Below are 461373 nucleotides of genomic sequence, written 5' to 3'. Positions count from 1 at the left end.
TTCAGACACTTTGGACATATGGTGTTAAGGGCGTTCATTGGGATGACAAGGCTGAGACAATTAAGTTAACAGAGGATAAAGAGCTTACATTTACAGAAGGTCAATTCCACTTCTTACCTTCTTTAGAGAAGCCAGATACTTTATTAACAAAGCATCACCTTGATCCTATGTTAAGCTTTGCAACATACGTTGACAATGCTGACCCTGGTATTTCTTCTGTAAATCCAGTTGCTAAGGACTCTTCTGAGAAATTCAATGAATGGGCAGTTCCAGCTAAAATGGTAGTAAGTAATGATACTATTAATGAGTACAATGCAGATCTTTGGGATCTTCGTACTCAGATTATAACTAAGGTTGTAACTGGCGATATGAGCGTTGAGGACGGTATGAATGAATACACTAGTCAGTCTGCTGATATGGTACAGGAGATTTTAGATTCTTTAAATAACTAATTGTATTAGTTTATAAAGAGGGGTTTGAACAAAAGATAGATAAGGTTCAGCCCCTCCTTATCACGAGAGATGCTCGTGAGAGGAAATTCTAATTTGTGAAAGGAAGTGCTTCGATGAGCATTAAACGAGGTCAAAAAGTACCAGGTAGCAAAAAACCGTTAGGCTTAAGAATTTACAACCATAGATGGTTTTATGTAATGTTTGCACCTGTATTAGTATTCATTACGTTATTTAATTACTTACCAATGTTTTTTATTAGGTATGCATTCTATGATTATAAGATGGCACAGGAACCTGTGTTTGTTGGATTAAAACATTTTGAAAAATTATTAAAAAAGCAAGATTTCATTCGTGCATTTGTCAATACCTTTGAGTTAAGTATAGTTAAGTTGTTATTAAATACATTTATGGCAGTTATTATCTCTCTGTTATTAAATGAAATTAAGAATTTGAAAGCAAAGAAGGCTGTTCAGACGCTTATCTACTTACCACACTTTATGTCATGGGTAGTTACGGCTTCTGTATTCCGCTTAATTCTATCTCCTACCAACGAAGGTCTTGTAAACTCATTTTTAGTTAATCTTGGTGTTATAAACAAAGACCAAATGATATACTTCCTGGCGGAAGAAAAATGGTGGCGGCCAGTTTATTATATTGTTAACATATGGAAAGATACCGGTTGGGGTACTATCATCTATCTTGCTACATTATCAGGTATTAGCCCAGAGCTATACGAAGCAGCTCAGATCGATGGTGCAAATCGTTGGAATCAGATGCGTTTCATTACATTACCAAGTTTAGCAAACACAATTATTACGGTATTAATTCTTAACTTAGCAAAGATTATGAATCTCTTTGAATCAGTTTTCGTTATGTATAACTCAGCAGTCTATGCGGTATCCGACGTTATACAGACCTATGTATATCGTCAGACATTCGGTGGAGGTATTCCAAACTACGGTTATACAACAGCGGTAGGTTTGATGAGTTCAATTGTAGGTTGTGTTCTTGTATTAATTTGTAATTACGCAAGTAAAAAAGTCCGCGGACGCGGTATCGTATAGGAGGGGTAGACGATGAATTCTAAGAAAAAAGCACGTAAAAAAATCAAACTCTTTCCTATTTTTAATGGTTTACTCTTTGTTTTAGTATCTTTATTTATTCTTGTACCACTATGGAAAGTGTTAGTAGACTCACTTGATATGCAAACGAGTTATGGTATGCGATTATGGCCAAAAGAGTTTGGTTTAGCAGGTTATAAAGTTATCTTTACTTATGAATCCTTATATAAACCATTCTTAATCTCTTGTATAACAACAATTGCAGGTACTTTCCTCGGATTAACACTTTCTACTTTAGGTGCTTATGTATTAATCCAGTATGAAATGCCAGGTAGAAACGTATTCGCTTTCCTTTTATTATTTACCATGATTTTTAATGGTGGTATGGTACCTTCTTTCTTAGTTATGTCTAAGTTAGGTTTAATTGATACTTTAGGGGCGGTTATCTTACCTTTAGGTATTAATGTTTATAACCTTGTATTAATGCGTAACTTCTTTGAGGGTATTCCAAGAGGATTGTTTGAAGCTGCATCCATTGACGGATGTTCACCAATTGGTACATTCTTTAAGATTGTACTTCCGCTTTCCAAAGCAGCGTTAGCATCCATCGGTTTGATGTTCTCCGTTACTTTTTGGAATGATTATACACACTTTAAAATTTACATTCAAAAGAGTAGTTTATATAACTTCCAGCAGAAATTACGTAACTTAATCATGGATGGTGATACTCCAAACACAACTGAGAACATATCTCAGAACACAATGTTTAGTGCTGCTGTTATCGTAGCGATTTTACCTTTCATGATTGTATATCCTTTCTGTCAGAAGTACTTTGTAAAGGGTGTTAATATTGGTGCGATTAAAGAGTAGTGAATTATATATTTAATAGGAAAAATGAAAGCTGTTGCTGAAAGAATCAGGCGACAAGGAACCTAATCATCTAGGTTAGAGTTCCTTCTCAGGGTTCTTTGGTAACGGCTTTTTCACTTTTTGATATTGTAAAATAATTTAGATGATGATATGATAAATTACATACATACTACATAGGAGGGCTGATAATGAATAAAGTATATACCTGTTTTCCTGGCGGAAAACATAAAGTAATAACTATGAGCTATGATGATGGAAAACAAGAGGATAGGAGATTAGTAGCTATCTTCAATAAATATGGAATTAAGGGTACTTTTCATCTTAATTACGGACTGATGGATCAGCCAGAGCGTATAAATAGAGAAGAGATTAAAGAATTATATAAAGGACATGAAGTTTCTGCCCATACATTTACTCATCCAACGATATCGAGATGTCCATCTTCTATGATTATTGAGCAAATTTATGAAGATCGTAAAGGGCTCGAAAGTTTGGTTGAATATCCAGTGAGAGGGTTATCTTATCCGAATGGCTCTTATGATAAACGCATTAAAGATTTGTTGCCTGGACTTGGAATTAGGTATTCAAGAATTGTTGGAAATAGTGATAATTTTAGTATGCCTTCCGATTTTTATGAATGGAAGGCGACCTGTCACCATAACCATAATCTCCTGACGCTAGGGGAAGAATTTGTTAGCCTAACGAAGAAGCAATACCTATATATGATGTATGTATGGGGGCATAGCTATGAATTTACCAATAACAATAACTGGGAGGTTATGGAGGAATTCTGTAAGCTAGTCTCGCATCGCGATGATATCTGGTATGCGACAAACATTGAGATAGTAGATTATTTAGAAGCAGCAGAAAGGCTCCACTTCACTGCTACAGGTAATCTAGTTTATAATCCATCAGCGAAATCTGTATGGGTATCTGTAAATGATGCCACGGCAATAGAGATAAAAGCCGGTGAAACGGTTAGATTATGGGATTAACAATACTATCATAATAAATAGGCGTTAAACTGCCAGAATAGAGGTTAATATGTTAAGACTTGGTGTACGAGGCCATGATATGGAAAAGGCTCCATTTGACAACTTAGTAGAAAATATAGCGAACAAAGGATTTTGCTGTACACAGCTAGCGCTAAAAAAGGCAATCGATACTTTTAACGTAAATAGAGAAGCAATGACTTCTGGTATGGCCTTATATATGAAAGAAGTTTTTGAAAAAAATCATGTACAAGTAGCTGTATTAGGATGCTACTTAAATCTTGGACATCCAGATGAGGTAGCGCTTCGTGAAATTCAAAAGAATTACGAAGCACATATCCGTTTTGCTTCCTTACTTGGTTGTGGTATGGTAGGAACTGAAACTGGTGCAGTAAATAAAGAGTATGCCTATGAGCCTGCAAACCACTCAGATGAAGCGTTAGAGATCTTTATTCATAATTTACGACCTGTAGTAGAATATGCAGAAAAGATGGGTGTAATCGTTGGAATAGAGCCTGTATATAAGCACATTATGAGTGATATAAAAAGAACGAGAAAGGTGTTAGATGCAATTAATTCACCAAATCTACGTGTCATCTTCGATGCTGTTAATGTTATGTCAATTGATAATTATAGGAATCAAGATGATATGATCAAGGAAGCTTTTGACTTGATTGGTGAAGAAATTGATGTACTCCATATCAAAGATTTTGTTGTGAAAGATGGAAATATTGTATCTAGACAAATCGCAGTTGGAGAAGGTCTATTAAATCTGCCACTACTTATGAAACTTGCGAAAGAAAAGAAACCGATGATTCATATGCTAATAGAGGATTCTGTACCAGAGAATGTACTTGTATCATCGGCTTATATTAAGAAATGTTATGAAGAGGCGTAATTTGTACTGTGGCTAAATAAATATAATTAATACGAAATGTTCAAATCAATTAAATATTCACATTGAATATATACCAAGGAATCAACAGAAAAGAATGGTGACTATAATTTTAAATATAGTCACCATTCTTTTCATACTTAGTATTGAGAACTATTCAATTATACAAATATTTTTCTATGAGTAATCCAATAGCATAAATAATCCATAGCATAAATAATTTAATAACATTAATAATCCAATAATAATATCACTTAGTATACAAATGAAAATTCATCTGTTTTTCATCTTCACTTAAGGTATAGGCAAATTGAAAACACTTATTCTTCTTAAAGCTTAATTCAAGTCAGTTAGTGCGCTAGGTAGTTTTATTTCGAAACAATACGGTTGATATTTTTTATTAAGACAGAAATGGTACCGTCAGGATTGGTAATAAACTCAACATTTTGCTTATTATTATACTCCTCCATCGGAATATTTATTTCTATTCCAGAATCTGTGGTTAAATACTGTTTTTCAAATTTTTTTACAGTTTGTACACTTTTTGGCTTTACTTCTTCGGTAGCCATATTATACTTTTCTAGTTTTTCTGTAAATTCTTCTCTGATTTCAGGAATATCACCATACAATTTTTCTCCAATGGTTTCTGGAGTAATTAAACCTTGCTCTATGATATCATTATGAATGATGCTCTTAGCTTCCATTTGCTTATTAAAGTCTTCTTCGTAGTACTTTTTGTTGATTTGTTCTACCGCTTTGGTAACGATATTAAGTTTTGCTTTTTGAGACATCCTAGTACTACAACATAAAAAAAGTTCAGAAAAGTAAAAAACTTTTTCACCATTGATGTCGTATTTTCTTTCTACAACCTGCATTGACATATCACTAAGATGAATTACACATGCTTCGGATAGCTTAGTACCTGTACCTGGTAGTGCAGCAGTCTGTTTGATAATATCATTACGATTTCCAAGGTCAGAGTTTTCTGTATAGTGAACATAATATTCTTTATAATTCATTTTTAGTAATGCGAGATGCATTTCACTTGCGTACTGATATGTGACTACAAACAAATCCGCAGCTGGTATATCGATATTTTGGTTCATAATCGTATATAAATGAGAAGCAATTGATTGACTCGCCTGTACTAATTTGTCTTCCTCAAATTTAGCCAAACATTGTGCTATGTGGGATTCTTCTGTGTGAAAAGTACACAGTTTACTATCATCACCAGAAACAATCTTAAAGATATGATCACGTAAGAAATCATTCATATCTGGACTTAATTCTAAGAGTTCTTCTGAAAGTACAGGCATACCTACAGCAGAATCAAGAATATGTAGGATTGCTTTCCTTATAATAATTTCATCTTTTTCCATGCTAGTGAAAGGGGAATTTCTCTCGTAAAAATAATACGTTTGAGAGAAGAAATACCCCTAAGTCCTTTCTTAATTTTTTCCTAATTTATGTTTACAGATGGTATCTTCTTTTAAAAAACTTGCTCTTTTAACAGAATCAATTCCATACTTATTACGAATAGAATCAATAGCAGAATCTAGCTTCTTAAACTTCTCTGATTGTTTGTTATCAAAAAGACTAATCTGTGAAAATTCAGTATCGTCTAACTTGGTTGTTCGAATTCCGAGTAAGCGGATGGGAGAGTTGTCCCAGAACTCGTCAAATAAACGACAGGCTGCCTCATAGATAGTTGCTGTCGTATTCGTTTGACATGGAAGTACTGCTTGATGTGTGCATGTTTGGAAATTAGCATACTTTATTTCAACCGTGATACAGCTGCATGAAACATTAGCTGATCGTAACCTTGCTCCTACCGTTTCGCTAAGTGCAAGTAAAACTTGCTTTGCCATAGACCTGTCAATAACATCCTGTCCTAAGGTTATACTGTTTCCACAACCTTTTGCTCTTGTATCAGTAACCTCAATTGGTTCTTCATCAATACCATTTGCATAATCATGAATTAGGGTACTATATTTACTTCCTAGATGCGTTTTTAGGATACTTACATCCGTATGTGCTAAATCATAAATAGTGTGAATCCCTAAGATGTTGAATTTGGATTTCGCAGACTTTCCTACAAAAAACAATTCCTCAACAGGTAGGGGCCACATCTTCTCTGGAATTTCAGATGGAAATAAGGAGTGACAAAGATTTGGTTTTTTAAAGTCGGAAGCCATCTTAGCAAGAAGTTTATTAGTTGAAATTCCAATGTTTACAGTAAAACCCAATTCTTTAGAAACTCGTTCTCTAATTTGATTAGCGATATCCATAGGAGCACCAAAAAGATGATAAGTATCCGTCATATCAAGAAAAGCCTCATCAATACTAAATTGGTTAAGGGTTGGTGTATACTCGGATAAGAGTTTCATTAATCGTTCGGAATAGCTTGTATAGACCTCAAAGTTTGGTGGGACTACCACCAAAGAAGGACATTTTTGAATTGCGTGTGTTAGAGGTTCCCCTGTTACAATTCCGTATGTTTTTGCTTTCGTGGATTTCGCTAAAACGATACCATGTCTACTTTGCTTGTCACCGCCTACCGCTGAAGGAATGGTACGTAAATCAATTGTCTCGGAATCAGTTGCTAAACGATGTACAGATTCCCAGCTTAAGAAGGCACTATTTACATCCACATGAAATACCAGTCGTTCTTTTTTAATCATATCTCTCATTTCCTTATTAATATATACAAATTAAATATCGTTGCAATGATACTAATTGTAAAAATTATTGTTACAGATATTCGTTTGTACGCTTAAATAAAAGGTGCTGTCTTATGCAATCAATCTGACTATAAGAATCTGCTTCGCATCTTCTTATAATTTATACTATAGGAACAAAAACCGTGTTCCTATAATCCATGAAGGTGCAAAAGGTGTATCTTTTTATAACTTATATTATAGGAAACATAAGTTCGAATGTAAAGAGGGGATTTTTGTTTCGTCTTCTATGCCCCGCACTTCTTAAAACATTCAGAGGTATCAATATCAACTAGAATGACGTCAGGGCCTACTTGACAAATGCAAGACCAAGGTATGATATACTCATGATCTCTTCCTAAAAGTCCCCATATCTTAGGAGGGCCTGGGACGATAAGAGCTTCAATACATCCAGTGATAGCATCAAAAATGATATCACAAACGAATCCTAGCCGCTGACAATCTCTACAATTAATGACTTCTTTATTACGCATTTCGAATAATCGCATAAGACAGAACCTCCCTTTTTATTATCATATGAAAAAAATATAAAAACATGAGTAACTATGTGCTTGACCTATGGGAATTTATTCAATATAATGAAAGTAGTGATAACGGATAGCGTGTGCGGGTTAATATTATAGTGGGAGGTACCGTATGAAGTGTCCATTTTGTGGAAAAGAAAATACAAGAGTAATTGACTCAAGGCCAGCAGATGACTGCAGTTCCATACGACGCAGAAGACAGTGTGATGAATGTTCTAAACGTTTTACTACTTACGAAAAAGTAGAGACGATACCTTTGGTAGTAATTAAGAAAGATAATAATCGTGAACCTTACGATCGTTCCAAAATTGAAGCAGGTGTATTTCGTTCCTGCCATAAACGCCCAATTTCCGTAGATCAGATTAATGCAGTTGTTGATGAAGTGGAAAACATCATTTTTAATTTGGAAGAAAAAGAAGTACCAAGTTATAAAATAGGCGAAATCGTCATGGATAAGTTAAAGAACTTAGATGCAGTCGCTTATGTACGTTTTGCTTCAGTATATCGTGAATTTAAGGATGTCAATACCTTTATGAACGAGTTAAAGAAAATACTCGATCATGAACATGTTTAGAAGGTAATAAAGATAAAAACCTCCAAAAGGGTAGAACCGTTTGGAGGTTTTTTCGTATGAGATAGGAAAAGAAAAGATAGAGGAGAACTAACTACGTATTGTTATAAAACTATGATTAAAGTATGTAGAAGATTTCCTAATTTGTGAATATGATGAAGCTATGGGTTATATACATTAAGAAATTCATTGTAACTATGTAGTTTGTCTGATATAATATCTTAAAGGTAATCGCTTTCCTTGGAGAGAGGAAAGGAATCTTTATGTTTAGTAAATCATTTAGTGCAGCAATTGATGGGATTGAAGCTTTTGTTGTGAATGTAGAAGCAGATGTAAGTGACGGTCTACCTAGTTTTGATCTGGTTGGATTTCTAGGTTCTGAAGTAAAGGAAGCGAAAGAGCGAGTAAAAACCGCTATTCGAAATTCGGGTTATACGTTGCCACCAAAGCATATTACCATCAATTTATCACCTGCAGATGTTAAAAAAGAAGGAACAGCCTTCGATCTGGCAATAGCCATTGCAATTCTAACCGCATCCGGTTATATTCCCACGGATTATTTGAAACAAACATTATTTATAGGAGAGCTTAGTTTAGATGGAAAGATTCAGCGCGTAAATGGTATCCTTCCGCTTATTTGTGCTGCACAAAAGCAAGGACTGAAACGCTGTATCATCCCGAAAGATAATGCAAAAGAAGGAGCAGTAGTCAGCGACGTAGATATTATAGGAGTAGAAAGTCTTAGTCAGACAGTGGAGTACTTATCAGACATGATTGTGTTGCAGCCTGAGTTTGTAGATGTTTCCGGTTTATTTTTACAGCAAGAGGAACGAAATACTTTGGATTTTTCTGATATTGTCGGACAGGTGTCAGCAAAAAGAGCAATTGAGGTTTCTGTTGCCGGTCAACATAATATTATGATGATTGGTACACCAGGGTCAGGAAAAACCATGCTTGCGAAAAGAATCCCCTCTATTATGCCGGAGTTAAGTTTTGAGGAAAGTCTTGAAATTTCTAAGATTTATAGTGTATCCGGCAGGCTTGATAATAATCGTGTTTTGATACTGGAGAGACCATTTCGATCCCCTCACCACACAATTACTCAATCAGCACTGGTTGGTGGGGGACGGTGCCCAAGGCCTGGGGAAATCAGTTTAGCAGCCCATGGTGTGTTATTTTTAGATGAATTAACCGAGTTTGATAATCGAACGTTAGAAGTACTAAGACAACCATTAGAGGAAAAGGTGGTTACGATATCAAGGCTTTATGCTACGTACACTTATCCAGCAAATTTTATGCTAGTTGCAGCTCTTAATCCTTGCAAATGTGGCTATTATCCAGACCGCAGTAAGTGTAATTGCTCCTTACAGCAAATCAAACAATATATAGGAAAGATTTCAAGACCTCTCCTAGATCGGATAGATATTTGCGTTGAAACAATTCCAATTGCGTATAAGGAATTAACTTATGGAAAGAGTCAGGAATCTTCCTCTGTTATTAGAGAGAGAATAAAAGAAGCTAGAAAACATCAATTAAACCGTTATCAAAAAAGCGGAAAGTATTTTAATTCTCAGTTATCACCATCGGAAGTGAAGAAATACTGTTCTCTTGGAGAGAAAGAGCAAAAGATATTAGAACAAGCATTTACTGCAATGAATCTTAGCGCAAGAGCTTATCATCGTATCTTAAAAGTTGCTCGTACCATTGCTGATTTAGAGGGGAAGGAATGCATTGAAAAGCATCATTTAATAGAAGCAATCGGTTATCGGGGAGTGGATAGAAAGTATTGGGGGGATGCATAGGTGGAAAGTGTAAAAAAGAATCGAATACAGTGGTATTGGATATCAAAAGAGGAAGGGATTGGACATAAGACGATTGCTTTGTTGCTTACGACTTTTCATTCCATAGAAGGAGTCTATAAAGCAAAAAAAGAGGTAGTATTAAATCTTAATTTAAAAGAAGAGGTAGTAGAATATCTCAGTAATAAAAAATCCTTAGAAGAATTGGAAAAAGAATATGATAAAATGATAGATCAGGGGATTTACTTTATCAGTATAGAGGATAAGGAATACCCAGAAAAGTTGAAAAAGCTCTTTGATGCGCCATGGTTTTTGTATTATCGCGGAGAACTACCCAAAGATGATCTTCCCTCGATTGCTGTCATTGGAGCCAGAAACTGTAGTGCCTATGGTAGCGATGTTGCTTATTATTTTTCCAAAGAGTTAAGTAAACTTGGGATTCAAATTATTAGCGGACTAGCAAGAGGTGTGGATGGAATGGCTCATAAGGGAGCACTAAGCAGTGGTGGCAAAACTTATGGTGTGGTTGGTAATGGGCTTGATTTATGCTATCCTAGGGAAAATTATGAGCTTTATCAGGAACTCAATTCTAAGGGAGGAATTCTTTCGGAATATCCGTTGGGTTCTAAAGCATTACCGTATCATTTTCCATTAAGAAATCGTATTATAGCTGCACTTTCTGATGGAATTTTAGTCGTAGAAGCTAGAGAAAAAAGTGGTACTTTAATTACGGTAGATAGTGGACTGGAGCAAGGGAAAGATATTTTTGCGGTACCTGGAAAACTTACCGATGAGTTGTCGAAAGGATGTAACAACTTAATTCAAAGTGGAGCAAAACTAATCCTAGATCCAGAGGATATTTTGATAGAACTTAGAAATCAATATTCCTCATTGCTTGGGAGGAAAACAAAAGTGATAGAGTCATCGAGAGAAGATTTAAGCGAGATAGAACAACAGCTTTACTCTTTGTTATCACATCAGGCAATTCATGTTGAAGAGTTATTGCTAAAATCAAATATGAATCAAGGGCAAGTACTTGAAACTTTGTTTGAACTTGAGTGCAAACGGTACGTGAAAAAGATTACTGGTCAGCAGTATGTCAAGGTGTTATAGTAAATGTTACATTTTACTTTTATGTATTCCTAAATAAAATACATACCAGATGCATACATCTTGGATAAAAAAGATTGACATTTGTCAGTCTTTTTTTATTTCATTTATCATATGTGTTGAAAACAGGAGTAAAATGCTATATGATAGCATCTACAGGCATGTGAACCATGCATACTTCATAGTTTCCTTTTATAATAGTAAGGAATAATTTAAACATATCGAGAGAATATATGAAAACCAATAATAAAAAGACAAGATAGTTCATATACTTGTAACGAAAAAATAGACAAGAATCTCTTAGAGAAATGTTGTTTTACTACGAGATATAGGATATATTATCGGAATGTGTAATACTATCATTTACAAATTTAATAAAATTTTACTTGAAAGCAAATTAGAAATAGTATATGATTATTTGAGTTTAGAGCCAAAGAATTGGAAATAAATGAAAAAGTTAAATAAAATAGAAAATTAGGTTAGACAATTAAGCTAAGTAACATGTTATGAGTTAATTGCCTAATGATATAGATGAGGGGAGTTAGACAATGCCAAAATATTTAGTAATTGTGGAGTCACCTGCTAAGGCAAAAACAATAAAAAAGTTTTTAGGAAATAATTATGAAGTTCTTGCTTCTAATGGTCATGTAAGAGATTTACCAAAAAGCCAAATGGGAATCGATGTAGAGAATGGATTTGAACCAAAGTACATTACGATTCGAGGAAAAGGAGATTTACTTGCAAAGCTTCGTAAAGAAGTAAAAAAAGCAGATAAAGTATATCTCGCGACTGACCCTGACCGTGAGGGAGAAGCAATATCCTGGCATTTATCACAAACGTTAAAGCTTGATGATAAAAGTACAAGCCGAATTACTTTCAATGAAATTACAAAAAACGCAATTAAGAACTCGATCAAAGAAGCCCGTGAGATTGATATGAATCTTGTAGATTCCCAGCAAGCAAGAAGAATGTTAGACCGAATGGTAGGTTATAAAATAAGTCCACTTCTTTGGGCTAAGGTAAAGAGGGGCCTAAGTGCAGGTAGAGTACAGTCTGTAGCACTTCGAATCATATGTGACCGTGAAGAAGAAATCAACGATTTTGTTCCAAAGGAATATTGGAACTTAGATGCTTCATTTAAAGTAAAAGGTGAAAAAAAGCCATTAATTGCTAAATTCTATGGAGATACGAAAAAGAAACTCACCATAGAATCCAAAGAAGAGATGGATAAAATATTAGAAGATTTAAAGGATGCTCAGTTTAAAATTACGGAAGTAAAACGTGGAGAACGCCAAAAAAAAGCTCCGTTGCCATTTACCACTAGTACATTACAACAAGAGGCAGCAAAGTTATTAAACTTTTCTACTCAAAAGACCATGAGAATCGCCCAACAATTATATGAAGGTGTGGATGTAAAAGGACATGGAACCATCGGTTTGATTTCCTATCTTCGTACAGACTCTATTCGAGTGTCGGAGGAAGCAGATACAGCAGCAAGAGAATTTATAAAAACTCAGTACAAACCAGAGTATGTGAATAGTCAAGACGTTAACAAAGCAACTGGAAAAAAAATCCAAGATGCTCATGAAGCAATAAGACCAACCTATGTAGAGTTAACACCGGTAATTATAAAAGAGTCTTTAAGCAGAGAGCAATTTCGCCTATATCAGTTAATTTGGAAGAGATTTATTGCAAGTCGTATGCAACCAGCGAAATATGAGACTGCAACAGCGAAAATTGATGCGAATGGTTATCGATTTACTGTGTCCTCTTCAAAGCTGATCTTTGATGGTTTTATGGCTGTTTATGTAAGTGAGGATGAGGAGGAAGAAAAAACAACCTCCAATATGATGTCCTTGTCTGAAGAAACACAATTGACATTTGAGGAATTTAACTCTAGCCAACATTTTACACAGGCACCACCACATTATACGGAAGCTGCATTAGTAAAGACGCTAGAAGAATTAGGAATTGGTAGACCAAGTACTTATGCACCTACGATAACCACCATTATAGCAAGACGTTATGTCATTAAAGAAAATAAGAATCTTTATGTAACAGAGCTTGGTGAAGCTGTGAATAAAATTATGAAACAGGCTTTTCCAACGATTGTTGATGTGAATTTTACAGTAAATCTTGAAGCATTATTAGACGGTGTCGAAGATGGTGTTGTTAACTGGAAGACAGTGGTAAGTAATTTCTATCCAGACTTAGAAAGTGCAGTACAAAATGCGCAAAAAGAATTGGAGCAGATTACAATTGAGGATGAAACGACAGATGTAATTTGTTCGGAATGTGGAAGAAATATGGTAATTAAATATGGGCCACATGGAAAATTCTTAGCATGTCCTGGATTTCCGGATTGTAGAAATACAAAACCTTACTTTGAAAAAATTGGAGTTGCTTGCCCGCTCTGTGGTAGCGATATTATAATTAAGAAAACAAAAAAAGGCCGTAGATTCTATGGTTGTGAGAATAATCCGGAATGTGATTTTATGTCATGGCAAAAACCATCTAGTAAACTATGTCCAAACTGCAATGGCATTATGGTAGAAAAGGGGCAAAAACTTGTTTGTGTAAATGAAAGCTGCGGACATGTAGAAAATGATGCGAAAGAAGAATGAAACAGTAAAAAGATTTGAAATAGTAGGTAAAAGAGAGATAACTCTGAACTTTTATTGAAACTTTCACTTGCCTAATAGTTTATAATGAGATTGTATGAGAACTAGATACAATCTCATTTTTTTTCAAAAAGTCTCAACTTTTTAAAAAAACAGAAACAAAGTTGTGAAATGTGTGTCAAAATAACAAATTTACTATTGTTTTTTAAAAAAGAATGTGATAGAATGTTATATAAACGAAAAGGTATATTATACCACATGTGTTATGTATGTTATGAATTAGGCCAAAATAAGGTCACGGGGGTTCTTACATGAGCGTACAGTTGTTGGATAAAACCAGAAAAATTAATAAGTTATTACACAATAATAACTCGCACAAGGTAGTATTTAATGATATTTGTTCCGTACTCAGTGATATACTTGAGTCCAATATTCTTGTGATAAGCAAGAAGGGAAAAGTATTAGGAATTAAAAACAGAGCAGATATTGCTCCGATTAATGAATTAATTAAAGATGCAGTAGGTGGTTACATCGACGGAATGTTGAATGAACGTCTACTAAACATTTTATCAACAAAAGAAAATGTGAATTTAGCAACCTTAGGTTTTGAATTTGACGGTGTAAATGATTATCAGGCAATTATTACTCCAATCGACATCGCCGGTGAGAGACTAGGTACCTTGTTCTTATATAAGAACAAAGACCAATATTCAATTGACGACATAATTTTAAGTGAGTATGGTACTACCGTAGTAGGACTTGAAATGATGCGTTCCGTGAATGAAGAAAATGCCGAAGAAAACAGAAAGGTACATATTGTACGTTCTGCAATCAGCACACTATCATTTTCTGAATTAGAAGCAATCACTCACATATTTGATGAACTGGAAGGAAACGAAGGAATCTTAGTTGCTAGCAAGATAGCAGACCGCGTAGGGATTACAAGATCTGTTATTGTAAATGCTCTTAGAAAATTTGAGAGTGCCGGTGTTATTGAGTCAAGATCTTCTGGTATGAAGGGGACTTACATTAAAGTTCTCAATGATGTGGTTTTTGAAGAATTAAAAAAGATGCAATAAATCATAACAGACTTATAAGTCAATCTTATGAGTCTGTTTTTTTATGTTTAATGTTTCCTAATTCTTATTTAGGTAATAAGATAGGAACAAAACAAGGGGGATTTATAGTAATGGTTTGTTTAAAATTTTAGGCAAATGATAAAAAAGCGCTTAATAAACAAATTGTATGGAATAGTTTATTCAATTTCATAGGAAAAAAGTAATCGTTGATATTTATGCAAAATTATGAAACAGTATCGTTTACTCACTTTTCATCGTAATAATATTGTAAGAAAATTTTAATAGTACATATTACTTATTTTTAAAAGTTGTCAGAAATTATATAATTCATTTATACGACAAGAAGATCCATTTATTTTCCAAAAAATACAAATTCTAGTATAATTCATCATTTTTTTTAAATATATCTTGTGTTTTATTTGGCATTTATTTATAATAGTAATCAAGATTATTGATTAAAAATGTCAGACAATCACAACAATGGAAAAATATCTATGAGATAGTTTATTTAAGTGTAAATAAATGCAAAAAGTTTACTAGGTAATTACTATCTAGTTAGAAAGAGGGAGAAGAAAAATGATTGGTTCGAACGCATTCAATTATGTTAACGTGTTGGATAAAGCTGCGGATGCTACTGTGATTCGCCAGGAATTGTTAGCAAATAACTTAGCCAACAATGATACGCCGAACTACAAACGTAAAGATTTAAACTTTGAATCATATTTACAAAAGGAATTAAAGGGAAATGAGGATTTGGATAAGCGAGTTGCGAAAGCCAATCTATCAAAGCTCAATGGATCGATTTACACCGACAGAGAAGAGCTTAGCTATCGTTACGATGAAAATAACGTGGATATCGATGTAGAAGAAGGATATTTAGCAGATAATCAAATTCGTTATTATACTTTATTACAAACTATGACTCAGGAATTCCAACGTCTAAGAACGGTATTATCAAGATAGATAGGGAGGTAATGAAATGTCTTATTTTAATGGCATGAATATAAGTGCAAGTGGTATGTCGGCTCAGCGGCTTAGAATGGATATTATCTCTCAGAATATTGCGAATGTTGAAACTACAAGAGATGAGAATGGTAACCCATATCGCAGAAAAACCGTTGTATTTTCGGAAAGAGAGGCAGATGGCTTTGGAACAGTGCTAGCACAAACAGCTGCAGGTAGAGCTTCTGACAAGCAGGGGAATGGGGTTAAGGTTACCGCAATAGTAGAAGATCACGTAACAGCAATGAAACGAGTATACAATCCATCCCACCCAGATGCAGATCAAGACGGATATGTAACAATGCCTAATGTAAACACGGTGACTGAAATGACAAACTTAATCAGTGCAACTCGTTCTTATGAAGCTAATGTTACAGCTTTTAACGCTACAAAAAATATGCTTTTAAAAGGTCTTGAAGTAGGCAAGTAAATTAGGGAAAGGGGATTTCAATGGATATCACTAGTATTTCATCTGTTCAAGGACTTGGTTCTCTTAAGAATGGTAGTATAAATGGTTCTGAGAGTACAACAAAAAATCGTAATCAAGCATTTGAGACCATGTTTCAGTCTGCACTTGATATGATAAAAGAAACGCAAACATATACAGATCAAGCAGAACAGGCAGCAATGGATTATGCGATGGGATTGACAAATAGCACTCATGACTTGCAGATAGCACAGACAAAAGCAAGTATTTCCTTGCAGTATACCGTAGCAGTGCGCAACGCGGTTTTGGACGCATACAAGGAGATTATGCAACTACAATTTTAGCATACGAGGGTTAAATAATGTAGGAACGAATAAAACAGATACCTGTTCGCTTATTAGAAATATGGAAGAAATATAGTAAAAAACAAAAAGTAATTATTATCAGTGCAGTAAGTTCCGTCATCTGCGCTTTATTACTTCTTATCTTTCTACTTGGTAGAACGGAATATGTAGAGCTCATAAAATTAGAGGATACCAAAACTGCGAAACAAGCAATTGATATTCTGAAAGAGAACGGCATCGCTTATCAGTTGAAAGACGATGGTGTAACAGTCTTAGTAGATGAAACAAAGAAGACAGAGGCTAAGCTATTAATTGCAGATAGTGAGATTGCTTCGAAAGCAAAGCTAAGCTTAGAACAGTTGCTAGACAATGATATGTCTACCACAAACTATGATAAGCAAACAAAGCTTCATTTATATTTTCAAGGTGATTTAGAAGAATTATTAAAGAATCAGGAAGGAATTGATGATGCGAGAATCAGTTATTTGCCTTCCGATAATAGAACAAGTATCCTAGAGACAGAAAAAGAAGTTAGTTGCAGTATTTTTCTTACAATCAATGATAAATTTAAGAAATCTTCTGCAGAGGCTATTGCAATTACAGTTGCAAATAGTTTGGGAAATGAAACTACGAATAAGGTTAAAGTAATCGATCAGTATGGTAATTTACTATACAATGGACCAGAAGATGAAGAAAGCGACTACACAAATAAGAGTTTAGAGTTTCGTCAAGCGGTATTGGATGATTATACCGAACGAGTAGTACGTTTTGGATTAATGAATGGATTCGACTATGTAGAACCAAGTTTCGCACTTGATATAAATTTTGATAAAACAACAGAAGAAATTCGTGAGTATTTTGCAGCGGAAGGATTAGAGCAAGGGTTATATCAAACATATCAAAAGATTTCATCGGAAAACAAAGGATCTAGTGGAGACATACCAGGAACTGACTCGAATACAGATACCGATTACTACATACAAACTGAGGAATCTGGTAAAAGCAGTTATGATGAATTAAATATTAGTTATCTTCCTAGTGAAAAACTTACAAAGACACTAAAAGGATGGGGAATTGTAAACAATGACACATCCAAGGTTGCTATTGCGTTAAAACGTGTGAAGGACATCAAAGAGGAAGATTTAGAACTCATGGGTCTTTTAGAAGACACATCGTTTGAAGAATATGTGCTAAATAATAGTGAACCAACACAATTAGAAGTAAACGAAGAATATTACACATTATTTGCTAATGCAACTGGTATTAATGAGAATAATATCTCTCTAATTATGTGGGAGGTTCCGAATTTTATACCTGCACCAAAGTCTGATGTAAACTGGCAGTTAATATTAGAAATTATTCTAGCTGCTTTAATTTTAGGTCTTTTAATCTTTGTAGTATTCCGTGGTATGGCACCAGTAGAGGTGACAGAAATCGAGCCAGAATTATCGGTAGAACAATTGTTGGCTACTACAAAAGAAAATCAATCCTTAGATGATATTGAATTTAGTGAAAAATCAGAGACCAGACGGATGATTGAAAAATTTGTAGATGAAAATCCAGAAGCGGTTGCAAATCTGCTTCGTAATTGGTTATCAGACGGTTGGGGTTGATTAAGGAGGCAAGATATGGCTTTAAAGCAAGTATCATCAGAACTAACTGGTGTTCAAAAATCTGCAATCCTTCTGATTGCATTAGGACCGGAACGTTCGGCAAATATATTTAAACATTTAAAGGAAGATGAAATAGAACAACTCACCTTAGAGATAGCAAATACAAGAAGCATCGCTCCTTCTACAAAGGAAGCAATTCTTGATGAATTCTATCAGGTATGTCTTGCTCAGCAGTATATTGCTGAGGGTGGCATTACTTATGCGAAAGACTTACTAGAAAAAGCGTTGGGACCAGAAAAAGCAAAAGAAGTGCTTGGAAAACTTACTGCTTCTTTACAAGTTCGTCCATTCGAGTTTGTTAGAAAAACAGATGCAAATCAGTTATTAAACTTTATTCAGGATGAGCATCCACAAACCATAGCACTTATATTATCTTATCTATCTGCAGGACAGGCTGCTACGATAATTTCTTCCTTAACGCCCGATAAGCAGGCAGATGTTGCGAAACGTATTGCACAGATGGATCGTACTTCACCTGACGTAATTAAAGAAGTGGAGCGAGTGTTAGAAAGAAAGTTATCTTCTTTAGTAAATCAGGATTACACAATCGCAGGTGGTGTTGATGCCATTGTCGATATCTTAAATACGGTAGACCGTGGAACTGAGCGACATATTCTGGAGAATCTGGAACTTGAAGAACCAGAACTTGCAGACGAAATTCGAAAGAAAATGTTTGTCTTCGAAGATATTATTACACTGGACGACAAATCCATACAGCGTGTGCTTCGTGAAGTGGATAACAACGAACTTGCAGTTGCTCTTAAGAGTACAACAGAAGAAGTACAGAGTATTATTTTCAATAACTTGAGTAAGCGTCTTTCTGCTATGATTAAGGAAGATATGGAATTTATGGGACCTGTACGTCTGAAGGATGTTGAAGAAGCTCAACAGAAGATTGTTAATATAATCAGAAAACTGGAAGACTCTGCTGAAATCATCATTTCCAGAGGTGGAGGTGACGAGATCGTTGTCTAATGTGATAAAGGCGTATTCGATCCGGTATGAAGAAGAAAAAAAGGTGATTGACACTAACACCTTATCGGAAGAACACATTCAGAGGTTTTTGGACAGTAGATATAAAAGTGCTGAAATCACAGGTGAGCATGCGTCTAGTGAGGAAGGCAATGATGGGTTTATTAAAGGAATATCGGCGATAAAAATCGAGGCATTATCGGAAGAAGAAAAGCCAAGTGAAGAGGAACTGATACGACAAACGGAAGAGCAAATGCTTGAAAATAATCGTAAGTTGATGGAACAATCACAGCAAATTATTGAGCAAGCAAAAGCTGAAGTTGTTCGTATGATAAATCAGGCAAAACTTGATGCAGAGAAGATAAAAATTGATATCATGCAGAAAGCAAAGCAAGAAGGATATGAAAAAGGCAAGCAAGAAGCGTTCATTGAACATCAAAATAAGCTTTCTGAGTTAAATGAGCAGAAGAATCGTTTAAAAGAAGAGTATGAGCAAAAGATACGAGAATTAGAGCCTTCTTTTGTAGAACTGTTTCTAGGTTTTATGGAGCATTTTACTGGTGTTTTATTAGAGGATAAGAAAGAAATCGTGTACCACTTAATCGAAAGGGAGTTTCTTACGATTGAAAATAGTAGCTCCTACCTTATCCGTGTTTCAAATGATGAGTTTGATATAGTTTGTTCCAAAAAGGAAGAAATCCTATGTAAACTAAGAGAAAATACGGAACTTGAAATTGTGGAGGATCGACTTCTTAAAAAGGGACAGTGTCTCATAGAGACAGATAGCCGTATCATAGATTGTAGCTTAGATGTCCAATTAAAGAATTTAGCGACTGATATGAAATTATTAGCAGGGAAATAGGAAAACAAAGAAAAGTAATAATGCAAAAGAATGTACGGGAATAGGGGTAGGAATGATAGATTTTAACAAGTATGAAGAACTTCTAATGAAATCATATGCAAACCGTTTGGGTAAGGTGACAAAGGTAGTTGGACTTACGGTGGAATCTATCGGCCCTGAAGCCAACGTGAATGACGTTTGTGAAATTATTTCACAAGACAGTAATATAGCAGTGAAAGCAGAAGTTATCGGATTTAAAGACGACAGACTTCTGCTTATGCCATACGATGATATCACAGGAATTGGGGTAGGAAGTATGGTATTAAACCGTAAAGAGCCATTGTTGGTTAAAGTTGGAGATGAACTGCTAGGTCAAGCGTTAGATGGCTTAGGTAATCCAATGGATATGAGCACTCTTTCGTTAAGTGATAGTTATCCTGTTGATGCAAAAGCTCCAGATCCAATGGATAGAGAATTGATTGGAGAAGTCTTATCACTTGGTGTACGAGCCGTCGATGGCTTGTTGACGATAGGAAAAGGGCAGCGTATCGGTATCTTTGCCGGTAGTGGTGTAGGAAAAAGTACTTTACTTGGTATGTTTGCAAGGAATACGAAAGCTGATATTAATGTAATTGCACTCATAGGAGAGCGTGGTAGGGAAGTAAAAGAATTTATTGAAAGAGATTTGGGACCAGAAGGTGTAAAGCGTTCTGTGTTAGTAATCGCTACTTCAGATAAACCAGCACTCATACGTAAAAAAGCAGCAAAGACTGCAACGGCGATTGCAGAGTATTTTAGAGATAAAGGAAAAGATGTTTTGTTAATGATGGACTCTTTAACAAGATTTTCTATGGCTCAAAGAGAAATCGGACTAGCTAGTGGAGAACCGCCGGTATCGAGAGGATATCCTCCAAGTGTTTACGCTGAGATGCCGAAACTTTTAGAAAGAGCTGGCAATAGCGACAAAGGATCTATAACGGGGCTTTATACTGTTTTAGTAGATGGTGATGATTTTAATGAGCCAATTACTGATACTGCAAGGGGTATCCTTGATGGCCATATTATGCTATCGAGAAAACTGGCCCAAAAGAATCATTATCCCGCAATCGATGTTTTAGCAAGTATATCTCGTGTAATGAGCGCTATTGCGACTTCGGAACACAAACAGCTTGCTGGTAAATTAAAGATGGTATTAGCAACGTATCAGGACGCTGAGGATTTAATTAATATTGGAGCTTACAAATCTGGTACAAATAAAAACATTGATTATGCTATAAAAAAGATTGAACAGGTAAATGATTTTCTATGTCAACAAGTGGAAGAGAAAGCAGACTTTGATGATACCATACACAGATTAGAAAGCATATTTGAAGATTAAAATAGTCGCAGCATGGAGGCTAAATATGAAGAAGTTCGTCTATCCAATGCAAAGTATATTAAATATAAAAAATAAGCTAGAAGAGCAAGAAAAAAATGATTATGGCATTGCAAAAGCAAAATTAATGGACGAAGAGCATAAGCTCATGGAACTAATAGAGAGAAAGGATTCCTATGAATTTCAGCTAACGGAAGCAATGTCTTCAACTCTAAACTTAGTGAAAATCCGAAGATTAGAAGATGCGATAGAGTCAATGAAACAGTTGATTAAGCAACAGAGAAAAGCTGTAGTAAAGGCAGAGCAAGCAGTAGAACTGGCGATGCAACGACTGAAAATTGCAATGATTGAACGAAAAACCCATGATAAACTTAGAGAAAGCGCTTTTGATGGGTATCTCAAAGAATATGCAGGGGAAGAAATGAAGGAGATTGACGAATTAGTCAGCTTCCAATATGGCAAGAAAGCAAAGGAGAACGTGTAATGGCAAGGAAGAAACGTGATGATATGGATAAGAAGAAAAAATCAGGTGGTACACTGGCAACAGTTCTTGTAGTTGGGGGTATTATGTTGATATGGCTTCTTCTCTTAGGAGTATTGTTACGCTTGGATGTAGGTGGCATCGGTACTTCATTACGTCCGTCATTAAAAAATGTTCCTATTATGAAATATTTATTGCCACCAGTTTCGGAAGACCAGTTGATATGGGAGGAAAACTATCCTTTTGAAAGTATTACAGATGCTGTTAACCGAATTAAAGAATTGGAGGTGGAGTTAGATGCTGCAACACAGTCTAACAAAACCTATACCGATAGGATAGCCCAATTAGAAGCTGAAGTTGCAAGGTTAAAAGTATTCGAAGATAATGTACTTGCATTTGAGGAACGAGTAAAAGCGTTTGATAAGAACGTTGTATTTAATGATAAAGCTCCAAGTATTGAAGAATATAAAAAATACTATGAAGAGATCAATCCAACAACAGCAGAAGAAATATATCGTTTGGTGTTAGAACAATTACAATATGATGAAAGCATTAAAGAGAAAGCAAAAATTATTAAGACAATGAAGCCATCTCAAGCTGCTCAAGTGATAGAGGAGATGACAGCTGATATCGAATGGACCGCAAAAGTATTACTCAGTATGAAAGCAGATGAAAGTGCAGCGATTTTTGATAGGATGGATCAGCTCTATGCAGCAAAAATATTTAAGAAAATGGCTGATATGGATGAAGATAAGTTAAATAGTATTAAGGCAAGTTTGACAAATTAAACATAAAAGCTAAACATAGATGCTACAAAGTCTTTTGCTGAATATTAAGGTATGCAAAGCTTTATAAGCTTTACATAAATTATGATGAAAGAAAGGAGGAACGCGTGTGCAGATGCAATCCGTTGGCAAAGGTGCAGTAGATACTGCAAATTTCCTAAGCTCAATTGCTTTTGAAAGTAAGACTACGAATAGTAATAAATCATTATCCTTTGAAAAGATGCTACAAGGAAACTCTGAAATTAAGTCAAAGCCTGAAAAAGAGAACGCCTCGTATCAAGATAAGAATAAGGATGCTACTACGAAAGTATCGAATGATAATATTACATCCTCGAATCAAGATTCTACAAAGAATCCTGTAACGAATGAGAATAAAACTCCCGATGCAAAGCCGGTATCTAGTGAAACAGAGAAACAAGACTTAAGTAGTCAAGCGGACAGTATTACGAAAGCTGTGGAGGAAATAAAAGAAACAATTTTAAAGACTCTTTCCATTACGGAGGAAGAGCTAACAGAATTTATGAGTATTCTCGGGCTTTCCATGCTTGATTTACTAAATCCAGAGAGTCTAAAGCAATTAACACTTGCGAGTGCTGGTACAGAAGATATCACGATGTTATTGACCGATGAAAGTTTAAATCAATCATTAAATCAGTTATTAGAATCTCTGAATCAAATCATGGATCAATCTGGTATTGGGCAAGAGGATGTTTTAGCATTACAAGACCTGGAGAAAGATTTTGCATCTCTTCTTAAGCAATCGGAAGATGAATTGAATACCGAGGAACCTATTGATAGTGTTAGTAATAACAACATCAAAGCCGGGGAAGTAAATAATGATACCGATACGGTGGAAGAAAGTGCCGTCGACTTTAAGTTTGAAGCTGTAAAACAGACAAAAGATGGTACTTCAAATCAATCTATGGATAGTCAAGAGAAGGATCAAACATCAGAGAAGCAATTAACGCCAGGAGAACAGTTTTTAAATCATTTAACTCAGACAGTAACGACAACAAGAACTGATTTTTCTGATGGGTTAACAACAATTCAAGAATTGCGTAATATTACGAATCAGATTGTTGAACAGATAAAAGTAGTGATAAAACCTTCACAAACTTCGATGGATATGATGTTAAATCCAGAACACCTTGGAAGAGTACAGCTGAACATAAGCTCCAAAGAAGGCGTTTTAACAGCTTCTTTTATTACCCAGACTCAAGTTGCGAAAGAAGCAATCGAAAGTCAGATTCAAGTACTAAAAGAAAACCTTGAGGCACAAGGATTAAAAGTAGAAGAAATTGAAGTTACTGTTGCTAACTTTTCTTTTAATCAAAGTAGTCAAATGGATGGACAAAATAGTAATAGCGAGCAAGGAAAGGCAAAAACGAATAAAATTCTTCAAGTAGATGGTTTAGAAGATATTACTATCGAAGAAGAGGAAAAAGAGAACTTAGATGTTTTAACTGGTTCAAATTTTGACACTTCGGCTTAACTTGTAAAATGGAGTAAGTTGAGAAAACAGAGTTTTTTCAACAGGAAGTTTCGTGCCTTTGAGATCCTCGGCACAAACTTCGGATGCGCAGAAAACATGCGCAGGAAAGGAGGGTAATATGGCAGAGATTATAGGTAGTGTCAAAGAAGGAATATTAGAACAAGCAAATAGTGCCATTACAACGACAAATAAAACGAAAGTTGGAACTTCAGAGCTTGGTAAAGACGCATTTTTACAATTACTGGTTTGTCAGATGCAGAATCAGGATCCGTTGAATCCAAGTACAGATACCGAGTTTGTATCTCAGTTAGCAACGTTTTCTCAGTTAGAAGAATTACAAAACTTAACTGCGGCAACGGATAAATCTCAAGCCTTTAACTTGGTAGGAAAAGATGTTATCTTAACCACAACAGATAGCAATGGAAAAACTACTTATGTCAGTGGAACAGTTGATTTTGTAAATATGTCAAAGTTAAAAGCTAAACTTTCTGTAAATGGCGATCTTTATGATTTGGATCAGCTATATACTGTGGTTGATAATAACTACATTATTGAACAAGGTAGACCTAAGGTTCCAAATAAAGTGAATTTCGAATTTGATGCAGACAAACCAAGTGACCTTACCTTTGAAGTAAATCTTGGGGAAGGCGAAACCGTAGCTAATCAAGTAGCTGTCATCATTAACAACCTCATATTAGATTCAAAGCATGTAACACTGGATGGTAATAAGGTGACGATTAGTAAAGATATCTTATCTTCTTTACCAAACGGAGAATATAAACCTGCTGTTGTATTTAATGATTCATTATATACCACAATATCAGATCAGGTTCATGTTAAAGTTGTTAATTCTGAAGCAACTAGTATGCCTTCTGGAGATGGGAACACAGAATCCGGAGGAGATAATGGCAGTGGCGATAATGATAATTCAAATCCCACAGAAGACGCATTAGTTTAAGAGAAACAAAGGTTTGTTTTCGTAATCGACAGGAGTAGTGATAAGTATGAATCAAATAAATAAAAACTTTACCTCCATCGAACAGGCAGCAAGTAGATATCTGCCGAATAGTAATAAGCAAACGACATCCTCCATAAACCTAAGTGGAAAGAGCTTTAGTGAAATCTTATTGGAGCAGCAATCGACTGCAAGGGTTACGGAGCTTAAATTCTCAAAACACGCAAATGAGCGCCTATTAAGTAGAAATATTGATTTGACTAGTTCTCAATTAGAACGGTTACAATCAGGAGCGAGAAGGGCAAGTGAGAAAGGAATCAAAGAGTCGTTAGTCATGGTGGACAATCTCGCATTTATAGTAAATATTAAAAATAATACCGTAGTTACTGCAGTGAATGATGGAGAGGATAAAGTATTTACAAACATTGACGGTGCAGTAATAATGTAAAGATGTGAATGAAACGCTGGACCTTCGGGAAGCGATATTAGTGGATTGACAGAAGCTAATCACATTCACCTAGTAGGAGGTTTTTTCTTATGATGAGATCATTATATTCTGGTGTTTCCGGACTTAGAGTTCACCAGACCAAGATGGACGTTATTGGTAATAACATATCTAACGTCAACACAGTAGGTTTTAAAGCAAGTTCAGCAACATTTTCTGATATTTTATATCAAACAACAAAAAGTGCTTCTGGTCCTAATGCAAAAACAGGAACTGCCGGTACTAACGCAATGCAGGTTGGTCTTGGTGCAAATCTTGCATCAATTACAACAAGCATTACAAAAACCGGTGGATCTCAAAGAACTGATAATCCTTTCGATTTGATGATTGAGGGAGATGGTTTCTTTGTTGTAAATAATGGCGTAGGCAACTTTTTTACCAAAGCAGGTTCTTTTAATGTAGATGCAGCAGGTACCTTATGTACCCCAACTGGTGCTACCGTAATGGGATGGGAGCCGAGTCAAGAAGATCCGACTAAGACCGTATCTGGCACAGTGAAACCACTTCGTGTTATGTCACCTGATAATCTTTATTCTGCTCCAGAAGCGACTACTGATATCTATCTTCATGGAAACATCGATAGTATGGATACGAACCTTACATCACAAGCAGGTCGTATCGTGAATATGTCTTTCTTTGATAATTTAGGTAACAGCTATACCGCTGAGATGAAAATTAAACAAAGTGAAGATTCCACGAGTGATTATAAGGTTACCATTCAAAACATCTATGATAAGAATGGGGATTCTATCTTCGTAAAGGAAATAGTTGATCCAGACACTGGTGATATTACATACGAAGCTTCCAATATTACGGATTTTAATTTTGGAAGTGGTAGTGGTTCTGTTACCGTAAATGAAGATGGTACTTTAGAAGTTGAGTGTGATGAAATCGATCTTAAATTTAATGGAGCAAATGGTAACTTTGTTAGTGTAGGGGATGATGCTGAGGATGCATCTAGCATTAAGTTCAAAATTAATGCGGATCCTGATCCATTTAAAGAAGTAAAAATTGATTTCTCTTCCATTACTATGTATAACAACAGTGGTACAACAACAGTGGAATCCACAAAGGGAACCAAAGATGATGGATCAGGTGCAGGTAAAGCAGCCGGTAATATGTCTGGTATATCCGTTGATCAGCAAGGTATGATTTTTGGTACTTACGACAATGGAGACCGTAAATTGCTTGGACAGGTTGTCGTTGCTACGTTCTCAAATCCAGCCGGATTAGAAGCGATTGGAAACAATATGTTTGCAGCAACACCTAACTCTGGGGAGTTTAACGGTGTTGGTGAGGACATCACATCATCTGGTGGAAAATTTATAACAGGTGTACTTGAAATGTCGAATGTTGATCTTTCACAGCAGTTTACTGAAATGATAACAACACAAAGAGGATTCCAGGCAAATTCAAGAATAATAACAACCTCAGATACCCTTCTTGAGGAGTTAATTAATCTGAAGAGATAAGAGTGAAGAGAATTTCTAAGGCGTCAATAAACGCCGCCTAACTTCCTGTGTCTGATGCAACGGCTTTGGATGCAGGAAGTTCTAACGAGGGAAGGGAGGATATCATGATTAATCTTACTAGGTTAAATGATATACCATTTACACTAAATTGTGATTTAATTGAAATCATAGAAGAGGTTCCAGATACAGTAATTACCTTAGTGAATGGAAAAAAAATATTCGTAAAAGAAAGTAGACAAAATGTAGTAAGTCTAGTAAAATTATATAAAAAAGAAGTTTTCTGTCAGACAATATCGCAAAATGATGAATAATATCGAAAATGGTAATTTTGAAAAAGAAGCACAAATAAGTGCTAAAGATATAAAAAATACAGAGACAATAGATAAGATACATAGTTTCTGTTGCTAAATTAGAAAGTGAATATTTGACGATAGGTGGGTGGTTTTTTTGGATTTGGCATCCGTGGTTGGTTTAGTGCTAACACTGGTTCTTGTTATCTTTGGTATCACGATACAGGATGGTTTTGGTGCGCTTATGGGTTTCATTGATCGAGACTCAGTCTTAATTACCTTTGGTGGTGCATTCTTTTCGGCTTTAGCAATGAGTCCTAGTTTTTCAACATATTTGAATAGTTTAAAGAGTTTTGCTTTGATATTAAAACCACTTCCTTCGAATGAGAAGGAAACAATTGATAGCATTATTACTTTATCTAACGTTGCTAGAAAAGAAGGATTATTAGCGCTTGAAGAGGCAGCAAATAGTATTGAAGATGAATTTATGAAAAAGGGAGTTCTTCTCATCGTTGATGGAACAGATCCTGAATTGGTAAGAAGCATCTTGGAAACAGAACTAGGGTGTATTGAAGAAAGGCATAAATCTATCATAGGTTTTTGGGATAACCTTGGTGCAGCGGGTCCTGCTTGGGGTATGATTGGTACATTGATCGGTTTGATTAACATGCTTAGTAAAATGCAGGATGTAAATTCTGTTGGACCTAATATGGCGGTAGCGTTAGTTACCACATTTTATGGTTCCATGTTAGCTAACTGGATTTGTATCCCTGTATCGAATAAATTAAAAGCAAACAATGCGAGTGAAATCATGATGAAGGAAGTTATGGTGGAAGGCTTACTGTCAATTCAGGCTGGTGAGAACCCTCGAGTAATTGAAGAAAAATTAAAGTCCTTCCTGTCCCCTACAAAACGTAATGAGTTAGTAGGACAAGAAGGTGGTGAAGCGATTGGCTAGAAGAAAATCGGTAGATGAAGCAAAGCCAGCAGCATTATGGATGAATACGTTCGCAGACCTGATGAACCTACTTCTCTGCTTTTTCGTATTACTCTTTGCAATGTCTAATGTAGATGAAGAGAAATTTAATCAGATTGCTGCTTCTTTATCCAGTAGCTTTAGTATTTTTAATGGGGGGCAATCCTCCATAGGAGATGGACAGTTAATTAACATGGGAGTTGCACAATTAAATGAGTTTGAACAGTATTTCTCTAATATGGGAAAAACAACAGAGGATACAGAAGGAGAAGAAATTGAGGAACTGAAGCAGTTTTTGACAGAAGCAAACAAAGTCGAGACTGATAAGATGTATGATAATATTTCTGAGATGAGCACTCAATATAATCTAGATAATTATCTAGATATTGAGACAGACCAAACAGGAGGTCAATATGTTCTGATCAATATAAGTGGTTCTTTACTTTATGATTCTGGTAAAGCTCAGCTTAAGAGTGAGGCTATTCCAATCTTCTCAAAAGTCGGTGATATCTTAAAAACCTATAAAGGATATCGAATCTCGGTCATTGGACACACCGATAATGTACCGGTTGTTTCTGGAGTCTATCGTAGTAATAAAGAATTATCTGCTGCGAGAGCAATCAATGCTGCAGAGTATTTAATCGATGTAAAAGGTATTAATCCAGCGAACATCGAATGGATTGGTCGAGGAGAATATGATCCAATCGCAGACAATAGTACGGAAGCAGGAAGGTCCAAAAACAGACGTATCGAGATTAGAATATATAATTCTCTTAATACAAACTAAGTAAGCCTTTGAATTAACTAGGCAGATGAAAGAAATTTGAAAGGCAAGGTATTTCCTATGAAAAAGAATATCTTAACGGTAATTATACTTGCTACTACATTAATTAATATGACATTAATGATAGTCATGCTGTTTGTATTTCTACCGAATGTAAAACAGACGAACAGATTAATCACGAAGGTGGCACAAACAGTTGATCTTGAACTTGAGAATGTGGTTGTGAAGGAAGAGAAACTTTCCATCTCTGATATCGACACTTATAAACCTACCGATATTACTGGTTTAACTGCTAACCTTAAAAAAGAACAGGGTGATTCTAAAACACATTATGCTGTAGTTAAGTGGTCACTTGTGATGAATAAGAATCATAAGGATTATAGTAAAATGGAACCTTTAGTGGAAGCCAATGAGGGCAGAATTAAAGAAGTGATTCGTACTGAAGTTGAGAAGTATACAATTAATAACGTGCAAGAGAACAAAGAGAATATCAAAGCCGATGTATTAAAAGTACTTCAAGATGATGTTTTTGGTTCTGATTTTATTATTAGTGTATCATTTAGTGACTTCGTTACTGAATAGAACAGATTTCTTGAGGTTGGGAGGCTAAACAATGGGAGATGTATTATCCCAAAGCGAAATAGACAATCTGTTGGCTGCACTTAGCAGTGGTGAACTTGATGCAGATGAATTCAAGGATACAGGTGAGAAACAAATAAAGAATTATGATTTCCACCGTCCTTCAAAGTTTTCGAAGGAACACCTTAGAACACTTGATATTATATTCGAACATTATGGCAGATTGTTGTCAACTCATCTGCCGGCATATCTTAGAAAGAATGTACAAGTCGAGGTTATTAACTCCGAAGCAGTTGTGTATCAGGAATTTACCAATGCGCTGTCCAACCCTGTTTTGCTTGGTATCATAGATTTCTCTCCGCTGGAGGGAAATATTATAATTGAATTAGCAGAAAATGTTGGCTATGCAATAGTCGACCGAATGCTTGGAGGTAGTGGTAATCCACTTGAAAAATCCAGAGATTTTTCTGAAATTGAGTTGGTTATTATCGAGAGAATTTTTACGGTTATGACAAATATTTTGTCAGAACCTTGGGCAAATGTTGTAAAACTAAATCCTAGATTGATTCGTATCGAGACAAACTCACAATTTGCGCAGATTATATCACCAAGTGACATGGCCTCAATCGTAACATTGAATATAAAGATTGGAAATATTGAGGGTATGATGAATGTTTGCCTTCCTTATGCCTGCTTGGAAGTAATTATTGACAAGTTAAATACGAAATATTGGTATTCAACAATGCAGGAAAAAGGGGATTCCAATTACCAAGAGTTCATTGAAACTGCAATTGCGAAAGCTAGAATACCAGTGAAAGCAGTACTTGGAAAAAGTAGTATTTCGTTAAATGAGTTAATTCAAATGCAAAAAGGTGATATTATTAAACTGGATCGAAAGATTGACGATGAACTCAGTGTTTATGTGGGTAATATTAAAAAATTCACAGCCATGCCTGGCGCGTCATCGGATTCTTATGCAGTAAAAATCTCAACTATAATAAGAGAGGAGTAGCAAATCGATGGATGGTATGTTATCTCAAGAAGAGATTAACGCTCTATTAAATGGCATGGGTACCGAAAATATAGAAACCGCTGCTGATCTCGAATCACTCACGGATTCTGAAATTGATGCTCTAGGAGAAATGTCAAATATCAGTATGGGAACTGCAGCAACAACGCTTTCTTCCTTGGTAAATCAAAAAGTTACTATTACAACTCCAATGGTATCCTATGCTAAGTGGGAAGATTTATTGTCAGCGTACGATCGCCCATGTGTTTTTATTCAAATTTACTATAAGGATGGCTTAGATGGAAATAACATCTTGGTCTTAAAAGAAAAAGATGTAAAAATCATCACTGACTTAATGATGGGTGGTGATGGTAAAAATAGTGAGGGAGAGTTATCGGAACTACATTTAAGTGCTATTGGTGAAGCAATGAATCAAATGATGGGTTCTGCCTCTACTTCTTTATCGTCTATGTTAGAAAAGAAAGTGGATATTTCTCCTCCAGTAGCTAGTCTTGTGGATATCCCAGAGGTCATTGATGGTGGAGATATCGCTGAATTTTTAAAAGGTCGTTTTGTGAAAGTATCCTTCCGTATGGTAATAGGTGATCTAGTGGATAGTGAGCTAATGCAATTATATCCATTTGATTTTGCTAGAGATCTATATGAACAGTTCATGAGATACACTGAAACGGAAACAAACGCAGCCACTGGATATTCTCAACAGCCAATAAAAGAAGAGCAAGTGACATCTGCTCCGGTACAAGCTACTAATAACACTTCATTTACACAAGACATGGGAAATGCTATGAATATGCAAGCACCACAAAATCAACCACAGATGAAACAAATGCAGGGGATGCCACTTCAGGGAATGGCTATGCAAGGGGTATCTTTACAAGGTATGGGAATGCAACAAGCACCTCAAGGGATGGTGCAAAATGTAAATATCGCACCCGCACAGTTTCAACCGTTTGTTAATACAGGAAGTCCTCTGTTACAGACAGAGAATATTGATTTGTTATTGGATGTGCCTTTGGAGGTTACAGTAGAACTTGGTAGAACTAGTAAATCTATCCGAGAAATACTTGATTTTGCACCAGGTACTATTGTAGAATTAAATCGACTCGCTGGTGAACCAATTGATGTTTTGGTAAATGGAAAGTACGTCGCCAAAGGTGAAGTAGTTGTAATCGAAGAAGCATTTGGTATTCGAGTTACAGATATTATTAAATAAGTAAAACAATTTTTTACCGCAGGAATAAAAAATTGCTTACAACTATTACAGATCAAAGAATAGGAGAAACAAAGTTATGGCAAAAAGTATTTTAATTTGTGATGATGCAGCTTTCATGAGAATGATGATCAAAGATATTCTTACAAAGAATGGTTATTCCATCGCGGGAGAAGCAGAGAATGGATTAAAAGCTGTAGATAAGTACAATGAGACAAAGCCTGATTTGGTAATGATGGATATCACTATGCCAGAGATGGATGGTATTCAAGCATTAAAGAAGATAAAGGCAGCGGATCCAACAGCTACAGTTATTATGTGTTCAGCGATGGGACAACAAGCAATGGTGATAGAATCCATTCAATCCGGAGCGAAAGATTTTATCGTAAAACCTTTCCAAGCGGACCGTGTACTTGAGGCGGTTAAGAAGGCGATAGGCTAATGTATTCCCTCGTTCAGATTTTTCTTGCAACAGAGGCAAATTCGCCTCTTCCAGGCTATGATCCTATCAAGAGTTGGTTTGAGTTGTTTGGATTGCTTCTGTTGTTTATTTTCATAGTTGTTGGTTGTTATTTTACAACGAAATTAGTTGCAAATAAGCAATTAAAACAATTAAAACATAGTAATTTTAAAGTGATTGATACTTACCGGATTACGCAGAATAAGTTTTTACAGATTATTCAGATAGGGACACGCTATGTCGTGATATCAATTACGAAAGATAATATTACCTTCATCACTGAACTTTCCGAAGAGGAACTCTTATACAAAGGAGAGGCCGAGGTGAAGAAAGAAATTAACTTTAAGCAGATCTTGTCAGAAATGACAGGAAAAAATAAAACAAATGGAAAAGGTTGATATATGCTATGACGTCTAAATGTAATCTTATCGATAAGAAGACTTTCCTTACTGGGCTTTTCGTCATTATGGTGTTTGTATTAACCTTTTTTTGTGCTGCTCCAAAAAAAGTATACGCTTCTGAGGTGAATGGAACAACAAACGAATCTACAACGAACACAGAGGATGATAAGGCAGTAAATAATAATGATTTAACCTTTTATTTTAACTCTGGAGAAGGGAGTGGTACGCTATCCGCTACACTTCAGATGCTCCTAATCCTAACTGTGATTACATTAGCACCTTCGATATTAATTATGTTAACCTCGTTTATTCGAATTATCGTAGTGCTTCACTTTGTTCGTTCTGCCTTAGGTACACAGACAACACCTCCAAATCAGGTTTTGATTGGATTGGCGTTGTTTTTGACGTTGTTTATTATGTCACCAATACTGACAAGCATTAATACCAATGCAATTCAGCCGCTGTCAAAAGGTGAAATCACACAAGAACAAGCCTTTACACAAGGTATGGAGCCACTGAGAGATTTTATGTTTGATCAGACTAATGAAAAGGATATGCAATTGTTTCTTGATATCGCAGGAGTTACAGAGGTAGAAAGCAGGGCAGATGTTCCATCTACTGCGTTAATTCCAGCGTTTATCATCAGTGAACTAAAAGCAGCATTCATTATTGGTTTCTTGATTTACATACCATTTCTAGTAATTGATATGGTTGTGGCATCTACTTTAATGTCTATGGGTATGATGATGCTCCCACCTACGACGATTTCGATGCCGTTTAAAATATTATTGTTTATTATGGCAGACGGATGGAATTTAGTCATCGGTTCAGTGATAAAAACCTTTTACTGAAAGGAGGGATAGTATATGGATGAAAACTTATTGGTGGAACTACTACGCCAAACATTATTCTTAATTATCAAAGTATCTTCTCCGATGTTGATTACTTCACTTGTCATTGGACTTGTGGTAAGCGTCTTACAGACAGTAACTTCAGTTCAAGAACAAACCCTCACTTTTGTTCCAAAGTTAATTGGAGTATTTCTAGTACTTATGCTTTGTGGTAATTGGATTATGAAAAATATAACGGAATATTTTTGGTACCTGGCAGATAACTTCCGTTACTTTATACAGTGACAGGTGATGCTATGGTAATACCTGTAGATCAGTTAGTTTTTTTCTTTGTGATACTGGTGAGGATATCCGCATTTATTTATACAGGTCCATTTTTTAGTTTAAAGAATGTTCCGCAGAAAGTGAAAGTAGGCATATCTATAGCGATAGCCGTTGTATTAAGCCAAACAATTCCTTATTCGGAATTAGCTTATGAAGGTGTGATTGGATTTGCAATACTTATCGTAGGAGAAGCTTTAGCTGGTGCCATCATGGGTTTCTTTTCTAATATCTGTTTTCATATACTTTCCCTCGCGGGACAGTTGATGGATATGGAAATTGGATTTTCGATGGTGAATGAGTTTGACCCAATTTCAAATGCTCAAGTTACGATTACTGCAAATTTCTATCACTATGCAGTAATGTTATTCTTATTAATAACAAATATGCATCACTATATCATAAAAGCACTTGTTGACTCCTATCAGGTAATCCCAGTAGGTGGGACTAAACTAAACCCTCTTATTTATACGGTGATGTTACAATTTGTGGTGGATTTTTTTGTAATAGCTTTTCGTATTATATTGCCAATCTTTGCAGCGATGTTAATCGTTAATGTGGTGTTAGCTATCTTAGCTAAAGTTGCACCACAGATGAATATGTTTGTCATTGGTTTGCAATTAAAAGTATTTGTTGGACTCATTGTTTTGCTATTTATGGTTATGATGATTCCGTCAGTTGCAGATTTTATCTTCACAGAAATGATGGACATGTTAAAGAGTGCAGTCTCCTTTTTAAAATGATGAAAGGTAAGGGAATGCGTTGGTGATTCCAGAGAACAACAAATTTTATGTTGCTTATCGTCTCCAGTTTTTCGCAAAAGAAGGGCCTGGAGGCGAAAAAACAGAAGAAGCGACGACGAAGAAACTTGATGATGCAAGAAAAGAAGGTCAGGTTGCCAGAAGCCAAGAATTAATCACAGCCGCAGGATTATTAGCACTATTTTTGGTTGTAAAAACCTTCGCTGGTTATATGGCAAGTGGGTTTCTTGATTCTTTTTCTGAATCTTATAAGGAGATTGAAACACTAGCGAAAGAAGAAATTACCTATCAAATAGGTTCAAAACTACTGAATCAGATGGGGATTACTATTCTACAAATCTGTTTTCCTGTTTTTATAGCAGGTGTTTTGGTAGCTTTCGTAGTCAATATATTTCAGGTGAAGTGGAAGATAACAGGAAAACCACTACAACCCAAGTTTAATAAAATAAACCCACTCAGTGGTTTCAAGAAGATGCTATCCATGGACAAAGTCATGGAATTAGTGAAGTCTATTATAAAAGTTGGTATCATCATTTATATTGTTTATGATGCATTAAAGGATCAATTAGGAAATCTATATCTATTGTATGAGATGGGAAACCTTGACGCAATCATTGTCTTTATTGGTGATATCGTACTTGATTTAGGAATTAAAATTAGTGTCTTATTTCTTATTGTAGGTTTCGCAGACTTTATTTATCAAAAGTTGAAATTTAAGAAAGATATGCGAATGACAAAACAAGAAATAAAGGATGAATATAAGCAACAGGAAGGGGACCCTCAGGTTAAGAGTAAGATTAAACAGAAAATGAGGCAAGCTTCCCAAAGGCGTATGATGCAAAGACTACCGGAAGCTGATGTTGTAATCACGAACCCTACACATTTTGCATGCGCACTTAAATATGATAAAGAAGTATCCGATGCTCCAATACTGATAGCAAAAGGTGCAGATTTACTTGCTGCTAAAATTAAAGAAGTTGCTAAGGAGAACAAGATACCAATTGTTGAGAATAAGCCTTTAGCAAGAATGCTCTATTATAATGTTGATATTGAATCCGAGGTTCCACAGGAACTTTACCAGATGGTAGCGGAAGTATTGGCTTATGTATATTCGTTAAAAACATAGAAAGGAAAGGGGGCAGTAAAGATGAAGAAAACAGACTTAGGTGTTGGCTTATTTATTATTTCATCCATCATCTTCTTAATCGTACCAATGCCTGCCACACTGCTCGATTTTCTTTTGGCATTGAATATTTCGATTTCGATGATTATTTTATTTAATGCACTTTTTTCACAAGAAGTGCTTAATATGTCAACCTTCCCAACGATTTTACTTTTTACAACGGTCTTCCGTATTTCATTAAATGTATCCTCCACTAAATTAATACTAACAGATGGAGATCCAGGTGCCGTTGTTACTCAATTTGGTAAATTCGTAGGACAGGGCGATGTTGTCATCGGTGTAATCGTTTTTATAATATTAATTATTGTACAGTTTATTGTTATCAATAAAGGTTCGGAACGTGTATCTGAAGTAACTGCTCGTTTTACTCTTGATGCGATGCCTGGTAAGCAGATGGCCATCGATGCGGACTTAAACACCGGAGCGATTACGGATGCACAAGCAAGAGAGAGAAGAGAAAAAATCCAAGAAGAATCCAATTTCTTTGGAGCCATGGATGGTGCAACTAAGTACGTTAAGGGAGATGCGGTTGCGGGTTTAATCATTACCATAATTAATATGGCGGGTGGTACTATCATGGGTATGATGAAGGCTGGATTACCTGCAGGGGAAGCTTTTAGTAAGTATGCAATCCTAACGATCGGTGACGGTTTAGTAAGCCAGATACCTTCCTTAATGATATCCTTAGCCACAGGTATCGTTGTTACTAAGGTAAGTAAAGAAGCTGATATTGGTGATCTTTTAATGAAACAGCTCTTTTCTATACCAAAAGTATTATATATGGTAGGCGGAGCATTAGCGTTTTTAGGTATCGTAACTCCATTACCATTCTTGGTATTTACAAGTTACGGTGCATTATTTATCTTCTGTGGTACCGTAATTGATAAGAAAATTAAAATTGCTAATATCGAAGAAGAGGCTTCCACGGAAGAACAATCAGGAGAAGAGATTAGAAGACCAGAAAATGTGGTTTCCTTACTTCAAGTAGACCAAATCGAATTAGAATTTGGTTACGGTATTATACCGCTTGCTGACGTAAATCAAGGTGGTGACCTTTTAGACCGAGTTGTTTTAATTAGAAGGCAGATTGCGCTGGAATTAGGTTGTGTTGTACCAACGATACGTCTAAGAGATAACATACAATTAAATCCAAACCAATACGTAATCAAGATTAAAGGAATTCCAGTTAGTGAAGGGGAAATATTATTTGATCATTATATGGCGATGAATCCAGGATATGTAGAAGAAGAAATTACTGGTATTCCTACTTTTGAACCATCCTTCCACTTGCCAGCATTATGGATTACGGAAAGCCAGAGAGAAAGAGCAGAATCCTTTGGTTATACTGTTGTCGATCCGCCTTCTATTATTGCAACTCATTTGACGGAAGTTATTCGTAGTCACTTAGATGAGCTTCTCACAAGGCAGGATGTACAAAATCTTATCAACAATATAACCGAAGCGAATCATACGTTAGTTTCGGAACTTGTTCCAAAATTACTTGGTGTTGGTGAGATTCAAAAGGTATTACAGAATTTATTAAAAGAAGGAATTTCAATTCGTGATTTGGTGACCATATTTGAAACTTTAGCGGATTATGCACCTACAACCAGAGATACGGATGTTTTAACAGAATATGTACGCCAGAGTTTAAAACGTGCGATATCCAATAAGTTCTTCCAATCGAATGAGATGACTTCTGTAGTAACTCTTGATCCAAAGATAGAGCAAGAAATTATGAATAGTGTGAAGCAGACAGAACAAGGAGCTTTTCTTGCGTTAGACCCTGAGAAAACAGGTAGTATTATGAAATCAGTAAAAGAAGAGGTGGAGAAGTTAGAAAATCTGGGGAAAAACCCGATTATTATTACTTCACCAATTGTTCGTATGTATTTTAAAAAGCTAACGAAAGAATATTTTAATGATTTAATTGTCATTTCTTATAATGAAATTGAATCCAATGTGGAATTACAATCAGTTGGGATGGTGACTGTATAATGAATATAAAAAAGTTCCAGGCAACTTCAGAAACAGAGGCTATTCTGTTAGCAAAGGAAGAATTAGGGAAAAATGCTATTGTAATGAATATTAAAACGATATCTCCTAAGGGAATATTTAAACTTTTTCGTAAACCTCTGGTGGAAGTAACCGCTGCTGTTGATGAAATGCAGGTACAAAATGAAGGAGTAAAGCATCCAAACGATATCAATAAGAATAAGCCACCGTTTGAAAGCACGTTTAATAAAGGATTTCGAGTATCTCAAATGAAAGAAGACTACTCCGTAGGGCTGGAATCTTCGGCAATAGAAGAGAAGTTAAATCACCTTCAGAGTATGTTAGCGGAGCAGTTGATAAAAACGAGCAAGCAAGAGGAAAAGATAGAGGTAAAAGAAAAGAAGAAGGATGAAGAAGCAAATCCCAATTATGCTTGTGTTCAGTTAGTGTACAATCAATTGATCTCTCATGATGTAGATGAAAAATATGCAAATCAGATTATTACTGAGATTGAAACAACGTTAAAGAAAGATACAACGATTGATACTATTTTGGGAAGCTTTTATCAAAAAATCATCTTAAAGCTTGGACAGCCTAAAACCATAGAATATTCGCAAGATAAAACGAAGTATATTTACTTTATCGGGCCAACTGGTGTAGGAAAAACAACTACGATTGCTAAAATAGCGTCTTCTTATAAGGTTGGTAAGCAAGCAAAAATTGCTTTAATTACTTCGGATACCTACCGTATTGCAGCAGTAGAGCAACTAAGAACCTATGCCAATATTTTAGATGTACCACTTCGCGTTATTTACTCTGAGACAGAGATGCAAGAGGCAATGGAAGATTTTAAAGATTATGATCTTGTGTTAATTGATACAGCAGGAAGATCTCATAAGAGTAGAGAGCAAAGAGATGATATTGATAAATTAGTTCATATTGTCCCTGAAGAGGATAGAGAAGTATATCTTGTGTTAAGTGCAACAACAAAGTACAAAGATTTAATCCGTATTGCCGAAACATATTCGGATATTGTTAACTATCGATTGATTTTTACTAAACTCGATGAGACAACAGGCATTGGTAATATTTTTAACATTCGTATGTATACCAATGCACCATTGTCTTATGCGGCATTTGGACAAAACGTTCCAGATGATATTGAAAAAATTGACGCTCAAAGTATTGCACGGCAGTTATTGGGAGGCAATGAATAGATGGATCAAGCAGAACAGTTAAGGAGATTAGTGAATAGGCAGCCGCGTCCGAAAGGTACAGCCAGAGTTATTACTGTTACAAGTGGTAAAGGTGGCGTCGGAAAATCAAGTACATCACTAAATCTGGCAATTGGACTTAGTCGATTAGGGAATCGTGTCTTAATTTTAGATGCTGACTTTGGACTTGCCAATATTGAAGTTATGTTGGGCATTCGTCCCAAATTCAATCTTTCTGATTTAATGTTTCGAGGGAAAGAATTGCAAGACATCATAACAGAAGGACCGCAAAATGTTGGTTTTATCTCTGGAGGTTCTGGAATTGCAGAACTAACCAGACTAAAGAAAGAACAGATAATGTATCTTATTCAGAAGATGGACTATCTGGATGAATTAGCTGATATCATCATTGTGGATACTGGTGCAGGGATATCTGACCTCGTTATGGAATTTGTTTCGGTAAGCTCAGAAGTATTATTAGTTACTACTCCGGAGCCAACGTCGATCACTGATGCATATGCTGTTTTAAAAGCACTTCATCGCAGAGATAATTTTAATAAAGAGGAAACTAAAATAAAGATGATATCCAATCGAATTTATTCCGAAGAGGAAGGAAATGAGATTTATAATAAGTTAAATACAGTGGTTAAGAAATTTCTTGATATTGAGATGGAGTATTTAGGAGGTATACCACAGGATAGAGCAGTTTCACAAGCAATTATGCAACAAAAACCTGTAATTATGGCATATCCAAATTCAACGGCAGCAAAGGCTATGCTTTCTTTAGCAGAACGTATTTGTCATGATAATATGGGGATACCGAATGAAACTAGGGGAATTAAACGAATCTTTGCTAATCTAATACGTAGAAGAATGACAACCAATCGATAAAGAGTACAGGGAGGGAGCTAATGTTTAAAGATATAGCCTCAGTTGGTGATAAGCTGGAAATGGTAAAAATCAACAATCAGGGGGATATAGTGAATGAATCAAAGAGGCATCTAAGTGTGGTATATGAGTTAGATGAGACTGACTATGTATCTATTGCCATCCCAATTGAAAATAGCAGGTTAGTCCCTTTGGAAATCGGAACATACTACATTATCTACGTCTATAGTAAGACTGGTTTATTCCAATGTAAGGCGAAAGTAATTAGTAAGTTCCGTATTCAGAGTGCGTATGCTGCACAGATTCAAATTATCTCTGATTTAGAAAAGCAACAAAGAAGACAGTTTTTTCGACTAGATATGGTGCAAGATATGTCTTTCCGTATTTTAATGGAAGATGAATGGGATGAAATTAAAAAGTTGTATGACAGCTTTATAGATAAAACAAGTATACAAGAAAGTATCGAGCAGCTTCAGACAAAGAATATGTATAGTTGGCAAGAAGGAGTTATGGTTGATATTAGTGGTGGTGGTATGAAATTTAACTCCAAAGAAATTTGCAAAGAGGACGATATACTTCAGGTCAAATTCCTATTGGAAACAGAAAGTGGTCCGAAGAAACTTCTTTTATATGCTAGGGTTATTAATTGTTCAGAAGCTAAGAATCTTCCAAAAGTATATTCAAAACGTGTCGCTTTCTTAAAAATGAAAAGTGACGAGAGAGAAGCAATTATACGTTATATCTTCGAGAAAGAACGAAAACGCCGAAATAAAGAAAATAGGTTAAGTTAGTGTATCGTCGTATAAATAAATATATAAATTAATTAATAGACGATACACTTGTATCGTCGTATAAATAAATATATAAATTAATTAATAGACGATACATTGATAGATACTTCCAAAGGTATAGGGAAATTAGATTGTTGACTGGCCTATCAATAGAATGGAGTACGATATGATGAAAAATATTTTAGTGATTGATGACTCTGCACTTATGAGAAGGCTCATATCTGATATAATTAGAAGTGACAAGAGATTCAGCATAAGTGATGTTGCAACAAATGGTTTGGAAGGCTTTGATCTTATTACATTAAATCCGACAAAATATGATGCAATTCTTCTTGACATTAATATGCCAAAGATGAATGGAATTCAACTGTTGGAACAACTAAATAAGACACGATTAAAGCTAAAGATCATTATGGTTAGTACACTTGCAAAAGAGGGAGCCAAAGAGACCATTCGTTGTCTTGAACTAGGAGCCTTTGATTTTGTAACAAAACCAGAAAGTTACATAGAAGCAAAGGATGGTGCGTTTAAAGAAAAGATATTAACTGCACTAGAATATGCAACAGAGTTAGTACCAACGACTCAAAGTATGGTGGTTGATAAGGCAAGACCGGTATTACCAACATCGAGTAACAAAATCAAGGTTGACATTACAAAACCTATCGGTTTGCTTGATCGAAAAGCGCATGTTAAGGTTTTAAACAATGCGAAGAAAATAGTAGCTTTGGCTTGTTCTACCGGTGGCCCGAAAGCACTCCATCAAGTAATCCCAAAACTTCCTGCAAATTTAGATGCACCGATGATTATAGTTCAACATATGCCAGAGGGATTTACCAATTCGCTTGCTTCTCGACTGAATGAATTAAGTGCTCTTACAGTAAAGGAAGCAGAGCATGGAGAACTAGTGCAAAAGGGATATGTTTATGTAGCTAAGGGTGGATCACAGCTAAGGATAGTAAAATCAAGAGATGGCTATACCTTATCTGTCACTATGGAACCAGCACGAAATGGATTAAAGCCATGTGCAGACATCATGTATGAATCCTTGAAGGATACAGATTATGAAGATATTACCTGTGTAGTCCTTACCGGAATGGGTGGAGATGGAACACAGGGGATTAAACAACTAAATGAAAAAAATAATATTTACGTTATAGCACAAGATGAAGCGACCAGTACTGTTTATGGAATGCCCAAAGTTGTTTACGAGGCAGGACTTGTTGATGAAGTAGTATCGATTGAAATGGTTGCCGAGGCTATAACGAAGAATGTGGGGGTGCAATGAGATGGATGTAAGTCAATATTTAGAGATTTTCATCGATGAAACAAAGGAACATCTTCAAAGTTTAAATGAGCAATTGTTGATACTGGAAAAAGAACCTGAGAATGAAGATACGATAAATGAGATATTTCGTTCTGCACATTCCTTAAAAGGAATGGCTGGAACCATGGGTTATAAGAGAATGCAACGACTTACCCATGATATGGAAAATGTATTATCTGAAATTCGTGCTGGAAAGATGAAAGTGAAAGCGGAATTGGTTGATGTATTATTCAAAGGTTTGGATGCGCTAGAATCTTATCTAAATTCTATTGTTACTTCCGCTGATGAAGGTACGGAAGACAATGAGGATATCATTAAAAACTTAAATCGTATTCTTGATGAAGGAGTAAAGGCATTTACACAAGATGCTTCTGAGGCGAAGGAAGAGACAAGTAAACCAGTAGTTAGTGCAGCTGCAATCGCAACAGCAACCGCGAAAGAATCAGCACAAGCTGATATTGCACTTGCGGATCATGAATTACGTGCTGTGGAAAAGATGACACAAGAGGGCGGTCATGCATATTCTTTAACGGTATACATACAAGAGTCCTGTATCTTAAAAGCAGCAAGAGCATTTTTAGTATTCAAAGCATTAGAAGAATTAGGTGACATCATAAAGAGTAAGCCAGAAGTACAAGATATTGAAGATGAAAGATTTGATTTAGATTTTTCAGTAGTATTATTAACGAAAGAATCAATTAGTAAAGTTCAAAAGGTTGTTACTGGAGTATCTGAAATCAAGGATGTTGACATCTCAGAAATCATTGTGCCACAGCGTGAGCATAAAGATGAAACTGCGAGCGAAACAGAGAAGCAAGAGCAAAAGTCCCTTTCAAAAGATTCTTATAATGCAAAGAGTGCTGCAGCTGCAGCAAAGCAAAAAGAAACAGCAAAACCAGTTGTTAACCGCTCTGTTCGTGTTGATATTGAAAAGCTAGATGATTTAATGAACCTTGTGAGTGAGCTTATTATCGCTAAAAACGGTTTGGTTTCTATGAATAGTACTGAAACGAAATCAGATTCTATGGGTGGCTTCAATGAGCAAATTGAGTACTTAGAAAGAATTACAACAAATCTTCATCAGTCTGTTATGAAGGTTCGAATGGTGCCAATTGAAAGCGTAGTAAATCGTTTCCCACGTATGATTCGTGACTTATCTAAAAAACTTGATAAAAAAATGGAATTGTATATGACTGGTGAAGATACAGAGTTAGATCGTACTGTAATTGATGAAATCGGCGATCCATTAATGCATCTTCTTCGTAATGCAGCAGATCATGGTCTAGAAAGTAACGAAGAGAGAATGAAGCTTGGGAAACCTGAGGTCGGTTCCATCTTCTTAGATGCTTACCAGGAAGGTAATAATGTAGTAATAGAAGTCAGGGATGATGGTTCTGGTATTAATGTAGAAAAGATTAAGAGAAAAGCAATCGATAAAGGTACGATAACGGAAGAGCAAGCAGCTGCGATGACAGATAAAGAAATTATTGATTTGTTATTCCGTCCAAGTTTCTCAACTGCTGAAGTTATCTCTGATGTATCTGGTCGAGGTGTAGGCCTTGATGTTGTAAAAACTAAAATAGAGACTCTAGGTGGAAGCATTGAAACTAAGACAGTTCTTTCGAAAGGAAGCAATTTTATCATTCGCTTACCTCTAACTCTTGCAATCATACAGGCATTGATGGTGGAACTTGGATCAGAAAAATATGCGATTCCACTTGGTAGCATTGAAACGATTGAAAATGTTGCAACTAAGGAAATTAAGTACGTACAGTCTAAAGAAGTAATTCACCTTCGTGGTAATGTTATTCCTTTAATTCGTCTAAATAAGATTCTAGATGTAACTGAAAACACAAAGGAAACTGATGATTTAACGATTGTTATCGTTAAGAAGGGCGACAAACTTGCTGGACTTGTTGTAGATAATTTAATTGGACAGCTTGAAATTGTAATCAAATCGATCGGTAAATATATCAATAACAGCAAGATGATAAGTGGTGCAACTATCTTAGGTGATGGTGAAATCGCATTAATTCTTGATGTAAATTCTTTGGTATAAGGGGGGACGCAGTATGGAAACGAATAAAGTGACAGGGAATGATTCAAAACAATACATTGTTGTTACCCTAGGAAATGAACAGTTTGGTATCAATATTCAATATGTAGATAATATTGTAAGAATGCAACGTATCACAAGAGTACCAAAAGCGCAATCATATTTTAAAGGTGTTATCAATATTCGAGGTGAAATTATCCCAGTGATGAGCCTACGATTAAAATTTGGTCTAGAGCCAGATGAAATCAACAATGCTACCCGTATTCTAATCATTAAGCTAGAACCTCAGGCAGCAATTGGTATTATTGTGGATGAGGTAAAAGAAGTAGTTACCATTAGTGATGACAACGTGGATAAGATTGCTAGCAGTGCGAACGATGAAAAAGCGTCTTATCTTGCGGGAGTTGGGAAACATGGAGATGGTTTAATCTCTTTATTAAATCTCTCAGCAGTTATCATTGAAAAAGAAGTAGATGGTAAGTAGGCGTTAAAGCGCCAGAATTGAGGTTACTATGTCTGATAAAGATTTTGACACTATGGATTCCATGCAGTTTGACGTATTAAAAGAGATTGGTAATATCGGTGCTGGTAATGCAACAACAGCATTATCCAAATTGCTAAATGCTAAGGTTGATATGAAAGTTCCAAAGATTGAGCTTCTAGAGTTTAAAGATCTATCGGATGTTATAGGAGGTGCCGAAAATGTTGTGGTTGGCATCCTCCTAACACTAGATGGGGATATTGATGGAATGATTATGTTTATACTCGAGCAAGAACCTGCGAGAGCAATTGTTCGTATGTTAATGCAGGGAATGTGTGAAGTAGGAGAAGAATTTACAGAGATTGAGTTATCAGCTTTACAAGAGATTGGAAATATCATAGCTGGAGCATACCTATCTTCTCTCTCAACATTAACGAACATGACCATAACTTCCAGTATACCTTACTTAGCGATTGACATGGCAGGAGCGATTCTTAGTGTACCAGCAATTGAGTTTGGCAAGATAAGTGATAAAGCACTATTAATTGAAACAGAATTTGGTGATAAGAATCTGGAAGTAAATGGATATTTTGTACTAATACCAACACTGGATTCCTATAACGCAATATTAACATCATTAGGAATGTAGGTGTAACTATGGGGGAAATGATAAAAGTTGGTATGGCAGACATGAATGTTTGTAAACCTCCAGATAGTATAACCACGTTAGGACTTGGGTCTTGTGTTGGAATTGTATTGTATGACCCTGGTAGAAAAGTATCTGGTATGGTACATATTATGCTACCTGATAGTACCAAAATAAAAAACAATGAGAATATCGCAAAATTTGCAGACACAGGTATCGATGAACTGATAAGACGTTTGTTAGCACTGGGAGCTAGTCGTACTGCTTTAATTGCTAAAATTGCTGGTGGAGCACAAATGTTTGCCTTTAGTAGTAACAATGATATGCTACGAGTTGGTGAGCGGAATGTGGAGGCAACAAAAGAAAAGTTAAATTCATTACGGATTCCGATTCTAGCTCAGGATACAGGCGCAAACTACGGTAGAACTATAGAATTTAATCCTGAGTCTGGAGAATTATTAATTAAGTCGGTAGGAAAGCCACTGAAAAAGATTTAATTTTAAAAAAGGCACTGACACGCCGGAATTGAGGTAATTATGAAGAATAAGAACATACCTGCGGTTGTTACGTTATGTGCAGGAGCCATCGCAAGCATCACCTGTATAGTAAATCGATATAATCTGGTTTCTACACTTTTTATCGTATTGTGTGTGCTCATTGTCTTTTATATCGTTGGAATAATTGTAGGTAAAATCATTATTAAAATAAACAAAGCTGCTAATGATGCATATATCGAGCAGGAACGAAAGAAGATGAAAGCTGCAAAAGTAGAAGAGGCAGCATCTGAGGATGAAATGATGGCAGAGTCGTTAGAAGAAGTGAAAGACGAAGCAGTGGTTACATTAGAAGAGAAGGTTGATTAAAACAGGGGAGAGATAGCCTATGAGTGCTGATATAAAGCAAAAATTATGGGATGAATACAGTAAGAAGAGAACTCCTGACCTCAGAGAAAAAATCATAATCGAGTATGCGAATCTTGTAAAGATTGTAGCAGGAAGACTCAGCATTTATTTAGGATATAATGTGGAATATGACGATTTGGTTGGTTATGGGACCTTCGGTTTAATCGATGCAATAGACAAATTTGACTGCGAAAAGGGAGCCAAATTTGAAACATATGCATCGCTTCGTATTCGTGGTGCAATCTTAGATCAAATTCGAAAGATGGATTGGATACCAAGAACATTAAGACAGAAGCAAAAAAGGTTAGATGCGGCATATCAAAAGTTAGAAACTGTGTATGGTAGGCAGGCAACCGATGAAGAAGTGGCGAACGAGCTTGAAATTACAACAGATGAACTAGAAACTTGGCAGAATCAAACGAAGATATCGAACCTAGTATCCTTGGATGAATATATGGAACAAGGAGAAGGAATGATAGAAAATGTTACCAGTGAGGATTATGTTCAGCCAGAAAAGGTAATGGAGAAGCAAGAACTAAAAGAGATGTTAGTAAAGGCATTGGAGTATCTAACAGAAAAGGAAAAGAAAGTGATAGTCCTGTATTATTATGAGGATTTGACTTTAAAAGAAATCAGTGCAGTATTAGAAGTGTCTGAATCCAGAATATCACAGCTGCATACAAAAGCGTTACAAAAGATGAGGCAGAAGTTAGGCAGTAACCTTAATATTTTTATGGGGCAGTAAGTGAATAAACTCTTGAGACAGCATAAATGACTGCAAGAAACTAATGGAACTTGTAGAGTATGAATGTATAGGGAGAGGGTATAAATGGCAAAAGATAATGCAATATTTCAATTGATAACGAATAACGATGGCACTTACCTTCAATTAATTCCAGCGAAAGGATTAGGGAAAATATTTTTATTTAGTGAACTGGATGAATATTTGACTAAACGAAGAATTGATTATGACAAAATAATAGTGAATGATGCTTTACTTAGATTAACAGAAACTAAGATTATAAAGCTTAATAACACTGTTCGCATGCCAGAAAGTGAAGGAATTAAAGTAACAATTTCAGATGATCGTATGGAGGCTATTGCAAGATTTTATCCGCCATCTCCAAATGGAAGTACAATGAATTCTACCGAAATAGTTAATGACCTTGTAAAAGCAGGAATTAAATATGGTGTCGTGGAAGAGAATGTAAAAGCATTCTTAAAGGAACGAAATTATTTAGAGGATATTGTATTAGCACGTGGAACCGCTCCGGTCAAGGGGAAAAATGCTGTCATAACATACTATTTTAATACAGATTTAACAAGAAAACCAAAAGAGAATGAAGATGGAACGGTTGATTTCCATCAATTAAATACGATTAGTAAAGTAAGTAAAGGGGAATTGCTAGCAAAATTAGAGCCTGCGATTCAGGGAAAACCGGGGATTAACGTGGTAGGTAATGCTATCCAACCGGATAGAGTAGAACATAAAATTTTAAGAGCCGGAACAAAAACCAAATTATCAGAAGATGGATGTTCTTTATATTCTTTAGTTGATGGGCATGTATTATTGATTGGTGAAAAGATTAATGTCTCTGATTCCTACGAAATTAAAGGAGATGTTGATGCTTCTACAGGTGATGTCGAATACGATGGTAATGTTACTATTAAAGGTAGTGTACGTACCGGCTATAAGGTTATTGCTAACGGGGATATCATTGTAGAAGGTGTTGTAGAAGGTGCACTGCTACAGGCAGGAGGCCAGATTATTTTAAAGCGCGGTATTCAGGGGATGAACAAGGGAACCCTTATCGCAGCGGGTAATGTAGTTAGTAAATTTATAGAGAATGCAGAGGTTCGAACAGGTGGCTATTTATCATCAGAAGCATTACTACACAGTCGTGTTTCATCAAGAGGTGATGTTATTGTTGGAGGTAAGAAGGGATTCATTACAGGAGGTGAAATCCGTTCTGGCACAATGATTAAAGCCAAAACAGCTGGTTCCACGATGGGAACGAATACTTTACTTGAGGTAGGAGTAGATCCAACCATTATTGAAGAGTATCGTCGTATTGAAAAAGAGCTACCAAACATGAATAAGGAGTTGGAACAACTTACTCAGAACCTTTTATTATATTTAAAGAAACTAAAAGGCGGAGAAAAATTACCGACGGATAAGATGTTAATGATCAAATCAATGTCGGTAAATAAAGATGCACTTGAGAAAAAGAAAGCAGAAGCCATTGCACGTATGGAAGAACTTCAGACATTTATGGATGATAATGAGAGTGGTTGTATTAAGATAAGCGATACGATATATCCAGGATGCAAGGTTGTAATCTCGAATGTGGTATATTATGTGCGTAAAGAAACTGTTCACTGCAGTCTGGTAAGAGATCGTGCTGATATCAAGGTAGGTCCTTACTAAGCCCATTTTCTTTGAAGGGGGAGTCATTATGCCAATAACACCGATTGAAATGATATCGATACCAACGAAGTCACAAGAAGCATCATTAATAAAAAGTGCTGAGAATCAAAGACCAACGAACGAACAAATGACGTTTGGGGCAAAGTTTCAAGAGCAAATTAAACACCAGAGTGAACAAACGGTAGCTACAAATAAAAGCGATAATCCGGAATATCGGTATGATGCAAAAGAAAAAGGAAATAATTCATTCTTTGGACAGCAAAAAAAGCAAAAGAAAAAGAAAAAGCAAGAGAATGATACTTCAGAGAAGAATGGAAATGAACCACATAGAGGATTTGATATCAGAATATAAAGGGGATCATAAGTTACTATGAGTACACCACAAATAATACTATTGATTTTCGCCTTAGTACTTATTTTACTCAGCTTTTTACTTGTTGATCGACAAAGAACAGGTAAATCTCAACCGATAGATAATATGAATTATGAATTGACCGAGGAAGAGAAGAAGAGAATAAGACTACAGGTGCAAAACGTTATTGAACAAGAAATGAGCAATCGATTAATTGATGCAGAGGATAAGTTAAATCAATTATCTAACGAAAAAATTATGGAGTTTAATGAGTTTTCAACTGGGGTTCTTGAAAAAATAGAAATAAACAACAGTGAAGTTGTCTTCTTGTTTCAGATGTTAAAGGAGAAAGAAGAAGAACTGAAAGCAACCTTCTCTAAGATGGAAACAGTGCGTAGAGATGTGAAGGATTTGCTTGATAAGCTCTCTAAACTCATGGCTGCAAGGAACAAGACAACATTGGTACCTACAAAATCTGAGGAGCACATTGAGAGTACAGAAGAAAAGCTAAAAGCTCTTGAAGAAGCAGAAGCAATGGAATTCATTCATAAGGAGAAGGGCGAGGAGAATCCAAATGCAGATTCTACTCAATTAGTAGCAAAGCATAAGGAAGAAATTATCAACCTCTATAAAAATCAGTATTCTATTCGTGATATATCAAAACAATTAGGACTAGGGCAAGGGGAAGTGAAACTTGTATTAGATTTGTATGCAGAGTAAAAATTAAAAGATATTGTTTCTATATAATAGATCCATAGTATATTAAATTATTTATCAATTAGTTTTTTTATGTTTCATGTTATTGCTTTTCTTAAATGTATATAATTTGATTCGTATATTTATGACTTATTATGAAGAGAATACATGCCTAGAAATGGAGACAAAATGAAGTTAAAATATTATATGAGGGGAATAGGAGTAGGCATCTTATTTTCAATAATGGTATTTTTAATAGTGGGTGAAGAAGATCCACAAATGACAGATGAACAAATCATTGCAGCAGCAAAAGAACTTGGTATGGAAGAAAAGAAAACGATAGATCTATCTGGATTAAATCCTACTCCGGTCGCTTCGATTGATGATAAAGGAGATAACTTAAAAGATCCTAATAATTTGTCTAATGAAGAAAAAGGGGATACAGATAAAAAGGAAAACAATCCATCGATCACTCCAGATTCTGATGCAAGCGAGGTAGATAGTTCCAATTCAATTGATGATCAAAAGAACGAAGATGATACATCTGTGAATTCTGATGATAAAAAGAACGGAGATGATACATCTGTGAATTCTGATGATAAAATGAATAAAGATGATGCAGCTTCGAATCCTGATGAATCAAAAAACGCAGATGAATTAGAGAAGGATAATAACACTTCTGTAGATAACAACAGCACTTCTGATAAGGGCGAAATAAATGAATCAGATGAAATCAAAACATTAGTTATTTCAAAAGGAATGTATTCTCATGATGTTGCAGATTTATGTGAATCGATTGGACTTGTTAAGAATGCAAAAGAGTTTGATAGTTATCTAATTCAGAATGGTTATGCAAGCAATATTCGTATCAATCGTTACGAGATACAGGTTGGAGCAAGTTATGAAGAGATTGCTCGCCTTATTACAAAAAGACCACAGTATTAATTAAAAAGTTCCTTTTAATAAGTTCCTTTCATGAAGTTCCTTTCAAGAGAGATGCAAAATCTTATTCTGAGGAACTTTTTTAATAAAAATGCGAGTACTTTTTGAAAAGCACTTGATTTATATATCTTCTCATGATATAATGTTAGAGGCAAAAATCACGTACAAGTTCGAGGCATGGTGCCTAATTTTATGATTAGGTCTGCTAAGAAAATAGCTTGTGCGGAAGCAAAAACCAAAATGGAGGAAAAAACATGAGCGTTATTTCAATGAAACAATTACTTGAAGCAGGTGTTCACTTTGGACATCAAACAAGAAGATGGAACCCTAAGATGGCAGAGTACATCTACACAGAAAGAAATGGTATCTACATCATCGACTTACAGAAATCTGTAGGTAAGGTTGACGAAGCTTACTATGCAATCAAAGACGTAGTAGCAAATGGTGGTAAGGTACTTTTCGTTGGTACTAAGAAGCAAGCACAGGATTCAGTGAAATCTGAAGCTGAGCGTTGTGGAATGTACTATGTAAACGAGAGATGGTTAGGTGGTATGCTTACTAACTTCAAAACTATCCAGTCCAGAATCAAGAGATTAAAAGAGATCGAGACAATGGCTAATGATGGTACATTCGAAGTTCTTCCTAAGAAGGAAGTTATCGAATTAAAGAAGGAATGGGAGAAGCTTGAGAAAAACCTTGGTGGTATCAAGGATATGAAGGAAATCCCAGAAGCAATCTTCGTTGTTGACCCTAAGAAGGAAAGAATCTGTATTCAGGAAGCACATACACTTGGTATCAAGTTAATCGGTATTGCTGATACTAACTGTGATCCAGAAGAACTTGATTATGTAATCCCAGGTAATGACGATGCAATCAGAGCTGTTAAATTAATCGTAGCTAAGATGGCAGACGCTGTTATTGAAGCAAACCAGGGCGTACAGTTAACAGATTCTACAGATGTAGCTGAAGAAGCAACTGAAACTGTAGAGGCATAAGAAAGCGCTGTTGCAAAGTAAATCACCTATGTTTGTATTTAATACAATGATGTGAATAAGTGCTTCAGCCTGACCGCAAATGTTAGGCTGGGGCATTTTTAAGTAAATCATAGATTATTGTGACTACTATTTGTCTACAATAATTATTAATACGTGATATAGTTTTACTAAAATAATGAATGAACATGGAGGACAACAAAATGGCTATTACAGCTGGAATGGTTAAAGATTTAAGAGAAATGACCGGTGCAGGTATGATGGACTGCAAAAAAGCATTATCTGCAACTGATGGCGATATGGACAAGGCAGTAGAGTTCTTAAGAGAAAAAGGACTTGCAGCTGCTGAGAAAAAGGCAGGAAGAATCGCTGCAGAAGGTATCTGTGCTACTAACGTAAGTGCTGATGGAAAGGTTGCTGCTATCGTAGAAGTTAACTCCGAAACAGACTTCGTTGCTAAAAACGATACATTCAGATCTTTCGTTGACGCTGTAGCTGCTCAGGCTGCTACAACTAATGTAACAGATATTGATGCATTCTTAGCTGAGCCTTGGAGTCTTGATGCTTCTAAGACTGTAAAAGAAGAGTTAGCATCTCAGATCGCTGTTATCGGTGAGAATATGAACATCAGAAGATTCGAGAAGATTGTTACTGAAAATGGTTTTGTAGAGTCCTACATCCACAGCGGCGGAAGAATTGGTATCTTAGTTGAGATGGAAGCTTCTGTAGTAAATGATGCTGCAAAAGAATGTGCTAAGAACGTAGCTATGCAGGTTGCAGCTATGAACCCTAAGTATGTAGATCAGTCTGAAGTTCCTGCTGAATACATTGAGCATGAGAGAGAAATCTTAAAAGTTCAGGCTATGAACGATCCTGCAAATGCAAGCAAGCCAGAGAATATTATCGATAAGATGTTAGTTGGTCGTTTAAATAAGCAATTAAAAGAAATCTGCTTAGTAGATCAGGCATACGTAAAAGACGGTGACTTAACTGTTGGTAAGTATGTTGAGAGCGTAGCAAAAGAATTAGGTGCTACACTTAAAGTTAAGAGATTCGTTCGTTTTGAGACTGGTGAAGGTATTGAGAAGAAGAGCGAAGACTTTGCTGCTGAAGTTGCAAAGCAGATGGGTCAGTAAGACTAATTTAGCATAATTTTATAATGACTTTATAAGAGGCTCTAAAATCCTGTAACGACGGCATATATGCGGTTTACGGGATTTTAGAGCCTCTATTATATTGATTTTGGAACCTCGTAAAACCTTGTGAATCGATATGGAAACTTAACTCGATTTGCGTAAAATTTGCATATACGCAAAACAGAATAACTAAATTAACGCCCGAAGAGAGCTTTCTCTCTATCGGGCGTTTTGTTTTCTATATTCAGATGGACTAATATTATACCATTTACGGAAAATTTCAGAAAAATAGTAGAATTGTTATAATATCAAATAAGATATCGATTGTTATTAGTATTTACGTGCAGTATAATTATACCATATTGGAGTCATAAGATCAAAGAAATCTTCGAGATATGAAAGGAAGAAATACAATGAAACAAACACAAGGATCGGAGCAGATGCTGAACCGGCCAATACCGTCTCTTCTGTGGTCCACTTGTAGCCAAACTGTTATGTCTGTGATGATGTACAGCCTTTATTCCTTGGCAGATACTTTTTTCGTAGCTCGGGGTGTAGGTGCTATTGCCGCCGGGGCTGTCTCTCTGGCAGGACCACTCCTAACTATCATTGGTGCTTTTGCAAGCATGGTAGGAGCTGGCGGTGCATCACTTATTTCCCGTACGTTAGGCAGGGGGGACAAAGAGGAGACTGCCAACGTCGCGGCAAATACTTTTTTGATTTTTTATATAGTGACTGTTCTTTTTACAATCCTAGGATTATGGCAACTGGATCGTATTGTTATTTTCCTCGGTGCCGATGAAGCACTCATGGATTACACCCGTTCTTATGCACGAATCATTATAGCCGGTACGGTTACCTCGACCGGTTTCTCATCATTGATGCGAGCCGAGGGGAACATCCGGCAATCCATTTACCAGTGGATGATTCCGTCTCTGGTGAATCTGTTACTGGACCCGGTTTTCATCTTTCTGTTTAACTGGGGGGTGGAAGGTGCCGCTTATTCCACCGTTTTCTCTCAGGTTGTCTCCATGTGCCTGAGCTGGTGGTATTTCCTTTTCTCCGGAAAGAATACCTATCTCATTCGGTGGAAAAACTTTCGTCCGCAGCCACGGATTATGGGCGAAGTCATAGCTATCGGATTGCCGTCTCTGCTATCCCAGATTTGCTACAGCGGATATATGACTTTTGTAAACCGTCAATTTACTGCACTGGGTGGTGCAGTGGCTATCAGTGCCTTTGGTATCATCGGACGCTTGAAATCTTTTCTATTCATGCCGATTGCCGGCATCGCTCAGGGATTACAGCCGATCTTCGGATTTAATCATGCTGCCGGAAAGAATGAACGTGTGCGTCAGGCTGTCCGGATTACTGCGGGATTTACTATTATTTACGGTCTGGTTCTTACACTCATTTGTCAGCTGTTACCGGCATGGCTGATGAAGATGTTTGTCTCAGAAAATGATGTGATAACCCAGGGTACATCCATGCTTCGTATCATATCTATTAGCCTGTCATTGACCGGAGTTGGCAGCATTGCTACTGTTTACTATCAGTCTACTGGCAAAAAGCTTACCGCTTATTTTCTGCCAATTGCCAGCAACCTGCTACTTGCACTGCCTGTTCTGTTTGTGATGTCGCATTTTTACGGATTTCATGGTGCCATGGCATCCTTCCCGGTGTCTGACACAGTAGCCTTTTTACTGAACGGAATCTTATTGTACTATAGTTTAAAAAAGAGAAAACAAAAGGAGAAATACCATTATGAACAGTACCACTAAGACGATTTTAAGCAAAGAAATTATTCAGAAAATCATGGAAAAGCACTTTGGCGATGTTCAGGTACAGAATGTGAGCGAGTTAACGGAAGGCTGGTTCAACGCCATCTACATAGTGGATTATACGAAAGACGGCGAGGCATTTTCCGTGGTTCTGAAAACCGGTGTGGAAGAGGGAAAATATGTCCTTTCCTATGAAAAAGATTTGGTTCGGGCAGAGCTTCAGGTGTACGATTTGTTAAAGGGCACTATTATTCCAACTGCAGAAATTTTAGCCAAAGACTTCAGTTGGGACCTAATTAACTGTGACTATTTTATCATGGAACGGATGATGGGTGACAACTGGGGCCGTCTGACAGACCAATTAACACCGGAAAATAAGGATATACTTGTAGCAGAGCTGGCACAGTATACCGCAGCCCTGCATCAGATTAAGGGCCCTTGGTACGGCTATTTAAAGAATGATACTTTCTATCAGCATCCAACTTGGAAGGACGCATTTCGAGGTATGATTCAAATGCTGATGGATGACGGCAAGGAACAGAAACTGGATTTGCCTTACGATGAACTGCTGGAAATTCTGGAGCCATACTGGTATCTGTTAGATGACATCAAAGAACCTTGCCTGGTTAATTTTGATATGTGGACAAAAAACATCATGCTGAAAAAAGAAGAGGATGGTTTCTATCATATTGATGCCATCATTGATTTGGAGCGTGCGTTTTATGGGGACCCATATGCAGACTTTCTCTCTAGCAATACTGTGGTTGGAGACGTCAGCACCTGCCAGATTTTCATGGATAATTACAGCAAGATTAACGGCAGGGAATTCACTTTCACCAACCGGGATCGTGTCCGTTTAATTATGTATTTTATCTACATCATAATGATGATGGGAGTAGAGGATTATCGTAAAACAGATGAACAGGCAAAGGCAGAGGCGCTGAAAGAATGCCGTGAGGGGCTAAAATTCTTTGCGAAGCGGTTGAAGGAGGCGGCGGAAGCTTTGTAGAGAGCTATTGAAATGTAAATGTCTTTCAAGTTTGCGAAAGAAAAACTTGATTAGAGTCATTCAAGTAGAAAATCTACGCAAAATACTTGCGTAAAAACGAGAACGATATATATTGTAGATGTTTGGAAAGCTAATATTTAAGGCACTTTAAGAAGGTTATATCCCAAAACTTAGCATAGCAGATGGGTCAGTAATCTGATTTAGCAATAGTTTTATATAACATTCAAAGGCTTTGAGATACCTTATGGTTATTGGTTTTTCCAGTAACGGCAGGGATGTCAAAGCCTTTTTAATTTAAGCATTATTAGATTCACAACACTTAGGTTCACTAAAGATTAGTGTCAGAGCATTCAATCTTACTTAGATTGTAATTCTGGGATAAAGTAATGTGATATTATAGAGATCTTACTATGGCAACATCTCCTCTAACGTATGCCACCCAAGAACCGCACATTTTACCCTAGCTGGCATATGTGCAATGTCTTTTAAAGCAGTAGCATCTTCTAGGAGTTCGATGTCATCCTCTTCGGTTAATTCATTTCGAATCATACGCATAAAGAGAGAGATTAACTTCCGAGCTTCATGAATGTCCTTGCCCTCAATGATATCAATCATCATATCTGCGGAAGCTTGAGAGATAGCGCAGCCATAACCTGTAAACGCAGCTTCCATGATAACATTATCTTTTATTTTAAGTTCCAGTGTGATTTGATCACCACAGCTTGGATTAACCCCTTCTTTTGAATCGGTTGGTGCCTTTAGATGATGTTTGTGATAACCATTTCCATTATGTTCCTTAATGATTTGTGTATATACTTGTCTGAGATCCATAGCCAAGCCACCTCCTAACTTGTTTGATACTATTTAAAAAGAAATCGATCTCCTCTTTGGTATTATAAAAGGAAATACTAACTCTGTTGGTTGCATGTAACCTTAAGAATTCCATGAGTGGCTGCGCACAATGATGGCCAGCACGGATGGCGATTCCATCTTCGTTTAATATGGTGGCAACATCGTGAGGATGCACGTCTTTTACTTGAAAGGAAAGCACGCCATGGTGCAATTTTGCATCCGCAGGACCATATATCGTTACTTCGGGAATCTGCTTTATTCCATCCATTAGATACTGCATTAAATCTACTTCCGTTTGAATGATTTGCTCATAACCGATTTCAGAAACGTAGGAGAGAGCGCTTGCTAATCCAATTGCACCAGCTGCATTTTGCGTGCCTGCCTCAAAACGTTGTGGAACTTCTGCAAATTCAACACTGTCTTCATGAACAGAAGAAATCATTTCACCACCAGTAAGAAATGGGGGCATTGTGTTTAATAATTCATATTTCCCATAAAGAACGCCAATTCCCATTGGTCCATAGATTTTATGACCTGAAAATACTGCAAAATCGACATTCCATTTTTTCACATCAATCGGAGTATGTGCAATACTTTGAGCGAGGTCAAGTAAAACAACAGCGCCTTTTTCATGCGCCCTTTCAATAATAGCTTCCACTGGTGTCATAACTCCTAAAACATTAGATACATGAGTAATGGCAACAAGTTTAGTTTTATCAGTTAATTTTTGATTGATTTCCTCTTCGGATAGGATACCTTCGGAATCTGTATATAAATAACGTAGTGTTGCCCCTGTATATTTTGCAGCTAATTGCCAGGGTATTAAATTGCTATGATGTTCTAAGATAGAAATTAGAATCTCATCTCCCGGTTTAAGTACCTGCAGGGCATAACTATACATCACTAAATTAATGGATTCTGTTGTGTTTCTTGTAAATATAATTTCATTGTCCTTTGCATGAAGAAAGGAAGCTACGGTATGGCGTGCCATTTCATAGCTTTCTGTGGCAGCAATTCCAAGGTTATAAAAACCGCGCAAAGGATTGGCGTTACTTGTTTTATAATAATCTTCTTCCGCTTTTAGTACTTGTAAAGGTTTTTGCGTTGTTGCCGCATTGTCAAGATAAACTAAAGGTTTCTCATTCACTGTATAAGATGCTAAAAGTGGGAAGTCGTTTCTGTCAATTGTTTTCATATAGGAACCTCCAGGTGGGAAGTTGGAAAAAATCGAATTAATTGTTGCTTTTATATATTTTCAGCCAATATATAGTTAGAAGACATATCGAAAGGTAAATAAAAGTCTATCTTATAACCTATCAGAACTTCTATCATCAATCATAGAGTCTATGAAAGGCTTTATCTAAGAGCATATAAAAACATATACTAATTTTTTATCCAACATCCCATAAATTTATAGTTAAAATTCTAGCTAAAACTTAGATTTCCGATTTATTGGAAATCATAGATGGAGTTAATTTATCTGATATATAACTCTCAATTTTTTCTTTTAATAATTCATTCGGGATATGCGAATAGATGCTCTCAAACCTAGAACGAATCAAAAGCTGTTTGGATTCTTCTTCGGTTAAACCACGACTCATCAGATAAAACATTTGACTTTCCTTCAGATTTCCGATATTAGCAGCATGAGCACCAGAAACATTATCTTCCTCGCATAAAATCAAAGGTACCGATTTGTTCTTTATATTGGGACTAAGCAAAAGTGTTTCTTCCAATTCTTCCCCAGTCGCATAACTGCATCCTCGTTTAAAATCAATCGTAGCACGAAAAATCTTCCTACTCTCATCATCAAGACTTCCCTTTGCAATCATTTTACTTTTGCTATGTTTACCTAGATGTTTCGCCAAGTAGTTCATATCAATTTCTTGTTTCCCTGTACCAAGATAAATCGTCTGATTTTCATAAGAGGAAGAATCACTGCCTAAGATGACTTCACTACCAACAAAATTCTTGTTCGCACCTAATTCAATCTGAGTCACATCAATGCTTGCACCCTCATCAACATACCCAACAATCTGATTAAAATGTAAACTTTGATCGTTAAGAAGTTGTACCTGAATCAAATGAATCCTCGAGTTCTTCTTTGCGTATATATTAGTAATACTTCCATGAACACCAGCCACATCACTTGTGGATTGATAGTCTAATAAGATAGTGATTTCACTGTCTTCTTCCGTTAAAATATTCGTCTCATCCAATAAATAAGGATTGGTTTCATCTATGTTATAACCCAGATGAATTGGAGATGATATGATCTCCCCTGGTTTTGTATGAACCGAGAGAGTAGCATTCGCAGTTTGATTCATGAAATCAATAAGTTCTTTCGCATTCTTTCCATAAAAAGAACTACTTTGCATTTTAAATTCATAAAGCTCTTCACCTTTTAGATACAATTGATCAGGAATCGGAGTCTGTGTAAATGGAGTTACTGGTAACAAGGTTTTTGGAAGTGTAAGTTCTAGTGTACTTTGATTTACATTTAAGTGATTCCAGGTATTCACTGGAAGTTGATTTTTATAATTCATAACAGTTTTCATAAGACTCCTTTCTAGCCGATGGTTCCTTCCATTTCAAGAGATATGAGGTGATTCATTTCAACAGCATATTCGAGTGGAAGCTCTTTTGCAATTGGGTTTGCAAAGCCATTTACAATTAGAGCTCTTGCATCAGCTTCTCTTAGACCACGGCTCATTAGATAAAAGATTGCCTGGTCGCTAATTCGACCAATCTTTGCCTCGTGTCCAATATCAACTTGGTCCGTTTGGACATCGATTACTGGAATTGTGTCCGAACGAGAGATATCATCAAGCATAAGCGATTCGCAAGAAACTGAGGATTTACAGCCAGTAGCTTTTGGAAGGACGCGAACGGAACTACGGAAAGTACTTGCACCTCCATTTTTGGAAATCGATTTGGAACTAATGTTTGAGTAGGTATTTGGTGCACTATGCACGATTTTTACACCAGTATCTAGGGATTGACCTTCCCCTGCAAACGTAATTCCAGTAAACTCAGCACTTGCCTTTTCACCAGCCAAGATACTCATCGGATATAAGCAGGAGACATGGGAGCCAAAAGAACCGGACACCCATTCAATGTGACCGCCACGTTTTACGTGAGCACGTTTGGTATTTAAATTGTACATATTTTTGGACCAGTTCTCGATGGTTGAATATCGTAGTTTGGCATCTTCTTCAACAAACAGTTCCACGACACCGGCATGTAGACTCGCTACATTATATTTTGGAGCAGAACAGCCTTCGATAAAATGAAGGTCAGCCCCTTTATCAACAATAATTAAAGTATGCTCAAACTGGCCAGCACCAGCGGCATTCAATCGAAAGTAAGATTGAAGTGGTATGTCAACCTTAACACCAGGTGGTACGTATACAAAGGATCCACCTGACCATACCGCACCATGAAGAGCAGCAAATTTATGATCACGAGGAGTAATTAATTTCATAAAATGTTGTTTTATCATTTCACTGTAAGGACCATGAAGAGCACTTTCAATATCGGTATAGATAACACCCAACGCAGCTACTTCTTCACGGACATTGTGATAAACTACTTCGGAATCGTATTGAGCACCTACACCAGCAAGAGAAGTTCTCTCCGCTTGTGGAATGCCAAGACGTTCAAAGGTATTTTTTATACCATCCGGTACTTCCTCCCAAGAATCGCTCATCTTCGTGTTTGGTCGAACATAAGTAACGATGTTTTCCATGGATAATCCATCTAGAGAAGGACCCCAATTCGGTACGTTTAGTTTATTATATAGTTCAAGGGACGCCAATCGATGTAAAAGCATCCAGTCTGGATCATTCTTTTCTTTCGAAATCTGTTCCACAATATCAGCAGTAAGACCAGCATTTACTGTAAAATCAGGTTCTAAATTACAGGTTTCATCATAGATACTTCGTTTCACGTCATCTACATATGTCTTTTTCTTTTCCTTCATGCTTACACCTCCTCAAATGGATGGAAGCCTTCGGTATTCACTTTCGTAATTAGCTCAGGGCCACCAGTTGCGACAATTCTACCTCCGACCATAATATGCACGAAATCTACTGGTAACTCTTCAAGAATTTTCGTGTTGTGTGTAATGATAAGTAGGGAATTATCCTTGTTTAAATAATTCTTCACACCACTTGACACAGTCTTTACAGCATCAACATCAAGTCCAGAATCTGTTTCATCTAAGATTGCTAGCTTAGGATTTAGCATTAGCATCTGAAGAATCTCGGACTTCTTTTTTTCACCACCAGAAAATCCAACATTTAATTCACGAGAAGTATAAGCTTGATCCATATTCAATAGATTCATGTTTTCTTTTAGACGTTTCTGGAAGGCGAGAAGACGTTCCGAACTTTCACTCACAGCACTTGTGCTGGTACGAACAAAGCTAGAAAGTTCAACGCCAGGTACTTCTTCGGGTGCTTGAAAGGATAAAAAGATCCCTTTTCTAGCGCGAGTGTCTGGACTTTGTGTTTGTATGTCCTCCTCTTCAAATAGAAGAGAGCCTTCGGTCACTTCATATCTAGGATTTCCCATGATGGTATAGCCAAGGGTTGATTTACCTGCACCATTTGGTCCTAGTAAAACATGTACTTCGCCTTTATTTATACTAAGAGTAATTTGATGTAATATCTGAGTTTCATCAATAGAAACGGAAATCTTATGCATCCTTAATAAATTTTTTGTCATATCTATTACCTCCAATTAAGTGATATCTGAAATTTTTATAGAAGTGATTTCTATGCGAAATAATTATTTTCTTCCTTGCATAGTTAAATTTCTATAGGTTGTTTAATTCCTACAAAACTACTATGAATATACATTATAGTCCTATTTATTTAAAAAAACAATAGCAAATGATAATAAGAATCATTTACAGAAGATATAAGATTCCCCTTCTTTCGAACATGATTTGAGTGTCAAATTATCTAGTGAATGAGAAAGAGCTTGAACGAAGGGGTTAGTGCGGGTAATGCGACGGTATCTATATCCTCGTAAAGGGTTAATCATGCGAAGCTACGCGTATAGATCAAAATGTGTGCATAAAAGTATTTGCCCGGAAGTATAAAAAGCAAACTTTTATTCTTCTTTGAATGCTTGAACAACGGAATGAACCATATATTTAAAAAGCGGTAAAAAGTATTATCATATATAAATAATAATAATTATCATTTTCAGTATTGCATTATTTGGAATATGGTGATATACTATAGAAAAGTTAGTTATAGCTAACCAATAGATAAAAAATGAAAACTATAACAAACGAATATAAAGCCCTTGTGATAAATGATTTTGAAATGTGAAAAAGATAGGTTTAGTTAACGAGAGTAATATCAAATATCAAATAAGAAAAGCGAATAGAACAAACATCATCAAAGGCTATTATATAATATTTTTAATTTCAATTAGACAAACATGAATAATAAATATTATTTTAACAGGAGGAATTTATTATGAAAAATCAAAATTACCCGTTTCAATTAGAAGCTTTACCATATGCGTACGATGCATTAGAACCTTACGTAGATGCACTTACTGTGCAAATTCACCATGATAAACATGTGCAAGCTTATACAGATAATTTAAATAAAGCATTAGAAGGAAGTAAAGAATATCATTCCTGGTCCCTACTAGACTTACTTAGCCGCTTGGATGAGCTACCAGAGAATATTAGAGGTGCTGTTCGAAATAATGGCGGTGGTGTCTACAATCACGGACTATACTTTGAAGGAATGAGTAGCAGTGGTGGCGGTGAACCAGTGGAGGAATTAAAGGCAGCAATAAATAAAAAATTTGGTTCCTACGAGGAATTTAAAAAGAATTTTAAGGCTGCTGGACTTGGCCGATTCGGATCTGGTTGGGCATGGTTAGCTGTTGATAAGAGCAACGAACTAGTGATTGTCTCTACTCCAAATCAAGACAGTATCTTACAGGAGGAACTAAAGCCAATCTTAGCAATGGATGTGTGGGAACATGCTTATTATCTAAAATATCAAAATAGAAGAGCAGATTACATTGACAATTGGTTCTCAGTTGTAGATTGGAATCTTGCGAATGGGTTATATAAAAAGGCTATAGCATAAATAATAGACATAAACTAAGGGATTTGGTTAAACCAAATCCCTTAGTTTTCTATTATAAGGAGAAAAAGGATAGTTTCTAAATTACCACGTATTTTTATTAAGATACTGTTGAGCTTGACAATCTAAAAAAATAGATTATAATATAAAATTAGAACAATCCAAAAGGAGTGCCTATGGAAATTACAAAATTAATTATGAATCCAGCCAGATTACGTATTATCCAGTTTATTTCAGCTCGTTCCAGAGTTCGAATATCAGAGGTTATTGATTATTTAGAAGATATTCCAAGAGCTACAGTATATCATCATATGAAAATACTGGAAGAGAACAATATGATTGAAGTGGTTGAGGAAAACCGTATTCGTGGTACTGTTGAGAAGGTTTATACATTAAAACAACCAGAACTGATGTTAGAAAACGAAAACCCAATTGCATTATCAACAGCGTTTCATTTAGGACTTATGCAGGAGATGAATCAATATTTTAGTAAAGAAGATCGAGATCATAAAAAGGACAATGTCTTTTTTACCACTTCTTACTTGAATGTAACAGAGGAAGAATACAGTTATATTACAGGTGAAATTTTTAAGCTGATTACACCGTATATTACCAAATCTAAAACGAAAGACTGCAAAGTACGAAAACTGTCCATCGTATCTTCTCCACCAGAAGAGCAGGAAGGATAAAGTGAAATATAGATAGAGCAGGAAATGCACTAGCTGAAAGCTAGAAAGGAGAGATATGAAATTTCATGAACTAGGAAAAAAAGAAAACCCTGCTATTATGATGATTCACGGAGGAGGAGTTGCATGGTGGACATATCTGCGTCAAGCTAGAGTGTTAGCTGATAGATATTATGTGCTTCTCCCTACGTTGGATGGTCATGGGGAAGAATTTGCGACGGAGTATATCTCTACAGAAGATACGGCTGATAAATTGATGGATTATATCAACAGGAACTGCAATGGGCATTTATATGCATTATGTGGGGTATCTCTAGGCGGGCAGATTGTTATGGAACTACTTTCTAGAAAAGCGGACTTAGCAGAGAGGGCAATAATTGATGGAAGTATATGCTATCCGAATCCAGGGATGGCGAGATTTTCTATATTAATAGTCAAGGTATTTGGCTGGTTCCTCTTTGGAGAGAAAGCCTGCCGCCGCCAAATGTTATGGATGCCAAAAATGGTACCAGAAAAAATGTGGTATCCAGAGGAAATAAAAACATATTATATGCAAGATATGCCTAAAGTGAGAAAAGTTACACTCTGTAATATGTATTGCACCTATATGATGAGATATACCTTGAAAGAGGATATCAAAAATAGTACAGCACAGATTATGTACTGGTATGGGGAGAAAGAAGTAAGAAGCGTGAAAAAATCTGCACGGTTATTAAAGACTAAGGTACCTTCTTGTAAGATTTATGAAGCAAAAGGATTTGGTCATGGATACCTAGCATTATATCTTCCGGAAGAATGGTTAGCCATTGCAGAGCCATTTTTGAAAGAAGAAATTTTTTTAAGCTAATAATCTAAAAAAATATAATAATACAAAAAAATAGAATAAAAATATAATTTAATAAGATTAAGGTGAGGATATGACAAAACGTAGTAAGTGTTGGCTAAATGATAGGCTTCCAGATAGTTCTTTTGCTTAAAGAGTAAAAGAAAATATGGAGGTTCCGTATGAAGAAGCAAAACGAAAAAAAGTTTAAGAAGTCAGGGAATGACTGGACAAATAAAGAATTATTGAAAAAGAAAAAAGATACCTTTATCAAAGGAAAAGTCAATACAAAGGGTTTTCAATCGGGGTATAAATAGAAAAGAGAACAAGGAGTAAAGTAATATGAGTAAGTTAAATAATAAGTTATTTCGGAGTGTAGCTGCATTGACATTAGCATTGATACTTTTGGTAGCACTAAGGTGGTGGAACTTTTTTTCAGTGTCAAAGTGGGCTTGGATCGGCTTCCATATTCTGATGATGATCTTAATAGGAACTTTTGCGTTTAAGACAGTGTATTATGCAGCTATTATGATAAATAACAAGAAAATGGGCAGTCAATAGAAACAGTCTAGTAAATAAAGCATGATAGATAAAAATATGGAAAGCAGTGAGGTATTGACAAATGTTTCATCTAATATTATAGTAAACATATCAACATAGTATGAATACTATGAATTAAAAGGATAAGGAGAAATGAGATGAAAATGTACCACACAAATAATGAAAATCAGAATATTGGGTGTTGCTGTTGCTGTATGTGCCAAACTACAGCTTATTTGTGTGCACGCAATGGTATCTGAATTTCTATTCTTAGGTAGATAAGAGAAAGAGGAAAGAAACAGGTAACGAGTGTACTTGTTTCTTTTTTTTATGAGTAAATTGTATTATTTGGGAATAAAAATATTAGTTATGATAGGAGCAAAGCGCAAAATGGAATGTTTTATTGAAATGGAGAATAAGTTGATAAAACAAAGTTTTTCAACTGACAATTTGTGCAGTTGCATCTACTTAGCGGATGTTATTTATCAGAAGTTAGAAGGGGATTTTAACTATGGATTTTGAGTTTATACAAAGTTATATACCGCTTTATGTTGAGGCGGCAAAAATGACGATGAAAATATCACTATTTGGGATTGCACTAGCAACTTTGATTGGACTTCTCTGTAGTCTCATTAAGACATTGAAGATACCTATTCTTAAGTCAATAGTGATTATCTATATTGAGCTATCGAGAAATACGCCATTACTAATTCAGCTGTTCTTTTTATATTTTGGACTCCCCAAAATCGGTATCGTGCTTAGTTCAGAAAGTTGTGCGATCATCGGTCTCGCATTTCAGGGAGGAAGTTATATGGCAGAAGCGTTTCGAACAGGAATCGACAATGTGGCACCAATTCAATCAGAATCTGGGTTAAGCCTTGGATTCACAAAAAAACAAGTTTTTTTACACATAGTCCTTCCACAAGCAATTGCAACCTCCATTCCAGTTTTCTGCGCAAATATCATTTTTTTAATAAAAGAAACCTCGGTATTTAGTGCAGTAGCATTAGCGGACTTAATGTTTGTTGCGAAGGATTTGATTGGAATATACTACAAAACAGATGAAGCTCTTTTTATGTTGGTAATCGCATATTTAATCATATTATTACCGATATCTCTCATCTGTACATGGATTGAAAGGAGGGTCCGTTATGCAGGATTCGGGAATACAAGTCCTGTTTCAGGGAACTAACTTTTTGAGGTTATTAGAGGGGTTATTGGTATCACTCCGGATTTCTATTATCGCGATGGGGTTGTCAGTTGTTCTTGGAATCCCATTTGGAGTAATAATGACGAGCAAGAATATGATCATCCGATTTATTTCTAGAATATATCTTGAAACTGTCCGGATCATGCCCCAGCTAGTGTTATTATTTCTAGTCTACTTTGGAGCGGCGAAGCATGTCGGTGTAAACTTTTCCGGTGGAATGGCAGCAGTAATAGTATTTACGTTTTGGGGAACAGCAGAGATGGGAGATCTGGTACGAAGTGCTTTAATCTCTATTCCGGTACATCAGTATGAAAGTGGTTTTGCACTCGGGATGACCAAAATCCAAGTGCATTGGTATCTTATTATACCGCAGACAGTGAGAAGACTACTTCCATCACTAATGAACTTGTTAACAAGAATGATTAAAACAACATCCCTGGTTGTACTAATTGGAGTTGTTGAAGTGGTGAAAGTCGGAAAGCAGATTATCGATGCATCTAGGTATACAACACCTACAGCAGCCCTATGGGTGTATGGTGCTATCTTTCTAATGTATTTTGCCATTTGTTATCCATTTTCCATGGCATCTGCCTTATTAGAAAAAAAGTTAAAGGATTGAGGATATGATGAAACAAGAACAGATATTAAAGGTAGAACAATTAGTAAAATCTTATGATAAAAACAAACCGGTTTTAAAGGATATTTCATTTTGTCTAAAGAAAGGAGAAGTGGTGGTCATTGTTGGACCTTCCGGATGTGGAAAGAGCACCTTCTTAAGATGTATAAATATGTTAGAACCAATTGACTCAGGTACGATTTATTTTAAGGATCAAGTCATACGTAGAGAAGAAAAAAATGTCCATGAAATTAGACAAAAAATCGGAATGGTCTTCCAAAGTTATGATCTCTTCCCGCATAAGAATATTATTGGAAACATCCTATTGGCACCCTTAAAGGTGCAAAAGCGAACAAAAAAAGAAGTAGAATTTGAGGCAGAAGTATTGCTTGATAGAGTCGGTTTGTTGGATAAAAAAGAAGCTTATCCAAGACAGCTATCTGGTGGTCAAAAGCAAAGAGTTGCAATTGTACGTTCACTTATGATGCACCCAGAAATTCTACTTTTAGATGAAATCACAGCTGCGCTTGATCCAGAGATGGTAAGAGAGGTATTACAGGTAGTTCTAGAGCTAGCGAAAGAGGGAAATACCATGGTGATTGTAACCCATGAGATGGAATTTGCCAAGGCAGTGGCAGACAGAGTTTTGTTTATGGATGAGGGAGTAATCGTAGAAGAAAGCACCCCACAGGAGTTTTTTCATAGTCCCAAAACAGAGCGTGCTAAGCAGTTTTTAAATACATTTCATTATGAAGCGATATAACTAAACTTCTTCAGATAGGAAGAGATAGATAGAATGCTATAAAATTTGAAGTGATAAGGGAAATAAATTTCAACTTTAAAAGTAGTCATAATTAGTGCAAGAGCGCATAGTTACTATCAATAAAAAAGACGCTAAAGCGTCAGAAAAGAGGATTTTATGAAAAAGAAGATTATGGGAGCGATTTTAACACTAACACTGGTAGCAGGTATCCTTACTGGTTGTGGTCAGGCAAAAGAAACAACGACTAGTGCAACTGCTAAAGCAAGAACATTAGAAGATATTAAAAAAGACGGAACCATAAAAATTGGTGTGTTCAGTGATAAAAATCCATTTGGGTATGTGGATTCTAATGGTAATATTCAAGGCTATGATGTTTATTTTGCAAAACGTATCGGAAAGGATTTATTAGGAAGTGAGGATAAAGTTGAGTTTGTTTATGTGGAAGCAGCAAACCGTGTAGAATATTTAAAGTCTGCAAAAGTAGATGTTATCCTAGCGAATTTTACTGTAACAAAGGATCGTAGTGAGCAGGTAGACTTTGCACTTCCGTATATGAAAGTCGCACTTGGTGTTGTTTCACCGGATAATGCTTTAATCACTGATGTAGAACAGCTTAAGGATAAGACTCTAATCGTAGTAAAAGGGACCACAGCAGAAACCTATTTCATGGAAAATCATGCTGATATTAAGCTATTAAAGTTTGATGAATACCAAGAAGCATACGATGCACTGTTAGATGGAAGAGGGGATGCTTTCTCAACCGATAACACGGAAGTTCTTGCATGGGCATTACAAAACAAAGGATTTTCTGTTGGGATAGAGTCCATTGGAAGTATAGATACCATTGCACCTGCGGTTCAAAAAAGGAACACAGAATTATTAGAGTGGATCAACAGTGAGATTAAGGCGTTGGCAGAGGAACAGTTCTTCCACAAGAATTTTGAAGAAACCTTAAAGCCTGTATATGGTGATAATATAGATCCTGAAAACCTTGTAGTAGAAGGTGGAGAATTATAGTTATGTGGGCGAAAGCGTTGAAAGCTTTCGCCCACTTGACTATGCTGGCAATAAAAATAAACTCAAACTGGTGGTCTTGATTGTATCTAGGTATAATAAAGCCACTAACAATAGCTCATGATTTTAGACAGGTTTTTTCGCAATCAAAAGGTATCTGTGTAGAGGCTTCAATAACACCCTTTTCAACTAAAATCTGTTGCGCTTTCCATAGATTTTGAAAGCAAGTTTCCACAGAAAAATAAGGAAACTCCCACTTAATAATTCGCGTAAACTACACTAGTGCGCCTACATTGCTACTTGTTTGCCTACTGCATTCTAGATAAACTTCTATCTTTTCATTAGAAATTTGCACAAATAACGTGAGTGAAGATTGCGATAAAATAAATAAAAATTGTTTATAAATAAAAAATAGCTTACATAATCATAAAATTTCTGATAAAATAAAGATAGAAAGATTCATATTGAAGAGCTTGACTAATGAAAACGATAGCGATGTAAAGGAGGATATCATATGTTTCAAATAGGTGACATTATTATATACGGTACAAGTGGTGTTTGCATCATTGATAATATTGGTCCTATCGATTCACCAAGTGCATCGAAAGGACGAACTTATTATACTCTTCATCCTTATTATTCTGAGAGAAATACGATTTTTACACCAACAGATAATAAGAAAGTCCAAATGCGTTCCATTCTATCCAAAGAGGAAGCAACTTCTCTTATTAATAATATACAGGAAATTAAATGTGTATGGGCAAACGATGAAAGAGGAAGAGAAGTGGAGTATAAAGAAGCAATCAAACAATGTGATTGTAAGCAATTATTAAAGATCGTGAAGTCAATTTACTTTAGTAGAAAAGAAAAAATTGCAGAAGGGAAGAAAGTTCCAGCAAGAGATGAGAAGTATTATCATATGGCAGAAGAATCGTTATATGGTGAACTAGCGTTATCTCTTGGACTAGAGATAGATCAGGTAGAGGAATTAGTACATTCAAAGTTGGAAGAGACTTAATATAACCTCATCAGGGAAGTCCTTACCCCTCGCTTTTGTAAGCCGAGGGATAAGGACTTCCCTGTTTTATAATGCCACGTAGTGGCAATGAGGTAGGGCTGGCAGCGTTATCGAATGCGAATATCTGCTTTTACTAGGAACTTAACTTAAACTACCCTTACGAAATTGTAGAGGAGTTTTACCATAAACTTTTTTAAAGCTCTTTGCAAAATTCCCACAATAATGATAACCGACTTGTTTTGCTATTTCCTCTACAGATAAATCAGTGGTAGATAATAAGTTTGCAGCCATAGTCATACGAAGAGAAGTCGCATATTCACCGATTGTCATATGATAAAGCAATAGAAAACCAGCTTTTAGTTTTTGTTCGTTCAATATTACCATCTTACTTAAAGCAGCTATAGTTGGAGGGTTGGTTGCTGCTTCTGTCAGTATATCATGGGCTTTTTGAATCGCTCGGATATCATAGGAGGTCAGTCGGATACGACGATGATTTCCTATGCATATCTCTCTAAATTGCAACTGATTTGTGAAAGCATTCTCGGTTTCCTTCGACACTTCATTACCAAGTACAGCGATGCACTCCAGTAACTTACTCTCTAGATAGATTGGAGTAAGCATATTTTTTTGTGAAAGACTTTGAAGTTGTTGAATGATGGTAACGATATCGAGAGGGAGATAGCGATATGTGTGATTCACTAAAATATCTTCTATATGGATGCAGTCCGGGTAATTTGGTTGTATGACCTCTTTAAAATACTTTTCATGAATTGTTATTTCAGCACCATGATAATGTTGCCCTCGCTTCCATTCCTGTTGTCCCCGTAAAGATTGTTCTACTACAAAAAAAGAGGATGGAGTAAAGGAAGAAACAGGATTGTCATCCAGATAAAATTTTGTTTCACCTGCATAAACTGTACCAAATCGCATCATTTTATTTGTATTATAAAAAGAAATTTTAAAATCTTTTGGTATGGTATAATCTGCAATACCAAATTCATAGTAGTCCTTATGGCTGTACTTTATAAAGAAACCATGCTCGGGATGTTTTGGGTTAGTGTACAAGATATAGTTTTTTTGTGGAAACGGTTGAAATTGTAGTTGCCTTAGGACTTCAGATTGAAATTCTTGCATTGTTTTAGCGAGCATAGTGAAGTAATCTCCTTTATATGAAAATCATTCTCATTTTAAGCTATGCTTATAGTATATGGGATAATCTATGAATTTACAAGCAAATTGCAGGTATAGGTAATAGAATATCATGAGAAATGGTGTATAAATTATGATTATAGGTGCATCTATTGAAATGAGAATGAATCTCATATACAATTACGGCATTGGTTAGTTAAAGCTAACGAACTCAAGATTAGAAGGAGATAATATACATGAAAAAATTAAGCTTAATAAAAAAGACAGCTGTTCTTGCTCTAGTTGCAGCAATGGTGTTAACTGGCTGTGGTAAAAAGACAGAGGGAGATAATAATAACACAAATAACAATCAAACTCAAAATCAAGATCAAAACCAGAACCAAGACCAGAACAGTGATCAAGACAAGAATAATACTCAGGGAGAAAAGGAATCTAATGATACTATTACAATTACGGATGCCAAAGGAGAAGTTGAGATTCCAGCGAATCCTCAAAGAATTGTCGATGTAAGCGGTAATAGTGATATCTTATCTATTCTAGGATATTCTGTGATTGGTACAGCGAATTCAGATGCTTATGACTATACCAAGTTTCCAACCTATTTAGAAGAAGTATTAGAGGGAGCAGAAATACTTGGATATAGTATGCAAGACACGATGGATATCGAATCTATTATTGCGTTAGAGCCTGATTTAATAATTATTTCAGCAGTACAAGAAAAGATGTATGAGCAGTTGTCAGAGATAGCTCCGACTGTTATGTTAAAGCTTGCGCAAACGGATTGGAAAGAGGACGTAAATTCAGTAGCTAAGGTTATGAATAAGACTGAAGAAGCTGATCAATGGATGGAACAATACCTAGAAAAGGCAAAAAGTGTAGGGGAAACAATGAAAGCAACCTACGGTGAAGATACCACTTATCTTACTTTCTTAGCCAGTGGTGGACAGATTTTTATTTTTGATAAAGCAGGAATTGGCAGTATCTTTTATGAAGATATGGGGCTAGCTCGTCCGGAGGGTTTACCAGAGCAGGATAACATTAGTTTGCCAGTGGTAACATATGAAGGATTAGCAGCTATTGATGCTGATTATATCTTTGCAATTGGAACTGAAGAGGATATGGCATTATTGAAAGATAGTCCAATTTATCAGAGTATGGAAGCTGTAAAGAATGGCAATGTAATAGAATTACCATCCAGTCCTTACTTCAATATAGGATATAGTTCGATTGGTCGTCTCTTATTCTTAGATGAAGTGATTGATCTTATGGAGAAATAATTACATGAAGAGAAAACTCATACTTATGATATGTATAGGTTTTACATTGGTGGCAACCGGTCTTATGGTTGCCACTTGTGTTGGCGCAAAAAATATATCACTGAAAACGGTATTTGATAGCATCTTCGCCTTTGAAGACGTGTTAGATATGCAGTTAGTGCGAAATGGACGTCTTCCAAGAGCTCTTAGTACTGCTCTTGTCGGAGGTATTCTTTCGATTGCTGGTGCAATGATGCAAGGGGTAACTAGGAACCCGATTGCAGAGCCTTCGATGATGGGAATGACACAAGGTGCAACTCTTGTGGTAGCAATTGCTACAGTAAGCAGTTCTGTCTTTGGGCTAACTGGTAATACATTTGCTGCATTAATAGGAGCGTTTGCCTCTGGAATTATGGTGCTTCTTTTTAGTATGCAAAAGGCAGCTAACATGAGTATCTCTCGATTATTATTAGCGGGAACTGCACTAAGTACCTTTTTTCTTTCCATGGCATCTGTTATTGCGCTCCTAGGAAATCGTTCGCAAGAACTGGCATTTTGGATTTCTGGCGGATTCCGAACTGCCACTTGGAAGAATGTAATGATGTTACTTATTGTAGGAGGCATCTGTACACTAATCGCACTTACCATGTCAAAGAAAATCAATATCGTTAGTCTTGGTGAGGAAGTTTCCATAGGGCTTGGAGTTCATCCAACCAAGGTACGAATCACTACGATTCTTTTATTAATACCGATGTGTGCTGTTTGTGTTGCAACTGCAGGGAATATTGGATTTGTGGGTCTTGTGATCCCTCATATCTTACGTAAGATTGTTGGTAATGATTATCGTAGGCTTATGCCATTATCCTTTCTTTTCGGAAGTGCATTACTTATCTGGGCAGATATCGCAGCACGTATGGTGAACCTTCCTTATGAGACACCAATTGGTTTATTTACCGCATTACTTGGTGTGCCAATGTTTCTATATTTGGTACGGAAGGAGAATAGCTAATGAAAAATCGAATAAAATATGTTTTCTTCTTTAGTTTTGCTGTACTTATCTTATCAGCGCTGATTGCACTAATGTCAGGTTCTTATGCAATGACAATTGGCGAGGTGGTAAATACTCTGTTTGGAAATGGCTCAAAAGCTCAAAATGTTGTAATTTTTGATCTTCGCTTACCTAGAATCTGTGTAGCCATCTTTGTTGGAATCGCTCTCTCTACCGCAGGCTGTATCCTACAAGGTGTTACAAAAAATCCTTTGGCAGAGCCTGGGATGATTGGTATTAATGCTGGTGCAGCACTTGCAGTTGTCATGTTAATTTCCTCAAGAAGTACAGCTTATTATAATGCGATATCGATGAGTACGATATACCTCATGCCACTGGTTTCATTTCTTGGAGCATTCCTTGTGAGTTTACTCATTTATTTTTTATCGTATAAAAAGGGGGTAAAACCTACGAGACTTATTTTAGTGGGAATCGGCGTGAATTCTGGTGTCAATGCAATCATAACCCTGTATCAGTTAAATATGTCAAAGGGCGATTATAATCAAGCAATGACATGGATAAGTGGCAGTTTGTGGGGGAGTAGCTGGGTTTACTTTAAGATTGTAGCACCAGTAGTAATTCTATTATTTGCTATCGTATATTATAAGTCAAAGACTCTTGATGTGTTAGCACTTGGCGATGAGCTCGCAACAGGACTAGGAATCTCGGTAGCTAAAGAGACCAGGGTATTTTTAGTATTAGCAGTTGCACTATCTGCAATCGCAACCTCGGTTGCTGGAAATATTGCATTTTTAGGTCTTTTAGGACCTCACATTGGAAAACGACTTGTTGGTCCCAAACATCGTAGATTAATTCCGATTGCAGCTTTGATCAGCAGCTGTCTTATTTTAATTGCTGACACTGCATCGAGAAATCTATTTACCCCTTTAGAAATACCTGTTGGAATCACATTATCCGTTATCGGTGTACCATACTTTATATATTTGATGATGAAAGAAAAATAGAGGTGAGAATCAATGAAACAACCGACTGAAAAACAAGATATCAAGATTAAAGACTTAAAGGTCTGTTATGACCATACGGTGGTGATACCTTCTATGAATCTTTCCATACCAAAAGATAAAATCACTATGATTATCGGTTCCAATGGTTGTGGCAAATCTACTCTTTTAAAATCCATAGCTCGGATATTAAAACCAAGTCAAGGAGAAATCCTCATCAATGGTACGGAGATTAAGAAGCAGGCACCGAAAGAACTTGCTAAAAAAATGGCAGTATTACCGCAAAGTCCGACGGTTCCTACTGGGCTTTTAGTGAAGGAATTAGTTGCATATGGAAGATTTCCATATCAAAGTCCACTGGGTGGATTGAAAGCTCATGACTTAGAAGTGATTGACTGGGCGATGGAGTCTACTGGCATTATGGATCTAAAGGACCGTTTTGTAGACTCTTTATCCGGTGGACAGCGTCAGCGTGCATGGATTGCGATGGCTTTGGCACAGGAGACGGAGATCCTTGTTTTAGATGAACCAACCACGTACCTTGATATGTCGCATCAATTAGAGATACTTCAGTTATTACAGAAATTAAATCAGGAAAATAAAACAACGATTGTAATCGTCCTTCATGAATTAAATAACGCCGCAAAATTTGCAGATCATATCATTGGAATGAAGGATGGAAAGTTAGTATTTGAAGGTGCACCAAAAGATGTTATTACAGCAGAAAACCTTCGTGTTTTATATGAGATAGAAGCAGTACTTCAGATAAGTGAGAATGGTGAGTATCCAATTTGTACGGATTTTGAGTTATTGAAGTAAAAGTGAGTATGAAAAAACAAAGGAATCATCATGAAAAATAAAAATTTTATCATCATAATTATAGGACAAATTATCTCTTTGTTCGGTAGTGCAATTCAGCGATTTAGTTTGTCCTTGTATTTATTAGAGGTAACAGGAAGCGCGGGGACATTTGCAAATATATTGGCGTTTTCCATGTTACCATACGTAATCTGTGCACCTATCGCAGGAGTACTCGCTGATCGCATCAATCGAAAAAAGATCATGGTTTACCTTGATTTTATAAGTAGTGGAATCATAGGAGGGTATGCGTTTTTACTTCTTACGAGAAAGGATTCAACAGCGTTAATCGCAGTCGTTATGTTCTTACTCTCTGTTACCTACACGCTATATGCACCTTCTGTATCTGCTGTATTACCACAAGTTGTATCTGAAGATAACTTAATGCGTGCCAATGCTGTGGTTTCTCAGGTTTCGTCATTGGCAAACTTTTTAGGTCCAATACTTGCAGGAATTTTATATGGAGTATTTGGAATCACTTTTATTGTAATTATCAATGGAATCAGTTTTTTTCTTTCTGGTATTTTAGAACTTTTCTTAGATGTTCCAGATATTGCGATGAAAAACAAATACCGTTTTTCCTATTGGAACTCAGTGAAGGAAATGGGACAAACGTTTCAATATCTTAAAAAGGAGAAAAAAGTGGTACTTGCTACGATAGGTTCTTATGGATTATCGAATATCAGTTTTTCGCCAGCGTTCACAATTGTGGCACCATTTGTAATCAATGTTTCATTAGCAATGCCCTCCAGTGTCTATGGAGCGATGGAAGGCTTCATTGTTCTTGGAATGATTCTAGGTGGACTTATGATAACTATGAAGCCAAAATACTTCTCTATGAAACGTCTACATCATACGTTAATACCGATGGTACCTTGCTTTCTTCTCATGGCTGTTATGACACTTTTTATAGAACATAAATGGCTGGTAGTAGTTATATTTGCTCTCTGTGGTATGATTACTTTCTTTTCCCTTGGGATTTCTAATGTCATTTCTTTATCTTACATTCAGCAAGTGATATCACAGGATAAGTTAGGTAAAGTTAGTGCATTTTCTACAGCAGTCGCTACAATTAGCGTAGCACCAGGGCAGTTACTATATGGACAATTGCTGGAACGAGGAATGTCATTAGGCGCAATTTTATTGTTAACTGCAATATTGAATTTTAGTGTTCTATTATTTGTTCGATGGAATGTAAAAAGAATCTAAGGTGTAAAAAAAGTCTTCTTAATAAGGTCTTAGTAATAAAGTTTTAATAAAAAAGCTATAGAAATAAAGCCTTTTGATACTATTAAGTCTTTTGCAATAATGCCTTAGTAATAAAGCTATCTGATAATGAAAAGTTTTCTTGACATATCTAAGCTGCATCATTATAATAACTTCAATAGCATAAGAAAAGCATTGACGGAAAGAGTAGTTTATCGGAAACATACAGAGAGAAAAACATTAGGTGGAAGTTTTTTATGAAGGAAGATAGACGAAAACCATTCCAGAGCTGTAGCGCTGAAACAGAGTAAGTGCTACCGTATGCCTGCGTTAAAGGATAGGATTTGTTAGAATCTGAAGTGAAAAGTTAAGGTGGAACCGTGCAGTAAGATTATTTGCACCCTTAAGAGTAGATGAAATATCATGCTCTTTTGGGTGCTTTTCTTATGCTTTTATTTCAAATTTGAAAGGAGAGCATTAAAAATGAAAGTAATTCGAAAGGATGGTTCCATTGTGGAACGAAAGTTTGAGGAGGTAGAAGGAAAAGAGGCATTCTGGCATACGAGTGCGCATGTATTAGCACAAGCGATAAAGCGGTTGTATCCTACAACGAAATGTGGTATAGGGCCATCGATTGAACACGGGTTTTACTATGATTTTGATTTTGACTTTAATTTCACAGAAGAACATCTTCAAAAAGTTGAGGATATGATGAAGTCTATCATCGAAGAATCACTTGTTCTTCAACAGTTTATCTTGACTCGTGATGAAGCAACTCACTACCTAAAGGAGAGGAAGGAGCCATATAAGTTAGAACTACTGAAGGAGTTACCTTGTAAGGTAGAAATTAGTTTTTTTGAGCAGGGTGAGTTTGCTGACCTTTGTTCGGGTCCTCATCTTAGGAATGTCAGTTATATTAAAGCGATTAAGCTAACACAAATTGCTGGTGCTTATTGGAGAGGTAAAGAAGATAATAAAATGCTTACAAGAATTTATGGAATTTCTTTTCCTAGGAGATGTGATCTTGAGAATTATCTAAATCAATTAGAGGAAGCGAGACTTAGAGATCATCGAAAACTCGGTAAAGAACTTGAATTATTTACATTTGTGGAGGAAGGGCCTGGATTCCCATTTTTCTTACCAAAAGGAATGGTGGTAAAGAATCTCTTACTGGATTATTGGAGGAAGCTTCATGAGAGAGAAGAACATGGCAATGCGGCAGTATCCAGTTAGATTTCCAATTGCCACTTCGATTTGGAGTGAAGTATATCGGTGCGGATGGAGAAGCACATCGTCCTATCATGATTCATCGTGTTATCTTTGGTTCTATCGAGCGTTTTCTTGGAATTTTAATTGAACACTATGCAGGTAAATTTCCAACATGGTTAGCACCAGTTCAGGTTAAGGTATTAACAGTGTCGGAACAGTTTGATGATTATGCTCATATGATCCTTGAGGAATTAAAACAACAAGGAATCCGCGTGAATCTAGATAACCGTAGTGAAAAGCTTGGATATAAAATAAGAGAAGCAAGACTTGATAAGGTACCATATGTTTTAATAATCGGGCAGAAGGAAATGGTAAGTGAGCAAGTATCTGTGTGGAGTCGAGAGGAAGGAGACTTGGGAGAATATTTGATTGAGGATTTTATGAACCTAATTAAGAATGAAATATTATTTTAGTATCAATTAATATATCTTAAATTGAAGTAAAGGGAATTCAAAGTAGAAATATCTATTTTGTGATTCCCTTTCATAATTTAGAAGCTTATATAAGGAAGGTTTGATTCAAGGTACATAAAATATGTAGAAGCTTGATAAAAAAATAAACAAAGTAGTACGTAAAGTATTTACATATATTAGATACACTAGAAAGGATAATAAATAAGTCAGTTCTGCAAAATGCATAAGCTGTACATAAATAAGCAACAATTTATTAAAAAGACGAAAGTAACAAATATGAAACCATATTGTGGTAACAAAAATAACTATTTGCCTAAATGAATTGTATAATATAAGATTAAATATGGTTAATAACACAGTACAGTTTACAGAAAATTACAACACATTGTGCTAATTGAATAACAAAACAGGACTATTGAACTATAGAAAATGGTCGTTTTATATTATATATTGTATTATGTTAACTAGATATGTAAGCGCTTACATAATTTAGATAATAAAAAAAAACGAAGGAGATTTTTATGAGGATTACTAAAAAAGGGGTATCAAAAGCAATTGCATGCCTGCTTGTAGCGTCTACGGTATTTTACACACAAGTAAGTAACAGTGCATTTGCAGCAGTAACAGAAAACAGTAGTCAAGTTGTTTTAAATGAAGCTGGTGGATGGATGGAATCCGCTTATGTTGAGTGGGCACCAATCGCATCAGCAAGTGGGTATAACGTTTATTACAAAGCTGCTGGTGAGTCAGATTCTATGTATCAGCAAGTTGACAATGAATTAATTCGTCAATATTCTACTTATTGTAGAGCAGAAGTATTAGGATTGAAAAAGGGAAACTATGAAATTAAAGTAGTACCTCTCTTTGACAATAAAGAAACATCTTCTAAGGCTGTAACACAGATATTAACTGTTTCAGAGCATGTCAGAGAAGGATTTGCGTTTGCAGATCAGTCACCAATGGGAACTGGTTCTGGTGGATATAATGATGATGGAACAGTCCCTAGTAATGCACAGATTATTTATGTGACAAAAGATACAGTGAATACACTTACCTTAGATGTGGTAACAAGTAGCAGTGGTAGCATTACAAAAGCAACCGGATTAACTAATGTTTTGTCATTAAGACAAAAGGGATATGATAAGAGACCATTAATCATCCGTTTTATTGGCAAAATTACTGCAAGTGATATCACAGGACTTAATAGCAGTGGTTATCTTCAGATTAAAGGTTGTTACAATGTTACATTTGAAGGTGTTGGAGAAGACGCAACCTGTTATGGTTGGGGAATGTTAGTCCGCGAAGCTCATAATGTAGAGATTAGAAATCTCGGATTTATGCTTTTCCCAGACGATGGAATTTCTCTTGACACGAACAATGAAAATATCTGGGTACATAATAATGACATACTCTATGGTTCTGCAGGAAGTGATGCAGATCAAGCAAAAGGAGATGGTTCCTGTGATGTGAAGGGATTCTCTAATTATATTACAGTAGCATACAATCACTTTTTTGATTCAGGAAAATCCTCTTTATGTGGTATGAGTGATACTAAAGAATTTTTCGTTACCTATCATCACAACTGGTACGATCACTCAGATTCTCGTCATCCTCGTATCCGAGTAGGAACAATACATATCTACAATAATTATTTCGATGGTAATTCAAAGTACGGTGTTGGTGTTACAAAAGGCTCCTCAGCATTCGTAGAAGCGAATTATTTTAGAAATTGCAAATATCCTATGTTAATCTCTCTTCAAGGTACTGATGTATTTGGAACGAATGAAGGTACATTCTCTGGCGAACCAGGTGGTATGATTAAGGCATACAACAATACTGTAATTGGAGCGTCTAGACTAGTTTATACAGGGGAAGATGCAACACAATTTGATGCATATCTCGCAACAAGTAGAGATGAAAAAGTTGCAAGTTCTTACAAGACCGTAAGTGGTGAAAACACTTACAATAATTTTGATACAAATTCTTCTATCATGTATCAATATACACCAGATGCTCCAGAAGATGTCGTAGCAGAAGTTACAACTTATGCTGGAAGAACGAATGGTGGAGATTTTAAGTTTACTTTTAATAATGAAGTTGACGATACTTTATATAATGTAAATACAGAGCTTATGAGTGCAATCAGAAATTATAGTTCTGATTTAGTAAAGGTTGGAGGCAATTCCATTGTTGTAGAAAATCCAACAGAGACACCAGCACCAACTGCAACACCAAAGCCTACAACAGCTCCAACCGTAACACCAAAGCCTACAACAGCTCCAACGGTGACTCCAGTTCCAACTACGACACCTACGGTGACTGTTGCACCAACTGCAACACCAATTCCAGGGGTTACAGAAACTCCAGAATTAACTGGTTCTGCTGGTATGAGTACCAACTTATATAATATAGAAGATTCTGTTTTTACTGATGCAATCTATGTATCACCAACAGGAACTAGTACAGCAGATGGAACTTATAGCAATCCAGTTAACCTTGAGACAGCTATAGAACGTGCTACTAGCAAAGAAGGTGCAGCCATTTTATTAAAAGGCGGTACTTATGCCTTTGATCACCAGATAACCATTGATGTTACGAACTCTGGTACCTCAAGTGCTTATAAAGTTCTAAAAGCATGCAAAGGAGAAAAGGTTACTTTAGATTTCTCTTCACAAAGTTATGCTACTGATACTGCATTAAATGCAAGAGGATTGCAGTTAAATGGTCATTATTGGTACGTTGGAGGAATCACAATTTATGGTGCTGCAGATAATGGAATGATGCTTTCTGGCAGCAATAATATCATAGAGAATTGTGTATTTGATTCCAATCGTGATACAGGCTTACAAATCAGCCGTTCGAGCTCATCAGTTACTAACTTTAGCGAATGGCCAAGTAATAATACAATAATTAATTGTACCTCTAAAAATAACTGTGATCCTGCAACCTATGAAAATGCAGACGGATTTGCGTCGAAGTTAACCTGTGGTGAAGGAAACGTATTTGATGGTTGTATTGCATACAACAACAGTGATGATGGTTGGGACTTATATGCGAAAACTGAAACTGGACCAATTGGTGTTGTAACCATTAGAAATTGTATCGCTATGAGAAATGGTGGTACTGAAAATGGAACAACAAATCCAAATTGTGATGGAAATGGTTTTAAGCTAGGTGGTTCTGGAGTTGGTACACCACACAAGGTAATCAATTGTATTGCAATTGAAAACTTACATCATGGTTTCACCGATAACAATAATCCTAGTGCTATCCAAGTTGTGAATTCTACCGCATTTAATAATAACCTTGGCGGTTCTAAAAACAACTTCAGTTTATATCGTTGTAATAATGCTTATGTAGCAAATACAATCTCTTATACAACGAATGGAACATCCGATAAGTACGTGAACTTAAGTGGTGAATATGTGGTATTAAGTAACAGCAGCAAATGGTATAAAGTTACTTCACTACAGGCAATTGATACAGGATCTTCTTCCTCGAGAGGAGAAGTATTATCAACAGGAACAACAGCAAGTGATTTCATAAGTATAACAGTTCCAACCATAGGAACGGATTTCCATAAGGCATGGAGAAACTCGGATGGAACAATCAATACCAGAGGTGTAGCTTTGATATCCTCTAATAGCCAATTTGGTACATTTTCTACTGATGGTGGTACAATAGGCGCTAGATTTTCTGATGATAACAATACCGTAGAGAAGATAGTTAATATCTTATCTAATGGAGGAACTGGCGGTGGAGAAACCGGTGGTGGAGAAACCGGTGGTGGAGAAACCGGTGGTGGAGAAACCGGTGGTGGAGAAACTGGCGGTGGAGAAACTGGTGAGAAAACAGTCATTTCACATAACTTTACGGTAGATGGACTGACTAGCAACTACTATACAGTTCAAGGTAATTTATCTACTACAAAGGGTACTGTACAATATGATAACCTTACTTTAACAACATGTTTAAAGATGGAATCCTCAACAAAAGTTTCCTTTATAACCGATGCTTCTTCTATATTAAAACTAGTATTCAATTCTGGATGCAATTTAGTGATTACAGTAGATGGAATCGATTATACAATTCAAAATGGCGTCCTTGAACTTAATTTATCCGAAGGTACACATACGATAACCAAAAAAGATACTAATGTAAATATTTTTTATATGAGTGTATCAAAATAAAATAAATAATGTCATAAATGATAAGAAAAAGCTGTCTTAATTAACAAGACAGCTTTTTCTTGTGGTTTTATATTTTATAGGTTTACAAGAAATACTAGAAATTCAAGAAATAATCATATTATTTAGTGCTTTTGCACTATGGAAAGTTGACATTTAGTGGTATATATTTGAAATAGTTGGTGATATATGTAAGCGCTTACATATATTTAGTCAACAAATATAAAAAAGGAGTTTTGTTATGTGGTTTGCAAAAAAAGGGGTTTCAAAAGCAATTGTATGTTTACTTGTAGCGTCTACGTTATTTTATACGCAAGTAGATCGGAATGCAACCAAAGCTGCAAGTGTGAGCAGTAGTCAGTTAGTTTTAACGGAGTCAGGGGGATGGCAGGAATCTGCTTATGTTGAATGGACACCAGTTTCCCAAGCAAGCGGTTATAATGTGTATTACAAAGCCTCGGGTGACTCTGACTCTGCGTATAAGCAAGTGGATAACGAGCTAATACGTCAATATTCTTCCTACTGTAGGGCAGAAGTATTAGGACTTAAAAAAGGTAATTATGTAATGAAAGTTGTTCCTCTCTTTGATAATAAGGAAACAACGACTATGGCAGTAACACAAACACTTTCTGTTTCAGAGCATATCCGTGAAGGATTTGCATTTTCATCACAATCACCAATGGGAACGGGATCCGGCGGTTATAACAATGATGGAACAGTACCTAGTAATGCACAAATCATCTATGTCACAAAGGATACGGTGAATACGCTTACATTAGATGTGATTTCAAGCAGTAATGGAAGCACAACAAAAGCAACAGGTTTAGTTAATGTTTTAACTTTAAGGCAGAAGGGATATGACAAGCGACCATTAATCATTCGTTTTATCGGTAAGATTACTTCAAGTGATATCACGGGACTAAACAGCAATGGTTATCTTCAAATTAAGGGATGTTACAATGTAACTCTAGAAGGTGTCGGTGAGGACGCAACCTGTTATGGTTGGGGACTCTTATTAAGGGAGGCACACAATGTTGAAGTTAGAAACTTAGGATTAATGTTGTTCCCAGACGATGGTATTTCACTTGATACGAACAACGAAAATATCTGGGTACATAATAATGATATCTTTTATGGTTCTGCAGGGAGCGATGCAGATCAGGTAAAAGGGGATGGCTCCTGTGATGTTAAGGGATTTTCTAATTACGTTACAATTGCATATAACCACTTTTTCGATTCTGGAAAAGCATCTTTATGTGGAATGAGTGATACAAAAGAATTTTTCGTTACTTATCACCACAATTGGTATGACCATTCGGATTCTCGCCATCCACGTATTCGTGTAGGAACAATACATATCTATAACAACTATTTTGATGGAAATTCTAAATATGGTGTCGGTGTTACGAAGGGTTCTTCCGCATTTGTAGAAGCAAACTATTTCAGAAATTGCAAATATCCGATGTTAATTTCACTTCAGGGGACAGATGTATACGGTACGAATGAGGGGACTTTCTCTGGTGAACCAGGTGGTATGATTAAAGCTTACAACAATACTGTGATAGGAGCCACTAGATTAGTGTATGCTCAGGAAAATACAACAGAATTTGATGCATACCTCGCATCGGGTAGAAATGAAACGGTAGCTAGTACTTACAAGACAGTAAGTGGTGGTAATACTTATAACAATTTTGATACCAATTCTTCTATCATGTATAGTTATACGCCAGATGCACCCGAGAATGTAGTAGCAAAAGTTACAAAATATGCAGGTAGAACCAATGGTGGTGATTTTAAGTTTACCTTTAATAATTCAGTAGATGATACCTTAGACAGTGTGAATACGGTATTGATGAATGCAATCAAAAGTTATAGATCTGATTTAGTAAAAGTTGGAGGTGACTCGATTGTGGTTACAAATCCATCGGTAACACCGGTGCCAACAGCAACGCCTACGGTAACACCGGTGCCAACAGCAACGCCTACGGTAACACCAAAGCCAACCGCAGTACCAACAGTAACACCAATGCCAACACAAACACCAACAGTAACACCAAAGCCAACTGCAGTACCAACAGTAACTCCTGTACCAACGACAACACCAGCACCGCAAACTTCCTATGTTCATAACTTTACTACAGATGCATTAGTAAGTAATTTCTACAACATTACAGGAAATCTGTCAACATCAAAAGGTTCTGTTGTTTATAATAATCTTTCGTTAACTACTTGTTTAAAGATGGAATCCTCAACAAAAATAACTTATACAACAGATTCTACTTCTGTCTTAAAACTTATTTTTAATACAGATTGTAACCTAATGATTACAGTAGATGGTAAAGACTATACGATAAGTAAAGGTATTCTTGAACTTAACTTGTCTTCTGGTACCCATACGATTACGAAGAAGGATACCAATGTGAACGTCTTTTATATGAGTGTTTCAAAATAAACTATATTAAATAGTAAAGAGCTGTCGTTTATTCGACAGCTCTTTATATAACAGGAAAATTAGTCTTACTGTCAAATGATTGGGCTAATGTTGCTGATACAATGTGGCAATTGACTAAAATTTGTAATCAGGAATTTTAAATGATCCACCTCGATGAGAAATCAGTCGCTGGAATTGCTCCAGTTGTCAGGTTGAAATAGATGTAAATCATCTGTTTTAATCTGACTTTTTATGTTATCATATGATTGAAAGTATTAGTATAATTTGGAAGAACGATAGTATGGAATTTATCTGAGTAATTAATTAAGTTTAAACGGAGGAAATATGGAAAACAAGGGGACGAAACTACTTGAGACAGAAAAGTTGTTATTAAGAAGATTTGTTATTGAAGATGGTGAAGCTATGTATAATAACTGGGCTTCGGATCCAGAGGTAACAAAATTTTTAACATGGCAGCCACATTCAAGCATTGATGTTACAAAAGCGTTGCTTATAGATTGGATTGCAAGGTATGAAGATTTAGCATATTATAATTGGGTTATTGAACTGAAAGCAACACATGAGATAGTAGGAAATATATCTATTGTCGATCTTAAGGAGAAAGCAGAGTCGGCATCCATTGGATACTGCATGAGCAAAGCCTGGTGGGGGAATGGAATTATGTCTGAAGCACTCAGAAGGGTTATTGTTTATCTGATTGAAGAAGTGGGCGTAAATCGTGTCTGCGCTTGTCATGATTCGAACAATCCAAAATCAGGGAGAGTTATGGATAAAGCCGGCATGAAATTAGAAGGAATTTTGAGGTCTGCAGGGTATAGTGATAATGTGGGTATCCAAGACATCGTATGGCATTCTATACTAAGAAGTGAATTGTAAAATATCATTTTGCGCAGGAAAAGAACGTTTTACATGAAGCTGATATATCTCGCAGAAGGAAGCTTTTGCAATATTATTACTCCCGACATTTTCGAATATACTGACTTTTATGTTAGTAAATAATTGAGATAATATAATACAGTTCTAAAAAAACTCTTGACAAGTAAAATTTAATTGTGTACAATCAAAACATAAAGATTGCATACAATATAATTATAAGCAATGTGAATGGAGGATATTGTTTGAGCATCTACGATTACAAAGTAATTGATGGAAAAGGAAATCAAGTTTCCTTAGAGGAATATCGAGGTAAAGTACTATTAATTGTGAATACAGCTACTGGGTGTGGTTTTACTCCACAATATGAAGGACTTCAAACTTTATATGAAAAGTATCAGTGGCAGGAATTTGAAATACTTGATTTTCCATGCAATCAGTTTGGAAATCAAGCTCCAGGAACTAATGAAGAAATAGCAAGTTTCTGTGAATTAAAATACAATACTACATTTCATCAATTTGCAAAGGTTGAGGTCAATGGGACAAATGAGGAACCAGTTTTCACTTATTTAAAATCACAATCAAGTGGAGTATTAGGAAAAAAAATAAAATGGAATTTTACAAAATTCCTAGTGGATAAGGATGGAAATGTAGTGGATCGATTTGCACCAACGACTACACCAGAAAAATTGGAAGAGAAAATTAAATTGTTATTGTAAATATTTAAGTACTATGCACACTTTAGTGCTTTAACAAGATTAAGACGAGACGGTTTCACAAAATATGAGAGAATCGATAATAATCGATAGATAGGAGAAAATTATGAGTATATATGATTTTGAAGTTCGTACAGTAGAAGGAAATAAAATATCGTTAGAGGAATTTAAGGGCAAGGTACTCCTGATTATTAATAGTGCCACACAATGTGGATTTACACCACAGTATGATAGTTTACAGGATATGTATGAAAAATATGCGAAAGAAGGTTTCGTTATTCTAGATTTCCCATGTAATCAGTTCGGAAATCAGGCTCCTGGAAGTGATGAAGAAATTGCAAGCTTCTGTGATGCTAAATTTGGCGTTACCTTTCCACAGTTTTCTAAAATTGATGTCAATGGAGAGAATGCTATACCACTATATCAATACCTAGTAAAGCAGAAGGGATTTCAAGGTTTTAATCCAGACAATGAAATGACTTCCATCCTTGATGGAGTTATAAAAAGAACCAATCCAAATTACAAGAATGAACCTGATATTAAGTGGAATTTTACAAAGTTTTTAATTGACCGAGACGGAACAGTAAGAGAGCGATTTGAACCGACGGAATTCATGGATGTTGTAGAAGATAAAGTGAGAGAGTTATTATAAATAATTTCATTTCGTAAGGAAAGAAACGGTGATTAGGAATTGAACAAGTGCTAAAAAAGTGGTAAATTAAATTGTGTATGATAAATTATAAGGGAGCTAAGCCATGTTAGAGGAATATAATGCATTAAAATTAGAAAATCAATTGTGCTTTCCACTTTATGCGTGTTCAAAAGAGGTGATTAAACTATATAAACCATTTTTAGATGACATTGATCTTACTTATACTCAGTATATCACTATGATGGTGATGTGGGAGAAAAAGGAGTTGAATGTGAAAGAACTAGGGGAATGCCTGTATCTTGATTCTGGTACTCTGACCCCTGTATTAAAGAAACTAGAGTCAAAAGGGTATATCTCGAGGATGAGATCCAAAGAGGATGAGAGAACCTTACTTGTTTCATTAACCCAACAAGGAGAAGAGTTAAAAAGACAAGCGGCAAAGATTCCAGTGCAAATGGGACAGTGCATTAAATTAGAACCGGAAGAAGCAAAAGAGCTGTATCGACTTCTATATAAGGTTCTAGATGGAATGACAAAATAATATAGTTTGATAAATTGGATTATGTTTTTTATAATTATATGGGGCTGCCACAATTTATATTGTGACAGCCCTATTTTTGATGATAAAGAAGCATTCAGAGCACGTTAAAGTTCTCTAGATATCTTTTGGTATTATAACCATCTTTATAGTTCCTTCTCTTTCCTCCTGTGGTTTTAAGCAGATTAGACTGGATTCTTCTTTGAACCCTTTTTGGTACATATTAATAGCATCAGTAGAACAAGTTTGATTCTCTAAGCAAAAGAATGGACTGTCTTGTGGAGTATAGACAACTAGTTTTTTAAATTCATCACTGGTTTGTAGTGTTACAGTTTTATCTGAATATTCGATAACTGCACATGGTTGCTTCTTAATATTAGTATAGACATGATCAAGTTGTAATGAATTTACCTGAGTTGGTTTCGTTAAATCATATTCACCGATTGCAGGAAGCAGTGTTCCAGTTGGTAAATGATTTGGGTCATTTTCCATATAGGAGTCAGCAAATACTTGAATTCTCACATCATCATCTTGCTTTTCAAAGAACGGATGAATTGCTAATCCATATGGAAGTGTTTTGTTATCAAGATTACATACGCTGTATTGATAAGTAATCGTAGTACTATCTAAGGTAATTTGCAATGTAAGGATACAGGCAAACGGAAATGCTTGATAATACTTATTGTCGTTCTCTGGTGATATTACTAGTTTTGCTTCAATAGTACCACCGTACTTAGTTTCGGATAGTTTTGTGACTTCGAAAGTGGCATGTTTTACAATACCATGATTTTTTCCTTGATATTTCTTTCCATCAAAGATAAATACACCATCACGGATACGATTCGGTGTTGGAAATAAAGTCATAACACTACAAGTTCTATCCTCAAATAAGCGGTCCTCATAGAACTTAACTAGTGATTTTCCTTGATATAGGATTTCATATAAATTCATTCCATCGGATGGATTTAACCAAATGGAAATATTGTCGTTTGATAAGTGGTAAGTTGTTTGATTATTCCATATTGTTTGTTTTATCATAAGAGATTCCTTTGCAACGTTGATATTATAAAATGCTGTAACCTGGTATTTCGATACAAATACTTACGTATGCTACCATTATAACCTGATATACAATTTCGAATTTAAGTATGAAATTTAATATAGCACAAAAAGGTTCGATATTATACCGTTTTTTTTCTTTTCTACATGAAAACCTTAAAGTTTTTGTGTTATTAGGTAGAGTTCAAGTATAAATCATACAAATCATTTCATAGAAAAGTTATCACTTTTAGCTTGATGCATACGGTAGGGAAATTTCGTGGGAGAAATTTTATTGCAGGAAATAAATTAATCTGTTACAATTTTACATGGTATTTTTCATTAGTGTTTATGGTCATACTAAAGTTAAATTGAAAAAATAAACCAGTCAGAGATTAGCAAAAGATAGGTAAGGTTACTTGCGTACTTTTGTCAAACAAGAAAAAGCACGCTTCGCGAACTTTTCCTTGTCATGCATTAAAAGATACGAAAGGAGAGAAAGATTTGTCAATAAGAGTAGGAATTATAGGATATGGAAATTTAGGACGTGGGGTAGAATGCGCAATCAAGCAAAATAACGATATGGAGTTGGTTGCCGTGTTCACTCGTCGTCCACCGCATGAAGTAAACATTCTAACAGAATCAGCCAAGGTTTATCATGTGGATGAGGTAGTTAAGATGAAGGATAGAATGGATGTTGTTATTCTATGTGGAGGTAGTGCGACTGATTTACCAAAACAAACACCGGAATATGCGAAGTATTTTAATGTAGTAGATAGCTTTGATACCCATGCAAATATTCCAGTACATTTTGATTCCGTAGATAAGGTCGCAGCGGAACACGGGAATGTAGCAATTATATCTGTTGGCTGGGATCCAGGAATGTTCTCCTTAAATCGTTTGTATGCAAATGCAATTTTACCAACTGGTTCTGATTATACCTTCTGGGGTAAGGGAGTTAGTCAAGGTCATTCCGATGCAATCCGTCGCGTTGCAGGTGTGAAGAATGGTAAGCAATATACCATACCAGTTGAGGCTGCACTAGAGTCAGTTAGAAAAGGTGATAATCCTAAGTTAAATACGAGAGAAAAACATATAAGAGAGTGCTTTGTAGTAGCGGAAGAAGGAGCAGACTTGGCTAAGATTGAGCAGGATATTAAAACGATGCCAAATTACTTTGCTGATTATGATACAACAGTTCACTTTATTAGTGAAGAGGAACTAAAGAAAGATCATAGTGGAATTCCTCATGGAGGCTTTGTTATTCGTAGTGGGAAGACTGGATGGGAGGAAGAACATTCTCATATCATAGAATATTCTCTTAAACTTGATTCCAATCCAGAGTTTACCTCCTGTGTATTAGTGGCATATGCCAGAGCGGCATATCGCTTAAATAAAGAGGGACAAAAGGGATGCAAGACAGTTTTTGATATTGCACCAGCTTATCTTAGTTCGAAGAGCTCCGAAGAATTAAGAAAAGAAATGCTTTAAAATAATATAATGTAAAGAGGCTATTGCAACATAGGACGTTGCAATAGCCTCTTTCGATTAAGGAATACAATTAAGATGATGCTTGCAATGGAATTAGGAAGGAGGAAGCTGGTAAGCCTTCTACGTTGTATAGATTTGCTCCCTCGGGATTATTTTCAAAAGCATAGCGAACAAAGTGTGGCAAGTTCGATGCAATCGGTATACGAAGTTTATTATTTAGCGTGGTAGCAGAGGCTTTTTCCCAAGTAGAACCATCCATACTAAGTTCGAGTGTTTGTATCTGATCTCCGATGATATGAAGGCCATTCTCTGCAAATGAAAAAAACAGGTCTAAATATGATTTGTTTTCCTGGAATACAAAATTATAATCAAAAATTAGTGGACCTTGATAGATGATATCCTCACCATAAACCAGTGCTCTTACAGCGAGAGCCAAACGCTTGCCAACTGCTTCTTTATTCTGAGGATGTAAGTCATTGTATTCTCCGACATCTAAGGTTACAGCCATTGCAGTATTCGGTACATTAAGTATGTGACGCTGAGCTTCTCTTAAATAAGCCCAATTCGTACCAGAATGATACCTCATATGGTTACCAAAATTGGATAACTGTACATAGAAAAATGGCAAAGTTTGATTATGAAAAAGAACCCGCCAGTCTTTAATCATCGCTTTAAAAAGTTCTTCATACCACTCAGGATGAGAGTCATTGGATTCTCCCTGATAAAAAAGAACTCCCTTTATTTCATAATTTTTAAGTGGGAAGATCATCCCTTGATATAAACTTGTTGGCATATTCGTAAAGAAGGTTTGATGAGGTAGTGTCTCGCACGTTGCGCCGATTCGATACTGCCAAGTTCCAGATAAATCAAAGAAATTTAAACCATATTTTATGCCATAAGGTTTATCTGGTACAAAGCCTCCAGGATTTGTGCTACTAATGACACGAATCGCAATGGTATTCCTTCCTTTTTTTAATAATCCAGTAGGAATAGGGTAGCAACGAGGAGGGTATTTGTATTCTGTCCGTCCTATTAATGTACCATTTAAATATACTTGATCAGAGTCTATAATACTTCCAAAGTATAGAATGGAATCCTCATCCTGATAGTCTTCTGGCATGGTAAAAGTTTTTCGAAACCAAAAGCTTCCGCGAATTGTTCCGAGTATATTATCACGAAAAAGTGCAGGAATAAGTTGCGGGGAAAAACCTTCTTCTATATAATCTGGCTGATACCATTCGGGCTGCTTTAATCCAAGATCCAAGTTATCAAGCGTTTGAAACCAGCGTTGCATACGATAATTTTCTTCCTCTATTACACCATCGACATAAGCTTCTTGTTTATTCTGTTTAATAATCGAATCGTAACGGCCAAATTGATGAAGTGTTTCTTCGCTTATAAATGCTTCAATTGGTGCACCACCAACTGCGGCTTCGATAAGACCGACCGGAACATGATAGCGATCATAGATCTCTTTTGCAAAGTAATATCCAACAGCACTCATTGGTAAAATAGATTCAGGAGTAACACTCTTCCAGCTTCCTTCTTCTAAATTGTTAGAAGGGGCATCAAATTGATAATGTTTGGGAACTGTAAAATACCTAATTTGTTTTTCATTTGCATGGCTGATTTCTTCAGCGTTATAATTTAATGTTCTACGAATTGGGAGTTCCATGTTGGATTGTCCACTTAGTAAATAGACATCTCCAAAATAAATGTCCTGTATTGTAATTGTTTCATCACCGATTAAAGTAATTTCGTAAGGTCCCCCAGCTGGCATCTTTGGTAAAGTTATGGTGAAATTACCTTTAGAATCAGAGAAGGTATGATAAGTATGTGATAGAAAGTTAAGGGTTACATCCCTATAGGGAGTTGTTTGACCGAGAAGATTTTGTTCTTGCCCCCTTAAAAGAACCATTCCGTCACAAAATAGTGGTGATAGTTTCATGGGAAGTTTCCTCCTTCTAGTATTAGAAACATGAAACAAAGGTTTTGTAGCTTTTAAACACTATAAAAATAATTAACTATTAGCTTAGGATAACTATAACATAGGGAGGTGTAAAGTGCATATCAAATAATGCCATAAATTCATCAAATTTGAAGTTAAGACTGTAAAAAGTGCTTGACTTTGAGTTAACTCTAAGGTTTAGACTATGGGTAAGAAATAAAAAGAAAGGGATGTAAATAGAATTACATTTCATACATAAGAATGGTTTTCTATTTTTTTTATTAGAAAGGAAGGTAAAAAATATGAGTTACATAGCAAATGAATACCGATATGACCGTATGGAGTACTTTCGTTGTGGAAAGAGTGGATTAAAGCTTCCAGCTGTTTCTCTTGGTTTATGGCATAATTTTGGAAGCAACGGAAATTTTGATAATATGAAGGAGATGTGTAAAACAGCTTTTGATTATGGAATTACACATTTTGATTTGGCTAATAATTATGGGCCAGTAGCAGGAAGTGCAGAAGAGAATTTTGGTCGAATTCTGGCAACTGATTTTAAGCCATATCGTGATGAGTTAGTGATATCCACAAAAGCAGGTTACTATATGTGGCCAGGACCATATGGTGAATGGGGATCAAGAAAATATTTAATTTCAAGCTTGGATCAGAGCTTAAAACGCATGGGACTAGAATATGTAGATATCTTTTATCATCATAGGCCAGATCCTGAGACTCCATTAGAAGAAACAATGCTTGCGTTAGATGCGATTGTAAAAAGTGGAAAAGCATTATATGTTGGAATTTCCAATTATAATAAAGAGCAAACAAAAGAAGCGGCAGCAATTCTTCGTGATCTTAAGTGTCCGTTTATCATTAATCAACGCAAATATTCTCTTTTTGATCGTACCATCGAGGAGGATGGATTAAAACCTTATGCAGCGAAAGATGGAATTGGAGTAATTGCATTTTGCCCATTAGCACAGGGATTATTAACGGATCGATACTTACATGGAATACCTAAGGACAGTAGGGTGATTACGGATGGCAGATTTCTTAAGGAAGGTGACATCACCGAAGAGAGACTATACCAAATCAAAGCATTACAAAATATAGCAAAAGAGCGAGGTCAAAGTCTTGCTCAGATGGCACTTTCCTGGATCTTACGTGATGGTGAAGTAACCAGTGTTTTAATTGGAGCATCAAGACCATCACAGATTGAAGAAAATGTGAAGATTGTCGGGAATATTAAGTTCTCGCAAGAGGAATTAAAGCAGATTGAGAGAATCTTAAAATCTGAATAAATATCAGGATGAGATAAAAAGTAATAAAAAATGATTTTAAGTACAAATAATTCAAAATATATTTTAGGAAAGCACTGGGTATTCCATTTTGGTCTACCTGGTGCTTTACTATTCATGACAGGAAAAGTTCGCGAAGTGTGTTTATCTTTTTAACTTTTAATATTGATAACGAAAATTTCGAAATAGACTAGCTTTTTCCTTATGCTAGATCAATTTTACCACCGCCAAGAGTTCCTTGAAAATCATTCAGTACTGCTATTTTTTTCATAATATTTCTACCGTTTAAAAGTCAACCCTAAATTACACATTATTTCATAAATATGATACAGTTCTCCAGTTACACTTCAACTTCACTTTGTTATCTATGCATTGGATATGAGACAAGTGCATCATTAAATCACACTTATTTGAGGTTATAAGACGTCTCTTACCTTTTCCGCCATAAAGAAACCATTATATAAAATGCACAAAAATAATAATAAAACATCTAGAAATATAGAAATATGGATAGATAATAAACAAATATTTCTAAATTAATTTAACATAATAACCAAAAATAAAGAAGTTTATTTTAAAAAATAGCAATATATGAATATTGAAAAGCAAAATATGGTAAGCATGTTTTAAAAAAAATACATATAATGGAATCATATACAAAGGATATTGAATTAACAATTGGGAGGAGAAATGTTTTATGAAAAAAGAGCAAACATTAAAGTCCAAAAAGGCAAAACAAGAACCGCTCTTAAGGCATATAAAGCGAAATTGGCATCTATATGCATTTCTAGTGATACCGATTGTGTACTATGTGATTTTTCGCTATATTCCAATGTTTGGTAACATCATAGCGTTTCGTAAGTACCGAGCAGGAAGTAGTATTTTCGGAGATGAGTGGAGTGGATTAAAGTATTTTAAACAGTTTATGGCGGACCAAAGCTTCTGGCGTGCATTTAAAAATACTTTATTCTTAAATGTTTCTTATTTACTAATACGTTTTCCTGCAACCTTAATCTTTGCGTTACTCCTTAATGAGATACGGTGCCTGCCATGGAAAAAATTTGTTCAGACAGTTTCTTACCTACCGCACTTTATCTCCATGGTAATCGTAGCTGGAATGGTAAAAGAATTACTTTCTACGAATGGACCAATCAATTCTCTCTTGGCGGCCATGGGGAAAGATACAATTCCGTTCATTTCCATACCAGAATGGTTTCCAACCATCTTTGTTGGATCAGGAATTTGGCAAGGACTGGGATGGGGAACCATATTGTACTTAGCTGCAATCGCAGGAATTAGCCCGAGTCTTTATGAAGCGGCTACGGTGGATGGGGCGAATCGATTTAAACGTGTGTGGCATATCACATTACCTTGTATCCTTCCAACAATAACAACCTTGTTGATATTAGATATCGGTGGATTAGTTGGTTCAGGTGGTGCTTTTGAAAAAGTATTTTTGCTATATAACCCAATGACATATGAAACTTCTGATATTGTCTCTACCTATGTTTATCGAATGGGTGTTGGTTCTGGTAACTATAGTTATGCTACAGCAGTTGGTTTGTTTGAGGGTATCATTAATTTGGCACTTCTTATGACAGCAAATATCATTTCAAGGAAAACCACTGAAAGCGGACTGTGGTAATAGGAGGTAGCGAGATGTCAGTAGCAGTTAGTTCAAAAAATAAAGGGAATTACGTTCCTTCTAAAATAAAAGAATCCACAAGCTATAAGGTATTTAAAGTTTTTAACGCTATCCTTTTAACTATCATATGTATAGCAACCTTATATCCTTTTCTATATTTGGTTGCGCAATCGTTTTCGTCAGAATCAGCGATTATAAAAGGGCAAGTTAGCATATTTCCAGTGGATTTTAATATTGTTACATATAAGTCAGTATTTGCGAAAGGAGATTTTCAGCGATACTACTTAAATACAGTAATCTATGCAGTGATAGGAACAATAGGATCACTCTTTACTTCCTCTATACTAGCATATCCTTTATCGAAACCTCATCTTAGATTAAACAAGTTTTTTGGTCCATTTATTATCTTTACCATGTATTTTGGTGGAGGTATGATCCCGAACTACGTGTTGATTAATAAGCTTGGGATACGAAATACGATGGCTGCATTTATCTTACCTGGATTAATTGGTACTTATTATGTTCTACTTATGCGATCTTTTTTTGCTAATGTACCAACAGAACTAGAAGAAGCTGGTGAAATCGATGGATTATCTAAATTTGGTGTGTTCTTTAAAATTGTTCTACCACTTTCAAAGCCAATAATGGCTACCATGACATTGTTCTATATGTCTGGCTATTGGAGTAATTGGTTTACTGCATTTTTATATTTAGATGATAGAGAGAAATGGCCAGTTGCATATTATTTAAGACAAATTATTATTGGTACTTCAACTTCAGCGAATCCTGGTGCAGCAAATGCAGAGACCATGCAAATTGCAGCCAATATTAAATCTTGCTGTATGGTATTGATGGCAGTACCTATCATTTGTGTATATCCGTTTATACAGAAGTACTTTGTACAAGGAATGATGCTCGGTGGCGTTAAGGAATAGACAATAAAATCGAGGCCTTTCACGAGATACTTTCTTTCGATGGAAAGTTAGTATAGAAATCAACAAATCTTTTATGGGAGGGAAAATATGAAGAAAAAGGTTCTAAGTTTAGTTTTATGTGTAGCCATGGTAGTATCATTAGCTGCGTGTGGTAACAAGGGTAAAGAGTCTAATAACAATAACAATATTACAAATGAACCGACTGCTACAAAAGTACCAGAGGCAACACAAGCACCGGTAGAAGAAAAATTAGGTTATGAGTTTGGCTTAAATACATTTCATTCGGATGAGCCAGTTACATATTCCATGTTCTTTAGTGATGCCAGCTGGTATCCAATGGTAGAGAGATGGGAAACAGAAGGTTTATTTGCTAAGATTAAAGAATTAACGAATGTTACATTGGAAGTAACAAAAATTGATAGTGGTGACTATGATAACAAAAAAGCTCTTATGATTAATGGTGGAGAATCGGCTTATATCATTCCAAAAACTTACGATGAATCAGCATTTGTGGATGGTGGTGCGGTAGTGGCAGTATCTGATTGGGTACAATATATGCCAAACTATCAAGATTTCTACACAAAATACAACATGGAAGCTGATGTTAAGACAATTGTTCGTGCAGATGGCAAGTACTATCGTCTTCCAGGTATGAAGGAAAGTGCATTACAAGATTATACCTTTTTAATTCGCGATGATATCTTTAAGGCAGCTGGATATGATGTTTCAACATTAGAAAATGATTGGACTTGGGATGAATTGTACGATGTCTTAGTTGGTGTTAAGGCATATATGGTAAGTAAAGGTATGTGTAAGGAAAGTGACTACATCTGGTCTGATTTATGGTGTGGTACGGAATCCGGTCAAGGGAATGGCGGTAACCTTCTTAAGTTAATAGCTGCATCCTATGATGTACCTTCTGGATGGGCAATTGGTAATGGTATGCAATATGATGCTGAAACTGATCAGTGGTATTTTGCATCAACATCAGATGATTACAAAGAGTTTGTAACGGTTGCAAATAAATATATCGCTGGAGGTATCTTAGATCCTGAAACATTTACCCAAGATGATGTAACAGCAAACAATAAATTCTATCGTGGTGAGACAGTAATTATCAGTGTTAATCGTTCTCAGTACACAGCATGGTTACAGGGATTGGATGAAGGTTTAGGAGCAGGAAACTACGCTACCTATTTAACGGTATATCCAAGAGGAAAAAATGAGTACACATCTGAGAACTCTCGTCTTGAGAATGGTGTCATGATTGCTAGTAAGGCTTTGAAGGAACTTGGAGAAGATGATTTTATTAAGATGCTTCGTTTTGTTGACTGGTTATGGTACTCCGATGCTGGTAAGACACTTGCTAAATGGGGGGTTGAGGGAGAACATTGGAATTATGTAACCGATGAAGCAACTGGACTCAAAGTAAAAGCATTAACAGAAAACTGGTTCTGTGGTGGTCTTGGTATCGCTGCAACCGATGAAACAAAGCAAAAAGATTTACGACTTGAACTTGGATATGCAGGTGGTAACTTCTGGTATGGTGGTAACAATGAGCAATTAACAGATAACTTTACACCTGTTATGCAGGATTACTATGCAAGAGTTGCAGAATACAGAGCAATTAGACCTTTAAATCCTTCCTTCTCATCGACAGAAGATGAAAATGAACAGATTAATCTTTGGAAGACTCCTTTGATTGACAATGTTAATGCTTGGACTCTTAAGTTTGTAACTGGTCAGATGAGTATCACGAATGATTGGGATGCTTATGTAGCAAGTTGTCAGAATTTGAACAGCCAGAATTTAGTAGACTTATATAATGAGATGTATAATCGTTCTAAATAAGTTCATAAGAATAACTAGTTAATCAGAAACTAAATGGTTAGTAGGAAATAAATGAATATTATTAAATCAGTTACTTTTATATTTTTGTAAAAAATAAGTAAATCATCATAAACATCTAAAAGATAGACCTTGTAACTAAATAAGTTCAAAGAGAAATTGCTCTTTAACTTATCTTAATTACAGGGTCTTTCTATTTTGTTTGATGGATGCATTCCATCACTACAAAAATCACGAGGTGTAGATTGAGAACAGTTTTTAACGAATAAAAGTACGATTGAAAGTACATAAAAATTAAAATACTCCAATAGCAACATTGCGATAAGAATGGTCTATCAAAGAGTAGGAAACTATAAGGTATAATAAAATACCTTAAAAAAATCAGATATTAAAGATAATAGATTAGCAGTATAATAAAATAGAGTATTGTAGTATTTGAGGTAAAGATACAGAGTAAATCAAATTGGATATTTAATTTTTATCTTTTAAGGAGGATGATAAATATGAAATTAGTATTGTTAAGACATGGAGAAAGTGAATGGAATAAAGAAAATTTATTTACTGGTTGGACAGATGTTGATTTGTCTGATACGGGGAAAAAGGAAGCAGCAATGGCGGGCATTACCCTAAAGGAAAATGGATATGATTTCGATGTTTGCTATACGTCTTACTTAAAGCGCGCAATACATACCTTGAATCTAGCACTGGATGAAATGGATAGAGCCTGGTTACCTGTGGTGAAAAGCTGGAAACTCAATGAGAGGCACTATGGAACGTTACAGGGATTAAATAAATCGGAAACAGCTGAAAAATATGGAGAAGAACAAGTAAAGATATGGAGACGCAGTTATGATATAGCTCCACCTTTACTTAAGGAGGATGATGAGCGTAATCCAAAATATCAAGAGCAGTATAGAAACGAAAGTAGTGAGGTACTTCCTTTCGGAGAGAGCTTAAAAGATACTATCGCGAGAGTAGTACCTTATTATAATGAGGTCATATTAAAAGATATGATGGCAGGTAAAAGAGTCTTAATAGCAGCACATGGTAATTCCTTACGTGCACTGGTAAAATATATTGAAGATATGTCACCAGAAGAGATATTAAATGTTAACATTCCCACTGGAATACCTTTGGTCTATGAATTGGATGAGAAGGGAAAATTCCTTTATAAAGCATATCTTGGTGATCCGGAGAGGGTAAAGGCTAAGATTGAAAAGGTGTCTGCTCAGGGAAAAGCTACAATTGAATAGTAGATTGTAAAACAAAAAGATACAAAATTCTGATTGGAATTTTGTATCTTTTTTGTTTTTCTTGTAGTTTATTCCTGCCTTAAAGTCTCTTTTATCAAAGACTTTTATATATGAAGTATAGTAATGTTAAAAATACATACTATATTTGGGTAACTGTGGAACTTAAAAAAGGTGATGACAAATGAACACATTCGAATTGAAGACGAAAGTCGTATTTGGACAGGAAGCTTTGCAATATTTGCAATCCCTGAGACAAAAGAAAATATTTATCGTAACCGACCCATTTATGGTGAAGTCCGGAATGATTGACTCCATCACCAAGTATTTGGCTGAAGGGTCTTATAAAGTTTTTAGTGACATTGTACCAGATCCACCGATGGAATTAGTGGTGAAAGGTGTAGGAGAAGTCACAGCTTTTAAACCTGACGCCGTAGTTGCGGTTGGTGGAGGTTCTGCAATTGATGCAGCGAAGGCAATTATGCATTTTTCAAAGGAGATTGGAAAACTAGAGGACATGCAATTTATTGCGATTCCAACGACAAGTGGGACGGGGTCTGAAGTAACCTCCTTTGCTGTAATTACAGATACAGAGAAAGGAATCAAGTATCCTTTGGTATCGGAGGCTTTGATACCAGATATCGCGATATTGGAGCCGAATCTTGTGAAATCTGTTCCACCTGCAATTGTTGCAGATACGGGGATGGATGTTTTAACACATGCGATAGAAGCTTATGTTTCTACAAAGGCAACTGATTTTTCAGATGCATTCGCTGAAAAAGCTATCTCTTTAGTATTTCAATATCTTTTACGGTCTTATGAAAGTTCAGAAGATATGGAAGCAAAGGAAAGAATGCATAATGCATCGTGTCTTGCTGGTATCTCTTTTAATCTGGCATCTCTTGGTTTAAATCATGCGATTGCACACAACATAGGTGGTAAGCTACATGTACCTCATGGAAGAACGAATGCTATTTTACTTGCGCATGTCATTGAATTTAACAGTAATATTACAGGATTCACACCAAAGGATTATTCAGAAGCGGCGATGAAATATGCAAAAATAGCAAAACTCATCGGTATCTCAGGTAGCACAGTTAGATTAAGTGTGAAAAACTTAATTAGCGAGATTTCTAAATTGATGCTTCGAATGAAAATGCCAACAAAACTAACGGAATGTCAGATTAATAAGGAAGATATTCTAAAAGAAAAGAAGGCAATTGCAGAAGGTGCGTTAAATGACGCTTGTATTATAACTAATCCGCGCGTAGCTAGCATTTCAGATATTACTGAAATCATTCATAAGATTTCATAAAGCAGGAAACGGTGGTGAGGACTTGTGATACAAATCGATGAAAAGCAAAGAATTATTCAGGAATTCGTACCTGGTAAACAGATTACACTCGCCCATATTATTGCGAACCCTACAGAGGAGATTTATCAAAAACTCGGACTGATCTCAGAGGAAATTAATGCAATTGGGATTATGACAATAACGCCTAGTGAAGGGGCTATCATTGCTGCAGATGTTGCTAACAAAGCTTCGGATGTTAGGCTTGGGTTTATTGACCGCTTTAGTGGAGCACTAGTAATTACAGGAGATGTCAGTTCTGTCGAATCAGCAATTCGAGATGTAGTGTCGGTACTATCTAATAATCTTTATTTTACTCCAGCTGCAATTACAAGGACGTAATGTCCAAACAAGAGAAGTAAGGATAACAGATTTTTTCAACTTATGAATATGGATTTTAATCGATTTTGGGTTAAGTTGAAAATCGATCTAACAGTTCAACTTCTTGATTTGTATATGTGCTTAAGCACGCAGATAGGAGTATAGATGGGTAGTGGAAAAATAATTTTTATGGGTAGGACCGGAAGTGGGAAAACAACACTGTGTCAGAAGCTAGATGCGCTGGAATTAAAGTATAAAAAGACACAATCAGTGGAGCTCTATGACAATGCGATTGATACCCCAGGGGAATATATGGAGAATCGAAATTTCTATCGAGCTCTTATTATGACTGCAGTGGACGCAAAACTAATCGCAATTTTAGGTGACCCTACGGTAAGGGATAACTATATACCTCCCGCATTCGCGGGTACTTTTGCAAAAGAAATCATTGGAATTGTAACGAAGGTTGCTATAGCAGATTCCGAAGAGGATATTAAGCGAGTGGAAATGGAGCTAAGGCAAGCTGGTGCGCGAAACATCTTTCGTGTAGATACTGTAGAAGAGATTGGTATTGAAGAATTGTTTCATTATATTCATGAGCGTATTGATAGTTAGAAAAATTAAAGTTAATGCAAGCAGATGGGAGAAAGCATGAGAGAAGAACTATTAAGTGTGGGTATCGATATCGGAACCAGTACAACGCAACTGGTTTTTTCAAAATTAATGATTGAAAATATAGCCTCCAACTTCTCTGTTCCCAAAGTGGTAATAGTAGACAAGGAAATTATTTATCGTAGTGAAATTTATTTTACGCCACTACGTTCTCCGACTGAAATCGATGGAACGAAGGTTAAGGAAATTATAGAAGGTGAATATAACAAAGCAGGCATCGAAAAAGCGAGTATTAATACGGGAGCAGTAATTATTACCGGTGAGACAGCCAGAAAGGAAAATGCGAAGGAAGTACTAGCAACTTTAAGCGGATTTGCAGGGGATTTTGTTGTGGCAACCGCTGGACCGGATTTAGAGAGTATTATTTCTGGAAAAGGTGCAGGTGCACATGTATTTTCCAAAGAACATCATACTGGTGTTGTAAATATTGATATTGGTGGAGGAACAAGCAATCTTGCTTTGTTTTTACATGGGGATGTCAAAGATACAGGGTGCCTTGATGTGGGTGGACGTCTGATTAAGATAGATAAGAACACGAGAGAAATTACCTATTTATCTGAGAAGGTGAAAGAGTTAATTAAGAGAAAAAATCTATCTTTATCCATTGGGATAAAAGCAACAAAAGAGAATTTACAACCAATCCTAGAAGCCATGGTTTACGCCTTAATGCAGAGTGTTGGGATTAGGCCAATGAACGATGATTTTTCATTATTTATTACACACAAAGAGGGAGAGGAGGTTACGAAGTTTACTTGCCATGAAACAATAGAGAGAGGATGCCCAATCACTAGTATTACTTTTTCTGGTGGTGTAGCAGATTATATTTATCGAAAAGAAGAAGTAACAGATGATTTTGCTTATGGCGATATCGGAATTTTATTAGGACAAGCCATTAAAGAATCCCCATTATGCAAAGAACTCACGGTGCTTAAAAGTGTTGAGACAATACGGGCAACCGTAGTCGGAGCTGGCACTCATACAATGGAAATCAGTGGTAGTACAATAACATATACTACAAACGCCTTTCCAATTAAAAATCTACCAATTCTTAAGTTATCAAAAGATGAAGAAGAGTCCGCAATTAGTATGGAACAGGCAATTTCAACGAAACTAAATTGGTTTAAGTTAGAAGGTAATCTCCAAAAAGTTGCGATTGCTTTTGAGGGAAGTAAAACCCCCTCCTTTTTGCAGGTGACTGACTATGCAAAAGGTCTTATAGGAGGAATGAAAGAATTAATGGAGAATGATCTTCCCTATATTATCTTAGTTGAAAGTGATATGGCAAAAGTTTTGGGGCAGTCAATGTATCGAATGCTTGAATATAAAAAAGATATTATATGTCTGGATAGCATCCATGTGGAGAATGGGGACTATGTTGATATTGGGAAACCGGTAGCAGAAGGTACCGTGTTACCTGTAGTTGTAAAAACTTTGGTATTTAATAAATAGAAAGTTGCATTTTGGTAATCCTAAATGCAGGTAAGTTGAAGAAAGAATTCTAATGGGAGATGAAATGCCTTTGTCCTTGGCATAAACTTCATTAGCGCGAAAGTGTTAAGATTCATTTATTTAAATTACGAAATGATACGCGTGTCTCGGAATAGTTTCGTTATTTTTAAACTATTAGCACGCAGATAGGAGTGGACTATGATTTTAAAAGCACAATTGTTCGGACATACCTATGAGTTTAAATCACTTATGGATGTCATGGCAAAGGCAAATGAGGAAAAATCGGGTGATACCCTTGCTGGAGTTGCTGCAGAGTCTGCAGAAGAACGTGTGGCAGCGAAGATTGTACTTGCGAACATAACCTTAGAGCAGCTTCGCAATAATCCTGCGGTTCCTTATGAAATCGATGAGGTAACCAGAATCATTCAGGATGATGTGAATGAAAAAATCTACAATGAAATCAAACATTGGACCGTTGCTGAGTTCCGGGAATGGATTTTAGATGAGAATACAACTGGTGCTGATATCAGAAGAATTAGTCGCGGTATTACTTCTGAAATGGTGGCTGCGGTTGCAAAGTTAATGTCAAATATGGACTTAGTATATGGTGCTAGAAAAATACGTGTTACAGCTCATTGTAATACAACGATTGGAGAACCAGGGACATTAAGCTGTCGTCTTCAACCAAACCACCCAACGGATGATCCTGACGGTATCATGGCTTCATTATTAGAAGGACTAACCTTTGGAGCAGGAGATGCACTTCTTGGATTAAACCCAGTAGATGACTCAACAGAAAGCGTAGTTCGTGTCTTAAAGAGATTTGAAGACATCAAACAAAAATATAAGATTCCAACTCAGACCTGTGTACTTGCCCATGTTACTACACAGATGGATGCTATCAGAAAAGGTGCACCATCGGATTTAATCTTCCAATCCATCGCAGGATCTGAAAAAGGAAATGAAGCCTTCGGATTCACTGCTGCGATTATCGAAGAAGCAAGGCAGTTAGCTTTATCAGAAGGAACTGCAGAAGGTCCAAACGTCATGTATTTTGAAACTGGACAAGGTTCTGAATTATCCTCAGAAGCACACCATGGTGTTGATCAAGTGACTATGGAAGCACGCTGCTATGGTTTTGCAAAACACTTTAATCCATTTGTTGTAAATACTGTGGTTGGTTTCATCGGTCCGGAATACCTCTATGATGGGCGCCAAGTAAACCGTGCAGGACTTGAAGATCACTTTATGGGTAAGCTAACTGGTATCTCGATGGGGTGTGATGCTTGCTATACGAACCATATGAAAGCAGATCAGAACACGATTGAAGACCTATCGGTACTGTTAACCACCGCAGGCTGCAATTACTTTATGGGAATACCTCATGGTGATGATGTCATGCTCAACTATCAGACCACTGGTTATCATGAAACTGCTGCGCTTCGTGAAATGTTTGGTTTAACAGCCATCAAACCATTCCATGAATGGATGATTCGTATGGGCTTTATTGACGAAAAAGGCAAGCTGACAAAATTAGCCGGTGATGCTTCCGTCTTATTCTAGTAATGGGAAGTGTGAAGTATAGCGATACGCACAAGTCTTCAGATTATGAAAGGAGATTTCATGTATGGATGAACAAAATTTAAGAAAAATGGTGGAGCAGATGGTGGAGCAGATGATTAGTGGAGGTGGTGCTGTTATCAATAACAAACCATCCAAAAGCTCAGTTAGCCAAGGAACAGCTACTGCTGTATCATCGGAATGCTTACCTGATATAACTAAAATAGATTTAAAGTCCTGGTTTTTATTAGATCATGCTAAGAATAAAGAAGAATATCTTCATATGAAGAGTAAGACACCGGCAAGACTTGGTGTTGGCAGAGCAGGAGCACGTTATAAAACCATGTCAATGCTTCGTGTGAGAGCGGACCATGCAGCTGCTCAAGATGCGGTATTCTCTGATGTCTCAGAGGAGTTTGTAAAGAAAAACAATTTTGTATTTGTAAAAACGCTTTGTAAAGATAAAGACGAGTATTTAACAAGACCTGATCTTGGACGTAGATTTGGTAAAGAAGAACTGGAGCTAATCAAAAAAACATGTGGGCAAAGTCCAAAGGTTCTTATCATTGTTGGCGATGGCCTATCCTCCTCTGCGATTGAAGCAAACGTAGAGGATATGATTCCAGCATTAAAACAAGGTCTTAGCATGTATCAGATTAATGTGCCACCAATCCTTTTTATCAAATACGCGAGAGTAGGTGCGATGGACGATATCGGTCAAGCAACAGATGCAGATGTTATTTGTATGTTGGTTGGAGAGCGTCCTGGTTTAGTTACCGCAGAATCTATGTCTGCTTATATTTGTTACAAACCAAAACATGGAGTTCCAGAATCAAAAAGAACCGTAATATCGAATATTCATCGAGGTGGTACAACGCCAGTTGAGGCAGGTGCTCATGCCGCAGAATTAATTAAAAAGATGTTAGATAAAAAAGTATCCGGTATTGAATTAAAGGGTTAATGGATATGAAGTTAGTGTGAAAAATTAAGACTTTTTACACTATTGCGAAGAATGGAGGTTATTATGAAGAATGATAAATTACACCCAAATATTTTAGCGGTGCGGATTATCTCTAATGTAAGTCCGGATTTAGCTGAAAAACTTTCACTTGGTGAGCGGCATAAGAGTCTTGGAATAATTACAGCAGATAGTGATGATGTGACTTATACCGGTTTGGATGAAGCAACAAAAGCTGCTGATGTTGAAGTGGTTTATGCTAGATCCTTCTATGGCGGTGCTGCGAATGCAAATACAAAACTTGCAGGTGAAGTAATTGGTATCCTTGCAGGTCCAAGTCCTGCTGAGGTTCGTAGTGGTCTCAATGCCTGCATTACATTTATGGAAAATGATGCTTACTTCATTAGTGCGAATGAGGATGATTCTATCGTATATTATGCTCATACTGTTTCAAGAACAGGATCTTATCTCTCGAAGGTTGCTGGGATAACGGAAGGAGAAGCGCTTGCTTATGTCATTGCCCCTCCTCTAGAAGCAATTTACGCTCTTGATGCAGCCATGAAGGCAGCGGATGTAAGATTATGCGAGTTTTACGGACCTCCAAGTGAGACAAACTTCGGTGGTGGATTATTAACAGGTTCTCAATCTGCTTGCTATGCGGCCTGCAATGCATTTGCAGAAGCAGTAAGAAGTGTAGCGGAACGGCCAAAGGAATATCAATAAGATGCAAGCATTAGGAATGATTGAGGTGATTGGTTTACCACCCGCAATTGAAGCGGCGGATTCTGCCCTTAAAGCGGCAAACGTTACGTTACTAGCAATAGCAAAAGCGGATGCTGGTATTCTAACAGTCGAAATCACCGGAGATGTAGGAGCAGTTACCGCTGCTGTAGATGCAGGCGCCGCAGCAGCAGGGCGTGTTGGTACACTAAGGGCAAAACATGTCATACCACATGTGGATGAGAGTCTTGCTGGTAAGATGTTAATGAAGGGAACTACGCTTTTTCAGCCCAAAACCAAGCCTATAAAATCTGTCGATAACAGCATGGATGCTAGTTTTACTAATTCGCAGGCAGATGGGGCCATGAAAGTGAAAGAGATCTCCGATACTAGCATTTTTTCAATAGATTCTAGTAAGAATGTTGATCGTGTTCAAACGGAAGAAACTAATAATAGAGAAGAAAACACATTGAAAATAGAGAGCTCTTCAAAGGAAGTTGATGCATCAAAGGAAATTGATGCTTCTGATGAAGTTACTACATCTACTAAGGATTCTAACATCTTACGTAATGATACAGCCAATATAGTTTCTCCGAATGATATTAACATCGGAAGAGATGATATCTTTGGAGAAAGTACAATCGACAGTATAAAAGATGAAAATCAGATTTATACCGTTACTGATTTAAAGAAAAAGAGCAATGATACGCTTCGTGCAATCTTACAAAGTCAAGGTGTGGAATTAACAGAAATTCATAAGAGTGCAAAGAAACAGGAATTAATTCAACTTATTATAGCGCAGCAAAATCGTAGATAAGAAGGAGACGGCGGATGGAGTTACAAGAGAAAGATTTAATGTCAATACAAGAAGTCCGTTTGCTTTTAAAAACAGCAAAGGAAGCCCACAAGATATTAGTAACCTTCAATCAGGAACAAATCGATCGTATTGTTAAGGCAATTACAGAAGCCTCTTTAAAGCATGCAGAACGTCTTGCAAAGATGGCAAATGAAGAAACCGGATTTGGTATCTGGCAGGATAAAGTAATAAAAAATGTGTTTGGATCCATGGGAATCTACGAAGCAATCAAGGATCAAAAAACAATTGGTATCCTTAAGGAGGATAAGAAGAACGGAACCATGGAAATTGGTGTACCGGTAGGCATTGTTGCAGGAATTATACCATCAACAAATCCGACGTCTACCGTTATGTATAAAACACTAATCTCAATTAAGGCGGGTAACTGTATTGTATTTTCACCACATCCTGGTGCGAAGAATTGTATCTTGGAAACGGTTAAGGTTGTTAGTGAGGCAGCAGAAGCAGCAGGATGTCCAAAAGGTGCGATATCCTGTATCTCCATTCCTACCCTTCAAGCAACGAATGAGCTGATGAAGCATCCAAATACGAATCTTATCTTAGCAACCGGTGGCTATGCAATGGTGAAGTCTGCTTACTCTTCCGGAACACCAGCGATTGGTGTTGGAGCAGGCAACGGGCCTTCGTTTATTGATAAAACAGCAAATGTGAAACTAGCGGTAAAACGTATTATGGATTCTAAAACTTTTGACAACGGTACAATATGTGCTTCTGAACAATCCGTTATTGTGGAACGCTGCATGGAACAGACTGTTAGAGAAGAACTTACGGCTCAGGGTGGTTACTTCTTAAATGAAGCGGATTCAGAAAAATTAGCACGTTTTATCCTACGCGCCAATGGTACGATGAATCCACAAATCGTTGGTAAATCGGTAGCTCATATTAGCAAACTTGCTGGTTTAACAAACGTACCACCTAGTGCAAGAGTGTTAATCGCAAAGGAAACAAGAGTTGGTGATGAAGCTCCATATTCAAGAGAAAAATTAGCTCCAATTTTAGCATTCTTCGTAGAAAATACGATAGATGATGTCATTAATAAAGTGGTGGAGATATTAAACTTTGAGGGAATGGGACATACCTTTACCCTTCATAGTACTAACGATGAATTAATAAAACGTTTTGCTTTACGTGTACCTGCTTCCAGAATCTTAGTAAATACAATGGGTTCACTAGGTGGTGTTGGAGCATCTACGAATCTATTCCCTGCCTTAACACTTGGTTGTGGTGCGGTTGGTGGAAGTTCATCTTCTAATAATATTGGTCCAATGGATTTAATTAATATAAAGCGAGTAGCGACAGGAATAAAAGAATTAGAAGAAATTAAAAAAGATGCAACTAATAGCCTCGGTAATAACAATTCCTCTTGTTACAGTGCATGCGGTAATGTGAATTCAGAGCTGGTAGAGGATATTGTAAAAAGAATTATGAAACAACTAATATAAACAACAAAATGAAGAATAATAGTATATGAGCACGTAACTGTTCTCTGAATAATAGGAGGAAATGAATATGTCTAATACAAATGCACTTGGAATGATTGAAACGAAAGGTTTAGTTGGTGCTATCGAAGCAGCAGATGCTATGGTAAAAGCAGCCAATGTAGCTTTAATCGGCAAGGAACAGGTAGGTGGAGGCTTGGTAACTGTTATGGTACGTGGTGATGTTGGTGCGGTGAAGGCAGCAACTGATGCAGGTGCAGCGGCAGCAGAACGTGTCGGTGAATTAATTTCCGTACATGTAATCCCTAGACCTCATTCAGAGGTAGATGTGATTCTTCCTCATTCGCATACACAGGCATAACTATTATCTTAGAAATAGAAGCAAAAGTAACTTCTTTAGTGATGTGTCTTACTAGTGCCGGGATGCACCCGGCACAATAAAAAAGGCATATCTCTTCAGTATCACATCAAAAAGAAAATGTGATATATCAAGAATGTAAGATAATGGCGAGGTTTTAGAATGGCGTTAATTACGGAACAAGATATTCGAAAATTGATAAGTGATGGTCTTCTAAAGGAAAAAGGTGAATTTCATATGGGAAAGGACACGATATTAACTCCTTCTGCCAGGGCCTATCTTTTAGAAAAGAACATCACATTAACAGGTCGGGATTCTCATGGTTTTAATCACTCAAATCAAGGAAAATTAACTGATTCGGAAGATAAAACGGAGAATAATAAGAGGGATCCCTTAGAAGTATCTGTAGGCTTTGATACAGTATTTGGTGTTCATCTAGAAGAAAAACCGGAGCATATGACACATCTTCGTGGAAATCTATTGGTGTTTAAAGATCATAAGCGAATTATTCTTCGAGGTGCAATTGATTATCTTGAATCAGAGATTATCCTTGCACAAATAGTTTCTGAACGTATAAAAAAGCCAAAACTAACAAAAGAGTTAGAGGAAGTAATACGCTTCATCCGAAAGCTACTGCAATATGAAATTACAGGAGAAGCGGTTGGTGATTTTATGTTGGCTGGCTTAAATGAAAAAGATCTGCGAGAACAATCGTATCATCCAAGTCAGTATTTTGGAATGAAACATTTTCTTCCTACCTATCAGCATGGTGAGATGACCGCATATTTAAATAAATTAAGAACACTTGCAAGAAAGACAGAAATTGTAGCATTTAAAGCATTTAAAGCGGAAGATGGAACGGTAACTAGAGAAGATATTATCAGAGCTTTTAATCGATTATCTTCCTTCTTTTGGATTATGATGTTTAAATATTTAACTGGAAAATATGACGAGTAAGTGTGAAAGAAATCTTCGATTTCTTTCACACAGAAGTTTGTGCCTGCGTCGTCCTCGGCACAAACTTCCTGCCTACTAAGAGGCAAGTTTTCAAGAGTGAATGATAGATCTTTTACTCAGAAAATTTGACAACACCAAACTTGAACCTTTAGTAACTCCTAAAAAACAGTCGTAGCATGGAGGCTAGTATGTTAGCACAAACAAACATTAATATAGAAGCAATTATTGATACAGTGATAAAGGAACTAAAAGAGCAGTTATTTATTCTAGTTGAAGCATCCGGCAGACATGTTCATTTAAGCAGAGAAGATGTTAACACATTATTTGGATCTGGTTATCAGCTTACTCCTATTAAAAAATTATCACAGCCAGGACAATTCGCCTGTGAAGAAAGGGTAACGATTACAGGTCCGAAAAACTCAATTCAAAATGTTGTGGTGTTAGGGCCAGAGAGAAGCAAATCTCAGGTTGAAATATCGTTAACAGATGCACTAACCCTTGGGACTAAGGCTCCGGTAAGACTTAGTGGTGATATTAAGGGTACACCTGGAATAAAAATAACCAATCCTAAAAATGGTGCATCGATAGAGTTAAAAGAAGGACTTATCGTTGCAAAACGTCATATTCATATGACACCAGAGGATGCAAATCGTTTTCATGTATCGAACGGTGATTCCGTGAAAGTTAAGGTTTTTGGTGAACGTCCAGTGATTCTTGAGGACGTTGATATAAGAGTTGATAAAAATTTCAGTACCGCAATGCATATTGACTATGACGAAGCGAATGCTTGTGGTTACACGAAAGAAACGAAAGGAATGATTATTGTGGAAGAGTAGGTTGTTCGCTAAGTTCTTTCGAATATATCTTGATTATTTAAGTTGGAATGAACGATTCGTATATCACTAGAAATAGTATTGTTACCTATGAATTATTCCTAAGATAATAAAAATCGAAGGTATATCTTGAAATAAGAAAAGAGTTGAGTTTATGTACGAAGATTTTATTGAAGAAGTTATAACTGAAGTTCTTCGCCTTCTGTCGGAGTATGAAAATACTTGCACACACAAAAAAACATTGTTAGTACTATCAGACGAGCCTTATCCACTTTCGGAGTCGATCACAAAAGAATTTAATTTGCTGACTCCAGATATCGGGGGTAACCAAAAGGTAGTCGAACTTCATACAATGGTTTCCTGTGCAGAGGTAATTTTAATTACATCTGTTACAGCAAAACAATTAGCTAATCTTACTCTATTATGTGGAGATGGGTATTTGGAAGAAGCGATACGATACGCACTTTTGCTTGGAAAAACAATCTTCGTGCTTGAAGAAGGACTAGAATACCGCTCCTACAAGGCAACTGCACATAAAACATTCTATCGTAGGTTGTTAGAGTATGAGGAGTGCTTAAAACAATATGGTATTTTCTTTACGACAGAAAGTGAATTTCCATCGATTGAAAAACAGATAAATCAAACAGTTCTACGAAAACAATCTAGTGAAAGAGTAATCAAACAAACAGTAATACACAATCAATCAATAGATAATAAAAGTATTTCCTATTTTCCGAAGGGAACTAACGAAGCAACGGAAGTGCGGATAGAGCTAAAGAAAAAACTGATTTTAGAAAAAGATTTAATGGATTTAAATGTGAAATCGCAAGTAGTGATATGCATTGAAAAAGGCAGTATTGTAACACCTAGTGCTCTAGATTATGCAAGAGCACATCGAATGAGGTTTATTAAAATCTGATGGAGGCGCAAAAAAGTTGGAGCTTGGCAAAGTAATCGGGAGTGTTTGGGCAACCAAAAAAGATGAAAAATTGAATGGACATAAGCTACTGGTAGTACAGCTTACAGATGCTTACGAGAAGCCAAGTACAAGGTTAGTAGTTGCTGCGGATATGGTAGGTGCAGGAGCAGGAGATCAGGTGCTTATAGTACGAGGAGGTTCAGCACGGTATGCACTATCATCATCAGGTTCCCCAGTAGATGCAGCGATCGTAGGAATTGTTGATTCTGTGGTGGTAGATAAGTATGAATAAAAGCATCGGTGCACTGGAGTTTATCAGTATCAGCCGGGGAATGTATGTAGCTGATGCTATTGTAAAGAAGGCAGAGGTAGAAATTATATATTTTAAAACAATTTGTCCAGGAAAATTTCTTATCATAGTTTCAGGAGATGAAGGAGAAGTAGATACTGCGATTGATTATGGGGTTAGTATCGCTGGAAAAACATTATTCGACAGTTTTAAAGTTCATGCAGTATCCCCGGCAATCATTGAAGGGATACGATCAAGATATGATCCTGTAGAAAAATTGGATGCAGTAGGTATCGTTGAGACTAGAAAGGTATGTACTGGTATCAGAGCTTTAGATATCGTGTTAAAGGCAGCAGATGTTAAAATATTACGAATCTATCTAGCATTTTTTATTGGAGGGAAACTAGTATTTGCAGTAACAGGTTCGGTAAGTAGTATCGAACATGGGATATCAGAATGTAAGCAGCTATTAAGTGAGGGTGAGCGGGAAAATATTGCGATTATTCCTTCTCCAAGTCGAGATATCCTTGAGAATTTATTAAAACGATAAGGAGGTGTTTTCATGAGTGTAAATGAGATAATTGTTTATATCATGGTTGTATTTGCGGTACTTGGCGCAATCGACCGAATTATTGGTAATAAATTCGGTCTTGGAGAAAAATTCGAAGAAGGTATTCTTGCGATTGGATCCTTAGCGATCTCCATGGTTGGTATTATCGCTCTTGCACCTGTACTAGCGGATATTTTAAAGCCGGTCATTGTTCCAGTATTTAGCTTTTTGGGTGCTGACCCAGCGATGTTTGCAGGTACAATATTAGCAAATGATATGGGTGGTGCACCACTGGCACAAGCATTGGCAGAAACTAAAGAAGCAGGATTATTTGGAGGTTTAATTGTTGGTGCGATGCTTGGACCTACCATCGTGTTTACGATACCGGTTGGTCTTGGAATCATTCGTGAAGAGGATAGAAGATTTTTAGCAACTGGTGTTTTAGCGGGTGTAATTACGATTCCTATTGGATCCTTTGTTGGTGGTTTGGTTGCTGGTTTCCCAATCATGATGGTAATTCGAAACTTAATTCCTATCATTATTATTGCAATCTTAATTGCCCTGGGTCTTTGGAAGTTTCAAAATGGAATGATCAAAGGTTTCACTATATTTGGAAAGCTGGTTGTTGCGGTAATCACATTTGGCTTAGCGGTTGGTATCGTGCAGCAATTAACGGGCATAACAATCATAAAAGGTATGGCTCCGATTAGTGAAGGGTTTACAATCGTTGCTGATATTTGTATCGTTCTTGCGGGTGCCTTTCCACTGGTATTTGTAATTACAAAAGTATTTAAGAAACCTTTAATGGGACTTGGTAAATTACTTGGTATGAATGATGTTGCAGCGGCTGGTTTGGTAGCTTCCTTAGCAAACAGTATTCCTATGTTTGATATGATGAAGGACATGGATAACCGTGGTAAAATCCTTAACGTAGCATTTGCAGTGTCCGCTGCCTTTGTTTTCGGTGATCACCTTGGTTTTACTGCTGGTTTTAATTCTACGATGATTTTACCAATGATTGTTGGTAAGATTGTTGGTGGTATTACTGCTTTATTTGTTGCAATCTTTATTGCGAATAAGACGTTAAAACATGATAATGTGAAATAGGATTTCTTTAAGTGAAAATGAACTTACAGTAGCCTATTGAAAAAAGCATTTTTTAACCGAATCAAGTAGCGAAGCGGATTGCGAATATCCGCTTTGACTTATAGATAAGAGACAGGAACATTGTGAATAACGAAAGGAATAGGCACATGGAAGTAAATCGTTCAACAATTGAGACCATGATACGTGATATCTTAATGGAGAAACTTGGTAGCGGGACGGCAGACTTAAGTAGAAATAAATTAAAAGAAGGAGTTATTTCTGTTAAGGTCCCAACCATTCGCGTATCCGAAGATGACTTAATGAATACTGGAAAACCAGGAGACATTGTATATACAAAAGACTTGTTTTCATTAGAAGAGAGTCCAAGGTTAGGTTGCGGTATCATGGAGATGAAAGAAACTACGTTTGATTGGACACTGAATTATGATGAAATAGATTATGTGATTGAAGGAACTTTAAATATTGTGATGAATGGTAAGACAGCAACTGCGAATGCAGGAGAGCTGGTTTTAATTCCGAAAGGATCTTCCATTAAGTTTTCCGTACCGAATTATGCAAGATTTATTTATGTGACGTATCCGGCGGATTGGGCGAACCAAGGGTGATTTACTAGCTTATGGTTACTAAACTTTGACGGACTGGGGTGGCATATAGGTAATCCTCCGAAAGCTAACACGCTTTCTTCGGAATACCTATATGCCACCCCAGTCCTGTGATATCAGGTTTCAGGTTCTTAAGGCATTAAGTGCTCTTTAAAACTTATGAAAACATTTCATGTTAAAATATTTTATTTAAATACATAAATATCTTATATATTCTGATAAGAGATTTAAAAAGGTTTTATATTTAGTCAAATATTAGAGATTAAAGTAAAATGTATATTATATGGTACATTCGTTCTGTTTACATATAATGTAAAAAATATAGAATTATGAAATAAGAAAGGAGAAAAAAACTAAAAAACTAAAAGAAACTAATTTTTTTTTGGTATGGACAGTAGGAACAAATCCCTTAGTTTATGATACCGATAACGATGGATTTCCAGATGGGTATGAGGTTAATGTACTAAATACAAACCCATTGGAATACACAAAAGACTCTGATTTTGACAACGATGGTGTATCAAATCTTGAAGAGTTTATAAGAGGTTCCCATCCTTACCTTTATGATAGTGATTTTGATGGAATATCTGATATTAATGATACCAAACCGTTATTAACAGATTTAGATGCTAATACGAAGATTGATTATGATGTTAAAGTTCCGCTAGGTACATATGATAAAAAGTACAACTTTAAAAACGCTGATGGTGAGAAGTGTACTATGATATTTAATACACTTAACAAAAATATGAAGTACATAAACATTGGAAAAAAGTAGAATCAAAACTATTCTACAATGCCGATAATCTATTGGTTGCACAAGTGAATAGTAATTATAGTAAGAGCTATGCAGATACTTTTACTTATGATGATAATAATCTGTCTTTTATTGGACATAAAGGAGTAGGTTACTATTTTGATTATAGCGAGCATGGCGAATTAACAGAGACGCGTGTTGGAAATCAAGTCATTAGTAAACATTCCTATGATGAAAACAGTTCAACTGTAGGAACAATATTTGGTAACAATCAATCAATCGAATATCTTTATGATGAGAATAATAACATATCAGATATAAAGATTAATGGTATTACATATTTTGACAATATGTTTAACGAAAATGGGCAAATTGTATCACAAAAAGATGTAATGAATCAAGTTAATTATAATTATGCTTATGATGAATACAGTAATTCAATTAATGTTTACTATTATATTAAAAATCTACAACAGGATATCGTCGGTATTGTGAATGATAAGGGAGAAGAGGTTGTTCGCTATACTTATGATGATTGGGGGAATCTGTTAACTATTAACGGAGATAGAGAGCTTGGAAATTTGAACAAATTCCGTTACCGTTCTTACTATTATGACAAGGAAAGCGATTTTTATTACCTTAAAGTCGTTATTATGACAGTGACACAGGCAGATTTTTAAATGCAGATGAAATATTGGCAACTTATAATGCTTTTTCCTACTGTAATAACAATCCGATAAACTATCTGGATTATACCGGACATGAAGCAGGCACAGCTATCACGTATATATGTTTGGCTTTGATCTTTATAGGGTTTCTAGCACTCTATGCCTTTTTTATCAGCTCGGATTTCTTTCCAAAATGGCAGGCGTTTCTTAGTTCAAGCATAGATAGATTTGGTAATGCATTATTTGCTTTAGGGACCTATATAACCAATTATATTGTTATCAATGTTAAGGAGAGTGCTAGAAGAGTTTCTCTTTATATTGCTGAACGAATCGCTGAAAAAACAGTTGCTCCACAATATCCATCTTCGCACGAGGTACATCATATTGTGGCACAAACTGCCGGTGCAGCAAAACCGGCAAGAGACATATTAGAGAAGGGTGATGTTAATATCAGTGTGAATGCGGATACTAACTTAGTACCGTTAAAAACCGGTGTTCATAAGCATCTACACACTACAATTTATTACGAAATGGTGAACTACTATATTATAAATTCGTATATGGCTGTCACTGCGAATGAGTCTGCACGTGTTGCGATAAATCGTTCCTTAACGGAGATAAAGGCTATCTTATTAGCAATCAGTAATGCTTCTCCGTTCTAAATTCTGTGCCTGTGCCACAAACAGCACAGGCACGACACCAAATAAGTATATACGGATAGAATCTGCCTACTGATTTGGTGGGCAGCAGTATTAGTGTTAATTATAGGTTTTTACAAAATATAAGGAAGAGAGAACAAGAAAATGATGTCAGATATGGGTTACGAATATACTTCACCATGGCATAGGGAAATAGCAGAAGATATCAGAAACGGTAATTTAGAAAACCTAGAAAAAGCATATGCGGCAGGCTGGAATGTCAACGAACCGATAGAAAGGTTTGAACCAACGGAGTGGTTTCATTATCCGCTTATCTATGCGATTGAGTATAAGGTAGATTCCTCGATAAGATGGCTTATTGAACATAAGGCTAAATTAGAATGCTTTTTTATATGCAGTTAAACATTTAGAGAAAGAAATGATTGAGTATATTATTGAAAAAGGAGCAAAGATTGTTGTATGTAACGGAAGTATTACGGCATTTGATTATCTCGAATCTGGAAAGAGAATGCATCTAGTACCCTATATCTTAAGCCTTGGATATCCTATAGAATATGCTACTGATGCAGCTCAAAGTGCAGTACGTAATAGTGATTATGAAACACTTGCCATACTTTTAGATAACGGATTTGATATTAACAACAGAAAAAAAACAGTTGTTAATGCTACCGGTGATACTTTGATAGCAGAGGCAGGTATGTTTAGTGATGAAAAGATGATTCATTATTTATTAGAGAGAGGGGCAGATCCTAATATTCCGAGCTTAACGAAAAAACTACCTTTTGAGATGGCTTTGAAATTAGGAAAGCCAAAGAATGCACTCCTACTGAGAGGAGAACGGTGAGATACGGATAAGATTTTAAAAAAACTTCCGGCAGAGATAAAAAAATTTTTATTAAAGGGAGAGCTAAGACTGGATTTCTCAAAGAAAAATGCAATTCAATATATAATTTTTTTGCCATTAGAAGATCTGATAGACAGTCATTTTGGTATGCGTAAGGGAATATTACTGACACAAGCGGTTGGAGATTATCCGGGAATTAGTTTATTTTGGAATACTAAGAAAAAATGCCTTTCCTACTTTGAGGATGAGCATGACTGGTATGGAGAATTTCCAGTATCCTTTTCTGAATTTATGAAGCAGCCGGAGAGGTATCTGGATGCCATTTTTACGGATGAATTTTTGAGTACATACTGATTTGATAAAAATAAGATACAAGAAAGAATCTGGTGTAGCGTGAAAGATATCTCTTTCACGCTACAAATTTGAATATTGGCTACAACCACAAACTTATGTATGTAAATATACCCATATATCTGATTATAACAAGTATATGATATGGATTGCTTATTATTAAGTAAATACCACTTGACAAAGGGGCAATTCGTAATAAAATGAAAAAAGATAGTTATATGCTGTTAACTTGCGAAGGTAGTTTCCGTCATATTTAAAGGTGGAAACACTTACTAGTTAAGAAATGTGCATTTACCCATTCAGATAATAAGGAAGCTTTATTAGTAGGTTATGAATAGGTAGTAACACGAAATACATAATTAAGTTATAGTGAGAAAGCAAATCATATCTGGCGAAAATGTGTTCGATGGAAACGGCTATCGTGTAGAAATACAAAAATAGGAATCTGTATGAAAGGAAGCGTAACTCAAAGATGAAAACAAATGCAAAGACGCTTGTAATGTATTACTCATTTACCGGACATACGAAAGAGATGGCTGAGAAACAAGCCAAAAAGAACAATGCTGATTCAGTGGAAATAAAGGAATCTAAGAAAAGATCCAAATGGAATGCTTACTTAAAAGGGTGTGTACAAGCAAGAAAACAAAGTAGTACTAAGATTGATGAGGTTAATATCGACTTTACAAAATACGAACGTATCTTGATTGGAGCACCAATTTGGGCAGGATATCCTGCACCAGCATTTAATAGTATGATTGATATGATACCGTCTGGAAAAGAAGTGGAATTATTTTTCCTCTCAGGGAGCGGAAGTACTGCGAAAACAAGAAATAAAATTAAAAAGTATTTATCCGACCATCATATCAAAGTATCAAAATATATGGATTTAAAAAGTTAGATAGATATATTAGGGCTTATGTTTTTCGCTGCCTGTAGACAGTGAGTAGCAGAAGCTCTTTTTAATAGATAGGAAATTGCAACGCAATTTCCTATCTATTAAAAACTCTCCGAGGGATGCGCACTCACCCTATGGGTTCGGCGCGACAAAGTACCTTCGCTTCTAAGTATAAGACTTGATAAGCCTAAGTGGCGAAGCCACTTTGTTCTATGAGAATTTAGAACATCAAATATAAGTTTCGCTGAAAATAATTCACAGTTACTAAAGGGTGTAGACAAGTCACATTTTTACTGTACAATACTACTAATTTTTTATGATTCTATCAAATATTTGCAACAACTATAGAAAATTTAACTACAATAGTGTAATATAGTATAGTGAGTAAATTAATTATACGTAAGCAACTATGGAGGACTTTTATGTGGATAGCAGATTTAGAAAATGGTAACTATAGGAATCCAATCCTTTATGCGGATTATTCTGATCCAGATGCAATTAGAGTAGGGGACGATTATTTTATGATAGCGTCGAGTTTTTGTAATGCGCCAGCGTTACCCTTACTGCATTCTAAGGATCTCGTGAATTGGAAAGTTGTGAATTATGTATTAGATAAAGTTCCAGAGTTCAGGTACAGAAATCCAATGCATGGATGTGGTGTGTGGGCACCAGCAATCAGATATCATGAAGGTACTTATTATGTGTGTTTTCCAATGCCAGATGAAGGTATCTACATGACAACAACAAAAGACCCATTTGGAAAGTGGAGCGAGCCTGTGAATATCAGACCAGGTGCAGGTTGGATTGATCCATGTCCATTCTGGGATGAAGATGGTAAAGCATATCTTGTTGCAGGTGTTGCAAAGAGTCGTATTGGATATAAGAGTGTTCTTCATATGGTGGAAATGCAACCGGATGGTATGGGGCTTATCGGAGAAGAAGTTAGAATTTTCGATGGTGATACCAATGGTAATGTTACTACCGAAGGTCCTAAAATGTATAAGAAAAATGGTTGGTATTATATATTTGCACCAGCAGGTGGTGTAAAGACGGGTTGGCAGTTAGTTCTTCGCTCCAAGAATGTATTTGGCCCTTATGAACATAAGATTGTGATGAGACAAGGAGATACTCTTGTGAATGGACCTCACCAAGGAGCTTGGGTGGATACAGTAACAGGAGAGGATTGGTTCTTACATTTTCAAGATGTTTATGCAGCAGGGAGAATCGTTCACCTTCAACCTATGCATTGGGAGAATGAATGGCCAATCATTGGTGTAAATAAAGAAGAAAATGACTACGGAGAACCAGTCATGGAATATAAGAAACCGAATATCGGAAAGACAGAGGAAGAGCTGAAAAACAATCCACTATATCCAGTATGCGAACCAGATACTACGGATGAATTTGAAGGCAGTAGTCTTGGCTTACAGTGGCAGTGGAATGCTAATCCTGAAAACGGTTGGTATGAATTAGGCAATTCAAAGATTAAATTGAATGCGGTATCTTCTGTACCATTACGTCCGGTCTGTGATTATCGCAACCTTCTGTTACAGAAGTGGCCAGCACCTGAATTTTCTTGTATCACTAAGATGAGTTTTGCAGGATTACAGGATGGAGATACTGCAGGTATTGTATCCTTAGGTATGGAATATAGTGCCATGGCAGTCAGTAAAAAGAATGGTTCCTATGCGATCGAGAAAATTACAGGAGTTCAGAACTTTGATTGTGATGTTTCCTATGCAGATCAGAACAAAGTAAGTATTCCATTAGCAGAAAGCGATTTTAAAGATAAGGAAAAGATTGTATTCTTTAAATATGAAGTGAAGTGCGTTGGTTATTTAGATAATATGGAAATGGATATTCCAGTAAAGCATGTTCCTCAGGAGACAATCACAATGTCTTATAGTCTTGATGGAGAGGAATATAAGGAAGCGTTTACCATCCATGCAAAAGCAGGAAGATGGGTAGGCGTTAAGAATGGTGTCTTTAGTAATCATGACAATACAGTGAATGGCGGAGGCTATGTGGAAGTAGACTACGTTAGATATGAGTAAATACTAAGAAAACGAGATAAAACACAATTTAAACTGAATATTTAATGAAAAGAGACTATGGTAAAATAGACCCTATAAGAAAGACAGTTAAAAAAAGAGGATATTCCTCAAATTTAACTGACTCTATCTTATAGGGTCCATTTTTGATATGTTTTAAGTTATATTTAGCGTCGGTGTCGATTGGCTAGATTAACATTTTATGACATTAACGGGCTAATAGATTAGATATAAGACTAAATAAACCAAATTCATTTGACTTCATTTAAATGAGTGCGGTATCGTTGAACATAACAATACTTTGAGATTACCTTACTTTTTCGTATTGTATTTCATTTATAGACTATGTTATTGTATAAATAGATGATAAGAGGGAAAGTTACTCAATTAGAAACCTAATTTATGAAAGAATACAAATAGTTTCTCAATATAACTGAAAAAAGTTTGCTTTTAAATGAGAGTCTCTAATAGTCTAAAGAAAGGGTGGAACTAGATGCTAGCTCATATTGGTATTTATACAAAAGACTTGGAACGTTTGCGGGCATTTTATGAGAGCTACTTTGGTATGACAAGTAATGAGAAATACCAAAGCAAGCGAAACCTAGGATTTGAGAGTTATTTTCTATCCTTTGGAGAAGGAACGAGAATTGAACTTATGACGTTAGATGAGTTAGCAGAATCGAATGATTTGTTAGCTAATGGTATACATCACATTGCTATTTCTGTTGGAAATCGTAAGAAGGTGGATGAACTTGTCTTAAGATTAAGAGGAGATGGTTATTCTATTATGTCAGAGCCAAGAGTGACTGGGGATCATTACTATGAGGCGGTTGTGAAAGATCCAGATGGAAATCTGATAGAAATCACAGAATAATAAGGAAGAATCTGCGAAAGCATACAGAGGAAGGATTTTATCATTACAGCATAAAACAATGAAATAAATAAGGATGCTACATAAAATTAAAAAGGAGAAAAGCAGGAATTTAACCTAATTGCCATGAAGTAGTAATTAAGTTATGAGAAAGTAGCGTAAGTGGATTGCGAATATCCGCTTTAACAACTGCTAGGATAAGAAGATGGATATTATTGATTTAAGAGAAGTTATGAAAGCATATACGGCACTGGATGAAGAGACAACATCCGATCAACAGCAAGGTTTACCACAACCAGCGTTGGATAAGGCTTATGTCAGCGCAAAGTCAATTAGTTTACCTAAAGATTTTGAAGATGTGGTTATCAACAATAGCTTTTTAGATATTATGAATCAAAGAACTAGCAGAAGACTTTACAATAAGCAACCGATAACATTGAAGGAGCTTTCATTTTTGCTTTGGACAACACAAGGTGTTAAAACTGTCATAGGAAAAAAGAATAAAGCTACTCTTCGTACGGTTCCATCCGCTGGAGCAAGACATCCATTTGAAACGTATCTCTTTGTAAATAATGTGGAGGGGCTAGAACCTGGCAGATATCATTATGTAGCGACTGAACATAGGTTGGAATTCTTAGGTTCTCTTGAAAATCAAATGGATAGGGTGTCAGAGGCGTGCTGTGGACAAACTTTTGTGGGAACCTGCGCAGTTACTTTTGTATGGACCGTAATCCCTTATCGTAGTGAGTGGCGTTATACAAACAAGGCTCAAAAATATTGTTTAATCGATATAGGACACGTAGGACAAAATTTATACTTGGCTTGTACGGCAATTGGCTGTGGTACTTGTGGTATTGGCGCGTATGATCAAGCATTGGCAGATGCTTTGTTAGGATTAGATACAGATCCGTCGAATGAGAAAGAAAATGAATTTGTTGTATATATGGGTTCTGTTGGGAAATATGATGCGAAAGAAGAGCAATAGTAATAAGGTATAGATTCATAGATGCCATAAATTAAGGACAAATAAAGGAATTTCGGTTCTTTTGTTTGTCTTTTTTTATGAGAGGTTACTAAATTGATAAGATACATTTGGAAATAAAGTTAGTAGAAAAGGTGTTAATACATAATTTATTACAAAAAACTAAATAGATGAATATAAAATCAAATTGACTAAATATAATTATATTGATATAATCAAAGAAAACATATTTTAAGGAGGAACTACAATGACAATAAAGGAATTAACACTACAATATTGTGGATTTATTGAAGATAAAAAGAAACAATGTACAGAACAATATGAAAACTTAAAAAAAGATAATCGTAAGGACGAAGCAGATCATGAAAAAATAAAAGAGAACATTTGCGACATATTTGAGGTATTATTTAAAGCCCATGTGAATCAACTTGAAAAATTATCTGTATCAGAAGAGGAGAAACTACTGAGATTAAAAGCGGACTTTACAAATCGTTTCGAAACTATTCCAAAGAATTGGATAGCTCGCCTTGAACTTGCCAAGAGGCATAATGATGTTGCAAATATAGTGATCGAAGAGTTAAAATTACAGGTAGCAAAGGAATTAGAAGAACAGTTTATAGCACTGTATTAATCTGGTAGCTGAGTTTAATATAGGATAAAGAAATTATCAGTAGAATTTAAATAAGAAATTAGTAAGGAAATAGTGAAGTAGATAAAAAATATAGTAAATAAGAAATAGCCAATATAGGAAATAAGAATATAGAAATAAGAAATAAGAAATAGAAGATAGGATTCTAAAGGAGCATATATGACAGAAAATGATGCAATTAAATTATTCAAATCATTGGCAGATAAATCCAGATTGATGATACTAAAATCTTTGGCGGAGCAGCCAATGTATGTGGAGCTTTTGGCCAAGCGTCTTAATCTGACACCACCAACAATATCATTCCATTTAAAAAAATTAGAAGATGCAGGTGTAGTAAATTCTAAGAAAGATCAATATTATACGATATATTCATTAAAAGAAAACATCTTAAACGCAAAAACACTAGATATTATAAAAGAAGAATCTAGTGAGAAAGAAGTTCAAGAAGAACGAGAAGAGCAATATCGTAAGAAGGTGATTGAAAGTTTCTTTGAGTATGGAAAATTAAAGTCAATTCCTGTTCAGAGGAAGAAAGAACGAATTATTTTAGAAGAGATAGCAAAGGCATTTGAACCAGGGAAGCTTTATACGGAGAGAGAAGTAAATATTACCATTGCGGATTATCATGATGATTTTTGTACGTTAAGAAGAGATATGATATCCGAAAAAATCTTATCTCGAGACGAGAAGGGATATCAATTAATAACAAAAGAGTAGAATAAGAAACAGGAATGGATAATTTATACTATTCCTGTTATTTTGTGAGAAATTATCTAATTTTTACTCAATTTTATGAGGTATATTGTAGAACTTTCATTAGGATAGGACTCCAATTTTTCAGATTCTACTTTACAAATTTCTCGAAGTTGATTAATATAGAATAAGATGTATTTGGTAGAATTCTGTGCTGTAATGTAAAAAACGGAAGAAGGCAGAGAACGAATGAAACATAATGGAGGTCGTGTAAGAATGGGTTTCTTTAAAGATTTCAATAAGGACCGCAAAAAGTCTAGTAGTGAATCGGATAAGGAAAAGCAAGAGGAAATCTTCGATAGGCTAAATATCGAGGAGGAAACTCCTGTTGTCACAGAAGATGTCTTAGTGGAAGATCCTGTAGAAGAGAAGTCAAATGACTTTATCTTAGAGGAATCTAATCTAGAACTATCGGAAGATGAGATATATCAGGAAATCATGAATGCGACAGAAGAATTGCTAAATTCAGAAGCTGCTTTATTAGGAGAAGAACCGTTAGGCGTACATATGGAAAACCAAAATGAGCAAACACAAAATGTAGAACGTGAATCCTCTGACAAAGAGAAGGAAAAAGAGGAAGAAATAAAGGTAGAAAAAGAGGAAGAAATAAAGGAAGAAATAAAGGAAGAAATAAAGGAATTGAAAGAAACTGGAGATGGAGAGAATACCATGGTAGATTTTGAAGAGAGCGTTGTTGATGAAGAATTATTGGACACGTTATTGAATGAAGAAGAAAAAGCACCGACGGAGAAAGATGGAAATACCATGCAACCTAAGAGAGAGTTATCCCCAAATGATAAGGATGCAGTTACGATTATTTCGAAAGGTACAACGATTAATGGTAGTATAGTCTCAGATTGCTCCTTAGATATAATGGGTACGGTAATTGGTGATATTGAATGCCAAGGGAAATTATCGATTACTGGACGAATCATTGGTAACTCTATTGCTTCTGAGATTGAAATCAATTCCAAACGATTAGAAGGTAGTGTAAGTAGTGAAGGAAATATTAAAATAGAACCGGGTACTGTAGTGATTGGCGATGTAACTGCTAGTTCTGGTCAGATTGCAGGTGCTGTTAAAGGAGAGGTTGATATTAATGGACCAGTTCTACTAGATGCAACAGCAGTAGTAAAAGGGAATGTGAAAGCTAGATCCATGCAGATGAATAATGGTGCTGTTTTGGAAGGATTCATTTCCTTAGCTTATGCTTCTATGGATGTCGAAGACGTATTTAAAGAAAAATAAGGTTTCTCCATAGAACAGGGTAGAAATCTACTCTCAAATATGGTAAAATTGCTGTGACTGTTTGGGAACAGTAGAAAATCGCATGCGAAATCATCGATGTGTATAACAAAGACATGAGAGGTAGCATAATATGAAATCCTATAATAGAGTATTATTAAAGCTCAGTGGGGAAGCACTTGCTGGGGATAAGAAGACAGGCTTTGATGAAGCAACCTGTATTGGTGTAGCAAAGCAGGTGAAGCAATTAGTTGACGATGGTATTGAAGTGGCAATCGTGATCGGAGGAGGAAACTTCTGGCGTGGACGTAGCAGCGAGACCATTGACCGTACGAAAGCTGATCAAATTGGAATGCTTGCAACGGTAATGAACTGTATTTATGTATCGGATATTTTCCGCTATGTGGGTATGGAAACAAAAGTATTTACACCATTTCAGTGTGGAAGTATGACAGAGCTGTTTAGTAAGGATAAAGCAGTGGAATGCTTAGAAAAGAATCAGGTTATCTTCCTTGCTGGTGGAACAGGTCATCCGTATTTTTCAACAGATACTGCAACAGCACTTCGTGCAATCGAATTAGAGACAGATGTCATCTTAATGGCTAGAGCAGTGGATGGAGTTTATGATAGTGATCCAAAAGCAAATCCGAATGCAAAGAAATACGATACGGTTTCCTATCAGGTATTACTTGATAAAAAACTGGCAATCATGGATTTAACAGCTACTGTTATGTGTATGGAAAATAAGAAGTCATTACTTGTATTTTCTCTTAATGAGGAGAACAGTATTGTCAATAATGTAAAGGGAAATTGTACAGGAACTGTGGTAACAGTAGAATAAATTTTGGTACAATGGATTGAAAATAGTAGGAGGTCTTTTTTATGAATGAAAAAATTAAACCTTTTGAAGGTAAGATGCAGAAGTCTTTAGATACGCTAAAGGAAGAGTATGTAGCAATTAGAGCTGGTAGAGCAAATCCACATTTACTTGATAAGTTAAGAGTAGATTATTATGGAACACCATCCGCAATTCAAGCAGTAGCAAATGTTTCTGTTCCTGAAGCGAGAATCATTCAGATTCAGCCATGGGAATCAAAGTTAATTAAGGAAATAGAAAAAGCTATTTTAGCTTCTGACCTTGGGTTAACACCAAGCAATGATGGAAAAGTAATTCGTCTTGTTTTTCCAGAATTAACTGAGGAACGCAGAAAAGACCTTGTTAAGGATGTTAAGAAAAAGGCTGAGAATACTAAAGTTGCAATTCGTAATGTTCGTCGTGATGCGAATGACGCAATTAAGAAGCTTGCAAAAGCAAATGAAATCTCTGAAGATGAGCAAAAGCAAATCGAAGATGAAATTCAAAAGATTACAGATAAGTTCGTTGCTGAGGTTGACAAGGCAATGGAAGATAAGTCGAAAGAGATTCTTACTGTTTAATCATATTCGGATTTACGGTGCAATCAGTGCCCGGAATCTGCAATAGATTTCGATAAGCTATCATATAGGACGTATAAGACTTTTTAAGGTCCATACGTCCTATTTTATATTGTAATTCCAATACAACGATAGCTTTTATTTATGAGCATATATGCCAAAAATAAAAAAATCAAGATGACTGCAAGTAATTTGCTGCAATCGAAAGGAAGGTAGGCATAGGGGTTAATGAATACAGAATTAAAAGGATTAAAGATTCCAAATCATATAGCCATCATTATGGATGGGAATGGCCGTTGGGCGAAAAAAAGAATGATGCCACGTAATTATGGGCATAAGCAAGGAAGTAAAATTGTAGAGGAGATATGTAGAGAGTCTTATAACCTTGGTGTTAAGTACGTAACGGTATATGCTTTTTCTACAGAAAATTGGTCAAGACCACAATCAGAAATAGATACTCTAATGAAATTACTAAAAGACTTTTTATCTGAGTGTTTAAGTAAAAGCAAAAAGAATAATATGAGAGTACATGTCATCGGTGATATAACTAGATTAGAGCAATCCTTACAGGATACGATTGTAAAGCTTGAGGAAGTTAGTGCGAGCAATACGGGATTGTGTTTTCAAGTTGCCTTAAATTATGGTGGACAGGATGAAATCTTACGTACAACGAGAAAAATAGCACAGGATGTAAAAGATGGAAAATTATCCATTGAGGATTTAAATACAGAAGTATATGAGAATTATTTGGATACCAAAGGAATTCCTGCACCGGATTTATTAATTCGCACCAGTGGTGAGCAGCGTTTGTCTAATTTTTTATTATGGCAACTTGCTTATTCTGAGTTTTATTTTACTGATGTCTTATGGCCAGATTTTAATAAGGCAGAGCTTATGAAAGCAATAGAGTTCTATAATGGCAGAGAACGTAGATACGGTGGAGTGGGCTGAAATAGGAGTTTTTACGAGATAAATTAATGAGGTATAAAAAAGTACTTACAATACTAAAAGGTGCGAAAGCGCTAGAATAGAGGTTATAATGAAGGATCAATCTTTTTTGATACGATTTCGTAGTTCCTGTATCTTAATGTTGATTACGGTAGCAGCGATGGTTATAGGTGGAGAAGTATTGTTTGCATTACTTCTTGCGATATCATTAATAGGCATGATGGAGTTATACCGAGTGCTTAAGATGAATAAGAGTATTTTGGCTTTCACAGGATATATTTTTTGTATACTCTTTTATATGGTAGTGTATTTTAATAAAACAGAATTAATTTTTCCTTTACTCATTGGATTCTTGTTGGTGTTAATGGGTGTATATGTATTCTCCTTTCCTAAGTTTCATTCAGACCAGGTAACTTTAGTATATTTTGGTCTCATCTATGTTGGCATCATGCTATCTTTTATATACAGGGTTAGAATATTAGAGAATGGTTTTCTACTTGTATGGATGATCTTTATTGGAGCTTGGGGTGCAGATACATGTGCGTACCTTGTAGGTAGAAAGATTGGAAAGCATAAGATGGCTCCAGTCTTAAGCCCAAAGAAATCGGTAGAAGGATTATTTGGTGGTATTCTCGGAGCCGCTTTGATTGGTTTTTTATTTGCAACCATTTTAAAAGGGGAACTAACCTCGATTAAAAATCCTCAATTAAGTTTCGCAATTATTGGTGGGTGTTCCGCAGTGATATCTACGATAGGTGATTTAGCAGCTTCTGCTATAAAACGTAACCATGAAGTAAAAGATTATGGAAAATTAATCCCTGGGCATGGTGGAATATTGGACCGATTTGACAGTATTATTTTTACTGCACCGATTGTATATTACCTACTTCAAGTGTTATAATGATAAAACGCAAGATTCTATAGGTATCAGTTTCTATACTTAGGATCTAAGGTGATGGAAAACTTTCAGCATCTTGATAAGTATGTGCACTATGGTGCATAGTTAGGAGTTACTATGAAAATTATATCAGTTTTGGGATCTACCGGTTCTATTGGCACACAGACCTTAGAGGTGGTACGAAATAATAAGGACTTGCAAGTATCTGCACTTGCCGCGTCTTCTAATATCACATTATTAGAAGAACAAATCAGAGAGTTCCATCCGAAACTTGTTTGCGTATATGATAGGGAGAAAGCACAAGAACTAAAGAACAGGATTTCTGACTTAGATGTTATTGTGGAAGCAGGAATGGAAGGTCTTATCGCTTGCGCTACGGAAGATAGTGCTGATATGATAGTAAGCGCTGTTGTTGGTATGATAGGAATCAAACCAGTAATGGAGGCAATCTTAAAGGGAAAAGATATTGCCTTTGCAAATAAAGAAACGTTGGTAACCGCAGGGCATTTAATAATGCCTTTGGTAAAGAAGCATAATGTAAATTTATTACCTGTAGATAGTGAACATTCCGCTATCTTTCAATGTCTTCAGGGCAATGAATCATCAACTGTCAGTCGAATTATATTAACTGCTTCTGGTGGACCATTTCGTGGGAAAACCCTTGAGGAGCTTAAATATGTGAAGGTGGAAGATGCACTGAAACATCCAAACTGGGAAATGGGCAGAAAAATTACGATAGATTCAGCGACTATGGTAAATAAAGGTCTTGAAGTGATGGAGGCACACTGGCTATTTCACGAGCCACTGGATAAAATTGAAGTTGTAATCCAGCCACAAAGTATTATTCATTCTGCTGTGGAGTATGAAGATGGAGGAATTATAGCGCAACTTGGTACTCCGGATATGAAATTACCGATACAGTATGCACTTTATTATCCTGATAAGAGAAGATATCTTCCGGGGAAACGTTTGGATTTTTTTGATATTGGCCAGATAACTTTTGAAAAGCCAAATATCAATCACCTGCCTGGCTTACGTTTGGCATATGAAGCGATGAAGGAAGGGCATAGTGTCCCAACTGTATTTAATGCAGCCAATGAGCTTGCGGTTGCAAAATTTTTAAAACGTGAAATATCTTTCCTTTCGATTACTGCATTGATAGAAAAAGCAATGGAGAATGTGTCGATAGTGAAGGAACCTTCCTTAGATGAAATTCTGAATGTGGAACAGGAAACATATGATTTTATAGAAAGAGAGTGTGTGAAGGCTAATTATCAGATCTGACAGGTTGCCCACATGCTAAAGAAAGGAAATTTACTGGATGAAAATAATTGTAGCATTATTAATATTCGGAGTCATCATAACGTTCCATGAACTGGGACACTTTTTGTTGGCGAAGAAGAATGGTATTGTGGTGACGGAGTTTTCCCTGGGTATGGGACCTCGTCTTTTTAGCAAAGTGTATCATGGAACAAGGTATTCGTTAAAGCTGTTTCCAATCGGTGGCTCTTGTATGATGCTTGGAGAGGATGAACTAAACGATAATGAAGGAGCGTTCAATAATAAAAGTGTTTGGGCGCGTATCTCAACGATATTTGCAGGACCGTTATTTAACTTTATCTTAGCGTTTTTCCTTGCATTATTTGTAGTTGGAATGGTAGGATATGATCCAGCTCGTGTTGTTGATGTTCCTGAGGGCAGTGCTGGTGCTAATGCAGGTCTTTTAGTTGGTGATATCATTACCGAAATTGATGGTGAAAATGTTGTATTTGCAAGGGATATTACAACGCATTTTGATTTTAATCCTCTTAAGACACAGAGTCCAATCACTGTTAAATTTAAGAGAAATGGGGAAAAGTTATCGACTACTTTAGTTCCAGACGTTGATAAACGCTATATGTTGGGTATATCTTATTCGCCAGACTCTCAAGGGGAAGCTCAGATTACTTTGTTAAATGATTCTGCATTTAAAGATGCAGGGATTAAGAATGGTGACATCATAACAGCGGTGAATGGAACAGAGATTAAGACAAGTGCTGATCTAAGTTCTTATCTGGAAAGTCATCCACTGGATGGAACCCCGCTTACAGTTACTTATACACACAACGGAAATTCAGATACCGTTGAGGTTACCCCACGTATGACAGAGTGGTATACCATAGGATTTAACTATAATCAAGGATATGAAAAGACAGGCGTTTTTGGAGTTGTCCGCTATAGTATTTCAGAAGTTCGTTACTGGATCGAAACGACAGTAAAAAGTCTTGGTCAGCTAATTACTGGTAAAGTAGGAGCAGATGAACTGGGAGGACCGGTTCGTATTGTCAGCGAGCTTGGTAATGTAGTAGAAGCAAAAGAAGACATCGGTATTAAGAATGTAATTATCTTACTATTTAACTGGGGGATCTTATTAAGTGCAAACCTTGGAGTAATGAATCTCCTCCCTATTCCAGCGCTGGATGGAGGTAGATTGATATTCTTAATCATTGAGGCAGTTCGTGGAAAGCCACTGGACAGAGAAAAAGAAGGCTTTGTTCACATGCTAGGTTTTGTTGCTTTGATGATATTAATGGTGTTCTTATTCTTTAATGATATTAAGAATGTTTTTTTCTAGGATTTGAGTAGACAATAATATTATTACTATGATTTCTTAAGTTGTTTTAATTGCATTAATGATATAGGGTAAGGTTCAAAATTATTCTATATAGATTTACATTGATAAGGTTCTTTAGGAAATATGAAATGTGAATGTAGTTGTGATTCGAGGTCTTAGTTAGAAAAGAGGATATTATGTATCGCGATAAAACAAAAGTAATTACAATTGGAAATCGACAGATTGGAGGAGGAAATCCTGTCTTAATTCAATCTATGACAAATACGAAAACAGAGGATATTGCCTCAACGGTAAATCAGATCTTAGAACTTGAGGAAGCAGGTTGCGATATCATTCGCTGTGCTGTTCCAACGATGGAAGCAGCAGGAGCACTGAGGGAAATTAAGAAAAAGATTCATATTCCTTTGGTTGCGGACATTCATTTTGATTATCGTTTAGCGATTGCTGCCATGGAGAGTGGAGCAGATAAGATTCGTATTAATCCTGGAAACATTGGAGATATAGAACGAGTAAAGGCAGTGATTGATGTAGCGAAGGAACGTAATATTCCAATCCGTGTTGGAGTAAACTCTGGTTCCTTAGAAAAACATATTGTAGAAAAGTATGGACATGTAACGGCAGAAGGATTAGTAGAGAGTGCGCTTGATAAAGTTCATCTTATTGAAAAATTAGGTTATGATAACTTGGTAATTAGTATAAAGTCCTCTGATGTGCTTATGTGTGTAAAAGCGCATGAATTAATTGCTCAAAAGACAAATTATCCATTGCATGTTGGAATTACTGAGTCAGGTTCTATCGTAGCAGGAAACATCAAATCAGCAATAGGCCTTGGTTTGATTCTCAATCAAGGAATTGGTGACACCATACGAGTTTCCTTAACAGATCAACCACTCGAAGAGGTTCGGTCAGCAAAGATTATATTAAAAACATTAGGGTTGCGACAAGGCGGTATAGAAGTTGTTTCATGCCCGACCTGCGGACGTACTCAAATTGATTTGATTGGTCTTGCAAAACAAGTGGAAGATTTAGTAAGCAGTTATGATTTGGATATTAAGGTTGCAGTCATGGGATGCGCTGTGAATGGACCAGGAGAGGCAAAAGAAGCGGATCTCGGTGTAGCAGGCGGCAAAGGTGTTGGTTGCATTATTAAAAAAGGAGAAGTTATTCGTACAGTGCCAGAGGAATCTTTGTTAGAAGAGCTTAAGAAGGAATTGGATAGCTTTCTATAATCAATAGAAATATGTGTAGAAGTTGGTTGGCTTTATCTTCTCAATAGAAATAAGTGGGGGATATTGGTTGGCTTTATCTTCTCAATAAAAAGTAGAGGAAATTGGTTAACTTATTCCCCATATAGTTAATGACAAGAAAAAGTTCGCTAAGCGTGCTTTTTCTTGTTTATAGCTTATTGACGAACAGTTTAATATTCAGAATGAGGATAGTGAATAAGACGCAGAACGCTAAATGGATGTTAGTTTTGATTATACAACTATTTTTTCAACATCCTTATTTGTATGCGTGCTAAGGCGCGTAGACGGGAGTAATTATGTTATTTTTTGAAGTGTTTGATACACTGAATGTAGAAAAAGAATTGTATGAGTTATTCTCTGATATCAGCGTATTAAAAGCGTTGGTATCAAAGAATAATGGAAATGTTCATATCTACATACAGAGTACACATCTGATTAGTAGGAAACAAATAAAAATGATGGAAGCGAAGCTGCAAAAGCAGCTTTTTTCATCGACCAAAAGCCGAGTGAAGTTGATAGAAAACTATCAACTTTCTTCACAATATAATCCAGAATCTTTATGGAATATGCACTGCGATAGTATTTTGGAAGAACTAAATGACAGTAGTATCATGAATTATAACATACTACGTATGGCAGAGATATCTTTTGATGCTAACAAAATGATAATAAAGCTTCCAGATACCTTCTTGAATCAAAAAAAATCGGAAGAAATTAAAGTGTTTTTAGAGCCTTTATTTGAAGAACGATTTTGTATCCCATCGGTGATCCAATTTGAGTTTTATGAACTGATAGAGGATGATAAAGAAGAGGAGTACCCACAGATACGAAGAGAGAGCATAAAGCAAAATGTGAGTGTATCGATGGAAACAAGCCAAGAAGTAAACGATGAGATACGTGCTGAGGTACCATTTGAGTTGTCTTCTTCAAACCCAAGTCATAATCAAACTGGTAAGGATGGTTCAGGAAGTAACTCAGAAACGAAAGCATTTGAGAAGAAGGAAGAAAAGAAAACAAAAGAAGATAAATTCTCACCATCGGAAAGGAAAAATACTGCTTACGATAAGGCAAAAGGTTACAAGAAAAAGCTTCCGGATGATCCTGATATTATTTATGGTAGACCGTTTGAAGGAGATTCTATACCAATTAAGGATATTCAAGAGGAAATCGGAGAAGTTGTAGTCCGTGGAAAGATTCTGTCCACAGAAGAAAGAGAGCTGCGAAATGAGAAGTTCTTACTTTCCTTTAATGTTACTGATTTCACTGATACAATTTCAGCTAAAATATTCGTTCGAGCTGATGAGATCGAAGACGTTCGTAGTCAAGTTAAAAAAGGTATATTCATTCGAATAAAAGGGATGGCACTTTATGATACGTATAGTCGTGAAATTACATTAAATTCGATTATTGGAATCAAAAAAATACCTAGTTTTATAGAAAAGAGAGTTGACCGTTCAGAAAATAAACGTGTAGAATTACATGCTCATACGATGATGAGTGATATGGATGCAGTAGTAGATCCAAAAGATCTTGTTAAAACGGCCTTCGAATGGGGGCATAAAGCAGTTGCGATTACCGATCACGGAGTGGTTCAGGCTTTCCCGGAAGCTTCTCATGCAATTAACCCGAAAGACTATAAGGATGATGAAGAGAAGATGCAGCGTGCAAAGGACTTCAAAATTATCTATGGAATGGAAGCCTATGTCGTAGATGATATGAAGGATATTGTACAGGGAGATCAAGGACAAAGTATGAAAGATACTTGTGTAGTTTTTGATATTGAGACTACTGGTTTTAGTTCGGTAAAAGATAAGATCATTGAGATAGGTGCTGTAAAAATACAAAACGGTGTCATTGTTGATAGATTCTCCACATTTATTAATCCTGAAGTACCGATTCCATACGAGATACAGAAGTTAACAAGCATTACAGATGAGATGGTAATCGGTTCTAGAACCATCGAAGAGATACTTCCAGAATTTATAAAGTTTTGTGAGGGTTGTTATTTAGTGGCGCACAATGCCTCTTTTGATATTGGCTTTATTACAAAGAAAGCAGAATTTTTAAATTCACCAATAAAAGTAACTTCGGTGGATACGGTGGGATTAGCTAGAATCTTGTTAAAACATTTAAAAAATTTCAAATTGGATACCGTAGCAAAGGAATTCAATATCTCCTTAGAAAATCACCATCGTGCGGTAGATGATGCGGAATGTACTGCAGAAATCTATATAAAGTTTTTGGAAATGCTTCGTGAACGTGGCATAGAAACTTTAGCCCAGATGAATAAAGCCGAAGAGGTTACTGCAGATGTCATTAAGAAGATGCCTACCTACCATGCAATCATCCTGTGTCAAAATGATATTGGACGAGTAAACCTATATCGAATGGTTAGCTATTCACACATCGATTATTTTCAACGCCGCCCAAGGATACCAAAGTCGGTGCTTACGAAATATAGAGAAGGTTTATTAATTGGCTCTGCGTGTGAGGCAGGTGAACTTTACCAAGCCTTTCTAAGAAACTCTTCCGAAGGAGAAATCATTAGGCTTGCTAAGTTCTATGATTATTATGAGATACAGCCTCTTGGTAACAATCAATTCATGATTGAGAGCGAAAAAATAGACATTAGCTCAGAAGAGGAGTTAAAAGAGATTAATCGTAAAATCATAGCCTTAGGGGAGGAATACAATAAACCAGTAGTAGCGACTTGTGACGTACATTTTCTAAATCCTGAGGATGAGGTTTATAGACGTATTATTATGGCGGCCAAAGGATTTTCTGATGCAGATAATCAAGCACCATTATATTTTAGGACAACCGAAGAGATGCTTGAAGAATTTAGCTATCTTGGAAAAGAGAAAGCAGAAGAGGTTGTTATTACAAATACAAATAAAATCTGTGATATGATTGAAAAAATATCACCGGTACGTCCCGACAAATGTCCACCTGTTATCGAAGATTCCGATAAGACACTACGAAATATCTGCTATGAAAAAGCGCATTCCATGTATGGTCCTAATCTTCCCAAAATCGTAGCGGATCGATTGGAGCATGAGTTAAAATCAATTATCAATAATGGTTTCGCCGTTATGTATATCATTGCGCAAAAACTTGTTTGGAAGTCGAATGAAGATGGTTACCTTGTTGGCTCCCGTGGTTCCGTTGGTTCTTCTTTCGCAGCGACAATGTCTGGTATTACAGAGGTAAATCCGCTTCCTGCTCATTATTACTGTCCAAATTGTCATTTCTCTGATTTTGATTCAGAGGAAGTAAAAGCGTTTGGTTCGAGTTCAGGTTGTGATATGCCAGACCGTGACTGTCCGGTCTGCGGTCAACCATTAGCGAAAGACGGTCATAATATACCATTCGAAACGTTCCTTGGATTTAACGGAGATAAGGAACCAGATATCGACCTTAACTTCTCTGGAGAGTATCAGAGTAAAGCACATGATTATACCGAAGTTATTTTTGGTAAAGGGCAGACCTTCCGTGCTGGTACGATTGGTACGCTGGCGGATAAGACGGCATTTGGATACATTAAGAAGTATTATGAAGAGAAGAGTGTGCATAAGAGGGTTGCAGAAATTAATCGTCTGGTGGAAGGTTGTGTCGGTGTACGAAGAACGACAGGGCAGCATCCTGGTGGTATTATCGTTCTACCATTAGGAGAAGAAATCTATTCATTTACTCCAGTACAACGTCCAGCGAATGATATGACAACGAAGACGGTAACGACTCACTTTGACTATCACTCCATTGACCATAACTTACTAAAACTAGATATTCTCGGGCACGATGATCCGACCATGATTCGTATGCTTGAGGATTTGACAGGGATTGATGCGAAGACAATTCGCATGGATGATCAGAAGGTTATATCATTATTTAAGTCTACCGAAGCTTTAGGAATAAAACCAGAAGATATCGGGGGCTGTGACCTTGGTAGTCTTGGTCTTCCAGAGCTTGGAACTGATTTTGTTATGCAGATGCTTCGTGATACGAAACCGCAGAGCTTTTCTGACATGATTCGTATTTCTGGTCTATCCCACGGTACAGACGTATGGTTAAATAATACTCAGACTTTGATTGCAGAGGGAAAATGTACTCTATCAACAGCGATTTGTACTCGTGACGATATTATGACATATCTGATTAGTCAGGGTGTTGAGAATGGACTAGCATTTAAAATCATGGAAAGTGTTCGTAAAGGAAAAGGGCTTACTCCGGATATGGAGGAAGCGATGATTGCGAAGGGGGTACCGGATTGGTATATCTGGTCTTGTAAACGAATTAAGTACATGTTCCCAAAGGCGCATGCTTGTGCTTATGTTATGATGGCGTTTCGTATTGCTTATTTTAAAGTGTATTATCCGCTTGCTTATTATGCTGCTTATTTTAGTATCCGTGCCACTGCATTTAACTATGAATTAATGTGTCTTGGTAAGGAACGGCTGGAGTATCATATGGCAGATTATAAGCGCCGTATGGGGTCAAATGATCCTGCGCAAAAGTTGACGAAGAAGGAAGAAGATACCTTAAAGGATATGAAGGTAGTGCAGGAGATGTATGCAAGAGGTTTTGACTTCATTCCAATCGATATCTATACTGCAAAAGCACATCATTTTCAGATTATAGATGGTAAATTAATGCCAGCGTTAAGCACCATTGATGGACTTGGAGATAAGGCGGCAGATCAGGTAGTAGAAGCAGTAAAGGATGGAAAATTCCTCTCAAGAGATGATTTTAAAACAAGATGTAAAATCAGTGGTACAGTAGTGGATCTTATGGGGGATTTGGGGTTATTGGGGGATTTACCAATGACGAATCAGATTTCTTTGATGGATTTTATGCTATAAAATAAGATTATCGATATGCTTGCCTTAGAGTTGTGAACATTACTTTATGCAGCTTGCCTGTGGTTTACAGCTGTTATGGTAAAGAATCGATACCATCTATCGGACTGATATGGTTCTGGCTGATATAGATCCCGCCTAATCTGGCGCTTTCGGTGAGTAAGATAAAGAGGACTCCCATTACGATTGGAGCCCTCTTTTTATCTCTAAGGGGAAATACCAGGGATTAGAGAATTCTGTGTTTTGTCAATGTATAATTACTACTAAGAAAAGTTTTCTCTTTCTGTTATAAACGAAATAGCATCAAGAGTCCTTTAATTTAATTCCTGCGAATTTAATTTCTACATCAGCATTATATTTTAATCTGTACATAAGTTCCCCTCGATTTATTGCATTATGAATCTCTTTTATCTCATTTAATACATCTTCTTCATTACGATACCATCCTAATGTTGTATTGTGCTCTAAAATTTTATTATGTTAAAATAAAGGAAAGTAGTTGATATTTTGGTATTTTACACAAATTGTATATTATGACACCATAATGTACAAAAAATTAAAAAAAATCAAAAAATTCAAAAAAAGGACTTGCATTTTCTGTTTCCATGTAGTAATATAATTAACGTAGCAAGGCTCGTTGGTCAAGCGGTTAAGACGCCGCCCTCTAACGGCGGAAACAGGGGTTCGATTCCCCTACGAGCTGTTAAATCAAAAAGTTGAAAAACTACTTGATTTTTTAAAAATTATATAGTACAATTTAAAATGTTGTAAGGCTCGTTGGTCAAGCGGTTAAGACGCCGCCCTCTCACGGCGGAAACAGGGGTTCGATTCCCCTACGAGCTGCTATTTTAAAACGAAATTGAATAGAGATAAATTAGGAGTGCTTATTTTAAAGACTTTATAAAGTCGCAAAAATATAGCATTTTTTTTTATTCTATTTCACTTGATTCATCTGCCAGACGTTTTATCAGGGTAGAGTTTATGGAATGATTATTAAAATTATTTTCGATTTCTTTTGTGGAGTGTGGGACGATACATATCAAGCATTTTACTTGCCATAGCTGGGGGACAATGAATTGTATCATAGTTTACTTTTGTTGGCAAGAAAGTTGACTTTTTGAGGGGATTCTTGTATCGACAAAAAAAGAAGTAAGAAATAAGAGTTAAAAGTGTTTACAAATTATCCCATCTTTATTATACTTAATATTGTTAGAAAGGAGACATACCCATGTTAAAAGTATACATCTGTCCAATCTGTTACAATTTTAGACTGGTATCCAAACGGAGCAAGGCGTATTGTCTTCATTGTAATCATAGCCTCTTGCCATGTAACATTACTTATGTAGCGTACTCGAATCTTTCAGAAGAAGAAAGGGGCAAGTACAAAGCATATTGGATCATGAGAAAAAAGCAAACAGGTAGCTGTGAAAAATAATTAATCTTTAGAATATAGTCTAATTGGCACATGAGAGTACCCTGCGATAGACATAGTCAGGCTATTTCTTATCGTGCCTTTTTTATTGCATGAATAATTAATAGACTATTAGGTTATTCCCTATATACAGGGGGATTTCAAGTTGACAAAAGACGGTATAATCTTTATAATTAATCATTGGTGTATGTTTAGAAGTTGTTGAAATAACAACCTTTATAACGAAAGAAATAAGAATGTGTATCCTCACCAAAATGTTATGAAGGATCATTGGGATTCATAACAGTGATGGTAAGTCACAATAAAAAGAAGTCATTACGAAATGATTCTTAAAAACGATAGAAACTAGCAGGAGGACAAACCATGAAAGCATATGGTGTGAATGAGCTAAGAAAGATGTACCTTGACTTCTTTGAAAGCAAGGGACATTTAAAGCTGAATAGTTTTTCTTTAGTACCACAAAACGATAAGAGCTTATTATTAATTAACTCCGGTATGGCACCGTTAAAGCCTTATTTTACAGGACAGGAGATTCCACCAAGAAAGCGTGTAACGACTTGCCAAAAATGTATCCGTACTGGTGATATCGAAAATATCGGTAAAACGGCAAGACATGGTACTTTCTTTGAGATGCTTGGTAACTTCTCTTTTGGTGATTATTTTAAGCAGGAAGCAATCGCTTGGTCCTGGGAATTCTTAACTGAGGTTGTTGGTCTTAGTGGAGACCGTTTATATCCTTCTATTTATTTAGAAGATGATGAAGCATTTGATATCTGGAATAAAGAAGTTGGAATAGCTCCAGAAAGAATTTTCCGTATGGGTAAAGCAGATAACTTCTGGGAGCATGGTGCAGGTCCTTGTGGTCCATGTTCTGAGATTTACTATGATCGTGGTGAAAAATACGGTTGTGGTAGTCCGGATTGTACCGTAGGATGTGAATGTGACCGTTACATCGAAGTATGGAACAATGTATTTACTCAGTTCAATAGCGATGGTAATGGCAACTATGAAGAATTAGAGAATAAAAATATCGATACTGGAATGGGTCTTGAGCGTTTAGCAGTTGTAGTTCAGGATGTTGATACATTATTTGATATCGATACGATGAAAGCAATTCGTGACCATGTATGTAAGATGGCAAACGCAGAGTATAAAGTGGATCCAAAGAAGGATATGTCTATCCGCTTAATTACAGATCATATCCGTTCTGTAACTTTTATGACCTCAGATGGTATTATTCCATCCAACGAAGGAAGAGGATACGTTTTACGTCGTTTACTTCGTAGAGCAGCAAGACATGGCAGATTATTAGGTATTGAGGGCAAGTTCCTTGCAGAGCTTAGTAAGACTGTAATTGCAGAATCAAAAGACGGGTATCCAGAATTAGAAGAGAAGAAGGAATATATCCTTAAGGTATTGACAATAGAGGAAGAGAAATTCAATAAGACAATTGACCAAGGTCTTAGCATCTTAGCTGAGATGGAAGAAGCATTAGTTTCTAATGGGACTAAGACTTTAAATGGAGAGGATGCATTTAAATTATATGATACCTATGGATTTCCATTAGATTTAACAAAAGAAATCTTAGAGGAAAAAGGCTTTAGTATTGATGAAGAAGGCTTTAAGAAAGCAATGCAAGTTCAGCGTGAAACAGCTAGAAGTGCGCGTGCAGTGACAAACTACATGGGTGCCGATGCAAGTATTTATGATGAAATTGATCCTGCAATTACTTCTAACTTTGTTGGTTATGATAGAATAAGCCACACTTCTAAGATTACGGTTCTTACTACTGAAACTGAGTTAACCGATGAAGTTGTAGGTGGACAGACAGCTACTATTATTGTAGATGAAACACCATTCTATGCAACAATGGGTGGTCAGACAGCAGATGTTGGTCTTATTACAACAAAGGATGCTGAATTTGAAGTAGAAGATACCATTAAGCTAAAAGGTGGTAAGGTAGGTCATGTTGGTACTGTAACCAAGGGTAGCTTTAAAATTGGTGAGACAGTAACACTTACCATTGATTCTGAGAGAAGAAAAGCAATTGGTAAGAACCATAGTGCAACTCACCTTCTTCAGAAAGCACTTCGTAATGTGCTTGGTTCTCACGTAGAGCAGGCTGGATCTTATGTGACAAGTGAAAGACTTCGCTTTGACTTTACACATTTCTCTGCTTTAACAAAAGAAGAGATTGCAAAAGTGGAAGCTATGGTAAATGATGAAATCGCAAAGAATGTACCAGTTATTACAGAAGTAATGAGCGTAGAAGATGCTAAGAAGAGTGGTGCGATGGCATTATTTGGTGAGAAGTATGGCGATAGCGTTCGTGTAGTAAGCATGGGTGATTTTAGTAAGGAATTATGTGGAGGCACTCATGTAGCTAACACGGGTTCTATTACTGTATTTAAGATTTTATCAGAAGCAGGTATTGCAGCAGGAGTACGTCGTATTGAGGCAATTACATCGAATGCAGTATTTGAATACTATAAAACAATGGAAGAAGAACTTCATGAGGCTGCCAAGGTAGCAAAAACTGAGCCATCTTCCTTAATAAAGAGAATTGAAAGCTTACAAGAAGAGTTAAAGGCTGCGTTATCTGAAAATGAAAAGTTAAAGGCTAAGCTTGCTAATAATTCTTTAGGCGATGTAATGAATCAGGTTGTAGAAGTAAAGGGTGTGAAACTCTTAGCTTCCAAAGTAACAGATGTTGATATGAACGGACTTCGTAACCTTGGAGATCAGTTAAAAGAAAAACTAGGGGAATGTGTTATTCTTTTAGCTTCTGCGAGTGGAGATAAAGTTAACCTAATTGCAATGGCTACTGATGGAGCTATGGCAAAGGGCGCGCATGCTGGTAACTTAATTAAAGAAGTTGCTGTTTTAGTTGGCGGTGGCGGCGGTGGACGTCCAAATATGGCACAGGCAGGTGGTAAGAATCCTGCTGGAATTGATGCTGCAATAGAAAAAGCGGTATCTGTTGTGGAAGGTCAGATTAAATAATGCCATAAAGTCCTCTGTTTAAAGCTATTTTAATAGTTTAAAGTAAAACTGCGAAATGGAACAAAATTCGTAAAAAGTGCTTATTATAACAACGTAAAAGTGGTACTGCAAGGTGCTAATAATTGAAAAACTTGCGGAATAATAGCAAAAAGGTATTGACATTTAAGCTGTCTACCTTTATAATCTTTGTAGTGCTATTCAAAAAATACCCAAACAGTTGTAAAAGCACAATTCACAACTGGAGGGAGGTTAGGTGTGAGTCTATGTCAAATGTAATCGTAAAAGAGAACGAATCCTTAGACAGCGCTCTCCGCAGATTCAAGAGAAACTGTGCGAAGGCCGGAATCCAGCAGGAGATTCGTAAGAGAGAACATTACGAGAAACCAAGCGTAAAGCGTAAGAAAAAGTCTGAAGCTGCTCGTAAGCGTAAGTTTAAATAATATGTGCAAGAATCCCCAGTCTAACGACTGGGGTATTTTTTTGGCTTTAAGCATCCATTATATGGATACTTGTCTTTTCTTAACGGAATATTAACACGAATTTGTTATTTTTTTCTTTCGGTGTATATCTAATTATGATAAAATTAAATTAGAGTTCATATAGTTTATATAAGCATATAGAGACATAAATTGCCTTGCATATGGTGATAATAAGCCCCCTAGCAGTCTTAACTGGATTGTTAGGAGGCTTACCTGTTATTTATGAGCTCAAAATTCATGAAAGGAAGTGAAAGACTATTGAATGCGCTAGTTGAAAAAATGAGGGAGGCATTGTTCTCGGTTCTACCAATTACACTAATTGTATTATTACTCAATTTCACATTGACACCTCTTGAACCAATGGTAATCGGAAGATTTTTGTTAGGAGGGCTGCTTATTATAATAGGATTGGCAGTACTGTTAGTGGGGGTGGATATCGGAATAACACCAATAGGCTCTCTAATGGGACCAACAATCGTAAAAAGTAAGAAGATATGGATAGTAGCAGTAGCTGGTATACTTCTTGGATTTTTTATATCAGTAGCGGAACCGGATCTACATATATTGGCTGGTCAGGTAGAGTTTGTTACTTCAGGTGTTATATCAAAATCGATAATTCTTATCGTTGTGTCCATAGGAATCGCTGTTATGCTTGCCCTCGGGTTGATACGTATTGTATATAACATTCCGTTATATAAGATTTTAATTACAATATATATGGTTATCTTAGGCTTATCATTCTTTACTTCTGCTGAATTCTTGGCAATCTCTTTTGATGCGTCAGGTGCGACTACCGGAGCATTAACAGTTCCTTTTATATTAGCTTTAGCTATTGGTGTTTCTGCTTTAAAGAAAGATAGTAAAGCATCAGAAAAAGATAGTTTCGGCTTGGTAGCAATTGCATCTAGCGGAGCTATATTATCCGTTATGATTATGAGTATTTTATTAAAGACAGATAAAATAACTGCAAGCCTTCCTAGTGAGGAAGTTGTTAATAATAGCTTCCTAGGTCCTTTTCTAGATATCTTTCCAATATTAGCAAAGGAAGTAATGATTGCGCTTCTACCAATTATAATAATATTTATTGTATTTCAATTTATTTCTTTTAAATTACCAAGAAGATCGCTACATAAGATTTTTAAAGGAATCATTTATACCTTTTTAGGGTTAGTTATTTTCTTGGTGGGTGTAAATGCAGGTTTTATGGAAGTCGGTACAGTGATAGGATACAAGCTTGCGTCTTTAGAGAATAAGAGCATTATTGTCATAGTAGGATTTGTTTTAGGTTTAGTCACGATCTTAGCAGAGCCTGCGGTATATGTATTAAATCGTCAGATAGAAACCGTTACGAGTGGTTTCGTTAAAAGAAAGACTGTGTTATTGTTCTTATGTATCGGTGTTGGTGGTGCGGTTGCACTCTCTGTTATTCGAATTTTAACACCAGAAATAAAGTTGTGGCATTATTTGTTGCCAGGATATATAATAGCTTGTGCTATGACATTTTTTACCCCTAAACTATTTGTTGGTATCGCATTTGACTCAGGTGGTGTTGCCTCTGGTCCAATGACAGCAACATTTATCTTGGCCTTTACGCAAGGTGCTGCAGATGCGATTGAACAGGCAGATGTATTAATTGATGGATTCGGAGTTATTGCAATGGTTGCATTAACACCTTTAATTGCATTACAAATCTTGGGTATTTTATATCGGATAAATTCAAAAAAGAAAGGAATTAATGCAGATGGATGATGCAAATTTAAATAGACATTACGAACTCCTTTGTATGATTGTGAATCATGGTCATGCAGGAAAAGTAATGAAAGTTGCAAAGCAACATGGTATCACAGGTTGCACCGTTTTTCTTGGAAATGGAACAATTAAAAACCGTATCTTAGAGTTTTTAGAGATAAATGATATTAGGAAGGAAATCATCCTTACAATTGCTGAAAAATCAGTGATACGAAATGCGGCTGATATTATCAATAAGGAATTTGAGTTTCATAAACCACGTCATGGTATTGCTTTTATTATTGATGTTGCTAATTTTATAGGTGCGAGAGGCTGTATCTACAATAAAGATAGAGAAAGAGTAGGTGTAGAAAAAACAATGTATAATTCTATATTCACAGTGGTTGAAAAAGGCAAAGCAGAAGAAGTGATTGAGGCAGCCCAAAAAGCGGGTTCTAAGGGTGGAACCGTTATCAATGCTAGAGGTTCAGGAGTACATGAGACTCAAAAATTATTCCATATGGATATTGAACCTGAAAAAGAAATTGTACTTATTCTATCAGAAGAAAGTGTAACCGATGCAATTGTGGAATCAATCAGTGAATGCTTAGAGATAGAGAAACCAGGAAATGGTGTATTATTTGTTTTAAATGTAGCGCAAACGTTTGGGTTATATTAAGATAAATGTATTGTTTTCTTTGAAATCTTATGGAGTAGTGATTGAAAAATAGTAAGCTAAATGATATAAAGCAAAGTTGGTCAAGTATATAATTCAGATGATTCTTAATTTAATTTATGTTTTTCAATATGTTATAATCATCAAAACCGTTCCTAGGAGCGGTTTTGATGATTATAACTTCTTTATGTGAATTTTTATATTAAAATCTCCAAATTGAAAGATTAAATTCAAATCTCCAATTCAACTCGCATTATAAGAGCTGATAATATGTCCTCTGTATCTATAATATGGCAATACTGTATCCATGTCGTTGCTCTACCTATCTACTCCTCTAGTTACATCCCGTTATCCATTCTCGAGATACATATCCAATGAACCATCCGACGAGAGCTTAATTTTCTTAAAGAGTACCCAAAATCGTCCCAAACGTAACGAATACTAACAAGCAGCATATTCATATCTTATAGTGAAAGTATGTGTTGATTGTTTGGGAGGTATAGCATGTTTTTTAAAGAAAAACCCGTGAAATCAAATCATGATAAATATAAAGGCAAAGCAAATAAAGAATTCTATGATTTATGCAAACAAAAAGAGAAAGACCGAAAAGCAGAGCGTATTAGCTATCTGGAAATTATATCGCAGAACTTGATGCTACCTCCGGATATCATTGCAGGAGCACCGATTGTAACGATTAATGGAAGAAACTCTATCAGTATAGAAAATCATAAAAAGATTATGGAGTATACAGGAGAGAAGATTAAGATATCTACGAAAATATGCAATCTATGCATTGAGGGAAAAAATCTAAAGATTACATATTATACGAAGGAAGAATTAAAAGTAACTGGCATCATTCATAGCGTATATTACCAACAAGGTGCATAAACTTAAGTAGTACGGTAGGAAAGGTTTGGTGATCTGGTTGCTGAAACGATTGATTTGCTGGATAAGAGGATATTTATATATTATGATGGTGGGGGGATCCCCGGAGCATTTGATAAATCTATGTAGCGGTAAGGGCATTGTTTTATGGGGATTAAGTTACGGGTTAGACAAAAATAAAAAACAATTAGGTGATGAAGATGTCATCTATGGATATATCCTCTTAAAGGACTATCGTCAGTTAAGGCCTTTGGTACGAAAGGCAAAAGCAGTGCCCTACATAAAGGAACGACATGGTTTTCCTTTCTTTTTAAGACATGTTATTCGACGCAAAGTATACTATATCGGTATACTACTTTTTTGCGCTTTGGTATATACCATGTCTCTTTATATTTGGGATATCAGTATTGAAGGAGGCTATAAGCATACAGAAGAACAATTGATGGAGTATTTACAGACTACTGGGGTATATAGTGGTGTTAAGATTAATTCCATCGATTGCCCGAATATAGAAGAGAATATTCGTAGGGATTTTACGGATATTGGTTGGGTGTCAGTAGAGATTAAGGGAACTAGACTGATTGTTCGTATCGTAGAAACAGTGATTCCTAAATTAAACGCAGAAACAAAAAAAACGACGTTACGTACAGCACATTTGGTGGCTACGAAAGATGGAATTGTAAATTATATTATTGTACGAAGTGGGACACCGAAAGTGGAACTTGGTAGTGTTGTAAAGAAAGGTGATGTCCTAATCTCTGGTGTTGTACCAGTGGTTGCAGATGGAGAAACTTTAGTAGAAAATAAAATAGTGTTAGCGGATGGAGATATTAAGCTACGTACCTATTTTGATTATGAAGATTCATTTTCTTTAAAACATAATTATCCGGTGTATACGAGTCGTAAAAAAACAGGTTATTCCTTTTCCTTGTTCGGTAAGAAAATTTTTTCCCATATGCCTAGAAATTCCTATGCTAATTATGATATAATTACGGAAGCTAGTACCTTAAAATTAGTACGAAATTTTTATCTTCCAATTAGTTTTATGAAAACCACTGTTTCTGAGTACAATATAGAAGAAGCAACCTATACGGAAATAGAAGCGACTACATTAGCAAATGAGCGACTGCTTCGTTACTTGGAAAAATTAACAAGTCAAGGAATTACAATCTTAGAACAGAGAGTAGAAGTTAAAGTGGAAAATGGTACATGCAAAAGTGCAGGAAAGATCATTGTTGAAGAGCCTGCATGGGATTATAGCCCAATCAATGACAGCGAGTGGAGGGTGTTAGAAACGGATGAGCATAGTGGAGACAATAATTAATATACCGATGGAGCATACACAGAATATCTTTGGTCAATTCGATGCTTATGCAAAAATTATCGAAAGAACATTAAATGTGACCATAATCACCAGGAATAACGAGCTAAAGGTCATTGGTGATAATGATAGTGTAAATAAAGCAAAAAGTGTATTTCTAAAATTACTGGAACTTTCCAAAAGAGGAAATACAATTACAGAACAAAATGTTAACTATGCACTCTCCTTGGGATTTGAGAATAAAGAAGATGTGCTAGTTGAAATTGATAAAGATTTAATTTGCCATACGATTAATGGAAAACCAATTAAACCTAAAACCTTGGGCCAAAAAGCATACGTAGATCAGATTCGCAAAAAGATGATTGTTTTTGGTATTGGCCCGGCAGGTACAGGTAAGACTTATCTAGCTATGGCAATGGGTATTAATGCATTTAAAAATGATGAGGTTAGTAAGATTATTTTAACTAGACCTGCAATTGAAGCAGGAGAAAAATTAGGATTCTTACCAGGGGATTTACAAAGTAAAGTTGACCCTTATCTTAGACCATTGTATGATGCCTTGTATCAGATTATGGGACCAGAAAGCTATCTAAGAAATACGGAAAAAGGTTTAATTGAAGTAGCTCCATTAGCCTATATGAGAGGACGTACGTTAGATAATGCCTTTATTATCTTAGATGAGGCGCAAAATACGACTCCAGCTCAGATGAAAATGTTCTTAACAAGAATTGGATTTGGATCAAAAGTTATTATAACTGGTGACCTGACACAAAAGGATTTACCATCAGGGCAGGCATCCGGTCTTGACGTAGCTATGAAAGTGCTTGGAAAGATTGATGATATTGGATTTTCTTATTTAACCAGTCAGGATGTTGTACGCCATCCACTAGTACAAAAAATTGTAAAAGCATATGATGAATTTGAGAAAAGAAATGAAAATCGGAGCGTTGTAAAATCAACTGAGGTAGATAAGAAAAAGCGTACAAAGAATGTTGTAATCAGGAAAAAATGATAGGTGTGTACAGAAGGGGAGGATAGCATGGGGACGAAAGAATTAGATACGACAACAGAGAGGGTACCTTCCTTTCGATTGATATTAACAGCATTAACCTTGCTTTTTACCTCCCTAGTGTTAACGATTGGATTTGGAGTTTTATTAAAAATCAATCTAATTCAACTGATGAAGTATGTAATTTACACAATCGTCGCGAACTTTATCATAGGATTCTATCTCTATCAAAATCAAAAGGATGTACTACGAAAAAAATATTCTTGGTGGCTCATTAGCTTTTGTTATTTGATTACAGTAGGAAGCGTTATTTTACTAAAGCTACCTAATTTTTTAGTTTTCAATAATAGAATTGACATTCTAGACTTTCCGGTTTGGCTTTTGGGAATTGCGATACTAGCACTTTTTATTGATACGAATCTTGCTATTTTTTTATCCTTTGGCATGGCTATGTTTACTTATGCTGGAAATACTACATATGAGGTATTACTGATAACTTTGATACTTTCTTTGGTTCTTTGTATCTTAGCAAAATACTTAACAAGGTGGATTTCTTTTCTTTATGCAGTCTTAGTAACGTTGTCATTATATATTACCATGTTAGTAACAAAGAATGATTTTAGCTTGAATGAGTTGTTTACAGAAAAAAACATTGGTTATTATACTTGTGTTTTTGTGATACTTTTGTTAAGCTTTGTATCTGGCAGTATAGTGAATTATATTTCTAATAAAAAGGTAAGAAAAGAGATTCATTTCATTGATAATAATTCAGAGTTTGCTACAAGTTTAGAACAAAGTAATGAGGCTACTACTAGGGAAGTTCACATGGATTTAAGTTCCATAGCATTAGATACTAAAGAATTAGAAGAGGGATTCTTACAGCAGGCAGGATTGCAAGAAGTTAAGAATACTTTTACGATACAAGAAGTTGCAAATTTACGATTCCCTTTAATGAAACGGTTAGAGGAAGAATCTCCAAAATTATATATTCATTCCAAATCAATTGCTTATCTATCACAAAAGGCAGCGGAATGCATAGGAGCAAAAGAAGACGTAGCATTTGTAGGAGGCTTGTATCATGAAATAGGTCGACTCCTTGGAGCAGATTATGTGAAAAATGGGGAAGAGCTTGCAATACAGTATAAATTGCCTAAAGAAGTCAGTGATATGATACGCCAACATAATTTTAAAGTAGAACTGCCAAAGACAAAAGAGGCAGCTATTGTTATGCTATCCGATAATATATTGTCTACCATCTTGTATTTAAAGAACTCAGGTGAGACAAGCATCACAGCAGAAAAAGTAATTGAAAATACTTTCTCCATTCGTTTGAATAAAGGGACTTTGGATGAAAGTGGAATCTCCTTGAAAGAGTTTCATAAATTAAAGGAATTCTATATTATGCAGTACGCAGGATAGAATGTAATGAGAAAAGTTGATGAAATTCAATGGGGTATCGCTACCACTACGATTGAAATAATTTTCATTTTATTTATATATTCACATGGAGGGTAACATGACAATTCACATAGAAAAAGAAACAGAAGTAAAATTTGACTTTGAGGAAGAACTATTAATCAAAGAAGTCATTGAGGCAGCTCTTGATTATGAAGAATGCCCATATGAAACTGAAATCAATGTAATTCTGACCGACAACGAAGAAATAAGAGAGATTAATAAGGAATATCGAGAGATTGACGCTCCAACGGATGTTTTATCTTTTCCTATGGTTGAATTTAAAAGTCCTTCTGATTTTGACCATGTGGAAGGGGAACAGGAAGACTGTTTTCATCCTGATACGGGGGAGTTAATGCTTGGTGATATTATTGTATCAGTGGACAAGGTTCGGAGTCAGGCGAAGGAGTTTGGACACAGCGAAAAGAGAGAATTGGGATTTTTAATTGCTCATAGTATGCTTCATCTATGTGGTTATGATCATATGGAGGAAGAAGAGCGTGAGATAATGGAAGCAAGACAACGAACAATCCTTGATCGTATTAAATTAAGCCGTTAAAATATTAAAATCAAAACTTCGTATACAAAGACGTGTCTTAAATGAGAATAGATTGAAAAGTATTTCAATTCATCAATTGTACTGGCACGCAGACTTCGTTATTAAAAAGGCGCAATATCGCCAGAATTGAGGAAGATATGACGAATCATACTGGTATGAATAAAGGAAGAGAGAAGAAAAGAGTAGGATTTCTACTTATTCTTCTTTTTCTGTGTATTTTGGCAACAGGATGCAAGAAATCAAAAAAGGATAATACGCTAATTGTACTACCATCTGTGACACCGACGGTGACTTTAGAGCCTACAGCGACACCTATCATTACACCAGAGGTTAGTAGAGAAGGTCAAGCCATCAGTAAATTAACAGGGCTCTGGGTGGAAGAAGAAATTGCGAATCAGAGGCCTTATGCAGTAATGCTAAATAATATAAAGGTCGCAAATCCACAGAGCGGGATTGGTGATGCTAGCATCTTGTATGAAGCACTTGTTGAAGGTGGGATTACAAGATTAATGGGAATCTTTGAAGGTATCGATAAGACGACAATGACAGCGGAGCGCATTGGAAGTGTAAGAAGTGCAAGACATTATTATGTCAGCTTTGCAGATGAATATGATGCTATCTTTGTTCACTATGGGCAGACTTCTTATGCGATTAAAAAGATGAAAAAACTTGGAATTGATACCATCAATGGTATGGAGGGAATTGGAGCAAATTCCTTTTACCGTGATAAGAGTATAAAAGCACCTCATAATGCATTTTTATCCTTAGAAGGGATTCAAAAGGCTGTTGAGAAAGGTAAACTTCGTACAACTTATGAAGAGGGGTATCAAGGACATTTTCAGTTTTATGAAACAGATACGGATTTAGTAGGCGGAAGCCCTTCTATTAAAGTGACTCTTCCATTCTCTTCCGTAGCTAAGCCATATTTTACGTATGATGAAAGCTCCAAAGAATATTTAAGATTTCAATATGATGAAAAACATATTGATGCCAATACAAACGTGCAACTTTCTTACAAAAACTTGATTGTACAATTTGTAAAAGAGTGGAATATTGATAAAAATGGATATCAAACGATGGATATTGAAGATGCAAGTGGTGAAGGATATTATTTCACCAATGGAAGCTATGTACCAATCCAATGGAAAAAGAACGAAAGCACTCGTTTTATGAGATATTATACTCAAAGTGGAGAAGAATTAACGATAAATCCTGGTACCACGTATATCGCTGTATTTCCAGATAATCGAATCTCAAATGTAGTAATAGAATAGGACTATTGTTTCTATAGCCTTATCAATTCACGAATAAATTTAGAGAAAATCATGGGAGGATAGTTTCATGAGTAATAAACAAAATAAATATTTAGTACAAGGCTCCATTTTGGCGGTATCCTCCATATTAGCCAGACTGATTGGTATGTTGTATCGGATACCCCTAAACCGTATCGTTGGTGATACCGGAATGGGATACTATTCGATGTCCTTTGAGTTATATAATTTAGCTCTCTTACTTTCTTCTTACAGTATTCCATTAGCGGTATCAAAGCTGGTATCTGTCAGAGACCAGAAGAAAGAATACAAGAATTCTTATCGTATCTTCTTATCTGCAATGGCATTATCTGCTTCGGTTGGTTTATTTGCGAGTGCGGTATTGTTTTTTGGAGCAACATTTTGGGCTGGTTTAATTGGAGGAGAGAATGCAGCGGATATTGCAATTCCACTTCGTGTCCTTGCACCAACAATTTTTGTATTCTCTATCATGGGTGTACTTCGTGGTTTGTATCAGGGAAAACGTACCATGGTACCTACTGCAATTTCTCAGTTATTAGAGCAGATTGTCAATGCAATTGTAAGTATTGTTGCAGCTTATTATTTAATGAGGGAGCACAATGCTTCTGTTCAAATTGATGCCTATGGTGCTGCTGGCGGAACGGCAGGAACATTAGCGGGAGCGGTATTTGGATTACTATTTTTATTATTCATCTTTCAGGTATATCATCCAGTTTTAAAGAAAAAATGTAGGAAAGATAAAGCGGAGCATCAAGAGAGCTATAAGGAAGCGATTACTGCGATTGTTTATACCGCATTACCTGTTATTATTAGTCAAACAGTGTTTAATTTAAGTGGTATTATTGATGCAAAATTGTGGACTTGGTTAGCAGGAGAACGTGGAATCTTAAAAGAACAAAGCGCAGCAATATTCGGTATCTATTCTACGAAATACAAATTACTTACTACGGTGCCAATCGCAATTTCAACTGCTCTTGGTACTGCAATTGTTCCGACCCTTGCGATGGCACATCAAAAAGGAGAACAGAAGGAATTGCATAAAAAGATAGCGATGTCTGTGAAATTTAATATGCTCATTGCTTTCCCTTCTGCGATTGGGCTAACTGTGCTAGCAAAACCAATTGTATTGTTATTGTTTGGAGATAATGGCAATGTTGAGTTAAGTGCTGAGTTAATACGTTTAGGATCGATAGCAGTTGTATTTTTTGCTTTATCGACAATCACCAATGGTGTACTTCAAGGGATTGACCGTATGATGGTACCGGTGAAGCACGCTGCAATTTCATTGGTTATTCATATTCCAATTGTTTATTTATTAATCATGGTAGGGAAGTTAGATGCCTACGGGCTTGTCATTGGTAATATATCGTTTGCTTTCGTCGTGTGTATCTTAAACTGGATTTCAGTTGCGAAAGCATTGCATTATAAACAAGAAGTTATGAAGACATTCGGTTTACCGTTTGCAGCTTCCGTTACCATGGGATTTGTTGCTTACTTCTCCTATGAATTTTTCCATCGTATCTTGCATTCCAATGCAATTAGTGTAGTACTTTCCATTGTGATTGCGGTGATCGTTTATGGTATTAGTATTATTTTACTTCGAACCATGGATGAAGAGGAATTATTGGAGATGCCAGCGGGAAGAAGTATTCTAAAATTATGTAAAAAACTGCATATGATGTAAAAACCAGTATATTTGAAGAAAATCAGTCAATACTTCATAGACAAAGGAGTGTGAAAAGTCTATGAAGCGTGTGGTTGGATATTTTTTATGTTTTGTAGGATTATGTGCGGTTTTTACAGCGTGTTATTATATTAGTTTCAGGCGAGCATTAAATCATTATAACGATAAGGCAGTGGAGCGGGATCATCAGATACTGAAATCACTAGAAGAATATAAGAAACAAGAAATATTATTATACTCAAATCAACAACAGATACAGGTGACACCGGAACCAGAAACGTCGACAACGAGTAAAGATCAAGATATTATTTTACCAAATACGAAGTATATATTAGAAACTTATCAGCTAAAAGATAATTCTCTTGTGAGAGAAGAACTTGCACCTACTGCTGATTTGATCGGATTAACACGAAATGAGATCATCTTAAAATTAAGTGAGTATATGAAGGAAATACCGATATCCGAAGAAATGGATGGTTTATACGGATACGAGCTTCTTTCCTTCTCACCAAAAGAAATTGTAATACGGAAAAGTTATAATGCAGATATGCATAAATTCCAATATTATGTTGCGGTAAGAGACGGTAAAGTTATCGTATATTACAGTGATCGAAAGACGGTTTATGACCAAACGGAAATAGATGCAATAAATCTACCGGAGAAGGACCGCAATGATTTAATGAAAGGGATTGAAGTTAGAACAAGAGATGAATTATACTCTCTCTTAGAAAGTTACTCAAGTTAAAGTACTAAAGTTCTTGTTTCTGAAATTTAATGAAGAACTTTTCATAGCACATAAGTGCAAAGATATGGAGGTATAGATGAGATACGATTGTATAGTAATCGGTGGAGGGGCCTCTGGAATGGTAGCTGCAATCTTTGCAGCGAGAAGGGGCCAACGTATCGCAATAATAGAACATCGAGAGCGACTAGGCAAGAAGATTCTTGCCACAGGAAATGGAAAATGTAATTATACAAATCAGGTACAAACACCAGATTGTTACCGTGGAACTCATCCTGAATTTGCAATGGCAGTACTACGTCAGTTTGACGTGGAGCAAACCATTGCTTTTTTTCAGTCTTTGGGTATTTATCCAAAGGTTAGAAATGGATATGTTTATCCTAATTCTGAGCAAGCAGTGGCAGTAGCCGATGTATTAGCAATGGAGCTTAATAATCTGAAGGTGGAAGTATTTTTAAAAGAACATATTCTAAATATAGAAAAAGAGGAACAGGGGTTTTTACTTAAGACAGAAGAGAAGAAGGAATATCGCTGTAATAAGGTAATTGTTGCGACTGGCGGTTTAGCTGCACCAAAGCAAGGGTCGGATGGAAGTGGTCTTAAAATAATGAGAAGACTTGGACATACGATCGTCGAGCCATTCCCAGCCTTGGTTCAGTTAAAAGCAGAGGGCAAATTCTTTAAGCAAGTCTCTGGTGTTAGAATAGAAGCAAAGGGAGAGCTATTCTCCAATCAAAAAAAGGTAACGCAAGAATTTGGAGAATATTTATTTACAGACTATGGAATCTCTGGAATCCCAGTGTTTCAAATGAGTCGATATGCGGTGTCCTCTGTGTTGCAAGGGAAAAAAACACAATTACTGCTTGACTTTTTTCCTCATATGACTGAAAATGAATTTCAAATATTATGGAATGATAGAATGAAGTCTGGAGGATATAAAACCATTGGGGAATTATTCACTGGACTTTTGAATAATAAATTAAGCAACGTATTATTGGCAGAAGCTAAAATCAATCCAGAAAACATTGCAAATAGACTTTCAAATCAAGAATATACAAAACTGCTAAAACTTTTGAAAAGCTTTCCTATTACGATTACAGGAAGCAACGGTTTTGAGAATGCACAAGTGAGTGCAGGTGGAATAAGCACCTTGGAAGTGAATCCAGAAACAATGGAGTCAAAGATCATAAAAGGACTTTATTTAACAGGTGAAATTCTTGACATTGATGGTACCTGTGGTGGTTACAATTTGCAGTGGGCATGGACGACAGGTGCAGTTGCGGGACAGAATATTGGAAAATGAGAGCTAGAATAATTTAGGCTAAAGTAGGCAGATCTAAGATAGTATTTAAGAATAAAAGATGTAAAATAACAATAATTGGCAAAAAAAACGGCAATAGCTGAAAAATATTCTAGTTGGAAAGAAAGCTACATGGAGGAAGCATATGATACGAATTAACCAATTAAAACTCTCCATACATCATACAGAGCAGGAGCTTAAGGATGCAGTGTATAAAAAGCTTCGGGTTTCACCCGAGGTAGTTTACTCCATCTCTATCAGAAAACAATCGATTGACGCAAGAAAGAAAACGGAAATCAAATACATATATGCGATTGACGTTTTGGCAAAAGATGAAAACAAAATAGTAAAACGTGTAAAGGATGCGAATGTAGCTTTGGTTACAGATACTGAGTATACGTTTACTATCCAGGGAAACGATGTTCTAAAAGAGCGACCGATTGTTGTCGGAAGTGGACCCGCAGGTCTTTTCTGTGCTTATTATCTTGCAAAGAATGGATATCAACCGATTCTTATAGAACGTGGAGAGGCAGTAGAAGAGAGAATCAAAACAGTAGATCAGTTCTGGCTTACGGATTGTTTAGACACGGAATCGAATGTTCAATTTGGTGAGGGTGGAGCAGGTACATTTTCAGATGGCAAGTTAAATACGATGGTGAAGGATACGACAGGACGAATCAGAGAAGTTTTAAAAGTATTCGTGGAGCATGGTGCGCCAGAAGAGATTTTGTATAAGAATAAACCTCATATCGGTACGGATGTATTAAGTACTGTGGTAAGAAATATTCGTGAAGATATCAAAGCTTGTGGTGGAAGTATTTACTTTGATACGAAGCTTACGGATATAGAGATAGACAATAGAGTTATCACCGGAATTGAAATAACAAAACGTAACCGCAGGAAGCTAACGGATGGTGTGATAAGTTCAGAAGGTTCTATAGAAAAAATTCCATGCTCTGCTTTAATCCTTGCACTTGGACACAGTGCGAGGGATACGTTTGAGATGCTATATCGTCGTGGACTTACGATGGAGAAGAAAGCATTTGCTGTGGGTGTCAGAATGGAGCATAAGCAAGAGTTGATTAGTAAAAATCAATATGGTGCTGAGTATGTTCATCTTTCTGCAGCAGACTACAAGGTAACACATCAGTGTAAGAATGGAAGAGGGGTATATTCCTTTTGTATGTGCCCTGGTGGCTATGTCGTGAATGCTTCTTCGGAAGAAGGAAGATTGGTAGTCAATGGGATGAGTTATCATGACAGGGCAGGAGAGAATGCAAACTCTGCAATTATCGTAACGGTTGGACCAGAAGATTTCAAAAAGATCCCAGGAGCTGTGGATACACCGCTTGCTGGAATGGAGTTTCAGCGGTATTATGAAGAGTTAGCATATCAGACCGGACGGGGGAAAGTTCCGGTGCAACGGTTTGGTGACTTGTTAAGAAACCAAGAGAGTGATAAAATAGGTCATATTAAGCCAAATATTCGTGGAAATTATAGTTTGGCTAATCTAAGAGAGTGCTTACCAGATTACATGATAGAATCAATTCTTGAAGGTGTACAGGCATTTGATAAGAGTATTCCTGGCTTTGCTGACGAAGATGCAATAATGTCCGGAGTGGAGATGAGAACCTCTTCCCCACTACGAATTATGAGAGATGAGACTTTAGAAAGTAATAGAAAAGGAATCTATCCGTGTGGAGAAGGTGCTGGATATGCAGGTGGAATTGTCTCAGCCGCAGTAGATGGAATAAAAGTATACGAAGCTTTGGCGGCAAAGTATCGTCCATAGGTAGTTAGGAAAAAGTATGAGTTATTAATTCTCTCTGAGGATTAAATACATCGATAAAGGTGCAAAAATTGTGCACAGTTTAAAGGAAAGTGTGGAAAAAAGGGTATTCACACTTATATAGGAAGCTAAGTTACGGCTCCCTGTCAGAAAGGGGATTAGTTTAACATGAGAGAGATGCTAACGCACAAGCAGAGAATAGTTATCAAAATAGGTTCTTCCTCCTTAACACATCAGGAGACCGGCAACCTTAATTTATCAAAGATGGAAAAATTGGTTCGTATCCTTACGGATCTTTCAAACCAAGGGAAAGAGGTAATTCTTGTATCCTCTGGTGCAATTGCTGTTGGTAGGAAATCCATTGGATTGATGGAAAAACCAAATGAATTAGCGCTAAAACAAGCATGTGCGGCGGTAGGTCAAGCACGGCTAATGATGGTATACCAGAAGTTATTTGCAGAATATAATCAGATAACAGCCCAGATACTGATGACAAAGTATACTATGATCAATGATAATAGTAGGGAAAATGCTCAGCGTACCTTTCATGAACTATTAAAGCTTGGTATTGTTCCTATTGTTAATGAAAACGATACAGTTACGACTGACGAAGTGGAATTCGGTGATAATGATACACTATCAGCCGTCGTTGCAGCATTAGTTGACGCTGATTTATTAATTCTTCTCTCAGATATTGATGGGCTATATAGTGATGATCCTAGAAGTAATCCAGATGCTACTTTTATTGATACCGTTGAAGTGATTGACGAGAATATCTTAAAGATGGGAAAAGGAGCTGGTTCTAATGTTGGAACTGGCGGCATGAGTACTAAAATATCAGCAGCACGGATTGCAACAGATGCTGGTGCAGATATGGTAGTAGCAAATGGTGAAGATTTAAGTGTAATCCGTCATATACTGGAAGGAAAGAATGTGGGAACATTATTTAGAGCACATAAAAACCAAGATTTTCATATGATAGATTATCTTTCGACAAACCAATATCCGGCTGGTGAGTAGGAGTTCTAGGGGATTGAGAGTTTATAGCGAAAAATATAAGAGACAGATAATTAAAATTGAGGATTAGCAAATGAAGTTTCAATTTAAAATCAGTAATAGTATTTGTATAATGAATAAAAACAGTAACAAATAAGGAAAAGAATCAGGAGTAAGAATTTATATGGATGATTTAAAAATAGCAAGAATAAATGAGTTATACCACAAATCACAAGCAGAAGGACTGACAGAAGAAGAAAAGGCGGAACAACAAAAACTTCGTCAGGAATATATCGCTGCGATTCGTCAAAATATGCGTGGAACGCTTAACAATATCTCATTATTAAATCCAGATGGAACGGTAACAGACTTAGCAAAGAAGGATAAACATTAAAAATGATAGATAAATACACACTGAGAAAACAGAATAGAGCCAAAAGAGATCAGTTATCAAGGGAAGAGGTTCAGGTAAAGTGTTCGGATATTCTTGAACGATTATTAAGACTTCCCGATTATATGATGGCTGAGGACTTATTTACTTATGTATCCTTTGGTAATGAAGTCGATACCATCGGACTAATAACAAGTGCTCTACTTTCTGGGAAGCGAGTGTATGTACCAAAAGTTATAGATAAAGAATGCATGGAATTTTATCAAATTAATAGTATTGCTGAACTATCACCTGGAACTTTAGGCATTCTAGAACCGGAACCTAGAATCACCGGGCAAATGCAGAATGAACGAAAGCAGATAATGATTGTTCCGGGTCTAGTATTTGATGAAATGGGGAATCGAATTGGATATGGTGGTGGATATTATGATAGATATTTCATCAATCATCCAAATAAAAATCTTAATCGAGTTGCCCTAGCCTATGATTTTCAAGTAGAGGATGTGTTACAAGCTGAACAATTTGATATCCCGGTGCATAGAATTGTTACAGAGAAACGAATGATGGAATGTAAGGCAAAATAAAATGTAAGGTAGATTAGAGTATAAGGTAGACTATAATATAAAGAAATATGGAATGTAAGGTAGATTAGAAGGAGGTATCAGTATGGAGGATTTATTAGTGATTGGTGCTAACGCAAAGGCAGCAGCCAGTGAGCTAAGTCACCTTGGTCAGACGAAAAAAAATGAAGGATTGTTAGCATGTGCAAAAGCGTTGATTACACATCAGAAGGAAATTCTCGCAGCGAATTCGCTTGATATTGAAAATGCGGAGAAGAATCAGATGAAGGAATCCTTAATTGACCGTTTACGTTTGAATTCAAATCGTATAGAGCAAATGGCTGATGGATTACGCCAAGTTGTTTCCTTAAAAGATCCTATCGGTGAAGTTCTATCTTCAGAGATTCGACCTAATGGCCTTCAGATATTAAAACGTCGTGTATCAATCGGGGTTATTGGAATCATTTATGAATCCAGACCTAATGTAACTTCCGATGCATTTGGTCTTTGCTTTAAAGCAGGAAATGCGGTTGTACTAAGAGGAGGAAGTGACGCAATTCATTCCAACCTTTCCATTGTAAAAGTACTAAAGGAAGCTCTTAAGGAAACCGGTATTAATGAAAATGCAGTTCAGTTACTTGAGGATACCAGTAGAGAAACTGCTACAAAGCTAATGAAATTGAATGAGTACATAGATGTACTAATTCCTAGAGGCGGAGCAGGGCTAATAAAGACAGTGATTGAAAATAGTACAGTTCCAGTAATTGAGACTGGAACAGGTAATTGCCATATCTATGTTGATGAGTCAGCAGATTTTACTATGGCACTAGATATTATAGAGAATGCAAAAACTCAGCGTATGGGAGTTTGTAATGCTTGTGAATCTCTTGTGATTCATGAAAAAATAGTAGAAAAGTTTTTACCACAAATTTATCAAAGATTAACTGATAAGCAAATTGTATTTCGTGCAGATGAAAGGTCTAGGGCTATCTGTCCTCAGATGGAAGCAGCAACAGAAGAAGACTTTGCAACGGAGTATTTGGATCCATTGATTTCTGTTAAGGTGGTAAAGAATCTTGAGGAAGCCATTGCTCACATCAATCATTATAATACAGGTCATTCTGAGAGCATTATCACAGCTGACTATAATAATGCAATGAGATTTTTAGAAGAAATAGATGCAGCTGCAGTTTATGTGAATGCATCCACAAGATTTACAGATGGTGAAGTATTTGGGCTTGGTGCAGAAATTGGAATCAGTACACAAAAGCTCCACGCCAGAGGCCCTATGGGCTTAGAAGCCTTAACCTCAACAAAATATGTTGTATTCGGCAATGGGCAAATAAGGCCATAAGAAAAAAAGATATTACGAATTAAGATCTACTAAGTTATTGTGAAAGAAACTGGATATTCCAAGTAGCTTAAGTGCTTACGGAAGGAATATTCAGTTTTTTATGTTCACGATCTTATTTATCATGAGTTGCAATGTTACTGTGAATGATTCTTCCGTTCAATTTTTATGTTTTGTATTTCCACTTGCAAACAAGGAGTATTTCTCGTAAAATACAATGGTACATGAGAATAGAACAAAAGTGATTGGAATGTAGATTTTAGCTAACTTTTGAATATTGAAAACTTTAATTTGTGCGATATCAACATTAGCACAATATTATATTGAATGAAACAGGTATTAGTATGGAGGATAATAATGAGTGAATTAGATAACTTAAACAATGATATAGATTTGATTGACTTGTCTGGTTTAGTTCCAGAGAAGGAACCAGAGCGTCAGTACTATTACATGGCATTATGTAAAGCAGAGGTTAAGAAGGCAGCAGACGAGTTAGGACGTCCTCTTACGTTTAATGTACAGACATTTGGTTGTCAAATGAATGCCAAAGACTCAGAGAAGCTAGCTGGTATCTTAGAAACGATTGGATATGTGGAAACAGATTCTGAAGAGGCTGATTTTGTTGTCTATAACACCTGTACTGTACGTGAAAATGCGAACACTAGAGTATACGGTCGTATTGGTTTTCTAGGAAATTTAAAGAAAAAGAATCCGCACATGAGAATAGCGCTTTGCGGTTGTATGATGCAGGAGTCTCATGTAGTTGAGAAAATAAAGAAGAGCTACCGTTTTGTTGATATCGTCTTCGGTACTCATAATATCTTTAAGTTAGCAGAGCTTATCTATGAGAGACATTCGACAAAGAAGATGGTAATCGACATTTGGAAAGAAACAGATAAGATTGTCGAAGAACTTCCTAGTGAGCAAAAGTATAAGTTCAAAGCTGGTGTCAATATTATGTATGGGTGCAATAATTTTTGTAGCTATTGTATCGTCCCTTATGTACGTGGTAGAGAACGTAGCAGAAATCCAGAAGACATCATTAAAGAGATAAAACAACTTGTATCAAAGGGAGTTGTTGAGGTTATGCTTTTAGGTCAGAATGTAAATTCTTATGGAAAGACACTCGAGAATCAAGTTTCCTTTGCACAGCTACTTCAAATGGTAGAGCAGGTGGAGGGCCTTAAGCGTATTCGTTTTATGACTCCACATCCCAAGGATTTATCAGATGATGTAATTGAAGTGATGAAAAATAGTAAGAAAATCTGTAATCATCTTCATTTACCAGTACAGTCAGGAAGTACAGAGCTCTTAAAGAAGATGAATCGTAAATATACGAAGGAGGACTATCTTAACTTAGTAGACCGTATTAAGAAAGCGATGCCAAACATCTCTTTAACTACGGATATTATTGTAGGATTCCCTGGAGAAACCGAAGAAGATTTTAGGGAAACTTTAGATGTGGTACGTAAAGTTGGTTATGATAGTGCATATACTTTTATCTATAGTAAACGAAGCGGAACTCCGGCAGCAACTATGGAAAACCAGGTTCCGGAAGAAGTAGCAAAAGAACGTTTCCAGCGCCTTTTAGCAACAATTGGGGAGACATCTTCAAAGATTGTCAAAGAAGATGAAGGAAAAATTGCAGAAGTTCTTGTGGAAGAAGTAAATGAGCAGGACAATAGTTTAATGACTGGAAGACTAAGTAACAATGTTCTCGTGCATTTTAAGGGAGCGAAAGAGTTAATTGGCAGTATTGTTAATGTTAAATTAGCAGAGTGCAAAGGTTTTTATTATATGGGTGAAATGATAGAAGGCTAGAAATGTCTTAATTCATTCAAATCAATATAATGTGCTTTATATATGAACAATTTCAACATTTTGCGAAAATATTCAACAAAATGCATAAAATTTTCCAATGTGTACTTGACATAAATATAAAAACAGTATAAAATTTATATGTTGTATACATGTACAATGAAAACTAAATAAAGGAGGTGCTCCTGTGCCAGTAGTTCAAATAGTAATTGCTTGTGTGATTACTGCGGTCATAGTTGCTCTGATTGCTTGGAAATCTGCTATTAGTTACTACAAAAAAGTTGTAGAAGGCAAAATTGGTAGTGCAGAGGAAAAAGCAAGAGAAATCATAGATGAAGCTTTAAAAACGGCGGAAACTAAGAAAAGAGAGGCTCTACTCGAAGCGAAGGAAGAGTCATTAAGGACGAAAAATGAGCTCGAGAGAGAGACGAAAGAACGTAGAGCTGAGTTACAGCGTTATGAAAAACGTGTGTTAACGAAGGAAGAAACACTTGACAGAAAAACGGAAGCACTGGAAAAGAAGGAAGCGAAACTCGTAGCTAAGGAGCAGGAACTTGATAGACTCCGTGTTGAGGTGGAAGAATCCCATCAGAAGCAAGTAGCCGAGTTAGAGAAGATTTCTGGACTGACCTCCGAACAAGCAAAGGAATATCTTATTAAAACTGTCGAAGATGAAGTGAAACATGAAACTGCTGTACTAATTAAAGAATTAGAAAGCAGGGCAAAAGAAGAAGCTGAGAAAAAGGCAAAAGATTATGTTGTTACTGCAATTCAGAAGTGTGCTGCAGACCATGTAGCTGAGACAACGATATCAGTTGTTCAGCTTCCAAATGATGAGATGAAGGGTAGAATCATTGGTAGAGAAGGACGTAATATTCGTACTTTAGAGACCTTAACTGGTGTCGACTTAATCATTGATGATACTCCGGAAGCAGTCATTCTTTCAGGCTTTGATCCAATTCGAAGAGAGGTTGCTAGAATTGCTCTTGAGAAGTTAATAGTAGATGGACGTATTCATCCAGCAAGAATCGAAGAGATGGTAGAAAAAGCTCAAAAAGAAGTGGAAACGATGATTCGTGAAGAAGGTGAGGCAGCAACTTTAGAAGTTGGTGTTCATGGCATTCATCCGGAACTTGTTAGACTTTTAGGTAAGATGAAATTTAGAACAAGCTATGGTCAGAATGCATTGAAGCATTCCATCGAAGTGGCTATTTTATCCGGTTTATTAGCCGGAGAAATCGGTGTTGATGTACGTATAGCAAAGCGTGCAGGTTTATTGCACGATATTGGAAAATCAGTGGATCATGAAATGGAAGGAACGCATGTTCAGATTGGTGTTGATTTATGTAGAAAATATAAAGAATCTCCAATTGTAATCAATGCTGTGGAAGCACATCACGGCGATGTGGAATTCCAGTCCTTAATTGCCTGTATCGTTCAAGCTGCTGATACAATTTCAGCTGCAAGACCTGGTGCTCGTAGAGAAACATTGGAAACATATACTAACCGTTTGAAACAGTTAGAAGATATTACCAACGGCTTTAAAGGGGTCGATAAGTCATTTGCTATTCAAGCAGGACGAGAAGTACGCGTTATGGTGGTACCAGATCAGGTTACCGATGACGATATGGTATTACTCGCTCGTGACTTATCAAAGAAGATTGAGTCCGAATTAGAATATCCGGGCATGATCAAAGTGAACGTAATTCGTGAGTCAAGGGTTACAGATTACGCGAAATAAAAATGTAATGAATATGAGGTTGTGAAAGGTGCTTAAATGCAGTATGTTTAAGCACTTAAGCAGCCTCATTTTTTTATTCATGACAAGGAAAAGTTCGCGAAGCATGCTTTTTCTTGTTTATGAAACACCACGTCCCATACGATAGGTTAACGTATTTTGACATGGTGTTTCATTTAGGAAATTAGGATCCTAGCATTCTTCACCAATAGGATTTTCAATTAAGGTAGCAACTCTGAAATTGTGCTGGTGACAATCGTTTACTGTTGTTACAGATTCTAGAAAATGAACATGCCGATTCCCACCCACAGGAATTGCACCAGATGTTTTTCCACAGAATTCATGAAAATGATCTTCGTAGAAATCAGTTCTAAATTTTACAAGATGAAAATGATCTCTAACAGCCCTGATAACTTGCCCAGAAACAGTAGCAAACCGATGGTTATGTGGGTCTTCTTCTCGCTCTGCTATTATTACGCTACCTTGTACTTCATGATCATGCGTCTGTTTTCTTTGGTGATAGTTGAAATTCTCATTATTGTAACTACTCATAAACTCCACTCCTATATAGATATATTTGGGAAAAAGTAACTTCCATAATTATCGTATGAAATAAGAGGTCCTAATGTGTATTGTAATGTCGAATAATCTGAATTTTAGTTTCATTATCTAACAAAAAGCATCACTCTATTACCTATCCAGCTTATTTCACTCAGTTAAGAATGATACAATAATTTTTAGTATCTTTCGATCGAATGCATATACTACTCTCTATTTGAAGATAGCAGTTAATAGGCAAAAGTTTAACAGTGAAGAGGTAAGTGACGGGAGCTACTAGTTTATGAAATTAAATAGAAGTACTTGAAATATAAAAGATCTCACATATAATAAATATAAATACTACATATGTGAAAGGAGAAATTCTATGGATTTATCTAGTGTGCTATTTGCCTTTTTCCTAACCCTTTTTGCTGGGCTTTCCACTGGAATTGGTAGTGCACTTTCATTACTAACTAAAAAAACAAGTACAAAATTTTTATCAATTGCTTTGGGTTTTTCCGCTGGTGTAATGATCTATGTTTCTTTTGTAGAAATATTTGTTAAGGCTAAGGATGCTTTAATATCTGTTCTGGGGGTAAAAGGAGGCACTTGGGCTACTGTAGGTGGATTCTTTTTTGGTATCTTAGTGATAGCAGTAATTGATAAACTCATACCTTCAACTGAAAATCCTCATGAAATACATACAGTGGAAGAGATGGACGGAAAAAGTGAGGCACATAAATCCAATTTAATGAGAATGGGGCTATTTACCGCCTTAGCTATCGCTATTCATAATTTTCCAGAAGGGCTAGCAACTTTTACCGCTGCGATTAGTGATCCAAGTCTAGGAGTACCAATTGCCCTAGCCATTGCGATACATAACATTCCAGAAGGAATTGCTGTGGCAGTACCAATTTATTATGCAACAGGAAGTAGAAAAAAAGCATTTAAATTATCCTTCTTATCTGGATTATCTGAACCTGTTGGTGCTTTAATCGGTTATCTACTCTTATCCAGATTTTTTAACGATGCTGTATTTGGATTTATCTTTGCTTCTGTTGCCGGTATCATGGTATATATTAGTCTCGATGAATTACTTCCTTCTGCAAGAGAGTATGGAGAGCATCATCTTGCTATTTATGGACTAATTGCTGGGATGGCAGTCATGGCATTCAGTCTTCTTTTGTTTATTTAGAAAATAAGAATATAAGGAAATACTTATAGCATCTTTAGTTTGAAAGGAAATCATTGAATTAGTATTTAATTTTTTTAATATTAGGATAAACCGCTTGAAAAATCACACTCAAGCGGTTTGTTTTTTAGAAAAAAAGAGACCAAATCTTTGCTAATTCAGTTCAAAAAAAGCGGAACCGTAATATCTTAAGTAACTAATCAGAATATCTCAAGTATCTCAACTGAATATCTCAAGCTTCTAATCCGTAATATCTTAAGTATCTAATCCGAATTATCTAAGTATGAAAAATAGAAGTGATAAAACACTTGCAAACAGGAAAATTCTACATTATAATGTATAAAATAATTCGTGTATACAATAAAGCAATATTTTTAGTATAACGAAAATCATGATTCGTAGGAGAGAAGTCTATGGCACTAACATTATCAAGAAAAGCGCAAGCAGTGAAACCGTCCTCTACGCTAGCAATAACAGCAAAAGCGAAGGAATTAAAGGCAAAAGGAATCGATGTGGTAGGATTTGGTGCAGGAGAGCCTGATTTTAACACACCAGATAATATAAATGAAGCAGCAATCAAAGCCATTCAGGAAGGATTTACGAAATACACGGATGCCTCTGGAATTCCAGATTTGAAAAAGGCGATTTGTGATAAATTCAGGAAAGTTAATCATATTACATATGAACCATCCCAGATTGTAGTCAGTAATGGAGGGAAGCACTCACTAACGAATATATTTGAAGCAATTTTAAATCCAGGGGATGAGGTTATCATCCCAGCACCTTATTGGTTAAGTTATCCAGAGATTGTTCGACTAAGTGATGGTGTTCCAGTCTACATAAGAGGAGGAAGAGAACAGGGATATAAAGTCACCGCAAAGCAAATTAAAGATGCCTGTACAAAAAAGACGAAAGCCTTGATTTTGAATTCACCCAACAATCCAACCGGCATGATTTATACCAGAGAGGAATTAGAAGAAATAGCAAAGGTAGTTGTTGAAAAAGACATCTACGTGATTTCAGATGAAATGTATGAAAATCTGGTATATGGCGATAATGAATTTGTCAGTATCGCGAGTTTGGGAGAAGAGATATATCAAAGGACGATTACTTGCAGTGGAGTAGCGAAAAGTTATGCAATGACTGGATGGAGAATCGGTTATACAGCTTCTAGCAAAGAGATTGCTAAGCTTATGAGTAGCATTCAATCCCACCAAACATCGAATCCTAATTCGATTGCGCAAAAAGCAGCATTAGAGGCAATGAAAGGACCACAAGATACAGTGGAAAGAATGCGAAGGGAATTTGACCGCCGCCGTATTTATATGTATGAGAGAGTTCAAAAGATACCTCATCTCCATGCAAATTTACCACAGGGAGCCTTTTATCTGTTTATCGATGTGAGTGATGTTTTAGCATTATCTTATCAGGGGGAAAAAATAGAATCCGTGGCAAGACTTGCATCTATCTTGATCGAGGATTATAATGTAGCGGTAATACCTTGTGCAGATTTTGGATTTGATGACCATATTCGTTTGTCGTATGCAGTTTCAATAGAATTGATAGAAAAGGGATTAGATCGTATAGAATCCTTTATACATGCCCTGGTATAATGAAATAACATGCATTTTTATTCTAAGTTTTGTTCTTATTAATTATTGAAAAAACTAAAAGGAAAATACTATGCGAAAAATTGGAGGATTCTATGGACTATCAGAGAATAAATCGTAGATTAGAGCATAAAGGAAGAATTGTTGATGTTTATACCGATACTATGAAATTACCAGACGGAAGAGAAGCAGAGTGGGATTATATCGATCATAAAGGAGCTTCTGCGATTGTTCCGGTGAATTCAGAAGGTAAGATTATCATGGTTCGTCAATACCGCAATGCTCCAGAACGATATACGTTAGAAATACCTGCAGGTGGCTTAAATCGTGGAGAAGATCGTAAATTAGCTGCGATGAGAGAACTGGAAGAGGAGACGGGATATTGTACTGAAAAAGCGGAGCATCTAATTGATCTTTATACTACAGTAGCATTTTGTAATGAATTAATTAGTATTTATTATACAGAGGAGTTAACACCATCAAAGCAGCATCTTGATGAAGATGAATATGTTGAGGTGGAAGAGTATACCTTAGAGGAACTGGTTGCTATGATATTAGACGGTACGATTCAAGATGCGAAAACGATATCAGCAATCCTAGCTTACAAGGCAAAGAAAAATTTATAGTCTGTTTCTAAAAGTCCAAAATGATAGCTTTTAATGAGTACTTGAAATCTATCTCTTGGAGGTCAGCATGAAACGATGGAGTTTAAGAATAAGGAAAAGAGAACCATTGACAATAGCCATGGTTCTCTTTTTTTTCTGTGCGTATAGCAGGGTACAATTTATAATTTTAATTTGTATATACTTAAAAGCTGTAGTTGAATAACTGATATGAAAAAATTAGGATAAAAGTTTTATCGTTTTAGTTTCATTACTATCTTTTTATAGGAAAGGGGAGATTCAATATGACGAACTGCTTTATGGGCTTCCGATTCTTTTAGAATGTAGAATGTACCGGATGTAATACAACAAAAGTTTGTTACATCGCCATGATAGAAACGTTTGTCATTTTCAGGTTGGTAGATTCCGCTCGGTTGCAAAAAACTTGAATCTGTCCAAGCAACAAACTCACTCCCTTCTATTATAAAATGGACATCATAATAAAGGTCATGTATCTCAAAATCTCCATCCTCGATAGAACTTGTAACACCTTCTTGAATGATGAGGTATCCACCGTCAAATTCGTATCTACCGAGTGGGAATTCCTCTAAGTCTTCGATAAGATGTGCCCCGGCTTCAAAGTGTTTATAATAGTTAAAGTAATTTTCAATGTTCTCTATGGAATCGATAATCATATGTTATTCTCCTTAATAAAAAAATATTCCAGTGCTTTTTGAATGGAGCAATCCCAAAACTCCCAGTCATGAATTCCGTGCCATGTTTCAAACTTTATTTGGTACGGAAGAGAAGAAGTATATTGATAGAATTTAAGGTTTTCAGGGTAAAGGTGGTCCTCAAGTCCACAAGTTAGAAATAATTCAGGTTTATGTTTTAGTGTTACATTGTTTTTGGCGAGCAAAAATAAGTCATCTTCTTCATCTGCCTGTAGTTGAGTACCAAAAATGCCACGAAATTCATTCTTTTTAGGGTTCTCCTCCGGGAGCTCTATAAGGTGTTGTGCAATATCTGTAACGCTAGAAAATGCAGCACACCCACAATATCGATTTGGATGGGAAAGTGCTGCTTTTAATGCGCCATAACCACCCATGGAGTAGCCTGCAATGTAAGTATCCTCACGAAGTGAGCTGATTTGAAACATAGATTCACATAAACTTGGTAATTCTTGCGTAAGATACTGGTGGTATCTTACACCATATTCCATATCGGTATAAAAGCTTCGGTTAGCTTCTGGCATAATGATAGCAACATTATATTTCTCAGCATAATATTCAATACGAGTGTAGCGTGTCCATGCCGAATAGTTTTGAGATCTGCCATGTAGTAGATAGAGAGTTTTCAACTGTTTTTTGATAGGATGCTTATCTTGAGGGAGTATAATGTTAACACTGGTATCCATTCGGATCGAGTTAGAATAAAGTTCACAATGTAGTAATGCCATAGGTATCATCCTTTCAATAAATAGACTCTTCCTTCTCTACACCATAATATGGTGGATGTAGAGTGGAAGAGTCTTTCTAGATTAATTATCTGCGTTATATTGTTCTGTATATTCTTTAATCATCTTTTCACCACCAGCTTTTTTCCAAGATTCTATTGCTTGATTCCATCCATCCAAATCAATCTCACCGATGACGTATTTAATCTTTGCATCATTAATTTGTGTTTCAATTTCTCCACCACTTTCTACATAAGTGTCTGAGATGTAAGGAAGAGTCACATTGTGAACGACATATGGGACGTTCTCATTCATCATAGTAGTAATTTTAGTGTTTAATTCAGGAAGGCCTACAGCTTCCAGATGTCTTGTAGTATAGAACGGAGTTATCTGGCGAAAATCATTAAACCTAGAGCCAAATGTATCAGCTTGACTGCTAGATTGTTCTACAGCGTTTCCTACAAGGGTATAGGTTTCGCCTTCGATACCCCAATTGAAAAGGTCTACCATTTCTGGTTCTCCTAGTTTCTCAATGAAATCAAGAATACCTAGTAATTCCTCTTCGGATTTGACAGCAGTTTTTGGAAATGCTAGTGCTCCTGTATAGCCAGTATGTGCAGAGAGATGTTTTTCACCACTTGCGCCATCTGTTAATGTCATGAAAATATCTGTAGTGGCATTAGGGAAAATAGCATTTAGGTCGGTTACTCGAGTTGCTGCATCTTCTACATTACCTAAGAAAAGCATTCCCGCAACACCAGAATTAAAGTTTTGCATCTCATCTTTACATACAGGGAAATCTTGATTAAATAACCCGTCAGCATAAGCGTTTCTAAACCAAGTTAAAGCTTCTGTATAAGTATCGAAATAGAATTCAGGAACCACTTGACCATTAGAATCAATTCCCCAAGTATTTGGTCCACCCATAAACACACTTAACATTGTAGAAAAACGAGGTAAGGCATTGTGCTTTAAGGAAAAACCAATGGTATCATTTTTTCCATTTTGATCAGGATCATCATATGTAAATGCTTTTAGTACTTCATACAATTCATCAATTGTAGTAGGCATTTTCAGCCCTAAGTTATTAAGCCAATCAGTACGAAGGACTGCCCCTTCGCGTGCGACTTCGCGGACACGAGGAATTAGGTATTGTCCACCATCAATTTGAACGTTTCGCAATATGTTATTATCAATGTTTCCGAGATTGTTATAATCACTTAAATAGGATGAAACATCCCAAAACATCCCAGAGCGTGCGGCGTTCACGATGCCAGCTGCCTTCACTTCACGAATTACAGTAATCTGCGGCAATGCTTTGGAGGCTATTAACGTATTTAGCTTCTCGCTATATGCAGATTGTGGTACCCAGATGATTTCTAACTTAGTTCCAGTATATTCTTGAATTTTTTTAATAACTTCGCTATCCTCATTAGGCGCTTCTGCTCCGGTGTAATTGACTAACATAGAAATAGTATCCAGTGGTTCCCGTTTTGAGTCGGAGGCTCCGCCGGCATTCTCTGAACCTGGGGCTGTAGTAGGTGAAACAGGTAAATCTGTTTTACTTGGCTTAGATGAACAGCCTGTGAATGTGAAGATTGCAATAAGTACAGTTGCAATCATTCTTTTGGAAAACTTGTTATTCTTTCGTATCATGCATAATCCTCCCAATCTTTTCTACTTATTAAAAGAACATTATTATAGAGAAACAAAAATCAAATATGAATATTATTAGTAGCTTCTTAACTTGTTGGTAAATTGAGCCATAATCAACATTCATATTAGTTGTGATCACACTTTAATTGTAAAAAATAATTTGCAATAAAGCAATGAACATATTTCTACCTACTGATGATGAAAAGTTTTGTTTAAAATACACTGATACTGGATAATTTCCTGATTTTGAGATTAAAAACAAAACCTATCGAAAAGTAAGAAAGTGTTCATAAAGTGGGAATATATGAATTTTTATCACTTATTTGTGCACAAAACAACTAGAAACATGATTATTGAGTTATTACTCTCAAAGAATTAGACTTATAGTTGTAAGAGGGAACGTCGACAGTACCGAATGAATTTATAATTATAAAGGAGGATGTGATGAATGAAAGAAACAAAGAATGTTATAACGAAAGAGGAGAAGAGAATTGTTCGAACACGAATGCGTAGGCAGATGAAAAGAGATAAGTGGTTATACTTTATGCTTATCCCTGGTGTCCTTTATTATATTATATTTAAATATGGTCCAATGTTTGGCTTAAGCGCAGCGTTTAAAGACTATCAGCCGTTTCTCGGTTTCTTAAACAGTGATTGGGTTGGATTTAAACATTTTATACGTTTTTTTTCGGAAAGTTCCTTCTGGACATTATTATACAATACCTTATTATTGTCTATATTGAATTTGGTATTTTTCTTCCCGGCACCTATTATGCTTGCATTACTGATTAATGAGGTGCGTGTAAAATGGTTTAAAAATACGGTGCAAAGTATAATATATCTACCGCACTTTCTATCCTGGGTTGTAGTTGTTGGTGTTAGCTATACCTTATTTACGACAGAAGGAGGTTTGATAAATGAATTTTTAAAGAGTATAGGTTTGAAGGAGGTTAATTTTCTAGCTAGTACATCAATGTTTCGACCCATGATTATTTTACAAAATATATGGAAGGAAACAGGTTGGGGTACAATAATTTTTTTAGCAGCATTGGCAGGAGTTGATGTATCCATGTATGAGGCTGCAAGACTTGATGGTGCCAGTCGAATAAAACAAATATGGTATATCACGTTACCGGCGATAAAACCAACGGTGATAACGATGTTAATTCTTCGTTTGGGCAATATAATGGAATCCGGATTTGATCAAATTTTCAACATGCAAAATGCGATGAACCGAAGTGTATCAGATGTATTTGATACTTATGTATATCGAATAGGGTTAACTAATGGACAACTAAGCTACTCTACTGCGGTTGGAATGTTCAAATCTCTTGTAGGACTGATTTTAGTCATAGCAGCAGACAGGTTGGCGAAGAAATTAGGCGAAGAAGGAATTTTATAGGAGGAAATAGATGGATGAAGTCAAAAAATAAAATTATCAAATCCCCAGGTGAAAGAGTATTTGATATCGTATTATATACAATCTTAATAATAGTGGCACTTGTTACTATATTTCCAATCTTATATATTGTAGCCGGCTCCTTTGCATCAGTAAAAGAACTGACTATGAATCGCTTCTTGTTGATACCGAAAGCTCCTGTTTTGGATGCTTATAAATATATTTTTTCTACGGATACACTTTCAAGAAGTATGATTGTAACGATAGGTGTTACGATTGTAGGAACATGTGTTAATCTACTTATGACGGTATTAATGGCATATCCATTGTCAAGAACAAATCTGATAGGACGCAAATACTTAATGTATGGCATTACTATTACGTTAGTATTTAGTGGTGGTATGATACCAACCTATCTGATTGTGGATGCGGTAGGCTTAATTGATTCCTATGCTGCCTTGATTATTCCGACTGCTATCAGTAGTTTTAATCTTATCTTAGTGAAAAATTTTTTTCAACAAGTACCGGAGAGTCTTATTGAAGCAGCTAAGATTGATGGTTGTAGTGAAATAAAACTTTTAGCGAATATTATTTTACCACTTTCAAAGCCTGCACTGGCAACATTTACCTTATTCTATGCGGTTGGACACTGGAATACCTTTATGAATGCATTATTATATTTAAATGACTCAAAAAAATGGACAATACAGGTATTACTTCGTCAAATTGTCATTTTATCACAGGGTGGTGTAGGTGATGAATCTTTAATGGGAGCAGAATTTGTAATTCCCACACAAAGCGTAAAGATGGCGGTAATTGTAATAGCAACATTACCAATCGTAATTTGCTATCCATTCATGCAAAAATACTTTGATAAGGGTGTAATGGCAGGATCAATTAAAGGTTAGGATAAGAAAGGATGTATGGTATAATTAAGATAAGTTCATGACTACATATAGTTATCAAATATCTACAGTAAGCAAATGGAGTATAATTTACATGCGGAGGAAAAGTTATGAAATATCATTTTTTTAAGAGCAAATACTATAAAAAAATATTGTTTATGCTTTTAATTATTAGTATTATACCAGTCATTGTACTTTCTTTATCAGTAAAGCGCATACTTGAAATGGAGAAAGAAACAACAAGAAGTATGCAGGAATCTTCCATTACTAATATAAGAAATGAAATTGAGAGTATGTTTAAAAACTTGGAGTATTCCATTAATCGTTCTATTCTTAAATCTACTTTTATTCAATCTCTTGATTTACCTAGAGAATCAAAAAATTTTCAAGAGTTTAATAAGATTAGTGAAGAGTTGAAATTACTGCAATCTCCAGAATTGCAATTAGCTGATATTATATTAGTCAGTAATACTAATAATTGGATAATGTCAATGGACGAGTTCACAACACTTGACCTTTCAAACTCAAATAAATTAGTGAAAGATTTTATGAATATGAAAAAATCTGCATTTTGGTATGATGAAAAGGATGCCATATATTTTGTTAAGCAAATACCAATCAATGTAACTACAGGAAAGGGTATGCTGATTATTAAGATTAATAAAACTACTTTATTTGATAAAATACATAAAAATGATTTGGGTTATTCGATAATTATCACGGATGCTGATAACAGCAAAATTCTTGGAGACGAGAAAGACAATGCCATTTTAACCTATACCAATTCAGTATCAGATAAGAAAAATCAACTATTTCATGGTGAAGTGGTGGAGGTTGTATTCGAAGATGAAAGCTATGCTTTGGCAATGTCTGAATCAGACTATAATGATTGGCGCTATACTTCTATCATTACAACCTCTTATGTCAATAGAGAATATTTACTTATCAAAAGAATGCTTGTTATTAGTGTAATAGGAGCGGTATTATTTGGCATCACATGTTCTATTATTTATTCGAATAAATTGTACTCTCCAATCAATGAAATCAATGAAATCGTTGATATGAATGTGCTTTCAAGTGAAAAAGCTTCCTCAGAACAGAAAAATATTACGAAGAAGCTTCGATATTTATTGTCAGATAATGCACAAATGCGAAAGATAATATCGAGCCAAGCGCAATCAGAGCAAAAGAAATTTTTAACAAACCTTTATTTAGGTGAAATCATTGATATTGATAGAGGAATGTTTACGAACTATGACTTGATTAAGGAGACGGAGAACCACATTACGATGTATGTGATAGGAGTGAAATTTTGTGAACAAATTGAGGATAGGAAAGAGCGAAAACTTTTCCTGTTTGCTCTTGGAAATATTATAGAAGAACTATTAACTACAGAAGATATCTTTCCACCCATTGAAATTGGCGATATTCTTTATGTTACCTATCTTCATAAAACGGTATCAAACGAAGGGATAGAACTTAAATTGAAAAAAAACTGTGAAATGATGATAGAAGCATCTAATCAATATTTGAATCGACAAATCAATGTTGGAGTCAGTATGGAATTTGATGATCTAAATGAGTTCCCAAATGCATTTAATCAGAGCAATCAAATGTTACGCCGAACTATGAATCAATTAGAAAGCTGTATATTTTATGGGAAATATAAGGAAAGTTCTCATAAACCAGTTGAATTCAAGTTAAAACAAAAAAGAATGCTATTATTAAATGCTGTGATTGCAACAGACGAAAGAGAAGCACTTATTAAATTGGATGAGTATTTTCAAAATCTACTGGAACTGGACTATTATCTGTTGAAATTAGAGATCAATAAATTGTTAACGGATATTATGGAGTATTGTAATGATTATTTTGTTGCTTTAGATTATACCAAAATAAAAGAGATTGTGGAGTTTGATATTGGCAGTTCTTTGGACTCTGTGGATGTACTCAAAAATCACATATGGTTACACTTTTTAATGCCACTCTTTCAGCAGATTGAGCAGCCTGAGGATGAAGCCAATATATCTACTCAATTAATTAATTATATCAACAACAATATTGAAAGTGATTTATCTTTGGATGAGTGCGCAATGAAGTTTAATTATAATCCTAATTATTTAAGTCGGATGTTCAAGAAAAATTTTAATAAAACATTTACAGAATATGTTACAGAGAAGAAATTAGAACGATGTAAAGATATGTTATTAACTACGGATATCAGTGTAAATGAGATTGCTTTTTTGATGGGGTACAACAGCTCTCAGAATTTTATCAGGGTATTTAAGAAATACATGCTTATGACACCCGGACAGTTTCGTCTAGTAAACAAGGTACAAAACAATATAAGTTAATAAATAAGTTTATGCTATCAGAAAGGAGCTATTATGAAAAAAATCAGATATGCGCAAGTAGGTATTGGAGGTAGGGCGAGAATGTATTATGAAGCATTGTGTTCTACCTATAAAGAAACATGTGAGTTAGTTGGGTTTTGTGATGTAAGTCAAACAAGAATGAATTATGCAAATCGTATGATTAAAGAAAAATTCGGAAGCGATGCCATTCCAACCTATGGTTATTTGGATTTTCAGGAAATGATTGAAAAAGAGAAACCAGATATCGTAATAGTTACAAGCATCGATAGAACCCATGATGAATATATTATGCGCGCAATGGAACTGGGATGTGATGTAATTACAGAAAAACCAATTACTATCGATGAGAAAAAAGCACAAAGAATAATAGAAGTACAAAAAGCAACGGGGCGAAACATTAGGGTAGCATTTAATTATCGTTATGCACCACATCATACAAAAATAAGAGAACTTATTATGAATGATACCATTGGTGAGGTATACTCGGTCCATTTTGAATGGCTACTTAACACGCAACATGGTGCTGATTATTATAGAAGGTGGCATGGGAATAAATTAAATAGCGGTGGATTATTAGTACATAAAGCTACTCATCATTTTGATTTGGTTAATTTCTGGCTGGGAACAGAACCACAAACAGTATTTGCTTTTGGAGACTTAAACTTCTATGGACGTCACAACGCAGAAAAACGTGGAGTTAAGAATTTCTATTCAAGATGCCATGGTAATGAAGCAGCGAAAGGTGATCCATTTGCAATAGATATGGATAGCAATCCTGTATTAAAGGGGATGTATTTAGATGCAGAAGAAGACAGTGGTTATATTCGTGATCGAAGTGTTTTCGGTGATGACATTAGCATTGAAGATACAATGGCGGTTTTAGTAAGATATAAGAATAATGCGATGCTTTCTTATTCGCTAAATAGTTATATGCCTTGGGAAGGCTTTAATGTAGCTCTCAATGGTTCGAAAGGGAGAATAGAATATACTGCACTTGAAAAACCTTATATCAATGCAGGTGGTAATAAAAACGAAGAAGGTGCAACCAAATATTATAAGGTAAAAGTATTTCCATTATTTGATGAGCCATACGAGGTTATGATTCAGAAGAAAGAGGGGGGGCACGGAGGTGGAGATCCTGTAATGCTGGATGATTTATTCTGTCCAGGAAAGAATCAGGATATTTATAAAAGAGCGGCGAACCATGTAGATGGAATACGTTCCATACTAACTGGAATAGCTGCCAATCAGTCAATCTCTTCTGGATTGCCGGTTAATGTTGATTCTATGGTTAAGTTTTAAGAGGAGGTAGACGGTATGTATAAGAGGCATTCTGATTTTTTGGAATATCGTGAGGTGAGTTCAAAAGAATTAAACGATATGATTCATTCGAGGGTATTACAATTGCAAAGGGTTACGAATCCGATCATCATCGAACGTATCGAATTACTATGCAGTAATGGAGAGTATTTTGTTAGAACTACAGCAACGGATGGTTTGCAGGGAATATCAGTTACGAATGACAGAGTACAATTTATATATCCAATATTGGAAAAACTTATAGCACCCTATTTTATAGGAAAGGATGCTAGAAATTTAGAACAATTATTGGATGAGGTTTATGTTTATAAGAATAACTATAAATTAGCAGGGATTCCTTATTTTTGTTGTATTGCATACCTCGAACTAAGTATCTTAGATATGCTTGCCAAGGCTGCCAATAGTTCAATAGGAGAACTCTTCGGTGAAAGAATCAATAGCAAAGCGGATATTTATGTAGCAAGTGGGAATCGACATACTACACCAGAGGAAGAACTGGAGGTTTTAAGAGCTCGAGTAGAGAGGACAGGAGCGAAAGCAATCAAGTATAAAATTGGTGGTCGTATGAGTAATAATAAGGATTCTATGCAGGGGCGTAGTAAGACTTTAATATATAAGACAAGAGAGTACTTTGGGGAAGATATGATAATTCATGCGGATGGGAATGGATCCTATGATGTAGAAAAAGCAGTAGAATATGGTAAAATACTAGAAGAAATTAATGCATATTTTTATGAAGAACCCTGTCCATTCGATGATTTATGGTCAACAAAGGCTACCAAGGATTCTCTTTGCATACCTTTGGCGTTCGGAGAGCAAGAAACCAGTATGACCAGATTTAAATGGTTAATTGAACAAAATGCTTGCGATGTAATTCAGCCCGACATCCTATATACTGGTGGTTTAATAAAAACGACAAAAATTGCGAGGATGGCAGAATTGGCTGGGAAAACTATCACACCACATGTTTCAACAGGATTTTGTTTTGTCTATATTTTACTGTTATCTTCATATACACCTAACATTGGTAAGTACCAAGAAAGTAAGGATGGACTTGAACTCGCGAAAGAGCTTATGGATGGGGCAATCGAGTTAAAGGATGGCCAATTAAATATACCTGAAGTTATAGGGTTAGGTATCGATTATAAGCATGATAGAATTAAAAAAGCTATTACTATTTTTGAAATTAGATAAGAAAGGAACGAAGAGATGAAATTAGTTATAATAGAACCATTAGGAGTACCACAGGAGCAATTACTACAGATGGCTGAGTCTTCCTTGGCTGATCAAGTAGAAATCGTAGCCTTCAAGAATCGTACAACGGATGTACAAGAACTAATCGAAAGAGGAAAGGACGCGGATATTATAGTAGTTTCTAACTTACCGCTGAATGAAGAGGTTATTAATGGATGTAAGAAGTTAAAGTTAATATCGGTTGCGTTTACTGGAATAGATCATATAGCGATGGATACCTGTAGAAAGAATGGAATAACCGTATGTAACTGTGCAGGATATTCTACAGCTGCAGTAGCGGATTTGGTATTTGGTATGTTAATTACATTATATAGAAACATAATACCGTGTGATAGCGCATGTCGTAAAGAAGGAACCAAAGAGGGGCTAATCGGTTTTGAATTAGAAGGAAAGAAATTTGGTGTGCTAGGTACCGGTGCAATAGGGATGCGCGTTGCCAAAATTGCATTGGCTTTTGGTTGTGAAGTTTATGCGTATAGCAGAACAAAAAAAGAAGTTGAGGGAATTATATTCACAGATCTAAATACACTATTAGAAACATGCGATATCGTATCTCTTCATACACCATTGAATGCTGAGACGAAAGGGCTTATCAATGCGGAAAGAATAGCAAGAATGAAAAACAGTGCAATTCTTATTAATACTTCCAGAGGACCTGTTGTGGATTCTATTGCTTTGGCAGAAGCATTAAATAGTGGGAAAATTGCAGGTGCATGTATTGATGTATTTGAAACTGAGCCACCAGTAAAAGAAGATCACCCTTTACTACATACCCCGAATACAATTGTAACCCCTCATATTGCGTTTGCTTCAAAGGAAGCACTGGTAAAAAGAGCTGTTATTGTATTTGATAATGTAAAGAAGTGGTTGGCAAATGAACCGCAGAATGTTATGTAAGGAGTGAAAGTTAGTTTTACTTTCTATCCATGCCTTAGAAGCAATATAAATTTATAGTCTGTTTCTAAAAGTCCAAGCATATAGTTTTTATTAAGTACTTGAAATCTATGTCTTGGAGGTCAGCATGAAACGATGGAGTTTAAGATTAAGGAAAAGAGAACCGTTGACGATAGCCATGGTTCTCTTTTTCGCAAGTGTTATCTTTGGATGTATTTTCTCTAAAGTAAGCTCAGGGCTATTACTAAATAGTGTGGACAGCCTAAATAGTAGGTATTTTAGTACGATTAGGTCCATGCAAATCGATTATGGGGATTTCTTTCGCTATATTTTTACGGCGAAGTTAAGGCCTTTTTTTCTCTTTTGGGTTCTAAGCTTGACATTTTTAGGTCTGCCTTATGTGGGATGGTATCTTTTAAGTAGAGGGTTTCAGGTAGGGTATCTGATGATGACTTTATGGATGCACTATGGAATGAAGGGGGGATTACTTTACCTCGCTTATCTATTTCCTCAAGAGTTAATCTTTGTACCAGTTGTTTTAATCAGCATTAAAAACTGTTATGCTCTTTACATGGAGGCTAACCATGGTACAACTACAGGGCTTCAAAATGTACTATTATTGAAAAATTACATAAAATTAATTATAATACTCATTGGATGTATTTTAATTGGAACGTGTATGGAAGCATTTATTGGAAGTTACCTGGTGAAAAAGACATTACAATTATTTTAACATCAGTTATCTTTATCATCAAATATTGGATGTGTACTTTGGAGGAAACAGTGGAAAAAGAGATTGAAGATTTTTTAATTTATCAAAAGAATATAAAAAATGCCACGAAGAATACATTAAGTGCCTATCGTACGGATTTGAAAAAATGGAATTCTTTTTTACAAGAAAATGGTGTGAATGAGTCAAAGAAAATAACGGAAACCCAGATAAATTCTTATTTGCTATTACAAGAAAAAGAAGGGAAATCAAAGGCTACTGTAAATCGTAGCCTGGTATCAATCCGAAGTTTTTTACTATATCTGATGAAACAGGGTAAGTTAATTGGTGATCCTACCGAGAGGATAAAACCACCAAAAGTTGAAGTGGCACCACCGAAATATCTTACCAAAGAACAAGTTCTTGCATTATTATCTGCACCTGATTGTAAAACCAAACGGGGAATACGAGACAAAGCGATGCTTGAGCTAATGTATGCGACAGGCATGAAGGTATCAGAAGTCGGAGGGTTAAAAAAAGAAGATATTAATCTAAAATTTGGTTGTGTTACAGTGAGGGAGATTAAGAAAAACAGGGTTGTACCAATTGGACAAGCTGCAAGAGAATCCTTAGAAACTTACTTAGAATCAGAAAAGCAAGGAAACAATGAAAGTCCTTACCTATTTCTAGGTAGACAAGGGGAACCTATGACTAGACAGGGGGTGTGGAAAATCATGAAATACTATGGAAAACTGATAGGGTTAGAAGAGGATTTGACACCACAGGTGATACGGAACTCGTTTGCAATTCATATGATAGAAAATGGTGCGGATTTAAACAGCATGAAGGAGTTAATGGGACACAGCAATATAACAGCAACTCAGCACTATACGAAGCAACGTGTTGGTGAAACTTTTGGAACCTATCAAAAAACTCATCCACGTGCATAGTTATGAAACGATTAGTAACATTAGAAAAGGGAACATCTAAGTTATCCTAAGGTGAAGCATAATAGCTTTATGTTGGATTAACTTATTTGTTCCCTTTTAAAGTATATATCAGGATTTTTAGGTACGATTCGCTAGACTATATGTTATCTGCAATGGTATAAATTAGTTTTTCAGTAGTATCCCATCCAATACAAGCATCGGTAATGGACTTTCCATAGATGTGCTCTTCAACTTTTTGGTTCCCTTCTTCTATGTAGCTTTCTACCATAACACCTTTTACTAACTTTGCAATTTGCTCATTTACCTTACGGGAATGAAGCACCTCTTTTACAATTCTAGGCTGTTCATAATATTGCTTGCTTGAATTTGCATGGTTTGCATCTACTATAGTTGCTTGATTTAAGAGATTTGGTAATTCATTATACATCATGAGCAAACGATTTAAGTCTTCATAATGATAATTTGGGATACATTGACCATGCTTATTTACAGCTCCACGAAGGATCGTATGCGCTAATGGATTACCATCTGTTTGAACTTCCCAAGTACGATAGAGGAATGTGTGAGAAGCCTGTGCTGCAATACAGGAATTTAGCATAACGGATAAATCACCAGAGGTTGGATTTTTCATACCGGCAGGAACATCCATACCACTGATTGTTAATCGGTGTTGTTGGTCCTCAACAGAACGTGCACCAACAGCAACATAAGATAACATATCATCGACATATGGCCAGTTTTCGGAATATAACATCTCATCTGCCGCAGTTAGTCCAGTTTCATTGATCGCACGCAGATGCATTTTTCGCATTGCAATCAAACCTTCTTGAAGATTTGGTTCTTCTTCTGGATTGGGCTGATGACTGATACCTTTATAACCTTCTCCGGTTGTTCGTGGTTTATTGGTATAAATTCTTGGGATGATAATTATCTTATCAGATACCTTATCAGCTAATTTGGTTAAGCGATATAGATAATCAAGTACAGCATCCTCATTATCGGCAGAACACGGTCCAATAATGACAAGGAACTTATCGGAAGCTCCGGTAAAGACATCTTTTATTTGTAAATCGCGTTCTTTTTTTATTCTTGTTGCGTACTCCGACATAGGAAATGCGCTTTTTAACTCTTCCGGGGTCATAACTTTTCTAACATAATTAAAACTCATGTTTTGTACCTTGCCTTTCTTAACAGTCACACAAATACAAATCAATGTATTAACGTGCTACCATTCTAATGCTTTTTTCACTATTCGTCAATGATATTCTATTTTAACACTCTTGGGATGATTCAATTTTAACACTCTTGGGATGATTCACTATTAACATTCTTGGGATTATTCACTATTAACATTCTTGGGATGATATTAAATTTTACATTTATAAATATTTTGTTACAGTTACTAAAGGATTATAAGAATTCTTAGTTTATTATAAAATCGTTAAATTGCTATTGAGTAAGTAAAAGTTATTGGTTATACTGATAATAGTAAAAAACTCAAAAAAGCTTATGATTTATAACAATTTCGATAATCTTAGAGTGTAGAGAGTCGTGAAAGATAACATAATACTATAGTAGCAAAGCCTACAAAAGAAAGCTTGCTTGGAAAGGTAGGTATGAAAAGATGAGAATGTATGACCTAATCAATAAGAAAAAAAATGGAGAGGTATTAACGAAAGAAGAGATTGAATATATTATTTCTGGTTATACCAATGGTACGATTCCAGACTATCAAATGTCAGCTTTCTTAATGGCAGTTTGCTTAAAAGAAATGAATGTCGAAGAAACAGCAGCATTAACGATGGCAATGGCACATAGTGGTGATATGCTTGATTTATCAGCCATAGAAGGAATCAAAGTAGATAAGCACAGTACTGGTGGAGTTGGAGATAAGACATCCCTTGTAATAGGGCCAATGGTCGCTGCACTATCGGTTCCAGTAGCTAAGATGTCGGGAAGAGGACTTGGTCATACAGGAGGTACCATCGATAAACTAGAGAGTTTTCAAGGTTTTTCAACATCTCTTTCTGAGGAGCAATTTGTTGATAATGTAAATCGTATGAAATTAGCAATCATCGGACAGACTGCAAATCTAGCACCAGCGGATAAAAAAATATATGCGCTTCGTGATGTTACAGCAACGGTAGATAATATTTCATTGATTTCTAGCTCTATCATGAGTAAGAAAATAGCAGCAGGCGCTGATGTTATAGTATTGGATGTAAAAACTGGAAGTGGTGCTTTTATGAAGACAATGGAAGGTTCTTTTGAATTAGCACAAACTATGGTAAACATCGGTAATAGTGTTGGACGTACAACCTATGCCGTTATTTCTGATATGAATCAACCATTAGGAATTGCAGTTGGGAATAATCTGGAAGTGATTGAAGCGATAGACACATTATCAGGTCATGGTCCCCAAGATTTGCTGGATGCTAGTTTAACACTGGCTTCTTATATGTTACTAGGTGCAAAGAGAGTAGAAACCATAGAAGAGGCTCGGGAATTACTACTAAATACGATTAAGGATGGTAGTGCCTTAAGGAAATTTGCGGAATTTGTAACCGCGCAAGGTGGGGATGCTAGCCCGGTTTATGATACAAGTCTGTTTCCAAAGGCTTCTTTTATAGAACCTGTTTATCCAGCAAAAGACGGTTATGTTTCAGATATTCACACGGATGAAATCGGTATGACTTCACTAATCCTTGGTGGTGGTCGTGAGACAAAAGAGAGTGAAATCGATTTAACGGTAGGTATGAAGATACATGCAAAAATTGGAGATGAGGTAACAACAAAAACTCCGATTGCTACTTTATACGCAAATGATCAAGAGAAATTAAGCGCAGCAAAGGAACGCTTCTTAAAAGCTTATACGATTTCTAGTGAAAAAGTGAACGCACCAAATCATATTCATGGAATAGTAACAAAGGACGGAGCAACTAAATTCTAAAGAAAACTGCGGCGATTATCTTATTATAAGGTACGCCGCAGTTTCTTTAAAATAACATGAGGAATCATAAGGTATGGTGAGAATAGAATATTTGTGTGTATTCTAACGTATCAAGTGTAAAAAAGCAGATTGAGGATAAGAAGATAGGAGATATAAGAATGTCAGCTTACGTTGAATTAAAGGATGTAAAAAAAACATACCAGATGGGGGATGTCACGATAAAGGCATCGGATGGAGTCTCATTTGAAATAGAAAAAGGAGAGTTTGTTGTAATCGTTGGACCAAGTGGTGCTGGTAAGACCACTGTACTTAATATTTTAGGAGGAATGGATAGCCTGACCAGTGGCGATATTATCGTAGATGGTCAAAACATAAGCAAATTTAATAAGAAAAAGTTAACAACCTATCGTCGGGATGATATTGGTTTCGTATTTCAGTTTTATAATTTAGTACCAAATTTAACTGCCAAGGAAAATGTAGAACTTGCGTTGCAGATATGTAAGGATCCACTAAAAGCAGAGGATGTATTAGCTGACGTTGGGCTTGCCGATCGACTTAACAATTTTCCTGCACAGTTATCTGGAGGGGAGCAGCAGAGAGTTTCAATTGCTAGAGCACTCGCTAAAAATCCAAAATTATTGCTATGCGATGAACCAACAGGTGCCTTAGATTATAATACAGGAAAATCCATCCTAAAATTACTACAGGATATGTGCAGAAAGCGTGGCATGACAGTGATTGTCATTACCCATAATACTGCGATTGCTCCAATGGCAGATCGTCTTATCAGTATTCGTAATGGTAAGGTAAAGGAGATGAAAAAGATAGAAAATCCTGTTGATGTTGAAACGATAGAGTGGTAAACGGAGTGTGGATTGGTGCTACGATTTCGCTATTGCAGTACCACATTTACTCATTTTAGGTGAAAAAACAAGCGATTTAACCAAAGGCTTTGTGCTGTTCTATACTGTCACAAACTTTTGATGTGAAATATAAGTGCACAGGAATGGGGGGTACTATGAAAAAAAAGGCACTGCATAAAGATTTTCGAATCGAATTAAAGAAGACATGGACTAGATTCTTATCGATTTTGCTAATCGTAGCATTAGGAGTAGCTATATTTGCGGGTTTACGTGCTTGTAAAGATGATATGTTGCAGTCAGCAGACGAGTATTATGATGCAACCAATTTAATGGATTTACGTGTGATGTCCACCCTTGGCATAACGGAGGATGACGTAGATGCAATAAGTAAAATAGACGGCGTATCTATGGTGGAGGGGGCATATTCGAAAGATGTTTTGGTTCGTTTAGAGGACTCTGACATTGTGGTTAAGACATATTCTTTCAACGATAAGATAAATCAAGCAAAATTAATAGAAGGACGCTACCCAGAGAATAATAGCGAATGCTTGGTAGATACCTTATTATTAGATAATACCGGTTATCAAGTAGGCGATACCATCACCTTATCCTTACCAGAAGGTGATTTAAAAGATGATTTTGAGGAGACTGAACTAACCATTGTTGGAAGCTGTTCGGACTCTCGTTATATGGCGTTTGGAAGAGGAAATGGTACCCTTGGAAATGGGTCAATTAGTAGCTTCATTATCTTACCAAAAGAAAACTTTAAACAAGAGGTGTTTACGGAACTTTATGTAACGGTAGAGGATGTCAAGGAGTTAAATTCCTATAGTACGAAATACGAAGACCTTGTAAAAACCGTTCAGGACAATATAGAAGAGATTACGGAAGAACGAGGCATCCTTCGATATGAAGAAGTGACAAAAGAGCCTAGAGAAGAATTAGAAAAAGGGGAGCAGGAGTTAACAAAGGCAAAAAAAGATTTAAAACAAAAAGAAGAGGAAACTTTTGCTGAAATCGAAAAAGGAAAATCCTCCTTAGAAGAAGCTAAGACTTTGCTTACCTCGATGAAAAAAGAGCTTAAGGATAAGAAAGACCATTTAAGCGGTACTTACCCGAAAGAAGAGATAGAAAAACTATTCGCTCCAGAGGAAGCAAAATTAAAGGCTTCACAAGAGGAACTAAATATACAGCAAGCTTTGTTAGAGGAGCAAAGTGCTTCTGCAAAGGAACAATTTGCAAAAGCGAAAGAGGAGATTGCAGCGAATGAAGAGGAACTCCAAAAGGGAAGAGAAGAACTTGCTAAAATAGAACATCCTACTTGGTATGTTTTAAATCGTGATTCAATCGAGTCTTTTGTATCTTTTGAGATGGATGCAGAACGTATGGATGCAATCGCAAAGGTTTTTCCAGCAATATTTTTCTTTGTTGCAGCCTTGGTATGTCTTACTACAATGACCAGAATGGTGGATGAGCAGCGTACCCAAATCGGTATATTAAAGGCACTTGGATATGGCAAGATGGCGATTGCAGGTAAATTTATTAAGTATGCTCTTTTTGCAACCGTAAGTGGTAGTATTATTGGTGTCTTGATTGGTCAAAAAGTATTTCCATATGTCGTAATTAATGCATACCGGATTATGTATGGTTCCTTATCGGTAATTTCAACACCGTATCGCCCTTATTATGCAATCATGGCAGGATCTTTAGCTGTGCTTTGTACAATGCTTGCAACCTTCATGGCATGTATGAAGGATTTAAAAGCGGAGCCTGCACAACTAATGCGTCCAGTAGCACCAAAAGCAGGAAGAAGAATTTTATTAGAGAGAATAGGTTTTATTTGGAATCGATTGAATTTTACAAAGAAGTCAACGCTTCGTAATTTATTTCGTTATAAAAAACGTTTCTTTATGACAACAATAGGTATTGCAGGCTGTATGGCGCTATTAATTGTTGGATTTGGTATCAGAGATTCTATTTCTGTCATGTCAGAATTACAGTATACAGAGTTATTCCATCAAGATGCATCGATTTCTTTAACAGATAAGATTACCATGGAAGAAAGAGATACGTTACTTCCAAGAATGCTTGCGGATGAGAGAATTCTTGACGCTACTTTTGCTTTCGATAAATCGATGAAGTTTTCGAATGGTAGTTTGAATCGTTCTGCTTCTTTATTGGTTGTGGAGAGTGGTAGCAATTTTAATGACTTTTATACATTTCGTGATCGTACTACAAAATCTAACTATGAATTAAAAGAGGATGGGGTTATCGTCACAGAAAAGCTTGCAAAACTATTGGAGCTATCCGTAGGAGATAAGATAACAATTGAGATGGACAGCTTTCATAAACAGGAGGCTGTAATAACAGCAATTTCAGAAAATTATATGGGACACTATGTGTTTATGACCTCGGACTTATATCAGTCGTTATATGGGGAAGAACCATCCTATAATCAAGTTTTATTATTAAATCAAAGCAATCAGACAGAGTTTGAAGAAGATCTATTTCGAGATCTCTTAGCGAAAAATAAGGAGATTATGGCAATTTCATCGACAAACTCATTCAATAACAGAATACATGATATGCTTACAAGCCTAAATGTGATTGTCTATGTATTAATCATCTGCGCTGGTATGTTAGCGTTTATTGTTCTGTACAACTTAAGCAATATTAATATCAATGAACGTAAACGTGAGCTTGCTTCCTTAAAAGTTCTTGGTTTCTACGATGGAGAGGTAAATTCTTATGTAATGAAGGAAAATAATCTTCTTACACTCATAGGAATGGTAATTGGTGCAGTAATAGGTATCGTCCTTCATCGATTTGTTATTATCACATGCGAAGTAGATATGGTGATGTTTGGACGATTAGTGAAACCAACGAGCCTAATTTTAAGCGCAGGTATTACAATGATCTTTACCTTGATAATCTGTATTTTTATGTATTTTAAACTTAAGAAGATTGATATGATTGAGTCATTAAAAAGCGTAGAGTAAGAATAAAAAGGATAGAGAAACAAAAAGATAGCAGGTAGTAAAATAATAGGTCATCACTGCACAGATTATGAATATGATAGAATAAATAAGAAAAGGTGGAACAAAGATATTGATTGTTCCACCTTTTTAATAAAGGAGCTTTATTTGAAATCATCAGGAAATCCTTGGCCAATTATTATGCAATTATTAATTGTTTTCATCATATTCTCCATATGTTATAAATTTATTCTTCCCAGAACCTCCATTTATTATCGTTACGTGTTTTATGAACCTAGAATTGGTGTTTATTTAACGGAAAGAGATGTAGTGATGGTAAGTGGTGAAAGCTTTCGCCTAGGGTTAAGAACGGTAAATAAACGGATGACATTTTCTTCTACGGACTTTAAGGTGGCATTTGTGAACAAACTTGGCAAAGTAACCGCTTATCAGCCTGGATTAGCTTTTATTGAGGTTAAAGTGGATGGTGAGGTGTTGCGCTGTCGTGTTCGTGTGATTCAGCTAAACCATACTTCCTTAAGCTTAAAGGTAGGAGAATCTAAGGTTTTGAACATAAAGGGGGTACTGCTATGGGAATCTTATGAGAGCAGCAATTCTTCGGTAGTTGATGTATCTTTTCGTGGGAGGGTTGTTGCAAAGTCGCCTGGCACTGCAACGATTACAGCAAAAGCAAAAGGGAGAAGTATAGAATGTAAAGTTACGGTTATTGATAGAGTGGAAGACGAGTTTGATAAGAAAAAGTGATATTAGGAGAGGAGAAACAGGGACATAGGAAGATTTGGAATTAGAAAACATCTAAGGAAAGAAGGAAACTTGCTCTCTACTTGTCATAAAAATCTAAGAATTGGACTAAAATAGTAGTAATTAATTGGAATGGAATAATCTACTATGAGAGGAATTAAATATCATTGGCACAAGAAAGCAGTTGCTTTCCTTATTGTTATTACGTTCTTTTTTCAAAGTGGTATGGGAGCATTCGCGTCTGATACAAACAAAGAGAATCCGGTGACTGCGAATAAGGAAAAATCAAACGATACGGAAGATGAGAAGACAAAAGATACTGTAAACGATACCAATGTTGTAACAGAGGCAGTCGAGTTTAAAAGTCCACTAGCAGAACAAATTAAGAATGATCTTGATAAGGTAGCAGATATAGTAGGCGATCTTAGCTTAACAAGTGAAGCTGTTGTATTGATGGAAGGCTCCACAGGGCATATTATTTATGCAAAAAACGAAGCGAAAGAATTACGTCCAGCAAGTATTACCAAAATAATGACGTTATTATTAATCTTTGATGCACTAGACAGTGGACAGATTAAGATGACAGATCAAGTCTCAGTCAGCGAGCATGCTGCTTCCATGGGAGGATCTCAGGTGTTCCTTGAACCGTTTGAGACTCAGGATGTTGATACGATGATTAAATGTATTACGATTGCGAGTGCGAATGATGCCTCTGTTGCAATGGCTGAATTTATCGCAGGGTCGGAGGAAGCATTTGTAGCTAAAATGAATGAAAAAGCAAAAGAGCTTGAGATGAATCATACAAATTTTGTGAATTGTTATGGACTTGATACCGACAACCATTTTACTAGTGCACTTGATGTTGCTTTAATGAGCAGAGAACTTATCATGAAACATCCGGAGATAAGTAATTACTCTACCGTATGGATGGATACCTTTGTTCATACAACAAAGCGTGGGCAGATTGAATTTGGTTTGAATAATACCAATAAGCTGATTAAATCTTATCAGGGAATTACCGGATTAAAGACAGGTTCCACTGGATTAGCAAAATATTGCCTCTCAGCAACAGCAAGAAGAGAAGGAATGGACTTAATTGCGGTTATTATGGCTGCTCCAGATACAAAAACTCGTTTTGCAGAAGCTGCTAAATTATTAAATTATGGCTTTGCAAATTGTAGTATCTATACGGATAACGGAGAAGGGCTTGAAATACCGGAAGTAGCGGTTAAGAAAGGAATTAAGGAAACTGTTTCAGGGAAGTTTGACACCAAATTCTCCTATCTTTGTATGAAAGGAACGAATCCTGCAAGTATTACAAAAGAGATTAAAATGCTGGAATCCTTAGAAGCACCGGTTAATTTAACCGATGTGATTGGTGAAATTACATATTATTATGAAGGAAAAGAAATTGGAAAGTTATCAATTACAGCAGCGGTCTCAGTAGATAAGGCTGGCTATGGAGATTATTTTAAAAGATTAGTTAAGAAATATTTTTAGAGAGTTTGCCCTAGGCGGAAACCTTAGTTCATGATATAATAAGACTGCCAAGCCGAAGACTTGTGTGGATCACGATTATGAATTTAGCTCTTAAATTCATAATATAATGAATAATATAATTAGGACTTATGCAAAATAGTTTTGCCTATTAATGTCCAAATGGCAGACTATTTTGCATTACTTTTAGGGTGCAAGAGGAAGAAAAGGAGTTAATTTATGCAATATATCTTTGCAGCTGTTGTTATTGCTGCTCTTTTGGTAGTATACTTATGGATAGAAAACAAAAATATGGTAGTTACCAATTATTTGTTAGAACAGAAGAAAGTCCCAGATAATTTTCATGATATGAGGTTTGTCTGTATTACGGACTTACACTATAATCAGTATGGAAAGGGTAATGCGAGGCTACTAAAGGCCATCCATGAAAGTAAACCAGATGTTATCTTAATTGCAGGTGATCTGGTTGTGACTGCAAAACCAAAAAAGATAGAAGTCGCATACCATTTTTTAAGTGAGCTTACAAAGCGGTATCCTGTTTATTATGCCCCAGGAAACCATGAACTGAAATGGGAACATTCGATAGGATGTGACAAAGAGTTTTATCAAAACTTTTTAGAAAAGCTAAAAAAACTAGGCGTATGTTATTTAAATAATGAATCCTTAACATTAAAAAAAGGTTCGGACACCCTAATCATTAGAGGATTATCCTTGCCACTAAGATTTTTTGTAAAAGGAAAACAAAAGGTAGAAATTAGTGTAGATGAGATAGAATCATTGATAGGTAAAACGAAAGAGGATGCCTATGAAATACTACTTGCTCATATTCCAGACTATTTTGAATCCTATGCTTTGTATGGTGCTGATTTTATATTATCTGGACATGTGCACGGAGGTATTATGAAGCTACCGTTTCTTGGTGGAGTGATTTCACCCAGCTATGAACTATTTCCAAAATACGATTCAGGAATCTTTAAGAAAGGGCGCACGGTGATGTTTTTATCCAGAGGTCTAGGAACACACACGATACCGGTTCGAGTGTTTAACCGTCCAGAACTTCTCTGTGTTGAAATAAGAAAATGTTAAAAGAAAAGCTAATGTTACTTGTAGCCTCATTATGTGCAGGTGTTATTGTAATGGTACTGCATGAATTACCAAAGGCTATCTTATATCGACGATTAAAGCATCGATATGGGAAGGAAGAAGATAAAAAATTTGAGAATCGAATCAATCCGGTTCACTTTGTGGATCCGATTGGTTTGATTTTTTGTGCTATCTATGGAATTGGTTTTTCAAAACCTTATTACTATCGTATGAAGGAAAAGAAATGGAACCAATTGCTTGGAATTACTGGATTTTTATCGTTACTTGTTCAATTTTTTATCGTAGTTGCAATTTTAAGATTTGGATTTCGTATAGAATTTGATTATGTCATTAATACACATTTAACTCTCTGGTTTAGCGGAGGTATTAATTCTAGTATTGTAAATTATCCTATCTTCTATGAATTTCTAATGTACTTCTTTTCAAGCTATGCTATAATAAGTATTGGCATGCTAATAACGAACTTATTTCCTTTGATTTCTTCTGATATGGCGTTATTGGTAGCTGCGAATCAGCCAATGAAGTTTGTAACTCTGCTTCGCAGTGATTATGTCATTAAGATGGTTTGGATGTTTTTATTACTGATGGGTATTATGACATCGATGAGTAGTGCAGTATTCGAGATATTTATGAGGTGAGTTTATGAGTATTCCGGTAAAACTGGAAGCATTTGAAGGTCCATTGGATCTTCTTTTACATTTAATTGATAAAAATAAAGTGAATATCTATGATATCCCAATTGTTACAATTACAGAACAGTATATGGAATATATAAAAGCCATGGAAGAAAAAAACTTAGAGATTATGAGTGAGTTTCTTGTAATGGCTGCAACGTTACTACGAATCAAGTCTCAGATGCTCCTTCCTGTGGAAGCAAAAGAAGAGGAAGAAGCAATTGATCCAAGACAAGAGTTGGTGGAACGCTTATTAGAATATAAGATGTATAAGTATGTTTCCTATGAATTAAAGGACAAGCAGATGGATGCTCAGCTTTTAATGTTTAAGCCAAGTACGATTCCGAATGAGATCGCTGATTATAAAGAGGAGATTAATATTTCAGAGTTATTGTCAGATCTTACCTTAGCAAAGTTGCATTCCATCTTTCAATCCGTTATGAAACGACAAATTGATAAGGTCGATCCAATCCGTAGTAAATTTGGTAAGATCGAGAATGAGGAAATCAATCTTACACAAAAAATTCTAGAGATTCAACAATATGGTTTAGAACATAGAACCTTTAGTTTTAAAAAGCTGTTAGAACGACAGACTGGGAAGATGGAAGTTATCGTAACCTTCCTTGGAATATTAGAATTAATGAAAATGCAACGAATTGAGATATGTCAAAATGAATTATTTGAAGACATTATGATTCATTATCTGGCTAACGATATTGCGCCAGTAGATGACTTTTCAATAGAATAAACAGAAAGGCCGGATACATATGGAAATCAAGAAATTGGAAGCCATGATAGAGGCAATCTTATTTACAATGGGAGAAGCAGTTGAAGTAGACCGAATTGCAAGTGCTTTGGAGCATGATGTTGATACGATTCGCAAAATCATTCACAATATGATGGATCGATATGAGGAGGAAGAGAGAGGAATTAAAATCATCGAGTTAGATAATTCCTTTCAGATGTGTACAAAAGCACAGATGTATGAAGCAATTGTAAAGATAGCTCATGTACCTAAGAAACATATTCTTACTGATGTACTACTTGAAACCTTATCCATAATCGCTTATAAGCAGCCAATCACAAAACAGCAGATTGAAAGTATTCGTGGGGTTAAGAGTGATCATGCGGTGAATAAGCTCGTAGAATACAATTTAGTATGTGAAGTTGGACGAATGGATGCACCGGGTAGACCCATTTTGTTTGGTACTACAGAAGATTTTTTAAGAAACTTTGGCATTGCTTCGTTAGAAGATCTACCAGTAGTAACTCCTGAAAAGGTTGCTGATTTTAAGATGGAAGCGGAAGAAGAAGTTCAGTTACAATTAGAAATTTAACCATTTGGATGTTTATGAAATCTTTTCGATTACATAGACATCTTTTTTATTGCTAAATCAAAAGCTCTCCAAGGGCTGCACACTTATCAGCGGGTTTGGTGTGAATTCTAAGCGATGTACACTATTCTTTAGAAAAACTCTTTGGTAGAATGCATATTCTTCTTGTTCGCAAATAAACTTAAAGTAAGAGCGTACATAAAGGTTGACTATGAATAGTTACTACGAGAAATTAAGAAAGAATAAATCAGTTCAAATATTTTTTATTTGTACTGCCTTAGTGTGCAGTAGTTTCAACTTGATAAAAGAGAAAATGATAGAATCTAAGGATTTGCCATGGTGTCAGATGATAGGGAATGTTACTGAGGAAGAGCTAACCTTACCAGAGGCTGAGGATATTCCACCAGCAATCGATGATAATAGCATTAACTTACAACTTAACGCCCTTTCCGCATGCCTTATGGATGCTTCGAACGGGCGTGTTTTGTATGGGAAGGATGCTTATAAAGAGATGTCTATGGCAAGTACTACGAAAATTATGACATTACTTGTAGTTCTTGAATATGCCAATCTGGATGATGTAGTGACGGTATCTAGCAATGCTGCAAAACAACCAGATGTCCAATTAAATATCAATACTGGGGAGCAATATGTGCTTCGTGACCTTTTGTATTCTTTAATGCTAGAAAGCCATAATGATACAGCGGTAGCGATAGCAGAACATGTGGGAGGAAGCGTAGAAAGTTTTTGTAACATGATGACAGAGAAAGCAAAAGAAATAGGAGCCAATCATACTTCCTTCAAAACGCCAAATGGCTTAGATGCTGACGGACATTATACTACAGCAAGAGATTTATCCCTCATTGCTAGTTATGCAATTAAGAATCCTGAATTTTGTGAAATCGTAGGTACTTCTACTTATCAGTTTAATGAAGTGAATCATAAACGCTCGTTTTCTGTGAATAATCGCAATCGTTTTTTATATATGATGAAGGGAGCAATCGGGATTAAAACAGGATTTACTGGAAAAGCTGGTTATTGCTTTGTAGGAGCTGTGGATATCGATGGGAAAACATTAGTAAGTACTGTATTAGGCTCAGGATGGCCACCTCATAAGAGCTACAAATGGGCTGACACCACGAAATTAATGGAATATGGGCTAAATAGTTTTGAGGTCTACTCGCTCTATGAAAGATTAACACCAGATTCTAAACAGTTAACGATACCTGATAAAATTTCAGTGCGAAATGGTAAGATAACATCTGTAAACCTACAATCTTCCACGGACTTTTTAACAGAAAAGTTGTTACTTCGAGAAGGTGAAGAGGTTACAGTCAAAGTGAATTTACGGGATTATATTACAGCTCCGACGGTAGAAGGTGTGAAAGTCGGTGATATTTGTTACTATATTAATCAAAATTTGTTTCGGAAAGTGCCAATTACAACAGTGGAAGCAACGGAGAAGATAGATTTACCATATCTGTTAAGGGAAATCTTTCAGTTCTGGTAAAAAATATAGAGTATACATAGTAATTATTAATTTCCTTGTTAATATATAAAGTGATTAAAATAAAATTTATATGGAAAGATAAGATGTGAAAACCAACTATCCTAAGAATGATTTAGGATGTTGGTTTTTAAATTTTTTTATTGGGTGTGCTAGATAAGATTACTGAAATTAAGCATGGATGTTGTGCTACCAGTTAATTTTTTTCTATTTCTTTACTCTGGGATGATACATGATATGTAATGGTATAGTTGGTGTTAAGGTTGCAAGTGTGAAAAGTATACTAGAGAATTTACTTCTAGATATTAAATGTTATGTAGTAAGTAATAAAGTTATAGTTGATAAGATAAAAAGCTTATAGTTAGAACTTAAAAATATAAGCAATTTACTAATAACTACTTGAAAACTTAGGATAATAGGTCTAAACTTAATAAGTTGTGTACAACACAAATACGGAAGATAGTAAAGGATGAAAGAAGAATGGAGAAAATGAAACCGAAGATTTTTTCAGTTATGAAAAACTATTCGAAACAACAATTCATGAAAGATATGATGGCAGGTATTATTGTTGCTATTATAGCACTACCATTATCCATCGCATTTGCAATCGGTAGTGGTGTTTCTGCTGAGAAAGGAATTTATTCTGCAATAATATCTAGTATCATTGTTGCACTTCTTGGTGGGAGCAGAGTACAAATAACTGGTCCGACCGGAGCATTTATTATAATTACACAAAGCATTATTACTGGATATGGAATGAATGGTTTAATGATAGCCACCATAATGGCTGGAGTGATGTTGATATTGATGGGAATTTTTAAACTTGGGAAGTTGATCCGTTTCATTCCAGCTCCAATTACGATAGGTTTTACCGGAGGAATTGCGATAACAATATTCACATTAGAAATCAAAGATTTTCTTGGAATTACTGTAGATAAGATGCCTACCAATTTCTTTGCTAAGTGGGCAACCTATTTTAATAGTTTTGCTACAATTAATGTAAGTGCTGTTTTACTAGGTTTATTATGTATCGTTATTTTAGTTGTTTGGCCTAAGGTAAACAAGACAATACCCAATTCTCTAATTGCATTGATTCTTGGAACATCAATTGCTTATGTCGCTAAGTTGGATGTGAAGACACTTGGTATGATACCGAGGACCTTATCGATACCAAGTTTAACTAGAGTATCTTTGGATGAACTTTTTGCATTAGTTTCACCTGCATTTACAATAGCAATCTTAGTAGCCATGCAGGCACTTTTGTCCGCTGTTGTTACAGATGGCATAATTAATAGCAAGCACCGTGCCAACATGGAATTAGTTGCAGAGGGAGTTGCAAATGGTATATTAGGTCTGCTTGGATGTATTCCTGCAACAGGAGGTGTGGCACGATCTATTGCAAATGCAAGGAATGGTGGTAGAACACCTGTTGCAGCAATTTTCCATGGAATAACCCTGTTTTTCTTTTTAATGGTTTGTATGCCACTCATACAATTTGTACCTCTGTGCGTCCTAGCTGCTATATTAATTGTAGTTTCTTACAATATGTTTAATGTGAAAGCATTTCTTAGCTACCGTAAGGCACCAAGAAGTGACATCGCTGTTTTAATCGCTTCTTGTGTGCTAACCTTTGCTTTTGATTTGGTGTTAGCAATTGAAGTAGGAATGGTAATGTCTTGTATATTGTTTATGAAACGAATGTCTGATGTTACTGAAGTGAAAGGTTGGACATACCTAAGAGACATCGATAACCTGGATGAAGATAATGATCCAGATGCTTTAAATTTAAAAGAAGTTCCAGAGCATACTTTGGTATTTGAAGTTTCTGGTCCCATGTTTTTTGGAGCAGCGGATAAATTAATCCAATTAACTAGTCAAGTAACGGAGGATATCAAAGTGGTTATTGTCCGGATGCGTAGCGTTCCAGCCATCGATATTACGGCATTAAACTCGTTAAAAAAAGTGCATCAGCATTTCATAAGAAATAATGTGACTATGGTATTTTCTCACGTTTTAGAACAACCATTAAAAGCTATGCATAAGGCTGGTTTTGTCGATGTGGTAGGAGAGGAAAATATCTGTGAAAGCTTAGATGCTGCCTTAACCAGAGCAGAAGAACTTAGTGCTTAAAAAGGTGAATGAATCGATAGCGGAAAGAGTAAATCGAAAGAAAAAATGATTAGATAAAAAAATAGATTTCTGTGAAAGAGTGAGTAACTTAATGGAATCTTTGAAAGCCAAATGTTAGCTAAGATTCTATGGGTTACTTTCTTTATTTGTAATTTTCTTATTTAAACTGGGTATGATAACTTAGATATGATAGGATGTCTCGGTATTTTATTTTTAATTTGATATAGACTGACTGTAAGAAATTTGAAAGTATTATTCCAAGAAAATCAACAAAAAAGAAAAAACTAACACTACTTTCAACATTATTTCACAAAAAGAGGTACAATTCTATTAAAAACATGGTATAATAGTAAGATACCAAATTGCTTAGGAGGAAGGAAAATATGCTGCGATTATCTAGATCAGGGATACGTAACTTAGCAACAAGTGATCTCGTTTATTCCCGTGGCCTGCAGTATTATAAAAGCAACCGAGTGACAAATGCGACTTTCTCAAAATCCACAAACCAATATAAATTCCTTGTAAAAGGTAGTTACACCTATCAAGTTAGCATCACAGAGAAGGAAGATGGAGCATTTGATTATACCTGTAATTGCCCATCTCATTTGAAAGAAAAAGGAGCCTGCAAGCATGTGGTAGCAGGGCTGTTGTTTTTATTAAAGTATCAGGAAAAGTCAACAATGGAAGAACCAAGAACACCGGAAGAAAAACGTGCTTTTCAAGTTCTTGATTATTTTGCCAATCAAGATGACACTCATGCTGAGGGTGAAATCTTTAGAATAGTTCCAACCATAACCTTACCAACGATGTTACGCCAAGATTCTCAAAATGCACTACTTATGTTGCATGCTGGAAACAATCATATGTATAAGGTTCAATCGATAAAGAAATTTTTAAACGACTATTATACCAATCAAAACATCATTTTAGGTAAAGATTTTAAATTTATTGCTGGAGAAAGTGAGTTTGATAGAACTTCCAAAAAAGTGATGGAGTTTTTAATTGAAATCTTAGAAATACAGGAGCTAGTTGACAAAAGTTCCTATGCAAAACTTTTCTCAAAGCATCAGATGATTCTAACAAAAAATATGCTTTTAAAGTTACTTACATTACTTGGTACAAGCTCTTTTCGATTAGAGCTAAATCAAAAAATCTATGAGGACGTTAAGCATATCAATGCTAATCCTAATATCGCATACGAATTAGATGTCTATGAAGACAGTATACTACTTGACTATAAAGAGAAAGAGCCCGTCATCCCGTTATCCGAGGGTGGAGAGTTAATCTTTTATAATGGGTCTATTTTTACTCCCAACAAGCGTTTTATTAAAAATTATGTACCATTTTATAATACTTTGGGTCGCGAAAAAAAGCCTTTGGTTTTTCTAGGAGACAATAAACAGCGCTTCTTAGAGGAAGTATTACCGAAATTACACGAAACGATGGATATTGAGATACCGGAGAGTCTAAAAAGTAGGTACCTTACGCTACCGATGCAGGCATGTGTTTATCTTGACCGATATCATGGTGGAATTAAGGCGGAACTTAAGTTCCGTTATGGGGATTATGAATTTAACTGTTTTGAAAGCCCAAGAAGTGAGGAATTTATCATTGTTCGTAATAAAGAAGAAGAGTATGAGGTGATGCGTCTTCTGGAACAACTTGATTTTGAATCGCATAGTACATTCTATCATCTAAAGAACGATAATAGTATCTATGAATTCTTAACTGGTCGTATCCATGACTTACAAGCGGTAGCTTCGCTTTATTATTCAGATTCATTTAAAAAGTTAGGAATTAAAAATAGTAGCAGCTTCAAGGTTGGTCTAAGAATTAGCAATGATATCGATTTGCTGGAGATGGACTTAGAATCGGATGATATCCCACAAGAGGAGTTAAAAGCACTCTTTCGATCCTTTCAACTTAAGAAAAAATATTACCGCTTAAAAGATGGTAGTTTTATAAATCTTGAGGATGAGCAAATTGCAAAAATGTCAAATATCTTAGATGATTTGAATGTGTCTGCAAAAATCATTACGAATCAACCCATTAAGTTATCAAAGAATAAAGCCTTTTATTTGGAAGATGCCCTTAATGGCAGTAATCTGTATGTAGAAAAGAATGAGGACTTTACGAAACTTATTGATACCATTTTAAGTCCAGCCAAACGAGAGTATATTGTACCAAAACAGATTGATGCAACTCTAAGACCTTATCAGACTGTAGGTTATCAGTGGTTACGTTCGTTGTCTGATAATAACCTTGGTGGTATCTTAGCAGATGACATGGGACTTGGAAAGACATTACAATCCATTGTTTATATTGCTTCTATTCTGGAAGAAGATAAAAATGGAAATAAAAAATTCCTTATTGTCTGCCCTACTTCTTTGGTTTATAACTGGTTGGATGAATTTGAATCCTTTGCTCCTCACCTAAGAGCGGGAGTTGTTTCTGGAACCCCAGCAGAACGACAAGAAAGAATCGAACAAATAAAAGACTATGATGTATTGGTAACCTCATATCCACTGATACGAAGAGATATCAAGCATTATCAGGCGATTACTTTTCATACAGTGATTATAGATGAAGCACAGTTTATTAAAAACGCTGCTTCCATAAATGCACAATCTGTGAAATTATTAGATTCCTCTCATCGATTTGCACTAACTGGTACACCGATTGAAAATAGCTTATCCGAGTTGTGGTCAATCTTCGATTTTATCATGCCTGGTTATCTTATGACACATTCAAAGTTTGTAAATCAATATGAAAAACAGATTTTAAAAGAAGATACTGAAGCATTAGAGAATTTAAATCGTAGAATTCGTCCTTTTGTTCTGCGACGTATGAAGAAAGATGTACTAAATGATTTACCAGATAAATTAGAAGAGAAGATAGTAACTGAGATGACAGAAGAGCAGAAGAAAGTATATGTCTCTTATCTAGCAGAAATTAGAAATGATATCTATAGTGAGATTGCCACAAAAGGCATTGAAAAAAGTCAGATGAAGATTTTAGCGGCCCTTACAAGACTGCGTCAAATTTGTTGTCATCCATCCACCTTTTTAGAACAATATGATGGTGGAAGCGGTAAACTTGAATTGCTGTTAGAAGTTATTGAGGAAGCATTGGCAAATGATCATCGTATTCTTATATTCTCGCAGTTTACCTCGATGTTAAAGATTATGGAGGAGGAATTAAAGAAGCTTTCGATTCCATATTTTTACCTGGAGGGTAGTACCTCAATTTCAGAGCGTAATGACTATGTAAAGCGGTTTAATGCAGGAGAAGGGTCTATCTTCTTAATCTCTTTGAAAGCTGGTGGTACTGGTCTAAACTTAGTTGGCGCAGATACCGTAATTCATTATGATCCATGGTGGAATCCAGCGGTGGAAGAGCAGGCAACTGATCGTGTATATCGAATCGGACAGAAGAATAATGTACATGTTATTAAGCTGCTTACTAAGAATACCATTGAGGAGAAAATCTTTAAGCTACAGAAAAAGAAAAAGGAATTGTCAGATGCTATTATCCAGTCAAAAGAAGTATTTATCAATACACTAACGAAAGAAGAGCTGGAAGAAATCTTTTCCTAATTCATGATAAGTGAAAAAAATATTGCGAATATTTTAGACATATGCAATAACACAACCCGTAGACGAGATACGTTCCGTATGACGTTTACGGGTTGTGTTGTATGAGTTGTTATTGATTTATTATAATTTTTGTAATGAAAATAGAAATTATTAGAAAAGTAGAGTTTTTTTGATGTAATTTCACATATGTTGAAAAATAAAATATCGTATGATACACTTAGGACGATGAAACGATAGGATTACATAGTTAAATTAGATAGGGTATTAGTAGAAACAAATTTACCGTAGGGATTGAAAACTAGAATGGGGAAAGTAGACAATGATAAAGCGGTTCATGAAACACTGGTACAAGCTATCCATGAAAAAGAAGATGTACACCATAATCAGTGTTATAGGATTGATGATGGTAATTACGATAATACTCAATGTCAAAGTAATGTATGTCTTTGTGGATAATGTCAAGCAATTAATGGATGATAATCTTTCAAGTTATAAATTACAGGAAGCCATGGGAGAAGAAGTAGATGCTTTTTCAGTCCTCGTTCAAAATCGTACGGAAGAGAATGAATCCTTATATCAAATGGCTTGTAGGAATATGAAAAATCGTTTGGAAACTATGAACTATGACTATGAACAGATAGGAGAAGAACGATACGCGATTTTATGGAACATACGGAATTCTTATGAAGTATATGAAAAACAGAGAAATAAGTTTATCATCATGGGTTTTGACGATCCGGATTATATTACGGAGCTATATAAGACCTATCAGATGCAGGAATACCTAGAGATGTATACCAAACGTTTCACTGGTGAAGTTATAGACAGCAGTGCAAATTATTATGAGGAACAGATACCGTTATTGAAATGGATGCCATATGTTTTAAGTGTGATCTCTCTTATGGCAGTAGTCGGATTGTTTTTATTGTTTCGACTTATGACAAAAGCGATTCTGCAAACTTTATCTCAACTAGTTAAGGTATCGAGGGGAATTGAGAAGAATGATTTTACCATGCCGGATGTAGCTTGGAGCTGTCAAGATGAGATAGGGGAACTGGTCTATTCTTTTAATAAAATGAAACATGCCACCAAAGATTATGTGCGTACACTGGAAGAAAAACGAAGTGTTGAGGAAAAACTATACCAGCAAGAACTGGAAAAAGCCAATTTGGAACAACGTTTTTCCTTCGCTCAGCTCCAACTTATTAAAAGTCAGTTAAAACCACATTTTCTATTTAATACGCTAAATATGATTACTCGTATGGCTCAGATGGAAGAAGCACCAGTATCAGAGGAGATGCTAATTGCGTTAAGTAATCTGTTACGATACAGTCTTAGGACTACGGAGCCATTTACTCCGTTAGACCAGGAGATTAAGGTGTTACGAGACTATATGTATATTCAGAAAATGAGATTTGGAGAGCGCATCACATGGGATATTCAATGTGAAGTCACGGCTAGCGAAATAGAAGTGCCAATATTTTTAATTCAGCCGTTGGTGGAAAATTCAATCATTCATGGTTTATCTTCGAAGGAGGATGGAGGTAAAGTTGCTGTTAAGATTACTAGCGATGGTGAAATCATAACGATATTGGTAGAGGACACCGGAGCTGGAATGGAGGAGGATAAATTACAACAGATAAGGGAATCAATGAAAGAGAGAGGAAGAGGAGTTGGAATTGGACTCGGTAATATTTATCGAAGAATTTCAGCTTATTATGAACAGGGAGAGGTAACTGTTGACAGTTTGCCGGGCAGCGGCACCACAGTCAAAGTTAGCTTTGGGAGGAGGAAGTAGTTAAGTCTATGTACCGAATATTAATTGCGGAAGATGAACTCATTGAGCGAACAGTGCTCAAAAAAACACTACAAAAGAAATTTGGTGAAAGCTGTGAGGTATTAGAGGCTGAGAATGGGAGAGAAGCATTACAAATCTTTCATAGTACAGAGATACACGTTGTAATACTTGATATTGAGATGCCAGGAATCAAAGGAATTGAAGTTGCTGAAATTATGAGAAAGGAAAAGAAGGGATTTTGTATCATTTTCTTAACTGCATATGACAAATTTGAATATGCTAAAAGAGCAATTGCGGTTCGTGCCATGGAGTATCTCTTAAAACCATACTCTGATAGAGAACTGATAGGAGTAGTAGAAGAGGCACTTCATTTATTTCATAAACAAGGTGAGAATGAAAAAGAGAATGATACGCAGAGAGAACTAGAAGAAAATTATTTCATGGAGGCCAGTCAGACAATAGAGAATGAGAGTGATGGCTCCTATGCAGAGCCAGAAGAAGGAAATCTAACTAGACTCAGTGTTTTAGTCTCCATGGTAGAGGATTACATAAGAAACAACTATAGAAAAGAAATAACCATGCAGGATGCAGCGCGAGCAATCAATTACTCCGAGCCGTATTTTTGTAAGATGTTCAAGCAACAGTTTGGACAAAACTTTACCGCTTATCTGAAAGAATTCCGTGTAGAGGAAGCAAAAAAATTATTGCACCAGCCAGACGTTAATGTAAAAGAAATCGGGAAACGTGTTGGCTACCCTGACTCCAATTATTTTGCAAGAGTCTTCAGGGGAATCACAGGAGAAAGTCCTACCGAGTATCGAATGCGATTTTTAAAACAGTTATAAAATACAAAAATACCATTTCTATAATGTGAAGTGGTATTTTTTTTGTGCAATTTCCCGAAGAAAAGTAATTATGTACTAAGTATGATAAAATTATGCGCTATGAATCACAAAATTGCACAACTATAATAATATTGTACAAAAGATCACCGAGAAAATTAGTAAAAGAGAAAAAGAACAACAAAAGGAAAGGAGGACGGAATATGGCAGAGGAACTATTTCGCATGGAGGGCATCAGTAAAAGCTTCCCTGGAGTAAAGGCATTGGAAAAGGTATCAATGAACGTATACAAAGGTGAAGTGTTAGGACTTGTTGGTGAAAATGGCGCTGGTAAATCCACACTGATGAAGATTTTGTCCGGTGTATATCGGGCAGACGAAGGAGAAATATTCATAGAGGGAGAAAAGGTGGTCATAGATTCCGTCAGCAAAGCCCATGAACTTGGGGTGAGCATTATTATGCAGGAACTAAACATGTGCGGTCATCTAAGCGTTGCAGATAATATCTTCATCGGACGAACACATAAAAAGGGACTGTTCATTGACGATAAAAAGATGCACCAAGAAGCAAAGAAAATTTTAGATGATCTTGGAATTGATATTTCTACGTATGACTGTGTGGGAAATTTAAGTGTTGCTAAACAACAGATGGTAGAAATCGCAAAAGCAATCAGTTTTAATTCTAAAATTTTGGTACTGGATGAGCCAACAGCAACTCTTACGGAAAGAGAAATCGATCAATTATTCGAGATTATTCAGAGACTTAAGGCAAAAGGGGTTGGAATGGTCTACATATCCCATCGTATGGCAGAGCTGAATAGAATCTGTGAGAGAGTAACTATTATCCGTGATGGTCAGTACATAGGAACTAGAAATCTGAATGAAATTACCATGGATGAATTAGTTAATATGATTGTTGGTCGTTCCCTGGAGGATAAGTATCCAAAACATAAAAGAACAATTGGAGACGTTGTATTAGAGGCGAAAAACGTTCGTCGAGGTACAAAAGTGAATGCAGATCACTTCTTTGTTAGAAAGGGTGAGATTCTTGGGATATCCGGACTGGTAGGTGCAGGACGTACCGAATTGATGCGTTGTATCTTTGGAGCAGATCGTCCAGATAGTATGGAACTGTGGCTGGATGGAAAAGAAGTAAAAATACGTTCGGTTATTCAGGCGATTAAGAATGGGATAGGTTATGCTACCGAGGATAGAAAAAGAGATGGTTTAGCTCTTGGGCTCGATATCAAATACAATACCAATATGGCACACTTGCAGCAGATAAGTAATCTTGGGTTCATTAATGATCGTGCAGGAGAAAAAAATGCACAGAAATATGTTGAGTTATTACGTACCAAAACCCCGGGGATTCATCAGCTATGCCGTAATCTATCCGGTGGTAATCAGCAAAAAGTGGTGTTAGCGAAGTGGCTTTGTAATGATGTCAAGGTATTGATTGTAGATGAACCGACCAGAGGTATTGATGTAGGTGCAAAATATGAGGTATATGAGTTATTTAATAAACTAAGCGATCAAGGGGTAGCTATTATTATGATATCTTCAGAACTACCAGAGATTCTTGGTATGAGTGATAGGATATTGGTAATACATCAGGGAGAAATCAATGGTGAACTAGATGCTAAGACAGCAACTCAAGAACAGATTCTATATCTTGCAGCTGGATATAACAAACTGGAAGGCAAGCCGGCACCAACCTTATCGGCCGCTAACTGATAGAAAGGATGAAGAAAAGATGATGATCGCAAAACAAAAAGAAAGCACAGCAAAAGGATATGCATCATTTAGCAGATTAGGTGCTGCTACAAAGCGTGCAATATACTCCTTAGGTATATTAATCATGCTGTTTATAGTTTTCTCCATATTAAATCCAAATAAATTTTTGGCAGTAGGAAATCTACAGAATCTGCTACAGCAAATAGTAACCTATACCATCATTGGATGTGGACTTACCTTCTGCTTGGTATGTGGTGGAAACGATTTATCTGCGGGTGCTTCCATGGCGTTATCTGGAATTATTATGGTAAGTTTATTAACTGCAGGACTTCCACTTTGGTTATGTATTGTCCTATGTTTGGGTATGGGGCTGTTAACCGGTGTTATGAATGGGTTTTTTATTGAAATTTTAGGAGTGGTACCTTTTGTCGCTACTTTAGCAACCCAATGGGTTTACCGAGGAATGGCAAACGTTATAGTAAATGGTGCTCCATTATATGCAAGAGATATTCCATCCGAGGCAGTAAGAGATCAGTTTTACATACTAGGTGGTGGACGTATTGGTGGAAATGGTCTTCCATACAGTGTAATTATTACATTAACTTATGCAGTAATCCTTGGTATTGTTTTAGCAAAAAGTCGTATTGGTCGTCAGATTTATGCATGTGGCTCTAACCTTGAGGCAGCAAAATTATCCGGTATCAATGCAGTAAAAACACGTATGTTTGCTTATTGTATCTCTGGTTTATCAGCAGCTATTTGTGGTATCTTAGTTGCTTCCAGACTTTCTAGTGCACAGCCAACCGCAGGTAATGGTTATGAGATGGAGGCTATTGCAGCATCCGTACTCGGTGGTATTGCCATTTCTGGTGGAGAAGGTACTATTTTAAATACAATTATTGGTGCACTTATGATGGGCGTTATCCGTAATGGGTTGAATTTAAACGGTGTCAATTCCTTCTGGCAACAGGTGATTGTAGGTTTTATTCTTCTTATTGCGGTAGCATCCCAGACGGCTAACAAGAGTGGTCATCTGGACAATATAAAACGATTTTTCGGTATGAAAAAATAAACCGAAGGGAAAAAGGGAGGTATTATTCAATGAAAAAGGCAACAGCATTATTCATGGCAATGGCATTGATGGTTGCAAGTTTAACTGGGTGTGGCAAGTCCTCAGAACCTACTGGAAACAAGGACGTAGCAACTGCAACAAAAGCACCAGAGGCAGGCTCGGAAACAAACGAGGTAGACAACAGCGGAAAAACTATTTATGTCATTGTTAAAGTTCTTGGAAATCAGTATTGGAGTGTTTTACAGGCAGGCGCAGAGCAAGCCGGCAAGGATCTTGGATGTAACGTTGTAGTAGTAGGTACTGCTCTTGAGTCAGATATCGAAGGACAGTTAACCTTATTACAGAATGCAGTTTCAGCTCAAGCAGATGGTATCGTTATAGCACCACTTGATAGCGTTTCTCTTGACGCACCAATCACAGAGGCTTATAATTCAGGTATACCAGTAGTATTAGTTGATACCGTAATTAGTAGCGATAACTATAGCGCAGCATTTTTAACAAATAATGTAGAAGCAGGAAAAGCTGCAGCAGAAGCTTTAATTGCACAAATGAGAAAAGCTGGTGTCTCTGAAACAGAAGAAGCTCAGGTTGCTGTTCAAGTTGGTGCTTCTGGTTCTCAGACAATCAATGACCGAGTAAAAGGTTTTAACGAGTTTTGGAGTGCAAATGCTCCAGCAAGCTGGTCTGTATTAAATGATGATATTAAAGTAAACGAAGGCGATATCAGTAAGGCGGTAGGTTTCTGTCAGGATTTCATTACAACTTATCCAAAGTTAAAGGCAGTTTTTGGCCCTAACAATGGTTCTACCGTAGGATTTGTTACCGGTATCACAGAAGCAAAGAGAACTGATATATCCATGGTTGGTTTTGATTTCTCTGCAGAGATTGAAACTATGATTCGTAGTGGAGAATATAATACAGTTTCTGTAGTACAGCGTCAGTATTTCATGGGATATGACGGTGTGAAAGCAGCACTCGATTTATCCAATGGAAAAGCTGTCGAAGAAAAGAAAGTGGATACTGGTGTAATCATTGTTGACAAAGATAATGTGGATTCTGAGGCAGTATTATCTGTAATTAATCCTTGATGAGAATTTTATCACAATAGATAAGCCATAGGTTTTCTGACTCGAATAGAATGGATGTAAAAGTTATCCAGATACTTCATATAATTGAATTATGAACCAAAACGCCCTCTGGAATACTGGAAGGCGTTTTGGTGATTAAACGGAGGTTGCTTTTTGTTCCTAAGAAAGGTATGGGTGTGTTGCTTAATGAAAAGGAAGAAAGTCCTTGTAGCCTTAGGGGGAATTGTAATTGTCTTAGGAGTTACATGGTTTCTATGCCAGAAAAAAGAAGGTGCGTCAACTATCACTCCAGAATATGTGTTTACATATGCAGAAAATCAGGTAGAAAACTATCCAACGACGCAAGGGGCATATAAATTCGCTGAATTGGTATATGCAAAAACCAATGGAAGAATTAAGATCAAAGTTCATCCTGGAGGAGAATTGGGGGATGAAGTTTCTGTTATCAAGCAAATTCAATATGGTGGAATTGATTTTGCAAGAGTTTCTATCATGACTCTAAGTGAAACAGTTCCAATGTTCAATGTATTACAACTTCCTTATCTATATGACAGCTCGGATGACATGTGGAGAATACTTGATGGTGACATTGGTCAGGAATTTATGGATAGTCTGGAAGATTATAAGATGGAAGCATTATCCTGGTACGATGCTGGTGCCAGACATATTTATACTACCGATAAAAAGATCACCCGTTTGGAGGATATGGCAGGTTTACGCATCCGAATTGCCGAGTCGCAACTTATGGATGCTTTATTAAAAGGCTTGGGAGCAGTACCAGTCCCAATGGCGTATTCGGAAGTTTATTCTGCTTTGGAAACTGGAAAAATTGATGGTGCTGAGAATAATTTACCTTCCTATGAATCTATGAAACATTATAAAGTGGCAAATTATATAACGTTAGATGGGCACAATAGAATTCCTGAACTTCAGGTTGCATCCTTATCAACGTGGAATAAATTATCCGAACAAGACCAAGATATTATTAAGTCCTGTGCCAAAGAATCAGCTGAGTATGAACGGATGTTATGGAAAAATCAAGAAAAAACATCGAAGAGAATTGTAGAAAGTTCAGGTTGTACCATAACAGAATTAAGTGAGGATGAGATCAAACGATTTAGGGAAGCTGTGATGCCAATTTATAAGGAAATATGTGGACCATATACGGACTTGATAGATAAGATACTCACAAGTAAAGAATGATAATTCTCTAGGTTTAGGGAGAATGACTTAAATACTGTTATGACAAGAAAGAAGCAATGCACCATAGCTTAGAATGCTATGGAACATTGCTCCTTTTTTAAAGGAAGAATCGTTATTCATCAAAATGATTATTATAAAATTCTTCTACAAGGTAATCAAGAAATGCAGCATCTATGGTACCAAACTCACTTATAACCATGGATTTAATGCCTTCCATTGTCTTAATAAAGTTTGCTTCCTCACTAAGATTCTTATCCTTCATAGAGAGAATTACGTGCTCTGTTATATTATCTTCTAGGTAGCGATTGATTTTAGTTGTCTTTTCCTCTTCCTCAATTGCTTCTTTCGCGGTCTTTTTTGCTCTTGTTACGGAGTTGGCTCCGATGGCTATAAAGCCCAGGAATAAACAAGTCATAACAATATAAGCAAGTGTTCCATTGATGATACTTATGATACCAGTTACATTTAGAATAACAAGAATGATGCCACCAATACCAAAGGCAAAGAATGTAATCGCAGTGGAACGAAGCTCCTTACTCTTCTCTGATTTTTTCTCATAAGCTCCCCCGTCATACATCATAGAGGTAATCTTTTCTTTTTCTTCTTCCTCTTGTTGTGATTGTAGAAGGGAAGACGTAGGTGAATCTTCCTCGAAGCTTAAAAGATTATCTGTGTCCTCCTCTACCTCTTGTGAAAGATTAGTAAGAGGTACTTCAGTGTCCAAAGTTTTCTTATTTGCATCCTTTTCCAATGATTCTAATTCTACCGTATAGAAAGCATTAAAAGCCTTCTTTGCCTTCTTTAACTCATTTTCATGAACATAAACCGGATAGCAATCCTCCTCATTGGAATATTCATAATAGCTTTCAAAATTAGAGTAAGATAAATACTGTACTAGTTTTTTAGCAACCTCTTCCTTATCGATGGGACAAAGGACTACGTAGTCGGATACTTCTTCTAAGTTTTCAACAAGTTCTTTACCGCAATCACTACATACTGTAATTCCTTCGCGGTATTCTGTTTTACATTCCGGACACCAAGGCATTTAAGACCCCTCCAATTTTAGTTTTTATTCCGCACGGAATAAGTGATAAGCTTTTTTACCTTTCTTTACAAGTAATGCTCCATCGGAGTTAAAATCATTCGATGTGAACTTACGTGCAAAATCAGTTACTTTAACATCATTTACAGAAACTCCGCCTTGTTCAATATTTCTTCTGGCATCAGAACGGGAAGTAGCGAGTTTCGCATCTATCATCATAGTAATTAAGTCAATGCCTTCTTCAAATGCAGTGGCTGGATAGGTAGTAGTTGGCATATGCTCGCTGGTAACACCGCCTGCAAACAGACTCTTAGCAGCTTCCTGTGCTTTCTTTGCTTCTTCCTCACCATGAACAATCTTAGTGATTTCATAAGCAAGTACCTCTTTGGCATGATTAATTTCAGCACCTTCTAATGCACCTAGGCGGCGCACCTCATCCATAGGTAGGAAGGTTAGTAAACCAAGACATTCCTCTACTTTTACATCTTCAATGTTTCTCCAGTATTGATAGAACTCATAAGGTGAAGTCTTCTCAGGATTTAGCCATACGGCACCTTTCATTGTTTTTCCCATTTTAAGTCCTTCACTGGTAGTTAAGAGCTTAAAGGTTAAACCAAAAGCTGGTGCTTGTTCTTTACGACGGATTAAGTCTACACCACCAAGAATATTAGACCACTGATCATTGCCACCTAACTGTAAATTACAGCCGTATTTTTTATAAAGCACCCAGAAGTCATAGGATTGCATTAACATGTAGTTGAATTCGAAGAAGGTTAATCCTTTTTCCATTCTTTGCTTATAACATTCCGCAGTAAGCATTTTGTTTACGGAGAAATGAACTCCGATTTCACGTAAGAACTCTACGTAGTTTAGATTTAGTAACCAATCAGCGTTATTTGCAATAATCGCGTTGTCGTTATTAAAATCAATGAACTTAGATAACTGCTCTTGAAAGCACTGCGCATTGTGATCGATGGTTTCACGTGTCATCATACTACGCATATCTGATTTTCCGGTAGGGTCACCAATCATAGTGGTACCGCCACCAAGTAATGCGATTGGTCTGTGACCAGCACGTTGCATATGCATCATTGCCATAACTGTTAAGAAATGACCTGCTGTTAAACTGTCTGCTGTAGCATCAAAACCAATATAAAAAGTTACTTTTTCCTTTCCAAGTAACTCTTTTATTTCTGCTTCGTGAGTCGCTTGCTCAATAAATCCGCGCTCTAAGAGTACGTCATATACATTTTCTGACATAATCTTTCCTCCTATTTCAGTGATTTGTATTGATTCACACGATTTAAAGTTTGTATCAAGAAAAGTGTATTTTGAGAACATTTTCTTGTCATGAATAAAATTAGGTTGTCCATCCTAAACTTTTCTGTGCAATCTAGTGACATTTTGTCACAAACTACCTAACATTATAAATGATTTATATTTATTTTTCAATGAAATTTGGGATAGGTATATGTTTTATTCAAAGAAAATAATACAAGGAGTATCAAATCTCTTCCCGAGTACGAGTGGAGGTCATATAATTCTTTGTATTCCTGTAAACTTATGGTATACTAAATAAGAAATATATGGGAGTTAGTACTGTTTTTAGTCTTGGTTATTGATTGAATTGTATCGTGTAAATTTTGAATCTTACCAAGAAGATGGGGCTTTAAGATAGGAGGTATCGCTAGATGTTAAAAAAGAAAAAAGGTTCTTTAAAATGTAAAGACATTATTATGTTAGTATTCTTAATTTTAGTTATTAGCATTGTTATCTTATGGAAGCCATTAAGATTTGATCGTTTTTCGTTGATACCAAGTAGAATTGATTGGGTTGATTGTATTAAGATAAACGATAAGAAGTATTATAATAATACATTTCCGAGAGAAGAAATTGATTCATCGGAGGTTGGAGAGAAGCTTGGTAAAGTAAAATTTGTTGTATCTGAAAAAGTGAGTAATTCTAGTTATAAATTTCGGAATTTCGATGCAAGTTATTTAGAAAAGGGTACAAACATTTATAAAGTCTTAAATAATGAGGATTTAATTGCAGTAGAAATTGATGGGAAATATTATAGATATGAATATAAATTGTATAAGTAAGAAGGAATTATGAGAGGGATAAAAGTTTTGAGAAATAAGAGTTTGATGAAAGAAATGATTTTAAATTAGATACCTTAACTATAGAAGACTTAAGTATGTGCACAAGGTTGGAGGTTGCTATATGGTGTGGAAAGAACTTAGAGAAGAGGAAATTGAGCTAAAGTTATTTGAAAATTTTGAACGTTATCAACAAGTAACAAAGTGCTGGAGAAAAATAGAAGGCGAATGGGTTATAAAAGAGATTGCATTTTTGGAACAATGGGGAGAAGAAGAGTATAAAACGCTTGTATCTTGCCTTAGAAATACTGTTTCGACGGGTGGCGTTGTATTTGGAGTATTTATTGATGATTGCCTAAAAGGGTTTGCTTCGGTTGAACATGATTATCTAGGATGTAAGAAAGAATACATGGATTTGTCCTGTATTCATGCATCCGCAGATCAAAGAGGGAAGGGGATAGGAAGACTTTTATTTCATCTTTGTGCGGACTGGGCAAAAAAACATGGTGCGAAAAAATTATATATCTCAGCCCATTCTTCTGTAGAGTCACAGGCATTTTATAAAGCTATGGGATGTAGAGAGGCAGAAGAATATAATAAGGAGCATGTAGAAAAAGAACCATGCGATTGTCAATTGGAGTTTGTATTATAATATAACATTGACAATGCAATAATTTTTTGCTAAGATAAGGAAAATTATAACAGACAAAGGTTATGAAAAGAGGAGTAAGTATTGTTTGACTGTTTCAGAGAGTCTCAGTTTGGTGGAATGAGACACAGCTACAATACCGAAAAAAGACTTGGAACTGCGTACCGACTGCATAAATAATTATGCTGAGACTACGATGGGAGTGCCCATTACAGCACCAGAGTATCGATGAAAATCCGTACTTGTAAAGGCTTATTTTGTAAAGAATAAGTGAATTAAGGTGGTAACACGTGATGTTTAATCTCGTCCTTTTGTGAGGGCGGGATTTTTTTTGTTTATGATAAGGTAAAGTTCACTGACAAGGTAAAGTTCACTGACAAGGTAAAGTTCACTGACAAGGTAAAGACCACGAAGCGTGCTTTTTTTGTATATGGCAAGGTTAAAGTTTGCTAAGCGTGTTTTTATTGATATGCCAAGAAGAGTTTGCAAAGTGTACATTTCTTATTCTAAAAGAAGGATTAAAATCACCAGGAACAACCGTACAACTCGAAGGAATAATCTTTGTTATAAGAAAGGAGTTTATATGGGGATACAAGAATTAGAAGAAGTTAGAAGACAAAAGTTAGAGTTTGTGAGGGAACAACAAAATCCTTATCCAGAGCGTTTTTCTATTACGCATGAATTAATGGAAGCTATTAAGTTAGAAGATGGGACGAAGGAGGTATCTGTTGCTGGAAGAATACTCTCCATTCGAAAGATGGGGAAACTTTGTTTTGTTACCATAAGCGACATTTATGGAAGATTACAGATCGCGATACGAAGAGATGATGTTGGTGATAAGGCATATGAGTTCTTTCGACAGGGCTTTGATATCGGCGATTTTCTTGGTGTGGTTGGTGAAATTTTCACTACGCAGACGGGAGAAAAAACAGTCCGAGCGAAAAACCTCACGTTCCTTGGAAAAGCGTTTAAACCACTACCAGAAAAATTCCACGGTATTACTGACAAAGATAGTTGCTATCGGCAGAGGTATCTTGATCTGATCATGAATGAGGATACCAGAAATCGATTCCTACTCAAGTTTCAAATGATTAAGGAAATCAGAAGATACTTAGAAGATGCCGGATATCTTGAAGTTGAGACACCAATCCTAATCGAGAAACCTTCTGGAGCAACTGCACGTCCGTTCATTTCTCACCATAATGCACTTGATTTGGAGGTATACTTAAGAATTGCACCAGAGACCTATCTAAAGCGTTGTGTTGTGGGAGGAATAACTAAGGTTTTCGAATTTGCGAGATGTTTTCGTAATGAGGGTATGGATGCAACGCATCTTCAAGACTTCACAATGCTTGAAGGTTATTGCGCATATTACAATTATATCGACAATATGGAGTTTTTACAATCTATGCTATCTACTGTAATAAAGAAGGTATTTGGAAGTGATATTATTAATGTGGGTGATGAAAGTATCGATTTCTCGGGAGAATGGGAGGTTGTCACGTTTCGAGAGCTGCTAATAAAAGACTGTGGAATAGACATCAATTCATACAAAGACACACAAAGTTTGTTAGATAAGATTCGGGAAGTAGGAATTGAATTACAATCAGAAACTCCAGTAGAGCAGCTTAGTAAGGGGAATCTTATTGACTTACTATACAAAAAGGTCAGTCGTCCAAAGATTATCTCCCCTACTTTTTTAACGGAGCATCCTACTTCACTATCCCCTTTAGCCCGTGCAAATGACGATAATAAAGAAATTGCAGATCGTTTTCAGTTGATTATTAATGGTGCAGAAGTGATTAATGCGTATTCAGAACTGGTAGATCCGGTAGAACAAAAGAAGCGTTTATTAGAACAAGCAAAGGCTAAGGCAAATGGTGATGAAGAAGCCATGACAATGGATTTTGATTATATCACTGCGATGGAATATGGTATGCCACCGATTTCTGGTTGGGGTATGGGGATAGACCGCTTCCTTCAAGTGATAACCGGGCAGGAAAACTTAAGAGATACGGTATTATTTCCAATCATGAGACCATTAAATAACGAGTAGATATTCGTTGTGATGTAGTAAAAAAGATAAGCGGTGAGGAATGGAAAGACGAAAGGAAATAAAGATACTTTCTTTTCATTAGAGTTAACGATATAATGATGACATAATAAATTTGACGAGTGAACTGTAGCATATTTAAAAAAGTTGCTACTCAAACGTCAATCAAAGGTTCGATTAGCTTCGTAAATCCGATAATAGCCTCAAAATGGAGTTTCATCAATTATTTGACCTTGGCATATGAGAAGAATCTAAACAAGGGAGTGGGATAAGAAAAATAAAGTTTTTAATGATTTATTACACTATATAATCAATAATTACAGAAAGGATAGGTGTGAAGGAAGGATTTTCTTTCCATCGAAGATAAAAAGCTTATGAAAGATATGATTTACCGCTATCATTACCGTGCACATATTTCCTATGAGGGAGGACTAAATTTAGAGGAAAGACTAGAGGAAACAAAAGAACAAATTAAGAAACTAATAAAAGAACAAAAAGTTATGACTGCCTGTCTCTATCGCCATGAGAATATGTTATTTGCCTACTATGAATCGATGGGTGAAGAATTATCGCCAGAAGAAGTGTATGGTAAATTACACGACTGTCTGGCAAAGTGGCCCGGAGGAGAAACACCTCGTGACTGGGTAAGAATGCATCATATCTACTGGCATTGTATTCCAGAAGGAGTAGAGGACTGGAGAAGGGCAACAAGACCAGAGTTAAGAAGAGGTAGAATTGCATATCTAAAGCCAGAGACCATGTTTTCGTATGTGTATCATCATGTTGCAATCACAGAGGAAGGACTACTTGTCGGAGATAAGTATCAATCCATTGGGTTGCATGAGAATATCTTATTTTCTTATTTTGAAGAGCCTAAAACGGAGATTAATATTAAAAGAGATAGCTCAAAGCCTTCAAAGGCGATTGAGGATTGGTTAGCCGTTGATCCTGGTGCTCATTTTATCTTGTGGGAAAATGACCAGCATTTTACCTTTATTGAAACGCTGATTGCTATGGGAGAAAATGACGAATTTTAGAATCTAAGGTTGCAAGTTCGCTCTAACGGCTGTATAATGTGGTAATAATACAGTAAAGTAAAGTGGTAAAGAGTTGATGCTTTACACTAATGGAGGGAAGTTCATGGATTTTAAAACATATTTAAAGAATTATCCAGATAAAGATGGGCGTTTTGGACCTTATGGTGGAGCGTATTTACCAGAGGAGTTGATTCCTGCCTTTGAGGAAATTAATGAGGCTTATCAAAATATCTGCCATTCCTCTCAATTTATTAACGAATTAAGAAGAATTCGTAAAGAATTTCAAGGTAGACCAACACCGGTATATCACTGTGAGAGATTATCAAGAGAAATTGGGAATTGCCAGATTTATCTAAAGAGAGAAGACTTAAACCATACGGGTGCTCATAAGTTAAACCATTGTATGGGAGAAGGTTTGTTGGCAAAATTCATGGGAAAGAAACGTTTGATTGCAGAAACAGGAGCAGGTCAACACGGTGTAGCTCTTGCAACAGCAGCAGCCTTCTTTCATCTAGATTGTGAGATACATATGGGAGAAGTGGATATTGCAAAACAGGCTCCCAATGTTACTAGAATGAAGATTCTTGGTGCCAAGGTAGTTCCAGTAACGCACGGATTAAAGACCTTGAAAGAGGCTGTGGATTCTGCATTTGAATCTTATGCTAAAAATTATAAAGATTCTATCTACTGTATAGGATCTGCTCTAGGTCCACATCCATTTCCTATGATGGTGCGTGATTTTCAATCCGTAATTGGCTATGAAGCTAAAGACCAATTTAAAGAGATGACAGGACTGTTACCAGATGTTGTTTGTGCTTGTGTTGGTGGTGGAAGTAATGCTGCGGGCATGTTTATTCCATTTCTGGAAGAACCAGTAGATATTGTTGGTGTAGAACCATTGGGGCGTGGACCAAAACTTGGAGACCATGCTGCTTCGATGGCATATGGGGAAAAGGGAATTATGCATGGATTTGAAAGTATTATGTTAAAAGACGAGCAAGGGGAACCTGCACCAGTATACTCGATCGCCAGTGGATTGGATTATCCATCGGTTGGACCGGAACATGCCTTTTTACATGATCTTGGTCGTATTTCATATGAAACAATCTCCGATGAAGAAGCAATGGAAGCATTCTTTAAGTTGTCACGTTTTGAAGGTATCATCCCTGCAATCGAGAGTTCCCACGCTGTCGCATATGCGATGAAGGAAGCAAGGAAGAGAAGAAGAGGATCCATCCTAGTTTCTTTAAGCGGCCGTGGAGATAAGGATATTGACTATGTAGTAGAGAACTACGGTCTTGGAGAACGTTTCTTACAGGATGGAAAACTATAGTATAGTATCGTTTGATTGGTAATTAATTTAATGGAATATTGATAAGATTAGGAAGAATACCATTCTGGAAATCAAGAAAATTATTTCATAAATAACATCCGTATGGATAGTAAATAGTCAATATGTAATTAAAATAAGAGTAAGAAAAAAATATAACATTAAAAAAGATATAAAATAAAAACAATAAAGAAACGTAAAAAAGCTACGGTAGCATGGATAAATAAAGCGGCTATAGTAGCTTTTTGCGTGATGTAATCTTAAATTTGTAGATAGGTAAAATGGATTCACAGACGTCTCGTATTGTAAATATTCATGTAAATATATGCTTTGACTATTAGGAGATATTAGTCAAAAAATCAGTAATCTAAAGTGATTATCTTGAGAAATTTCCTAGAATTCTAGATAAAATTAAGATATAATACTACTATTCCAGTTTTTTGACCATAGAATCAAGAGAATGGCTCAAAAAAATATTTTGTATGAAGAAAGAAGAGTGATTTTCGCAACTCTTATTTATATAAAGAGATGTGTGCGAAGTGTGCTTTTTCTTGTTTGTAGTAGTAGCAAATCTAAGAGTAGATTTCATATGAAGTAAGTGTTAAGAAAATTATAAAAGGAGAATATGAATGCAAACGTTTACTGTTGAATTACCGATTTTTCCAGACCGACAGGTTAGTATTACAGACTACAAGGCAGTATCTGGTGGTATTGTATCAAATACAGCTGCAATCAATCAAGCAATCACTGAGTTATCAAACTTAGGTGGTGGTACTGTTATTGTACCGGAAGGTATCTGGCTTACAGGTCCAATTACTCTAAAATCCAATATTAACCTTCATCTAGAAAAAGGTGCTTTAATCACTTTTGATAAGAATCCAGAAGAATATCCGGTAATCCTTACCGATTATGAAGGTCAACCAAGACTTCGTGCAGTTTCCCCAATCCATGCATTTGAGGAAGAAAATATAGCAATTACTGGTGAGGGTATTATTGATGGTAACGGTCATGAGTGGCGCCCTTTAAAAGAGTTTAAGGTGACCGAAAGACAGTGGAAATCACGTTTAAAGAAGAGTCCATATGTGATTGATACGAACGAGGGTGGTATCTGGTACCCAAGTAAAACATCCTATGAGGGTTGTTTAGCTGGAGAAGTGAGTTTTGAAGAACCAGATGCACTTAAGAAGGCAGCTCCATACTATGATCTTTATCGCCCGGTGATGACCAACCTAGTTCGTTGTAATAAGGTATTAATAGAAGGAGTAACACTTCAGAATTCACCGGCTTGGAATCTTCATCCTTTACTTTGTACGAATGTAACACTTCGTAATGCATTTATCCGTAATGATAGTTTTGCTCAAAATGGAGATGGTCTTGACTTAGAATCTTGCCGTTTTGTTGATATCTACGGAGTAAAATTTGATGTTGGTGATGATGCTATTTGCTTAAAATCTGGAAAGAATGCAATTGGCAGAAAAATAACCGTACCAACAGAACATGTTCGTATCAGAGATTGTGTCGTATATCATGGACATGGTGGGTTTGTAGTTGGTAGTGAGATGTCACGTGGCATACGTGATGTTGTAATTGAAAACTGCTTATTCTTAGGTACCGATACAGGAATACGTTTTAAGAGTGCAATTGGACGTGGTGGAGTTGTAGAAGATATTACAATTCGAAACATTCAGATGACAGATATTGAGACAGAAGCAATTATATTTACCATGGGCTATACCTTATTCCGCCTTGACCATGAAGCTTCTGATGAACCAGATACAATTGCGAAAGAAGATATTCCAGAGTTTAAGAATATAACCATCAGTGATGTAAACTGTCTTCGTGCAGGACAAGCTATCAAAATTGATGGGTTAGAGCAGTTACCAATTCATGATATCACGTTAGAAAATGTTGTGATACAAGCAAAGAAAGGAATTGAAATTAAGAATGCGAATCAGATTTTCTTTAAGAATGTTTCGGTAACTAATCAGAATAATTTAAATCAATCCTATGTATTTAAAGAGGAAGTCTTAGCTGACTGTAGTCATAATTTTTAGTAATTTGCATACAATTAACCAAGGTATTGTACGAGCATGCTATCAGAAATGATTTTTTATATGATATTTTGTGAAAAGGAGTTATGGATATTAATCCTTAACAACCTTTTCGCAAAACATGCGCAGAAATGAGGTTTGGTTATGGAGCAAGTAGCAGAAAAATGGGAAACATGGCAAGAAGAACAACGAGAAAAACAAACGGAAGAGTTACCAGGAGAACGGAAAGAACAGAAGTTTAGTGACTCTGAATATAATAGAAAAAATAAAAGAGAACTTGAAAACAATGCAGGAAAATTGCCTAAATTCGGGGAGTCAAGAGTACATAATCAAACGTCGGATCAAAAGACCAAGTCTATTCGATACTTTAAAGGTTTATTTGGAAGAATAATTATTGCATGCTTTCTCTTTCTATTGTTATTTCTAGGAAGGATATTTTCTGTTAATGTTGTTGGTCAAAATACTGAAAGTGTATTAGACGAGGTTAGAAACAACAAGTTTGTGGAATCCTTAGAGCAAAAGCTATCTGAAGTCTTCCAAAAATCAGAAAATAGTGAATCAGAAATAGAAAAGTAAAATTACGTTTCAATGAAAGGGTGGATATCTCCACTCTTTTTTGTTATAATGAATAACGGACTAAAATTTTGACAGGCGGTGGCAGTGCAATCGCCAGTTTCAAAAAGATGCAACAAAAATATAGGATGCAGTAGAGAGGTTGTTTATTTCATTAAAAATAAACAATATTATGTACAAGCATAATACAATAGAAAGAGGTTTTCATGAAAAGACTAGCATTATCTGATGAAATATTATTAACGATAGATAAGCCAGCTCGTTATATCGGTAACGAAGTGAATATGGTGGTAAAGGATAAGAATAAGGTAGATATCCGCTTTTGTATGTGTTTTCCTGACGTATACGAAGTAGGTATGTCACACCTGGGAATTCAAATTCTTTATGATATGTTTAATCAAAGAGAAGATACGTACTGCGAACGTGTATATTCTCCTTGGATGGATTTGGACAAGATCATGAGAGAGAAAAACATACCTTTGTTTGCGCTCGAGTCCCAAGATCCAGTGAAAGAGTTTGATTTCCTTGGTATCACATTACAATATGAGATGTGTTATACGAACATTCTACAGATCTTAGATCTATCTGGAATTCCAATCTATGCAAAAGATAGAACAGAGGACGATCCGATCGTAATTGGTGGTGGTCCATGTTCTTATAATCCGGAACCGATTGCAGATTTCTTTGATTTCTTTTACATCGGAGAAGGAGAAACGGTATATGACCAGGTACTTGATGCCTATAAGGAGAACAAGGCAGCTTCGGGTAGTAGAGCAGATTACTTAAAGAAAGTTGCTCAGATTGAGGGTATGTATGTGCCTTCTTTCTATGATGTGACATACAAGGAAGACGGAACCATTGCTTCTATGACTCCAAATAATGAGTTTGCGAAAGATAAGGTAAAGAAACAGGTAGTGATGAACGTTAGTGAAACGTATTATCCTAGAAAGCCATTAGTACCTTATATTAAGTCAATTCAAGACCGTGTGGTGCTGGAAATCCAACGTGGATGTATTCGTGGATGCCGCTTCTGTCAGGCTGGTATGTTATATCGACCAACAAGACAGAGAGATGTTGACTATCTAAAGAATTTAGCAAAAGATATGATTGAGTCCACTGGACATGAAGAAATATCTCTTAGTTCTCTAAGCTCCAGTGATTATGATAAACTTCAAGAGCTCGTATACTACTTAATCGATGAGTTTAAGAAGAATGGTGTAAATATTTCTCTTCCTTCACTTCGTATTGATGCGTTCGCTCTTGATGTTATGAGTAAGGTACAAGATATTAAAAAGAGTAGTCTTACGTTTGCACCGGAAGCAGGTTCTCAGCGTCTTCGTGACGTAATTAATAAGGGACTTACAGAAGAAGTGATACTAAAGGGTGCAATGGATGCATTTCTTGCTGGCTGGAATAAAGTTAAACTTTATTTCATGTTAGGTCTTCCGACGGAAAACATGGAGGATATTGAAGGAATTGCTACGATTTCCGATAAGATAGCAAGAGAGTATTATACCATACCAAAAGAAGAGAGAAATGGTAAAGTGCAAATTACTGCAAGTACCTCTTTCTTTGTTCCAAAGCCATTTACCCCATTCCAGTGGTCTAGAATGGTAACCAGAGAAGAATACCTAGAAAAGCAGCGTTTCTTAAATGGTAAGATGAAGGAACAGTTAAACTATAAGAGTATTCGTTATAATTGGCATGATGCAGAGGTAACAATTCTTGAAGGTGTTTTTGCACGAGGTGATCGTAAAATTGCAAAATCTATCTATGATGCATATCAAAAAGGTTGTATTTACGATGCTTGGTCAGAGTATTTTAACTATAATACCTGGATGGAAGTATTTAAAGAAAATGGCGTAGATATTCCGTTCTATACGAGCAGAGAGCGTGGAGCAGATGAGATTTTCCCTTGGGACTTCATTGATATTGGCGTTACTAAGAAATTTCTTCGTAAAGAATATGAGCGTGCAATAGAAGAAACGGTAACTCCAAACTGTAAGATGTCTTGTTCCGGTTGTGGTGCTGCTACTTTTCAAGGTGGAATATGCTTTGAGGCACATACAGGAACTTCAATATAACTTATCAGAAGATGCGAAGCAGATTCTGATAAAAGGTGCGTTTTAGCACCGTAAATCCGATTATCAGAACATGGTTTTGTTCTGATAATTATAAATTGATCTAAGTTTTCTACACTGTCTAAGGTGTCAAAATTCCATAAGCGCAAGCATTTTCACACCAAAAACATCAGAAAGCTAAAGTTTAATTTATATAGTTTATTGATAAGAAGGGATTAATCATATGAAAGTAAGAATAAAATTTTCGAAATATGGCGTAGTAAAATTCATAGGTCACTTAGATGTAGTGCGCTATTTTCAAAAAGCAAATAGAAGAGCAGGAATCGATGTGGCTTACAGCCAGGGTTTTAATCCACATCAGATTATGTCCTTTGCAGCTCCGCTTGGTGTTGGATTAACCAGTGATGGCGAGTATGTGGATGTTGATTTTAACATAGTCGAGTCGGAGGAAGCAATCGTTAATAGCTTAAATGCAGTTATGAACGAAGGATTTGCGGTGACAGAGGCTAAAATCTTAAAAGAGCCATTACCAAATCAGAAGAGAGAGACTGCGATGTCTTTGGTTGCGGCAGCAGATTATTTAGTTTCTTTAAAAGATGGATATGAGTTAAAGACAGAAAATGGGCAAATACTAGAGAAGAACGATTTTAATCAATTATTTGCTAAGTTTATTGATCAGAGCCAGATTGTGATTAATAAAAAGACAAAGAAAAGTGAGAAGGAAATGGATATCCGTCCATACATCTTCCATTGTGGAATCACAGAAGAAGATTTTATTAAGTCTGGGGAAGACCTAAAGGTTACCAATACAGTGCAAGGTTTAAAACATGCAGATACTTATGCGAATGGGATTCGCGTATTTTTATGCTTAGCAACAGGCAGCGTGATTAATATAAAGCCTGAGCTTGTGATGGAAGCATTTTGTGAAAAGTATGGAATCAAATTTGAAACTTTTGCATTTCAATATCACCGCATGGAAACTTATGCAAATGTTGCTGATCACGGAAAGACAATTGAAGAAATGATTTTAGCTGTACAGCAAAAAGAATCCTATGCACTAAAGCTTGATTCATTAAGCAAAGTTGGAATTAAATAGGGAAGAGTAGTGAAAACAAAATTTTCTTTCGTACGTTTATACCAAAGCTGCAATTAAAACCTTTTATACCCAAAGAGGTGAAGTATGAATATCCTCTTGTTGCAGCAAATATGGACAAATAGGGAATTATATTAAAAAACTCTCCAAGGTTTGTAGACAGAGGAGATAAAGGAAGGCTTATTATGAGTGGAAAACTGATTGTTACGAAGATGAATGATAATATTGTGACTGCATTATATGAAGGCAATCAGATGATTCAGGTAAATGTCGACCGCGAGGAAGAAGTATCATCTCTTGGCAATATCTATATTGGAAAGGTAAAAAACATTGTAAAAAACATTAATGCTGCCTTTGTTGAAATTGCAGAAAAAAAGATGTGCTATCTACCTTTAGCCGACGTTTCTAACCCAATATTTACCCATGGCAAATCTAGTGACAAAGTAAATATTGGTGATGAATTAGTAGTACAAGTGATTAAAGAGGATATTAAGACAAAGGCTCCAGTGGTGACTACCAGTATTTCTTTCACTGGTAAATATGTAGTTTTGATGCATGGAACAAAAACGATTGGAATCTCTACCAAGATAGGTTCGGAGCAGAAAAAAAAGCGTTTAAGAAGCTTGGTTTCACCGTTCCTTGGTGAACAGTATGGTTTTGTGTTACGAACCAATGCGAGCGAAGCAGAGGATCATCTAATTGTGGAGGAAATAGAACAGTTAAAAATGCAATATGACCGCATCTTAACCTATGGAATCTATAGAAATCGTTTTTCACTTCTTTCTAAGACTTTACAACCCTTCTTATGTGCAATTCGAGATGGTTTTGCAAAGGATTTAGAAGCTATTATTACGGATGATTTATCTTTATATGATGAAATCAAAGAATATCTGATGGAGCATCAGAGGGAAGATATTGAGAAGCTTTCGTTCTATCAGGATAAATTATTAGCACTTTCAAAACTTTATAGCATAGAAACAAAACTATCGCGTGCACTTAGAGAAAAGGTTTGGCTTCCATGTGGTGGTTCCCTAGTAATTCAGCCTACGGAAGCTCTAACCGTTATTGATGTAAATACTGGTAAGGCAGTATCTAAGAAAAAGAATGTTCAAGAGACTTTTTTAAAGGTTAACTTAGAAGCAGCAGAAGAAATAGCTGCTCAGATTCGACTGCGTAATCTGTCTGGAATCATTATTGTTGACTTTATCGATATGGTTGCAGAAGATGCAAAGACACAGTTACTAAGAGTATTTGAAGAATATCTAAGAAAAGACCCAATAAAAACAACCCTAGTGGATATGACTGCCCTTAACCTTGTTGAGATTACAAGAAAGAAAGTTAGGAAGCCTCTACATGAGCAAATGAAGCATGTAGAACTTGAGATAGGCAAAGAAGAATAAATACTAAGATTTATAATGAAGTTTTGTAGCTTTTGTTGTTTATGACGTAAACGAAGGATATTAGAAAATTCACATAAGATGTTTTTTGTCTAGTTTTCTTAATAAAAACTTAGATAGGTAGAAAACATGTTCAGGAATGGTGAAAAGTATGAAGATTACAAATGCCATGCGTATGTTAACGCAAGCTGGAGTAGAATTTAAAGCGATGGAATATGAAGTAGAGGAGGATAATCTTGCAGGAGTCCATGTTGCCGAAAAGATAGGGATGCCAGTAGAGCAGGTATTTAAAACCCTAGTGGCGCATGGAGAGAAAAAAGGCTATCTCGTCTTTTGTATTCCGGTAGCAGAAGAACTTGACTTAAAAAAGGCTGCGAACCTGATTGGAGATAAGAAAATAGAGCTTGTTCCTGTGAAAGAACTTCTTGGACTTACCGGATATATTCGTGGTGGTTGTTCTCCAATCGGAATGAAAAAGAAATTTCCAACCTATGTGGATGAAACCGCAATTCTTTTTGATGAAATAACCGTAAGTGCGGGGATTCGTGGCTGTCAGCTATTGCTTCCACGAGAAGAACTCATCGATTATCTTCAAGCGAATCTTTGTGATTTAACGGTGGAAAACTAGCAGCTGGTACTATAAATTATGATATGAAATGCGTCTTGAAATGGATTTTTAAAGTCTAAAGCAAGTCGCATTTTTTCTATGTTAAATTTAAGCGTTCATTCTCTTGTTTCGTATTTTTTCAAAATCTGAATTGAATCACAATTTACCGCATAGTAAAATGAATTTATAGGGTAATGATATCATTACGATAATAAAGAAAATAAAATGTTAGTTACGTTATGTCAACGGAATCAATCAAATCCCAACCAGATTCCGAGAACTTAGTTACTATGGTTTTTAACTCTTCGTTCATTATACCGCTCTTATTAGATGGAATAACCGCTGTTAATGTCGAATGGCATGATGAGTAACTTCATAACCTCTTTTGCATAAGTATCAAAAAACCAACCATTCGCTTTTCCACAGTTTTCTATGGTATCAAATTCTAAGTAAGAATAGTACTTGACGCATTTTATGATTTTGGTGAGTTCTCTTGGTGGGCTACCATTTTCGACGCCGTCAAAAGTGTAAAAGCGTTTCATGTACTTGACGCTAGTACAGCCAGGCAGTTTTTCTTGCTCTGCTTGAATTGTCCTAATAAGCATTTCAAACTCCTCTATTTTATCAGGCTTTACTTGAAATAGTATTATCTCTGAAAATGAATTACTCATCTGTTCCCTCCTATTATCTGAAATGACATCACTTCTTTTAATAGTTAAATTGTACCATATATCACCTCATAATTCCACCTGTTTCCATTAGTTTTACAAAACTAGTCATTAGTAACAACAAAAAGTTTTGAGTGTTGGTTGAGAGTTTTTCAACAAGTTAATTTTCGGAAGTAAGACCACACTTCCTATGCATGATCCTTTTTACTACACTCAAATATCGGAACGGAATCGAAAACAAGCGGATTAATTACAAACTATCTCTTATTGCATTCGTGGTGCCTAAATGGTGCTTGACTAAAAAATGCAACTAGAAAAAAATGCATTCTAATAAATAGTACCTTCTAGCAAAAAGTACATTCTAGAAAACAATACATACTAGAAAATAATGCATCTAGAAAACATCAAAAAACTCGTATAAAAAGAATAATTAAATAAAATTTATATTCTGTGCACGGAAAGTGACTACATAAATCGTTATATTAGTGAAAGGAGGAGAAATCGTGATTAACACAAGGGAACAAATCGATGCAGTAGTAGAAACATACTCCGATATGATTATAAGAATCGCTTATCATAATCTAAGGAATCAGGCAGATGCAGAAGATGTCGCACAGGAAGTTTTTCTAAAACTGATGAGAGAAGAGGAGTTTGAAGACGAAGGACATCGTAAGGCATGGCTAATAAGAGTAACTATTAATCTATGTAAAGATATGAACAAACAAGCCTGGAATCGCAAAACGGAAGGACTTATTGAGACATGGGAGCCATTTAGTAATGAACAACAGAGAGTATTAGAGGAACTTTGGGAGTTACCAAAAAATTATCGAAATGTTGTGTATTTGTATTATTACGAAGAACTTACCGTCTCTGAGATAGCGAAAATTTTAAAGAGGAAAGAAAATACTGTAAGTTCCTGGCTAACCAGAGCTAGAAAGAAACTAAAAACTATCCTTATGGAAGGAGGGTATCGTCCATGAGAAAGAATGAATATACAGAACTTATCAATGAGGTAAAAGCGTCAGAACCGTTAAAGCAAAAAATAAAAGAGAAGATGTTACAACAAGATAATATGCTACAAAAAGTAAGGATGTTAGAACAAGAAAAAGCGTTAGAACAAGAAAAAGCGTTAGAACAAGAAAAGGTATTAGAACAAGTAAAAGCGTTAGAACAAGAAAAGGTATTACATCTAGAAAAATCACCTAATAAAGAAGAGAAAACTCGCAAGCCCTTCTGGTTCAAACAACCTATGCAAATAATGTTTGCTGCGATGGCCCTATTTCTTATCGCTTCGCTTACAGGTAAGATGATTTTAGAAAACCGAAATCTCATCCCTCTGGAGAATTCACATGGAAATATTAAAATAAAGTATATTAATAATGCACCAGATTTCAAAGTAAGTTATGATTTGGTATATTTTACAGAACAAGAGTTGATACAACGAGAAGGATTAGAGATAGTAAAGGGTACAATTACTGAGATAAAGAATATCGAGGTTATCATGGAAGGAAATAAGGAATATTATGCACTTGCCAGCATTTTAGTAGAGAAAGTATATCAAGGACAAAGTCAGGTAGGTGATGTGATTGTGATGAAGTTACCATGTCCAATTGATACGGGGGTATGGGTAGAGGATACGGGAATAGCGTCTGCGATGCGTGTTGGTATGAAAGGTATCTTTATGCCATTTACCTACGACGAAGAAAATTCATTCTATCGTCGAGGTGACACAACATTATATTGGAAAGATATTGTAGATTATGGATTACTGGATGGGGAGCGTTATGCTTTTTTGGAAACACCTACTGGAATCCAATACGCGGAATTTGCTTATCCTTCCCTAGAGGGAGCAACGAGTTTAGAGGAGATAGAGAGTTTTATAGTTAAGATGTTGGAAAACAAAAATTGAGACTTGAAAGTAAATATTGAGTTGTTGTAGAAGTCTGAATCAGGAGTGAAGAATAGGAACGCTATAGATCCTCACTCCTGATTTTAGTTTATATAAGATTATTACTACTATGATCTCTAGAACACAATGTTAATGAGTATTTAGTGAATCAAACCTTACCAGAATATTCTTAGTAAATCTCTAGTAGGAGATTAATTAATGTGATTTTATATTCATTATCTATAAAAGTATATTTAAAACTCTAAACTATCTATTTTGTTAATAACAGAGTTACATTTTTAAACTGTAAAGTAATCAAAGTTAACGAACTTAAGTTATTTAATTACATAAAATAATAAAAAAGGCTATTAATAATGATGCAAACCGAAAAGTATGAAATAACATTTGCTACACTCAAAAACATTACAATTAATCTAGATTTAGCAGTGCATAGTTGGATTTTGGCTGCAAACAAATGGTATAAGGAAACAGGAATTTTTGTTAGTGCACAGATGATAGAGAAAATGTTAATTTCTAAAGATGGTAGTTCATTAGAACGTTGTATTGTAATAACTACTACTAGAAATCCAATGTTAATACCCAATAAAGTTGACTTTTACCGGGTGCTAAAGCTAGTGATTGCTGAGGTTAAAGCTGATTTAAATAATCCATATACGACAATATCAGAGTTTTTAATTAATGTTTCATTTTTCCTACGTGAACTGTAGACAACTTGTCTACAGTTTTATTCATGACAAGGAAAAGTTCGAGTAGCGTGCTTTTTCTTGTCATGAAAGGAAGGATGTTTTTATCGAAACAACTCTTTTGATTTAATGTTCCTTAAGACTTTATAAGGAAATAATTATGTTAAAATATTGTAAAAAATAAACAATATGCTATAATACCCAATATACAAACTTGTCTTTGAAACAGACGATGATACTACTATTTATAGATTAAACTTCTTAAATTTATATTCAAGACAACATTTCATAAGGTGACAGAAAGGAAACGTTATTGATGAAGGATGATGATAGCAATCTAATCGATAGGCATTCAGAAGAGGATGAATGGAGTCAATGCACTCTTAATATAACGAGTGGACTTGAAACTTACGATGAGTCTATGGAGGATATGAAGGAATCATTGGCAAAGCAAGTACAATCATTGGATGAAAATAGTGTTGATGAATTGACGAAACAGAGAAGAAAAAAGAAATTAAGAAGAAGATTAGGAATCGTTATTGCTGCATTTGGGGTATTTATAGCTATCTTAATTTTCACCCCACTTGGAAAAGTAATTCTTAGTAATATCGTTGGTGAATATCTCTATGATAAATTAGTATTTGAGGATTCTGGAAATAATTTAGGTAATTATCAAAAGGAAGGCGAGAAGGAAGTATTAAATAACTTGACAGAGGATAAGAAAGAGGACAAGGAAATTATTAACATACTGTTGATTGGACTTGAAGAATTTGATAATGCTGCGAATACAGACACCATGATTGTAGCTTCTATCAATACGAAGGATAATACTTTAAAGTTGCTTTCTTTCATGAGAGATTTATATATTGATATAGAGGGACATAGCAAAGATAGGCTAAATTCTGTTTATTCAAAAGGAGGTATACAGTTACTATACGATACAATAGATTCTAATTTTGGAGTATCCTTGGATGGATATTTGCTCGTTAATTTCGAAGCTTTTGAGCAAATTGTTGACATATTAGGAGGGGTTAATGTAACTCTTACAAAAGCCGAAGCGGAGTATTTGAATTATCATAATTATATCTCGAATCCAGAATATAGAAATGTTGTAGAAGGGGAACAGTTAATGGTTGGTAATCAGGTATTGGGTTACTGCAGGATTAGGAAAGTATCTACTGGAACAGAAAGCAATGATTTTGGCAGAACACAAAGACAGCGAAATGTACTACAGAGTATAGTTAGTAAATTAAAGTCAAAAAATATAATAAGTCTGGCCTTTTTATTAGATGATATATTATCAACGGTACATATCACAACAGACATAACAAAGAGTGATTTTAAGGATTATCTTACAATAGGGATGGATTTAAATTTAGATAACATAGAAACTTTAAGAATACCAATGGATGGAGACTATAGAAACTTAAAGATACCAAATGGAAAATATTACAAGGCTGTACTAGAAATCAAGGACTTAGAAAAATCGAAAGAGATTATTAAATCTTTTCTTAATCCAGGTTTGAAGAACAATATTCAATAGAAGAAAAGGTGAAAAACAATAGTAGTGTGAAAGCTCTAATCGGTAGTTTAGGGCATAGAGTGGTGAAGTTTAGGTGGCTATCATCGTTGATTCATTATGTAATTTATATAGTGAGTCGGCTATGATAGCTATTTTAATGTCTATTACTTTGAACTTCAAAATATCTTGACGAAATCCAAATCTATTGTTATAATGCAAAATAGTTTGAAGTTCAAAGTAAATGGAGGAAGCCAAGATGAATGTCTATGAGGCACAGTTAAATGATTTTTTTGTTACAATATTTAATGACATACTAAGACTGGAAGAAGGTTCCTTAGCTAATGGAAAACACAAGATGTTATCTGTAAATGAGATGCATGTCATAGAAGCAGTGTATAATAGCGAGAAAGAAGATAAAAATACCATGAAGGAGCTATCTAAACGACTAATGATTACAGCGAGTAGCCTCACGATCGCCGTAAAGACATTAGAACAAAAAGGGTATCTAATAAGAAATCGGGCACAAAGTGATAAACGTAAGGTTTATGTATGTACAACAGAGATAGCAAAAGATGCTTATCAAGAGCATCTGACCTTTCATGAGAGTTTGATAGCAAGCGTATCAGAACAGTTAAATGAAGCAGAGATAGCAGCGCTTACACTGGCGTTAGGAACGCTGCATCGTTTCTTCCAAAAGCTAAAGTAATTTTCTTAAAAACTTGGCTCTTCCATGGAATTCTTTGTTAGAGCACAAGAAGCCAGTGCTGTAGAAAGTTAATTAAGAGATGGAAAGATTTCTACAATCTATAAGATTTTATATAACAATTTATTTGATTCTATATAACAGGAGGAATTTCCAATGATACACATTATAACTGATTCAACATCCGATATTACACAGGCTCAAGCTGAAAGGGAAGACTTGATCGTAGTACCTCTTCATAATTTATTCGGTGAAGAAGAATACCTGGATGGGGTGACAATTTCGACAGAGGAGTTCTATCAAAGACTCTCGACAACAGAAGAACTACCAACGACAAGTCAGCCATCGCCTGAGGAATTCTACACTCATTTTAACCGTTGTAAGGAGGAAGGGAGTAGTGCGATTGTTATTACAATCTCCAGTAAATTAAGCGGAACCTTTCAAAGTGCTAGTATTGCAAAGGATATGTGTGAATATGATGAAATCTATCTTGTAGACAGTAATACGGCAACCTTGGGGTTAAATTGTCTTGTTCAATACGCAAAAATACTTAGAGAAAGAGGGCTTTCTGCAAAAGAAATTGTAGAGGAGCTGGAAGAAAATAAACACAAAATCAGAGTATTTGCTCTAGTGGACACCTTAAAATACTTAAAAAAGGGTGGTCGATTATCAGCGTCTGCAGCGCTAGCGGGAACATTACTTCAAATCAAGCCAATCATCGAAGTGAAGGATGGTGTAGTTGAAGTTGCGGCTAAGTCGAGAGGATTGCAGGGAGCATATAAGAAAGTGATTGAGTTAGTGGAAGAAGTAAATGGGATTGATATGGAGTTTCCATATAACATCGGTTATACAGGTGATGCAAGTTCAATACAGAATTTTGAAACTTATACTAGAGAGTATCTAAAAAAACAGGATATCGTAAAGATTGCCATTGGTAGTACGATTGGTGTCCATGCAGGGCCAGGAGCCTGCGGTATCGCATTCTTTAGAAGATAACAGAAGAGGAAATATTAGTTACAAGAAACTATACAGAAGTTTAGATGACAAAAATGTAAGGTTTGAATGTTATTTGTAAGGCACATCGATGGTTTGAATCAAGGTTATCCTTTATACTTATACGTAGGCAGTATGAGAAATAAATCAAAGAGGAGTGGTCCTATGAAGAACAAAAAGCGAAAATTGATTATAACTATTGTTGTCGTGTTAGTCGGATTTATTATATATGAGAATGCATTATTTAAAAAAGGACATAAAAGACGATAAAAAATAGAAACCAGTATACTATTAGATTCCCCTATCAGTAAAGCAAGAAATAAGATTGTTTTACTGATAGGTTTTTTCGTTGGTTGGTACATATTATATATAACATAATTTTTATTTGGATTTCATTAATTTAATTGACATAATATACCATATGATTTATAATAATAGTATCTTAAAACGAAAGGGGTGTTAAAAAAATGAACGATACGGTGATTCGTGGTTAACAACATTATATCGAGCATAACAAAATTCGTATTAAAACGTTTTTTGTATGCAAATTTTTCCTTTCGTTATTCTGTAACTTAGTAGATAATTACCTATCGAAACCAGCAGAACACTCGAATGAGGGTGTTTTTTTTTGTACTCTTTTTTAAGAAGATAAAACAGAGTGCAGGAATCATTTGTATTTTTGGCTATACCATATTGTACTATTACATTCAAAGAATTAAGTATTTTTGAAAGAAGGGATAGGTTTATACATGTTAAAAATGAGATATTTAGTAGAAAATTATGATTTAGCAAAAACATTATTAAAACACTGGAACTATGAAGAAGAGGATTTGAATGAGATGCTATCTTATTTTCGGATATCCTCAAATGCCATTTATCCATTTCATTGCGGAGGGGACGTTCACTTTTTAAGAATTGCTCCAACAGAAGAAAAGCGCAAGCAGAATATCTATGGAGAATTGGAGTTCATACAGTATTTGAGAAAACATGATTTTGATGCTCTCCGCCCAGTACCTTCTAGGGATGGAGAATATATAAGAAGGGAGAAAACGGAGTGGGGAGAGTATTATGCAACAGTTTTTGAGCGGGTAAAAGGTAAACAAGTAGAAGAGTGCGAGTATTCAGATAAGATGTATTATGAATGTGGCAGAACAATGGGCAGGTTGCACAGATTATCCTCTAAATACAAACCTATCATAAAAAAATGGACCCATGAGGATGTTCTTTATGATATTGAAAGAATGATATCACTTTACCATTGTAGAAGGCAAGCAACAATAGAATTAGTTAAGCTACGAGAAGAACTTGCAAAATTATCGAAAACCCATATGACCTATGGACTTATCCATTATGATTTTGAATTAGATAACGTATTCTATAATGAAACAACAAATAGCTGCTCTGTTATTGATTTTGATGATGGAATGTATCATTGGTATTCTACAGACATAGAACAATTTTTTGAATCTGTATCTGAGGAAAAGGGGATAGAAGAGGTAGAACAAATAAAACAAGTATTCTATGAAGGATATCAATCCGAATATCCAATCCTAGAAGAAGCAAAAAATAGTTTGCCTCTGATGAGGCGTTTTATTAATCTGTACTCTTATGTGAGAATTTCTCATTGCTTAAGTGATTCTTATGACAGCGAACCAGAATGGATGATAGAACTACGTGTCAAATTAGAGAATAAACTTAGAGCAATCGAAGAATCTTGGCAAAGTTTCTAGAAATTCTAACGGATCGCTCATATTAAATAGTCATAAAGGCACCAAAACGAGCTAGATATTCCTGGTGCCTTTTATAATTCTTATCATACATACCGACCTTTCTCCAGAAGGAGCGATCATGATTTAAATGCATAATGTGGCAGAGCTCATGAATGACAACATAATCAATTGCACTAAGCATAGCCATTGATAATTTATAATTAAAGGTTAATTGTTTCTTTGAGTTACAGGTTCCCCAGGTAGCAGGCGAGTCTACAATGGTAAATCCTTTTGCTTTTACTTGCAGAATCGGTTCATAGATAGCAAGTCGTTCCGTGATAATTTCTTTGGTTTTATTCATATAAAATTTTTCAAGTGCCACATGAACTTCTTCTTGCGTTGTTGGCAGTTCGGATAGAAGGTCGGATAACTTGTGAACTTTACCAAGAAATAAAAAGTTTTCGTCACTCTCATAAGTTTTTACACTGGAAAGATAAGTTCTTGTATTCAATTTTTCCTCAAATTTAAGTAATACCTTTGAATTAGTTTTCATATAGGCATTGATTTCTTCTGGTGTAGATTTTTTTGGAGCTTTTAAAGTGATAAGTCCTTCGGGTGAAAACTCAAGACTAAACTTACTAGCCTTCGTGTATTGGATGTGAAAATGGATGCTCTTATCATTCAGTATGATTTCCATAGTGTAACCTTTCTATTAAGAAGTAAATTCAAGAAGTAAATTTCATCTATCATATTATTACATAATAATATCTGATAAGTATTGTAAGTGAAATAATCTGTTTTGTCCATGTAATTTAGAATGCTTTCGAATGTAAGTAGTGAATAATATGATTATGACTATGTACACGTAATGTATATTAATTAATAGAATTTTTAGAAACGAAGCAACTTAATGAACGACTTTATCTACTTAACTAAATTAATGCTTGTGGTGGAAAAAAAATACTTGGATTAATGCTTGTGTTTGACAAAAAATATTTAAATTAATGCTTGTGATAGAAGAATAAATGATAAACTCTGGTAATTTTAAAAATTGAAATTATTTTATTTTAGTGACTCGATGGAGTGATTAATAATGTAGAGTGGTGTATTTTCTTATTGACAATCACGTTGAGTTATGATAAACTTCTTTAGTGTGCCGCACAACGAGGTTCAAGTTCTGTCTATTTCTAGACAGGCACCATAGTTGGCGAGTAATGATAATGGGAGGTGCCATATGTACGCAATTATAGCAACAGGTGGTAAACAGTACAAAGTAGCCGAAGGCGATATCATTAAAGTAGAGAAGCTTGGTGTAGAAGCTGGTGCAACTGTATCTTTTGACCAAGTTCTTGTTGTAAACAACGGTCAGGTTGTAGTAGGAAATCCTACTGTAGCTGGTGCTAATGTTTCCGCAACAGTTGTAGAAGAAGGCAAGAATAAGAAAGTCATCGTTTACAGATATAAGAGAAAGTCCGGATACCACAAGAAAAACGGTCACAGACAGGCTTATACTAAGGTTAAGATTGACAAGATCAACGCTTAATCATTGGTGAGAGGTTGATATGGTTAAAGTATCAATTCATCAGAATAAAGATGGTAAAATTAATGGGTTTCGATGTATAGGGCATGCAGGTTATGCAGAGTCTGGTCAGGATATCGTTTGTTCTGCCGTATCGATTCTTGTGATAAATACCATTAATTCTATTGAAACATTTACTTCAGATATTTTTGATTTTAAAGAAGATGAAAAAAAGGGTTTGATAGAATTTAAAGTTGTCTCAAATCTATCCGATCGTGCAGAGGTATTATTATACTCTTTACTACTCGGACTTCAAGGAATTGAAGATGAATTTGGGCGTGATTATATTAAAATCGACAAACGGATACAGTAGCAGATGTGATGGTATCCGAACCTATTATATAAGGAGGTGTAGGTCATGTTAAAGATGAACCTTCAATTTTTCGCTCATAAAAAGGGTGTTGGTTCTACTAAGAACGGTAGAGATTCTGAGTCTAAGAGACTTGGCGCGAAGAGAGCTGACGGTCAGTTCGTATTAGCTGGAAACATTCTTTACAGACAACGTGGTACTAAGATTCATCCAGGCGTTAACGTAGGACGTGGTGGAGATGATACATTATTTGCTTTAGTAGACGGTGTTCTTAAGTTCGAAAGAAAGGGTAGAGACAAGAAACAAGCTAGTGTTTACCCAGTAGAAGCTAAATAATTTGAACAAGAGAGACGGCTTACCGCTTCATCTTGTATTCATCGTTATAATTTAGTACAACGATACACTAGAGGGCTGTTTCAAAATGAGTCTTTTTCTTCATAGTAGAGAGTTTCTTAGAGTTCTTTCTATTGTGACAAACAATCGCACGTAAAGTCGACGAATGTTTGCAAGAGGTTTCATTTTGAAACAGCCCTTTTATTCGATGGAAGATAGAGAAGATTTTCCATTGATGAAAAATGACTAGAGTGAAATACTAAAGTTATTATAGATTAGTTTTATATAGATTGATATTATTTTGAGGATTGTGTTTTGATAAAGGGCGCATGTTCTCTTTCTAAGGGATAGTAGATACGTATAAAGAACTATCTACTTCTCCTATAGTTATTATTGTTTTCAAAAGGCGCTAAAGTGCCAGAATTGAGGTTATGATGTTCGCAGATAGTGCAAAAATTTATTTACGCTCCGGCAAAGGTGGCGATGGATGTGTTTCTTTTCGTCGTGAAGCCCATGTCGCTGCTGGTGGTCCTGATGGAGGCGACGGCGGTAAGGGTGGAGACGTAATATTTGAAGTTGATGAAGGTTTAAATACCCTTGGTGACTTCCGTTTCAAGAGAAAATACTGTGCCAGTGATGGTGAAAGCGGTAGTAAAAAATGTTGTTCTGGTAAAAATGGAGAAGATTTAATCATAAAGGTTCCGGAAGGTACCATTATAAAAGAGACAGAAACAGGTAAAGTTATTACTGATATGTCTCATGAAAATCGTAGAGAGGTTATACTACGAGGTGGCCGTGGCGGTAAGGGTAATCAGCATTATGCGACACCAACAATGCAGGTACCTAAATATGCTCAGCCAGGACAAAAGGCTGTGGAGCTAAATGTTACGTTAGAACTTAAGGTAATCGCGGATGTTGGATTGGTAGGATTTCCGAATGTAGGCAAATCTACCTTATTATCTCGTGTCACCAACGCAAAACCAAAGATTGCAAATTATCATTTCACTACATTAAATCCAAACCTTGGTGTTGTAGATTTAGAGGGTGCAGATGGTTTTGTTATCGCTGATATTCCTGGTTTGATTGAGGGTGCATCGGAGGGAATTGGTTTAGGACATGAGTTCTTAAAACACATTGAGCGGACAAAGGTTATCATACATCTTGTAGATGCTGCATCAACCGAGGGTAGAGATCCAGTAGAAGACATTGAGAAAATCAATCATGAATTAGCCTCTTATAATGAAGGATTATTATTAAAACCACAGGTAATTGCTGCTAATAAGATTGATGTTTTATATGGTGAAGAGGAAGAAGAAGCAATCAATAAAATCAAAGAAGCTTTCGAATCAAAGGGAATTAAAGTATTCCCAATCTCTGGAGTTAGCGGAAAAGGTATCAAAGAATTACTTTATCATGTGAGTGATGTATTAAAAACAGTGGATGATTCTCCAATTATATTTGAGAAGGAATACTTCCCAGAGGAAAACATCGTGATGGATGAGCCTTATACAGTTGAGTTTGATGAAGTTGAAAATGTCTATGTTGTGGAAGGACCTCGTATTGAAAAAATGCTTGGTTATACAAACATAGATACAGAAAAAGGTTTTGAGTTCTTCCAGAGGTTCCTAAAAGAAAATGGTATCTTAGATCAATTAGAGGAGTTGGGAATTGAGGAAGGCGATTCCGTACGTATGTATGGTCTTGAGTTTGATTATTATAAATAGTAGCGTGAAAATGCTAGAATAGAGGTAAGTATGACAAGTAAGCAGAGAGCATATTTAAAGGGTCTTGCTATGAACTTAGATCCAATATTTCAAGTTGGTAAGGCGAGTATATCACCTGAGCTAACAACTGGCATCAGTGAAGCATTAGAGGCGAGAGAGTTAATTAAGATATCAGTCTTAAAAAACTGTTTAGATGATCCGAGAGAAATCGCTTCTGTATTATCAGAGCGTACTCATTCAGAAGTTGTTCAGGTCATCGGGAAAAAAATTGTGTTATATCGTGAGTCTAAGGAAAAGAAAAAAATCGAATTGCCAAAGTAGTGGGAGTGAAACGGTTATGAGAAAAGTTGGTATCATGGGTGGTACGTTTAATCCTGTCCACTTCGTTCATCTATTGCTTGCTGAAGCTGCTTATGAGCAGTTTCATTTGGATGAAATCATGTTTTTACCTTCCAAACGACCAGCGTATAAACCATTATCGGAGTTAATTGAAGAAGAACATCGATTTCATATGATTGAATTAGCGATTGCTGATAATCCATATTTTTCTGTATCCGATATGGAGTTTCATAGAGAAGGAAATACGTATACTGCGGACACATTACTTGAGTTATCAAAGAAATATCCGGATACAGAATTTTATTTTATTCTTGGAGGAGATTCTTTATTCGAACTTGAGAAATGGTCCAGGCCAGAGATCGTGATGGAAAAAGCTTATATCGTAGCAGCACAACGGGATGATAAAGACAATGACCTTATGGTGCAGAAGATGACGGAGCTAAACGAGAAATATAAGGCAAAGATTGAATTATTACAAGTACCAATGTTGGAAGTATCATCACGAATGCTCAGAGAACGAGTAAAGAAAGGACAGTCAATCCGATATTTTTTACCGGAAGCCGTGAGAAGCTATATTATAGAACACGGATTCTATCTCTAAAGTTGGAGCGATTGATAAGGAAGCGATGAATCAATTCGTAGAGCAGATTGAGGAGCAGATGAAACAGTTATTACCCGCCAAGCGTTATGTACACACAGTTGGGGTAGCTTATATGGCAGCATCCCTCGCGATGTGTTACGGGGAAAATGTTGAAAAATCAATGATTGCGGGTTTGCTTCATGATAACGCAAAATATATACCCTTTGAGGAAGCATTGAAAGAATGTAATAAGGCTGGGATTTTGATCTCAGAATGTGAGCGAAATAGTCCGATGCTATTACACGGGAAGTTGGGTGCCTATTATGCGAGAACCAAATATGGTATTTGTGATGATGAAATTTTATCTTCGATTATTTTCCATACGACAGGAAAACCTGCAATGACATTTTTGGAAAAAAATATATTTCTATCTGACTATATAGAGGTTCATAGAACGCAGAATACAAGGCCTACACTTGATGTAATCAGAACTACGGCGTTTCAAGATCTTGACTTAGCGGTTTATTATGCACTCGATAATACCTTACAATTCTTAAAACGGAACAACCGCTTAATAGACGGTATGTCAATTGATGCACTGGAATATTATAAAGTAAAAGTAAGCAAAGGATAATGATTGTTATAAAAGCACATGTTTATAACAATATAGAAATTTTAGAATCAGAATAAGGAGAATAACGAATGAAAAATTATTCGAAGGAAATGGTACGCCTTGCATTCAAAGCTTTAGAAGATAAGAAAGCAGAAGATATTAAAGTAATTGAAATTGGTAACATCTCTGTCATTGCAGACTATTTTGTGATAGCAAATGGTAACAATCCTTCTCAAGTAGAGGCTATGGTTGGAGCAGTGGACGAGGAATTAGCGAAGAACGGTTATCATGCAAAGAGAATTGAAGGTGTAAAATCTTCAGGATGGGTATTGATGGATTTTGGTGATGTTGTCGTTCATATCTTTTCAAAGGAAGACCGTTTATTCTATGATTTGGAACGAATCTGGAGAGATGGAAAGCATGTTTCTAAAGACAGCCTAATGGAGTAAATAAAAAAAGCTCGAGTAAAAATAAAGAAGCTGAACTTGCTTCTATATTTTTACTCGAGTTTTTTTTATAACTTTTTATTGGTTGCTTCTTTAAAATAGATAATTTGTTCTATAGTCTTAGTTGCTTTTTACGAAAATCTTCTTAGCGAATAATTTCATAGAGTGATATTCGCTAAGAAGATTGATTTACAAATCAGATTTAGAATAAGCGGAATAATCCAATTACCTTACCAAGAATCTGAACATCCTCAACAATAATAGGATCCATAAAATCATTTTCTGGCTGTAAACGATAATGCCCTTTTTCTTTATAAAAAGTCTTAACCGTAACAGAATCGTCAATTAACGCAACGACAAAATCCCCATTCTCAGCTGTAGTCTGTTTTTTTACTAGAATCTGATCGCCATTGAAAATACCAGCATTGAGCATACTATCACCTTTTACTTTTAACATAAAAGTTTGCTCATTCGGCATATATTCGGTTGGTATTGGAAAATATCCATCAATATTTTCCACAGCTAAAATAGGTTGCCCAGCAGTAACCGTTCCAACGATTGGTACATTCACAAGCTCTCTTCTTGTTAGATTAAATTCATCATCGACGATTTCAATTGCTCTCGGTTTTGAAGGATCTCTTCTTATGTAACCGTTTTTTTCTAACGTCTCTAGATGGGAATGAACAGAAGAAGTAGATTTTAAATTAACGGCTTCGCAAATCTCACGAACCGCAGGTGGATAACCTCTGCTTATTATTTGTGCCTTTAAGTAGTCTAGTATCTCCTGTTGTTTTGCACTTATTTTTCCATATCCCATTTGGATACCTCCATTCTTTATCCCTTTATATCAGAAAGCCATTGTTATGTACTTCTGTGTAACTTATAATTCTTTGATCATATAACTGCTAGGATTGTTCTTCGTTTAATTGATAATAAAACTGATCATAAAGATTGATATTATAGTTATCTCTATAATCAATCCCACAACTTATAATATATCTAACTCCTAAAAAACTAGAAACTTAAGTTTGTTTTCAAAACAAGTATCAAACTTGTTACCTATATTTTGATTCATTAGTAGTAGAAAATCAAAATATAGTAAATAAGTAACTTAACTATTGTTATTATAACATAAAGAAATAAAGAATGCAAAACCTATGTTCGATTTTTCAGAAGAATTATAAACAAACTATTGACATTCGAATATATGTTCGATATAATTAAGAAAACATATGTTCCAAACACATGTTCTGTTTTTGAAAATGGAATCCTATTACATAGTTTAGTTTATAATGGAGGGTACTATGAGAGAGAGAAGTGTTAAAAATTACTCAGAAGAATTTAAAAGTTTTATGAAATATCATTTTAATCATAAAGCATTAGGCTTTTTGTTTGTTGTTGTCATATTATTATATCTTGTAACGATTGTTCCAACAAAGATTGCATATGCTGATCAGAATACCGTAAGATATAAAACCTTCCAAAGTGTTGAAATTAAAGCAGGGGACAGCCTATGGTCAATTGCTACGAAATATTACACCGAGGAATATAAAAGTATAGAAAATTATATTGAAGTAATAAAAGAAAGTAATTCTTTAAAAAACGATACCATACATAGCGGATGTTATTTGATCGTTCCATATTATCGGAACTAAGTTAATGATCCGATAATCATATTTGTAGCGCAAATACTTAGCACCTCATAACATTACTGCGATGATTCAATGAATAAAAGAGTAGAGACTAAAGAAGTTTTAACGCCATGTAAGCGTTTTCATAATTTTATAAAATATTAATAGGAAAATTTGTCGTCTTATTGTATAATAAATATAGAAACTTTTTGTGAGGTCCTTGTAACGGGAAATGAATCATTTTGATTAGTTACAATCTCATATAAAAAGAGAAACGTTGAGAGTGAATACAAATATTTTAAGGAAAGCGTTTACAAAAATAGTGTTTTCATTCAAGTGCAACGTGTAAGTTTTATATAAGGAGACAATGAAAAATGAAAAAGTATGGCAGGTTGATAATTCTTGTGATTTTGTTGTTAATTGTAACAGAAGTGACAATTTACGTGAACAATAATATCGACAGTAAATTAGATACAAACGATCGTGGCAGAACATTAGAAAGTCTTAGAGCAGCTGTGGCCAATTCAGATGCTGAAAGTAAAGGACTGAATCCATATACTGAATTTTGGAATTATGAAATTAAGTTACTTCGTGACGAATATCCTACAACTAAGACCGATATCTTCGATTATGTGGACAAAGAATTATGGGACACTAAATTAACAGCTCTCATAGATCGTATAAATAAAGAATATGTAGATGATCAAACGATCTTAGCAGAAGTTAAGTCAGTGATTCCACAGAACTATTTACGAGACATCTTTAGCGATAATATGGAGGAAGGTTACTTCCGTTCTATACTATTGTTAATGGAAGATGATTATAATAAACAGCAGGCTGGGCAGCCAACCGAACAGCCAAGTGCAAAGGAATAATAGAGTATAATCCAAAGAATAGAGTATAGTTGCAAACTTATAGATAAAAAGCTTTTCCCATCTTACTAGAAGCAAGATGAGAAAAGCTTTTTTTATTATACATGACAAGGAAAAGTTCGCGAAGCGTGCTTTTTCTTGTTGCTATTACTAAGGGGGTAGTCCATCATATTATATTATTTATTGAAAAGTATCTAGCTAATAAGGGCTCGTTAGACGTTGTAAATCTTGATAAAACTCTGGATAAGAGATGTTTACACATTCAGCGCCTTGTATTATTGTCTCACCTTCAGCCTTTAAACTTGCAATTGCGAAGGACATTGCGATGCGATGATCCTCTTTACTTTCGATGACTGTACCAGTAAGTTTATGAACTCCGTGTATAATCATACCATCTTCGGTTGCAATAACATTAGCTCCCATATTGTTTAGCTGTTTTGCCATAACATCAATTCGGTTTGATTCTTTTACCTTTAATTCAGTGGCATCCTTAATGATTGTTTCTCCTTCTGCAAAACATGCAATAACGGCAATTACAGGAATTTCGTCAATAAGACGAGGAATAATACCACCTTCAATCGTAGTGCCATGAAGATTACTGCTTTTCACTCTTAGATCACATATTGCTTCACCATCTTGGTTCTTTAAGTTTTCTTTTGTAATGTCAGCACCCATCGAAACTAAGACATCTATGATACCATCGCGTGTTGGATTGACACCAACATCTTTAATAACAAGCTCAGAATTAGGTAGTATACAGGCTGCAGCAAGAAAATAAGCGGCGGAAGAGATGTCACCTGGTACTTGAACCTTTTGTGCAAATAATCTTGGCTCTGGTTGGATCGTTACTGTTTTATTATTTACAGCAAGTGTTGCACCGAACTCTTTTAGCATAAGCTCGGTATGGTTTCTTGATACGTTTGGCTCTGTTACTGAAGTTTCACCCTCTGCATAAAGACCAGCTAAGAGGACAGAAGACTTGATTTGAGCAGAAGCGATGGGTGAATTGTAATGAATCCCTTTTAAGGTTGACTTTGTTGAGTGGTAAGAAGATTCATTAATACAAAGTGGAGCACAACCGTTGCCAAGAACACTTTTTATATCGGCATTCATGAGGCTAAGAGGGGTAATGACACGATTCATTGGACGCTTTTGGATAGAGGAATCACCAGTCAGATTACTTTCAAATGGCTGGCCACTTAAAATACCAGAGATAAGACGGAGTGTCGTTCCGCTATTACCCACATCTAGAATAGAAGAGGAAGGAGATAATCCGTAAAGTCCTTTTCCATGAATGCGAATCACTTGGTTTTGTATGTCTTCTTCTATATCGATTCCCAATTGCCGGAAACACTGTATCGTTGAGAGACAGTCGGCACCTTTCAAGAAATTGTGGACTTCTGTTGTTCCTTCTGCCAATGCTCCAAACATAACTGCACGGTGCGATATGGACTTATCACCTGGTACGGAAAGAGTACCATTGATTTGTTTCACTTTATGAAATTTCATACAAGTTCCTTTCTGATTCTCATTCTAAGTTGATTAAGATATTACATTTGCATACCTTATCCTTTGAAATAACAAAAAATCATTTATATCTGGAGTATAATCCTAAGATCGTTCATATATTACATAATTATGGGATTGTAAAGATTTCTTTGCTTTTAGTAAGGCTTCTTCTGAATAGAGTTCAATACGAAGCACACCTTGTTCAAATTCGCGGTTGTGTATGATACCGATATTTTTTATACTAATACCATTACTTCCAAGTAGGGTTGCGATGATGGCAATTGCTCCAGGTTCGTCAGTGATATCGATATATAACTCATAAATACGTTGAATGATACCTTTGGAATTTGGAATCTGATTACGGTAGATACCAGCAGATTCGAATATCTGATAGAGATATTCAGAATCCTGATTTTCTAAAGCAGTGACTACCTGATCTAAATTACTCTGAAACTTTTTTAGACTATGTATGATACTGTCTTTATTCGTAATGCAGATATTTTGCCACATAGCAGGAGAAGAGGAAGCAATTCTAGTAATATCTTTAAATCCGCCTGCCGCCAATAATTTACGTTTTTCTGTGGAATCATCGGATTCTTTTACTAGATTAACAAGTTCTGCTGCAATAATGTGTGGTACATGACTAATATCAGCTGTTATACTATCATGATCTTTTGGATCAAGTACAATCGGGATTGCATTGATTCTCTTTATGATATTCGTTAACAATGATACCTGTTTCTTCGCTACTTTATTTGTTGGAGTAAGGATATAGTAGGCATTTTCCAGAAGAAACTCGCTAGAATTTAGATATCCACTTTTTTCAGAACCAGCCATTGGATGTCCACCAATAAAATGTTGCTCTAAATCATAACTAGAAATCGCAGTATGCATGATTGATTTCACACTTCCAACATCAGTTAAGATACATGTGTTTTTAATACATGTCTTTAATTGAGGTAAGTAGGATATATTAACTTGAATTGGTGCACATAAAAAGATAATATCGCAGCTAGCGAAATCTTCCGTTAGGTTATGGCTGATTTTATTAATCGTACCATCGGATAAAGCAATCTGCAAATAATCAATGGAGGAAACATCCTCTTTCTCATAGGCAACGATAGTACAGGGATAATGATTAGCCCGTAAGGCCTTGGCGATGGAGCCACCAATCAAACCAAGGCCAATAAATCCTATGCATAATTGTTTCATATGCGATCCATCCTTCCTAGAAGCGTTTTCCTGCTAACTGAGCGTATGGGCGCAATTCCTTACATAATTCATCGAATTGTTCAAAGGTTAAAGATTGTGGACCATCGGAAAGCGCAGTAGCTGGATTAGGATGGGTTTCAATCATCAAACCATCGGCACCTGCAGCTATTGCACATTTTGCAAGAGGAGCCACATAACGTCTAACTCCGGTCGCGTGACTTGGATCCACAATGATTGGAAGGTGGCTCTTATGCTTAATAACTGGAACCGCACTAATATCTAATGTATTTCTTGTTGCGGTTTCAAAGGTTCGTATGCCTCGTTCACATAAGACTACATTTGGATTACCTTCTGAAATAATGTATTCGGAAGCATTTAACCAATCTTCAATGGTTGCAGCTAGGCCTCTTTTTAAAAGAACAGGTAAACCAGTTTTACCAGCTTCTTTTAATAAATAGAAATTTTGCATATTTCTTGCTCCAATTTGCAGCATGTCAACATACTTTACTGCCGCTTCAATTGCAGCAAGACTAGTCACTTCGCATACCACCGAAAGCCCTGTAGCTTCTCTTGCTTCCTTCATATACTTTAGGCCTTCCTCCTCAAGACCTTGGAATGAGTAAGGGGAAGTTCTTGGCTTGTAAGCGCCACCTCTTAAGATGGTTGCACCTGACTTTTTAATTGCAATCGCTGTTTCAAGAACCTGCTGAGCACTTTCTACTGCACATGGACCGGACATAACACAAAGTTCGTCGCCACCAATGGTTGTACTACCAACTTTAATGATAGATGGTTCCGGATGAAATTTTTTGTTTGCCAACTTATAGGTCTCTGTTACCGGTAGAATATGATCAACATCCTCTGCAATCTCTAGATTACAACAGGATAATTTGCTTTTGTCTCCAATGACACCAATAATGGTGACTTCTTTACCAGCCGAGATATGCACATCAAGTCCTTTTTCTTTTATCTGTCTAAGTATATTGTCAATAGACTCTTTTTTTGCATTTGGCTTCATAACGATTATCATAACTTTATCTCCTAACATATGTATAGTATTTACTAAAATCTGAATTGTATTGTACCTTATTTTAATTTTAATGTCAATACTATGATACATTAAAGCGTAACGGTTTAAAGCGCAACGCTTTAAAGTGTGGAATAAGATGGGAAATAATCCATATACATGTAAAATCAAGGCATAAATAGGATTAAGCACATAGATTAGTAGGAATAATAATAACAAATTTTCGCTTGTCTTTATTGTAACATAACATAGGTCTGTCTCACAGTTGTGATAAAATAGATCTAAAGTGTCACATTTATTAGATTTATGTAGATTGTTTAGATTAAATGGATATTAAAAAATAGATTTGTGATAAATGCATAAAACTGTTGTAAGTTTATTGAAAATTAGGTAAAATATATATGAGGGAACAGGCTATACCCCATACAGCAAATGTAATCCAATGAAAGTACTTATTGCATTGGAAGGCAGTTTGACTATAAAGTAATGGAGGACAACAGACATGGAGACTTACAAGTATGAGAAGATTCGTAATGTTGCATTGCTAGGACACGGTGGCTGTGGTAAAACCACGTTAGTAGAAGCCATCGCCTACACAACAGGAATTACGAACCGACAAGGCAAGGTCGAAGAAGGTAATACAATCAGTGACTATGACAAGGAAGAAAATAAACGACTTTTTTCTATTAGCACTACAGTTGTACCGATAATCTGGGAAGACACGAAGATTAATTTACTAGACACGCCAGGTTATTTTGATTTTGTAGGAGAAGTGGAAGAGGCATTGCTTGCATGTGATGCTGCGATAATTGTTGTTTCAGCTAAATCAGGCGTTGAAATTGGTGCAATGAAAGCCTGGGATTATTGTGAAAAAAACAAACTCCCAAGAATGTTCTTTGTAACTGATATGGATGATGATAATGCTAGTTTTAGAGCTGTAGTAGAACGTTTGGAAGAATTGTATGGAAAAAAGATAGCACCATTTCACTCACCAATACGTGAGAATGAAAAATTTGTTGGTTTTGTTAATGTTGTAAAGATGGCAGGTCGTAGATTTACAAAGTTAAGTGATTATGTAGAATGTGAAATTCCAGATTACTCCATGGAATACGTGAATAAATATCGTGAAGCTTTATTAGATGCGGTAGCGGAATCCAGTGAAGAGTTAATGGAAAAATATTTTGAAGGAGAAGAATTCACTCCTCAGGAGATTTCTACAGCCCTACGAAGCAGTGTGATTGATTGTAGTATCGTACCAGTTCTTATGGGTTCTGGTTTACATGCTCAAGGAACCAGAATGGTGCTTGAAGCAATTGAGAAGTATTTTCCATCGCCGAATAAGGGAGTGCTTACTGGTGTAAATACCAAAACGAACGATAATTTTGCAGCGGATTATGATGCAAACAAACCAATGACTGCTTTTGTTTTTAAAACGATTGCAGATCCGTTTATCGGTAAATTCTCATTAATAAAAGTATGTTCGGGAGTGCTAAAGTCAGATTCTGTAATCTATAATGCAGATAAGGATACTGAAGAAAAATTATCAAGACTTTATGTATTACGTGGTAAAGATCAAATTGAAGTAAAAGAGTTGTATGCTGGAGATATTGGTGCCATTGGTAAATTATCGAATACTGTAACTGGTGACACACTATCAACGAAAGCAACTCCGATTGTTTATGCACGTCCGAAATTATCGATACCATATGCTTATCAAAGATTTAGAACTAAGAATAAAGGAGATGACGATAAAGTTTCTCAAGCACTACAGAAGTTAATGGAGGAAGATTTAACCTTACGTGTTATAAATGACAAAGAAAATCGTCAAACTCTGCTATATGGCATCGGAGAACAGCAATTAGAAGTAGTAGTTAGTAAAATGTTACAACGCTATAAAGTAGATATAGAAATTACGAAGCCAAGAGTACCTTATCGCGAGACGATTCGTAAAAAAGTACGTGTTCAAGGAAAATATAAAAAGCAATCTGGCGGTCATGGACAATATGGCGATGTTCATATTGAGTTTGAACCATCTGGTGATATGGAACTTCCTTATGTATTTGAAGAAAATATATTTGGTGGGGCTGTTCCAAGGAATTTCTTCCCAGCGGTAGAAAAAGGTATTGCTGAAAGTGTATTAAAAGGGCCTTTGGCAGGATATCCGGTTGTTGGTCTAAAAGCAACCTTGGTTGATGGTTCCTATCATCCTGTAGATTCTTCTGAAATGGCATTTAAGATGGCTACGATTCAAGCCTTTAAGCAAGGTGTAATGGATGCTTCTCCAACCCTTCTTGAGCCTATCGTTACCTTAAAGGTACAAGTTCCGGATAAATTTACTGGTGATATTATGGGTGATTTAAACCGAAGGAGAGGTAGAGTGTTAGGTATGAATCCTCTTCATAATGGGAAACAAGAAATCATAGCGGATATCCCTCTCGCAGAAACATTCGGCTATGCTACGGATTTACGTTCCATGACTGGTGGTATTGGAGAATATTCCTATGAATTTTCTAGATATGAACAAGCACCTAGTGATGTTCAACAGAGAGTTATTGAAGAATCTGAAAAATATTCAAACTCGGAAGAAGTTGGATGATGTAGAGAGTTTTAACGAAATAGTTTATTACTTGTTTCTTTGTGACTTAGGAATAGATAATATAAGCTATGATAGGTTTAAACTAGATCAAAACTTAAAGAACTTAAAGAACTTAAAGAACAAAGAACTTAAAGAACTAAGAACTTAAAGAATTAGAGTAATAATATATAATAGCGGGAACAATAGTAACTTACCGAGGTAGAGGCATTAGCAATAGTTGATGCTTCTTACGAAGGAATTTCATTGTTTCCGCTTTTTATTTTATAATTTATTCATGTTTACATAAGGAATCCGTATGATATAATAAGATTTGATTATTGGCAGGATAAAACATGGAAAAACCCATTATAGGTATCTTACCGCAATATGAAATTGAAACAAAAAGGATAAAGATAGAAGAGTTCTATGTGAAAGCAATTCAGAAGGAGGGTGGAGTTCCTGTCATTCTCCCTTTGTATCAAGAGCTTAGCGATTTAATAGCACTTTTACCATGGCTAGATGGAGTATTGTACCCGGGAGGACCAGATGCGAGCCCTTTTTATTGGGGGGAAGATTCTACCTGGGAATGTAGAGTGATACAACCAGCAAGGGATATACTTGAGATAGGGCTACTTCCCTATATTTTGGATTTGAGGAAACCTATTTTAGGAATTTGCCGAGGAATCCAAGTTCTCAACATCGCTTTAGGTGGGGACATCTATCAAGATATAGAACATCTTAAATCATCGAATACTAATGTTGGTCATTATCAAAAATCCAGAGGTGATGTACCAACTCATTACGTAAATGTGCAGAAAAGTACACTGCTACATCATATTGTTAATACTGAAAAAATTATGGTTAATAGCTATCATCATCAAGTAATATGCAATGTTGCTAAGGGCCTAGAAATTGTTGGTTATTCGAATGACGGTTACATCGAAGCAGTAGCGATGCGAGACTATCCTTTTTTACTAGGGGTTCAATGGCATCCAGAAGAACTATATGAGGTTGATAAGACATCACAGCTTATTTTTCGTGCTTTTATCCAGGCATGCCAAAAAAGGTAAAGAAAGGGATAAGGAATGGCAAAAGTTTATCTTGAAAATGCACAGTTAATGGCGACCTTTGACACCAAAGGGGCTGAATTACTCTCTGTAAAAAGAAAGAATAGAATATCTGGAGAATTAGAGGAACAAGAATATATATGGTCTGGAGATCCAAAATATTGGGGGCGTCATGCTCCGATATTGTTTCCCTTTGTAGGAACGCAAAAGGGAAAGCAGTATCAACACAAAGGAATTACTTATCCGATGACACAACATGGATTTGCAAGAGATAAAGAGTTTGTAATGCAAACGAAAGAGAAGAATCGAATCTGGTTTAAATTATCATCTTATGAGGAGACAAAAAAATGTTATCCTTTTGAGTTTATATTATGGATCGGTTATGAGTTAGAAGAGGATACAATACAGGTTTTCTATCGAGTTGAGAATTATTCGAAGGAGAAGATGTATTTTGCGATAGGGGCTCATCCTGGGTTTACTTGTCCATTAGTGGAAGGAACTTTACAGGAAGAGTATTCTTTCCGCTTTCCGCACATTAATGCTCTTACTTATTCTATTGTTAATATGGAAAATGGCTTGAAACAGGAAAATACTTATCAAATGGATTTAGTAAAAAAAGAGGAATACGGATATCTTAAATTAGAAAAAGGACTTTTTGATCGTGATGCTTTGATAATAGAACAAAGTCGTATAAATGAGGTGGCACTGTGTAAAGCGGATAATAAGCCTTATGTTATAGTGAAATTTGATACTCCTTTGTTCGGCTTATGGTCACCAGCAGGAAAGAACGCTCCATTTGTATGTATTGAACCTTGGTATGGAAGATGTGATTCGGAAGAATTTGATGGGGAATTAAGTGAGAAAGAGTATATTAATGAACTTGATATGGGTGAGAGCTTTGAACGTAGTTACTCTATGCAATTTCTACCTTGATAGTCCAATAGAAAACAATCGACAAAAAAGGGAGCGTTGTAAAATAACTAATCAATAGCTACGGAGCGACGCTCTTTTGTGGTATTGAGATATTATTATAAGAATCATATTTTTGTTGCCTTTGAGTACATTATTCTAGTTGCTCATTCTAAAGCGAGTAATTGTGCTATGATCTGAGGCCTTTTCCTTGCATGAAGCCACAAAAAGTTTATGTTAACTTCGTGTAATCTAAGGCCTCCCATACTTGGATTAGTAGTCGGACAACATAATACAAAAACAGGTCTTTCGGAACCTGCTTTTGCTCATTGTAAAAAAAGAGCTTTTGCTCCATAAATGATTACTCATCTATTTTGCAAAAGCTCTTTTTTTATAACATTATAATAGAAACGCCATTCTAGCTTCTATATTTTTATTATTTAGGCTGTTTTCCGATGTATGCTAAGATACCACCATCAACGTAAAGGATGTGACCATTTACGAAGTCAGATGCATCAGAAGCTAAGAAAACAGATGGGCCAGCTAAATCTTCTGGCTCACCCCAACGAGCAGCTGGAGTCTTTGAAATAATAAAGTTGTTGAATGGATGTCCATCTTCACGAAGAGGAGCTGTCTGTGGAGTAGCGATGTATCCAGGTCCAATACCATTACACTGAATGTTGAATTCACCATACTCAGATGCAATGTTCTTAGTTAACATCTTAAGACCACCCTTAGCAGCAGCATAAGCGGATACAGTCTCACGACCTAATTCACTCATCATAGAACAGATGTTGATAATCTTACCATGACCCTTCTTAATCATGCTAGGAATAACTGCCTTAGCCATGATGAAAGGAGCATTTAAGTCTACATCGATAACTTGTCTGAATTCAGCAGCTGTCATTTCAATCATAGGAATACGTTTGATAATACCAGCATTGTTAACAAGAATGTCGATTACACCAACTTCTTTTTCAATCTGCGCGATCATTGCATTTACTTGATCTTCATTTGTTACGTCGCATACATAACCATGAGCATTGATACCAGCTTCTTTGTAAGCAGCGATACCTTTGTCAACTAACTCCTGTTTGATATCATTGAAAACGATAGTAGCGCCAGCTTCTGCGTATGCGCTAGCAATAGCAAATCCGATACCATAAGAAGCACCAGTTACTAAAGCGATTTTACCTTCAAGGGAAAACTTCTTTGCAAAATCCATTTTTACGACCTCCATATAATATAATAATAAATCAGACAAGCTAAGGTATGTAAAGAATCCTTTGCCTGTATTTATTCCTATCAAGTAAGGCAACTTACTGCTTCACTTGTTAAACAATAAAAAGATATTAATTACATCTATCTATTGTTTTGACAATTGTATTAAACTGATATTTATTGTAAATATAAGCGCTTACAATTATCTTATGTGTTTTTATTAAATTGTAAGTTTATTATATATCACTAACATTGAAAAATCAATAGCATTTACTAGGATAATTCTATTTAATAAAGTGTAAGGGCTTACATTTTTGAACCTAAATTAGTGAATTAAAGCAAATCGCGTGTAATTTCATTAAAGGAAACTTTTTAATTTTAATATTTAAACATGTCATTTATTATAGCCTTTCTTTTTCCCTTTCGCAAGGCAAAAAAATGATCATATAGAATAAACGATATAGCAAAGTTTAGTTTTTAAAGGAAAACTACCTTTATCATCCAAAATGCTTGAATATCGTAAAGACATTCGTTATAATTATCAACTAGAAGAGTGCTCGTGATGCATAGAAATTTTTGATATGTCAAACCTAAGTTAAGTAAAAAGAATGGTTTCTATGAATTTTACTCTTCAGTAACGGAGAACATACACATCTTTTTGAACGCTTTCCAGATGTGACATGTCATTCATTTCATCGATGGAAGAATGAAATCTTTCGGACGAATCCGTTAAGCAAAAAAATAGAAAGAGGTTACTATGTTTCAAAAATTTTATCCAACCGAATACGTAGAGTCATCCTATGAAATCGATTATGAAAAATTATATAAGAATGGTTATCGCGGAATTATTTTTGATATTGATAACACTCTAGTGGAGCATGGTGCAGATGCTAGTGAACGTGCAGTAGCTTTGGTTGAAAAATTAAAAAAGCTTGGGTTTGAAGTATGTTTAATTTCTAATAATAAGGAAGAACGTGTGAAAAGGTTCAATCAAAAAATTAAAATTAAGTATATTTTTAATGCTCACAAACCTTCCATAAAAAACTATCTAAAAGCGATGGAATATATGAAGACAGACAAAACGAATACGATTTTTGTTGGAGACCAGGTATTTACGGATGTTTATGGTGCTAATCGCGCGGGCATTAAGAGTTATCTTGTTAAGCCAATTGGGAAAAAGGAAGAAATTCAAATTGTGATCAAACGTCTATTAGAACGGATTGTTTTATGTTTTTATAAACGTAAGCTAGCAAAGCAAAAGAAACGTTCATGATGGGAGCCCTATGAAAAAGAACAATATTATATTAATTGGTTTTATGGGAACCGGTAAAAGTAGTGTTGGTATTAGTTTAGCCAGTGCCTTATCTATGAAGTTTCTGGATACCGATAATGAAATTGAGAAGTGCTGTCAGATGACGATTTCAGAGTTGTTTCAGAGTAAGGGGGAAGAGGCATTTCGTTTCATGGAAACCAATCTTCTTTTAAAGTATCAAGAAACTCTGAATCAAACAGTGATATCTACTGGTGGTGGCATGCCACTTCGCGCAGAGAATGCAAGTTTACTTCGTGAAATTGGTTATGTAATATTTTTAAAGACTTCGAAGGAGGTAACGTATCAGAGGCTTAAACATGATACGACAAGACCTTTACTTCAGTGTGAAGATCCACTCGGTGCAATCGAACAGATGCTAAAGATACGAGTACCAATCTATGAGGCCCTCGCCGACATGGTTCTCGAAACGGAAGACAAATCAGTTGATAGGATAGTACAAGAGATTTTATTAATGCAAAAGAATATTAATGCAAGAGAATATTAATGAATGAGAATATTTGCGCAAAAAGCACAGGAACAAGAGAATAATTGTTTAAAAGCGCAGGAACAGAGGTAGAAGATGAAGATTTTAGTAATCAACGGTCCGAATATTAATTTCTTGGGAATAAGGGAGAAGGCAATCTATGGTAAAGAGGACTATCCTTATTTACTATCAATACTAGAAGAGAAGGCTAAAAAAGAAGGAATTGAGATTGTAACTTTTCAAAGCAATGGGGAAGGTGAAATCATTGACCGAATACAGGAAGCATATTCTGACAAAACTGATGCGATTATTATAAATCCCGGTGCATATACACATTATAGTTATGCAATTCGTGATGCTCTAGCTTCGATTGAGATACCTAAGATTGAAGTACATATCTCTAATGTACACAAGAGAGAAGAATTTCGTCATGTTTCTGTAACTGCGCCGGTATGTATTGGTCAGATTGTGGGATTAGGTTTACAAGGATACTTATTAGCAGTAGATGCCCTGCTTTCTATGATAAACGATTAATAAAGCATACCTTGGGAATACTAAATAGAACGTTATAGGAGGATAATAACATGATGCAAAAAGTTTTGGATATAATGAAAGAATTACAATGCGATGGTATTTTAATTTCGAATCGCCATAGCATACGCTATATTACAGGATATCGCGGTGATACAGGGTACGCTTACATTTCTAAGGACAGAAAAATCATATTTACTGATTTTCGTTATATTTTTCAAGCTCAAGCTGAGGCTGTCGGTTATGAAGTAATTGATATAGCAAACGATGGCTATGCAAAAACAATCGCAAAAGTGGTTATGGAAGGAAACCTTAAATCCTTAGGTTTCGAAGAAGAGGAAATGTCTTATGCGGAGTACTCAAAGCTTAAGAAAGAATTGGGTGATGTTACCCTGATTCCTTACCACGGTGAACTTGCAAGCCTTCGTATGGTGAAAACTACAGAAGAGTTATCTTTTATTAAAGAAGCAGAGCATATTGGTGACATCGCATTTTCTAAAATCCTTGATGAGATTAAGCCTGGTGTAACTGAAATAGAAATTGCTGCAAAGCTTGAGTATATTATGAAAACAAATGGTGCGGAAGGAATATCTTTTGATCCAATCGTTGCATCTGGTATTAATTCTTCCATGCCACATGCTGTTCCATCTAGAAAGAAAATTGAGAAAGGTGACTTCTTAACACTTGATTTTGGATGTTTATACAATGGCTATTGTTCTGATATGACAAGAACAATTGTTGTAGGTAAGGCAAGTGAAAAACAAAAAGAGATCTATCAAACTGTCTTAGAAGCTCAGATGGCTGTTTTAAATCAAGTAAAAGCCGGAATGGTTGGTCGAGATATCGATAAAATTGCGAGAGATATTATCTATAACGCAGGTTATGAGGGGTGTTTCGGGCATGGACTTGGACATAGCGTTGGGCTATTTATTCATGAATCACCACGTGCAAGCCTGAAATCTGAGGATATCGTGCAGGAGAATATGACTTTGACTGTAGAACCTGGTATCTACGTTAAGGATTTTGGTGGAGTACGTATCGAAGATTTAGTTGTATTAACGAAGGACGGTTGTATTAATTTTACTAATTCACCGAAAGAACTCATCGAGCTATAGGGGGAAACCTAATGAGATGAAACCTATTGAGCTAGGTTTTGCTTATATCTTGTTACTTAAAAATAAATAAAAGGTAACAAATTGTATAAATTTTTTCAATAAAATATAGGATTTTGAAAAAAATAGTTGAAAAAAATGGACAAGTAATATAGACTATAATGTAGTTGATTTTAAGGAGGATTTTTTTATGATATCAGCAGGCGATTTTAGAAATGGCCTAACATTAGAGATTGATAATGCAGTTTATCAGGTAATTGAGTTCCAGCACGTAAAACCAGGAAAGGGTGCAGCGTTTGTTAGAACGAAATTAAGAGATATTAAAAACGGTGGTGTAACTGAAAGAACTTTCCGCCCTACAGAAAAATATCCACAAGCTCATATTGAAAGAAGTGACATGCAGTATTTATATTCTGACGGTGAATTATATCACTTTATGAATACTGAAACATTTGACCAGATCGCTTTAAATGAAGAAGCAATCGGTGATTCCTTAGAATTCGTTAAGGAAAACGATATGGTTAAGATGCTTTCTCATCAGGGCAATGTATTTGCTATCGAGCCTCCACTATTTGTTGAGCTTGTAATTACTGATACAGAGCCAGGCTTTAAGGGTGATACAGCACAAGGTGCTACAAAGCCAGCTGTTGTTGAAACAGGCGCAACTGTTTATGTTCCATTATTCGTTAACCAGGGAGATAAGATTTCTATCGATACTAGAACTGGCGAATACATGAAGCGTGTATAATAAGGTTATACTTAACAATCATATGATCGGGACTATAATCTAGTTTCGGTGATTGATTTACGGCAAAAACGCGACATTTATCAGAAGTTATATTAGCACAGGATAGAATCTATCCTGTGCTTTTTTAATGTATAGGAAATTGCAACGAAATTTCCTATACATTAAAAACTCTCTTAGGGATACGCACCCACGTACATGGAAATATGTCGCTGAAGCGACTGCGCTCTGTTATTGTTTCATCGTTTATAAATTACTATCACTAACTAACCATGTCTTCCCATCCTCCATGTCTGTACCTAGATAAAGTTGACCAGTTCCTAATATACTAGCTTTCTTCATTGCTCTATGAATGCTACTTAAACTCTTCTTATCACTTGCTATTGCTAGTTTAATAATTCTTGGACTTATCTGTTCGATATGTTGAATCATTTTTTGCAATGCAGGTTTTGTTAATTTCGTTTCATATAAATCGATTAAGATTCTCCTCATTTGGGGTGAATTTAAAATAAATTGCTCTTCCTTTTCCATCATAGTAAACAAGGCATCCATATCATTAAAATAACTTCCGTAATGTATCCCGTGAAAGTATCCTCCTTTATAGTAATATGGACTCAAAGCTCCACTCGGAGATTTTGCTAGCATAGCATCACCTGTGGCTTTATAAAAGCCATCCTTTCGCTAATTCTGTATCAGAAAAATATGCTTTTGTCATTATATTCTATAATACTTTCTCATTCGTTATTAATTCAGACAATGGTTGTTGCTTTCTTACCTGTTGACACCATCTTATCGTTTCACGTGTAATACATATACCATAATAGAGTGTTGAGAGCTTATGATAAAAGCATTCCTTATGCTCCAATTTATCAAATTCTTTTTCTAGAGCCTCAAGCTTATGTAAATAAGTTATATTGTTTAATTCATGCTGAAGTAGTTGATGTTCTCGAAGTTCCTGTGGCAATTGATCAAAAAAATAAACCTTAGCTAAGTGAGTATTCGTGCCATCCAATACATTCATTGGGGAGGAGAGCCAATCATAAAAATTTTCTTTGCCAATTTCAGTAATATGATAAAAAATCTTTTGTCTGCCGCCCTGTGACTTTTCATAAGCATTTAAGTAACCTTTATTCGTCATTTTTTTTAGTGCAGGGTATAGACTACCAAAGCTGGCTTTATAGAAAACTCCGATACCAGTTTCGATGCGTTTTTTTATGTCATACCCCGTTAAATCTTCCTCTAATACCATACCTAAAAGAATTGATTCCAGCATGTAATACCTCCTTAGATATATCGCTTAGATATATTATAATACCATATTATGGATATGTAAAGAATTTTTATATTCTGTGTAATATAAAATCTTATAGATGAAAACTTATGGACTATATCTTATTAAAATATTATAGAAAGTATTAGAGCGGGATTGAGAAGTAAGTGAAGCATTAGCCTAATGTAAATTAGATAGATATCAAGGTTATAGATAGAATTAAAAGTTAAAGTGCAAAAAGATAAGGTGTAAAAAGGCTAAGTTTCCTATTTTTAGTCTTTTTACACCTTATGTTTAGATGATAAAGTATTATCAAATGATAGATGATTATTTCATTAATAAAGCTTCCACTTTTTCATAAATCGGATCAATCAACTCATCACTAAGCTTACAATTTTTAAAGTGTTCCACTGCATATTTAGCTTGTGCAACAAGCATCGAAAGACCATTTACAGCTTTTATTTGTCGTTCTTTCGCCTGAGCAAGTAGTTTGGTTATGAGTGGATTATAGATAACATCGACAACCGCTTCTAAGTTCTGATATGGTGTTAAATCTATCGGGCTTACATCACAATTAGGATACATTCCAACTGGAGTAGTATTAATGATAATAGAGGCATCATGATGCTGTTCTTTTGCTTCCTCATAAGTAATGCAACCAGATTCTTCTTTATATTTCACAATAAGAATTTGTCCTGCATCTAAGGTATTTAATACGGCTAAAACCGCAAGAGCAGCTCCGCCGTTACCTAGAACTAATATCTTCTTTCCTTTTACATTAATTTTATTTTTTACTAAAGTATAGTAAAAACCATCATAATCAGTATTATATCCGGTGAGTTTCCCATTGTTGTTTATAATGGTGTTAACTGCACCGATTTTTTTTGCTTTTTCATCAATGACATCCAGATAGGGAATGACATCACGTTTATAAGGAATTGTGACATTGATTGCTTTAAAATTCTTTTCTTCCATAAAGAGTGGAAACTCATCCTTACTTAATGGGTGTATCTCATATTGATAATCTGTAAGCTGTTCATGAATAATCTTGGAATAGCTATGGCCTAGCTTTTCTCCAATTAGTCCGTAGTCCATGTTTAACCTCATTTCTGCGCTGTTTCTTGTATAGTAAAATTCTATTAGAGTAAATCTTTTGCCCTTAATCATATTCTATTTAAAGGAAGAAAGCAATTCTTTTGATGAAAAAAGTCGTGCATTTCTTCTTATTTTTTTTATTCATAATCTATCCATGTGTTCATATACTGTAAAAACAGGACAACACCTAGTGAAAGAAAGGCAGTGGTGATTCATGTGAATAGGAAAGACGATTTACTCAAAATCTTCTCAGTGAAATTACGTACTCTGTTGTCAAAAACAGTGTTAGATTTTGATCGTTTGCAAGAGATTCGGTTAAGAGTGGACAGCCCTTTACTGGTTCGATACAACAATAAGGAATATGTGATCGATAATAACGCACATCTAACAAAATCAATGGATGATGCATTTATAATTACGAAAGCAGAAGTGAAAGAAACCATGGAGTACATAAGTAATTATTCGCTTTATGCATTTGAAGAAGAATTAAAGCAAGGCTTTATAACAATTGCAGGTGGTCATCGTATTGGTATTGCTGGGAAGGTAATCCTAGAGGAAGGTAAAATAAAAAGTATGAAGTATATCTCCTTTATTAATATACGTCTTTCTCATCAGGTGAAAGGGTGTGCAGACTTGGTAATGCCATATATTCTACGAGAGGACAACATCTATCATACCTTAATTATTTCTCCTCCAGGTTGTGGTAAAACAACATTGCTACGTGACATTATCAGACAACTTTCCGATGGAGAACAAGACGTAAAAGATGGGTTCTGCAGAGAAGGTTTACAGGTTGGTGTGGTGGATGAACGGTCGGAGATAGCAGCCTGTTATATGGGAACTCCTCAGAATGATCTTGGAATACGTACCGATGTCTTAGATTGCTGTCCAAAGGCAAAAGGAATGATGTTACTAATTCGGTCGATGTCGCCTTCTGTACTTGCTGTTGATGAAATTGGTCTGGGAGAGGACATCGAAGCTATTCACTATGCGATGGGTTGTGGAATTAAGATGATTGCTACGGTACATGGGGGGACGATTGAAGAAGTAAGAGACAAGCCATTGTTAGGGGAACTTATTAAAAAACATGTTTTTGAGCGTTACATTATTCTAAATAATCGAGATTCCATCGGTAAGGTGACAGAAATCTATGATGAGAGAGGTAGTAGATTGTATTATGCATAAGCTAGGAGGGGTGAATCGATGTTTGTATTATTTTTGAGAGTAACAGGATGCGCCTTAATCATAGGCGCTAGTGCTGGTATGGGATATCTGTTTGGGAATGAAATAAGAAAAAGGTTAGAAGACTTAAGAGCTGCAAAGACAATTGCAATTCTTTTACGTGGAGATATACGATATGCACAGACTGCACTACCAGAGGCATTAGAGAATATTGCGAAGCGTCATGATGGACGATTAACACCATTTTTTAAAAGAGTATCGAAGGAACTTGCAGAATTTTCTGGGATAAGTCTTGCAGAAATTTGGGAAAGAGCAATGAAAGAAGAGCTATCCAATACTTCTCTTACGAAAAAAGATAGGACATGTTTTTTGGAATTTGGAAAACAACTTGGTTATCTCGATAAGGACATGCAGATGAACCATATTGATTGGTACATCACTCAAGTAGAAGAAGATATGCAGGAGATTAATTTAGATGCAAAAGAGAAGATTCGTCTCTATCGTAGTCTGGGGGTGCTATTAGGAATCTTCGTTACAATCTTAGTACTATAATCGGGAGGAACCTATGTCGGTTTATTTAATCTTCAAAATTGCTGCTGTTGGAATTTTAGTTTCGGTAATCAATCAAATTCTAAAACAGTCAGATAAAAATGATTATACAATTATTACTAGTCTCGCCGGACTTTTGATTGTACTTTATTGGGTAATCCCTTATATCGCAGACCTCTTTGACTACATACAGAAGTTATTTCAAATGTAAGGAGTCACACATGCTCATTTGAAAAAATAAAAGCAGTGTGAAAGAAGTAGGAATTATGCCTGGGACAATAAAGTACTACAACAATAAAATACTACAACAAGTTGCATAAGTATCTTGTAGAAGAAAGGTGTGAGATATGGAAAAAATCGCATTGATTGGTATTATAGCAGTCGTGGCAGCGAATCTATTTAAAAGTGGCAAAGCAGAATATGCTTTTTTTATAAGTTTAACGGGATGTATCTTGATTTTTTATTTTGGAATAGGAAAGCTATCTACGATCTTTAAGTCAATAGAGAGAATAAAAGGATATCTGTCCATAAATTCAGAGTACATAGCGATACTTTTAAAGATTATTGGCATTACTTATATTTCAGAATTTGCCTCTAACCTATGTAAGGATGCAGGGTATTCCGCAATTGGAAATCAAATTGAATTAGCGGGTAAACTTTGCATTATGGCTATCAGTATGCCAGTGCTATTAGCACTTCTTGATACTATTGACCGTTTTTTGACTGCTTAACGAAAGGAATAGGACAAGATGATACGAAAACGAACTTGGATTCTAAAGCTAATCTTCCTATGCATCCTCTTTGTCCTCATAGGAAAGACAAGTGTCTCGTATGCCATGAGTACCGAAGAGGAGGAGTATGACTATTCTCAAATACAGAAGTCATTAAATAAGGCGTTAGGAAATGAAGAAAGTATGAATTTTGGAGAGTATGTAAAGAATTTATCCAATGGAACAGAGTCTTTTTCTATTCAGGGTGTGGTTCAGAAGCTACTTCAGTCCATAGGCCTAGAATTTAAGAGTAATCTTAGTAGTTTAATGAAATTACTAACAATAGCGTTAATAGCAGCAGTATTTACGAATTTCTCACATACGTTTCAAAACAGTCAAATCGCAGACACCGGTTTTTATGTTACCTATCTTCTCATGTTTGTTATATTAGCAACAACATTTATTGGTGCTACAAAATTAGCGACGGATACATTACATAATGTATTAAATTTTATGAAAGCTCTAGTCCCCACCTACTGTATGTCTGTAGCTTTTTGTACCGGGGTGACGACATCAGCAGCATATTATCAAGGAATTCTTATTTTAGTTACAGTTGTTGATTACGCCTTACTAAAAATTGTATTTCCTTTAACCAATATTTATATGATGGCGGTGCTTGCAAATAATCTATCGCAGGAGGACATGCTTAGTAAACTATCGGAGTTATTGGCTACGTTAATTCGTTGGATGCTAAAGACTTTACTGGCGGTCGTTATCGGTATTGGTACAGTACAAAGTTTAATAACACCAGCTGTTGATCAGGTAAAACGTTCCTCTATTATTAAAGCAACACGAATGATACCTGGAATCGGTGGGATATTCAGTGGCGTGGCAGAAACAGTACTTGGAGCGGGGACACTTTTAAAAAACTCCATTGGAGTTGCAGGCTTAGTTGCAATTGTAGTACTTTGCGCTATTCCAATCGTAAAATTAATTATTTATGTATTAATTTATAAATTAGTAGCAGCAGCGATTCAGCCAATTTCTGATAAACGAATCGTGAATTGTGTTAGTGCTTCTGCAGAAGCATCCTCTTTATTACTTCAAACGGTGTTTGTAGCGGCAATACTTTTTGAAATTGTTATTACCATAGTAGCTGTCTCAACCATGAGAGTAACATAAGAGTGAGAAAAATGGTTAGCAAGGAGGGATTGGATGGGGATAATTAATTCGCTATATTCTTGGATGAAAAATATTATTATTTTTCTTATCTTAGTGACTGTCATATTTAACTTATTAGGGAAGAGCAATTATAAAAAATATGTGGGATTAGTGACTGGGTTAATTTTAGTTCTATTAGTGGTTACTCCAATCATAACCCTGTTTGGGAAAGAAGATATTCTTAACTTTTCTCTCAATTCTCGTGGAACATTAGTTGAAGCAGAGGATATCAGTGAGGATTTATTCCGAATGGAAAAGCTTAGTGAAGAGTCTATGTTTAGCGAATATAAGGAAGTTTTACGAGGGCAAACAGAGAAACTTCTGGCTGAGAAGGGGTTGGTCCTTAGAAGTATGACAATTGAAATAAATAAAGATAAAGACAGTATAAACTTTGGTGAAATTCTGGCAATGGATATAGTAGCGTCCTACCTTAGAGTGAGTGAAAAGTCAAAAGAGGGAGAGAATTTAGGAATAGATCAGATTGACCCAGTAACAATAGGACAAATAAAAGTGGATTCAAAAGAGAAGAAAAGCGTAGAAAACCAGAAAACAAGCCTGTCTGCGATGGAAATTAATATAAAAAATGTGCTGGCGGACTTCTATAATGTTGATTCATCTAATATAAATATTAGTATACAGGAGGACCACGATGGAGAGGAACATTAAAAATACAGAGAAGACCTGTATGGAGATGGAAACAGATGCTTGGGAGGAGAAAGGTGTTGGTAAGAACAAAGACACAAAAAAGAAGGAGCAGACAACTAAGAAAAGCTCGGAGAAAAAGTTTCATCTCGGAGAGATAAAAAAGAGTCAGCTTATTCTACTCTTCTTGGCAGGATTGATATTAGCAATCACATCGTTCCCCGATATTTTTTCAAAGGAAAAGGAGACCGAACAGAAAGCAAGCACCGAAACTGTTTCGCCTGTGATCAGTGAAACAAAGAAGTCTACTGAAAGTTCAGAAGCAGAGACTTATACTGAGTATTACGAGAACAAGTTAGAGAAACTGCTTGAAAAGGTGGAAGGAATCGGGAAAGTAAAAGTTATGATTACTCTAAAGACCTCAAAAGAACGAATCGTTTTAAAAGATACACCGTACAGTCAGGAGATTCTTAAGGAGACGGATAATGAGGGCGGAACAAGGGATAGCAGTAGCACGCAAAGTCAGGAAGAAACGGTACTTATAACCAATGAATCGGGAGAGAATGTTCCGTATATCACAAAGGAAATAGAGGCTCAGATTGAAGGCGTTGTAGTACTTGCACAGGGTGGTGGTGACGGAAGGATAGCTGTGGATATTGTAGACTCAATTAAGGTGTTATTTAACGTCCCTGCACATAAGATTAAAGTACTGCAGATGAATGATTGATTTGAGCAATCGTAGCGGATGTAGTGAGATTTTAGGAATTCCACGAAAATCCATAGAATAGTGAGAAATGGAGGTTACATACATGAGAAATATTTTTAAGAAGAATCAAATTATTATTACTGCACTTGCACTTATGATTGCGGTGGCAGGATACTTAAACTTCGCCAAGGACAGTACGAAAGATCCAGGTAAGGACGTAGCAGCATCTACCAACGATGCTATTGGAGATGATATTTTTGCTTCTGATAACGATGGAGAAGAATATGCTGATATCGCTGATGATTCAATGGATCAGCTAACGCTTGATGACAAAGGAAATCTTATTCTAGATGAAAATAAGACAGCTTCTGATACTGAAACAGACGCTACGGATCAAGTTGCAGGAAATGATAAAGATAGCACACAGGCATCAAACGATGCAAATAAAGAGGATGCAGTAGCAAGTGACTCAAAGGATGGTACAGCAAAAGATGATCAAAGCACAAATCCAGGGGAAGCAGTATTAGCAAATAGTAATGTTATCAACAGTAGTTTTTTTGCAAATGCTAGGTTAACGAGAGAACAAAATAGAGCAAAGAGCAAAGAAGATTTATATACAATAATCGATAACAAAAATATTCCAGAAGAGCAGAAGAAGGATGCTGTGGATAGAGTGTTAGAGTTAACAGCAATCTCTGAAAAAGAAACTGCGACTGAAATTCAGCTGGAAGCAAAAGGATTTAGTGATTCTGTAGTAACTATCAATGAAGGTCATGTGGATGTAGTAGTAAATGATCCTGATTTATCGGAACAGGATATGGCTATTATTGAAGATGTTGTTATGACAAAGACTGGTGCTAAACTTGATCAAATTACGGTTGTAGGAACTATCGTAGTAGAATAGTTAAGGTAAGATAATAATAGGCTAACTAAGGGTTTATTATCTTATCATGTAATTGGTAGGGAATGGGCTATTGATAAAATGATTTATAATAAAGACGAAAAAGGAACTCTTTTGATAGTAAATGAGTTCCTTTTTTTATTCATGCAAGGAAAAGTTTGAGAAGCGTACTTTTTCTTGCTGAATACGTAAGAGGTTAATGAAACATCACTCCTTCTATAACATTACTAATTCTGAATAACCAAACTAGAAACGTAAATAATGTAGATAGTTAGAAAATACTTTGCAAATTTAAGTTCGTTTGCTATAATAGAAGCAGAAAGTAAAAAAAGAACGCGCAAAACGCATGAGATATAGGAGGTAAAAATATGAACAAAGAACTCCAAAAGAACAATGCATATCACATGGAGTCGTCAAGTAAAATTGGCGAGGTTAAGATTGCAGATGATGTTGTGGCAACAATTGCAGGATTAGCAGCAACAGAAGTAGAAGGTGTCGCAGCACTTACTGGTAATCTTACCAAAGAGATTGTTGGAAAACTTGGAATGAAGAATCTTTCCAAGGGTGTAAAGATAGAGTTAATGGAGAAGTCAGTATCTGTAGAAATTTCGATCACGATGAAATACGGATATAACATACCAAAAACTTCAACTGCGGTACAGGATAAAGTGAAAGCAGCGATTGAGAGTATGACTGGGTTATCGGTTTCTGATGTTAACATTCGTATAGTTGGCGTAGAAATCGAGCATGATAAGCAATAACATTAGAGGTGAGACAGCTTACTGACTCATAATGAAGGAAGAATTTTACCGGTGAGGGTGTCATGAATACATAACCTTATGTGTAAGTGGCAGCCTCAACGTTTGTGTTATAAGGAATTTATCGATCATGTAGATCAAGATTTAGAAGAAATGCAATTGAAAGATTAAGAGTTGTATAAGCCCTGTTTGTTATATAGATGGGTGCATGGAGGTTAGGATGACAAGAAGAGAGATTAGAGAACATTTATTTCGTATGCTGTTTCGTAAGGAGTTTCATGAGCCTACAGAGCTTGAGGAACAAGTTTTATTATACTTTGACTCCTTAGAGAGTATTACTCCGGAACAACAGGAATATTTGAATATGAGATTTGATAGTATCAATGAAAAGTTAGGAGAAATCGATACGATTCTTGCCAATGCCTCCAGCGGTTGGAAATTAAATCGTATGGGGAAGGTTGACCTAAATATTATGCGTCTTGCTACCTATGAGATGCGATTTGACGAGGACGTTCCAGTAAAAGTTGCGATTAATGAAGCCATAGAACTTGCAAAAAAATATGGAGGAGATTCTTCCGCAAGTTTCGTGAATGGTATTCTGGCTAAGATAGTAGAATAAATGGGTGTTAGTATGGAACAAGTATATTCCGTAACTCAAGTAAATAACTATATCAAAAATATGTTTGTAAAAGACTATGTCCTGAATCGTATCTATATGAAGGGAGAAGTATCGAACTGTAAGTATCATTCGTCGGGACATATCTACTTTACGTTAAAGGATGAGACGGGTCAGATGGCGTGTGTAATGTTTGCAGGCTATCGAACTGGTCTTCCTTTTCGCTTGGAGGAAGGTCAAAGTGTTATCGTCCTTGGTGGAATCAGTGTTTATGAGCGCGATGGGAAATACCAGATGTATGCGAAAGAAATTAAGCTAGATGGACTTGGACTTTTATATGAGCGTTTTGAATTACTGAAACGAAAGTTAAGTGAAGAAGGGCTCTTTGATACAAGTCATAAGAAACCTCTCGTTCCATTTCCAAAGACAGTGGGAATTGTAACAGCTAGTACCGGTGCAGCTATTCAGGATATTATAAACATAAGCAGTAGAAGGAACCCCTATGTTCAATTAATCTTATATCCTGCTAAAGTGCAAGGGGATGGCGCAGCAAAGACCATAGTAGCTGGAATTAAGACACTAGAAGCCAAAGGTGTAGATACCATTATTGTTGGCCGTGGCGGTGGCTCTATTGAAGATTTATGGGCTTTTAATGAAGAGATAGTTGCTCGTGCAATCTTTGATTGTAGCGTACCGATTATCTCAGCAGTTGGACATGAAACTGATGTTACGATTGCAGATTTTGTATCAGATCTAAGGGCACCGACTCCATCTGCAGCAGCAGAACTGGCTATACCAGAGATTGATGTGTTAATATCAACTTTAGTTGATTATCATGCTTCTTTCGTACAAGCTGTCATGAGAAAGATAACGCTATCAAGAGCAGTACTGGAGCAAAAACGATTACAATTAACTCATCTAAGCCCTGTATATACGCTTCGACAAAAAAGACAATACACCATTGATTTAGAAAATAAATTAAGACAGCGGATGAAGGATTTAATTCGGCATAAACGACATTTGCTGGATATTCAAATAGAACGATTAAAAGCAGCCTCACCACTGGATAAATTAAAAAGTGGATTTTCCTATGTATCAGACGAATCTGGTAAGGTGGTAAATAGTATTACGAAAACAAGGCCCAGTGCTGAGTTAACGATTGCTGTTACGGATGGATTGATAAAGGCAAAAACAATAGGTGTTGAATCGATTGATCGGTAATTAGATTAAAAGAAAATCACCCACATCACTAAAAATCATGGAGGTAACAATGGCAGGGAAGTCAAAAGGGTTAGAGAAATCATTAGAACAATTGAATGATATCCTGTCTAATTTAGAAAAAGAGGATATTAGTTTGGAGGATTCCTTTGCTCTATATCAAGAAGGTATGAAACTTCTAAAACAATGCAATGAATCCATTGACAAGGTAGAGAAGCAACTAATGATATTAGAAGAAGAGGGAGAGAGTGTTTAAATAAATGGCACATACTCTGAGAATCAAATAGATAAAATATTCGTAGGGAGATAGAACATATGGATGCGAACAGGAACATAGAAGAAAAGCTTCAACAAAAAGCCGAGAAGTTTGTAGAGATGATGACAGCATATCTTCCCAAAGAGCAAGGCCAACAGAAAACAGTATTTGATGCATTCTCTTACAGTTTATTAGCAGGTGGAAAAAGAATTAGACCAATTATCCTATTAGAAACTTATCAAGCGATGCAGCAACAGGAGAAGAAAGAAGCTTTGATTGCATCTTCACTGGATGTTATGAATGAGAATACTGATCAAACGTTGCTTAAAACGCTTAATAATATCGTTACTAAATTTTCCGTAGCACTAGAGATGATTCATACGTATTCTCTCGTACATGATGATTTACCAGCAATGGATAATGATAAATATCGTCGTGGTAAACTTACCACCCATGCAAAGTATGGTGAGGATATGGGAATACTGGCAGGGGATGCTTTATTAAATGGTGCATTTGAATTAGTGGCGGGAGCTTTCGAAAGTGTGAAGGAAGTAAAGAGTAGCTCAGATGCCTTAGTGCTTTATGACAGAGTCTCCAGGGCATATCAAATGTTATCAAGTAGAGCTGGTATGTATGGAATGATTGGTGGGCAAGTTGTAGACGTAGAGCGTACTGGATCTGCCCTATCAAAAGAAGAACTTCTTTTTATCTATGAGTTAAAGACTGGTGCTCTTTTAGAGGCCTCATTTTTAATTGGTGCGATTCTTGCGGGAGCGAATCAAGAGGAGCTTATTCGCTTTACTATGATTGCAAAAAAAGTTGGTTTAGCGTTTCAAATTCAAGATGATATCTTGGATGTGACTAGTACGATGGAAGTACTAGGAAAGCCAATACACAGTGATGAAAAAAATCAGAAAACAACATATGTGACGCTTTATGGAATTGAAGAGAGTAAAAAAGAAGTTGAGCGTTTATCAAGAGAAGCCATGGAGGAGTTAAAACTTTTAGGGCTTTCTGATAGTTTTATACCAGAAGTGGTTTCCTATTTGATTAAACGAGAAAAATAAAGAAAAAGAAGGTGAAGTAGTGCCAAAGGTACTGGATGAAATAAATCAACCGAATGACATTAAGAAAATAAGTGCAAAAAAATATTCCCATCTAGCAGCAGAGATTAGAAAGTTTTTAGTTGCTAATGTAAGCAAAACGGGAGGGCATCTTGCATCCAATTTAGGTGTTGTTGAACTTACAATGGCGCTTCACCTGTTTTTGGATTTTCCAGAAGATAAGCTTGTGTGGGATGTTGGGCATCAAGCTTATGTTCATAAATTATTAACAGGAAGAAAGAAAGATTTTAAGACATTACGACAATATGAAGGTATGAGTGGCTTCCCAAAGCGTAAGGAAAGCGACTGCGATGCATTCGACACAGGGCATAGTTCTACCTCTCTTTCTGTCGCAGTAGGCCTAGTAAAGGCTAGGGATCTTGCAGAAGAACAGCGTAAAGTGGTCGCTGTGATTGGTGATGGTGCTCTATCTGGCGGTATGGCATTTGAAGCACTGAATAATGCAGGCAGGTTGAAAGAAAACATGATTATCGTATTAAATGATAATAACATGTCCATTTCAGAAAATGTTGGAGGTATGTCGAATTATTTAGGGAAAGCAAGAACGAATTATCGGTATACAAATTTTAAAGGTGGCTTGGAAAATGCCTTAAAGAAAATTCCAAAAGTCGGAGATGCGATTGTAACAACATTAAAACAGTCGAAGGATTCTCTAAAGCACCTATTTATTCCAGGGATGTTATTTGAAGACATGGGAATTACGTATATTGGACCGATTGATGGTCATAATATTGGGCAAATGTTAACAGCGCTTCAGTCGGCTTCCAGAGTGAGTGGAGCTGTCTTAATTCATGCAATCACAAAAAAAGGAAAGGGCTATGAGCCAGCAGAAAAAGAACCTTGCAAATATCATGGTGTTGAACCATTTGATATAAAAACCGGAAAAAAACTGAAAGTGAATAACGAAATATCTTATACCGAGATTTTTGGTAAGAAGTTAATCGATCTTGCTAAAGTGCGTAGGGATATCGTAGCAATTACTGCTGCGATGCCAGATGGTACGGGTTTAACATCGTTTCAAAAAGAATTTCCAAAACGTTTTTTTGATGTGGGTATTGCCGAAGAACATGCGGTGACTTTTGCAGCAGGATTAGCAGCAGGGGGATTTAAACCAATTGTTGCTGTATACTCAACCTTTTTACAAAGAGCATATGATCAAATACTTCATGATGTTTGCGTTGGAAAATTACCAGTTGTCTTTGCGTTAGATCGTGCAGGGATTGTGGGTAGTGATGGTGAAACTCACCAAGGAATGTTTGATTTATCTTACTTGACTCATATACCAGGACTTACGGTGATCGCTCCTAAGAACGCTTGGGAATTTGAACGAATGTTAGAATATTGTGTTGAGTTTGATGGTCCGATTGCGATCAGATACCCAAAGAATGCAGCATACTTGGGCTTAGAAGATAATAAACAAGAAATCATCTATGGGAAAGGTGAGTTAATTGAATCCGAAGAAGAAATCGCTTTGATTGCCGTTGGTAGCATGGTGGAGACTGCTGTTTTCGTAAGGGAGCATTTGCATAAGCTTGGATTTAAGGCAAGTTTAGTTAATGCAAGATTTATTTCCCCTTTGGATGAAGAGTTGCTTCATAAACTAGCAAAATCGCACACTCTATTTGTTACTATGGAGGAAAATGTGAAACGTGGTGGATTTGGTGAAGAAGTTTCGGTATTCTTATGCGAGCATGGTTATCGTGGAATTAGGCATTTAAATATTTCAATTCCGAATATGTTTGTAGAGCATGGAGATCGTGCACTTTTGAAAGAAAAACTTGGGCTAGATGAAGAATCCATTGTAGAACGAATCTGTGCTGTGATGGAAGAGGAAGGAAGATAGATGAAGGAACGTCTGGATGTTCTGCTGGTAGCAAGAAATCTGGCAGAATCAAGAGAAAAAGCGAAAGCAATCATAATGTCTGGAAATGTATATGTTGACGGCCAAAAAGAAGATAAGGCTGGGAGCATGTTTAAACCAGAAGTATCGATTGAGGTAAAAGGAACTGCGATGAAATATGTCAGTCGCGGTGGATATAAATTAGAAAAAGCAATCGAAGAACATCAACTTTCACTAGAGGGTAAGGTGTGTATGGATGTAGGTTCTTCTACTGGAGGATTTACAGACTGTATGTTGCAAAACGGTGCGATCAAGGTATTTGCTGTCGATGTTGGAACAAATCAACTTGCTTGGAAATTAAGGCAGGATGAGCGAGTAATTTCTATGGAGAAAACCAACATCCGTCATGTAACACCGGAAGATATCAAAGAGCAAGTTGATTTTGTTTCCATTGATGTTGCCTTCATTTCTTTAACGAAGGTCTTAGAACCAGTTCATGCATTAATGAAAGATGGGGCTGAAATAGTTTGCTTAATTAAGCCTCAGTTTGAAGCTGGAAGAGAAAAGGTTGGTAAAAAAGGTGTTGTTCGTGATCCAAAGGTTCATGTAGAAGTCATAGAGATGATTATGAATTATGCTTCTACTTTAGGCTTTTTATTACTACATCTTGATTATTCTCCTATAAGAGGACCAGAAGGTAATATAGAATATTTACTTCATATGAAAAAATCGCAGTCAGAGGACATTAGTGCATTCTTAGAGAGTGTACCTGAGATTGTTTCTAATGCTCATCAGACATTATAGCACTTGTCAAGGTGATAGCGGTATGTTATATTGAAACTAGCATTTACTTAATTTGTGCGAAAATCAACGAAAATCGCATTCATTCAGCTATATACGTAATCAATGCGCGCAGGAATGGTGGTTAAATGAAAAAATTTTGCATTATTGCAAATAGAGATAAAGATGAAGATTTGACTATTACTAAAAAGATGACAGATTTTTTGGAAGCAAAAGGAAAAGATGTTTATATAACAGAGGAGTCTTCTTTGGAAGGAAGTTATACCGATGCTTCTGGAATTCCTGAGGATGTCGAGTGTGCCATTGTTGTAGGTGGCGATGGAACGATTTTGCAGGCAGCACATGATTTAATTCAGTTAGATATACCTATTCTTGGAGTAAATCTAGGAACGTTAGGATTTTTGGCAGAAGTCGAAGTTCAAACAATGGAAAAGGCATTTACTGACCTGTTTCTAGATAAATATAATATAGAAAGTCGCATGATGATAGATGCTACAGTATACAAAGAGGAACGAAGTGCATGTAGCCTTAAGGCGAGTGCCATGAATGATGTCGTTATTACAAGGAGTGGTTTCTCTAGAATTATTGGGGTTTCTATTTTAATTAATGGAGAAGTTGTTCAGAACTATCGTGGAGATGGGGTGATTATTTCTACACCAACTGGCTCAACTGGATACAACTTATCGGCTGGTGGTCCAATAGTCACACCAAAAGCGGAGATGATAATGATTACTCCAATTTGTCCACATTCCTTAAATGCTCGAAGTATTATTGTAACCAGTGAGGACACGGTAGAGATACAGATTAGAGAGAGTAAAAAAACGCAAGAAGAAGAAGCGATTGTCACGGTAGATGGATGCTTTTCAATGAAACTTCAAGCTAATGATCGCATTCTGATAAAAAAAGCAAAGGAAACAGTGAAGCTAGTTCGTATGGAAGATCAAAGCTTCTTTCATTTGCTTCGTACGAAATTTGGAGATAAGTAGAAACTTTGGGGAGGTACAAGATTGAAGATAGGAAGACAGAGTAAGATTATTGAGTTAATAAGCAAGCATAGTATAGAAACTCAAGAAGAGCTTGCAGATTTGCTCGTGAAGGCGGGGTATCACGTGACCCAAGCTACGATATCAAGAGATATCAGAGAGCTTAAGCTTACGAAGGTAGCAACCGATAAGGGCAAACAGAAGTATATTGTTCTTGCAAACCAAGAATCTGGTATGGCAGAAAAATATATTCGTATTTTAAGAGATGGATTTGTGTCAATGGATATGGCACAAAATATTATGGTAGTGAAAACAGTATCCGGTATGGCAATGGCAGTGGCAGCAGCGCTTGATGCACTTCATATTGAAGGTATCGTTGGTTGTATCGCTGGGGATGATACAATTATGTGTGCAATTCGTACAGTGCCAGATACCATTACGGTTATGGAAAAATTATCAAAGTTGATTAATGGTAATAAATAAGAGAAGTAAGATATTTCGAGTTTTTTATTAACCTACAGAGATACTTAGCGTATTTCGTTTATAAGATTTAAGATATTCCAATAGATTATTATTTGAGGTAATCTATTGCTATAAAATGCTGTCTTTGGCAGCTATCGTTGTTGTGTTTTCATTTATTTACACACTAGAAAGAAAAGATATAAAAGGAGTATAACCATGTCAGGACATTCAAAATTCGCAAACATTAAGCACAAGAAAGAAAAAAATGACGCTGCGAAAGGAAAAATCTTCACAAGACTTGGCCGTGAGATTGCAGTTGCCGTAAAGGAAGGTGGTCCAGACCCAAACAACAATAATAAGTTAAAGGATATTATTGCAAAAGCGAAAGCTAACAATATGCCGAATGACACCATTGATCGTAGTATTAAAAAAGCAGCTGGTGAAGGCAATGCGGTTAACTACGAATTTGTTACCTATGAAGGTTATGGGCCAAGTGGAACTGCAATTATAGTGGAAGCGTTAACAGATAACAAGAACCGAACAGCAGCAAATGTTCGTAACGCATTTACCAAAGGAAATGGAAGTGTAGGAACTCAAGGCTGTGTTTCTTATATGTTTGATCAAAAAGGTCAGATTATCATCGACAAAGAAGAATGTGAGATGGAGCCAGATGACCTTATGATGCTTGCTCTGGATGCTGGTGCTTCTGATTTTAATGAAGAAGACGATAGCTATGAGGTTATAACAGATCCAGATGATTTTAGTGTAGTACGTGAAGCGTTAGAAAATGCTAAAGTACCAATGATCCAAGCTGAAGTAACCATGATTCCTCAAACTTATGTAGAACTTTCGGATGAAACAGACATTAAGAACATCAACCGTACCTTAGATCTTCTAGATGAGGATGATGATGTACAGCAGGTATATCATAACTGGGATGAGTAATCTTATTAGGGAGTAGTTTATGATATGACATATTGTGATGTTTCAATTTAAATCTGAAGCAGATGGTAGAACCAATGAATTCGATAGTCTCGAAGCATTGCATGAGTATATTGTACATCCAGCTCATAAAAAAAGTTGGTGATTTTATGAGTAAAGTAAGAGAAAAACGTGCCTACGTTGATTTTGAGATTCAATAAGTCAAATAATAATGTAAAACAGAGTAGAATTGAAATATTCATCTACTCTGTTTTTTTGCTCTATGTCAAGTCTAAGGGGTATGATGGTTATCAATCATGCTTCATCACTGGATGTGGAGCTGTTTTTATATATACTTTTTTCTCAGCCTACTGATAACTATATTTAAGAGGGAGTTAGTATAGTAGTTTTTTAAGTGAAAAGTAATGAAATATCAAAAAACACGTTCTAAATTTATCTAGCTTTTTCTTTGATTATTTACAATAGAATGTTTAAAAAGCTATTTTATTATAAAATACCACACTTTACCTGTTTTATTTCTGGCAATCGTATGTTAGTATCTATATGTAACATATTTGTAACAATTTATAAATAGAATTGTAACATATGACTTAACCAGAAGGAGGTTTCTGATGAAATTAACACGAACTATATTAGCAACTATGGCAACAATGGCAACAGTTACAGCGTTAGGTACACCAAAGGCAGTACAGGCTTCATCATTTAATGATTTATGTACTCAATTAAATGGTAATGTAATAACGGTGAGCGGCAACAGTCAGGAAGAATTAAAAAATAAATTGAAAGATTATGGAATTAATCTTAATAATCTTAATTTAGAAAATTGCCCTGAACTCCCAAGCATTGTAGTTCCAGAAACAGAAGTGGAAAAACCAGAAACAGAAGTACCTGAGGTGGAAGTACCTAGTCAACCAGGAAAAGATGAAGGTGGTTCTGAATCAGAAACAGAATTATCTTATGCAGAACAGGTTGTGAAATTAGTAAATGAAGAAAGAGCCAAACATGGTCTTTCTCCACTCACTATTGATAAGTCTGTGGAATCAGCAGCACTTGTGAGATCAAAGGAAATTGAAAAATCATTTTCCCACACCAGACCAAACGGAAGCAGTTTCAGCTCAGCATTAAAAGAGCAGGGAGTTAGCTTTATGGGAGCAGGCGAAAATATTGCATGGGGTCAGAAATCACCTGAGGAAGTTATGCAGGGATGGATGAATAGTGAAGGCCACAGAGCGAATATTTTAAATGCAAAATTCACTAAAATCGGTGTTGGATATTATCAAAATTCTAATGGAACAAATTACTGGACACAGTTATTTACTTATTAATATAAAGTAAAAAATAATATAGTAAAAAATAATATAAATTAAATTTGAGTTTTGACATGGAAAACAGCAGAAATTCCCGAACGGGTTTCTGCTGTTTTTTATTCATTCCAAGGAAAAGTTCGCTTAGTGTGCTTTTTCTAAAATTGCTATTCTTTTCCTCAAAAATAATTCATGTATTAACTAAGAAAAAAGACAAAGATGTCGATATAATTAAGAGAAAAACGTCAAGTGATACTTATCAATGATGACAGTAAATGGAGAAATTATATTGATATTGCACTTAATATTGCAAATTGATATAAAATAGACCATTTTCTCGAATAATGACACATAAGTGTCAAAAATATTTGGTAAATTGTTCATATAGAGGCATAGTTAGGAAACAGCAAGGCAGGTGGCGAAGTTTACATTAAGATAAGTTACCTCTTGGTGATGGATAAATAATGGAGGGATGGAAGATGAAATTCAAAAACAGAAGGAAAATTGCCTGTTTTTTATTATGCATGGTAATGGTATTTAATCTATTTCCGATTATGAATACCGAAGGAGAAGTTATTATAACCCCGATGGTGGAAAGTGCACAGGCGGCAGATGTAGTGATGCCGACCGGTATACTCTATTTCAAGGATGGTCAGCAAGACTACACTAATAATGCTTTAATTGAAGTAAAGAGCGGGATACTAAATCTAACAATAGGACATTCATCAGCAGCTTTACCATCTTCGGCTACTGTAAAATGGGTAACAGAATCTACAGATAGTGCTGTCATAGAGGTAAAACCAAAAGCCAGTAGTAAATATGATGCAGAGATTGTAGCAGTAGGACCTGGTTATTCTCAACTTGGTGCTATCGTAACCTATGGTGGCTATGATTATCGTATTGACTGTACAATCCATGTACCATTAAAACTGGCAGATGGACAAAGTAAAAATGGTTTCTTCGGTTTATTAACCACATTCTTAAATGACAGCAGTGAATATGGTTTACAGTTAAAAGATAGTAACAACTATCTCTTAAAAGTGAAATATCCAAAGTATAAATCTGCATACGACAACAACTTTGATGTAATTGTAAATGAAGGGGAAGCTGTTACCGAGACGACACCACCTTCTCTACGTTTTGAAAGTAGCAATGTGGATGTAGTAACTGTTGATCAAAATGGTGTTGTAACTGCTAATGGAGCTGGTTATTCTATCATAACGATTGAGACGATAACAAAATATAATAATATCAAAGATACTATAAAGTTACCGGTAGTCGTAGCACCTACAGGTAAGATTTCTGGCACTTCTAATATGAGTGGAGATTTTAGCTATACTGCTACAACTCCAAGCTTTGTCTTAGAAACCAATGCAGTGAAGGCAAGTAATCTAGTTTGGGAATTTCATAAAGATACAATAACAGGGGAAAAGATTCCAATAGGGAATAGTAAATTACTGGATGTAAATATCAGTGAAATTGGTCCAGCAGTAACCTTTCGGAATGCAAAGGCAGGTACTTATGTTATTACAGCAAGACCGACAGATGTCTATCTGGAAACCAATGGTACTGTACAAAAACTGATTTTTACAGTACATGTTCCATTAGTTTTTAATCATAAAGAGATTACTATGAATGTTGGGGATTATTATAATATATATGATAATTCAAGTATGCAAGAGGCTGATTGGTATAGATATTCTACCAGTGATGTTAATATCGCAACAGTTGATGCCAATGGTGTAATTCAAGCGAAAAGTGCAGGCGATGTAATTATTACGATGGAGGCTACAAATTCCAATCCATTTAAAGATGACCCGCAACACAAAACAAAAACGTTAATGGTAAAAGTTCTGGATGGACTTGGTTTAAATTATACCAATGCAACCATCTACACGGGATCATCTTTACAACTTGTATTGACATCTTCTAGCAAGGAGCCAGTGAAGTGGGAGTCTAGTAATACAGGTATTGCAACAGTTGACAAAGATGGTGTGGTAAAAGGTGTTGCACCTGGTGAGTGTATCATCACCGTCAGTCAGGTTGTTAATGGTATTACAAAAAAACTACAATGTAAGATTAAAGTTATCCAAAGTGTTAATAAAATTACTCTAAGTCCAAGCGAAGCAAAAGTAGGAATTGGTGATTTCCTTACAATTAACGCAATCATTGAACCTAAATTAAACGATGTAAAATTACATTGGGTAAGTTCCGATGAGAAGGTATTAAAGATTGTTGATTCAGGTAATTTATCAGCAACCATCCAAGGTGTTGGTGGTGGTGTAGCAGTAGTAAGTGCCATTAATAAAGATAATATTGTGGTAGGTTCTTGTTTGGTGCGAGTATACCAGCCAATCGAAAAGATTACTCTTTCAGATACTTTGGTAAAAGTACCATTATCCAATGGTAGTTTTCAACTATTTGCAACAATCGAGCCTCTTGCAGCAAAAGATGAGCCTATTGTATGGCGCTCTTCCGATGAAAGCGTACTTACCGTGGATCAAAACGGTAAAGTAACGTTAAAGAAAGCAGGAAATGCAGCGATTATTGTTACATCTGCAAACAATGCAAATGTGCAAGCAACTTGTAACGTAACAGTAACCAAAGCGGTTACTGGTGTCTCTTTAGATTACAAGACGAAAGATATGTATGTAGGTGAAACTTTCCGTCTTACTTATACTGTAAAACCAGCAGATTCTCATAATGCAGCTGTAACATGGATTTCAACGAATACATCTGTTGCTACGGTTGATAGTACTGGTTTAGTTACAGCGAGAGCCGTTGGTAGTACAACAATAATTTTAAAGACCATAGATGGTGGATATCTAGCAACCTGTATTGTCAATGTAAGCAGAACAGCAACTGCTGTTAAATTAGATGTCACTAAGCTTACCTTAAATGTTGGGGACTATTATTATTTTCAGACAACGTTAACACCGGCAGACAGTAACGAAAAAAACTTATCTTGGGAATCAAGTGATAAGAGCGTAGCGACTGTATCAAAGAATGGTAAAATTACAGCGAAAGGTGCAGGGCAATGTATTATCCTTGTAAAAACGAAAAGTGGTTCTACCGGTTATTGTAGTGTGACCGTATTACAACCAACGACTGGTATAAAGCTAAGTAGTAAAGAGGAAACAATTCGTGTTGGTGATGTTCTTGAACTAGAAGCAACCGTATTACCAGAAGGTAAAGTAAGCCAAGATGTAACATGGAGTAGTTCCAATGAATCAGTTGCTAAGGTAGATAAATATGGTAGAGTTACTGGTGTGGCTGGTGGAATAACTCTAATTATGGTAGAGAGCGAAGATGGTTTCAAAGAATATTGTACTGTAACAGTAGAAGAGTATGTCAAAGTGATTAAGTTAAATGAGACTTACTATAAACTTGGTCTTGGAAAAACCTTTCAATTAGTAGCAACAATTGAAGGAAAAACTGCTTCGAATAAAGAATTACGATGGACATCCAGTAATAAATCCATTGTTTCCGTTGACAAGAATGGTAAAATAAAAGGTCTGAAACTCGGAACTGCAACCATTACTGTTTATGCAACCGATGGATCTGGAGCAGAAGCATCCTGTACTGTTCGTGTAAGCCGTTTGGTAACTAGTATTGATCTTAATACAAACTATATAACCTTAGTTCAAGGAAAGTCGTATAATTTAAAGGCTACAGTAAAACCAGATAATGCAACCTATAAAAAACCACTATATAGTTCCAGTAATAGTAATATAGCGATTGTAAATAAAAATGGTGTTATTACAGGAATAGAACCAGGTAATACAATTGTGACCGTGAAAGCAAATGACAGCAGTGGAATTTCAGCGATATGTTATGTGCGCGTTATTGCCCCGGTTCCAAGTACAGGAATTACAGCACAGGAATCGGAAGTCATTATGTCCCCTGGTGAGACTAAGACGGTACGTATTTCAATGGTACCTAGCAATTCAACGGATTCTTATACATGGAGTTCTGATAATCCAGTAGTTGCAAGTGTGAATGAGTCCACAGGTAGGATTCTTGCGAAGGAAGTCGGTACAGCTAATCTCACTGTTATGACGGAATCAGGGCGAAGGGCAACGATTACAGTTTATGTTGTCGGTCTTAGTAAGACAAATCTTGAAGTAGAAACTTATAGTTCAGAAAGACTTCGAGTGGATGTGGGTTCAACAAGCAATTTAACAGTACGTTGGGATGTTGATAACCAAAACATTGCTACGGTTGAGAATGGATTAGTAACTGGTAGAAAGATTGGAACAACCACAGTATATGCTGTAGTAAACGGAAGAAGACTAGCATGTAAGGTGAATGTTGTAAAGATTGGTTCCGCTGGTCAATAGTAAGAAAAGTTATTTTAAACATAACGATGTTACAAATATAAAGCGATTAAATTGACTCTGCACCTTAAGTTCGTATGGAAGTTTTAGCATATGATTAGGTGCAGAGTTTTTTTGTCTTAGTACATAGTGAAGGGATTAGTTTTGGATTTTATATAACGCTTCTGTTTTCTTAATTGTTATATTGAACAAAAATAAGATAGAACACCAAGCATAATGACAATTTTTATTTTTTAAAAAATCAGGGATTGAACTTATATACAAGTTGTGCTAGAATAAGAAAAAACGAACATATGTTTGATTAATAATTCATAGGAGGGAATTATGCTGCTAAGTCTGCATGTTAAAAATTTCGCCATTATAGATGAGGTTGAAGTTTATTTTAAGGATCATTTGAATATATTAACAGGTGAAACCGGAGCCGGTAAGTCTATCTTAATTGATTCCATTAATGTTGCACTTGGCGGTAAGGTGACCAAAGACATTATTCGAAAAAATAGTGATTATGCGTTAGTTGAATTAGTGTTTGTGACCAATCGACCAGAGGTATTAAAGCTACTGGAAGAGAATGATTTACCAAAGGAAGAAGGTCAGATTTTAATTTCCAGAAAGATTATGTCGAATGGAAGAAGCATCTGTAAATTAAACGGTGAGAATGTAACCGCTCAATTGTTAAAAGATATAGCTACGTTATTGCTAGATATCCACGGACAGCACGAACATCAGTCCTTATTATATAAACACAAGCATCTAGAGATGATTGACCGATTTGCAAAAGAAGAGGTGGCGGTACATAAAGAAAGAGTACAAGAATTATATCATACCTATCAGAAACTAAAAGAAGAATATGATAATGCAGAGATTGATGAGGACAAGCGTTTAAGAGAACTTTCCTTCTTAGAGTATGAGATGAAGGAGATTGAAGAAGCGAAGCTTGTGATGGATGAAGATATTAGCTTGCAGGCAGAATATAAGAAATTATCCAATGCGAATTTAATTAATGAAAATCTTTCAGCAGCTTACAAACAGACATCAGATAGTACAGATAGCGCAGCTGATTTAATTAGTCGAGCTGTAAAATATTTAAGTAAGATTTCGGAGTATGATTTGCAGTTAAATGGATTTTTAACTCAATTAATCGATATTGAGGGGTTACTGAATGATTTCAATCGTGATGTTTCCGAGTATTTAAATGATTCTAGTGATAGTCTAGATGGTTTTACGGATGTTGAAAATCGCTTAAATTTAATTAATCATTTAAAATCAAAGTATGGAAATAGTATTAGTGAGATCTTTAATTATTACAAAAATCAGGAAGCAAAGAAGAAAAAATACGAAGCTTATGATGAATATTTGCAGGAGTTAAGACAAAAAATAGCTGTAACAGAGGAAGTGCTTAGAAAAGAATGTAAGATATTAACGTCTATTCGTAAAAAAACATCATTACAACTAGCAGAAAAGATGAAAGCTGCATTAATTGATTTGAATTTCTTGGATGTTAAATTTGAGATAGATATGAAGGAACTTAACAATTATACAGTGAATGGATTGGATGAAGCCGAATTTATGATATCTACTAATCCAGGAGAACCAATTAGGCAATTAGCGAAAATTGCATCTGGTGGTGAATTGTCAAGAATCATGCTGGCAATGAAATCGGTTATGGCTAAAAAAGATGATATTCAGACATTAATTTTTGATGAAATTGATGTAGGTATCAGTGGAAGAACTGCTCAAAAGGTATCTGAGAAATTAGGATTATTAGCAGGTGAACATCAGATTTTATGTATTACACATCTACCTCAGATTGCTGCTATGGCAGATACTCATTATATTATTGAAAAAAATACCGATGGTATTACAACGAATACGAATATACGCCAGTTAGAAGAAACAGAAGTTATTGAAGAACTTGCAAGAATTCTTGGCGGAGCCAAAATTACGGACACAGTTTTAACTAGTGCTTTAGAAATGAAAGAGTTAGCCAACAATACAAAAAAATATCGATAAATTGCTGTCATAGATAACAAAAAGAGGATTGGCAACAAAGACTTAAAATCCTAGTTTGAAAATAAATGATTTACGCATACTAAACTCAGAAAGAAATTAAAAATTAAGGATATACTAATACGGTATATCCTTTTTGTATTCTGAGGGAAAGTTAGTAACATGAGGTTCTTATGATATGACATGAAATCAAAAAGTTTTATGTTATGTCATGAAGTGCATATGTTATGAGAAAGGCAGGAGATTAGTATGCATAAATCACACACTGGGGAAATAAATGCCGATCCGAGAAAAAGAGGGTACCGAAGATTTTTAGTGGTTTTTTTAATACTTGATATCATAGGTATCTTCTTATTTTCCTATTATATATTAAACAAAGCAATACCCGATAAGATTAGAATCTTAGTTGATAAGTCGCAGAGTTTTAATCTTAAAGTTCCAATACAAGCAGAAATAGAAAGCAATGATGTAACTGTTTCACAAATAACAAAATCGAATGTACCTGCGGGTCAGATTCACATAGATCTTAATAAGCCATTTCTGCTACAAGCAAATAAAACGGGCTCTTATAAAGTAAATCTTAAGTTATTTGGATGGCTGTCTATTAAAAATATATCGCTTGATGTCATTGACACTATAGAAGTCATTCCCTGTGGGGGAACAATAGGTATCACGTTAGAGACGGATGGAATTCTAGTCCTTGGAACAGCAGAGGTAATGTCTAAAGATGGTATGAATTATGAGCCTGCGCTTAATATACTAAAAACAGGTGATTACATCATGGAAGCGAACAATCAAAGATTAGCCAGTAAAGAAGAATTGATACAAATTATTCAAGCATGTAATGGTCAGCCAGTTTCATTAAAAGTCAAAAGAGACACACAATATGTAACTCTAAAAGTACAACCAGTAGCAACAGCAACAGGAGAATTTAAAATAGGGACATGGATTCGAGACGATACTCAAGGAATTGGAACATTAACTTTTGTTACTACCACAGGTGATTATGGAGCGCTTGGACATGGGATTACAGACGTGGATACCGGACTTTTAATGTCAGTAAAAACAGGTGGAGTATATGATGCAGAAGTTGTAAATATCATTAAAGGTAAGTCAGGACAACCAGGTGAATTAAGTGGAGTTATCCATGAAAACTCTTTAAATCGTATTGGTACCATTACAAAAAATACTCCACAAGGTATCTTTGGACAAATTGTAAATACATCTGATATTTATAAACGCGTTTCGAATAATGTTTATAATAATCCCATACCAATTGCGTTAAAGCAGGAAATTAAAACTGGTGATGCTACTATACTTTGTAATGTGGAAGGTCAAATAAAAGAATACAAGATATCCATTGAAAGTATTGATTTTGGAAATAAGTCTCATAGTAAAGGTTTGGTAATTAAAATAACAGATGAGCGTTTGAAGGAATTAACCGGGGGAATTGTTCAAGGGATGAGTGGTAGTCCTATTATTCAAAATGGGAAATTAGTAGGAGCAGTAACCCATGTTTTTATTCGTGATGCTTCGATGGGATATGGCACATTCATAGAAAATATGCTCGAGATAATCCAACAATAAAGCTGTTTCTATACTCATAAAACAGAAAGTCGATTGCTTTATTATAGAAACTTTTTTAGTGGAAAATAATAAAATAAATTAAAAATGTTAAAAAGTGGATTGACTTTCTGTCGAATAATGCGTTAAAATAGAATTGAAAATTTGGGAAAATATGGGTATAATTTTCCTGTAGCTGTTAACAAATTATTACAATTTGCATTCTTCTATTCTAGATTTAGAATTTAACATAGTAATCTTGCCGAAGATTATTGTAAACAAATTGTTTTTCGTGTTAATAGTGACAGTTATAAATCATACAAGACAACTTTACTGATATAGCGCGCATATTATGTAAGGTAGATGGTGTCATAATAGGTAAGAAAAAACTTATGCTTGAAAGGAATTGGGCCCCTTTCATAATAACTATCTTTAATCTTCGTATGATATCGGAAGGAAAAGAAATTTAGGAGGACTCGTAATGGGGAAAATAAGTGTGGTAATCGTTGACGACAACATCAGAATGTTAAATTTGTTAGAAGAAGTACTAAAGAATGATAATGATGTCGAAGTTATTGGAAGAGCAGAAAATGGTCTCGAAGCATTAGAAGTAATCAAAGATAAAAATCCAGATGTTGTCTTATTGGACTTAATCATGCCAAAGTTAGACGGGCTGGGAGTGATGGAAAAGATCAAAAAAAGTTCTGAATTTAAAAAAGCACCATCCTTTATTGTCATTACAGCAATCGGTCAAGAGCGTGTTACTGAAAATGCTTTTGAATTAGGTGCTAGTTATTATATTTTGAAACCGTTCGATAATAACACTGTATTAAGTAGAATTAAGCAATTAAAAGCAGATTATCATATTAAATTAGTGGATAACCACAAATTAAATACATTTGATAATCCTGCAGCTTATAAAGAGAAAAATTTGGAGTCAGATGTTACCAATATCATTCATGAAATCGGTGTACCTGCACATATCAAAGGGTATCAGTATCTAAGAGATGCGATTATGATGTCGGTTGATGATACTGAAATGTTAAACTCCATAACAAAACAGCTATACCCATCCATCGCAAAGCGTCATAAGACAACGCCAAGCAGAGTTGAAAGAGCAATCCGTCATGCGATTGAGGTTGCTTGGAGTAGAGGTAAGATGGATACCATAGATGATTTGTTTGGTTATACCGTTAGTAACGGAAAAGGTAAACCAACAAATTCAGAGTTTGTAGCTTTAATTGCGGATAAAATCCGTTTAGAGTATAAGCTGAGAATGTGATGATTTTGCCTCTTTTCTATTATTGCATTGTATTGTATAATTATTTTTATCGGTAATTGCATACAAGAAGATTATAAAATAAAATCGAATGTAAGCAATGATAGAAGGGAATTGCAATAATAAAATTACGGAGGCATAACGTATGAAAAAGATTTTATTCGTTGCATCGGAAGGCGTTCCATTCATAAAAACGGGTGGTCTAGCTGATGTGGTAGGTTCTTTACCAAAATACATAGATCAAGAAAACTTCGATGTTCGTGTTATTCTCCCAAATTATATGTCAATACCAAGACAGTGGAAGGATAAAATGCAATATCGTACGCATTTTTACATGAACTTAAATTGGAGAACACAATATGTCGGAGTATTAGAATATCAGTATGAGGGAATATGGTTTTATTTTATTGACAATGAATTTTATTTTACAGGAAGTAAACCATATGGTAACATTTACGAAGATATTGAAAAGTTCGCTTTTTTTAGTAAAGCAACATTATCCTGTCTTCCGGCTCTTGACTTTAGACCAGATATCATACATTGCCATGATTGGCAGACAGGGTTAATTCCAGTATTTTTACATGATAGCTTTCAAGAAAATGAATTTTATCGTGGCATAAAAACGATAATGACAATACACAATCTAAGGTTCCAAGGTGTTTGGGATAAAAAGACGGTACAAGATATAACAGCGCTATCTGGGTACTATTTTACACCTGACAAATTGGAAGCATATGGTGATGCAAATTATTTAAAAGGTGGCATTGTATATGCTGATTATGTGACAACGGTTAGCAATACTTATGCGAAAGAGATTACTATGTCTTTTTATGGGGAAGGATTGGATGGACTAATGCGCGCTCGTTCTAATTCCCTACGTGGCATCGTAAATGGCATTGATTATGAGGAGTATAATCCAGACTCGGATGCTCTTATCACCTATCCATATAATGCGAAAAACTTTAGAAAAGAAAAGATAAAAAATAAGCGTGCACTTCAGCAGGAATTAGGTCTTGCGGTGGATGACAAAGTTTTTATGATTGGAATAGTTTCACGCTTAACAGATCAAAAAGGATTGGATTTGATTGAATGCGTGATGGAAGAATTATGTGCAGAGGATACTGAGCTTATTGTCCTTGGAACTGGTGAAGAAAGATATGAAAATCTATTTCGCCATTTTGCTTGGAAGTATAGCAATCGAGTTTCTGCAAATATCTTTTATTCGAATGAACGCTCCCATAAAATTTATGCTGCATGTGATGCATTCTTGATGCCATCACTATTTGAACCTTGTGGTTTAAGTCAGCTAATGAGTTTAAGATATGGTACAGTTCCAATTGTGAGAGAAACCGGTGGTCTTGTAGATACTGTAGAACCATATAACCAATACGAAAGTACTGGAACAGGATTTAGTTTTAAAAACTACAATGCTCATGAGATGTTAGATACCATCCGGTATGCTAAAGAAATATTTCATAATAAAAAACGAGAATGGAATAAAATTATTGATAGAGGTATGGCTAAAGATTTTTCGTGGAGTACTTCTGCGAGAAAATATGAAGAATTATACGAATTACTATAAATAACATTAGATCCCACGGTTTGAATAGAACCGTGGGAATTTCTCGTGTAAAATATCTCATACTATAATCATACAAGATAAATACTATACCAATAGTTTAATTAGAATATAAAATAAAAAACAAAGCAAAAAACAAAGCAAAAAACAAAGCAAAAAACAAAGCAAAAAACAAAGCAAAAAACAAAACAAAAAAATTATAACAGATATTGAATGAATTCAAGCAGAAAATACCATAGAAATTTATGATAAATATAGATAAGATAGGAATAGATTGTTAGTAAAGTTGGGTTTAAAAATTTGAATAGAAAAGAAATGAGGATATTACTATGAAGTTAACCAAGTTATTAGAGCGATTAACTTACCAATGTAAAAACGGAACTCTTGAGAAAGAAATCAGTACTTTATGTTATGATTCTAGAAAAGTAGAAAAAGATTCTATTTTTGTATGTATTGCTGGAGTAGTAAGTGATGGACATTCCTATGTAGAAGAAGTCATTGAAAAGGGTGCTAGCGTTATCGTGGCTGAAAAAGATGTATCAGTACCAGAGGGTGTTACATTATTATTAGTAGCTAATACAAGAGAAGCACTTGCAATTTTATCTGCAGCGTATTTTGATTATCCAGCAGAAAAGCTAAAGACGATAGGTATTACTGGAACCAAGGGAAAGACAACCTCGACCTATATGGTGCATGCTATCTTAAGTGAGGCTGGAATTAAAACAGGTTTGATAGGTACCATTGAGACGATTATTGGAGATACTGTGATTCCAGCGAATAATACAACTCCAGAATCTTATTTAGTTCAACAGTATTTTGCACAAATGGTGGAGGCCGGGTGTACTTGTGTTGTTATGGAGGTTTCTTCCCAAGGGTTAATGCTTCATCGTGTGAGCGGATTTACCTTTGACTTTGGTGTATTTACAAACATGGAACCTGATCATATTGGTCCAGGAGAGCATCAAAATTTTGAGGAATACATGGCATGTAAAGGACTTTTATTTAAGCAGTGTAGAGTGGGTATTGCTAATATAGACGATAAACATATGGAACAGGTGCTAAGCGGTCATACTTGTTCGCTTGAGACTTATGGACTTAGTGAAAAAGCAGATTTAAGAGCAATCGATATCGATTTACATTCCAAACTTGGCAATTTAATGGTATTATATAAGGTGAGTGGACTATGTAATTTCTCAGTTCAGGTTAATATACCAGGAAAATTTACTGTTTACAACTCTCTAACAGCAATTGCAATATGTAGACATTTTAATATTAGTACAGAACGTATCAAGGAAGTATTAACTAAAGTAAAGGTAAAAGGCAGAGTTGAGCCAGTGGAGGTTTCTAAGAAATTTACCATGATGATTGACTATGCCCATAATGCGATGAGTCTTCAAAGTGTATTATCTACCCTAAGAGAGTATGAGCCGAAACGTTTGGTATGCTTGTTTGGCTGCGGGGGGAATCGTTCGAAAGACCGCCGTTTCGAGATGGGTGAGATATCTTCAAATTTAGCGGATTACACGATAGTTACTTCAGATAATCCAAGATTTGAAGAACCACAGGATATCTTAAATGATATTGTAGTTGGAGTAAAGCGTGGAAAAGGGGAATATACTGCGATACTAGATCGTAAAGAAGCAATACGTCACAGTATTTTAACAGCAAGAGAAGGAGACATTATTTTGATTGCTGGTAAAGGTCATGAAAATTATCAAGAAATACGTGGTGTGAAGTATCATATGGATGATAGAGAATTGATAAAAGATATCATTGATGAGATGACATTAGAACAAAGAAATGCTCTCTAACGCTTTGTATTCGTCCACAAAGTTTGTATCGTTATAAATAAACGCGAAAGCGACAGAATAGAGGTTTTCATATGGCAACGTTTCATGTAAGCGAAATTGCTACAATCACTGGTGGCACTATAATAAACGGAAATAAAGACAGAACGATTCATAAAATAAGCACAAACTCAAAAGAAGGAGATATGGATACCCTCTTTGTACCTATTGTCGGTGAAAGGGTAGACGCCCATGATTTCATTTCGGATGCTTATCAGCAAGGAATCAGAGTGACACTAACAAGTAAAGATGCAATAGCAGAGGGAACCGAAGATATGGTTTACATCAGAGTGAACCATACCGTAGATGCATTACAACGTCTTGGAGAATATCACCGAGATCATAGCAAGATACCAATCATTGGGATAACCGGAAGTGTTGGTAAAACAACAACAAAGGAAATGATAGCAGCAGCTTTAAGTACTAGATGTAATGTATTAAAAACAATTGGTAATATGAATAGTCAGGTCGGATTACCACAGATGATGTTGATGCTTGAGGATTCTCATGAAGTTGGGATAATCGAGATGGGGATGAGTGAATTTGGAGAGATGGAACGCATCGCTAAAGTAGCAAAACCTAATATGGCGGTTGTTACCAATATCGGGGTATCCCATATTGGACAGTTAAAGACACAAGAGAATATTCGAAAAGAAAAATTAAATATGGTAAATTATTTTACCGAGGATTCTATTCTCTTATTAAATGGAGATGATCCATTATTATTGGAACTCTACGATGAATATTCTAAAACGAACAGCACTGTCAAAGAAAAGACACAAAGCATTGCTAATGTTAGTTTATCAGAAATGACACGGATTAGTTTAAATAGAGCTTCTATTTATACCTTTGGAACCAATCCAAATTGTACTATTTACGCAGATAATATAAAAACAGATGGTGAGAGTACGACGTTTACCTTCCATTATAAAGAAGGTAGCAAAGAAGAACTTGTAGATAATATTACATTATCAGTACTTGGTAAGCATAATATATTAAACGCTCTCGCTGCTCTTTTCTTTGCAATACAATTAGGAGTGGATCCTATGGATGCGAAAGAAGGATTAAGAGAGTATAAGCCGATCGCAATGCGAGGTGAGATAGAAAAAGTCAATGGCTTTACAGTAATTGATGATACTTACAATGCGAGCCCTGACTCTATGAAGGGAGCAATCCATGTTATTATGGATATTCCCAAAGAACATAAGAAATTCATCGTGTTTGCGGATATTTTAGAACTTGGCGAGCATTCTAGAAAGTGTCATTATGAGGTTGGTGAATATCTAGCAAAGCAATGCCAGTTAGCAAAAGCTTCTGGAAAAGAATCAGCATTGATTGATGAGGTGTTAACAATTGGTGAGGAAGCAAAGTATATCCTAGATGGAGTATGTGATAATGGAGAAGGCATCATTACAAAGAGTTTCATGGATAGAGATGAAGTTTTTCAATATTTAAAATCGCATTTTGTAAAAGGGGATGCCATACTTTTAAAAGGTTCTCGTGGAATGAAGCTTGATTTAATTGTGAAGAGACTAAAAGATGAGTTAATGTACATGGGAAAGGATGAAATTCGATAGGAATGCAATATGCAGATATAATAGTGGACATATCAGTGGAAAATCTAGATAAAACCTACCAATACAGCATACCGCCAGCTCTTTATGCGGATGCTGTTATTGGCGTGCCTGTAACGATACCGTTTGGGAATGGAAATCGTAGCATAAGTGGATTTATTGTAGGTTTATCTGACGTGCCTAAGATTGCTCCGGAGAGAATAAAACCAATACTAGGAATCAAAGAAAAAGGGCTACCAATCGAGGGACAGATGATAGCCCTTGCTGCATTCGTGAAGGAGCAATATGGTGGTACGATGAACGATGCCCTAAAGACGGTAATTCCAGTCAAAAAAAGTGTAAAGCAGATTGAGAAGAGAATCGTATCATCAGCCGTAACAAAAGAAAAGTTGCAAGATGCTTATATTGAAGCAGAAAAGAAAAAGCATAAAGCAAAAGCAAGATTATTATTAGCACTTATGAAAACCGATGAAATTGAATTTGAGGTTATCGTCAATAAGTTAAATATCTCAAGAACGACAATCAATTCCTTAAAGGAAAGTGGAATTATACAAATTGAATCGGAAACAAAGTACCGTAACCCAATAGCATCAAAAACTGTGGATAGCTATAGAGTCACTTTAAATGAAGAACAAAGAGAAATTGTTTCCAAAGTTATTAGGGACTATGAAGAAGGAGTTCGTAAAACTTACTTAATTCATGGTATTACAGGTAGCGGTAAGACAGAAGTATATATGGAGATTATTGATCATGTCATACAATCCGGTAGACAGGTTATTATGTTAATTCCGGAAATTGCGCTAACATACCAGACAGTAGTACGATTTTATAAAAGGTTTGGTAATCGCATTTCTATTCTAAACTCGAAGATGTCTGCCGGCGAACGATACGATCAAATCGAACGTGCAAAGAATGGTGATATCGATATTATGATAGGTCCAAGGTCTGCATTATTCACACCGTTTCGAAACCTTGGGTTAATTATTATAGATGAAGAACATGAAACAAGTTATAAGAGTGAGATGCCACCGAAATATCATGCCAGAGAGGTTGCTATAAAAAGAGGAGAGCTAAGTAATGCATCCATTATTCTTGGGTCTGCCACACCATCTTTGGAAGCATATAAAAAAGCAATGGATGGGGAATATGGGCTATTTCGTTTAACGAAACGAGCAAAAGAAGCGAAAGTTCCACAGGTAACCATTGTTGATTTAAAAGAAGAGTTAAAAAAGAAAAATAAATCTATCTTTAGTGATTTGTTACGAAGTTTAATTGAAGATCGTTTAAGAAAAAAAGAGCAGATTATGTTGTTTTTAAACCGCAGGGGATACGCAGGTTTTGTGTCATGTCGAAGTTGCGGTACTGCAATGAAATGCCCTCATTGTGATATTTCCTTGACGGCACATAGTACTGGTGTGTTAAAATGTCATTATTGCGGGTATGAAATTCCAACTCCAACTCTTTGTCCGGTCTGTGGTTCTAAGTATATCGCAGCCTTTGGAACAGGAACTCAGAAGGTTGAGTCAATGGTGTTAAAGGAATTTCCGATGGCTAGAGTTCTTAGGATGGATGCAGATACGACAAAGAACAAACTAAGTTATGAAGAAATCTTAAGTTCTTTTGCAAATGGTGAGGCAGATATCCTAATTGGAACTCAGATGATTGTAAAAGGGCATGATTTTGCTGGAGTGACTCTCGTAGGGATTTTAGCTGCAGATTTATCACTATATGCAAATGATTATCGGGCAGCAGAGCGTACATTTCAATTATTAGCACAAGCTGCGGGACGTGCAGGACGTGGAGAGTTATCAGGAGAGGTAGTAATACAAACATATCAACCAGAGCATTATGCAGTAACCACTGCAGCAACAGAAGATTATGTTGGTTTTTTCGAGCAAGAGATGCACTACAGACGTTTAATGAAATATCCTCCTGCTGCACACATTATGGCCATTTTAATTCAGTCAAAAGAAGAGGAAGCTGTGATACTGGCGGCAAATCTATTGGCTGGGGCAGTGAAGGAGTGGGCAAAATCGCAAGAGGAACTTGATCTACTAGAAAAACGCAATGAGCAAGAGGCGATGCAAGGGAAAACGGAGAAAGAAGCACTTGAAATATTGGAAGAGCATGAAAAAAAGAAGCCTAATATCAGTGTGATAGGTCCTGCACCTGCTGGAATTGCAAAAATGAATGATATTTATCGAAGAGTTTTATACCTAAAAGAAGAACAATATGAGTATCTTGTTGGTGTTAAAGACTTTTTAGAGCAGTACATCTTTGTATCAGAGTATTTCATAAAATGTAATGTGCAATTTGATTTTGATCCAATGAACAGCTATTAACGAAAGGAAGAAAGAGTATGGCAAAAAGAAATATTAGAATAATGGGAGATAGTATTTTAAACAAAACTTCAAAGGTTATTGAGGAAGTTACACCAAAAATTGATATGTTAATTGATGATATGCTTGATACGATGTATGAAGCACAAGGCGTTGGGTTAGCAGCTCCACAGGTTGGTATATTAAAACGATTGGTTGTGATTGATGTATCACCGGAAGGAAATGAACCAATAATATTAATTAATCCAGAGATTATTGCAACAGACGGCGAGCAAACGGGAGACGAAGGTTGCCTTAGTTTACCTGGGAAAGCAGGTATAGTAACTCGCCCAAATTATGTGAAAGTAAAAGCTTATGACCGTCATATGAAACCTTTTGAAATGGAAGGGGAAGGTTTACTAGCTAGAGCGTTCTGTCACGAAATTGATCATTTAGATGGTATTTTATATGTGGAAAAGGTCAATGGGGAATTGCATGAAGTGACTGGCTATGATGAAGAAGAGGAATAAGAATTGGAGGGATGAGAATGAAAGCGGTCTATATGGGGACACCAGAGATAGCAGCAACAATTTTAGAAACACTGCTTTCTTCAGATATCGAAATTATAGGAGTAGTAACACAACCAGATAAACCAAAAGGAAGAGGAAAAGAGATGGCATCTCCACCAGTAAAGGAAGTTGCCTTAAAACATCAAATTCCTGTATACCAACCAAGACGTGTGAAAGAACCTGAATTTGTGGAACAACTGAAAGCTTTGGCTCCAGATATTATCTTAGTTGCAGCATTTGGGCAGATATTATCAAAGGATATTTTGGATCTTCCACCGTATGGTTGTATTAATGTACATGCATCTTTATTACCAAAATATCGAGGTAGCGCACCAATTCAATGGGTTATCTTAAACGGTGAAAAGAAAACTGGTGTTACTATTATGAAGATGGATGTCGGTTGTGATACTGGTGACATGATTTTAAAAAGAGAAATCGATATTGCAAAAGATGAGACAGGTGGTAGTTTACATGATAAATTGGCAGAAATCGGCGGAGAAGCTTTATTAGAAGCAATCGAAATGATAAAGAAAGGGACAGCCACTTACACCAAACAGGATGATTCCCAATCTACTCATATAAAAATGCTTAGCAAAGACATGGGAAGAATTGATTTTTCTAAGGATGCAGCTTCCATCGAGAGAATGATTCGTGGACTAAATCCATGGCCAAGCGCTTATACTTATTATAAGGGAAAAACATTAAAATTATGGTGTGCTGAGGTTTATCATAGCCCTGAGACAATAGAGGCAATCAATGAAGCAGAGTTTGGTAGCATAGTGAAAGTAACCAAGGAAGCAATCTTTGTTAAAACTGGGGATGCGCTGTTAAAAATTAATGAACTTCAATTGGAAGGAAAGAAAAGAATGCTGACCGGTGAATTTTTACGTGGATATCCAGTAAAGACGGGAGAGATTTTTGGAGTACTTGAAAATTAAATTAAACATAAATTTATAATAAAAGGAACACCCTAATTGCATGAACTTGGATTGAAAGTTATTTAATTCGGTATCACATAACACCTATTTATCATAACTCATTTCTTCCTATGCCAAAGGGATTAAGAACATATTTTTTATCTTTAATGAAAAATTAATGAAGTGTTAAAAAAATAGACACGAATTCATGGTATGATTGGGAGAAAGTTAGGAGGTATCATAAATGTTAAATTTTTTATATTTTGGATCACCGTTTTACGGATTTTATTTTGATCCTTATTATTGGATGATTATTGTTGGAGCAATCCTTAGTATAGTAGCATCCATGAAAGTGAAATCTACATTTTCAAAATACAGCAGGGTTAGAAGTATGTCAGGTATGACTGGAGCAACTGCTGCAGAACGAATATTACGTTCTTCTGGTATTTATGATGTACAGATACAAAGAGTGAGTGGAAGTCTAACAGATCACTATGACTCAAGAAATAAGGTGCTTCGTCTATCCGAATCCGTATATGATAATTCTTCAGTTGCAGCGATTGGCGTTGCAGCGCATGAATGTGGTCATGCAATTCAAGATCAGAAGGGGTACGTTCCACTTAGACTTAGAGCTGCAATTGTACCTGTTGCAAACTTCGGTGCAATGTTATCGTGGCCATTAATCCTGATAGGAATCCTGATTGGTGGTTCACAGACCTTAATTACAATCGGTATCTTGATGTTTTCTCTGGCTGTTTTATTTCAGTTAGTCACCTTACCGGTAGAGTTTAATGCCTCAAGAAGAGCAGTTGCGGTATTATCAGATACAGGAATCTTATATGGTGATGAAATCAGAGATACAAAGAAAGTTTTAGGTGCCGCAGCACTTACCTATGTTGCCAGTGCCGCAGCTTCTATATTGCAGCTACTTCGTTTGGTTCTGCTTTATGGGAATCGAAATAGAGATTAATGAACGGAGAACTATGAACGCTAGAGATATTGTACTTACGATGTGCCTTAAAATTAATGAGGATAAGCTTCCAAGTCACGTTGTAATCAATGAAACATTAAAAAATTACAAAGACTTGAGTAAACAAGACAGAGCCTTTATATCAAGGCTCTGCCTTGGGGTTTTAGAGCAAAAATTAAAGTTAGATTATGATTTGGAGCGATTTTCAAAGATTAAGGTAAAAAAGATGAAGCCTGTAATTCGAAATATTCTAAGAATTGCAGCTTACCAAATAGAATTTATGGAACAGATTCCAGATAGTGCAGCTTGCGACGAGGCAGTAAAGCTAGTAAAAAAACGTGGGTTAAGTGGACTGTCTGGTTTTGTGAATGGGATATTAAGAAATCTTAGTAGGGAATTTCAAAAGACAAATGGGTTTGACATTAGTAGGATGAATGAAATTGAAAAGCTTTCCTATCAATACTCAATGCCTACTGAGCTGGTAGAATTTTGGCTAAAAAGCTATAACAGAGAACAAGTGGAAGATATGTTACAAGCTTTTTTAAAACCCAATGATACATCAATACGTATCAATGAAAGTAAAATTTCCATAAATGATTTGACGAATTGTTTAGAAAAGGAAGGAATAGTAGTTACAGAGGGAGCTTACCTTAAAAATGCAAAGAGAATTTCTTCCTATAATTCACTAACAACACTTGAAAGTTTCCAAAAAGGATATTTTCAAGTTCAGGATGAAAGTTCTATGATGGTTGGAACGATAGCCGGCATTAAAGCAGGAGATTATATTATTGATGTATGTGCTGCACCTGGTGGTAAGACATTACATGCAGCGGAGCTTCTTCTTATGGCAGGTGGAGAAAATCAAACTGGTCACGTAGATGCAAGAGATAAAACCGAGAAAAAAGTTTCCTTAATCGAACAAAACTTGGAACGTATTGGTTATCAGAATGTATCTGTGAAAGTTTTTGATGCGTTAACATTGGATGAATCTGTGATAGAAAAAGCGGATGTGATTTTAGCTGACCTTCCTTGCTCGGGACTTGGAGTTATTGGTAAGAAGCCAGACATCAAATATAATATGACAAGAGAAACTATGTCGGAGTTAGCAAAGTTACAAAGAGAGATTCTTACAGTGATCGTCTCTTACCTAAAGCCAGGGGGAGTTCTGATCTATAGCACTTGTACAATAAATCCTGAAGAAAACGAAGAGAATGTACGTTTTATATCGGAGACATTAAAATTGCAGCTAGAATCCATTGATACTTATTTACCTGAACGATTACAGTGCGAAACATCAAAGCTAGGCTATCTACAACTATTACCGGGAGAATCTGGAGTGGATGGTTTCTTTATCTCAAGATTTAGAAAGGTTTAAGTGTGAAGAGAATTTCTAAGACGCCAAAAGACGCCGCCTAAGAAATTCTAAAACTTCACACTGAAGTTTGTGTCTGAGTCGTCCTCGGTACAAACTTCCGGCCTACTACTAAGCGGGCATGATATTTCTTTTAGACGATGCGCAAAGAAATGCGTAGGAATGGGGTAAAAATGCAAAGTAATACTGAAAAAATAGACATCAAAGCACTTACATTAGAAGAATTAAAGGCAAGTTTAAAGACCATTGGCGAAAAAGAATTCAGGGCAAAACAGATTTATGAGTGGCTCCATGTTAAATTGGCAAGAAGTTTTGATGAGATGACAAATTTATCAAAAGAGTTAAGAACAAAGCTTGCCTCTGAATACGAACTTGTCTGTGTTACTGAATTAGAACGCTATGAATCGAAAATTGATGGAACTGTGAAGTTTTTATTTCGGTTACCAGATGGGAATGTTGTTGAATGTGTCCTTATGAAATATCATCACGGCAATTCGGTATGCATTTCCTCTCAGGTAGGTTGCCGTATGGGATGCCGTTTTTGTGCATCAACTCTTGGAGGACTTACTAGAAACTTAAGAACCTCAGAGATGCTTGATGAAGTATACCAGTTACAACGGCTTTCTGGCGAAAGAGTAAGTAATATTGTAATTATGGGAACTGGAGAACCAATGGATAACTACGATAACTTTGTTAAGTTTGTTCGTATGATATCCTCTCTTGATGGATTAAATATATCACAGAGAAATATAACAGTTTCCACTTGTGGCTTAGTACCAAAGATGAGAGCACTAGCGGAGGAAGGATTATCTATCACCTTAGCATTATCCTTACATGCTCCTAATGATGAAGAAAGAGTAAAAATAATGCCTGTAGCAAACAGTTACAAGTTGCAAGATGTTCTAAATGCATGTGATTATTATTACGAAAAAACTGGACGAAGAATTAGTTATGAGTACAGTCTAGTGGATGGAGTAAATGATACAGCTGCCTGTGCAAAAGAACTTAGTAGACTTCTAAAAGGGAAAAACTGTCATGTAAATTTAATTCCTGTAAACCCAATCAAAGAACGAGATTATAAGCGTTCTACGGGTAATAACATACAAAATTTCAAAAATATACTTGAAAAAAACAGAATTAATGTTACTATTAGAAGAGAAATGGGCTCAGATATTAATGCGGCTTGTGGGCAACTTAGAAAGAGTTATACGGATAAAACAATGGTACAGGAGGTGGAACAATAGAATGAACACATATTCTATTACAGACGTTGGTCAAAAAAGAGAGATCAACCAAGATTATGTCTATTGTAATGAGTGTTCGGTTGGAGCACTTCCAAACCTGTTTATTGTAGCCGATGGTATGGGTGGACATAACGCCGGTGACTTTGCTTCTCGTTATTGTGTGGAAGAAATGGTAAAACTCATAGGGGAAAATGAAGAAAAGACTGTGATTGGTATGTTAGATACCGCAGTCGCAAAAACCAATGAGATGCTATTAAAGCAGGCAAGAGAGCAAACTGGTTTAGAAGGAATGGGAACAACGTTAGTTCTCGCAACAATCATGGATCAATTAATGTATGTAGCAAACATTGGAGACAGCAGGTTATACTTGATTAACGATACTATGAAGCAGATTACAGAAGACCATTCCTTGGTTGAAGAAATGGTGAAGACCGGAGAGATTAAACGCAGTGAAGCTAGATTCCATCCAAAGAAAAATGTAATTACAAGAGCGGTGGGAGCAAGTCTTTCTGTCGTACCAGACTATTTTGAAGTTAGTGTAAAATCTAGGGATATTATTCTTCTTTGTTCTGATGGTTTGTCTAATATGTTAGAGGATGAAGAAATTCTTACTATTATTAGAAATCATGAGGATGATTTAGAAGCATCGGGGAAAGAGCTAGTAAAGAAAGCGAATGAAAATGGCGGTAAAGATAATATAGCAATCGTTTTGATTCGTCTTGATTAAGCACATAGGAAAATGCATTGAGGGATGTAGTAATAAGGAGAGAAGAGAGGCATTTTTACATAAGCTTGTTTGTTACAACAGACATTTTTGTGTAGCCGGAAAGGTAAAAGGTATATAAAATGATTAAACCTGGAATGTTTATCAGTGACAGATATGAAATTGTAGACAGAGTTGGTTCTGGAGGAATGGCGGATGTTTACAAGGCAAAATGTCATCGGTTAAATCGATATGTAGCAATTAAAATATTGAAACCGGAATATTCAAGCGATAAGAATTTTGTAACGAAATTCCGTGGAGAAGCACAATCTGTAGCGGGCTTATCCCATCCGAACATAGTAAATGTCTATGATGTTGGTGATGACGATGGATTATACTATATCGTTATGGAGCTTGTGGAAGGAATTACGTTAAAGAAATTTATTGAACGTAAAGGAAAGTTAGAAATTAAAGAAGCGGTTGGAATTGCGATTCAGATAGCGCAAGGTATGGAAGCTGCTCATGATAATCATATTATTCATAGGGATATTAAACCGCAGAATATCATTATCTCTAGAGATGGTAAAGTAAAGGTGACTGATTTTGGAATAGCAAAGGCAGCATCAACCAATACTGTTACTCAAAATGCTATCGGGTCCGTACATTATTTATCACCGGAACAGGCGAGAGGCGGATACAGCGACGAAAAGAGCGATATCTACTCTCTTGGCGTAACAATGTATGAGATGTTATGTGGTGAAGTTCCGTTTGCAGGAGATAATACGGTTTCTGTTGCACTTCTTCATATTCAAGGAGAGGCCACCCCTCTTCGTGAATTGAATCCGGACGTACCAGTAAGTGTCGAGAAAATTGTACAAAAATGTATGCAAAAGAAACCGGAGAGAAGATATTTATCTGCTTCGGAATTAATCAGTGATTTAAAACGCTCTATCATTAATAAAGATGGAGATTATGTTATTATTAATAATGGTGCAGTCAGTGATTCACCAACCATCAGTTTATCGGATGATGAGATGAATCATATTAAAAGTGCTGCCAAAACACCAGTAACATTTATTGATAACAATGCAAAGGATAAGAATACTAAAAAACTTTCGAAGGAAGAAGAAGAGGAATTAGATTCCGTTGATTCTAAGATGGAGAAAGTACTTATTATATCAATGATTGCAGCAGCAGTTTTAGTTGGCTTTACAGTACTATTTATTGTAGCGAGATTCTTTGGTTTATTTGATGGTGGAAAAGACAAAAATCCAGCGGATATTACACCAGCACCATCGATTACAGTGACTGTTTCACCAGAACCAACCGAAGAGCCAACCTCTGAACTTGTAAAGGTTCCAAAAGTACTTGGCCTTGATAGAGAAACAGCGATCAGTAGTCTTGAGCTTGCCTCACCTTCCTTTACAATTAAGTTAGCGGATGAAAAAGAATACTCGGATGAATATGAAGAAGGCTTGGTTATGAAGCAAAATTATCCTGCTGATACTGAGATTCCATCAAATTCAACAATTATCTTAACAATCAGTGCAGGTGCGAAACCAATAGAGTTACCAGATGTTTATAACCGTAATTACGAACAAGCGAAAAAACAGCTAGAAGACCTAGGATTAATTGTAGTTCGTCAAGATGAAGCAAGTAGCGAGCTAGGTGTTGACATGGTAATTCGTACAATTCCTGAAAGAACAACGGATCCAAAAAATCCTGTCGTATTAAAGAAAGGTTCTACGGTTACTTTAGTTGTAAGTACTGGACCAGATGTAAGTGCTTTAAAGAAAGTTCCTAATCTACTTGGTAAGACAGAAGATCAAGCAAAACAAGATCTTTTAGCAGCAGGACTTGAAAAAGGTGCAACTTCTTATATTTCAAGTTCTGAATATCCAAAAGGAGCAGTATGCTTCCAGAATATGACAGCGGGAGAATTAGTTGCTCCAGGCACAAAGATTGATATATCAATTAGTACTGGCCCTGAAAGTACGCCTTCACCAACTCCAGAGGTAGTGGTTCCTGATGAATATAGCTACGTTGGAGAAGTTAATATTACGGAAAATCCATTTGCAGAAGGTGAAGCAGGAAATGTATATCTTGAACTTGAGCAAGATGGAGAATCAATGCCAATATTTGAGAAAGACTTGTCCTATGATGATTTTCCAGGAGAGTTTTCAAATATTAAAGTCGAAGGTATCAGAGAAGGCAATGGTATCGTAAGAATGTATATTAATGATGTACTATATAGCAATTCTTCCTGGAGTGTATATCTAAGCCCGGTGAAGAAAAACTAGAATTATTTTTCAACAAGAAAAAGTACGCTTCGCGAACTTTTCCTTGCCGTGAATAAATAAGTTTGTGCCTGTGTAATCAGGCACAAACTTAAGATGCGCGGGAACCCGCGCTGGAATGAGGAAAAAATGAATGATTGGTAAAATAATCCGAGGGATTGCAGGTTTTTACTATGTTTATATTGAAGGATTCGGAGAATACGAATGTAAGGCAAAAGGTATTTTTAGAAACCGGAAAATAAAGCCTCTCGTTGGCGACGATGTTGAGGTTGAGATTCTTAAAAAAGATTCAAAAACAGGAAATATTGTTGACATCTTAGAACGGAAAAGTGAGTTGATTCGTCCGGCTGTTGCAAATATTGATCAGGCTATGATTATATTTGCAGTGTCAGATCCGGCGCCAAATTATAACTTGCTTGACCGTTTTTTGGTCATGATGGAACAACAAGGGATTGAGACCATCATCTGTTTTAACAAAATGGACAAGGCAGACGACGAGGAAAGAAAAAGTGTAGAAGAAGTTTATCGTAATACAGGATATCAAATACTTTTCACGAATGCTTTAGAAGGAGAAGGAATGGAAGAGGTTAAGGCAGTGCTTAAAGGGAAAACAACAGCACTTGCGGGTCCTTCTGGTGTCGGGAAATCTTCCTTGACGAATCGACTTCAGACGAAAGTGTCTATGCAAACAGGGCAGATATCAGAAAAAATAAAACGTGGAAAGCATACGACGAGACATTCTGAGCTAATCTATATGGAAGAACATACCTATCTATTAGATACCCCAGGATTTAGTTCACTTTATCTAAAAGAAATTGAGAAAGAAGACTTACAGGGCTTTTACCCAGAGTTTGATCATTATTTAGGACAATGTCGTTTCCAAGGCTGTGCGCATATCAATGAACCGGACTGTGCAGTAAAAGAAGCACTAGAAGAAGGAAAGATAAGCGAAAGCAGATATGTAAATTATAAATTATTATACGAAGAAATAAAAAATCAGAAAAAATATTAAGATGCCAGGTGTGGTAATAAAAAGAAAGAAAATAATTATCTGCGCTACAAAGTGTACAAGTACGCTTAACATAAACTTGGGATGCGTAGAATAGTACACGCATAAATACACAAGCAGGAATAGAAAAGAGGAAAAAATATGTATCATTTATCGCCCTCAATTTTAGCAGCAGATTTTAGTGCTTTAGGCGAGAATATTAGAAAAGCTGAAGAGGCAGGAGCAACCTATTTGCATTTGGATGTTATGGATGGATGTTTTGTTCCTAGCATTTCATTTGGTATGCCGGTGATAGCTTCTCTCCGTGATAAATCTTCCATGGTATTTGATGTACACTTGATGATTGACGAACCAATTCGTTATATCGAAGATTTTGCGAAAGCTGGTGCTGATATTATTACGGTACATGCTGAGAGCTGCAAACACCTCCACCGTACCGTTACCGCGGTGAAAGAACTTGGTAAAAAGGTAGGTGTAGCGTTAAATCCAAGTACACCATTATCAGTACTTGATTATATCTTACCGGAACTTGATATGGTTTTAATCATGTCGGTAAACCCAGGTTTTGGTGGCCAAAAATTTATCCCATCAACACTACAAAAATTAAGAGACTTAAAGAAGATGACAAAAGATTATGGATTAACTATTGACATCCAGGTTGATGGTGGAGTAACCTTAGAAAATGTGTTGGAAATTATGGAGGCTGGTGCGAATGTATTGGTAGCCGGAACTTCCGTTTTCCGTGGCGATATAGAAAAGAATGTGGAAGGATTTCTAAATATTTTTGAATCTAACCATAGGGAAAATGAGAAGTAATGATATAAATTAAATTGTATAAGCTATCATAATAAAGAGGATATAGTACCAGAAAAGAGTGGAGGTAAGTAAATATGAAAGCTCTCATCATTGCGGGGGGAGATTTTTTTCCTGAAGTTGCGATGAAAACTTTAGAAGAAGATTCCTTTGACATGATTATAGCAATTGATAACGGACTATCCTATCTTCACGAACTTGGAATAACACCGACACATATTGTAGGCGATTTTGATACAGTTTCTAAGGAGTTACTACAAGAGTACCAAAAAGATTCTAAGGTTAAGATAGTATCTTTATGTCCAGAAAAAGATGCAACCGATACAGAGGTTGCAGTAGATTTAGCGGTAGAAGAAGGATGCATGGAAATCTTTATTCTTGGAGCTACCGGAGGCCGTTTTGACCATACCCTTGCGAACCTTCACATGTTATATAGGTTATTATGTCGAGGCATTAAAGCATATCTTATTGATAAAAACAATAAAATATACCTTATTAAGAACAGTACTACACTTATTGCAAAAAAGGTAAGAGCTTGCTATGTTTCTCTCCTTCCTTTTACGGAAGAAGTTACAGAGTTAACTCTTAGTGGATTTAAGTACCCCCTTAATAAGTTTCACTTAACTCAGGGAACTAGCATTGGCATTAGCAATGAAATTATAGGAGTAAAAGCGGAGATACAATTTGATAATGGGATTCTTATTGTGATTGAATCAAAAGATTCTTAAAATTGTTAAATCTAATATAGTACGTATATAAGGATAGATTTTCAACTAAGAAATTATGAGTGTTTCATATGAATTATGGAATAAAGTCCACAAGAAAAACGAATGAAAGGTATAGGTAATAAAATGAAGCTTGGTATTGTTGGTTTACCAAACGTAGGAAAAAGTACATTATTTAATTCTTTAACAAAAGCAGGAGCAGAATCTGCAAATTACCCATTCTGTACGATTGACCCGAACATAGGTATCGTTCCTGTTCCAGATGAACGTCTTAAAGTTTTATCCGATTTATATAATTCTGAAAAAATCTTACCAGCAGCAATTGAGTTTGTAGACATTGCAGGATTGGTAAAAGGTGCATCAAAAGGAGAGGGACTTGGTAATCAGTTCTTATCAAATATTCGAGAAGTTGATGCGATTGTACATGTTGTTCGTTGCTTTGAAGATAGTAATATTATTCATGTAGATGGTTCTGTTGATCCGTTACGTGATATCGAAACGATTAATTTAGAATTAATCTTCTCAGATATAGAGATTTTAGAGAGAAGAATCAGTAAGGTAGTAAAAGGCGCTAAAAATGATAAAGCATTAGCAAAAGAAGCAGAATTATTATCAAGGTTAAAAGCATATCTTGAGGATGGAAAACTAGCGAAAGGGTTTGAATGCGAAGATGAGGAAGAATTAGAGATGCTGTCTTCCTATAATTTATTAACCTATAAACCTGTTATTTATGCAGCGAATGTAAAAGAGGATGAACTTGCAGACGATGCAAAGAATAATCCTTTTGTTGAGCAGGTCCGTGAATTTGCAAAGAAAGAAAACTCCGAAGTTTTTGTTATCTGTGCTCAGATTGAACAAGAGATTGCAGAGCTTGATGATGATGAAAAGAAAATGTTCTTAGAAGAACTAGGATTAACTGAGTCTGGTTTGGAGAAACTAATTCGTGCAAGTTATCATATATTAGGACTCATTAGCTATCTAACTGCAGGTCCAAAAGAAACGAGAGCATGGACTATAACCAAAGGAATGAAGGCTCCTCAAGCAGCTGGTAAAATTCATACCGATTTTGAACGAGGATTTATCCGTGCAGAGATTGTAAGCTATGATAACTTAGTAGAGTGCGGCAGTTATAATGCGGCGAAAGAGAAAGGATTAGTCCGTTCTGAAGGCAAGGAGTACGTAGTTCAGGATGGAGATGTGGTATTATTCCGTTTCAATGTATAAGGAAAGTGGTGACGATCGTTGCAAAAATCAGACATACTGTTTCAAAAATTAGGAATAGAATTTCATAACCTCGGAACAGGAATTGAAATATTTGGTATAGATATTGCTTTTTATGGGATTGTAATTGCACTTGGTATGGTTCTTGGCGTTTTGCTTGCGCAGTGGCAAGCAAAGAGGACTGGACAAAACCCTGAAACTTACCTTGATTTTGCACTTTATGCAATTATCATATCTGTCATTGGGGCAAGGCTTTATTATGTAGCCTTTAGTTGGTCTGATTATAAAGACAATCTTTGGAGTATTCTTGATATACGCAGTGGTGGATTAGCGATTTATGGCGGTGTCATAGCAGGTGCCTTAACTGGTATCTTGTACTGTAAGATAAAAAAGATAAACTTTGGATTATTAGCAGATACGAGTATTTTTGGTCTGTTGGTTGGTCAAATCATCGGGCGATGGGGAAATTTCTTTAATCGTGAAGCGTTTGGTAAGTACTATGATGGATTGCTTTCTATGCAATTAAATTTAAAACATGTAGGTGGCGATTATACACGGTCTTTGCAAAGCTTAGCAGATCGATATGCAGATAAACCTGAGGCGTTAGATCGAATCATAGAAATTAGAGAAAACACAAAGTGGATAGCTGGAGTGGAATATATTTCGGTTCATCCTACATTTTTATACGAATCAGTTTGGAACCTGTGCTTGTTAATCTTTCTTATATTTTATTCAAAGCACAAGAAATTTGATGGAGAACTTGTAACAATATATTTGATGGGGTATGGGCTAGGACGTTTTTGGATTGAAGGGTTACGTACGGATCAGTTATTCTTATGGGGTTCCCCACTTGCGGTGTCCCAGATTCTTTCCGGAGCATTGGTTATAGTAGCAGGATTGTTCCTTTTAATAAGAAGGCTACGTTTAAGAAGAGCGTAAAACTAATGTTTATGTCTACCTATGCTTGAATCGCATCTGTAAATAGATATGGTACAAAGTGAGATTAGGTTAAAAGAAGTTTACTTTTTTCCTATTGAATAGTCACACATAAGTTAAATTTTTTTAATAAAATATGAAAAAGTTTAGAACTTCTTAAAACAAACGTAAGCTCATGTTCGAGTTCTAAGGCTAGATATAGTAATAAAAGATAAAAATGAAGTAATATTGTCAATATATAGTATAACTTAAGAAGTGGCGGAAACACTGGAAAATAAGGTGTTTCCGCCACTTTATTTTTCGAATTTAGGCTTGATTTTTTCTAAAAAGTGGGGTAGAATGTATTCATAAGTGGTGGAAAGTGGTGAAAAGTAGTTCAAAGTGGTTCGAAGTGGAGTGAAAATGGTAGGTGATGAGCATGTTCATGGGAGAGTATAATCATACAATTGATGCCAAGGGCAGAATCATCGTTCCTTCCAAATTCAGGGAATCGCTCGGAGAACATTTTGTTGTTACCGTAGGTTTGGATGGATGTTTATTTGTGTATCCAAGCGAAGAATGGCAACATTTTGTCGAACAACTGAAGAATCTTCCTGGAAATAAGGAAGCCAGACAGTTACAACGTTATTTTATGGCAGGTGCAGCTGATTGCGAAGTGGACAAGCAGGGTAGAATATTAATACCAAGCAACTTAAGACAGCATGCTGGACTCGATAAAGATATCGTATTTGTAGGTGTATTAAGCAAAATCGAAATCTGGAGTAAAGAACGTTGGGAAAGCAATAGTTATGACAATATGGATGAGATTGCAGATCATATGTCCGAGTTTGGCTTGAGCTTTTAGGATGGTAAACCTTAAAAAAGTAAAACCTCTTAAGCGGTAAAACCTCTAAAGAGGTAAACCTCTAAAGAGGTTAGGAGAAAGATATGAGTATAGAAGAAAAAGAATTTAAGCATATTTCCGTCTTATTACAAGAAACCATAGATAGCTTAAACATAAAACCAGATGGTATTTATGTGGATGGTACCTTAGGCGGTGGTGGACATGCTTATGAAGTATTAAAGCGTCTTTCCTCTAATGGAAGATATATTGGAATTGATCAAGATGAAGATGCGATTGCAGCAGCAGGTAAGAGACTGGCCGAATTCTCAGACCAACTTACGATTGTTAGAAGCAACTACTGTAATATGAAGCAGGTGCTTAAAGATCTAGAAATCGATAAGGTGGATGGGATATTACTCGACCTCGGAGTTTCTTCTTATCAACTTGATACTCCGGAGCGTGGATTTTCATATAAAGAAAATGCACCTCTTGATATGAGAATGGATAACCGCAATTCACTAACCGCAAAAGATATTGTGAATAATTACAGCGAGCAAGAGCTATACCGAATGATACGAGATTACGGTGAAGACAAGTTTGCTAAAAATATTGCAAAGCATATTGTTCGAATGAGAAGTGAGAAGCCAATCGAGACAACTGACGAATTGACGGAAGCTATTAAAGCAGCAATACCGATGAAGATTCGGATGAATACTGGGCATCCAGCGAAAAAAACCTTTCAGGCAATCCGAATTGAGTTAAACCACGAACTTGAGGTTTTAACGAATACCTTAGATGATATGATTGATTTACTTAAGGAGAACGGTAGATTGAGCATTATTACATTTCATTCTCTAGAGGATAGAATTGTGAAATCAGCATTTCGTAAGAATGAAAATCCTTGTGTTTGCCCTCCAAACTTTCCGGTTTGTGTATGCAATAAAAAAACCAAAGGGATTCATATTACGAAGAAACCGATAGTACCAACCGAGCAGGAATTGGAACGAAACAAGCGATCAAAGAGCGCAAAGCTTAGGGTATTTGAAAAACATGACCAGAATCGATAAGTTGCGAAAGAAAGTTGAGAGAAATCTTTGACTAAGAAGATGATTAATCTCTGAATATGCGCATAACTTGCGCAGCCATGGAGGAAGAATGATGAAAGTGAGGAGTCAGCATGGACGCGAAAAAAAGACAATATTATAATCAAACCTCCTATGTATCAGGAAGTACTGCACGCAAATTATCGCTAGCACCGGAACGCGATTATAATCGCTATGAGGAGCCTCTAAGAAAAGATCCTAGGGTACCGCAAAGAACTCCAAATAGCCAACCGAAGAGTCGGCCACAGAGAAAACCAAGAGTTACTCGAGGAATTGATTTTATTTCCATGACCTTTTTGACCTTAGCTATCGTAGTAACATTGTTTGCTTGTTTTAGCTATTTGGAAGCACAATCAAAGGACATGCAACTAGATAAGCAGATTATTGCACTTAGCAATCAGTTAACAAAACTTAAAGATAAGAATGATGCAGTAGAAGCAAGTATTAGACCGGAGATAGATTTAGAAGAAGTATATCGTATTGCGGTTTCAGAACTTGGTATGGTGCATCCAAATCATAATGAGACCATTCCATATAAAGATAGTGAGACGGGATACGTAAGACAACATAAGGATATACCTGATGCAGAGACAGAATCAATTTTAGACCGTATCATACCTTAATGATAGAGAGCGAGCAAGTGGGAATCGACAATACGCATTTGAATAAATTATCAAAGCGGGTGGCGTACTGCTTGCTTTTTTATATTTACTAGCAATAACAAAGCAATTTCCTGTAAATTAGAATCTAGTCCATATGGCGTGTTGACTGAAAGGAAAGTTCGTACTAATATCATGTTAGTCATGTTTTGTACAAGGTTGAGCCTTTGTGTTGCGAGATGCAAAGATTTATAAAAAGCATGTAAAAGAATTGAGGTTAAAATGGCAAGACAGAAAGAAAAAGTAAAGATAAAAAAATTCAAGGGCTATATGCAAGCAAAACTATTGTTTGTATTTTTTGTTATCCTATGTGCGATGATTGCGATTATCACTCGTTTAGTATATCTTAACAATCAGGATAGAGAACGATATGAAAAAAGGGTGCTTTCTCAACAAACCTTCTTAAGTTCTACAATTCCTTATAAAAGAGGAAGTATTTTAGACCGTAATGGTGTTGTTTTAGCCTCCAGTGATAAAGTATATAACGTTATCATCGAGCCTAAAGTTATTCTAACCGATGAGGAATATTTAGAACCAACAGTGGAGGCATTAAGTAGTGTATTTGGAATAGATACAGCAGAAGTGACATCGTTAATTCATGAAAAATCAACAAGTTCTTATCAACGTTTGTTAAAGCAAGTAACGATTGACGTGGTGGATCAATTTGAGAACTTACAGAAAGAAAATAAAAAGATAAAAGGTGTATGGTTTGAGGAGGAATATAAAAGAAACTATCCATATGGAAACTTAGCCTCTCACGTAATAGGTTACACTAGTGCTGGTGATGTTGGTACGTGGGGAATTGAGGAATATTATAATAGCAATTTAAATGGAACCAACGGTAGAGTCTATGGATTCTATGATCCTGAATTAAATCTTATTAGAACAAGAAAAGAAGCAATCAACGGACATACGGTTGTGTCAACAATAGACATAAATATACAGAGAATTGTCGAAGAACATATTGCAAAATTCCAGGATGAAATCGGAGCCAATAACGTTGGCGTCATTGTATCTAACCCTAACAATGGTGAAATTTATGCGATGGCAAATAACAAAGGATTTGATTTGAATAATCCCTATGATTTATCTGCGTATTATGATGAGGTAGAGATTGCCTCTATGGATGAAAAGGATAAAGAAAAGGCTTTGAATACGATGTGGCGTAACTTCAGCATTAGTGATACTTATGAACCAGGTTCTACTTTTAAGCCATTTACTGTTGCTTCAGCCTTGGAAGAACATTTGGTGACACCAGAGACAACCTTTCAGTGTGACGGTGTAAAGCGCGTAGGTGGTTGGAATATTAAGTGTAATGCAAGGCATGGAAAAGTAACGCTGGCACAGTCATTAATGAAATCCTGTAATCCGTCCATGATGGCGATTGGTGAAGCTGAGGGTGCGGCTATGTTCCGTACTTATCAAGATCATTTCTTCTTTGGCAAAAAGACAGGGATAGATCTTCCGGGAGAAGCAGAAGGTATCTTACTACCTGCAGATAAGTTGCATGCTTCGGAGTTAGCAACTAGTAGTTTCGGACAGACCTTCAATGTTACGATGATTCAGATGGTAGGAGCATTCTCTTCTGTGGTAAACGGAGGACAATACTATCAACCTCATGTAGTAAAAGAAATCGTTACAGATCAAGGTGCTACGGTTGAGGAGAAGGAACCATACCCAATCAATGAGACAGTTTCTGCTGATACATCTGAATTTCTACGTGAAGCTCTTTACTTAACGGTGCAAGAAGGTACAGCAAAACCAGCTCAGGTAGAAGGATATTTGGTAGGTGGGAAGACTGGAACTGCACAGAAGTTTCCTCGTTCTGCGAAGAAATATGTTGTTTCTTTTATTGGTTGTGTACCTACAGATGATCCACAAGTAGTAATCTATGTAGTTATCGATGAAGTTCATGATGAAACAAAGAAAGCAAGCAGTACAGTAGCAACTACACTTACAAGTCAAATTCTTAAGGATATCTTACCGTTTCTTGAAGTATATCCAGAAGGTGAGATTGATTATAAAGTAGAGCTTCCGATGGTTGATGAGAGCAAAGAGAATCAAAACGGTGAAGGCCAAACAGGAGAGGGTCAAACAGGAGAAGGTCAGCAAGGAAACCAGGAAAACAACTATGTTGGCTTTGATGATACTCAAGCGGATGCTATCCCAGATACCATGACTGATGAGTTTCAAGAGACTCAGGAAGGAAATTAATTTAGAGAAAAGAAAAACAATCATAACCCCGAGCATACAATAATAGAATAGAAATGATAGATACATTTCATTGGAGTCGTATGCACCGGTATAAATCCTATAACCGAAAAAATATAACAATCGTTGTTACTGTTGTCTTTTTTATCGCTTGTTATCTTTGTGGAAGACTATTTTATCTCATGGTAGCAGCATCAGAAAATTATGCCATAAAAGCGCAGCAGTTGCATGAGAGAGAGCGAAGCATTAAGGCAGAGAGAGGAACTTTATATGACAGGAATGGAGTAATTATTGCTGCAAATAAGCCAGTAAGCACCATTTCTGTCATACATAATCAGATTACGGATCCGGAAGGTGTAATAAAAGCCTTATCAGAAGCGTTGAACCTTACAGAGGAAACTGTTCGTAAGAGGGTTGAAAAATATTCCTCGATAGAACGGATTAAGTCTAACGTTGATAAAGATACAGCCGACTACATACGTAATCTATCTCTTGATGGTGTCATGGTGGATGAAGATTACAAACGTTTCTATCCATATAGTTCGTTGGCCTCCAAGGTAATCGGATTTACAGGAAGTGATAATCAGGGCATTATCGGTCTTGAAGTTGAGTATGATTCCTACCTTCAAGGAGTGAATGGAACGATTCTAACCCTTACTACAGCACATGGCATTGAAATTGACGATGCTGCTGAAAATCGTATTGAACCGATCCCAGGGAATAGTATTAATTTAAGTTTAGATGTAAATATTCAAAAATATGCGGAACAAGCTGCCACAAAAGTGATGGAAGCAAAAGGCGCAAATAGCGTCAGTTTAATTGTATTAAATCCGCAAAATGGCGAAATCTATGCGATGGCAAATGTGCCGGAGTTTGATTTAAATAATCCATATAGTTTTAATGAGGAATTAAAACAAAAATACGAGGGAGTGACGCTAAGTAGTACAGAGAAGACGAATTTACTCAATAATATGTGGAGAAATCCTTGTATTAGTGATACGTATGAGCCAGGTTCTACCTTTAAGATAGTTACAGCGACTGCTGCGCTTGAGGAGAAGGTTGTTAAATTAACGGACCGCTTCTTTTGCCCAGGGTTTAAAATAGTAGAAGATAGAAGAATCCGCTGTCATAAGGCGGGGGGACATGGAAGTGAGGATTTTATCCAAGGAATTAAGAATTCTTGTAACCCTGTTTTTATGGAAATCGGTGCTAGAGTAGGTGCGACGAAGTTTTATGAATATTTTGATCGTCTTGGACTGTCAAGTAAAACTGGTGTTGACTTACCAGGAGAAGCGAATTCTATAAAACATAAGCTTGATAATGTAGGTGCGGTAGAATTGGCAACCATGTCATTTGGCCAATCTTTTCAGATTACACCACTACAGTTACTTACCGCAGCAAGTGCAATTGTAAATGGAGGGAAACTTATTACACCGCATTTTGGAGTTAGTATACAGAATGCAGAAGGCACTGTGATAAAAGAACTTACGTATAAGACGACGGAGAATGTGATTTCCAAAGAAACCTCAGAAACAATGAAGATGTTACTGGAATCTGTTGTTTCAGATGGGACAGGAAAAAGAGCATATATTCCGGGATTTCGTATTGGAGGTAAAACTGCAACATCTGAAAAACTCCCAAGAAGATCTGGAAAGTATATCTCCTCCTTTATTGGATTTGCTCCTGCCAATAATCCTAAGGTAATGGCAATTGTTATGATCGATGAACCACAAGGGATATACTATGGTGGTACCATCGCAGCACCCGTTGTTGCAGAAGTTTTTGATAATATTTTACCATATATGGGTTTTGAACCTGCTTATAATGAAAAAGAATTGGAAGAATATAATATCGGCAAATTTGAAGTACCGAACTTTATGGGTCTTAAAAAAGCAGAAGTGGTTAAAAAACTGAAAGAGTATTCCTTTGATGAGGTTACTTACCTTGGGGAAGGTGAAATTGTAACAGAGCAATTTCCTCTGGAGGGGGATATGATCGAGTTAAACAGCGACTTGATTTTATATTTGGAATAGCCTATAATTAGGAAGATTGATTTCTAGAAAAGAGATTGACAGTATATGGAGGCAAATATGAATTTCCAAGGCAAAAAAGTATTGATTGTTGGTGCTGGAAAAAGTGGAATATCTGCGATAGAATTGCTATCACAGGAGGGGGCACAAACCATACTTTATGATGCAAACGAAGAGTTAGACAAAGAAGAAGTTAAGAAAAAACTACCAAAGGATTACAATGGGGAAATCATACTCGGTGTATTACCCTCTGAGCTAAAATCAGAGATTGATATGGTTGTATTAAGTCCTGGAGTACCTACGGATTTAGATTATGTGAAGGAACTAAAGAATGCAGGTGTAACAATTCTTGGCGAAGTAGAACTCGCATACAGTTTTTCAAAGGGTAAGATAGCTGCTATTACAGGGACGAATGGTAAAACAACGACGACTACTTTGGTAGGTGAGATTATGAGAACCTATTATGAAAGTGTTTTCGTAGTTGGAAATATCGGAGTCCCATATACGCAGATGGTTAAAAATACTGGGAATAATTCAGTTACAGTTGCGGAAATGAGTAGTTTTCAGTTAGAAACAGTCCATGATTTTAAACCAGATGTTTCTGCAATCTTAAATATCACGCCAGATCACTTAAATCGTCACCATACGATGGAAGCATACATTGAAGCTAAGGTAAATATAACAAAAAATCAAACGAAAGAAGATACCTGTATTCTAAATTATGAGGATTCTCATCTTCAACTGGTTAGCAAGAAGATTCCTGCAACAATTCTATGGTTTTCCAGTACAAGAGAACTTGATAGAGGCTTATTTCTTCGAGGAACTCAGATGATTTATCGAGATGATAAGAGGGAATGCGTAGTATGTGATGTTAATGAATTACAGATTCTAGGGAAACATAATTATGAAAACGTTATGGCAGCAGTAGGGATTGCTATTTCTTTGAAAGTTCCAATGGATGATATCTATAAAGCAATCACGGAGTTTAAAGGAGTGGAGCATCGAATCGAGTACGTAACTACAAAACGAGGAGTGAAATACTACAATGATTCCAAAGGTACAAATCCAGATGCTTCCATTCAGGCAATCAAAGCAATGCAGACCCAAACCCTTTTAATTGCTGGTGGTTATGATAAAGATTCAGATTATGATGACTGGATTAAAGCGTTTGATGATAAAGTAACTTATCTTGTGTTACTTGGTCAAACAAGAGAAAAGATAGCAAATGCTGCGAAAAGATTAGGTGTTAAGAACATAGTCTTGGTTGATAGTCTGAATGAGGCAGTTGAATTTTGTGCTACACATGCCAATGCAGGAGAATCTGTATTATTATCCCCATGTTGCGCAAGCTGGGGGATGTTTAAAGATTATGAAGAGCGCGGTATGTTATTTAAAAAATATGTGCATGCGTTAAACGATGAATCAAGGTGACTATTGGGTTAGCAAGACTTGCATCGGCTTACGATGCAAGTTTAGTTAATTCGTAGTCACGAATAAGTAGTGTGAGGTGAAGCATTTGACCAGGGAAGAGATGGAACAGGGCAAGAGGAGAAAGACGAAAAATTACTATGACTATAGTTTACTGTTTCTGATTATATTCTTAGTATGCTTCGGCTTAGTGATGATCTATAGTACTAGTTCGTATAACGCAGCTAAATATTATAATGATTCAACGAAATTTTTGCGAAGGCAAATGCTATTTGCAATAGCCGGTATTCCTTTGATGATTATTGTATCAAAGATAGATTACCATATTTATATTAATAAATTACCGATTATACGAATACGGCCAATAACGTTGTTATTTTTCTTGTGTATAATACTACAAACTGTAGTATTAATTATTGGAGAAGCAACCGGTGGATCTCAAAGATGGCTCCCGCTCGGACCTTTCGGAAAATTTCAACCCTCCGAGTTAACCAAGATATGTGTTGTATTATTTACTGCATACATAGTTCAGTTAGCGCCAAGGCGGTTGGATAATTTTATAGGCTTTCTTCGAGTTGTAGCCTTTGTAGGTCCATTACTAGCGCTTGTTGTTGTAGAAAACTTTAGTACAGCATTAATCATAGCTGCGATCATGGTTTCCATCTGTTTTGTAGCCAGTCGAAAGAAAGGGTATTTTATCGTAGCTGGTATCCTTTTTATAATTGTCGGTTCGATATTAGTCTTCGGGGTATCTTACCGAGGGGAACGTATTGAAGTATGGCGTAATGTAGAAACTCATCCAAAGGGCTATCAGGTATTACAGGGGCTATATGCAATAGCATCTGGTGGACTATTTGGAAAAGGGTTAGGAAATAGTATGCAGAAGTTAGGCTTCATCCCAGAAGCACATAACGATATGATATTTTCAGTAATTTGTGAAGAGCTTGGAATGTTTGGTGCAATAGCAGTTATCATGTTATTTTTGTTACTTATATGGAGATTGTTTACAATTGCAATCAATGCACCCGATCTCTACGGGGGCTTAATTGCAACTGGTGTACTTACTCATATTGCAGTTCAAGTATTAATCAACATAGCGGTTGTTACAAATAGTATTCCGGCAACTGGTATTCCGTTACCATTTATTAGTTATGGTGGTAGTTCTTTAGTTGTTTTATTAATCGAGATGGGGCTTGTGCTTAGTGTTTCGAATAAGATTGAACATGAACGCTGATACTTTGGGACAACGAAAGGCCTTTGTACTGTAACCGAATGGAAGATATCGCATATGATAGTAGTGTATTTCTATTTCGAGGTATGACTATGTCTTCCGTTGTAGTTTCAGGTTCGTCTTCTCTTTATGGAGAAGTTTCTATACAAGGTTCTAAAAATGCCGTTTTACCAATCCTAGCAGCTTCACTACTTCATTCAGGAGTCACTGTATTAAAGGATTGTCCATGTATCTCTGATGTCTCTGACATGCTTCTAATTATGGAGGATTTGGGATGTCAGATAAAATGGGACAACAATTTTTTAATTATAGATGCTACTAAGTTAAATCAAATTCCAGTCACTGGGGATACTGCGAAGAAAACACGCGCATCCATTTTGTTTTTAGGGGCGCTACTTAGCAGAAACAAACATGCTGTAATATCTTATCCGGGTGGATGTACCATTGGAAAAAGACCAATTGATATTCATGTAAATTCACTTAAGAAGATGGGCGCCCTGTTGGAAGATGAAGAGAATTTTTTAACATGCAATGTCTCAAAACTAAGAGGCACAAGAATAGAGTTTCCATCTCCAAGTGTTGGAGCTACAGAAAATATTTTATTAGCAGCAGTTTTAGCAGAGGGGATTACAGAAATTGTGAATGCGGCAAGAGAGCCCGAAGTTACAGCTCTATGTGAGTTTTTAATTCAATCTGGTGCCAAAATTACTGGATTAGGTACGTCTTGCTTACGTATCGTAGGAGTAGATGAGTTACATGATACAAGCTATCAGGTTCCACCAGATCGTATTGTTGCAGGTACTTACTTGACTGCGGTAGCTGCTACATCAGGGTATGCTGTGATTCACGGGGTAATTGAGCAAGATTTAGCTGAAGTCATCTATGTTCTTCGTAAGATGGGATGTCTGATAGATATTCGGGAAAACAAGGCATTTATAAAAAGAAAAGGTACACTACAGTCTCCAGGAACTATTACTACAGAGCCATTTCCGGGATTCCCTACGGATATGCAATCACAGTTTTTAAGCCTAATGTCAGTTGCATATGGTGAGAGCGTAGTGGAAGAACGTATATTTGAAGCCAGGTACAATATAGTGGATGATTTAAATCGCATGGGAGCTCTCATTAATATAGAAGATAAAAAAGCGATAGTTCAGGGATTAAGAAGGCTAAGAGGTACGGAAGTAGTAGCAAAAGATTTACGCGGTGGTGCAGCATTAATCGTTGCAGGATTAACAGCGGAAGGGATTACTGTAGTTCGTAATACGGACTATGTGGAACGAGGTTATGTTGATATCTGTAAGGATTTGCGAAATCTGAATGCGAATATTCGAATGATAAAAGAAGCATGAAAGAACTAAGTTTATTCACACAGCTGTGGTGGCATGTTTTAAATGGATGAGAATTTCTAAGGCTTCAAAAGAGACGCTGCCAAAGAAATCCTAAAACTTACAGACGTGGGGATTAGAGTAAAAATTAAGTTGGAGGTTACTTTCTATGGTAAGACAACTACAAAAGAAGGTAAGAAGGAAGAGGATTTCGGCAGTATTCATTACATTAACAACACTTCTTATTGTATTAATTGCAGTAATTGTCCTATTTATGAATTTTCGTTTAGAAAATGTTATCGTAGAAGGTACTACTAGATATACAGAAGAAGAAATAAAAAACCGATTAATTACAGAAAAGACGGATCAAATTACGTTATTTTATTATCTAAGACAGCATTTTAGTGATCCAGTTTCTATACCTTTTGTGGAGAAAGTAGATGTTTCTATGGAAAATCGCAATACCATTCATGTCACAGTATATGAAAAGTTAGTTGTAGGCTGTGTAGAAATGATGGGCGGTTACCTGTATTTTGACAAGGATGGTATTGTGGTTGAAAGTACAAAAGAAAGGTTAGAAGATATTCCACAAGTCACCGGTTTAAAGTTTGATAAGATAGTATTGCATGAGAAACTTGAGATTCAAAAGGAAGGTTTATTTGAAACTATCTTAAATGTAACGAAATTAATCAAGAAGTTTGAATTACCAATTGATGCGATGAGATTCAATTCGGATTATGAATTAATCTTAACCTCAGATGGAATAGAAGTCTTATTAGGACGAAAAGACTTTTATGATGAGCAATTGGGAGCACTTAAAAATGTGCTTGAGGCTGCCGGAGATAAAAAACTAAGTATTGATATGAAAAACTATAGCAAGAATAATAAAAAAATAATTTCGAAACCACTGAATTAAATATATTTTTGTATAAAAATTGTAAATACTACTTGATATTTTCTTAATTTATAGATATTATATAGTATAGAATAATTATATTTGATACAGTATGGCACAATATGTTGTACTTCCAATATTCGGTAGAAAAATACATCAATCTGCAATGCAGAACATGTGACGAAGAGTCACTAGGATGAGAATAGAAGGATGATAAAGAAGGAGGAACTACCTTGCTTGAGATAAGAATGAATGAATCGGATTCTGCTGCAAAAATACTTGTAATTGGAGTTGGTGGAGCAGGTAATAATGCGGTGAACCGTATGATTGAAGAAAATATATTGGGTGTTGATTTTGTTTGCGTAAATACGGACAAGCAGCATTTAAAAAATTGTAAGGCTCCTCAATGTGTACAAATTGGCGAGAAACTTACCAAAGGACTCGGTGCAGGAGCACAGCCTGAGATTGGTGAAAAGGCTGCGGAAGAGAGCAAAGAAGAATTAACAGAGATTATCAAAGGTTCTGATATGGTATTCGTAACCTGTGGTATGGGTGGAGGTACCGGAACAGGTGCTGCACCAGTAGTTGCCTCGATTGCAAAAAGTATGGGAATTCTTACGGTAGGTATTGTAACAAAGCCATTCAAATTTGAAGCAAAACAACGTATGAATAATGCGGTTAATGGTATTGAGAAGTTAAAGGAAAGTGTTGATACTCTTATCGTTATTCCAAATGATAAATTATTAGAAATTGTTGATAGACGTACTACTATGCCAGATGCTTTAAGAAAAGCTGATGAGGTATTGCAACAGGGTGTTCAGGGTATTACAGACCTTATTAATGTGCCAGGTCTTATTAATCTTGACTTTGCAGACGTTCAGACAGTTATGAAAGATAAAGGTATTGCACACATTGGTATTGGTATAGGTACTGGCGATGATAAGTGTACAGAAGCTGTAAAACAGGCTATCACAAGCCCATTATTAGAGACTACCATCGAAGGTGCAAGTCATGTGATTATTAATATATCCGGTGACCTTAGTCTTATTGAAGCGAATGAAGCTGCAACCTTTGTGCAGGAACTTGCAGGAGATTCTGCAAATATTATCTTTGGTGCAATGTATGATGAATCAGTTCCAGATCAGGCTGTCATTACTGTTATAGCAACTGGTCTTGAAGAAAAAGGTAGTAAGAATCAGGTAAAAACTCCAAGTTTTATGAGAAACGATGCACCAACTACAAATAAAGTAGGAATTGCATCAGGAACACTGCCTACATATAATAAGCCAGTGACTAATCCGCAGACAAATCCGCAAACCCAGACGAATAGTTTTGCAAGACCACAGCCAAATAATTATACAACTCAGAATTTTGGACATGTTAGCAATACGACTTCGGAAACTGGTGGAATTAAGATTCCTGAGTTTTTACAAAAAAATAGAAATAAGTAATTTGCATGGTGCATGTCATTTATATGAAGATTTGGCCTTTTAAGCGACAATCTATTAAGTTCGCTTAAAAGGCTTTTTTGCGTTTTTTTTATAATTTTTATTCTTTCTAGATATAAAAGGCGAATTGTAGCGAAAGTTAAAAAATATGGGAAATGAATTTTTAATACTAAATACCACATTATAACAAAATATTCCAAGCATATTCGGTATAATAATACCAGTAAATGGAGGCGGGGTGAACATTGCAGCTCGAGGTCTATATCGATGTACTCTTTCTAATTAACTTTATTATGGATTTGCTTTTATTAGTCATTGTGAAAAGGTTGCGTCACCAGGAAGGAAAAAAGTATCGCTTAATCCTAGGGGCAATAACAGGTGCTGTATTAGCGTGTTTGGTCAATGTATGTTTTATGGCAGATGTTTTTTTCTATCTGACTATAGGCTATGGATTGACTGGCTTTCTTATGACCATGATTTCCTTTGGAATCCGAAATAAGCGTGCATTTATTAGCAATTATCTTGTATTGTTGATTTCCTCTTTTGTCCTTGGAGGAATGGTGAATTCACTTTATCTAAATACCCAAACAAGATACTACTTAAATCTAATGTATCAGGAGTTATTAAAAGGAGAGAAGAGAACTGCGTCGATAGCTATTATTACAATCATTACTCTGTTGCTTGCTAGCGTCGCCTGTATCATATGGAGGCAAAACAGAAGGAAGGAAGACGAATTTTATTCCGTAGAGCTCTACATTGAAGAAGAGCCTATTGTGTGCAAAGGGTTCATGGATACGGGGAACTCATTAAGAGATCCGATTTCCGGAAAACCAGTAATCGTTGTGGATGAAAAACTATTAGAGAAAGAATTGGATCAATTAAAGGAATTACACCCAAATCGCATTCGCGTTATTCCGTATAGTTCTGTTGGTAAGCAGAATGGACTTTTATTTGGAATTCGGTTGAAGAAGATTATCATAAGTAATTCAAATGACTGTATCTGTAATCATGAGGTTATTGCTGCTTTGTCAAATCAAGGATTTGCAAATCGTGAAACCTATCAGGTATTGTTACATACAGATCTTTTAGGAATTGTAGGTGGACAGGAAAGTCAAATGGGAAAATGAGAAGGGAGCTTTCATAATGCTGTTAAAAATATCAATCCAAAATAAATTTCAGTTCCGAATGATACCAAATTTTCGTGAATTATTCTTGAAGAAAAAAGGAGAAATTCATTATATTGGGGGAGCTGAGGTTTTGCCGGCTCCTTTGGATGCCAAGAGAGAAGCAGATGCGATAATGAAGCTAGGTACACAAGATGATGTGGAGGCAAAGTCTCTACTGGTGGAACATAACTTAAGGTTGGTAGTCTACATAGCGAAAAAATTTGATAACACAGGGGTAGGGGTTGAGGATCTAATCTCGATAGGGACAATTGGGCTTATCAAGGCTATTAATACATTTAATCCGGAAAAAAATATAAAGCTGGCTACCTACGCTTCTCGTTGTATTGAAAATGAGATTCTAATGTATTTACGTAGAAATAGTAAGACAAAGCTTGAGGTTTCGATTGATGAACCACTTAATGTAGATTGGGATGGTAATGAGTTGCTATTATCTGATATCCTTGGTACGGAGGAAGATGTCATATACAAAAACATAGAGGATGAAGTTGATAAGAAGCTACTGGGGAGAGCGCTCTCAAAACTAAATGATCGGGAAAAGATTATTGTTTCGTTACGATTTGGTTTAAACACTGCAGATGGAAATGAACGTACACAAAAAGAAGTGGCAGATATGCTTGGGATATCACAGTCTTATATCTCACGTTTGGAAAAGAAAATCATTAAACGTCTTAAAAAAGAAATGCTTCGTTGTGAGTAGACATAATATTCTAAATTTCGAGAAAATATTGACAATTTACGTCAATAGTGTAAAATCTTAATAAGAAAATAAAAAAAGGTGTCAATAATGATATAAGCAGGCTATCAACTAACTTGCTACACAAGCATTATTGACGCCTTTGCTTCATAACATAAGGGGGAAGTAGGATAGATTATCCTTGTACTACAGTAAAAAGAGAAGAGGATAGTAAAGAAAAGGAGTATGTAATTAATTAATACCTTTGTAATTCTTAGACAAAATCAATATGCGCAATAGCATGCGCAAAGAATGGAGGAAGCTATGAAAATATACTTTATCGGAGCGGATCGGGAGGTTACCGGAAGTTGTCACTACATACAAGCTTGTGGTAAAAATATTTTAATTGATTGTGGGATGGAGCAAGGAGAGGATGTTTATGAAAACCAAGAACTCCCAATTAATCCGTCAGACATTGACTATGTTCTTTTAACACATGCTCATATCGATCATACTGGGTTATTACCGCTTATGTACAGTAGAGGATTTCGAGGCGAAGTCTATACAACGAAAGCTACCTGTGATTTGTGTGATATCATGTTAAAGGATAGTGCGCATATTCAGATGTTTGAAGCGGAGTGGAGAAACAGAAAGGCAAAACGATCTGGAGAACCTGAATTTGTACCTCTTTACGAGATGAAAGATGCGATTGGCGTATTAGAACATTTCATTCCATGTCAATATGAGGAAAAGGTAACTATATGTGATGGAATTACCGTTAGCTTTACTGATGTTGGGCATTTACTTGGTTCTGCGAGTATACAGATGTTTCTTGAGGAAGAAGGTATAAAAAAAACCATCGTTTTTTCGGGGGATATAGGTAACCTAAATCAACCACTCATTAAGAATCCTACCTACCTTAAGGAAGCGGATTATGTCATCATGGAATCTACGTATGGAGATCGAAGCCATGGGGAGAAGCCAGATTATATTGGGGAATTATCAAAGATCATACAAACAACTTTTGACCGAGGTGGTAATGTTGTAATCCCTTCCTTTGCGGTGGGTAGAACCCAAGAGATGCTTTATTTTCTTCGTAAGATTAAAGCAGATGGCTTAATTAAAGGTCATGATGGATTTGAAGTATATGTCGATAGCCCACTTGCAGTTGAGGCGACGAATATCTTTAATAAAAATAGATATACTTGTTTTGATAAGGAAGCTATGGAGTTAGTGAATCAAGGAATCAATCCAATATCCTTTCCAGGATTAAAGGTATCAGTTACCAGTGAAGATTCTAAAATGATTAACTTTAAATCAGCTCCTAAAGTAATTATATCAGCTTCTGGTATGTGTGAAGCAGGACGTATCAAGCATCATTTAAAACACAATCTATGGCGTAGTGAGTGTACGGTATTGTTTGTGGGCTATCAAGCGATTGGCACTCTTGGTCGGAAAATTTTAGATGGAGCAAAAGAAGTTAAATTATTTGGTGAAACCATTGAAATTAAAGCAAGGATTGAAAAGCTGGATGGTATTAGTGGGCATGCAGACCAACAAGGATTAATACGGTGGCTAAAAGAGTTTGATCCAAAACCCAAAAGAGTATTTATCGTGCATGGAGAAGAATCTGTTTGTGATAGCTTTTCAAAACTACTTATGGAGGAGTATGGATATGAGGTTACGGCTCCTTATAGCGGCTCTTGTTATGATTTAGTAAAGGACTGCGTAGTAAAAGAGGGAGAAGTAGAAAGAAAGATATTGATAAGAAAAGAGCCAAAGAAAGTGGCTTCTACCGTGTTTGCTCGTTTATTGTCGGCGGGACAAAGATTACTTACCGTAATTAAACATAATGAAGGTGGTGCTAATAAAGATCTTGCAAAATTTGCAGATCAAATCAATTCTTTATGTGATAAATGGGATCGATAAAATTTACAAAAAATAACATTAGAAATACCGTATAAAAAGAAACCTTCCGGTAAATCATTTTATTATGACTGCAGAATAAAATGGTTAATCTGGGAGGTTTCATTATGGCTCTTTATAAGGTAGAAATTTGTGGAGTAAATACATCGAAATTGCCATTGTTAAAGGGTGAAGAAAAGGATGCTTTGTTCGAAAGGATTAAGCAGGGTGATAAGGAAGCGAGAGAGCTTTATATCAAAGGAAACCTACGATTGGTGCTCAGCATCATTCAGCGATTTTCAAGTAGTAATGAAAATGTCGATGATTTATTTCAAATTGGTTGTATTGGGTTAATGAAAGCAATTGATAATTTTGATATTACGCAAGGTGTAAAGTTTTCTACCTATGCAGTTCCAATGATTATTGGTGAAATACGTCGTTATTTACGAGATAATAATGCAATACGTGTATCCCGTTCTTTAAGAGATACTGCCTATAAAGCAATTTATGCAAAAGAAATGCTTCTTAAGAAAAATGATAAAGAACCTACGGTATGTGAGATAGCAAATGAAGTAGGGATTAGCCAAGAAGATATCGTGGCAGCGCTTGATGCCATCCAAAGTCCAGTATCTTTGTATGAGCCTGTCTATTCCGAAGGTGGAGATACTTTATATATTATGGATCAAGTGAGTGACAAAAAGAACAAAGAAGAAAATTGGGTGGAAGAAATCTCGTTAAAGGAAGCGATGGCAAGACTAACACCAAGAGAAAATAACATTATTAACCTTCGTTTTTTTCAAGGTAAGACGCAAATGGAGGTAGCAGAAGAAATTCAAATATCGCAAGCTCAGGTTAGTAGACTTGAAAAAAATGCATTGAAAAATATGAGAAACTATCTGATGGATAAGTAATTCCTTGACTTCCTAAGTTTAACATTTATACTATGCCGAGGAAAAAAAGGGTTATAAGTGAAAGATATCATAATTATTGATACTAAAATTTATAGGTGAAAGGGTACGATGTTCCTATATATTAAATGTTTATAAATGAAGGGGTACGATGTTTAAATCGATACTAACAATGCTTTATGTGCAATATAGTTTAAGGATTAAATTATAGATGAAAGAAAAATTTCGAAAACGTAAGTGAATTATAAGTAAAACTTAGAGAATTTGGAATGGAACGAAACATTTCGTTCCATTTCTTGTGTTTTATTCTGTGTAATATTGTGTAAATAGAACTTTAAAAATGTAATAAATTATGCAAAAGTGTTATAAAAATGATAATTGTATAATATTACAACGAAAAAAGCGCTTACATTTCGTTAGCTTAGTTATCCTGATTAACGAAAAAATGTAGTAACAGTGCTTTAATACAACCAAATAATGGGATAAATCACTTGATAAATTAGTTTAAAACAAAGTAAAGCAGTAATAATAAATATAAATAGAAAAATAATACTTGATTTATTGTATAATGTGCTATATAATGAAAATACGAAAACGATATAGCTACGAAACGGTGGTAAGAATGGCGACAATTAAAGAGTTATCAATAAAATGTGGCGTATCCGTATCCACTGTTAGTAAAGCTTTAAATGGATACAAGGATATTGGAGATGAAACAAGGCGTAACATTCTAAGAATCGCAAGTGAAATTGGATACTTTCCTGATTCTAATGCAAGAGCCTTAAAAATGAAGAAGACATACAATCTTGGTGTTTTGTTTTCTACAATGTTTAACCATGGCTTGAGGAATGAGTATTTTGCCCATATTCTGGCATCCTTTAACGAATATGCTACAAATCGAGGATATGATATTAATTTTATTGAACATAATATTGGTAATCGAAAGATGTCCTTTTTAGAGCATTGTAGATATCGTAATTTCGATGGAGTTTGTATTGCATGTGCTGATTTTTTTGATAGTGAGGTTTTGGATGTGGTTAATTCTAAACTTCCAGTCGTAGTAATTGATCATGTATTTCATGAGGCAATTTCGATACTATCGGATAATATGGATGGCATGAGACAACTAACACAGTACATAATTGATCAGGGACATAGTAGGATTGCTTTTATCCATGGCACTAACTCTTCCGTAACACATAACCGTTTGGTTAGTTTTTATCAGGCACTAAAAGATAACAATATCACAATTCCACCCGAATATGTGATTGAAGGTGTATACAGGGATGCTGAGGTGGCTGAGAGCATAACACAGAAGTTATTGGATTTACCAATGAGACCAACCTGTATCATCGCACCAGATGATTATTCAGCACTTGGTGTAATGAACACGGTTCGAAGGAATGGACTAAAGATACCGGATGATGTTTCGATTGTCGGATTCGATGGGATATCCTTAGCACAAGCTCTGGAACCTAAACTTACTACAATTAGACAGGACACAGATCGGATTGGCGCAGAAGCTGCGAAACAATTGATTAATCTAATTGAGAATCCAATGGCAACAACAATTTCTAATGTCTACCTTAAAGTTCAATTAATGAGAGGCGGATCGGTAAGAAATATGAATCCGGTAATGGGAGATGAAGAATCTCAAAAAGACTAACCATAAGGTTGGTTCATTTGGTACGGCATTAATATATTAATATATAATGCACTACAAGTCGAACGGGGGAACCGTATCACTTGTCATAATTAAAGGAGGGTATTTGTTATGAGAAGAATGAAAAGATCATTGGCTCTACTTCTTGCTCTAATCATGGTTTGCACAATGTTTGCAGCTTGTGGTAAGAAAGATGGCCAACAAACTTCTGCTACGAAGAGCAGTGACAAATCAAAGAAAACATTAAGAATTTATTGCTGGAATGATGAGTTCCAAAAACGTTTTGAAACATACTATGTGCCAAATGCAGGAACTATGTTAGATGGTATTGAAATTGAATGGGTTAGTACGCCATCAAAGGATAATGCATACCAGAACAAGTTAGACGAAGCATTAGCAGGACAAAACAAAGCTTCCGAAAAATTAGACTTGTTCTTAATCGAAGCTGACTATGCTCTTAAGTATGTAAATGATCCTAATGCAGCTCTTGATGTTAAGACTATTGGCTTAACCGATGCTGACCTTTCCAATCAATATCAGTACACCAAGGACATCGCTACGGATGGCAATGGTGCTCTTAAGGCAGTTTCCTGGCAGGCAACACCAGGCCTTTTCGTTTATAGACGTTCTATGGCGAAAGAAGTATTTGGTACAGACGATCCTGTAGAAATCCAGAAATTATTAAGCGATTGGGATAAGTTTGATCAGGCAGCAGTAACTATTAATGAAAAATCCGGTGGCAAGTACACAATGCTTTCTGGTTATGACGATGCTTATAGAACATTCTCTAACAATGTAGCAAGTAAATGGGTTGATGATAACAAGAAGATCGTTATCGATCCTAATATCCAAAAGTGGGTTGAGCAGACAAAGAATTATACAGATAAAGGATATAATGCTAAGACTTCCCTTTGGTCTACAGAGTGGGGTGCAGGACAGTCTAAGACTGGTACAGTGTTTGGTTACTTCTATTCCACATGGGGTATTGCATTTACAATGCGTGATTACTCAATGGAAGTTAAGAAAGATGATGGCGGTAAGTATGAAGTAGGTAACGGAGCATTTGGTGACTGGGCAGTTTGTGAAGGACCACAGCCATATTACTGGGGTGGAACATGGATTTGTGCAGCTAACGGAAGTGATAATACAGATTTAGTAGCAGATATTATGAAGAAATTAACATGTGACAAAGACGTTATGAAGTCCATTACTAAGGGTGAAGATGATTATACTAACAACAAAGCAGCTGTTAAAGAGCTTATTGCTGAAGGTTATACTTCTGCATTCTTAAATGGCCAGGATCACTTAACCTTATTATCAGCAGCAGCTGAGAAGATTGATATGAGCAAGACTTGTCCATACGATCAGGGATTAAATGAATCCTTCCAGGGCGCATTCAAAGATTACTTTGATGGAACTGTAGATTATAATACAGCTCTTGAGAACTTCTACACAAGTGCTCTTAAGAAATACCCAGCATTATCAAGATAAGGAACGTTTTCTACATAGGTAGAAACTACTACTAATCATAAGTACAGGACGGGTATACTCGTCCTGTACTTGTGATAAAGAAATCGATACCAAAGATGGAAATTCTATATTCTCATAATTTCTCCTGGGTACTACTTAAAAGGATGAATCGGAACATCCTTATTGCAAGGTTATCCCTTATGACTACAAGGAAAGGGTTTATTTGCAGTACAGCTGCATAAGTGAGGTGAAGACATGGCTAAATCTACTTCAACAAAACGAAAAAGTGTAAGTTATGCAAAATGGGGCTATATTTTCATTGCACCCTTTTTCATTGCCTATTTTATATTTTCATTATTTCCTTTGATTTCAACTTTTTATAACAGTTTCTTTGAAAACTATAGAGATGGTTTGACACAGGTTGGTCCTAACTTTGTCGGTCTCGATAATTATAAAGCAGTTCTAAATAGTGACTTTTTAAAAACTCTGATGAACACGTTGATTATTTGGTTCATGGGATTTATACCGCAGATATTATTAGCTCTTTTGTTTGCGTTATGGTTTACAGATTTAAGACTGCGTTTGAAAGGTACCGGTTTTTTTAAAACTGTAATTTACATGCCTAATATTATTATGGCATCCTCAATTGCAGTATTATTCTTTGCTCTTTTTTCAGATCGTGGTCCTATTAATACGATATTGGCACATATAACGAATAACAAAGAATATTTTGAAATGCAGAGCACCTCCATCTTTCGATTTTTTTCTAGTACTGGTGGTGTTAGAGGGATAGCTGCATTTATCAACTTTTTAATGTGGTATGGTAATACAACGATTATTTTAATGGCTGGTATTATGGGAATTGATACTTCTCTTTATGAAGCATCTCAGATTGATGGTGCCAAAGGAACTCAAACGTTCCGTTATGTAACGTTACCGCTATTAAAACCTATCTTACTGTATGTCTTAATCACCGCTATGATTGGTGGTCTTCAGATGTTTGATATTCCACAATTATTAACTGCTGGATCTGGGGCTCCAAACAATACGTCTAAAACAGTTATTATGCTATTAAATGAACATCTTTTCAGTAAGAACTATGGTAAGGGCGGTGCAGTATCTGTAATCTTATTCTTTATTGCAGCTATTTTAAGTTTTCTCGTATTCCTCTCCTTACGTGATCGTAAGAAATCGAAAGGAGGAGACTGATTATGAGTAAGAAGACTTCAAAAAGAAACAGCAGTGCAGGGTTAACAGTACATAGAATTATTTGTTATATTTGTCTGATCATTGCCGCTTTAATTTCATTATTTCCTTTCTATTTAATGATGATTAATGCAACAAGATCACATGCAGAGATACAATCCTCTTTTACATTACTTCCTGGTTCATCCTTAGTTACTAATTTTAGAAATTTATATGAAGATCCTAATATGCCGGTATTACGATCGCTAGGAAATAGCTTATTTGTATCAACTTGCTCGGCATTTTTAACTATTTACTTCTCAGCGTTAACGGCATACGGAATCTATGCATATAGTTTTAAATTTAAGAAACTTGCGTATACTTTCATCTTATTGATTATGATGGTGCCAACACAAGTTTCAGCGTTAGGTTTTGTTAATCTTATGAGAGATTTTGGTTTAAATGATACCTTCTGGCCTTTGATTCTTCCAGGAATTGCAGCTCCTATGTCATTTTTCTTTATTAAACAAAACATGGAGAGCTCCCTTCCTCTTGAGATTGTAGAAGCAGCACGTATTGATGGTGGTAATGAATTTTATAATTTCAATAAAGTAATATTCCCAATTTTGAAACCGTCCATGGCAGTTCAAGCAATATTTACCTTTGTAGGTTCCTGGAATAATTACTTCATGCCAGCTTTAATATTAGAGTCAAATGAGAAGAAAACACTGCCGATCTTGGTTGCACAGTTACGTAGTGCGGATTATGCAAAATTCGATATGGGTAAAGTTTATATGTTGCTGGCAGTCACAATTTTACCATTAATTTTTGTTTATCTTCTTTTATCAAAGTTTATTATTCGTGGGATTACACTTGGTAGTGTAAAAGGCTAAATATATGTTAATTTATTACAGAAATAAGTGGTTCCTCCCACTGCTTGAATTTCATAGTAAAACAAGGTAAAATAGTTATAGCGTAAGCTATAACTATTTTACTTTAACGATGTTTTAAAAAGTAAAATATGAGTTTTTTTATTATGAAGTTTGTGTTAATATTACATGGCACAAACAGTGATATGCGCGATAGCTAGGGAAGGTGTGATTGACAGTAGTTCACTCTGTGAATCCTAAGTCAAACTTCAGATGTGCTGATAACTTGCGCAGGAATGGAGGTTAGTATGCAAAATTTTATTTTTCACGCTTACACAAAGATGTTATTTGGTAAGGATCAGATTGAACAACTACCTGAGGTAATGGATGCCTATGGTAAAACCGTTCTTTTGGTTTATGGTGGCGGCAGTATTAAGAAAAATGGGATTTACGACAAAGTATATTCTTTGTTAAAAAATTGGAACATAATCGAGCTTTCTGGGGTTGAACCTAATCCTAGAATTACAACGGTTCGAGAAGGTGTAAGATTATGTAAGGAACATAATGTTGATGTTATACTTGCAGTGGGGGGAGGAAGCACCATTGACTGTAGTAAGGTGATTGCAGCGGGTGCTTATTATGATAAAGATCCATGGGATCTTGTACTGGATGGAAGTCTTATAAAAGAAGTACTACCAATTGTAACTATATTAACATTGGCAGCTACTGGCTCTGAGATGAATAAGAATGCTGTTATTTCTAATTTAGAGACAAATGAGAAGTTTGGAACTTCTTCAAGACTTATGATTCCGCAAGCGTCTATTTTAGACCCAACATATCTTTATACTTTACCAGCAATTCAGACAGCTGCAGGAACTGCAGATATCATGTCTCATATTTTTGAAGCATATTTTAGTAGAGAAAAGGATGCGTTTATTCAAGACCGCTTTTCGGAAGGAATTTTAAAGGCTTGTATTAAGTATTGTAAGATTGCTTTACAAGAACCTGATAATTATGAAGCAAGAGCAAACTTAATGTGGGCGAGCAGTATGGCATTAAATGGATTAACTGGTAGTGGTAAAGAACACTCTTGGACTTGCCACCCAATTGAGCATGAATTAAGTGCATTCTATGATATTACTCATGGTGTAGGTCTTGCAATAGTAACACCTCGCTGGATGAGATATATATTAAATCAGGATACGGTAGATCAATTTGTAACTTACGGTCATAATGTTTGGGATTTACCAATGGAAGAAGATAAATTTGCTATGGCTCATAAGGCTATCGACAAAACAGAAGAGTTCTTTAAAGAAATTGGCATTCCAATGACGTTAAGCGAAGTAGGAATCGATGATTCCAAGATAGAGATTATGGCAGAAAAAGCAGTAAAATTTGGTGGCTTAGAGAACGCCTATGTATCCTTAAAGAAAGAAGATGTAATTAATATCCTAAAAAATTGCTTATCATAATTAGCAAGCATAAGAAAAATATGGGTCCAGTAGAAAGGGAAGGCCATGGAATTTTTGCATGAAACGTTAATGGTCATCGTAGAAATAGCTATACTGTTATTTGAGTATATAGGTGTATTAGTTTTGATTATATCGGGTATCCGAGGGGTATTCCAGTATTTCCGGAAAAATGAGTTTACCAGGCTAAATCTTGCGAAAGGTATGGCAATGGGGCTAGAGTTTAAGCTTGGAAGTGAGATATTGCGTACGGTAGTTTTAAGAGACTTTAAGGAAGTCCTTATCGTTGGCGGTATAATATTATTACGAGCTTCTTTAACGTTTTTAATCCATTGGGAGATAAAAAATGAGGAAACTAATACAAATGACAAAATGGAAGTATAAATAAAAGTAAGTTAATACGAATCTTTATGTTATAAAAGTATTACTTAAGAATAAGTGTTTCCTAAAATAAGACGAGAAATATCGGGAATTCTATAATAAGCTATTAATGCTGTATGAATTTTCGTTTGTTCTTGTCTTATTTTCATGCATTTTATTCCTTCTTTTGGTAGAAAAATTTAAGATAACCTACAGTAAAAGTAGTAATTATACTATTTTTAGGGGAACTTGTATGATGTTTCAAGACTTACAAGTATGTTACACCCTTGGTAGAAAATCGTTCATTGACATTATGAAACGTTAGTGGTAACATTAGTTGGATTTTGTATCAATACAAAATATATATAAAATGGGAAGAAACTAAGGTGAAGGTTCAATCATTTTCCTAATTTAGGGTAGGAATCATATCATCATATCGATTCCTTTATATTAAGAATGATTGTACATAAGAAAAAAAGGAGTAAAAAAATATGTTCTTGTTATTCTTTATTTTATGGGTAATCTTTAATGGACGTCTGACAATTGAAATTGCAGTGTTCGGATTCTTCATTTCTTTAGCTATGTTCTATTTTATCTGTAAGTTCATGGACTACAATCCAAGATCAGAGCTACGTTTATTTAAAAATTTCTTTTTTGGGATTCGATATGTATTCACATTAATTTGTGAAATTGCAAAAGCGAATTTTCAAGTGATGTCTCTGATTCTGTCCTCTCGTTATGAGATTGAACCAGAATTGATTCATTTTAAAACGGATCTAAAAAAAGAATCATCTAGAGTAACTCTGGCAAATTCCATTACATTAACGCCAGGAACAATTACAGTGACGTTAGAGGAAGATGAATATGTAGTTCATTGCCTGGATAAGGAGCTTGCAAAAGGAATAGATTCTTCAGTATTTGTAAAGCAGTTAAAGAAAATGGAAGAAAGGTAGGAAGGCAGATGCAGGCATTAGAGAGTGCATATGAATATTTGTATTTGGGTGCAATTATTCTATTGGCGATTATGATTTTTTGTTGTCTCATTCGTGCAATCATTGGACCGGCGATTGCGGACCGTATTGTTGCGATTAATATGATTGGAACTATGACGATTATGATAATTGCTATCCTTGCAATTTACATGAAGGAAGGATATCTTCTTGATGTTTCGATTATTTATGCTATGATAAGCTTCCTTGCAGTCGTCGTATTAACTAAGGTATACCTAGGTGTATACCAAGAAAGAATAGAAAAAGCGAAGGAGGAAAGTAAAAATGATTGAGTGGATACAGTTCATACTAGGAGCAATTTTTATTCTAGGTGGTTTGATCGTTGCTGGAATTGCGACTTTTGGTATATTCAAACTAAAGTTTGTTTTGAATCGAATGCATGCAGCAGCGTTAAACGATACACTAGCTATTTTACTTGTACTTTTCGGCCTAATCATATTAAATGGGTGGAATTTTGGTTCTTTAAAACTTCTTTTAATCATTGTATTTCTGTGGTTCGCGAGCCCAGTTAGTAGCCATTTGCTTGCAAGACTTGAGGTTACAACAAATAAAAAGTTAAAAGAAGAATGTGAGGTGGTAGAATAATGGAAGTGTTTGAAATTATTTTACTATTATTTTTAATTGTTTGTGCAATTGCAGTTTCTTTTAGTAAGAACCTGCTGACTACTATTATAATCTTTATGTCCTATAGCTTAATTATGTCCATTATCTGGATTTTGTTAAAATCTCCAGATCTTGCAATAACAGAAGCAGCAGTAGGTGCCGGAGTTACGAGTGTTCTATTTTTTGTAACTTTAAAGAAAATACGCGCGATGAAGGAGGAAGATAACGATGAGCAAGCTTAATCCAAATTATGAAGCTAGTAAGTGGAGAAAAATTGAGCGCTTTGTAAATGGGGAAGAAATCTCAGATAATCCAAATTTATCAAAACATGAAGAAGAAATTCGCGAAGCCTCGCAAGAGGATAAAGAGCGTAACGAACAATTTGAAGCGACGATAACTGATTTAGAGGACCGCATTCAGAAAGAACGAAAGAGAAGCATTGAGGCATTGTACCGAAAATATGAAAAATGGCCTCAAACGAAAGGCATTAAAATATTTACACATATATATCGAATTCTTGCAGTGCTATTCTGTGTATGTATTATATCAGTTTTATTAATGACAGTTTCTTATCTTCCAACCTTTGGTGATGCATCAAATCCTAACAACAATGAGGTACCAAAACGCTATATTGAAAAGGGTATTGAAGAAACCGGCGCAATCAATTTTGTTGCAGGTATGATCCTTGACTATCGTGCTTTTGATACACTGGGAGAGTCCCATGTATTATTCATTGCAGCATGTTGTGTATTAATACTATTGCGCATTGACCATAGTAAGAATGGAAAAAAACCTACGGAAAAAGCAGAAGCTGAGGAAGATGATCGTAAGTTTGAACCGAAAAACGATAAGATTTTACAAAAGATAGCATCCCTACTGATACCACCAATTATTATCTATGGAATTTATGTAGTATTAAATGGTCACCTATCCCCTGGTGGTGGATTCTCAGGAGGTGCAATCATTGGTGCTGGCCTAATTCTTTACTTAAATGCATTCGGTTATGAAAAGATAGAAAAATTCTTTACTTATAAAACATATCAAAGAATAACGGTCGGTGCATTATTATTCTATGCATGTGCAAAAAGTTATTCCTTTTATACAGGAGCAAATCACCTAGAGAGTGGAATTCCAAAAGGAATTCCTGGTAATATCTTAAGTAGTGGACTGATTTTACCTCTTAATGTAGCGGTTGGTCTGGTTGTTGCTTGTACTATGTATGGATTTTACACACTCTTTCGAAAGGGAGGAATGTAATCAATGGGTGGTAATTTACTAACGAATTTTTACGAAGCAGTTGCGGTAATCCTGTTTGGTATTGGATTTACAACATTGTTATTGCATCGTAATATGATAAAGAAAATTTTAGGATTTAATATAATGGATACCGCGATCTATCTTTTCTTAGCTGTGAAGGGTTACATTACAGGGGGAATGGCACCTATTTTAACGAATGGGGTTGAGGAGCAAGCGTATTATATAAACCCAGTACCTTCGGGACTTGTTCTAACAGGTATTGTAGTATCAGTAAGCGTTACAGCATTAATGTTAGCTCTAACCATTCGTCTATACCGAAGATATCATACGTTAGATATTGATAAGATGTCGATGCTAGCGAAGAAGGAGGATTTATAATGCATCTCATACAGAATTTTCCCTTCATTAGCATTATTTTATGTCTTGCTTCAGGCGTTGTTTCTTCTGTTTTGTCAGGGAAAAATGCGAAACGTTTGTGTATTAGTTTGGTAAGTCTTCTTGGAATATTAAACAGCATGGTACTTTTTTATGTCTGGAAGACGAAAGAAAGTTATACGTTTATGATGGGGCATTTTCCAGCTCCATGGGGAAATGAACTTCGCATTGGTGTCTTAGAAAGTTTAATGGCTGTGTTCTTTTGCGCTATCATGTTGTTATCCTTATGTGGTGGAATGAAACGTATATTTAAAGATGTAGAGGAAGAAAAGACAAATTTATACTTTGTTATGATTGATTTAATGTTAAGCTCACTTCTTGCTATCATCTACACAAATGACCTTTTTACTGCGTATGTGTTTGTAGAAATTAATACAATTGCTGCATGTGCTCTGATTATGATTCGTAACAACGGACATTCCTTAGTAGCGGCTGCGAAATATATGATTATGAGTTTGCTTGGTTCTGGTCTAATTTTAATGGCTCTTTCTATGCTTTATGACCTTTCCGGGCATCTGTTAATGTCAAACATTAAAGAGGCAGTGGCACAGATTCTTCCAGGAAGCCAGTATGAGATTCCTCTTACGGTCGTGATTGCACTTCTTTGTGTTGGTCTAGCAATAAAGAGTGCACTGTTTCCGTTCCATTCCTGGCTACCAGATGCATATGGATTTTCCACACCATCATCGAGTGCAATCTTATCCAGTTTAGTTTCGAAAGCATATATTTTCTTATTAATTAAGATTTTTTATCGTGTTATAGGGATGGATGTAATGATTGACCATAAGATAACAAATGCACTGTTCTTCTTTGCAGTGATTGGTATGTTAATGGGATCTCTGAGTGCAATCAAGGAACACGACATTCGTAGATTAATTGCTTTTTCCTCAGTAGCTCAGATTGGTTATATCTACATGGGAATTGGACTTGGAACCAAGGCTGGAATGATGGCTGCATTATTTCATATTTTATCTCATGCGGCTTCAAAGTCCATGCTCTTTATTGCAGCGAGTGGTTTGTCTGAAGTCTCTGGTAACAGCAAGGATTTCACGGATTTAAAAGGATCTGGTTATCGAAATAAAATTGCAGGTATTGGTTTTACTGTAGGTGCCTTATCCATGGTTGGTATTCCTCTGTTTGCAGGGTTTACTTCCAAGGTTTATTTTGCAGAAGCCGCAGTGAATGCCAGTACTTCAAAGATGGCGATCGGTATGGTTATCTTAGCAATTAGTACGATATTAAATGCTGTATATTTTATACGTGCGGTAATTTCTATCTATACACCTAGAAATGAGCACTTTATCGTTCCTGGCTATAAGCCAGCGGTAACTTTTTCTGTTGCAATGGTGTTTTTTATTGTACTCAACTTCGTATTAGGTATCTTTTCAAATCCAATTATGGATGCAATCGAAGTGGGACTTAAGATGTTTGCGTAGGGGGAGAATGTAACATGAATAATTCTTATAGTTTATTAATTCCGATTCTACTGCCAGTTGTTTCGGGGCTACTTCTCTATGCCCTAAAGGGCAAGAATATCAATCGTTCCATTCGAGGTGGTTTTGTTATTCTGATTAGTATGATAACAGCAGGTGTAGTAATCTATCTATCAAGTGTTGGAGAAGCAGGGATCACATTATTCTGGTTAACGAAAGATATACCGATTCGATTTTATTTGGATGGTATGGGAATGTTCTTTGCAATTCTAACATCCTTAATGTGGGTAGTTTCTGCTATTTACCAAATGGAATATTTAAAGCATGAGAAAAATGAAGAAAGATATCATTTGTTCTTTTTTTTAGCGCTTGCAGCACTCCTTGGTATCTGTTTTTCTGGAAATTTAGTTACCATGTATTTGTTTTATGAGTTAATGACATTAAGTACTTTTGGCTTTGTTATTCACACTTTAACGAAAGAGGCCATTAAAGCTACCTTTAAATATCTCTTTTATTCCATGGGCGGTGCTTTCTTAGCGTTGGCTGGCATTTTCTATTTAAGCCCTTATGTAACAAGCTATACGTTCACTCCGGGTGGAGTATTAAATCAAAGCTTAGTGGAAGGGAAAGAAGCGGGACTTCTTGTTGTTGTGTTCTTAATGATTATAGGTTTTGGATGTAAAGCTGGTAGTTTCCCACTTCATGGCTGGTTGCCAGTAGCGCATCCTGTAGCACCAGCGCCGGCATCCGCATTAATGTCTGGTAATGTAACTAAAATGGGTGTATTAGCAATCATTCGTTTGATCTACTATATCGTTGGAGATGACTTTATCAGAGGTACCTGGGTGCAATATGCTTTCCTTGGAATTACGTTACTAACGATTTTAATGGGATCTATGATGGCATATAAAGAACAGGGGTTAAAGAGACGACTTGCCTATTCATCCGTCAGTCAGGTTTCTTATATCCTATTTGGTGTTGCAGTATTAGACGCAACAGCTCTTTCCGGTGCTTTACTTCATGTAGTATTTCACTCCATTGTAAAGAACTTATTATTCTTAACTGCCGGTGCAATTATATATAAGACTGGCAAGAAAAAGGTATCAGAACTTATTGGTATCGGAAAACAGCAGCCAATCACTATGTGGTGTTTTACCTTAGCTTCCGTGACGTTAATTGGTATTCCTCCAACCAGTGCCTTCTTAAGTAAATGGTATCTTGCAGAGGGAAGCTTAAATGCTCCGATTGGTTCTATTTCTTATATAGGTCCAATTGTGTTATTGGTAAGTGCTTTATTAACAGCAGGTTACTTAATTACCATCACGATGAAAGCGTTCTTCCCAGGCGCAGATTATGATTACAGTACACATAAGAACATGGAGCCAAATAAATTGATGACAGTGCCAATGATGATTCTAGCTTTAGCTGCGGTATTACTCGGTATGTTTCCAAATTACCTTCTTTCTGTCGTAGCAAAGTTATCATCCACCCTATTTGGCTAACATAAGGAGACGGTTATGAACTTAACATATATAATATTACCGGTCGTACTACCGATACTGTTCGGGGCGCTGATTCCGTTGTTTCATTTTAAGAAACGAACTGCAAGACAGTGGTATGTTATGGCGGTAGTACTAATCAATTCACTTGTCACATTTTATATCCTGTTAAATCGCCCAGAAGGGACCTTTCAGGCAATTAATCTGGCTGGACGATTGGAAGTTTCTTTTCATGTAGATGGACTTGGTAGCGTATTTGCTGGATTAATTGCAGCTCTATGGCCGATTGCTACACTCTATTCCTTTGAATATATGAAGCATGAGAAGCAGGAAAATAAATTTTTCACCTTTTACACCATGACTTATGGAATTACCATGGGGATTGCCTTTGCGTCGAATTTAATGACGTTATACATGTTTTATGAGATGCTTACATTGATTACCTTACCATTAGTAATGCACTCTATGGATAAAAAGTCAATTCTTGCAGGACGTAAGTATATCTTTTATTCCATTGGTGGTGCAGCCTTTGCGTTTATTGGCTTTATCTTTATTCTTGCTTACGGAAACGGAATGGATTTTGTATATGGTGGTGTACTAAATTATGAAGCCATTGGAAATAAAGATCAGCTTCTTCGCTTTGTTTATGTTTTAGCGGTCCTAGGATTTGGTGTGAAAGCAGCCATCTTCCCATTTCATGGATGGTTACCAACTGCTTCCGTTGCACCGACTCCTGTAACTGCATTACTCCATGCGGTAGCCGTTGTTAAGGCAGGTGCCTTCGCAATTATGAGAATTACGTATTATAGCTTTGGTACTGACTTTTTACATGGAACGTGGGCACAAAATGTTATTCTTATCTTTGCATTGGTTACTATTTTATATGGTTCTTCAAGGGCAGTAAAAGAACAGCATCTGAAACGTCGTTTGGCGTATTCTACAGTAAGTAATCTTTCTTACATTATCTTTGGTGTTGCTTTAATGACACCAATGGGATTACGTGGTGGCTTAACTCATATGGTATTTCACGCGATAATCAAGATTACCTTGTTCTTCTGTGGTGGTGCAATTTTATATAAAACAAAAAGAGAATACATCTACGAAATTCGTGGTATCGGTAAGAAGATGCCAGTAGTAATGGGATGTTTTTCTGTAGCAGCACTTGGACTAATTGGTGTTCCACCGCTTGCAGGTTTTATTAGTAAATATAATCTTGCAACTGCAGCAGCATCGGAAGGATCTTTCTTAGCAGTTGCTGGTATCTATGTTTTAATTATCTCTGCGTTATTGACAGCGATTTACCTATTTTCTGTTATTATAAGGGCGTTCTTCCCAGGCAACGATTTTGATATGGAAAGTGTGAAAGATGTAGAAGATCCAAACTGGCTTATGAAATTACCGCTAATTGTATTTTGTATCGCCATTGTAGTATTCGGATTTTGCTCGATTCCGTTAGTGGATTATTTAACTGACATTGCGTCAGGATTATTCTAAAGAAATAGGAAGTTAGTGTGAAAGGACGAAGTTCTTTCACACCTACTAAGAAGCATGTTATAAAGTGTGAATAACCAGGATTTTTCACACTATAGCGACAGAATGGAGATTAGTATGGAAGGAAATATCATCTTATTATTCCCTGTCATATGGCCATTACTTGGTGCATTGATAGGGTATTTGATTGGACGTAAGAACAAAACATTCCGTGACTTCCTTGTAGCAATTGTCACTATCGTTGAGTTTGGTACATTGCTTTATCTTGGAATTAATGTTTATAATGGAATGGAATATACATTTTTTGAACCGAATTTTTGTGCAAGAGGATTATCCTTTTCTTTGGATGGATTCCGTGCTGTCTATACATTAATAGCAGCATTCATGTGGATGATGGCAACTTTATTTGCAAAACAGTATTTTGCTCATTATCGCAATAGAAATCGATTCTATTTCTTTTGGCTAGTTACGTTATCTGCAACCGTAGGTGTATTCTTATCTGCTGATTTATTTACTACTTTCATTTTCTTTGAGGTGATGTCCCTTACTTCTTATGTATGGGTAGCACAAGAAGAAAATGAAGCAGCGCTAAAGGCAGCGGGAACTTACCTTGCAGTAGCTATCATTGGTGGTATGGTGATGTTAATGGGGCTATTCTTATTAAATCATGCTGTTGGAACTCTAGAGATGGCAAAACTAAGAGAAGCATGCGAAACGATAGAAGATAAATCAATACTTTATGTTGCTGGCGGCTGCATGTTATTTGGTTTTGGTGCAAAAGCAGGTATGTTTCCGCTTCATATTTGGTTACCAAAGGCACATCCAGTGGCACCAGCACCAGCCTCAGCGTTACTATCTGGTATTCTTACCAAAACAGGTGTATTTGGTATCTTGGTGATAAGTGGACAAATCTTTCTCTATGATAAATCGTGGGGAATGGTAGTGCTATTACTTGGTGTTATTACGATGCTTGGTGGAGCGGTATTAGCGGTATTTTCTGTTAATTTAAAACGTACCCTTGCTTGTTCTTCTATGTCCCAGATTGGTTTTATCTTAGTCGGGATTGGAATGATGGGACTCCTTGGAGAACATAATTCACTTGCAGTACGAGGCACGATGCTTCATATGGTGAATCACTCTCTAATTAAGCTAGTTCTCTTTATTGCAGCTGGAGTCGTATTTATGAATTTGCATGAGCTTGACTTAAATAAGATTAGAGGCTTTGGAAAGGGGAAACCTGCGTTTTTGTTTGCTTTCTTAATGGGAGCATTAGGAATCGGAGGAATTCCTCTATGGAACGGTTATGTTAGTAAAACTTTGCTACATGAAAGTATCGTTGAATATAAGGATATGGTAGTTGGAACCTCAGAGGTTATGTTTTTCAATGTCATTGAATGGATATTCTTAATTACTGGTGGACTTACCGTAGCGTATATGATAAAACTATTTGTTGCTTTATTTATTGAAGAGAATGAAGAAAAAGAACTAAGGACTATGCATTCTGGAAGTTATATGAATAAGACAACTTCATTCGCTTTGGTAGGAAGTGCAGTGCTACTTCCAGTCTTAGGCATACTTCCAAATGTAACGATGGATAGGATTGCTGATACGATGCAGGAATTTGTACATGGACATTCTCCAGCACATCAAGTTTCTTATTATTCTGTAGGGAATCTATCTGGCGGTCTGATATCGATTGCGATTGGTATTATCATTTACTTTGGCTTTATCCGTACATGCTTGATGAGAAAGAACGAAAAAGGCAAGAAGGTTTATGTAAACTGCTGGCCAAGTTGGATGGATATAGAAGATTCGGTTTATCGTCCGATTATAATGCAGTTACTGATGTTCGTGCTTGCGTTTATCTTAAGATTATTCGATAAATTATTGGACGGAATTATCTATGTGGTAAGTAACACGATTCTTCGTCCTTCGAGGAAAAAACGACCAATTGAGGTTGGAACCAGATTTACGTACTTCCTTGGTACTATCATGGATGATATTGTAAAATTCTTGAATCGTTACATCTTAAAGAAACGACCAATCAAGACTTCGTTTGTTAATTTCTTTGCGTTAAGTCATAAGGAAGTAAACAGAACAAGCCGCTTGGTGACAAGAAGTGTTTCCTTTGGTTTGTTAATGTTTAGTATTGGTCTTATGATGACGCTAATTTATTTATTGGCGGTATTGTAGTAGATAAAAAAGTCTATCTTAGCTTGTTTCTATCGAATAGAAGTGGAGCTAAGATAGGCTTTTTTTAGACTAATTCTTTGTTTTTCCGATATTTACAAGGTGAAATTCCCTTCATACGTTTAAACACATCACCAAAATAATTACTATCATTAAATCCACTCAATAATGCGATTTCTGTAATCGGTAATTTCGTATGAAGCAAAAGCCTAGAGGCTTCTCGAATTCTAATATTAATGAGATATTCTTTAAATCCGAATCCTGTCACTGCCTTAAACTTCTTCGAAAAATAAGTAGCACTCATATTGCAATAAGTTGCAGTTTCTTCTAAGGTCAATGGTGATTGATAATTACTACATATATATTTTGCTGCCTTTTCCATGATTTGATCATCAGGGGAAGCATCATACGGAGTAATGTTATCTTGCTTCGTAATAGAGTTCAGCCTTAAGATAAATAAAATCAGCTCATACACATGGCTACTTGCCAGATAGAGGGAATAGGTATCCTGGTATATCATTTCACGATGAGCTTTTGAGATTAAGTCTTCAAAATATTCTCGTCTGCTTTGAGGAATTCGTACATGTGGTTGAGAAAAGCTCTTTAATACAGCCTCTTTTCCAAACTCTTGAAACAAGGGATCTAAAAAGGTTTCAGAAAAGGTGATACAAATTCGTTCATGAGAACCGCCTGAGATGTATGTAGTTCTATGAAGAGCACCTTCTTCTATTAATATGAGTTCTCCCTTGGAGACGTTATAAATTGTATCATTAACAAAAAAACGTCTTGTACCAGAAAGTAAATAGTACATTTCATAAAAATTATGTAGATGAGCATCTTTCATGCTAAAATATGGATCACGTTTGATTCTTGTAATCTTTAATCCTTGATTAGAGTCCATTTCATACTCCCTTTCTATATCAATTAAATATGGAATCGTTCTTCGCTGTTAACCCAATTAGTCTAGCTTTCCTTTATTACTTCACACTTTCTAAATTCAGAAATAGTTGTCGAAGTAGGGTTGGTATGAGGAAGCTTGAAGCTATTTTTTTTATCTTATACCTTTATTATACTAGAATCTGACTATAATGGCAAGATATCTGTATTTTAATAAATAATGAAAAGAAAATCAAGGTATCCTTAGACAAATTGTACTATCCTAGGGAAGTATGACATCTGGAGAGAGTAGGATGGGTGACGAAAGGAGTTTCAAAATGGCTAAGGTGGGGTTGTCAAAAAAGGACGAACGATTTCGTGAGTTCGCATTGCATGGAAATCTGTGGAAAGTAGTATTTTCTGTAGGATTTCCACTAGCGCTATATCAAACATTAAGTTTGGTTTTTCGATTACTAGATACAATGATGGCCTCTCATATTAGTGCAGAGTCTGTTTCAGCAGTAGCATATCTGTCTCAGATTAACAGTTTACTATCTGCAGTGGGTGGAGGACTCGCTATCGGTGGCAGCCTTGAAATTAGTAAGGCGTATGGTGCTGGTGACTTTGAGATGGTGAAGAAAAGGGTAAACAGTCTCTTAGGTTTATGTGGTATACTGGGACTTGTAGTTCTAACAATGATACCATTTTCAGGGACGATTTTACGATTTGCGAACACTCCAAAAGAATTAATTGGAATTGGGAGTAGGTATTTTTCAATAGAATTATTCGCAATGGTGATTACCTATATTAATAACGTATACATAGCAGTTGAACGTGCAAGAGGAAATACCAAACGAATTTTAAAATTAAATCTGATGATAATTGTAGTGAAGCTTTCTTTGACAGCATTATTTGTGTATGTGTTAAATGGTGATATTCAGATGATAGCAGTTGCGAATGTGGTTGCTCAGTCTGTTATGTTGATTGCTGCATTTGTGAATCTAAATAAGAAGGGAAATGCTTTTGGCTTCTCCTTAAAAAGTATTAGTTTAAAAAAATCCGTCATCGGCCCAATGCTTACGTTATCTGGTCCGGTTATGGTAGAAAAGGCAGCCTTTTCCTTTGGTAAAGTAATTGTAAATTCGATGAGTGGGCAATATGGACCTTTGGCGGTTGGAGCACTTGGTATATCAAATAATATCGGTGGTGTTACAACTGGACCACAGAATGGATTTCAGGAAAGTGGAGCAGCAATCATTAGCCAAAACCTTGGAGCAAACCAAGTAAAACGAGCATTAGACACTTTTAAGAGAGTATTGGCAATTAATCTAATAATAGGTGTGATTGGATTGATTACGACATTGATTTTCTTAAAACCAATTAGTTTTATTTTTGCAAGTTCTTCTAGTGGTTTTGACACTGAGTTTCAAAACATGATTATTGAAATGTATAAGATGGAGTGTATCGGAAGCTGTATTCCTCTTGGTATTAATGCAGCAGTAATTTCTTTATTATTAGGATTTGGATATACAAAATATACATTGCTTATTAATTTTTGTCGGGTATTTGCGTTTCGTATTCCAGTACTATATGCTTTACAGAAATTCACGAATTTAGGAGCAAAAAGCTGCGGATTGGTTATGTGTATTAGTAATATATCAGTTACGGTATTATCGTCCTGTATCGCCTTTTTTGTCATCCGGCGAATTTGTAGAGAGAATAATATAAAGTTTTGGGTAAAGGAAGAATGACAGAGAAGGAAGAATGACAGTAAAGGAAGAATGACAGTAAAGGAAGAATGACAGTAAAGGAAGAATGACAGAGAAGGAAGAATTACACGAAGTCTCCTTCCGTCAGGATATTAGAGTAATGTAGCCGATGAATAAGAGCGAAAAGTATCATAGGATACAAACTATCTAGTATAAACTTTTCTATACTTTTTTATGTATATTTTATGAAACTACTTGATTATTCTATCGCTTCATATTAATATAAATAGAGCCGTTATTATATACGGTAAGGTTTTAGATATGGAAGGAATGGTTACATCGATGAAGAAAATCAAAGCAACAAAAGCAACCAAAGCAACAAATCAAGAGACCTTGAAGGAAAAAAAGAAGAAATTAATAATCCTTGGTGGGATTGTAGCTGCTGTTCTTGTTCTTTCTTTTGTTTTCATGGTAGTTGAAGCATCTCAGAAATACAAATTGCACATAGTAAATAATACAAGTAAAAACATTACACAGCTTCAATTATTATTTAGTAGTGATGAGGTGAACTACTCCTCTGATGTGTTCTTCGATTCTCCTATTGGAGCAGGGGAAGAAATCAAAACAGAATTCCCGAGACTTCCTCTTATGGGGACAAACTCAGGACTAATTTCCAAAACGTATTTCGAGGGAGAAGAAGGCATTCTCAATCATAATGGTGTTTTCTTTACTAACTTTGCTGGTAAGATTACAATCGAATTTAATGAAGATGAAGATGGTGTCATTACCATGTATGTAAAAGCAAAGGAAGGCAGAGGAAGCTTAAGTACATTTTGTGATGAAGAACAAGTAATGGAATTTGAGAAAAAGTAGTGAATTTAAAGGGGAATCATTCGTGATTCCTCTTATCTAAAAAGTTTATGCTGTATTACGGTGAAACGATAAAGAGTAATAAAAGTGATAGGACATTCACTAAGTGAAAGAATGATTATTTTAATAATTAAAGAACTTTCACATAGCAAGTTTGTATCTTCACTGCAACCACAAACTTAGAAAGCGCAGAAAAGCACACGCATGAATGGGTGTGCAGAAAAGAGGATAATGTATGATTAGATTATTGGATCAAGGCGCATATGTACTAAATGGCCAGACAATTATTGAAGAAAATTCAGAGGCACTAGAAATCCTTAAGGGAAAGACTGGAAAAGATGTAAGAAAAGAAGAGGCAGCGAAAAACACAATTGCTTATGAGATATTAGCTGCACATAATACTTCTGGCAACATGGATAAGCTTAAAATTAAGTTTGATAAACTTACTTCTCATGATATTACCTTTGTAGGAATTATTCAGACAGCACGTGCAAGTGGTTTAACAGAATTCCCAGTTCCTTATGTTTTAACAAATTGCCATAATAGCTTATGCGCAGTTGGTGGTACTATTAATGAAGATGATCATATGTTTGGCCTTTCTTGTGCTAAAAAATATGGTGGTATGTATGTACCACCTCATCAAGCAGTCATTCATCAATTTGCTCGTGAGATGTTAGCTGGTGGCGGTAAGATGATTCTTGGATCTGATAGTCATACTCGTCACGGAGCGCTAGGAACGATGGCAATGGGCGAAGGCGGTCCAGAAATCGTTAAACAATTATTAAGTAAAACTTATGATATTACTATGCCAAAAGTTGTGGGCGTATATCTAACTGGAGCACCTAGAAAGGGTGTTGGACCACAGGATATTGCCTTAGCTATCATTGGTGCTGTCTTTTCGAATGGTTATGTAAACAATAAAGTAATGGAATTCATCGGTGATGGAATCAAGAATTTAAGTGTGGATTATCGTATTGGCATCGATGTTATGACGACAGAAACAACCTGTCTTTCTTCCATCTGGGTAACGGATGAAAAGGTAAAAGAGTTTTATGATATTCATAACCGTGTAGAAGAATATAAAGAACTTGCACCTGGTGAGATTGCTTACTATGATGGTATGATTTATGTTGATTTATCAGAAATCAAACCAATGATTGCTATGCCATTCCATCCAAGCAATGTCTACACTATCGAAGAGCTGAATGCAAATCTTTCTGATATACTTTTTGAGGTTGAGAAGAAAGCCTTGGTAAGTCTTGATAACAATAAAGTAAACTACACCTTAAGAGACAAAATCCGTAATGGCAGATTATACATTGAACAAGGTGTCATTGCAGGTTGTGCAGGTGGTGGCTTTGAAAATATCTGTGATGCAGCTGATATTTTAAATGGTAAATATATCGGTGCGGATGAATTCTCCTTAAGCGTTTATCCAGCAAGTCAGCCAATTTTTATGGAACTTGTGAAGAATGGTTCTGTTGCGAAGTTAATGCAGACTGGTGCAACGATACGTACTGCCTTCTGTGGACCATGTTTTGGAGCTGGAGATGTTCCGGCAAACAATGGATTAAGTATACGTCATTCCACTAGAAACTTCCCTAATCGTGAAGGTTCTAAGATTACTAATGGTCAGATTGCATCGGTAGCGCTTATGGATGCGCGTTCCATCGCAGCTACTGCTGCAAATCAGGGGTATTTAACCTCAGCGGAGGATATTGATGTTAATTTTGCAAAGCCTCGTTATTTCTTTGATCGTAAGATTTATGAAAATCGTGTGTATGATGGTGTGGGTAAGCCAGATAAGACAGCAGAGATTAAATTTGGTCCTGGAATTGTAGATTGGCCTGCCATGGAAAGCCTTACAGATGACTTAGTATTAAAGGTTGTCTCAGTAATACATGATCCAGTAACAACTACTGATGAATTAATTCCATCTGGTGAAACCTCTTCTTATCGCTCTAATCCTTTAGGGTTAGCAGAGTTTACTTTATCCAGAAAAGATCCAGCTTATGTAGGTCGTGCGAAAGAGATTCAACTTGCTGAGAAGGCTAGACAGACAGCAGATTCCGTAGAGGATATCTACAACGCTAATTCGGAGATAAAAGAGGTATTCACTAAGATTAATGAGAAGTTTGCGATAGATCCAAAAGTGACTGAAATCGGTAGTGTGATTTATGCAGTTAAGCCAGGAGATGGTTCGGCAAGAGAGCAAGCTGCAAGCTGCCAAAAAGTACTTGGTGGTCTTGCGAATATTGCTAAGGAATATGCTACCAAGAGATATCGTAGTAATCTGATTAACTGGGGTATGCTTCCATTCCTTTGGAAAGAAGAGATTCCATTTAAGAATGGAGATTATCTATTTATTAAGGATATTAAGAAAGCGATAGAGAATAGAGAAAACGAGATAAAGGCTTATGTAGTAAATGATGAGATGAAGGAGTTTGCTCTGACTCTTGGGGAATTAACGGATGATGAACGTGATATTATCTTAAAGGGTTGTTTAATTAATTATTATAGAAACTAGATCATTTCTTAAAAAAACAGAGTATGGTTCTATCTATTTGGAGACAAATTAAGAGCCTACTCTGATTTTTTATATATTTGTGATAAGGAGTTTTATGAAACAACGATCGATTCGTAAAATTTATTGATTGTTTTTATCGAATGCTCTATAATGTTTCGAAGTGGGGAATGCTTAAGAAGGGATACAAAGGAGGCGATTGATTGAGAAAAATTAAGAAATTATTATTAAGCCGAATCTTTATTGTTGGTGTTTTGATATTAATACAGACGGTATGGTTCATAACGTTTATGCTAAATCTCACCAGTGAATCCTGGTGGATACAAATTGTACTTCAAGTATTGAGTTTTATTGCATTAATCTTAGTGATTAATCGGAATGATAATCCTGCTTATAAGCTTGCGTGGAGTATACCTATCCTTGCATTTCCTATTTTAGGTGGATTATTGTATGGGATGCTTGGAGGAAAAAAGCCTGCAAGACGTATGCGTACGCAGATTGATGCTTCTTGGAAGAGATTATCAAAAGAGATAATGCAAGAAAAAGAGGTATTAAATACCATCGAGGGTATTGACAAGAAAGTACGTGGACAGGTAGGATATATAGTAAATAATTCTGGGTATCCGGTTTATAGCAATACCTTGGTAAAATACTACGAAAGTGGAGAGGAAAACTTTCCAGATATGTTAGAAGCGTTAAGGAATGCTGAGAAGTTTATCTTTGTAGAGTATTTTATCATTGGGGAAGGCCGTATGTGGAATGAGATTCTTGAGATATTAAAGGAAAAAGCAAAAGCTGGAGTCGATGTTCGTTTAATTTATGATGACTTTGGTTGCTTAACCTTACTTCCATATAAGTACGGTGAGGAATTAGCAAAGTACAATATAAAATGCGTTGTCTTTAATCCTGTGATACCTATATTTTCCGCAGTAATGAACCACCGAGACCATCGTAAAATTATGGTGATTGATGGTACGATAGGATTTACTGGTGGGATTAATCTAGCAGACGAGTATATTAATGAGAAAAATCGTTTTGGGTATTGGAAGGATACAGGCATTCGCTTAATCGGCGATGCTGTATTTAGCCTTACAACAATGTTTCTAACCACTTGGAATGCATTTCATTCCTCGAACGATCATTTAAAAGACTTTACTCCGGATGCTACTCTTTACCAAAAATTTTTGGACATGAATGAGGGAAAAGATACTTACGGCTTTGTTCAGCCATATGCAGATTCTCCGTTAGATGAAGAGAATGTTGGGGAGAATGTGTATCTTAACATCATAAATATGGCTCAGGATTATGTTTATATCTGTACTCCATATCTAATCATTGATAATGAGATGATGACAGCGCTATGTTTAGCTAGTAAACGAGGAGTCGATGTCCGTATTATTACACCTAACATTCCAGATAAAAAAATTGTGTTTGCGGTTACACAGTCATATTACGAACAACTTGTGAAAGCGGGAATTAAAGTATACCAATTTGAACCAGGCTTCTTACATGCCAAAAGTTTTGTGTGTGACGATGAGATTGCTACGGTAGGAACTATCAATATGGATTATCGTAGCCTGTATCTTCATTTCGAATGTGGAGTATATATGTATCGTAACAAAACAATTCTCGATATTAAAAAAGATTTCATACAAACAATGCAACAAAGTATTCATATGACAGAAGATAAGATTAAGAGAAAGCTCCCAATGAGATTATTTCAATCTATTTTACGATTATTTGCCCCTATGATGTGATTTGGTAGTAAATGTTATGTTTAAGATTTAATATATATTTAAATATAGAGAAATTAACTGATAAACAACGAAATTGGTTTCATTAAGAGAGGAGAGAGTGTTATGGCAATGATAATTGATGGGAAAAGAATTTCTGGGGAAATCAAAGATGAAATAAAACTTGAGGTTTCTGAGTTAAAAAATAAAGGAACAGAAGTTACTTTAGCTGTAATCCAAGTAGGTACAGATCCTGCTTCCACTGTTTATGTTGGTAATAAAAAGAAAGCTTGTGAATATTGTGGTATTCGTTCTTTAGCTTTTGAACTTCCAGAGGAGACAACGGAGGAAGAATTATTAAATTTAATCAGAGATCTTAACGATAAAGATGATATTACGGGTATTCTTGTTCAATTGCCATTGCCAGACCATATTGAAGAAAACAAGGTAATTAAAACGATAGATCCGAAGAAGGATGTGGATGGATTTCACCCTGAAAGCGTCGGAGCGCTAAGCATTGGACAGGCAGGATATCTTTCCTGTACTCCAGCTGGTATCATCCAGTTATTAAAACGCTCTGGAATCGAGATAGAAGGAAAAGAATGCGTTGTTCTTGGAAGAAGTAATATCGTTGGAAAGCCAATGGCACTTCTTTTACTTCGAGAGAATGGAACCGTAACGATTTGCCATTCTAAAACTAAGAATTTATCTGAGATTACCAAAAGAGCAGATATCTTAGTGGTTGCGATTGGAAAACCGAAATTTCTTACGAAGGAATATGTGAAGGAAGGTGCAGTTGTGATTGACGTAGGGATGCATCGTGATGAAAACAACAAGCTTTGTGGAGATGTGGATTATGATGATGTGGTATCTATCGTAAGTGCGATTACACCAGTTCCAGGAGGGGTTGGGCCAATGACAATTGCAATGCTTATGAACAATTGCGTGTATGGAGCCAAAAAGTTTCAAATATAAAGAAACTATAAAAATATAAAAATCTTTTTTTTACTATTTGAATTTCCATTAAAAGCTGTTACAATAATTTGTAATGGAGAAAATTTATATATAAGAATTCCTTCAAGTTTTGGAGCTTATAGAAAGAAATTCAAATTTTAGCTATTAAGAAAATTCTTATATGTAAGAGAGTCGTTATGAATAATGATAGAAAAATATGGAAACGATTTTAATATCCGAAAAGAACTAGAAAGGTTTTATAGAATGAAAATATTTTTTATCTCACTTGGTTGTGACAAGAATTTAGTTGACAGCGAGGTAATGCTAGGACTAATTAGAGACCGTGGTTTTGAACTTACGAACGATGAAAGTGAAGCAGATATTATTGTAGTAAATACATGTTGCTTTATCCACGATGCAAAAGAAGAAAGCATTAATACCATCCTTGAGATGGCAGAATACAAGAAAAACGGTAGTTTAAAAGGACTTATTGTGACGGGTTGTCTTGCTCAGCGTTATAAGGACGATATTTTGGCTGAGATTCCTGAGGTAGATGCCTTACTTGGAACAACCAGTTATGATGCAATTACAGAGGTAATAGATAAGGTATTAGGGGGGGAACGAGCAGAGTCTTTCAAAGACATCGATTACTTATCAGAGATTAAGACAAACCGTGTTAATACAACCGGTGGGTATTATTCCTTCTTAAAGATTGCAGAAGGATGCGATAAACATTGTACGTATTGCATCATTCCAAAGATCAGAGGAGATTATCGTAGTGTCCCGATGGAACGATTGGTGGAGGAAGCGAAGTTTCTTTCGGAAGGCGGAGTGAAGGAGTTAATCCTTATTGCACAAGAAACCACCGTATATGGCGTAGATTTATATGGAAGGAAAATGCTAGCTGAACTACTTCGTAAGCTTTGTGCAATTGATGGAATTGAATGGATAAGAATTCAATACTGTTACCCAGAAGAGATTAATGACGAGTTGATTGATGTAATCAAGACAGAACCAAAAATCTGCCATTATCTTGATATCCCAATTCAACATGCTTCTGATAATATTCTAAAGCGTATGGGACGTAGAACGAATCGTGAGGAATTAGAACATCTCATTGCAAAACTTCGTAAGGAAATTCCAGATATCGCTCTTAGAACATCATTAATTACAGGGTTCCCTGGAGAGACTGAGGAAGACCATGAGATATTGAAAGAATTTGTTCGCAATATGAGATTTGAGCGACTTGGAGTATTTACTTATTCGAAAGAAGAGGATACACCAGCAGCGAAGATGAAGGATCAGATTTCGAAAAAAGTGAAAGTTGCACGTCAAAAAGAACTGATGGAAATTCAACAAGGAATTGCTTTTGATAGAGCAAAGGCAATGGTTGGGCGTAAATTAAAGGTAATCATTGAAGGAAAACTTGTAGAAGAAGGAATCTTCATTGGAAGAACTTATATGGACGCTCCAAACATTGATGGCTATATATTTGTACACACCAAAGATGAACTTATGTCTGGTGAGTTTGTGGAGGTTACTGTGACTGAAGCAAAAGAATATGATTTAATAGGGACAGCCGAGTAGGCTTAAGGAGGAAGTTATGAATCTGCCAAATAAGATTACAATATTTAGAGTTATCATGATACCAGTGTTTTTAATACTGATGTTATGGCCAGGAATACCATATGGTAAATACATTGCCTTAACCGTATTTGTAATCGCATGTTTCTCTGATTTTGTGGACGGTTATCTGGCTAGAAAATATAATCTTGTAACAAATTTCGGTAAATTCATGGATCCTTTAGCGGATAAACTATTAGTTTCCTCCGCATTAATTTGCTTCGTGGAATTTGGGACAGTACCAGCTTGGATAGTTATCGTAATCATAGCGAGAGAGTTTATTATTAGTGGTTTTCGTCTAGTAGCTTCTGATAATGGGCTAGTAATTGCAGCAAGCTATTGGGGAAAATTTAAGACAGCAGCACAAATGATTATGTGTGTCTTATTTATCTTTGATTCCAGCTTACCGCTGTTCAATGTTTTAGAACAGATTTTTTTATGGTTAGCATTTGGGTTAACTGTAATTTCCCTCTTAGATTACCTTTACAAAAATCGTTATATCCTTTTGGATGGAACGAAATAGTAAAATTGTTTTCTACTGATATGTAGAATCGTTGAGAAAGGATGGTCGGCTTACATTAAGGAAGTCAGACCATCTTTTTATGATTTAGATAGAGTGTGAATTTCTATCATAGAAAAACTTTATCTTAAAAATATAGAATTATAAGAGTTTTATGTATCACTTCCTTATGGGAGTTTACACGGTAATTAGAAACGATGAGTTATTGTCTAAAAGGTACGAAAGTGCCAGAATGGGGGTTAAATGGAGTATCATATTGTTCATAAAATAAATAAAAGTATTCATGATTTAACAATCCATGAAAAGTTGATTCAGTTAATACAGCAACTACAAAAGGAAGGATTTATTCTTCTTAGATATGATTCTGTCTATGATGTATGCGAATGTGATAATAAATTAGATACGAATACCGACTTTGATTTATTCATCGGATTTAATGAAGAAGAACGAGAAAATCTGATAAAGACATTAGAAAAAAATTCTAAGAATACTACAGTAATGCAAAATTCCTATGGGATAACATTGGAAATAATAGGAAGGACTTATTACTTTCTTTCTGATTGGAAAGATAATTCTCATGAGTTACTACATGATATGAGATCAAAAAAGTCACCTTCCTCAGATAGTATGCTTTCATCTCTTGTGGTTAAACTATGTGGTATTAAGAAGAATAAACTAGAAGAGGAGATAGAAGAACTTTTAAATAAAGATTCTTTCGTGACAATATCAACAGATGTTATGGAAGTTAGAAGGGTTCCAAACGTGTGCGAAGGATCACTGAAAGATGAACAGTTTGGAGAAGTGCTAGATGTCAAAATCTATCTTAATAAGATTCTAAAAGATAAGAAAGAAAACGAATTATGGGAGTATTCCATAAAAGAGGAATTAAAAAAGAAGTTTGGAGCTAGTATTTATACTTTTTCGGAGCAAGAATCATTAGAATCTTTACTGATTGGTATCATGAATGAGAAAGGTCTAACTTTAACGGCCGCGGAATCTTGTACTGGTGGACTATTTATGGCAAATATGATTAATGTATCTGGTGCTTCTAATGTCATTAATCAAAGTTTTGTAACTTATGCTAATGAAGCAAAAGAACAATGTATTGGTGTAACCCGTGAGACACTTTCCTCATATGGTGCTGTCAGTAAACAAACCGCAGGTGAGATGGCAAGGGGAGCAGCAAAGGCAGCAAATGCTTCGATTTCTATCTCGATAACTGGAATTGCAGGACCACTTGGAGGAACACCTGAGAAGCCTGTTGGTACGGTATATCTTTCCTGTTATTACAAAGAAAATACTCATACGATATTATTATCAGGAATAGGATCTAGAGATGAAATTAGAAATCAAACAGTGCAGATGGCTAAAACATTACTACTACGAGTCCTATTAGAAGACGAATTTTAGCTATCAAAAACACAGGAAAAATGAAATAAATATGAAAATAAATCGCTTTTTCTTTTCTTTTTGTGATTTTACCATAGAAATGACATAGTTAGCCGTTATTCTTTAGGGGAAGATAAATACTCGAGAAATTACTGAATTCTATGTGAAACATGTGAAAGTAATTCCCTGCTATGAATAAAGGAGACATGTATTATGAAAAACAAGAAATTGGTTGGATTAGTCTCAGTTGTATTTCTTTGCATGGTTTATGTTTGGGGTTGTAGTGGTCCTAATAATCTAGAGCAAAAGCAAGAACCGTTACTGACCACACTTCCGACAATTACCCAGACACCAGCTACGCCAGAGATACAGATAAATGAAAAAGAACTTTCAATATATTCTATCAGTGCAGATACTGCTGAGAAAATATCCGTAATAGCAATGGTTCCTTCCGATACAGAGATAACACCGGAACTAATCGTAGATAAGGTAGTGGAGTCTATGGAAGATGAATCATTCACAATTGGAATTGATTCTGTTACAACGAATGAGAATATGGTCATTGTTAGTTTTACAGGAGATCAGCCACCGGTAAAAAATGTAGGTAGCTCCGTTGAAGCTGAAATTTTAGATGCGATAGCACAAAGTTTACTGGATAATTTATCAGATACCTATAATAAAGTAGTTTTTCGTGTGATGGATGGTCCGTATGCGTCAGGACATTTTGAATTTGATATCAATCATGTATATATGGAAACGCAGAAGTAAGGAAAAGGAGACTAAGCAAGACATAACGAATATCGTACGATTTCGGGTGTGTTGTTCGGTCTCTTTTTCATAAGAAAGAAGTTTAAAATTTTACGATAGAGAAAGATAGATTAAGAAAAGGTAACCCATAAGATATATGAGTAAAATCAAGATTTTCACATATATTTGTGCCAATGGAGCACATTATGAGTTATGGAAAGGTATGGTTAATGTGGAAGATAAAATCCTAGTCGTAGGTGGTGGAGCTGCTGGTATGATAGCAGCTATCATGGCTGCAAGAAAAAAGAAAAAAGTTGAGTTATATGAGAAAAATGAAAAGTTAGGAAAGAAGATTTATATTACCGGAAAAGGAAGATGTAATATAACCAATGCTTCTGACTTAGAGAATATATTTGCTAATATAGTTACAAATCAAAAATTTATGTTTAGTTCATTATATTCCTTTACCAACGAGGATACCATAAATTTCTTTGAAGAGTTAGGGCTTAAAACCAAAGTCGAACGTGGAAATAGAGTATTTCCTGTATCTGATCATTCCTCCGATGTTATTTCTTCTCTTGAGAGAGAGATGAGAAGGCTGGGGGTAAAAATTCACTTCAATGCTGAAGTTACTTGTTTGCATGAGAAAGCTGGCAGGGTGACTGGTATTACTTTGGCAAATGGTACTTTTGTAGAAGGTAGTTCTGTCATTGTTGCTACAGGGGGCTTGTCTTATCCATCCACAGGATCAACCGGAGATGGTTATCGATTTGCAAAGGAATTTGGGCATGAAATAACCCCAAGATACCCTTCGCTTGTTTCTATGCATTTGCAAGAAGAATATGCAAAAGAGTTGCAGGGATTATCGCTTAAGAACATCGAAGTAACCATAACTGCTGGGGAAGCAAAAATATCTGAATCAGAAAAAGATTCTGCTTCAGAAACATTAGAACAAGAACAAGTAAAAAAAGGAAAAAAGAAAAAGAAGATTCCAGTAGGAAAAGAACTTTATCGTGCATTTGGTGAGATGTTATTTACCCATTTTGGAGTCAGTGGGCCTGTAATTTTAAGTGGTACAAGTATTTTACTTCCCTATCTAAATGACTGCGAATTGATGCTTCATCTGGATTTAAAACCAGCCCTGTCATATGAGCAGTTGGATGCAAGAATTCTAAGGGATTTTGAAGAATATAAAAATAAACAATTTAAAAATTCCTTAGATCATCTATTGCCACAAAAATTAATAGGCATTATAATAACACTTAGTGAAATACCACCGGACAAACAGGTGAATGCCATAACAAAGGAAGAACGCGCAAGGTTGGTAGAATGCTTAAAAAATATGACCTTTAAAATTGCACGCTTTGGTGGATTTAATGAAGCCGTTGTTACAAAAGGCGGAATTAAAGTAAAAGAAATCGATCCTACCACAATGGAATCCAAACTAATTCAGGGGGTTTATTTTGTTGGTGAGGTCTTAGACCTTGATGCGCTAACCGGTGGCTATAATTTACAAATTGCATGGTCAACTGGTGTTGCAGCCGGAAGAGCTGTTGCAGAAAATTAGGAGGAAGGTTCATTGAAAATAGACAAAAAATACTACAGTATTGCTATCGATGGGCCTGCTGGTGCTGGAAAAAGCACAATAGCTAGGCAAATCGCGAAGCAACTGGGGTACATTTATATTGATACAGGTGCGATGTATCGTGCTATGGGACTTTATTTCGTTCGTGAAAATATTTCTTTAGAAGAGGAAGATGCTGTGACTAAAGCCTGTGAGCAAGTAGATATCTCTATTGCGTTCGAACAGGGGGAACAGCAGGTTTTATTAAATGGAGAAAATGTAAACGGATTGATTCGTTCAGTAGAAGCAGGAACTATGGCATCTGCATGCTCCGTAAAAGGACAGGTTCGTAAGAAGTTAGTGGAATTACAGCAAAGACTTGCTGCTACAGAGAACGTTGTAATGGATGGTAGAGATATAGGAACCCATGTATTACCAAATGCTGATTTAAAAGTTTATTTAACCGCAAGTTCCAGAGTTCGCGCCAATCGTAGATATGAGGAATTAATTAGAAAGGGAGAGTCTGTTTCACTAGAAGAAATAGAAAAGAGTATTATTGATCGTGATCATCGGGATATGAATCGTGATATCTCTCCGCTTTGTCAAGCGAAGGATGCGATATTAGTGGATAGTTCAGCGATGACAATCAAAGAAGTTGCCACTCACATTCTTAATCTATTTTATGAAGCGAAGAATAAGTAGAAAACAGACTAAGGTAGAAGTTGTGAAGATAACACTTGCAAAAACAGCAGGCTTTTGCTTTGGTGTAAAAAGAGCAGTTGATAAGGTATACGAAGAAATATCGAATGGGAAAGAAGTTTATACTTATGGGCCTATCATTCATAATGATGAGGTTGTTAAGGATTTAGAAAATAGAGGAGTTAAAGTCATTCATTCATTGGATGAATTGAAAAAACTTGACAAGGGCACAATAGTGATAAGATCTCATGGTGTACCAAAGAGTGTTCTAGATCAAATCAAGGAAATCGAGGGAGAACAAGGGACGAGTTTTGAGATAGTAGATGCAACTTGCCCTTATGTACTAAAAATTCATCGAATTGTGAAAGAACAGAGTGAACTAGGACGTCAGGTAATTGTGATAGGAGATAAAGAACATCCGGAGGTGGCTGGAATTATCGGTTGGTGTAAGAACCCTGCTATTGTAGTTGGTAATGCCGAAGAAGCCGAAAAAATTCAGTTATCTTCTGAGCAAAAGGTATGTATTGTAGCCCAAACGACATTTAATTACAAGAATTTTCAAGAATTAGTTGAAATTATATCAAAAAAGGGTTATGATATACTTGTTTTAAATACGATATGCAACGCCACAGAGGAACGTCAGACAGAAGCAGCGACGCTATCAAAGACTTCTGAAGCGATGATTGTAATCGGAGGAAAGCATAGTTCGAATACGAGAAAGCTTTACGAAATTTCTAAAAAGGAATGTGCAAATACTTACTATATACAGAAACTTATTGACCTGGATTTAAATCAACTTAAATCTTTTCGTAGCGTAGGTATTACTGCAGGGGCTTCCACCCCAAATAATATTATCAAGGAGGTTCATACTAGAATGTCAGAAATGAGTTTTGAACAATTATTGGAGGAGTCATTAGTAACAATACACAACGGAGAGGTAGTCGATGGTACAGTTATTCGTGTAAAAGAAGACGAGATCGTCTTAAATATAGGATACAAAGCAGACGGTATTCTCACTAGAAATGAGTATACTAACCAGCCAAACGTTGACCTTAGAACCGTTGTAAGTGAAGGTGACACAATGACCGTTAAAGTTTTAAAAGTAAATGACGGTGAAGGTCAGGTTCTTCTTACTTACAAGAGACTTGCAGCAGAAAAAGGTAGCAAGAGATTAGAAGAAGCATTTAACAACAAAGAAGTATTAAAAGCAAAAGTAGCTGCTGTATTAGATGGTGGCTTAAGTGTAATCGTAGATGAGGCTAGAATCTTCATCCCGGCTTCCTTAGATAGTGACACATACGAGAAGAATCTTGAGAAATTCAAGGATCAAGAAATTGAATTTGTAATCAGTGAGTTCAATCCTAAGAGAAGAAGAATTATTGGTGATCGCAAGCAATTATTAGTTGCTAAGAAACAAGAATTATCGAAAGCATTATTTGCAAAGATTAAAGTTGGTGATGTTGTGGAAGGTACTGTTAAGAACGTTACTGATTTCGGTGCATTCATCGATTTAGGTGGTGCTGATGGTTTACTTCACATCTCTGAGATGTCTTGGGGACGTATTGAAAGTCCTAAGAAAGTATTTAAGGTTGGCGATTCTGTAAAGGCATTCATCAAGGATATCCAAGGTGAAAAGATTGCATTAAGCCTTAAGTTCCCAGAACAGAATCCATGGGCTAACGCTAACGAGAAGTACGCTGTTGGTAATGTAGTAACTGGTAAAGTTGCTCGTATGACAGAGTTTGGCGCTTTCATCGAATTAGAGCCAGGTGTTGATGCATTACTTCACGTTTCACAGATTAGCAGAGAGCACATCGAGAAGCCAGCAGATGCCTTAAAGATTGGTCAGGAAATCACAGCAAAGGTTGTAGATTTTAACAGCGAAGATAAGAAGATCAGTTTAAGCATCAAAGCTTTAGAAGCTCCAGCTGCAGAAGAAGTAGCTGAAACAACTACAGAAGAATAATAGGATAAGGATTGAAAGAAATAAATTTCTTTAGAAATAAATTTCTTTAGAAATAAAATTCTTTAGAAGTAAAATTCTTTAGAAGTAAAATTCTTTAGAAATAAAATTCTTTAGAAATAAAATTCTTTAGAAGTAAAATTCTTTCGTAGTAACATCTTTGGAAACAAAACTTTTTTGTACAAAATTCTTTTGAAATAATATCTATTAGAATAAGTATTTTTAGAAATGAATTTCTTAGAAGTTTTTAAGAAATTCATTTCTAATTTAAAAATTTTCTAAGAAGTAAATTTAAAGGAATAACATCGAAGAATAACATCGAAAGAATAATATCGAAAGAATAATATCGAAAGAATAACATAAAAGAAATATTACTTTCATTCCGGAATTTATGCTGGCGTGCAAAAATTCCTCCTGATTATATAGTCACAAAAGTGGCAGAATGAGAGGGAAAATGACGGATAGTTATGAAGTCTTTAAGAAAAACGTTTTTGAATTAACCAAGATTGATTTGAATTCATATAAAGAGCGTCAGATGAAGAGACGGATTGACTCTTTAATCACAAAGCATAAGTACACAACTTATGCAGAGTATGTCAGTGTGCTAAAGCAAAATAAGGTAATGTTTGATGAGTTTGTTACTTATCTTACAATAAATGTATCTGAGTTTTACCGTAATCCGGAACAGTGGCATTTATTAGAAAAGGAAGTTTTACCTTCTCTTTTGCAAAAGTCTCCTAATTTAAAAATTTGGAGTGCGGCATGTTCAACTGGAGATGAACCATATTCCTTAGTTATGTTACTATCAAAGTTTATGCCATTGTCTAAGATTAAGATAATTGCTACAGATATTGATAAACAGGTACTAGATAAGGCAAGAATGGGTCTGTACAACAGTAAAAGTCTAAAAGGGTTGCCACAGGAGTTTATTACAAAGTATTTTACTGCTGTGAATGCCAGTACATATCAGATTTCTGATAGTGTAAAAGCATGTGTTGAGTTTCGCCAACATAATTTGCTTAAGGATCCATATCCAAGTGGAATGGATTTGATTGTATGTAGAAATGTATTAATCTACTTCACAGAAGAAGCAAAGGATGTTATTTACCAGAAATTCAACGAGGCATTAAAACCGAAAGGGATATTATTTGTTGGAAGTACTGAGCAAATCATTCAACCACAGAACCTAGGGTATAGCACTTTAAAGTCCTTCTTTTATTTAAAAGATTAAGTTGGATTGACAATTTGAATGTTAGCTTGAGAAATACATTGAAATACAACAAAAAATCATCAGCTGTTATTCGGTAATTCATTACGGAATAACAGCTTTTTTATCTTACTTTTGTATGAAAAATAGTGGTTGATTTTTTATATGCAATCGGTTATATTGATACATAGGTAATGATGAGGAAAGGAAAGGTAGAAATGCAAAGTACAGTTAGAGTTGCGGTAGATGCAATGGGCGGTGACAATTCTCCGTCAGAGATTGTCAAAGGCGCCGTAGAAGCTGTCAATGAATGTCCTGAAATCACAGTACACTTAGTGGGTCAATTGACCGCCGTACAAGAAGAACTAAAGAAGTATACGTACGATTCGAATCGTATTAAGGTAGTGGCAGCCAGTGAGGTGATAACCAATGACGAAGCACCGGTCAATGCTATCCGTAGAAAAAAAGACTCTTCGATTGTTGTCGCACTTAATCTTGTAAAGAATGGAGAAGCAGATGCATTTGTTTCAGCAGGAAGTACAGGAGCAGTGCTTGTAGGTGCGCAGTTGATTGCCGGAAGGATTAAGGGTGTTGAACGCCCGCCATTGGCTCCTTTAATTCCAACTATGAATGGGGTTTCCCTATTGGTGGATTGTGGAGCGAATGTGGATGCTAGAGCGTCTCATTTGGTTCAATTCGCAAAGATGGGTTCCATCTATATGGAACACGTGGTAGGAATTAAGAATCCAAGGGTTGCAATCGTTAATATCGGCGCAGAGGAAGAGAAGGGGAATCTTTTAGTAAAAGAAACCTTCCCGCTTTTAAAGAATTGCGATGAAATTAATTTTATCGGAAGTATTGAAGCGCGAGAGATTCCGAATGGTGCAGCAGATGTTATCGTGTGTGAAGCCTTTGTAGGTAATGTAATCTTAAAGCTTTATGAAGGCTTGGCGAGTGCGTTGGTTAAAAAAATCAAAGCCGGACTTACAAGCACAACGGTTAGTACAATCGGTGCAGCGTTAGTTAAGCCAGCACTGAAACGAACCTTAAAGGATTTTGACCTATCAAGTTACGGTGGAGCACCGATGCTTGGTCTCAATGGTCTTGTGGTGAAGAGCCACGGTAGTTCGAATGCAGTAGAAATCAAAAATTCTATCATTCAGTGTATATCATTTAAAGAAAATGATATCATAAGTAAAATTAAAGAGAATATTAAAAAAGAAGATTAGAAATTATAAGTAAGAAAGGTGACAGTTATGGAATTTGAAAAATTACAAAAAATTATTGGTGAAGTATTAAACATTGATGGAGAAGAAATTACAATGGAGACTACATTCATTGATGATCTTGGAGCAGATTCTTTGGATATCTACCAGATTATTATGGGAATCGAAGAAGAATTCGATATCGAGATTCCAAACGAAGAGGCAGAGAATATTGTAACAGTAGCGGATGCAGTGGAACAAATTAAGAATGCATTGGAATAATATGATCGGGTGTTGCCTTAGCGGTGCAGATGGCAACACCCTTTTTTAATTTTAAAAAAGCAAGTTTGTGACAGTATATCTATGTAGCAAATTATATTTGTGTTTTCATGTTACAATAGGATAGGTAGGTGAAATATGGCGGAGTTAACAGGGAAGAAATTGTTGGCTGAATTTGAACAAAAGATAAATTATACGTTTGAGCAACCAGGTCTATTAAGACAAGCGTTAACACATAGCTCTTTTGCGAATGAGAAGAGGCTTAGTAAGTTGGCTAATAATGAGCGTTTGGAATTTTTAGGAGATGCGGTATTAGAATTAACGACTAGCGAATGGCTTTTCGCAAAACATTCCAAGATGCCAGAAGGAGATTTAACGAAATTACGTGCGAGTATGGTATGTGAGCAAACTCTTGCTTTATGTGCGAGAGAACTACAACTCGGTAATTATGTATTTCTTGGAAAAGGGGAAGATGCCACAGGAGGAAGAGACAGAGATTCTATTCTTTCTGATGCGTTAGAAGCAATTATTGGTGCTATCTATTTGGATGGTGGTTTTGCTAATGCAAAAGAGTTTATTAGTAATTTTATTTTAGCTGATATTGAACATAAGAAGCTCTTTTATGATAGCAAGACTATCTTGCAAGAAATTGTTCAAAGTGATTATAAGAAACATCTAAGTTATGAATTACTTCAGGAGACCGGACCGGATCACAATAAAAAATTTACGGTAGTGGCCAAGATGGATGAAGAATGTTTAGAAATCGGAACCGGACGTACGAAGAAAGCCGCAGAGCAGGAAGCGGCATATCGCTCTATTCTACAATTGCGAAAATTACAGTAAGAGTGGAAGAAAACTTTTTCACTCAGCAAGTTTGTAACTGCACTACGAGCACAAACTTAGCAGCGCGGAAATGAGGGAAATAATGTATTTAAAAAGTATTGAGGTTCATGGATTTAAATCGTTTGCAAATAAAATAACTTTTCAATTTAACAATGGAATTACTGGTATTGTTGGACCAAATGGTAGTGGAAAAAGTAATGTTGCAGATGCGGTACGTTGGGTTTTGGGTGAGCAGAGTGCAAAACAGCTTCGTGGCGCTAATATGCAGGATGTTATATTTTCTGGTACTCAGATGAGAAAATCTTTAGGGTTTGCCTATGTTGCAATTACCCTTGACAATTCCGATCATAAATTACCAATTGAATACGAAGAGGTAACTGTATCAAGACGTGTCTATCGGTCTGGTGAAAGTGAGTACATGATCAATGGCTCGAACTGCAGATTACGTGACGTACAAGAGCTTTTTATGGATACCGGTATTGGCAAAGAAGGCTATTCTATCATTGGACAGGGACAAATCGATAAGATTTTAAGTGGAAAACCAGAGGAGAGGCGAGAGCTTTTTGATGAAGCAGCGGGTATTGTAAAGTTTAAAAAAAGAAAAGCGTTAGCTGAGCGTGATTTAGAAGCGGAACGTTTAAATCTTTCTCGTGTTTCTGATATTATCTCGGAAATTGAAAGACAGATTGGACCACTTGCGAAGCAATCAGAGGTAGCAAGGGAATATTTACGCCTAAAGGAACAGCTTAAGAAATTAGAAGTAAATCAGTTTTTAATTGAATATGAGAAAAACAATCAATTAAAGATTGAAGTAGATAATAAATCACAGATTGTGACAGAAGATTTTAATCAAACGAAGGATTCATTTGAGAAAATTAAAGCTGAGTATGAAAAGCTAGAAGAAGATTTAGAACAGTTAGGAGAAGAGCTAGAACAAGCAAAATCTAGTAGAAATGAATTACAACTAAGCATCGAAAAGACGGATGGAGAAATCAAAGTTCTAAAAGAGCAGATTGCTTCCATAGCACAGAATGAAAATTCATTTCAATCACGAATTGATTCTATAAAAGCAAATGCACAAAAAAAGCTTAACGAATTAGAGGGTTATCGAAAAGAGAAACAGGAGATTGATGAGAAATTACGAGGACTAGAGGATAAGAAATCAAGAAGCAGTGAAGCAATGCTTCATATTGAGGAACGTATCCAGGAGTTTACGAGAGAGATTGAATCCTGTAACAATGAAATCTTTCGAATCTTAAATGATAATTCGAACATAAAGACGAATCTACAGCGTTATGAAACCATAAGTGAGCAAAACTCAATCAAAAAAGCTGAGATTAATCAAAAAATTCTAAAGATAAAAAGTGAGGAATCTTCTCTAAGTTTTCGATTAGAGGAATTAAAATCAAATGCTGCTCATATTATGGAACAGATAGATGACGTCACTTCGGACAATCAAAATCTAGTTAGACAAATCGAAGAACTTCAAAAGAAAATTGATCAAGGGGTTGCGACTTCCACTCAAAAGAATCAAACGTATTTATCTATGAATGCGAAACTGGATTCCCTTAAGAATATGACAGAACGATATGATGGATATGGTAATAGCATTCGTCGTATTATGGAGCAAAAAGAACAAGTTCCGGGTATCGTTGGTGTTGTTGCTGACATTGTTAAAGTGGACAAGAATTTCGAAACGGCAATTGAAACAGCACTTGGTGGTAATATCCAAAACATTGTAACCGATAACGAGGATACGGCGAAGAAGCTAATTGAGTTCTTAAAGCGCGGAAAGCATGGACGAGCTACCTTCTTACCATTAACTAGTATTCAGGGAAATATTTCTACAAATGAACAGGTTTTAAAAGAGCCAGGAGTAATTGGGATTGCGAGTTCTCTGGTGAAAGCAGAGAGTAGATTTGATGGTCTATTAAAGTATTTACTGGGAAGAACTTATATTGTTGATCACATTGACCATGCGATAGCGTTATCAAAAAAGTTTAAGTATAATTTGCGAATTGTAACGCTTGAAGGAGAGCAATTAAATCCAGGTGGATCTCTCTCCGGTGGTGCATATAAAAACTCCAGTAATTTATTATCCCGTCGTAGGGAGATTGAGGAGTTAGAAGTTAGTGTACTTACTCTTAAAAATGAAGTTGCGAAATTGAATGAGGATATCCTTTCCTACAAGGAACAACGATTTTCAATGAGAGAGACAATTGAGGCTAACCAAAAGAAGCTTTCTCAATTGTCGGTAGAAGCAAATACAGCAAAATTGAATCAAAGACAAGAGCAGGAGAAGATGGATGGAATGCACCATACTTACCTGGAGTTTGTGAATGAACTAAAGCTAATAGAAGAACAGAATAAAGAACTTAAGGTTAACATGGACAATCTTAAGAATTCCTTAATAAACAATGACCGAATAAGTAAAGAAAAAGAACAAAGAATCGAAGAGTGCAATCAAATTCTTGTAAAGGAGCGAATGACAAAGCAAAGCTCCCAGGAAGAAGCTTCTACCATTCTAGTAGAGTCCTCAAATCTTGAACAAAGCATACAATATGTGTTAGAAAATATGCGCCGTGTACGTCGTGATCTTGAAACACTTGAATTAGAGGAACAAGACTTACGAAGTGAAGCTAAAAACAGGGCAGAAGAAAAAAAGCAGCGTGATGCACAGATTTCGATTAATTTACAGAAAAAACAAGAGGAATTAGAACAGCTTCGCATTCTTATAGAGCAGATTACTAAGGCAAGTGAAAAAAAAGAGCTCATGAGCCAAAATCATAAGAAATTTGTTACAGAAAGAGAAGAGCTACAAAATCGTCTTGGTATCCTTGATAAGGAAGCATATCGTCTTCAAAATCAAAAGGAAAAATTATCCGAAGTTTTGGATGCACAAATTAGCTATATGTGGGAAGAATATGAATTGACAGTTAGCACAGCCGTAGAGTATCAGGAGGTTGATCTAAGCAATCCTGTTACAAATAAAAAAGGTATTGCAGAGCTTAAGAATAGTATTAAATCCTTAGGTGATGTTAACGTCAATGCTATTGAAGATTATAAGAATCTTTCCGAGCGTTATGAGTTTTTAACGACACAAAAAGCAGACTTAATTGCAGCAGAAGAAACTCTCCAAGGTATTATTACTGAGCTTGATGAAGAAATGCGAAGGCAGTTTGAAGAAAAGTTTACTGATATTAAAGAGCAATTTGATATTGTATTTAAGGAACTTTTCGGTGGTGGTAAAGGAACACTAGAGCTTACCGAGGATGAGGATATCCTAGAAGCCGGAATCCGAATTATTGCACAGCCGCCAGGAAAGAAATTGCAAAATATGATGCAGTTATCTGGTGGTGAAAAGGCACTTACTGCAATCTCTTTATTATTTGCGATTCAGAACTTAAAACCTTCTCCATTTTGTCTTCTAGATGAGATTGAGGCGGCGCTTGATGACTCGAATGTAAAACGATTTGCGAACTACCTCCACAAACTTACGAAAGACACGCAGTTTATCATTATTACACACCGTAGAGGTACAATGGCAGCGGCTGATGTGCTATATGGTATTACCATGCAGGAAAAAGGTGTTTCTACATTGGTAAGTGTGAGTCTTATTGAAGAAAATTTAGATAGTTAGTGTGAGGAGAAGTTCTTATACTCTATAATACAGAGCATAAGAACTTCTAGCCTCACACTGTGGAAGTTTTGTGTTGACATATCCACTTTGGTGTTGACAGAATTATAAAAAAGAAATATCATAAAAAGTACGTATTTGTTGTAAAATATCTAAAGGAAGGTTGAGTTACAGCAAGAAATGTTGATTAGAGGTGAATGCTTTGGGAGAAAAGAAAGGTTTTTTTAGTCGTTTAGCTTCTGGTTTGGCGAAGACCAGAAATAATGTAATTTCTAGTATAGAGTCGATTTTCACGGGTTCATCAAATATTGATGATGATTTCTATGAAGAATTAGAAGAAACATTGATTATGGCTGATCTAGGGATTAATGCAACAACCGCTATTATTGAAAATCTTAAAAATAAGGTAAAAGAAAATAAAATAAAAGAGCCAAGTGAGTGCCGTGAGTTACTAATGGCAAGTATGAGAGAACAGATGAGCTTACCAGAGGATGCTTACGAGTTTGAAAATCATAAATCAGTTGTATTATTAATTGGTGTGAATGGTGTTGGTAAAACAACCAGTGTTGGAAAATTAGCAGGTCAATTAAAAGACGATGGGAAAAAGGTCATGGTTGCAGCAGCAGATACCTTCCGAGCTGCAGCAATAGAACAGTTAACCGAATGGGCGAACAGAGCTCATGTTGATATCATAGCGCAAAAGGAAGGCTCTGATCCAGCAGCAGTTATCTTTGATGCCGTAACAGCAGCGAAATCACGTAATGTAGATATCCTAATCTGTGATACCGCAGGACGTTTACACAACAAGAAGAACCTAATGGAAGAACTTCGAAAAATTGATCGAGTGATTGAGAGAGAATATCCGGGTGCATTTCGTGAAACTCTTGTAGTATTAGATGGTACTACAGGACAGAATGCATTAGCTCAAGCAAAGCAATTTAATGAAGTGGCAGACATTACTGGTATCGTCCTTACCAAGTTAGACGGTACTGCAAAAGGTGGTATTGCAATTGCCATTCAATCCGAGTTAAAGATACCGGTAAAATATATTGGTGTTGGAGAGCAGATTGATGATTTGCAAAAGTTTAATCCAGATGACTTCGTGAAAGCATTATTTGCAGTAGACAATAATTAAGTTTAAGAGTTAGAAAGTAAACGACAACTTGGTGACAAGTTGTCGTTTCAGCTAGGTACCCATAATAGGAAGCCTATAGATGTTTTAAAAGCGTAAGTAATAAAGTAATATTAGAAAAGGAATCTGTATAGAAGGAGAGCATAACGATGATGACATTGGAAAAATTCGAAGAAGCCAGTGAAGCGGTCATAAAAGTAACCAACCGTACAAAGCTTGTGTACAGTGATTATTTTTCAGAAATGACAGGGAACAAGGTGTATTTAAAGCCTGAGAATATGCAATTTACCGGCGCATATAAGGTAAGAGGTGCATATTACAAGATTAGTACCTTATCCGAAGAAGAAAGAAAAAAAGGCTTAATTACTGCATCTGCTGGGAACCATGCGCAAGGAGTTGCTTATGCAGCAAAAATTTATGGTGCAAAAGCAGTGATTGTAATGCCAACTACAACACCATTAATCAAAGTGAATCGTACCAAAAGTTATGGTGCAGAAGTAATTCTATATGGTAACGTGTATGATGAGGCATGCCAGCATGCACTTGAACTCGCCAAGGAACATGGGTATACGTTTATTCATCCCTTTAATGATGAAGTAGTTGCAACCGGACAAGGTAGCATTGCAATGGAAATTATCAAGGAACTCCCAACCGTTGATATTATCTTATGCCCAGTTGGCGGTGGTGGCTTGCTTGCAGGGGTATCTACGTTAGTAAAACTATTAAATCCCAATATTAAAGTAATTGGTGTAGAGCCAAGTGGTGCAAATTGCATGCAAGAGTCCTTAAAAGCTGGACATGTTGTAACCTTACCTGGGGTGGACACGATTGCGGATGGTACTGCTGTAAAGACACCTGGTGATGTAATTTTTCCATACATACAAAGTAATGTAGATGATATTATTACAGTGGAAGATAAAGAGTTAATCGTAAGCTTCCTTGATATGGTAGAAAATCATAAGATGATTGTAGAAAACTCTGGATTACTTACCGTAGCAGCCTTAAAGAAATTAGGGGTATCTAGTAAAAAGGTAGTTTCTATCCTTAGTGGTGGAAATATGGATGTGATAACGATGTCTTCGATTGTACAGCATGGATTAATTGAGAGAGGAAGGATATTTACTGTTTCTGTTCAATTGCCAGATAAGCCAGGTGAATTAGTAAATGTTGCTTCTGTGATTGCAAAAGAACAGGGAAATGTAATTCGATTAGAGCATAACCAGTTTGTAAGTATAAATCGTAATACTGCTGTAGAACTAGTGATAACGCTAGAAGCTTTCGGTCATGAGCATAAAAAAGCTATAGTAAAAGCGTTAGAGAAAAAAGGATATAATCCTAAATTAATTCAACCGAAAGGTACCTATATGAGTTAATAATCAAGATGAGCCAGTAATTGTCTTACTTGTCATGAATAAAGGGCTACTACAGAAGAGGTCGAGTAATCGACTGGGTCACTTCTGTTGCAGCCCTTTTTGGTGCAATTTATGCTTATTATTTGTTTAAACTATCAAGAAGACTTTCAATGTCACCGATGCAAGCGCCACAAAGTGTACCAGCTTTCGTAGCTTCTTCAATCTCTTCTAAGGTTTTAGCTCCATTTGCATAAGCATCTTTGATGTCCTTTACAGTCACATCATAACATGTGCAGATAATATCGTCATCGTTCATAATCTTACCTCTACTTCTTTATCTTTTCATAAACACCATTTGTAAATGTTATTCTTAGTAATTAAGACAGCCTTGTGCTTCAAAAATTCTATAGAATAATACTTATCGAATGGACTACGATACTATTGTACACAAAAAGTAATAGTTTCATTCATGAACTAAGAGTGAAAGATTTTTAATCTTTCACTCACCAAGTTTATGAAACGACAAACTTGAGCCATTAGCTGCTTCAAAAAAACAGTCGCAGCATGGAAGCTAATTGTGAATAGTAATGGAAAGAAGTTACTTGATTGGGTTGTTGAAAAAATTTTACCGATTACATAGTAATAATATACAAAGAAGAATCCTAACAGTACATATTGCGAGAGGAAAATTGTGCAAATGTTTGAAAATTACTATTTTTTTTCTAATCCTTCCTTTCGATTATCTTATTTACAAGTGAACTAAGCTTTCGTATACTATTATTAGATCTAGTGCCTAAACTCGTATCGTTGGTGTTATAGCTGACACTAAGAATTAATGATATTTTTGCTTCTATATAAGAAATAAGAATTCAGAATGCGATTTTAGTTACAGATGATTTGTTTGGGATAAGGTATTGACAAAAATCTTAGAATAAGATAAGATGATAACAGAATAAGAACACATGTTTGGTATGAAAAAAAGGAGAAATGAAAATGGCAAATGAGGATAAGATAAAAGCATTAGAATCTGCCCTTGCGCAGATAGAAAAGCAATATGGTAAGGGATCTGTAATGAAACTGGGGGATACAAGCGCTCATATGAATATCGAGACTATTCCCACAGGTTCCATTAGTTTAGATATTGCATTAGGCCTTGGCGGTATTCCAAAGGGAAGAATTGTAGAGGTATATGGTCCAGAAAGTAGTGGTAAGACAACCGTGGCACTTCACATGGTTGCTGAAGTTCAAAAAAGAGGTGGTATTGCAGGTTTTATTGATGCAGAGCATGCACTCGATCCTGTATATGCAAAGAATATTGGAGTAGATATTGACAACCTATATATTTCCCAGCCAGATAACGGAGAGCAAGCACTTGAGATTACAGAGACGATGGTTCGTTCTGGTGCTGTTGATATCGTTATCGTTGACTCTGTTGCTGCATTAGTACCAAAGGCGGAGATAGATGGTGATATGGGAGATTCTCATGTTGGTCTTCAGGCGAGATTAATGTCACAGGCACTCCGTAAGTTAACAGCAGTAATAAGTAAGTCAAACTGTATTGTAATCTTTATTAACCAACTTCGTGAAAAGGTTGGTGTTATGTTCGGTAATCCAGAGACAACTACTGGTGGTCGTGCATTGAAATTCTATTCCTCGATTCGTTTGGATGTACGTAGAATTGAGGCATTGAAACTTGGTGGAGATATCGTTGGTAACAGAACTAGAATTAAGGTTGTAAAGAATAAGATTGCACCACCATTCAAGGAAGCAGAATTCGATATTATGTTTGGTCAGGGAATCTCAAGAGAAGGAGATATCCTAGATTTAGCAGCGAATGAAGGTATCATTGTAAAGAGTGGAGCTTGGTATGCTTATAATGACGCAAAGATTGGTCAAGGTCGTGAGAATGCAAAGGTATTCTTAAAGGAGAACCCGCATATCCTTGAAGAGGTAGAAGAGCAAGTAAGAGAGAGATATAATCTTCAGAATGATATTAAGAAGAAGGTAGAAGAGTAATCGATGGAATTCATAGTGACCGAAATTAAGCCAATGGATAAGGTAAGAGTACGAATCTTTCTTAATGATGAGGCTGCATTTTGGCTTTATCGAAAGGATTACAGAGAACTTGCGTTAGAAGTTGGTCAAAATATATCGGATACCTTACTACTTAAGATAGAGACCGAACTAGTTTTAAGATATGCAAAAAAGCAAGCGTTAACCTTACTTGAAAGAATGGATCGAACTGAACTTGAATTAACTACGAAGCTAAGAGAGAAAGAGTTTCCAGAACACGTGGTAACTCAAGCAATCGCCTATGTAAAGAGTTTTCATTATCTTGACGATTATCGGTACACTTTAAATTATATCAGGGGTCGATACCAAGCAAAAAGCAAGAGGCAGCTTAGCTATACTTTATATCAAAAAGGGATTACTCAATCTGATATTGACAGAGCGTATGAAGAACTCAAGGAGTCTTTTTCTGAGTCAATGGAGGATAGAGATTTAGAAGAAGAGGCAATCCTAAGGATAATTCGAAGGAAAGGAAAGCCAATCGACGAATTTTCCAAGGAAGAAAGACAAAAGTTAATTGCTTCTTTGTATCGAAAAGGATTTCACAATCATACCATACAAAAAGTGTTACGAACGGAAGAATACGAAGGATAATTACAATACAAGAGTCTAGCCGAAACTTAGTAGAATCAATATAGAATAAAATTTATGAAAGCAGAGATAGTAGGGAGAATATAAAAGAGTCTCCTTATGTATCTCTGCTATTTTTGATTTCTGTAAAAACTGTTGAATTTAGGTCACTGTAGATCTCAAATAGGCGTTAGTTGAAGAATTATATCTAAAATATTAATGTATAAGTAAGTTTTTTAGAGTATGTCAAATGTAACAAAAAAAAATCAAATAGTATTAAAAATATGTACAATATATTATAGAAAACACCAAAAAAAGAGAATAAAGGTTGCATGTTTGACAGGTAAGGACTATAATAGTAATTGGCAAAAAATTGATTTAACTATTAAATAAATGGAGGCCTGAATATGACTAGTACATCACAATTGTCAGCAAGGGATAGGATTGTCACTTTGCTTGACGAGAATAGTTTTGTTGAGGTTGGTGCTTTGGTTACTAGAAGAAGTACTGATTTCAACCTGCAACAAAAAGAAGTACCATCCGATGGTGTTATCACGGGTTATGGAATTATTGATGGGAATCCTGTTTATATTTATAGCCAGGATGTAACAGCAATGAACGGTTCCATAGGTGAAATGCACGCAAAGAAAATATCAAATTTATACGATCTTGCAATGAAGGTTGGTGCACCTGTCATCGGATTAATTGATTGTGCCGGTTTAAGATTACAGGAAGCAACGGACGCATTAGCTGGATTTGGAGATATTTATCTAAAACAAACCTTGGCATCCGGAGTAATCCCACAGATTACTGCTATTTTTGGTACTTGCGGAGGAGGCAGTGCTGTATCCGCTTCGTTAAGCGACTTTGTCTTCATGGAAGAGAAGAACGCAAAATTATTTGTAAATGCTCCAAATGCAATTCTAGGAAACAATTCTACTAAATGCGATACTGCAACAGCTTCTTTTATGGCTGAATCAGGTGTTGTTGATTTTGTCGAAGCAGATGAAGTATCTGTACTTAACAGCATTCGTAACTTGGTTGTTATGTTACCGTCAAACAATGAAGACGATGCTTCCTATGAGGAATGTACAGATGACTTAAATCGTGCCTTAACCTCCTTTACCTCAAAACTCAGTGATACAACGTTTGCACTGAAGGATTTATCAGATCATGGTATTTTCGTAGAAGTAAAAAAGGCATATGCTATGGATATGGTTACTGGATTTATTAAGTTAAATGGTGCGACTGTTGGGGCTATAGCAAATCGTAATGCATTACTAGATGAAGATGGTAATGTATTAGAAAAATATGATGAATCATTATCTACAGCAGGTTGCTATAAAGCAGAGAAGTTTATAAAGTTCTGTGATGCATTTCAGATTCCAGTACTTACCCTAACGAATGTATCAGGATATAGTGCAACGATGAATGACGCAAGTACTATTGCTATCGCGGCAGCTAAATTAACGTATGCTTTTGCGAATGCAACAGTACCAAAAGTAAATGTCATTTTAGAGAAAGCTTATGGTAGTGCATACATAACGATGAACTCGAAACATATTGGTGCTGATATGGTATTTGCTTTAGAAGGCTCTATAATTGGAACGATGGAAGCTGAACTTGCAGCACAGATCATGTATGAAGATAACAAAGAAATACAGGCAGAGAAAGCTAAGGAGTATAAAGAATCACAACAAAGTACAGAATCAGCAGCAAAACGTGGTTATGTAGACGCCATAATAACACCTGAGAGTGTAAGACAACATGTTATCTATGCATTTGAAATACTATTCACAAAGAGAGAGAGCCGCCCTAGCAAAAAGCATGGAACGGTTTAAAGTGAGGTGAAACTATGGGAACAGCTTTATTAAATACAGTAATGGGTATTTCCATTGTGTTCATTGTACTTTTATTAATCAGTGGTATTATTGGGCTGTTTAAGTACATCAACAAGGCGGAAATGGCCTCAAAACAAAAAAATAAAACAAATGCACTGCAAAATGAGACGGTATCCTTGCAGCCTACAGCTGTAGAAAATGTAGATCTAACCGATGATCTTGAATTGGTTGCGGTTATTACTGCTGCTATCCATGCTTATGAGGCTTCCAAAGGAAATCCTGTTCCTACAAATGGACTTTATGTTAGATCGATTAGAAAAGTGAATAAATCTAGATGGCAGAATGCCTAACGTTAAGGAGGATTACATAATGAAGAACTATACAATCACTGTAAATGGTAACGTTTATGAAGTAAGTGTAGAAGAGAATGCTGCGGGTGTAACAACCACGCAGGCTGCACCAACGCCAGTAGCACCTAAGGCTGTGGCACCAATACCAGTAGTGGCACCAGCCCCAGTATCGGCACCAACACCAGCAGCTACACCAGCACCAGCACCTGCTGCAAAGCCAGCCACACCTACAGGAACTTCGGGAAGTATAAAAATAAATGCACCTATGCCAGGTAAGATTCTTGGGGTGAAAGCAAATGTTGGTGATGTAGTAAAGAGAGGTCAAGTGATCTTAATTCTAGAAGCAATGAAGATGGAAAATGAAATTGTAGCACCGAATGATGGAACAATTGCAAGTATTGATACTTCTGTAGGATCTAATGTTGAAGCTGGAGAGGTAATAGCATCTTTAAACTAGTTTTAATATTAATAAATCTTACAGGAGGATAAAGAAATGGATTACGTGTTGGAAACGCTTCAGAATTTAGCAGATCAAACCGCTTTTAAGTCTCTGGGTCCGGGAAACTATTTGATGATTATGGTTGCCTGTCTCTTTCTTTTTTTAGCTATCAAAAAAGGATATGAGCCACTTCTATTAATTCCGATTGCTTTCGGTATGTTATTGGTGAATATGTTTCCTGGTATCATGGCTGAACCGATGAAAGATCCTGTGACAGGAATTGAATCTGCGGGTGGTTTATTATATTATTTCTTTTTATTAGATGAGTGGAGTATCTTTCCTTCGCTAATTTTCCTAGGAGTTGGTGCAATGACTGACTTCGGTCCATTGATTGCAAACCCAAAGAGTTTTTTACTAGGTGCAGCAGCACAAATTGGAATTTTTGGTGCCTATCTTTTAGCGATTGCTATGGGATTTAGCGATATGGCTGCAGCAGCGATTTCAATTATCGGTGGTGCAGATGGACCTACATCAATCTTCCTTGCTGGTAAACTTGGGCAGGTACAGTATATGGGTCCGATAGCAGTTGCGGCATATTCTTATATGTCTTTAGTACCAATCATTCAACCACCAATTATGAAACTTTTAACAACAAAAGAAGAACGTGCGATTAAGATGGAGCAATTACGACCAGTATCAAAACTTGAGAAAATTTTGTTCCCAATTGTTGTTACTATTGTCGTGGTAATGATACTTCCTTCTACAGCACCACTGGTTGGAATGTTAATGCTTGGTAACCTGTTTAGAGAATGTGGTGTGGTGAAGCAGTTACAAGAAACTGCTGCAAATGCCTTAATGTATATTGTTGTAATTTTACTTGGGATATCGGTTGGTGCCACCACTAGCGCTGAGGCATTCTTGCAGTGGGATACCATAAAGATTGTAGCACTTGGTTTAGTAGCGTTTGCACTTGGTACTGCCGGGGGTGTAATCTTTGGTAAGATTTTGTGTAAGGTTACTCATGGAAAGGTGAATCCATTGATTGGTTCTGCTGGAGTGTCTGCTGTTCCTATGGCAGCACGTGTGTCTCAAAAGGTAGGCGCGGAAGCTGATCCAACGAACTTCTTATTGATGCATGCGATGGGACCTAATGTTGCAGGTGTTATTGGTACTGCGGTTGCAGCAGGTGTATTTATGGCTATCTTTGGAGTTTAGATTATAGAATAAGCTTAAGTGGTTTATATTAAATCACTTTTTGCATAGAACTTATAAGTAGACAACTTGAGAGATTTAATATATGGAGGTAGAGTAATGGCAGAGCAAATAAAAAAACCGGTTAAGATTACCGAAACGATATTACGTGATGCGCATCAGTCATTAATTGCAACCAGAATGACAACGGAGCAGATGCTACCTATTATCGAAAAGATGGATAAAGTAGGGTATCATGCAGTTGAGTGCTGGGGCGGTGCTACATTTGATGCATCGTTACGATTCTTAAAGGAAGATCCATGGGAAAGACTTAGAAAATTAAGAGATGGATTTAAGAACACAAAGTTACAGATGTTATTCCGTGGACAGAATATTCTTGGATATCGTCATTATGCGGACGATGTGGTTGAGTATTTCGTTCAGAAATCCGTAGCAAATGGTATTGATATTATTCGTATTTTTGATGCGCTAAATGACCTTAGAAATTTGCAATGTGCAGTAAAAGCTGCAAATAAAGAAAAGGCTCATGCTCAAATCGCAATCTCTTATACGCTTGGAGATGCCTATACTACAGAGTATTATGTAAATATAGCGAAACAAATAGAAGAAATGGGTGCCGATTCCATCTGCATCAAAGATATGGCAGGACTTTTAGTGCCATATGAAGCTACCAATCTTATTACTGCAATTAAGAATGTAGTTAAGATTCCAATTGATTTACATACACATTATACTTCAGGTGTTGCAGGAATGACTTATTTAAAGGCAGTAGAGGCAGGGTGCGATATTATTGATACTGCAATGTCTCCATTTGCCATGGGTACAAGCCAACCAGCAACAGAGGTAATGGTAGAAACTTTTAAGGGCACTCCATATGACACAGGATTTGATCAAGATTTATTAGCTGAAATTGCGGATTACTTCCGCCCGATGCAAGAGGAAGCACTAAAGAGTGGCTTATTAAATCCTAAGGTTATGGGTGTTAACATTAAGACCTTATTATATCAAGTGCCTGGTGGTATGCTTAGTAACTTAGTTTCCCAATTAAAGGAACAAAAAGCAGAAGATAAGTACTATGAGGTGTTACAAGAAATTCCGCGTGTTCGTAAGGATTTCGGTGAACCACCACTAGTTACTCCAAGTTCTCAAATAGTTGGTACTCAGGCAGTTCTTAATGTACTTGCTGGTGAGAGATATAAGATGATTACCAAAGAAAGTAAGGCTATCTTAAGTGGTGAATATGGTCAGACTGTAAAACCATTTAATCCAGAGGTTCAGAAAAAAGCGATAGGAGACAAGAAACCAATCACATGTCGTCCAGCGGATCTTCTCGAGCCAGAATTAGATAAGATTGAGAAAGAAATGGCAGAATGGAAGCAGCAGGATGAGGATGTCCTATCCTATGCTTTATTCCCACAGGTTGCTACAGAATTTTTTAAGTATCGTCAAGCCCAGCAGACAAAGGTAGATGTTACGGTAGCTGATACAGAGAATATGGCTTATCCAGTATAAACATAGGTTAAGTAACGGTAAAAGTACATCTCATCGTGTGGTAACGAATAGTCACGATGAGATGTACTTTTTCTAATTATTCTTGTTCGAAGTGTTCTTGAATATGATATTCCACCCGCGGGTGCGTTTGTAGTATTCTTGAAACGTTATCACTAACATAAAATCACCTCATTGTATTATATGCAAGTGGGTACTATTTCACTTACCAATACTGTGAAAAGTTCTTCCTTTTAAGTATTGAATAAATAATTCCCCTGCTTTTGAGATATAGCTATTTGGTTTGTATAATAAGCAGATATCAGACTCTAATCGAGATTCTTTTAATTCTAAGCATGTGAATAGATGATCTTGAATTAAGTGTTCTTTCCTTGAAGAGCGTTGTGAAATAATCATTCCAGCGGATTCTGGGATAATACCGATACCATATCCTGCAGCTGCAAGACTAATCGTTGTTCTAGCATCATCATTCATACAAAAGATATTTGGTGTTATACTATAGGAATAACACAAGTCATATATAATTTTTTCCCAACGGCGATACAGAATAAGAGGTTGTTCTAAAAGAGATTTCATATCTTGTTGCATAAAAAAGTTCTTATGTCCGAACGCCATCATGGACTCTTTTTTTAGTACCAGAGAAGATAAATCTTCTGCTTCAAATGGTGTACGGACTATAGCTAGTTCAATCAAATTATTTCTTAACTTTTGAATTTGCTCATAAGTATTTCCCTCAAAGAGATCGTAACGGATTTCTTTATACTGTTTATGAAAGTCTGGCATGAGATTGTATAAAAAGCTATCGACAACTGAAGAAACCACTCCAATATGAAGAGTACCGAGAGTACCAGCTGTATAGTCTAGTAACTCTTTTTTTGATAGTTCCGTTAATTCAAGAATAGAAATTGCTCTTGCATAAAGTATCTTACCTTCCTCTGTAAGTTCAATTTTTCTAGAACCTCTTTCAAACAGGGTAACTGACAGTTCATTTTCTAAGCATTTTAATTGTGTGCTTAATGGTGGCTGTGTAAGATTTAGTTTTGTTGCTGCTTTCGAGATATTACCTTCCTGCACAACAGACACAAAATATTGAAGTTGCTTTAAATCCATAGGGTACTCCTTTCTCATATCATATTGGATTGAATTATCGGTTAAATACAAAAATGAACACATCTGTCTAAATAGTTCGATTTGAGTTTTATTTATAGTAGTAAGTAAAAAAATTACTTGATTATCTATATTAAAATAGTATAGAAACTATAGGATATAAATATTATACGAATATCTTCATCTATGGTATGATATTACTAGATGTTTTACAAGCACTTTTTAAGGGAGGAAAATCGTGAAGCGATTATACATTTACTTAAGGGACTACAAAAAAGAATGTGTATTAGCACCATTATTCAAGATGTTAGAGGCTTCTTTTGAGTTGATTGTGCCATTAGTGATGGCAGCAATTATTGATACTGGGATTGAACAAGGAGACAAATCATACATAGTGAATATGTGTCTTATTCTTGTTGCTTTAGGGATTGTCGGACTAGTATGTTCGATAACAGCACAGTTTTATTCTGCCAAGGCAGCTGTAGGCTTTGCAACAAAGTTAAGACATGCTTTATTTGCACATTTACTAGATTTATCTTTTACTGAAATTGATACCCTTGGTACCTCAACAATGATTACAAGAATGACGAGTGACGTGAATCAGACACAGACGGGAGTAAATATGGTGTTACGTCTATTCTTACGCTCTCCATTTGTAGTTTTTGGTGCTATGATTATGGCATTTACGATTGATACAAAATCAGCAGGGATCTTTTTAATCGCTATCGTTTTGTTGTCTATCGTGGTTTTTGGTATTATGGCGATCAGTATCCCAATGTTAAAGCGTGTACAGAAAAACTTAGACTCTGTGCTACAGATTACTAGGGAAAATCTATTAGGTGTGAGAGTGATTCGTGCATTTTGTGGGGAAGACAAGGAACGAAAAGAATTTCATCAAAGAAATAGTGAATTAACAAAAAAACAAAAGAAAGCAGGATTTATCTCTGCACTAATGAATCCAGTTACTTATGTTATTATTAATATTGCGATTGCGTACTTGATTTGGGTAGGGGCGATACAGGTAGACCATGGGGTACTAACCCAAGGTCAGGTGGTTGCTTTATACAGTTATATGTCACAGATTTTAGTGGAACTAATTAAGTTAGCGAATCTGATTGTAACAGTTAATAAATCAGCGGCTTGTGCAAAGCGTGTTGCGGATGTGTTCGATATTAAAAATAGCATGGAATTTAAAAATTGTGAAAAATTAAGTTTAGAGAAGGAAGATATCATAGAATTTCGTAACGTAAGTTTAGAATATCAGGGAGCGGGTGATGAGTCCTTATCTGATATAAACTTTTCTGCAAAAAAAGGGCAAACAATTGGAATCATAGGAGGGACTGGTTCTGGTAAATCTTCCTTAGTGAATTTACTTCCAAGATTTTATGATGCTACGAATGGAGAAGTCCTCATTGGTGGTAAGAACGTAAAACACTATTCAGTAAAAGAACTTCGAGATAAAATCGGGATTGTCATGCAAAAAGCAGTAATGTTTGAAGGAACGATAGAGTCTAACTTGATTTTTGGAAAAAAGGAAGCTAGGCAAGAAGAGTTGGAGGATGCAATAACAATAGCGCAAGCTACCGATGTAGTTAATGCCAAAGGTGGATTCAATGCCTCGATAGAACAAGGAGGTAGAAATTTATCCGGTGGTCAAAAACAGCGACTATCGATAGCAAGAGCATTGGTAAAAAAACCTGAGATTCTTATTCTTGATGATAGTGCTTCTGCTCTTGATTATGCAACTGATGCAAAATTAAGATCAGCGATTAAAAATCTATCTTATCAACCAACCGTATTTATCGTTTCGCAGAGAGCAGCTTCGATTTTACATGCAGACTTAATTTTGGTACTTGAAGATGGAAGACTAGTAGGGAAGGGAACCCATAATGAACTTATAGAATCCTGTGAAGTTTACCAAGAAATCTATTATTCGCAATTTCCTAAGGAGGTGCAAGCATAATGAAAGAAAAGAATAATAAAAAAGCATTCAACCCTATGGAAAACAAGAAAACCACTCAAAAGCAAGTGGTCGGAAAGGTTTTGCGATACTTAAAGCGTTATTGGATTTATTTTCTTATTTCCTTGATGCTCGCATTGATAACGGTCGTCCTTACACTCTATGTACCAATAGAAGTTGGAAAAGCAATTGATGAAATAGTATATGGTAGTGTGAATTTTCCTGTAATACGTTATATTTTATTTAGAATTGTATTGATTGTAGGAATGACTGCAATAGCACAGTGGTTCATGAGTATTTTAAATAACAAAGTGACCTATGAAGTAGTCAGGGATATCCGAAAAGATGCTTTTGAGAAAATTGAAACCTTACCACTTAAGTACTTGGACTCTCATTCATCCGGTGAGATTGTTAGCCGTATGATTGCAGATGTCGAGCAATTTGCAGATGGACTGCTTATGGGCTTCACGCAATTATTTACAGGAATTATGACAATCATGGGAACTTTAGTATTTATGCTTCGTTTAAATATCGGTATTACGGCAGTAGTTGTTTTACTTACCCCAATTTCACTCTTCGTGGCAAATTTTATCGCTAAGAAAACCTATACCATGTTTCAAGCGCAGTCAAAGACTCGGGGAGAGCAAACTGCTCTGATTGATGAGATGTTAGAAAATGAGAAAGTTGTGAAAGCCTATAATCAAGAAGTTGAGGTTATAAAGCGTTTTGATGAAGTAAATGAACGGTTAGAGAAGTATTCTTTACGTGCAATCTTTTATTCCTCAATCACAAATCCGGCAACAAGGTTTGTTAATGGATTGGTTTATGCAGGAGTAGGATTTACTGGAGCATTTGCAGCGATGAATGGAACTATGACAGTCGGAGCATTATCTAGTTTCTTAAGTTACTCCAATCAATATACAAAACCATTTAATGAAATTTCGGGTGTCATAACAGAGCTTCAAAATGCAATCGCATGTGCTGCTCGAATCTTTGAATTGTTAGAAGAACCAGTAGAGCTTCCTGATCGTAAAGATGCGGTAGTACTAAAAGATGTGCAAGGTAATGTAGTATGTAATGAGGTCGCTTTTTCCTACGATAAGACGAAAAAGTTGATTGAAAACCTAAATTTAAGAATTCATCCAGGACAAAAGATTGCTATCGTTGGACCGACTGGATGTGGCAAAACCACCATCATCAATTTATTAATGCGCTTTTATGAAGCTGACCAAGGCGAAATCTTAGTAGAGGGAGAGGATATTCGAAATATAACCAGAAATAGTTTGAGGTCAAGCTATGGAATGGTCTTACAGGATACATGGTTAAAAGCTGGTACCATCCTTGACAATATCAAGCTGGGAAAAGTTGATGCAACCAGGGAGGAAGTAATCAGCGCTGCAAAGGAAGCACATGCTCATTCTTTTATCAAGAGATTACCGAAAGGATACGATACTGTGATAGGAGAAGATGGTGGCATGCTTTCTGGTGGGCAAAAGCAACTTCTCTGTATCGCTAGAGTTATGCTTAGCTTACCACCTATTCTTATCCTTGATGAGGCTACCTCCTCAATTGATACAAGAACAGAGCTTAAGATACAAAGTGCTTTCCAAAAATTAATGCAGGGGAGAACCACTTTTATCGTTGCCCATCGATTATCAACGATACAGAATGCAGATGTAATTCTTGTGATGAAAAATGGAAATATCATTGAGCAAGGAAATCATGAGGAACTTTTAGCAAAGAAAGGGTTCTATAAAGAGTTGTATGAAAGTCAGTTCGCAGCTTCTTAGAAATAAATGAGAGTAGCAATTATTCTTGGAGAGATAAATAGCTGGAGCATAATTAACTTGGTAAGTTAGTAAAAGGGATAGTAAAGATTTTGAGGATAGTAAGATAGTAAGGATAGTAAGATAGTAAGAATAGTAAGATAGTAAGAATAGTAAGATAGTAAGAATAGTAAGATAGTAAGAATAGTAAGGGTAGTAAGGATAGTATAAGGATTATTAGCTTTTTACACATAGAATTATCAGAGACAGGTTGAAGAAATCAAAATGAGCTAGAAAGTTTATTGGTTGATTCAGACTGTCTCATTTTTTATAGAAGTATTTTATTTATCGGCATAAGCTAATTATTTTTATTGTAAATAGGTTTATAGAATAGTCCTACAAGAATGGATAGGTAAGAAGAGATATAAAAGAAGAGATAATAAGAAAAAATAAACAAGAATAGATAAACAAGAATAGATAAAAAAGAATAGGTAAAAAAGAATAGGTAAAAAGAATAGGTAAAAAAGAATAGGTAAAAAGAATAGGGATATAAGAATAGGCAAACGAGAATAATTATAGAAGAATATAAAAAGAATAAGCATAAAAGAGTAAGAGTATAAGAAAATCTTAAGCAGTACAAGTTAAAATATCTAGGATAAACCTAGATTTCTTATTCAAATAGAAAACAAGATTTTACGATTTAACTAAAGATAGACATAAAGTAGTGGGTAGGTTAAAATATAAGTAGTAATACTATTTCGATAAATGATTACCAAAAGGTGGGAAAGTAATGAAAAATATAAAGCATGAAAATAGGGATAGGCAATGTTTCCTTAGTACATACCGAAATACAAACAAATTATTATTCTTCCCTTTGATCCTAATCTTATCATGCCTTATTGTCTCTCATCTTGAAAATCATTCAGTTGAGCCAGTGTATGTATATGCCAATACGAAAGAAGCGATTACATTATCTAAAAACTCTGTACGAGTGATAGTTGGAGATAAAACAAAACTAACGATAAATGGAACAAAGGAAAAGGTTACCTGGAGTGTAAAAGATAAAAAAATTGCAACTGTGAGTTCCAGTGGTTACGTTAAAGGTATAAAAAAAGGCACCACGACAGTTAGTGCAAAAGTTTTAGGGAAAACTTATACCTGTAAAGTGACAGTGGAACAACCAGAATTGAGTATGAACAGTTATCTTGGAGTGGTTGGTAATGAAACATCGATTACTGTCTCAGGAACAACCCAAAAAATAACTTGGACTTTTTCTAATGAAAAGATTGCGACAGTAACAGTGGGTGGTAAAGTGAAGTTTCATTCTGAAGGGAGTGCCACGATAGCTGCAACGGTAGGAAATCAAACATATTATTGTTATACCACAATCTATTCATCGAGTGATTTTCGTAAGTTAACCAAAACACAGAAAGAGATAAAAAATAAAATTCAGCTTATCTTAGCAGAAAATATAACGAAGCAAATGACAACGGTACAAAAAATCCGTTTTGTCCATGACTATCTACTCTTAAATACCGAGTATGATGAAATTAATTATAAAAATGATACTCTATCTTCCAGAGCATATTCTTCAGAAGGAGTTTTGTTTGATGGTATGGCGGTGTGTCAGGGATATGCAGAAACATTTCAGATATTCATGGATTCCTTGTCGATAGAAAATCGTTTCATTGTTGGAACTGCAGGCGGAGTTTCTCATGCATGGAACCTAGTAAAACTTGAAGACGGTTGGTATCATGTAGATACTACATGGGATGATCCAATACCAGATAAAAAAGGACGGGTAGTATATGATTATTTTCTGTTAAATGACAATGAAATGAAGTCATTACGTCATAAGTGGAAAGAAAAAGACTATCCAAGCTGTAATGCTACAAAGTACTTAACGGTTAAGGAATTATATACTCAAGAGATAAAAGAAGCAGAAGATGAAAAATTAATCAAGGAATACCAAAAAAGCGGTAGTCTTTTAAAGACTTGGAAGGATTATAGCAAAGTATATGTAAAGCGTTATCAACAGGGTGAGGATTGGGTAAGCCTTATGTATCCACAAAAGAATGCAGGTACCGTAACGGAGATTGCTCGTGGGGTAGCAGAATTGCTTGGTTATTACGGAACGTATCGTTATGAATATGAAACGTTACGCGAGGTAGGGGATTATTATTTGTTAAAAATGCGAGTTAGCTTCTTGGATTAATTTTCATTTTATTTAGGACTATCGTATTTGTTTTATTTAGAGCTTTCGCTCAAGTTGTGATTCTCTGTATTGGTGTAGAACTTTATGTATAAGTAACTAAAATTATATTTTAGTGAAGTGAGGTGAAGTATGCTTTTTATTATTACGCTTATTCTATGTGGGAGCATGATTGTCTTTGGACTATGTTTTCGAATATCGCCTCCCAAGGATATAAATGGTGTGTTTGGATACCGAACCAGGTGGTCGTCCCTAAGTCAAGAAACTTGGGAATATGCACATCGATTTAGTGGAGGATATTGGTTAATTATGGGGTGTATTTTACTTTTATTATCCGTCGGTTATTATTTATTGACCTATTATATTCCAATTTTAGCTCATGGAATAGTTTTTATAGTATGGCTTCAAATTATAGGAATGCTACTAGTTATACCACTAACAGAGATTGCTTTACACAAAAACTTTGATTCTGATGGAGCTAAGCGAATGTAATATAGGAGAGGAGGAGACCGTTACATGATATTACCACATATTACAGTTAAAAAAATAGATCCTTTAGTAAATGCGAGTTTTATAGCAAGATTTTTAGATCCAGACTTTTTAGCAAAAGACAAGAGTCGACCTTTTGCAGAAGGGGTCTATGAACTCTATCCATCCTTACGTGATAAAGTTACGACTACCATGTCCAAAGAGGAAATCTATGATATTGTGGAGCCAATTGTGTTAAAAGAATTAAGTTTTCGACAGGAGGAACTGGAACAACGAATTTCTATCTTGCAACAACAATTTCAAAATTTTGAAGAAGCTCTGTTACATAAAATGCTACTCTTGTTTGAGGTTTTATGGCCAGGAGAGCAGAAAGAAATCATTTGTTATATTGGTTATATCCCAAGATGTCCAAGAAACTGCATTACCAAAGAGTTTTTTCTTACTAGCTCAATGGACATTGAGACGAATATAAAAGCAGGAATACATGAAATTAATCATTTTATTTTTTATGAAAAATGGAAGCAGATGCATGGTTTTCCTGAGGGTGTAGAGCCAATGCATCCAGAAACTTTATGGTTCTTAGAAGAATTGATCGTAGATCCAACCTTAAATGAGCCGATACTCCAAGAGATAGTGCCGATTCCACAACAAGCGTATGAGCAATTTTACGTTCAAAAAATTGGAGATACTCCAGTCATGACACATATAAAAGAGATTTATGAACGTAAGGAAAGTATGGAACATTTTCTAGAAGAGGCTCATTCATTTATACAAAAGCATCATATAGAGTTGATTGAAAAGTGCGGATAATAAGAAAAACAGAGTGGAGAAGAACCATCCAAAAAAAACAGCGTTACTTTTGGATGGTTTTCTCCACTCTGTTTACTTCACGACAAGGAAAAGTTCAAGAGGCGTACTTTTTCTTGTTTTACTACATCTTTTTTTGACATTGATAAAGATGGTACATACGGATTACTATACTTAAGAAATAGCAACCGACAAGTGGAAATAAAAAGATTAGATCTGCACCCATTAATGCAAAGTAGAGCATGAGTGCACTATATAGATAAATAGTTGCATCGTAAGCCTTAGCTTTGGAACATTGATTAATTGAGATATTACGTTCATCATGTTCTTCAATTTCGTAACGTTTATATGCTTTTGGATTTTTCATAAAGATACGATGTTGAATAATAATACCAACATTAGAACCTAAGATACCACTACCAATACCCAATAAGATAAATGGTAAGGTTGCTAGAACTCCCTTGGCGTCAGGATATTGTAATAATAAAATAACACTAAAGATAAACAAAAGAATACCTAGTAGAATAAAAATAAAATTTTTAGTGATACTTCTTGATTTCATCTTTCCTCCTCCTCATAGATAAAAATATCTTCAATCCTCACATGAAAATACCGTGCAATTTTAAATGCCAGTAGTATGGATGGATTGTAGCGTCCATTCTCCAAGGAACCAATGGTTTGTCTGGAGACTTCAAGGATATTTGCTAATTCTTCTTGTTTTATTCCATGTTGTTTTCTGAGTTCTTCCAAACGATTTTTCAATTCCTTCTCCTTTCTGATTATGGAAAGTATACTTTACATATAAAAATTATCATACTATAAATAAAATGTCAAGTATGCTTTCCATTTGTTTTTTATTTCCCATTTTGGGGATACTAAAGCTAGCGAAAGCAAGAAGGAGTGAGAAAATGCAGACAAATAAGCAGTTAACGAAAGCGTATCGACATGCTAAAATAATGAACTTTGATAAAAATTCTAAGATTATTATTTTTAGTGATACACATCGTGGAGATGATTCTATCTCTGATGAATTTGCAAGAAATCAAAGTGTTATGGTTGCTGCATTAAAGCATTATTATAAAGAAGGCTATACGTATATTGAGGCAGGAGATGGGGATGAGTTATGGGAACATCCAAAGTTTCAGACAATACGTGCAGCACATACCGATGTTTTTACAGAGTTAAAAAAATTCTATCAGAAAAATCGAATGATAATGTTATATGGAAATCATAACATTTTTTTAAGGAATCCATACTATGTTGCGAAAAGTTATTTTTACTTTTATGATGAATATCTAGGGAGTAGACAGGAGTTATTTCCAAACTTAAATCCAATAGAAGCACTTCTTTTACGAGAAAAGAATACCAGGCAAAAGATTTTAATCGTTCATGGACATCAGGGAGATTTGATGAATGACCAGCTTTGGTATATCAATATGGTTTTACTACGTTATTTTTGGAGATTCATGCACCTTGTCGGTTTAAAAAACCCCTCTAGTCCAGCAAAAAATTTCTATAAAAGACATAAGATAGAGAAAAATTATACTGATTGGATACGAAAGCACAAGGTGATTTTAGTATGTGGTCATACACATCGTCTAAAATTTCCGAAACCAGGAGGCGTTGCGTATTTTAACAGTGGATGTTGCATTCATACCAAAGGGATTACAGGAATTGAGATCGTGAATAATGAAATCATGATGGTTCAGTGGAGAATGGAAGCAGATGAAGAGGGGATTTTTCGTTCCGTTCGTCGTGTTATTCGTGGACCAAAACCAATCAGTGAGTTCCGTCAGTAAATGAAAAACCACAGAGAAAGAGTGTACAAGTTTGAAATTCTTAGCTATAATAAGTAAGAAGATGAGTACAAGTAGAAAGGATATAAGATGGAACCGATTAAACCATATAAGAAAAGCTTTGACTATTCCTATACCTTAGGAGCTTTTCCAACAATAGAAATGATTAAGAGTAGACCGGATTGTGTAAAAGGAGTATATATTCATAGTACGTTTACGGATAGAGAGCATTTAGAAATGATATGCAAAGAAAATCGTATTCCAGTACTACAAGGCGATAAAATCATTGCAAAAGTTAGCGATAAAGAGAATGTCTTTGTAGTAGGGGTATTTGAAAAATATACCTGTGCGATAGATGCTACAAAATCTCAAATCGTTTTAGTAAACCCTAGTAATATGGGTAACTTAGGAACGATACTAAGAACAGCAGTTGGCTTTGGGATTCATGACATTGCGTTTATTGAACCTGGAGCAGATGTTTTTAATCCGAAAGTAGTCCGTTCTTCTATGGGAGCATTGTTTCGATTACGTCATCAGTATTTTGAGAGCTTTTCGGCATATCAGAATCAAAATCCAAATCATGAAATCTTTACATTTATGTTGAATGGCAAAAAGCCGTTAACAATAAATGATTGTCCAAAACCAAAGCTATTCTCCTTAGTTTTTGGTAATGAAGCTACGGGATTAGATGATTCTTATTTATCGGTTGGAACGAGTATCATTATTCCACAGACCGAAGAAGTAGACTCATTAAATCTTACGATTGCGGTTGGAATAGGAACATATTTATTTACGCAGAATGGTAATTTGAGCTAAATAAGCAGGTTAATATTTACCATAAAGCTGATGTAGGTATTTTAATGAGTTAATGAATGATTTGGAGGAGCTGACCTTTAAGAACTAAGGTATGTGACAATTGCAGATATTGCACATAAACGGACAAATCAGGAAAGAGAAAACGGTTAGCTTTAAAATTCGGTGTTATTAATGAATAAGTCTGATAGGAAAAGTCAGGAGCAGATGCTCTTGACTTTTTTGTTTTACTGCTTTTAAAAATATATTTTCAACTAAATCTAGCTAATATTTTTCTAAACGTTTCTACCTTTTATTGATAATAAAAACATTAATAATAAAAACTATTATTGATAATAAACTGTTTTGGTGATATAATAATGAATCATTTGAATAGAAATATGATTATATTCAGGTAAACTGAGAAAGAACTGATATAAGCTATGAAAAATCTCACTTTTCATGTATTTTTTCAGAAAGAAAATTGAGAGAACGAATTGAATTGACATATGCTTCTAATAGAAGTATATTGATAATAGTACAGGTCGATAATAAATAAGTTTTATAAAAATAGGAATGAATCTAAGTTATTGTACATTAATTTACATTAACAGTGAATCAAAAAGCCGTATTAAAGTTTAACTTAAGAACAGCCATGAATATGTAAATAATCATATTAAACACATTAGGAATGAATCAAATTATAAAATTAGCGTAAGAATGATATATAACACTTTTGAAAGGAGTGATAGTATGAGTAATAAGGATACAGATAATAAAATAGAGATTAGATCACCCATTGATAATGAAGTATTGGGTACTGTACCTGCTATGACAAAACAGCAAGTAGATGAAAAAATAGAGGAATCGAGAAGAGCATTTGCGGAATGGAAGAGTATACCTCTCTATGAAAAAGCAGATAGAATTAACAAAGTTGCAGATTTACTATTGGAACATATCGATGAACTTTCAGCCTTACTTATGAAGGAGATCGCGAAGGATGAAAAGTCAGCACGTTCTGAAGTATCAAGAACTGCAGATTTTATTCGTTTTACTACAGATATAGCAAAAAGTATGCAAGGAGAGGCGATTCAGAGTGATCGTTTCCCGGGCTTTGGCCAGGATAAATTATCAATGGTTACCAGAGTCCCTTTGGGTGTAGTACTAGCCATATCACCATTTAATTATCCGGTGAACCTAGCAGCTTCTAAAATAGCACCTGCTTTAGTGGGAGGAAATACGGTAGTGTTTAAACCTGCTACGCAAGGGGCCTTAAGTGGTGTTTATCTGGCAAATTTATTTTATAAGGCTGGAATACCAGAAGGGGCTTTAACGGTTATTACTGGAAAAGGTTCCGAGATAGGAGACTATGTAGTAACACATAAAGACATTGATTTTATTAACTTTACTGGAAGTACGGAAGTTGGTAAACACATTTCAGAAATTACTTCGATGGTACCAGTCATGATGGAGCTTGGCGGAAAAGATGCTGCTATTGTATTAAAAGATGCCGATTTAGATCTAGCGGCAAAAAATATAGTTGCCGGTGGCTATTCTTATTCTGGGCAAAGATGTACTGCTGTTAAACGAATTTTAGTAGATGAAACGATAGCAGATACTTTAGTTGAGAAAATGAAAGTGCTTATTGAACAACTAAAGTCAGGAAATCCCTCGGAAAAAGATGTTACGATAGTACCACTAATCAGTGATAAGGCGGCTGATTTTGTTTGGGGATTAATTGAGGATGCGTTGAAAAAAGGAGCAACTTTAATTACAGGCGGTGAGAGAAGTGGAAACTTAATTACTCCAACACTATTTGATCATGTAACAACAGATATGAGAATCGCTTGGGAAGAGCCATTTGGACCTGTATTACCTGTCATACGTGTTAAATCTGTGGAGGAAGCAATTGAAATTGCCAATCAATCAGATTACGGTTTACAAAGTGCAGTATTCACTCAAAATATTAACGATGCATTCTCACTAGCAGACAAATTAGAGGTTGGTACAGTTCAAATTAATAACAAAACAGAACGAGGCCCAGATCATTTTCCGTTCTTGGGGGTAAAATCCTCAGGTCTTGGTACTCAAGGAATTCGATATTCTATTGAAACTATGACACGTCCAAAAGCAACAGTGATTAATTTATCAAGGCATTAATAGGATATGGAGATATAAGAATTATTTTATTATGCATTAATTCTTATATCTCTTTTCTTATTCCCTTACAAGTTCTTAAATGCTTGTATTATTTATATATCAAGAATTTTCTTTCTGTAATAAATCATGTTATTAGCATTAGAAATCGATTCAAGTGTTAGTTGGTTAGGTTGTTAAATATTACAACCATATTTTTTCGTGACTGTGCTGAACTAAGCACAATACATGAGATATGCAGGAATGGAGGTTATAAATGATTTGTTATAAAATGTTAGAGGATACAAAAATAGAAACAATACACATCGCTTTTGTGGAAGCTTTTTCTGATTATCAGGTTAAAATTGAATTACCATTTTGGAAGTTTCATCAAATGTTAAAGAGGAGAGGATTTCATCCTGAACTATCGATAGGAGCATTTGAAAACAATAGATTAGTTGCGTTTGTTTTAAATGGTTATCGAGAATGGAACGGTAAGAAAACAGTATATGACCTTGGAACTGGTGTGGTATCGGACTATAGAAGACGCGGTATTACAAGTGAAATGCTACTACTCGTGAAAGAAAAGATGAGAGAAAGAGGCATCGGACAGTATCTGCTTGAAGTCTTGCAGACGAATGAATCCGCAGTTTCATTATATCAGAAACAGGGATTTCAGATTCAAAGATCATTTCAGTGTTATCATATGGAGAAAAGCAAGTTATCCCCTGAAATTACATACGAAGCCCAAGGAGTTGAAAGTATCAATTTAGATGAATTAAAGGAATTTTTGGATTTTAATCCCTCTTGGCAGAATTCAATAGCTTCCGTGATAGCAGTACCGGAAGACTTTTATTATGCTATTGTCCGACACAATAACTTAATCATAGGTTATGGAATCGTCGATAAAAGGACAGGTGATATTCCTCAAATAGCTGTTCATAAAGAACATAGGGGGAAAGGGGTGGCAAGTAGTATACTTTCTGAACTTGCAAAAAATACAGAGGCTTTAAAATTAAGTATTCTTAATATAGAAATACCATTAAATTCCATGGAGGGCTTTTTGGATAAGGTAGGATTTGTTGCTTATGTGGGGCAGTATGAGATGTTGTTACATGTAGAATAAAGAAGTATTACGCTGACTTGTGGGGCGTTATTTCAAACTTAACAATATAATTTTTATAAACTAAAATACACAAGAAAGGAAGGTATGAAATATGATTTCATCATTATTTATATGTCATGGCGGACCATCCATCGTATTTGAGAAGAATGAATATACAACATTTTTAAAAGAGTTTGGATCTAAGATGATACCAAAGGCGATTGTAGTTTTTACAGCTCATTGGGAAAATGAGATTACGACGATTTCATCTATCAATGGTATCTATGATATGATTTATGATTTTTATGGATTTCCAAAAGAGCTGTATGCATTAAAATATCCTGCAAAAGGCTCACAGGAAATTGCTTTAAAAGCGAAGAGTTTACTTACCAATTGTGGTATCGAGAGTCATCTTGATGAGAAGAGAGGACTTGATCATGGAGCTTGGGACATCTTGTACCTAATGTATCCAGATGCAGAGATACCGGTCGTACAGGTTTCTGTGAATCCTTTTATGCCAATGGAGGAGCAGTACAAAATAGGTGAAGCATTAAAGTCACTTGGAGAGGAGGATATCCTTGTGATAGGAAGCGGCTCAACGGTTCACAATCTCAGTACGTTAGCTGATGTAAAAGAACCAATTAGATGGGCTGTGGAATTTGATGATTGGCTTGTGAATAAGGTAGAACATAAAAAACTTGATGAGTTATTTTCATATCAGAAACTGGCTCCTCATGCGACATTAGCCGTTCCAAGAGAAGAACACATGGTACCATTATTTATAGCGTTAGGTAGTGGCCATAAGAATAAGCCTGTATTACTTCATCGAAGCTATAATTTTGGAACGCTTACGTATCTCATTTTTGAATGTTAGAAATTGTACATATGCTGAAGATAAATTAATAGTATATGTTGAAGTGTTATTCACACGTATTGCAGAATATGATATGGTACATGGGTTTTATGCTATCATAATATAGTCATTTATATAGTTTAAATACGAGATATCAAAATAAAAAATTGAAAAAGAGCTAATTTTCCTAGCAAAAAGAAATTACTTGTAGGAAAATTAGCTTTATTTTTTGTATAGAATGATTGTAGCTTCTTAGCTAGGTGTAGAATTGTAGTTTCTAGTTTGGTGAATGATTGTAGCTTCTTAAAGTATCTTACCGTTCTGAAACAAGAAGATACCTTCTCCACAGCCTACGGACTTTCCTTGCAATAGCCAGTCTGCATATGCTCGTTGTAACGAAGTAGTTCTTGGTAACTCTGACACTGGTTTATTTGTATCTTGGTAAAAGATTCGCCATAAATCAGATTTCTTCTCATCAAACTCGGTATGATAAATGGTGAATAGTTTCAAAAAATTCAGAATATTAGAGTTCTTTGGGAGGAACTCTAGGTGATGCGGAAATAGTAACCAGGAGTGGCATACAAACACGGTAGGTCTTCCTTTAAAGTATTCCTTATAAAATTCTTCCGCTTTACAAAAGGAGTCTATGCAATCCTGTACGGTTAACGGACCACTAGAAGGAATATGAATGTTTACTACAGTATCACCTTGGGAAATCAAGTGACCATTGATAACAAGGGTGGTATCATTTTCAATAATTTCATATTGGAGTCGCCCAAGCCCCACACGGGTTAATTGAAAAAAACCATCTTCCCACCAGGGAACACAATTTCCATAAACTCCATGTAATTGATAACACTCTAGCATCTTATATTTTAGATCAGCCATAGATTCATTATATATATCAATGGAATAATTTTTTGCTATGTACTTTTTCTTAGTACTTTTCGAGAGTGAAAGAAAGAAGAGAAGATAAATGGTATAAGGATTGATAGTTGTTTTACTTGCAAGCTCTTCTAATTGTGGATAACAGTTTTTGATTTCAAATGTCTCATCCACTTCATATTGTTTTACAAAGGACTCAAATATGGAAAAAGCATCATGATGTGAGAGTAAAGTTTGATAAGAGGAGAGTAAGTATTTGATTGCCTGTTTTGGATAATCATACCGTTCACAAAATTCTATAAAGTAGTCGTTCATAATCCATCCTTTCTATCCCTTGTTATTAGGTAATAAGTAACTTTTTTGGTATTAACTAAATAAGAATAACAACATAAGAATTACAACATTTCACTTTTAAGATATCATGGGGACATCGGTTAAGAAAATAGTCTGATTACTTAATCCTTTCGATTCTTTGTTTGAAATATGTTAATTTACTTCCTGCAATGATTCCAATCAGTTTCATAGGGAGAAGCTACTCGTTATTTTTCATAAGAAGCACTCACCAGAATTCTGATGTAAATCTAATCTTTGAACCATACGAAACTAATTTAATTATATCTTGAACATCCATAGCTATCAATCTTTATTTGTCCTTGGAAGGATAAAATATCTTTGCATTCTTGTATTTCTATGAATAGATTGATTCCTTATAGAATAATTCCTTAAAACACGTAAGAAATTTGTAAGTTGGAATATTTTAGTATTGTTGCTATAATTAGTGATAGAAATAAAAATTATGTTTCTATCATCGATTGATGGTGCAAAAAGCGCATCTTTTATCGGAATCTGCTTTGTATCTTCTGATAAGTTTATTTATATAAAATTAAGGTCACTGATCAATAAAGGAAAGAGGAGATTGATGTGAAGAAAGTTTTTTATAAACTCATTAGGTCAATACATGTCTTTTCATTTGCACATTTTGTGATTGACTTTGCATGTGCATACATAGTTTTTCATACCCTAAGCCTTGATAGAATGTGGTGGCTATCGATACTGATTTATAATTTCTGTGCGTTTGCCCTTCAGATGCCAATTGGCTTACTTGCAGATAAATTAAATCGAAATGTGTCGGTTGCTTTACTTGGGGTTGGCTTTGTTATTATTTCGTATGTTCCTAATCTGCCATTTCTATTGTTAGCGATATTAGCAGGTCTTGGTAATGCGTTCTTTCATATTGGCGGTGGTATTGAAGTGATGAATGTCAGCAAAGGAAAAGCTTCGACCCTAGGTATTTTTGTGTCTCCTGGTGCTATTGGAATTTATTTTGGTGGAATGCTTGGTAGAGAAAAAAGTATTCCTCCTTATTGGGTGATAGGTGCTCTAGGCATTCTTTTCCTTATTCTGCTGCTACATAATACTCTAAAACGAAAAACCTTCGTTACGGAAAATGCTCCTGTTAATCTTCAGCTCGTAATACCGAACGATAGTGGGAGTGAAGAGAAGAATGATGCTAAGTTTTATAAAGGATTACTATTGATTATAGGACTTATGATTGTAGTTGGATTACGGTCTTATATGGGGGTGGCATTGACCTTCTCATGGAAATCCTCTTCTGTTTTTGCCATACTGTTTATCTGTAGTGTCGTATTTGGTAAAGCTTTAGGAGGCATAGTAAACGATTTCATAGGTAGAAATAACACGATTTTTATTTCACTGCTATTAGCTGCTTTCTGTTTTCCTATGGCACAGCATCCGTTTTTTGGTATCCTTGCAGTATTTTTATTTAATATGACGATGCCAATAACACTTCATATCATATCGCAAATCATACCGAAGGCGAAAGGATTTGCATTTGGAATACTTACGTTTGCCTTGTTTTTAGGCTACTTACCATATTATTTAAATAAAAACGTAATTACAAATTTAGGAATTGCTAGTGTTATCACGGTAATCTCCCTGTTGATCCTAATCTGTTTTTGCAAAGGAGAAGAGCATGTTTCTTGAAATTATCCAATTACTGTTATTATCCTTAATACTGACGATCCTAATAGAAGTCCTATTCGCGATATGCTATGGTGTACGGGATAAGAAAGATTATCTGCTCATTTGCTTAGGTAATGTACTTACAAATCCCCCGGTTGTACTGATTCATACCTGGTTGCTGGTTACATTCTCTTTTGGTGGACTTCTTATAAAGCTTCCCTTGGAATTACTTGTGATTGGGATAGAAGCGTTATTATATCGAAAATATGCAAAGCAGGTTTTTCATCCAGTACTATTTAGTATTATGGCTAATGTCTTCTCATATTTCATTGGATGGGTTATAAACTGGTTTTTATAATAAGGAAGGAAGGTATGTTTATGGTTAGAAAAATAACGAGATGGATTACCTGGTTTATGTTATGCTTATTCGTATTCTTTTCAACTAGCAAAATTGTAAAAGCAGACCTTATTGTTGAACCAGAGGATGCGTTTTACAGAAGTCATCGTAATTCTTGTACATATGTGAGTAGGTTTTACATTGCAAATGGTGAGAAAGGTTATAGTACTATCTATGTAAACCCAGAATCGAAGCTTTCCGTCTATAAGGTAACAAATGAGACTGAATTTTATGTCGGATTTTCCTATGATAAGTCAGGTACAACTTGGCTATACTGTGAAGTACCTATCAAAGCAAACGATGGCTCTGTAACTTATAAAAAAGGATGGATTCCAGATGCTGACTGTTATCTAAAATATGATGGAATCGCCTTTTATAATGATCATGAAAGCGAGTTAAGTAATTATCAAGGTGAGTTTAAAGACTATCAGGTAAAAAATGAAATACTTGTGTGGTTATATCCTGGATCAGGAGAGGTTGTAAGAAGATTTAAGGAGTTAGATGCCAGCCATATATCTTCTGTTTACACGGATGAAGATGGACGAGATTGGGGGTACCTTGGATATTATTTTGGAAAAGTGAATTCCTGGGTTTGCTTGAGTGATCCAGAAAAGGAAGACCTTCCTGTAAAAAAAATTGTAAAGGAAGACCTTATCCCACCAGTAGAGCCAGAGTGGAGTCCTATGGATGGGGAATATCTACCGTTTCTAGTTGCAGCTGTTTTAGTTCTAGTGGTAATTGTAGGAACTTTTCTTTTAATACATAAGATTTATAAACATAAATAACTTTTAGTACTACTATTTTTAAATAAATTATACAAAAGAGATTAAATTTTCTCAGTATGACAATTGGGATGGGGGATGCATTCCAATCTCAACAATTAAATAAAGGGGTGATGGGCGCAATGAAGCTAGGTGAAGTATCTCTATTAACCAATCAGGTGATAAGAATGTCAATGTTTTATAAAGAATTACTTGAAGTTGAGAACAATAGTAACGATGAAGTTCATCAGACGATAATAGAACAAGAAACGATGTTAACAATCTACGATGATGGCAGTGTGAAAAATAATAAGAATCAAAATATCTGTATCGCTTTTACTGTAGAAGATATAGAAAAGGAATATCAAAAGGTTTTAAAACTTGGAGCTAAGGTGATAGAAGAGCCAACAACTAGACCCTGGGGAACTAAGAATATGAGCTTCTTCGATCCTGATGGAAATGTAGTATACTTAAGAGAAATTATTTCTTAACTCTTAGATAAAGTATGTTAGGAAGTTACTAAAGAAGTAAAACACTGAAATGAAAATAATAAGTAACATGATGTCGAGTAAATATAATTAATCCTGCGATAAAACAAATTAATATGTACAAAGAAAAATAAATTAATCTGTGTAAAGAAAAATACTTGACAAACAATTTTTCATATCATATAATAACTAACTGTAAAGTAAATCTCTTTACAGCATGAATCGATGAGTAAAAGCTATCAAAACTTTAACCTCTAAGGCTGTGATAGTGACATCAGATAAGTCGGTTCCAAAGGAGGGCAAAACAAATGGTTTTGGAAAACTCCAAAAGAGAAGATGACCGCTTACAAGAAGTCGTCACCTTATCCATGTTATTTGACTTCTACGGTGAACTGCTCGGAGATCATAAAAAACAAATTTTTTCTGACTATATCTTAAATGATTATTCATTAAGTGAAATAGCAGATGATACCGGACTTAGTAGACAAGGTGTACACGATATCATCAAGCGATGTACGAAAAAATTAAAAGAGTATGAAGAGAAGCTACGACTTGTAGATAAGTTCAATTCTACGAAGCAGAAAGTAAATCAAATCAAACAAATTTCAGAAGAGATAAAACAGACAAAGGATTTAACTAAAATTAATTTGGTTGAAGAACTGTCAGACGATATTCTGAATGACCTATAAATGTATGAATAGTATAAGACGCAGTGTCGGGGAGAAAAAAGTACAGCAATTTGTGTAGACTCACAAATATGCCATCGTTATAAAAAAGGCGTAATATCGCCAGAATTGAGGTTATTATGGCATTTGAAAGCTTATCAGAAAAATTGCAAAATGTGTTTAAAAACCTCCGTGGCAAAGGAAAGCTTTCTGAAGCGGACGTTAAGCTAGCGTTACGTGAAGTTAAGATGGCACTTTTAGAAGCGGATGTTAACTTTAAGGTTGTTAAAAACTTTGTAAATTCAGTACAGGAGCGAGCAATTGGTCAAGAAGTTATGACTAGCTTAACTCCTGGTCAGATGGTTATAAAAATCGTGAATGAAGAGATGGTTAAACTCATGGGAGATGAAACCACCGAACTTACCTTAAAGCCTGGTAGTGATATTACCGTGATTATGATGTGCGGTTTACAGGGTGCTGGTAAAACAACCACGATTGCTAAGCTTGCTGGAAAGTTTAAAGCAAAAGGCAAGAAACCATTATTAGTAGCAGGTGATATATATCGTCCAGCTGCGATAGATCAATTACAGATTAATGGCGAAAAACAAGGGGTTCCTGTATTTGCTATGGGAACAAACCATAAGCCGGTGAACATTGCAAAAGCAGCGATGGAACATGCGACAAAGAATGGTAATAATGTTGTAATTATCGATACTGCCGGTCGTCTTCATATTGATGAAGAGATGATGGATGAGTTGATTGAGATTAAGGAAAATATTCATATCGATCATGTAATCCTCACAGTAGACGCAATGACTGGTCAGGATGCTGTAAATGTAGCGGAGACTTTTAATGAGAAAATTGGTATTACCGGAGTCATTCTTACAAAGCTCGATGGTGACACCCGTGGTGGTGCTGCGTTATCCATTCGTGCAGTAACCGGAAAACCTATTCTATATATTGGTATGGGAGAGAAGCTCTCTGATTTGGAACAATTCTATCCGGATCGTATGGCGAGCAGAATCCTTGGCATGGGTGATGTGCTTACCCTGATTGATAAAGTTCAAGCAGAAATTGATGAAGACAAGGCAAAAGAGCTGGAACGTAAAATCAAAAAAGCAGAATTTGATTTTAATGATTATCTAGAACAGATGCAACAGATGAAGAAGATGGGTGGAATTCAGAAGTTGGTTGAGATGTTACCAGGTGGTATGGGTGGCATGGGAAACAAAGCCAACATGAAAGACATTGACTGGGATGAAGGAGAAAATGCTCTAAAGGGCATTGAAGCCATTATTTACTCAATGACCAAGGAAGAACGCCGTAACCCAGATCTTCTTAATCCATCCCGTAAAAAACGTATTGCAGATGGTGCGGGTGTTGATCTTAGTGAGGTAAACCGTGTAGTAAAACAATTCGGTGAAACCCGCAAGATGATGAAACAGTTTTCTGGAATGCTTGGAGGAAAAGGAAAGAAGAAATTCCGCATGCCATTTGGACTGTAAGAAGTGTTATTATTAGAAAGCACTTGAATCGTGGGTAACTCACGGTGTTTTAATGAAGTTTTGACTTGTATGATTTATGACGTATCGTAGATTTTACAATTCAATTATATACAAGAAAAAGTACGTTTTGCGAACTTTTCCTTGACATTAATAATGAGATTTGAATTTTCAGATCTATATATTTTAAGGAGGTGAATTGTAACATGGCAGTAAAGATCAGATTAAAGAGAATGGGTCAGAAAAAGGCTCCTTTCTATAGAGTAATCGTTGCTGATTCCAGATCTCCAAGAGATGGTAAGTTCATCGCAGAAATCGGAACTTACGATCCTACACAGGAGCCTAGCGCTTTTAACGTAGATGCGGAAGCAGCTAAGAAGTGGTTAGCAGATGGTGCTCAGCCAACTGAGACAATCAACAGACTTTTCAAGAAAGCCGGTATCGTGAAATAAGCGGAGGTGAAGAGTAATGAAGGAATTAGTTCAGGTAATTGCTATGTCACTCGTAGATCATCCGGAAGAAGTTGTTGTCACAGAAACTGAAACAGACAAGTCAATCATTGTTGAACTTAAGGTTGCACCGGAGGATATGGGGAAAGTAATCGGCAAGCAAGGCCGTATTGCCAAGTCTATACGTACCGTCGTGAAAGCTGCCGCAACAAAAGATGACAAGAAAGTCGTGGTAGAGATACTGCAGTAATCAGCGGAATTCTTTCACCTATACCGGATGGAAGGACGTTGTAACAGCTTTAGAATGCGCGCAGCAGGCTAATTCAGTTAGAGCTACTCTAATTGATTGGTTTGCTGTGTTTTTTTTCATGTTTTGGTATAAGCTATTCTTAGTAATATACTAAGATAGAGAAAGACGTTAAATTTTTATCTAATTTAGAATTTAATGAAACGTCTACGTGCAGAGAGTCTGCATGGGAATGGAGGTAGGAATGGAAGATTTATTACGAGTTGGGGTAATCTCTTCTACTCATGGAATTAAAGGAGAAGTTAAGGTATTTCCTACAACTGATGATATGAACCGTTTTAAAAAATTAAAGATGGTTCTTCTTGACACTGGAAAAGAAAAAAAGGAGCTGGAGATTGAGAATGTTAAATTCTTTAAACAATTTGTCATTCTTAAATTCAAAGGTTTTGATAATATAAATGAGATTGAAAAATATAAGGGTAAAGATTTACTTATTACTAGAGAGAATGCTGTAGATCTTTCCGAAGGAGAATTTTTTATCTGTGATTTAATTGGGCTACAAGCAGAGGAGGAAGATGGAAGTTCTTTAGGTGAATTAACCGAAGTATTACAAACAGGAGCAAATGATGTATTTGTAATAAAAACAAAACAGGGGAAAGAGATACTCATTCCTTATATCGATGACTGTGTGAAAAAGATAGATATGGAAGAGAGAAAAGTTGTGGTGCATTTACTTCCAGGGCTTGTGGATTAAGCTTGCAAGTAGCGAAGCGGATTGCGAATATCCGCTTTGACATTAGAAATAAGTTAATTTATCATACAAATCGTAGTGGAAAGTTACGAACTTTTACTACCTTGGAGGGATACCATATGAATTATCATGTAATGACACTTTTTCCTGACATGATACATCAAGCTATGAATACAAGCATTATTGGTCGTGCTATGGAAAAGGGGCTACTTACAATTAATGCAGTCGACATCAGAGAGTTTTCAGAGGACAAGCATCGTAGAGTAGATGATTATCCCTATGGCGGAGGTGCTGGTATGGTTATGGCACCAGGACCTGTTTATCGTACCTATGAGCATGTGATGAAGACGATTAATCAGAAAAAACAAGCGTTACCTCAGGAAGATACTATGGAAATAGTAAAAGAGGAACCATTTAAAGATACAGATAATGAAACCAAACGTCCTCGTGTCATCTATTTAACACCACAAGGAAAAGTATTTCACCAAAAGATGGCAGAAGAATTTGCAAAAGAAGAAGATTTAGTTTTTCTATGTGGTCATTATGAAGGTATTGATGAGCGTGTACTTGATAGAATTGTAACGGATTATGTTTCCATTGGGGATTATATTCTTACAGGAGGAGAGCTTCCTGTCATGGTTATGATGGATGCGATTTCCAGGTTGATTCCCGGTGTATTAAATAACAATGCCTCTGCGGAATTCGAATCATTACAGGACAATCTGCTTGAATATCCTCAGTATACTAGACCGGAAGTATTTATGGAGGAAAAAGTACCAGAGGTCTTATTGTCTGGTCATCATGCGAATATCGAGAAGTGGCGAAGAGAACAATCGATTATTAGAACATTACACAATCGCCCAGAATTGCTAGAAGATGCTGTGTTAAGTAAAAAGGAAAAGCAGTTTTTAGAAGAATTACGAGTGAAGGAAGATTCAAAAGAGGACTAAGAGTGAGGTTTCACTACTATTTCACAGCTTTTAAGTAATTGACACGAATCTAACTATGTGTTATTATTGCAATTATTCATTGGAGGGTATATATAATTTATATACTGGATAAGATGGTTGGTGAATTCCAACTGGACTATCCAGTTTTTTCTTGCTGTTAAGGAATATCTTTGTCCAATAGGACTTAAAATAGAAGAAAAAATCTTTCTACAGAATGTAACGAATGAAGGAGAAAGAAAATGAAACATTTAGATTTAACAAAAGACTCTACGAGAAAGTTATTCTTTCATTATTTATTACCATCAATTAGTGCGACTTTAGTTACCTCAATTTATATCCTTGCAGATTCTATTATGATCGGTAAAGGAGTAGGACCTGATGGGATCGCGGCTCTTAATATAGTATTACCACTTTTTACACTTTTTTTTGGCACTGGCCTATTATTTGGTGTTGGTGGTTCGGTACTAATGTCAATTGCAAATGGCAGCAATAATCCGTTACTAGGAAAGCAGTATTTTACCACTTCAGTATACTCCGTAACGTTTTTATCCATCTTGTTATTGGTTATCATTCAACTTGCGTTTGAGCCCTTATTATATTTTCTAGGAGCAACCAATGTAACATTTGAACTCGCTAGTGAGTATGGTAGAATTTTAGTGGCAGGAGCACCGGTGTTTATGTTTTCTGCGTTGCTTCAAGCATTTATACGAAATGATAAAGACCCTAATCTAGCGATGCTTGGTGTAGTTACCGGTGGAATTTCAAACATCATCTTAGACTATATCTTCATTTATATCTTTCATTGGGGAATGAAAGGTGGAGCTATTGCTACGGTAATCGGAAGTACAATAACATGTTTAATATTGTTGGTTCATTTTTTTAAGAAAACGAATCAGCTAAAACTAGTTAAGCATGGGTTTTCGATGAAACGTTTAGCAAAAGTCGCATCCAGTGGGTTATCTAGCTTTTTAATTGAAATCTCGAATGGTATCGTTACATTCCTCTTTAATATTCAGCTTGTAAAGTATATTGGAGACATTGGTATCACTGTTTATAGTATTATTGCAAATAGCTCTTTTATCGTTATGTCTTTGGCAAATGGTGTGGCGCAAGCATCGCAGCCAATCCTTGCAGTGAACTTTGGTGCAGGGAAAATGAAACGTGTAGGAGAAGTAAAGCAGTTAGGGCTTATTACAACTACAATTATTGGTTTAATTATTGTTGCGATAGGCGCCTTATTCCCAGGAGTTATTACTGGAATGTTTGTTCATGCAACAGATGAAATATTATCCTTATCAATACCAGCCATCCGTATGTATATTTTAGCATTCTTATTTATGAACCTTAATATCTTTATCAGTAGTTATTTCCAAGCAGTAATGAAGCCTCAGTATGCGATGGGAATTAATCTATTAAGAGGGTTAGTGTTAAGCAGTGCCTTTGTATTAATACTACCTTTGTTTCTTGGTGCAACTGGTATCTGGATTGCTATGCCTATTGTGGAAACGATTTCATTTACAGTTGCAATGATATTAAATTATAAGTCTAAAAATAGAATGATTGGAAAGTAATAATATTTCACACAGAAGTAATAAAATATTGAAAAAGATTAGCTCGAAAGGAATTAGAAACTTTCGAGTTTTTTCTATATAATAGGTAATTCCTCCAAAATTCCCGATATATAAAAGCCCGTAGGGCTAATGATAATACGCGCGAAACAAAATGTATGAAAAAATTAATTGCTGGTGTGAGTCTGTGAAGCACACGTTTGTTCTGTAAAAAATAGAATTAAAATCAGTACTATGGGCTTGATAACGCAGAAAAAAGTGCAGTGAAACTTCATAGGTTAAGGAAAAATATAGTAGTAATATCGTATGGAATAATATACAATATTTATGGACAATATCAGTTTATTTAAATAACATCAATAGTTCTATCATAAAAATTTAGATTTCTGATTTATTGCAACTAATTTTAATGAAAAAGTCGAGGGGAATTCATGGGAATATGGGATATTTTTAAAAAGAGCAAAACTTCTGCTACGCTTGATAATAAGAAAAGTAATACGGAACATGAGATAGAGGAGAGAAAATTCGTTGAGAAAACTACGAGTGAGGAATGTTTTCAGGACAATGTGATAGCTGAATCTTCTGATAATAAGCTTTATTTGAATACTGATACATCAAACATAGCAATAGAAAATAACACAGTTACCAGTATACCGAAGAATCAAACAAAGGAAACTGATTTGACAGAAGAACGAAAGAATCAAGTTGGCCCGATTGTGTTCAAGGAAAACATCGTTGAGGACGATTTGATGAACCTCACGATACAGGAAAATATATTTCTACTCTGTACGCTTCAACATTTTCATAACAAGTCACCTCTTAATAATTATGAAAACAATGTGAAGGTACTGTATCAATCTATCATTGATAAGTTGAAAAATGCTACGGTTCTTTATATGGTGTATGACCAAGCTACCGGGTTACCATTTTTAAATGAAGGATATGTTGATATTTATTCTACGGAACAGTATGCCAAGGATGCTGTGGATTATTACATGCAACAATATCGCAAGCTGGAGGTTAGGGCATTGCACAAGGAGGATAGTAATTTGCCAAGTAAGATTAGTATCTTTGCCTATCTGTACTATCTGGGAATGGAACAGTTAATGATTGATAATGGAAAGTATAAGGTGTCTGTTAAACGAGATGAGGTGCTTCCACTACCGGATTATTCGAATGTACCCAATATTTCAGTACCAATAGTAAATCCAGTCCTTCGAAATGCAATGATTGATTTTTTTGGCGAAGCGCGTTGGCTTGTGAATTATCCGAATCGACAGGAAAATCTAAAAAAGAGAGAGGACAGGATGATAGAGGAAATATGTAAAGCAAAGTATTTGGTTCCAATGAAGTATGAAGGGGACTCTATGAAAAGCGGCGAGAATCAAGTGACCTTCAAAGAAGGTGCAACATTAATGTTTGCTAAAATTACGAATACGGAACATATCACCTACCTACCGATATTTACCGATTGGACTGAATTTGATAAGGTTTATGACAAAAATATCTGGAATGGAATGATTGTGACGATTATGGATGCCATAACAATTGGAGCAGGGGATGGTATCGCAATTAATCCATATGGTGAAAATCTAATACTGAACGAAAAATCGATAAAAGAAATAGAAACAGAGTATAAGAAACTAAATTAATCTAAAGTAAAATCTGATCTGATAAAGGAGAAGATTGAAAGAAGAGGATTGAAAGAAGAGGATTGAAAGAAGAGGATTGAAAGAAGATTAGGAAGTAATTATTTAGAAAAAACGAAAAGGAATAAAGTTGAAAGAGAAAGAAATGAGAAAAATTAAAAAAAAGGAGCTTTCTATGTTATAATAAGAGAAGTTATTCATTAAATAAGGAGAGGAGCGTTTCATTGAAATTTGTAATCGAAAAACTATCAAAGAAATTTGAAAAGAAAGAAGTCTTAAAAAATATCTCATTCACTTTTGAAAGTGGTAAAATCTATGGGCTTTTAGGTCGCAACGGTGCTGGTAAAACAACGTTGTTTAACTGTGTGAATCGTGATTTAAAAGCAGATAGTGGGCATTTTTTCATACACGACGGAAACAAAGAGAGAGAGGTTGCCCCGAATGATATCGGGTATGTGTTATCTACCCCAACGGTTCCGGCTTTTTTAACTGGGCGTGAATTTTTGAAGTTTTTTATTGATATCAACGAAAAAGAAATTAAGAATTTAAAATCCATTGATGAATATTTTACTATGATGAATATAGAAAAAGAGGATAGGGACAAGTTACTGAAGGATTATTCACATGGCATGAAGAATAAGATGCAGATGCTAATTAACATCATCGCCCAGCCGAATGTATTGTTATTAGACGAACCCCTAACTTCTCTGGATGTGGTTGTAGCAGAAGAAATGAAACAATTACTGCGTACCATAAAGAAAGACAGAGTTATTATATTTTCCACTCATATCATGGAACTTGCCTTAGATTTATGTGATGAGATTGTGATTTTAAATCATGGTGTACTTGAAGTGATCGATAAAAAAGAACTAAATAATACGGAGTTTAAGGCAAAGATAATTCATGCTCTGTCGGAGGAAGAACATGGTTAAAGCATTTTGTTTATCCTTTTTACTAAAAAATACGTATCGTGTGAACAGCATTATCTATTCGATTAAGCAAATACCCATAATAAAAAAACTGTTGCCAGATTCTCTTTATCAAAACAGAGGGCTAAAGATACTGGCGAATATTTTATCTGTTATTTGGGAAATCCTAGCTATGTTTTTAGGCAAATTTCTTTACCTATATCTTATGGTAGCAGAGATTGGCTTATTGTATGAAAATGTTACGAAGGAAAGAGTGTTTCTTCATATTGTAGTTTTCTTAACCTTAATTGGAGCATATATGAATACCTATATGTTTAATCCGACCAATGATAAGTATTACGCAATGATTTTGTTGCGTATGGATGCAAAGGCATATACCTTATCCAATTATATTTATTCGATATTAAAGGTAGTTATAGGCTTCCTACCTTTCACTATTTTTGTAGGGTTAAGAGAGAATGTTCCACTATGGATATGTATTTTATTACCGTTCTTTATTGCAGGAACAAAGGTGATAATCGCTTGGATATTTTTGTATCGATATGAGAAAACAGGGCAGTGTACGAATGAAAATTTACCACCAAAGTTTGCTTGGCCGATCGCTTTCGCTTTATTAGCAATCGCTTACGGACTACCCTATGTAGGTGTTACAATATCAGTTCCTGTTGTGATTGCTATCATTTTTCTTATGATGGGATTGGGGATATATGGATTCCTTCGGATTTTTTCTTTTCAATCCTACCGGGAGATGTATCAGATTCTTTTGGCTGAAAAGAAGGACGGTATGGATTATCATAAGATGGTAAAGAAAGCGACGGAAGATCAGAATCGAAAAATTATAAGTCAGGATAGCAAGATTACGAGTCGCAAAAAAGGATTTGAGTACTTGAATGAGCTATTTATAAAAAGACATCGTAAAATTCTTTGGAAATCAGTGAATAGATTAGCTGCTATTTGCTTTTTACTTGTGATAGGCTTACTGTTTTCTTTTCAATTAAAGAAAGAGATAGCAACTACAGCAAATCAGCTGCTCATGATATTTTTACCATACTTTGTTTTCATTATGTACTCCATCAATCGAGGAAGTACATTTACAAGGTTTTTGTTTATGAATTGTGATCACAGTATGTTGACCTACTCTTTTTATAAGAAACCTAGTCTTATCTTAAAATTATTTCAAATACGTCTCCGTGAAATTATAAAAATCAATCTGTTGCCAGCTACGGTGATCGGGGGAGGATTGTCTGTTATCTTATATTTTTCAGGAGGGACGGATAATCCACTGTATTATGCAATACTCCCATTATCAATAATAGCAATGAGTATTTTCTTTTCTGTGCATAACTTAACTTGTTATTATCTGCTTCAACCGTATAATGTGGAGGCTGAGTTAAAAAGCAGTACTTATACCATCGTCTCATGGGTTACTTATGGTATCTGTTTTGCATTTATGAAGATACAAATGGATACCTTATTATTTGGGATTCTTATGACAAGTTTTTGTATTCTTTACTGCATTATTGCTTGTGTTTTGGTTTATCAATTTGCACATAAGACGTTTAAGATTCGAAATTAATAAGTTAAAACAGGAAGGAAAGAGAGGCTTCGTATTATAGATACAATACCTCTTGCATTTTTATTTAAGCTATGTTATAATAGCAAATTGTGAGACGAGATGTTCCTCTGTACTGGAATGCTTAACTACAATCAGTAGGTTAAGCCTTGGTAAGCTTAGTAGACTAAGTGAGGAAGTGAATGAACGTAGTAAGAACATCTAAATTTGAAGGAGGTCACAACATGAATAACATTATTAAGAGCATCGAAGATGCACAGTTAAAGTCAGAAGTTTCTACTTTCCATGTAGGAGATACTGTAAAAGTATACGCTAAGGTAAAAGAGGGTAACCGTGAGAGAACACAGGTATTCGAAGGCGTTGTATTAAAGAGACAGAACGGTGGAGCTAGAGAAACTTTCACAGTTAGAAAGAATTCTAACGGTGTTGGTGTTGAAAAGACTTGGCCAGTACATTCTCCAATCGTAGAGAAAGTTGAAGTTGTTAGACTTGGTAAAGTTAGAAGAGCTAAGTTAACATACTTACGTGATAGAGTTGGTAAGAGGGCTAAAGTTAAAGAATTAGTTAGATAATTCTTTTGAATTAGTTAGATAATTCTTTTGAGTTAGTAAAACAATTACTTTCGAATTAGTAAGTGAATTGTTTTCTATGTAAAGTAAGCATAAGAGGGTGCCACAAAGCGTCAGGGAATCTGCACTTTGAGCTCCCTCTTTTTTTAAAATTGAATCATCCGTTATTATACAGTTACAGTTTAGCTGATTACGAATTTAATTAGTTTAAGAAGTGAAACATTTTTTTGTTTCAATGTTGGTACAAGTTAGTTATAATAGAAATACAGGAGACAATAGTCTTGATGAATTTAAATTAGGATGGTTTGAAGTGATGAAATATGATTTTGACAGGGATAGCAAACGCAAGAAGCGTAAAAAATTATATATAAGAATCGTGATTTGGTTAATTGAGATAGTAGCAGTGATTGCACTTGCTTATGCAATCATCAATGTTGCTCTTGAGAAAACCTCAATGCTTGGTGAATCGATGGAGATTACCCTTTCGGATGAGGATAAGATAGTAATTAATAAATTAGCATATATGTTCCGAGATCCCAAGAGATATGATATCATCGTTTTTAAGCAAAGTGGCAATGAGCATAATTATTATAATATAAAACGTGTGATTGGTTTACCAGGTGAGCAAGTACAGATTTTAGATGGTGTTGTTTACATTAATGGTGAGGCTTTAGAGGAACCAATGGTGGTAGAGGAAATTCGTATTCCTGGTCTTGCAGATGAAAAATTCACCTTAGATGAAGATGAATATTTCGTTCTTGGTGATAATCGAAATAATAGCGAAGACAGTCGCTTTGCTAATATTGGGAATGTAGTGAAAGACGATATTATTGGGAAAGCATGGATTCGAATAAAGCCATTTGATTTTGTTAATAAGATCAATATGTTCTCTAAAATTGCGGAGGAAAAGCCGGAGGGAGAAGGAGCTACTTCAGAGGAGTAGAGATAGTGATTATTGGTGTTCTTCTGTAGAACTACCCCCAAAATCCATATAATGACAGAATCATAAAAACGTCTTTATGATACGATCAATAGAAAGAGAGGCATACAAATGCATTTTCAGTGGTACCCAGGGCATATGACAAAAGCAAAACGTCAGATGCAAGAAGATATTAAATTAATCGATGTTGTAATTGAGCTGGTGGATGCAAGAATCCCCTACAGCAGTAAAAATCCGGACATCGATGATTTGGCAAAGAATAAATCAAGAATTATCTTGTTAAATAAATATGATTTAGCGGATCAAAAAGTTACCGATGCTTGGAAGTCCTATTATGAGAAAAAAGGATGGTTTGTTGCTCTGGTCAATTCCAAAAGTGGTAGTGGCGTTAAGAGCGTACACGAGGTTATTAAGAGGGCTTGTCAAGAAAAAATAGAACGAGACCGTAAACGTGGTATTCTAAATCGTCCAATAAGGGCGATGATTGTAGGAATACCCAATGTGGGTAAATCAACTTTTATCAATAGTTTTGCTGGAAAAGCTTGTACGAAAACTGGGAATAAACCTGGTGTTACAAAAGGGAAGCAATGGATTAAATTAAACAAAAATGTGGAACTTTTAGATACACCTGGTATACTCTGGCCTAAGTTTGAAGATCAAGTAGTTGGAATGAGAATCGCATTTATAGGTTCAATCAATGATGATATACTTAATCCAAGAGATTTATGTTATGAATTAATTGATTACCTTCACCGAGAATATTCTGGAGTTTTAAGTGAAAAGTATGGCATCGAAGAAGTTGATAGTAAAATAGAGAATCTTAATCTGATTGCTAAGAAACGTGCTTGTTTATTAAAAGGTGGAGAACTTGATTTAGTCAAAGCTGCTAATTTTGTATTGGATGATTTTAGAAATGGACGTATTGCCCGTATTACCTTAGAACATCCAAGCGAGCATATGGAAGTTAGCGAAGAAGAAAAGAAGGATTGATGTTATGAATATCAAAATTTCAGAAATAACAGAAGAGCTTGAGCTTGTTGGTGAGGATGGATTTGAAAGTGTAAAAGAGAAATATGTCACCGATGAGAGAGAAGGTGTAAAAAAACTTCTGGTTAAGTATGAAAATCGCTATGAGAAGTTAAGAATAGAACGGGCTAGAGTTAAGTCCATGCAGGAATATGAACGTAGCTATCCTACGTATCGTTATATTTGTGGAATTGATGAGGTAGGAAGAGGACCGCTTGCAGGTCCTGTGATAGCTTGTGCCATCATTTTACCAAAAGACTGCGAAATCTTATATATCAATGACTCAAAGCAATTAAGTGAGAAGAAACGAGAAGCACTCTATGATGAAATTATGGAAAAAGCAATTTCGGTTGGAATCGGAAGTGCATCTCATGCTCGTATTGACGAGATTAACATATTACAAGCCACTTATGAGGCGATGCGAGGTGCTATTAATAAGCTCGGAGTGGTTCCAGAGTTGTTATTAAATGATGCTGTAACAATTCCAGAAGTTGTGATACCGCAAGTTCCGATCATCAAAGGAGATGCGAAGAGCATATCAATTGCAGCAGCTAGTATTATTGCAAAGGTCACAAGAGATCGCTTAATGGTGGAATACGATAAGGTATTTCCGGGTTATGGGTTTGCTTCAAATAAAGGCTATGGCTCTGCAGATCATATCAAAGCGTTAAAAGAATTAGGCCCATCTCCAATTCATAGAGAATCATTTATCAAGAATTTCACCTCATAGGAAAGTCCTCCACTTGTGCAAGCAAGGCCAGGACTTTTTAAAAGTCATGAAGTGGCAATGAGGTAGAGCTGGTAGCGTAGCAGATGGAGAATATTTGCTTTAACTTACAAGTTAGTTTATGAATTAATTAGCGTGAAATCTATGCGAGAAAAGAGGTTACGATGGAGAAGGAGAGAAAAACAGCAGTTGCACTATCTTATCATCCTAAGGATCCAGCACCTAAGATTATTGCTTCGGGAAAGGGTATCTTAGCAGATAAAATTATTAAAAAAGCGACCGAGGTAGATATTCCAATTCATAAGGATGTGCCGCTGGCCAATACTCTATCAAAATTAGAACTTGGAGATTGTATTCCTCCAGAGCTCTATGAAGTCGTTGCTCAAGTTCTATTATTTGTAGATCGAATGGATTTAATCAAAGGGAGAGTAATGGGGGAAACACCGATTGAATAAGAAGGCTGAGGGGCTTGCAAAAGAGACGGAAGCGGCGAATTATTTATCAGAACAGGGATATCAAATCCTTTCAAGAAATTTTCGCTGTCGACTAGGAGAAATAGATATCATTGCTAGGAATGATGGATATTTGGTATTTGTTGAAGTGAAGTATCGAACGAATATGGAAATGGGATTTCCAGAAGAAGCGATAACGAGCTTAAAGCAAAGGCGAATCACGAAAACAGCAAAGTATTATCTTCTTGTGAATCGTTTACCCGAAAGTACACCGTGTAGATTTGATGTTATTGTGATGCTAAAAAATGAGATACGATTAATAAAACATGCTTTTGATGCATATGGTTCTTAGGGGGTAAGATTCGTTTTTACCCTTTAGTTCAGGAGTGTTTCAAGGCATAAGTTTTTTGTGCACAAAAGCTTAGGCTAGAATGGGGGTCTTAATGAGTGAAATAAAATTAACAGAGCATGCAGTGTTAAAAAATGTTGGAAACGTCCCTTACGTTTCCTTTCCTATATTAGAGCAGTTTCCGTATTTAAGACATGGGTTTTCTACTAGACTTGGTGGTGTTAGTAGTGGGATTTTTGAATCTATGAATCTTGGTTTTTTAAGAGGTGATTATGAAGACCTTGTCATGGAAAATTATGAACGCATATGCCAAAGTATTGGAATTGAGGTTGATAATCTGGTATTCACCGATCAGGTGCATAAGGCTAATGTCAGAGTTGCCACAGCATCGGACCGAGGAATGGGAATCAAGAAAGAACGCAAGTTTAAAGAAATTGATGGTCAAATTACGAATGAATCAGAGGTTTCTTTATTAGCATTTAGTGCAGATTGTGTTCCTTTGTTTTTCTTAGATCCAGTGAACAAAGCGATTGGATTAACTCATTCCGGTTGGAGAGGTACCGTAAGTAAGATTGGTAAAGTTACAGTAGAACAGATGGTGAAAGAATATGGGAGTAAAGCGGAAGATATTCTTGTTGTCATTGGTCCTTGTATCTGTAAAGACTGCTATGAAGTGAGTGAGGATGTTGCTAAAGAGTTTATGACTCATTTTACTAAGGAGCAATATGAAAAAATCTTGTATCCACAAGCTGAAATATCAGGGCAAAGTCAAAAGTATCAACTAGATTTGTGGGAAGCTAATCATCAACTATTGATAGAAGCTGGCGTAGCTTCCGAACATATTGTTAAGTCGGGATTATGTACCATGTGCCGACAGGATTTATTCTTCTCCCATCGTGGTAGTAAAGGGAGGAGAGGGAGTTTGGCAGGATTTATGTCGTTATCCTTACCGGATTCTCATAAGGGAGAATAAAAATAGTTAATAATCATCCATTGTGTAATCGGATATCTGCAGGAAAATACCGAAAGGGATACCTATAACCAAACTGAATCAGGATGATATGACCTTGATATCAAATCACACCAACAGTACAGCAAGAGCCAGTCTAAATGGATGAGATCCATTTGAACTGGCTACTGTTTTGCACTGCATTAATCAAATTTTTAAAAACGCAATAATTAAAAGGAGTACCCCGCTTAACCAAGAGATATTCATCGAAATCTTTTTACAAATGAGATTTCCGAAGAGACACCCTAAGATAATAGCAAGGATTCCAAGGAAGAACGAAAGAATAATAACAAACCATACATTAATATCTACAAGTGCAGCGCCTAAACCAACTGCAAATCCATCAAAGGATAATGCTATGGCAAGAGAGAGTGCTTCCATGGGAGAGAGAGAATTGGATTCATTCACATCAGCAATTTTCGGATCTGCATACACGTTTAGGATGAAACGTAGATATAAAAAAGAAAAGTGCAACTCGTGCTCAAATTTATTGTATTTTCGAATGTAGGCCTTAATTGTACTGTCAAATAACTTCGAAATACCGAGAATAAATAAAACAGTAAAACTTACGATGCGCGTAACATCGGTAGAGAGAATGGGCCGAAGTAGATTTCCAAGTACCAAGGAAAGAGTTAGCAACAAGGTACAGATTCCGTTAATAATTAAAGTGGAGGACATCGGAATTTTAATCTTGTTGGTACCGTATGCGAAGCTGGCTGCAAAAGTGTCTGCGGAAAGTGCTATTACCAGCAAGAGAGCTTCGAGTATTTCATTAGGAGAAAATGACATAAGCTTCACCAGGAGCGATAATACATTGCTCATAAATGATTTCATAGTACTATATGCAACTGAGTGCTTGTCGGTTCCTACGCGAGAAAAAAAGGACGAAGCAATCAGCGCACTAGTGTGATAGTCGGTGGCTTTTTATGGACTGCCCTACAAAAAAATGACTGCCTCTGCTGAGACAGTCATATAATATTAGTTCATTGTGATTAAAACAAATCATTATTACAATATAAATTAACTTAAATACATTCTACGAGAATACATTCTACGAGCTAAAAACTTACGCATTATGTCTATTTCGATAAGATTCTAATAATTCTTGAATTAAAGAAACTGGATTAATAATATCATTTACAGAGGTATCATGATTAAGCGTATCTACAATAAGCGAGAGATATCTACTTAAATCAACATTACGATAGTAAGGACGTTTTAATAACTCTTCACTGTTATAAATTAGGTTGGTTGTAAAAATTCGATCGAAATAGCCAGCTTCATAGTATTCGTCTATTTTTTCTAAACCGTTACAGAACAGACCGAAGGTAGCTGCAATAAAGACGCGGCCAGCCTTTCTTTTCTTTAACTCTTTGGCAACATCTAAGATACTTTCACCAGATGAAATGATATCATCAATGATAAGAACATCTTTTCCTTCCAATGAAGAGCCAAGAAATTCATGAGCAACGATAGGATTTCTTCCGTCTACAATTGTAGAATAATCTCTTCTCTTATAAAACATACCCATTTCCACACCTAAAACATTGGCATAGTAAACAGCACGAGTCATGCCACCTTCGTCAGGGCTAATTACCATAAGATGGTCTTTATCAATGAGAAGATCTTTTTCGGTAAAAAGTAGTTCACGAATGAATTGAAGACTGGTATAGAAATTGTCAAAGCCACGAATTGGTACTGCATTTTGAATTCGTGGGTCGTGTGCATCAAACGTAATGATATTTTCAACACCCATATCGGACAATTCTTGTAATGCTAGTGCGCAATCAAGAGATTCTAACTTATCACGGTGATGCTGTCTTCCTTCATATAAGAATGGAAGTATGACATTGACACGTTTTACTTTGCTGATCTTTGCAGCAGCAATCACTCGTTTTAAGTCTTGAAAATGGTCATCTGGTGACTTTATGGAATCTTCACCAAACATCGTATAATGATTAGTGTAGTTCATGACATCTGCAATTAAGAAAAGGTCACTGCCACGGATGGTTTCATTGATGACAGCCTTTGCTTCCCCAGTACCAAAACGGGGAATTTGATAGGAAACAAGGTAAGTACTTTTGTCGTATCCTAGAAATGCTGGTAATGTTTCATTACTCTCTAACATAGCACCTCTAGCTTCTACGATGCATTGGTCTATTTTCTCGCCGAGAGCAGTACAATTCTTCATAGCAATAATTTTGAGTGGAGCGACAGGGATTGTTTCCGTAATTTTTCTGTTACTCATGATGGTTCTCCCTTCTGTGAAATCAACTTCCTTATTGTAGCCCCAAACGATTAGTACGTCAAGAGTATTATAGAGTGAAGGAGGTGTAGTGAATATTATCTTCCTCTTTCATTTTAAATTGAACCTGAAATACTTCTTCTATTTGCACATTGTTTGAAAATTCCTGACTGTTAGAGACACTAATAATCTTACCTTCTTTCATAAGTACCAAGATGTCAGCAATTTGGAGTGCTTCACTAATATCGTGTAAGATCACTAGAATTGTTTTCCCTTGATTGCGTAATGTCTTTAAAAGTTCTAAGAATTCGAGACGATGTTTGATGTCAAGCGAGGTAGTAGGTTCATCTAAAATAAGATAATCGCTGTTTTGTGCAAGTACCATTGCAAGATATACTCGCTGACATTCTCCGCCAGATAATGTCTTTATGTTTTTTCCAACAAAATCGAGTGTATTTGTTAATTCCATCACTCTCCGAATGATACGGTCATCTTGGTCAGTTCTTTTTTTCATTATGGTGGAGTATGGAAAGCGTCCTTGTTCCACTAATGTTTCCGCATTCATAGACGGAAGTTCGCGGATTTGTGGTAAAAAGGCGATCCGCTTTGCTCTTCTTGTAGGCGTGAGAGAATAAAGAGGAACATCATCCAAGGTGATAGAACCTTCTAATAATAGTTTTTTATTCGCCAAACATTGAACTAAGGTTGATTTTCCGCAACCATTAGGACCTATAATTGCAGTAAGCGTTCCATACGGAAAGGAAACGCTGATATCATTGATTACCGGAGTTTTTTGAAAACCAGCAGAAACATTTTCGTATTTAAGCATAGATTTGTGCTCCTTTCTGTCGGAATAATAGATAGATAAAGTATGGACTACCAAGGAAAGACATTTTATATTACATTTTGGTTTTATTTGAATGGATAGGTCTTCTTTGTATTCCTTCATGGTTACTCCTTTGGATATAATAAATTAGCTAAATATTCATAGGCTTTACCCCAATTTTTATTCGGTTTAAACATTAATTGCGTTCAATTCCTGAAGCATATCACCTACAAAATGTCATCAATTTCTTTACCAGCTCCTTTCCCAACTAAGGATACCTCCTCTTTTTTTACTAAGCCTCGATCAACACTCTCTCCTACAGTAATGGATACCGTACCTCCAACATCTTGCCAAACTTGTGCATAAGAGGAAAATAAAACAGCAACATTTTTAGGTGGTGTGGTAAATGACGTAAAATAACCACTTGCATCAATGATAACATGAGAATTTGTGTGGCTTGGTTTTGTATTTGCCTGAACTGAATCCGGAGTCGTTAGCATTGGGTCAAAAGAAAGCGCCACTTGTTTAGAAAGATAGCTCCTTACGGGAAATACACCAGCGAGAGGAAGGTTTTGCAGCCTAATAAGAGTAGTAGTATCCGTTGTTTTTATTTGCTGATTTAAGGAGATACTTCCATATAGGGTAAAGGGTGTATTAGAATCATAAATTAAGGTCTGCGGCTTTTTTTGTATCTCTTTGTTACAACCGTATAATAATATAACAAAGAGAAGTAAAATTAAGGGGCAAAATTTTTTTGTCATCACTTGAAATCACTTTCTCAATTGGAATTGTTTATGTATATTTTGGTTCGATTTGAAGAATTTTAAACAACATATCAGGCTAGAGTTGGTTTTTACGTCGACCCAGTTCGCTAAAAAAGTGCGAAGTTAATCAAAGATTTGATGTAACGAATGCTAAGTAATAGGAAGAAAACTCCATATTTAGAAAATAGCGAATCTGTATTGCGTTACTGTTCTTTGGATGGTAAACTATAGCTTATGGAGAATGGTGAAATTAAGGAAACTTAAAAAAATGTTTTCTTATTGTTGTTTGAGATAGTTACGCTTAAGAACATGTGAAACTATTTTGACAAAGCCAAATTACTAGATAGGAATTAGTGTGAAAAATTAAGATTTTTGACACACGAATTTGTGCTGTCGCTCAAATTCGCAGGATTGCGACAGAATGGAGACTAATATGGAACACAATAATTCGAGCAGACATTATATAAAAGCTGTTCAAAAAGGAAGTATTGCCGAAGAACTAGAATTATCTTACGGTGATGAGCTTCTTCGTATAAATGGTAAGAAAATTAAAGATGTACTTGATTATCATTATTTGATGAATGATGATTTTCTAACCCTTTTAGTTCGAAAGCCAAATGGCGAGGAATGGGAGTTAGAGATTGAAAAGGATTACGAAGACGATCTTGGGATTGAGTTTGAAGAAGGGTTAATGGATTGTTATCAATCTTGCCGAAATAAGTGTATCTTTTGTTTTATCGATCAAAATCCAAAAGGAATGAGAGATACTATATATTTTAAGGATGATGATGCAAGATTATCCTTCTTACAGGGTAATTATATTACGTTAACCAATATGAGTAAGGAAGAAGTAGATCGGATTTGCTTCTATAAACTTTCTCCAATTAATATCTCTGTTCATACGACAAATGGTGAGCTTAGAAAAAAGATGTTAAACAATCGTTTTGCAGCAGAAACCTTATCTTATCTGGATCAATTCTATGAAGCAGGTTTGGAGATGAATGGGCAAATCGTACTTTGTCCAGACTATAATGATGGTGTGGAACTTGATAAGACGATAGAAGATTTAACGAAGTACCTACCATTTATGAAATCCTTATCTGTAGTGCCAGTAGGGTTAAGCAAATACCGCGATAAGTTAACCAAACTTAGAAAGTTTACCAAAGAAGAGTCATTAAAAGTAGTGGAACAGATTGAAGGCTGGCAAAAAAAGATTAAAAAAGATAGAGGAACTCGTTTTGTCTATGCCAGTGATGAATGGTATATTAATGCAGGGCTTAGTGTTCCGAACGAAGACTATTATGAGGGCTACCCACAGATAGAAAATGGGGTTGGTATGGTACGTTCTTTAGTGGATGAGGTTACTGATTATCTTTCTAAAATTAAAACGACAGAAGAGCACGCAGAGGTTTCCATGGTTACTGGAAAGCTTGCCTCTGATATTATGGTACAGATAGCAAATCAGGTAATGGAGAAATTTAAGAATATTACGGTGCATGTTTATCCGATCATTAATCATTTCTTTGGCGAGGATATTACGGTCACAGGATTACTTACTGGACAAGATATTATAGCGCAATTAAAGGAGAAACCACTTGGAGAAGCATTGCTTATGCCAGATGTTATGTTACGTTCTGGAGAAGAGTTACTTCTTGATGATATGACGGTCAAAGATATTGAAAGGGCTTTACAAACAACTATTCGTATTGTAAAATCAGATGGAATGTCATTGGTGAATGCAATAATAGCAAAAAATGAGAGTTAGAAAGTTTTGCACCTTTCTTATTAGGTACAAACTTAATAAATGCGCTAATAAGCGTAGAAATAGAGTAGGACGGGGAAACAGCGTTTCTTCTTCCAGTAATTTATGCTGTGCATAGATTATTATCGTTATTAAAGGGCGCTAAAGCGCCAGAATAGAGGTTTAAATGAGTAAATCGATAGTTGCAGTAGTGGGTAGACCCAATGTAGGAAAATCCACATTATTCAATGCTTTGGCTGGTGATCGTATTTCGATTGTAAAGGACACTCCTGGTGTTACAAGAGATCGTATCTATGCGGATATTACTTGGCTCGATAAGCAATTCACTATGGTTGATACTGGAGGTATTGAACCGGAAAGTAAGGATATGATGCTTACTTATATGCGTGAGCAGGCAGAGATTGCCATTGCAACCGCAGATGTAATATTATTTGTTGTTGATGTTCGCCAAGGTCTTGTTGATGCAGACCATAAAGTTGCAGATATGCTTCGTAAATCAGGAAAACCTATCATATTGGTTGTGAATAAAGTTGATAGTTTTGAAAAGTTTATGCCAGATGTTTATGAGTTTTATAATTTAGGAATAGGTGATCCGATTCCTGTATCCGCAGCTTCGATGCTTGGTTTTGGTGATTTGCTTGATATTGTTGTCGAACATTTTCCACCAGAAGCATTGGAAGTGGAAGAAGATGAACGTCCTCGTATTGCAATCGTTGGTAAGCCAAATGTAGGAAAATCTTCGATTATTAATAAGTTACTTGGAGAGAATCGCGTGATTGTTTCTGACGTAGCTGGTACAACAAGAGATGCTATTGATACTGCGGTAACCTGGAATGAGAAAGAATATATCTTTATTGATACAGCAGGTCTTCGTCGTAAAAATAAGATAAAAGAAGAGCTCGAACGTTATAGTATCATTCGTACGGTAACTGCTGTAGAGCGTGCTGATGTTGTTGTCGTTGTAATTGATGCCAATGAAGGTGTTACCGAGCAGGATGCAAAAATTGCAGGAATTGCTCATGAACGTGGAAAAGGTATTATTATAGCCGTTAATAAATGGGATTCTATTGAAAAGGATGATAAGACTATCTATAAGTATACGAATCGTATCCGTGAAATCTTATCCTTCTTACCTTATGCAGAAATTATGTTTATTTCTGCAAAGACTGGTCAGCGTTTAACAAAATTATTTGATTCCATCGAAGTTGTGATTCAAAATAGAAATCTTCGAATTTCAACCGGTGTACTCAATGAAATTATGATGGAGGCAACAGCGCTTCAACAGCCACCTTCTGATAAGGGGAAGAGACTACGTTTGTACTACATTACACAAGTCGCAGTCAAACCACCGACCTTTGTTATTTTTGTTAATGATAAGGAGTTAATGCATTACTCCTATACCAGATACATTGAAAATAAAATCAGAGAAGCGTTTGGCTTTTCAGGTACATCATTAAAATTCTTTATTCGCGAACGCAAAGAAAATGACTAAGAAATTCGGGAGGATATTGTCATGGTTTGGAGAATAATAATATGTCTGTTGTCTGGGTACGCCTTTGGTTGCATCTCAACGGGTTATGTTGTTGGAAAAATCAATCATGTGGACATCCGTAAATACGGAAGTGGAAACGCTGGCACAACAAATGCTTTAAGAACGCTTGGTTGGAAGGCGGGAGCCATCACCTTTCTGGGTGACTTCTTAAAAGCAATTATTCCAATCTTAGTATTTCGCAATATTATTTTTAAAGATATTGAGTATAATCAACTCCTTGCATTATATATGGGCCTTGGTATTGTACTTGGTCACTGCTATCCATTTTGGTTAGGGTTCAAAGGAGGAAAAGGGATAGCAGTAACCTCTGGTGTCATGGCAGCATTTGATCCTTTCTTAATACCATTTTTTATCGTTATCTTTGTAGGCGTTGTGATCCTTACGAAGTATGTATCCGTTGGTTCCATGTTAATATCCATTTTACTTCCTGTTTGGATCTTAATTCGTTATCCTGGAGAGCTACATATGTTTATTCTTGGCCTCTTATATGTAGCGTCTGCGATATACATGCATCGTGCTAATATAAAACGTTTACTAAATGGTACCGAAAATAAAATTGGCCAGAAGGTAAAAATAGAGAAAAACAGCTAGGACACAAAGTTGCTATTATATGAAAGACGCTAAAGCGTCAGAATCGAGGTTAGAATGAAAATTAGCGTTCTTGGTGCGGGAACCTGGGGAACAGCACTTACAATCTTACTTAGTAATAATGGACATGATGTGACACTATGGTCTGCATTAGAACAAGAAGTGGTAGCATTAAATTCTAATAGGAGAAGTATTCCAAATCTTCCTGGAGCAGTGTTACCAGATTCAGTAGTAGTGACCAATTCCCTAAGCGATACTTTTAAAGATCCAGAATTTGTAGTATTTGCAGTTGCTTCACCTTATGTTAGAGCAACCGCAAAGAGAGTATCGTCCTATGTAAAGGATCATATGATTATTGTAAATGTTGGTAAGGGGATTGAAGAGACTACTCTTGAAACCTTAACTGATATTATTGAGGATGAAATACCAAATGCGGATGTAGCTGTTATGTCCGGCCCAAGTCATGCAGAAGAGGTTAGCCGTGGAATTCCAACTACTTGCGTAGTTGGTGCAAAATCAAAGAAAACAGCATCTTTAATTCAAGATGCATTCATGAATGATTGTTTCCGAGTTTATACGAGCCCAGATATTATTGGTATCGAGTTAGGCGGTTCGTTAAAGAATGTAATAGCACTTGCTGCTGGTATTGCCGATGGGCTCGGTTTTGGTGATAATACGAAGGCTGCCTTAATGACAAGAGGAATTGCTGAGATTAGCCGCCTTGGTATGAAGATGGGCGGTAAGCTAGAAACTTTTTCCGGATTATCCGGAGTAGGTGATTTGTTTGTAACCTGTACAAGCAAACATAGCCGTAATCGTAATGCTGGATATCTGATTGGTAAAGGTTATACGATGAAAGAAGCAATGGATGAAGTAAAACAGGTAGTAGAAGGAGTTTATTCTGCAAAAGCTGCATTAAAGCTTTCAAAACAATATGAAGTTGAGATGCCTATTGTAGAGCAGATTAACTTAGTTTTGTTTGAAAATAAATCTGCGAAAGCAGCAGTAAGTGATTTGCTACTTCGCGACAAGACACAAGAAAACAATTCATTAGAGTGGTAAAAAAGGAGAGAAACAAATGAAAATCGCATTAATTAACGAAAATAGCCAGGCAGCTAAAAATGCCATTATTTATGAAAGTTTAACTAAGGTAGTAGAGCCAATGGGACATGAAGTATATAATTATGGTATGTTCGGTGCTGAGGATCCAAATTCCTTAACTTACGTACAGATTGGTATCTTAACTGCAGTTTTAATTAACTCAAAGGCAGCAGATTATGTAATCACAGGTTGTGGTACTGGTGAGGGTGCAATGCTTGCATGTAATTCCTTCCCTAATGTTGTATGCGGTCATGTAGTAGATCCATCCGATGCTTTCATGTTTTCACAGATTAACGATGGTAATGCAATTGCTCTTCCATTTGCAAAAGGATTTGGTTGGGGTGCTGAATTAAATCTTCAATATATTTTTGAAAAGTTATTTGATGGTGAAAGTGGACAAGGTTATCCAAAGGAAAGAGCTATTCCAATGGAGAAAAATAGAAAGATATTAAATGAAGTAAAGAAAGTTACTCATGTTGATTTAGTAACAATCTTAAAGAACTTAGACCAAGAATTAGTAAAAGGTGCTTTAAGTGGTGCTAAGTTTAAAGAATACTTCTATGCTAATTGTCAGTGTGACAAGATTAGAGCTGCGGTAGCTGAAATCGTAGGGGAATAATAAACAATTGTTGAATAAGTTTTGGAGGCTATAGATGAAAGAGGTAATAGTAATCGGAGTAGCAGGTGGATCTGCTTCTGGAAAAACAACGGTTGCAGCACGTTTAAAAGAAGAATTTAATGATAATGTGGAATTGATTTGTCATGACAGTTATTATTTAGCACATGATGATATGCCTTTTGAAGAACGTGTGAAGATTAATTATGATCATCCGAATGCATTTGATACGGAACGTATGTTAAAAGATATCCGTAGTTTAAAACAAGGGATAGCGATTAATTGTCCGGTCTATTCTTATTCGGAACACAATCGAACCAAGGAAACGGTCCATGTTAAGGCAACGAAGGTTATTATTATCGAAGGATTCTTGATTTTTGAAAACAAAGAACTTCGCGATTTGATGGATATTAAGATATTCGTGGACACGGATGCGGATGAACGTCTGGTACGTCGTATTTTACGAGATGTGAAGGAACGCGGTCGCAGTTTGGAGTCTGTCATTACGCAATACATCAATACAGTGAAACCTATGCATGAACAATTTGTAGAACCAACCAAAAAATATGCAGATATTATCATCCCACGAGGTGGTGAAAATCAGGTGGCACTTCAGATGGTAATGAATCGAATTAAAGCAATTGTAGAAGAAGAGACAAAGAACTAAGAATATTTTATTTGCCCCTTTCATATATATTACTAGCTTGTAATTATATGGAAGGGGTATTGTTATGGATAATTTTAATGTATACAAGGACATCAAAGCCCGAACCAATGGAGAAATATATATCGGTGTTGTAGGCCCGGTTCGTACCGGAAAATCCACTTTCATCAAGAGATTTATGGATTTGTTAGTAATACCGAATATAGAGGACGTACATAGTAGAGAGCGAGCTATTGATGAATTGCCACAGAGTGCTCAAGGGAAAACTGTAATGACAACAGAACCTAAATTTATCCCAAAAGAAGCAGTCGATATTCAGGTGCTTGGTGATGTTGATTTATCGGTAAGAATGATTGATTGTGTTGGTTACATGGTGGAAGGCGCGCTTGGTCATACGGAGAATGAACAGGAACGTTTGGTAAAGACTCCTTGGTTTGATTATGAGATACCGTTTACGCAAGCAGCGGAGATTGGGACAAAGAAGGTTATTAATGATCATTCTACCATTGGTATTGTTGTAACCTGTGATGGAAGTTTTGGAGATATTCCAAGAGATAGCTATGTAGTTCCAGAAGAGCGGACCATTGAAGAGCTAAAGAGAATAGGAAAACCATTCGTTGTTTTATTAAACTCCAATCGTCCTATGTCGGAAGATACGAAAGTGTTAGCAGAAAAGCTAAGTGAAAAATATGATGTAACTGTTATGCCAATCAATTGCGAACAGTTAAAGAAAGAAGATATCAGTAGAATTCTTAGTAATGTATTATCGGTGTTCCCGATAACCGAAATAAGCTTTTATCTTCCGAAATGGATTGAGATGTTTCCGAGAGATCATTACATCAAAAAATCGATTATTGATTCAGCAAAAGAGATGCTTCGTAAACTTCATCTAATGAAGGATGTAAATTCAGAGAATTGTATTGTAGATAATCCATATATCAATGAGTTTAAAGTAGATAAAATGGTAATGGAGGATGGCAGTGTCAGAATGATTGTTGACATTGATAACCGCTTCTATTATGACATTATCAGTGAGATGACAGGCATCCCTGTAAGTGGCGAATACGAATTCATGAAGATGATAAAAGATCTTGCAGCAAGAAAACAAGAATACGAAAAAGTTAGTAATGCCTGTGAACAAGTGAAACATAAAGGTTACGGAGTGGTATCTCCATCCCAAAATGAAATTGTGATCGAAGAACCACAAGTAATTCGTCACGGAAATAAATATGGTGTAAAGATTAAAGCCAATGCTCCATCTGTACACATGATTCAAGCAAATATTGAAACAGAAATTGCTCCTATCGTTGGAACTGAAGAGCAAGCACTTGATTTGATTGCTTATATGAAAGAACAAGCGGAAACCTCTCCAGATGGTATCTGGGAGACGAATATCTTTGGAAAGACAATGAAACAGTTAGTAGATGAAGGAATTGCTTCAAAGATTAATAAGATGAATGATGATAGCCAAATGAAACTTCAAGAAACCATGCAAAGAATTATCAATGAGAGCAATGGTGGATTGATTTGTATTATCATTTAAGTAAGGATGTATAAGAGAGGTGTTGTCTCATTAGTAATTCAGCTAATGAGATAGCACTTTTTTTGTTCATAACAAGGAGAAATTCATAAAGCATGCTTTTTCTTGTATCGAAGTGCAACTGTTTTGTGATACTGCACAAAAAAATGAAGATTATGGATACACTTATTGACATCACTACTAGATATTGGTATAATAATCGCGTAATATCCGTAATATTTATGTAATATATTAATAATAGATAGATCGCTACTCTTAGTTTGATAGAATTCATAAGAAACTAGCTACGAAATTAAAACTAACAAAATAGTGATTTAAAGTAAGAGAGAAGTAAAAAAAATCTGGGAGGTATGTCATGAAGCAGGCGATAAGGAAAGTAACGACAGCCATGACAATAGCAGCGATTTTAGTATGTACTTCGCAAGCTGTCACAACAAAGGCAGAAGAAATAAAAGAGGAAACGTCCTTAGCAGGTTTGTCAAAAGTATTAGAGCAATATAATAGCGAAGACATTGCTAATAAATCAGAAACAACGCTTTTATCTTCTCAGATTTCTATACCAGAGAATATAGCAATTGCAAAATGCAATGATTATGTAAATATTAGAGAAAAAGCAGGTACCTCTTATAATATCATAGGTATCTTAACAAAAGATTCTTATGGTATTGTATTAGAAGTTACAGATGGTTGGGCTAAGATTCAATCAGGTTTAGTTACAGGATATGTTTCAACGGATTATCTTTATATGGGGGCAGAAGGTGCTCAAAAGGCAAGAGAGATAGCAAGTCTTCTAGCAACAGTTACAGCAAATTCAGTTAATGTTAGAAAAGAACCATCAACCCTTACAAAAGACAACATTATTGAGGAAGTGGTAAAAGGAGAAGACCTACCTGTATTAAGCGCAGAAGTTGTTGCTAAGAATGATCCGGGTGCAGTTTTATGGGTTAAGGTTGCCTTAGATGATTCTGAAGGAGAAGAAGTTGTTGGTTATGTTGCAAAGGACTATGTCGAAGTAGGATATAAGTGGAAAACTGCTTCTAAGGTAGATGTCGAAGTAGCAAACTCTTCTCCGATTCGATATAATTTAGTAAATGAATCGAAAAAGTATATTGGCCTTCGTTACGTTTGGGGCGGAACAAGTTTAACCACAGGAGCGGATTGCTCCGGATTTGTGTGGGCTGTATATAAAAAGTGCGGATTGAATGTATCAAGTCTTAATCTTCCAAGAACGTCTTCTGAGATGGCCAGGGGAGGTAATAAGGTTACAAGTGCTACGATAAAGCCTGGAGATTTGGTGTTCTATGGAGATAGTAAAGGTCGTGTAAACCATGTAGCGATGTATATTGGAAACAATCAAGTAATTCATGAGAGTGGTAGAAAAACAGGATGTAAGATTTCCAATATGTATTATCGTAAAGTAGTTACAATGAGAAGTTATTTGCAATAAAAATATGGGGTGTCGTATTCAGAATATCTATTTTCTGTTTCGACACCCTTTACAATACCATTGACATTAATAGTTGATATTCCTATAATAAGAAGGTAGTGAAAATAAAAGACAATTTTCTCACGTCTGATTTAGGCAGTACCAAATTAGTAACAGATTTGATACTGTCTTGGCTTAAACTAATAAGCTATATTATCGGAACCAAAAGCCTGTTACGATAATCGGCAATAATAACTGAAGAAAGGGAATCCTGCATGCTGACTGTAATGCTAATAATTATTGCTTGTTTTATAGGAATTGTTATAAAAATAGAACATGATAAAACAACCAATAAAAAGAAACTAATTGCTAAATTAAACCGCCAATGGGGTGATGTACCTAAAGATGAATTTAGTCAAGAAAAATTAAATTCACTTTCCACTTACTATAAAGCAATTCAAAGAGAATCTGGAGATATTGATGCTATTACGTGGAATGACCTTGATATGGATCAGATTTTTATGACCATAAACAATACCTGTAGTGCTGCTGGTGAAGAATATTTATTTGCGTTACTTCATCAACCAGAATTTTCAGAAGAAAAATTAGTGGAGCGTAATCGATTGATAGAGTTCTTCCGTACGAATAAAGAAAAACGTCTGGAAGTTCAGACGATTCTTTCTGGTATGGGGAAGATGCGAAACATTAGCGTCTATGAGTATATGAACCGTCTCAATAACCTTCCAAGAGAGAACAATGCAACACATTATTTTTTAATTCTTTCCGTGGTGATTGCAGTAGCATATATCTTCGTAGATCCGATGATGGGATTTTTATTAACTGCCGGTACGGTAATTAATAATATTGTACGTTATTATAAACGCAAAGCTGAGATAGAAAAGTATTTTCAAGTAGTTACGTATATTATCCGGTTATTAGATAGTGCAAAGAAGATGAGTGAAGCCGATATTGAAGAACTTAGTAAATATGAGGACAAGCTTAGTAAAATCTCCAAGAGCTATGCAGGATTTCGAAAAGGAGCAGGTGTTGTTGCCTCGAAAAATCCGAATGGAAGTCTTGCAGATATGTTTTTAGACTATGTTCGTATGATATTTCATATCGATCTGATTAAATTCAATTCGATGATGAATACCTTTGATGATAAACAAGGAGAATTAAACCGTGTTTATGAAATCTTAGGTATGATTGATAGTATGATAGCAGTTGCTTCCTTCCGTGAATTAATGGAGGAATATTGTCTTCCTAAGCTAACAAAGAGTGCGAAACCTTTTCTTGAAGCAGAGAATATCTATCATCCAATGTTAAATGGTCCAGTTAAAAACAGCATCAAAGAACACCGAAGCGTATTAATTACTGGGTCGAATGCTTCTGGTAAATCGACTTTTATTAAGACACTTGCAATCAATGCAATTTTAGCACAGACTATTTATACCGTAATGAGTGATGAATATCATGCAAGCTTTTTTAAAGTGGCATCTTCTATGGCACTTCAGGATAATCTTTACGGAAATGAAAGTTATTATATCGTCGAAATCAAATCGTTAAAGAGAATACTTGATATGCTTGAGGATGAAGTACCGACACTATGCTTTGTAGACGAAGTGCTTCGTGGTACGAATACTTTAGAGCGTATCGCAGCGTCTTCTCGTATTTTATTAAGTTTATCGAGAGGAAATGCTATGTGTTTTGCAGCAACGCATGATATTGAATTAACACATATTCTTGAGAAGTATTATTCTAATTACCACTTCCAGGAACAGGTTGTAGATAATAATATTTTATTTGATTATGTTTTATATGAAGGAAGAGCAGTTTCTAAAAATGCAATTAAACTTCTTAGTATCATTGGTTATACCGACGATATTATTGATGCAGCAACAGAATCTGCGAATGAATTCTTAGATAAAGGTGAATGGAAGGTTATCGAATAGATAACCTCCTTCTTAAGTAAGAAATTAAAGTGAATGAAAACAATTCAAAGTGAATAGAAATCAATTCACTCTGCAAATGTGTACTGTCGCCTGAATGTGCGGATGGCGACAGAATGGAGGAGTATTATGAAGGTTACCATTTATACAGATGGTGCTGCCAGAGGAAATCCAGATGGTCCCGGTGGATACGGAACCATCTTATCTTATATAGATTCTACTGGTGTAGAACATATCAGAGAATACTCGGGTGGCTATAAAAAGACAACAAACAACCGAATGGAGTTAATGGCCGCTATCGTTGGGCTTGAAGCATTAACAAAGCCTTGCATGGTGACACTTTATTCGGATTCCCAATATGTAGTAAAGGCATTTAACGAACACTGGATTGACGGCTGGATAAAAAAGGGCTGGAAACGTGGTAAGAATGAGCCTGTTAAAAACGTGGATTTATGGAAGCGTTTGCTCGCTGCTATGAACCCTCATGAAGTAACGTTTTGTTGGGTAAAAGGGCATGATGGACATCCACAGAATGAACGATGTGATGTACTTGCGACGACAGCGGCAGATGGTGGAGATTTGGCGGATGATGTTATAGGCGAATAGAACTAGCGATTCCTATGAACCGATGTGACTGATCAATCACGAAACCGATTAGAAAGGAAGAACGTAAGATGGCACAACTAACTCCAATGATGCAACAGTACGTGGAGACAAAGGAACAATATAAAGATTGTATTCTTTTTTATCGTTTGGGTGACTTCTATGAGATGTTCTTTGAAGATGCTCTAGTAGCTTCTAAGGAATTAGAGATAACCTTAACCGGAAAAAATTGTGGTCAAGAAGAACGTGCTCCGATGTGTGGGATACCTTACCACGCAGCAGAGGGGTATATATCAAAGTTAATCGCAAAAGGATATAAAGTTGCAATATGTGAACAGGTAGAAGATCCTAAATTAGCAAAAGGAATTGTAAAAAGAGAGGTTATACGAATTGTTACGCCTGGGACAAATCTAAATACCCAGACATTAGATGAAACGAGAAACAATTATCTTATGGGGATTATTTACTCGGAAGAACTTTGCGGTATATCAACGGTTGATATTACAACAGGAGATTACTATGTAACTGAGGTTGAGAATAACCGTAAGATTTTAGATGAAATATATAAATATGCACCTTCGGAGATTGTTTGTAATCCAGAGTTTTTTAACAGTGGTCTTGATATCGAAGATTTAAAAAACAGATATCAGATTGCGATATCTTCCTTTGAAGACTGGTATTATGACACGGAACAGAGTGCAAAGACATTGAAAGAACATTTTAAAGTAGGTTCTTTGGATGGTTTAGGATTAAAAGATTATTCCATTGGAGTAAATGCAGCTGGAGCAATTTTAAAATATCTTTATACCACACAAAAAAACTCTCTAAGTCATTTGACACATATAACACCGTACATCACCAGCCGTTATATGGTAATTGATAGTTCCAGTAGAAGAAACTTAGAATTGACGGAGACACTTCGTGAAAAACAAAAGCGAGGGTCTCTTCTTTGGGTTTTAGATAAAACAAAAACAGCCATGGGTGCAAGAATGCTCCGTAGCTTTGTAGAACAACCTCTTATTACAGTGGATGGAATTTTAGCTCGATATGATGCAATTACAGAACTAAATAACAATGTTATCACGCGGGAAGAAATTCGTGAATACTTAAATTCTATTTATGATTTGGAACGTTTGATGGGAAAAATCAGCTATAAAAGCGCAAATCCAAGAGATTTAATCGCCTTTGCTTCATCCTTATCCATGCTTCCACATATCAAATACTTATTATCTTCCTGTGAATCCTCTTTGTTAAAGAAAATTCATGAGGAGATGGATGCACTTTCTGACTTGCAGAGTTTAATTGATCGTTCTATTGCAGAAGAACCACCGATTGGTATAAAAGAAGGTGGAATCATAAAGGAAGGTTTCCATGAAGAGGTTGACACCCTTCGAAAAGCAAAGACAGAAGGGAAAGTATGGCTTGCAGAATTGGAAGGAAAGGAAAAAGAACAAACAGGAATTAAAAACCTAAAGATTAAATACAACCGTGTCTTTGGGTATTATCTTGAAGTTACGAATTCCTATGCGGGTCTAGTACCGGCTAACTGGATTAGGAAACAGACTTTAGCAAATGCTGAGCGTTACACTACACCTGAATTAAAGGAATTAGAAGATAAGATATTAAATGCAGAGGACCGTTTATTCTCCCTTGAGTACGATTTATTTGCAGAGATAAGAGATCAAATTGCTGAAGAGGTAAAACGCATTCAAAAAACTGCAAAAGCAGTAGCAAAGATTGACGCATTTGCTTCGCTTGCCTATGTTGCAGAAAGAAATCAGTTTATTCGTCCAGAGCTAAATACCAATGGAACCATTGACATCAGAGAGGGAAGACATCCAGTAGTAGAGCAAATGATACCAAATGATATGTTTGTGTCAAACGATACGTATCTTGACAATGGGGATAAAAGGATTTCCATTATTACTGGTCCGAATATGGCAGGTAAGTCTACTTATATGAGACAGACTGCATTAATTGTATTAATGGCTCAAGTAGGTAGTTTTGTCCCAGCATCCTATGCAAACATTGGAATCGTAGACCGTATCTTTACCAGAGTGGGTGCTTCCGATGATTTAGCAAGCGGTCAAAGTACCTTTATGGTGGAGATGACCGAGGTAGCGAATATACTTCGTAATGCAACAAAAAACAGTCTTTTAATCCTAGATGAAATTGGTCGTGGTACAAGTACTTTTGATGGACTAAGTATTGCATGGGCAGTGATTGAACATATCAGTAATACCTCACTACTTGGGGCTAAGACATTGTTTGCAACGCACTACCATGAGTTGACAGAATTAGAGGGTAAGATACCTGGGGTTAACAATTACTGTATCGCTGTAAAAGAACAGGGAGAAGACATAGTCTTTCTTCGAAAGATTATCAAAGGCGGTGCGGATAAGAGTTATGGCATTCAGGTTGCAAAACTTGCGGGAGTTCCAAACTCTGTACTTGCTAGAGCAAGAGAAATTGTTGAGGAGCTAAGTGAGAAAGACATTGCAGAAAAAGCTAGGCAGATTGTATCTACTGCGGAAATTTCCAATGTAAAACAGACTGATGTAAAGGATTCTAAAGAACAAATAGAAACCTTAGGTCAGATGTCGTTCTTTCTAGCAGAAGAACCAAATCAGAAAAAGGCATCCTCTAAGTTTTCTGAAAAGTTGATACAGGAAATAAACCAATTTGACTTGGCAAATATGACTCCAGTGGAGGCATTATTAAAATTAGATAAATTACAGAAAAAAATACGATCCCAGACCTGATTCTGTTATGGGTATAGAGAATGATTCGAATTCTAATAAATATAAGAGCTATGGATTAATATAAGAGCTATGGATTAAAGTTATAGAATTCAGTTATTTATCAGGATGGTGGAAAAAGTAAGAAAGGAGGGAACTATGGCAAAAATAGCATTACTAGATCAAAGTACAATCAATCAGATAGCTGCAGGAGAAGTCGTGGAGCGGCCTGCTTCTGTGGTAAAAGAATTAATTGAAAATGCAATCGATGCAGGAGCTACCGCGGTAACCGCTGAGATTAAGGATGGCGGTATTAGCTTTATTCGAATTACAGATAACGGTGCAGGAATGGAAAAAGACGATATTCCTTTGGCATTTTTAAGACACTCGACAAGCAAAATTCATCGAATCGAAGACTTGCTAACAATTGGAAGTCTTGGGTTTCGTGGCGAGGCGTTATCCAGTATCGCGTCCGTAGCACAGGTGGAGCTTGTTACGAAGACAAGAACTGCCTTTACAGGGATAAGGTATCTAATTGAAGGTGGAGAAGAACAGAGTATGACTGAGATTGGTTGTCCAGATGGAACAACGTTTCTTGTTCGTAATTTATTTTTTAACACCCCTGCAAGAAGAAAATTCTTAAAGTCTGCGATGACGGAAGCATCTTATATTAGTGACTTAATGGAACGCTTAGCTGTTTCGCATCCGGATATTTCCTTCAAATTCATTAATAACAATAAGACGGTTCTTCATACCTTTGGGAACAGTCAGTTAAAAGATATCATATATCATGTTTACGGTAGAAATATTGCAGCAGAAGTTGTTGCTGTTGAAAATGGTAATGAACATATTAGTATCAGTGGATTTATTGGGAAGCCAATTATTTCTCGTGGAAATCGTAATTACGAGAATTATTTTATCAATGGTCGATATATAAAAAGTAATATTATTAATAAAGCGATTGAAGAAGCATACCGTCCATATTCCATGCAGCATAAATATCCATTTACAGCGATACATTTTAGCATCAATCCAGAATTTATAGATGTAAATGTTCACCCAACGAAGATGGAGGTTCGATTTCATAATTTTGAAGAACTTTATCAATTAACATTGACTTCCATTAAAGATGCGCTGAACAAAACGAATATGATCCCTAAAGTAAGTTTGTCGGAAGAAAAGGAAATAGTAAAAAAGGAGTCAGTTAGTGCGCCTGAACCATTTGAAGAAAATCGCAGAAGGTTAGAGTCTCAGGTACGCGAGCAAAATCATTCGATGGGGCATCAAGTGTCGAAGGAAAGAACGATATCAAGTTATCAAACACAGATAGATCCTAAAAGAGAAATCAAGGAAGAGATAAAAGAAACCGAAATTGGTCGATTAAGAGATGTGACCCTTCAAGGAAATTATATCGTTCCTTCGATTGATGAAAGGAAGACTTCCTTTACGGATGACTTTGAGAAAGAAACATCTCATAGGGCAGGGGAAGTTACAACTATAAAAGAAATAAAAGAATCAGATGTAATAAAGAATCAAGACGAGGATACCGCGAGTCTTAAAGAAAATACTACGATTCTAAAGGAATCCATGTCTTACACAACCAATGAGAGTCAGATAACGTTATTTCCTCAAAAGGAGGAAATACTGAAAGAAGAGAATCCATCAAAGGAAGTGTCTCTTTTATCGGAAGAAGGAATAAAACAGGCTCGGATTATAGGTCAGGTATTTAAAACCTACTGGTTAATTGAACTCGGAAATCAGTTGTATATTATAGATCAGCACGCTGCTCATGAAAAGGTATTATATGAGGCTACGATGAAGCGCTTAAAAGAAAAGGATACGATGTCTCAGCAACTCTGTCCTCCAATTATCCTTACTCTTAGTCTCAGAGAAGAAGAAGTGATTAAGGCTCATAAAGAGCTACTAAACATGCTTGGTTTTGAAATTGAACCATTTGGCGGTAAGGAGTATGCGGTAAGTGCGGTTCCTGCAGATATGTTTGGACTTGCAGGAGAACGTTTATTAATCGAGTTCATTGATGATTTGGTGGAAGAAATATCAAGAGGTACGCCTGATGTTATTTTAGAAAAGATTGCTTCGCTATCCTGTAAAGCTGCGGTGAAAGGGAATCATAATTTAAGTATGGAAGAAGCGCAGGAGTTAATGAACCAATTATTGACTTTGGAAAATCCATTTCACTGTCCACATGGACGACCAATTATCATTTCGATGACGAAGTATGAATTGGAGAAAAAATTTAAACGTGTGCTATAGCGAGTGCAAAGTTATTGCTATAAGAAATCGAGGTGAATTAGTTGCAACCATTGGTCATTCTAACAGGACCAACAGCAGTTGGGAAAACAAAATTATCGATTGATCTTGCAAAAAGAATCAATGGTGAAATCATATCTGCAGATTCGATGCAGGTATATCGTCATATGGACATCGGAACAGCAAAAATTACACCAGAGGAGATGGATGGGATCACCCATTATCTAGTAGATGAATTTGAGCCAGACGATGAGTTTAATGTGGTAAAGTTTAAAGATTATGCAAAGAAAGCAATAAGTGAGATTTATTCGAAGGGAAAACTTCCAATCATTGTAGGAGGTACAGGATTTTATATACAGGCGGTCTTAAAGGATATAGATTTTACAGAGAATGATGCTGATACGCCGTATCGAAAAGAATTAGAGGAATTCGCTAGAGTAGAAGGTGCGATAAAATTACACGATATGTTAAAACAATGTGATAAAAAGGCAGCCGAAGCAATTCATCCTAATAATATTAAGCGTACGATACGAGCAATTGAATATTATAAATTAACAGGTGAGCCAATCTCTAGACATAATGAGGAACAAAGTAGGAATGAATCACCTTATCAGTTTGCTTATTTTGTATTAAACAATGAAAGAGAAATTCTGTATGAAAACATTAATCTTCGAGTGGATAAGATGCTTGATGATGGTCTAGTTAAAGAAGTTGCATGGCTAAAAGAACAAGGGTATGACCGTTCTCTTGTTAGTATGCAAGGGTTAGGCTATAAGGAGATTTATGCTTATCTGGAAGGAGAATGTACCCTAGAAGAGGCAATTTATATGTTAAAGAGAGATACCAGACACTTTGCGAAACGGCAGCTTACTTGGTTTAAAAGGGAGCAGGATGTGATATGGTTATCTAAAAGTGATTATGGCAGTGAAGAAGATATCCTTGCTACAATGTTAGAGGTACTAAAAGAAAAAGGAATAATGAAGTAGCAATAAAAGTATGACTGGAGGAAACATGAACAACGAAACAAAAAATATCTCATCGATGTATGGAGATTTAAAGATAAATAAAAAAGTACAAGATTTTTGCGAAGAGACACTTCGAAGTTTAAAAGAAAGATTTGACCGAATTGATGAGGTGGCTGAGTATAATCAATTAAAGGTGTTAAAAGCGATGCAGGATAACCGTGTCTCGGATACACATTTTGCAGCTACTACAGGATATGGTTACAATGACTTAGGAAGAGATACGTTAGAAGATGTATATGCGGCTGTCTTTCATGCAGAAGCAGCATTGGTTCGCCCTCAGCTCGTCTGTGGCACGCATGCATTAACAATCGCACTATCAGGGAACTTACGTCCTGGTGATGAGATTTTATCTCCAGTTGGTAAACCATACGATACCTTAGAAGGTGTTATTGGTATCACAGAATCTAGAGGATCGCTCAAAGAATATGGGATTACGTATGCTCAAGTAGACTTACTACCAGATGGTGGATTTGATTATGATAATATTAAAAAAAGCATCAATGAACGTACTAAGTTGGTGACAATTCAACGTTCCAAGGGATATCAGACAAGACCAACGTTATCGGTAGAACAAATTGGTGAGTTGATTTCCTTTGTGAAGAGTATAAAACCTGATTTAATATGCATGGTTGACAATTGCTATGGAGAATTTGTTGAGAGAATAGAACCTACCGATGTTGGTGCAGATCTTTGTGTTGGTTCTTTGATTAAAAATCCCGGCGGTGGATTAGCCCCTATTGGTGGTTATATCGTTGGAAAAACAGAGTATGTTGACAATGCTGCTTTTCGTTTGACAGCACCAGGACTTGGAAAAGAGGTTGGAGCTACCTTAGGTCTAAATCAAACGCTGTATCAAGGTTTCTTCTTAGCTCCAACGGTTGTTGCGGGTGCATTAAAAGGTGCAATATTTGCTGCTAATATCTATGAGAAGTTAGGATTTCCTGTGATTCCAAATGGTACCGAGGAGAGGTATGATATCATTCAGGCAGTTACTCTTAAATCACCAGAGGCGATTATTGAGTTTTGTAAGGGAATCCAAGCGGCAGCACCTGTAGATTCTTATGTCACTCCAGAACCATGGGCAATGCCAGGGTATCACTCAGAAGTCATTATGGCAGCAGGTGCTTTTGTTCAGGGCTCATCGATTGAGTTATCTGCAGATGCTCCGATTGAACCGCCATATGCCGTTTATTTTCAGGGGGGATTAACCTGGTATCATGCGAAATTTGGTATTATGATGTCGTTACAAAAACTAGTGGATGCAGGGCTTGTTCAGTTACCTTAAATAGTGTTATCTTGTGATATAAAACACGCAACTACACAATTTATTGTGTACAAATATAGAGGGATATGGTAATATAAAAGGTGATTTAGTAGGAAAGCATGTATAAGAAAACAACTTCATGATCTGGATGAAATTAGACAGGAACAAAAAAATCTCTATGCAATCCGTAATTATCAAAAAGTTGTGAAAAAACGTGCGAAAGAATGGAGAAGAACATGGCAAGACTAGCAGGAAAGAACGGATGGACTTTACTAATCTTTTTATTATCAGGTATTGTACTTGGTGGATTTTTAGGATATTTAGCAAAGGATGTCTCTTGGCTTTCATGGCTTAATTTTGGACAAGAATTCGGGCTTGGATCACCGGACGGCACCGGCATTACAAGTCTTAATCTTGGTGTTGTAATCTTATCCTTTGGACTACGCATTAAGATTACCATTGCAAGTATTTTAGGTATGATTATATCCATGATTATATACCGTAAACTGTAAGCTTAGCTACTTGGAGAGAGTAGAATGGAGCTAAAATGAAACAGTTTTTTTCCATGAAGGAACTTCCAGCTTCGGAACGCCCTTATGAAAAATGTGAAAGGGACGGGGCTTCTGCCCTGTCTGATGCCGAATTGATTGCGGTGATCCTTCGAACTGGTTCTAACGAAATCCGTTGTACAGAACTGGCTGCCAAGATATTAAGTTATTCGAACACCTATCCTGGTCTTCGTGGAATATCACGAATGTCACAAAAAGATTTTATGAGTATTCATGGAATTGGTAGAGTGAAAGCGATACAGCTTCTATGTTTAACAGAACTGTCGATTCGTATGGCGAAAGCATCCTTTACCAAAGGGGTACGTTATACCGATCCAAACTCTGTGGCAGAATATTATATGCAGGAGATGAGAAGTTTAAAAACCGAACAATCACGGTTGCTAATGTTTGATACGAAAAGTAAGTTGCTACGTGAGGAACTCATATCGATAGGTACAGTGAATGCATCTATTATGTCACCAAGAGAGGTGTTTTTATTAGCAGTGAAGTATGAAGCTGTCTATATCATATTGCTTCATAATCATCCGAGCGGAGACCCAACCCCTAGCAAAGAGGATATCATGGTAACCAAAAGGATGAAAGAAGCTGGAGAATTACTTGGAGTAACACTTATGGATCATATTATTATTGGCGACAATAGATATATAAGTTTAAAGGAACAGGGAACAATATAACTTATTAGAAGCTGCGAAGCAGATTCTGATAAAAGGTGCGTTTTGCAACGTAAATCCGATTATTGAAACATGCCTTTTGTTTCAATAATATAATTTATTCGAAGTTTTATTTTTAACTTCTGATAAGGTGCAGTTATTGCACTTACAATCTAATGATAGGAACTTGTTTATAGTTCCTATCATATAACTTCCCATGTAAGTGAGGAAGCAAATAATAAGCGTTTGCTTTGACGTAATATAGTAATTGGAAGGGAGACTTACTATGGCCGCAAAATTGTTTGGCATTGATTTTGGAACAAGCACCATTAAGATATATAAGAAGAACGAAGGCGTAATCTTTGATGCTAAAAATATCATTGCGATTGCAGATAAAAAGCGTGTTATCGCAATTGGCGATGAGGCCTTTGAGATGTATGGGAAAGCGCCAAGCAATATCGAAGTTGATTATCCTGTTAGAAATGGTGTAATTGCAAATATTGAAAATATGTTAGCGTTATTAAATCACGCCTTTGACCAGCTAGGGAAAAAGCATGGTAAGTTTACGGGAGCTGAATTTTTAGTAGCAACACCAACGGACATCACAGAAGTTGAGAAAAGAGCCTTTTTTGATTTAGTAGCAAATTCAAATGCGAAAAGCAAAAAAATCCGTATTGTAGAAAAACCAATTGCAGATGCTTTGGGAGCTGGGCTTAATGTTACCAAGGCACGTGGTGTTATGATTGTAGATATTGGTGCGGATACAACAGAAGTCTCTATTATGTCTTTGGGGGGTATCGTATTAAGTAAATTGATACCGATTGGTGGTAATAAATTAGATGAATCTATTATTCTTAATGTAAAGAAGCAGTATAATCTATACATCGGTCATAAGACTGCCGAAACGATTAAAAAAGAATTAGCATGTGCATTAAAAAGTGAAGAAAAAACGATAAAAGTATATGGTCGAGATGTGGTTACAGGCCTTCCGTTAGAGAAAGAAATCACATCTTCCTTTGTCTATGAGACGATATCAGAACATCTATTGTCTATCATAGATGCCATCCGCATTATCTTAGAGAGAACTCCACCAGAGATTTCTTCAGATATTATTGACCTTGGTATCTATATTACTGGCGGTTCTGCCAATATCAAATATCTCGATCAGTTGATGTCTCATGACACCGACCTCAAAATTAATATATGCAATGATTCTGCCAATACGGTAGTAAATGGTCTTGGCAAAATTATTGAAGATCCTAAGCTTAGTTCTTTGGCTCTCACTTTAAAACAAACCTATTACGGAGTTTAAAGGGAAGCAATGTACTTCACATTAATATCGATTAGGATGTAAACTTTATAGTTTCCTCCTAAAATGAATGCATGTGTAATGGAAGACAAGCATGATTATGCGCATAAGTATGCGCAGGAAAAGGGGTTAATGGTAAATCATGAGAAGGAAGACACCTAAGATTTCAATTCAGCCAAAGCATGTACTGACTTTTTGTACCGTGATATGCCTGATATTGATCTTCTTATCATTTCGATATGAAACCTTATTAAGCCCAGTAAAAACTGCGGTAGGGAGCATTGTGACTCCTATGCAGAAAGGGATTAATACGTTTGGCAGCTATATATCTGATAAATTAGACACATTGGCTAATATGAGAGATTTAATTGATGAGAATGAGAAGTTAAAAAGTCAAATTGAATCACTGAAAGTAGAGAATAGTATTTTAATTCAGGATCGTTATGAACTTGATGGACTTCGAAGACTCTACGAAGTGGATCAAAAATATGCAGATTATCCAAAAGTTGCAGCAAGGGTTATTTCAAGAGATTCTAACAGCTTTTATAATGTTTTTACGATTGATAAAGGAGCTGAGGATGGAATCAAAGTAGACATGAATGTACTTGCAGGGAATGGCTTAGTTGGTATAGTAACTGAAGTTGGTAAAAATTATTCCAAAGTTCGTTCTATTATTGATGATGCAAGTTATGTGAGTGGTATGTTTTTAAAGACTTCAGACACCTGTGATGTCAAAGGGGATCTTCAGTTGTTAGATGAGGGAGTGATTCGTATTGAAGCTATCAGCATGAACGCCGATATCAAGGATGGATATGAAGTGGTTACATCCCATATTAGTAATAAGTATTTACAGGGTATCTTAATTGGTTATGCGTACGATATTGAGGTGGATTCTAGTAATTTGGCGAAATCAGGATACCTTCGTCCGGCAGTTGATTTTGAACACCTGGAGGAAGTATTAATTATAACAACATTAAAGGAAAAATTAGAAAAGGCAGAGTAATCCTTTTTTAATTGAGGTAGGGGTAAGACGTGATACGAGTTTTGGTAACCTTAATACAAATCTTAATATGCTTTTTACTTCAGAGCACAGTATTTCCATCATTTGAGCTTGCCAATGTCGTTCCGGATTTATTGATGATTCTGGTGGTAACCGTAGCGTATACCAGAGGTATATTTCCAGGTATGTTTACTGGTTTGGTTTGCGGACTTTTATTAGACTGCACCATTGGAGATGTGATAGGTATCTATGGAATCCTCTATATGTTTATCGGTTATTTTAACGGTTATGCAAATAAGATATATGACAAAGAGGATTACACAATACCTTTACTTTTAATTGCTGCAAGTGAATTTATATACTGTTTCTTCTACTATGTAGCTGAGTTTTTGTTACGTGGTAGGTTAAAATTGGGATTTTATGCTTATCGAATTATGTTACCACGAGTAATTTATACCGTACTTGTTGGTATTCTATTTTATAAGCTTTTTCATATGATACATTTGGGACTAACCAAGCTAAGCAATAAGGAGGGATCATAGTGCTAGATGTTTTGCTTGATAAACTAAAGAGATTGTTTTCTTCCCGTATGATTCCTCTTACTTTGATTTTTACGGGAATGTTTGCAGTTTTAATTTACCGATTATTTGTGATGCAGATCGTAGAAGGAACAAAAATTGCTGAGACAAATGAATATTTAAATGTAAAACCAAGAGATATTAAAGCAACTCGTGGAATCATTTATGATAGGAATGGGAAGGTACTCGCTTATAATGAATCTAGTTATTCTGTTGTGATCAGTGATAGTGGACTTTTGGAAACAAACGCTGAGAAAAATGCGATGATTCATAAATTAATTAAGTTACTTGAGAGTTATGGGTATGATATTGAGTTAAATTTTAATATTATTATCGATGAAAACGGAGAACTGGCATTTGATATTTCAGGTGATCAATTATTACGTTTTAAGAAGAATGCATTCTGTAGAACACATGTTAGCAAACTGACAGAAGAAGAGCGTAATGCAAGTGCACAGGATGTTTTCGACTTTCTAAAAGATGGTGTTAGTGGGTCACCGATGTTTCGAATCTCAGACGAATATTCTTTAGAGGATGCTTTAAAGATAATGACGATTCGTTATCATTTACTAATTAACGTACCGAGCTATAACCAGATTACAATTGCTTCCAATGTTGATGAAGAAACTGTAGCAGCGGTGAAAGAAAACTTAGGAGATATGCCTGGAGTTGAAGTTAAGTTAGAAACCTCTAGGGTGTATAATGACAGCATTTATTTTGCACATATATTAGGATATACCGGACTTATCAATTCTACAGAACTAGAAAAATTAAATGATTCAGAAAAGAATTATGAAGAAACAGATGTAGTAGGTAAAACTGGCATTGAAAAAGAGATGGAAAATTATTTAGCTGGTACCAAAGGGGAAGAATCTGTAACAATTAATGATAACGGCAAGGAACTAGATGTTAAAGTGACCAAGGAGCCTGTTGCAGGGAATGATGTATATCTTACGATTGATCGTGACCTTCAGGTTGCAAGTTATCATATCTTAGAGAAAAACATCGCAGAAGTGCTACTATCCGTCATTACTCCTGATATGGATTACGGCGGAAAAGGAGAGAATGCTGCTAAGATAAAAGTTCCAATCTATGAAGTTTACAATGCATTATTAAACAATAATGTAATTGATATTGCTCATTTCTGTGCAGAGGATGCATCTGATTTAGAGAGGAGCGTATATCAAAAGTTCTTAGACAAACGTGTGGGAATCTTTGATAATTTAAAGAATCTTTTAAAAATTGACAGTACGGTTACCAATAGTGCTGCTGGAGAAGAGATGGAAGAGTATCTACAATATGTATATTCTAAATTATCCTCCAGTGATGTCGGGGTGTTATTAACTTCTAAAATTGACAAAGAAGATATCCAGTATCAAAATTATAAAAATAATAAATTAAGTTTAAGCAAGTTTTTACAGTATGCAATTACTCAAAACTGGGTTGATTTATCAAAACTTGTGGAAGGTACGGAATACTATAGTACAGATGAACTATATGAAAAACTGATAAACTATGCTATGGAATTGTTAGTAGATGACAAGGAATTTGAGAAGAAGATTTACCGAACTCTGGTTTTTTCAAAAAAGTTGACAGGAAGGGAAATTTGTCTTTTATTATTTGACCAAGATGTGTTAGAATATAATGAGAATGATTATTCTAGACTGAGTAGTGGAAGTATTTCTGCCTATGATTTCATCACTACAAAGATTAGAAATCTTGAAATAACACCAGGACAGTTAGCCCTTGAACCATGTAGTGGTTCTATTGTAGTTACCGATACAAAGACCGGTGACGTCCTTGCAATGGTTACCTATCCTTCCTATGATAATAACTATTTAGCCAATAAGATTGACTGGGATTACTATAGTAAGTTATTAGAGGATCAGGCTACTCCATTAATTAACCGTCCGACGATGCAGAAAACAACAACTGGTTCCACCTTTAAACCATTAATGACATTAGCAGGCTTTGGAGAGAATGTGATTAATACTTCAACAAAAATTGCTGACAAAGGTATTTTTGAAGAAGTTGTTCCGTCTCCAAGATGTTGGAAATATCCAAGCTCTCATGGTACAATCGATGCTTCACAGGCAATACAGCATTCCTGTAACTACTTCTTTTATGAGACTGCATATCGTTTAATGCGTGGTGAAGATGGTAAATATAGTGATAATACAGCTTTATTAAAGATACAAAAGTATGCTCAGATGTTTGGCTTTGGGGATGTATCTGGAGTAGAAGTAGATGAATCAAAGCCTGAAATATCGAATACAGATGCAATTCGTACTTCAATTGGATATTATCATAATTTTACTCCAACACAGATATCTCGTTATGTAACAACCCTTGCAAATCGTGGTACCTGTTTTAACCTTACTTTATTAGATAGGGTAGAGACAAAAGACAATCAGTTGGTATATGAAAAAGAGACAAGTATTTATAATAAGATCACTGAATTCACGGATGAGCAATGGAATATGGTACAAAGAGGTATGTATCTCGTGGTTAACTCCTCCGCAAGTTCCTTAGACCGTATCTATGGAGACTTAGGGGTAGCTGTGGCAGGTAAAACGGGTACAGCACAGGTTAGTAAAACAAAACCTCACCATTCTCTATTTATGGCGTATGCACCATATGAAGATCCAGAAATCAGTATTACCTGTGTAATTCCGAATGGTTATGCTTCTGCGAATGCTGCAAAGATGGGGCGCGAAGTACTGGGATATTATTTTAATGGCGAGAATAAAGAAGCTCTCTTAAATGGAGATATTACAGCAGGCTCCGCTACTAATATTAAGGTGTCTGACTAGGATAGACCATAGAAAGGATATGTAAAGCATAAATAAATAGGCTTGACATAATTGGTGATTGTATGAATAATTCAGTCATTATCAAGGGAAATAAACATGGTATTGTAGTTGTACTCGATAAGGACATAGAATTTTCTCAATTGATAGAAGATATAAAAGTGAAATTTGAAGATTCTAGAAAATTTTTGGGAAATGCAAAGATGGCCATTAGTTTCGAAGGACGTAAATTAACAGATTCCGAGGAACGGGAAATCTTAGATGCTATTGCAACTAGCTCAGATCTTCATGTTGTTTGTGTTATTGACAATGATGAGGAAAGAGATAAGGTATTTGCCAAGGCATTGGAGGATAAGCTCTTAGAGCTCTCCAATGCCACGGGGCAATTCTATAAAGGAAACTTAAGATCTGGACAAGTACTAGAGACTGAAACAAGCGTTATTATTATCGGGGATGTAAATCCTGGGGCCAGTGTGGTAAGTAAGGGGAATATCATCGTACTGGGTTCCTTGAAAGGTACAGCTTTTGCTGGTGCTGCAGGTAATGAAAATGCATTTGTATTGTCTTTAGATATGAATCCAGGGCAGATTAGAATTGCAGATATTATTGCGAGAGCACCGGATCATCCTTCAAAGGAGGAAACGAAGGAAACTAAGATTGCATTTTTAGAAGAAGGTAATATTTATATTGAACCTTTGAATAAGAAAGTCCTTAATGATATTCGTTTATAGGGGAATAATTTTAAGTTTACTACATGTCGCAAAATTTACATGTAATTTTAAATCATATGTCTGGAGGAATCAGAATGGGAGAAGTAATCGTTGTAACATCCGGAAAGGGTGGAGTTGGTAAAACGACAACAACAGCAAATGTGGGAACAGGACTTGCAAAGCTTGATAAGAAAGTTGTATTAATTGATACTGATATAGGGTTAAGAAATCTAGATGTAGTAATGGGACTTGAAAACCGTATCGTTTATAACTTAGTTGATGTGATTGAAGGTAATTGTCGAATCAAACAAGCACTAATCAAAGACAAGCGTTACCCAAATCTTTATTTACTGCCATCTGCACAAACAAGAGATAAATCCTCAGTAACACCGGAACAGATGAAAAAGTTATCCGATGAATTACGTGGAGAATTTGATTACATATTAATGGACTGTCCTGCTGGTATTGAGCAAGGATTTCAAAACGCCATTGCTGGCGCTGACAGAGCATTAGTAGTCACAACTCCAGAGGTTTCCGCTGTACGTGATGCAGATAGAATCATCGGATTGTTAGAAGCAAATGAGATGAAGAAAACAGAGCTCATCGTAAACCGTCTTCGTATGGATATGGTAAAGCGAGGAGACATGATGTCAAGCGAGGATGTTGTTGAGATTTTAGCAGTTGATTTGATTGGTGTTGTGCCAGATGATGAGAATATTGTCATTTCTACAAATCAAGGAGAGCCTTTGGTTGGTTCGGATTCTTCGGCAGGTAAGGCATATATGAACATTTGCCGCCGTATAACAGGAGAAGAGGTACCATATCTAGACTTAAATTCTAAGCAGGGGTTCTTTAGTAAGCTGTTTAAGAAAAACTAAGGAGGATGGTCAAATGGCTTTATTGGATTTTTTTAAGAAGAAAGCATCAGGAAGTGTCGCGAAGGATAGGTTAAAACTTGTCTTAGTGTCTGATCGCGCTGGTTGTTCTCCTGAAATTATGGAACAGATTAAGAACGATATTATAGCAGTAATATCAAAATATATAGTGATAGACCAAGAAGGCTTGGATATCAAGATAACTCAGACGGAATCCGAAGGAAATAACGGTAATGTACCAGCGTTATTTGCTAATATTCCGATCAAAGACCTAAAGCACAGTAAGTAAGGAAATTATTCATGTTAAAAACTTTGTTTAAATCAATTTTCAATTTTGAGGAATATGACCTAAAGCATTATAATGTATCAATTTTGGCAATCATAACATTACTTGGTTCGATTGGTATGGTTTTGATTCGCCGTTTACAAGAATCGGATGAAAGGCAGTTTGAAAAACAGATTATTGGTTATGCTGTTGGTTTGATTATTGCGGTAGTTGTTTCCATGATTGATTACCACTTTGTTGCCAAATTCTTTATTCCGCTTTACTTGCTTAATATTGCTTTACTTGTGATTACAAAATTCACTCCACTTGGTAAATCGCATTATTCGGCGAAAAGATGGATCGCTATCGGTAGCCAAGAGGTTCAGCCTTCGGAGTTAACGAGAATTATTATGATCATATTCTTAGCAAAGTTTTTTGACATTGTGAGGCGGCAAATTAATAAGACATCAATCATATTACTAGCATTAATTTTAATGGTATTACCAATTACTTTGATCTTTATTCAGCCTGACTTATCTGTAAGTATTGTACTTTTTGCAACATTTATAAGTATGTTTTTTATGGCTGGGCTTAGCTATAAAATTATCTTACCGACATTAGCGATCGGAATACCAAGTTTTATTGCTTTTTTTTGGTATGTACAGCAAGATTATCAAGTAATTTTGACCGAATACCAAAGAAATCGTATCTTGGCAATGCTTCATCCAGAGCAATTCCCAGAGCAAGCATATCAGCAATTAAACGCAGCAAAGTGTATACGAGCGGGTGGTGTTTCTGGTAAGTTATTATCGGATACAGACGCTACGTTAAGATCGGCAAAAGTACCGGTTATTGAAAGTGACTTTATCTTTACTGCGATAGCTGAGGCATTTGGATTTATCGGAAGCTTAATTGTTATTATATTGCTAATGATTTTTATCTATAAAGCATTAAAAATAGCTAGAATGGCAAAAGATTTTATGGGTATGTTAATTGCCTCCGGAATTGCATCATTGACGATGTTTCAGCTTTTTGTTAATATTGGTGTTGTTACTTCATTATTGCCAAACACTGGAATTCCATTGCCGTTTGTCAGCTCAGGTTTAAGTGCTTTGTTAGGAAATATGTTGATGGTTGGCGTATTACTTAACGTAAGTCTTCAAAATAAAAGGATGTTACCACAAAAGGAAACATTATCACTATAGCATAAAAGAGGAGGTAGGAACATGAATATTGGAATGATAGCACATGATGCGAAAAAGAAATTAATGCAGAATTTCTGTATTGCATACCGTGGAATTCTGTCGAAACATCAGTTGTATGCGACAGGAACTACGGGTAGATTAATCGAAGAGGTAACAAATTTAAATGTTCATAAATATCTAGCAGGTCACTTAGGTGGTGAACAGCAGATGGGGGCTCAAATAGAGCATAATGAAATTGATATGGTTATCTTTCTGCGTGATCCTTTAACTCCAAAATCACATGAACCAGATATTATGACTGTTGTCCATCTATGTGACACTCATAATATTCCACTTGCGACCAATCTAGCAACTGCAGAACTTTTGATTAAAGCTTTGGATCGTGGAGATTTGGATTGGCGTGATGTATTTAAGGGAAAATAGTAGTCAAGATACAAAGGTATAGAATTGGCAGATTGGAGTTCAAATTGAAGAAAATAGTAATGTTAGGTTTAAGTATCAGTTTGCTACTTACGGGCTGTTCAAAACAATCAGATGTATTGATGCTATACTCTGGTACAGATGGTAAATTAAATGAAAGTATCGGAACTTATGTAGATGCAGTAGCTGCAGATTTTCTTACGAAGGATTACAACGTAGTAGAAGAAAATGGGAATCACATGGAAGACCCAGAGATTTCAGCAGCGGCAGCATTTATGTTTAATGATACGGATCATCAAGTATTGTATGCGAATAATGTTTATGACAGAATCTATCCTGCAAGTACAACTAAGTTATTGACTGCACTAATGGTTCTTAAATATGGGAATCTAAAGGATAGTGTAACGGTAGAAAAGGATAATGCTGGAATCACCACGTATGGTGCTAAGTTATGTAATTTTAATGCTGGTGATGTAGTATCAATGGAAACTCTTCTGAATTGCTTGTTGGTGTATTCTGGAAATGATGCTGCTATCGCAATTGCAGAGCATATGTATGGTTCAGAAGAGGAATTTGTAAAAAAGATGAATGAGGAAGCTGCGAACATAGGAGCAACCAATACGCACTTTACGAATTCTCATGGGTTACATGATCCAAATCATTATACGACAGCATATGATATGTACTTAATCTTTAAAGAATGTTTAAAATACGAAGAATTTATTCCGATTATAAAACAACAAACTTATGAAGCGTCCATTACAGATAAGGATGGAAAGGTTCGAAGAAAATCTTATGAAACGACGAATATGTTTTTACTAGGTACCAAAGAGACTCCACAAGGAGTTACAGTTTTTGGTGGGAAGACTGGAAGTACCGGTGATGCGGGGGATTGTTTGATACTTTATAGTACCTCAGCTGAAGGTAAAGCATATATTAGTGCGGTATTTAAAGCTCCTGGGAAAACGAGTTTATATAATCAACTTGCACATCTTTTAAAAATGGAATAAGATTACGATTCCCTTCTTTATTCGACATTAGTTGTCTGAAAATTAATATAGAAAAATTGGAATTCTTAAGCAAAATAGGATTGTTTTTTCATTTCGATTATACTATAATATGAGTAAGCAAGAAATCGTTTATAATGTAAAGGAGGAAATTGCGATGATACAGATTATTGTAGGTGCAAAAGGGAAAGGTAAGACAAAAATTCTAATTGATAAAGCCAACGCGGAAATTAAGGGCGTGAAGGGGAATGTTGTTTATCTTGATAAAAGCAATAAGAATATGTATGAACTCAATAACAAGATACGTTTGATTAACGTTAGAGATTATTGTGTAGAAACTCCGAAGGAATTTTTAGGTTTTGTGTGTGGTCTGATTGCAGCCAATCATGACCTGCAAAAGATATATTTAGACGGTTTTATGAAAATTGCATGTACAAGCCTTGAGGATATCGATGGTGTACTTGATAAGATAGAGATGATATCAACAAAGTTCCAAGTTGACTTTATCATCAGCATCTCCATTAATGAAAACGATTTGCCTGACACTAAGAAACAGAACGTGATTGTAGCTCTTTAAGATTGTAATAACAAAGTGGCTTCGCCACTTTGTTTCACCAAAAAAGCGGTTTTGCACTTCAATTACGGAATGAAATACTCCGTATCTTAGTGTAAAACCGCTTCCTTTATGAAATATTCTTTTTACGATGTCAGTCATTATGACTGTTTTGTTAATAAGTGCGACAGCTTGTTGACGCTTCTTATTCATGACAAAGAAAAGTTTCACGAAATGTGGGTTTTCTTGTCTAACATATGAGACAGTTTACTGACTCATTTTGTAACATAATTACATATCATTTTTTAATCGACCAAAATAGCTTAAGGCATATAAACCGGATATACCGACTAAAGCATATACGATTCGAGCTAAAATGGTCATATTACCGAATATGAATCGTACTAAATCAAACTGGAAGAATCCAATTAATCCCCAGTTGATTGCACCGATAATAACAAGAACTAGAGCAATATAATCAATAACTTTCAAAATTTACACCTCCTATGTGTTCTAGTTAATGGTAGTGTAAACAATCCATGGTTTTTTATGCAGATAACCAATGGAATGAAATAGAAAAAATAAAGAGGTTATTATGCAGCAGAATTCAAAAGTAGTTAAATTTAAAAAAAGAAGATCAATTAACATAGGTGTTATCATATTCATAATAATTCTAGTTTATACAGTGATAAATGTTTATCTATATTTGTCGAAACCTCAAATTTCGATTTATGAGATTTCAGAGCAACCACTATCACAGGAGAATACTGTCACGGGTGTGATAACAAGAGAAGAGAAAATGATTACTACAGATAGATCTGGATATGTTAATTACTACTTTCGTGAAGGTGCAAGAGTTGCAAAAGACTCTACCATTTACTCTATTGATGAAAGCAAGAAGATTTATGAAAAACTAACAGATACGACTGGTGGAATAACTTTTACGAAGATGGATGCAGCTAGTATTCGTAAAGATATTGCAAAATTTAAATTTTCGTATCAAGATAGTAATTATTCGGAAGTCTATAATTTTAGAGATGACATTACAGCTAGTATACGTAATATTTTAGATGTTAACCTACTTTCTAATATGCAGGATATAATAAATAGCACAGGTTTAAGCTCAAATTTTGGTGTTGTGAAAGCAGCACAAGCAGGAATTATTTCTTATTATTCTGATACACTGGATGGATTAATAGCAGATGAAGTTTCTGAAGCGACATTTCATATGGAACAATACGAGAGAAAGAATTTACGAACAGGTGAAATTATAGAAAATGGCCAAAACGTGTACAAGCTGCTGACGGAGGACCACTGGAATATTATTGCACCTATCTCAGCAGAATTAGCAGATCAATTAAAAGAGAGAAAAACAGTTACTTTTACAGTTACTCTAGATCAATTTCAAATGAAGGCACCATTTACTGTATATCAAAAAGGAGAGTCTTGGTTTCTAAATATCTCGTTAGATAAGTATGTAACAAGATATTTAAGGGAACGATTTTTAGAGATAGAGATACAGTTAAAAGTAGAGTCAGGATTAAAAATTCCCAAAACAGCGATTACGGAAAAGGAGTTTTACATGATTCCAATCGAGTATTTTACGAATGGTGGTGACTCTGGGGCGCTTGGCTTAGTAAGAGAAGTATATAATGAAACTACAAAAACATTAGAACCGAAATTCACACCTTGCGAAATTTACTATGAAGATGATACGTATGGTTATGTCGATAAAGAAACCTTTGGATTTAATGATTATATATTATCGGACAAAACTACAGATAAATTCCGTATTAGTCTGGTAGGAAAATTAGAAGGTGTTTACAATGTTAATAAAGGGTATGCGGTTTTTAGACGTATCGAACGTTTGTCTGAAAATGAAGAGTATGTAATTATTAAAAAAGGCACGAAGCGAGGACTTTCTGTATACGATCATATTGCACTAGATGCAACGAAGGTGATTGAGTCGGCAGTAATTTATTAAAGTAGAAGAGCGAAAGTGTTATTGATCGCTAATTAATTATAATATATTGTCGTATAATCTCGACGACATAAAGATTAAGATATTTGATAATTGGTTTCTGAACGAAAAATATATGCCATGATTTTGGGTAGAAACTTCAGAAGCGTAAAAAAATACGCAAGGATGGAGGAATTTTATGATACAAGACAATATAACAAAAGTACTGCAAAATATTGAATCAGCATGTAAACGTAGTCATCGTTCAAAAGAGGAAGTATTATTAATTGCAGTGAGTAAGACGAAACCGATTGAAATGTTAAAAGAAGCTTATGAGGCTGGGATACGAGAGTTTGGAGAAAATAAAGTTCAGGAATTATGTGATAAGGAGGAAAAAGTAAAGGATTTTAAAACTTTTCACAATCAACCTGAGTCAACCGAAAAACAACCTGATAACTCTACAAATGACATTCACTGGCACATGATTGGTCATTTGCAGAGAAATAAAGTAAAATATATTGTAGATAAAGTGACGTTAATACATTCTGTTGATTCCTTGCGTTTAGCGGAGCAGATTGATATAGAGGCTAAGAAAAAGGGAATCTTAGTCGATATATTAATTGAAATAAATATTGCTTCGGAAGAATCGAAATTTGGTGTTAAACCAAGTGAAGCGGAAGAACTAATCCGCGAGATTTCAGGTTTGTCTTCGGTACGTATCAAAGGCTTAATGACAGTGGCACCTTATACAGAAAATGCCGAAGAAAATAGAACCTATTTTAAGAAAATGCACCAATTATATGTTGACATCAAAGAAAAAAACATTGATAATGTAACTATGAAAATACTTTCGATGGGAATGACCGGTGACTATGAGGTAGCAATTGAAGAAGGCTCTACCATGGTTCGCGTAGGAACCGGTATTTTTGGGGAGCGCAATTATAGCGAGTAAATAAGATTAGGAGATTGTGCTATGGCAAATTTATTTAAAAATATCTTAGATTCATTAAAGTTAACTGATGATGATGATTTAGATGATTATGATGATTACGTAAGTGAGCTAGAAGAGAAGGAACGAAGGAAGACAGAAAGACAGGAACAAAGACAGGCTGTAAAACAGGAGAAAAAGACATTTTCATCACAAAGAGTGTCCTCATCTGAGGAAGTTCCTACAAGTAGTTCTTCCAGACTTTCTACCACTTCTGGAGCAACAGATTTTGCTGATTTAAGGAAAGAACGTTCTCAACGTATGGAAAAGACGAATGTCAGCAAGGTAGTACCAATCAGAAATCCTCAAAAAGGTTTAGAAGTTTGTATTATGAAGCCAACCAGCTTTGAGGATTCTCAGGATATCTGTGACATGCTTTTATCTGGACGTGCTGCGGTAATTAACTTAGAGGGATTTGACGTTGATATTGCTCAGCGCGTCATGGATTTTATTTCTGGAGCAGTCTATTCTTTAAATGGTAAATTGCATCAGATTTCAAGTTATATTTTTATTATATCACCGGATTCTGTAGATATATCGGGCGATTACTTGGATTTGATACGTCAGAATGGTTTTGAAGTACCTACTTTAAATAAGGATTTTTAGAATGATGCAAATAAGTCAATTATTAGCGAAGTCTTTTTCAATCTTTTTTACTATTCTACAAGTTTTTTTATTGATACAGATTTTCGTTGATATGTTTTCTGTTTCTTTTGTAAAAAAAGCGTTGAAATTTGTATTAGACCCGATTTTAAATCCAGTAAGAATCTTATTAAGTCATTCTAGCTTTTTTACAGCTATTACAGATCTGTCGCCGATTATAGCTTTTCTTATGTTGTCGTATCTGCAGCAGTTAATCGGGGCCTAGGACAAGGAATTGAAAATTTGTGCTACCGATCTAGTTTTCGTGGTGGTGGCAGAATGGAGATTACGGTGAATTTAGAGAAAGAAGAGCTCTTATTTCGCAAGATTATATTAGAGACAGCGAAAAGTGCTTATCATAAAGAGATATGTGTGTATACTGATTTCTTAAATATTAACGAAATCAGTATATTTCATAGTATGGAGAAAGAATTACCTTTGCTAGCATACTCGATGTATGGTGGATATGAGGGTGCAGAAAGGGTTCGAATTTGCTTTCATGGAGACCGAACCAAGGAGCATGGAACTATTGTATTACAGACTAAGGAAAAAAACGAGTATCCTATTGAATGTCTTAGAATCTATCCGACAAGTGAGAAATTTGCCAGGGAACTCGACCATAGAGATTACTTAGGAGCTATTCTTAATGTTGGTATTGAACGTTCAAAACTTGGTGACATCTTAGTAAGAGGAAAAGAGGCTTATTGCTATTGTGATGCACTGCTAAGTGAATATGTAAAGACAAGCCTTGGCAAAGTAAGACACAATATCGTTCGTGTTGAAGTGATAAAACCAGAAGAAGTACAAGCCACAACATCCTTTAAAGAAGTAACCGGTAGCGTTGCTTCTTTTCGTTTGGATTCCCTTATTGCACTTGCTTTTCGTACTTCGAGAAGTAGTATTACTGGTTTGATTGCTGGGGAAAAGGTGTTTGTCAATGCAAGACTAATCACTTCCAATAGTTATATATTAAAACCTGATGATATTGTTTCTGTTCGAGGTTTCGGTAAATTCAAGGTGAAAGAACAAGGCGGTATCTCAAAAAAAGGTAGGATATACGCAACTTTATCTATATACCAATAGGAGGAATAGGATATGATTACACCAATAGAAATACAAAGTAAAACGTTCAAATCTGGTGGACTTGGGTATGATAAGAAAGATGTAGATGCTTTCTTTCGTGAGGTATTGTTAAGTTTCGAGCAGATATATCGTGAAAATATGGAGATGAAAGATAAGATTTCTGTCTTAACAGAAGGAATACAATATTATAAAACAATTGAAAAAACGTTGCAGAAAGCTTTGGTTCTTGCAGAAAAAACAGCAGAAGATACAAAAGCACAGGCACTTGTTACAGCGAAAAATATTGAAAATGAAGCAAGGACAAGAGCACAGATTATTGTAGCTGATGCAAAAAATGAGTTGGAACATATTCATGCTCAGACAATCGGGTTATTACAACAGTATGAAAAATATAAATTACAATTTAAAAATTTAGCTGCAGCTCAAATAGAACTACTGGAAAGTGATTCCTTTGATATAAGCCTTGCAAGAATAGATACCTTTTTAAATCTTAACGATAGGGATGGAGACACTACTAAAGCAAAGAGCAATGGTGGGGCTTCCCATGGGACAGTTAATACTGCAACTACCTCTACAAAAAATCCTATCAAGAAGACGCTAGAGCCTGTTCTAAAAGGTACGAATGGTCATGAACCAAGAGTAGAACATAAGAATCAGAGTATCAGTAATAAAAACAACATTAAGAAACAGCATCAAGATACAGCGACAGATTATTCGGATGCATTAGAACAAGTTAGTGCGTCAGAAGAAGAGATTACCTTAGAAGAATATAACGAATTAATGAAAGTGACGTCTTCACAGACGGAGGAAAATACGAGTGAGCATCAGGAAGAGTTTTCCTTTATTAATCTAGAGGATGATGAAGATTAAGGAGGAAACCAACTATGCTTGATATGTATGATAGACTCGAAGTTAAATTTCAAAATAAACCATGCTATGATATTGTTCTAAAAGACTCTTTTCCAGATTTCATAGCAGAACTAGAAGCTTTAAATTTGAAGTCTAGAAAGTTATGTATTGTTACTGACAGTAATGTTTCAAGCATTTATTTAAAGAGTTTACAAGAGATGTTATTGTCATATACTGACAAGGTAGTATCCTTTGTTTTCCCAGCAGGAGAAGATAATAAAAACCTTGAAACAGTCCAAAACTTATATGAATTCTTAATTAAGGAAAGTTTCGACCGCAACGATGTTTTATTAGCTCTTGGTGGTGGAGTAGTTGGCGATTTGACCGGATACACTGCGGCAACCTATCTAAGAGGAATTCGTTTCTTACAGATACCAACCTCTTTATTGGCAATGGTGGATTCCAGCATTGGTGGAAAAACAGGAGTTGATTTTAAAGCATACAAAAATATGGTTGGGGCATTTTATATGCCTTCCTGTGTTTATATGAATTTAGAATGTTTAAAATCATTAAAGGAACGAGTTTATCTATCTGGAATGGGAGAGATAATAAAGCATGGCTTAATTCAGGATGCAGCTTACTATGAATGGTTAAAAACGAATAAGGATGCAATCATAGGCAGAGACACTAAAGTTTTACGACAAATGGTAGGAAGAAGTTGTGAGATTAAACGTGCTGTGGTAGAAATTGATCCGCATGAACAAAAGGAAAGAGCATGGCTTAATTTCGGACATACCATAGGACATGCAGTGGAAAAATGGATGGAGTTTACCTTATTGCATGGTGAATGTGTCGCAATTGGTATGGTAGCGTCCTCTTATCTATCCTATGAGAGGGGCTATTTAACCAAAGAAGAACTGGAAGATATCTTAACAACGTTGGAAGCCTTCCATTTACCAATATCAGTGAAAAAATTGAACGTATCAAATATTCTGGAAGCGTTAAGTAGAGATAAGAAAATGGATGCTGGACAAATCAAATTTATATTGTTACGTAGTATTGGAGAAGCTGTCATTGATACGGCTGTTACGAGGGAAGAGCTTATCAATGCAATTGAGTACATCATGTTAGAAAGGTAACAAGGGGATGAAACAAGAAAATATATTATCAAAAAAGACTTATTTTAAGTATGGCATTTTATTTGTGGTACTGCTTGTCCTTGATCAGATAACAAAGTATTTTGCAAAATTAAACTTTGCAGATGGAGATTCCTTTGTTATCTTACCAAAAGTACTTAAATTCATCTATCACGAGAATGAAGGTGCAGCTTGGGGTATCTTTAGCGGAAGAGCATCACTGTTAACCATGATTACCGTGGTTGCTGTTGCTATTATGGCGTATCTGTTTTTTAAGTTACCAAGAACAAAGAAATATAATGCTCTACGATATATCTTAGTATTTATTGCTGCCGGAGCTGCTGGTAACAATTTAATTGATCGAGTTTTATTTGGCCATGTCATTGATTTTATTTATTTTGAATTGATCGATTTTCCGGTATTTAATGTGGCTGATATTTACATTACGTGCTCCACGGTGTTATTTGCAATATTACTTTTATTTTATTATAAAGATGATGATTTTGCATGTCTAAGTAAGAAGAAAAAAGATGAGAAGATCGAAAGTTAGTTGATATTATAGCTTATGAGAAATTACGAAGCTATTTCTCATAAAAGGTGCGCTTTTTGCACCGTAAATCCGATTATCAGAACAAGATTATGTCCTGATAATAAAAGTTATAATACACAAATTATATAGGAAAAATAGAGCTAAAAGTTAAGAGGAAACAGAATGGAGAACAACATAAAAACCTGCTGGATTGATAGTGAATATGAGGATGAACGAATTGATAGTTTTCTGGCTGAATTGGAGGAAGGCCTATCACGTTCTTATGTTCAGAGGTTAATAAAAGATTCCCTTGTGAAGATAAACGGTAATGTAATTAAGGCAAATTATCGTTTAAGAGAAGGCGATGTTTTAACCTATGAAGTACCGGAACCTGTATCACTGGAGATAGCGGCGGAGAATATTCCCCTTACGATCTTATATGAAGATGATGATATTATCGTAATTAATAAACCAAAAGGAATGGTGGTGCATCCTGCTGCAGGCCACTATTCTGGTACCCTAGTAAATGCATTATTATATCATTGTAAAGATAGGTTATCAGGAATTAATGGAGTCATGAGACCAGGAATCGTTCATCGTATTGATATGAATACTACCGGTGTTTTGGTTGTATGTAAAAATGATAAATCTCACCAATCAATAGCAGAACAGTTAAAGGTACATTCGATTACAAGAAAATATGAAGCTATCGTCTATCATTCCTTTAAACAAACAGAAGGAACAGTAGATGCACCCATTGGTAGACATCCAATTGATCGTAAGAAGATGGCAATCAACCAGAAGAATGGTAAGAATGCGGTTACCAATTATCGTGTATTGGAAAATTTTAATCAAGGGTATGCTCATATTGAATGTACGCTAAAAACAGGACGTACTCACCAAATCCGCGTTCATATGGCAAGTATACATCACCCTTTGTTAGGTGATGATGTGTATGGACCGGAGAAAGATAAATTTCATCTTGAAGGGCAGGCTTTACATGCCAGAGTTTTAGGATTCCTTCATCCAACCACGCAGGAGTATATGGAATTTGAAGCACCATTGCCCGAATACTTTAATCAATTGATTGAAAAATTGAGGTGTAACTAAGTGAAACGCAATGCAATTAATAAATTAATATCATGGAAAGAGCAGAATTTAGGGAAACCTATGTGGATTACCGGCATCAAAGGTGTCGGTAAAACTTTCTTAGCACTTGACTTTGCTAAATCCTTTTACGAAGGCAATCTCTATGTAAACTTCGAGACGAATGCAGCTGTTTGCAACCTATTTCAAAAGGCAGCTTATTCTGCTAAGAATGAACTAAGTTTTATCGAGTTAATATATCAATATTATGAGATACCAATGGAATTATCCGGAAATCTATTAATAATATTAGATGAAATAACTTTTTGCAAAGAAGCAGTCGAAGCGTTAAATCATTATCTTCGAGAAGAACATGCTGTTCCAATCATAGTATTATCAAGTGAACTTTATGACATTGACCTCGAATATTTTGATTGCTTTACACTTTATCCTATGGAATTTGATGAATTTTTAGTAGCACAAGGGGACGAATGGTATGCCGAAGTAATCAAGGGCCATTATCAGACGAATCGTAAGATACCTGAAATTGTGCATAAGGAGCTTCTAACAATTTTTGAAGATTATCTTCTTGTAGGTGGAATGCCAGCAGCGGTGAATGATTTTATTACCATGGAAAGTGCGAATAATGTTGCTGAAATCCATCAACGAGTTTATCTATCTCAACTTGCTTTTGCAAAAGAGAAGCAGTCAGAAAGTGATGCCCTAAAACTTCAGCAAGTTTGCTCTGTTATGGTTGAGCAACTATTAAAAGAGAATAAAAAGTTTCAATATCGTTTAATACGTAAAGGTGCTACCTATGCCCTTTATAAAGATGTGATTCAATATCTTGCGTCAAATTCTCTTGTTTATAAATGTGCAAAAGGTACATATGACAAAACAGAAGGTATTACCATAAGTCCAGAAGCATTACAATTTAAGCTTTATGTTTCGGATGTCGGGATACTAAATACGTTAATCCGAAAAAACGCTCTTTATTTGGACGCTAAGAAGGAAATGATAGAAAAGACGATATTAGATAACTATATCATGCAAAGTCTAATAGCCAGAGGTTATCTTCCAAATTTTTGGGAGTCGAATAGTCAAGCAAAGATAGATTTCTTGATTCAAAACTCCGATGGAGTGATACCACTTGAGATTAAGACGAATGAAAATACAAGATCAAAGAGTGTGAGTATCTTTCGTGCTGCACATGAAATACCTTACTCGATAAAAATATCAAATCGAAATTATGAATACTCAAATCAAGTGAAACATTTGCCATATTATGCGATGTTTTGCCTATAAGATAGATTGACAAATTAATTCTAATTCGGTAGAATAATGGTATATGTTACCAACTACTGCGGTAGTCTGAATAGTTTTAATTCAAAATAAGGATGAGTTACCGACATTATTTATAAAGTATCTTTTTTTTTGAAAGAATTACTATAGCTTATAATGGTTATGGTAATCTCTTAGGCTGGAAATATACTACGGAAGATTTCAATTTTTATAAAGATTAGACAAAATGTTATATTAATCTACATCTGTAGAATAAGCTTATGAAAACTATAATTTGAATAAATGAGCATCAAACAAAAGAGATGCTTGTGAGGAGAAGCAAAATATGGGAGAAATAAGATTACACGAAGGTGAACTTAATATCATGGAACTTTTGTGGTCGAACAAAGTACTGGCGGCGAAGGATATTGCAAAAATAATCAAAGAATATGTCGGTTGGGAGAAGAATACTACCTATACCGTAATTAAACGATTGATTGAGAAAGGAGCAATTATCAGAGAAGAGCCAGGATTCCTATGTAAAGCAGCTATCTCTAAACGAACCGTTCAACGTACGGAAACTAAGGTTCTATTAGATAAACTATTTAACGGCTCACTTAATACATTTTTAGTCGAATACTTAAATAATCAAAGTCTAAAGAAAACCGAGATTATGGAATTAGAGAGAATACTTAGTAATTATAAAACAGTATAGAGTTAGGTACAATAAAAAGAAAATAAAGATATCTATTAGGAGTAGAGAATCAGCAAGTAATGTGAGAAGAGAAGCTAAGCTTCTCTTTTACTATTTATGACAAGACTTATAATAGACAGACCATTTGGGGTATAAAATGATTAGGTTATAAGGCAATATTATCTTTTTTGCGCTAGACCATTTGGTGTGCTTTTGTCAAGTGGACATAATTAAGTAAAACATTTCTACCGCCAGTTCTATATATCGACTGGCGGTATTCTTATGCAACTATATATTTATTGTTCTAGGGTGGGATATTACCTTCCTTACTATGTGATTATTGTTTTTGTTTTGAACAATTATTTCGCTTTACATACCGACTCACGGATCACTAACTCAGAGTGGAAGAGCATTGTACTTACCGGAATTGCAGATATCAATTGAGAAAGTAGTGTAAATGCAGTTTTCCCAAGAGTGAAACGTTCCTGTCGAATTGTTGTTAACGGAGGTGCGAGGTATTTTGCAATTGGAAGATCATCAAATCCTGTGATACTAATATCTTCTGGTACTCTTAAACCGAGTTTATGAATTTCATTAATTGCACCAGCAGCGATTAGATCACTGGCACATACTACAGCAGTTGCTCCATTTTCTATAAACTGCGGAATATAGGAACTTGCAGTTTCCGGTAAGAAGCTGATACCATAACCAATCAGATTTTCATCAATTTCTAGGCCAACATCTTTCATAGCTGCAAGGAAACCTTCATAACGCAAGTTGGATACATAACTGTTTTTGGAACCGTTTAATAATGCGATTTTTTTATGACCATTTTCATATAGATAATTAACTAAGGATTTTGTGCCGATATGGTTGTCCGTTCCAATGTAAGCGACATGTTTATTTGATATGTAGTTATCAAATAGAACAGTAGGAATAGTAGTATGCTTTAATTGCTGCATATAGGTATCAGTCATCTCAAACCCAAGAAAGAATGCTCCACTGTAAGATTGTTGCTTCATATAAGTATCATAGGATTGCTGCATCTGCGTATAAACATCCATAGGGATTACATCGACTTGATATTGTTGTTCTTGAGCCATTAATTTAAATCCGGTAATGAGTTCGTATCCGAATTGGTTGATATTTTCATAATCCATGTTTTCAACCATAATGCAAACTTTATGATGATCTTGGGATTTTTTTTCTTTTACAACATATCCTAACATTACCGCAGTATCCAGTACTTGTTGACGCATTTCCTCACTGATATCACTCGCCCCATGCAGGCCTTTTGATACGGTGCTTATGGATACACCAAGCTTTGCTGCTATATCTTTAATTGTTGCCATAACGACCTCCATTAGTTCGATTTCCATTTACTGTTGTCTATTATATCTTATTTGCATTCGATTGTAAAGTTTCGAAAACAATATTTTCATTTCTCTCAGCAATTTCGTTTCTGAAAATGTCTTAAAACCGCACAATATGTACATGTGCACAATATTAAAAGTGGATGTAAGAAAATAATTATATAAAATAGCTAAAATAATTGAATATTACTATTGACAATTGGCATATATTTGTTTAGTATATAGTTATAGTTTTCGAAAATAAACGAAAACTGTTCCAAGAATGTAATCGTTGTTCGAGATTACACATTTATAATTTAAGGGAGGTAATTTATAATGAAGAAAGCAAGTAAGGTTCTAGCGTTATCTTTAGCGCTCGTTATGACATTAGGTTCACTTGCAGCATGTGGTAAGAAAGATAGCACAAGCGGTTCAAATGAAACAAAACCAACACCAACCACAGCAGTAGCAACTACAGAGCCTACCAAAGCTCCAGAGAATACACCTGCGGAAGCAAAAAAAATCAACTTAAAAGTTTGGGGTCCTCAAGAAGAGCAAGTAGCTTTTGAAGGTTATGGTTCAAGTTTATTAGGTTATATGTGTGACAAATTCAACGAAGCTCATCCAGAGTGGGATATTACATTTACATATGGTGCTGTTTCTGAGGCCGATGCAAAGACTGAACTTTCCAAGGATGCAGCAGCTGCAGCAGATGTATTTATGTTTGCATCTGACCAGACCGCATTCTTAGTTGAGAATGGTATTTTAGCTCCAATCACTTTATATCAAGATGAAATTACAGCTGCAAATGGTGGTGCAACTGCTGGTTCTATCACAGCCGCAACCTTTAATGATATGTTATATGCAGTTCCATTTACTCCAAATTCCTGGTTTATGTACTATGACAAGAGCAAGTACACAGAAGAAGAGGTTAAGTCCCTTGACGTAATGATGGCAAAAGATTTAGGTGCAGATGTAAAGAATTTTAGTATGGACTTAGATAATGGCTGGTATCTTGCATCTTTCTTCTTTGCTGGTGGATGCTCCTTATTCGGTGCAGATGGACAGAATGCTACAGAATGTACGTTCAACAATGAAAACGGAGTAAAAGTCGGTAATTATTTAGTGGATCTAGCAACAAGCAACAAATTCTTAATGGAAACAGAGAATGGTGCAAATGCAATTGATGCATTAACGAAAGGCAAACTTGGAGCATGGTGTTCTGGTACATGGAATGCAGAGAATATACAAAAAGCGCTTGGTGATAACTATGCAGCAACAAAACTTCCAACCATTAGCTTAGACGGCCAAGATAGTCAGTTAAAGTCCTTCGCTGACTACAAATACATCGGTGTCAATATGAATACAGATCCAGAAGCTATGGAAGCTGCTCAGGCATTAGCTGCTTACCTTGGTGGTGAAGAGTGCCAGAAGATTCGTTTCCTTGCAAGAAGTATTGCTCCTACCGTTACATCCTTAGTATCTGATCCAGAAGTATCTGCTAATATTGCAGTTGCAGCTTTAAGTGAGCAGGCAGCTTATACACAGTTCCAGTCAACAATTCCTCAGATGGGTAATTTCTGGTCTCCAGCAGAAGGTTTTGGAGCTGGTGTTTATAATAAGGAAATAACGAAAGAAAATATGCAGGAACAGTTAGATGCATTTGTAACAAATGTATTAACTGCATTGAACTAAGGTCAACTTGGTATAATAAGGTGCTGCTGCAAGGTATTCGCTACCAAGCAGCAGCACTTCCTATAAGAGGATTCGTTATGATTCAACAAACAAGAGAAGGTACGCTTCGCATAATTTTTCATTGTGATACAAGAGAAGGAATGATTCATAAAAAATTTCTTGTCATAGTCAATAAGAGAAACAACTTCACTACTTTTTCTTATCATAATCAACAGGTACAACAGAGAAGTATTTCATTAGGTACATAACCTGTGCAAATGTAAGAAAAGAACAAAAGGGTTGAGTCTTAACGAATAGCCTTATAGGAATAACCTTAAAAGGTTAGGGAATTGGAAAAGGAGGAATGGTAGCATGAGCAGCAGAAGAAAGGAAGCCGCTAGCAGGCAGAAAAAAGCACGAGAAAATCCATTCAAAACAATCGGTATGATTTGGAAGGAAGGGGATCTACTTACTAGACTATCTTTTATAATCATGGGATTAGGAAATCTTTTGCGAAAACAAATTATAAAAGGTTTGATATTCCTAGGTGCAGAATTAGGATTTTTATTTTATATGGTAACGATCGGAATTAATGCTTTCTCACATTTTGATGACTTAGGTGAAGTGCAGCAGGGAATGTATATTGATCCTGAAACAAAACTACCTGTAAAAATGGCAGGGGATAACTCCATGCTTCTTTTATTAGCAGCGGTTGTTGCTTTATTTATTATACTAGCATTTGTAATCATGTGGCATACGAATGTGAAAGCAGCGTATGAGGTACAAAGAAAGAAGGAAAAAGGGGAAAAAATACCTAGCTTTATTGATGATGTGAAATCCTATTTTGACCGCAAGATACATAGGACATTAATGTTTTTTCCAATCATGGGTATTTTAATATTCAATATCTTACCTCTTTGTTTTATGATCTTAATTGCATTTACGAACTTTGATGCAAAGCATCAGCCTCCAGGAAATCTATTTCATTGGATTGGACTTGATAATTTTAAGAGTATGCTAAATGCTGGAAATATCATTGGTAGAACCTTTTGGCCTATTCTAGGCTGGACACTTATTTGGGCTGTTTTTGCAACATTTTTAAATTACTTCTTTGGTATGGTTCTTGCAATGATTATTAACCGTAAGGGTACCAGACTTAAGAGCTTTTGGAGAACTATTTTTGTAATGTCAATTGCAGTTCCTCAATTCGTATCCCTATTAATTATCCGTAGTATGCTAACAGAACAAGGACCAGTAAATTCCTTACTAATGCAACTTGGAGTTATTAAAAATGCACTTCCGTTCTTTACGAATACAACCTGGGCAAGAGTAACCGTAATTATTGTCAACCTTTGGGTAGGTGTTCCATATACGATGTTAATTACAACTGGTATTCTTCAAAACATACCAGCTGAATTGTATGAGTCAGCAAAAATTGATGGTGCTAATGCAGTAAAGATTTACTTTAAGATTACGTTACCTTATATGTTATTTGTAACCACACCTTATTTAATTACACAGTTTGTTGGTAATTTAAATAACTTTAACGTAATCTTTTTATTAACTGGTGGTAATCCAATTAATCTTCATTATTATCAATCCGGTACTACAGACTTGTTAGTAACATGGCTTTATAAGCTAACGGTCAATAGCTTTGACTACTCCTATGCAGCAGTTATCGGTATTTTGGTATTTGTATTAAGTGCCGTAATATCGTTAATCACTTACCGTAGGACAAAATCCTACAAAGATGAGGAGGGATTCCAATGATGGTAAAAAAAGAGACTAAAATGAAACACAATCGTTCCATGAGAAAGAGGAAGCTCCTTACGAATACCTTCGTACATATTCTCTTATCGGTACTTGCTATTATCTGGATATTACCGATTGTTTGGGTAATTATAACCTCTTTTAAAGGAGATGGAACAGGTCCATATACTGGACAATTCTTACCGACAAAGTTTACTTTAGATAATTACATTCGCTTGTTTAAAGAGAATGACTTATTCTACTTTGGCAGATGGTTTATGAACACCTTAGTAGTCGCTATCTTTTCCTGTATTATATCCACATTTTATGTATTATGTATTTCCTATTCTTTATCAAGGACTAGATTTAAGGGTAGAAAGACAATGATGAACTTTGGGCTGATTCTAAACATGTTCCCAGGATTTATGTCCATGATTGCTGTTTACTATATCTTAAAAGGGATAGGAATTACTCAATCATTAATTGCTTTAATCCTTGTATACTCTGGAGGAGCAGGGCTTGGGTATTATATCGCAAAAGGATTTTTTGATACGATTCCGAAAGCAATTGATGAAGCAGCTCAAATTGATGGAGCTACAAAATGGAGTGTATTTACTAAAATTACAATGCCATTATCAAAACCTATCATTGTATATACTATCTTAACCTCCTTCTTAGCTCCTTGGCTAGATTTTATCTTTGCCAAGGTAATCATGGGAGATAAGTATGAAAATTACACTGTTTCTATCGGATTATGGACGATGTTGGAGAAAGAATTCATTCAAAACTGGTACACAAGATTTGCAGCAGGAGCTGTATGTGTATCGATACCAATTGCTTTATTATTTATCGTAATGCAGAAATATTATACAGACGGTCTGTCCGGTTCTGTCAAAGGTTAATGACTATAAAATTGATCGGAGGGGGCAGGGATGAGAAAGTCAAAAAGATTTGGGTGTCTCTTATTAATTAATGCGTTATTACTTAGCGGTTGTAGTAAGATAACTCAAAATAATAATAATTCCATTCCTACACCAAACGAAGAGATTACTGAGGTGGTAACTCCGACTGTTACTACCTCACCTTCCGAGGGGGTAGAGAATGGAATGAATGAATATCCGCCAATCGCTACGAATGAGTTACATAAGATAGAAGATAATTATCGTACTTACTATGAAGTTTTTTTATATTCCTTCTGTGATAGTAATGGGGATGGAATTGGTGATATTAATGGTTTAATTTCAAAACTTGACTATTTAAATGATAATGATCCAAGCACAGATTCTGATTTAGGAATCGATGGTATCTGGTTAATGCCGATCATGCCATCGGATACCTACCATAAATACGATGTAAATGATTATTATAGCATTGACCCAAGCTATGGAACTTTGGAGGATTTTAAAACTCTGTTAAGCGAGTGTGAAAAACGTGGTATTAAGGTTATTATTGATTTTATATTCAATCATACTTCGGATGAAAATCCTTGGTTTGTAGAAGCAACAGACTATATAAGGAAGCTTCCTGAGGGAAAGGCACCGGATTCTAAGGAATGTCCTTATATTGATTTTTATAATTTTGAGAAAGATAAGGCAGATAGTAGTACTTATTACCGAGTAGGTATGACCGATTGGTATTATGAAGCAGTATTCTGGAATGAGATGCCAGATTTAAATCTAAGTAGTGACATGGTAAGAGGAGAAATCGAAAAGATAGCAAGCTATTGGTTAGACCTAGGGGTTGGAGGATTTCGTTTGGATGCAGCGAAAGAGTATTTTACGGGTTCTCCAGAGAAGAATATTGAGGTTTTATCCTGGTTTACAAATTTTTGTAAAGAAAAAGATCCAAATTGTTACTTAGTAGCTGAAGTTTGGGATTCTTTTGGAACTATAGCTTCTTATTATGAGAGCGGTATCGATAGCATCTTTAACTATGCTTATGGAGATTCCGTTGGTAAAATTGCATCTGCTGTTAAGACCGCTGGTCTTTCTAAGGCTGGTTACAATCTTGCTTCGAATATGGTGCAGGTTCAAACGATATTTGAATCAAAAAATCCGAATTATATTGATGCATCGTTTGTCAGTAATCATGACAATAATCGCGCCGCAGCCTATGTTTCCTATGATGAGGATAAAGTGAAACTTCTTGGTGGAATTAATCTCTTTATGAATGGAAGTAGCTTTCTATATTATGGCGAAGAAATCGGCTTGTCGGGTGTTGGAAAAGATGAAAATAAGAGAGCACCTATGCTTTGGTCTGATACCGATAAAACAGGAATTACAATGGGACCACCAAAGATGGAGCGTCAAGAGCAGCATTTTCCTGGTGTGGATGCACAGAGTAAAGATTCTTCTTCCATATTAAATTATTATAGGAAAGCGATCAGGTTACGGAATGAAAATCCTGAGATTGCGAGAGGAAAAGTCGAGATGATACCAATGAGTGATCAAGATATCGCAGCGGTAACGAAGACATATGAAGGCTCCTCTATCATAGTTCTATATAATTTAAGCCCAGAAGAAAAGCAGCTTACGTTATCTAAGAAAGATTATTCCTATGAATCTATCCGTGGAGCGCTTACAACTACAGCACAACAGCCAAGTCTGCAAAATGAATTGGTAACGTTACCGGCGTACGCAATCGTAATATTGAAGTAGAAAACGTATGGTAACAGATGATTACTTGAGTGAATAGAGATGAGGAGATAAAGAATGAATCAAAAACTGGAACAGCTAAAGACTTTAAAGACGAACGAGGAAATTTATTATTATCTTCTTTCCATGACCAAGGATATGGTGAAACGTGGTAAGAAGAATGAATCAAAGAAGAAATTATATTATATATCCGCTGAATTCTTAATTGGTAAACTATTATCCAATAACCTGATTAATCTTGGAATCTACGATCAAGTAGAAAACGCACTACAATCTCTTGGTAAGAGTATGGCAGAGATTGAAGAAGTAGAATTAGAGCCATCCTTAGGAAATGGTGGACTTGGTCGATTAGCAGCTTGTTTTCTTGACTCCATCGCAACTCTTGGCTTAGATGGGGATGGTATTGGCTTAAATTATCATTATGGATTATTTAAGCAGACTTTTAAGAACAATCTACAGACGGAAGAGAAGAACCCATGGATTACAAAGGAAAGCTGGCTTACAAAGAAAAAGACACATTATAAGATTCCGTTTGCTGATTTTACATTAACATCAACGTTATATGATATCGATGTAACTGGATATGAGAGTGGTTCCAATAAGTTGCATCTATTTGATATTGATACAATTAATGAGAATCTAGTCACGGATAACATTAACTTTGATAAGGAAGATATCCGTCATAATCTAACGTTATTCTTATATCCGGACGATAGTGACGAAAAAGGGAAGCTACTTAGAATATATCAGCAGTACTTTATGGTGAGTAATGCTGCACAATATATTATAGAGGAAGCAGTTGAAAAGGGTAGTAACTTATATGATTTAGCTGACTATGCCGTTGTGCAGATTAATGACACCCATCCTACGTTAGTAATTCCAGAGTTCATCCGTTTATTAATGGAAAGAGGGGTTAGTATAAGAAAAGCGATATCTATCGTTTCTAATATGTGTGCATACACAAATCACACAATCCTTGCGGAAGCGTTAGAGACTTGGCCTATGGAGTATTTAAAGAAGGTAGTTCCACACTTGGTTCCAATCATACAGACATTAGATCGTAGAATTAAGAGAAAGTATAAAAATGAAGAAGTTGCAATTATTGATAAGCAAAAACGAGTTCACATGGCCTTTATCGACATTCATTATGGATTTAGTGTTAATGGGGTTGCAGCACTTCATACTGACATACTAAAACAGAACGAATTAAAAGCATTTTATGAATTATACCCTGACAAATTTAATAATAAGACGAATGGTATTACCTTCCGACGTTGGTTATTACATTGCAATAAGCCGTTAACTTCTTTGCTCGAAGAATTAATAGGTTCCGAGTTTAAAAAGGATGCAATGAACTTAACAAAACTTTTAGATTATGAAAAGGATGAAACGGTTCTGTCTCGTTTGCTTGAGATTAAAAAGGAAGCGAAGGTTGCTTTAAGTGATTATTTAAAGAAGACACAAAATCTAACACTCAATCCGGATTCTATTTATGATATTCAGATTAAGCGTCTTCATGAGTATAAACGTCAGCAGATGAATACTCTTTATATTATTCATAAGTACTTAGAGATTAAATCAGGCAAGCGTCCGTCTACTCCAATTACGTTCCTCTTTGGTGCGAAAGCTGCACCAGCTTACGTAATCGCAAAAGACATAATTCATCTAATCCTTTGCCTACAAGAACTAATTGCAAAAGACAAAGAAGTTAGTCCATACATGAATGTAGTTATGGTAGAAAATTACAATGTAACTCTTGCTGAAAAATTAATTCCTGCCTGTGATATTTCAGAACAGATATCCTTAGCGTCGAAAGAAGCAAGCGGAACTGGTAACATGAAGTTTATGTTAAATGGTGCGATTACTCTTGGTACAGAGGATGGTGCTAATGTTGAGATTCACGAATTAGTAGGTGACGATAATATCTATATCTTTGGAGCAAAGAGTGATGAAGTTATTACTCATTATGAGAAATCAGACTATAGTTCGAAAGAAATCTGCGAAAAGGATGCACAAATCAAGGAATTAGTTGATTTTATTGTAAGTGTAGAATTATTAGCAGTTGGTTCGAAGGAAAATCTGGAGCGATTACATCATGAAATAATAAGCAAAGACTGGTTTATGACTTTACTTGACTTAAAGGAGTATATCGAAAAGAAAGACGAAGCATTTAAAGATTATGAAGATCGTAAAGCTTGGGCGAAAAAGATGATTGTTAACATCTCAAAAGCAGGTTATTTCTCTTCTGACCGTACCATTGCACAGTATAATGACGAAATCTGGAAACTTAACTAGGGAGGAACCTAACATGAGAAAAGCGGGAATCTTAATGCCAGTTGCATCCCTCCCATCCCCTTACGGTATTGGGGATTTCGGAGAAGACAGCTATCGATTTATTGACTTAATGAAGCAAGCAGGGATAACTCTGTGGCAAATATTACCTTTAAATCCGCTTGGATATGGAAACTCACCATATCAGCCTTACTCCTCCTTTGCAGGTGATGAGCTCTATATTAGCTTAGACTTATTAGAAAAGGATGGATTGTTAGAAAATACAAAGCCATACCATAAAAACTATACCCATATTGATTATCAGGGAGTACGGGCATACAAAGAAAAGTATCTAAAAAAAGCTTATAAAAATTTTAAATTACAACAAAACAGTTCAAAATCTTCCATGCAACGAAATCAAGAGTATCATGAATTTATTAAGCAAGAATGGGTTTATCCGTATGCGGTATACCTCACCATAAAAAAGCAAAATAACTTGATTTGTTGGAATGAATGGCCTAAGGATCAGCAAACTTGGATTATTAATAAGGAGTATGATATCTCTCATTTAGAGGATAAAATTGCATATGAGATGTTTCTTCAGTATGAATTTTTTTCACAATGGATGAATTTAAAAGAATATGCAAATCGAAACGGAATTGAAATCATGGGTGATATACCAATCTATGTTGGTATAGACTCCTTGGATGTCTGGAGTAATCAAGAGTGCTTCTTACTGGATGCGGATTCAAAACCAGCGTTTGTTGCAGGCGTACCACCGGATTACTTTAGTAAGACGGGACAACGTTGGGGAAATCCTATTTATGACTGGGATTATATAGAAAAGACAGGATTTGATTTTTGGTTAAAGCGTCTTTCTTATAATTCAAAGTTGTTTGATATCATAAGGATTGACCATTTTCGAGCGTTTGATACTTATTGGAAGATACCAGCATCCTGTGATACAGCGATTGAAGGAGAATGGGTGGAAGCTCCTGGGTATCAGCTATTTGACAAGGTATTTAAGGAGTTTAAGGACATAAAGATAGTGGTAGAAGACCTTGGCGACCTTAGACCCGAAGTTCTTTCGTTACGTGATCATTATGGATTTAAGGGAATGCGTATTGTACAATTTAACTTTAATCCTAGAGAAGAAGAAAATAGTAACTATGACCATGTAGAACATCTAATATTATATACTGGAACGCACGACAATCAGACGATGAAAGGTTGGTATCAATCACAAAATCCTAAAGTTAAGAAAAGGGTATTGCGTGATCTAAAGAGTTCTCATTGTACCGAAGGATCGCCAGCTTGGAGGTTTGTTGATTTTACTTACAAGCAGGATTCTTATATGTCAATTGTACCGATGCAAGACATTCTAGAATTAGATGATAAGGGGAGAATTAATACTCCAGGTACCTTAGGAACACCAAATTGGGAATGGAAGATGAATTCTTTAGAACCATTTGAGAAGAGGGTAGAAGCACTAAGAAAATTAGTAATACGTGAGTAAATTAGCCTTTTAATGGCGGGGATAAATGAAATCTTCTATGAAGTGATACAATTTCGTAGAGGAACCGTTTATTCCCGCTTTTTGATGATTTTTTTAATTTTTTAGATCTTAGATGTTCATTGGTAAGATCACCATGTTTTTTATCTTTTTCTACCTAAGATTAAGTTGTGGGATTTTGATGATAAAAAGAAATATTTTATTATTTTAACGCAGAAAAGTAAATTATGATTGAATTTTTTTTTAGAATGAGTTATTATGTCATAAAAATGATTATAGGTTTTACCTAAATAGG

The 461373-nt window shown here is 35.8% G+C and carries 415 protein-coding genes, 1 tRNA gene, 2 pseudogenes and 2 other annotated features (1 of these 420 only partly in view); of the genes and pseudogenes, 377 read left to right on the top strand and 41 right to left on the bottom strand.

Annotated elements, in window-relative coordinates; genetic code table 11:
• The 5 genes from CC92_RS0104695 to CC92_RS0104675 form a co-directional block, all read left to right on the top strand.
• A protein-coding gene (locus CC92_RS0104695; RefSeq protein WP_029504170.1) for an extracellular solute-binding protein crosses the window boundary here: on the top strand, window positions 1-452 show its final stretch. The gene continues 1153 nt to the left of window position 1, outside the view; only the last 452 of its 1605 coding nucleotides appear in the window; the start codon falls outside the window, past its left edge; the stop codon is at window positions 450-452.
• Window positions 453-565: 113 nt separating this feature from the next.
• Complete coding sequence (locus CC92_RS0104690) at window positions 566-1516, top strand: ABC transporter permease (RefSeq protein ID WP_029504171.1); 951 nt, start codon at window positions 566-568, stop codon at window positions 1514-1516.
• A gap of 12 nt (window positions 1517-1528) precedes the next feature.
• Window positions 1529-2383: a carbohydrate ABC transporter permease gene (locus CC92_RS0104685; protein WP_029504172.1), complete on the top strand. Its 855-nt coding sequence runs from the start codon at window positions 1529-1531 to the stop codon at window positions 2381-2383.
• Between the two features lie 188 nt (window positions 2384-2571).
• Window positions 2572-3378, top strand: a complete 807-nt coding sequence (locus CC92_RS0104680) for a polysaccharide deacetylase family protein (protein WP_029504174.1) — start codon at window positions 2572-2574, stop codon at window positions 3376-3378.
• Window positions 3379-3427: 49 nt separating this feature from the next.
• Window positions 3428-4273, top strand: coding sequence for a sugar phosphate isomerase/epimerase family protein (locus tag CC92_RS0104675; protein ID WP_029504175.1), 846 nt, complete (start codon window positions 3428-3430; stop codon window positions 4271-4273).
• Between the two features lie 365 nt (window positions 4274-4638).
• Here the strand turns inward: CC92_RS0104675 and CC92_RS0104670 are convergent, their stop codons facing one another.
• From CC92_RS0104670 to CC92_RS0104660, 3 genes are all read right to left on the bottom strand, one after another.
• Entirely contained in the window at window positions 4639-5649 is a 1011-nt protein-coding gene (locus CC92_RS0104670; RefSeq protein ID WP_029504176.1) for a nucleoid-associated protein, read from the bottom strand.
• A 69-nt stretch (window positions 5650-5718) separates the two neighbouring features.
• Complete coding sequence (locus CC92_RS0104665; protein ID WP_029504178.1) at window positions 5719-6951, bottom strand: DNA polymerase Y family protein; 1233 nt, start codon at window positions 6949-6951, stop codon at window positions 5719-5721.
• 284 nt (window positions 6952-7235) lie between these two features.
• Window positions 7236-7496, bottom strand: coding sequence for a PRC-barrel domain-containing protein (locus CC92_RS0104660; RefSeq protein ID WP_029504179.1), 261 nt, complete (start codon window positions 7494-7496; stop codon window positions 7236-7238).
• 148 nt (window positions 7497-7644) lie between these two features.
• On the opposite strand from CC92_RS0104660, the gene nrdR reads away from it, so the two are divergent.
• From nrdR to tsf, 47 genes are all read left to right on the top strand, one after another.
• Complete coding sequence (nrdR, locus tag CC92_RS0104655) at window positions 7645-8106, top strand: transcriptional regulator NrdR (protein ID WP_029504180.1); 462 nt, start codon at window positions 7645-7647, stop codon at window positions 8104-8106.
• 260 nt (window positions 8107-8366) lie between these two features.
• Window positions 8367-9905, top strand: a complete 1539-nt coding sequence (locus CC92_RS0104650) for a YifB family Mg chelatase-like AAA ATPase (protein WP_029504181.1) — start codon at window positions 8367-8369, stop codon at window positions 9903-9905.
• A complete protein-coding gene (gene dprA, locus CC92_RS0104645) occupies window positions 9906-11015 on the top strand; it encodes a DNA-processing protein DprA (protein ID WP_029504182.1) in 1110 nt (369 codons plus the stop codon). It abuts the gene before it with no gap.
• Between the two features lie 545 nt (window positions 11016-11560).
• Window positions 11561-13636 carry a type I DNA topoisomerase gene (topA, locus tag CC92_RS0104640; RefSeq protein WP_029504183.1) on the top strand — a complete coding sequence of 692 codons (2076 nt, stop codon included), beginning with the start codon at window positions 11561-11563 and terminating at the stop codon, window positions 13634-13636.
• 308 nt (window positions 13637-13944) lie between these two features.
• Window positions 13945-14712 (top strand): GTP-sensing pleiotropic transcriptional regulator CodY, encoded by a 768-nt coding sequence (gene codY / locus CC92_RS0104635; RefSeq protein ID WP_029504184.1) that lies wholly within the window; start codon window positions 13945-13947, stop codon window positions 14710-14712.
• A 576-nt stretch (window positions 14713-15288) separates the two neighbouring features.
• Window positions 15289-15675, top strand: a complete 387-nt coding sequence (gene flgB / locus CC92_RS0104630) for a flagellar basal body rod protein FlgB (protein ID WP_029504185.1) — start codon at window positions 15289-15291, stop codon at window positions 15673-15675.
• A gap of 16 nt (window positions 15676-15691) precedes the next feature.
• Complete coding sequence (gene flgC / locus CC92_RS0104625; RefSeq protein ID WP_029504186.1) at window positions 15692-16144, top strand: flagellar basal body rod protein FlgC; 453 nt, start codon at window positions 15692-15694, stop codon at window positions 16142-16144.
• Between the two features lie 20 nt (window positions 16145-16164).
• Entirely contained in the window at window positions 16165-16485 is a 321-nt protein-coding gene (gene fliE, locus CC92_RS0104620; RefSeq protein ID WP_029504187.1) for a flagellar hook-basal body complex protein FliE, read from the top strand.
• Between the two features lie 29 nt (window positions 16486-16514).
• Window positions 16515-18098, top strand: a complete 1584-nt coding sequence (locus CC92_RS0104615) for a flagellar M-ring protein FliF C-terminal domain-containing protein (protein ID WP_081842057.1) — start codon at window positions 16515-16517, stop codon at window positions 18096-18098.
• Between the two features lie 15 nt (window positions 18099-18113).
• Window positions 18114-19133: a flagellar motor switch protein FliG gene (gene fliG / locus CC92_RS0104610; RefSeq protein ID WP_029504190.1), complete on the top strand. Its 1020-nt coding sequence runs from the start codon at window positions 18114-18116 to the stop codon at window positions 19131-19133.
• A gap of 1 nt (window position 19134) precedes the next feature.
• Window positions 19135-19992, top strand: a complete 858-nt coding sequence (locus CC92_RS21425) for a FliH/SctL family protein (protein ID WP_242841397.1) — start codon at window positions 19135-19137, stop codon at window positions 19990-19992.
• 52 nt (window positions 19993-20044) lie between these two features.
• Window positions 20045-21349 (top strand): flagellar protein export ATPase FliI, encoded by a 1305-nt coding sequence (fliI, locus tag CC92_RS0104600; RefSeq protein WP_029504192.1) that lies wholly within the window; start codon window positions 20045-20047, stop codon window positions 21347-21349.
• Between the two features lie 25 nt (window positions 21350-21374).
• Window positions 21375-21830, top strand: a complete 456-nt coding sequence (gene fliJ, locus CC92_RS0104595; RefSeq protein ID WP_029504193.1) for a flagellar export protein FliJ — start codon at window positions 21375-21377, stop codon at window positions 21828-21830.
• Window positions 21830-22615 (top strand): hypothetical protein, encoded by a 786-nt coding sequence (locus CC92_RS0104590; protein ID WP_051650836.1) that lies wholly within the window; start codon window positions 21830-21832, stop codon window positions 22613-22615. Before fliJ ends, CC92_RS0104590 begins: the two co-directional genes overlap by 1 nt.
• 112 nt (window positions 22616-22727) lie before the next feature.
• Window positions 22728-24104, top strand: a complete 1377-nt coding sequence (locus CC92_RS0104585) for a flagellar hook-length control protein FliK (protein WP_242841398.1) — start codon at window positions 22728-22730, stop codon at window positions 24102-24104.
• A gap of 118 nt (window positions 24105-24222) precedes the next feature.
• Entirely contained in the window at window positions 24223-25062 is an 840-nt protein-coding gene (locus CC92_RS21420) for a flagellar hook capping FlgD N-terminal domain-containing protein (RefSeq protein ID WP_051650837.1), read from the top strand.
• Window positions 25063-25108: 46 nt separating this feature from the next.
• Window positions 25109-25507 (top strand): TIGR02530 family flagellar biosynthesis protein, encoded by a 399-nt coding sequence (locus tag CC92_RS0104575; protein WP_029504199.1) that lies wholly within the window; start codon window positions 25109-25111, stop codon window positions 25505-25507.
• An 89-nt stretch (window positions 25508-25596) separates the two neighbouring features.
• Entirely contained in the window at window positions 25597-27036 is a 1440-nt protein-coding gene (locus tag CC92_RS0104570) for a flagellar hook protein FlgE (protein ID WP_029504200.1), read from the top strand.
• A 104-nt stretch (window positions 27037-27140) separates the two neighbouring features.
• Entirely contained in the window at window positions 27141-27347 is a 207-nt protein-coding gene (locus tag CC92_RS0104565; RefSeq protein WP_029504201.1) for a flagellar FlbD family protein, read from the top strand.
• Between the two features lie 136 nt (window positions 27348-27483).
• Window positions 27484-28284 (top strand): motility protein A, encoded by an 801-nt coding sequence (locus CC92_RS0104560; protein ID WP_029504202.1) that lies wholly within the window; start codon window positions 27484-27486, stop codon window positions 28282-28284.
• Window positions 28268-29089: a flagellar motor protein MotB gene (locus CC92_RS0104555; protein ID WP_242841399.1), complete on the top strand. Its 822-nt coding sequence runs from the start codon at window positions 28268-28270 to the stop codon at window positions 29087-29089. Before CC92_RS0104560 ends, CC92_RS0104555 begins: the two co-directional genes overlap by 17 nt.
• A gap of 57 nt (window positions 29090-29146) precedes the next feature.
• On the top strand, window positions 29147-29668 hold the full coding sequence (locus CC92_RS0104550) for a flagellar basal body-associated FliL family protein (protein WP_029504204.1): 522 nt from the start codon (window positions 29147-29149) through the stop codon (window positions 29666-29668).
• Window positions 29669-29699: 31 nt separating this feature from the next.
• Window positions 29700-30677, top strand: coding sequence for a flagellar motor switch protein FliM (gene fliM, locus CC92_RS0104545; protein WP_029504205.1), 978 nt, complete (start codon window positions 29700-29702; stop codon window positions 30675-30677).
• Window positions 30678-30684: 7 nt separating this feature from the next.
• Window positions 30685-31908, top strand: a complete 1224-nt coding sequence (gene fliY / locus CC92_RS0104540; RefSeq protein WP_029504207.1) for a flagellar motor switch phosphatase FliY — start codon at window positions 30685-30687, stop codon at window positions 31906-31908.
• 76 nt (window positions 31909-31984) lie between these two features.
• A complete protein-coding gene (locus CC92_RS0104535; protein WP_029504208.1) occupies window positions 31985-32347 on the top strand; it encodes a response regulator in 363 nt (120 codons plus the stop codon).
• The gene (locus tag CC92_RS0104530; RefSeq protein ID WP_051650840.1) at window positions 32347-32763 is read left to right on the top strand and encodes a flagellar biosynthetic protein FliO; all 417 of its coding nucleotides are present in this window, start codon (window positions 32347-32349) and stop codon (window positions 32761-32763) included. The genes CC92_RS0104535 and CC92_RS0104530 overlap by 1 nt, the downstream gene beginning before the upstream one ends.
• Window positions 32764-32771: 8 nt before the next feature.
• Entirely contained in the window at window positions 32772-33617 is an 846-nt protein-coding gene (gene fliP, locus CC92_RS0104525; protein WP_029504211.1) for a flagellar type III secretion system pore protein FliP, read from the top strand.
• Between the two features lie 15 nt (window positions 33618-33632).
• Window positions 33633-33902 (top strand): flagellar biosynthesis protein FliQ, encoded by a 270-nt coding sequence (gene fliQ / locus CC92_RS0104520; RefSeq protein WP_029504212.1) that lies wholly within the window; start codon window positions 33633-33635, stop codon window positions 33900-33902.
• An 11-nt stretch (window positions 33903-33913) separates the two neighbouring features.
• Complete coding sequence (gene fliR / locus CC92_RS0104515; protein WP_029504214.1) at window positions 33914-34681, top strand: flagellar biosynthetic protein FliR; 768 nt, start codon at window positions 33914-33916, stop codon at window positions 34679-34681.
• Between the two features lie 22 nt (window positions 34682-34703).
• Complete coding sequence (gene flhB / locus CC92_RS0104510; protein WP_029504215.1) at window positions 34704-35825, top strand: flagellar biosynthesis protein FlhB; 1122 nt, start codon at window positions 34704-34706, stop codon at window positions 35823-35825.
• A 21-nt stretch (window positions 35826-35846) separates the two neighbouring features.
• A complete protein-coding gene (flhA, locus tag CC92_RS0104505; RefSeq protein WP_029504216.1) occupies window positions 35847-37880 on the top strand; it encodes a flagellar biosynthesis protein FlhA in 2034 nt (677 codons plus the stop codon).
• Window positions 37880-39094, top strand: a complete 1215-nt coding sequence (gene flhF, locus CC92_RS0104500; protein ID WP_029504218.1) for a flagellar biosynthesis protein FlhF — start codon at window positions 37880-37882, stop codon at window positions 39092-39094. The genes flhA and flhF overlap by 1 nt, the downstream gene beginning before the upstream one ends.
• On the top strand, window positions 39095-39982 hold the full coding sequence (locus CC92_RS0104495; protein WP_029504220.1) for a MinD/ParA family protein: 888 nt from the start codon (window positions 39095-39097) through the stop codon (window positions 39980-39982).
• Window positions 39983-40002: 20 nt separating this feature from the next.
• Window positions 40003-40770 carry a flagellar brake protein gene (locus tag CC92_RS0104490; RefSeq protein WP_029504221.1) on the top strand — a complete coding sequence of 256 codons (768 nt, stop codon included), beginning with the start codon at window positions 40003-40005 and terminating at the stop codon, window positions 40768-40770.
• 166 nt (window positions 40771-40936) lie between these two features.
• A complete protein-coding gene (cheB, locus tag CC92_RS0104485; protein ID WP_029504222.1) occupies window positions 40937-42055 on the top strand; it encodes a chemotaxis-specific protein-glutamate methyltransferase CheB in 1119 nt (372 codons plus the stop codon).
• Between the two features lies 1 nt (window position 42056).
• The gene (locus CC92_RS0104480; protein ID WP_029504223.1) at window positions 42057-44153 is read left to right on the top strand and encodes a chemotaxis protein CheA; all 2097 of its coding nucleotides are present in this window, start codon (window positions 42057-42059) and stop codon (window positions 44151-44153) included.
• 13 nt (window positions 44154-44166) lie between these two features.
• A complete protein-coding gene (locus tag CC92_RS0104475; protein WP_029504225.1) occupies window positions 44167-44634 on the top strand; it encodes a chemotaxis protein CheW in 468 nt (155 codons plus the stop codon).
• Window positions 44635-44662: 28 nt separating this feature from the next.
• The gene (locus CC92_RS0104470; RefSeq protein ID WP_029504226.1) at window positions 44663-45280 is read left to right on the top strand and encodes a chemotaxis protein CheC; all 618 of its coding nucleotides are present in this window, start codon (window positions 44663-44665) and stop codon (window positions 45278-45280) included.
• Window positions 45281-45288: 8 nt separating this feature from the next.
• A complete protein-coding gene (locus CC92_RS0104465; protein WP_029504227.1) occupies window positions 45289-45774 on the top strand; it encodes a chemotaxis protein CheD in 486 nt (161 codons plus the stop codon).
• Between the two features lie 39 nt (window positions 45775-45813).
• A complete protein-coding gene (locus CC92_RS0104460; RefSeq protein ID WP_029504229.1) occupies window positions 45814-46140 on the top strand; it encodes a hypothetical protein in 327 nt (108 codons plus the stop codon).
• Between the two features lie 19 nt (window positions 46141-46159).
• A complete protein-coding gene (locus CC92_RS0104455) occupies window positions 46160-46924 on the top strand; it encodes a FliA/WhiG family RNA polymerase sigma factor (RefSeq protein ID WP_029504230.1) in 765 nt (254 codons plus the stop codon).
• Between the two features lie 84 nt (window positions 46925-47008).
• On the top strand, window positions 47009-48607 hold the full coding sequence (locus CC92_RS0104450; RefSeq protein WP_029504231.1) for a DUF342 domain-containing protein: 1599 nt from the start codon (window positions 47009-47011) through the stop codon (window positions 48605-48607).
• Between the two features lie 28 nt (window positions 48608-48635).
• Window positions 48636-48959, top strand: coding sequence for a hypothetical protein (locus CC92_RS0104445; protein WP_029504232.1), 324 nt, complete (start codon window positions 48636-48638; stop codon window positions 48957-48959).
• 18 nt (window positions 48960-48977) lie between these two features.
• On the top strand, window positions 48978-49679 hold the full coding sequence (locus tag CC92_RS0104440) for a DUF6115 domain-containing protein (RefSeq protein ID WP_029504233.1): 702 nt from the start codon (window positions 48978-48980) through the stop codon (window positions 49677-49679).
• A 165-nt stretch (window positions 49680-49844) separates the two neighbouring features.
• Window positions 49845-50600, top strand: coding sequence for a hypothetical protein (locus CC92_RS21415; protein ID WP_051650841.1), 756 nt, complete (start codon window positions 49845-49847; stop codon window positions 50598-50600).
• Window positions 50601-50851: 251 nt separating this feature from the next.
• Window positions 50852-51592 carry a 30S ribosomal protein S2 gene (rpsB, locus tag CC92_RS0104425; RefSeq protein ID WP_029504236.1) on the top strand — a complete coding sequence of 247 codons (741 nt, stop codon included), beginning with the start codon at window positions 50852-50854 and terminating at the stop codon, window positions 51590-51592.
• Window positions 51593-51792: 200 nt separating this feature from the next.
• Entirely contained in the window at window positions 51793-52725 is a 933-nt protein-coding gene (tsf, locus tag CC92_RS0104420; protein WP_029504237.1) for a translation elongation factor Ts, read from the top strand.
• Window positions 52726-52944: 219 nt separating this feature from the next.
• Here tsf and CC92_RS23590 read toward each other — a convergent pair.
• Window positions 52945-53016: pseudogene (locus CC92_RS23590) on the bottom strand (AraC family transcriptional regulator); the annotation flags it as partial.
• A 122-nt stretch (window positions 53017-53138) separates the two neighbouring features.
• Here CC92_RS23590 and CC92_RS0104415 point away from each other — a divergent pair.
• Complete coding sequence (locus CC92_RS0104415; RefSeq protein WP_029504238.1) at window positions 53139-54506, top strand: MATE family efflux transporter; 1368 nt, start codon at window positions 53139-53141, stop codon at window positions 54504-54506.
• A complete protein-coding gene (locus tag CC92_RS0104410; RefSeq protein WP_029504239.1) occupies window positions 54490-55515 on the top strand; it encodes a phosphotransferase in 1026 nt (341 codons plus the stop codon). The genes CC92_RS0104415 and CC92_RS0104410 overlap by 17 nt, the downstream gene beginning before the upstream one ends.
• Window positions 55516-55923: 408 nt before the next feature.
• Here CC92_RS0104410 and sufU read toward each other — a convergent pair whose 3' ends face one another.
• The 5 genes from sufU to sufC all read right to left on the bottom strand — a co-directional run bounded on the left by sufU (window position 55924) and on the right by sufC (window position 61095).
• Window positions 55924-56346 carry a Fe-S cluster assembly sulfur transfer protein SufU gene (gene sufU / locus CC92_RS0104405; RefSeq protein WP_029504240.1) on the bottom strand — a complete coding sequence of 141 codons (423 nt, stop codon included), beginning with the start codon at window positions 56344-56346 and terminating at the stop codon, window positions 55924-55926.
• Complete coding sequence (locus CC92_RS0104400; protein ID WP_029504241.1) at window positions 56312-57562, bottom strand: aminotransferase class V-fold PLP-dependent enzyme; 1251 nt, start codon at window positions 57560-57562, stop codon at window positions 56312-56314. The genes sufU and CC92_RS0104400 overlap by 35 nt, the downstream gene beginning before the upstream one ends.
• Window positions 57563-57803: 241 nt before the next feature.
• The gene (locus tag CC92_RS0104395) at window positions 57804-58925 is read right to left on the bottom strand and encodes a SufB/SufD family protein (RefSeq protein WP_051650842.1); all 1122 of its coding nucleotides are present in this window, start codon (window positions 58923-58925) and stop codon (window positions 57804-57806) included.
• Window positions 58926-58936: 11 nt separating this feature from the next.
• Window positions 58937-60349 carry a Fe-S cluster assembly protein SufB gene (gene sufB, locus CC92_RS0104390; protein WP_029504244.1) on the bottom strand — a complete coding sequence of 471 codons (1413 nt, stop codon included), beginning with the start codon at window positions 60347-60349 and terminating at the stop codon, window positions 58937-58939.
• 2 nt (window positions 60350-60351) lie between these two features.
• Window positions 60352-61095 (bottom strand): Fe-S cluster assembly ATPase SufC, encoded by a 744-nt coding sequence (gene sufC / locus CC92_RS0104385; protein ID WP_029504245.1) that lies wholly within the window; start codon window positions 61093-61095, stop codon window positions 60352-60354.
• A 764-nt stretch (window positions 61096-61859) separates the two neighbouring features.
• On the opposite strand from sufC, the gene CC92_RS0104380 reads away from it, so the two are divergent.
• The 10 genes from CC92_RS0104380 (at window position 61860) to CC92_RS0104330 (ending at window position 69156) form a co-directional block, all read left to right on the top strand.
• Window positions 61860-62489, top strand: a complete 630-nt coding sequence (locus CC92_RS0104380) for a superoxide dismutase (RefSeq protein ID WP_029504246.1) — start codon at window positions 61860-61862, stop codon at window positions 62487-62489.
• Window positions 62490-62662: 173 nt separating this feature from the next.
• A complete protein-coding gene (locus tag CC92_RS0104375; protein WP_029504248.1) occupies window positions 62663-63175 on the top strand; it encodes a helix-turn-helix domain-containing protein in 513 nt (170 codons plus the stop codon).
• A gap of 55 nt (window positions 63176-63230) precedes the next feature.
• Complete coding sequence (locus CC92_RS0104370; protein ID WP_029504249.1) at window positions 63231-64019, top strand: alpha/beta fold hydrolase; 789 nt, start codon at window positions 63231-63233, stop codon at window positions 64017-64019.
• A gap of 158 nt (window positions 64020-64177) precedes the next feature.
• The gene (locus tag CC92_RS23200) at window positions 64178-64312 is read left to right on the top strand and encodes a hypothetical protein (protein ID WP_278245239.1); all 135 of its coding nucleotides are present in this window, start codon (window positions 64178-64180) and stop codon (window positions 64310-64312) included.
• 25 nt (window positions 64313-64337) lie between these two features.
• Complete coding sequence (locus CC92_RS0104360) at window positions 64338-64556, top strand: hypothetical protein (RefSeq protein ID WP_029504250.1); 219 nt, start codon at window positions 64338-64340, stop codon at window positions 64554-64556.
• Between the two features lie 490 nt (window positions 64557-65046).
• A complete protein-coding gene (locus CC92_RS0104350) occupies window positions 65047-65727 on the top strand; it encodes an amino acid ABC transporter permease (RefSeq protein WP_029504252.1) in 681 nt (226 codons plus the stop codon).
• Window positions 65687-66364, top strand: a complete 678-nt coding sequence (locus CC92_RS0104345; RefSeq protein ID WP_029504253.1) for an amino acid ABC transporter permease — start codon at window positions 65687-65689, stop codon at window positions 66362-66364. The genes CC92_RS0104350 and CC92_RS0104345 overlap by 41 nt, the downstream gene beginning before the upstream one ends.
• Window positions 66365-66368: 4 nt before the next feature.
• A complete protein-coding gene (locus tag CC92_RS0104340) occupies window positions 66369-67124 on the top strand; it encodes an amino acid ABC transporter ATP-binding protein (protein WP_029504254.1) in 756 nt (251 codons plus the stop codon).
• A gap of 156 nt (window positions 67125-67280) precedes the next feature.
• Window positions 67281-68141: a cysteine ABC transporter substrate-binding protein gene (locus CC92_RS0104335; protein ID WP_029504255.1), complete on the top strand. Its 861-nt coding sequence runs from the start codon at window positions 67281-67283 to the stop codon at window positions 68139-68141.
• A 511-nt stretch (window positions 68142-68652) separates the two neighbouring features.
• Window positions 68653-69156 (top strand): CarD family transcriptional regulator, encoded by a 504-nt coding sequence (locus CC92_RS0104330; RefSeq protein ID WP_029504257.1) that lies wholly within the window; start codon window positions 68653-68655, stop codon window positions 69154-69156.
• Between the two features lie 141 nt (window positions 69157-69297).
• Here CC92_RS0104330 and CC92_RS0104325 read toward each other — a convergent pair whose 3' ends face one another.
• Window positions 69298-70305, bottom strand: a complete 1008-nt coding sequence (locus tag CC92_RS0104325; protein WP_029504258.1) for a helix-turn-helix domain-containing protein — start codon at window positions 70303-70305, stop codon at window positions 69298-69300.
• 236 nt (window positions 70306-70541) lie between these two features.
• On the opposite strand from CC92_RS0104325, the gene CC92_RS0104320 reads away from it, so the two are divergent.
• The 12 genes and pseudogenes from CC92_RS0104320 to CC92_RS0104265 all read left to right on the top strand — a co-directional run bounded on the left by CC92_RS0104320 (window position 70542) and on the right by CC92_RS0104265 (window position 86738).
• Window positions 70542-71582, top strand: a complete 1041-nt coding sequence (locus tag CC92_RS0104320) for an ABC transporter substrate-binding protein (RefSeq protein ID WP_029504259.1) — start codon at window positions 70542-70544, stop codon at window positions 71580-71582.
• 4 nt (window positions 71583-71586) lie between these two features.
• Complete coding sequence (locus CC92_RS0104315; protein ID WP_029504260.1) at window positions 71587-72570, top strand: FecCD family ABC transporter permease; 984 nt, start codon at window positions 71587-71589, stop codon at window positions 72568-72570.
• Complete coding sequence (locus tag CC92_RS0104310) at window positions 72570-73574, top strand: FecCD family ABC transporter permease (RefSeq protein ID WP_029504261.1); 1005 nt, start codon at window positions 72570-72572, stop codon at window positions 73572-73574. Before CC92_RS0104315 ends, CC92_RS0104310 begins: the two co-directional genes overlap by 1 nt.
• A gap of 12 nt (window positions 73575-73586) precedes the next feature.
• A complete protein-coding gene (locus CC92_RS0104305; protein WP_029504262.1) occupies window positions 73587-74390 on the top strand; it encodes an ABC transporter ATP-binding protein in 804 nt (267 codons plus the stop codon).
• Window positions 74391-74420: 30 nt separating this feature from the next.
• Complete coding sequence (locus CC92_RS0104300; RefSeq protein WP_029504263.1) at window positions 74421-75638, top strand: MFS transporter; 1218 nt, start codon at window positions 74421-74423, stop codon at window positions 75636-75638.
• A 183-nt stretch (window positions 75639-75821) separates the two neighbouring features.
• Window positions 75822-76043 (top strand) — a binding site (T-box leader).
• Between the two features lie 75 nt (window positions 76044-76118).
• Window positions 76119-77317, top strand: a pseudogene (locus CC92_RS23465) (His/Gly/Thr/Pro-type tRNA ligase C-terminal domain-containing protein).
• Between the two features lie 521 nt (window positions 77318-77838).
• A complete protein-coding gene (locus tag CC92_RS22400) occupies window positions 77839-81507 on the top strand; it encodes a right-handed parallel beta-helix repeat-containing protein (RefSeq protein WP_155998444.1) in 3669 nt (1222 codons plus the stop codon).
• Window positions 81508-81745: 238 nt separating this feature from the next.
• Complete coding sequence (locus CC92_RS0104285) at window positions 81746-83956, top strand: pectate lyase (RefSeq protein ID WP_029504265.1); 2211 nt, start codon at window positions 81746-81748, stop codon at window positions 83954-83956.
• A gap of 324 nt (window positions 83957-84280) precedes the next feature.
• A complete protein-coding gene (locus CC92_RS0104280) occupies window positions 84281-84832 on the top strand; it encodes a GNAT family N-acetyltransferase (RefSeq protein WP_029504266.1) in 552 nt (183 codons plus the stop codon).
• A gap of 242 nt (window positions 84833-85074) precedes the next feature.
• Window positions 85075-85548 (top strand): glutathione peroxidase, encoded by a 474-nt coding sequence (locus CC92_RS0104275; protein ID WP_029504268.1) that lies wholly within the window; start codon window positions 85075-85077, stop codon window positions 85546-85548.
• Between the two features lie 103 nt (window positions 85549-85651).
• A complete protein-coding gene (locus CC92_RS0104270) occupies window positions 85652-86197 on the top strand; it encodes a glutathione peroxidase (RefSeq protein WP_029504269.1) in 546 nt (181 codons plus the stop codon).
• Window positions 86198-86300: 103 nt separating this feature from the next.
• Window positions 86301-86738, top strand: coding sequence for a MarR family winged helix-turn-helix transcriptional regulator (locus CC92_RS0104265; RefSeq protein WP_029504270.1), 438 nt, complete (start codon window positions 86301-86303; stop codon window positions 86736-86738).
• A 114-nt stretch (window positions 86739-86852) separates the two neighbouring features.
• On the opposite strand, the gene CC92_RS0104260 is transcribed toward CC92_RS0104265, so the two are convergent.
• Window positions 86853-87773 (bottom strand): aldose 1-epimerase, encoded by a 921-nt coding sequence (locus CC92_RS0104260; RefSeq protein ID WP_029504271.1) that lies wholly within the window; start codon window positions 87771-87773, stop codon window positions 86853-86855.
• A gap of 504 nt (window positions 87774-88277) precedes the next feature.
• On the opposite strand from CC92_RS0104260, the gene CC92_RS0104255 reads away from it, so the two are divergent.
• Window positions 88278-89264: a diaminopimelate dehydrogenase gene (locus CC92_RS0104255; RefSeq protein ID WP_029504272.1), complete on the top strand. Its 987-nt coding sequence runs from the start codon at window positions 88278-88280 to the stop codon at window positions 89262-89264.
• Between the two features lie 70 nt (window positions 89265-89334).
• Here CC92_RS0104255 and CC92_RS0104250 read toward each other — a convergent pair whose 3' ends face one another.
• Complete coding sequence (locus CC92_RS0104250; protein WP_029504273.1) at window positions 89335-91212, bottom strand: sialate O-acetylesterase; 1878 nt, start codon at window positions 91210-91212, stop codon at window positions 89335-89337.
• Between the two features lie 302 nt (window positions 91213-91514).
• On the opposite strand from CC92_RS0104250, the gene mgrA reads away from it, so the two are divergent.
• From mgrA to rny, 64 genes are all read left to right on the top strand, one after another.
• Window positions 91515-92513: an L-glyceraldehyde 3-phosphate reductase gene (gene mgrA, locus CC92_RS0104245; RefSeq protein WP_029504275.1), complete on the top strand. Its 999-nt coding sequence runs from the start codon at window positions 91515-91517 to the stop codon at window positions 92511-92513.
• A gap of 694 nt (window positions 92514-93207) precedes the next feature.
• Window positions 93208-94155 carry an ABC transporter permease gene (locus CC92_RS0104240; protein WP_029504276.1) on the top strand — a complete coding sequence of 316 codons (948 nt, stop codon included), beginning with the start codon at window positions 93208-93210 and terminating at the stop codon, window positions 94153-94155.
• Window positions 94156-94169: 14 nt separating this feature from the next.
• Window positions 94170-95090: a carbohydrate ABC transporter permease gene (locus tag CC92_RS0104235; RefSeq protein ID WP_081841928.1), complete on the top strand. Its 921-nt coding sequence runs from the start codon at window positions 94170-94172 to the stop codon at window positions 95088-95090.
• An 87-nt stretch (window positions 95091-95177) separates the two neighbouring features.
• Window positions 95178-96941, top strand: a complete 1764-nt coding sequence (locus CC92_RS0104230; RefSeq protein ID WP_029504278.1) for a hypothetical protein — start codon at window positions 95178-95180, stop codon at window positions 96939-96941.
• Between the two features lie 494 nt (window positions 96942-97435).
• On the top strand, window positions 97436-98191 hold the full coding sequence (gene gpmA / locus CC92_RS0104225; protein WP_420323182.1) for a 2,3-diphosphoglycerate-dependent phosphoglycerate mutase: 756 nt from the start codon (window positions 97436-97438) through the stop codon (window positions 98189-98191).
• Between the two features lie 181 nt (window positions 98192-98372).
• Window positions 98373-99503, top strand: coding sequence for a 1-propanol dehydrogenase PduQ (locus CC92_RS0104220; RefSeq protein WP_029504280.1), 1131 nt, complete (start codon window positions 98373-98375; stop codon window positions 99501-99503).
• A 24-nt stretch (window positions 99504-99527) separates the two neighbouring features.
• Window positions 99528-99881: a BMC domain-containing protein gene (locus tag CC92_RS0104215; RefSeq protein ID WP_330372751.1), complete on the top strand. Its 354-nt coding sequence runs from the start codon at window positions 99528-99530 to the stop codon at window positions 99879-99881.
• A 144-nt stretch (window positions 99882-100025) separates the two neighbouring features.
• The gene (locus tag CC92_RS0104210) at window positions 100026-100475 is read left to right on the top strand and encodes a EutP/PduV family microcompartment system protein (RefSeq protein ID WP_029504282.1); all 450 of its coding nucleotides are present in this window, start codon (window positions 100026-100028) and stop codon (window positions 100473-100475) included.
• A gap of 36 nt (window positions 100476-100511) precedes the next feature.
• Window positions 100512-101981, top strand: a complete 1470-nt coding sequence (gene eutA, locus CC92_RS0104205) for an ethanolamine ammonia-lyase reactivating factor EutA (protein WP_029504283.1) — start codon at window positions 100512-100514, stop codon at window positions 101979-101981.
• A gap of 198 nt (window positions 101982-102179) precedes the next feature.
• Window positions 102180-103544, top strand: a complete 1365-nt coding sequence (locus CC92_RS0104200) for an ethanolamine ammonia-lyase subunit EutB (RefSeq protein WP_029504284.1) — start codon at window positions 102180-102182, stop codon at window positions 103542-103544.
• Between the two features lie 64 nt (window positions 103545-103608).
• Window positions 103609-104502 (top strand): ethanolamine ammonia-lyase subunit EutC, encoded by an 894-nt coding sequence (gene eutC / locus CC92_RS0104195; RefSeq protein WP_029504285.1) that lies wholly within the window; start codon window positions 103609-103611, stop codon window positions 104500-104502.
• Window positions 104503-104565: 63 nt separating this feature from the next.
• Window positions 104566-105222 carry an ethanolamine utilization microcompartment protein EutL gene (gene eutL, locus CC92_RS0104190; RefSeq protein ID WP_029504286.1) on the top strand — a complete coding sequence of 219 codons (657 nt, stop codon included), beginning with the start codon at window positions 104566-104568 and terminating at the stop codon, window positions 105220-105222.
• Between the two features lies 1 nt (window position 105223).
• Window positions 105224-106036: a BMC domain-containing protein gene (locus CC92_RS23195; protein ID WP_051650845.1), complete on the top strand. Its 813-nt coding sequence runs from the start codon at window positions 105224-105226 to the stop codon at window positions 106034-106036.
• 14 nt (window positions 106037-106050) lie between these two features.
• Window positions 106051-107538: an acetaldehyde dehydrogenase (acetylating) gene (locus CC92_RS0104180; protein WP_034218479.1), complete on the top strand. Its 1488-nt coding sequence runs from the start codon at window positions 106051-106053 to the stop codon at window positions 107536-107538.
• Between the two features lie 67 nt (window positions 107539-107605).
• Window positions 107606-107896 (top strand): ethanolamine utilization microcompartment protein EutM, encoded by a 291-nt coding sequence (gene eutM, locus CC92_RS0104175; RefSeq protein ID WP_029504289.1) that lies wholly within the window; start codon window positions 107606-107608, stop codon window positions 107894-107896.
• Window positions 107897-108055: 159 nt separating this feature from the next.
• A complete protein-coding gene (locus CC92_RS0104170) occupies window positions 108056-108850 on the top strand; it encodes an ethanolamine utilization cobalamin adenosyltransferase (RefSeq protein WP_029504290.1) in 795 nt (264 codons plus the stop codon).
• Between the two features lie 188 nt (window positions 108851-109038).
• The gene (gene eutD, locus CC92_RS0104165; protein WP_029504292.1) at window positions 109039-109686 is read left to right on the top strand and encodes an ethanolamine utilization phosphate acetyltransferase EutD; all 648 of its coding nucleotides are present in this window, start codon (window positions 109039-109041) and stop codon (window positions 109684-109686) included.
• 151 nt (window positions 109687-109837) lie between these two features.
• Complete coding sequence (locus CC92_RS0104160) at window positions 109838-110602, top strand: hypothetical protein (protein ID WP_029504294.1); 765 nt, start codon at window positions 109838-109840, stop codon at window positions 110600-110602.
• Between the two features lie 16 nt (window positions 110603-110618).
• Entirely contained in the window at window positions 110619-110894 is a 276-nt protein-coding gene (locus CC92_RS0104155) for a EutN/CcmL family microcompartment protein (RefSeq protein ID WP_029504297.1), read from the top strand.
• Entirely contained in the window at window positions 110887-111441 is a 555-nt protein-coding gene (locus CC92_RS0104150; protein WP_029504298.1) for a BMC domain-containing protein, read from the top strand. The genes CC92_RS0104155 and CC92_RS0104150 overlap by 8 nt, the downstream gene beginning before the upstream one ends.
• Before the next feature lie 12 nt (window positions 111442-111453).
• Window positions 111454-112548, top strand: a complete 1095-nt coding sequence (eutH, locus tag CC92_RS0104145) for an ethanolamine utilization protein EutH (RefSeq protein ID WP_029504300.1) — start codon at window positions 111454-111456, stop codon at window positions 112546-112548.
• Window positions 112549-112694: 146 nt separating this feature from the next.
• Window positions 112695-113153 carry a cupin domain-containing protein gene (locus CC92_RS0104140; RefSeq protein ID WP_029504301.1) on the top strand — a complete coding sequence of 153 codons (459 nt, stop codon included), beginning with the start codon at window positions 112695-112697 and terminating at the stop codon, window positions 113151-113153.
• A gap of 379 nt (window positions 113154-113532) precedes the next feature.
• Window positions 113533-113928 (top strand): hypothetical protein, encoded by a 396-nt coding sequence (locus CC92_RS0104135; protein ID WP_029504302.1) that lies wholly within the window; start codon window positions 113533-113535, stop codon window positions 113926-113928.
• Window positions 113929-113972: 44 nt separating this feature from the next.
• Window positions 113973-114587 (top strand): hypothetical protein, encoded by a 615-nt coding sequence (locus tag CC92_RS0104130; protein ID WP_029504304.1) that lies wholly within the window; start codon window positions 113973-113975, stop codon window positions 114585-114587.
• 14 nt (window positions 114588-114601) lie between these two features.
• On the top strand, window positions 114602-115237 hold the full coding sequence (locus CC92_RS0104125) for an AHH domain-containing protein (RefSeq protein ID WP_029504306.1): 636 nt from the start codon (window positions 114602-114604) through the stop codon (window positions 115235-115237).
• Between the two features lie 141 nt (window positions 115238-115378).
• A complete protein-coding gene (locus tag CC92_RS0104120) occupies window positions 115379-115636 on the top strand; it encodes a hypothetical protein (protein WP_029504307.1) in 258 nt (85 codons plus the stop codon).
• Window positions 115637-115652: 16 nt separating this feature from the next.
• Window positions 115653-116078 (top strand): ankyrin repeat domain-containing protein, encoded by a 426-nt coding sequence (locus tag CC92_RS0104115; protein WP_029504308.1) that lies wholly within the window; start codon window positions 115653-115655, stop codon window positions 116076-116078.
• A gap of 147 nt (window positions 116079-116225) precedes the next feature.
• Window positions 116226-116432: a hypothetical protein gene (locus tag CC92_RS0104110; protein WP_029504309.1), complete on the top strand. Its 207-nt coding sequence runs from the start codon at window positions 116226-116228 to the stop codon at window positions 116430-116432.
• 469 nt (window positions 116433-116901) lie between these two features.
• Window positions 116902-117327: a flavodoxin family protein gene (locus tag CC92_RS21395; protein WP_051650846.1), complete on the top strand. Its 426-nt coding sequence runs from the start codon at window positions 116902-116904 to the stop codon at window positions 117325-117327.
• Between the two features lie 419 nt (window positions 117328-117746).
• Entirely contained in the window at window positions 117747-119378 is a 1632-nt protein-coding gene (locus tag CC92_RS0104100) for a glycoside hydrolase 43 family protein (protein WP_029504311.1), read from the top strand.
• Window positions 119379-119868: 490 nt separating this feature from the next.
• Complete coding sequence (locus CC92_RS0104095) at window positions 119869-120249, top strand: VOC family protein (RefSeq protein ID WP_029504312.1); 381 nt, start codon at window positions 119869-119871, stop codon at window positions 120247-120249.
• 202 nt (window positions 120250-120451) lie between these two features.
• Window positions 120452-121231, top strand: a complete 780-nt coding sequence (locus tag CC92_RS0104090; RefSeq protein ID WP_031420175.1) for a SagB/ThcOx family dehydrogenase — start codon at window positions 120452-120454, stop codon at window positions 121229-121231.
• A 244-nt stretch (window positions 121232-121475) separates the two neighbouring features.
• Complete coding sequence (locus CC92_RS0104085; RefSeq protein WP_029504315.1) at window positions 121476-121859, top strand: hypothetical protein; 384 nt, start codon at window positions 121476-121478, stop codon at window positions 121857-121859.
• A 177-nt stretch (window positions 121860-122036) separates the two neighbouring features.
• The gene (locus CC92_RS0104080; protein WP_029504316.1) at window positions 122037-122594 is read left to right on the top strand and encodes a metalloregulator ArsR/SmtB family transcription factor; all 558 of its coding nucleotides are present in this window, start codon (window positions 122037-122039) and stop codon (window positions 122592-122594) included.
• A gap of 225 nt (window positions 122595-122819) precedes the next feature.
• Window positions 122820-123878 carry a bactofilin family protein gene (locus tag CC92_RS21390; RefSeq protein ID WP_155998446.1) on the top strand — a complete coding sequence of 353 codons (1059 nt, stop codon included), beginning with the start codon at window positions 122820-122822 and terminating at the stop codon, window positions 123876-123878.
• A 130-nt stretch (window positions 123879-124008) separates the two neighbouring features.
• Window positions 124009-124716, top strand: coding sequence for a UMP kinase (gene pyrH, locus CC92_RS0104070; RefSeq protein WP_029504318.1), 708 nt, complete (start codon window positions 124009-124011; stop codon window positions 124714-124716).
• A gap of 41 nt (window positions 124717-124757) precedes the next feature.
• Window positions 124758-125312, top strand: coding sequence for a ribosome recycling factor (gene frr, locus CC92_RS0104065; protein WP_029504320.1), 555 nt, complete (start codon window positions 124758-124760; stop codon window positions 125310-125312).
• 225 nt (window positions 125313-125537) lie between these two features.
• Window positions 125538-126260, top strand: coding sequence for an isoprenyl transferase (locus CC92_RS0104060; protein ID WP_029504321.1), 723 nt, complete (start codon window positions 125538-125540; stop codon window positions 126258-126260).
• A gap of 88 nt (window positions 126261-126348) precedes the next feature.
• Window positions 126349-127158, top strand: a complete 810-nt coding sequence (locus tag CC92_RS0104055; protein WP_051650848.1) for a phosphatidate cytidylyltransferase — start codon at window positions 126349-126351, stop codon at window positions 127156-127158.
• Window positions 127159-127272: 114 nt separating this feature from the next.
• Complete coding sequence (locus CC92_RS0104050) at window positions 127273-128439, top strand: 1-deoxy-D-xylulose-5-phosphate reductoisomerase (RefSeq protein WP_029504323.1); 1167 nt, start codon at window positions 127273-127275, stop codon at window positions 128437-128439.
• 37 nt (window positions 128440-128476) lie between these two features.
• Complete coding sequence (rseP, locus tag CC92_RS0104045) at window positions 128477-129769, top strand: RIP metalloprotease RseP (RefSeq protein ID WP_029504324.1); 1293 nt, start codon at window positions 128477-128479, stop codon at window positions 129767-129769.
• A gap of 176 nt (window positions 129770-129945) precedes the next feature.
• Entirely contained in the window at window positions 129946-130998 is a 1053-nt protein-coding gene (gene ispG, locus CC92_RS0104040) for a flavodoxin-dependent (E)-4-hydroxy-3-methylbut-2-enyl-diphosphate synthase (protein WP_029504325.1), read from the top strand.
• Between the two features lie 314 nt (window positions 130999-131312).
• Window positions 131313-135875, top strand: a complete 4563-nt coding sequence (locus CC92_RS0104035; RefSeq protein WP_029504326.1) for a PolC-type DNA polymerase III — start codon at window positions 131313-131315, stop codon at window positions 135873-135875.
• Between the two features lie 768 nt (window positions 135876-136643).
• Window positions 136644-136715 (top strand) — tRNA-Glu (locus CC92_RS0104025).
• Between the two features lie 952 nt (window positions 136716-137667).
• A complete protein-coding gene (gene alaS, locus CC92_RS0104020) occupies window positions 137668-140307 on the top strand; it encodes an alanine--tRNA ligase (RefSeq protein ID WP_029504327.1) in 2640 nt (879 codons plus the stop codon).
• 263 nt (window positions 140308-140570) lie between these two features.
• The gene (gene rpsU / locus CC92_RS0104015; RefSeq protein WP_012200629.1) at window positions 140571-140747 is read left to right on the top strand and encodes a 30S ribosomal protein S21; all 177 of its coding nucleotides are present in this window, start codon (window positions 140571-140573) and stop codon (window positions 140745-140747) included.
• Window positions 140748-141008: 261 nt separating this feature from the next.
• On the top strand, window positions 141009-142535 hold the full coding sequence (locus tag CC92_RS0104010; RefSeq protein ID WP_330372752.1) for a DUF1538 domain-containing protein: 1527 nt from the start codon (window positions 141009-141011) through the stop codon (window positions 142533-142535).
• A complete protein-coding gene (locus tag CC92_RS0104005; RefSeq protein ID WP_029504330.1) occupies window positions 142528-143193 on the top strand; it encodes a P-II family nitrogen regulator in 666 nt (221 codons plus the stop codon). The genes CC92_RS0104010 and CC92_RS0104005 overlap by 8 nt, the downstream gene beginning before the upstream one ends.
• A 501-nt stretch (window positions 143194-143694) precedes the next feature.
• Window positions 143695-144078, top strand: a complete 384-nt coding sequence (locus CC92_RS0104000; RefSeq protein ID WP_051650849.1) for a YabP/YqfC family sporulation protein — start codon at window positions 143695-143697, stop codon at window positions 144076-144078.
• A gap of 28 nt (window positions 144079-144106) precedes the next feature.
• Window positions 144107-145399 (top strand): sporulation protein YqfD, encoded by a 1293-nt coding sequence (locus CC92_RS0103995; RefSeq protein WP_242841400.1) that lies wholly within the window; start codon window positions 144107-144109, stop codon window positions 145397-145399.
• Window positions 145374-146408 (top strand): PhoH family protein, encoded by a 1035-nt coding sequence (locus CC92_RS0103990; RefSeq protein ID WP_029504334.1) that lies wholly within the window; start codon window positions 145374-145376, stop codon window positions 146406-146408. Before CC92_RS0103995 ends, CC92_RS0103990 begins: the two co-directional genes overlap by 26 nt.
• A 27-nt stretch (window positions 146409-146435) precedes the next feature.
• Entirely contained in the window at window positions 146436-147824 is a 1389-nt protein-coding gene (locus CC92_RS0103985; protein WP_029504335.1) for an HD domain-containing protein, read from the top strand.
• 97 nt (window positions 147825-147921) lie between these two features.
• Window positions 147922-148419 (top strand): rRNA maturation RNase YbeY, encoded by a 498-nt coding sequence (gene ybeY / locus CC92_RS0103980; RefSeq protein ID WP_029504336.1) that lies wholly within the window; start codon window positions 147922-147924, stop codon window positions 148417-148419.
• A 137-nt stretch (window positions 148420-148556) separates the two neighbouring features.
• Entirely contained in the window at window positions 148557-149693 is a 1137-nt protein-coding gene (locus CC92_RS0103975; protein ID WP_051650850.1) for a DUF3048 domain-containing protein, read from the top strand.
• A gap of 67 nt (window positions 149694-149760) precedes the next feature.
• Window positions 149761-151395, top strand: a complete 1635-nt coding sequence (locus CC92_RS0103970; RefSeq protein WP_029504338.1) for a putative polysaccharide biosynthesis protein — start codon at window positions 149761-149763, stop codon at window positions 151393-151395.
• A 61-nt stretch (window positions 151396-151456) separates the two neighbouring features.
• Window positions 151457-152140, top strand: coding sequence for a BofC C-terminal domain-containing protein (locus CC92_RS21385; RefSeq protein WP_051650851.1), 684 nt, complete (start codon window positions 151457-151459; stop codon window positions 152138-152140).
• 76 nt (window positions 152141-152216) lie between these two features.
• Window positions 152217-153440 carry an NAD(P)/FAD-dependent oxidoreductase gene (locus tag CC92_RS0103960; protein WP_029504340.1) on the top strand — a complete coding sequence of 408 codons (1224 nt, stop codon included), beginning with the start codon at window positions 152217-152219 and terminating at the stop codon, window positions 153438-153440.
• Window positions 153441-153582: 142 nt separating this feature from the next.
• Window positions 153583-155229 carry an NAD(P)/FAD-dependent oxidoreductase gene (locus tag CC92_RS0103955; RefSeq protein ID WP_029504341.1) on the top strand — a complete coding sequence of 549 codons (1647 nt, stop codon included), beginning with the start codon at window positions 153583-153585 and terminating at the stop codon, window positions 155227-155229.
• 165 nt (window positions 155230-155394) lie between these two features.
• Window positions 155395-156246, top strand: a complete 852-nt coding sequence (gene proB / locus CC92_RS0103950) for a glutamate 5-kinase (protein WP_029504342.1) — start codon at window positions 155395-155397, stop codon at window positions 156244-156246.
• A gap of 160 nt (window positions 156247-156406) precedes the next feature.
• On the top strand, window positions 156407-156616 hold the full coding sequence (locus CC92_RS0103945) for a DUF896 domain-containing protein (protein ID WP_029504343.1): 210 nt from the start codon (window positions 156407-156409) through the stop codon (window positions 156614-156616).
• 2 nt (window positions 156617-156618) lie between these two features.
• A complete protein-coding gene (locus CC92_RS0103940) occupies window positions 156619-157197 on the top strand; it encodes a 5-formyltetrahydrofolate cyclo-ligase (RefSeq protein WP_029504345.1) in 579 nt (192 codons plus the stop codon).
• An 82-nt stretch (window positions 157198-157279) separates the two neighbouring features.
• Entirely contained in the window at window positions 157280-158527 is a 1248-nt protein-coding gene (locus CC92_RS0103935; protein WP_029504346.1) for a glutamate-5-semialdehyde dehydrogenase, read from the top strand.
• 354 nt (window positions 158528-158881) lie between these two features.
• A complete protein-coding gene (gene miaB / locus CC92_RS0103930; RefSeq protein ID WP_029504348.1) occupies window positions 158882-160345 on the top strand; it encodes a tRNA (N6-isopentenyl adenosine(37)-C2)-methylthiotransferase MiaB in 1464 nt (487 codons plus the stop codon).
• 184 nt (window positions 160346-160529) lie between these two features.
• Window positions 160530-162083, top strand: a complete 1554-nt coding sequence (rny, locus tag CC92_RS0103925; protein WP_029504349.1) for a ribonuclease Y — start codon at window positions 160530-160532, stop codon at window positions 162081-162083.
• A 189-nt stretch (window positions 162084-162272) separates the two neighbouring features.
• Here rny and CC92_RS0103920 read toward each other — a convergent pair whose 3' ends face one another.
• Entirely contained in the window at window positions 162273-162632 is a 360-nt protein-coding gene (locus CC92_RS0103920; protein WP_029504350.1) for a YmaF family protein, read from the bottom strand.
• Window positions 162633-163005: 373 nt separating this feature from the next.
• Between CC92_RS0103920 and zupT the strand changes: the two genes are divergently transcribed.
• The 3 genes from zupT (at window position 163006) to CC92_RS0103905 (ending at window position 166048) form a co-directional block, all read left to right on the top strand.
• Window positions 163006-163815, top strand: a complete 810-nt coding sequence (zupT, locus tag CC92_RS0103915) for a zinc transporter ZupT (protein WP_029504351.1) — start codon at window positions 163006-163008, stop codon at window positions 163813-163815.
• A gap of 410 nt (window positions 163816-164225) precedes the next feature.
• On the top strand, window positions 164226-165425 hold the full coding sequence (locus tag CC92_RS0103910) for a pyridoxal phosphate-dependent aminotransferase (RefSeq protein WP_029504352.1): 1200 nt from the start codon (window positions 164226-164228) through the stop codon (window positions 165423-165425).
• A 92-nt stretch (window positions 165426-165517) separates the two neighbouring features.
• A complete protein-coding gene (locus CC92_RS0103905; protein WP_029504353.1) occupies window positions 165518-166048 on the top strand; it encodes an NUDIX hydrolase in 531 nt (176 codons plus the stop codon).
• A 230-nt stretch (window positions 166049-166278) separates the two neighbouring features.
• Here the strand turns inward: CC92_RS0103905 and CC92_RS0103895 are convergent, their stop codons facing one another.
• The 3 genes from CC92_RS0103895 to CC92_RS0103885 all read right to left on the bottom strand — a co-directional run bounded on the left by CC92_RS0103895 (window position 166279) and on the right by CC92_RS0103885 (window position 169136).
• A complete protein-coding gene (locus CC92_RS0103895; RefSeq protein WP_029504354.1) occupies window positions 166279-166719 on the bottom strand; it encodes a YhcH/YjgK/YiaL family protein in 441 nt (146 codons plus the stop codon).
• Window positions 166716-167483: an alpha/beta hydrolase gene (locus CC92_RS0103890; protein ID WP_029504355.1), complete on the bottom strand. Its 768-nt coding sequence runs from the start codon at window positions 167481-167483 to the stop codon at window positions 166716-166718. Before CC92_RS0103890 ends, CC92_RS0103895 begins: the two co-directional genes overlap by 4 nt.
• Before the next feature lie 81 nt (window positions 167484-167564).
• Window positions 167565-169136 (bottom strand): extracellular solute-binding protein, encoded by a 1572-nt coding sequence (locus CC92_RS0103885; protein ID WP_029504357.1) that lies wholly within the window; start codon window positions 169134-169136, stop codon window positions 167565-167567.
• A gap of 448 nt (window positions 169137-169584) precedes the next feature.
• Here CC92_RS0103885 and CC92_RS0103880 point away from each other — a divergent pair, with 448 nt between their 5' ends.
• From CC92_RS0103880 to CC92_RS0103845, 8 genes are all read left to right on the top strand, one after another.
• Entirely contained in the window at window positions 169585-170538 is a 954-nt protein-coding gene (locus tag CC92_RS0103880) for an ABC transporter permease (protein ID WP_029504358.1), read from the top strand.
• A gap of 14 nt (window positions 170539-170552) precedes the next feature.
• Window positions 170553-171443 (top strand): carbohydrate ABC transporter permease, encoded by an 891-nt coding sequence (locus CC92_RS0103875; protein ID WP_051650852.1) that lies wholly within the window; start codon window positions 170553-170555, stop codon window positions 171441-171443.
• Window positions 171444-171550: 107 nt separating this feature from the next.
• Complete coding sequence (locus CC92_RS0103870) at window positions 171551-173794, top strand: helix-turn-helix transcriptional regulator (RefSeq protein ID WP_029504360.1); 2244 nt, start codon at window positions 171551-171553, stop codon at window positions 173792-173794.
• Between the two features lie 33 nt (window positions 173795-173827).
• Complete coding sequence (locus CC92_RS0103865) at window positions 173828-175117, top strand: Gfo/Idh/MocA family protein (RefSeq protein ID WP_029504361.1); 1290 nt, start codon at window positions 173828-173830, stop codon at window positions 175115-175117.
• A gap of 15 nt (window positions 175118-175132) precedes the next feature.
• Complete coding sequence (locus tag CC92_RS0103860; RefSeq protein WP_051650853.1) at window positions 175133-176329, top strand: mandelate racemase/muconate lactonizing enzyme family protein; 1197 nt, start codon at window positions 175133-175135, stop codon at window positions 176327-176329.
• 15 nt (window positions 176330-176344) lie between these two features.
• Window positions 176345-177286, top strand: coding sequence for a 2-hydroxyacid dehydrogenase (locus tag CC92_RS0103855; protein ID WP_029504364.1), 942 nt, complete (start codon window positions 176345-176347; stop codon window positions 177284-177286).
• Window positions 177287-177410: 124 nt separating this feature from the next.
• The gene (locus CC92_RS0103850) at window positions 177411-178016 is read left to right on the top strand and encodes a stage II sporulation protein M (RefSeq protein ID WP_029504365.1); all 606 of its coding nucleotides are present in this window, start codon (window positions 177411-177413) and stop codon (window positions 178014-178016) included.
• Between the two features lie 50 nt (window positions 178017-178066).
• Window positions 178067-178942 carry a tyrosine-type recombinase/integrase gene (locus CC92_RS0103845; RefSeq protein ID WP_051650854.1) on the top strand — a complete coding sequence of 292 codons (876 nt, stop codon included), beginning with the start codon at window positions 178067-178069 and terminating at the stop codon, window positions 178940-178942.
• A gap of 136 nt (window positions 178943-179078) precedes the next feature.
• Here CC92_RS0103845 and CC92_RS0103840 read toward each other — a convergent pair whose 3' ends face one another.
• The gene (locus tag CC92_RS0103840) at window positions 179079-180140 is read right to left on the bottom strand and encodes a 3-deoxy-7-phosphoheptulonate synthase (RefSeq protein WP_278245241.1); all 1062 of its coding nucleotides are present in this window, start codon (window positions 180138-180140) and stop codon (window positions 179079-179081) included.
• A 426-nt stretch (window positions 180141-180566) separates the two neighbouring features.
• Between CC92_RS0103840 and CC92_RS0103835 the strand changes: the two genes are divergently transcribed.
• The 18 genes from CC92_RS0103835 to CC92_RS0103745 all read left to right on the top strand — a co-directional run bounded on the left by CC92_RS0103835 (window position 180567) and on the right by CC92_RS0103745 (window position 206070).
• Complete coding sequence (locus CC92_RS0103835; protein WP_029504368.1) at window positions 180567-181892, top strand: pyrimidine-nucleoside phosphorylase; 1326 nt, start codon at window positions 180567-180569, stop codon at window positions 181890-181892.
• 158 nt (window positions 181893-182050) lie between these two features.
• Window positions 182051-182755 (top strand): ABC transporter ATP-binding protein, encoded by a 705-nt coding sequence (locus CC92_RS0103830; protein WP_029504369.1) that lies wholly within the window; start codon window positions 182051-182053, stop codon window positions 182753-182755.
• Between the two features lie 155 nt (window positions 182756-182910).
• Window positions 182911-185754, top strand: coding sequence for an ABC transporter permease (locus CC92_RS0103825; RefSeq protein ID WP_029504370.1), 2844 nt, complete (start codon window positions 182911-182913; stop codon window positions 185752-185754).
• A gap of 144 nt (window positions 185755-185898) precedes the next feature.
• Window positions 185899-186495: an Ig-like domain-containing protein gene (locus tag CC92_RS0103820; protein ID WP_029504371.1), complete on the top strand. Its 597-nt coding sequence runs from the start codon at window positions 185899-185901 to the stop codon at window positions 186493-186495.
• A 144-nt stretch (window positions 186496-186639) separates the two neighbouring features.
• Window positions 186640-187992 carry a D-alanyl-D-alanine carboxypeptidase family protein gene (locus CC92_RS0103815; RefSeq protein ID WP_029504373.1) on the top strand — a complete coding sequence of 451 codons (1353 nt, stop codon included), beginning with the start codon at window positions 186640-186642 and terminating at the stop codon, window positions 187990-187992.
• A 216-nt stretch (window positions 187993-188208) separates the two neighbouring features.
• Window positions 188209-189075, top strand: a complete 867-nt coding sequence (locus tag CC92_RS0103810; protein WP_029504374.1) for a metallophosphoesterase — start codon at window positions 188209-188211, stop codon at window positions 189073-189075.
• On the top strand, window positions 189069-189731 hold the full coding sequence (locus CC92_RS0103805; RefSeq protein ID WP_029504375.1) for a hypothetical protein: 663 nt from the start codon (window positions 189069-189071) through the stop codon (window positions 189729-189731). The genes CC92_RS0103810 and CC92_RS0103805 overlap by 7 nt, the downstream gene beginning before the upstream one ends.
• 4 nt (window positions 189732-189735) lie before the next feature.
• Complete coding sequence (locus CC92_RS0103800) at window positions 189736-190515, top strand: segregation and condensation protein A (protein WP_029504376.1); 780 nt, start codon at window positions 189736-189738, stop codon at window positions 190513-190515.
• 19 nt (window positions 190516-190534) lie between these two features.
• Window positions 190535-191104: an SMC-Scp complex subunit ScpB gene (gene scpB, locus CC92_RS0103795; RefSeq protein WP_029504377.1), complete on the top strand. Its 570-nt coding sequence runs from the start codon at window positions 190535-190537 to the stop codon at window positions 191102-191104.
• 295 nt (window positions 191105-191399) lie between these two features.
• Entirely contained in the window at window positions 191400-192611 is a 1212-nt protein-coding gene (locus CC92_RS0103790) for a D-alanyl-D-alanine carboxypeptidase family protein (protein ID WP_162175523.1), read from the top strand.
• A gap of 477 nt (window positions 192612-193088) precedes the next feature.
• Window positions 193089-194738, top strand: a complete 1650-nt coding sequence (locus CC92_RS0103780) for a SulP family inorganic anion transporter (RefSeq protein WP_029504379.1) — start codon at window positions 193089-193091, stop codon at window positions 194736-194738.
• Between the two features lie 383 nt (window positions 194739-195121).
• Entirely contained in the window at window positions 195122-198334 is a 3213-nt protein-coding gene (locus CC92_RS0103775) for a DEAD/DEAH box helicase (protein ID WP_029504380.1), read from the top strand.
• 319 nt (window positions 198335-198653) lie between these two features.
• Window positions 198654-200132 (top strand): sensor histidine kinase, encoded by a 1479-nt coding sequence (locus tag CC92_RS0103770; protein ID WP_029504381.1) that lies wholly within the window; start codon window positions 198654-198656, stop codon window positions 200130-200132.
• 8 nt (window positions 200133-200140) lie between these two features.
• The gene (locus CC92_RS0103765) at window positions 200141-200977 is read left to right on the top strand and encodes a response regulator transcription factor (RefSeq protein ID WP_029504382.1); all 837 of its coding nucleotides are present in this window, start codon (window positions 200141-200143) and stop codon (window positions 200975-200977) included.
• A gap of 200 nt (window positions 200978-201177) precedes the next feature.
• Window positions 201178-202707, top strand: coding sequence for a sugar ABC transporter ATP-binding protein (locus CC92_RS0103760; protein ID WP_029504383.1), 1530 nt, complete (start codon window positions 201178-201180; stop codon window positions 202705-202707).
• 19 nt (window positions 202708-202726) lie between these two features.
• Window positions 202727-203779, top strand: a complete 1053-nt coding sequence (locus CC92_RS0103755) for an ABC transporter permease (RefSeq protein WP_029504384.1) — start codon at window positions 202727-202729, stop codon at window positions 203777-203779.
• A 29-nt stretch (window positions 203780-203808) separates the two neighbouring features.
• Window positions 203809-204867, top strand: coding sequence for an ABC transporter substrate-binding protein (locus tag CC92_RS0103750; RefSeq protein WP_029504385.1), 1059 nt, complete (start codon window positions 203809-203811; stop codon window positions 204865-204867).
• Between the two features lie 186 nt (window positions 204868-205053).
• Window positions 205054-206070, top strand: coding sequence for a TRAP transporter substrate-binding protein (locus tag CC92_RS0103745; RefSeq protein ID WP_029504387.1), 1017 nt, complete (start codon window positions 205054-205056; stop codon window positions 206068-206070).
• A gap of 112 nt (window positions 206071-206182) precedes the next feature.
• Here CC92_RS0103745 and CC92_RS0103740 read toward each other — a convergent pair whose 3' ends face one another.
• On the bottom strand, window positions 206183-207115 hold the full coding sequence (locus tag CC92_RS0103740; RefSeq protein WP_029504388.1) for a hypothetical protein: 933 nt from the start codon (window positions 207113-207115) through the stop codon (window positions 206183-206185).
• Between the two features lie 24 nt (window positions 207116-207139).
• Window positions 207140-208372 (bottom strand): tyrosine--tRNA ligase, encoded by a 1233-nt coding sequence (tyrS, locus tag CC92_RS0103735; protein ID WP_029504389.1) that lies wholly within the window; start codon window positions 208370-208372, stop codon window positions 207140-207142.
• A 431-nt stretch (window positions 208373-208803) separates the two neighbouring features.
• On the opposite strand from tyrS, the gene CC92_RS0103730 reads away from it, so the two are divergent.
• From CC92_RS0103730 to ybaK, 11 genes are all read left to right on the top strand, one after another.
• Window positions 208804-209214: a hypothetical protein gene (locus tag CC92_RS0103730; protein ID WP_029504390.1), complete on the top strand. Its 411-nt coding sequence runs from the start codon at window positions 208804-208806 to the stop codon at window positions 209212-209214.
• A gap of 121 nt (window positions 209215-209335) precedes the next feature.
• Complete coding sequence (locus CC92_RS0103725) at window positions 209336-209863, top strand: GNAT family N-acetyltransferase (RefSeq protein WP_029504391.1); 528 nt, start codon at window positions 209336-209338, stop codon at window positions 209861-209863.
• 53 nt (window positions 209864-209916) lie between these two features.
• Window positions 209917-210174 (top strand) — a binding site (T-box leader).
• A gap of 269 nt (window positions 210175-210443) precedes the next feature.
• Window positions 210444-211916, top strand: coding sequence for a lysine--tRNA ligase (gene lysS / locus CC92_RS0103720; RefSeq protein ID WP_029504392.1), 1473 nt, complete (start codon window positions 210444-210446; stop codon window positions 211914-211916).
• 371 nt (window positions 211917-212287) lie between these two features.
• The gene (locus CC92_RS20700) at window positions 212288-212950 is read left to right on the top strand and encodes a hypothetical protein (RefSeq protein ID WP_051650856.1); all 663 of its coding nucleotides are present in this window, start codon (window positions 212288-212290) and stop codon (window positions 212948-212950) included.
• 103 nt (window positions 212951-213053) lie between these two features.
• Complete coding sequence (trpB, locus tag CC92_RS0103710) at window positions 213054-214283, top strand: tryptophan synthase subunit beta (protein WP_029504395.1); 1230 nt, start codon at window positions 213054-213056, stop codon at window positions 214281-214283.
• Window positions 214284-214909: 626 nt separating this feature from the next.
• Complete coding sequence (locus tag CC92_RS0103705) at window positions 214910-216334, top strand: glycoside hydrolase family 28 protein (RefSeq protein ID WP_029504396.1); 1425 nt, start codon at window positions 214910-214912, stop codon at window positions 216332-216334.
• A 141-nt stretch (window positions 216335-216475) separates the two neighbouring features.
• Window positions 216476-216907, top strand: coding sequence for a hypothetical protein (locus tag CC92_RS0103700; RefSeq protein WP_029504397.1), 432 nt, complete (start codon window positions 216476-216478; stop codon window positions 216905-216907).
• Window positions 216908-217110: 203 nt separating this feature from the next.
• The gene (locus CC92_RS0103695; protein ID WP_029504399.1) at window positions 217111-218988 is read left to right on the top strand and encodes a TIGR03960 family B12-binding radical SAM protein; all 1878 of its coding nucleotides are present in this window, start codon (window positions 217111-217113) and stop codon (window positions 218986-218988) included.
• A 220-nt stretch (window positions 218989-219208) separates the two neighbouring features.
• Window positions 219209-220081 (top strand): TIGR03936 family radical SAM-associated protein, encoded by an 873-nt coding sequence (locus CC92_RS0103690; protein WP_051650857.1) that lies wholly within the window; start codon window positions 219209-219211, stop codon window positions 220079-220081.
• A 182-nt stretch (window positions 220082-220263) separates the two neighbouring features.
• Complete coding sequence (locus CC92_RS0103685; protein ID WP_029504402.1) at window positions 220264-221478, top strand: ribonuclease E/G; 1215 nt, start codon at window positions 220264-220266, stop codon at window positions 221476-221478.
• Window positions 221479-221626: 148 nt separating this feature from the next.
• On the top strand, window positions 221627-222103 hold the full coding sequence (ybaK, locus tag CC92_RS0103680; RefSeq protein ID WP_029504403.1) for a Cys-tRNA(Pro) deacylase: 477 nt from the start codon (window positions 221627-221629) through the stop codon (window positions 222101-222103).
• Window positions 222104-222408: 305 nt separating this feature from the next.
• Here ybaK and CC92_RS0103675 read toward each other — a convergent pair whose 3' ends face one another.
• Window positions 222409-222753 carry a hypothetical protein gene (locus tag CC92_RS0103675; RefSeq protein WP_029504404.1) on the bottom strand — a complete coding sequence of 115 codons (345 nt, stop codon included), beginning with the start codon at window positions 222751-222753 and terminating at the stop codon, window positions 222409-222411.
• Window positions 222754-223253: 500 nt separating this feature from the next.
• Here CC92_RS0103675 and CC92_RS0103670 point away from each other — a divergent pair, with 500 nt between their 5' ends.
• From CC92_RS0103670 to CC92_RS0103635, 7 genes are all read left to right on the top strand, one after another.
• Entirely contained in the window at window positions 223254-223730 is a 477-nt protein-coding gene (locus CC92_RS0103670) for an RNA polymerase sigma factor (protein WP_242841360.1), read from the top strand.
• Window positions 223727-224659: a hypothetical protein gene (locus tag CC92_RS0103665; protein ID WP_029504406.1), complete on the top strand. Its 933-nt coding sequence runs from the start codon at window positions 223727-223729 to the stop codon at window positions 224657-224659. Before CC92_RS0103670 ends, CC92_RS0103665 begins: the two co-directional genes overlap by 4 nt.
• A gap of 353 nt (window positions 224660-225012) precedes the next feature.
• Window positions 225013-225366, top strand: coding sequence for a hypothetical protein (locus CC92_RS0103660; protein WP_029504407.1), 354 nt, complete (start codon window positions 225013-225015; stop codon window positions 225364-225366).
• Window positions 225367-225658: 292 nt separating this feature from the next.
• Window positions 225659-226885, top strand: a complete 1227-nt coding sequence (locus CC92_RS0103655; protein ID WP_029504408.1) for an LCP family protein — start codon at window positions 225659-225661, stop codon at window positions 226883-226885.
• 235 nt (window positions 226886-227120) lie between these two features.
• Window positions 227121-227570, top strand: coding sequence for a MarR family winged helix-turn-helix transcriptional regulator (locus tag CC92_RS0103650; RefSeq protein ID WP_029504409.1), 450 nt, complete (start codon window positions 227121-227123; stop codon window positions 227568-227570).
• Window positions 227571-227723: 153 nt separating this feature from the next.
• Window positions 227724-228563 carry a DegV family protein gene (locus tag CC92_RS0103645; RefSeq protein WP_029504410.1) on the top strand — a complete coding sequence of 280 codons (840 nt, stop codon included), beginning with the start codon at window positions 227724-227726 and terminating at the stop codon, window positions 228561-228563.
• Window positions 228564-229309: 746 nt separating this feature from the next.
• Window positions 229310-230290, top strand: coding sequence for a phosphotransferase enzyme family protein (locus CC92_RS0103635; RefSeq protein ID WP_029504412.1), 981 nt, complete (start codon window positions 229310-229312; stop codon window positions 230288-230290).
• Between the two features lie 22 nt (window positions 230291-230312).
• Here CC92_RS0103635 and CC92_RS0103630 read toward each other — a convergent pair whose 3' ends face one another.
• On the bottom strand, window positions 230313-230966 hold the full coding sequence (locus CC92_RS0103630) for a M48 family metallopeptidase (protein WP_029504413.1): 654 nt from the start codon (window positions 230964-230966) through the stop codon (window positions 230313-230315).
• 537 nt (window positions 230967-231503) lie between these two features.
• On the opposite strand from CC92_RS0103630, the gene rplU reads away from it, so the two are divergent.
• The 8 genes from rplU to rsfS all read left to right on the top strand — a co-directional run bounded on the left by rplU (window position 231504) and on the right by rsfS (window position 236196).
• The gene (gene rplU / locus CC92_RS0103625; RefSeq protein WP_029504414.1) at window positions 231504-231812 is read left to right on the top strand and encodes a 50S ribosomal protein L21; all 309 of its coding nucleotides are present in this window, start codon (window positions 231504-231506) and stop codon (window positions 231810-231812) included.
• 19 nt (window positions 231813-231831) lie between these two features.
• Window positions 231832-232161 (top strand): ribosomal-processing cysteine protease Prp, encoded by a 330-nt coding sequence (locus CC92_RS0103620; protein ID WP_029504415.1) that lies wholly within the window; start codon window positions 231832-231834, stop codon window positions 232159-232161.
• 45 nt (window positions 232162-232206) lie between these two features.
• Window positions 232207-232494 (top strand): 50S ribosomal protein L27, encoded by a 288-nt coding sequence (gene rpmA / locus CC92_RS0103615; RefSeq protein ID WP_012200563.1) that lies wholly within the window; start codon window positions 232207-232209, stop codon window positions 232492-232494.
• Window positions 232495-232925: 431 nt separating this feature from the next.
• Window positions 232926-234215, top strand: a complete 1290-nt coding sequence (gene obgE / locus CC92_RS0103610) for a GTPase ObgE (RefSeq protein ID WP_029504417.1) — start codon at window positions 232926-232928, stop codon at window positions 234213-234215.
• Window positions 234216-234245: 30 nt separating this feature from the next.
• Window positions 234246-234536 (top strand): ribosome assembly RNA-binding protein YhbY, encoded by a 291-nt coding sequence (gene yhbY / locus CC92_RS0103605; protein ID WP_029504418.1) that lies wholly within the window; start codon window positions 234246-234248, stop codon window positions 234534-234536.
• A 16-nt stretch (window positions 234537-234552) separates the two neighbouring features.
• Window positions 234553-235155, top strand: a complete 603-nt coding sequence (gene nadD / locus CC92_RS0103600) for a nicotinate-nucleotide adenylyltransferase (protein ID WP_029504420.1) — start codon at window positions 234553-234555, stop codon at window positions 235153-235155.
• 25 nt (window positions 235156-235180) lie between these two features.
• Window positions 235181-235768: a bis(5'-nucleosyl)-tetraphosphatase (symmetrical) YqeK gene (gene yqeK / locus CC92_RS0103595; protein WP_029504421.1), complete on the top strand. Its 588-nt coding sequence runs from the start codon at window positions 235181-235183 to the stop codon at window positions 235766-235768.
• A 68-nt stretch (window positions 235769-235836) separates the two neighbouring features.
• A complete protein-coding gene (gene rsfS, locus CC92_RS0103590) occupies window positions 235837-236196 on the top strand; it encodes a ribosome silencing factor (RefSeq protein ID WP_029504422.1) in 360 nt (119 codons plus the stop codon).
• Between the two features lie 199 nt (window positions 236197-236395).
• Here the strand turns inward: rsfS and lexA are convergent, their stop codons facing one another.
• Window positions 236396-237010, bottom strand: a complete 615-nt coding sequence (gene lexA / locus CC92_RS0103585; protein ID WP_029504423.1) for a transcriptional repressor LexA — start codon at window positions 237008-237010, stop codon at window positions 236396-236398.
• Between the two features lie 487 nt (window positions 237011-237497).
• Here lexA and yneA point away from each other — a divergent pair, with 487 nt between their 5' ends.
• Window positions 237498-237848, top strand: a complete 351-nt coding sequence (gene yneA / locus CC92_RS20695) for a cell division suppressor protein YneA (RefSeq protein WP_051650858.1) — start codon at window positions 237498-237500, stop codon at window positions 237846-237848.
• A 350-nt stretch (window positions 237849-238198) separates the two neighbouring features.
• Window positions 238199-238699, top strand: coding sequence for a hypothetical protein (locus CC92_RS0103575; protein ID WP_029504425.1), 501 nt, complete (start codon window positions 238199-238201; stop codon window positions 238697-238699).
• Window positions 238700-238894: 195 nt separating this feature from the next.
• Here CC92_RS0103575 and aroA read toward each other — a convergent pair whose 3' ends face one another.
• The 3 genes from aroA to aroF all read right to left on the bottom strand — a co-directional run bounded on the left by aroA (window position 238895) and on the right by aroF (window position 242447).
• On the bottom strand, window positions 238895-240205 hold the full coding sequence (gene aroA, locus CC92_RS0103570; protein ID WP_029504426.1) for a 3-phosphoshikimate 1-carboxyvinyltransferase: 1311 nt from the start codon (window positions 240203-240205) through the stop codon (window positions 238895-238897).
• 102 nt (window positions 240206-240307) lie between these two features.
• A complete protein-coding gene (locus CC92_RS0103565; RefSeq protein WP_029504427.1) occupies window positions 240308-241417 on the bottom strand; it encodes a prephenate dehydrogenase in 1110 nt (369 codons plus the stop codon).
• A 16-nt stretch (window positions 241418-241433) separates the two neighbouring features.
• Entirely contained in the window at window positions 241434-242447 is a 1014-nt protein-coding gene (gene aroF, locus CC92_RS0103560) for a 3-deoxy-7-phosphoheptulonate synthase (RefSeq protein ID WP_029504428.1), read from the bottom strand.
• Window positions 242448-242946: 499 nt separating this feature from the next.
• On the opposite strand from aroF, the gene CC92_RS0103555 reads away from it, so the two are divergent.
• The 3 genes from CC92_RS0103555 (at window position 242947) to CC92_RS0103545 (ending at window position 247019) form a co-directional block, all read left to right on the top strand.
• Window positions 242947-245040 carry an elongation factor G gene (locus CC92_RS0103555; protein WP_029504430.1) on the top strand — a complete coding sequence of 698 codons (2094 nt, stop codon included), beginning with the start codon at window positions 242947-242949 and terminating at the stop codon, window positions 245038-245040.
• A gap of 332 nt (window positions 245041-245372) precedes the next feature.
• Window positions 245373-246089 carry a gamma-glutamyl-gamma-aminobutyrate hydrolase family protein gene (locus CC92_RS0103550; RefSeq protein WP_029504431.1) on the top strand — a complete coding sequence of 239 codons (717 nt, stop codon included), beginning with the start codon at window positions 245373-245375 and terminating at the stop codon, window positions 246087-246089.
• Window positions 246090-246104: 15 nt separating this feature from the next.
• Window positions 246105-247019, top strand: a complete 915-nt coding sequence (locus tag CC92_RS0103545; protein WP_029504433.1) for an aldose 1-epimerase family protein — start codon at window positions 246105-246107, stop codon at window positions 247017-247019.
• Window positions 247020-247431: 412 nt separating this feature from the next.
• On the opposite strand, the gene CC92_RS0103540 is transcribed toward CC92_RS0103545, so the two are convergent.
• Window positions 247432-248220: a gluconate 5-dehydrogenase gene (locus CC92_RS0103540; RefSeq protein ID WP_029504434.1), complete on the bottom strand. Its 789-nt coding sequence runs from the start codon at window positions 248218-248220 to the stop codon at window positions 247432-247434.
• Between the two features lie 753 nt (window positions 248221-248973).
• Between CC92_RS0103540 and CC92_RS0103535 the strand changes: the two genes are divergently transcribed.
• From CC92_RS0103535 to efp, 5 genes are all read left to right on the top strand, one after another.
• On the top strand, window positions 248974-249489 hold the full coding sequence (locus CC92_RS0103535; RefSeq protein WP_029504435.1) for a YqeG family HAD IIIA-type phosphatase: 516 nt from the start codon (window positions 248974-248976) through the stop codon (window positions 249487-249489).
• Window positions 249490-249499: 10 nt separating this feature from the next.
• Window positions 249500-250033 carry a shikimate kinase gene (locus tag CC92_RS0103530; protein WP_034218482.1) on the top strand — a complete coding sequence of 178 codons (534 nt, stop codon included), beginning with the start codon at window positions 249500-249502 and terminating at the stop codon, window positions 250031-250033.
• Between the two features lie 75 nt (window positions 250034-250108).
• Window positions 250109-250546, top strand: a complete 438-nt coding sequence (gene aroQ, locus CC92_RS0103525) for a type II 3-dehydroquinate dehydratase (protein WP_029504437.1) — start codon at window positions 250109-250111, stop codon at window positions 250544-250546.
• A gap of 50 nt (window positions 250547-250596) precedes the next feature.
• Complete coding sequence (locus CC92_RS0103520; RefSeq protein ID WP_029504438.1) at window positions 250597-251658, top strand: M24 family metallopeptidase; 1062 nt, start codon at window positions 250597-250599, stop codon at window positions 251656-251658.
• A 187-nt stretch (window positions 251659-251845) separates the two neighbouring features.
• Window positions 251846-252403 carry an elongation factor P gene (efp, locus tag CC92_RS0103515; protein ID WP_029504439.1) on the top strand — a complete coding sequence of 186 codons (558 nt, stop codon included), beginning with the start codon at window positions 251846-251848 and terminating at the stop codon, window positions 252401-252403.
• A gap of 243 nt (window positions 252404-252646) precedes the next feature.
• Here the strand turns inward: efp and CC92_RS0103510 are convergent, their stop codons facing one another.
• From CC92_RS0103510 to CC92_RS0103500, 3 genes are all read right to left on the bottom strand, one after another.
• Complete coding sequence (locus tag CC92_RS0103510; RefSeq protein WP_029504441.1) at window positions 252647-253045, bottom strand: hypothetical protein; 399 nt, start codon at window positions 253043-253045, stop codon at window positions 252647-252649.
• A 76-nt stretch (window positions 253046-253121) separates the two neighbouring features.
• Window positions 253122-253673 (bottom strand): PadR family transcriptional regulator, encoded by a 552-nt coding sequence (locus tag CC92_RS0103505; protein WP_029504442.1) that lies wholly within the window; start codon window positions 253671-253673, stop codon window positions 253122-253124.
• A gap of 324 nt (window positions 253674-253997) precedes the next feature.
• The gene (locus CC92_RS0103500; RefSeq protein ID WP_029504443.1) at window positions 253998-254765 is read right to left on the bottom strand and encodes a shikimate dehydrogenase family protein; all 768 of its coding nucleotides are present in this window, start codon (window positions 254763-254765) and stop codon (window positions 253998-254000) included.
• 216 nt (window positions 254766-254981) lie between these two features.
• Between CC92_RS0103500 and spoIIIAA the strand changes: the two genes are divergently transcribed.
• The 69 genes from spoIIIAA (at window position 254982) to CC92_RS0103155 (ending at window position 335026) form a co-directional block, all read left to right on the top strand.
• Entirely contained in the window at window positions 254982-255950 is a 969-nt protein-coding gene (gene spoIIIAA, locus CC92_RS0103495; protein WP_029504445.1) for a stage III sporulation protein AA, read from the top strand.
• Between the two features lie 18 nt (window positions 255951-255968).
• On the top strand, window positions 255969-256499 hold the full coding sequence (locus CC92_RS0103490) for a stage III sporulation protein AB (RefSeq protein ID WP_029504447.1): 531 nt from the start codon (window positions 255969-255971) through the stop codon (window positions 256497-256499).
• A gap of 13 nt (window positions 256500-256512) precedes the next feature.
• A complete protein-coding gene (gene spoIIIAC / locus CC92_RS0103485) occupies window positions 256513-256707 on the top strand; it encodes a stage III sporulation protein AC (RefSeq protein WP_029504450.1) in 195 nt (64 codons plus the stop codon).
• Window positions 256708-256843: 136 nt separating this feature from the next.
• The gene (spoIIIAD, locus tag CC92_RS0103480; RefSeq protein WP_029504451.1) at window positions 256844-257227 is read left to right on the top strand and encodes a stage III sporulation protein AD; all 384 of its coding nucleotides are present in this window, start codon (window positions 256844-256846) and stop codon (window positions 257225-257227) included.
• Window positions 257228-257245: 18 nt separating this feature from the next.
• Complete coding sequence (locus tag CC92_RS0103475) at window positions 257246-258388, top strand: stage III sporulation protein AE (RefSeq protein WP_081841934.1); 1143 nt, start codon at window positions 257246-257248, stop codon at window positions 258386-258388.
• 33 nt (window positions 258389-258421) lie between these two features.
• A complete protein-coding gene (spoIIIAF, locus tag CC92_RS0103470; RefSeq protein WP_029504453.1) occupies window positions 258422-259093 on the top strand; it encodes a stage III sporulation protein AF in 672 nt (223 codons plus the stop codon).
• Window positions 259077-259796: a hypothetical protein gene (locus tag CC92_RS0103465; RefSeq protein ID WP_051650860.1), complete on the top strand. Its 720-nt coding sequence runs from the start codon at window positions 259077-259079 to the stop codon at window positions 259794-259796. Before spoIIIAF ends, CC92_RS0103465 begins: the two co-directional genes overlap by 17 nt.
• A gap of 82 nt (window positions 259797-259878) precedes the next feature.
• The gene (locus CC92_RS0103460; RefSeq protein WP_034218484.1) at window positions 259879-260679 is read left to right on the top strand and encodes a SpoIIIAH-like family protein; all 801 of its coding nucleotides are present in this window, start codon (window positions 259879-259881) and stop codon (window positions 260677-260679) included.
• Between the two features lie 365 nt (window positions 260680-261044).
• Window positions 261045-261437, top strand: coding sequence for an Asp23/Gls24 family envelope stress response protein (locus tag CC92_RS0103455; RefSeq protein WP_029504456.1), 393 nt, complete (start codon window positions 261045-261047; stop codon window positions 261435-261437).
• Between the two features lie 217 nt (window positions 261438-261654).
• Window positions 261655-262053, top strand: coding sequence for a transcription antitermination factor NusB (gene nusB, locus CC92_RS0103450; RefSeq protein ID WP_029504457.1), 399 nt, complete (start codon window positions 261655-261657; stop codon window positions 262051-262053).
• Between the two features lie 12 nt (window positions 262054-262065).
• Window positions 262066-263271: an exodeoxyribonuclease VII large subunit gene (xseA, locus tag CC92_RS0103445; protein WP_029504458.1), complete on the top strand. Its 1206-nt coding sequence runs from the start codon at window positions 262066-262068 to the stop codon at window positions 263269-263271.
• 49 nt (window positions 263272-263320) lie between these two features.
• Window positions 263321-263524 carry an exodeoxyribonuclease VII small subunit gene (gene xseB / locus CC92_RS0103440; protein ID WP_155998450.1) on the top strand — a complete coding sequence of 68 codons (204 nt, stop codon included), beginning with the start codon at window positions 263321-263323 and terminating at the stop codon, window positions 263522-263524.
• Window positions 263525-263583: 59 nt separating this feature from the next.
• Window positions 263584-264591, top strand: coding sequence for a polyprenyl synthetase family protein (locus tag CC92_RS0103435; protein ID WP_029504461.1), 1008 nt, complete (start codon window positions 263584-263586; stop codon window positions 264589-264591).
• 19 nt (window positions 264592-264610) lie between these two features.
• Entirely contained in the window at window positions 264611-266491 is a 1881-nt protein-coding gene (gene dxs / locus CC92_RS0103430; RefSeq protein WP_029504462.1) for a 1-deoxy-D-xylulose-5-phosphate synthase, read from the top strand.
• Window positions 266492-267292: a TlyA family RNA methyltransferase gene (locus tag CC92_RS0103425; protein WP_029504463.1), complete on the top strand. Its 801-nt coding sequence runs from the start codon at window positions 266492-266494 to the stop codon at window positions 267290-267292. It begins immediately after the preceding gene.
• 125 nt (window positions 267293-267417) lie between these two features.
• Window positions 267418-268275 carry an NAD(+)/NADH kinase gene (locus tag CC92_RS0103420; RefSeq protein ID WP_029504465.1) on the top strand — a complete coding sequence of 286 codons (858 nt, stop codon included), beginning with the start codon at window positions 267418-267420 and terminating at the stop codon, window positions 268273-268275.
• A 21-nt stretch (window positions 268276-268296) separates the two neighbouring features.
• Window positions 268297-268755 (top strand): arginine repressor, encoded by a 459-nt coding sequence (gene argR / locus CC92_RS0103415; RefSeq protein WP_029504467.1) that lies wholly within the window; start codon window positions 268297-268299, stop codon window positions 268753-268755.
• 195 nt (window positions 268756-268950) lie between these two features.
• On the top strand, window positions 268951-269679 hold the full coding sequence (locus CC92_RS0103410) for a YebC/PmpR family DNA-binding transcriptional regulator (RefSeq protein ID WP_029504468.1): 729 nt from the start codon (window positions 268951-268953) through the stop codon (window positions 269677-269679).
• 608 nt (window positions 269680-270287) lie between these two features.
• Window positions 270288-271001 (top strand): CAP domain-containing protein, encoded by a 714-nt coding sequence (locus tag CC92_RS20690; RefSeq protein WP_081841936.1) that lies wholly within the window; start codon window positions 270288-270290, stop codon window positions 270999-271001.
• 458 nt (window positions 271002-271459) lie between these two features.
• Window positions 271460-275320 (top strand): Ig-like domain-containing protein, encoded by a 3861-nt coding sequence (locus tag CC92_RS21380; protein ID WP_051650861.1) that lies wholly within the window; start codon window positions 271460-271462, stop codon window positions 275318-275320.
• A gap of 321 nt (window positions 275321-275641) precedes the next feature.
• Window positions 275642-277327, top strand: a complete 1686-nt coding sequence (recN, locus tag CC92_RS0103395; RefSeq protein WP_029504472.1) for a DNA repair protein RecN — start codon at window positions 275642-275644, stop codon at window positions 277325-277327.
• A 246-nt stretch (window positions 277328-277573) separates the two neighbouring features.
• Window positions 277574-278911: a SpoIVB peptidase gene (spoIVB, locus tag CC92_RS0103390; RefSeq protein WP_051650862.1), complete on the top strand. Its 1338-nt coding sequence runs from the start codon at window positions 277574-277576 to the stop codon at window positions 278909-278911.
• Between the two features lie 457 nt (window positions 278912-279368).
• Window positions 279369-280169: a sporulation transcription factor Spo0A gene (gene spo0A / locus CC92_RS0103385; protein ID WP_012200511.1), complete on the top strand. Its 801-nt coding sequence runs from the start codon at window positions 279369-279371 to the stop codon at window positions 280167-280169.
• A 142-nt stretch (window positions 280170-280311) separates the two neighbouring features.
• Window positions 280312-281748 carry a glycogen synthase GlgA gene (gene glgA, locus CC92_RS0103380; RefSeq protein WP_029504475.1) on the top strand — a complete coding sequence of 479 codons (1437 nt, stop codon included), beginning with the start codon at window positions 280312-280314 and terminating at the stop codon, window positions 281746-281748.
• 326 nt (window positions 281749-282074) lie between these two features.
• Window positions 282075-283556, top strand: coding sequence for a UDP-N-acetylmuramoyl-L-alanyl-D-glutamate--2,6-diaminopimelate ligase (locus CC92_RS0103375; RefSeq protein ID WP_029504476.1), 1482 nt, complete (start codon window positions 282075-282077; stop codon window positions 283554-283556).
• A gap of 71 nt (window positions 283557-283627) precedes the next feature.
• Window positions 283628-285169 (top strand): UDP-N-acetylmuramoyl-tripeptide--D-alanyl-D-alanine ligase, encoded by a 1542-nt coding sequence (locus tag CC92_RS0103370; protein ID WP_029504477.1) that lies wholly within the window; start codon window positions 283628-283630, stop codon window positions 285167-285169.
• Window positions 285170-285171: 2 nt separating this feature from the next.
• Window positions 285172-287508 (top strand): replication restart helicase PriA, encoded by a 2337-nt coding sequence (gene priA / locus CC92_RS0103365; RefSeq protein WP_029504479.1) that lies wholly within the window; start codon window positions 285172-285174, stop codon window positions 287506-287508.
• Window positions 287509-287525: 17 nt separating this feature from the next.
• A complete protein-coding gene (gene def / locus CC92_RS0103360; RefSeq protein WP_029504480.1) occupies window positions 287526-288014 on the top strand; it encodes a peptide deformylase in 489 nt (162 codons plus the stop codon).
• 17 nt (window positions 288015-288031) lie between these two features.
• On the top strand, window positions 288032-288991 hold the full coding sequence (gene fmt / locus CC92_RS0103355; protein ID WP_029504481.1) for a methionyl-tRNA formyltransferase: 960 nt from the start codon (window positions 288032-288034) through the stop codon (window positions 288989-288991).
• Window positions 288992-289214: 223 nt separating this feature from the next.
• Entirely contained in the window at window positions 289215-289940 is a 726-nt protein-coding gene (locus tag CC92_RS0103350) for a zinc metallopeptidase (RefSeq protein ID WP_029504482.1), read from the top strand.
• Between the two features lie 13 nt (window positions 289941-289953).
• Window positions 289954-291315: a 16S rRNA (cytosine(967)-C(5))-methyltransferase RsmB gene (gene rsmB, locus CC92_RS0103345; RefSeq protein WP_029504484.1), complete on the top strand. Its 1362-nt coding sequence runs from the start codon at window positions 289954-289956 to the stop codon at window positions 291313-291315.
• Between the two features lie 170 nt (window positions 291316-291485).
• Window positions 291486-292556, top strand: coding sequence for a 23S rRNA (adenine(2503)-C(2))-methyltransferase RlmN (gene rlmN, locus CC92_RS0103340; protein ID WP_029504485.1), 1071 nt, complete (start codon window positions 291486-291488; stop codon window positions 292554-292556).
• 1 nt (window position 292557) lies between these two features.
• Complete coding sequence (locus CC92_RS0103335) at window positions 292558-293283, top strand: Stp1/IreP family PP2C-type Ser/Thr phosphatase (protein ID WP_029504486.1); 726 nt, start codon at window positions 292558-292560, stop codon at window positions 293281-293283.
• A gap of 119 nt (window positions 293284-293402) precedes the next feature.
• A complete protein-coding gene (gene pknB, locus CC92_RS0103330; RefSeq protein ID WP_029504487.1) occupies window positions 293403-295559 on the top strand; it encodes a Stk1 family PASTA domain-containing Ser/Thr kinase in 2157 nt (718 codons plus the stop codon).
• Between the two features lie 130 nt (window positions 295560-295689).
• Window positions 295690-296568 (top strand): ribosome small subunit-dependent GTPase A, encoded by an 879-nt coding sequence (rsgA, locus tag CC92_RS0103325; protein WP_029504489.1) that lies wholly within the window; start codon window positions 295690-295692, stop codon window positions 296566-296568.
• A 138-nt stretch (window positions 296569-296706) separates the two neighbouring features.
• Window positions 296707-297381, top strand: a complete 675-nt coding sequence (rpe, locus tag CC92_RS0103320; protein WP_029504490.1) for a ribulose-phosphate 3-epimerase — start codon at window positions 296707-296709, stop codon at window positions 297379-297381.
• Window positions 297382-297455: 74 nt separating this feature from the next.
• Complete coding sequence (locus CC92_RS0103315; protein ID WP_029504491.1) at window positions 297456-298106, top strand: thiamine diphosphokinase; 651 nt, start codon at window positions 297456-297458, stop codon at window positions 298104-298106.
• A 123-nt stretch (window positions 298107-298229) separates the two neighbouring features.
• Window positions 298230-299327, top strand: a complete 1098-nt coding sequence (ychF, locus tag CC92_RS0103310; protein WP_029504492.1) for a redox-regulated ATPase YchF — start codon at window positions 298230-298232, stop codon at window positions 299325-299327.
• Between the two features lie 18 nt (window positions 299328-299345).
• Window positions 299346-300263 (top strand): prolipoprotein diacylglyceryl transferase, encoded by a 918-nt coding sequence (gene lgt, locus CC92_RS0103305; protein ID WP_029504493.1) that lies wholly within the window; start codon window positions 299346-299348, stop codon window positions 300261-300263.
• Between the two features lie 415 nt (window positions 300264-300678).
• Window positions 300679-301104, top strand: coding sequence for a division/cell wall cluster transcriptional repressor MraZ (gene mraZ / locus CC92_RS0103300; protein WP_029504494.1), 426 nt, complete (start codon window positions 300679-300681; stop codon window positions 301102-301104).
• A gap of 83 nt (window positions 301105-301187) precedes the next feature.
• Window positions 301188-302150, top strand: a complete 963-nt coding sequence (rsmH, locus tag CC92_RS0103295; protein WP_029504495.1) for a 16S rRNA (cytosine(1402)-N(4))-methyltransferase RsmH — start codon at window positions 301188-301190, stop codon at window positions 302148-302150.
• A gap of 110 nt (window positions 302151-302260) precedes the next feature.
• Complete coding sequence (locus CC92_RS21375) at window positions 302261-302809, top strand: hypothetical protein (RefSeq protein ID WP_051650864.1); 549 nt, start codon at window positions 302261-302263, stop codon at window positions 302807-302809.
• A 258-nt stretch (window positions 302810-303067) separates the two neighbouring features.
• The gene (locus CC92_RS0103285; protein WP_051650865.1) at window positions 303068-305059 is read left to right on the top strand and encodes a peptidoglycan D,D-transpeptidase FtsI family protein; all 1992 of its coding nucleotides are present in this window, start codon (window positions 303068-303070) and stop codon (window positions 305057-305059) included.
• 80 nt (window positions 305060-305139) lie between these two features.
• Window positions 305140-307089 carry a penicillin-binding transpeptidase domain-containing protein gene (locus CC92_RS0103280; RefSeq protein WP_034218487.1) on the top strand — a complete coding sequence of 650 codons (1950 nt, stop codon included), beginning with the start codon at window positions 305140-305142 and terminating at the stop codon, window positions 307087-307089.
• Window positions 307090-307146: 57 nt separating this feature from the next.
• Window positions 307147-308517: a UDP-N-acetylmuramoyl-L-alanine--D-glutamate ligase gene (murD, locus tag CC92_RS0103275; protein ID WP_029504499.1), complete on the top strand. Its 1371-nt coding sequence runs from the start codon at window positions 307147-307149 to the stop codon at window positions 308515-308517.
• A 100-nt stretch (window positions 308518-308617) separates the two neighbouring features.
• On the top strand, window positions 308618-309748 hold the full coding sequence (locus CC92_RS0103270) for an FtsW/RodA/SpoVE family cell cycle protein (protein WP_029504501.1): 1131 nt from the start codon (window positions 308618-308620) through the stop codon (window positions 309746-309748).
• A 23-nt stretch (window positions 309749-309771) separates the two neighbouring features.
• On the top strand, window positions 309772-311097 hold the full coding sequence (murA, locus tag CC92_RS0103265) for a UDP-N-acetylglucosamine 1-carboxyvinyltransferase (protein ID WP_242841361.1): 1326 nt from the start codon (window positions 309772-309774) through the stop codon (window positions 311095-311097).
• A 145-nt stretch (window positions 311098-311242) separates the two neighbouring features.
• Window positions 311243-311989 (top strand): cell division protein FtsQ/DivIB, encoded by a 747-nt coding sequence (locus tag CC92_RS0103260; protein WP_051650866.1) that lies wholly within the window; start codon window positions 311243-311245, stop codon window positions 311987-311989.
• A gap of 212 nt (window positions 311990-312201) precedes the next feature.
• Window positions 312202-313419, top strand: a complete 1218-nt coding sequence (gene ftsZ / locus CC92_RS0103255; RefSeq protein WP_031420132.1) for a cell division protein FtsZ — start codon at window positions 312202-312204, stop codon at window positions 313417-313419.
• A gap of 242 nt (window positions 313420-313661) precedes the next feature.
• On the top strand, window positions 313662-314543 hold the full coding sequence (locus CC92_RS0103250; protein ID WP_029504507.1) for a sigma-E processing peptidase SpoIIGA: 882 nt from the start codon (window positions 313662-313664) through the stop codon (window positions 314541-314543).
• Between the two features lie 16 nt (window positions 314544-314559).
• Window positions 314560-315300: an RNA polymerase sporulation sigma factor SigE gene (gene sigE, locus CC92_RS0103245; RefSeq protein ID WP_029504508.1), complete on the top strand. Its 741-nt coding sequence runs from the start codon at window positions 314560-314562 to the stop codon at window positions 315298-315300.
• Between the two features lie 300 nt (window positions 315301-315600).
• A complete protein-coding gene (locus tag CC92_RS0103240) occupies window positions 315601-317205 on the top strand; it encodes an MBL fold metallo-hydrolase RNA specificity domain-containing protein (RefSeq protein ID WP_029504509.1) in 1605 nt (534 codons plus the stop codon).
• Between the two features lie 104 nt (window positions 317206-317309).
• Window positions 317310-318092 carry an RNA polymerase sporulation sigma factor SigG gene (sigG, locus tag CC92_RS0103235; protein ID WP_029504510.1) on the top strand — a complete coding sequence of 261 codons (783 nt, stop codon included), beginning with the start codon at window positions 317310-317312 and terminating at the stop codon, window positions 318090-318092.
• A 619-nt stretch (window positions 318093-318711) separates the two neighbouring features.
• Complete coding sequence (locus CC92_RS0103230) at window positions 318712-319755, top strand: LacI family DNA-binding transcriptional regulator (RefSeq protein ID WP_051650867.1); 1044 nt, start codon at window positions 318712-318714, stop codon at window positions 319753-319755.
• A 108-nt stretch (window positions 319756-319863) separates the two neighbouring features.
• Complete coding sequence (locus CC92_RS0103225; RefSeq protein ID WP_029504512.1) at window positions 319864-321243, top strand: ABC transporter substrate-binding protein; 1380 nt, start codon at window positions 319864-319866, stop codon at window positions 321241-321243.
• Between the two features lie 234 nt (window positions 321244-321477).
• The gene (locus tag CC92_RS0103220) at window positions 321478-322431 is read left to right on the top strand and encodes a carbohydrate ABC transporter permease (protein WP_029504513.1); all 954 of its coding nucleotides are present in this window, start codon (window positions 321478-321480) and stop codon (window positions 322429-322431) included.
• A gap of 2 nt (window positions 322432-322433) precedes the next feature.
• Entirely contained in the window at window positions 322434-323300 is an 867-nt protein-coding gene (locus CC92_RS0103215) for a carbohydrate ABC transporter permease (protein WP_029504514.1), read from the top strand.
• Between the two features lie 284 nt (window positions 323301-323584).
• The gene (locus tag CC92_RS0103210; protein ID WP_029504515.1) at window positions 323585-324748 is read left to right on the top strand and encodes an iron-containing alcohol dehydrogenase; all 1164 of its coding nucleotides are present in this window, start codon (window positions 323585-323587) and stop codon (window positions 324746-324748) included.
• 45 nt (window positions 324749-324793) lie between these two features.
• Window positions 324794-325129: a DUF1622 domain-containing protein gene (locus tag CC92_RS0103205; protein ID WP_029504516.1), complete on the top strand. Its 336-nt coding sequence runs from the start codon at window positions 324794-324796 to the stop codon at window positions 325127-325129.
• 467 nt (window positions 325130-325596) lie between these two features.
• Complete coding sequence (locus CC92_RS0103200) at window positions 325597-326058, top strand: Na+/H+ antiporter subunit E (RefSeq protein ID WP_029504517.1); 462 nt, start codon at window positions 325597-325599, stop codon at window positions 326056-326058.
• Window positions 326059-326066: 8 nt separating this feature from the next.
• Window positions 326067-326387, top strand: a complete 321-nt coding sequence (locus CC92_RS0103195; protein WP_029504518.1) for a monovalent cation/H+ antiporter complex subunit F — start codon at window positions 326067-326069, stop codon at window positions 326385-326387.
• Window positions 326380-326700, top strand: a complete 321-nt coding sequence (locus CC92_RS0103190; RefSeq protein ID WP_029504519.1) for a cation:proton antiporter — start codon at window positions 326380-326382, stop codon at window positions 326698-326700. The genes CC92_RS0103195 and CC92_RS0103190 overlap by 8 nt, the downstream gene beginning before the upstream one ends.
• Entirely contained in the window at window positions 326700-326960 is a 261-nt protein-coding gene (locus CC92_RS0103185; protein WP_029504520.1) for a hydrogenase subunit MbhD domain-containing protein, read from the top strand. The genes CC92_RS0103190 and CC92_RS0103185 overlap by 1 nt, the downstream gene beginning before the upstream one ends.
• Window positions 326947-327975 (top strand): hydrogen gas-evolving membrane-bound hydrogenase subunit E, encoded by a 1029-nt coding sequence (gene mbhE / locus CC92_RS0103180; protein ID WP_029504521.1) that lies wholly within the window; start codon window positions 326947-326949, stop codon window positions 327973-327975. The genes CC92_RS0103185 and mbhE overlap by 14 nt, the downstream gene beginning before the upstream one ends.
• Before the next feature lie 3 nt (window positions 327976-327978).
• Window positions 327979-328353, top strand: a complete 375-nt coding sequence (locus CC92_RS0103175; protein WP_029504522.1) for a sodium:proton antiporter — start codon at window positions 327979-327981, stop codon at window positions 328351-328353.
• Window positions 328353-329846 (top strand): complex I subunit 5 family protein, encoded by a 1494-nt coding sequence (locus tag CC92_RS0103170; protein ID WP_029504523.1) that lies wholly within the window; start codon window positions 328353-328355, stop codon window positions 329844-329846. The genes CC92_RS0103175 and CC92_RS0103170 overlap by 1 nt, the downstream gene beginning before the upstream one ends.
• A 14-nt stretch (window positions 329847-329860) precedes the next feature.
• On the top strand, window positions 329861-331345 hold the full coding sequence (locus CC92_RS0103165) for a complex I subunit 5 family protein (RefSeq protein ID WP_029504524.1): 1485 nt from the start codon (window positions 329861-329863) through the stop codon (window positions 331343-331345).
• 15 nt (window positions 331346-331360) lie between these two features.
• On the top strand, window positions 331361-332836 hold the full coding sequence (locus CC92_RS0103160) for a complex I subunit 5 family protein (RefSeq protein ID WP_029504525.1): 1476 nt from the start codon (window positions 331361-331363) through the stop codon (window positions 332834-332836).
• A 114-nt stretch (window positions 332837-332950) separates the two neighbouring features.
• Entirely contained in the window at window positions 332951-335026 is a 2076-nt protein-coding gene (locus tag CC92_RS0103155) for a complex I subunit 5 family protein (protein WP_029504526.1), read from the top strand.
• A 64-nt stretch (window positions 335027-335090) separates the two neighbouring features.
• Here the strand turns inward: CC92_RS0103155 and CC92_RS0103150 are convergent, their stop codons facing one another.
• Complete coding sequence (locus CC92_RS0103150; RefSeq protein WP_029504527.1) at window positions 335091-335924, bottom strand: helix-turn-helix transcriptional regulator; 834 nt, start codon at window positions 335922-335924, stop codon at window positions 335091-335093.
• A 313-nt stretch (window positions 335925-336237) separates the two neighbouring features.
• Between CC92_RS0103150 and CC92_RS0103145 the strand changes: the two genes are divergently transcribed.
• The 19 genes from CC92_RS0103145 to ilvA all read left to right on the top strand — a co-directional run bounded on the left by CC92_RS0103145 (window position 336238) and on the right by ilvA (window position 361870).
• Complete coding sequence (locus CC92_RS0103145) at window positions 336238-337650, top strand: MATE family efflux transporter (protein WP_029504528.1); 1413 nt, start codon at window positions 336238-336240, stop codon at window positions 337648-337650.
• A 300-nt stretch (window positions 337651-337950) separates the two neighbouring features.
• A complete protein-coding gene (locus tag CC92_RS0103140; protein ID WP_155998452.1) occupies window positions 337951-338481 on the top strand; it encodes a hypothetical protein in 531 nt (176 codons plus the stop codon).
• 232 nt (window positions 338482-338713) lie between these two features.
• Window positions 338714-341005, top strand: coding sequence for a hydratase (locus CC92_RS0103135; protein ID WP_029504530.1), 2292 nt, complete (start codon window positions 338714-338716; stop codon window positions 341003-341005).
• 200 nt (window positions 341006-341205) lie between these two features.
• Window positions 341206-342759, top strand: a complete 1554-nt coding sequence (gene cls, locus CC92_RS0103130; RefSeq protein WP_029504531.1) for a cardiolipin synthase — start codon at window positions 341206-341208, stop codon at window positions 342757-342759.
• 102 nt (window positions 342760-342861) lie between these two features.
• Window positions 342862-343710: a bifunctional methylenetetrahydrofolate dehydrogenase/methenyltetrahydrofolate cyclohydrolase FolD gene (gene folD / locus CC92_RS0103125; RefSeq protein WP_029504532.1), complete on the top strand. Its 849-nt coding sequence runs from the start codon at window positions 342862-342864 to the stop codon at window positions 343708-343710.
• A 243-nt stretch (window positions 343711-343953) separates the two neighbouring features.
• The gene (gene rimO, locus CC92_RS0103120) at window positions 343954-345276 is read left to right on the top strand and encodes a 30S ribosomal protein S12 methylthiotransferase RimO (protein WP_029504533.1); all 1323 of its coding nucleotides are present in this window, start codon (window positions 343954-343956) and stop codon (window positions 345274-345276) included.
• A 16-nt stretch (window positions 345277-345292) separates the two neighbouring features.
• On the top strand, window positions 345293-345835 hold the full coding sequence (gene pgsA / locus CC92_RS0103115; protein ID WP_029504534.1) for a CDP-diacylglycerol--glycerol-3-phosphate 3-phosphatidyltransferase: 543 nt from the start codon (window positions 345293-345295) through the stop codon (window positions 345833-345835).
• A gap of 240 nt (window positions 345836-346075) precedes the next feature.
• A complete protein-coding gene (locus CC92_RS22035; protein ID WP_081841938.1) occupies window positions 346076-347242 on the top strand; it encodes a CinA family protein in 1167 nt (388 codons plus the stop codon).
• A gap of 192 nt (window positions 347243-347434) precedes the next feature.
• Window positions 347435-347989 (top strand): hypothetical protein, encoded by a 555-nt coding sequence (locus tag CC92_RS0103105; RefSeq protein ID WP_029504536.1) that lies wholly within the window; start codon window positions 347435-347437, stop codon window positions 347987-347989.
• A gap of 202 nt (window positions 347990-348191) precedes the next feature.
• Window positions 348192-349535, top strand: coding sequence for an NAD(P)/FAD-dependent oxidoreductase (locus CC92_RS0103100; RefSeq protein ID WP_029504538.1), 1344 nt, complete (start codon window positions 348192-348194; stop codon window positions 349533-349535).
• Window positions 349536-349547: 12 nt separating this feature from the next.
• Complete coding sequence (cmk, locus tag CC92_RS0103095) at window positions 349548-350234, top strand: (d)CMP kinase (RefSeq protein ID WP_029504540.1); 687 nt, start codon at window positions 349548-349550, stop codon at window positions 350232-350234.
• Window positions 350215-352197: a bifunctional 4-hydroxy-3-methylbut-2-enyl diphosphate reductase/30S ribosomal protein S1 gene (locus CC92_RS0103090; protein ID WP_197035778.1), complete on the top strand. Its 1983-nt coding sequence runs from the start codon at window positions 350215-350217 to the stop codon at window positions 352195-352197. The genes cmk and CC92_RS0103090 overlap by 20 nt, the downstream gene beginning before the upstream one ends.
• Before the next feature lie 451 nt (window positions 352198-352648).
• Window positions 352649-353425 (top strand): CheR family methyltransferase, encoded by a 777-nt coding sequence (locus CC92_RS0103085; RefSeq protein WP_029504542.1) that lies wholly within the window; start codon window positions 352649-352651, stop codon window positions 353423-353425.
• A 194-nt stretch (window positions 353426-353619) separates the two neighbouring features.
• Window positions 353620-354630: a phosphate acyltransferase PlsX gene (gene plsX, locus CC92_RS0103080; protein WP_029504543.1), complete on the top strand. Its 1011-nt coding sequence runs from the start codon at window positions 353620-353622 to the stop codon at window positions 354628-354630.
• A 27-nt stretch (window positions 354631-354657) separates the two neighbouring features.
• Complete coding sequence (gene acpP / locus CC92_RS0103075) at window positions 354658-354888, top strand: acyl carrier protein (protein ID WP_029504544.1); 231 nt, start codon at window positions 354658-354660, stop codon at window positions 354886-354888.
• Between the two features lie 135 nt (window positions 354889-355023).
• Complete coding sequence (rnc, locus tag CC92_RS0103070) at window positions 355024-355728, top strand: ribonuclease III (RefSeq protein WP_029504545.1); 705 nt, start codon at window positions 355024-355026, stop codon at window positions 355726-355728.
• 82 nt (window positions 355729-355810) lie between these two features.
• Window positions 355811-359368: a chromosome segregation protein SMC gene (gene smc, locus CC92_RS0103065; protein WP_029504546.1), complete on the top strand. Its 3558-nt coding sequence runs from the start codon at window positions 355811-355813 to the stop codon at window positions 359366-359368.
• Window positions 359369-359567: 199 nt separating this feature from the next.
• Entirely contained in the window at window positions 359568-360500 is a 933-nt protein-coding gene (gene ftsY, locus CC92_RS0103060; protein ID WP_029504548.1) for a signal recognition particle-docking protein FtsY, read from the top strand.
• A gap of 140 nt (window positions 360501-360640) precedes the next feature.
• Complete coding sequence (ilvA, locus tag CC92_RS0103055) at window positions 360641-361870, top strand: threonine ammonia-lyase (RefSeq protein ID WP_334290911.1); 1230 nt, start codon at window positions 360641-360643, stop codon at window positions 361868-361870.
• Between the two features lie 118 nt (window positions 361871-361988).
• Here the strand turns inward: ilvA and CC92_RS0103050 are convergent, their stop codons facing one another.
• A complete protein-coding gene (locus tag CC92_RS0103050; protein ID WP_029504550.1) occupies window positions 361989-362165 on the bottom strand; it encodes a (2Fe-2S)-binding protein in 177 nt (58 codons plus the stop codon).
• Between the two features lie 677 nt (window positions 362166-362842).
• Between CC92_RS0103050 and recA the strand changes: the two genes are divergently transcribed.
• The 7 genes from recA (at window position 362843) to CC92_RS0103015 (ending at window position 369843) form a co-directional block, all read left to right on the top strand.
• On the top strand, window positions 362843-363865 hold the full coding sequence (gene recA / locus CC92_RS0103045; protein ID WP_029504551.1) for a recombinase RecA: 1023 nt from the start codon (window positions 362843-362845) through the stop codon (window positions 363863-363865).
• 3 nt (window positions 363866-363868) lie between these two features.
• The gene (locus tag CC92_RS0103040; RefSeq protein WP_029504552.1) at window positions 363869-364513 is read left to right on the top strand and encodes a regulatory protein RecX; all 645 of its coding nucleotides are present in this window, start codon (window positions 363869-363871) and stop codon (window positions 364511-364513) included.
• 383 nt (window positions 364514-364896) lie between these two features.
• Window positions 364897-366330: an acyl-CoA carboxylase subunit beta gene (locus tag CC92_RS0103035; protein WP_029504553.1), complete on the top strand. Its 1434-nt coding sequence runs from the start codon at window positions 364897-364899 to the stop codon at window positions 366328-366330.
• A 14-nt stretch (window positions 366331-366344) separates the two neighbouring features.
• Window positions 366345-366680 (top strand): OadG family protein, encoded by a 336-nt coding sequence (locus CC92_RS0103030; RefSeq protein WP_051650869.1) that lies wholly within the window; start codon window positions 366345-366347, stop codon window positions 366678-366680.
• A 19-nt stretch (window positions 366681-366699) separates the two neighbouring features.
• Window positions 366700-367137: a biotin/lipoyl-containing protein gene (locus CC92_RS0103025; protein ID WP_029504555.1), complete on the top strand. Its 438-nt coding sequence runs from the start codon at window positions 366700-366702 to the stop codon at window positions 367135-367137.
• Between the two features lie 36 nt (window positions 367138-367173).
• Window positions 367174-368334: a sodium ion-translocating decarboxylase subunit beta gene (locus CC92_RS0103020; RefSeq protein ID WP_029504557.1), complete on the top strand. Its 1161-nt coding sequence runs from the start codon at window positions 367174-367176 to the stop codon at window positions 368332-368334.
• 96 nt (window positions 368335-368430) lie between these two features.
• Window positions 368431-369843 carry an oxaloacetate decarboxylase subunit alpha gene (locus tag CC92_RS0103015; protein WP_029504558.1) on the top strand — a complete coding sequence of 471 codons (1413 nt, stop codon included), beginning with the start codon at window positions 368431-368433 and terminating at the stop codon, window positions 369841-369843.
• A gap of 198 nt (window positions 369844-370041) precedes the next feature.
• Here CC92_RS0103015 and CC92_RS0103010 read toward each other — a convergent pair whose 3' ends face one another.
• Window positions 370042-370950 carry a LysR family transcriptional regulator gene (locus CC92_RS0103010; RefSeq protein ID WP_029504559.1) on the bottom strand — a complete coding sequence of 303 codons (909 nt, stop codon included), beginning with the start codon at window positions 370948-370950 and terminating at the stop codon, window positions 370042-370044.
• A 235-nt stretch (window positions 370951-371185) separates the two neighbouring features.
• On the opposite strand from CC92_RS0103010, the gene CC92_RS0103005 reads away from it, so the two are divergent.
• From CC92_RS0103005 to CC92_RS0102985, 5 genes are all read left to right on the top strand, one after another.
• Window positions 371186-372910 (top strand): ABC transporter ATP-binding protein, encoded by a 1725-nt coding sequence (locus CC92_RS0103005; RefSeq protein WP_029504560.1) that lies wholly within the window; start codon window positions 371186-371188, stop codon window positions 372908-372910.
• Window positions 372910-374697, top strand: coding sequence for an ABC transporter ATP-binding protein (locus CC92_RS0103000; protein WP_330372757.1), 1788 nt, complete (start codon window positions 372910-372912; stop codon window positions 374695-374697). The genes CC92_RS0103005 and CC92_RS0103000 overlap by 1 nt, the downstream gene beginning before the upstream one ends.
• A gap of 766 nt (window positions 374698-375463) precedes the next feature.
• Window positions 375464-376888 (top strand): Ig-like domain-containing protein, encoded by a 1425-nt coding sequence (locus CC92_RS21370; RefSeq protein ID WP_051650870.1) that lies wholly within the window; start codon window positions 375464-375466, stop codon window positions 376886-376888.
• A gap of 129 nt (window positions 376889-377017) precedes the next feature.
• Window positions 377018-377377: an SdpI family protein gene (locus tag CC92_RS0102990; RefSeq protein ID WP_029504563.1), complete on the top strand. Its 360-nt coding sequence runs from the start codon at window positions 377018-377020 to the stop codon at window positions 377375-377377.
• A gap of 24 nt (window positions 377378-377401) precedes the next feature.
• Window positions 377402-378184, top strand: coding sequence for a hypothetical protein (locus tag CC92_RS0102985; RefSeq protein WP_029504564.1), 783 nt, complete (start codon window positions 377402-377404; stop codon window positions 378182-378184).
• A 121-nt stretch (window positions 378185-378305) separates the two neighbouring features.
• On the opposite strand, the gene CC92_RS0102980 is transcribed toward CC92_RS0102985, so the two are convergent.
• Window positions 378306-378743 carry a hypothetical protein gene (locus CC92_RS0102980; RefSeq protein WP_029504566.1) on the bottom strand — a complete coding sequence of 146 codons (438 nt, stop codon included), beginning with the start codon at window positions 378741-378743 and terminating at the stop codon, window positions 378306-378308.
• Window positions 378740-378943 (bottom strand): helix-turn-helix transcriptional regulator, encoded by a 204-nt coding sequence (locus tag CC92_RS0102975; RefSeq protein ID WP_029504567.1) that lies wholly within the window; start codon window positions 378941-378943, stop codon window positions 378740-378742. Before CC92_RS0102975 ends, CC92_RS0102980 begins: the two co-directional genes overlap by 4 nt.
• Before the next feature lie 146 nt (window positions 378944-379089).
• Here CC92_RS0102975 and CC92_RS0102970 point away from each other — a divergent pair, with 146 nt between their 5' ends.
• The 5 genes from CC92_RS0102970 to CC92_RS0102950 all read left to right on the top strand — a co-directional run bounded on the left by CC92_RS0102970 (window position 379090) and on the right by CC92_RS0102950 (window position 384884).
• Window positions 379090-379980 carry a metallophosphoesterase family protein gene (locus CC92_RS0102970; RefSeq protein ID WP_029504568.1) on the top strand — a complete coding sequence of 297 codons (891 nt, stop codon included), beginning with the start codon at window positions 379090-379092 and terminating at the stop codon, window positions 379978-379980.
• An 87-nt stretch (window positions 379981-380067) separates the two neighbouring features.
• Window positions 380068-380793 carry a TrmH family RNA methyltransferase gene (locus CC92_RS0102965; protein ID WP_029504570.1) on the top strand — a complete coding sequence of 242 codons (726 nt, stop codon included), beginning with the start codon at window positions 380068-380070 and terminating at the stop codon, window positions 380791-380793.
• 729 nt (window positions 380794-381522) lie between these two features.
• Entirely contained in the window at window positions 381523-382929 is a 1407-nt protein-coding gene (locus CC92_RS0102960) for an NADP-dependent glyceraldehyde-3-phosphate dehydrogenase (RefSeq protein WP_242841363.1), read from the top strand.
• A gap of 253 nt (window positions 382930-383182) precedes the next feature.
• Window positions 383183-384031 carry a GNAT family N-acetyltransferase gene (locus tag CC92_RS0102955; RefSeq protein ID WP_029504573.1) on the top strand — a complete coding sequence of 283 codons (849 nt, stop codon included), beginning with the start codon at window positions 383183-383185 and terminating at the stop codon, window positions 384029-384031.
• Window positions 384032-384122: 91 nt separating this feature from the next.
• A complete protein-coding gene (locus CC92_RS0102950) occupies window positions 384123-384884 on the top strand; it encodes a DODA-type extradiol aromatic ring-opening family dioxygenase (RefSeq protein WP_029504574.1) in 762 nt (253 codons plus the stop codon).
• A gap of 282 nt (window positions 384885-385166) precedes the next feature.
• On the opposite strand, the gene CC92_RS0102945 is transcribed toward CC92_RS0102950, so the two are convergent.
• Window positions 385167-386063, bottom strand: coding sequence for an acyltransferase domain-containing protein (locus CC92_RS0102945; RefSeq protein ID WP_029504575.1), 897 nt, complete (start codon window positions 386061-386063; stop codon window positions 385167-385169).
• A 606-nt stretch (window positions 386064-386669) separates the two neighbouring features.
• Here CC92_RS0102945 and CC92_RS0102940 point away from each other — a divergent pair.
• From CC92_RS0102940 to pgeF, 21 genes are all read left to right on the top strand, one after another.
• The gene (locus tag CC92_RS0102940; protein WP_029504576.1) at window positions 386670-387752 is read left to right on the top strand and encodes a hypothetical protein; all 1083 of its coding nucleotides are present in this window, start codon (window positions 386670-386672) and stop codon (window positions 387750-387752) included.
• A complete protein-coding gene (locus CC92_RS0102935) occupies window positions 387742-388089 on the top strand; it encodes a hypothetical protein (RefSeq protein WP_029504577.1) in 348 nt (115 codons plus the stop codon). Before CC92_RS0102940 ends, CC92_RS0102935 begins: the two co-directional genes overlap by 11 nt.
• 20 nt (window positions 388090-388109) lie before the next feature.
• Window positions 388110-388913, top strand: a complete 804-nt coding sequence (locus tag CC92_RS0102930; RefSeq protein WP_155998454.1) for a hypothetical protein — start codon at window positions 388110-388112, stop codon at window positions 388911-388913.
• Window positions 388914-389032: 119 nt separating this feature from the next.
• Complete coding sequence (locus CC92_RS0102925; RefSeq protein ID WP_029504579.1) at window positions 389033-389380, top strand: VOC family protein; 348 nt, start codon at window positions 389033-389035, stop codon at window positions 389378-389380.
• Between the two features lie 305 nt (window positions 389381-389685).
• Window positions 389686-390066, top strand: coding sequence for a YlxM family DNA-binding protein (gene ylxM, locus CC92_RS0102920; protein WP_029504580.1), 381 nt, complete (start codon window positions 389686-389688; stop codon window positions 390064-390066).
• 116 nt (window positions 390067-390182) lie between these two features.
• Window positions 390183-391547 carry a signal recognition particle protein gene (gene ffh / locus CC92_RS0102915; RefSeq protein WP_029504581.1) on the top strand — a complete coding sequence of 455 codons (1365 nt, stop codon included), beginning with the start codon at window positions 390183-390185 and terminating at the stop codon, window positions 391545-391547.
• Between the two features lie 203 nt (window positions 391548-391750).
• Entirely contained in the window at window positions 391751-391996 is a 246-nt protein-coding gene (rpsP, locus tag CC92_RS0102910; RefSeq protein ID WP_029504582.1) for a 30S ribosomal protein S16, read from the top strand.
• 16 nt (window positions 391997-392012) lie between these two features.
• A complete protein-coding gene (locus CC92_RS0102905) occupies window positions 392013-392243 on the top strand; it encodes a KH domain-containing protein (protein WP_012200422.1) in 231 nt (76 codons plus the stop codon).
• A gap of 241 nt (window positions 392244-392484) precedes the next feature.
• On the top strand, window positions 392485-392994 hold the full coding sequence (gene rimM / locus CC92_RS0102900; protein WP_029504583.1) for a ribosome maturation factor RimM: 510 nt from the start codon (window positions 392485-392487) through the stop codon (window positions 392992-392994).
• A gap of 116 nt (window positions 392995-393110) precedes the next feature.
• Window positions 393111-393941 carry a tRNA (guanosine(37)-N1)-methyltransferase TrmD gene (gene trmD, locus CC92_RS0102895; RefSeq protein ID WP_029504584.1) on the top strand — a complete coding sequence of 277 codons (831 nt, stop codon included), beginning with the start codon at window positions 393111-393113 and terminating at the stop codon, window positions 393939-393941.
• A gap of 239 nt (window positions 393942-394180) precedes the next feature.
• On the top strand, window positions 394181-395512 hold the full coding sequence (locus tag CC92_RS0102885) for an MATE family efflux transporter (protein WP_029504585.1): 1332 nt from the start codon (window positions 394181-394183) through the stop codon (window positions 395510-395512).
• A gap of 428 nt (window positions 395513-395940) precedes the next feature.
• Window positions 395941-397161 (top strand): SseB family protein, encoded by a 1221-nt coding sequence (locus CC92_RS0102880; protein WP_029504586.1) that lies wholly within the window; start codon window positions 395941-395943, stop codon window positions 397159-397161.
• A gap of 221 nt (window positions 397162-397382) precedes the next feature.
• On the top strand, window positions 397383-398090 hold the full coding sequence (locus tag CC92_RS0102875) for an ATP-binding cassette domain-containing protein (RefSeq protein WP_029504587.1): 708 nt from the start codon (window positions 397383-397385) through the stop codon (window positions 398088-398090).
• Entirely contained in the window at window positions 398083-399663 is a 1581-nt protein-coding gene (locus CC92_RS0102870) for a hypothetical protein (RefSeq protein ID WP_029504588.1), read from the top strand. The genes CC92_RS0102875 and CC92_RS0102870 overlap by 8 nt, the downstream gene beginning before the upstream one ends.
• Window positions 399664-399884: 221 nt before the next feature.
• A complete protein-coding gene (gene rplS, locus CC92_RS0102865; RefSeq protein WP_029504590.1) occupies window positions 399885-400232 on the top strand; it encodes a 50S ribosomal protein L19 in 348 nt (115 codons plus the stop codon).
• 310 nt (window positions 400233-400542) lie between these two features.
• Complete coding sequence (lepB, locus tag CC92_RS0102860; protein ID WP_029504591.1) at window positions 400543-401172, top strand: signal peptidase I; 630 nt, start codon at window positions 400543-400545, stop codon at window positions 401170-401172.
• Between the two features lie 108 nt (window positions 401173-401280).
• Window positions 401281-402159, top strand: a complete 879-nt coding sequence (ylqF, locus tag CC92_RS0102855; RefSeq protein ID WP_029504592.1) for a ribosome biogenesis GTPase YlqF — start codon at window positions 401281-401283, stop codon at window positions 402157-402159.
• A 4-nt stretch (window positions 402160-402163) separates the two neighbouring features.
• The gene (locus tag CC92_RS0102850; RefSeq protein ID WP_029504593.1) at window positions 402164-402925 is read left to right on the top strand and encodes a ribonuclease HII; all 762 of its coding nucleotides are present in this window, start codon (window positions 402164-402166) and stop codon (window positions 402923-402925) included.
• Window positions 402926-403086: 161 nt separating this feature from the next.
• The gene (locus CC92_RS0102845; RefSeq protein WP_029504594.1) at window positions 403087-403377 is read left to right on the top strand and encodes an EscU/YscU/HrcU family type III secretion system export apparatus switch protein; all 291 of its coding nucleotides are present in this window, start codon (window positions 403087-403089) and stop codon (window positions 403375-403377) included.
• On the top strand, window positions 403370-403726 hold the full coding sequence (locus tag CC92_RS0102840) for a YraN family protein (RefSeq protein ID WP_029504595.1): 357 nt from the start codon (window positions 403370-403372) through the stop codon (window positions 403724-403726). The genes CC92_RS0102845 and CC92_RS0102840 overlap by 8 nt, the downstream gene beginning before the upstream one ends.
• Window positions 403727-403817: 91 nt before the next feature.
• The gene (pgeF, locus tag CC92_RS0102835) at window positions 403818-404696 is read left to right on the top strand and encodes a peptidoglycan editing factor PgeF (RefSeq protein WP_031420123.1); all 879 of its coding nucleotides are present in this window, start codon (window positions 403818-403820) and stop codon (window positions 404694-404696) included.
• Between the two features lie 183 nt (window positions 404697-404879).
• Here pgeF and ytaF read toward each other — a convergent pair whose 3' ends face one another.
• The 4 genes from ytaF to CC92_RS0102815 form a co-directional block, all read right to left on the bottom strand.
• The gene (gene ytaF, locus CC92_RS0102830; RefSeq protein ID WP_162175524.1) at window positions 404880-405554 is read right to left on the bottom strand and encodes a sporulation membrane protein YtaF; all 675 of its coding nucleotides are present in this window, start codon (window positions 405552-405554) and stop codon (window positions 404880-404882) included.
• Between the two features lie 244 nt (window positions 405555-405798).
• Window positions 405799-406983 (bottom strand): ribose-phosphate pyrophosphokinase, encoded by a 1185-nt coding sequence (locus tag CC92_RS0102825; RefSeq protein ID WP_029504599.1) that lies wholly within the window; start codon window positions 406981-406983, stop codon window positions 405799-405801.
• Window positions 406984-407047: 64 nt separating this feature from the next.
• Window positions 407048-407926 carry an ABC transporter ATP-binding protein gene (locus tag CC92_RS0102820; protein ID WP_051650872.1) on the bottom strand — a complete coding sequence of 293 codons (879 nt, stop codon included), beginning with the start codon at window positions 407924-407926 and terminating at the stop codon, window positions 407048-407050.
• A gap of 104 nt (window positions 407927-408030) precedes the next feature.
• Entirely contained in the window at window positions 408031-408564 is a 534-nt protein-coding gene (locus CC92_RS0102815; RefSeq protein WP_029504603.1) for a hypothetical protein, read from the bottom strand.
• Between the two features lie 436 nt (window positions 408565-409000).
• Between CC92_RS0102815 and CC92_RS0102810 the strand changes: the two genes are divergently transcribed.
• The 27 genes from CC92_RS0102810 to CC92_RS0102675 all read left to right on the top strand — a co-directional run bounded on the left by CC92_RS0102810 (window position 409001) and on the right by CC92_RS0102675 (window position 439641).
• On the top strand, window positions 409001-410332 hold the full coding sequence (locus CC92_RS0102810; protein WP_029504604.1) for a DUF512 domain-containing protein: 1332 nt from the start codon (window positions 409001-409003) through the stop codon (window positions 410330-410332).
• A 163-nt stretch (window positions 410333-410495) separates the two neighbouring features.
• A complete protein-coding gene (gene der / locus CC92_RS0102805; protein ID WP_029504605.1) occupies window positions 410496-411821 on the top strand; it encodes a ribosome biogenesis GTPase Der in 1326 nt (441 codons plus the stop codon).
• Window positions 411822-411842: 21 nt separating this feature from the next.
• Complete coding sequence (plsY, locus tag CC92_RS0102800; RefSeq protein ID WP_029504607.1) at window positions 411843-412472, top strand: glycerol-3-phosphate 1-O-acyltransferase PlsY; 630 nt, start codon at window positions 411843-411845, stop codon at window positions 412470-412472.
• 54 nt (window positions 412473-412526) lie between these two features.
• Complete coding sequence (locus CC92_RS0102795) at window positions 412527-413531, top strand: NAD(P)H-dependent glycerol-3-phosphate dehydrogenase (RefSeq protein WP_029504608.1); 1005 nt, start codon at window positions 412527-412529, stop codon at window positions 413529-413531.
• A 16-nt stretch (window positions 413532-413547) separates the two neighbouring features.
• Entirely contained in the window at window positions 413548-414189 is a 642-nt protein-coding gene (locus CC92_RS0102790; RefSeq protein ID WP_029504609.1) for an RpiB/LacA/LacB family sugar-phosphate isomerase, read from the top strand.
• Between the two features lie 34 nt (window positions 414190-414223).
• Window positions 414224-414853 (top strand): uridine kinase, encoded by a 630-nt coding sequence (gene udk / locus CC92_RS0102785; protein ID WP_029504610.1) that lies wholly within the window; start codon window positions 414224-414226, stop codon window positions 414851-414853.
• A gap of 64 nt (window positions 414854-414917) precedes the next feature.
• Window positions 414918-416393, top strand: coding sequence for a stage IV sporulation protein A (spoIVA, locus tag CC92_RS0102780; protein WP_029504611.1), 1476 nt, complete (start codon window positions 414918-414920; stop codon window positions 416391-416393).
• Window positions 416394-416745: 352 nt separating this feature from the next.
• Window positions 416746-417837, top strand: a complete 1092-nt coding sequence (locus tag CC92_RS0102775; RefSeq protein ID WP_051650873.1) for a C40 family peptidase — start codon at window positions 416746-416748, stop codon at window positions 417835-417837.
• 254 nt (window positions 417838-418091) lie between these two features.
• The gene (locus CC92_RS0102770; RefSeq protein WP_029504614.1) at window positions 418092-419768 is read left to right on the top strand and encodes a MutS-related protein; all 1677 of its coding nucleotides are present in this window, start codon (window positions 418092-418094) and stop codon (window positions 419766-419768) included.
• Between the two features lie 126 nt (window positions 419769-419894).
• On the top strand, window positions 419895-420371 hold the full coding sequence (gene rnhA, locus CC92_RS0102765; RefSeq protein WP_029504615.1) for a ribonuclease HI: 477 nt from the start codon (window positions 419895-419897) through the stop codon (window positions 420369-420371).
• Between the two features lie 68 nt (window positions 420372-420439).
• On the top strand, window positions 420440-423130 hold the full coding sequence (mutS, locus tag CC92_RS0102760) for a DNA mismatch repair protein MutS (RefSeq protein WP_029504616.1): 2691 nt from the start codon (window positions 420440-420442) through the stop codon (window positions 423128-423130).
• A 135-nt stretch (window positions 423131-423265) separates the two neighbouring features.
• Entirely contained in the window at window positions 423266-425380 is a 2115-nt protein-coding gene (mutL, locus tag CC92_RS0102755) for a DNA mismatch repair endonuclease MutL (RefSeq protein WP_029504617.1), read from the top strand.
• A 41-nt stretch (window positions 425381-425421) separates the two neighbouring features.
• Window positions 425422-426363, top strand: coding sequence for a tRNA (adenosine(37)-N6)-dimethylallyltransferase MiaA (gene miaA / locus CC92_RS0102750; RefSeq protein WP_029504618.1), 942 nt, complete (start codon window positions 425422-425424; stop codon window positions 426361-426363).
• Between the two features lie 25 nt (window positions 426364-426388).
• The gene (locus CC92_RS0102745; protein ID WP_029504620.1) at window positions 426389-427687 is read left to right on the top strand and encodes an aminotransferase class I/II-fold pyridoxal phosphate-dependent enzyme; all 1299 of its coding nucleotides are present in this window, start codon (window positions 426389-426391) and stop codon (window positions 427685-427687) included.
• A 215-nt stretch (window positions 427688-427902) separates the two neighbouring features.
• Window positions 427903-428178, top strand: a complete 276-nt coding sequence (locus tag CC92_RS0102740; RefSeq protein ID WP_029504621.1) for a DUF4321 domain-containing protein — start codon at window positions 427903-427905, stop codon at window positions 428176-428178.
• Between the two features lie 35 nt (window positions 428179-428213).
• A complete protein-coding gene (radC, locus tag CC92_RS0102735; protein ID WP_029504622.1) occupies window positions 428214-428909 on the top strand; it encodes a RadC family protein in 696 nt (231 codons plus the stop codon).
• 262 nt (window positions 428910-429171) lie between these two features.
• A complete protein-coding gene (locus CC92_RS0102730) occupies window positions 429172-430197 on the top strand; it encodes a rod shape-determining protein (RefSeq protein ID WP_029504623.1) in 1026 nt (341 codons plus the stop codon).
• 139 nt (window positions 430198-430336) lie between these two features.
• Window positions 430337-431197 (top strand): rod shape-determining protein MreC, encoded by an 861-nt coding sequence (mreC, locus tag CC92_RS0102720; protein WP_029504624.1) that lies wholly within the window; start codon window positions 430337-430339, stop codon window positions 431195-431197.
• A 29-nt stretch (window positions 431198-431226) separates the two neighbouring features.
• A complete protein-coding gene (gene mreD, locus CC92_RS0102715; RefSeq protein WP_034218490.1) occupies window positions 431227-431736 on the top strand; it encodes a rod shape-determining protein MreD in 510 nt (169 codons plus the stop codon).
• Entirely contained in the window at window positions 431736-434585 is a 2850-nt protein-coding gene (locus CC92_RS0102710) for a penicillin-binding transpeptidase domain-containing protein (protein WP_029504626.1), read from the top strand. Before mreD ends, CC92_RS0102710 begins: the two co-directional genes overlap by 1 nt.
• Window positions 434586-434647: 62 nt before the next feature.
• Window positions 434648-435313 carry a septum site-determining protein MinC gene (gene minC, locus CC92_RS0102705; protein ID WP_029504628.1) on the top strand — a complete coding sequence of 222 codons (666 nt, stop codon included), beginning with the start codon at window positions 434648-434650 and terminating at the stop codon, window positions 435311-435313.
• Window positions 435314-435387: 74 nt separating this feature from the next.
• Window positions 435388-436170 (top strand): septum site-determining protein MinD, encoded by a 783-nt coding sequence (gene minD, locus CC92_RS0102700; RefSeq protein ID WP_029504629.1) that lies wholly within the window; start codon window positions 435388-435390, stop codon window positions 436168-436170.
• Between the two features lie 13 nt (window positions 436171-436183).
• The gene (minE, locus tag CC92_RS0102695) at window positions 436184-436456 is read left to right on the top strand and encodes a cell division topological specificity factor MinE (RefSeq protein ID WP_029504630.1); all 273 of its coding nucleotides are present in this window, start codon (window positions 436184-436186) and stop codon (window positions 436454-436456) included.
• An 11-nt stretch (window positions 436457-436467) separates the two neighbouring features.
• Entirely contained in the window at window positions 436468-437637 is a 1170-nt protein-coding gene (locus tag CC92_RS0102690) for an FtsW/RodA/SpoVE family cell cycle protein (RefSeq protein WP_029504631.1), read from the top strand.
• Window positions 437638-437658: 21 nt separating this feature from the next.
• On the top strand, window positions 437659-438060 hold the full coding sequence (gene mgsA, locus CC92_RS0102685) for a methylglyoxal synthase (protein WP_029504632.1): 402 nt from the start codon (window positions 437659-437661) through the stop codon (window positions 438058-438060).
• Window positions 438061-438104: 44 nt separating this feature from the next.
• Window positions 438105-439067: a D-alanyl-D-alanine carboxypeptidase family protein gene (locus tag CC92_RS0102680; RefSeq protein WP_029504633.1), complete on the top strand. Its 963-nt coding sequence runs from the start codon at window positions 438105-438107 to the stop codon at window positions 439065-439067.
• Window positions 439068-439221: 154 nt separating this feature from the next.
• Window positions 439222-439641, top strand: coding sequence for a hypothetical protein (locus CC92_RS0102675; RefSeq protein ID WP_029504634.1), 420 nt, complete (start codon window positions 439222-439224; stop codon window positions 439639-439641).
• A gap of 267 nt (window positions 439642-439908) precedes the next feature.
• On the opposite strand, the gene CC92_RS0102670 is transcribed toward CC92_RS0102675, so the two are convergent.
• Window positions 439909-440109 (bottom strand): DUF378 domain-containing protein, encoded by a 201-nt coding sequence (locus CC92_RS0102670; RefSeq protein ID WP_029504635.1) that lies wholly within the window; start codon window positions 440107-440109, stop codon window positions 439909-439911.
• A gap of 103 nt (window positions 440110-440212) precedes the next feature.
• Between CC92_RS0102670 and CC92_RS0102665 the strand changes: the two genes are divergently transcribed.
• From CC92_RS0102665 to CC92_RS0102615, 11 genes are all read left to right on the top strand, one after another.
• Window positions 440213-441601, top strand: a complete 1389-nt coding sequence (locus CC92_RS0102665; RefSeq protein ID WP_029504636.1) for an HlyD family efflux transporter periplasmic adaptor subunit — start codon at window positions 440213-440215, stop codon at window positions 441599-441601.
• A gap of 175 nt (window positions 441602-441776) precedes the next feature.
• Window positions 441777-442529, top strand: a complete 753-nt coding sequence (locus tag CC92_RS0102660; RefSeq protein ID WP_029504637.1) for a YggS family pyridoxal phosphate-dependent enzyme — start codon at window positions 441777-441779, stop codon at window positions 442527-442529.
• 21 nt (window positions 442530-442550) lie between these two features.
• The gene (locus CC92_RS20680; protein WP_034218491.1) at window positions 442551-443171 is read left to right on the top strand and encodes a cell division protein SepF; all 621 of its coding nucleotides are present in this window, start codon (window positions 442551-442553) and stop codon (window positions 443169-443171) included.
• 1 nt (window position 443172) lies between these two features.
• Window positions 443173-443433: a YggT family protein gene (locus tag CC92_RS23585; protein WP_029504639.1), complete on the top strand. Its 261-nt coding sequence runs from the start codon at window positions 443173-443175 to the stop codon at window positions 443431-443433.
• 53 nt (window positions 443434-443486) lie between these two features.
• Window positions 443487-444290 carry an RNA-binding protein gene (locus CC92_RS0102645; RefSeq protein WP_029504640.1) on the top strand — a complete coding sequence of 268 codons (804 nt, stop codon included), beginning with the start codon at window positions 443487-443489 and terminating at the stop codon, window positions 444288-444290.
• Between the two features lie 12 nt (window positions 444291-444302).
• Window positions 444303-445160 (top strand): DivIVA domain-containing protein, encoded by an 858-nt coding sequence (locus tag CC92_RS21365; RefSeq protein ID WP_051650874.1) that lies wholly within the window; start codon window positions 444303-444305, stop codon window positions 445158-445160.
• Window positions 445161-445174: 14 nt separating this feature from the next.
• Window positions 445175-446278, top strand: a complete 1104-nt coding sequence (aroB, locus tag CC92_RS0102635) for a 3-dehydroquinate synthase (protein WP_029504642.1) — start codon at window positions 445175-445177, stop codon at window positions 446276-446278.
• A gap of 7 nt (window positions 446279-446285) precedes the next feature.
• Window positions 446286-446825: a signal peptidase II gene (gene lspA, locus CC92_RS0102630; protein ID WP_029504643.1), complete on the top strand. Its 540-nt coding sequence runs from the start codon at window positions 446286-446288 to the stop codon at window positions 446823-446825.
• Window positions 446826-446987: 162 nt separating this feature from the next.
• Complete coding sequence (locus tag CC92_RS0102625; protein ID WP_031420116.1) at window positions 446988-447914, top strand: RluA family pseudouridine synthase; 927 nt, start codon at window positions 446988-446990, stop codon at window positions 447912-447914.
• Entirely contained in the window at window positions 447915-449195 is a 1281-nt protein-coding gene (locus CC92_RS0102620; RefSeq protein ID WP_029504645.1) for an ATP-binding protein, read from the top strand.
• A gap of 322 nt (window positions 449196-449517) precedes the next feature.
• The gene (locus CC92_RS0102615; RefSeq protein ID WP_029504646.1) at window positions 449518-449886 is read left to right on the top strand and encodes a BlaI/MecI/CopY family transcriptional regulator; all 369 of its coding nucleotides are present in this window, start codon (window positions 449518-449520) and stop codon (window positions 449884-449886) included.
• Window positions 449887-450224: 338 nt separating this feature from the next.
• On the opposite strand, the gene CC92_RS0102610 is transcribed toward CC92_RS0102615, so the two are convergent.
• Entirely contained in the window at window positions 450225-451217 is a 993-nt protein-coding gene (locus CC92_RS0102610) for a LacI family DNA-binding transcriptional regulator (RefSeq protein WP_029504647.1), read from the bottom strand.
• 336 nt (window positions 451218-451553) lie between these two features.
• Here CC92_RS0102610 and CC92_RS0102605 point away from each other — a divergent pair, with 336 nt between their 5' ends.
• The 7 genes from CC92_RS0102605 to malQ all read left to right on the top strand — a co-directional run bounded on the left by CC92_RS0102605 (window position 451554) and on the right by malQ (window position 461081).
• Complete coding sequence (locus CC92_RS0102605) at window positions 451554-452912, top strand: extracellular solute-binding protein (RefSeq protein ID WP_029504648.1); 1359 nt, start codon at window positions 451554-451556, stop codon at window positions 452910-452912.
• A 77-nt stretch (window positions 452913-452989) separates the two neighbouring features.
• Entirely contained in the window at window positions 452990-453160 is a 171-nt protein-coding gene (locus CC92_RS22395; RefSeq protein ID WP_156037019.1) for a hypothetical protein, read from the top strand.
• Between the two features lie 103 nt (window positions 453161-453263).
• On the top strand, window positions 453264-454661 hold the full coding sequence (locus CC92_RS0102595) for a carbohydrate ABC transporter permease (RefSeq protein WP_029504649.1): 1398 nt from the start codon (window positions 453264-453266) through the stop codon (window positions 454659-454661).
• A complete protein-coding gene (locus tag CC92_RS0102590; protein ID WP_330372759.1) occupies window positions 454658-455542 on the top strand; it encodes a sugar ABC transporter permease in 885 nt (294 codons plus the stop codon). Before CC92_RS0102595 ends, CC92_RS0102590 begins: the two co-directional genes overlap by 4 nt.
• Window positions 455543-455572: 30 nt before the next feature.
• Window positions 455573-457297, top strand: coding sequence for an alpha-amylase family glycosyl hydrolase (locus CC92_RS0102585; protein WP_051650875.1), 1725 nt, complete (start codon window positions 455573-455575; stop codon window positions 457295-457297).
• A 54-nt stretch (window positions 457298-457351) separates the two neighbouring features.
• Window positions 457352-459589 (top strand): glycogen/starch/alpha-glucan phosphorylase, encoded by a 2238-nt coding sequence (locus CC92_RS0102580; RefSeq protein ID WP_029504652.1) that lies wholly within the window; start codon window positions 457352-457354, stop codon window positions 459587-459589.
• 13 nt (window positions 459590-459602) lie between these two features.
• Window positions 459603-461081, top strand: coding sequence for a 4-alpha-glucanotransferase (malQ, locus tag CC92_RS0102575; protein ID WP_029504653.1), 1479 nt, complete (start codon window positions 459603-459605; stop codon window positions 461079-461081).
• Window positions 461082-461373: the final 292 nt, after the last annotated feature.

It is taken from the genome of Lachnoclostridium phytofermentans, from assembly GCF_000733755.1.
In the GTDB taxonomy this organism is placed as follows: Bacteria; Bacillota; Clostridia; order Lachnospirales; family Lachnospiraceae; genus Lachnoclostridium; species Lachnoclostridium phytofermentans_A.
The sequence above is the reverse complement of the archived record's forward strand: the minus strand, read 5'-3'. Positions and strand labels throughout refer to the sequence as shown.

Coding starts and splice junctions, on each gene's coding strand:
- CC92_RS0104690 (WP_029504171.1), top strand. CDS start 566: ATGAGCATTAAACGAGGTCAAAAAGTACCAGGTAGCAAAAAACCGTTA.
- CC92_RS0104685 (WP_029504172.1), top strand. CDS start 1,529: ATGAATTCTAAGAAAAAAGCACGTAAAAAAATCAAACTCTTTCCTATT.
- CC92_RS0104680 (WP_029504174.1), top strand. CDS start 2,572: ATGAATAAAGTATATACCTGTTTTCCTGGCGGAAAACATAAAGTAATA.
- CC92_RS0104675 (WP_029504175.1), top strand. CDS start 3,428: ATGTTAAGACTTGGTGTACGAGGCCATGATATGGAAAAGGCTCCATTT.
- CC92_RS0104670 (WP_029504176.1), bottom strand. CDS start 5,649: ATGGAAAAAGATGAAATTATTATAAGGAAAGCAATCCTACATATTCTT.
- CC92_RS0104665 (WP_029504178.1), bottom strand. CDS start 6,951: ATGATTAAAAAAGAACGACTGGTATTTCATGTGGATGTAAATAGTGCC.
- CC92_RS0104660 (WP_029504179.1), bottom strand. CDS start 7,496: ATGCGATTATTCGAAATGCGTAATAAAGAAGTCATTAATTGTAGAGAT.
- nrdR (WP_029504180.1), top strand. CDS start 7,645: ATGAAGTGTCCATTTTGTGGAAAAGAAAATACAAGAGTAATTGACTCA.
- CC92_RS0104650 (WP_029504181.1), top strand. CDS start 8,367: ATGTTTAGTAAATCATTTAGTGCAGCAATTGATGGGATTGAAGCTTTT.
- topA (WP_029504183.1), top strand. CDS start 11,561: ATGCCAAAATATTTAGTAATTGTGGAGTCACCTGCTAAGGCAAAAACA.
- codY (WP_029504184.1), top strand. CDS start 13,945: ATGAGCGTACAGTTGTTGGATAAAACCAGAAAAATTAATAAGTTATTA.
- flgB (WP_029504185.1), top strand. CDS start 15,289: ATGATTGGTTCGAACGCATTCAATTATGTTAACGTGTTGGATAAAGCT.
- flgC (WP_029504186.1), top strand. CDS start 15,692: ATGTCTTATTTTAATGGCATGAATATAAGTGCAAGTGGTATGTCGGCT.
- fliE (WP_029504187.1), top strand. CDS start 16,165: ATGGATATCACTAGTATTTCATCTGTTCAAGGACTTGGTTCTCTTAAG.
- fliG (WP_029504190.1), top strand. CDS start 18,114: ATGGCTTTAAAGCAAGTATCATCAGAACTAACTGGTGTTCAAAAATCT.
- fliI (WP_029504192.1), top strand. CDS start 20,045: ATGATAGATTTTAACAAGTATGAAGAACTTCTAATGAAATCATATGCA.
- fliJ (WP_029504193.1), top strand. CDS start 21,375: ATGAAGAAGTTCGTCTATCCAATGCAAAGTATATTAAATATAAAAAAT.
- CC92_RS0104590 (WP_051650836.1), top strand. CDS start 21,830: ATGGCAAGGAAGAAACGTGATGATATGGATAAGAAGAAAAAATCAGGT.
- CC92_RS0104585 (WP_242841398.1), top strand. CDS start 22,728: ATGCAATCCGTTGGCAAAGGTGCAGTAGATACTGCAAATTTCCTAAGC.
- CC92_RS21420 (WP_051650837.1), top strand. CDS start 24,223: ATGGCAGAGATTATAGGTAGTGTCAAAGAAGGAATATTAGAACAAGCA.
- CC92_RS0104575 (WP_029504199.1), top strand. CDS start 25,109: ATGAATCAAATAAATAAAAACTTTACCTCCATCGAACAGGCAGCAAGT.
- CC92_RS0104570 (WP_029504200.1), top strand. CDS start 25,597: ATGATGAGATCATTATATTCTGGTGTTTCCGGACTTAGAGTTCACCAG.
- CC92_RS0104565 (WP_029504201.1), top strand. CDS start 27,141: ATGATTAATCTTACTAGGTTAAATGATATACCATTTACACTAAATTGT.
- CC92_RS0104550 (WP_029504204.1), top strand. CDS start 29,147: ATGAAAAAGAATATCTTAACGGTAATTATACTTGCTACTACATTAATT.
- fliM (WP_029504205.1), top strand. CDS start 29,700: ATGGGAGATGTATTATCCCAAAGCGAAATAGACAATCTGTTGGCTGCA.
- fliY (WP_029504207.1), top strand. CDS start 30,685: ATGGATGGTATGTTATCTCAAGAAGAGATTAACGCTCTATTAAATGGC.
- CC92_RS0104535 (WP_029504208.1), top strand. CDS start 31,985: ATGGCAAAAAGTATTTTAATTTGTGATGATGCAGCTTTCATGAGAATG.
- CC92_RS0104530 (WP_051650840.1), top strand. CDS start 32,347: ATGTATTCCCTCGTTCAGATTTTTCTTGCAACAGAGGCAAATTCGCCT.
- fliP (WP_029504211.1), top strand. CDS start 32,772: ATGACGTCTAAATGTAATCTTATCGATAAGAAGACTTTCCTTACTGGG.
- fliQ (WP_029504212.1), top strand. CDS start 33,633: ATGGATGAAAACTTATTGGTGGAACTACTACGCCAAACATTATTCTTA.
- fliR (WP_029504214.1), top strand. CDS start 33,914: ATGGTAATACCTGTAGATCAGTTAGTTTTTTTCTTTGTGATACTGGTG.
- flhA (WP_029504216.1), top strand. CDS start 35,847: ATGAAGAAAACAGACTTAGGTGTTGGCTTATTTATTATTTCATCCATC.
- flhF (WP_029504218.1), top strand. CDS start 37,880: ATGAATATAAAAAAGTTCCAGGCAACTTCAGAAACAGAGGCTATTCTG.
- CC92_RS0104495 (WP_029504220.1), top strand. CDS start 39,095: ATGGATCAAGCAGAACAGTTAAGGAGATTAGTGAATAGGCAGCCGCGT.
- CC92_RS0104490 (WP_029504221.1), top strand. CDS start 40,003: ATGTTTAAAGATATAGCCTCAGTTGGTGATAAGCTGGAAATGGTAAAA.
- cheB (WP_029504222.1), top strand. CDS start 40,937: ATGATGAAAAATATTTTAGTGATTGATGACTCTGCACTTATGAGAAGG.
- CC92_RS0104480 (WP_029504223.1), top strand. CDS start 42,057: ATGGATGTAAGTCAATATTTAGAGATTTTCATCGATGAAACAAAGGAA.
- CC92_RS0104475 (WP_029504225.1), top strand. CDS start 44,167: ATGGAAACGAATAAAGTGACAGGGAATGATTCAAAACAATACATTGTT.
- CC92_RS0104470 (WP_029504226.1), top strand. CDS start 44,663: ATGTCTGATAAAGATTTTGACACTATGGATTCCATGCAGTTTGACGTA.
- CC92_RS0104465 (WP_029504227.1), top strand. CDS start 45,289: ATGGGGGAAATGATAAAAGTTGGTATGGCAGACATGAATGTTTGTAAA.
- CC92_RS0104460 (WP_029504229.1), top strand. CDS start 45,814: ATGAAGAATAAGAACATACCTGCGGTTGTTACGTTATGTGCAGGAGCC.
- CC92_RS0104455 (WP_029504230.1), top strand. CDS start 46,160: ATGAGTGCTGATATAAAGCAAAAATTATGGGATGAATACAGTAAGAAG.
- CC92_RS0104450 (WP_029504231.1), top strand. CDS start 47,009: ATGGCAAAAGATAATGCAATATTTCAATTGATAACGAATAACGATGGC.
- CC92_RS0104445 (WP_029504232.1), top strand. CDS start 48,636: ATGCCAATAACACCGATTGAAATGATATCGATACCAACGAAGTCACAA.
- CC92_RS0104440 (WP_029504233.1), top strand. CDS start 48,978: ATGAGTACACCACAAATAATACTATTGATTTTCGCCTTAGTACTTATT.
- CC92_RS21415 (WP_051650841.1), top strand. CDS start 49,845: ATGAAGTTAAAATATTATATGAGGGGAATAGGAGTAGGCATCTTATTT.
- rpsB (WP_029504236.1), top strand. CDS start 50,852: ATGAGCGTTATTTCAATGAAACAATTACTTGAAGCAGGTGTTCACTTT.
- tsf (WP_029504237.1), top strand. CDS start 51,793: ATGGCTATTACAGCTGGAATGGTTAAAGATTTAAGAGAAATGACCGGT.
- CC92_RS0104415 (WP_029504238.1), top strand. CDS start 53,139: ATGAAACAAACACAAGGATCGGAGCAGATGCTGAACCGGCCAATACCG.
- CC92_RS0104410 (WP_029504239.1), top strand. CDS start 54,490: ATGAACAGTACCACTAAGACGATTTTAAGCAAAGAAATTATTCAGAAA.
- sufU (WP_029504240.1), bottom strand. CDS start 56,346: ATGGATCTCAGACAAGTATATACACAAATCATTAAGGAACATAATGGA.
- CC92_RS0104400 (WP_029504241.1), bottom strand. CDS start 57,562: ATGAAAACAATTGACAGAAACGACTTCCCACTTTTAGCATCTTATACA.
- CC92_RS0104395 (WP_051650842.1), bottom strand. CDS start 58,925: ATGAAAACTGTTATGAATTATAAAAATCAACTTCCAGTGAATACCTGG.
- sufB (WP_029504244.1), bottom strand. CDS start 60,349: ATGAAGGAAAAGAAAAAGACATATGTAGATGACGTGAAACGAAGTATC.
- sufC (WP_029504245.1), bottom strand. CDS start 61,095: ATGACAAAAAATTTATTAAGGATGCATAAGATTTCCGTTTCTATTGAT.
- CC92_RS0104380 (WP_029504246.1), top strand. CDS start 61,860: ATGAAAAATCAAAATTACCCGTTTCAATTAGAAGCTTTACCATATGCG.
- CC92_RS0104375 (WP_029504248.1), top strand. CDS start 62,663: ATGGAAATTACAAAATTAATTATGAATCCAGCCAGATTACGTATTATC.
- CC92_RS0104370 (WP_029504249.1), top strand. CDS start 63,231: ATGAAATTTCATGAACTAGGAAAAAAAGAAAACCCTGCTATTATGATG.
- CC92_RS23200 (WP_278245239.1), top strand. CDS start 64,178: ATGAAGAAGCAAAACGAAAAAAAGTTTAAGAAGTCAGGGAATGACTGG.
- CC92_RS0104360 (WP_029504250.1), top strand. CDS start 64,338: ATGAGTAAGTTAAATAATAAGTTATTTCGGAGTGTAGCTGCATTGACA.
- CC92_RS0104350 (WP_029504252.1), top strand. CDS start 65,047: ATGGATTTTGAGTTTATACAAAGTTATATACCGCTTTATGTTGAGGCG.
- CC92_RS0104345 (WP_029504253.1), top strand. CDS start 65,687: ATGCAGGATTCGGGAATACAAGTCCTGTTTCAGGGAACTAACTTTTTG.
- CC92_RS0104340 (WP_029504254.1), top strand. CDS start 66,369: ATGATGAAACAAGAACAGATATTAAAGGTAGAACAATTAGTAAAATCT.
- CC92_RS0104335 (WP_029504255.1), top strand. CDS start 67,281: ATGAAAAAGAAGATTATGGGAGCGATTTTAACACTAACACTGGTAGCA.
- CC92_RS0104330 (WP_029504257.1), top strand. CDS start 68,653: ATGTTTCAAATAGGTGACATTATTATATACGGTACAAGTGGTGTTTGC.
- CC92_RS0104325 (WP_029504258.1), bottom strand. CDS start 70,305: ATGCTCGCTAAAACAATGCAAGAATTTCAATCTGAAGTCCTAAGGCAA.
- CC92_RS0104320 (WP_029504259.1), top strand. CDS start 70,542: ATGAAAAAATTAAGCTTAATAAAAAAGACAGCTGTTCTTGCTCTAGTT.
- CC92_RS0104315 (WP_029504260.1), top strand. CDS start 71,587: ATGAAGAGAAAACTCATACTTATGATATGTATAGGTTTTACATTGGTG.
- CC92_RS0104310 (WP_029504261.1), top strand. CDS start 72,570: ATGAAAAATCGAATAAAATATGTTTTCTTCTTTAGTTTTGCTGTACTT.
- CC92_RS0104305 (WP_029504262.1), top strand. CDS start 73,587: ATGAAACAACCGACTGAAAAACAAGATATCAAGATTAAAGACTTAAAG.
- CC92_RS0104300 (WP_029504263.1), top strand. CDS start 74,421: ATGAAAAATAAAAATTTTATCATCATAATTATAGGACAAATTATCTCT.
- CC92_RS22400 (WP_155998444.1), top strand. CDS start 77,839: ATGAGGATTACTAAAAAAGGGGTATCAAAAGCAATTGCATGCCTGCTT.
- CC92_RS0104285 (WP_029504265.1), top strand. CDS start 81,746: ATGTGGTTTGCAAAAAAAGGGGTTTCAAAAGCAATTGTATGTTTACTT.
- CC92_RS0104280 (WP_029504266.1), top strand. CDS start 84,281: ATGGAAAACAAGGGGACGAAACTACTTGAGACAGAAAAGTTGTTATTA.
- CC92_RS0104270 (WP_029504269.1), top strand. CDS start 85,652: ATGAGTATATATGATTTTGAAGTTCGTACAGTAGAAGGAAATAAAATA.
- CC92_RS0104265 (WP_029504270.1), top strand. CDS start 86,301: ATGTTAGAGGAATATAATGCATTAAAATTAGAAAATCAATTGTGCTTT.
- CC92_RS0104260 (WP_029504271.1), bottom strand. CDS start 87,773: ATGATAAAACAAACAATATGGAATAATCAAACAACTTACCACTTATCA.
- CC92_RS0104250 (WP_029504273.1), bottom strand. CDS start 91,212: ATGAAACTATCACCACTATTTTGTGACGGAATGGTTCTTTTAAGGGGG.
- mgrA (WP_029504275.1), top strand. CDS start 91,515: ATGAGTTACATAGCAAATGAATACCGATATGACCGTATGGAGTACTTT.
- CC92_RS0104240 (WP_029504276.1), top strand. CDS start 93,208: ATGAAAAAAGAGCAAACATTAAAGTCCAAAAAGGCAAAACAAGAACCG.
- CC92_RS0104235 (WP_081841928.1), top strand. CDS start 94,170: ATGTCAGTAGCAGTTAGTTCAAAAAATAAAGGGAATTACGTTCCTTCT.
- CC92_RS0104230 (WP_029504278.1), top strand. CDS start 95,178: ATGAAGAAAAAGGTTCTAAGTTTAGTTTTATGTGTAGCCATGGTAGTA.
- CC92_RS0104220 (WP_029504280.1), top strand. CDS start 98,373: ATGAACACATTCGAATTGAAGACGAAAGTCGTATTTGGACAGGAAGCT.
- CC92_RS0104210 (WP_029504282.1), top strand. CDS start 100,026: ATGGGTAGTGGAAAAATAATTTTTATGGGTAGGACCGGAAGTGGGAAA.
- eutA (WP_029504283.1), top strand. CDS start 100,512: ATGAGAGAAGAACTATTAAGTGTGGGTATCGATATCGGAACCAGTACA.
- CC92_RS0104200 (WP_029504284.1), top strand. CDS start 102,180: ATGATTTTAAAAGCACAATTGTTCGGACATACCTATGAGTTTAAATCA.
- eutC (WP_029504285.1), top strand. CDS start 103,609: ATGGATGAACAAAATTTAAGAAAAATGGTGGAGCAGATGGTGGAGCAG.
- eutL (WP_029504286.1), top strand. CDS start 104,566: ATGAAGAATGATAAATTACACCCAAATATTTTAGCGGTGCGGATTATC.
- CC92_RS23195 (WP_051650845.1), top strand. CDS start 105,224: ATGCAAGCATTAGGAATGATTGAGGTGATTGGTTTACCACCCGCAATT.
- CC92_RS0104180 (WP_034218479.1), top strand. CDS start 106,051: ATGGAGTTACAAGAGAAAGATTTAATGTCAATACAAGAAGTCCGTTTG.
- eutM (WP_029504289.1), top strand. CDS start 107,606: ATGTCTAATACAAATGCACTTGGAATGATTGAAACGAAAGGTTTAGTT.
- CC92_RS0104170 (WP_029504290.1), top strand. CDS start 108,056: ATGGCGTTAATTACGGAACAAGATATTCGAAAATTGATAAGTGATGGT.
- eutD (WP_029504292.1), top strand. CDS start 109,039: ATGTTAGCACAAACAAACATTAATATAGAAGCAATTATTGATACAGTG.
- CC92_RS0104160 (WP_029504294.1), top strand. CDS start 109,838: ATGTACGAAGATTTTATTGAAGAAGTTATAACTGAAGTTCTTCGCCTT.
- CC92_RS0104150 (WP_029504298.1), top strand. CDS start 110,887: ATGAATAAAAGCATCGGTGCACTGGAGTTTATCAGTATCAGCCGGGGA.
- eutH (WP_029504300.1), top strand. CDS start 111,454: ATGAGTGTAAATGAGATAATTGTTTATATCATGGTTGTATTTGCGGTA.
- CC92_RS0104140 (WP_029504301.1), top strand. CDS start 112,695: ATGGAAGTAAATCGTTCAACAATTGAGACCATGATACGTGATATCTTA.
- CC92_RS0104120 (WP_029504307.1), top strand. CDS start 115,379: ATGATGTCAGATATGGGTTACGAATATACTTCACCATGGCATAGGGAA.
- CC92_RS0104115 (WP_029504308.1), top strand. CDS start 115,653: ATGATTGAGTATATTATTGAAAAAGGAGCAAAGATTGTTGTATGTAAC.
- CC92_RS0104110 (WP_029504309.1), top strand. CDS start 116,226: ATGCGTAAGGGAATATTACTGACACAAGCGGTTGGAGATTATCCGGGA.
- CC92_RS21395 (WP_051650846.1), top strand. CDS start 116,902: ATGAAAACAAATGCAAAGACGCTTGTAATGTATTACTCATTTACCGGA.
- CC92_RS0104100 (WP_029504311.1), top strand. CDS start 117,747: ATGTGGATAGCAGATTTAGAAAATGGTAACTATAGGAATCCAATCCTT.
- CC92_RS0104095 (WP_029504312.1), top strand. CDS start 119,869: ATGCTAGCTCATATTGGTATTTATACAAAAGACTTGGAACGTTTGCGG.
- CC92_RS0104090 (WP_031420175.1), top strand. CDS start 120,452: ATGGATATTATTGATTTAAGAGAAGTTATGAAAGCATATACGGCACTG.
- CC92_RS0104085 (WP_029504315.1), top strand. CDS start 121,476: ATGACAATAAAGGAATTAACACTACAATATTGTGGATTTATTGAAGAT.
- CC92_RS0104080 (WP_029504316.1), top strand. CDS start 122,037: ATGACAGAAAATGATGCAATTAAATTATTCAAATCATTGGCAGATAAA.
- CC92_RS21390 (WP_155998446.1), top strand. CDS start 122,820: ATGAAACATAATGGAGGTCGTGTAAGAATGGGTTTCTTTAAAGATTTC.
- pyrH (WP_029504318.1), top strand. CDS start 124,009: ATGAAATCCTATAATAGAGTATTATTAAAGCTCAGTGGGGAAGCACTT.
- frr (WP_029504320.1), top strand. CDS start 124,758: ATGAATGAAAAAATTAAACCTTTTGAAGGTAAGATGCAGAAGTCTTTA.
- CC92_RS0104060 (WP_029504321.1), top strand. CDS start 125,538: ATGAATACAGAATTAAAAGGATTAAAGATTCCAAATCATATAGCCATC.
- CC92_RS0104055 (WP_051650848.1), top strand. CDS start 126,349: ATGAAGGATCAATCTTTTTTGATACGATTTCGTAGTTCCTGTATCTTA.
- CC92_RS0104050 (WP_029504323.1), top strand. CDS start 127,273: ATGAAAATTATATCAGTTTTGGGATCTACCGGTTCTATTGGCACACAG.
- rseP (WP_029504324.1), top strand. CDS start 128,477: ATGAAAATAATTGTAGCATTATTAATATTCGGAGTCATCATAACGTTC.
- ispG (WP_029504325.1), top strand. CDS start 129,946: ATGTATCGCGATAAAACAAAAGTAATTACAATTGGAAATCGACAGATT.
- CC92_RS0104035 (WP_029504326.1), top strand. CDS start 131,313: ATGTTATTTTTTGAAGTGTTTGATACACTGAATGTAGAAAAAGAATTG.
- alaS (WP_029504327.1), top strand. CDS start 137,668: ATGAAAGCATATGGTGTGAATGAGCTAAGAAAGATGTACCTTGACTTC.
- rpsU (WP_012200629.1), top strand. CDS start 140,571: ATGTCAAATGTAATCGTAAAAGAGAACGAATCCTTAGACAGCGCTCTC.
- CC92_RS0104010 (WP_330372752.1), top strand. CDS start 141,009: ATGAGCTCAAAATTCATGAAAGGAAGTGAAAGACTATTGAATGCGCTA.
- CC92_RS0104005 (WP_029504330.1), top strand. CDS start 142,528: ATGGATGATGCAAATTTAAATAGACATTACGAACTCCTTTGTATGATT.
- CC92_RS0104000 (WP_051650849.1), top strand. CDS start 143,695: ATGTTTTTTAAAGAAAAACCCGTGAAATCAAATCATGATAAATATAAA.
- CC92_RS0103990 (WP_029504334.1), top strand. CDS start 145,374: ATGAGCATAGTGGAGACAATAATTAATATACCGATGGAGCATACACAG.
- CC92_RS0103985 (WP_029504335.1), top strand. CDS start 146,436: ATGGGGACGAAAGAATTAGATACGACAACAGAGAGGGTACCTTCCTTT.
- ybeY (WP_029504336.1), top strand. CDS start 147,922: ATGACAATTCACATAGAAAAAGAAACAGAAGTAAAATTTGACTTTGAG.
- CC92_RS0103975 (WP_051650850.1), top strand. CDS start 148,557: ATGACGAATCATACTGGTATGAATAAAGGAAGAGAGAAGAAAAGAGTA.
- CC92_RS0103970 (WP_029504338.1), top strand. CDS start 149,761: ATGAGTAATAAACAAAATAAATATTTAGTACAAGGCTCCATTTTGGCG.
- CC92_RS21385 (WP_051650851.1), top strand. CDS start 151,457: ATGAAGCGTGTGGTTGGATATTTTTTATGTTTTGTAGGATTATGTGCG.
- CC92_RS0103960 (WP_029504340.1), top strand. CDS start 152,217: ATGAGATACGATTGTATAGTAATCGGTGGAGGGGCCTCTGGAATGGTA.
- CC92_RS0103955 (WP_029504341.1), top strand. CDS start 153,583: ATGATACGAATTAACCAATTAAAACTCTCCATACATCATACAGAGCAG.
- proB (WP_029504342.1), top strand. CDS start 155,395: ATGAGAGAGATGCTAACGCACAAGCAGAGAATAGTTATCAAAATAGGT.
- CC92_RS0103945 (WP_029504343.1), top strand. CDS start 156,407: ATGGATGATTTAAAAATAGCAAGAATAAATGAGTTATACCACAAATCA.
- CC92_RS0103940 (WP_029504345.1), top strand. CDS start 156,619: ATGATAGATAAATACACACTGAGAAAACAGAATAGAGCCAAAAGAGAT.
- CC92_RS0103935 (WP_029504346.1), top strand. CDS start 157,280: ATGGAGGATTTATTAGTGATTGGTGCTAACGCAAAGGCAGCAGCCAGT.
- miaB (WP_029504348.1), top strand. CDS start 158,882: ATGAGTGAATTAGATAACTTAAACAATGATATAGATTTGATTGACTTG.
- CC92_RS0103920 (WP_029504350.1), bottom strand. CDS start 162,632: ATGAGTAGTTACAATAATGAGAATTTCAACTATCACCAAAGAAAACAG.
- zupT (WP_029504351.1), top strand. CDS start 163,006: ATGGATTTATCTAGTGTGCTATTTGCCTTTTTCCTAACCCTTTTTGCT.
- CC92_RS0103910 (WP_029504352.1), top strand. CDS start 164,226: ATGGCACTAACATTATCAAGAAAAGCGCAAGCAGTGAAACCGTCCTCT.
- CC92_RS0103905 (WP_029504353.1), top strand. CDS start 165,518: ATGGACTATCAGAGAATAAATCGTAGATTAGAGCATAAAGGAAGAATT.
- CC92_RS0103895 (WP_029504354.1), bottom strand. CDS start 166,719: ATGATTATCGATTCCATAGAGAACATTGAAAATTACTTTAACTATTAT.
- CC92_RS0103890 (WP_029504355.1), bottom strand. CDS start 167,483: ATGGCATTACTACATTGTGAACTTTATTCTAACTCGATCCGAATGGAT.
- CC92_RS0103885 (WP_029504357.1), bottom strand. CDS start 169,136: ATGATACGAAAGAATAACAAGTTTTCCAAAAGAATGATTGCAACTGTA.
- CC92_RS0103880 (WP_029504358.1), top strand. CDS start 169,585: ATGAAAGAAACAAAGAATGTTATAACGAAAGAGGAGAAGAGAATTGTT.
- CC92_RS0103875 (WP_051650852.1), top strand. CDS start 170,553: ATGAAGTCAAAAAATAAAATTATCAAATCCCCAGGTGAAAGAGTATTT.
- CC92_RS0103870 (WP_029504360.1), top strand. CDS start 171,551: ATGAAATATCATTTTTTTAAGAGCAAATACTATAAAAAAATATTGTTT.
- CC92_RS0103865 (WP_029504361.1), top strand. CDS start 173,828: ATGAAAAAAATCAGATATGCGCAAGTAGGTATTGGAGGTAGGGCGAGA.
- CC92_RS0103860 (WP_051650853.1), top strand. CDS start 175,133: ATGTATAAGAGGCATTCTGATTTTTTGGAATATCGTGAGGTGAGTTCA.
- CC92_RS0103855 (WP_029504364.1), top strand. CDS start 176,345: ATGAAATTAGTTATAATAGAACCATTAGGAGTACCACAGGAGCAATTA.
- CC92_RS0103850 (WP_029504365.1), top strand. CDS start 177,411: ATGAAACGATGGAGTTTAAGATTAAGGAAAAGAGAACCGTTGACGATA.
- CC92_RS0103835 (WP_029504368.1), top strand. CDS start 180,567: ATGAGAATGTATGACCTAATCAATAAGAAAAAAAATGGAGAGGTATTA.
- CC92_RS0103830 (WP_029504369.1), top strand. CDS start 182,051: ATGTCAGCTTACGTTGAATTAAAGGATGTAAAAAAAACATACCAGATG.
- CC92_RS0103825 (WP_029504370.1), top strand. CDS start 182,911: ATGAAAAAAAAGGCACTGCATAAAGATTTTCGAATCGAATTAAAGAAG.
- CC92_RS0103815 (WP_029504373.1), top strand. CDS start 186,640: ATGAGAGGAATTAAATATCATTGGCACAAGAAAGCAGTTGCTTTCCTT.
- CC92_RS0103810 (WP_029504374.1), top strand. CDS start 188,209: ATGCAATATATCTTTGCAGCTGTTGTTATTGCTGCTCTTTTGGTAGTA.
- CC92_RS0103805 (WP_029504375.1), top strand. CDS start 189,069: ATGTTAAAAGAAAAGCTAATGTTACTTGTAGCCTCATTATGTGCAGGT.
- CC92_RS0103800 (WP_029504376.1), top strand. CDS start 189,736: ATGAGTATTCCGGTAAAACTGGAAGCATTTGAAGGTCCATTGGATCTT.
- scpB (WP_029504377.1), top strand. CDS start 190,535: ATGGAAATCAAGAAATTGGAAGCCATGATAGAGGCAATCTTATTTACA.
- CC92_RS0103780 (WP_029504379.1), top strand. CDS start 193,089: ATGGAGAAAATGAAACCGAAGATTTTTTCAGTTATGAAAAACTATTCG.
- CC92_RS0103775 (WP_029504380.1), top strand. CDS start 195,122: ATGCTGCGATTATCTAGATCAGGGATACGTAACTTAGCAACAAGTGAT.
- CC92_RS0103770 (WP_029504381.1), top strand. CDS start 198,654: ATGATAAAGCGGTTCATGAAACACTGGTACAAGCTATCCATGAAAAAG.
- CC92_RS0103765 (WP_029504382.1), top strand. CDS start 200,141: ATGTACCGAATATTAATTGCGGAAGATGAACTCATTGAGCGAACAGTG.
- CC92_RS0103760 (WP_029504383.1), top strand. CDS start 201,178: ATGGCAGAGGAACTATTTCGCATGGAGGGCATCAGTAAAAGCTTCCCT.
- CC92_RS0103755 (WP_029504384.1), top strand. CDS start 202,727: ATGATGATCGCAAAACAAAAAGAAAGCACAGCAAAAGGATATGCATCA.
- CC92_RS0103750 (WP_029504385.1), top strand. CDS start 203,809: ATGAAAAAGGCAACAGCATTATTCATGGCAATGGCATTGATGGTTGCA.
- CC92_RS0103745 (WP_029504387.1), top strand. CDS start 205,054: ATGAAAAGGAAGAAAGTCCTTGTAGCCTTAGGGGGAATTGTAATTGTC.
- CC92_RS0103740 (WP_029504388.1), bottom strand. CDS start 207,115: ATGCCTTGGTGTCCGGAATGTAAAACAGAATACCGCGAAGGAATTACA.
- tyrS (WP_029504389.1), bottom strand. CDS start 208,372: ATGTCAGAAAATGTATATGACGTACTCTTAGAGCGCGGATTTATTGAG.
- CC92_RS0103730 (WP_029504390.1), top strand. CDS start 208,804: ATGTTAAAAAAGAAAAAAGGTTCTTTAAAATGTAAAGACATTATTATG.
- CC92_RS0103725 (WP_029504391.1), top strand. CDS start 209,336: ATGGTGTGGAAAGAACTTAGAGAAGAGGAAATTGAGCTAAAGTTATTT.
- lysS (WP_029504392.1), top strand. CDS start 210,444: ATGGGGATACAAGAATTAGAAGAAGTTAGAAGACAAAAGTTAGAGTTT.
- CC92_RS20700 (WP_051650856.1), top strand. CDS start 212,288: ATGAAAGATATGATTTACCGCTATCATTACCGTGCACATATTTCCTAT.
- trpB (WP_029504395.1), top strand. CDS start 213,054: ATGGATTTTAAAACATATTTAAAGAATTATCCAGATAAAGATGGGCGT.
- CC92_RS0103705 (WP_029504396.1), top strand. CDS start 214,910: ATGCAAACGTTTACTGTTGAATTACCGATTTTTCCAGACCGACAGGTT.
- CC92_RS0103700 (WP_029504397.1), top strand. CDS start 216,476: ATGGAGCAAGTAGCAGAAAAATGGGAAACATGGCAAGAAGAACAACGA.
- CC92_RS0103695 (WP_029504399.1), top strand. CDS start 217,111: ATGAAAAGACTAGCATTATCTGATGAAATATTATTAACGATAGATAAG.
- CC92_RS0103690 (WP_051650857.1), top strand. CDS start 219,209: ATGAAAGTAAGAATAAAATTTTCGAAATATGGCGTAGTAAAATTCATA.
- CC92_RS0103685 (WP_029504402.1), top strand. CDS start 220,264: ATGAGTGGAAAACTGATTGTTACGAAGATGAATGATAATATTGTGACT.
- ybaK (WP_029504403.1), top strand. CDS start 221,627: ATGAAGATTACAAATGCCATGCGTATGTTAACGCAAGCTGGAGTAGAA.
- CC92_RS0103675 (WP_029504404.1), bottom strand. CDS start 222,753: ATGAGTAATTCATTTTCAGAGATAATACTATTTCAAGTAAAGCCTGAT.
- CC92_RS0103665 (WP_029504406.1), top strand. CDS start 223,727: ATGAGAAAGAATGAATATACAGAACTTATCAATGAGGTAAAAGCGTCA.
- CC92_RS0103660 (WP_029504407.1), top strand. CDS start 225,013: ATGATGCAAACCGAAAAGTATGAAATAACATTTGCTACACTCAAAAAC.
- CC92_RS0103655 (WP_029504408.1), top strand. CDS start 225,659: ATGAAGGATGATGATAGCAATCTAATCGATAGGCATTCAGAAGAGGAT.
- CC92_RS0103650 (WP_029504409.1), top strand. CDS start 227,121: ATGAATGTCTATGAGGCACAGTTAAATGATTTTTTTGTTACAATATTT.
- CC92_RS0103645 (WP_029504410.1), top strand. CDS start 227,724: ATGATACACATTATAACTGATTCAACATCCGATATTACACAGGCTCAA.
- CC92_RS0103635 (WP_029504412.1), top strand. CDS start 229,310: ATGTTAAAAATGAGATATTTAGTAGAAAATTATGATTTAGCAAAAACA.
- CC92_RS0103630 (WP_029504413.1), bottom strand. CDS start 230,966: ATGGAAATCATACTGAATGATAAGAGCATCCATTTTCACATCCAATAC.
- rplU (WP_029504414.1), top strand. CDS start 231,504: ATGTACGCAATTATAGCAACAGGTGGTAAACAGTACAAAGTAGCCGAA.
- CC92_RS0103620 (WP_029504415.1), top strand. CDS start 231,832: ATGGTTAAAGTATCAATTCATCAGAATAAAGATGGTAAAATTAATGGG.
- rpmA (WP_012200563.1), top strand. CDS start 232,207: ATGTTAAAGATGAACCTTCAATTTTTCGCTCATAAAAAGGGTGTTGGT.
- obgE (WP_029504417.1), top strand. CDS start 232,926: ATGTTCGCAGATAGTGCAAAAATTTATTTACGCTCCGGCAAAGGTGGC.
- yhbY (WP_029504418.1), top strand. CDS start 234,246: ATGACAAGTAAGCAGAGAGCATATTTAAAGGGTCTTGCTATGAACTTA.
- nadD (WP_029504420.1), top strand. CDS start 234,553: ATGAGAAAAGTTGGTATCATGGGTGGTACGTTTAATCCTGTCCACTTC.
- yqeK (WP_029504421.1), top strand. CDS start 235,181: ATGAATCAATTCGTAGAGCAGATTGAGGAGCAGATGAAACAGTTATTA.
- rsfS (WP_029504422.1), top strand. CDS start 235,837: ATGAAAAATTATTCGAAGGAAATGGTACGCCTTGCATTCAAAGCTTTA.
- lexA (WP_029504423.1), bottom strand. CDS start 237,010: ATGGGATATGGAAAAATAAGTGCAAAACAACAGGAGATACTAGACTAC.
- yneA (WP_051650858.1), top strand. CDS start 237,498: ATGAGAGAGAGAAGTGTTAAAAATTACTCAGAAGAATTTAAAAGTTTT.
- CC92_RS0103575 (WP_029504425.1), top strand. CDS start 238,199: ATGAAAAAGTATGGCAGGTTGATAATTCTTGTGATTTTGTTGTTAATT.
- aroA (WP_029504426.1), bottom strand. CDS start 240,205: ATGAAATTTCATAAAGTGAAACAAATCAATGGTACTCTTTCCGTACCA.
- CC92_RS0103565 (WP_029504427.1), bottom strand. CDS start 241,417: ATGAAACAATTATGCATAGGATTTATTGGCCTTGGTTTGATTGGTGGC.
- aroF (WP_029504428.1), bottom strand. CDS start 242,447: ATGATAATCGTTATGAAGCCAAATGCAAAAAAAGAGTCTATTGACAAT.
- CC92_RS0103555 (WP_029504430.1), top strand. CDS start 242,947: ATGGAGACTTACAAGTATGAGAAGATTCGTAATGTTGCATTGCTAGGA.
- CC92_RS0103550 (WP_029504431.1), top strand. CDS start 245,373: ATGGAAAAACCCATTATAGGTATCTTACCGCAATATGAAATTGAAACA.
- CC92_RS0103545 (WP_029504433.1), top strand. CDS start 246,105: ATGGCAAAAGTTTATCTTGAAAATGCACAGTTAATGGCGACCTTTGAC.
- CC92_RS0103540 (WP_029504434.1), bottom strand. CDS start 248,220: ATGGATTTTGCAAAGAAGTTTTCCCTTGAAGGTAAAATCGCTTTAGTA.
- CC92_RS0103535 (WP_029504435.1), top strand. CDS start 248,974: ATGTTTCAAAAATTTTATCCAACCGAATACGTAGAGTCATCCTATGAA.
- CC92_RS0103530 (WP_034218482.1), top strand. CDS start 249,500: ATGAAAAAGAACAATATTATATTAATTGGTTTTATGGGAACCGGTAAA.
- aroQ (WP_029504437.1), top strand. CDS start 250,109: ATGAAGATTTTAGTAATCAACGGTCCGAATATTAATTTCTTGGGAATA.
- CC92_RS0103520 (WP_029504438.1), top strand. CDS start 250,597: ATGATGCAAAAAGTTTTGGATATAATGAAAGAATTACAATGCGATGGT.
- efp (WP_029504439.1), top strand. CDS start 251,846: ATGATATCAGCAGGCGATTTTAGAAATGGCCTAACATTAGAGATTGAT.
- CC92_RS0103510 (WP_029504441.1), bottom strand. CDS start 253,045: ATGCTAGCAAAATCTCCGAGTGGAGCTTTGAGTCCATATTACTATAAA.
- CC92_RS0103505 (WP_029504442.1), bottom strand. CDS start 253,673: ATGCTGGAATCAATTCTTTTAGGTATGGTATTAGAGGAAGATTTAACG.
- CC92_RS0103500 (WP_029504443.1), bottom strand. CDS start 254,765: ATGGACTACGGACTAATTGGAGAAAAGCTAGGCCATAGCTATTCCAAG.
- CC92_RS0103490 (WP_029504447.1), top strand. CDS start 255,969: ATGTTTGTATTATTTTTGAGAGTAACAGGATGCGCCTTAATCATAGGC.
- spoIIIAC (WP_029504450.1), top strand. CDS start 256,513: ATGTCGGTTTATTTAATCTTCAAAATTGCTGCTGTTGGAATTTTAGTT.
- spoIIIAD (WP_029504451.1), top strand. CDS start 256,844: ATGGAAAAAATCGCATTGATTGGTATTATAGCAGTCGTGGCAGCGAAT.
- CC92_RS0103475 (WP_081841934.1), top strand. CDS start 257,246: ATGATACGAAAACGAACTTGGATTCTAAAGCTAATCTTCCTATGCATC.
- spoIIIAF (WP_029504453.1), top strand. CDS start 258,422: ATGGGGATAATTAATTCGCTATATTCTTGGATGAAAAATATTATTATT.
- CC92_RS0103465 (WP_051650860.1), top strand. CDS start 259,077: ATGGAGAGGAACATTAAAAATACAGAGAAGACCTGTATGGAGATGGAA.
- CC92_RS0103460 (WP_034218484.1), top strand. CDS start 259,879: ATGAGAAATATTTTTAAGAAGAATCAAATTATTATTACTGCACTTGCA.
- CC92_RS0103455 (WP_029504456.1), top strand. CDS start 261,045: ATGAACAAAGAACTCCAAAAGAACAATGCATATCACATGGAGTCGTCA.
- nusB (WP_029504457.1), top strand. CDS start 261,655: ATGACAAGAAGAGAGATTAGAGAACATTTATTTCGTATGCTGTTTCGT.
- xseA (WP_029504458.1), top strand. CDS start 262,066: ATGGAACAAGTATATTCCGTAACTCAAGTAAATAACTATATCAAAAAT.
- xseB (WP_155998450.1), top strand. CDS start 263,321: ATGGCAGGGAAGTCAAAAGGGTTAGAGAAATCATTAGAACAATTGAAT.
- CC92_RS0103435 (WP_029504461.1), top strand. CDS start 263,584: ATGGATGCGAACAGGAACATAGAAGAAAAGCTTCAACAAAAAGCCGAG.
- CC92_RS0103425 (WP_029504463.1), top strand. CDS start 266,492: ATGAAGGAACGTCTGGATGTTCTGCTGGTAGCAAGAAATCTGGCAGAA.
- CC92_RS0103420 (WP_029504465.1), top strand. CDS start 267,418: ATGAAAAAATTTTGCATTATTGCAAATAGAGATAAAGATGAAGATTTG.
- CC92_RS0103410 (WP_029504468.1), top strand. CDS start 268,951: ATGTCAGGACATTCAAAATTCGCAAACATTAAGCACAAGAAAGAAAAA.
- CC92_RS20690 (WP_081841936.1), top strand. CDS start 270,288: ATGAAATTAACACGAACTATATTAGCAACTATGGCAACAATGGCAACA.
- CC92_RS21380 (WP_051650861.1), top strand. CDS start 271,460: ATGAAATTCAAAAACAGAAGGAAAATTGCCTGTTTTTTATTATGCATG.
- recN (WP_029504472.1), top strand. CDS start 275,642: ATGCTGCTAAGTCTGCATGTTAAAAATTTCGCCATTATAGATGAGGTT.
- spoIVB (WP_051650862.1), top strand. CDS start 277,574: ATGCATAAATCACACACTGGGGAAATAAATGCCGATCCGAGAAAAAGA.
- spo0A (WP_012200511.1), top strand. CDS start 279,369: ATGGGGAAAATAAGTGTGGTAATCGTTGACGACAACATCAGAATGTTA.
- glgA (WP_029504475.1), top strand. CDS start 280,312: ATGAAAAAGATTTTATTCGTTGCATCGGAAGGCGTTCCATTCATAAAA.
- CC92_RS0103375 (WP_029504476.1), top strand. CDS start 282,075: ATGAAGTTAACCAAGTTATTAGAGCGATTAACTTACCAATGTAAAAAC.
- CC92_RS0103370 (WP_029504477.1), top strand. CDS start 283,628: ATGGCAACGTTTCATGTAAGCGAAATTGCTACAATCACTGGTGGCACT.
- priA (WP_029504479.1), top strand. CDS start 285,172: ATGCAATATGCAGATATAATAGTGGACATATCAGTGGAAAATCTAGAT.
- def (WP_029504480.1), top strand. CDS start 287,526: ATGGCAAAAAGAAATATTAGAATAATGGGAGATAGTATTTTAAACAAA.
- fmt (WP_029504481.1), top strand. CDS start 288,032: ATGAAAGCGGTCTATATGGGGACACCAGAGATAGCAGCAACAATTTTA.
- CC92_RS0103350 (WP_029504482.1), top strand. CDS start 289,215: ATGTTAAATTTTTTATATTTTGGATCACCGTTTTACGGATTTTATTTT.
- rsmB (WP_029504484.1), top strand. CDS start 289,954: ATGAACGCTAGAGATATTGTACTTACGATGTGCCTTAAAATTAATGAG.
- rlmN (WP_029504485.1), top strand. CDS start 291,486: ATGCAAAGTAATACTGAAAAAATAGACATCAAAGCACTTACATTAGAA.
- CC92_RS0103335 (WP_029504486.1), top strand. CDS start 292,558: ATGAACACATATTCTATTACAGACGTTGGTCAAAAAAGAGAGATCAAC.
- pknB (WP_029504487.1), top strand. CDS start 293,403: ATGATTAAACCTGGAATGTTTATCAGTGACAGATATGAAATTGTAGAC.
- rsgA (WP_029504489.1), top strand. CDS start 295,690: ATGATTGGTAAAATAATCCGAGGGATTGCAGGTTTTTACTATGTTTAT.
- rpe (WP_029504490.1), top strand. CDS start 296,707: ATGTATCATTTATCGCCCTCAATTTTAGCAGCAGATTTTAGTGCTTTA.
- CC92_RS0103315 (WP_029504491.1), top strand. CDS start 297,456: ATGAAAGCTCTCATCATTGCGGGGGGAGATTTTTTTCCTGAAGTTGCG.
- ychF (WP_029504492.1), top strand. CDS start 298,230: ATGAAGCTTGGTATTGTTGGTTTACCAAACGTAGGAAAAAGTACATTA.
- mraZ (WP_029504494.1), top strand. CDS start 300,679: ATGTTCATGGGAGAGTATAATCATACAATTGATGCCAAGGGCAGAATC.
- rsmH (WP_029504495.1), top strand. CDS start 301,188: ATGAGTATAGAAGAAAAAGAATTTAAGCATATTTCCGTCTTATTACAA.
- CC92_RS21375 (WP_051650864.1), top strand. CDS start 302,261: ATGGACGCGAAAAAAAGACAATATTATAATCAAACCTCCTATGTATCA.
- CC92_RS0103285 (WP_051650865.1), top strand. CDS start 303,068: ATGGCAAGACAGAAAGAAAAAGTAAAGATAAAAAAATTCAAGGGCTAT.
- CC92_RS0103280 (WP_034218487.1), top strand. CDS start 305,140: ATGCACCGGTATAAATCCTATAACCGAAAAAATATAACAATCGTTGTT.
- murD (WP_029504499.1), top strand. CDS start 307,147: ATGAATTTCCAAGGCAAAAAAGTATTGATTGTTGGTGCTGGAAAAAGT.
- CC92_RS0103270 (WP_029504501.1), top strand. CDS start 308,618: ATGGAACAGGGCAAGAGGAGAAAGACGAAAAATTACTATGACTATAGT.
- CC92_RS0103260 (WP_051650866.1), top strand. CDS start 311,243: ATGGTAAGACAACTACAAAAGAAGGTAAGAAGGAAGAGGATTTCGGCA.
- sigE (WP_029504508.1), top strand. CDS start 314,560: ATGCTGTTAAAAATATCAATCCAAAATAAATTTCAGTTCCGAATGATA.
- CC92_RS0103240 (WP_029504509.1), top strand. CDS start 315,601: ATGAAAATATACTTTATCGGAGCGGATCGGGAGGTTACCGGAAGTTGT.
- sigG (WP_029504510.1), top strand. CDS start 317,310: ATGGCTCTTTATAAGGTAGAAATTTGTGGAGTAAATACATCGAAATTG.
- CC92_RS0103230 (WP_051650867.1), top strand. CDS start 318,712: ATGGCGACAATTAAAGAGTTATCAATAAAATGTGGCGTATCCGTATCC.
- CC92_RS0103225 (WP_029504512.1), top strand. CDS start 319,864: ATGAGAAGAATGAAAAGATCATTGGCTCTACTTCTTGCTCTAATCATG.
- CC92_RS0103220 (WP_029504513.1), top strand. CDS start 321,478: ATGGCTAAATCTACTTCAACAAAACGAAAAAGTGTAAGTTATGCAAAA.
- CC92_RS0103215 (WP_029504514.1), top strand. CDS start 322,434: ATGAGTAAGAAGACTTCAAAAAGAAACAGCAGTGCAGGGTTAACAGTA.
- CC92_RS0103210 (WP_029504515.1), top strand. CDS start 323,585: ATGCAAAATTTTATTTTTCACGCTTACACAAAGATGTTATTTGGTAAG.
- CC92_RS0103205 (WP_029504516.1), top strand. CDS start 324,794: ATGGAATTTTTGCATGAAACGTTAATGGTCATCGTAGAAATAGCTATA.
- CC92_RS0103200 (WP_029504517.1), top strand. CDS start 325,597: ATGTTCTTGTTATTCTTTATTTTATGGGTAATCTTTAATGGACGTCTG.
- CC92_RS0103195 (WP_029504518.1), top strand. CDS start 326,067: ATGCAGGCATTAGAGAGTGCATATGAATATTTGTATTTGGGTGCAATT.
- CC92_RS0103190 (WP_029504519.1), top strand. CDS start 326,380: ATGATTGAGTGGATACAGTTCATACTAGGAGCAATTTTTATTCTAGGT.
- CC92_RS0103185 (WP_029504520.1), top strand. CDS start 326,700: ATGGAAGTGTTTGAAATTATTTTACTATTATTTTTAATTGTTTGTGCA.
- mbhE (WP_029504521.1), top strand. CDS start 326,947: ATGAGCAAGCTTAATCCAAATTATGAAGCTAGTAAGTGGAGAAAAATT.
- CC92_RS0103175 (WP_029504522.1), top strand. CDS start 327,979: ATGGGTGGTAATTTACTAACGAATTTTTACGAAGCAGTTGCGGTAATC.
- CC92_RS0103170 (WP_029504523.1), top strand. CDS start 328,353: ATGCATCTCATACAGAATTTTCCCTTCATTAGCATTATTTTATGTCTT.
- CC92_RS0103165 (WP_029504524.1), top strand. CDS start 329,861: ATGAATAATTCTTATAGTTTATTAATTCCGATTCTACTGCCAGTTGTT.
- CC92_RS0103160 (WP_029504525.1), top strand. CDS start 331,361: ATGAACTTAACATATATAATATTACCGGTCGTACTACCGATACTGTTC.
- CC92_RS0103155 (WP_029504526.1), top strand. CDS start 332,951: ATGGAAGGAAATATCATCTTATTATTCCCTGTCATATGGCCATTACTT.
- CC92_RS0103150 (WP_029504527.1), bottom strand. CDS start 335,924: ATGGACTCTAATCAAGGATTAAAGATTACAAGAATCAAACGTGATCCA.
- CC92_RS0103145 (WP_029504528.1), top strand. CDS start 336,238: ATGGCTAAGGTGGGGTTGTCAAAAAAGGACGAACGATTTCGTGAGTTC.
- CC92_RS0103140 (WP_155998452.1), top strand. CDS start 337,951: ATGAAGAAAATCAAAGCAACAAAAGCAACCAAAGCAACAAATCAAGAG.
- CC92_RS0103135 (WP_029504530.1), top strand. CDS start 338,714: ATGATTAGATTATTGGATCAAGGCGCATATGTACTAAATGGCCAGACA.
- folD (WP_029504532.1), top strand. CDS start 342,862: ATGGCAATGATAATTGATGGGAAAAGAATTTCTGGGGAAATCAAAGAT.
- rimO (WP_029504533.1), top strand. CDS start 343,954: ATGAAAATATTTTTTATCTCACTTGGTTGTGACAAGAATTTAGTTGAC.
- pgsA (WP_029504534.1), top strand. CDS start 345,293: ATGAATCTGCCAAATAAGATTACAATATTTAGAGTTATCATGATACCA.
- CC92_RS22035 (WP_081841938.1), top strand. CDS start 346,076: ATGGAGTATCATATTGTTCATAAAATAAATAAAAGTATTCATGATTTA.
- CC92_RS0103105 (WP_029504536.1), top strand. CDS start 347,435: ATGAAAAACAAGAAATTGGTTGGATTAGTCTCAGTTGTATTTCTTTGC.
- CC92_RS0103100 (WP_029504538.1), top strand. CDS start 348,192: ATGGTTAATGTGGAAGATAAAATCCTAGTCGTAGGTGGTGGAGCTGCT.
- CC92_RS0103090 (WP_197035778.1), top strand. CDS start 350,215: ATGAAGCGAAGAATAAGTAGAAAACAGACTAAGGTAGAAGTTGTGAAG.
- CC92_RS0103085 (WP_029504542.1), top strand. CDS start 352,649: ATGACGGATAGTTATGAAGTCTTTAAGAAAAACGTTTTTGAATTAACC.
- plsX (WP_029504543.1), top strand. CDS start 353,620: ATGCAAAGTACAGTTAGAGTTGCGGTAGATGCAATGGGCGGTGACAAT.
- acpP (WP_029504544.1), top strand. CDS start 354,658: ATGGAATTTGAAAAATTACAAAAAATTATTGGTGAAGTATTAAACATT.
- rnc (WP_029504545.1), top strand. CDS start 355,024: ATGGCGGAGTTAACAGGGAAGAAATTGTTGGCTGAATTTGAACAAAAG.
- smc (WP_029504546.1), top strand. CDS start 355,811: ATGTATTTAAAAAGTATTGAGGTTCATGGATTTAAATCGTTTGCAAAT.
- CC92_RS0103050 (WP_029504550.1), bottom strand. CDS start 362,165: ATGAACGATGACGATATTATCTGCACATGTTATGATGTGACTGTAAAG.
- recA (WP_029504551.1), top strand. CDS start 362,843: ATGGCAAATGAGGATAAGATAAAAGCATTAGAATCTGCCCTTGCGCAG.
- CC92_RS0103040 (WP_029504552.1), top strand. CDS start 363,869: ATGGAATTCATAGTGACCGAAATTAAGCCAATGGATAAGGTAAGAGTA.
- CC92_RS0103035 (WP_029504553.1), top strand. CDS start 364,897: ATGACTAGTACATCACAATTGTCAGCAAGGGATAGGATTGTCACTTTG.
- CC92_RS0103030 (WP_051650869.1), top strand. CDS start 366,345: ATGGGAACAGCTTTATTAAATACAGTAATGGGTATTTCCATTGTGTTC.
- CC92_RS0103025 (WP_029504555.1), top strand. CDS start 366,700: ATGAAGAACTATACAATCACTGTAAATGGTAACGTTTATGAAGTAAGT.
- CC92_RS0103020 (WP_029504557.1), top strand. CDS start 367,174: ATGGATTACGTGTTGGAAACGCTTCAGAATTTAGCAGATCAAACCGCT.
- CC92_RS0103015 (WP_029504558.1), top strand. CDS start 368,431: ATGGCAGAGCAAATAAAAAAACCGGTTAAGATTACCGAAACGATATTA.
- CC92_RS0103010 (WP_029504559.1), bottom strand. CDS start 370,950: ATGGATTTAAAGCAACTTCAATATTTTGTGTCTGTTGTGCAGGAAGGT.
- CC92_RS0103000 (WP_330372757.1), top strand. CDS start 372,910: ATGAAAGAAAAGAATAATAAAAAAGCATTCAACCCTATGGAAAACAAG.
- CC92_RS21370 (WP_051650870.1), top strand. CDS start 375,464: ATGAAAAATATAAAGCATGAAAATAGGGATAGGCAATGTTTCCTTAGT.
- CC92_RS0102990 (WP_029504563.1), top strand. CDS start 377,018: ATGCTTTTTATTATTACGCTTATTCTATGTGGGAGCATGATTGTCTTT.
- CC92_RS0102985 (WP_029504564.1), top strand. CDS start 377,402: ATGATATTACCACATATTACAGTTAAAAAAATAGATCCTTTAGTAAAT.
- CC92_RS0102980 (WP_029504566.1), bottom strand. CDS start 378,743: ATGAAATCAAGAAGTATCACTAAAAATTTTATTTTTATTCTACTAGGT.
- CC92_RS0102970 (WP_029504568.1), top strand. CDS start 379,090: ATGCAGACAAATAAGCAGTTAACGAAAGCGTATCGACATGCTAAAATA.
- CC92_RS0102965 (WP_029504570.1), top strand. CDS start 380,068: ATGGAACCGATTAAACCATATAAGAAAAGCTTTGACTATTCCTATACC.
- CC92_RS0102960 (WP_242841363.1), top strand. CDS start 381,523: ATGAGTAATAAGGATACAGATAATAAAATAGAGATTAGATCACCCATT.
- CC92_RS0102955 (WP_029504573.1), top strand. CDS start 383,183: ATGATTTGTTATAAAATGTTAGAGGATACAAAAATAGAAACAATACAC.
- CC92_RS0102950 (WP_029504574.1), top strand. CDS start 384,123: ATGATTTCATCATTATTTATATGTCATGGCGGACCATCCATCGTATTT.
- CC92_RS0102945 (WP_029504575.1), bottom strand. CDS start 386,063: ATGAACGACTACTTTATAGAATTTTGTGAACGGTATGATTATCCAAAA.
- CC92_RS0102935 (WP_029504577.1), top strand. CDS start 387,742: ATGTTTCTTGAAATTATCCAATTACTGTTATTATCCTTAATACTGACG.
- CC92_RS0102930 (WP_155998454.1), top strand. CDS start 388,110: ATGGTTAGAAAAATAACGAGATGGATTACCTGGTTTATGTTATGCTTA.
- CC92_RS0102925 (WP_029504579.1), top strand. CDS start 389,033: ATGAAGCTAGGTGAAGTATCTCTATTAACCAATCAGGTGATAAGAATG.
- ylxM (WP_029504580.1), top strand. CDS start 389,686: ATGGTTTTGGAAAACTCCAAAAGAGAAGATGACCGCTTACAAGAAGTC.
- ffh (WP_029504581.1), top strand. CDS start 390,183: ATGGCATTTGAAAGCTTATCAGAAAAATTGCAAAATGTGTTTAAAAAC.
- rpsP (WP_029504582.1), top strand. CDS start 391,751: ATGGCAGTAAAGATCAGATTAAAGAGAATGGGTCAGAAAAAGGCTCCT.
- CC92_RS0102905 (WP_012200422.1), top strand. CDS start 392,013: ATGAAGGAATTAGTTCAGGTAATTGCTATGTCACTCGTAGATCATCCG.
- rimM (WP_029504583.1), top strand. CDS start 392,485: ATGGAAGATTTATTACGAGTTGGGGTAATCTCTTCTACTCATGGAATT.
- trmD (WP_029504584.1), top strand. CDS start 393,111: ATGAATTATCATGTAATGACACTTTTTCCTGACATGATACATCAAGCT.
- CC92_RS0102885 (WP_029504585.1), top strand. CDS start 394,181: ATGAAACATTTAGATTTAACAAAAGACTCTACGAGAAAGTTATTCTTT.
- CC92_RS0102880 (WP_029504586.1), top strand. CDS start 395,941: ATGGGAATATGGGATATTTTTAAAAAGAGCAAAACTTCTGCTACGCTT.
- CC92_RS0102870 (WP_029504588.1), top strand. CDS start 398,083: ATGGTTAAAGCATTTTGTTTATCCTTTTTACTAAAAAATACGTATCGT.
- rplS (WP_029504590.1), top strand. CDS start 399,885: ATGAATAACATTATTAAGAGCATCGAAGATGCACAGTTAAAGTCAGAA.
- lepB (WP_029504591.1), top strand. CDS start 400,543: ATGAAATATGATTTTGACAGGGATAGCAAACGCAAGAAGCGTAAAAAA.
- ylqF (WP_029504592.1), top strand. CDS start 401,281: ATGCATTTTCAGTGGTACCCAGGGCATATGACAAAAGCAAAACGTCAG.
- CC92_RS0102850 (WP_029504593.1), top strand. CDS start 402,164: ATGAATATCAAAATTTCAGAAATAACAGAAGAGCTTGAGCTTGTTGGT.
- CC92_RS0102845 (WP_029504594.1), top strand. CDS start 403,087: ATGGAGAAGGAGAGAAAAACAGCAGTTGCACTATCTTATCATCCTAAG.
- pgeF (WP_031420123.1), top strand. CDS start 403,818: ATGAGTGAAATAAAATTAACAGAGCATGCAGTGTTAAAAAATGTTGGA.
- ytaF (WP_162175524.1), bottom strand. CDS start 405,554: ATGAGCAATGTATTATCGCTCCTGGTGAAGCTTATGTCATTTTCTCCT.
- CC92_RS0102820 (WP_051650872.1), bottom strand. CDS start 407,926: ATGAAGGAATACAAAGAAGACCTATCCATTCAAATAAAACCAAAATGT.
- CC92_RS0102815 (WP_029504603.1), bottom strand. CDS start 408,564: ATGACAAAAAAATTTTGCCCCTTAATTTTACTTCTCTTTGTTATATTA.
- CC92_RS0102810 (WP_029504604.1), top strand. CDS start 409,001: ATGGAACACAATAATTCGAGCAGACATTATATAAAAGCTGTTCAAAAA.
- der (WP_029504605.1), top strand. CDS start 410,496: ATGAGTAAATCGATAGTTGCAGTAGTGGGTAGACCCAATGTAGGAAAA.
- plsY (WP_029504607.1), top strand. CDS start 411,843: ATGGTTTGGAGAATAATAATATGTCTGTTGTCTGGGTACGCCTTTGGT.
- CC92_RS0102795 (WP_029504608.1), top strand. CDS start 412,527: ATGAAAATTAGCGTTCTTGGTGCGGGAACCTGGGGAACAGCACTTACA.
- CC92_RS0102790 (WP_029504609.1), top strand. CDS start 413,548: ATGAAAATCGCATTAATTAACGAAAATAGCCAGGCAGCTAAAAATGCC.
- udk (WP_029504610.1), top strand. CDS start 414,224: ATGAAAGAGGTAATAGTAATCGGAGTAGCAGGTGGATCTGCTTCTGGA.
- spoIVA (WP_029504611.1), top strand. CDS start 414,918: ATGGATAATTTTAATGTATACAAGGACATCAAAGCCCGAACCAATGGA.
- CC92_RS0102775 (WP_051650873.1), top strand. CDS start 416,746: ATGAAGCAGGCGATAAGGAAAGTAACGACAGCCATGACAATAGCAGCG.
- CC92_RS0102770 (WP_029504614.1), top strand. CDS start 418,092: ATGCTGACTGTAATGCTAATAATTATTGCTTGTTTTATAGGAATTGTT.
- rnhA (WP_029504615.1), top strand. CDS start 419,895: ATGAAGGTTACCATTTATACAGATGGTGCTGCCAGAGGAAATCCAGAT.
- mutS (WP_029504616.1), top strand. CDS start 420,440: ATGGCACAACTAACTCCAATGATGCAACAGTACGTGGAGACAAAGGAA.
- mutL (WP_029504617.1), top strand. CDS start 423,266: ATGGCAAAAATAGCATTACTAGATCAAAGTACAATCAATCAGATAGCT.
- CC92_RS0102745 (WP_029504620.1), top strand. CDS start 426,389: ATGAACAACGAAACAAAAAATATCTCATCGATGTATGGAGATTTAAAG.
- CC92_RS0102740 (WP_029504621.1), top strand. CDS start 427,903: ATGGCAAGACTAGCAGGAAAGAACGGATGGACTTTACTAATCTTTTTA.
- radC (WP_029504622.1), top strand. CDS start 428,214: ATGAAACAGTTTTTTTCCATGAAGGAACTTCCAGCTTCGGAACGCCCT.
- CC92_RS0102730 (WP_029504623.1), top strand. CDS start 429,172: ATGGCCGCAAAATTGTTTGGCATTGATTTTGGAACAAGCACCATTAAG.
- mreC (WP_029504624.1), top strand. CDS start 430,337: ATGAGAAGGAAGACACCTAAGATTTCAATTCAGCCAAAGCATGTACTG.
- minC (WP_029504628.1), top strand. CDS start 434,648: ATGAATAATTCAGTCATTATCAAGGGAAATAAACATGGTATTGTAGTT.
- minD (WP_029504629.1), top strand. CDS start 435,388: ATGGGAGAAGTAATCGTTGTAACATCCGGAAAGGGTGGAGTTGGTAAA.
- minE (WP_029504630.1), top strand. CDS start 436,184: ATGGCTTTATTGGATTTTTTTAAGAAGAAAGCATCAGGAAGTGTCGCG.
- CC92_RS0102690 (WP_029504631.1), top strand. CDS start 436,468: ATGTTAAAAACTTTGTTTAAATCAATTTTCAATTTTGAGGAATATGAC.
- mgsA (WP_029504632.1), top strand. CDS start 437,659: ATGAATATTGGAATGATAGCACATGATGCGAAAAAGAAATTAATGCAG.
- CC92_RS0102675 (WP_029504634.1), top strand. CDS start 439,222: ATGATACAGATTATTGTAGGTGCAAAAGGGAAAGGTAAGACAAAAATT.
- CC92_RS0102665 (WP_029504636.1), top strand. CDS start 440,213: ATGCAGCAGAATTCAAAAGTAGTTAAATTTAAAAAAAGAAGATCAATT.
- CC92_RS0102660 (WP_029504637.1), top strand. CDS start 441,777: ATGATACAAGACAATATAACAAAAGTACTGCAAAATATTGAATCAGCA.
- CC92_RS20680 (WP_034218491.1), top strand. CDS start 442,551: ATGGCAAATTTATTTAAAAATATCTTAGATTCATTAAAGTTAACTGAT.
- CC92_RS23585 (WP_029504639.1), top strand. CDS start 443,173: ATGATGCAAATAAGTCAATTATTAGCGAAGTCTTTTTCAATCTTTTTT.
- CC92_RS0102645 (WP_029504640.1), top strand. CDS start 443,487: ATGGAGATTACGGTGAATTTAGAGAAAGAAGAGCTCTTATTTCGCAAG.
- CC92_RS21365 (WP_051650874.1), top strand. CDS start 444,303: ATGATTACACCAATAGAAATACAAAGTAAAACGTTCAAATCTGGTGGA.
- aroB (WP_029504642.1), top strand. CDS start 445,175: ATGCTTGATATGTATGATAGACTCGAAGTTAAATTTCAAAATAAACCA.
- lspA (WP_029504643.1), top strand. CDS start 446,286: ATGAAACAAGAAAATATATTATCAAAAAAGACTTATTTTAAGTATGGC.
- CC92_RS0102625 (WP_031420116.1), top strand. CDS start 446,988: ATGGAGAACAACATAAAAACCTGCTGGATTGATAGTGAATATGAGGAT.
- CC92_RS0102615 (WP_029504646.1), top strand. CDS start 449,518: ATGGGAGAAATAAGATTACACGAAGGTGAACTTAATATCATGGAACTT.
- CC92_RS0102610 (WP_029504647.1), bottom strand. CDS start 451,217: ATGGCAACAATTAAAGATATAGCAGCAAAGCTTGGTGTATCCATAAGC.
- CC92_RS0102605 (WP_029504648.1), top strand. CDS start 451,554: ATGAAGAAAGCAAGTAAGGTTCTAGCGTTATCTTTAGCGCTCGTTATG.
- CC92_RS22395 (WP_156037019.1), top strand. CDS start 452,990: ATGATTCAACAAACAAGAGAAGGTACGCTTCGCATAATTTTTCATTGT.
- CC92_RS0102595 (WP_029504649.1), top strand. CDS start 453,264: ATGAGCAGCAGAAGAAAGGAAGCCGCTAGCAGGCAGAAAAAAGCACGA.
- CC92_RS0102590 (WP_330372759.1), top strand. CDS start 454,658: ATGATGGTAAAAAAAGAGACTAAAATGAAACACAATCGTTCCATGAGA.
- CC92_RS0102585 (WP_051650875.1), top strand. CDS start 455,573: ATGAGAAAGTCAAAAAGATTTGGGTGTCTCTTATTAATTAATGCGTTA.
- CC92_RS0102580 (WP_029504652.1), top strand. CDS start 457,352: ATGAATCAAAAACTGGAACAGCTAAAGACTTTAAAGACGAACGAGGAA.
- malQ (WP_029504653.1), top strand. CDS start 459,603: ATGAGAAAAGCGGGAATCTTAATGCCAGTTGCATCCCTCCCATCCCCT.